At 37.2% G+C, this 461373-nt stretch carries 428 protein-coding genes, 22 pseudogenes and 4 riboswitches (2 of these 454 running past the window's edge); of the genes and pseudogenes, 341 read left to right on the forward strand and 109 right to left on the reverse strand.

Annotated elements, in window-relative coordinates; translation table 11 throughout:
• A protein-coding gene (locus AC5WOC_RS00255; RefSeq protein ID WP_496053406.1) for a MarR family winged helix-turn-helix transcriptional regulator crosses the window boundary here: on the forward strand, positions 1-22 show its final stretch. The gene continues 395 nt to the left of window position 1, outside the view; 22 of the gene's 417 nt are visible here — the last part of the coding sequence; its start codon lies beyond the left edge, outside the window; it ends in the stop codon at positions 20-22.
• Between the two features lie 41 nt (positions 23-63).
• On the opposite strand, the gene AC5WOC_RS00260 is transcribed toward AC5WOC_RS00255, so the two are convergent.
• Complete coding sequence (locus AC5WOC_RS00260; protein WP_496053407.1) at positions 64-456, reverse strand: Gmad2 immunoglobulin-like domain-containing protein; 393 nt, start codon at positions 454-456, stop codon at positions 64-66.
• A gap of 167 nt (positions 457-623) precedes the next feature.
• Positions 624-1925: a UDP-N-acetylglucosamine 1-carboxyvinyltransferase gene (gene murA, locus AC5WOC_RS00265; RefSeq protein WP_496053408.1), complete on the reverse strand. Its 1302-nt coding sequence runs from the start codon at positions 1923-1925 to the stop codon at positions 624-626.
• A 599-nt stretch (positions 1926-2524) separates the two neighbouring features.
• On the opposite strand from murA, the gene AC5WOC_RS00270 reads away from it, so the two are divergent.
• Entirely contained in the window at positions 2525-2686 is a 162-nt protein-coding gene (locus tag AC5WOC_RS00270; protein ID WP_496053409.1) for a hypothetical protein, read from the forward strand.
• A 56-nt stretch (positions 2687-2742) separates the two neighbouring features.
• Here the strand turns inward: AC5WOC_RS00270 and hemQ are convergent, their stop codons facing one another.
• The 5 genes from hemQ to AC5WOC_RS00295 all read right to left on the reverse strand — a co-directional run bounded on the left by hemQ (position 2743) and on the right by AC5WOC_RS00295 (position 6809).
• A complete protein-coding gene (gene hemQ / locus AC5WOC_RS00275; protein ID WP_496053410.1) occupies positions 2743-3489 on the reverse strand; it encodes a hydrogen peroxide-dependent heme synthase in 747 nt (248 codons plus the stop codon).
• Between the two features lie 121 nt (positions 3490-3610).
• On the reverse strand, positions 3611-4621 hold the full coding sequence (locus AC5WOC_RS00280; protein ID WP_496053411.1) for an LLM class flavin-dependent oxidoreductase: 1011 nt from the start codon (positions 4619-4621) through the stop codon (positions 3611-3613).
• Positions 4622-4783: 162 nt separating this feature from the next.
• Positions 4784-5146, reverse strand: coding sequence for a hypothetical protein (locus AC5WOC_RS00285; protein WP_496053412.1), 363 nt, complete (start codon positions 5144-5146; stop codon positions 4784-4786).
• Positions 5147-5310: 164 nt separating this feature from the next.
• Positions 5311-5679, reverse strand: coding sequence for a hypothetical protein (locus AC5WOC_RS00290; RefSeq protein WP_496053413.1), 369 nt, complete (start codon positions 5677-5679; stop codon positions 5311-5313).
• A 161-nt stretch (positions 5680-5840) separates the two neighbouring features.
• Complete coding sequence (locus AC5WOC_RS00295; RefSeq protein ID WP_496053414.1) at positions 5841-6809, reverse strand: M20/M25/M40 family metallo-hydrolase; 969 nt, start codon at positions 6807-6809, stop codon at positions 5841-5843.
• A 222-nt stretch (positions 6810-7031) separates the two neighbouring features.
• Between AC5WOC_RS00295 and AC5WOC_RS00300 the strand changes: the two genes are divergently transcribed.
• On the forward strand, positions 7032-7193 hold the full coding sequence (locus AC5WOC_RS00300) for a hypothetical protein (RefSeq protein WP_496053415.1): 162 nt from the start codon (positions 7032-7034) through the stop codon (positions 7191-7193).
• A 488-nt stretch (positions 7194-7681) separates the two neighbouring features.
• Here AC5WOC_RS00300 and AC5WOC_RS00305 read toward each other — a convergent pair whose 3' ends face one another.
• On the reverse strand, positions 7682-8326 hold the full coding sequence (locus tag AC5WOC_RS00305) for a DUF2238 domain-containing protein (protein WP_496053416.1): 645 nt from the start codon (positions 8324-8326) through the stop codon (positions 7682-7684).
• 162 nt (positions 8327-8488) lie between these two features.
• Between AC5WOC_RS00305 and AC5WOC_RS00310 the strand changes: the two genes are divergently transcribed.
• Together AC5WOC_RS00310 and AC5WOC_RS00315 are read left to right on the forward strand one after the other, a co-directional pair.
• Complete coding sequence (locus tag AC5WOC_RS00310; RefSeq protein WP_496053417.1) at positions 8489-10909, forward strand: AAA family ATPase; 2421 nt, start codon at positions 8489-8491, stop codon at positions 10907-10909.
• A gap of 208 nt (positions 10910-11117) precedes the next feature.
• On the forward strand, positions 11118-12005 hold the full coding sequence (locus AC5WOC_RS00315; protein WP_496053418.1) for a hypothetical protein: 888 nt from the start codon (positions 11118-11120) through the stop codon (positions 12003-12005).
• Positions 12006-12045: 40 nt separating this feature from the next.
• Here AC5WOC_RS00315 and AC5WOC_RS00320 read toward each other — a convergent pair whose 3' ends face one another.
• Entirely contained in the window at positions 12046-12273 is a 228-nt protein-coding gene (locus AC5WOC_RS00320) for a hypothetical protein (RefSeq protein ID WP_496053419.1), read from the reverse strand.
• A gap of 231 nt (positions 12274-12504) precedes the next feature.
• Here AC5WOC_RS00320 and AC5WOC_RS00325 point away from each other — a divergent pair, with 231 nt between their 5' ends.
• The 5 genes from AC5WOC_RS00325 (at position 12505) to AC5WOC_RS00345 (ending at position 16648) form a co-directional block, all read left to right on the forward strand.
• Positions 12505-12675, forward strand: a complete 171-nt coding sequence (locus AC5WOC_RS00325; protein ID WP_496053420.1) for a hypothetical protein — start codon at positions 12505-12507, stop codon at positions 12673-12675.
• Between the two features lie 15 nt (positions 12676-12690).
• A complete protein-coding gene (locus AC5WOC_RS00330; protein WP_496053421.1) occupies positions 12691-13581 on the forward strand; it encodes an SDH family Clp fold serine proteinase in 891 nt (296 codons plus the stop codon).
• Between the two features lie 221 nt (positions 13582-13802).
• Positions 13803-15011 (forward strand): ATP-grasp domain-containing protein, encoded by a 1209-nt coding sequence (locus AC5WOC_RS00335; RefSeq protein WP_496053422.1) that lies wholly within the window; start codon positions 13803-13805, stop codon positions 15009-15011.
• A gap of 71 nt (positions 15012-15082) precedes the next feature.
• Positions 15083-16294, forward strand: a complete 1212-nt coding sequence (locus AC5WOC_RS00340) for an ATP-grasp domain-containing protein (RefSeq protein WP_496053423.1) — start codon at positions 15083-15085, stop codon at positions 16292-16294.
• A gap of 102 nt (positions 16295-16396) precedes the next feature.
• Positions 16397-16648 carry a hypothetical protein gene (locus AC5WOC_RS00345; protein WP_496053424.1) on the forward strand — a complete coding sequence of 84 codons (252 nt, stop codon included), beginning with the start codon at positions 16397-16399 and terminating at the stop codon, positions 16646-16648.
• A 133-nt stretch (positions 16649-16781) separates the two neighbouring features.
• On the opposite strand, the gene AC5WOC_RS00350 is transcribed toward AC5WOC_RS00345, so the two are convergent.
• The 6 genes from AC5WOC_RS00350 to AC5WOC_RS00375 all read right to left on the reverse strand — a co-directional run bounded on the left by AC5WOC_RS00350 (position 16782) and on the right by AC5WOC_RS00375 (position 22726).
• Positions 16782-17597 carry an alpha/beta hydrolase gene (locus AC5WOC_RS00350; protein ID WP_496053425.1) on the reverse strand — a complete coding sequence of 272 codons (816 nt, stop codon included), beginning with the start codon at positions 17595-17597 and terminating at the stop codon, positions 16782-16784.
• Between the two features lie 674 nt (positions 17598-18271).
• Complete coding sequence (locus AC5WOC_RS00355; RefSeq protein WP_496053426.1) at positions 18272-19753, reverse strand: carboxylesterase/lipase family protein; 1482 nt, start codon at positions 19751-19753, stop codon at positions 18272-18274.
• Positions 19754-20223: 470 nt separating this feature from the next.
• Positions 20224-20382 carry a hypothetical protein gene (locus tag AC5WOC_RS00360; RefSeq protein ID WP_496053427.1) on the reverse strand — a complete coding sequence of 53 codons (159 nt, stop codon included), beginning with the start codon at positions 20380-20382 and terminating at the stop codon, positions 20224-20226.
• 42 nt (positions 20383-20424) lie between these two features.
• A complete protein-coding gene (locus tag AC5WOC_RS00365) occupies positions 20425-20880 on the reverse strand; it encodes a hypothetical protein (RefSeq protein WP_496053428.1) in 456 nt (151 codons plus the stop codon).
• 127 nt (positions 20881-21007) lie between these two features.
• On the reverse strand, positions 21008-21586 hold the full coding sequence (locus AC5WOC_RS00370; RefSeq protein ID WP_496053429.1) for a TetR/AcrR family transcriptional regulator: 579 nt from the start codon (positions 21584-21586) through the stop codon (positions 21008-21010).
• A gap of 198 nt (positions 21587-21784) precedes the next feature.
• Positions 21785-22726, reverse strand: a complete 942-nt coding sequence (locus tag AC5WOC_RS00375; RefSeq protein WP_496053430.1) for a DMT family transporter — start codon at positions 22724-22726, stop codon at positions 21785-21787.
• A 759-nt stretch (positions 22727-23485) separates the two neighbouring features.
• A riboswitch (SAM riboswitch) is annotated at positions 23486-23587 on the forward strand.
• A gap of 105 nt (positions 23588-23692) precedes the next feature.
• Between AC5WOC_RS00375 and AC5WOC_RS00380 the strand changes: the two genes are divergently transcribed.
• The 11 genes from AC5WOC_RS00380 (at position 23693) to AC5WOC_RS00430 (ending at position 34309) form a co-directional block, all read left to right on the forward strand.
• A complete protein-coding gene (locus AC5WOC_RS00380; RefSeq protein WP_496053431.1) occupies positions 23693-24712 on the forward strand; it encodes a methionine ABC transporter ATP-binding protein in 1020 nt (339 codons plus the stop codon).
• Entirely contained in the window at positions 24702-25364 is a 663-nt protein-coding gene (locus AC5WOC_RS00385; RefSeq protein ID WP_496053432.1) for a methionine ABC transporter permease, read from the forward strand. The genes AC5WOC_RS00380 and AC5WOC_RS00385 overlap by 11 nt, the downstream gene beginning before the upstream one ends.
• Before the next feature lies 1 nt (position 25365).
• Positions 25366-26187 carry a MetQ/NlpA family ABC transporter substrate-binding protein gene (locus AC5WOC_RS00390; protein ID WP_496053433.1) on the forward strand — a complete coding sequence of 274 codons (822 nt, stop codon included), beginning with the start codon at positions 25366-25368 and terminating at the stop codon, positions 26185-26187.
• Between the two features lie 16 nt (positions 26188-26203).
• The gene (locus tag AC5WOC_RS00395) at positions 26204-27394 is read left to right on the forward strand and encodes a M20 family metallopeptidase (protein ID WP_496053434.1); all 1191 of its coding nucleotides are present in this window, start codon (positions 26204-26206) and stop codon (positions 27392-27394) included.
• 613 nt (positions 27395-28007) lie between these two features.
• Positions 28008-28460, forward strand: a complete 453-nt coding sequence (locus tag AC5WOC_RS00400; protein ID WP_496053435.1) for a hypothetical protein — start codon at positions 28008-28010, stop codon at positions 28458-28460.
• 8 nt (positions 28461-28468) lie between these two features.
• Positions 28469-30031, forward strand: a complete 1563-nt coding sequence (locus tag AC5WOC_RS00405) for a hypothetical protein (RefSeq protein WP_496053436.1) — start codon at positions 28469-28471, stop codon at positions 30029-30031.
• A gap of 14 nt (positions 30032-30045) precedes the next feature.
• Entirely contained in the window at positions 30046-30252 is a 207-nt protein-coding gene (locus AC5WOC_RS00410; RefSeq protein WP_496053437.1) for a hypothetical protein, read from the forward strand.
• Positions 30249-30770 (forward strand): hypothetical protein, encoded by a 522-nt coding sequence (locus AC5WOC_RS00415; RefSeq protein WP_496053438.1) that lies wholly within the window; start codon positions 30249-30251, stop codon positions 30768-30770. Before AC5WOC_RS00410 ends, AC5WOC_RS00415 begins: the two co-directional genes overlap by 4 nt.
• Positions 30770-32317 carry an AAA family ATPase gene (locus AC5WOC_RS00420; RefSeq protein ID WP_496053439.1) on the forward strand — a complete coding sequence of 516 codons (1548 nt, stop codon included), beginning with the start codon at positions 30770-30772 and terminating at the stop codon, positions 32315-32317. Before AC5WOC_RS00415 ends, AC5WOC_RS00420 begins: the two co-directional genes overlap by 1 nt.
• 197 nt (positions 32318-32514) lie before the next feature.
• Positions 32515-33951 (forward strand): amino acid permease, encoded by a 1437-nt coding sequence (locus AC5WOC_RS00425; protein ID WP_496053440.1) that lies wholly within the window; start codon positions 32515-32517, stop codon positions 33949-33951.
• 64 nt (positions 33952-34015) lie between these two features.
• The gene (locus AC5WOC_RS00430; protein ID WP_496053441.1) at positions 34016-34309 is read left to right on the forward strand and encodes a transposase; all 294 of its coding nucleotides are present in this window, start codon (positions 34016-34018) and stop codon (positions 34307-34309) included.
• Positions 34310-34334: 25 nt separating this feature from the next.
• Here the strand turns inward: AC5WOC_RS00430 and AC5WOC_RS00435 are convergent, their stop codons facing one another.
• The 5 genes and pseudogenes from AC5WOC_RS00435 to tnpB (AC5WOC_RS00455) all read right to left on the reverse strand — a co-directional run bounded on the left by AC5WOC_RS00435 (position 34335) and on the right by tnpB (AC5WOC_RS00455) (position 38750).
• Entirely contained in the window at positions 34335-34958 is a 624-nt protein-coding gene (locus tag AC5WOC_RS00435) for a PspA/IM30 family protein (RefSeq protein ID WP_496053442.1), read from the reverse strand.
• 24 nt (positions 34959-34982) lie between these two features.
• Complete coding sequence (locus tag AC5WOC_RS00440) at positions 34983-35363, reverse strand: hypothetical protein (protein ID WP_496053443.1); 381 nt, start codon at positions 35361-35363, stop codon at positions 34983-34985.
• A 215-nt stretch (positions 35364-35578) separates the two neighbouring features.
• Positions 35579-35965, reverse strand: a pseudogene (locus AC5WOC_RS00445) (CAP domain-containing protein); the annotation flags it as partial.
• A gap of 616 nt (positions 35966-36581) precedes the next feature.
• The gene (locus AC5WOC_RS00450) at positions 36582-37349 is read right to left on the reverse strand and encodes a DODA-type extradiol aromatic ring-opening family dioxygenase (RefSeq protein WP_496053444.1); all 768 of its coding nucleotides are present in this window, start codon (positions 37347-37349) and stop codon (positions 36582-36584) included.
• A 270-nt stretch (positions 37350-37619) separates the two neighbouring features.
• Positions 37620-38750, reverse strand: a pseudogene (gene tnpB / locus AC5WOC_RS00455) (IS200/IS605 family element RNA-guided endonuclease TnpB).
• Between the two features lie 184 nt (positions 38751-38934).
• Here tnpB (AC5WOC_RS00455) and AC5WOC_RS00460 point away from each other — a divergent pair.
• The gene (locus AC5WOC_RS00460) at positions 38935-39546 is read left to right on the forward strand and encodes a tetratricopeptide repeat protein (RefSeq protein WP_496053445.1); all 612 of its coding nucleotides are present in this window, start codon (positions 38935-38937) and stop codon (positions 39544-39546) included.
• Here the strand turns inward: AC5WOC_RS00460 and AC5WOC_RS00465 are convergent.
• The 3 genes from AC5WOC_RS00465 to AC5WOC_RS00475 form a co-directional block, all read right to left on the reverse strand.
• The gene (locus tag AC5WOC_RS00465) at positions 39541-39954 is read right to left on the reverse strand and encodes a hypothetical protein (RefSeq protein WP_496053446.1); all 414 of its coding nucleotides are present in this window, start codon (positions 39952-39954) and stop codon (positions 39541-39543) included. The two genes, AC5WOC_RS00460 and AC5WOC_RS00465, sit on opposite strands and share 6 nt — an antisense overlap.
• A 71-nt stretch (positions 39955-40025) precedes the next feature.
• The gene (locus AC5WOC_RS00470; RefSeq protein WP_496053447.1) at positions 40026-40355 is read right to left on the reverse strand and encodes a hypothetical protein; all 330 of its coding nucleotides are present in this window, start codon (positions 40353-40355) and stop codon (positions 40026-40028) included.
• A gap of 176 nt (positions 40356-40531) precedes the next feature.
• Positions 40532-40747: a hypothetical protein gene (locus AC5WOC_RS00475; protein WP_496053448.1), complete on the reverse strand. Its 216-nt coding sequence runs from the start codon at positions 40745-40747 to the stop codon at positions 40532-40534.
• A gap of 469 nt (positions 40748-41216) precedes the next feature.
• Here AC5WOC_RS00475 and AC5WOC_RS00480 point away from each other — a divergent pair, with 469 nt between their 5' ends.
• On the forward strand, positions 41217-41447 hold the full coding sequence (locus AC5WOC_RS00480; RefSeq protein WP_496053449.1) for a hypothetical protein: 231 nt from the start codon (positions 41217-41219) through the stop codon (positions 41445-41447).
• 331 nt (positions 41448-41778) lie between these two features.
• Here the strand turns inward: AC5WOC_RS00480 and AC5WOC_RS00485 are convergent, their stop codons facing one another.
• On the reverse strand, positions 41779-42027 hold the full coding sequence (locus AC5WOC_RS00485; protein WP_496053450.1) for a hypothetical protein: 249 nt from the start codon (positions 42025-42027) through the stop codon (positions 41779-41781).
• A gap of 301 nt (positions 42028-42328) precedes the next feature.
• Positions 42329-42589, reverse strand: a complete 261-nt coding sequence (locus AC5WOC_RS00490; RefSeq protein ID WP_496053451.1) for a hypothetical protein — start codon at positions 42587-42589, stop codon at positions 42329-42331.
• A 140-nt stretch (positions 42590-42729) separates the two neighbouring features.
• On the opposite strand from AC5WOC_RS00490, the gene AC5WOC_RS00495 reads away from it, so the two are divergent.
• The 8 genes from AC5WOC_RS00495 (at position 42730) to hslU (ending at position 51702) form a co-directional block, all read left to right on the forward strand.
• Positions 42730-42873 carry a hypothetical protein gene (locus AC5WOC_RS00495; protein ID WP_496053452.1) on the forward strand — a complete coding sequence of 48 codons (144 nt, stop codon included), beginning with the start codon at positions 42730-42732 and terminating at the stop codon, positions 42871-42873.
• 156 nt (positions 42874-43029) lie between these two features.
• On the forward strand, positions 43030-44190 hold the full coding sequence (sucC, locus tag AC5WOC_RS00500; RefSeq protein ID WP_496053453.1) for an ADP-forming succinate--CoA ligase subunit beta: 1161 nt from the start codon (positions 43030-43032) through the stop codon (positions 44188-44190).
• A gap of 24 nt (positions 44191-44214) precedes the next feature.
• Positions 44215-45120 (forward strand): succinate--CoA ligase subunit alpha, encoded by a 906-nt coding sequence (gene sucD, locus AC5WOC_RS00505; RefSeq protein ID WP_496053454.1) that lies wholly within the window; start codon positions 44215-44217, stop codon positions 45118-45120.
• A 61-nt stretch (positions 45121-45181) separates the two neighbouring features.
• Positions 45182-46264, forward strand: a complete 1083-nt coding sequence (dprA, locus tag AC5WOC_RS00510; RefSeq protein ID WP_496053455.1) for a DNA-processing protein DprA — start codon at positions 45182-45184, stop codon at positions 46262-46264.
• Positions 46265-46351: 87 nt separating this feature from the next.
• Positions 46352-48424, forward strand: coding sequence for a type I DNA topoisomerase (gene topA / locus AC5WOC_RS00515; RefSeq protein WP_496053456.1), 2073 nt, complete (start codon positions 46352-46354; stop codon positions 48422-48424).
• Positions 48425-48426: 2 nt separating this feature from the next.
• Positions 48427-49755, forward strand: coding sequence for an FADH(2)-oxidizing methylenetetrahydrofolate--tRNA-(uracil(54)-C(5))-methyltransferase TrmFO (gene trmFO / locus AC5WOC_RS00520; protein ID WP_496053457.1), 1329 nt, complete (start codon positions 48427-48429; stop codon positions 49753-49755).
• Between the two features lie 24 nt (positions 49756-49779).
• The gene (gene hslV / locus AC5WOC_RS00525; RefSeq protein WP_496053458.1) at positions 49780-50319 is read left to right on the forward strand and encodes an ATP-dependent protease subunit HslV; all 540 of its coding nucleotides are present in this window, start codon (positions 49780-49782) and stop codon (positions 50317-50319) included.
• A gap of 3 nt (positions 50320-50322) precedes the next feature.
• On the forward strand, positions 50323-51702 hold the full coding sequence (gene hslU / locus AC5WOC_RS00530; protein WP_496053459.1) for an ATP-dependent protease ATPase subunit HslU: 1380 nt from the start codon (positions 50323-50325) through the stop codon (positions 51700-51702).
• A 657-nt stretch (positions 51703-52359) separates the two neighbouring features.
• On the opposite strand, the gene AC5WOC_RS00535 is transcribed toward hslU, so the two are convergent.
• Complete coding sequence (locus AC5WOC_RS00535; protein WP_496054132.1) at positions 52360-53559, reverse strand: PIG-L family deacetylase; 1200 nt, start codon at positions 53557-53559, stop codon at positions 52360-52362.
• Between the two features lie 249 nt (positions 53560-53808).
• Here AC5WOC_RS00535 and AC5WOC_RS00540 point away from each other — a divergent pair, with 249 nt between their 5' ends.
• The 25 genes and pseudogenes from AC5WOC_RS00540 (at position 53809) to pnp (ending at position 76859) form a co-directional block, all read left to right on the forward strand.
• Positions 53809-54534: a tetratricopeptide repeat protein gene (locus AC5WOC_RS00540; protein ID WP_496053460.1), complete on the forward strand. Its 726-nt coding sequence runs from the start codon at positions 53809-53811 to the stop codon at positions 54532-54534.
• A gap of 162 nt (positions 54535-54696) precedes the next feature.
• Positions 54697-55401 carry a 30S ribosomal protein S2 gene (rpsB, locus tag AC5WOC_RS00545; RefSeq protein ID WP_496053461.1) on the forward strand — a complete coding sequence of 235 codons (705 nt, stop codon included), beginning with the start codon at positions 54697-54699 and terminating at the stop codon, positions 55399-55401.
• A gap of 110 nt (positions 55402-55511) precedes the next feature.
• A complete protein-coding gene (gene tsf, locus AC5WOC_RS00550; RefSeq protein WP_496053462.1) occupies positions 55512-56165 on the forward strand; it encodes a translation elongation factor Ts in 654 nt (217 codons plus the stop codon).
• Between the two features lie 65 nt (positions 56166-56230).
• Positions 56231-56962, forward strand: coding sequence for a UMP kinase (gene pyrH / locus AC5WOC_RS00555; protein WP_496053463.1), 732 nt, complete (start codon positions 56231-56233; stop codon positions 56960-56962).
• Positions 56955-57512, forward strand: a complete 558-nt coding sequence (gene frr / locus AC5WOC_RS00560) for a ribosome recycling factor (RefSeq protein ID WP_496053464.1) — start codon at positions 56955-56957, stop codon at positions 57510-57512. The genes pyrH and frr overlap by 8 nt, the downstream gene beginning before the upstream one ends.
• Before the next feature lie 93 nt (positions 57513-57605).
• Positions 57606-58376, forward strand: a complete 771-nt coding sequence (gene uppS, locus AC5WOC_RS00565) for an undecaprenyl pyrophosphate synthase (RefSeq protein ID WP_496053465.1) — start codon at positions 57606-57608, stop codon at positions 58374-58376.
• A gap of 157 nt (positions 58377-58533) precedes the next feature.
• Entirely contained in the window at positions 58534-59337 is an 804-nt protein-coding gene (locus AC5WOC_RS00570) for a phosphatidate cytidylyltransferase (RefSeq protein ID WP_496053466.1), read from the forward strand.
• Between the two features lie 38 nt (positions 59338-59375).
• Complete coding sequence (locus tag AC5WOC_RS00575) at positions 59376-60524, forward strand: 1-deoxy-D-xylulose-5-phosphate reductoisomerase (RefSeq protein WP_496053467.1); 1149 nt, start codon at positions 59376-59378, stop codon at positions 60522-60524.
• Positions 60525-60536: 12 nt separating this feature from the next.
• The gene (rseP, locus tag AC5WOC_RS00580) at positions 60537-61802 is read left to right on the forward strand and encodes an RIP metalloprotease RseP (RefSeq protein WP_496053468.1); all 1266 of its coding nucleotides are present in this window, start codon (positions 60537-60539) and stop codon (positions 61800-61802) included.
• Positions 61803-61817: 15 nt separating this feature from the next.
• Positions 61818-63509 (forward strand): proline--tRNA ligase, encoded by a 1692-nt coding sequence (locus AC5WOC_RS00585; RefSeq protein ID WP_496053469.1) that lies wholly within the window; start codon positions 61818-61820, stop codon positions 63507-63509.
• 370 nt (positions 63510-63879) lie between these two features.
• Positions 63880-64836: an LPXTG cell wall anchor domain-containing protein gene (locus AC5WOC_RS00590; RefSeq protein ID WP_496053470.1), complete on the forward strand. Its 957-nt coding sequence runs from the start codon at positions 63880-63882 to the stop codon at positions 64834-64836.
• A gap of 2 nt (positions 64837-64838) precedes the next feature.
• On the forward strand, positions 64839-65426 hold the full coding sequence (gene srtD / locus AC5WOC_RS00595; protein ID WP_496053471.1) for a class D sortase, LPxTATN-specific: 588 nt from the start codon (positions 64839-64841) through the stop codon (positions 65424-65426).
• 220 nt (positions 65427-65646) lie between these two features.
• Positions 65647-65901: pseudogene (locus tag AC5WOC_RS00600) on the forward strand (zinc ribbon domain-containing protein); the annotation flags it as partial.
• A 499-nt stretch (positions 65902-66400) separates the two neighbouring features.
• The gene (gene rimP, locus AC5WOC_RS00605) at positions 66401-66853 is read left to right on the forward strand and encodes a ribosome maturation factor RimP (protein ID WP_496053472.1); all 453 of its coding nucleotides are present in this window, start codon (positions 66401-66403) and stop codon (positions 66851-66853) included.
• A 19-nt stretch (positions 66854-66872) separates the two neighbouring features.
• Positions 66873-67946, forward strand: a complete 1074-nt coding sequence (nusA, locus tag AC5WOC_RS00610; protein ID WP_496053473.1) for a transcription termination factor NusA — start codon at positions 66873-66875, stop codon at positions 67944-67946.
• The gene (rnpM, locus tag AC5WOC_RS00615) at positions 67943-68221 is read left to right on the forward strand and encodes an RNase P modulator RnpM (protein WP_496053474.1); all 279 of its coding nucleotides are present in this window, start codon (positions 67943-67945) and stop codon (positions 68219-68221) included. Before nusA ends, rnpM begins: the two co-directional genes overlap by 4 nt.
• The gene (locus AC5WOC_RS00620) at positions 68211-68510 is read left to right on the forward strand and encodes a YlxQ family RNA-binding protein (RefSeq protein WP_496053475.1); all 300 of its coding nucleotides are present in this window, start codon (positions 68211-68213) and stop codon (positions 68508-68510) included. The genes rnpM and AC5WOC_RS00620 overlap by 11 nt, the downstream gene beginning before the upstream one ends.
• 17 nt (positions 68511-68527) lie before the next feature.
• Positions 68528-70723: a translation initiation factor IF-2 gene (infB, locus tag AC5WOC_RS00625; protein ID WP_496053476.1), complete on the forward strand. Its 2196-nt coding sequence runs from the start codon at positions 68528-68530 to the stop codon at positions 70721-70723.
• On the forward strand, positions 70724-71005 hold the full coding sequence (locus tag AC5WOC_RS00630) for a DUF503 domain-containing protein (RefSeq protein ID WP_496053477.1): 282 nt from the start codon (positions 70724-70726) through the stop codon (positions 71003-71005).
• A 12-nt stretch (positions 71006-71017) separates the two neighbouring features.
• Positions 71018-71365, forward strand: coding sequence for a 30S ribosome-binding factor RbfA (gene rbfA / locus AC5WOC_RS00635; protein WP_496053478.1), 348 nt, complete (start codon positions 71018-71020; stop codon positions 71363-71365).
• Positions 71366-71375: 10 nt separating this feature from the next.
• Positions 71376-72323, forward strand: coding sequence for a DHH family phosphoesterase (locus AC5WOC_RS00640; protein WP_496053479.1), 948 nt, complete (start codon positions 71376-71378; stop codon positions 72321-72323).
• A complete protein-coding gene (gene truB / locus AC5WOC_RS00645; protein WP_496053480.1) occupies positions 72320-73231 on the forward strand; it encodes a tRNA pseudouridine(55) synthase TruB in 912 nt (303 codons plus the stop codon). Before AC5WOC_RS00640 ends, truB begins: the two co-directional genes overlap by 4 nt.
• Entirely contained in the window at positions 73231-74208 is a 978-nt protein-coding gene (locus AC5WOC_RS00650) for a bifunctional riboflavin kinase/FAD synthetase (RefSeq protein ID WP_496053481.1), read from the forward strand. The genes truB and AC5WOC_RS00650 overlap by 1 nt, the downstream gene beginning before the upstream one ends.
• Before the next feature lie 144 nt (positions 74209-74352).
• Positions 74353-74622 (forward strand): 30S ribosomal protein S15, encoded by a 270-nt coding sequence (rpsO, locus tag AC5WOC_RS00655; RefSeq protein WP_496053482.1) that lies wholly within the window; start codon positions 74353-74355, stop codon positions 74620-74622.
• A gap of 110 nt (positions 74623-74732) precedes the next feature.
• A complete protein-coding gene (pnp, locus tag AC5WOC_RS00660) occupies positions 74733-76859 on the forward strand; it encodes a polyribonucleotide nucleotidyltransferase (protein WP_496053483.1) in 2127 nt (708 codons plus the stop codon).
• A gap of 121 nt (positions 76860-76980) precedes the next feature.
• Here pnp and AC5WOC_RS00665 read toward each other — a convergent pair whose 3' ends face one another.
• Positions 76981-77565, reverse strand: a complete 585-nt coding sequence (locus AC5WOC_RS00665) for a GNAT family N-acetyltransferase (RefSeq protein ID WP_496053484.1) — start codon at positions 77563-77565, stop codon at positions 76981-76983.
• Between the two features lie 222 nt (positions 77566-77787).
• Between AC5WOC_RS00665 and AC5WOC_RS00670 the strand changes: the two genes are divergently transcribed.
• The 8 genes from AC5WOC_RS00670 to AC5WOC_RS00705 all read left to right on the forward strand — a co-directional run bounded on the left by AC5WOC_RS00670 (position 77788) and on the right by AC5WOC_RS00705 (position 86870).
• Positions 77788-78765, forward strand: a complete 978-nt coding sequence (locus AC5WOC_RS00670; protein ID WP_496053485.1) for a polysaccharide deacetylase family protein — start codon at positions 77788-77790, stop codon at positions 78763-78765.
• A gap of 61 nt (positions 78766-78826) precedes the next feature.
• Positions 78827-80062: a M16 family metallopeptidase gene (locus AC5WOC_RS00675; protein WP_496054133.1), complete on the forward strand. Its 1236-nt coding sequence runs from the start codon at positions 78827-78829 to the stop codon at positions 80060-80062.
• Between the two features lie 17 nt (positions 80063-80079).
• Positions 80080-80523, forward strand: coding sequence for a dUTP diphosphatase (gene dut, locus AC5WOC_RS00680; protein ID WP_496053486.1), 444 nt, complete (start codon positions 80080-80082; stop codon positions 80521-80523).
• 90 nt (positions 80524-80613) lie between these two features.
• Positions 80614-80802: a Spo0E family sporulation regulatory protein-aspartic acid phosphatase gene (locus tag AC5WOC_RS00685; protein WP_496053487.1), complete on the forward strand. Its 189-nt coding sequence runs from the start codon at positions 80614-80616 to the stop codon at positions 80800-80802.
• Positions 80803-80898: 96 nt separating this feature from the next.
• Positions 80899-81336, forward strand: coding sequence for a MarR family winged helix-turn-helix transcriptional regulator (locus AC5WOC_RS00690; protein ID WP_496053488.1), 438 nt, complete (start codon positions 80899-80901; stop codon positions 81334-81336).
• A gap of 130 nt (positions 81337-81466) precedes the next feature.
• Positions 81467-82870, forward strand: a complete 1404-nt coding sequence (locus tag AC5WOC_RS00695; protein WP_496053489.1) for an MFS transporter — start codon at positions 81467-81469, stop codon at positions 82868-82870.
• A gap of 148 nt (positions 82871-83018) precedes the next feature.
• Positions 83019-86147 carry an AMP-binding protein gene (locus AC5WOC_RS00700; protein WP_496053490.1) on the forward strand — a complete coding sequence of 1043 codons (3129 nt, stop codon included), beginning with the start codon at positions 83019-83021 and terminating at the stop codon, positions 86145-86147.
• Positions 86148-86237: 90 nt separating this feature from the next.
• Entirely contained in the window at positions 86238-86870 is a 633-nt protein-coding gene (locus AC5WOC_RS00705) for a DUF4291 domain-containing protein (protein WP_496053491.1), read from the forward strand.
• Between the two features lie 45 nt (positions 86871-86915).
• On the opposite strand, the gene AC5WOC_RS00710 is transcribed toward AC5WOC_RS00705, so the two are convergent.
• Together AC5WOC_RS00710 and AC5WOC_RS00715 are read right to left on the reverse strand one after the other, a co-directional pair.
• Positions 86916-87191 carry a hypothetical protein gene (locus tag AC5WOC_RS00710; RefSeq protein WP_496053492.1) on the reverse strand — a complete coding sequence of 92 codons (276 nt, stop codon included), beginning with the start codon at positions 87189-87191 and terminating at the stop codon, positions 86916-86918.
• Between the two features lie 188 nt (positions 87192-87379).
• Positions 87380-88639 carry a helix-turn-helix domain-containing protein gene (locus tag AC5WOC_RS00715; protein ID WP_496053493.1) on the reverse strand — a complete coding sequence of 420 codons (1260 nt, stop codon included), beginning with the start codon at positions 88637-88639 and terminating at the stop codon, positions 87380-87382.
• A 342-nt stretch (positions 88640-88981) separates the two neighbouring features.
• On the opposite strand from AC5WOC_RS00715, the gene AC5WOC_RS00720 reads away from it, so the two are divergent.
• The 14 genes from AC5WOC_RS00720 to AC5WOC_RS00785 all read left to right on the forward strand — a co-directional run bounded on the left by AC5WOC_RS00720 (position 88982) and on the right by AC5WOC_RS00785 (position 103340).
• On the forward strand, positions 88982-89215 hold the full coding sequence (locus AC5WOC_RS00720; RefSeq protein WP_496053494.1) for a hypothetical protein: 234 nt from the start codon (positions 88982-88984) through the stop codon (positions 89213-89215).
• Positions 89203-89520: a hypothetical protein gene (locus AC5WOC_RS00725; protein WP_496053495.1), complete on the forward strand. Its 318-nt coding sequence runs from the start codon at positions 89203-89205 to the stop codon at positions 89518-89520. Before AC5WOC_RS00720 ends, AC5WOC_RS00725 begins: the two co-directional genes overlap by 13 nt.
• 69 nt (positions 89521-89589) lie before the next feature.
• Entirely contained in the window at positions 89590-90345 is a 756-nt protein-coding gene (gene nfsA, locus AC5WOC_RS00730; RefSeq protein WP_496053496.1) for an oxygen-insensitive NADPH nitroreductase, read from the forward strand.
• Positions 90346-90571: 226 nt separating this feature from the next.
• Positions 90572-91075: a MarR family winged helix-turn-helix transcriptional regulator gene (locus AC5WOC_RS00735; protein ID WP_496053497.1), complete on the forward strand. Its 504-nt coding sequence runs from the start codon at positions 90572-90574 to the stop codon at positions 91073-91075.
• A gap of 6 nt (positions 91076-91081) precedes the next feature.
• A complete protein-coding gene (locus tag AC5WOC_RS00740) occupies positions 91082-91336 on the forward strand; it encodes a YlmC/YmxH family sporulation protein (protein WP_496053498.1) in 255 nt (84 codons plus the stop codon).
• A 75-nt stretch (positions 91337-91411) separates the two neighbouring features.
• Positions 91412-92308 carry a dipicolinate synthase subunit DpsA gene (dpsA, locus tag AC5WOC_RS00745; protein ID WP_496053499.1) on the forward strand — a complete coding sequence of 299 codons (897 nt, stop codon included), beginning with the start codon at positions 91412-91414 and terminating at the stop codon, positions 92306-92308.
• Positions 92305-92907, forward strand: a complete 603-nt coding sequence (locus AC5WOC_RS00750) for a dipicolinate synthase subunit B (protein ID WP_496053500.1) — start codon at positions 92305-92307, stop codon at positions 92905-92907. The genes dpsA and AC5WOC_RS00750 overlap by 4 nt, the downstream gene beginning before the upstream one ends.
• A 65-nt stretch (positions 92908-92972) precedes the next feature.
• Positions 92973-94016 (forward strand): aspartate-semialdehyde dehydrogenase, encoded by a 1044-nt coding sequence (locus AC5WOC_RS00755; RefSeq protein ID WP_496053501.1) that lies wholly within the window; start codon positions 92973-92975, stop codon positions 94014-94016.
• Complete coding sequence (gene dapG / locus AC5WOC_RS00760; protein ID WP_496054134.1) at positions 94016-95236, forward strand: aspartate kinase; 1221 nt, start codon at positions 94016-94018, stop codon at positions 95234-95236. Before AC5WOC_RS00755 ends, dapG begins: the two co-directional genes overlap by 1 nt.
• 11 nt (positions 95237-95247) lie before the next feature.
• Positions 95248-96126, forward strand: coding sequence for a 4-hydroxy-tetrahydrodipicolinate synthase (dapA, locus tag AC5WOC_RS00765; protein WP_496054135.1), 879 nt, complete (start codon positions 95248-95250; stop codon positions 96124-96126).
• Between the two features lie 116 nt (positions 96127-96242).
• A complete protein-coding gene (locus AC5WOC_RS00770) occupies positions 96243-98030 on the forward strand; it encodes an MFS transporter (RefSeq protein ID WP_496053502.1) in 1788 nt (595 codons plus the stop codon).
• A gap of 134 nt (positions 98031-98164) precedes the next feature.
• The gene (locus AC5WOC_RS00775; RefSeq protein WP_496053503.1) at positions 98165-98632 is read left to right on the forward strand and encodes a hypothetical protein; all 468 of its coding nucleotides are present in this window, start codon (positions 98165-98167) and stop codon (positions 98630-98632) included.
• A gap of 475 nt (positions 98633-99107) precedes the next feature.
• Positions 99108-100850 (forward strand): MFS transporter, encoded by a 1743-nt coding sequence (locus AC5WOC_RS00780; RefSeq protein WP_496053504.1) that lies wholly within the window; start codon positions 99108-99110, stop codon positions 100848-100850.
• 822 nt (positions 100851-101672) lie between these two features.
• Positions 101673-103340, forward strand: coding sequence for a ribonuclease J (locus AC5WOC_RS00785; protein WP_496053505.1), 1668 nt, complete (start codon positions 101673-101675; stop codon positions 103338-103340).
• Positions 103341-103444: 104 nt separating this feature from the next.
• Here AC5WOC_RS00785 and AC5WOC_RS00790 read toward each other — a convergent pair whose 3' ends face one another.
• A complete protein-coding gene (locus AC5WOC_RS00790) occupies positions 103445-104191 on the reverse strand; it encodes a site-specific integrase (protein WP_496053506.1) in 747 nt (248 codons plus the stop codon).
• A 56-nt stretch (positions 104192-104247) separates the two neighbouring features.
• On the opposite strand from AC5WOC_RS00790, the gene AC5WOC_RS00795 reads away from it, so the two are divergent.
• Both AC5WOC_RS00795 and AC5WOC_RS00800 read left to right on the forward strand, forming a co-directional pair.
• A complete protein-coding gene (locus AC5WOC_RS00795; RefSeq protein WP_496053507.1) occupies positions 104248-104664 on the forward strand; it encodes a hypothetical protein in 417 nt (138 codons plus the stop codon).
• 86 nt (positions 104665-104750) lie between these two features.
• Positions 104751-105080, forward strand: a complete 330-nt coding sequence (locus AC5WOC_RS00800; protein ID WP_496053508.1) for a hypothetical protein — start codon at positions 104751-104753, stop codon at positions 105078-105080.
• Between the two features lie 286 nt (positions 105081-105366).
• Here the strand turns inward: AC5WOC_RS00800 and AC5WOC_RS00805 are convergent, their stop codons facing one another.
• Entirely contained in the window at positions 105367-106002 is a 636-nt protein-coding gene (locus AC5WOC_RS00805) for a hypothetical protein (protein WP_496053509.1), read from the reverse strand.
• A 198-nt stretch (positions 106003-106200) separates the two neighbouring features.
• On the opposite strand from AC5WOC_RS00805, the gene AC5WOC_RS00810 reads away from it, so the two are divergent.
• The 6 genes and pseudogenes from AC5WOC_RS00810 (at position 106201) to AC5WOC_RS00835 (ending at position 112393) form a co-directional block, all read left to right on the forward strand.
• A complete protein-coding gene (locus AC5WOC_RS00810; protein ID WP_496053510.1) occupies positions 106201-107496 on the forward strand; it encodes a phage tail tape measure protein in 1296 nt (431 codons plus the stop codon).
• Positions 107497-107513: 17 nt separating this feature from the next.
• Positions 107514-107834 carry a hypothetical protein gene (locus AC5WOC_RS00815; protein WP_496053511.1) on the forward strand — a complete coding sequence of 107 codons (321 nt, stop codon included), beginning with the start codon at positions 107514-107516 and terminating at the stop codon, positions 107832-107834.
• Between the two features lie 38 nt (positions 107835-107872).
• Positions 107873-108565 carry a hypothetical protein gene (locus tag AC5WOC_RS00820; RefSeq protein WP_496053512.1) on the forward strand — a complete coding sequence of 231 codons (693 nt, stop codon included), beginning with the start codon at positions 107873-107875 and terminating at the stop codon, positions 108563-108565.
• Positions 108566-110011, forward strand: a complete 1446-nt coding sequence (locus tag AC5WOC_RS00825; RefSeq protein WP_496053513.1) for a distal tail protein Dit — start codon at positions 108566-108568, stop codon at positions 110009-110011. It abuts the gene before it with no gap.
• Positions 110012-110025: 14 nt separating this feature from the next.
• Positions 110026-111420: pseudogene (locus tag AC5WOC_RS00830) on the forward strand (phage tail spike protein).
• A gap of 94 nt (positions 111421-111514) precedes the next feature.
• Positions 111515-112393 (forward strand): BUD32 family EKC/KEOPS complex subunit, encoded by an 879-nt coding sequence (locus AC5WOC_RS00835; protein ID WP_496053514.1) that lies wholly within the window; start codon positions 111515-111517, stop codon positions 112391-112393.
• Between the two features lie 224 nt (positions 112394-112617).
• On the opposite strand, the gene AC5WOC_RS00840 is transcribed toward AC5WOC_RS00835, so the two are convergent.
• The gene (locus AC5WOC_RS00840) at positions 112618-112863 is read right to left on the reverse strand and encodes a helix-turn-helix domain-containing protein (RefSeq protein WP_496053515.1); all 246 of its coding nucleotides are present in this window, start codon (positions 112861-112863) and stop codon (positions 112618-112620) included.
• Between the two features lie 101 nt (positions 112864-112964).
• On the opposite strand from AC5WOC_RS00840, the gene AC5WOC_RS00845 reads away from it, so the two are divergent.
• The 6 genes from AC5WOC_RS00845 (at position 112965) to AC5WOC_RS00870 (ending at position 124862) form a co-directional block, all read left to right on the forward strand.
• Positions 112965-113927 carry a DNA-methyltransferase gene (locus AC5WOC_RS00845; RefSeq protein WP_496053516.1) on the forward strand — a complete coding sequence of 321 codons (963 nt, stop codon included), beginning with the start codon at positions 112965-112967 and terminating at the stop codon, positions 113925-113927.
• Between the two features lie 388 nt (positions 113928-114315).
• Positions 114316-117057, forward strand: a complete 2742-nt coding sequence (locus tag AC5WOC_RS00850; protein ID WP_496053517.1) for a DrmE family protein — start codon at positions 114316-114318, stop codon at positions 117055-117057.
• The gene (locus tag AC5WOC_RS00855; RefSeq protein ID WP_496053518.1) at positions 117050-120604 is read left to right on the forward strand and encodes a helicase-related protein; all 3555 of its coding nucleotides are present in this window, start codon (positions 117050-117052) and stop codon (positions 120602-120604) included. The genes AC5WOC_RS00850 and AC5WOC_RS00855 overlap by 8 nt, the downstream gene beginning before the upstream one ends.
• Positions 120594-122525, forward strand: coding sequence for a DUF8724 domain-containing protein (locus AC5WOC_RS00860; protein ID WP_496053519.1), 1932 nt, complete (start codon positions 120594-120596; stop codon positions 122523-122525). The genes AC5WOC_RS00855 and AC5WOC_RS00860 overlap by 11 nt, the downstream gene beginning before the upstream one ends.
• 12 nt (positions 122526-122537) lie before the next feature.
• A complete protein-coding gene (locus AC5WOC_RS00865) occupies positions 122538-123389 on the forward strand; it encodes a phospholipase D-like domain-containing protein (RefSeq protein ID WP_496053520.1) in 852 nt (283 codons plus the stop codon).
• Between the two features lie 249 nt (positions 123390-123638).
• Positions 123639-124862, forward strand: coding sequence for a Bcr/CflA family multidrug efflux MFS transporter (locus tag AC5WOC_RS00870; protein ID WP_496053521.1), 1224 nt, complete (start codon positions 123639-123641; stop codon positions 124860-124862).
• Between the two features lie 1373 nt (positions 124863-126235).
• Here AC5WOC_RS00870 and AC5WOC_RS00875 read toward each other — a convergent pair.
• The 3 genes and pseudogenes from AC5WOC_RS00875 to AC5WOC_RS00885 all read right to left on the reverse strand — a co-directional run bounded on the left by AC5WOC_RS00875 (position 126236) and on the right by AC5WOC_RS00885 (position 131237).
• Entirely contained in the window at positions 126236-127318 is a 1083-nt protein-coding gene (locus tag AC5WOC_RS00875; protein WP_496053522.1) for an AbrB family transcriptional regulator, read from the reverse strand.
• A gap of 625 nt (positions 127319-127943) precedes the next feature.
• Positions 127944-129461 carry a COG4705 family protein gene (locus AC5WOC_RS00880; protein WP_496053523.1) on the reverse strand — a complete coding sequence of 506 codons (1518 nt, stop codon included), beginning with the start codon at positions 129459-129461 and terminating at the stop codon, positions 127944-127946.
• An 808-nt stretch (positions 129462-130269) separates the two neighbouring features.
• Positions 130270-131237, reverse strand: a pseudogene (locus AC5WOC_RS00885) (metal ABC transporter solute-binding protein, Zn/Mn family).
• A 252-nt stretch (positions 131238-131489) separates the two neighbouring features.
• Between AC5WOC_RS00885 and AC5WOC_RS00890 the strand changes: the two are divergent.
• The 20 genes from AC5WOC_RS00890 to AC5WOC_RS00985 all read left to right on the forward strand — a co-directional run bounded on the left by AC5WOC_RS00890 (position 131490) and on the right by AC5WOC_RS00985 (position 158604).
• Complete coding sequence (locus AC5WOC_RS00890) at positions 131490-132680, forward strand: GTP-binding protein (protein WP_496053524.1); 1191 nt, start codon at positions 131490-131492, stop codon at positions 132678-132680.
• A gap of 1001 nt (positions 132681-133681) precedes the next feature.
• A complete protein-coding gene (locus AC5WOC_RS00895; protein WP_496053525.1) occupies positions 133682-134653 on the forward strand; it encodes a metal ABC transporter solute-binding protein, Zn/Mn family in 972 nt (323 codons plus the stop codon).
• Positions 134653-135489, forward strand: a complete 837-nt coding sequence (locus AC5WOC_RS00900) for a metal ABC transporter ATP-binding protein (RefSeq protein ID WP_496053526.1) — start codon at positions 134653-134655, stop codon at positions 135487-135489. Before AC5WOC_RS00895 ends, AC5WOC_RS00900 begins: the two co-directional genes overlap by 1 nt.
• Positions 135486-136379 carry a metal ABC transporter permease gene (locus AC5WOC_RS00905; protein WP_496053527.1) on the forward strand — a complete coding sequence of 298 codons (894 nt, stop codon included), beginning with the start codon at positions 135486-135488 and terminating at the stop codon, positions 136377-136379. Before AC5WOC_RS00900 ends, AC5WOC_RS00905 begins: the two co-directional genes overlap by 4 nt.
• Complete coding sequence (locus tag AC5WOC_RS00910; protein WP_496053528.1) at positions 136376-137236, forward strand: metal ABC transporter permease; 861 nt, start codon at positions 136376-136378, stop codon at positions 137234-137236. Before AC5WOC_RS00905 ends, AC5WOC_RS00910 begins: the two co-directional genes overlap by 4 nt.
• A gap of 267 nt (positions 137237-137503) precedes the next feature.
• Positions 137504-138577: a permease gene (locus AC5WOC_RS00915; protein ID WP_496053529.1), complete on the forward strand. Its 1074-nt coding sequence runs from the start codon at positions 137504-137506 to the stop codon at positions 138575-138577.
• Between the two features lie 15 nt (positions 138578-138592).
• Positions 138593-139339, forward strand: a complete 747-nt coding sequence (locus tag AC5WOC_RS00920) for a TIGR03943 family putative permease subunit (RefSeq protein ID WP_496053530.1) — start codon at positions 138593-138595, stop codon at positions 139337-139339.
• A 517-nt stretch (positions 139340-139856) separates the two neighbouring features.
• Positions 139857-140282, forward strand: coding sequence for a lasso peptide biosynthesis B2 protein (locus tag AC5WOC_RS00925; protein WP_496053531.1), 426 nt, complete (start codon positions 139857-139859; stop codon positions 140280-140282).
• Positions 140248-141990 carry an asparagine synthase-related protein gene (locus AC5WOC_RS00930; RefSeq protein WP_496053532.1) on the forward strand — a complete coding sequence of 581 codons (1743 nt, stop codon included), beginning with the start codon at positions 140248-140250 and terminating at the stop codon, positions 141988-141990. The genes AC5WOC_RS00925 and AC5WOC_RS00930 overlap by 35 nt, the downstream gene beginning before the upstream one ends.
• Before the next feature lie 18 nt (positions 141991-142008).
• A complete protein-coding gene (locus tag AC5WOC_RS00935; protein ID WP_496053533.1) occupies positions 142009-143439 on the forward strand; it encodes a S8 family serine peptidase in 1431 nt (476 codons plus the stop codon).
• 142 nt (positions 143440-143581) lie between these two features.
• Complete coding sequence (locus AC5WOC_RS00940; protein ID WP_496053534.1) at positions 143582-144340, forward strand: alpha/beta hydrolase; 759 nt, start codon at positions 143582-143584, stop codon at positions 144338-144340.
• 77 nt (positions 144341-144417) lie between these two features.
• Positions 144418-145239 (forward strand): histidinol-phosphatase HisJ, encoded by an 822-nt coding sequence (hisJ, locus tag AC5WOC_RS00945; protein ID WP_496053535.1) that lies wholly within the window; start codon positions 144418-144420, stop codon positions 145237-145239.
• Between the two features lie 66 nt (positions 145240-145305).
• The gene (locus AC5WOC_RS00950) at positions 145306-145971 is read left to right on the forward strand and encodes a class I SAM-dependent methyltransferase (protein ID WP_496053536.1); all 666 of its coding nucleotides are present in this window, start codon (positions 145306-145308) and stop codon (positions 145969-145971) included.
• A gap of 56 nt (positions 145972-146027) precedes the next feature.
• Positions 146028-147008 carry a S66 family peptidase gene (locus AC5WOC_RS00955; protein WP_496053537.1) on the forward strand — a complete coding sequence of 327 codons (981 nt, stop codon included), beginning with the start codon at positions 146028-146030 and terminating at the stop codon, positions 147006-147008.
• 688 nt (positions 147009-147696) lie between these two features.
• A complete protein-coding gene (locus tag AC5WOC_RS00960) occupies positions 147697-149301 on the forward strand; it encodes a restriction endonuclease subunit S (protein WP_496053538.1) in 1605 nt (534 codons plus the stop codon).
• A gap of 14 nt (positions 149302-149315) precedes the next feature.
• Entirely contained in the window at positions 149316-151736 is a 2421-nt protein-coding gene (locus AC5WOC_RS00965) for an N-6 DNA methylase (protein WP_496053539.1), read from the forward strand.
• Positions 151729-153228, forward strand: coding sequence for a type I restriction-modification system subunit M (locus AC5WOC_RS00970; protein ID WP_496053540.1), 1500 nt, complete (start codon positions 151729-151731; stop codon positions 153226-153228). The genes AC5WOC_RS00965 and AC5WOC_RS00970 overlap by 8 nt, the downstream gene beginning before the upstream one ends.
• Complete coding sequence (locus AC5WOC_RS00975; protein WP_496053541.1) at positions 153221-154363, forward strand: restriction endonuclease subunit S; 1143 nt, start codon at positions 153221-153223, stop codon at positions 154361-154363. Before AC5WOC_RS00970 ends, AC5WOC_RS00975 begins: the two co-directional genes overlap by 8 nt.
• A 318-nt stretch (positions 154364-154681) precedes the next feature.
• Entirely contained in the window at positions 154682-157591 is a 2910-nt protein-coding gene (locus AC5WOC_RS00980; RefSeq protein WP_496053542.1) for a type I restriction endonuclease subunit R, read from the forward strand.
• Between the two features lie 548 nt (positions 157592-158139).
• Complete coding sequence (locus AC5WOC_RS00985) at positions 158140-158604, forward strand: protein kinase domain-containing protein (RefSeq protein WP_496053543.1); 465 nt, start codon at positions 158140-158142, stop codon at positions 158602-158604.
• A gap of 517 nt (positions 158605-159121) precedes the next feature.
• Here the strand turns inward: AC5WOC_RS00985 and AC5WOC_RS00990 are convergent.
• Positions 159122-160654 (reverse strand): vanadium-dependent haloperoxidase, encoded by a 1533-nt coding sequence (locus AC5WOC_RS00990; protein WP_496054136.1) that lies wholly within the window; start codon positions 160652-160654, stop codon positions 159122-159124.
• Between the two features lie 515 nt (positions 160655-161169).
• Between AC5WOC_RS00990 and AC5WOC_RS00995 the strand changes: the two genes are divergently transcribed.
• Positions 161170-161559, forward strand: coding sequence for a YkvA family protein (locus AC5WOC_RS00995; protein ID WP_496053544.1), 390 nt, complete (start codon positions 161170-161172; stop codon positions 161557-161559).
• Positions 161560-161645: 86 nt separating this feature from the next.
• Here the strand turns inward: AC5WOC_RS00995 and AC5WOC_RS01000 are convergent, their stop codons facing one another.
• From AC5WOC_RS01000 to AC5WOC_RS01010, 3 genes are all read right to left on the reverse strand, one after another.
• Complete coding sequence (locus AC5WOC_RS01000; RefSeq protein WP_496053545.1) at positions 161646-162041, reverse strand: YndA family protein; 396 nt, start codon at positions 162039-162041, stop codon at positions 161646-161648.
• 186 nt (positions 162042-162227) lie between these two features.
• Positions 162228-162542 carry a hypothetical protein gene (locus AC5WOC_RS01005; protein WP_496053546.1) on the reverse strand — a complete coding sequence of 105 codons (315 nt, stop codon included), beginning with the start codon at positions 162540-162542 and terminating at the stop codon, positions 162228-162230.
• 333 nt (positions 162543-162875) lie between these two features.
• Positions 162876-163076, reverse strand: coding sequence for a cold-shock protein (locus AC5WOC_RS01010; protein ID WP_496053547.1), 201 nt, complete (start codon positions 163074-163076; stop codon positions 162876-162878).
• A 306-nt stretch (positions 163077-163382) separates the two neighbouring features.
• Between AC5WOC_RS01010 and AC5WOC_RS01015 the strand changes: the two genes are divergently transcribed.
• The 4 genes and pseudogenes from AC5WOC_RS01015 (at position 163383) to tnpB (AC5WOC_RS01030) (ending at position 167404) form a co-directional block, all read left to right on the forward strand.
• Positions 163383-163862, forward strand: a complete 480-nt coding sequence (locus AC5WOC_RS01015) for a CarD family transcriptional regulator (protein WP_496053548.1) — start codon at positions 163383-163385, stop codon at positions 163860-163862.
• A gap of 508 nt (positions 163863-164370) precedes the next feature.
• A pseudogene (locus tag AC5WOC_RS01020) lies at positions 164371-164581 on the forward strand (AMP-binding enzyme); the annotation flags it as partial.
• Positions 164582-164981: 400 nt separating this feature from the next.
• A complete protein-coding gene (locus tag AC5WOC_RS01025; RefSeq protein ID WP_496053549.1) occupies positions 164982-166079 on the forward strand; it encodes an L-dopachrome tautomerase-related protein in 1098 nt (365 codons plus the stop codon).
• 197 nt (positions 166080-166276) lie between these two features.
• Positions 166277-167404: an IS200/IS605 family element RNA-guided endonuclease TnpB gene (tnpB, locus tag AC5WOC_RS01030; protein ID WP_496053550.1), complete on the forward strand. Its 1128-nt coding sequence runs from the start codon at positions 166277-166279 to the stop codon at positions 167402-167404.
• 68 nt (positions 167405-167472) lie between these two features.
• Here tnpB (AC5WOC_RS01030) and AC5WOC_RS01035 read toward each other — a convergent pair whose 3' ends face one another.
• The 6 genes from AC5WOC_RS01035 to AC5WOC_RS01060 all read right to left on the reverse strand — a co-directional run bounded on the left by AC5WOC_RS01035 (position 167473) and on the right by AC5WOC_RS01060 (position 170443).
• The gene (locus AC5WOC_RS01035; protein ID WP_496053551.1) at positions 167473-167772 is read right to left on the reverse strand and encodes a spore coat protein; all 300 of its coding nucleotides are present in this window, start codon (positions 167770-167772) and stop codon (positions 167473-167475) included.
• A gap of 16 nt (positions 167773-167788) precedes the next feature.
• The gene (locus tag AC5WOC_RS01040) at positions 167789-167983 is read right to left on the reverse strand and encodes a hypothetical protein (RefSeq protein ID WP_053362408.1); all 195 of its coding nucleotides are present in this window, start codon (positions 167981-167983) and stop codon (positions 167789-167791) included.
• Positions 167984-168000: 17 nt separating this feature from the next.
• Positions 168001-169137, reverse strand: coding sequence for a zinc-dependent alcohol dehydrogenase (locus tag AC5WOC_RS01045; protein WP_496053552.1), 1137 nt, complete (start codon positions 169135-169137; stop codon positions 168001-168003).
• A gap of 18 nt (positions 169138-169155) precedes the next feature.
• The gene (locus AC5WOC_RS01050; protein ID WP_496053553.1) at positions 169156-169524 is read right to left on the reverse strand and encodes a spore coat protein; all 369 of its coding nucleotides are present in this window, start codon (positions 169522-169524) and stop codon (positions 169156-169158) included.
• A gap of 16 nt (positions 169525-169540) precedes the next feature.
• Positions 169541-169786, reverse strand: a complete 246-nt coding sequence (locus tag AC5WOC_RS01055) for a spore gernimation protein GerQ (RefSeq protein WP_341330248.1) — start codon at positions 169784-169786, stop codon at positions 169541-169543.
• Between the two features lie 477 nt (positions 169787-170263).
• Entirely contained in the window at positions 170264-170443 is a 180-nt protein-coding gene (locus AC5WOC_RS01060; RefSeq protein WP_496053554.1) for a CBO0543 family protein, read from the reverse strand.
• A 795-nt stretch (positions 170444-171238) separates the two neighbouring features.
• Between AC5WOC_RS01060 and AC5WOC_RS01065 the strand changes: the two genes are divergently transcribed.
• The 5 genes from AC5WOC_RS01065 to AC5WOC_RS01085 all read left to right on the forward strand — a co-directional run bounded on the left by AC5WOC_RS01065 (position 171239) and on the right by AC5WOC_RS01085 (position 175254).
• Positions 171239-173650, forward strand: coding sequence for a heavy metal translocating P-type ATPase (locus AC5WOC_RS01065; protein ID WP_496053555.1), 2412 nt, complete (start codon positions 171239-171241; stop codon positions 173648-173650).
• Between the two features lie 13 nt (positions 173651-173663).
• On the forward strand, positions 173664-173900 hold the full coding sequence (locus AC5WOC_RS01070; RefSeq protein ID WP_496053556.1) for a glutaredoxin family protein: 237 nt from the start codon (positions 173664-173666) through the stop codon (positions 173898-173900).
• 50 nt (positions 173901-173950) lie between these two features.
• Complete coding sequence (locus tag AC5WOC_RS01075; RefSeq protein ID WP_496053557.1) at positions 173951-174151, forward strand: copper ion binding protein; 201 nt, start codon at positions 173951-173953, stop codon at positions 174149-174151.
• A 32-nt stretch (positions 174152-174183) separates the two neighbouring features.
• The gene (locus AC5WOC_RS01080) at positions 174184-174813 is read left to right on the forward strand and encodes a nitrite reductase (RefSeq protein WP_496053558.1); all 630 of its coding nucleotides are present in this window, start codon (positions 174184-174186) and stop codon (positions 174811-174813) included.
• A 114-nt stretch (positions 174814-174927) separates the two neighbouring features.
• Entirely contained in the window at positions 174928-175254 is a 327-nt protein-coding gene (locus AC5WOC_RS01085) for a metal-sensitive transcriptional regulator (protein ID WP_496053559.1), read from the forward strand.
• An 802-nt stretch (positions 175255-176056) separates the two neighbouring features.
• Here AC5WOC_RS01085 and AC5WOC_RS01090 read toward each other — a convergent pair.
• Positions 176057-176620 carry a TVP38/TMEM64 family protein gene (locus tag AC5WOC_RS01090; protein ID WP_496053560.1) on the reverse strand — a complete coding sequence of 188 codons (564 nt, stop codon included), beginning with the start codon at positions 176618-176620 and terminating at the stop codon, positions 176057-176059.
• A 280-nt stretch (positions 176621-176900) separates the two neighbouring features.
• Between AC5WOC_RS01090 and AC5WOC_RS01095 the strand changes: the two genes are divergently transcribed.
• The 6 genes from AC5WOC_RS01095 (at position 176901) to AC5WOC_RS01120 (ending at position 181947) form a co-directional block, all read left to right on the forward strand.
• Complete coding sequence (locus tag AC5WOC_RS01095; protein ID WP_496053561.1) at positions 176901-178466, forward strand: multicopper oxidase family protein; 1566 nt, start codon at positions 176901-176903, stop codon at positions 178464-178466.
• Between the two features lie 135 nt (positions 178467-178601).
• A complete protein-coding gene (locus AC5WOC_RS01100) occupies positions 178602-178775 on the forward strand; it encodes a hypothetical protein (protein WP_496053562.1) in 174 nt (57 codons plus the stop codon).
• 153 nt (positions 178776-178928) lie between these two features.
• Positions 178929-179312 carry a DUF302 domain-containing protein gene (locus tag AC5WOC_RS01105; RefSeq protein WP_496053563.1) on the forward strand — a complete coding sequence of 128 codons (384 nt, stop codon included), beginning with the start codon at positions 178929-178931 and terminating at the stop codon, positions 179310-179312.
• A 341-nt stretch (positions 179313-179653) separates the two neighbouring features.
• The gene (locus tag AC5WOC_RS01110) at positions 179654-180079 is read left to right on the forward strand and encodes a pyridoxal-phosphate dependent enzyme (protein ID WP_496054137.1); all 426 of its coding nucleotides are present in this window, start codon (positions 179654-179656) and stop codon (positions 180077-180079) included.
• Between the two features lie 93 nt (positions 180080-180172).
• Positions 180173-180874, forward strand: a complete 702-nt coding sequence (locus tag AC5WOC_RS01115) for a response regulator transcription factor (RefSeq protein ID WP_496053564.1) — start codon at positions 180173-180175, stop codon at positions 180872-180874.
• Positions 180871-181947, forward strand: coding sequence for a sensor histidine kinase (locus tag AC5WOC_RS01120; RefSeq protein WP_496053565.1), 1077 nt, complete (start codon positions 180871-180873; stop codon positions 181945-181947). Before AC5WOC_RS01115 ends, AC5WOC_RS01120 begins: the two co-directional genes overlap by 4 nt.
• Positions 181948-182192: 245 nt before the next feature.
• Here the strand turns inward: AC5WOC_RS01120 and AC5WOC_RS01125 are convergent.
• Positions 182193-182330, reverse strand: a pseudogene (locus AC5WOC_RS01125) (site-specific integrase); the annotation flags it as partial.
• 131 nt (positions 182331-182461) lie between these two features.
• Between AC5WOC_RS01125 and AC5WOC_RS01130 the strand changes: the two are divergent.
• The gene (locus AC5WOC_RS01130; protein WP_496053566.1) at positions 182462-182839 is read left to right on the forward strand and encodes a RidA family protein; all 378 of its coding nucleotides are present in this window, start codon (positions 182462-182464) and stop codon (positions 182837-182839) included.
• Positions 182840-182972: 133 nt separating this feature from the next.
• Here AC5WOC_RS01130 and AC5WOC_RS01135 read toward each other — a convergent pair whose 3' ends face one another.
• Positions 182973-183866 (reverse strand): LysR family transcriptional regulator, encoded by an 894-nt coding sequence (locus AC5WOC_RS01135; protein WP_496053567.1) that lies wholly within the window; start codon positions 183864-183866, stop codon positions 182973-182975.
• Positions 183867-184216: 350 nt separating this feature from the next.
• Between AC5WOC_RS01135 and AC5WOC_RS01140 the strand changes: the two genes are divergently transcribed.
• The 3 genes from AC5WOC_RS01140 to AC5WOC_RS01150 all read left to right on the forward strand — a co-directional run bounded on the left by AC5WOC_RS01140 (position 184217) and on the right by AC5WOC_RS01150 (position 186761).
• Complete coding sequence (locus AC5WOC_RS01140) at positions 184217-185305, forward strand: NAD(P)H-dependent flavin oxidoreductase (RefSeq protein WP_496053568.1); 1089 nt, start codon at positions 184217-184219, stop codon at positions 185303-185305.
• Between the two features lie 101 nt (positions 185306-185406).
• Complete coding sequence (locus AC5WOC_RS01145) at positions 185407-186261, forward strand: alpha/beta fold hydrolase (protein WP_496053569.1); 855 nt, start codon at positions 185407-185409, stop codon at positions 186259-186261.
• Between the two features lie 110 nt (positions 186262-186371).
• A complete protein-coding gene (locus AC5WOC_RS01150; protein ID WP_496053570.1) occupies positions 186372-186761 on the forward strand; it encodes a tautomerase family protein in 390 nt (129 codons plus the stop codon).
• Between the two features lie 76 nt (positions 186762-186837).
• Here AC5WOC_RS01150 and AC5WOC_RS01155 read toward each other — a convergent pair.
• Positions 186838-187413, reverse strand: a pseudogene (locus tag AC5WOC_RS01155) (aminotransferase class I/II-fold pyridoxal phosphate-dependent enzyme); the annotation flags it as partial.
• Positions 187414-187637: 224 nt separating this feature from the next.
• Between AC5WOC_RS01155 and AC5WOC_RS01160 the strand changes: the two are divergent.
• On the forward strand, positions 187638-189539 hold the full coding sequence (locus AC5WOC_RS01160; RefSeq protein ID WP_496053571.1) for an APC family permease: 1902 nt from the start codon (positions 187638-187640) through the stop codon (positions 189537-189539).
• Positions 189540-189702: 163 nt separating this feature from the next.
• On the opposite strand, the gene AC5WOC_RS01165 is transcribed toward AC5WOC_RS01160, so the two are convergent.
• On the reverse strand, positions 189703-190275 hold the full coding sequence (locus tag AC5WOC_RS01165) for a TetR/AcrR family transcriptional regulator (protein WP_496053572.1): 573 nt from the start codon (positions 190273-190275) through the stop codon (positions 189703-189705).
• A gap of 170 nt (positions 190276-190445) precedes the next feature.
• Here AC5WOC_RS01165 and AC5WOC_RS01170 point away from each other — a divergent pair, with 170 nt between their 5' ends.
• From AC5WOC_RS01170 to AC5WOC_RS01220, 11 genes are all read left to right on the forward strand, one after another.
• Positions 190446-191315 carry a pirin family protein gene (locus AC5WOC_RS01170; RefSeq protein ID WP_496053573.1) on the forward strand — a complete coding sequence of 290 codons (870 nt, stop codon included), beginning with the start codon at positions 190446-190448 and terminating at the stop codon, positions 191313-191315.
• A 161-nt stretch (positions 191316-191476) separates the two neighbouring features.
• On the forward strand, positions 191477-191731 hold the full coding sequence (locus AC5WOC_RS01175; RefSeq protein WP_496053574.1) for a DoxX family protein: 255 nt from the start codon (positions 191477-191479) through the stop codon (positions 191729-191731).
• A 7-nt stretch (positions 191732-191738) separates the two neighbouring features.
• The gene (locus AC5WOC_RS01180; RefSeq protein WP_496053575.1) at positions 191739-191930 is read left to right on the forward strand and encodes a hypothetical protein; all 192 of its coding nucleotides are present in this window, start codon (positions 191739-191741) and stop codon (positions 191928-191930) included.
• 184 nt (positions 191931-192114) lie between these two features.
• Entirely contained in the window at positions 192115-192765 is a 651-nt protein-coding gene (locus AC5WOC_RS01185) for an MBL fold metallo-hydrolase (RefSeq protein ID WP_496053576.1), read from the forward strand.
• 189 nt (positions 192766-192954) lie between these two features.
• Positions 192955-194034, forward strand: a complete 1080-nt coding sequence (locus AC5WOC_RS01190; protein WP_496053577.1) for an endospore germination permease — start codon at positions 192955-192957, stop codon at positions 194032-194034.
• Positions 194027-195463: a spore germination protein gene (locus tag AC5WOC_RS01195; RefSeq protein ID WP_496053578.1), complete on the forward strand. Its 1437-nt coding sequence runs from the start codon at positions 194027-194029 to the stop codon at positions 195461-195463. The genes AC5WOC_RS01190 and AC5WOC_RS01195 overlap by 8 nt, the downstream gene beginning before the upstream one ends.
• The gene (locus AC5WOC_RS01200; protein WP_496053579.1) at positions 195460-196611 is read left to right on the forward strand and encodes a Ger(x)C family spore germination protein; all 1152 of its coding nucleotides are present in this window, start codon (positions 195460-195462) and stop codon (positions 196609-196611) included. Before AC5WOC_RS01195 ends, AC5WOC_RS01200 begins: the two co-directional genes overlap by 4 nt.
• 136 nt (positions 196612-196747) lie before the next feature.
• Positions 196748-197329 carry a TetR/AcrR family transcriptional regulator gene (locus AC5WOC_RS01205; protein ID WP_496053580.1) on the forward strand — a complete coding sequence of 194 codons (582 nt, stop codon included), beginning with the start codon at positions 196748-196750 and terminating at the stop codon, positions 197327-197329.
• A 146-nt stretch (positions 197330-197475) separates the two neighbouring features.
• Positions 197476-198459, forward strand: a complete 984-nt coding sequence (locus AC5WOC_RS01210) for a fumarylacetoacetate hydrolase family protein (RefSeq protein WP_496053581.1) — start codon at positions 197476-197478, stop codon at positions 198457-198459.
• 35 nt (positions 198460-198494) lie between these two features.
• Complete coding sequence (locus tag AC5WOC_RS01215; protein ID WP_496053582.1) at positions 198495-199370, forward strand: VOC family protein; 876 nt, start codon at positions 198495-198497, stop codon at positions 199368-199370.
• 38 nt (positions 199371-199408) lie between these two features.
• On the forward strand, positions 199409-201007 hold the full coding sequence (locus AC5WOC_RS01220; protein WP_496053583.1) for a bifunctional 3-(3-hydroxy-phenyl)propionate/3-hydroxycinnamic acid hydroxylase: 1599 nt from the start codon (positions 199409-199411) through the stop codon (positions 201005-201007).
• A 326-nt stretch (positions 201008-201333) separates the two neighbouring features.
• Here AC5WOC_RS01220 and AC5WOC_RS01225 read toward each other — a convergent pair.
• Positions 201334-201476: pseudogene (locus AC5WOC_RS01225) on the reverse strand (cupin domain-containing protein); the annotation flags it as partial.
• 1 nt (position 201477) lies between these two features.
• On the opposite strand from AC5WOC_RS01225, the pseudogene AC5WOC_RS01230 reads away from it, so the two are divergent.
• Positions 201478-201660: pseudogene (locus AC5WOC_RS01230) on the forward strand (oxidoreductase); the annotation flags it as partial.
• An 869-nt stretch (positions 201661-202529) separates the two neighbouring features.
• Here AC5WOC_RS01230 and AC5WOC_RS01235 read toward each other — a convergent pair.
• Complete coding sequence (locus AC5WOC_RS01235) at positions 202530-202949, reverse strand: hypothetical protein (protein WP_496053584.1); 420 nt, start codon at positions 202947-202949, stop codon at positions 202530-202532.
• 442 nt (positions 202950-203391) lie between these two features.
• On the opposite strand from AC5WOC_RS01235, the gene AC5WOC_RS01240 reads away from it, so the two are divergent.
• The 14 genes from AC5WOC_RS01240 to iolE all read left to right on the forward strand — a co-directional run bounded on the left by AC5WOC_RS01240 (position 203392) and on the right by iolE (position 220427).
• Positions 203392-204450, forward strand: a complete 1059-nt coding sequence (locus AC5WOC_RS01240; RefSeq protein WP_496053585.1) for an alpha/beta fold hydrolase — start codon at positions 203392-203394, stop codon at positions 204448-204450.
• Between the two features lie 229 nt (positions 204451-204679).
• On the forward strand, positions 204680-205642 hold the full coding sequence (gene manA, locus AC5WOC_RS01245; RefSeq protein WP_496053586.1) for a mannose-6-phosphate isomerase, class I: 963 nt from the start codon (positions 204680-204682) through the stop codon (positions 205640-205642).
• 121 nt (positions 205643-205763) lie between these two features.
• Positions 205764-207701 (forward strand): BglG family transcription antiterminator, encoded by a 1938-nt coding sequence (locus tag AC5WOC_RS01250; RefSeq protein ID WP_496053587.1) that lies wholly within the window; start codon positions 205764-205766, stop codon positions 207699-207701.
• A gap of 16 nt (positions 207702-207717) precedes the next feature.
• The gene (locus AC5WOC_RS01255) at positions 207718-208194 is read left to right on the forward strand and encodes a PTS sugar transporter subunit IIA (RefSeq protein WP_496053588.1); all 477 of its coding nucleotides are present in this window, start codon (positions 207718-207720) and stop codon (positions 208192-208194) included.
• Positions 208187-208501 (forward strand): PTS fructose transporter subunit IIB, encoded by a 315-nt coding sequence (locus AC5WOC_RS01260; protein ID WP_496053589.1) that lies wholly within the window; start codon positions 208187-208189, stop codon positions 208499-208501. The genes AC5WOC_RS01255 and AC5WOC_RS01260 overlap by 8 nt, the downstream gene beginning before the upstream one ends.
• A gap of 27 nt (positions 208502-208528) precedes the next feature.
• Positions 208529-209644, forward strand: a complete 1116-nt coding sequence (locus AC5WOC_RS01265; RefSeq protein WP_496053590.1) for a PTS fructose transporter subunit IIC — start codon at positions 208529-208531, stop codon at positions 209642-209644.
• A gap of 59 nt (positions 209645-209703) precedes the next feature.
• Positions 209704-212385 carry a glycoside hydrolase family 38 N-terminal domain-containing protein gene (locus tag AC5WOC_RS01270; protein ID WP_496053591.1) on the forward strand — a complete coding sequence of 894 codons (2682 nt, stop codon included), beginning with the start codon at positions 209704-209706 and terminating at the stop codon, positions 212383-212385.
• Positions 212382-213389 carry an inositol 2-dehydrogenase gene (iolG, locus tag AC5WOC_RS01275; RefSeq protein WP_496053592.1) on the forward strand — a complete coding sequence of 336 codons (1008 nt, stop codon included), beginning with the start codon at positions 212382-212384 and terminating at the stop codon, positions 213387-213389. Before AC5WOC_RS01270 ends, iolG begins: the two co-directional genes overlap by 4 nt.
• Before the next feature lie 25 nt (positions 213390-213414).
• On the forward strand, positions 213415-215283 hold the full coding sequence (iolD, locus tag AC5WOC_RS01280) for a 3D-(3,5/4)-trihydroxycyclohexane-1,2-dione acylhydrolase (decyclizing) (protein WP_496054138.1): 1869 nt from the start codon (positions 213415-213417) through the stop codon (positions 215281-215283).
• A 42-nt stretch (positions 215284-215325) separates the two neighbouring features.
• Positions 215326-216150, forward strand: a complete 825-nt coding sequence (gene iolB / locus AC5WOC_RS01285) for a 5-deoxy-glucuronate isomerase (RefSeq protein ID WP_496053593.1) — start codon at positions 215326-215328, stop codon at positions 216148-216150.
• On the forward strand, positions 216147-217151 hold the full coding sequence (iolC, locus tag AC5WOC_RS01290; RefSeq protein WP_496053594.1) for a 5-dehydro-2-deoxygluconokinase: 1005 nt from the start codon (positions 216147-216149) through the stop codon (positions 217149-217151). The genes iolB and iolC overlap by 4 nt, the downstream gene beginning before the upstream one ends.
• Complete coding sequence (locus AC5WOC_RS01295) at positions 217148-218599, forward strand: CoA-acylating methylmalonate-semialdehyde dehydrogenase (RefSeq protein WP_496053595.1); 1452 nt, start codon at positions 217148-217150, stop codon at positions 218597-218599. Before iolC ends, AC5WOC_RS01295 begins: the two co-directional genes overlap by 4 nt.
• Positions 218593-219483 (forward strand): class II fructose-1,6-bisphosphate aldolase, encoded by an 891-nt coding sequence (gene fba / locus AC5WOC_RS01300; protein ID WP_496053596.1) that lies wholly within the window; start codon positions 218593-218595, stop codon positions 219481-219483. Before AC5WOC_RS01295 ends, fba begins: the two co-directional genes overlap by 7 nt.
• Before the next feature lie 17 nt (positions 219484-219500).
• Positions 219501-220427, forward strand: coding sequence for a myo-inosose-2 dehydratase (iolE, locus tag AC5WOC_RS01305; protein ID WP_496053597.1), 927 nt, complete (start codon positions 219501-219503; stop codon positions 220425-220427).
• 754 nt (positions 220428-221181) lie between these two features.
• On the opposite strand, the gene AC5WOC_RS01310 is transcribed toward iolE, so the two are convergent.
• Positions 221182-222564: a TcaA 3rd/4th domain-containing protein gene (locus AC5WOC_RS01310; RefSeq protein ID WP_496053598.1), complete on the reverse strand. Its 1383-nt coding sequence runs from the start codon at positions 222562-222564 to the stop codon at positions 221182-221184.
• Between the two features lie 153 nt (positions 222565-222717).
• On the opposite strand from AC5WOC_RS01310, the gene AC5WOC_RS01315 reads away from it, so the two are divergent.
• Together AC5WOC_RS01315 and AC5WOC_RS01320 are read left to right on the forward strand one after the other, a co-directional pair.
• Positions 222718-223179: a hypothetical protein gene (locus AC5WOC_RS01315; RefSeq protein WP_496053599.1), complete on the forward strand. Its 462-nt coding sequence runs from the start codon at positions 222718-222720 to the stop codon at positions 223177-223179.
• 508 nt (positions 223180-223687) lie between these two features.
• Positions 223688-224143 carry a phage tail tube protein gene (locus tag AC5WOC_RS01320; protein ID WP_496054139.1) on the forward strand — a complete coding sequence of 152 codons (456 nt, stop codon included), beginning with the start codon at positions 223688-223690 and terminating at the stop codon, positions 224141-224143.
• Positions 224144-224389: 246 nt separating this feature from the next.
• Here AC5WOC_RS01320 and AC5WOC_RS01325 read toward each other — a convergent pair whose 3' ends face one another.
• The 4 genes from AC5WOC_RS01325 to AC5WOC_RS01340 form a co-directional block, all read right to left on the reverse strand.
• The gene (locus AC5WOC_RS01325; RefSeq protein WP_496053600.1) at positions 224390-224989 is read right to left on the reverse strand and encodes an NAD(P)H-dependent oxidoreductase; all 600 of its coding nucleotides are present in this window, start codon (positions 224987-224989) and stop codon (positions 224390-224392) included.
• A gap of 19 nt (positions 224990-225008) precedes the next feature.
• Positions 225009-225434, reverse strand: a complete 426-nt coding sequence (locus tag AC5WOC_RS01330) for an SRPBCC family protein (RefSeq protein WP_496053601.1) — start codon at positions 225432-225434, stop codon at positions 225009-225011.
• Positions 225435-225502: 68 nt separating this feature from the next.
• Positions 225503-226153, reverse strand: coding sequence for a TetR/AcrR family transcriptional regulator (locus AC5WOC_RS01335; RefSeq protein WP_496053602.1), 651 nt, complete (start codon positions 226151-226153; stop codon positions 225503-225505).
• Between the two features lie 591 nt (positions 226154-226744).
• Complete coding sequence (locus AC5WOC_RS01340; protein ID WP_496053603.1) at positions 226745-227248, reverse strand: hypothetical protein; 504 nt, start codon at positions 227246-227248, stop codon at positions 226745-226747.
• A gap of 347 nt (positions 227249-227595) precedes the next feature.
• Here AC5WOC_RS01340 and AC5WOC_RS01345 point away from each other — a divergent pair, with 347 nt between their 5' ends.
• The 4 genes and pseudogenes from AC5WOC_RS01345 to AC5WOC_RS01360 all read left to right on the forward strand — a co-directional run.
• Positions 227596-228231, forward strand: a complete 636-nt coding sequence (locus tag AC5WOC_RS01345) for a S1 family peptidase (protein ID WP_496053604.1) — start codon at positions 227596-227598, stop codon at positions 228229-228231.
• A gap of 511 nt (positions 228232-228742) precedes the next feature.
• Entirely contained in the window at positions 228743-229834 is a 1092-nt protein-coding gene (locus tag AC5WOC_RS01350) for a nitric oxide synthase oxygenase (protein ID WP_496053605.1), read from the forward strand.
• A 192-nt stretch (positions 229835-230026) separates the two neighbouring features.
• Positions 230027-230491, forward strand: coding sequence for a DUF4158 domain-containing protein (locus tag AC5WOC_RS01355; RefSeq protein ID WP_496053606.1), 465 nt, complete (start codon positions 230027-230029; stop codon positions 230489-230491).
• A gap of 200 nt (positions 230492-230691) precedes the next feature.
• A pseudogene (locus AC5WOC_RS01360) lies at positions 230692-232098 on the forward strand (Tn3 family transposase); the annotation flags it as partial.
• Positions 232099-232272: 174 nt separating this feature from the next.
• Here AC5WOC_RS01360 and AC5WOC_RS01365 read toward each other — a convergent pair.
• The gene (locus AC5WOC_RS01365) at positions 232273-232551 is read right to left on the reverse strand and encodes a hypothetical protein (protein WP_496053607.1); all 279 of its coding nucleotides are present in this window, start codon (positions 232549-232551) and stop codon (positions 232273-232275) included.
• 309 nt (positions 232552-232860) lie between these two features.
• Between AC5WOC_RS01365 and AC5WOC_RS01370 the strand changes: the two genes are divergently transcribed.
• The 4 genes and pseudogenes from AC5WOC_RS01370 to AC5WOC_RS01385 form a co-directional block, all read left to right on the forward strand.
• Positions 232861-233115: a hypothetical protein gene (locus AC5WOC_RS01370; protein ID WP_496053608.1), complete on the forward strand. Its 255-nt coding sequence runs from the start codon at positions 232861-232863 to the stop codon at positions 233113-233115.
• A 232-nt stretch (positions 233116-233347) separates the two neighbouring features.
• Complete coding sequence (gene map, locus AC5WOC_RS01375) at positions 233348-234094, forward strand: type I methionyl aminopeptidase (RefSeq protein WP_496053609.1); 747 nt, start codon at positions 233348-233350, stop codon at positions 234092-234094.
• Between the two features lie 708 nt (positions 234095-234802).
• Complete coding sequence (locus AC5WOC_RS01380; protein WP_496053610.1) at positions 234803-235735, forward strand: DMT family transporter; 933 nt, start codon at positions 234803-234805, stop codon at positions 235733-235735.
• Between the two features lie 290 nt (positions 235736-236025).
• Positions 236026-236172 (forward strand): annotated as a pseudogene (locus tag AC5WOC_RS01385) (helix-turn-helix domain-containing protein); the annotation flags it as partial.
• Here the strand turns inward: AC5WOC_RS01385 and AC5WOC_RS01390 are convergent.
• On the reverse strand, positions 236114-236683 hold the full coding sequence (locus AC5WOC_RS01390) for an AbrB family transcriptional regulator (protein ID WP_496053611.1): 570 nt from the start codon (positions 236681-236683) through the stop codon (positions 236114-236116). The pseudogene AC5WOC_RS01385 and the gene AC5WOC_RS01390 overlap by 59 nt on opposite strands.
• 71 nt (positions 236684-236754) lie before the next feature.
• Here AC5WOC_RS01390 and AC5WOC_RS01395 point away from each other — a divergent pair.
• Positions 236755-236946: pseudogene (locus AC5WOC_RS01395) on the forward strand (hypothetical protein); the annotation flags it as partial.
• Between the two features lie 19 nt (positions 236947-236965).
• Here the strand turns inward: AC5WOC_RS01395 and AC5WOC_RS01400 are convergent.
• A complete protein-coding gene (locus AC5WOC_RS01400) occupies positions 236966-237514 on the reverse strand; it encodes an undecaprenyl-diphosphatase (RefSeq protein WP_496053612.1) in 549 nt (182 codons plus the stop codon).
• 509 nt (positions 237515-238023) lie between these two features.
• On the opposite strand from AC5WOC_RS01400, the gene AC5WOC_RS01405 reads away from it, so the two are divergent.
• The 3 genes from AC5WOC_RS01405 (at position 238024) to AC5WOC_RS01415 (ending at position 240759) form a co-directional block, all read left to right on the forward strand.
• Positions 238024-238695, forward strand: coding sequence for a phosphatase PAP2 family protein (locus AC5WOC_RS01405; protein WP_496053613.1), 672 nt, complete (start codon positions 238024-238026; stop codon positions 238693-238695).
• 233 nt (positions 238696-238928) lie between these two features.
• Complete coding sequence (locus AC5WOC_RS01410) at positions 238929-239894, forward strand: FTR1 family iron permease (RefSeq protein WP_496053614.1); 966 nt, start codon at positions 238929-238931, stop codon at positions 239892-239894.
• A 448-nt stretch (positions 239895-240342) separates the two neighbouring features.
• Positions 240343-240759 carry a stress protein gene (locus AC5WOC_RS01415; protein WP_496053615.1) on the forward strand — a complete coding sequence of 139 codons (417 nt, stop codon included), beginning with the start codon at positions 240343-240345 and terminating at the stop codon, positions 240757-240759.
• A gap of 372 nt (positions 240760-241131) precedes the next feature.
• Here the strand turns inward: AC5WOC_RS01415 and AC5WOC_RS01420 are convergent, their stop codons facing one another.
• Entirely contained in the window at positions 241132-241422 is a 291-nt protein-coding gene (locus AC5WOC_RS01420; RefSeq protein WP_496053616.1) for a hypothetical protein, read from the reverse strand.
• A gap of 273 nt (positions 241423-241695) precedes the next feature.
• Here AC5WOC_RS01420 and AC5WOC_RS01425 point away from each other — a divergent pair, with 273 nt between their 5' ends.
• The 5 genes and pseudogenes from AC5WOC_RS01425 (at position 241696) to AC5WOC_RS01445 (ending at position 246336) form a co-directional block, all read left to right on the forward strand.
• The gene (locus AC5WOC_RS01425) at positions 241696-242625 is read left to right on the forward strand and encodes a Gfo/Idh/MocA family protein (RefSeq protein WP_496053617.1); all 930 of its coding nucleotides are present in this window, start codon (positions 241696-241698) and stop codon (positions 242623-242625) included.
• Positions 242626-242812: 187 nt separating this feature from the next.
• Positions 242813-243337: a hypothetical protein gene (locus tag AC5WOC_RS01430; RefSeq protein ID WP_496053618.1), complete on the forward strand. Its 525-nt coding sequence runs from the start codon at positions 242813-242815 to the stop codon at positions 243335-243337.
• A gap of 1315 nt (positions 243338-244652) precedes the next feature.
• Positions 244653-244973, forward strand: a complete 321-nt coding sequence (gene trxA, locus AC5WOC_RS01435) for a thioredoxin (protein WP_496053619.1) — start codon at positions 244653-244655, stop codon at positions 244971-244973.
• Positions 244974-245292: 319 nt separating this feature from the next.
• Positions 245293-245466, forward strand: a pseudogene (locus tag AC5WOC_RS01440) (MFS transporter); the annotation flags it as partial.
• Positions 245467-245655: 189 nt separating this feature from the next.
• A complete protein-coding gene (locus tag AC5WOC_RS01445; protein WP_496053620.1) occupies positions 245656-246336 on the forward strand; it encodes a zinc metallopeptidase in 681 nt (226 codons plus the stop codon).
• 98 nt (positions 246337-246434) lie between these two features.
• Here the strand turns inward: AC5WOC_RS01445 and AC5WOC_RS01450 are convergent, their stop codons facing one another.
• The 4 genes from AC5WOC_RS01450 to AC5WOC_RS01465 all read right to left on the reverse strand — a co-directional run bounded on the left by AC5WOC_RS01450 (position 246435) and on the right by AC5WOC_RS01465 (position 249158).
• Positions 246435-247403 carry a sporulation protein gene (locus AC5WOC_RS01450; RefSeq protein WP_496053621.1) on the reverse strand — a complete coding sequence of 323 codons (969 nt, stop codon included), beginning with the start codon at positions 247401-247403 and terminating at the stop codon, positions 246435-246437.
• A 52-nt stretch (positions 247404-247455) separates the two neighbouring features.
• Positions 247456-247653 carry a hypothetical protein gene (locus tag AC5WOC_RS01455; protein ID WP_496053622.1) on the reverse strand — a complete coding sequence of 66 codons (198 nt, stop codon included), beginning with the start codon at positions 247651-247653 and terminating at the stop codon, positions 247456-247458.
• Positions 247654-247689: 36 nt separating this feature from the next.
• Positions 247690-248355 carry a serine/threonine protein kinase gene (locus AC5WOC_RS01460; RefSeq protein WP_496053623.1) on the reverse strand — a complete coding sequence of 222 codons (666 nt, stop codon included), beginning with the start codon at positions 248353-248355 and terminating at the stop codon, positions 247690-247692.
• A gap of 68 nt (positions 248356-248423) precedes the next feature.
• Complete coding sequence (locus AC5WOC_RS01465; protein WP_496053624.1) at positions 248424-249158, reverse strand: thermonuclease family protein; 735 nt, start codon at positions 249156-249158, stop codon at positions 248424-248426.
• 368 nt (positions 249159-249526) lie between these two features.
• Between AC5WOC_RS01465 and AC5WOC_RS01470 the strand changes: the two genes are divergently transcribed.
• The 28 genes and pseudogenes from AC5WOC_RS01470 (at position 249527) to kdpDN (ending at position 283030) form a co-directional block, all read left to right on the forward strand.
• Positions 249527-250363, forward strand: coding sequence for a tyrosine-type recombinase/integrase (locus tag AC5WOC_RS01470; RefSeq protein WP_496053625.1), 837 nt, complete (start codon positions 249527-249529; stop codon positions 250361-250363).
• Between the two features lie 601 nt (positions 250364-250964).
• Positions 250965-252791 carry an APC family permease gene (locus AC5WOC_RS01475; RefSeq protein WP_496053626.1) on the forward strand — a complete coding sequence of 609 codons (1827 nt, stop codon included), beginning with the start codon at positions 250965-250967 and terminating at the stop codon, positions 252789-252791.
• Between the two features lie 372 nt (positions 252792-253163).
• Positions 253164-253397, forward strand: a pseudogene (locus AC5WOC_RS01480) (zinc ribbon domain-containing protein); the annotation flags it as partial.
• 525 nt (positions 253398-253922) lie between these two features.
• A pseudogene (locus AC5WOC_RS01485) lies at positions 253923-256043 on the forward strand (heavy metal translocating P-type ATPase); the annotation flags it as partial.
• Positions 256044-256339: 296 nt separating this feature from the next.
• Positions 256340-257039, forward strand: a pseudogene (locus tag AC5WOC_RS01490) (response regulator transcription factor).
• An 85-nt stretch (positions 257040-257124) separates the two neighbouring features.
• The gene (locus tag AC5WOC_RS01495; RefSeq protein ID WP_496054140.1) at positions 257125-257343 is read left to right on the forward strand and encodes a sensor histidine kinase; all 219 of its coding nucleotides are present in this window, start codon (positions 257125-257127) and stop codon (positions 257341-257343) included.
• Positions 257344-257413: 70 nt separating this feature from the next.
• Positions 257414-258001, forward strand: a complete 588-nt coding sequence (locus tag AC5WOC_RS01500; RefSeq protein WP_496053627.1) for a YdhK family protein — start codon at positions 257414-257416, stop codon at positions 257999-258001.
• 510 nt (positions 258002-258511) lie between these two features.
• Complete coding sequence (locus tag AC5WOC_RS01505) at positions 258512-258799, forward strand: phosphatase PAP2 family protein (RefSeq protein ID WP_496054141.1); 288 nt, start codon at positions 258512-258514, stop codon at positions 258797-258799.
• A gap of 128 nt (positions 258800-258927) precedes the next feature.
• Positions 258928-259485, forward strand: coding sequence for an RNA polymerase sigma factor (locus AC5WOC_RS01510; protein WP_496053628.1), 558 nt, complete (start codon positions 258928-258930; stop codon positions 259483-259485).
• Entirely contained in the window at positions 259472-259981 is a 510-nt protein-coding gene (locus tag AC5WOC_RS01515) for an anti-sigma factor family protein (RefSeq protein WP_496053629.1), read from the forward strand. Before AC5WOC_RS01510 ends, AC5WOC_RS01515 begins: the two co-directional genes overlap by 14 nt.
• Complete coding sequence (locus AC5WOC_RS01520; protein WP_496053630.1) at positions 259978-260859, forward strand: hypothetical protein; 882 nt, start codon at positions 259978-259980, stop codon at positions 260857-260859. The genes AC5WOC_RS01515 and AC5WOC_RS01520 overlap by 4 nt, the downstream gene beginning before the upstream one ends.
• A gap of 210 nt (positions 260860-261069) precedes the next feature.
• Entirely contained in the window at positions 261070-261264 is a 195-nt protein-coding gene (locus tag AC5WOC_RS01525) for a hypothetical protein (protein WP_496053631.1), read from the forward strand.
• Positions 261265-261661: 397 nt separating this feature from the next.
• On the forward strand, positions 261662-262603 hold the full coding sequence (locus AC5WOC_RS01530; protein ID WP_496053632.1) for a hypothetical protein: 942 nt from the start codon (positions 261662-261664) through the stop codon (positions 262601-262603).
• Positions 262604-262839: 236 nt separating this feature from the next.
• A complete protein-coding gene (locus tag AC5WOC_RS01535; protein ID WP_496053633.1) occupies positions 262840-264327 on the forward strand; it encodes a spore germination protein in 1488 nt (495 codons plus the stop codon).
• Positions 264324-265493: a Ger(x)C family spore germination protein gene (locus AC5WOC_RS01540; RefSeq protein WP_496053634.1), complete on the forward strand. Its 1170-nt coding sequence runs from the start codon at positions 264324-264326 to the stop codon at positions 265491-265493. The genes AC5WOC_RS01535 and AC5WOC_RS01540 overlap by 4 nt, the downstream gene beginning before the upstream one ends.
• A gap of 3 nt (positions 265494-265496) precedes the next feature.
• Positions 265497-266585, forward strand: coding sequence for a GerAB/ArcD/ProY family transporter (locus AC5WOC_RS01545; protein WP_496053635.1), 1089 nt, complete (start codon positions 265497-265499; stop codon positions 266583-266585).
• A 237-nt stretch (positions 266586-266822) separates the two neighbouring features.
• On the forward strand, positions 266823-268610 hold the full coding sequence (locus AC5WOC_RS01550; RefSeq protein WP_496053636.1) for a LytS/YhcK type 5TM receptor domain-containing protein: 1788 nt from the start codon (positions 266823-266825) through the stop codon (positions 268608-268610).
• Positions 268588-269331 (forward strand): LytR/AlgR family response regulator transcription factor, encoded by a 744-nt coding sequence (locus AC5WOC_RS01555; protein WP_496053637.1) that lies wholly within the window; start codon positions 268588-268590, stop codon positions 269329-269331. The genes AC5WOC_RS01550 and AC5WOC_RS01555 overlap by 23 nt, the downstream gene beginning before the upstream one ends.
• Positions 269332-269471: 140 nt before the next feature.
• Complete coding sequence (gene cstA, locus AC5WOC_RS01560) at positions 269472-271256, forward strand: carbon starvation protein CstA (RefSeq protein WP_496053638.1); 1785 nt, start codon at positions 269472-269474, stop codon at positions 271254-271256.
• Positions 271257-271521: 265 nt separating this feature from the next.
• A complete protein-coding gene (locus AC5WOC_RS01565; RefSeq protein ID WP_496053639.1) occupies positions 271522-272709 on the forward strand; it encodes a MalY/PatB family protein in 1188 nt (395 codons plus the stop codon).
• Positions 272710-273302: 593 nt separating this feature from the next.
• A complete protein-coding gene (locus AC5WOC_RS01570; protein ID WP_496053640.1) occupies positions 273303-274040 on the forward strand; it encodes a hypothetical protein in 738 nt (245 codons plus the stop codon).
• Between the two features lie 285 nt (positions 274041-274325).
• Positions 274326-274889: a cupin domain-containing protein gene (locus AC5WOC_RS01575; RefSeq protein WP_496053641.1), complete on the forward strand. Its 564-nt coding sequence runs from the start codon at positions 274326-274328 to the stop codon at positions 274887-274889.
• A gap of 641 nt (positions 274890-275530) precedes the next feature.
• Complete coding sequence (locus tag AC5WOC_RS01580; RefSeq protein ID WP_496053642.1) at positions 275531-276754, forward strand: multidrug effflux MFS transporter; 1224 nt, start codon at positions 275531-275533, stop codon at positions 276752-276754.
• 254 nt (positions 276755-277008) lie between these two features.
• Positions 277009-277161: riboswitch (cyclic di-AMP (ydaO/yuaA leader) on the forward strand.
• A gap of 283 nt (positions 277162-277444) precedes the next feature.
• Positions 277445-277507: a potassium-transporting ATPase subunit F gene (locus AC5WOC_RS01585; protein WP_496054142.1), complete on the forward strand. Its 63-nt coding sequence runs from the start codon at positions 277445-277447 to the stop codon at positions 277505-277507.
• Positions 277508-277537: 30 nt separating this feature from the next.
• Positions 277538-279223, forward strand: coding sequence for a potassium-transporting ATPase subunit KdpA (gene kdpA / locus AC5WOC_RS01590; protein WP_496053643.1), 1686 nt, complete (start codon positions 277538-277540; stop codon positions 279221-279223).
• Positions 279224-279247: 24 nt separating this feature from the next.
• Entirely contained in the window at positions 279248-281284 is a 2037-nt protein-coding gene (kdpB, locus tag AC5WOC_RS01595) for a potassium-transporting ATPase subunit KdpB (protein WP_496053644.1), read from the forward strand.
• A 16-nt stretch (positions 281285-281300) separates the two neighbouring features.
• Positions 281301-281870, forward strand: a complete 570-nt coding sequence (gene kdpC, locus AC5WOC_RS01600; RefSeq protein WP_496053645.1) for a potassium-transporting ATPase subunit KdpC — start codon at positions 281301-281303, stop codon at positions 281868-281870.
• Positions 281871-281884: 14 nt separating this feature from the next.
• On the forward strand, positions 281885-283030 hold the full coding sequence (gene kdpDN, locus AC5WOC_RS01605; protein WP_496053646.1) for a KdpD-like non-kinase potassium sensor: 1146 nt from the start codon (positions 281885-281887) through the stop codon (positions 283028-283030).
• Between the two features lie 581 nt (positions 283031-283611).
• On the opposite strand, the pseudogene AC5WOC_RS01610 reads toward kdpDN, so the two are convergent.
• Positions 283612-283815 (reverse strand): annotated as a pseudogene (locus AC5WOC_RS01610) (LysE family translocator); the annotation flags it as partial.
• 126 nt (positions 283816-283941) lie between these two features.
• Between AC5WOC_RS01610 and AC5WOC_RS01615 the strand changes: the two are divergent.
• The 3 genes from AC5WOC_RS01615 (at position 283942) to AC5WOC_RS01625 (ending at position 286997) form a co-directional block, all read left to right on the forward strand.
• A complete protein-coding gene (locus AC5WOC_RS01615; RefSeq protein WP_496053647.1) occupies positions 283942-284124 on the forward strand; it encodes a histidine phosphatase family protein in 183 nt (60 codons plus the stop codon).
• 204 nt (positions 284125-284328) lie between these two features.
• Positions 284329-285069, forward strand: a complete 741-nt coding sequence (locus AC5WOC_RS01620) for a hypothetical protein (RefSeq protein WP_496053648.1) — start codon at positions 284329-284331, stop codon at positions 285067-285069.
• Between the two features lie 806 nt (positions 285070-285875).
• The gene (locus AC5WOC_RS01625) at positions 285876-286997 is read left to right on the forward strand and encodes an LCP family protein (RefSeq protein ID WP_496053649.1); all 1122 of its coding nucleotides are present in this window, start codon (positions 285876-285878) and stop codon (positions 286995-286997) included.
• Between the two features lie 46 nt (positions 286998-287043).
• On the opposite strand, the gene AC5WOC_RS01630 is transcribed toward AC5WOC_RS01625, so the two are convergent.
• Positions 287044-287583, reverse strand: a complete 540-nt coding sequence (locus AC5WOC_RS01630) for a YhcN/YlaJ family sporulation lipoprotein (protein WP_496053650.1) — start codon at positions 287581-287583, stop codon at positions 287044-287046.
• A 121-nt stretch (positions 287584-287704) separates the two neighbouring features.
• Positions 287705-288217, reverse strand: a complete 513-nt coding sequence (locus AC5WOC_RS01635; RefSeq protein WP_496053651.1) for a DUF3189 family protein — start codon at positions 288215-288217, stop codon at positions 287705-287707.
• Positions 288218-288819: 602 nt separating this feature from the next.
• Here AC5WOC_RS01635 and AC5WOC_RS01640 point away from each other — a divergent pair.
• The 9 genes from AC5WOC_RS01640 (at position 288820) to AC5WOC_RS01680 (ending at position 297286) form a co-directional block, all read left to right on the forward strand.
• Positions 288820-290001 carry a NupC/NupG family nucleoside CNT transporter gene (locus AC5WOC_RS01640; protein ID WP_496053652.1) on the forward strand — a complete coding sequence of 394 codons (1182 nt, stop codon included), beginning with the start codon at positions 288820-288822 and terminating at the stop codon, positions 289999-290001.
• A gap of 16 nt (positions 290002-290017) precedes the next feature.
• Positions 290018-291319 carry a pyrimidine-nucleoside phosphorylase gene (locus AC5WOC_RS01645; RefSeq protein ID WP_496053653.1) on the forward strand — a complete coding sequence of 434 codons (1302 nt, stop codon included), beginning with the start codon at positions 290018-290020 and terminating at the stop codon, positions 291317-291319.
• A gap of 48 nt (positions 291320-291367) precedes the next feature.
• Positions 291368-291763: a cytidine deaminase gene (locus AC5WOC_RS01650; RefSeq protein ID WP_496053654.1), complete on the forward strand. Its 396-nt coding sequence runs from the start codon at positions 291368-291370 to the stop codon at positions 291761-291763.
• Between the two features lie 162 nt (positions 291764-291925).
• Complete coding sequence (locus tag AC5WOC_RS01655; protein ID WP_496053655.1) at positions 291926-292789, forward strand: SPFH domain-containing protein; 864 nt, start codon at positions 291926-291928, stop codon at positions 292787-292789.
• A 13-nt stretch (positions 292790-292802) separates the two neighbouring features.
• Positions 292803-292958 carry a type II toxin-antitoxin system antitoxin gene (locus AC5WOC_RS01660; protein ID WP_496053656.1) on the forward strand — a complete coding sequence of 52 codons (156 nt, stop codon included), beginning with the start codon at positions 292803-292805 and terminating at the stop codon, positions 292956-292958.
• A 62-nt stretch (positions 292959-293020) separates the two neighbouring features.
• Entirely contained in the window at positions 293021-293491 is a 471-nt protein-coding gene (locus AC5WOC_RS01665; RefSeq protein WP_496053657.1) for a DinB family protein, read from the forward strand.
• Positions 293492-294306: 815 nt separating this feature from the next.
• Positions 294307-294600 carry a hypothetical protein gene (locus tag AC5WOC_RS01670; protein ID WP_496053658.1) on the forward strand — a complete coding sequence of 98 codons (294 nt, stop codon included), beginning with the start codon at positions 294307-294309 and terminating at the stop codon, positions 294598-294600.
• Positions 294601-295229: 629 nt separating this feature from the next.
• Positions 295230-296450, forward strand: coding sequence for a Tm-1-like ATP-binding domain-containing protein (locus tag AC5WOC_RS01675; protein ID WP_496053659.1), 1221 nt, complete (start codon positions 295230-295232; stop codon positions 296448-296450).
• 11 nt (positions 296451-296461) lie between these two features.
• On the forward strand, positions 296462-297286 hold the full coding sequence (locus AC5WOC_RS01680) for a phosphoenolpyruvate hydrolase family protein (protein WP_496054143.1): 825 nt from the start codon (positions 296462-296464) through the stop codon (positions 297284-297286).
• A gap of 236 nt (positions 297287-297522) precedes the next feature.
• Here AC5WOC_RS01680 and AC5WOC_RS01685 read toward each other — a convergent pair whose 3' ends face one another.
• The 4 genes from AC5WOC_RS01685 to AC5WOC_RS01700 all read right to left on the reverse strand — a co-directional run bounded on the left by AC5WOC_RS01685 (position 297523) and on the right by AC5WOC_RS01700 (position 302866).
• Positions 297523-298476, reverse strand: coding sequence for a 2-keto-3-deoxygluconate permease (locus tag AC5WOC_RS01685; RefSeq protein WP_496053660.1), 954 nt, complete (start codon positions 298474-298476; stop codon positions 297523-297525).
• 89 nt (positions 298477-298565) lie between these two features.
• Positions 298566-300029, reverse strand: coding sequence for a glycoside hydrolase family 1 protein (locus AC5WOC_RS01690; RefSeq protein ID WP_496053661.1), 1464 nt, complete (start codon positions 300027-300029; stop codon positions 298566-298568).
• Between the two features lie 13 nt (positions 300030-300042).
• Positions 300043-301896, reverse strand: coding sequence for a beta-glucoside-specific PTS transporter subunit IIABC (locus tag AC5WOC_RS01695; RefSeq protein WP_496053662.1), 1854 nt, complete (start codon positions 301894-301896; stop codon positions 300043-300045).
• 139 nt (positions 301897-302035) lie between these two features.
• A complete protein-coding gene (locus tag AC5WOC_RS01700) occupies positions 302036-302866 on the reverse strand; it encodes a PRD domain-containing protein (protein ID WP_496053663.1) in 831 nt (276 codons plus the stop codon).
• A 1045-nt stretch (positions 302867-303911) separates the two neighbouring features.
• Here AC5WOC_RS01700 and AC5WOC_RS01705 point away from each other — a divergent pair.
• The 5 genes from AC5WOC_RS01705 (at position 303912) to AC5WOC_RS01725 (ending at position 309783) form a co-directional block, all read left to right on the forward strand.
• On the forward strand, positions 303912-305036 hold the full coding sequence (locus tag AC5WOC_RS01705) for a slipin family protein (protein ID WP_496053664.1): 1125 nt from the start codon (positions 303912-303914) through the stop codon (positions 305034-305036).
• A gap of 198 nt (positions 305037-305234) precedes the next feature.
• Positions 305235-305714, forward strand: a complete 480-nt coding sequence (locus AC5WOC_RS01710) for a GNAT family N-acetyltransferase (protein ID WP_496053665.1) — start codon at positions 305235-305237, stop codon at positions 305712-305714.
• A gap of 305 nt (positions 305715-306019) precedes the next feature.
• Complete coding sequence (locus AC5WOC_RS01715) at positions 306020-307012, forward strand: NAD(P)/FAD-dependent oxidoreductase (protein WP_496053666.1); 993 nt, start codon at positions 306020-306022, stop codon at positions 307010-307012.
• A gap of 206 nt (positions 307013-307218) precedes the next feature.
• On the forward strand, positions 307219-308895 hold the full coding sequence (locus AC5WOC_RS01720; protein ID WP_496053667.1) for an NAD-dependent malic enzyme: 1677 nt from the start codon (positions 307219-307221) through the stop codon (positions 308893-308895).
• Between the two features lie 189 nt (positions 308896-309084).
• On the forward strand, positions 309085-309783 hold the full coding sequence (locus AC5WOC_RS01725; RefSeq protein WP_496053668.1) for a hypothetical protein: 699 nt from the start codon (positions 309085-309087) through the stop codon (positions 309781-309783).
• A gap of 517 nt (positions 309784-310300) precedes the next feature.
• On the opposite strand, the gene AC5WOC_RS01730 is transcribed toward AC5WOC_RS01725, so the two are convergent.
• Positions 310301-310531, reverse strand: a complete 231-nt coding sequence (locus AC5WOC_RS01730) for a hypothetical protein (RefSeq protein WP_496053669.1) — start codon at positions 310529-310531, stop codon at positions 310301-310303.
• A gap of 231 nt (positions 310532-310762) precedes the next feature.
• Between AC5WOC_RS01730 and AC5WOC_RS01735 the strand changes: the two genes are divergently transcribed.
• The 3 genes from AC5WOC_RS01735 to AC5WOC_RS01745 all read left to right on the forward strand — a co-directional run bounded on the left by AC5WOC_RS01735 (position 310763) and on the right by AC5WOC_RS01745 (position 314611).
• A complete protein-coding gene (locus AC5WOC_RS01735; RefSeq protein WP_496054144.1) occupies positions 310763-311836 on the forward strand; it encodes an NAD(P)H-dependent flavin oxidoreductase in 1074 nt (357 codons plus the stop codon).
• A gap of 278 nt (positions 311837-312114) precedes the next feature.
• Entirely contained in the window at positions 312115-313332 is a 1218-nt protein-coding gene (locus AC5WOC_RS01740) for an ATP-grasp domain-containing protein (RefSeq protein WP_496053670.1), read from the forward strand.
• Positions 313333-313732: 400 nt separating this feature from the next.
• Complete coding sequence (locus AC5WOC_RS01745; RefSeq protein ID WP_496053671.1) at positions 313733-314611, forward strand: mechanosensitive ion channel family protein; 879 nt, start codon at positions 313733-313735, stop codon at positions 314609-314611.
• Positions 314612-314697: 86 nt separating this feature from the next.
• On the opposite strand, the gene AC5WOC_RS01750 is transcribed toward AC5WOC_RS01745, so the two are convergent.
• Positions 314698-314895: a hypothetical protein gene (locus AC5WOC_RS01750; RefSeq protein WP_496053672.1), complete on the reverse strand. Its 198-nt coding sequence runs from the start codon at positions 314893-314895 to the stop codon at positions 314698-314700.
• Positions 314896-315260: 365 nt separating this feature from the next.
• Between AC5WOC_RS01750 and AC5WOC_RS01755 the strand changes: the two genes are divergently transcribed.
• The 3 genes and pseudogenes from AC5WOC_RS01755 (at position 315261) to AC5WOC_RS01765 (ending at position 318319) form a co-directional block, all read left to right on the forward strand.
• Positions 315261-316280, forward strand: coding sequence for an NADP-dependent oxidoreductase (locus AC5WOC_RS01755; RefSeq protein ID WP_496053673.1), 1020 nt, complete (start codon positions 315261-315263; stop codon positions 316278-316280).
• 595 nt (positions 316281-316875) lie between these two features.
• A pseudogene (locus AC5WOC_RS01760) lies at positions 316876-317930 on the forward strand (RNA-guided endonuclease TnpB family protein).
• A gap of 188 nt (positions 317931-318118) precedes the next feature.
• Positions 318119-318319 carry a copper ion binding protein gene (locus AC5WOC_RS01765; RefSeq protein WP_496053674.1) on the forward strand — a complete coding sequence of 67 codons (201 nt, stop codon included), beginning with the start codon at positions 318119-318121 and terminating at the stop codon, positions 318317-318319.
• A gap of 55 nt (positions 318320-318374) precedes the next feature.
• Here AC5WOC_RS01765 and AC5WOC_RS01770 read toward each other — a convergent pair whose 3' ends face one another.
• Positions 318375-318884, reverse strand: a complete 510-nt coding sequence (locus tag AC5WOC_RS01770; RefSeq protein ID WP_496053675.1) for an endonuclease domain-containing protein — start codon at positions 318882-318884, stop codon at positions 318375-318377.
• Positions 318885-319112: 228 nt separating this feature from the next.
• Here AC5WOC_RS01770 and tnpB (AC5WOC_RS01775) point away from each other — a divergent pair, with 228 nt between their 5' ends.
• The 5 genes from tnpB (AC5WOC_RS01775) (at position 319113) to AC5WOC_RS01795 (ending at position 323379) form a co-directional block, all read left to right on the forward strand.
• A complete protein-coding gene (tnpB, locus tag AC5WOC_RS01775) occupies positions 319113-320240 on the forward strand; it encodes an IS200/IS605 family element RNA-guided endonuclease TnpB (RefSeq protein WP_496053676.1) in 1128 nt (375 codons plus the stop codon).
• A gap of 178 nt (positions 320241-320418) precedes the next feature.
• The gene (locus AC5WOC_RS01780) at positions 320419-320910 is read left to right on the forward strand and encodes an NUDIX hydrolase (protein WP_496054145.1); all 492 of its coding nucleotides are present in this window, start codon (positions 320419-320421) and stop codon (positions 320908-320910) included.
• 153 nt (positions 320911-321063) lie between these two features.
• On the forward strand, positions 321064-322470 hold the full coding sequence (gene fumC, locus AC5WOC_RS01785) for a class II fumarate hydratase (RefSeq protein WP_496054146.1): 1407 nt from the start codon (positions 321064-321066) through the stop codon (positions 322468-322470).
• 226 nt (positions 322471-322696) lie between these two features.
• Positions 322697-322864, forward strand: a complete 168-nt coding sequence (locus tag AC5WOC_RS01790; protein WP_496053677.1) for a hypothetical protein — start codon at positions 322697-322699, stop codon at positions 322862-322864.
• A 44-nt stretch (positions 322865-322908) separates the two neighbouring features.
• Complete coding sequence (locus AC5WOC_RS01795) at positions 322909-323379, forward strand: SprT-like domain-containing protein (RefSeq protein WP_496054147.1); 471 nt, start codon at positions 322909-322911, stop codon at positions 323377-323379.
• A gap of 142 nt (positions 323380-323521) precedes the next feature.
• Here AC5WOC_RS01795 and AC5WOC_RS01800 read toward each other — a convergent pair whose 3' ends face one another.
• The 3 genes from AC5WOC_RS01800 to AC5WOC_RS01810 form a co-directional block, all read right to left on the reverse strand.
• Positions 323522-323986 (reverse strand): phosphatase PAP2 family protein, encoded by a 465-nt coding sequence (locus AC5WOC_RS01800; RefSeq protein ID WP_496053678.1) that lies wholly within the window; start codon positions 323984-323986, stop codon positions 323522-323524.
• 886 nt (positions 323987-324872) lie between these two features.
• On the reverse strand, positions 324873-326123 hold the full coding sequence (gene odhB, locus AC5WOC_RS01805; RefSeq protein ID WP_496053679.1) for a 2-oxoglutarate dehydrogenase complex dihydrolipoyllysine-residue succinyltransferase: 1251 nt from the start codon (positions 326121-326123) through the stop codon (positions 324873-324875).
• A gap of 25 nt (positions 326124-326148) precedes the next feature.
• Positions 326149-328971, reverse strand: a complete 2823-nt coding sequence (locus AC5WOC_RS01810; RefSeq protein WP_496053680.1) for a 2-oxoglutarate dehydrogenase E1 component — start codon at positions 328969-328971, stop codon at positions 326149-326151.
• A 1129-nt stretch (positions 328972-330100) separates the two neighbouring features.
• Here AC5WOC_RS01810 and AC5WOC_RS01815 point away from each other — a divergent pair.
• Positions 330101-330883, forward strand: coding sequence for an SDR family NAD(P)-dependent oxidoreductase (locus AC5WOC_RS01815; protein WP_496053681.1), 783 nt, complete (start codon positions 330101-330103; stop codon positions 330881-330883).
• A gap of 397 nt (positions 330884-331280) precedes the next feature.
• Here the strand turns inward: AC5WOC_RS01815 and AC5WOC_RS01820 are convergent, their stop codons facing one another.
• Positions 331281-332591, reverse strand: a complete 1311-nt coding sequence (locus AC5WOC_RS01820) for a hemolysin family protein (protein ID WP_496053682.1) — start codon at positions 332589-332591, stop codon at positions 331281-331283.
• Positions 332592-332824: 233 nt separating this feature from the next.
• Here AC5WOC_RS01820 and AC5WOC_RS01825 point away from each other — a divergent pair, with 233 nt between their 5' ends.
• The 6 genes from AC5WOC_RS01825 to AC5WOC_RS01850 all read left to right on the forward strand — a co-directional run bounded on the left by AC5WOC_RS01825 (position 332825) and on the right by AC5WOC_RS01850 (position 337113).
• A complete protein-coding gene (locus AC5WOC_RS01825; RefSeq protein WP_496053683.1) occupies positions 332825-333295 on the forward strand; it encodes a hypothetical protein in 471 nt (156 codons plus the stop codon).
• 39 nt (positions 333296-333334) lie between these two features.
• On the forward strand, positions 333335-333487 hold the full coding sequence (locus tag AC5WOC_RS01830) for a hypothetical protein (protein WP_496053684.1): 153 nt from the start codon (positions 333335-333337) through the stop codon (positions 333485-333487).
• A gap of 237 nt (positions 333488-333724) precedes the next feature.
• Positions 333725-334297 carry an NUDIX hydrolase gene (locus tag AC5WOC_RS01835; protein WP_496053685.1) on the forward strand — a complete coding sequence of 191 codons (573 nt, stop codon included), beginning with the start codon at positions 333725-333727 and terminating at the stop codon, positions 334295-334297.
• 627 nt (positions 334298-334924) lie between these two features.
• Positions 334925-335461 (forward strand): HAD-IIIA family hydrolase, encoded by a 537-nt coding sequence (locus AC5WOC_RS01840; protein ID WP_496053686.1) that lies wholly within the window; start codon positions 334925-334927, stop codon positions 335459-335461.
• A gap of 111 nt (positions 335462-335572) precedes the next feature.
• Complete coding sequence (locus tag AC5WOC_RS01845) at positions 335573-336349, forward strand: MBL fold metallo-hydrolase (protein WP_496053687.1); 777 nt, start codon at positions 335573-335575, stop codon at positions 336347-336349.
• 239 nt (positions 336350-336588) lie between these two features.
• Positions 336589-337113, forward strand: coding sequence for a serine/threonine protein kinase (locus AC5WOC_RS01850; protein ID WP_496053688.1), 525 nt, complete (start codon positions 336589-336591; stop codon positions 337111-337113).
• Between the two features lie 11 nt (positions 337114-337124).
• Here AC5WOC_RS01850 and AC5WOC_RS01855 read toward each other — a convergent pair whose 3' ends face one another.
• Positions 337125-338315, reverse strand: coding sequence for an MFS transporter (locus tag AC5WOC_RS01855; protein ID WP_496053689.1), 1191 nt, complete (start codon positions 338313-338315; stop codon positions 337125-337127).
• Positions 338316-338600: 285 nt separating this feature from the next.
• On the opposite strand from AC5WOC_RS01855, the gene fabV reads away from it, so the two are divergent.
• The gene (gene fabV, locus AC5WOC_RS01860) at positions 338601-339791 is read left to right on the forward strand and encodes an enoyl-ACP reductase FabV (RefSeq protein WP_496053690.1); all 1191 of its coding nucleotides are present in this window, start codon (positions 338601-338603) and stop codon (positions 339789-339791) included.
• Between the two features lie 115 nt (positions 339792-339906).
• Entirely contained in the window at positions 339907-340299 is a 393-nt protein-coding gene (locus AC5WOC_RS01865; RefSeq protein WP_496053691.1) for a hypothetical protein, read from the forward strand.
• Between the two features lie 58 nt (positions 340300-340357).
• Here the strand turns inward: AC5WOC_RS01865 and AC5WOC_RS01870 are convergent, their stop codons facing one another.
• Entirely contained in the window at positions 340358-340642 is a 285-nt protein-coding gene (locus AC5WOC_RS01870) for a hypothetical protein (RefSeq protein WP_496053692.1), read from the reverse strand.
• A 268-nt stretch (positions 340643-340910) separates the two neighbouring features.
• Between AC5WOC_RS01870 and AC5WOC_RS01875 the strand changes: the two genes are divergently transcribed.
• From AC5WOC_RS01875 to AC5WOC_RS01915, 9 genes are all read left to right on the forward strand, one after another.
• Positions 340911-342866, forward strand: a complete 1956-nt coding sequence (locus tag AC5WOC_RS01875) for a toprim domain-containing protein (protein WP_496053693.1) — start codon at positions 340911-340913, stop codon at positions 342864-342866.
• 23 nt (positions 342867-342889) lie between these two features.
• On the forward strand, positions 342890-345049 hold the full coding sequence (locus AC5WOC_RS01880) for a DNA gyrase subunit A (RefSeq protein WP_496053694.1): 2160 nt from the start codon (positions 342890-342892) through the stop codon (positions 345047-345049).
• A 54-nt stretch (positions 345050-345103) separates the two neighbouring features.
• Positions 345104-345787: a response regulator transcription factor gene (locus AC5WOC_RS01885; protein WP_496053695.1), complete on the forward strand. Its 684-nt coding sequence runs from the start codon at positions 345104-345106 to the stop codon at positions 345785-345787.
• A complete protein-coding gene (locus tag AC5WOC_RS01890; RefSeq protein WP_496053696.1) occupies positions 345784-347244 on the forward strand; it encodes a sensor histidine kinase in 1461 nt (486 codons plus the stop codon). Before AC5WOC_RS01885 ends, AC5WOC_RS01890 begins: the two co-directional genes overlap by 4 nt.
• A gap of 1 nt (position 347245) precedes the next feature.
• Positions 347246-347752: a DUF4309 domain-containing protein gene (locus AC5WOC_RS01895; protein WP_496053697.1), complete on the forward strand. Its 507-nt coding sequence runs from the start codon at positions 347246-347248 to the stop codon at positions 347750-347752.
• Between the two features lie 100 nt (positions 347753-347852).
• A complete protein-coding gene (locus AC5WOC_RS01900) occupies positions 347853-348389 on the forward strand; it encodes a DUF4309 domain-containing protein (protein WP_496053698.1) in 537 nt (178 codons plus the stop codon).
• Between the two features lie 112 nt (positions 348390-348501).
• On the forward strand, positions 348502-348723 hold the full coding sequence (locus AC5WOC_RS01905) for a YdbC family protein (protein ID WP_496053699.1): 222 nt from the start codon (positions 348502-348504) through the stop codon (positions 348721-348723).
• Positions 348724-348754: 31 nt separating this feature from the next.
• The gene (locus AC5WOC_RS01910) at positions 348755-349138 is read left to right on the forward strand and encodes an MmcQ/YjbR family DNA-binding protein (RefSeq protein ID WP_496053700.1); all 384 of its coding nucleotides are present in this window, start codon (positions 348755-348757) and stop codon (positions 349136-349138) included.
• A 111-nt stretch (positions 349139-349249) separates the two neighbouring features.
• Positions 349250-350008 carry a MerR family transcriptional regulator gene (locus AC5WOC_RS01915; RefSeq protein WP_496054148.1) on the forward strand — a complete coding sequence of 253 codons (759 nt, stop codon included), beginning with the start codon at positions 349250-349252 and terminating at the stop codon, positions 350006-350008.
• 40 nt (positions 350009-350048) lie between these two features.
• Here the strand turns inward: AC5WOC_RS01915 and AC5WOC_RS01920 are convergent, their stop codons facing one another.
• Positions 350049-350543: a DinB family protein gene (locus AC5WOC_RS01920; protein WP_496053701.1), complete on the reverse strand. Its 495-nt coding sequence runs from the start codon at positions 350541-350543 to the stop codon at positions 350049-350051.
• Between the two features lie 145 nt (positions 350544-350688).
• Here AC5WOC_RS01920 and AC5WOC_RS01925 point away from each other — a divergent pair, with 145 nt between their 5' ends.
• Positions 350689-351318: a hypothetical protein gene (locus AC5WOC_RS01925; RefSeq protein ID WP_496053702.1), complete on the forward strand. Its 630-nt coding sequence runs from the start codon at positions 350689-350691 to the stop codon at positions 351316-351318.
• Between the two features lie 89 nt (positions 351319-351407).
• Here the strand turns inward: AC5WOC_RS01925 and AC5WOC_RS01930 are convergent, their stop codons facing one another.
• A complete protein-coding gene (locus tag AC5WOC_RS01930) occupies positions 351408-351830 on the reverse strand; it encodes a hypothetical protein (RefSeq protein ID WP_496053703.1) in 423 nt (140 codons plus the stop codon).
• A gap of 51 nt (positions 351831-351881) precedes the next feature.
• Between AC5WOC_RS01930 and AC5WOC_RS01935 the strand changes: the two genes are divergently transcribed.
• From AC5WOC_RS01935 to AC5WOC_RS01945, 3 genes are all read left to right on the forward strand, one after another.
• Positions 351882-352535 (forward strand): YdcF family protein, encoded by a 654-nt coding sequence (locus AC5WOC_RS01935; RefSeq protein WP_496053704.1) that lies wholly within the window; start codon positions 351882-351884, stop codon positions 352533-352535.
• 81 nt (positions 352536-352616) lie between these two features.
• Positions 352617-353447, forward strand: a complete 831-nt coding sequence (locus AC5WOC_RS01940) for an aldo/keto reductase (protein WP_496053705.1) — start codon at positions 352617-352619, stop codon at positions 353445-353447.
• A gap of 101 nt (positions 353448-353548) precedes the next feature.
• Positions 353549-354040, forward strand: coding sequence for a hypothetical protein (locus tag AC5WOC_RS01945; protein WP_496053706.1), 492 nt, complete (start codon positions 353549-353551; stop codon positions 354038-354040).
• 19 nt (positions 354041-354059) lie between these two features.
• On the opposite strand, the gene AC5WOC_RS01950 is transcribed toward AC5WOC_RS01945, so the two are convergent.
• Together AC5WOC_RS01950 and AC5WOC_RS01955 are read right to left on the reverse strand one after the other, a co-directional pair.
• A complete protein-coding gene (locus AC5WOC_RS01950) occupies positions 354060-355601 on the reverse strand; it encodes a DUF4153 domain-containing protein (RefSeq protein WP_496053707.1) in 1542 nt (513 codons plus the stop codon).
• 104 nt (positions 355602-355705) lie between these two features.
• Positions 355706-356596: a LysR family transcriptional regulator gene (locus AC5WOC_RS01955; RefSeq protein WP_496053708.1), complete on the reverse strand. Its 891-nt coding sequence runs from the start codon at positions 356594-356596 to the stop codon at positions 355706-355708.
• A gap of 158 nt (positions 356597-356754) precedes the next feature.
• On the opposite strand from AC5WOC_RS01955, the gene blaOXA reads away from it, so the two are divergent.
• Entirely contained in the window at positions 356755-357606 is an 852-nt protein-coding gene (blaOXA, locus tag AC5WOC_RS01960) for a class D beta-lactamase (protein ID WP_496053709.1), read from the forward strand.
• 135 nt (positions 357607-357741) lie between these two features.
• Positions 357742-358617 (forward strand): L,D-transpeptidase family protein, encoded by an 876-nt coding sequence (locus AC5WOC_RS01965; RefSeq protein WP_496053710.1) that lies wholly within the window; start codon positions 357742-357744, stop codon positions 358615-358617.
• A 452-nt stretch (positions 358618-359069) separates the two neighbouring features.
• Here AC5WOC_RS01965 and AC5WOC_RS01970 read toward each other — a convergent pair whose 3' ends face one another.
• Together AC5WOC_RS01970 and metH are read right to left on the reverse strand one after the other, a co-directional pair.
• The gene (locus AC5WOC_RS01970; protein WP_496054149.1) at positions 359070-360938 is read right to left on the reverse strand and encodes a bifunctional homocysteine S-methyltransferase/methylenetetrahydrofolate reductase; all 1869 of its coding nucleotides are present in this window, start codon (positions 360936-360938) and stop codon (positions 359070-359072) included.
• A gap of 5 nt (positions 360939-360943) precedes the next feature.
• The gene (gene metH, locus AC5WOC_RS01975; RefSeq protein ID WP_496053711.1) at positions 360944-364396 is read right to left on the reverse strand and encodes a methionine synthase; all 3453 of its coding nucleotides are present in this window, start codon (positions 364394-364396) and stop codon (positions 360944-360946) included.
• A 77-nt stretch (positions 364397-364473) separates the two neighbouring features.
• A riboswitch (SAM riboswitch) is annotated at positions 364474-364586 on the reverse strand.
• Between the two features lie 123 nt (positions 364587-364709).
• Between metH and AC5WOC_RS01980 the strand changes: the two genes are divergently transcribed.
• The 4 genes from AC5WOC_RS01980 (at position 364710) to AC5WOC_RS01995 (ending at position 368221) form a co-directional block, all read left to right on the forward strand.
• Positions 364710-365468 (forward strand): ATP-binding cassette domain-containing protein, encoded by a 759-nt coding sequence (locus AC5WOC_RS01980; protein WP_496053712.1) that lies wholly within the window; start codon positions 364710-364712, stop codon positions 365466-365468.
• The gene (locus tag AC5WOC_RS01985) at positions 365465-366211 is read left to right on the forward strand and encodes an ABC transporter permease (RefSeq protein ID WP_496053713.1); all 747 of its coding nucleotides are present in this window, start codon (positions 365465-365467) and stop codon (positions 366209-366211) included. Before AC5WOC_RS01980 ends, AC5WOC_RS01985 begins: the two co-directional genes overlap by 4 nt.
• A gap of 85 nt (positions 366212-366296) precedes the next feature.
• A riboswitch (SAM riboswitch) is annotated at positions 366297-366410 on the forward strand.
• Between the two features lie 114 nt (positions 366411-366524).
• Positions 366525-367685, forward strand: a complete 1161-nt coding sequence (locus tag AC5WOC_RS01990) for an aminotransferase class I/II-fold pyridoxal phosphate-dependent enzyme (RefSeq protein ID WP_496053714.1) — start codon at positions 366525-366527, stop codon at positions 367683-367685.
• A gap of 86 nt (positions 367686-367771) precedes the next feature.
• Positions 367772-368221, forward strand: coding sequence for an SgcJ/EcaC family oxidoreductase (locus tag AC5WOC_RS01995; RefSeq protein WP_496053715.1), 450 nt, complete (start codon positions 367772-367774; stop codon positions 368219-368221).
• A 28-nt stretch (positions 368222-368249) separates the two neighbouring features.
• Here the strand turns inward: AC5WOC_RS01995 and AC5WOC_RS02000 are convergent, their stop codons facing one another.
• Positions 368250-369077 carry a squalene/phytoene synthase family protein gene (locus AC5WOC_RS02000; RefSeq protein ID WP_496053716.1) on the reverse strand — a complete coding sequence of 276 codons (828 nt, stop codon included), beginning with the start codon at positions 369075-369077 and terminating at the stop codon, positions 368250-368252.
• A 272-nt stretch (positions 369078-369349) separates the two neighbouring features.
• On the opposite strand from AC5WOC_RS02000, the gene AC5WOC_RS02005 reads away from it, so the two are divergent.
• The 3 genes from AC5WOC_RS02005 (at position 369350) to AC5WOC_RS02015 (ending at position 371896) form a co-directional block, all read left to right on the forward strand.
• Complete coding sequence (locus tag AC5WOC_RS02005; protein ID WP_496053717.1) at positions 369350-370579, forward strand: MFS transporter; 1230 nt, start codon at positions 369350-369352, stop codon at positions 370577-370579.
• A 130-nt stretch (positions 370580-370709) separates the two neighbouring features.
• Positions 370710-371492 carry an alpha/beta fold hydrolase gene (locus AC5WOC_RS02010; protein ID WP_496053718.1) on the forward strand — a complete coding sequence of 261 codons (783 nt, stop codon included), beginning with the start codon at positions 370710-370712 and terminating at the stop codon, positions 371490-371492.
• Positions 371493-371551: 59 nt separating this feature from the next.
• On the forward strand, positions 371552-371896 hold the full coding sequence (locus AC5WOC_RS02015) for a hypothetical protein (RefSeq protein ID WP_496053719.1): 345 nt from the start codon (positions 371552-371554) through the stop codon (positions 371894-371896).
• Between the two features lie 41 nt (positions 371897-371937).
• On the opposite strand, the gene AC5WOC_RS02020 is transcribed toward AC5WOC_RS02015, so the two are convergent.
• Positions 371938-372327, reverse strand: coding sequence for a VOC family protein (locus AC5WOC_RS02020; protein ID WP_496053720.1), 390 nt, complete (start codon positions 372325-372327; stop codon positions 371938-371940).
• A 29-nt stretch (positions 372328-372356) separates the two neighbouring features.
• Positions 372357-372740, reverse strand: a complete 384-nt coding sequence (locus AC5WOC_RS02025) for a VOC family protein (RefSeq protein WP_496053721.1) — start codon at positions 372738-372740, stop codon at positions 372357-372359.
• 227 nt (positions 372741-372967) lie between these two features.
• On the opposite strand from AC5WOC_RS02025, the pseudogene speD reads away from it, so the two are divergent.
• The 13 genes and pseudogenes from speD (at position 372968) to aroA (ending at position 386384) form a co-directional block, all read left to right on the forward strand.
• Positions 372968-373383: pseudogene (gene speD / locus AC5WOC_RS02030) on the forward strand (adenosylmethionine decarboxylase).
• 717 nt (positions 373384-374100) lie between these two features.
• A complete protein-coding gene (aroC, locus tag AC5WOC_RS02035) occupies positions 374101-375261 on the forward strand; it encodes a chorismate synthase (RefSeq protein ID WP_496053722.1) in 1161 nt (386 codons plus the stop codon).
• Between the two features lies 1 nt (position 375262).
• The gene (aroB, locus tag AC5WOC_RS02040) at positions 375263-376363 is read left to right on the forward strand and encodes a 3-dehydroquinate synthase (RefSeq protein WP_496053723.1); all 1101 of its coding nucleotides are present in this window, start codon (positions 375263-375265) and stop codon (positions 376361-376363) included.
• A 1-nt stretch (position 376364) separates the two neighbouring features.
• Positions 376365-376727: a chorismate mutase gene (gene aroH, locus AC5WOC_RS02045; RefSeq protein WP_496053724.1), complete on the forward strand. Its 363-nt coding sequence runs from the start codon at positions 376365-376367 to the stop codon at positions 376725-376727.
• A gap of 216 nt (positions 376728-376943) precedes the next feature.
• A complete protein-coding gene (trpE, locus tag AC5WOC_RS02050) occupies positions 376944-378431 on the forward strand; it encodes an anthranilate synthase component I (protein ID WP_496053725.1) in 1488 nt (495 codons plus the stop codon).
• 15 nt (positions 378432-378446) lie between these two features.
• Positions 378447-379475 carry an anthranilate phosphoribosyltransferase gene (gene trpD / locus AC5WOC_RS02055; RefSeq protein ID WP_496053726.1) on the forward strand — a complete coding sequence of 343 codons (1029 nt, stop codon included), beginning with the start codon at positions 378447-378449 and terminating at the stop codon, positions 379473-379475.
• Entirely contained in the window at positions 379465-380262 is a 798-nt protein-coding gene (gene trpC, locus AC5WOC_RS02060) for an indole-3-glycerol phosphate synthase TrpC (RefSeq protein ID WP_496053727.1), read from the forward strand. The genes trpD and trpC overlap by 11 nt, the downstream gene beginning before the upstream one ends.
• Entirely contained in the window at positions 380259-380882 is a 624-nt protein-coding gene (locus AC5WOC_RS02065; protein ID WP_496054150.1) for a phosphoribosylanthranilate isomerase, read from the forward strand. The genes trpC and AC5WOC_RS02065 overlap by 4 nt, the downstream gene beginning before the upstream one ends.
• Positions 380863-382050 carry a tryptophan synthase subunit beta gene (gene trpB, locus AC5WOC_RS02070; protein WP_496053728.1) on the forward strand — a complete coding sequence of 396 codons (1188 nt, stop codon included), beginning with the start codon at positions 380863-380865 and terminating at the stop codon, positions 382048-382050. Before AC5WOC_RS02065 ends, trpB begins: the two co-directional genes overlap by 20 nt.
• Entirely contained in the window at positions 382047-382841 is a 795-nt protein-coding gene (trpA, locus tag AC5WOC_RS02075) for a tryptophan synthase subunit alpha (RefSeq protein ID WP_496053729.1), read from the forward strand. The genes trpB and trpA overlap by 4 nt, the downstream gene beginning before the upstream one ends.
• A gap of 39 nt (positions 382842-382880) precedes the next feature.
• Positions 382881-383987 (forward strand): histidinol-phosphate transaminase, encoded by a 1107-nt coding sequence (gene hisC / locus AC5WOC_RS02080; protein WP_496054151.1) that lies wholly within the window; start codon positions 382881-382883, stop codon positions 383985-383987.
• On the forward strand, positions 383984-385120 hold the full coding sequence (locus AC5WOC_RS02085; RefSeq protein WP_496053730.1) for a prephenate dehydrogenase: 1137 nt from the start codon (positions 383984-383986) through the stop codon (positions 385118-385120). Before hisC ends, AC5WOC_RS02085 begins: the two co-directional genes overlap by 4 nt.
• Positions 385101-386384 (forward strand): 3-phosphoshikimate 1-carboxyvinyltransferase, encoded by a 1284-nt coding sequence (gene aroA, locus AC5WOC_RS02090; RefSeq protein ID WP_496053731.1) that lies wholly within the window; start codon positions 385101-385103, stop codon positions 386382-386384. The genes AC5WOC_RS02085 and aroA overlap by 20 nt, the downstream gene beginning before the upstream one ends.
• Positions 386385-386412: 28 nt before the next feature.
• On the opposite strand, the gene AC5WOC_RS02095 is transcribed toward aroA, so the two are convergent.
• A complete protein-coding gene (locus AC5WOC_RS02095) occupies positions 386413-388035 on the reverse strand; it encodes a M20/M25/M40 family metallo-hydrolase (protein ID WP_496053732.1) in 1623 nt (540 codons plus the stop codon).
• A 58-nt stretch (positions 388036-388093) separates the two neighbouring features.
• Positions 388094-388834, reverse strand: coding sequence for an IclR family transcriptional regulator (locus AC5WOC_RS02100; protein ID WP_496053733.1), 741 nt, complete (start codon positions 388832-388834; stop codon positions 388094-388096).
• A gap of 361 nt (positions 388835-389195) precedes the next feature.
• On the opposite strand from AC5WOC_RS02100, the gene AC5WOC_RS02105 reads away from it, so the two are divergent.
• From AC5WOC_RS02105 to speB, 5 genes are read left to right on the forward strand one after another with little or no spacing between them, the layout of a single operon-like run.
• Positions 389196-390248, forward strand: coding sequence for an ABC transporter substrate-binding protein (locus AC5WOC_RS02105; RefSeq protein WP_496053734.1), 1053 nt, complete (start codon positions 389196-389198; stop codon positions 390246-390248).
• Complete coding sequence (locus AC5WOC_RS02110) at positions 390224-391342, forward strand: ABC transporter ATP-binding protein (protein WP_496053735.1); 1119 nt, start codon at positions 390224-390226, stop codon at positions 391340-391342. The genes AC5WOC_RS02105 and AC5WOC_RS02110 overlap by 25 nt, the downstream gene beginning before the upstream one ends.
• Before the next feature lie 5 nt (positions 391343-391347).
• On the forward strand, positions 391348-392169 hold the full coding sequence (locus AC5WOC_RS02115) for an ABC transporter permease (RefSeq protein ID WP_496054152.1): 822 nt from the start codon (positions 391348-391350) through the stop codon (positions 392167-392169).
• Positions 392159-392947, forward strand: coding sequence for an ABC transporter permease (locus AC5WOC_RS02120; RefSeq protein ID WP_496053736.1), 789 nt, complete (start codon positions 392159-392161; stop codon positions 392945-392947). Before AC5WOC_RS02115 ends, AC5WOC_RS02120 begins: the two co-directional genes overlap by 11 nt.
• A gap of 18 nt (positions 392948-392965) precedes the next feature.
• Positions 392966-393835, forward strand: a complete 870-nt coding sequence (speB, locus tag AC5WOC_RS02125; protein ID WP_496053737.1) for an agmatinase — start codon at positions 392966-392968, stop codon at positions 393833-393835.
• A gap of 142 nt (positions 393836-393977) precedes the next feature.
• On the opposite strand, the gene AC5WOC_RS02130 is transcribed toward speB, so the two are convergent.
• Positions 393978-394235: a hypothetical protein gene (locus AC5WOC_RS02130; RefSeq protein WP_496053738.1), complete on the reverse strand. Its 258-nt coding sequence runs from the start codon at positions 394233-394235 to the stop codon at positions 393978-393980.
• A 183-nt stretch (positions 394236-394418) separates the two neighbouring features.
• On the opposite strand from AC5WOC_RS02130, the gene AC5WOC_RS02135 reads away from it, so the two are divergent.
• The 8 genes from AC5WOC_RS02135 to AC5WOC_RS02170 all read left to right on the forward strand — a co-directional run bounded on the left by AC5WOC_RS02135 (position 394419) and on the right by AC5WOC_RS02170 (position 400356).
• Positions 394419-395600: a hypothetical protein gene (locus AC5WOC_RS02135; protein ID WP_496053739.1), complete on the forward strand. Its 1182-nt coding sequence runs from the start codon at positions 394419-394421 to the stop codon at positions 395598-395600.
• Between the two features lie 59 nt (positions 395601-395659).
• Positions 395660-396211: a YpiB family protein gene (locus AC5WOC_RS02140; RefSeq protein ID WP_496053740.1), complete on the forward strand. Its 552-nt coding sequence runs from the start codon at positions 395660-395662 to the stop codon at positions 396209-396211.
• A gap of 56 nt (positions 396212-396267) precedes the next feature.
• Positions 396268-396693 carry a DUF2487 family protein gene (locus AC5WOC_RS02145; RefSeq protein WP_496053741.1) on the forward strand — a complete coding sequence of 142 codons (426 nt, stop codon included), beginning with the start codon at positions 396268-396270 and terminating at the stop codon, positions 396691-396693.
• Between the two features lie 162 nt (positions 396694-396855).
• The gene (locus AC5WOC_RS02150; RefSeq protein WP_496053742.1) at positions 396856-397347 is read left to right on the forward strand and encodes a QcrA and Rieske domain-containing protein; all 492 of its coding nucleotides are present in this window, start codon (positions 396856-396858) and stop codon (positions 397345-397347) included.
• Between the two features lie 27 nt (positions 397348-397374).
• Entirely contained in the window at positions 397375-398046 is a 672-nt protein-coding gene (gene qcrB / locus AC5WOC_RS02155; RefSeq protein WP_496053743.1) for a menaquinol-cytochrome c reductase cytochrome b subunit, read from the forward strand.
• Between the two features lie 24 nt (positions 398047-398070).
• Positions 398071-398865 carry a c-type cytochrome gene (locus tag AC5WOC_RS02160; RefSeq protein WP_496053744.1) on the forward strand — a complete coding sequence of 265 codons (795 nt, stop codon included), beginning with the start codon at positions 398071-398073 and terminating at the stop codon, positions 398863-398865.
• 53 nt (positions 398866-398918) lie between these two features.
• On the forward strand, positions 398919-399542 hold the full coding sequence (locus tag AC5WOC_RS02165) for a DUF1405 domain-containing protein (protein WP_496053745.1): 624 nt from the start codon (positions 398919-398921) through the stop codon (positions 399540-399542).
• Between the two features lie 46 nt (positions 399543-399588).
• Positions 399589-400356, forward strand: a complete 768-nt coding sequence (locus tag AC5WOC_RS02170; protein ID WP_496053746.1) for a sporulation protein YpjB — start codon at positions 399589-399591, stop codon at positions 400354-400356.
• A 46-nt stretch (positions 400357-400402) separates the two neighbouring features.
• Here the strand turns inward: AC5WOC_RS02170 and AC5WOC_RS02175 are convergent, their stop codons facing one another.
• The gene (locus tag AC5WOC_RS02175) at positions 400403-401254 is read right to left on the reverse strand and encodes a YitT family protein (protein WP_496053747.1); all 852 of its coding nucleotides are present in this window, start codon (positions 401252-401254) and stop codon (positions 400403-400405) included.
• A gap of 121 nt (positions 401255-401375) precedes the next feature.
• Here AC5WOC_RS02175 and AC5WOC_RS02180 point away from each other — a divergent pair, with 121 nt between their 5' ends.
• The 6 genes from AC5WOC_RS02180 to AC5WOC_RS02205 are packed head-to-tail and all read left to right on the forward strand — an operon-like array spanning position 401376 to position 406518.
• A complete protein-coding gene (locus AC5WOC_RS02180; RefSeq protein ID WP_496053748.1) occupies positions 401376-401690 on the forward strand; it encodes a nucleotide pyrophosphohydrolase in 315 nt (104 codons plus the stop codon).
• A gap of 15 nt (positions 401691-401705) precedes the next feature.
• Complete coding sequence (dapB, locus tag AC5WOC_RS02185; protein ID WP_496053749.1) at positions 401706-402485, forward strand: 4-hydroxy-tetrahydrodipicolinate reductase; 780 nt, start codon at positions 401706-401708, stop codon at positions 402483-402485.
• Positions 402486-402489: 4 nt separating this feature from the next.
• Positions 402490-403188: a bacillithiol biosynthesis deacetylase BshB1 gene (gene bshB1 / locus AC5WOC_RS02190; protein WP_496053750.1), complete on the forward strand. Its 699-nt coding sequence runs from the start codon at positions 402490-402492 to the stop codon at positions 403186-403188.
• A gap of 13 nt (positions 403189-403201) precedes the next feature.
• Positions 403202-404332 carry an N-acetyl-alpha-D-glucosaminyl L-malate synthase BshA gene (gene bshA / locus AC5WOC_RS02195; RefSeq protein WP_496053751.1) on the forward strand — a complete coding sequence of 377 codons (1131 nt, stop codon included), beginning with the start codon at positions 403202-403204 and terminating at the stop codon, positions 404330-404332.
• The gene (locus AC5WOC_RS02200) at positions 404325-405566 is read left to right on the forward strand and encodes a CCA tRNA nucleotidyltransferase (RefSeq protein ID WP_496053752.1); all 1242 of its coding nucleotides are present in this window, start codon (positions 404325-404327) and stop codon (positions 405564-405566) included. The genes bshA and AC5WOC_RS02200 overlap by 8 nt, the downstream gene beginning before the upstream one ends.
• The gene (locus AC5WOC_RS02205) at positions 405544-406518 is read left to right on the forward strand and encodes a biotin--[acetyl-CoA-carboxylase] ligase (protein ID WP_496053753.1); all 975 of its coding nucleotides are present in this window, start codon (positions 405544-405546) and stop codon (positions 406516-406518) included. The genes AC5WOC_RS02200 and AC5WOC_RS02205 overlap by 23 nt, the downstream gene beginning before the upstream one ends.
• A gap of 142 nt (positions 406519-406660) precedes the next feature.
• Here AC5WOC_RS02205 and AC5WOC_RS02210 read toward each other — a convergent pair whose 3' ends face one another.
• Positions 406661-407263 (reverse strand): TetR/AcrR family transcriptional regulator, encoded by a 603-nt coding sequence (locus AC5WOC_RS02210; protein WP_496053754.1) that lies wholly within the window; start codon positions 407261-407263, stop codon positions 406661-406663.
• A 166-nt stretch (positions 407264-407429) separates the two neighbouring features.
• Here AC5WOC_RS02210 and AC5WOC_RS02215 point away from each other — a divergent pair, with 166 nt between their 5' ends.
• From AC5WOC_RS02215 to panD, 4 genes are all read left to right on the forward strand, one after another.
• Positions 407430-408410 carry a hypothetical protein gene (locus AC5WOC_RS02215; RefSeq protein WP_496053755.1) on the forward strand — a complete coding sequence of 327 codons (981 nt, stop codon included), beginning with the start codon at positions 407430-407432 and terminating at the stop codon, positions 408408-408410.
• A gap of 787 nt (positions 408411-409197) precedes the next feature.
• Positions 409198-410052, forward strand: a complete 855-nt coding sequence (gene panB, locus AC5WOC_RS02220) for a 3-methyl-2-oxobutanoate hydroxymethyltransferase (RefSeq protein WP_496053756.1) — start codon at positions 409198-409200, stop codon at positions 410050-410052.
• Positions 410039-410953, forward strand: a complete 915-nt coding sequence (gene panC / locus AC5WOC_RS02225; protein WP_496053757.1) for a pantoate--beta-alanine ligase — start codon at positions 410039-410041, stop codon at positions 410951-410953. Before panB ends, panC begins: the two co-directional genes overlap by 14 nt.
• On the forward strand, positions 410898-411281 hold the full coding sequence (panD, locus tag AC5WOC_RS02230; RefSeq protein WP_496053758.1) for an aspartate 1-decarboxylase: 384 nt from the start codon (positions 410898-410900) through the stop codon (positions 411279-411281). Before panC ends, panD begins: the two co-directional genes overlap by 56 nt.
• A gap of 173 nt (positions 411282-411454) precedes the next feature.
• Here the strand turns inward: panD and AC5WOC_RS02235 are convergent, their stop codons facing one another.
• On the reverse strand, positions 411455-411691 hold the full coding sequence (locus AC5WOC_RS02235) for a hypothetical protein (RefSeq protein WP_496053759.1): 237 nt from the start codon (positions 411689-411691) through the stop codon (positions 411455-411457).
• Positions 411692-411922: 231 nt separating this feature from the next.
• Between AC5WOC_RS02235 and AC5WOC_RS02240 the strand changes: the two genes are divergently transcribed.
• The 6 genes from AC5WOC_RS02240 (at position 411923) to AC5WOC_RS02265 (ending at position 415853) form a co-directional block, all read left to right on the forward strand.
• On the forward strand, positions 411923-412363 hold the full coding sequence (locus tag AC5WOC_RS02240; protein ID WP_496053760.1) for a MarR family winged helix-turn-helix transcriptional regulator: 441 nt from the start codon (positions 411923-411925) through the stop codon (positions 412361-412363).
• Between the two features lie 80 nt (positions 412364-412443).
• On the forward strand, positions 412444-413397 hold the full coding sequence (locus AC5WOC_RS02245; protein WP_496053761.1) for a ring-cleaving dioxygenase: 954 nt from the start codon (positions 412444-412446) through the stop codon (positions 413395-413397).
• Complete coding sequence (locus AC5WOC_RS02250; RefSeq protein WP_496053762.1) at positions 413394-414005, forward strand: alpha/beta hydrolase; 612 nt, start codon at positions 413394-413396, stop codon at positions 414003-414005. The genes AC5WOC_RS02245 and AC5WOC_RS02250 overlap by 4 nt, the downstream gene beginning before the upstream one ends.
• Positions 414006-414113: 108 nt before the next feature.
• Positions 414114-414596, forward strand: coding sequence for a DUF4309 domain-containing protein (locus AC5WOC_RS02255; protein ID WP_496053763.1), 483 nt, complete (start codon positions 414114-414116; stop codon positions 414594-414596).
• A 52-nt stretch (positions 414597-414648) separates the two neighbouring features.
• Positions 414649-415398: an SDR family oxidoreductase gene (locus AC5WOC_RS02260; RefSeq protein ID WP_496053764.1), complete on the forward strand. Its 750-nt coding sequence runs from the start codon at positions 414649-414651 to the stop codon at positions 415396-415398.
• Positions 415399-415469: 71 nt separating this feature from the next.
• Positions 415470-415853 (forward strand): hypothetical protein, encoded by a 384-nt coding sequence (locus AC5WOC_RS02265; protein ID WP_496053765.1) that lies wholly within the window; start codon positions 415470-415472, stop codon positions 415851-415853.
• A gap of 66 nt (positions 415854-415919) precedes the next feature.
• On the opposite strand, the gene AC5WOC_RS02270 is transcribed toward AC5WOC_RS02265, so the two are convergent.
• Together AC5WOC_RS02270 and AC5WOC_RS02275 are read right to left on the reverse strand one after the other, a co-directional pair.
• On the reverse strand, positions 415920-416399 hold the full coding sequence (locus tag AC5WOC_RS02270) for a GNAT family N-acetyltransferase (RefSeq protein ID WP_496053766.1): 480 nt from the start codon (positions 416397-416399) through the stop codon (positions 415920-415922).
• A 6-nt stretch (positions 416400-416405) separates the two neighbouring features.
• Positions 416406-417365: a helix-turn-helix transcriptional regulator gene (locus tag AC5WOC_RS02275; RefSeq protein WP_496053767.1), complete on the reverse strand. Its 960-nt coding sequence runs from the start codon at positions 417363-417365 to the stop codon at positions 416406-416408.
• A 124-nt stretch (positions 417366-417489) separates the two neighbouring features.
• On the opposite strand from AC5WOC_RS02275, the gene AC5WOC_RS02280 reads away from it, so the two are divergent.
• On the forward strand, positions 417490-418866 hold the full coding sequence (locus tag AC5WOC_RS02280; protein WP_496053768.1) for a tetratricopeptide repeat protein: 1377 nt from the start codon (positions 417490-417492) through the stop codon (positions 418864-418866).
• Between the two features lie 14 nt (positions 418867-418880).
• Positions 418881-419681 carry a non-homologous end joining protein Ku gene (ku, locus tag AC5WOC_RS02285; RefSeq protein WP_496053769.1) on the forward strand — a complete coding sequence of 267 codons (801 nt, stop codon included), beginning with the start codon at positions 418881-418883 and terminating at the stop codon, positions 419679-419681.
• Between the two features lies 1 nt (position 419682).
• Here ku and AC5WOC_RS02290 read toward each other — a convergent pair whose 3' ends face one another.
• Complete coding sequence (locus tag AC5WOC_RS02290) at positions 419683-419931, reverse strand: hypothetical protein (protein WP_496053770.1); 249 nt, start codon at positions 419929-419931, stop codon at positions 419683-419685.
• Between the two features lie 180 nt (positions 419932-420111).
• Between AC5WOC_RS02290 and AC5WOC_RS02295 the strand changes: the two genes are divergently transcribed.
• The gene (locus tag AC5WOC_RS02295; RefSeq protein WP_496053771.1) at positions 420112-420516 is read left to right on the forward strand and encodes a GNAT family N-acetyltransferase; all 405 of its coding nucleotides are present in this window, start codon (positions 420112-420114) and stop codon (positions 420514-420516) included.
• Between the two features lie 38 nt (positions 420517-420554).
• On the opposite strand, the gene AC5WOC_RS02300 is transcribed toward AC5WOC_RS02295, so the two are convergent.
• Together AC5WOC_RS02300 and AC5WOC_RS02305 are read right to left on the reverse strand one after the other, a co-directional pair.
• Positions 420555-420755 (reverse strand): CDGSH iron-sulfur domain-containing protein, encoded by a 201-nt coding sequence (locus AC5WOC_RS02300; RefSeq protein WP_496053772.1) that lies wholly within the window; start codon positions 420753-420755, stop codon positions 420555-420557.
• A 27-nt stretch (positions 420756-420782) separates the two neighbouring features.
• Positions 420783-421550 carry an alpha/beta fold hydrolase gene (locus AC5WOC_RS02305; RefSeq protein WP_496053773.1) on the reverse strand — a complete coding sequence of 256 codons (768 nt, stop codon included), beginning with the start codon at positions 421548-421550 and terminating at the stop codon, positions 420783-420785.
• A gap of 74 nt (positions 421551-421624) precedes the next feature.
• Here AC5WOC_RS02305 and uvsE point away from each other — a divergent pair, with 74 nt between their 5' ends.
• From uvsE to AC5WOC_RS02330, 5 genes are all read left to right on the forward strand, one after another.
• Positions 421625-422587: a UV DNA damage repair endonuclease UvsE gene (gene uvsE / locus AC5WOC_RS02310; protein ID WP_496053774.1), complete on the forward strand. Its 963-nt coding sequence runs from the start codon at positions 421625-421627 to the stop codon at positions 422585-422587.
• A gap of 83 nt (positions 422588-422670) precedes the next feature.
• A complete protein-coding gene (gene trxB, locus AC5WOC_RS02315) occupies positions 422671-423615 on the forward strand; it encodes a thioredoxin-disulfide reductase (protein ID WP_496053775.1) in 945 nt (314 codons plus the stop codon).
• A gap of 545 nt (positions 423616-424160) precedes the next feature.
• Complete coding sequence (locus AC5WOC_RS02320; protein ID WP_496053776.1) at positions 424161-426365, forward strand: ribonucleoside-diphosphate reductase subunit alpha; 2205 nt, start codon at positions 424161-424163, stop codon at positions 426363-426365.
• Between the two features lie 13 nt (positions 426366-426378).
• Positions 426379-427413, forward strand: a complete 1035-nt coding sequence (locus tag AC5WOC_RS02325; RefSeq protein WP_496053777.1) for a ribonucleotide-diphosphate reductase subunit beta — start codon at positions 426379-426381, stop codon at positions 427411-427413.
• Between the two features lie 121 nt (positions 427414-427534).
• On the forward strand, positions 427535-427909 hold the full coding sequence (locus AC5WOC_RS02330; protein ID WP_496053778.1) for a group I truncated hemoglobin: 375 nt from the start codon (positions 427535-427537) through the stop codon (positions 427907-427909).
• Positions 427910-427951: 42 nt separating this feature from the next.
• On the opposite strand, the gene AC5WOC_RS02335 is transcribed toward AC5WOC_RS02330, so the two are convergent.
• Positions 427952-428125: a hypothetical protein gene (locus AC5WOC_RS02335; RefSeq protein WP_496053779.1), complete on the reverse strand. Its 174-nt coding sequence runs from the start codon at positions 428123-428125 to the stop codon at positions 427952-427954.
• Positions 428126-428394: 269 nt separating this feature from the next.
• Between AC5WOC_RS02335 and AC5WOC_RS02340 the strand changes: the two genes are divergently transcribed.
• The 7 genes from AC5WOC_RS02340 (at position 428395) to AC5WOC_RS02370 (ending at position 437769) form a co-directional block, all read left to right on the forward strand.
• The gene (locus AC5WOC_RS02340; RefSeq protein WP_496053780.1) at positions 428395-428580 is read left to right on the forward strand and encodes a hypothetical protein; all 186 of its coding nucleotides are present in this window, start codon (positions 428395-428397) and stop codon (positions 428578-428580) included.
• 654 nt (positions 428581-429234) lie between these two features.
• Entirely contained in the window at positions 429235-430440 is a 1206-nt protein-coding gene (locus AC5WOC_RS02345; protein WP_496053781.1) for an MFS transporter, read from the forward strand.
• Between the two features lie 1267 nt (positions 430441-431707).
• Entirely contained in the window at positions 431708-433222 is a 1515-nt protein-coding gene (locus tag AC5WOC_RS02350; RefSeq protein WP_496054153.1) for a spore germination protein, read from the forward strand.
• Between the two features lies 1 nt (position 433223).
• A complete protein-coding gene (locus tag AC5WOC_RS02355; RefSeq protein ID WP_496053782.1) occupies positions 433224-434426 on the forward strand; it encodes a Ger(x)C family spore germination protein in 1203 nt (400 codons plus the stop codon).
• Positions 434427-434599: 173 nt separating this feature from the next.
• Positions 434600-435712 (forward strand): GerAB/ArcD/ProY family transporter, encoded by a 1113-nt coding sequence (locus tag AC5WOC_RS02360; RefSeq protein WP_496053783.1) that lies wholly within the window; start codon positions 434600-434602, stop codon positions 435710-435712.
• An 18-nt stretch (positions 435713-435730) separates the two neighbouring features.
• On the forward strand, positions 435731-436852 hold the full coding sequence (locus AC5WOC_RS02365) for a GerAB/ArcD/ProY family transporter (RefSeq protein WP_496053784.1): 1122 nt from the start codon (positions 435731-435733) through the stop codon (positions 436850-436852).
• A gap of 2 nt (positions 436853-436854) precedes the next feature.
• Entirely contained in the window at positions 436855-437769 is a 915-nt protein-coding gene (locus AC5WOC_RS02370; RefSeq protein ID WP_496053785.1) for an ATP-dependent DNA ligase, read from the forward strand.
• A gap of 29 nt (positions 437770-437798) precedes the next feature.
• Here the strand turns inward: AC5WOC_RS02370 and AC5WOC_RS02375 are convergent, their stop codons facing one another.
• Positions 437799-437990 carry a hypothetical protein gene (locus AC5WOC_RS02375; protein WP_496053786.1) on the reverse strand — a complete coding sequence of 64 codons (192 nt, stop codon included), beginning with the start codon at positions 437988-437990 and terminating at the stop codon, positions 437799-437801.
• 58 nt (positions 437991-438048) lie between these two features.
• Between AC5WOC_RS02375 and ligD the strand changes: the two genes are divergently transcribed.
• The 3 genes from ligD (at position 438049) to AC5WOC_RS02390 (ending at position 441836) form a co-directional block, all read left to right on the forward strand.
• Positions 438049-438960: a non-homologous end-joining DNA ligase gene (gene ligD / locus AC5WOC_RS02380; protein WP_496053787.1), complete on the forward strand. Its 912-nt coding sequence runs from the start codon at positions 438049-438051 to the stop codon at positions 438958-438960.
• A gap of 69 nt (positions 438961-439029) precedes the next feature.
• Complete coding sequence (locus AC5WOC_RS02385; protein WP_496053788.1) at positions 439030-440529, forward strand: DUF6056 family protein; 1500 nt, start codon at positions 439030-439032, stop codon at positions 440527-440529.
• A gap of 11 nt (positions 440530-440540) precedes the next feature.
• Positions 440541-441836, forward strand: a complete 1296-nt coding sequence (locus tag AC5WOC_RS02390; RefSeq protein ID WP_496053789.1) for an amidohydrolase — start codon at positions 440541-440543, stop codon at positions 441834-441836.
• An 80-nt stretch (positions 441837-441916) separates the two neighbouring features.
• Here AC5WOC_RS02390 and AC5WOC_RS02395 read toward each other — a convergent pair whose 3' ends face one another.
• Positions 441917-442096, reverse strand: a complete 180-nt coding sequence (locus AC5WOC_RS02395; RefSeq protein WP_496053790.1) for a hypothetical protein — start codon at positions 442094-442096, stop codon at positions 441917-441919.
• 193 nt (positions 442097-442289) lie between these two features.
• Here AC5WOC_RS02395 and AC5WOC_RS02400 point away from each other — a divergent pair, with 193 nt between their 5' ends.
• The 9 genes from AC5WOC_RS02400 (at position 442290) to AC5WOC_RS02440 (ending at position 452771) form a co-directional block, all read left to right on the forward strand.
• A complete protein-coding gene (locus tag AC5WOC_RS02400) occupies positions 442290-442802 on the forward strand; it encodes a hypothetical protein (protein ID WP_496053791.1) in 513 nt (170 codons plus the stop codon).
• Positions 442799-444283: an AAA family ATPase gene (locus AC5WOC_RS02405; RefSeq protein ID WP_496053792.1), complete on the forward strand. Its 1485-nt coding sequence runs from the start codon at positions 442799-442801 to the stop codon at positions 444281-444283. Before AC5WOC_RS02400 ends, AC5WOC_RS02405 begins: the two co-directional genes overlap by 4 nt.
• 15 nt (positions 444284-444298) lie before the next feature.
• Positions 444299-445189, forward strand: a complete 891-nt coding sequence (locus AC5WOC_RS02410; RefSeq protein WP_496053793.1) for a 3-hydroxyacyl-CoA dehydrogenase family protein — start codon at positions 444299-444301, stop codon at positions 445187-445189.
• A gap of 114 nt (positions 445190-445303) precedes the next feature.
• On the forward strand, positions 445304-446506 hold the full coding sequence (locus AC5WOC_RS02415) for an acetate/propionate family kinase (RefSeq protein ID WP_496053794.1): 1203 nt from the start codon (positions 445304-445306) through the stop codon (positions 446504-446506).
• A gap of 51 nt (positions 446507-446557) precedes the next feature.
• On the forward strand, positions 446558-447766 hold the full coding sequence (locus tag AC5WOC_RS02420; RefSeq protein ID WP_496054154.1) for a pyridoxal phosphate-dependent aminotransferase: 1209 nt from the start codon (positions 446558-446560) through the stop codon (positions 447764-447766).
• A 142-nt stretch (positions 447767-447908) separates the two neighbouring features.
• Positions 447909-448553 carry a P-loop NTPase family protein gene (locus AC5WOC_RS02425; RefSeq protein WP_496053795.1) on the forward strand — a complete coding sequence of 215 codons (645 nt, stop codon included), beginning with the start codon at positions 447909-447911 and terminating at the stop codon, positions 448551-448553.
• The gene (locus tag AC5WOC_RS02430; protein ID WP_496053796.1) at positions 448550-450466 is read left to right on the forward strand and encodes a YhgE/Pip family protein; all 1917 of its coding nucleotides are present in this window, start codon (positions 448550-448552) and stop codon (positions 450464-450466) included. Before AC5WOC_RS02425 ends, AC5WOC_RS02430 begins: the two co-directional genes overlap by 4 nt.
• Before the next feature lie 600 nt (positions 450467-451066).
• Positions 451067-451996 (forward strand): DUF2268 domain-containing putative Zn-dependent protease, encoded by a 930-nt coding sequence (locus AC5WOC_RS02435; protein ID WP_496054155.1) that lies wholly within the window; start codon positions 451067-451069, stop codon positions 451994-451996.
• Entirely contained in the window at positions 451971-452771 is an 801-nt protein-coding gene (locus AC5WOC_RS02440) for a MerR family transcriptional regulator (protein ID WP_496053797.1), read from the forward strand. Before AC5WOC_RS02435 ends, AC5WOC_RS02440 begins: the two co-directional genes overlap by 26 nt.
• Before the next feature lie 582 nt (positions 452772-453353).
• Here the strand turns inward: AC5WOC_RS02440 and AC5WOC_RS02445 are convergent.
• Positions 453354-453644, reverse strand: coding sequence for a hypothetical protein (locus AC5WOC_RS02445; protein WP_496053798.1), 291 nt, complete (start codon positions 453642-453644; stop codon positions 453354-453356).
• Positions 453645-454000: 356 nt separating this feature from the next.
• Here AC5WOC_RS02445 and AC5WOC_RS02450 point away from each other — a divergent pair, with 356 nt between their 5' ends.
• The 3 genes from AC5WOC_RS02450 to AC5WOC_RS02460 all read left to right on the forward strand — a co-directional run bounded on the left by AC5WOC_RS02450 (position 454001) and on the right by AC5WOC_RS02460 (position 456309).
• A complete protein-coding gene (locus tag AC5WOC_RS02450; RefSeq protein WP_496053799.1) occupies positions 454001-454462 on the forward strand; it encodes a hypothetical protein in 462 nt (153 codons plus the stop codon).
• Positions 454463-454919: 457 nt separating this feature from the next.
• A complete protein-coding gene (locus tag AC5WOC_RS02455; RefSeq protein WP_496053800.1) occupies positions 454920-455513 on the forward strand; it encodes a TetR/AcrR family transcriptional regulator in 594 nt (197 codons plus the stop codon).
• 76 nt (positions 455514-455589) lie between these two features.
• The gene (locus AC5WOC_RS02460; protein WP_496053801.1) at positions 455590-456309 is read left to right on the forward strand and encodes an MBL fold metallo-hydrolase; all 720 of its coding nucleotides are present in this window, start codon (positions 455590-455592) and stop codon (positions 456307-456309) included.
• Positions 456310-456455: 146 nt separating this feature from the next.
• Here AC5WOC_RS02460 and AC5WOC_RS02465 read toward each other — a convergent pair whose 3' ends face one another.
• Complete coding sequence (locus AC5WOC_RS02465; protein WP_496053802.1) at positions 456456-456779, reverse strand: transcriptional regulator; 324 nt, start codon at positions 456777-456779, stop codon at positions 456456-456458.
• Between the two features lie 80 nt (positions 456780-456859).
• Entirely contained in the window at positions 456860-457048 is a 189-nt protein-coding gene (locus tag AC5WOC_RS02470; protein ID WP_496053803.1) for a DUF896 domain-containing protein, read from the reverse strand.
• Between the two features lie 55 nt (positions 457049-457103).
• On the opposite strand from AC5WOC_RS02470, the gene AC5WOC_RS02475 reads away from it, so the two are divergent.
• From AC5WOC_RS02475 to AC5WOC_RS02485, 3 genes are all read left to right on the forward strand, one after another.
• Entirely contained in the window at positions 457104-457763 is a 660-nt protein-coding gene (locus AC5WOC_RS02475; protein WP_496053804.1) for a YneB family resolvase-like protein, read from the forward strand.
• The gene (locus AC5WOC_RS02480) at positions 457756-458820 is read left to right on the forward strand and encodes a M42 family metallopeptidase (protein WP_496053805.1); all 1065 of its coding nucleotides are present in this window, start codon (positions 457756-457758) and stop codon (positions 458818-458820) included. The genes AC5WOC_RS02475 and AC5WOC_RS02480 overlap by 8 nt, the downstream gene beginning before the upstream one ends.
• Positions 458821-459071: 251 nt before the next feature.
• Positions 459072-459620, forward strand: coding sequence for a flavodoxin family protein (locus AC5WOC_RS02485; protein ID WP_496054156.1), 549 nt, complete (start codon positions 459072-459074; stop codon positions 459618-459620).
• A 234-nt stretch (positions 459621-459854) separates the two neighbouring features.
• Here the strand turns inward: AC5WOC_RS02485 and AC5WOC_RS02490 are convergent.
• Positions 459855-460076, reverse strand: a pseudogene (locus AC5WOC_RS02490) (winged helix-turn-helix transcriptional regulator); the annotation flags it as partial.
• A gap of 228 nt (positions 460077-460304) precedes the next feature.
• Here AC5WOC_RS02490 and AC5WOC_RS02495 point away from each other — a divergent pair.
• Positions 460305-460448, forward strand: a pseudogene (locus AC5WOC_RS02495) (AAA family ATPase); the annotation flags it as partial.
• 217 nt (positions 460449-460665) lie between these two features.
• Here the strand turns inward: AC5WOC_RS02495 and AC5WOC_RS02500 are convergent.
• Positions 460666-461373: the 3' portion of an SDR family NAD(P)-dependent oxidoreductase gene (locus AC5WOC_RS02500; protein WP_496053806.1), read on the reverse strand. It continues 30 nt past the right edge of the window; only the last 708 of its 738 coding nucleotides appear in the window; its start codon lies beyond the right edge, outside the window — the gene reads right to left on this strand; the stop codon is at positions 460666-460668.

Genomic DNA, 461373 nt, shown 5'->3' on the forward strand with positions numbered 1-461373 from the left:
TAAAATAGTGAACAAAATATAAAATAAAGCAACCAATAACGTTTTATTGGTTGCTTTTGCTTGTTATTTCAATGCAACTTTTACATTGCGAAATGCTTTGTTGTAATAAATTTTTCCTTTAATCTGATCCAGTGGAATGATCAATTTGTTTATTTCTTTCCCATCTTTTTGACTTACTTCAAATAATTCAAGTGTTAAATCTTTTTTCTGTTCTACTTTTATAGACTCCTTAAAGTCTCCCCATTCTGGAGCACCCATTGAAGCCGTTCCGTAACCTTTTACAAGCTCTTTTTTTCCAGAACGAATACGGTATGAATAACTTCCCTCCCAGACTTTAGCTTGTCCAGTGACTTGATATGTTTGTGTTTTAAGTTGATTAGCCTCAGCAAATTGCGGTATAAAAAAGATACTAGTAGTCATAATGATAGCTAATACATAAAACGTAAATTTTTTCATATTCATTCCTCCAAATGGAAATGTTTATAAATTCTAACATTTCCATTTTACAGGAATATTCGTTCAATTAAAATGAGATTGATAGAAAGATATTGCTTTCATTTAGTATTTTCACAAAATAGACAAAAAACAATACAAAGGAAGAGACGTCTCTTCCTTTGTATTGTTTACAAAAACGAACCTTCTTGTAGTTGTGAATTGGATTCTTCTTTGGATCTTCTCTCCATCTTGGCACCTAATGCGTTGAATTTACCCACAAGATCAATATAGCCTCTATCAATATGTTTTAATTCTCCGACTTCTGTTTTTCCTTTAGCGATGAGACCTGCTAATACTAATGCCGCACCTGCACGCAGATCGGTTGCCTTTACTTGTGCACCAGATAAACTAGCTTCGCCTTCGATCATAGCAGTTTGCCCATTTATTTTTACATTTGCGCCCATTCTGCGAAACTCTTCTACATGCATAAATCTGTCTTCGAATACCGTTTCTGTTAACATGCTCGTGCCGCTAGCAGTTAGTTGCAATACCATCATCGGTGACTGCAGATCAGTCGGGAATCCAGGATATGGTAATGTTTTAATGTCTACTGGTTTTAGTTCCCCTGATGCACTAACATGTATTCCATTATCTGATTCCAATACAGTTACACCCATTTCCCGCATTTTTACAATAAGTGAAGTGAGATGTTTGGATCTTGCATTTTCAATAAATACTTCTCCTCTTGTGACAGCAGCAGCAATCATATACGTACCTACTTCAATGCGGTCTGGTATGACGGAATATTCAGTTCCTCGTAAAAAATCTACTCCTTCTATTGTAATAAATGGCGTACCAGCACCTTCAATTCTCGCTCCCATTTGATTTAAAAAGTTAGCTAAATCATGGATCTCCGGTTCACAGGCAGCATTGACGATTGTAGTGATTCCTTTTGCAAGTGTCGCCGCCATCAATATATTTTGTGTTGCTCCTACACTTGGAATATCCAAATAAATATTATTACCTCGTAATTGATCAGGGACAAAACCTTCTACCACGCCATGGTCGATTTTAAATTCTGCTCCCAAAGCTTCTAATCCTTTTAAATGCTGGTCAATGGGGCGGCTTCCAATCGCACATCCTCCGGGCAAAGGGACTCTGGCATATTTTTTTCTTGCTAATAGTGGTCCAAGTACTGTAACGGAAGCGCGCATTTTACAAACAAGTTCATAAGGAGCTTCCGTCGCCTCAAATTTTTCAGCAGTAATGGATACTTCGTCATTTGTGATGTCAACAGATATGCCAAGTGAACGTAACAATTGGGTGATAGTGGACACATCTTCTAAAGCAGCAGGTACGTTTTTTATCGTAACCTGATTACGTGATGCCAAAATGGAAGCGGCGATAAGGGGTAATACTGAGTTTTTGGAACCATGTGCTTTTATGGTCCCTTGTAATTTTGATCCGCCATGTACAATGATTTTTTCCAAGTGAATGCCCTCCATTAAGGAAAGATAAGTATCTTATAATATGTTGGTATGAAAAAATTGAAGGTTTATGATATAGCTATATGCCATCTACCCAAACTAGGTGATTATAAGAGGAGGAAGATAGATAATTAACGAAAACATTAATAGATTTTATATGCCAATCATATTTTTCTACAAATGAATCAAATTGTCCTCTAGAAAATATGTTTGGATCATTTAATATAATGTTATAATATTCTTGTAATATCAGCTATAGATAAGAGGAGAGAGAAATGGCTGGTTGCGAGGCTAAAGTTCATTCCCCCACAGCCTCTAACCCCGAGGCTGAGAAGCTTTGTGGGAAAACACCTGTATGTAAAAGGTGTGGTCTTTGCAAGAGTTGTCATAGCGAATCACAAGAAGAAGGTTGGGCTACTGAGGGATGGCACTCCTTCAAGAAATAAGTGATAAATTATGATAAAGAGCACATGGTATCAACTACCATGTGCTCAGCCAATTATATGGGTATTGTTACTGGTTTTCTATTGTCAAGTGATAACTTGCATCAAATAATGCTATAATATTCTTGCAATGGCAGCTATAGACAAGAGGAGAGAGAAATGGCTGGTTGCGAAATTTTGATTAATCCAGATACAGAAGCAAATTGCGGAAAGACACCTGTATGTAAAACTTGTGGCTTTTGTAAGAAGCATCATGATGGTTCGCAGAGAGCAGAATGGGGTATTGGTTTTGAGAGGCACTCATTCGAGTTGAAACAATAAAATAAAGTACCTTAAAACAGAGCACATGGGTATCAACTACCATGTGCTCTGTCTGATTATAAAGAGAAATATTTTTGTAGGTCTTCGTTTTCTAAGCGACAGCCAGTATAAAATGATCCGAAGTCGCCAAATCTGGCACTAACTTCATCAAAACGCATTTCCTGTACAATCTTTTTAAATTGCAATGGATCTTCAGCGAATAAAGTAACGCCCCATTCCCAGTCATCCAATCCTACAGAACCAGTAATGATTTGCTTTACTTTTCCTGCATAGGAACGTCCGATTAAACCATGGCTTCGCATCATCGTTCGTCGTTCTTCCATTGATAGCATGTACCAGTTGTCGTTGCCTTCTCGACGCTTGTCCATCGGATAAAAGCTAATGTATTTGCTTTTTGGTAGGATCGGTTTCAAACGAGCTTGGATGTGAGGATCAGTTTCCGGGTCGGTTCCAGGTCTCATCTGATAACCGCTTAATTCTATTACTGAAACGAAAGAATATGCGGGAAGGAGATATTCTGCAATACTTGATTTATCAAATTGGTTTTTTACCTCATTCAATTCTTCTAAAGTAGGGCGAAGATGAACAAAAAGCAGATCGGCTTTTTGTCCGAGAATAGAAAATTGACCAAAACTGCCTTGTTGCTTTTCTTCAAGTGAAGCATAAGAGCTATTCAAATCCAATAATTCTTGAATAATTTTTTCTCTTTTTTGAGAGTCGGTTGCTTTCCAGCTTGTCCAGTCAATTGTACGAAAGTCGTGACTGACATACCAACCTTCATAGGTAGTTACCATTTCTCCCATATATTCCACTTCCTATTGTATGTGTTTTTAAAACCATCTTTACCATCTTATCAAGTCATTAACCTCTGGAAAATTTATTTCCAGCAGGATATATGTCTTTTTTGTGAAAATGCCAGCCGCGCTAATTGCCTTTAATCGAAAAGGTTTCTGCTAGTAGTCGATAGCACGTTCGTTTATGATGGAGATCATTCATAAAAGTGACAACCATTACTTCTTCAGTTTGGTAATCATCGCATAATTTTTCGATTTGTTTTTTTACACTCGAAGGGCTTCCTACAACCATTCGTTTTCGATTAGCTTGAATGCGATATTGATCAAAGTCGCTGTAAGGATAGGCAAGGGCTTCTTCAATAGTAGGGATTCCTTCTCTTGAAGCACCTTTCTCTAACAATAGAAGTGCGAGATCACCACTCTTCGCTAATTTTTCAGCTTCCTCATCCGTTTCCGCACAAAATACGATGATCGCTAAAAGTGTTTGCGGTTTATCGTTAAGTAAACTAGGCTGAAACCGATCACGATAATATTTTAAAATTTCTGTGCCGCCTTCTCCGTTAATGAACTGGGCAAAAGCATAGCCGGCTCCTCGTTGTGCGGCAAGATGAGCACTTCCACCGCTTGATCCGAGAATCCACATCTCTGGAACTGTTTCTATTTTAGGCGTAGCAAATAAATTTGGAAAACGGAAGTTTTTATCCGCCAAATCATACAGATAAGTAATTAAATCGTCGAGTTGCTCGGGGTACTTATCAGAGTATGTATTTTTATATTCTTGCAGGGCTTGTGTCGCCAAATGTGTTCCGCCAGGTGCTCGGCCTAATCCCATATCAATCCGATTTGGAAATAATGCTTCAAGAACACGAAAGTTTTCTGCAACTTTATATGCACTATAGTGTGGAAGCATAACACCGCCTGAACCAACTCGTATTTGTTCTGTTATTGTAGCTAAATGGCTGATTAAAACTTCTGGACTAGAACCTGCCAGACTTTTGGCGAAATGATGTTCCGAAACCCAGAAACGAGTATACCCTAGCTTATCAGCTTCTTTTGCTAATTGAGCTGTATTTTGAAATGCTTCCACAGCATTACTGCCGGATGAAATCAAAGACTGGTCCAAAACACTAAGTTTTATCAAAATGCTCACCTCAATCAATTAGTATCTGTTTATTGGAGAAAAATATAAAAAGAGGTTAGACATAGTGATCATATCAAGTAGAAAATTATATTCAAGTTATAGAAAAATCAGCGACGGTACACTCAAGGTTTCTGAGTGTACCGTCTGTTTTAACAATGACTATTACCAGAGCTCTGCATACAGCTCTTCAATTCGCTTGAAATTGTGGAGAATCTTCTCAGGGGTACGATCGTACGAGGACTTGTTCGGCTTCCTGAACCGAAGTTCCCTGCAATCGTACTGAAGTGCACCTGCATTTTTCTTGTCTGAACCGAGGATTTCGACCCACTCCATTTCCCGTCGATCATCCCCATCACCCCAAAAGAGCGTCTTTCCCTCCATAGGAGTAAACCGCTGGTGATTAGGGTCGTAGTTTGCATTGTGAACAGGGAATTCAAGTGTATTATCTGCATCCCTATCACGCTCACGAATTCCGAGCGACCACTTGCCGGAGGAAAGTTTTGTTACAGTTACCAGCTTGGACATTTATTTTTCTCCCATACATATGCTGGAAACGGTCAACAATAATTCTATAAAAAATTATCAATAGTTGCAAGGGAAATATTTCTATTTGAATTATTTTTTGTGATATGAATCCATGCAATACACCATTTCAACTGGTGTATTGCATGGAAACATTCTATTTTATTTTACTTTCTCTGCGCCCAAGGAAAAACTTTCTGGCTTTTTTTAACTTCATCGAGAATATTTTCTGGAGTTGCACTTTTATTGTACTGGACATGTTCGACATGTATATCTCTGCAGTCAAACAAAATAGTTGATACTTTCGATATGTTCCTGCCAGTGATGGTAAACTTTTTCACTTCGGATTGATAGGAACCTGATCCACAGGAGAACGTCTTCCTACCACTAATAGGTGTAAATGTCTGGCTTCTTACATCAAACTTGGCACCACGAATCGGGATGGTGACAAAATTTACAGTTGTATTGGCATGTTCTCGAATAGCAACTGCCCATTCATCCGGTGAAATCTGTATGATTTCTACAGGTTTTGACATAATATTCTCCGATGCGAAAAGTGAACACTTACGTAATTTAGTATAAAACAACTTCAAGAAACAGAACAGGAAAATTATCCTTTTTTAGAAAAAAAGAATAACTTTTTTATTATTTTACATAAAAAACCTCTTATTATTATGAAATAAGAGGTTTCTGCGTTTTATTTTAATGCCTTATCCGTTTTTTCTACTAATTCCGTAAGTACAGTCGTAAATGCTTCTAAATGCTCTTGTACTCTTCCAGGGAATTCTTTTTCTAAGAAAGTCAGGTTATCGTTTTCCGTATGCCAGATTTCTCCATGTTTGACGGTTTGGGTGTATCCGTCTAGATCACCAATTTCCCAGTTTGTTGCTTCAAGGTATGCATAAGGAATACCTGCCGCTTTGAATGGTGCGTGATCGCTCCAGTCACCAGTAGTACCTTGAGGGTAATCTGGATTTAATCCTGGATTAGTGGACATTGCAATCTTTTTCTTTTTAGCAAAGGTAAGTGCATAATCCCGTAGTTTCCCTTGTTCTCCTTGATCACCATACACATACATATAATCGCCCGCAAGAAGGCTGTCCAAGTTAATCATCGCAACTGTATTTTTCTTTTGTTCTTCGGTCATTTGGGATACATAGTATTTGGACCCTTGAAGTCCTGCTTCTTCTGATCCAAAGAATATAACTTTCAAGGTATACGGTGTTTTCTTTTTCATAACTTTTTGCAGTGTTTCTAGCACAACACCAATACTGGAACCGTTATCATCTGCACCTTTTCCAACAGAGACAGAATCATAATGCGCACCAACAATGAGTTCCTTTGTAGACTTGCCGGGTTTTGTTGCAATTACATTTTGGGAATAGTATGTTGTTCCTTTTCGAGAATAGGTAAACGGCTGTATTTCCGTTTTAAGGCCCAGTAATTTCAATTGATTCGCTAAATATTCACTTGCAGTTTTTTCTGAAACAGTCCCAGAAACTCTTGATCCAATGTTTTCAGAAAGATACTTCACCTGTTGATAAGCAAATTCACCAGTCTCTTTTGGTTTCGCAGTGGCAATTGAAAAGGGAGTAAATAAAAAGGATAGGGAAATCACTCCGGTTAAAGCTAATTTCCAAGGTGTTTTTTTGATAGTAGCGATCAAGAAGAAGCCTCCCCATGATTATAATAATTAATATTTCAATTCTATTTTAATTTTAGAATAAAATATGAAATATTACTATATATTCTTATCGGTATTTCTGTTTTAATTGTATTTATTATATTTGTAATAGTTATTTTTTACGTAATACAGAGGCAGGAAGGATCATAATTTTTTGGTAATAAGATGTTTTATAAGGAAGATGAAAAAGAGGTGATCCAACTCGTGTGTAATAATTGTGGTTCTGATGTTATGGCGGATTATTCTTACTCTCAACGTGGTGATCCTATTCCAAGGCCTGTTCGTCCAGTTCGACCAATTCATCCAGGTCCTATACATATACCACATGGTCCGTTTGGTATAGCACCTAGACCCGCTTTTCCTTGATTTATTCCAGGGTTTTATCCAATGTTTTATCCGAGTTATTATGCTTCTCCTTGGTACTACTATTGGTAAGAAGAAAATTACTTTCGAATACAATACTACAAAGGAAATAATGAGTTGCTAGAAATTATTGAGAAATCGATTGAAGGGGAGTGCAATGCAATAATCTGTTATCAAATATTAGATGTGATTGGTCAGACAACGATAAAGTATCAATGAAAATGGAGAAGGATGAAGAACTCCTTCTTTTAGGGAGATAAGTAAACTGTATTTTTCTCTTACTAGAAAAAATTCAAGAGCAAAGCAAATAGAGAAGTATCTGGTTACATTTCGAGAAGGATTATAGCATGCTTTTGAAGATGAACAGAATACAAGAGTGAAATATGTTTTTAGGCGAACAGCTCTTGATGAACAAAATCATGCTGTTTGGTTTCTGCGTTTCCTTACACAATAAAAAGTGTTGTACGAAAATGTACAGCACTTTTTATTTATTAATTCGGCTGAAGTCGTGGAGTGGGTTGGAGGAGAGGTTTTTTATGCAAATTTTGCAATTGATGATTTTGTACTTTACTTAAACACAAGACGATAGCTGTGCCAATTAATGCGCTGATCATATCCCAATGCGAGTCGAATATATCACCTTGATAACCTAAAAATTGTTGGATATTACCATCAAAAAATAATCCGATACTGAACTCAAAAATTTCATAAAAAGCACTGAAAGCAAGGCTGAGCAATCCAACGATCAAAAAAAGCCATTTGTTTTGATACAGTATCTTGGCGCGAATAAAATATTCTCTCACGATAGCAGTGAAAATCATACCTTGAAAAATATGACCGACTCGATCAAAATTGTTCCGTTTAAAGTGAAATGCTTTTTGGATCGTATGAAAAAAAGGTACTCCACCGTAAGTGTAATGACTTCCAATAAGCATAGTAATGGTTCCAAAAAATATTATCCAATAAGTTAACGATGTTAATGGAAAACGTTTATAGGTGAGGATTAGTAGGATAACTAACAATAATGCGGGTAACATTTCATACCACCAAAGGCTTCGTTTAATCGGATGTATTCCAGACCAGATAAGAATGATTACAAAAATTAGTAATTGCAATAATAAAATGGATCGTTTCATATGCCACACCTTTTAAGAGATAGGATTCTTTTATTTTTCCAAACAAATCGGTACAGTATGCAAGTGGTTCTATTTACCTATTATGCTGGGTATTTCTTGCGTCAAATTGTATTCAAAGGTAAGATGATAAAGAATTCATAATATATTAGGAGGTGTAATTTTTTGGCTTTAACTACGGTCCAAAAAAAGAAAAAAGAGATTATTGAACTAGTTTTTGCTCGTATACGCAAAGATGGATTTCGTAAAATATCTCGAAACGAAATCAATATTTGGAAAAGAAAATCAGAACAAAAAGTTGATATATTGTCGCAGACAGTTCCAGCACCACCCGTCATTCGATCCATATTCGTAGGATTTTATGCAATGCCCACTATTATACGTTTTGTGCTATTTATCCTATATATTATTGCCTCCGCAGGTATGTCAGGAAGTTTTTTTATGAATTTTCTAATATTGCTTCTTGTTACTCCAATATACTTAGGAATTTTAGGATATGGTGTACAAATTTCCTCTCGATTAATGGAGAAAATGGCAAAAGGGAATGAATTGGATCGCTTACGTGATCGGATGATCTCCGCCGTGAATTTGGTTATTGATTTAATCGAATCTGATTCTGTTTTGTCTACTTATCGTTTTTCTTCCTGTGGTGATGACTACTTGGATTGGTTTGATATATATGTAGAAAAAACATTGTCATATTCTATTTCATCTGTTTTTCAACAAGAAAAATATTTAGAAGCATTTATGAATCAACGAATTTATCATTATTCCAATCAGACAAATCAAGTTTACTTTCAAATAAATTGTTTAAATGATCCGCTTTATTCGGATACAGAGCGTCAAAAAATACTTGATAAATTTCATCAGCAAGCGGCTGTCTCTGTACCGGAATATCATGGTCAAAATCCATTGAATCCGGAAATAGCAGCGACGAAAGTTGCTGATTTAACACCAGAAAAAAGAGAAGAGCTTGTGCAAGAAGCATTAAATGAATTAAATCAAATGATTGGATTGGAACCTGTAAAAGAGTTTGTATTAGAAATGAAAGATATGGTTGCGATTCAAGTAGAAAGAAACAAAATAGGACAAACAATCACGAATCAAAGTCTTCATATGATCTATACTGGTAATCCAGGAACGGGAAAAACAACCGTTGCCCGAATTCTAGCAAAAATATTTCGCGCACTGGGTGTAGTTTCCAAAGGTCATTTAGTAGAAGTAACAAGGGAAGATTTAGTTGGGGAATTCATTGGTCATACAGCACCGAAGACAAAAAAAGTTATCGAACGCGCTATTGGTGGCATTTTATTTATCGATGAAGCATATGCCCTATCACGTGGAGGCGATAATGACTTCGGAAAAGAAGCAATTGATACGTTAGTAAAAGGAATGGAAGAAAACCGAGAAGATCTTATTGTGATTTTAGCAGGCTATTCCAAAGAAATGGCAGAATTTATGAAAGTAAACAGCGGGTTAAAATCGCGATTTCCAAGTCAAATAAAGTTTCCTGATTATACGGATTTGGAATTACTCCAAATTGCGAAAAATGAATTACAGAAGGAACAATTTATACTGGATGCGGATACTGAAAAGGCCTTGCATTCTGTGTTGGAACGCAGGCAAATAGCAGGAAGAAATGATGATGGGAATGGTCGCTTAGTTCGAAATGTAATCCAAGAAGCGATCAGACGTCAATCCAAACGTTTAAAGAAAGATGGATTTCATTCTCCGGAAGAGCTTCGAACCTTACAATCCATTGATTTTGGAGTGGCAGACAACAAAGGACAATTTGATTTGGAAGAAGAGTTTGCCAAAGTTGTTGGAAATGAAGCAATAAAAGAACATGTACGTGCACTTGTTGCGCAAGCAAGAATCCAAAAGTTGCGTCGAGATCAAGGATTTTCTACGAATAAAGGACAATCTCTTCATATGATTTTCAAAGGTAATCCAGGAACAGGGAAAACTACTTTTGCTCGAATTATTGGAACTGCTTTAAAAGAACTTGGAATTCTAAAATCTGGTCAATTGATTGAAACCGATCGCAGTGGTTTAGTCGCTACTCATATTGGTCAAACTGCACAAAAAGTAAATGAAATGGTTCAAGAAGCTCTTGGCGGTATTTTGTTTATTGATGAGGCTTATGCGTTAGCATCCGGAGGGGAAAGTGATTTTGGAAAAGAAGCAATAGATACCTTAGTCAAATCAATGGAAGACCACCGCGAAAATTTAGTAGTTATTCTTGCTGGATATAACAATGATATGGAACGGTTTTTGCAAAGCAATGCCGGCCTTGTCTCTCGGTTTCCAACCGTTTTTGAATTTAAAGATTATACCGAAGATGAATTGTATCAAATTTTATTGAAAATAGTGGATAGTCAACAATACCAATTGAGTATCGATTGTGACTTAATTATCAAACCTATTTTGCGTGCCCATATAAGCCGCGGTTCATCAAGTAATGGACGCTTTGTTCGAAATTTATTTGAAAGAGCGGTCCGAAATCAATCCGTACGTCTCGGTTTAAAACAAGATATTCAAAAAGAAGATTTGCTACAGTTATTTCCGGAAGATTTTCGAAGCTAAAAAACACCTACGCATGTAGGTGTTTTTGCTATACAAGAATGTTTTGTACTGATGCGGCTATGGTGATGATATTTTGGTTTTCCCTTTATACTACGTATTCGAAATAATTGGATAATTGTTTCTGGTGTAGGAATTCAAAAAAGCAGACAAAGGTGAAATAAGGTATTATTAGATTATTGTAATATTTTTAATAATTGGAGGGACGTGCTTGTTGAGATCCTTTTTTTCAATATTTTTCATCATGATGTGTGCTGTTTTTAGTATCATACAACCAGTACATGCAGAGACGCAGACAGAAGTTTTACAAAAGAAAATAGATCAATTAGAAATGCAATTAAATCAATCCAATATCGTAGATGAAAAACTAAAGTTAATGGAAAAAAATAACGATGATTTTCAAGATGATTTCAAAAAAGATCAAGAAAATTTGTTTAGTACTTTTAACATATTTATTGCAGTAGCAGCTTTTTTATTTGGAATCATGGCAGTTGTATTATCGATTACAATTGGACAGAGCAGAAAAGAGTTTAAAGACAACATCACTGATACGATGAATATTATGAAAGCAGAAGTTGAACATCAATTTGATGAAGAGTTAAAAGAAAGTTTGCAGCGAAATAAAGTGCACTTTCAAGAGAGCATTGAAGAAGAAAAGAAGACATTACAACGGATGATTGAGAGAGAATTAGCTTATAAAAAAGTGCGTGTTTTGGTTACGGGTTCCAAAGAAGATATTCAATTGATGAAGTCGAGGGAATTAAAACCGATTGAACGCAGAGGAATTACGGATATAACCATCATGCCGTTTGATGAGCATCTGTTTAAAGAAAAATTATTTGAAAATGCATTTGATATTATCGTGTATCGTTATAAGACAGCATGGGGAAATAATCAAGATGCAAGGGTCAGAGTGATCGTGGATGAGCTGGCAAAAGCCGGTTCAGATATTCCATTTATCGTGTATACATATGAAAATGGCCGTGTGGAAGGGGAAGACAAACGGAAATTAGAGGAGTATTTGTGGACTCGTTATGCCAATGTGCCGGCGACATTGGGCGATAGTTTGATTACGGTTGCTTATACATTTTCGAAATAATGATGGTGCCTAGTTGATGTTGACCAACTAGGCATTTTAACTAGGCAGAATACAGATCAATCCTATTGTTAGATACAAGAAACTTCATATTTGTAACTTTCATTGAATTATAAGTGCCGATCAAAATGTAGACCTCAAAGTCCAGAATCGCAATGTTCTCGATAAATTTTTCCTCTGGAAGATCACCGCGAATCAGTTTTCCTTCCTCAATCTTAATATGCACCCCTTCGGTCACAAATACGATTTCATGATTTTGAATTGTTTGCATATCTGCTCCTAGTTGAGATAACTTGTTTAACACTCAAATAGTATCATGTCTATATTTATAAGTGAATGATTAAACAACGAAACAAACTACTAGTTCCGATTATATACACGCTTGGCCCAATCATGTTAAAATGAGAATGTCTAGTGTCGAGTTTATATATGTTGCCGTTCATCATATTCACTAGGCTGCATATACTAAGTTTGATCGAGTTTATCAAAGGGGGTTTTTTGGTTGTTCCAATCACTTCTTAGAGCAAAACAGCAATTTGTCACAGAGACGAATACAGATAAAAACTTTGAAATGTTTATAAAGACTTTTCAAGAATTTGAAAAAAATATGGAAGCAATAGAAGAAAAACCAGAGCGGAAAAAATTATATGGGAGACCCTATCGGTCGATTTAAGAAAGGGGGGTGGGCGTGGATTTCTCATCTCCAAGTATGTCACATCTACCGCCAAATCAACCGCTGTATCATGCTGTTCACCGGGATCGCTACACAAGACAATCTTTTATCCAAGAGATTGAAAAAGCGACAAAACGCAGGATAATCGTCTATATAGCGAATTTTAATCATCCAGAAAGTGCAATTACTCGGGAAGATATTGCACCTTTTAGTGAAATGGTCTCTAACTTGGACAAAGATAGTGATGTAGATCTGATCATCCAAAGTCCGGGTGGCGATCCCAATGCAGCGGAAATTATTGTTCATACATTATTAGCTAAAACAAAGCATTTGCGTGTTGTTGTCCCTCAAGCTGCGAAAAGTGCTGCAACGCTTGTTAGCTTGGCAGCAGATGAAATTGTAATGAGTAACACATCAGAATTAGGCCCCATTGACCCGCAAGTTACAATCCCCACTGCTTTTGGTCTTGCATTTCGTCCTGCCCAAGCCTTTTTAAATGGTTTGGAGATGATAAAAAAAGAACATGCTAACGGACAAGCATTAAATCCAGCGTACTATCCATTTCTTAAGGGTGTGGATGCAGCTTTAATCGATTATTGTTTGAAATCGATTGAACATTCGAAACGTTTAGCTGTGAAATGGCTTTCGCGTTCGATGTTTAAAAATCAGATTAATGAAGCAAAGCGGATCGCAGAAGAACTGATCAACATTGAGAAGTATCCAAATCATGGTCAAGTCATCAATTACCAGGATGCAAAAAAAATCGGATTGAATGTGGTGTACAAACCCGATAACGATCCATACTGGCAAGCGATGTGGCAGCTGTATATCAACTATATTATTATGATGCGTGAAAAAGAAAGTGTAAAGATTTATGAAAGCACTTACTCTTCCATCATGATTTAGAAATGAAAATAGAATGAATCAATGCCGGAATGATGAGGCAGATGATTCATTCTATTTCTCTTTATTAGAAAACTTTTTTTATTTATAGTTGATTGACGATTTGGTGAAATGGTATAATTTTAATCAGACCAACGAAGACAGTTGAAATTTTACACGAATATTACAGAGAGGAGTGTATTTCTTCTTATAAAAATATTTACTCCATGAACTGGGGGTTTTTTATGAGCATTTTAATAATTAATCGTTTTGCCCATGACCGTTGCCAATACGAACAATGGCTCGATGGTCTGGATGAGGAATTACTTCTGCTATCAGATGAAGAAGTAATCGAAAGTTTCCCGGCAAAAGACTATGCTTATATCGAATCCTTTTCAAGGTTTGATACAAATGGAAAAGTTGAACTCCGTGCAATAGAATTATATGCGCGTTATCATTTTCATACGATTATCGCTATCTCAGAAAGAGATGTTCTTCGAGCGAGTTATTTACGAGAAAAACTAGATCTAAAGGGGCAGCTTCCGGGGAGTGCATTTCAATTTCGGGACAAGACACAAATGAAACAAATCGCTCGAGCATCTGGTTTAGCAGTTCCGCGTTTTGCTTCGCTTCGATCACACCTTGATCTCATCTCTTTTGTAGAGAAGTATGGATATCCAGCTATTATCAAACCAATTGATGGAGCAGGATCGCAGAATATTCAAGTTATTTATAATCAATTGGATTTAGAGGTCGCTCTAGAACAAGGCATACAACATTCTACAGAGGTAGAAACATTTATCTCTGGAGATATGTATCATGTGGATGGTCTCGTTACCGAAGGAGAGGTCGCATTTATCTCTGTTTCCAAATATGCAAGCGGGTGCCTAGCATATCAATCAGGCGGGTATAATGCAAGTTATCTGATAAGTCGTCAAAACCCTATGTTTCAAAGGTTTTCAAATTTTACAATTCAATTATTGCAAGTATTGGATACCCCTTCACATACAGCTTTTCATACAGAATTGTTTCATACGCCTGAAGATGAAATTATATTGTGTGAGATTGCTAGCCGTACAGGTGGGGGTCGTTTGGATGCCTATTTGGAGGAAGCATATGGTTTGCATTTGACTAAAGCTTGGGTGCAAGCACAATGTGGTGTCGATATGCGTGAAACAGCAGCAAGTGTTATGCAGCGAGAGCAGAGGATTCTTACAGGGGATGTATTGATTCCTCCACGAAAAGCAGAGTTTGTTTCTGGACCTTTGGAAAGCCCCCCTTCTTGGGTAACGGAATATCGTATGCTAGCAAAACCAGGAGAAAGTTACGATCATCCCAAATTAAGTGTGGATCATATAGCATCGTTTGTTGTCCAAGGAATGACTGAAGAAGAGATAGAAGAACGTCTAACGTATGTAGCTAATTGGTTTGAACAGTCTTCATATTGGAAGTAAAGTTTCATATCGGTGTGAAAGTGTAAAACAAGGGTAAAGATAATTTTAAATATTCAGAAAAGAGTGATGAGATGAGTATTTTAATATTAAATCGTGTTGCACGTGACCTTGCTCCATATGAAGATTGGCTAAAAGATTTGCATGAGGATCTTATTTTGTTGACAGCAGATGATTATGAAGCAGATTTTACTGCAAGTAATTTTGCCTACTTTGAGTCTTTTCCCAATTATAACTATAATGCAAATGTAGAAGCGCGTGCTATTGAGTTATATGATCGCTACAAATATAGGGCTGTTATTGGTCTATCTGAACGTGATGTTTTACGTGCAGCGTATTTGCGCGATCGATTTGGAATTGAAGGACAAACATGGGATAGCGCTTGGAATTTTCGCAGTAAGATTAAAATGAAGGAATTAGCAATGGGACATGGGCTGCCTTCTCCAGCATTCAAAGCAGTAGAAAATAGTTTTGATTTACTAGAGTTTGTGGAACAGCATAAATTACCTGTTGTACTAAAACCGATCGATAGTGCAGGGTCTGTTGGTACAACTGTTATTGAAACTCATGAGGAATTATTCACTCTTTTGCAACAAGGAGTTCCCCATGGCTGGGAAGTAGAAAAGTTTGTAGAAGGAGATTTGTACCATGTTGATGGGTTTATTTATCATGGAGAATTAGTATTCACGTCTGTAAGTAAATACGTAGAATCATGTTTATCCTTTCACGAAGAAGGGAAATTTACAGGGAGTTATATTGTTGACCAATCAAGTGAACTAGCCTTAAGGATGTCAGATAGAGCAGCGAAACACCTACGTATTATGGCTCCTCCTGAGCATACACCATTTCATGCAGAATTTTTCCATACTCCTGATGACAATATTATACTTTGTGAAATTGCGAGCAGAACGGGTGGAGGTAGAGTCAATATCCAAATTGATCAGTCATTTGGTATTAATTTGAATAAATGTTGGATTTATTCTCAGTTGGGTATTCCTTTAGAATTGCCCACTGGCGGCAGAAAGCAAGTGAAACCGAGCGTACTAACAGGTTCTGCTCTCCTTCCCCCGCGAAAAGGTGTGTTTCAAGGTTTTAGTGCTGAAGTTTGGCCGGATTATGTCACTGAATACCGCTTATTGGCCAAGCCAGGAGAAAAATTTGACGGACCCAAATCAAGTGTCGATCATATGGCATCATTAGTTGTGGTAGCAAGCAATGAACAAGAAATGGAAGACCGTCTCCAAGAATGCAATCGAATCTTTCGTGAACACAGTGTCTGGTCTTGATGGTTAACCCCTCTATGGAGGGGTTTTTTTGGATAGTAAGAAAAAATCTGATAATTGTTGTATAATGAAGTGGTCCAGATAATCCAACACTTAGGGGATGAAATGAGAGTTAATGAAAGCGGAAATCTTCTTCCTAAAAATGGACAAGAAGTGAAAGTCTCTTTTTTTCTGATCAAGATTGAGAGCGGGCGAGTTGTAATTTACTACAATGGAAGAGTCGTTTCCAATGCACTCTCTGTTCAGGAACTTCTTTCAAATGGTATGTATGCTCGTTCAGTAGATGTGGAAGGGTATAATATCTCTGTTCAAGCTGCTGTTCGAAATACAAATCTGAAAGTAAGGGTTACCAAATAGTCATTTCTAAGTGTAAAAAGGTGGGTAGAATTAATGTTCTGCCCACCACGAATAAAGGAAATGTCTGCTTAAAACTAAATATAAAACTTGAACGGCGGCTACCCAAGTAAGATAGCTGCCGTTTCACTGATTTTTATTCGTTTATTTGTCTAATAAACCAGTGAATCATTTCACAGACTTGTCTACATGAATAATCCAACAGACAGTTGTGCTGTCCTGAAAGGACATACACATGATTTGTTACATATTTACGCACTCGTCGCATGGTTCTCTTAATATCAACTACTTCGTCATCTTGTGCAAGCAACACCATGGTTGGCTTTTTGATTTCTGTATGTTTCACAAGACGATTTGTAAAATGGATGACCCGATAAAGTTCAAAAACGGAGTGAATAGGACGATATTCCTCTGATCCGCGATAAGAAGCAAAGGGGACATCAGATGGTTTAAAATAAATTGTCGGGCGGACTCGATTGATCCCATAGGCGATTTTTCGATCAAAAGTAGAGCGATGGAGATTACCCAAAAGGTGTTCGAAAAGCGGATTCAAGTAGAATGGAGAGCTAATGGGAATATTTCCGATTACTTCCAATCCGCATACCTTTTCCAATCGATCTGCGAGAATAGTAGCTTGGATCGAAAAAAGCCCTCCCATCGAAAAGCCTGCCAAAACTACTTTTTTTACTCCAAACTGCTTACATTTATAAATCTGAGACCAAATTGATTTCCACCAGTCCTGCCAAATGAGATGAATGGAGTAAGGTGGGTAATCAGGCACAAAAACAGAATATCCTAGGCTATTCAAGTAATAGGCAGCAGGTAGGATGGACATAGGAGTTTCTGACCATCCAGGAATGATGATAATCAAAATGCCATTTGTACCTTCAAGATAAAATGAGTCATGTGTAGGTTTTGGTAGTTCGATGCCCAGTAGATCATTGTATGTCATGATGCCTACCTTTTGGTTGAATAGAAATACACTTACTTAAGTGTATCTTTAAAAAGAAAAAATTGTCAATCTTGCAACAGAATATTTTATAACATTGCGAGCGAGAAAACCCACGGTTTAAATCGTGGGATGAAAGCGAGCGTTGAACGAGGGTAAGGAATTTTCCTTCACTAGTTCAATCTTTGGAAAAAGCAAATTCACAAACAAACATTCCCATGTTAAATATATGTATAGTTGTGACAGACGAAAACCAAGTTTGCTCGCGGCAAAGAAGAAATCAACAAACATAAACCGTGGGGCGCACGGGGTTAGCTTGGTAATGAAATAGTCATGAGGCTATCGTCCCAAGAATCCAACGGCTTTAGCCGTATGGAGTTGTCAAAAAGAAATCATAGTATCTAAAAAAGAAAATTTGTGCATCGAAACAGAGTTTCCATACAAATAAACCAACTACTAGTATGTTAAGCAGTTGGTTTATTTGCTCTATTCATGATGAATCCTAATCGTTCTCTTGCAAAGGAGGAGAATTATCAATGGGACTCGTTGTTTTAGGTTCCATATATAATGTTTGATTTAATGGCATCTGCCTTATACTAATTAACATCTAACTTCACTCAATTGACCTACAAAGCATGACGTTTCTTGTAAATCAATGCACTTAATTATTCTATTTTTCAGAAGCGATTTATCTCAGCTAAGTCACCTACAGTGCCAATAACAGAAGCATATCGCATGGTTTTTCTCTGATTTGGCTCATAAGACGGCCATGGGATGGAAACACCAGGATTGCCAGTTCGTATAAACCCTATCCAAGCACTACTAATAGCAGCTGATAAATCAGCAACAACCTCTGAATCAGCCCCTTGCAACATCGGCGCATCACTACATGCTTCGAGATTTCCGAAAACAAATGGCACTTCTAGACAATGGCAGGCTTTAAGGGGAGATCCAGGTGGTGCCCAATCAAACTGATAAACCCAAGCACGACAGCCAGCTTTATGAACTGCTTCCGCTAACCTAAGAGAAGGAAACAGAAAAGTATAGTCAGTCATCAAGTCAGATAGCAGATCGATATTTGTGCTGCCGGGTCTTCGTTGGCGGTATTGCTCGAGTGCATCTTTTTTCCCAGTTAAAGCAATAAAACGCTCATGCACCAAAGCTGGATCAGGGTCTTTCATGTTTCGAAAAAGAGTATTACCCTCTTCAGTAGTGGTACCAATAATGAGATCAACACCTGCTTTAGCCGCACCTTGTGCAGTCTTCTCAATAAAACGATCAGTAGTAGAAAGAGAATCGAATACTGGCATAAAAGGGAGAGCAACTTCACCAAAACGCGTAATTTCCTGAGCCAATTTTTCCGATGCTTGTATGATTTGAGTAGACGATATGGCATTCAATTGAGTGATGATTACTTTTGGATCACTCTGATCAACATTCAAAATATCCAGAAACCGCTTGCCATATTCAAATGCTTCTGCTTCCGATCTAGGAGGAAGACCTACGGACGCACTTTGTAATATAGCTCTTTGGAAAAGACCATGAGCTTCTGGCATTGCCAGTAGGCACATAATTGCATTTGCTCCTGCTGATTGTCCCATAACAGTGATCCGTTCAGGATCACCACCAAAGCACGCAATATGATCTTGCACCCATCTCAGAGCGGTAAGAATGTCATAAAACCACATTTTCCCATCGCTAACCCCAGGATAATGCAAAAATCCAAAAGCACCCAGTCGATAATTAACTCCCACGGTAACGATGTTTCCATCGTTAGAAAGTTCTGCTCCGTCGTACCAGTCTAGCGACCCAGCGCCAGTCATATAATGTCCGCCATGTATCCAAACGGCAACAGGACGTTTTTCCACATCAATGGCAGGCGTGGAAATCGTGAGGGATAAGCAGTCTTCTCCTTGTGGCAGTTCAGGAGAATCTCCGACTACATTGCGTATTGGAGAAGGAGGTTGGGGTGCAATATTGCCATGTATATTTGCATCTCGAATTCCCGTCCAAGCAGATACAGGGCGTGTAGGCGAAAAGCGAAATTCCCCTTCAGGTGCATCAGCATAAGGAACACCACGAAACTGAATTACACCTTTCCTCCGAATACCTTGAAGCGCACCAAGAGTGGTTTGTACGATCAGTGATTCGTTTCTCATAAAAAATATCTCCTTTACTTTTCCTAGTGAATATGGTGGGGCTTTTTGAATTCGCTAAATATATGTGATATAAAAATATTTTGTATATTACGATAGAATTTCTCGATGATTCCTCTCTTCTGGCGTATATTAGATTAAGTTTTCAAGAACTTAAGTCCTTTATAATACATGGAGATGATCTCATTATTTGCATTTCTGTCAAAGTATACATAATCCATCGTTCCTTTCAATAGAAATATATCTTTTTGAAATAGGTTTAACATTATTGGAGAAGTAAGAACTTGTGCTTGCAGTTGATTTCCGTTTATATCGATAGAGATAAATTCATAGTCTCAGATTGATAATTACCCATATATTGTAAAAACTGTTTTTCCACTTTCATAATAATTAATAGGAGAATCCTCAGGCAATCGGATCATGCGAGGAGAGTTTTCCTCATCACGAAAACCAAAACCTTTTTCATAGAAAACCTAACCATCTTTTGCAAGTCCAATTGCTATACAAGGTAAGTTTGACTCTCTCATTCCTATTTCTACATAATCTTCAAATATATCAATCCTGTGCTTATTTTTCATAAATCCCCTACTCCAAAAGTTTTTTGTCTCTTTGCTTTTTTCATCAAAACCCATTTGGTACTCACTTGTCTTAAGCATTTATCGAAAGTATGGAACTCATGCTTTCGGAGTTTTCCATAGCAGAATGACGACCAGAAGTCCTGCTAGGCACGGTAGCAATCCAACCAAGCCTAACAACGGCGGCAGGCCAGTGTCTCCGGAAGTGTCTTTTACAAGTAGATTGAATAGAGCGATGATCGTACTGAGTATGAACATCCCAGTTGCCGCCCATCGGGTCCATCGTTTGTCTTCTCTGGAGCCCCAAATCACATTAAGCCAACTGAGGATGCCCAGCACTCCAATGATGGACAAATAGATAAGATAGATCATAACTGCTGAGTCAATGCGCGATTGACTGTATGAAGGGTAGCTGTCCTTGATGTGGTTTGCTAGTACGTGGACAGTGAAATGGTCAACATACAAGATGATCATGGTTATAATGGTAAGCACAAGACCAGCATACATTGCAAGGATAGCCGATCTCTTAGATGGAGAGTTTGTGATCGATTCCATACTATTCACCTCATTCAAATTTCTATAAACTGTGGAACAACAACTTACTGATAAGTTAAGATTCGATAATGAATGAATTATAAAATATTCATTCACTCAAAATCAAAAAAACAGGGGTGATCATACACTATTTTTGGAAATTAGTTAAACCCCTTATGATAAATTCTGCTAAATACAGAATAATTTGCGGAAAATGTTGAATCCCGATTTCTTCCTTATGTGTATCGATATAGACTAATGAATCGAAAAAAGCAAGAAGCAGTTCATCATCTATATCTTCTCTTATTCGGCCCTCCATTTTCCATTTCTTAAATAATTCCTTATACATATTAGGCAAGGAATCATTACTCTCTGCACTTTCTTTATGGTAGATTTTTTCCAATTTGTGAAAAAAATCCGGGTTATACCATTCTTTCAGTATTGGATTTGAATGGATGGCATGTATGTTTTGTTCTACTATTTCTTTTACAATGGAAACAGGATCTTGATTCAGATCAAGAGATTCCATGATCGCCTTTTTCAGTTGCTCGTTTTCTTTTGTGTAGATTTCTACGAACAGTTTTTCTTTTGATGGATAGTAGTTATAGAACGTACCAACTCCGATACCAGCATTTTTAGCGATGTCGGAAATGTTCGTATCTTTAAACCCTTTTGTCAAGAATAACTCTTTTCCACATCGGAAAATATCCGCTTTTTTATCCTTCAATAAACCCCCCTCTTTCGAATGAATATTATTTAATTCATTCATATTAAAGCAGAGACTTCCCTTTTTGTCAATTCTACATAGGGGTTAATTTAAACCCTTATTTTTGAATGAAACACCAAATCATTCGGTGATACTTTTCTCGTCATCTATGAAATATTAAACATCATAACTGATTCCGAGTAATGTGGAACAAAGGGATTATGAAGTAATTCCCGATATCACTTGTTCTTTATTTTTTGTTCTCTTATTCACCACCATGATACCAAGGCAAACGAGAACCAGTCCACCAAAAGTCAAGATACTCAATTTTTCAGACAGGAGGATGGAAGAATAAAACACACCAAATATCGGGATCAAAAAAAGAAAGACAGATGCTTTGCTCACTGGATGATAGCGAAGTAAAATATTCCAAAAAAATGTTCCGATCAATGCTACCAATGATAAGTAGACAAACGTAAGTCCTGATTGAATATCAAAATGAAAAGGTAAAAAACCAGCTTTCCAAATACCTACACTGATAAGGCATAAGGAACCGACAAACAATTGATAAAAGGTGATGATATCAATTTCAAATCTAGCAGATTCGTGCCGTGCTAATAGATTTCCTGAAGCAGCTGCTAAATTAGAGAGGAGCAGTAAAATTTCTCCCAGTCCAAATCCTATCTCCATGGAAATCGAATGCAGACTCACAACGACGATCCCTAAAAATCCGATGCTGATGCCCAATGCTTTGCGTAAATTCAACCGATCATTTGTATCAATAAAGTGTGCTATCAAAATTTGAAACAAGGTTGAAGTTCCTGTAAGTATAACCGTAGTCATACTTGAGGAGATGCTTACTCCTACATAGAAGAAAATATATTGCAAAAAGTTTTGTACAAATCCGACTTTGCTCAAAGAGCGAAATGCAGAGCGCTGGAAGACACGTTTTTTGCTGATGAGTCGAATAAAAACGTACAGAATAAGCGCAGATAAGAGGAAGCGATAACCAGCAAAGACAAGTTCTGTACTATAGTCATGTGTCTGGATGGATAGCCATTTATAGCTGAGTTTGATAAGAGGAGCTGGACTCGCCCAAAGTAACGTAACGATCAAAATGGTTGCACTAAATCCTAGCGGGTGGGTGACAAACTTTTTCATATCGTTCTTTCCTTCCTCCATAATTTCGAATCTTGTTTTTTAGAGACATGAATGAATATTAATATATTCATTCATATTAGAGCAAAGTCTTTCCTTTTTGTCAAGTTGAACACGGTTACGACAGTTGATATGATTTCAATCAAGTGTTTTTGTTCGTATTTCGAGCGAGAAAATCCACGGTTTCAATCGTGGGATGAAAAGCAGCGTTGTTCGAAACCCCAAAAAAAGGGGTTGCAAGAACAACAAATCTTTGTATATTAGAACACATGATCGGTGATCATCCTACTGGTAGTAGGTTTGTTCTTTGAAAATGTAGTGGTATAGGGTTTCGGTGGCAAATGGATACGTCTCCCACCGAGTAAAACCATTAGAGGCAGGAAAAGAACTAGAGCGCTGGTAACAGGCGTTCCGCCCATGTGGGTACACTTCTAACTGCATGGGATGGGCTGATGAGACAGCCCCAAACTTAGGAGTTGCACAAAACAGAAATGGACGCATGTAGCAGAACTACCTAAGAATCCCACGACTTTAGTCGTGGAGAGTCTCAAAAAGTTGATTTCTAAAAAATCATTTAATTCAATATCAATATCTAAATTGGTTCTATCCCTTCATTAATTGATTGTTTTTCCTAAGCTCAATTAACTGTATTGTGTTGGCAGTATATCTAACTGTATAATTTTCTTTTTAATTACAGTGATTCCTAAAAACAGATTGACATACTTTGTATTTAAATATAAAATGAAAAAAATTAAATATCACTTCTTATCGAGAGAGATGGAGGGACTGGCCCTTTGATATCTCAGCAACAGATCATTTGATACTGTGCTAATTCCAGCAAGCGGAATGCTTGGAAGATGGGAAGAGTTACTTAAATGAACGGATAAACATTTAAAACGCCTCTTTCTATTTTTAGAAAGAGGCGTTTTTTGTTTTTCGTTTAAACTTTTTGTGAGAGGAGGAAGAAGATTGATTGAATTAGTAGATATCAGCAAACGCTATCCTGGTTCACCTGCCGTAGATGCTTTAAAGGAAGTATCTCTTCATGTGCAAAAAGGAGAAATTTTTGGTGTTGTCGGTGTAAGTGGAGCTGGGAAAAGCTCTTTGCTCCGTTCAGTTAATTTCTTGGAGAAACCAACTTCAGGAGAAGTCAAGGTTGATGGTATCTCTTTATCTACTTTGTCAGCAAATCAACTCCGAGAAACACGTAGAAAAATAGGAATGATATTTCAGCAGTTTCATTTGTTAGAAACAAAGACGGTGTTTCACAATGTGGCTTTACCACTCTATTTAACTGGAAAGAAAAAAGGAGAGGTAGAGAATAGAGTACTCGAATTGCTTGATTTTGTTGGTCTTGCGGATCGGGTAGATTATTATCCCGGACAGCTTTCAGGCGGACAAAAACAACGAGTTGGGATTGCTAGAGCTTTAGCAACTGATCCTCATATTTTATTGTGTGACGAAGCAACATCTGCCCTTGATCCTGATACAACTAAGTCCGTACTTGATCTATTACGTAGGGTGAATAAAAACTATGGAATTACCATTTTATTAATCACACATGAAATGGATGTTGTTCGCAAACTTTGTGATCGGGTTGCGGTTTTGGATCAGGGGAGGATTGTAGAGCAAGGTTTTGTCTACGATGTATTTACCAATCCAAAATCAGATACAGCAAAACGGTTTGTGAGTACAATTTTTCAACAACAACTTCCAATAAGTATTCGAAGTTTATTAAAAGAACAAGTAAAGATTTATCGCATTACATTTACCGGGAGTAATGCAACAGAGCCTTTGATTGCAGAAACAATCAGAAAATTCCAGACCAATATCAACATTTTGCAAGGAAATATAACCGAATTGCAAAGTAGGCCTTTTGGAGATTTGTTAATCAGTATTGAAAGTGATGAAAAAAAAGTGGAAGAAGTTATTCGTTATTTAAAAGATAGAAAAGTATTTGTAAGGGAGGTGAAAGGAGATGGTGTTTGATTGGGCTGTTTTTTGGCCGCAGTTAGTAGATGGCATTTTGGCAACGCTTATTATGGTTTTTGTATCGCTTGTATTTTCCATACTTCTAGGTTTTCCATTAGGCGTTGTACTCGTAGTGACAAGATCGGACCATATTTTGGAAAATAAAGTTGTGTTTACGATATTAAATACCATCATCAATATATTTCGGTCAGTCCCATTTATTATTTTATTGGTTGCCATTATTCCTTTTACTCGTTTGGTAACCGGTTCATCAATAGGCACTGCGGCAGCGATTGTTCCTCTTATTTTTTATGCAGCCCCTTATTTTGCACGTTTAGTAGAAAATTCTTTATTAGAAGTAGATAACGGAGTGGTGGAGGCAGCCCAAGCGATGGGTGCTACTCCTTGGCAAATCATTTGGCGATTTCTTTTGCCGGAATCCCTGAGCTCTCTATTTTTAGCGGCGACGATTGCTACGATTGGATTGATTGGTGCCAGTGCAATGGCAGGTGCAGTTGGCGGAGGTGGATTAGGAGATCTTGCGATTACATACGGCTATAACCAGTTTGAAGTGCGTGTTGTGATTATTACGGTGATCTTATTAATTATCATTGTTCAACTTGTACAAACTTTAGGAAATTATTTAGCCCGATTAGTGAGGAGAAAATAATATGAAAAAAATATCATCTATTGTTATAGCACTACTGCTACTTGTAGGATTGGTGGCAGGCTGCTCAAGTAAAGATAATCAGACAATAAAAGTAGGAATAAGCAGTTCTGATACAAAAGTTTGGGAGTTTATTAAACAACAAGCACAAAAACAAGGTTTAACGATTCAAGTTGTTACTTTTAATGATTATGTGCAGCCTAATCTATCTCTGGCAGATGGCAGTTTAGATGCAAATGCTTTTCAAACAGTTTCTTACTTTAATGAATTTAAAAAACAAAGAAAACTTGATTTAAGTGCCATTGGTACAACTGTGCTTGCTCCCATGGGTGTTTACTCCAAAAAGTATAAAGATATTAGTCAAATCCCAGATGGTGCAACGATAACCATTCCAAATGAAGCAAGCAATGGTGGTCGAGCATTGCTGCTTTTGGAAAAAGCAGGTTTGCTAAAATTAAAAGATGGTTTTAACGGCAAAGGTTTGACAGAGGCAATTGCTTCCAATCCGAAAAACTTAAAAATCGTTACCGTTGCTGCTCCGCAAACACCACGTTCGATGGATGATGCTGCTGCAGCAGTAATCAATAATGGCATAGCTGTAAGTGCTGGATTAAGCCCAGTGACAGATCCGATTTTTAAAGAGGATAAAACAGCAAAACCTTATATCAATATTATCGCAACGCAAACAAAAAATAAAAATAATGCCAATTTGCAGAAGCTAGTGAAAATCTATCAATCTCCTGAAGTTGCAGCATATATTAAAAAAGTTTATAACGGCGGTGTAATTCCTACCGTGGTTCCTGTCTCCGAAATCGAAAATCTTTAAAAGGTGAGTGAATCCAATGACAACCAAAACAATATCAGTTCGTGAAAAAGTGGCTCAATTTATAGAAGAGAATCGAGAACGATTAATACAGATCAGCCATGATATTCATGAACATCCGGAGATTGGCAATGAAGAGTATTATGCAAGTGGTATTCATATACGATTATTAGAAGAATATGGATTTATAGTCGAAACAGATGTAGCTGGGCACCCAACTGGGTTTATCGCTCGGAAAAAAAGCAACATATCCGGTCCCGTAATTGGATATCTAGCGGAATATGATGCTTTGCCAGGTTTGGGACATGCTTGTGGACATAACATCATTGGCACAGCAAGTGTAGCAGCTGGAATAGCGTTAGGAGAAGTCATTGAAGAAATAGGCGGGGAAGTGGTAGTGTTTGGCACGCCAGCAGAAGAAGGAGGGCCAAATGGAAGTGCCAAAGCTAGTTTTGTCAAAGATAATCGTTTTACTGGTATTGATGTTTGCGCTATGCTGCATCCAAATAGTGAAACTGCGAAAACAACACCATCTCTTGCACTGGATCCGCTTATTTTCTCCTTCTATGGTAAAGCTGCTCATGCTGCTGCTGCCCCTGATAAGGGAATTAATGCTTTGGACGCAGTAATCCAACTTTACAATGGGATCAATGCATTACGGCAGCATGTTCCAGATGATGTTCGCATGCATGGTGTAATCACTCATGGCGGGGATGCACCGAATATTGTTCCAGAATACGCAGAAGCGAGATTTTATTTGCGGGCAGCAAAACGCAAAACATTGGACGAAGTGACTAAAAAAGTAAAAGCCATCGCAGAAGGCGCTGCACTGGCTACTGGAAGTCGCGTAGAGATCAAACCTTTACAAAATGAAATTGATGAACTCATCTTAAACCCAACCTTTGATGCCATTCTCATAGAAGAATTAGAAAAGCTAGGAGAAGTAATCGTAGATGATGTTTCTGGTTTAGGTTCCACAGATGCAGGGAATGTCAGTCATGTTGTGCCTACGGTTCACGGGTATATCAAGATTGGCTCAGCTGATCTCGTTCCGCATACGGTTGAATTTCGAGAAGCTGCAAAATCACCCCAAGGAGATGAAGCATTAATTCGTTCCAGTAAAGCGTTAGCTTTGACAGGAATACGCATCATAACGGAAGAATCTTTGCTGCCAGCTATTCAAGCGGATTTTCGAATAAATCGAAGGTAAAGAATAAGATCTACTTTTTATATTTTAAATTAGTTGACCGACTGAATAATCAGTCGGTCTTGTTGTATCGTATTTGATGCTATATGTTACTGACCATATTTTATATGTACAATACTTCAACAAATCTCCAAACGGTTTAAGAATAAGTAGCCCCATAAGTCTGACCATTCTTGTCATAATAAATCCACAATTCATCTAGACAATTCCTAGTTCTTTACTTTCCTCATTGACGGCGTTTCTTACAATAAAGACAAATTTTTTTAGTAAAGTAAATATAGAGTGCATCTTTAATAATATAAGTATCGCTTCTATGCATACCCCTTATATACCTTCTCTGTATGGAGGGTGCTTGATATCCTTATCGTCCACTGGTTCTAGCAGTGTGACCGTCCATCTGGGGAAAGTTGGAGAGTTGAGCGCAGTAACCCGCATGGCAAAACCTTTCTAACATAGAGACTGAATATCCTATTTTATCGAATATATCACATATTTACAGTACTCACTGGTAAAGAAAACAAAGTATTAAAAATGAAACGAAAAACCTGTTCTTTTTTGTATGTGCTTTTTGCAATATAATGAAGGAAAGTTATTTTGGGGAAAGGGGCGAAGAGGGTTGCGAAGACCAATTATTCCAGGGTTAAAAGAGCGAGAACAAACGGATCACTTGGTCAGTCGTCCTATTACTTCTGCATTGGAATTACAAGAACGCCTAAGAAGAGAACGAAAGAGTTCATACATGGAAGCGATTGGAAAATTAGATACAAATACAAAAATAAATATAGATTCTATTTTGCAGAGTATAGAACAGGAATTTTCAGATATTTCGTCAGCAGACCAATTGATAGGCATTATAGCAAAGTGTTATTTAAAAGGAGATTATGATGTGCACTTGCTTGATCGAAACCAGAAAATTATGCAACATTTGAAACAAACGGATGTTTTGCCTGCTGTGTTTCATCAAGCGAGAAGTCTTGCACTTCATAAACATTACGCATTTATAGAAGTATATCCAGATTGTTTACGAGCAGTATCGTTAAATGGAGAGGTTTCTGTTGTAAAGGAGTGAACAGGCTGATGGCACAAGATGAATTGCAATTAGCAGAAATAAAGCTGGTGAGAGTAAGGCAAGAGTTAGAACAAAAATATGGTCATTATGACCAAGTGAGGCGTACGGCTACAGGTATTTTACAAGCGATCGATTTATCACTTGTCCGTTCAAGTATTGTCAAGAGTGTTACCGAAGAAATGATGATCACAACGCCAAAGTATTGGCTTGCTCCCGCACTCGTTGCCCTTACAGGATGGTTAAATGATCAACGGGAATTAGCAGAACGAGCTTTAGAAGAAGCAATGCGTCGAAATCCAAAGAAGACATCTTTGTTTTTTGCACTTGTCAGTAGAAGATACAATCGGCAAGTTGCTTGCAGGCAGTGGTTTGAACAGTATTTTCGTGAAATGAACCCAATGAAAGTTGATCGGGACATGATCATGGTGCTAGATGGGATCACCAATGGTGTTTTCCCATTATCCATCACTTCTGACTTTTTAGATCATAGCAAAAAATGGAGTGAAGAACTCGCCTCCAATGTTGAATTAAAAAAAGAGGAACGTGAAAAATGGCGTGATGCATTGTTTCAACGAGTGGAATATCCGTTGATGGATGAAAAATATCCTTATTTAGTGGAGAATACATTATCTTGGGGTGAGATTGGTTACTCTGCACAAATTGTTCAATACCATGATTTCATTGGAGATTATATGAAAAATGTTCTTAACCGATCCATACATCCTTCGCCACAAGTAGAAAAAGCAATTGACAACCTTTTAGATAAATTGGTCTTTCAGTATGAAGATGAAGAATTAAGTTTACGCCAAGAAGAAAGAAAAATGCAGATTATGATTGAAGTAGACGGCGACAAAGAGCAAGCAGATAAAAAAATGGAAGGAGAAAAAGAGTTATTTGCTCCTGAGCAAAATTACTTGGAATTATTGCGAAATATGGCAATGTATCCAGAAACGCTTCAAGTTTCCCCGCTTACACAGCGATTTGCGCTTGCTGTTCTCAAGGATGTCATTATCGAAACGCATAGTGATCTAGCCACTTCGATACGCAAACAAGTCCCTGTTGATATACAGCTCATTACTCCTCGGAAAATTCATGAAGTAGACTTGATGGCTGACTGGAGTTTCGAAACAAGAGATGGCTCAAATATGGAAGAATGTAAAAAATCGATTCAAGAAGCATTGAAAAAATCGAACAAAGAGCGGATCAAAGAAATGTGGAAGGTTCGATTTTCTGGAGAGTATATCAAACTTAAAAAGATAAAAGTAATTTTAGCAGCAGTTTTAGGAGTAGGAGTGATTTATGCATCTCCGCTTTTTGGATCTATTGGTTTACTAGCAGCAGCAGTCGGTTATAAATGGCTGCGAGAGAAGCCTTTTCATGATCAGTTAAAAGAAGTTGACCAGTATGTACAGACAGAAATTTCAGCGACTATGGCAGATGTTGTAGATTACCGGCATGAATTTGATAAAGCAGATGAGAAAGCCAGCCGATTACCAGAGTTATTAAGACCACTATATGTAAATGAAATGTTACAACGGAATTATGATAAAGCACGTGTAATTGTTCGATAAAGGAGGTTTTTGTAATGAGCGATAATCCTTTTAAAGAAGAAGAGTCCATGAGTGTTTTCAAAGATGCTCCTGCTGCCAATGATGATAGCAAAGCTTCTGTATTTACTTCGAATGAAACAAAAGAATCAAAGCCAGAATCACAGGAAGATGCTTATTCTCGATTTCCAAAATGGGATTTGCTTCCTCCGTTCAAACTCATTAATAGAGGAGGGAAGAAATGAGCGAGCCGTTAAAAGCGCCTTCTAGTTATGCGGAGTGGGTAACTTGTTTCGAACAATTGAGCGAAGGTCAACGAGATGAAGAATTATTAGAAGTTACAGCAAAAGGAACCGTTCCTTGGACACCTGGAATTGCCCAACGTTTTGCTGAGCGATTGATGAGTGCTATTTCTGAGCGATTACAAAAAGCGGTAGATCTGTTCAGTAAAGATTTACAACGCGCAAAAGGGGAAGAATATGCAGTTGTTCAAGCCATTTTGGCGATCCGCCGACAAATAAGGTATCTTCTCCTATTCGTAAAATTACCTGTGTTTCCAGAAGAAATACGAGAAACATTTACAGAAGAGATAGAGAAAAGCGCTCAAAATATCCAAGATCAAATTTTGCAAGAAGTGAAGAAAGATCCAAATGGTAGATTGGTTCGAGTCGTACAGCATACACCGATATTGGTGCAAGAAAACCCCATTGCAGATGATGCCCCAATTCCAATGGGGAAAACAAAGAGGAGAATTATATTCTGATGAGCGATCTAAATTCTTTCACAAATATATTGGAACGGTATTTAAAAGCGCGTATTCCATTTATATCGATTCGAAGTTCAGAGCGATCCCGCGTGTTAGAGGTGATTCGTAACTTAGCACAAAAAATAAACATTCCTACTTATGTACACACCTTATCACAAGGAATGAGAGACTTAGTTCAGCAGCGTACAGTGAGCGAAGATCGCTCAATTATGGGGGCAGTTGATTTTATTAGCAGTCAGTTTTCCCAGCGGCAAAATCTAACCTATGTCCTTACGGAAGTTTCGGATTTGGAAGATGATACTCCTACTGCTCGGTATTTTTACGATGTTGCCATGCTTGCAGCAGAAACAGGCGGATCTGTTATTGTCATCACATCCAATCCAGTATGGAATTCCTTAGCACGACTTGGCATGTCTGTGACATTAGATGTCCCAAATGAAGATGAGATGCTCCAGATTATACAAGAACAGATCAGCCCGTATCGTGGTCAAATGCCTATCAATTGGACGGATAAAGAAGAAAAAGAAGCAGCAGCAATATTAGCAGGTATCAGTCAAATTGAAGCAGAAAATGTGATTGCTACTTTATTAGCAAAAGGAAAAATAGAAAAAGAAGATTTGATTGAGCTTTCACAAGTGAAAGATAGCGTTTTCTCTGATATATCTGGTTTGGAGAGAATTTATATCAAAGACCAGGATTTAACGGTAGGCGGTTTAGAGGGACTACGAAAATGGCTGGATCACGAGCGGCCGTTGCTTACCGCAGATTTGAGAGAAAGAGGCATTCGTCCTCCTCGTGGTGTTTTGCTTGTAGGGGTTCCTGGTTGTGGGAAATCGTTATCAGCAAAAGCAATATCTGCGAGTTGGAATCTGCCGTTGTACCGATTGGATTTGTCTACCATTTACGGGCAATATGTTGGGCAGTCCGAAGGCAGATTAAAAGCTGCTTTGAGTACTGCTGATCATGTAGCACCTTGTGTATTGTGGATTGACGAGATAGAAAAAGGATTAGCAGGAACACAAGATAGTTCCGGGGTTACGAATCGATTAGTCGGTCAATTTTTGTTCTGGTTACAAGAAGCGAGATCCCGAGTGTTTGTCGTTGCTACTGCAAATGATGTATCCAAATTACCTCCAGAACTATTACGTCGTGGACGATTTGATGAGTTATTCTTTGTAGATTTACCAACTCCAGAAGAGAGGAAAGATATCATCAATATTTATATTCATCGTGGTTTAAAACGAAGTCTGGATGATCGATTGTTAGAGGAACTTGTTCGTTTATCCGAAGGGTTTGCTGGTGCTGATATTGAATCTGCTGTTCGGGATGTGGTAAAGGAAGCATTTCTAAAAGGAGACAGCTCAATCACGGTCGATTTATTTCGAAGGAGTTTTCAAAATGTCGTGCCTTTATCCCAGACGAGCCCAGAACAAATTCAAGCAATTCGCGCTTGGGGAAGAGAGAGAGCTGTCCCGGCTTCAGGAAGGCCGATTGCTGATGACCCCACACTTGGTCAAATAAAAAGAAATATGCTTTATCATTGATGCAAATGATATTTCTACGCTGAAGAAAAGGTAAAATTTAAAACTTAAATTCATATATATATCTGCATTCTGTATTTTCTTGATGTTAACATAATTATTTTAAGCAAATAATCGAGATTTGGAGTGTGATATGATATATTATTTTTATACCGCTATAAAAGCGGTATTTTTAAATCAAATACTGGAGGTAAGCCAGCTTGGAAGAAAATAACTTACAGCGACAATTATCGTCTAGACACATTTCAATGTTGGCAATTGGTGGTTCTATTGGAACAGGATTATTTTTAGCAAGTGGAAGTGCTATTCATGAAGCTGGAACTGGAAGCGCAATTTTGGCATATGCTGTCATTGGTGTGATGGTATTTTTCTTGATGACTAGTTTGGGAGAAATGGCAAGTTATATGCCTGTTACAGGATCTTTTTCCACTTATGCTTCCCGTTTTGTAGATCCAGCACTAGGTTTTGCACTAGGTTGGAATTATTGGTATAACTGGGCGATTACTATCGCAGTCGAGTTGTCAGCAGGATCACTTTTGATGAAATTTTGGTTTCCAAAAACCCCTTCTTATGTTTGGAGTCTTTTATTTTTATTTGTATTTGTGATTTTTAACCTGATTTCTGTGAGAGGATTTGGAGAATCCGAATTTTGGTTTGCTTTAATCAAGGTAGTAGGTATTATCATTTTTATCATTGTTGGGCTTCTGATGGTATTTGGTGTGATAGGCAATTCAGCTTCAGGTTTCTCTAATCTCACCTCTGGTCATGGTGCTTTTCATGGTGGTTTCTTTACACTTTTTCAATTATTGATAGTAGCTGGATTCTCTTTTCAAGGAACTGAATTGGTAGGGGTAACAGCAGGAGAAAGTAAAGATCCATCCAGGTCATTACCAAAAGCAGTAAAACAAATTTTTTGGCGTATTTTACTCTTTTATATTTTATCTCTATTAGTGATTGGCCTTTTGATCCCTTCAAACGATCCTAGTTTATTAGCAGGGGATGAGACGCATATTGCCATGAGTCCTTTCACCATTGTCTTTACACAAGCTGGATTATCAGGCGCAGCCTCATTAGTTAACTTTATTGTTTTAACAGCTGTTCTTTCTGCTGGTAATTCAGGAATTTATGCATGTACAAGGATGTTATGGAATTTATCCAAAGAAAAACAAGCACCAAGAAGACTCGGAATTGTAAATAGACGAGGAGTTCCTGTCTTTGCATTAGTTATTACGATTTTTGTAGGTGCACTTACATTTCTATCTTCATTTTTTGGTGATGGAACAGTATACTTATGGCTTTTAAATGCTTCTGGTTTATCTGGTTTCCTCGCTTGGTTAGGTATTGCGATCAGCCACTACCGCTTCCGTAAAGCTTGGATTGCTCAAGGGAAAGATTTAAAAGAACTGCCTTATCGAGCAAAGTTATACCCTTTCGGGCCTTTATTTGCAGGGATATTATGTTTTGTTATTATTTTGGGACAAAACATACAAGCATTTACAGGAGGACATATTGATTGGAATGGTGTTTTGGTATCATATATTAGTATTCCATTGTTCTTGTTATTGTTTTTTATCTATAAATGGAAGAAGAAAACCAAATGGATTCCTGCGGATCAAGTCGATTTAGATAATAAATAATTTTATGTACCTCACTGGTGTATGGTTGCTTATGGAACAGTAAAAAATATTACTGGTGATGACATTGGAAATTTTTCTATTAATTGGAATTATATTCGTTCCGCTATTGATGATCTTGGTGCATTGGATATGGAAAAATGCGGCTTTTTGGTTCTCCTTAGCTGCGATGCTATGTTTTATTGTGTTTGGTAGTATTGCAGCAAGTGGCATCTATACAATTATCCACGATCAAACTGTATTTATGACTAGAATCCATGGTTTGTTTTTAAATCCATTTTTCCTAATTACCGGATCGTATCTTGGTCTATATATTCTCTATCGACTATGGTGGATGATCTTCCATCATAATAAAAAATAAAGAACAGAGATAATTTCTCTGTTCTTTATTTTGTTTCTTCACTAACTTTTAATTTGTTTATTTGTAGATCAATTTCATCTAGTTCATCGATCTCTGTTTTTTTCGTTAGCTCTCTTTGACCATTCAAATAGTTGATTTCCTCGTTAATGCGTTGAAAATCGTTTAACATTTCCTCTGATTTTAGTGACTGCAATGTTTGATCTATACTGTGCTGTGCTTTTGCTCTGCTTACTCGAGCGATGAGGCTGTTTTTCTTATCTACTAAATTTAAGTATTCTCTTTCGAGTGTATAAAGTTTATCTTTTAGCTCATTAACTCCTGTTTCTGTTTCTTCTATATAACTTGCATATTCTTCTGATTTTTGTTCATAATGAGCTTTTTCGGCAAGTGCTTTATTTGCCAGCTTTTCTTCACCGGCTTTTTCGGCAATTTGCGATTGTTTATCTCTTTTCACGATAAGTAGTTTTGCTTCTTCATGTTGTCTTTTAAAATTATTTAAGTATCCAATCTGTTTGCTGATGACATCTTTTACATCCAAAATTTCTTTCTCCAAATCTTTCAGATACTGTTTTAGCATAGACTCTGGATTTTCTATCTCATTTACTACTTGTCGGTAAGTTGTTTTGAAAAATTGACGAAAGCGTCCCATTTCTTATCTCCCCCTAGATGTAAATTAGTTCGTTTTGTTTTTTTCAACAAACTCTTTCCATTCAGCATCAAAGCTGTTGTCGAATGTACTTTTTGAAAATGATGCACTTCGAAAAGAAGCGGAAGGAGCTGGTTTGGAGTCGATTAATTTCCAACCAAAATAAAGTAATGCACAGCCAATTAGAAGCATAAATAAGAATGGAGCATTAAACAGACAGCACAGAGCAGCTAGTCCAAAAGCTGCATATGCGATGTTTCGATCTTGTTTGGTATGTGCGTTTTTCCATTTTTTTGCTCCATAAAACAGTAGCCCTCCCAGTAGCGCCAAAAGAAAAATATGTCCAAAATGCACTAGAAGAACAATGGAGCCAATAATAAGCAAGCTAATGCCTACAAACTTCTTCACGATGATCCCCTCCTTCGTTGTTGTTGATTTAAGTTTAGGTTAGATCGGAAGGATGTAAAACGATCCAAAGAATTATTTTTGTCTAAGACTTTAGTCGCAGTAGGATAAGTTAGTATCTTTACACATTAATTTGCTATTTTTTTGATTCTTCCTTTATGAAAAACAGTTATTTCTACATAGAATAAATCTTAATAGACAAAGAGCAGTGAAACGCTTCACTGCTCTGAATAAAACTGTTGTGTCCAGTATGTTCCATATTGTCCGCCGCCTTCAGCATAACCAATGCCAATATGGGTGTAGTTTTTGCTAAGGATGTTTTCCCGATGGCCTTTGCTGTTCATCCAGCCCTTCATTACTTCTTCCGGTGTTTTATATGCAGCAGCAATGTTTTCGCCGCAATAACCGTATTTTACTCCTTGTTCTTTCATGTGGTCACAAGGGTCTCCATACGTTGGAGAATGGTGATCAAAATAATCTTTGTCACGCATATCTTCTGATTTTTCCCGAGCTAGTTGACTCACTTTCATACTGAGCTTTAAAGGTTTTAGGTCGTGTTTTTTTCTTTCTTCATTTACTAATTCAAATACTTTTTTCTCGTATTCATGCAATTTGTATTCTTTTCCTGATGTTTCTGCAAAAGTGGCTGGTGCAAAAGATAAAACACCTGCAATTAAAGCGAAGATAAGCAATAAAGGAAATAATCGTTTCAAATAAACCCCACCTCCTGTATTAATATTCGGAACTATTTTTATTTTAATGGAAAAGTCTTCTGTTTGGGGTGGCAATAACATTAACATAATCATTTCTTTTTTGCATTTATTCCTATATTTTGAAACGGTTGAAGCATAGAAGGAAAGTAGGGGGAGCATGGCCGAATTGTGATCTTAACTTGAAATTAAGTTGAAATTAGTATTCGTGAGCATACGCCTGAAATTATGAATTAATTGTTGTGGATATTAATTCAAATGATGAAATTGGCGCTTACTTAAAGGAGCAAAGACTTGAGGAAACATTCGTGATTCTTTACGGTGAAAACAGTAAGTACCTTATTTCCAGATTTTTTGTTTGAAGTCGAATCGGTAACTACAAAGGTGTTAGGTGTTGATGGTAACGCCAAATTATTTTTATGGGAAATTTTCATTTAGAAAAAAGGTTCGGAATCCAATTTGATCCCGAACCTATCAATTACTTGTAAAAGCAAAGAAAAAAGCCTAGAAACTAGAGATCGAAGCCAAAACATAGATAGCTTAGGTTTCCCATTTCATAACCTTGAAATAAAACAGCTGCTTGTTCGGTGCATGTACCAGCTGTGATGAGAAATGGTACAAAGTGCTCTGCACGTGGAACAGCTTTATTCGCATGAGGCGCGAGTGTTTGATACTGCACGAGTGCCTCTTTATTTTGCGTAGCAACCTGATTGATCAACCACTGATCAAATTGCAGTGCCCATTCTTCTGGTTTTTCTTGATCCCATTGAAGCAGCCGTAAATTATGAACCGTAGAACCACTACCGATAACCAATATGTCTTGTTCTGCTAAGTTTTGAAGTGCTTCACCGATTTTTAATTGTTGTTCGGCAGGTAGAAGGGGATTAACCGATGCTTGTACAATCGGAATAGACGCATCAGGGTAAAGGTGCTTGAGCAATGTCCATGCGCCGTGGTCCAATCCTCTTTGCTCATCAAAGGAAACTTCTATGCCTTTGTCGGTTAAAAGTTGTCTTGTTAGCTCAGCTGTTTTTGTACTCCCTTTTGCAGGATATGTTATTTGATACATTTCTTCTGGGAAACCACCAAAATCGTAGATTGTCTCGTATGTATGATTATGAGACGATAAGGTAAGTTGTTCTCTTTCCCAATGTGCAGTAAAAAGAACAATTGCTTTTGGTCTGTGTAATTGTTGTCCGATTTTTTGTAAAAATTGCGTATAGGGATCATTTCGTAAAGCAATGAGTGGGGAACCATGGGATAAAAACAGAGAAGACATAGCTACTACTCCTTTTTGAAATAGATTCCCCTAATTGTTATATAGAAAAACATTATTTTTAGAGCAGACGGGACTCCAAATATTTTTTATTATGCAGTTTCTTGCTATTTCATTATGTTCATAAGTTTTGTTCGGATCGCTTTAACATTCTTGTTATGCGAAACTGTAAAAGTAAGGAAGGTCACCTGATTTCATGGTTTGACAACTCCGCACGGCTAAAGCCGTGAGATTCTTGGGTAATCCTCGGTAATCCAAGGAAGTTTATCAAGCTTAGACCGTGAGCCCCACGGCAAGTAATCTTCTTCCTTCTTTCAATATGTTTTTGGCTGCATTGATGTCTCGATCATGGGGAACGCCACATTCTGGGCATGTCCATTCTCGAAGATGGAGTTGCTTCACTTCTTTGTTTATATAGCGACAACTCGAACAAAGCTGGCTGGATGGAAAGGATTTTCCTACTCTCACTAATTTCCTTCCGTATTCTTTCGCTTTGTATTCTAACATCGTAACAAACTCCGACCACGAAGCATCGGTGATCGACTTCGCCAGCTTATGATTTTTCACCATGTTTTTACCTGCAAAGTTTCGATACTGATGACTTGGTTTTCGTTTACCAGTTTCGTCGATAGTTTATGTAAAAAATCATGGCGGGCGGCGGTAATTTTTTCATGGATGCGAGCAACTTGGACGCGGGCTTTGTGCCAGTTGGATCCGTCTTTTTTTCTTCGTGCCATCGTTTGTTGCGCTTTAGCTAGTTTTTGTTCATACTGACGAAAAAAACGGTTCGCATTCTTTTTCGTTCCATCATCGAAAATGGCAAAGTCTTTCAGACCCAAATCGATGCCAATTGCTCTTTTTTTCGCGGGAACCGATCGCAAGTAGCATCCCTCGCAAAGGATGGATATTTTGTATTTGCCCGCCCATGTACGACGGATCATAGCAGACATAATACGACCACTTATTTCTCTTGATGAGACAAATTTCACCCATCCTAGTTTTGGTAGTTTGATTTTGTTTCCTTTGATTTCGATGGTTGGTCTGCTATTTTTGGGATAGTTACATTGAATCGTATACGCTTGCACTCGGTTTTTCCTGCTCTTGAATCGCGGGGCATCGTTTTGTTTTCGGAAATAGCGCTGGAAGGCATCGGCAAGATGTTTGAGAGTGTTTTGTAGGGAAGTAGAATCAACTTCTTTCAACCACACGAACTCCCGCTTTTTCTCCGTTAGAACACGGGAACAGTTGCCATCCATAGGTCAGCCCTTTTCCGGTTGATTGATACACTTTGTTCCATTCACCAAGAAAATGATTGAATACAAAACGGCTACAGCCGATGGATTTATGGATCAGTATTGCTTGTGTTTTGGTAGGTCGAAGACGGTAGGAAAATGCTTTATGCATGGAATCACCTCCCTATCGGAATTTTGCGAATAGTATAGATCGTATGTTCTTTGTTTGTCAAGTGTATTTAAAAAATAGTCAGACTTACGAAAGGACAAAAAAAGTATCTTCATCTGATGCTCGCTTTCATCCCACTACCCCTACCGTTCGTTATGTTATAATAAAATTGGAAGGAGTCTGGGAAATGAAATTATCCAAATTAAAAGAAAAGCTGCCGAATTTAACAAATTATATGCAATACAATCCTTCGCAATTTCTACGGGAACAGCCTGTAGATGAAGGTGAGCTTAAGGCTGTATTGGAAGAAGCGAATACATATTTAAGACAAGTGTTACAGGAACCAAAAGTTGATCCGCAAGTGTTGATTTATTTATATAGTTATTTGGGGAACGGCTATCGTGTACTATATCAAACGCCAAAAGCAGTGCAGTATTTAGAAAAAGCGCTGGATTTGACAAAGCAAGAAGAAGATTTACAAGGGGAATTGCGTGCATTGATTCGATTGGGAGAAGCCTTTAAGTACGATGAAAGACATGAAGCTGCCCTTGCCTGTTTTGAACAAGCTCTCGCAATTAGCAGCTATAAAGATTTAGAAAATTATAGGGATTATGCTCTGCAGCATATGGGGAAATGCTTGTTGGAGTTAGGAGAATATGAAAACGCGATTCTACGTTTTGAAGAAGCATTGGATTTGCGGAAAAAGAAAAATAATCCATCACTTGTTTTGGCAACAGAAACTGCTATTGTTCTGGCTAATATTATGCAGCAGGAAGAAAATAGTACACCTAGTTTATAACATATCCGGGTGCTGTTGACGGAAATGTTCCATCACTTCACTATATTGCTTTTCTGGTATATCCAGTAGCTGATCATCTTGTAAGAAAAAGAAGTACACCTTTTTCGTATCTGACTGTTCATAGTACATACCAACCTGTCTTTCGTGAAATTCAAAACAAGCACCGAGAATAACAGGGATTTCCGTATCATTTTCTGTGAGTAAGACTTGAAAAAAATATGGCTCCAATTCATCTAATAGCCGTTCCCGATATGTCTCTCCTGGATACCGCAGGGTGAGTGTATCGGGTGTTTCTGTTTCTGCCAAATAGATATCTTTTCGTGTTTCTTTGTCCCAAACGATAAGAGCATGCATGATTTGATGATAGGAAAATACATATTGATGCGTGGTGGCAAATTTGATGTTCAACGGAGAAAACTCCTTTCAAAGTGCGGCACCCGAGTCGTGCACTGGATTTGTGCATAACTCGGGTGCGGGAATCAGATGCCGCCTAGGGCGTCACGGATTCGCTTGCTCTGCTCATCGGAGAGAGCATTAGTAGGCGCTGCTGCCTGCCACATACGCTGCGACTGGAGTACATCCAGCATCGCGTGTACGGCTCCTTGCAGGTTTCCGAACGGATCGCCCTGCTGGCCGATCGCCTGGAGCAGGATGGAGAGCTGCTCGACAGACTGCGGCAGAGAAGGGACACCAACCGTTGCACACACACGCGTGAGTGCATTGACGAACGTGGCATCGTCCGTCAGCTTTTGATCGCGTGGTTGGCGGCTCAGGAATTCCTGGAGGGCGTCGACAACGTGCTGCAACATGTGCAGCTCCTTTCTAAATGTGCTTGCTTGTGCGATTGAGCTTCTTTTAGTATATGTGAATATTTGTTTTTTTCCAATAGTTAGTAGTGAAAAGTGAATACAAAATGCGTGGCGCCTGAGCATTGTACATGAGTACTTTTGCTCAGGCGCCCTGTTTCTCCGACTAACAGACCGAGTCAGTTATCGGAGAGGCGGTTCCTTCTCCACAATGATGGAGAAGTTGGATCAGTGTTGTGCACAACTCGCAGTACTTGCAGTCGCTTGGTGATTGTATCCACTGCCCAGTTGATCCGGCCGTTGATTCGAATGAGCGTTTGGAATTGTTCATCCGGCAAAGGCGTGAGCACATCGACGATAAATTGAACTTTGAGATGCAGCGGAAGGTCGACCAACCGACGATTCGGCCACTCCCAAACCCCATGCCGCTGCAATTCTTCAAGAGCGACAATGGCTGCACTTTGGAGGGCATCGTCCGGCGGAATCTCCTGCAGCTGGGAAAATTCTGCGGACATTATCGTGCGGATATCATCGTTGCTACTCAAATTAGGGCCTCAATCTCTTATTAGACCTTATGCCAACCGCAAAGTTGGAAATCTCCATAATATTATAAGGCTTTTTTTGCATGGAGACTATAGATTTTTTAAAGTTATAATTTTTTATTTTATGTATAACTGGAATTTGTTGTTATTTTTTTGTTTTTCTTATTTTATTTTTGCAATTAAATGAGTATTTTGTGCTCAAGGCATAATAAATTGAAAATTACATATATATGTGTTTAGCTTGTCAAAAGGTTTGTAGTGTTGCTACAATACTAATAACCGGTGTGAACAATATGTTCCCACCACGTCTCCAGGAGAATCCATGAGCTTCGGTGCCCAGAACCACGACGGCATCATCGGTGGTACCCCCGTCAAGCGTGAGAAGTCCACGACTTCTTCGACGTACGGTGCCCAGAACCACGACGGCATCATCGGCGGTACTCCCGTTCAGCGCGAGAGGACCCCGAAGAACCGTGCCGACCACGGCGACGGAGTCATCGGCGGCACTCCCGTCGTGCAGAAGACCCCGTTCCGTGGGACCGTTGTGGAGTAGAGCTCCTACTCCGCTAGTTGAGCTCCCGTACTCGGGTGTTCGTTCTGGAATGCCGGTCGCAGAACTGTCTGTGACCGGCACCCAAATGTTAACAATGTAGTTTTAAGATAGATAACCGCCTATTCGTTCTTGTTTATAGGCGGTTTTATTTTCCATTTTCAACAAAAAAGCGGTACATTTACTATTATTTATGTAATAATATTCACTTTCAAAAATGCGGCGCCCGGAGTTACACAAATGTGTTGCTCCGGGCGCTTGTCGCTGCACTGCCGAGGTCAGCATCCTATGAAATGGTAGGGAGTCCTGCAAGGTAATGCAGAGACGAATTTCGTCAGGCTTCGGACTTCGTCTCAGGATGCAGAATGATTCGGGCACCATGAATCCCGAAAGTCTCAGTCGGCTTGAAACTCTTGATCTGGTCAGCAGAGTAGCGAGTGTCATCTTGACCACGACGCTGGATCACGACATCCTGTCCCTTCTGAAGAGGGGCACGACCGCCAGTGACCACGACCTCGCTCCCCGATCCGTTACCCGCCGAGTAACCAGAGATTGCAGTGAAAATAGCTTCATTTGCAGACAAAGTACGTCTCCCAACAGGAAATCGAATTACCTTTGATTATATGCTAGTTTGGTAATATTACAATGGTCATAACGATATTGATAAAATTTACAAAATTTAAAATAACGATACATGGGAATTTTTATAAGATCTTTTATAATCGCAAAGCTCTTTGCGTGGACTTGAAAGAAATTTAAATAGAAATCTTTTGGGAACTGATGGTAAATGGACAAATAAAAAATTATTGTGGAATTGAAAAGAAAGGGGATAAGCAAACAAAAAGTGGCCTCCAAGCATTTTATACTTGGAGGTTTTCTGCCTTCTACCGCTGCTGGAGCTCCGTGATTCGCTGATTGAGCTGAGCGAACAGTTCCTTGGCCTGCTTCATCACGTCCTTGATTCCCTGCTCGGGGGGATCAAAATGGGCAACAAACATGTCCATTTCACTGATGGAATTCAGATTATCCAGATCTCCGAACATGTTGCCGATATTCGGTGGGAAAACATCTTGCACGCGCTGGAGGATTTCCTTTACAGTCTGATCTGCAAGGTGCTTCTCCTCGAGACCCTTAATCAGGCTCATTTCTACTCCACTTTGACAGAAGGTATTTGTTCTTGCCTGTCTATTCTAAGATATTTATGATACACAAACAACTGAGATTAGATGTTTTTACATCATCTTTTTTGGTATACTAAGCCTGTTGTATGAAAGGAGGGTGCGAAATGAGTTCACAAGTGAATACACAGGAAGATCCAAACGAAAATAAAGAAAATGAATTTATCGATTTTATGGTATCCGCAGGGGTAGCAGGTGGATTGCTTTTTGGTATATTTATTATCGCTACCATCATACAACTTGTAATGTAAGGACGCCTGATACTGGTGTCCTTTTTCTCTTGGCAACAGGATAAGGATGAGCTATACTTGCAGGGGAGCCAAGGGAAAACTCGGTGAATAGTAATTCATTTGCCTTATACATATATACCCTGTTTGGCTTTTTATCTATGGACTGGAGGATGGAGCATGAACGTACATGAGTACCAAGGAAAAGAAGTGCTAAAGAAATTTGGCGTCCAAGTACCAAATGGACATGTCGCTTTTAATGCAGATGAAGCAGTACAAGCTGCGCAATCCTTAGGTGGCAACCTATGGGTGGTAAAAGCACAAATCCATGCAGGTGGTCGTGGAAAAGCTGGTGGAGTGAAATTAGCAAAAAGCTTAGATGAAGTACGTGAGTTTGCAAATGAATTAATAGGAAAAGTACTAGTTACACATCAAACTGGTCCAGAGGGCAAAGAAGTAAAACGCCTGTTAATTGAAGAAGGCTGTCCAATCGAAAAAGAATATTATATCGGTGTCGTAATCGATCGTTCTTCGAATGCTGTTGTAATGATGGGTTCAGAAGAGGGCGGTACGGAAATCGAAGAAGTAGCAGAAAAAACTCCTGAGAAAATCTTTAAAGAGGTAGTTGATCCAGCTGTAGGTTTATTGCCATTCCAAGCAAATCGTTTAGCAAATCGGATCAATATCCCAAAAGATAAAGTACGCGAAGCTGTGAAATTTATGCTTGCTCTCTATCAAGCGTTTGTAGAAAAGGATTGTGCTTTAGCAGAGATTAATCCTTTGGTTACAACGACAGATGGTCGTGTTATGGCATTAGACGCAAAATTAAACTTTGATTCCAATGCATTGTATCGTCAAAAAGATATCGTAGCTCTTCGTGACTTAGATGAAGAGGATGCAAAAGAAATCGAAGCTTCTAAATATGATTTGAGTTATATTGCTTTAGATGGAAACATTGGCTGCATGGTAAATGGTGCTGGACTTGCAATGGCAACAATGGACATTATTAAGCATTATAATGGTGACCCAGCGAACTTCTTGGATGTTGGGGGCGGCGCAACTGCGGAAAAAGTAACAGAAGCTTTCAAAATTATTTTGTCCGATGAAAATGTAAAAGGTATTTTCGTCAATATTTTTGGTGGAATTATGAAATGTGACGTTATCGCAGATGGTGTCATTCAAGCGGCCAAGGAAGTAGAATTGGACCGTCCGCTTGTTGTGCGCTTAGAAGGAACGAATGTAGAACTTGGCAAAAAAATGTTGAATGAGTCCGGTCTTGCAATTGTAGCAGCAGATTCCATGGCAGATGGTGCTCAAAAAATCGTAGAACTCGTGAAATAAGGTTGATAGAGAGGAGCATGCAAGGTGAGTATTTTTGTTAATAAAGATACCAAAGTAATCACACAAGGGATTACTGGATCAGTTGGTTTGTTTCATACCCAACAAGCTCTTGCGTATGGAACTCAAGTAGTTGGTGGGGTAACACCTGGTAAAGGTGGAACAACGGTTGAAGGACTTCCTGTATTTAATACAGTGATCGATGCAGTAGAAGCTACTGGCGCGACAGCATCCGTCATTTATGTAGCAGCTCCATTTGCAGCTGATGCGATTATGGAAGCAGTTGATGCAGAACTTGATCTTGTTGTGTGTATCACTGAAGGTATTCCAGTACTTGATATGGTAAAAGTTCGCCGTTACTTAGAAGGAAAGAAAACCCGCTTGATTGGCCCAAACTGCCCAGGCGTTATTACTCCAGACGAGTGCAAAATCGGGATCATGCCTGGCTACATTCATAAAAAAGGTCATGTCGGAATTGTATCTCGCTCCGGTACATTGACTTATGAAGCTGTACATCAACTTAGCACACGTGGAATCGGACAGTCTACTGCAGTTGGGATCGGTGGAGATCCAGTCAATGGAACGAACTTCATCGATGTACTTGAAGCTTTTGAAAATGATCCAGAAACCAAAGCGGTTATCATGATCGGAGAAATTGGTGGTACTGCAGAGGAAGAAGCAGCAGAGTGGATCAAAACAAATATGACCAAGCCAGTTGTTGGCTTTATCGGCGGTCAAACAGCACCTCCTGGAAAACGTATGGGTCATGCTGGGGCAATTATCTCTGGCGGAAAAGGTACTGCTGCTGAGAAAATTGCTACATTAGAGCGTTGTGGTGTTTCTGTTGCATCGACACCAGCTGTCATTGGAGAAACATTGGTAAACTTATTGGAATCAAAAGGATTATTGGATGAATTTGTCGTAAAGAGCTAATAGCACAAAAAGGAACCGAATCAGGTTCCTTTTTTGTTTTTCAAGAGGGGGCTTAAGTGCATTGCGAGATTCGTTGATTGCGATTCATCATTTAACAGGAGTAGGATGGGCGACTATTGCTCATTTGATTTCAGTTGGTTGGGAAGGAGAAAAAATTTCGGAGGCTATGCTTGCAAAACTGCCAAATAAAACAGCTCAAGCGCTCCGAAAGAACTGGTCTGCTTCCCACATAGAAAAAGTAAAGAAGGAGTTAGCTAAAAAACAGATTGATACAGTAACCATCTTGGATGAAGACTACCCAGCTCTGCTACGGGAACTTCCACAAGCTCCATGGGTGCTGTACCTGTTAGGAAATAAATCACTTCTATCCTCGAAATGCCTTGCAATAGTAGGAACAAGAAAAGCGAGTTCCTATGGACGAAGGGTCACCGAACAATTGAGTAAAGAACTTACACAAGCAGGATGGACGATCGTCAGTGGAATGGCTGCTGGAATTGATGGGATTGCACATCAGAGTGTATTATCAGTAGGGGGAAAAACAATTGCAGTATTGGGGACAGGGATTGATGAAATTTTTCCAAAACATCATCAAAAACTTTATCACGATTTAATTCGCGGGGGTCTTGTCATTTCTGAATATCCTCCTGGCACACCTGGTCATCCAGGGTTATTTCCTCAACGAAATCGAATTATAAGTGGTTTGTCTTTTGGAACGGTTGTCGTAGAAGCAGCAGAACGAAGTGGTTCACTCATTACAGCTGAGTTTAGTATGGAACAAGGAAGAGAGGTCTATGCGGTTCCAGGATCGATACATTCACCAGGCAGCCAAGGGACACTTGCTTTAATTAAACAGGGTGCGAAATGTGTTTTGTCTGTTGCTGATATTTTGGAAGAGTTGCCAGATTGGCGTACAGAATCCATAATAGAATCGCAAAAAGAAGTAGCTGCTGCTGCAGTTGCATTAAATTCCAATGAACAAGAAATACTCAATCATTTATCCAGTGATTCAATACAACTCACTGTATTAATGGAGTTATTAGCAGGTAAACTAACCATTAGCGATTTACATACTTCTTTGCTATCTTTAGAAATAAAGGGTTGTATTGAGCAGCTTTCGGGTGCGTTTTACATAAAAAAGATTTAGCTAACATATTTATCACCTATTGCACAACTGGTGTTTGGTCTGGTATGTTAACTGTTATGAATGCAAGGCAAGGAAGGAGGGTCACCGATGGCCGATTCGTTGGTGATCGTAGAGTCCCCAGCAAAAGCAAAAACAATTAGCAAATACTTAGGTCGTGGATTTATCGTCAAAGCATCTATGGGGCATGTTCGGGATTTACCAAAAAGTCAACTTGGAGTAGATGTGGATCAAAACTTTCAACCAAAATATATTACTGTTCGAGGCAAAGGCGATGTCATGAAGCAATTAAAAGATGCAAAAAAGCGTGTGAAACGTGTTTTTCTTGCAGCTGACCCTGATCGTGAAGGGGAAGCGATTGCATGGCACTTAGCAAATAGTTTAAATATCGATCCTAACGAAAGCTGTCGAGTTGTATTTCATGAGATTACAAAGCAGGCAGTGAAAGATGCATTTAAGCAGCCTCGCCCCATAAACATGGATTTGGTAAATGCACAACAAGCACGACGAATCCTTGATCGTCTAGTTGGTTACGGCATTAGTCCATTGTTATGGAAAAAAGTTAAGAGAGGTTTAAGTGCAGGACGTGTACAGTCTATTGCCGTGAAATTAGTAATTGATCGAGAGAAAGAAATACGAAACTTTAAGCCGGAAGAATATTGGACGGTTACGGCTCATCTATCTACAGGAAAAGAAACGATCCAAGCGCAGTTTTATGGGTATCAAAATAAAAAAACAGAGTTAAAAAATGAATCAGAGGTGCAGGCCTTATTAACTGCGATAAAAGGAAAACGATTTGTTGTATCTGATGTCCGATTTTCAGAGCGAAAACGTAATCCCGCTTTACCTTTTATTACAAGTACCCTGCAACAAGAAGCTGCACGAAAATTAAATTTCCGACCACAAAAAACAATGGCAATTGCACAACAGTTATATGAAGGAATAGAGCTCGGTAAAACAGGTAGTGTTGGGCTAATAACCTATATGCGAACTGATTCAACCCGAATCAGCAATATAGCAAAAGAAGAAGCGGAAAAATATATACAGCAAACATTCGGGGAAACATATGTATCCAAAGGAAAGCAAAGCCCAGTAAAAAAGGCAAATGCGCAAGATGCTCACGAGGCGATTCGTCCATCTTCTGTACTGCGAACCCCTACAGAGATGAAACCGTATTTAAAACGTGATCAACTTCGTCTTTATAAACTGATCTGGGAAAGATTTGTCGCCAGTCAAATGGCTCCAGCAGTTTTAGATGCTGTTACTGCAGATATTCAAGCAGGTACAGCTACTTTTCGTGCAACCGGTTCAAAAATTAAATTTCAAGGGTTTATGAAGGTATATATAGAGGGAACAGATGAAAAGAAGCAGGATGATGAAAAGTTTTTGCCTGCTTTGGAACCGAAGCAAACACTTACCAAGAAAAAGATCGATCCAAAACAACATTTCACCCAGCCCCCTCCGCGATATACAGAGGCACGATTAGTGAAAACATTAGAAGAAAAAGGAATTGGTAGACCAAGCACGTATGCTCCGACGTTAGATACGATTCAAAAACGTGGCTATGTTTTAATGGAAGATAAGCGATTTGTTCCATCAGAGCTTGGAGAAATAGTATTATCCATGATGGAGGAATTTTTCCCTGAGATTTTAGATGTCACTTTTACTGCACATATGGAAGAAGATTTAGATCAAGTAGAGGAAGGACAGATCGATTGGGTAAAATTACTTGCCCAATTTTATGAACCATTCCGAGATCGTTTATCTACAGCGGAAGAAGAAATGGCAGAAGTAGAGATTGCAGACGAAGAATCCGATGAAATCTGTGAAAAATGCGGCAGAGTAATGGTGTATAAACACGGTCGTTTTGGAAAGTTTTTGGCTTGTTCTGGTTTCCCTGATTGTCGTAATACAAAAGCGATTGTAAAATCCACTGGTGTTACCTGTCCTGTTTGTCATGAAGGTGAAGTAGTAGAGCGAAAAAGTAAAAAAAATCGATTGTTTTATGGTTGCAATCGCTATCCGGAGTGTGATTTTGTTTCTTGGGATAAACCTGTACCGCGTCCGTGTCCTAAGTGTAACAGTATGTTAGTTGAGAAAAAGAGAAAGAAAGAGATATTTATTGTATGCACCAAATGCGATTACGAAGAGGAGAAAAACTAAACATGAAGAGCGTTACTGTTATTGGTGCTGGTCTTGCTGGAAGTGAAGCTGCCTGGCAGATCGCAACACGCGGGGTTGCCGTAAAATTAATTGAAATGCGACCAGTACGAAAGACACCTGCACATCGGGGTGATCAGTTTGCTGAATTAGTCTGTAGCAACTCTTTACGTGCTGCAGGACTTACCAATGCAGTTGGAATATTAAAAGAAGAGATGAGAATGTTATCGTCCTTGATCATGAAGAGTGCAGATCTCCACGCTGTTCCTGCAGGGGGAGCACTCGCTGTTGATCGAGAGGCGTTTTCGGAAACAATTACTCGTACTTTATCCAAGCATCCCAACATAGAAGTAATCAAAGAAGAGGTAACTCAGTTGCCAGAGGGGATTACAGTTGTAGCTACAGGTCCTCTTACCTCTCCACAATTATCTGAGAAGCTTCAGTCCCTTACAGGTGAAGAATATTTGTATTTTTATGATGCAGCAGCTCCGATTGTTGAAAAAGAAAGCATTGATATGGATAAAGTATTTCTTCAGTCTCGTTATGACAAAGGTGAAGCAGCATATTTAAATTGTCCAATGAATGAAGAAGAATTTAAACGTTTTTATGATGCTCTCATCTCAGCAGAGGCAGCACCTTTGAAAGAATTTGAAAAAGAAATTTACTTTGAAGGCTGCATGCCAATCGAAGTGATGGCAAAAAGAGGGGAAAAAACACTTCTGTTTGGACCGATGAAACCAGTTGGATTAATTGATCCACGTACAGGAAAACGTCCTTTTGCCGTTGTTCAATTGCGTCAAGATAACAGTGCTGGAACATTATTTAATCTCGTGGGTTTTCAGACACATCTCAAATGGGGACCACAAAAAGAAGTATTGCAATTAATTCCAGGATTAGAGAATGCTGAAATCGTTCGTTATGGTGTAATGCACCGCAATACTTTTTTAAATTCACCAAAGCTGCTTCATCCGACGTATCAATTTCGCGGCAGAGAAGATCTGTTTTTTGCTGGTCAAATTACAGGGGTAGAGGGTTATGTTGAATCAGCAGCTGCTGGGATATTAGCTGGAATCAATGCAGCGAATTTAGCAAATGGAGTGGAAACGGTAACTCTTCCTCCAACAACTGCAATGGGTAGTCTTGCACATTACATAACAACAACCGATAGTAAACACTTCCAACCAATGAATGCTAATTTTGGACTTTTTGCTCCACTGGATAATCCAATGAGGGGTAAACGGGAACGGGCAGAACAATATGCGAATCGAGCACTCACAGAGTTGGAGAAAGCAATAAAACAATGGGATGCTCAAACAAATCACGCTGCATTTTAAATCGGTTAGGAGGAAGGAATAAGAATGGAACAATTTCATGCAACTACGATTTTTGCAATTCGCCATAATGGGAAAGCCGCAATAGCAGGAGATGGTCAAGTAACATTTGGCAATCAGATGATTATGAAGCACGGCGCCAAAAAAATTCGTCGTCTTTATCGTGGGCAAGTATTAGCTGGATTTGCAGGGTCTGTAGCCGATGCTATCACTTTGTTTGAAAAGTTTGAGGGGAAACTTGAAGAATATCAAGGGTCTCTTACACGAGCAGCAGTAGAATTAGCAAAAGAATGGCGTACGGATAAGATGTTAAAGTCATTAGAAGCCATGCTGATTGTGTTAAACAAAGAACAATTGTTATTGGTCTCAGGGAATGGGGAAGTCATTGAACCGGATGATGATGTATTAGCGATCGGATCAGGAGGAAGCTATGCCTTATCAGCTGGCCGTGCTTTAAAACGACATGCTTCCAACCTCTCAGCCAAAGAAATCGCTAAAGCATCTTTAACTATTGCAAGTGAAGTATGTGTGTTTACCAATGATCGTATCATCGTTGAGGAGGCGTAATTCATGTTAACTCCGAGAGAAATTGTTACGGAATTAAACAAACATATTGTGGGGCAAGATCAAGCAAAACGTGCTGTCGCTATTGCTTTACGTAATCGGTACCGCCGTAGTTTACTGCCTGCAGATTTAAGAGAAGAAGTCGTTCCAAAAAATATTTTGATGGTTGGTCCTACAGGAGTAGGGAAAACAGAGATTGCACGGAGACTTGCAAAATTGGTTGGTGCTCCTTTTGTAAAACTGGAAGCAACAAAATTTACCGAGGTTGGATATGTTGGCCGTGATGTCGAATCAATGATTCGTGATCTGACGGAAACGGCAATACGAATGGTGAAAAGTGAAAAATTATCCAAAGTAACCGAACAGGCGAAGATATTGGCTGATGAGCGACTTGTAGAACTTTTGGTTCCTGAAAAAAAGCAGTCTAATTCATTTAAAAATCCATTTGAAATGTTATTTCAATCCAATCAACCAAAAGAAGAACCAACAAAAGAAGAAAATGCTACCATTCGTTTAGAACGGAATAAAATGGCTCAACTACTAAAAAACGGTGAATTAGAAGATCAATTGGTAGAACTGGAAATCGAAGAACAAATGGGTTCGATGTTTGATATGTTTGCTGGTATGGGTGGGGATCAAATGGGGATGAACATGCAAGAAATGTTCAGCAACATCATGCCGAAGAAAAAGAAAAAGCGCCGTTTACCAGTAAAAGAAGCAAGAGAAATTTTAATTCAAGAAGAAGGCCAGAAATTGATCGATATGGATCAAGTGACCCAGGAAGCATTGGAAAGAGTAGAGCAGACCGGTATTATCTTTTTAGATGAGATTGATAAGATTGCTGGGAAAGATCACCATGGTCCAGATGTTTCACGAGAAGGAGTACAGCGAGACATACTTCCCATAGTAGAAGGATCTACCGTTGTCACCAAATATGGCTCCATTAAAACGGATCATATTTTATTTATCGCAGCAGGTGCGTTTCATGTGGCAAAACCTTCTGATTTAATACCAGAACTGCAAGGGCGCTTCCCCATTCGTGTGGAATTAAAGGATTTAACGACAGATGATTTTGTCCGTATTCTTACCGAACCGAAAAATGCGCTTTTAAAGCAGTACACTGCTCTTTTGGAAACGGAAGGTATCAAAGTCATTTTTACCGATGAAGCGATCCGTGAAATTGCCAGTCTGGCTGCACGTGTAAACAGTGACACGGAAAATATTGGTGCTAGACGATTGCATACGATATTGGAGCGGTTATTAGAAGAGTTATCATTCGAAGCTCCTGATATTACGTTGGAAGAGATTAAAGTTACTCCTGAATATGTCAATGGTCGATTGGGCAGCATTGTCTCTGATCGAGATTTAAGCCAGTATATTTTATAATGTGTTTTCGTAGGAGCCAGTTTCATAAAAGACTGGCTTTTCGTTTAGCAAGTTAAAAAATGAGAGAATTAGCCTTAATCAAAAGCTAGTTCTCTCATTTTTTAACGAATGTTTTCGATTGTGTACAGTGAATTTCCCCTGTCTAGGGTCGAGAATTTTCTCCTAATGAATTAGCCTAGATATTTTTTAGTACAAATGTGTGAGTTTGAGCACAATCTGATTGTTTCTGCGAGTATCATGCAGAGTGACTGATTGCCCTCGCCGACTAAGCTTTACTGCTTTTGAAGAGGAGAAGACATGGCTGTATGTTTGTATGTAATATAGCATTGACAACTCCATACGGCTAAAGCCGTTGGATTCTTGGGACGATAGCCTCATGACTATTTCATTACCAAGCTAACCCCGTGTGCCCCACGGTTTATGTTTGTTGTTTTCTTCTTTGCCGCGAGCAAACTTGGTTTTCGTCTGTCACAACTATACATATATTACCATGGGAATGTTTGTTTGTAAACCTGCTTTTTCCAAAGGTTGAACTAGTGAAGGAAAATTCCTTACCCTCGTTCAACGCTCGCTTTCATCCCACGATTTAAACCGTGGGTTTTCTCGTTCGCAATGTTATAAGAAGCCAGGTATAGAAAATGGCTTCTTGTTTTTGTTTTATTGTGCAGGTGTATGCTGCCTATTTTGGATATTTGCTAACATCGAATTAAATTGAGGGGAAACACTATGATATCCAATTGCAAATGAATCAACAGATGGATTCCACGACTGATAAACATAAGCAGCTTTTTTGATCCGAAATGCTTGGGAAGCATTTGGGGTTACTATCGTCCCCATTGTCAGATTTGTAAAATCATTTCGGGAAACGTACAACCGAGCATCCGATATAATTCCTTGATTATATAAGTCAACAAGTGCTTGTCCACTGATTGAATGAGATAGGGAACTATCATGATTTGACATTGCTTTGTGGCTCGCACCAGGATATTTTGTTTCATAGGATTGAATCAATTGTTTCAATTCATCTAAAGTCAGCGTTCCATCTGCTGCTAAATCATCGATAATGATGTTCTCAGGTTTTACCCCGAGCTGCATCAAGGCTGATTTTAATTCATTTGTACGAGCTTGGCTAAAACGACTATCGCTAATTTGTCCGTATCCTTCCGTTGTAGGATTATGGGTTCCGCCCCACCAACTGGAGGAGGCTTGTCCATTGAGTATCGTTTGGGCTATTGATCCATTGCCACCTGTGTAAAGGACACAAATGACTTCTCTGCCAGCATCGAGATGTTGTGTAATAGCTACACCCATGGATAATGTTTCATCATCTTGGTGTGGTATATAAAAAATGGCAGGTGGATTACTAGCAATTTTTGCTGATATTTTCGGTTTCGATTTTTGAGAGGATTCGGAATTCATTTCTACTCTCTCGTTTGTTGTAACGATAAAAGTACCTCCACCTGCAACACTAGCAATGATTTGGTTATTTTTTGCATCATAAGACTGGTTTTCTACTTTAAAATAACCTGCCTCTTCTTCTCCAGTTGTTTGATAGCGAAATAGTTCAGCGCTTTCGATTCCCTTTTTTACTGGGATTTGCAGATTGTAAATGAGATTACTGTCCGTAGAGTTGATCTCGAATTTCATATCTTCTCCCATTTTTAAAGTTTTTTGATTACTAGGGCGAATGGTAAACTTTTTACTTACATCTCCAGTTCCCTGGACAGTACCTGTGATTTTCCAGTTATTTTTTGGAATGTTCACTTTCTTTTTGGTGGCAGCATTTGTAGATGTACTGGAAAAAGTGATGAGGACAATGAAGCCAAAACATAACAAAATGGTGGTAACGAGTTTCATTGTTTTCAAGTTAGATCTTGTCTCCCTTTTCTAAAAATATTCAATTTTAAAATCATATACATTTATTTTATTACTACATAGTTCATTTTGTCATGTATCAAATTTTACGGAAAGTACATTTTTTGAAATGAATTAAGATTGTAGAAAGATAACTATTTTCTATCATTTTCATCTATTAATCTACCATTTTTTCGTTATTTGTGATAATAATATTTGTTGTAACAATGCATACAAAGGAGTTGTAGATACATGAGCGATCAATCAAATATGAGTGCACAACCACAATTGAGTAATCGTGCAATGTCTAAAGGGGAAAAACTATTACGTCAATCAGCGGAAAGAGGAAATGTAAAGGCAATGCACAATTTGGGCTGGCGTTTACTCGATGCAGCAGGATTACCTCATAATGAGCAAGAAGGTGAAATGTGGTTAAAGAAAGCAATTTCCCTTAACTACGATCCTGCATTAAGTGCACTTGGCTGGAGACTTTTGGATGGAAAAGGTATAACGCAAAACATTGCAGAAGGAGAGCGTTTGCTTCGCGAAGCCGCTAGCAAAGGGAATACTTATGCAATGTGCTCTTTAGCTTGGGCTATTTTAAAAGGAACCTTGTCAAATGGAGATTTATCTGAAGCAGAAACATTGTTAACAAGAGCTGCAGAGGGCGGCAATTTAGATGCAATGGATAGCTTAGGCTGGCGTTACCTAGATGCAAGTGGTTTTCCTTATAATCAGGAACTTGGAGAATATTGGCTAAAAAAAGCTTCCGAAGCTGGTAGTGCAGAATCCATGTACCAATTAGGGTGGAGATTAGTGGAAGGATTTACGCTTCCATATAACGAAGCAGAAGGAATTGCTTGGTTAGAAAAAGCTTGTGACGCTGGTCATACCCATGCAATGTCTTACTTAGGTAACTTATTACTGGATAAAGAAGAATTAGCACAAAGAGCTCCAAATCCAAATAACTTACATTAATCTTCAAACATAAATCTTGCAAGCAATTCCCTTTCTATGATATATTCGACATTGGTGTAAAACACACACGCCAAAGGAGTGAGCAGTGGTGCCAAGAATGTTTTGGTTGCTGATTCTCGATGAACCTTGGCGGAGGCTAAAAACCATAAGGAGGCTGAATTCATGGCAGTTGTATCCATGAAACAACTATTAGAAGCAGGTGTTCACTTCGGTCATCAAACACGCCGTTGGAACCCAAAAATGAGTCGTTTTATTTTTACGGAACGTAATGGTATCTACATCATTGATCTTCAAAAAACAGTGAAAATGATGGAGCAAGCATACCAATTTGTACGTGACTTATCTCGTGACGGTGGAAATGTGCTTTTCGTTGGAACCAAAAAACAAGCACAAGAAGCTGTAAAAGATGAAGCAATTCGTTCCGATATGTTTTTTGTAAATCATCGTTGGTTGGGTGGAACATTGACTAACTTTGGAACCATCCAAAAACGTATCCAACGTCTTCATGAATTAGAACGCATGGAAGAAGACGGTACTTTCGAAGTGCTTCCGAAAAAAGAAGTCGTTCTCTTGAAAAAAGAACAAGCTCGCTTGGAGAAATTCCTTGGCGGCATTAAACATATGAAGAAACTTCCTGATGCAATCTTTATTATTGATCCTAGAAAAGAACGGATTGCTGTTGCAGAAGCACGTAAATTAAACATACCAATCATCTCTATTGTAGATACGAACTGTGATCCAGATGAAGTAGATTATGTGATTCCTGGTAATGATGATGCTATCCGCGCTGTACGTCTGTTTACTGCTAAAATCGCTGATGCGATTATTGAAGGAAGACAAGGCGAACAACAAAGTTCAGCTTCGTAAGTTTTATTTGCGTAGGGTGGTACATCCACCCTTTTTTGTTAGAAGTTCTTAGTAAAAATAAACAGTGTTTCCTTTTTCAAATTGATAAGAGTGAAAGGTAGTGGCAATAGATGGCAATTTCTGCATCAATGGTAAAAGAATTACGGCAAAAAACAGGCGCTGGGATGATGGATTGTAAAAAAGCGCTTACAGAAACAAATGGTGACATGGAGAAAGCAATAGAATATCTTCGTGAAAAAGGAATTGCAGGAGCTTCTAAGAAAGCAGATCGTGTCGCAGCAGAAGGGGTAGTAGAATCCTATATCCACGCTGGCGGTCGTATTGGTGTATTAGTTGAAGTAAACTGTGAAACCGATTTTGTTGCAAAAACAGATGAATTTACTTCCTTTGTAAAAGATATTGCCATGCAAATTGCTGCAATGAATCCAAAATTTGTTCGTCGGGAAGAAGTACCTGAAGAAGAAGTTGAAAAAGAGCGTGAAATTTTAAAACAACAAGCCCTACAAGAAGGAAAACCAGCTAATATCGTTGATAAAATGGTTGAAGGCCGTCTGGTAAAACATTTCAAAGAGGTTTGCTTATTGGATCAAGTTTTTGTCAAAGATAACGAAAAAACGATTGATCAACTGGTAAAAGAGCAAATTGCTCGTATAGGAGAAAATATCACGATACGTCGTTTTGTTCGTTATGAATTGGGCGAAGGTATTGAAAAACGCGAAGACAACTTTGTCGAAGAAGTAATGTCTCAGGTAAACAAAGGTTAAAGCGATATGGGGAGCACATTTCGTGTATCCCCTTTTTCAACTACTGACAGAAATGTGGGGATCGTATGAGCACTCCCAAATATAAACGAGTTGTTTTAAAACTAAGTGGAGAAGCACTTGCTGGTCAGCAAGGTTATGGAATTGATTCAGCTGTACTCACCTCTATATCGCGCCAAATCAAAGAGATCATCCAGCTAGGAGTCGAAGTTGCAATCGTAGTTGGTGGTGGGAATATATGGAGAGGTATTGCAGGTACAAAACGTGGTATGGATCGTGCAACAGCCGATTATATGGGCATGTTAGCGACGGTGATGAATTCTTTAGCACTGCAAGATTCATTAGAATCAATGGATGTGGCAACAAGAGTTCAAAGTTCGATTGAAATGAGACAGATTGCAGAACCATACATTCGTCGCCGGGCTATCCGTCATTTAGAAAAGGGACGTGTCGTTATTTTTGCTGCTGGTAATGGGAATCCTTATTTTTCAACGGATACGACTGCCGCACTTCGAGCTGCTGAAATAGAGGCTGAAGTCATTCTGATGGCGAAAAATAATGTAGATGGTGTTTATAACACAGATCCACGCATCGATCCAAATGCAGAGAAGTATGACACACTTACATTTTTAGAAGTATTAAATAAAGGATTAGCTGTTATGGACTCTACTGCATCTTCCTTATGCATGGATAACAATATTCCACTCATAGTATTTAACATAACGACAGAAGGAAATATTCGTCGTGTATTAATGGGAGAGTACATAGGAACTGTTGTAAGGGGGAACCACAATGATTAATGAAGTGAAGTCATCTACACAAAGTAAAATGGACAAGGCTGTCCAAGTATTAAAACGTGATTTAATGTCACTGCGTGCAGGCCGCGCAAATCCTGCTCTATTAGATAAAGTAGCAGTAGATTATTATGGTAGCCCAACTCCGATTAACCAACTTGCCAATATAAGTACTCCAGATCCTAGAACACTCTACATTCAACCTTGGGATAAAACTGCTGTGGCTCTTATCGAAAAATCCATTCTAAAATCGGAACTAGGACTTACTCCGACTAGTGATGGTGCTTCTATTCGCATTACTATTCCCGCTTTGACAGAAGAACGACGTGCGGAATTAGTGAAAGTAGCAAAAAAAATGGGTGAAGAAGCCAAAGTAGCAATTCGGAATGTTCGCAGAGATGCAAATGATGAATTGAAAAAATTGGAAAAAAATGGAGAAGTGACAGAAGATATTTCACGTCGTGGTCAAGATGATATACAGAAAGTAACGGATCAATTTATTAAAGACATTGATAGAGTAGTTTCTGACAAAGAAAAAGAAATAATGGAAATCTAATGGTGTGTATCGGAAAACTCCTTCATGTTTGAGGGGGTTTTCGACTACACCGTTCCGATCCACATAGTAATCACCCGTGGTGGAGGTATATATATGGTGTTAGGAATAAAGCGCTTATTTGCGAATAGTCAAGATGATGATGGGGCTCCATTTCTAATCGATAAACAAGCACTGCCTAAGCATGTTGCAATTATTACAGATGGAAATGGAAGATGGGCGAAGAAACGCGGTTTACCAAGGACAGCTGGACATGCTGCTGGTATGAGACGAGTTAGAGAAACGATAAGAGCAGCAAATGATCTTGGGATTGAAGTACTTACTTTCTATTCTTTTTCGACTGAAAATTGGAAAAGACCGAAAGAAGAAGTAGAGTATTTGATGAAGTTACCTGTGGAATTTTTGAAAACAGATTTACAAGAATTAGTAGATCGAAATGTAAAAGTCCAAATGCTTGGGGAAAAGAGTCAAACTCCTACAATAACCCAAAGAGCTTTAGAAGAATTTGAGGAAAAAACAAAACAAAATACTGGTATGATTCTTAATTTTGCCATCAATTATGGTTCTAGAGATGAGATAATCTCTTCTGTAAAACAAATTATAGATGATGTCCAAATGGGAAATATTAGAAAAGAGGATATTTCTGAACAAACAATTAGCGAAAAGCTCCTAACCAAAGGATTACCAGATCCAGATTTGGTTATTCGTTCCAGCGGTGAGATTCGTATATCCAATTTTCTATTGTGGCAAATCGCATATAGTGAACTATGGTTTACAGAAGCACTCTGGCCTGATTTTACAAAAAATATGTTTTTACAAGCTATTGGTGAATATCAACAAAGATCAAGAAGGTATGGCTCTCTTTAAAGCAGGTCATACAAGATAATCAACAAACATTTATACATTTTACTTGTATACGAATTACTAGCTGTTTTTCGCAATTCCTTTAAGGGAGGTAAGACAGGAGAGGATGGAGGAGTAAAAAACTTTTCTTCAACACCAGGTAGTTATCCTGTCAGCAATTATGAAAGTGCGCATCATTTCAGGAGTACTAGGAGCGATTTTCTTTTTGCTATTCTTATGGCTGGGCTCTTGGTGGTATTCCTTGTTCATCTGGATATTGGCAACAATATGTTTTTTGGAATACTGTCGTCTTTTTGCTCTTACATATAGACAGCCACAAGTGATACTAGGCTTAATCATTGTTTGGTTAATGTTTGTAGCTAGATTAAAAACACAGTTTGGATTGGCTTCTTTCTCTCTGTTAACATATTCAAATGTGCTAATTTTAGGGCTGGTTTTATTTCTCTCTATTTTGGTCTTTTCTCGTAACAAATTTGATATTTATCAAATGGCGCACTTATTCATTGGTACAGTATACATAGGTTTAGGGTTTTCATATATGATTGCTTTTATTTGGCAACCAAATGGATTTTTATGGTCACTTTTTGTACTTCTGATTATTTGGGCAAATGATACTGGAGCTTATTTTACTGGAAAAAATTTTGGTAAGAGAAAGTTATGGCCTTCTATCAGTCCAAATAAAACAATAGAAGGCTCTATTGGGGGAGTACTGCTCGGTTTGATTATAAGCGGTGTTTTTGGTTATTTCTTTCCAGATATCTGGTCTTTCTTTTATGCAATCGGCTTAGGTTTAGCGATATCTATTCTTGGGCAATTAGGAGATTTAGTGGAATCAGCCATAAAGCGTACCACTGGCACCAAAGACTCTGGTAAAATACTTCCAGGTCATGGAGGGGTCTTGGATCGATTTGATAGCTTGATTTTTACTTTTCTAGTTCTACAAATATTTATTGGTTCATTTTAGCGGAGAGAGTTTTTTATCGGATGAAGAGGAGAACCTAGATGTTAGAGAAAATTTCTATATTGGGCTCAACTGGATCAATTGGCACAAGCACTTTAGATGTAGTGAAACAACATCCAGAGCAATTTTCAGTAATCGGGTTAGCTGCTGGCAATAATGTAAAAGAGATGATTATACAAGCGAATACTTTCCGTCCGAAAATTATTTCTATGTCTACCAAACAACTCGCTGAGCAGGTAACAAAAGAAGTATCTGATGATATCAAAGTAGTATGGGGAGAAAAAGGTTTGCTAGAAGTTGCTGCTCATCAGGATGCTACTTATGTAGTTTCATCACTTGTTGGAAGTAGAGGGTTGGAACCTACTTTAGCAGCGATTGAAGCTGGAAAGCGAATTGGATTAGCGAACAAAGAAACACTGGTTACTGCTGGACATTTAGTAATGGATAAAGCAAAACAAAAAAATGTTGATATTTTACCGATAGATAGCGAACACTCTGCTATTTTTCAATGTTTAAATGGGGAAAGAAAAGAAGATATTAGAAAATTAATACTAACAGCTTCTGGTGGAGCTTTTCGTGATTTTACAAGAAAAGAATTAGCAACAGCAACACCAGAGATGGCATTGAAGCATCCAAACTGGGCAATGGGAGCAAAAGTGACCATTGATACAGCTACTATGATGAATAAAGGCTTAGAAGTGATGGAAGCACATTGGTTATTCGCAGTTCCTTATGATCAAATTGAAGTTCTAGTCCACCCTCAAAGTATCATTCACTCTATGGTAGAATTTCAGGATGGAGCTGTGATGGCACAATTGGGAACTCCAGATATGAAAGTACCAATACAATATGCGTTATCTTATCCAAAACGATTGCCTCTCTCAATGCCGTCTCTGTCATTGAGTGAAATGAGTCAATTAACATTCCGCGAGCCTGATCTCACAAGATTTCCTTGTTTAGCCATGGCTTTTGAAGCAGGGAAAACAGGAGGTACGCTGCCTACTGTTCTAAATGCTGCGAATGAAGTTGCAGTAGAAAGATTTTTACAAAAAACTATTCCTTTTTTGGGAATAGAAGCTATGATAGAGAAAACAATCTCAAAGCATACAGTTGTAAATAATCCACAGTTAGAAGATATCCAAAACGCCGATCAGTGGGCACGTGAATTTGCTCGACAAATAACCTTATAGGTGGTGATGTTGGTGCACGTTTTGCAGACTGTAATTACGTTTGTTATCGTATTGAGTGTTTTGGTTTTTGTGCACGAACTAGGTCATTTTCTGTTTGCAAAAAGAGCTGGGATTTTAGTTCGTGAATTCGCTATTGGGTTTGGTCCTGTTGTCTTTTCCAAGAGAAAAGGAGAGACACTTTATGCTGTAAGGTTACTACCTCTTGGCGGATTTGTTCGAATGGCTGGAGAAGACCCAGAGATTATTGATATCAAACCGGAATCAAAAATATATTTAGGTGTTTCCAATGATTTGGTAACAGATATTTGGTTGTACCCGCCAAAAGACCAAGAGAATTTGGTACTAGGTACATTAGTAGAACTGGATACAGAGAAAGAGTTATTTGTTACTGTTTTAACAGAAACGAATAACCAAATTCGGTATTCTCTCCATCGAGAAGCTTTTATTCACCTTACAAAGAAAAATGAAATGCAGATCGCACCATTTGATCGGCAGTTCGGTTCTAAAACAGTATGGCAGAAAGCCCTGACTATATTAGCTGGTCCAATTTTTAATATTGTTCTCACCATTATTTTGTTTGGAGTTTATACTGCTGTCATTGGAGTGGAAGCAAAACTCCCTATCAATACAGTCACAAAAAATTCTCCAGCAGAAAAAGCAGGATTAAAAAAAGGTGACTTAATTCAGTCGGTGAATGGAAAACGAGTAAATACCATTGATATGCTCCGAGTAGAACTCGTTAATTCAAAAGGAAAACCAGTTCCATTTGTCATCAAACGCGGCAATCAACAAATAAATGTTAATATCGCTCCGCAAAAACAAGGTGAAGTGTATATCATCGGTACGATGTTTGATCAAAGACAAATGATGCGTAAAGCAACAATTGGAGAAACAGTAAATGAAGGATTTAAGCAGACATATAATTGGTCAGTCGTTATTCTTGATGGTTTTCGTAGCCTTGTAACTGGTCAAATATCTGTGAAAAGTTTAGGTGGCCCGGCGCAAATGGGTTACTTAACAGGAAAAGCTGCGGATGCCGGGTTTGTTGCCCTAATCAAGTGGACAGCTTTATTGAGCCTAAATCTAGGGATATTTAACTTACTTCCTATCCCTGCTCTTGACGGAAGCAGACTAGTATTTATAATTCTAGAAGGAATACGCGGGAAACCGATCAATCCAAATAAAGAAAGCCTTGTCCATTTTGTTGGATTTGCTATGTTAATGATGCTCATGATTTTTGTAACATATAACGATATTGTAAAAATATTTTTCACCTAGAAATGAGGAAGGATTTTGAGACAGAAAACAGCACTTATCCCTACATTGAGGAGTGTTGCAGAAGCTGAGATGATAAGTCATCAGCTCTTGTTGCGGGCAGGATATATACGCCAAGTTGCGGCAGGGGTTTACAACTACTTACCATTAGCTCAGCGCGTGTTACACAAAATTTCCACTATCGTACGCGAAGAAATGGATCGTATAGGATCCCAAGAATTATTGATGCCAGCATTAAATCCTGCAGAACTATGGCAAGAATCAGGTCGTTATAATGCGTATGGTCCTGAACTAGTAAAACTAAAAGATCGCCATGAGCGTGATTTTATTTTAGGACCGACACATGAGGAAACGATTACTGATTTGCTGCGAAAAGAAGTCAACACATATAAGAAACTGCCAATGACTCTCTATCAAATTCAAACAAAGTTTCGCGATGAAAAACGCCCAAGATTCGGACTTCTTCGAGGTAGAGAGTTTATCATGAAAGATGCTTATTCGTTTCATGCTGATCGTGAATCCCTCGATGATACTTACAAAGATATGTATCAGGCATATGTCAATATTTTCACAAGATGCGGATTAGAGTTTGGTGCAGTAGAAGCGGATTCTGGCTCAATTGGAGGTAAAGGAACCCACGAGTTTATGGTGTTTTCCGATGCGGGTGAAGATAAAATTGCTATTTGCACTTCCTGTGATTATTCTGCGAATATCGAAATGGCTGAGATTATACTCGATGAGACTGATACAGCAAATAAAGAACAAGCACCAGAGTTAGAAAAAATCTATACACCTAACATCAAAACCATTGATCAATTAGCCAAACATCTAGACGTGGCTCCAAACTCATTAGTAAAAACGTTACTATTTATTGTTGATGATCAACCAGTGATGGTATTGGTTCGTGGAGATCACGAAGTAAATGAAATCAAAGTAAAAAATGTGATGGAAGCAAGCACTTGTTATATGGCTGATGATGCCACGATTCGTAAAGTAACAGGAGCAAGTCCAGGTTCTCTTGGTCCTGTAGGTGTGAAACAGAAAATCACCATATTAGCTGATCAAGCATTAGGCTCCCTTTCCGAGTGGCAAATTGGTGCAAACGAAGATGACTATCATTATTTACATGCTGTTTTAGGTCGAGATTTTGAAGTCGACAACTTTGCTGATCTTCGTACGATTGAAGAAGGGGATAAATGCCCTCGCTGCGGAGAACCTATCCGTTTCCAAAAAGGTGTGGAAGTTGGACATATCTTCAAACTCGGAACAAAGTATAGTGATGCAATGAGAGGTACTTTTTTGGATGCAAATGGAAGAGAGCAATCCTATATCATGGGTTGTTATGGTATAGGAATTTCGCGAACGCTCTCTGCTGTTGTCGAACAACACCATGACGAAGCAGGAATTATCTGGCCAGAATCTATTTCGCCATTTGCCGTTCATTTAATTGCTGTGAATATGAAAGATGAGACACAACGCGAATCAGCTGAGAAAATCTACAGAGATTTATTACAAGTTGGAGTAGAAGTACTGTTCGATGACCGTCCAGAACGAGCTGGTGTGAAATTTAAAGATGCAGATCTTATCGGAATCCCTACTCGCATTGTTGTTGGTTCAAAAGCATCGGAGAATATTGTAGAAGTAAAATCAAGACGTACTGGAGAATCCCAAGAAGTTTCGATTGAAAGTATTATTGAAATTGTAAAGTGATTAAAATAAAAAGAACCCTATTTTGATGGGTTCTTTTTATTTTATGGATTAGATTGTTTATTTTAAAAAAGAAAAAGAAAACAAAATAAGCATAGTTTTCCAAATAGAAAAACGAACAGCTCCTTCTTAAAATTGCAATTTAAATATGACAGTTATATATCTGCTTACCTTAAAATACCTAAGATTTAGAAGAAAGCATATCTACCCTATAGCTGAAAAAGTTATAACTTATAACAAATTTATTAAACATTGATTATTTCATTGACACTTATTTGACTGAATACTAAGATGAAAAGAGACAGATAGACAGAATTATTTTATACATTTATGGTTGAAAAAGGGATTAGAGCAATAGGAAAGGTTGATATTTTTGAAGAGAAGCAAAGTAGCTACAGGCTTTTTTGTTCTTGGATTGTCCGTTTTTGCTCTAAGTCCAGTTGCTTTGGCAGCTGAAAAACAAAGCCTTGTTGATCTAGATGCAAAAATTAAAATTCATGCTCATTTGCCAAATACGGATGGAGGCATTGACGATCCAGAGCCACCAGACGGTGCAAATGGTGGAAACAACGGCGGAAACCATAATGGTGGAGGTTCCGATAATGGCGGAAACCATAATGGTGGAGGCTCCGATAACGGTGGAAGCACCGATAACGGTGGAAGCACCGATAACGGTGGAAGCACCGATAACGGTGGAAGCACCGATAACGGTGGAAGCACCGATAACGGCGGAAGCACCGATAACGGTGGAAGCACCGATAACGGCGGAAGCACCGATAACGGCGGAAGCACCGATAACGGTGGAAGCACCGATAACGGCGGAAGCACCGATAACGGTGGAAGCACTGATAACGGCGGAAACACCAATGGTGGAAGCACCGATAACGGTGGAAGCACTGATAACGGCGGAAACACCAATGGTGGAAGCACCGATAACGGCGGAAACACCAATGGTGGAAGCACTGATAACGGCGGAAACACCAATGGTGGAAGCACCAATGACGGTGGAAATACCAATGGTGGAAGCACCAATGACGGTGGAAACACCAATGGTGGAAACCATAACGATGGTGGAGTAGATACACCAGAAAACAATGGCGGTATAGATGTACCTGTTACAAATAACCCAACACCAGTTGTAGTAGCACAAAATAATACCCCAACCAATACAACTACTTCTACCACTGTATCAGATAAAAATGATGATCAACCAACTACTGTAAATGGTGGAGCACTACCAAAAACAGCTTCTTCATTACCACTTGCTGGAGTAATTGGTGCAGTTCTTGCTTCACTTGGTCTAGTAATCCGTAAAAAAGCGAATAATTAGAAATGAGAAAAACGTCACTCTTACTCATCATAGTGGGAGTGTGTATGATGGGGTATACCCTATTCACATATGTCCCTCAACTTTTTATAGGTGGATCGGTCAATAAAGCAGATATTGATAAAGTAATGGCAGAAGCAAAAAACAATACAAATGTGGATAAACAAATACTATACCCAAAAAGACCGAAAACTGGTGATGATATTGGTGATTTGATCATTCCCAGATTAAACGCTATTCTGCCTATTATTGAGGGTACGGATCCAGATGAACTGGAAAAAGGGGTAGGTCACTATGCGCAAAGTGTGCTACCAGGTGAAAAGGATAATGCTGTTTTAAGTGGACACAGAGATACGGTTTTTCGAAGTGTGGGAAAACTGAAAATTGGCGACCAGTTGATTACGAAAACAAGTGCAGGTGTATTCACTTATAAAATTGTGAAAATGTGGATAGTAGATCAAGATGACCGAACCGTTATCGTTTCTCATAAAGGAAAGCAAATTTTAACCCTTACAACGTGTTATCCGTTTAACTGGATTGGTCCAGCTCCCCAACGGTACATTATACAATCAGTTTTAGTGAAATCTAAATAGCTCTATCCTTTTTATCAACCAATCAAGGGCTCTAAGCCCTTTTTTTTGTATTCAAAAAAGTTTTGTTTTTCAACGAGAATCCATAGGGAATGTATGACAAGTAAATTTTAACTATTAAGAGGAATGGTATTGGGATGTGTAGAAACATTGTAAGAGACAGCGTTGCTCGGTATCCCTTAGAAAGGGAACGCTTAAAGCAACTATAAAATCGAAACGCACGGATCCAGGTCGCAATCTTCATTCATGGTCCTTTTATCAACTACGAGAATACATTCGCTACAAATCCGAGATGGCTGGAATTCGATTTGAATTGGTAAATCCGGAATATACCAGCCAAACATGCAAAAATGGTCATCGCTATAAAGCAAATCGCAAGGGACTTCATTTTTGTTGTAAGGAATGTGGCTATCGTAGTCATGCAGATCTCAATGGGGCGATCAATATCGCTAAAGCGATATCCGGTTTAGCAGCCTAGCGTACTGGTAGCAGGTACGCCGCCCATGGAGGTACATCATAACTGCATGGGATGGGGTGATGGCACACCCCTGAACTTGGGAGTTGCACAAAACAGAAATGGACTGCGTGCGTGAACTACCCAAGAATCCCACGGCTTTAGCCGTGGGAGTGTCAAATAGTATGTTTACCATTTGTAAGTACTTTATTATTATGATTTTGTAATGATATGGTTCTTTGCGAAATACATATGAAGAAGACAAAATGATAACAAGCATCAAAAAAAGACTGAAAAAAATTAGATAGTTTTACCCATGTGATTGTGATATAATCTTTTTGGCAATACTACACACAGTAACACATTTGATTTATCAGATGTTCATCCTTCACCTAACCTTACACACTTCAGGTGAAGTGCTTTTCTAAGGTTATGGTGATTATTAGATAGGGCTCCTTTGAAAGAGTGGGTAAACAACCCACTCTTTGCATTTTAACAGCTACTTATTATGGAGGTAGTATTCGTGAGTCGACAAGTAGTAGAGCAAGTAGAAAAGATTGCCGTTCCTCTTCTGCAAGCTCTAGGACTAGAGTTAGTGGAAGTGGAATACAAAAAAGAAGGACCGAACTGGTTTTTGCGAGTTTTTATCGATGGTACGGAAAAGCCAGTGGATCTCGATGATTGTGCGAAAGCTAGTGAACAACTAAGCCTAGTATTGGATGAAAAAGACCCTATTCCAGGAAATTACTACTTGGAAGTTTCATCACCTGGTGCAGAAAGACCACTCAAAAAAGAATCAGATTATCAAAAAGCAATTGGAAAAACCGTATATGTTAGTACATATGAACCTATCAATGGACAGCGAGTATTTGAAGGGGTCTTACAAAACGTTCAGCCAGAGGAAATTTATGTGGATGAGCAGGCAATTCCCCGGAAAAAAATAGCAAATGCTAGGTTAAGCGTGGTTTTTTCATAATGAAGGGAGGATTATGCCGGTGAATGCGGAGTTCATCGAAGCGCTTGGTCAATTAGAGAAAGAAAAAGGCATCAGTAAAGATGTATTGATCGAAGCGATAGAAGCAGCATTAATTTCTGGTTACAAACGAAATTTTCATTCAGCACAAAACGTCCGAGTTGATATCAACAGAGAATCTGGTAGAGTCCGGGTATTTGCACGTAAAAATGTCGTAGAAGAGGCTTTAGATCCTCGTTTGGAGATCTCTTTAGAGGCTGCAAAAGAAATCAATCCCAATTATTCTTTAGATGATGTAGTGGAAATCGAGGTAACTCCAGCTGATTTTGGACGAATTGCTGCTCAAACTGCTAAACAAGTTGTTACCCAACGTATAAGGGAAGCAGAAAGAAACATTATTTATTCTGATTTTATCGATCGGGAAGAAGATATTGTTACAGGAATCGTGCAAAGAGCGGATAATCGTAATTATTATATTGATCTTGGAAGGGTAGAAGCGCTTTTACCTCATTCGGAAACAATGCCTGGGGAGCGTTTTAAACATGGAGATCGGGTAAAAACTTTTATTACAAAAGTGGAAAAATCAACGAAAGGTCCCCAAATATTTGTGTCACGGACTCACCCTGGTCTATTAAAACGCTTGTTTGAACTAGAAGTTCCTGAGATTTTTGACGGTGTCATCGAAATTAAATCCATTGCACGTGAAGCTGGTCAACGTTCAAAAGTTGCAGTCACATCTAGAGATGCAAATGTAGATGCGGTTGGAGCTTGTGTAGGTCATAAAGGGGTGCGGGTACAGACAATCGTCAATGAACTTAGAGGAGAAAAAATCGATATTATTCGCTATTCCGATGATTTAACAGAATGGATCGCTGCAAGCTTAAGTCCTTCAAAAGTAACGTCTGTAACTATTTATGAAGATGATAAAATGGCAAGAGTTATTGTTCCTGATCATCAATTGTCTTTGGCAATTGGTAAAGAAGGTCAAAATGCTCGTCTCGCGGCAAAATTGACTAATTGGAAAATTGACATCAAGAGTGAATCTGAGGCAGGAGATGAATTTATTCCTGCACATTCAGAGGATGAGATACAGTGAAAAAGAAAAAAATTCCCATGCGAAAATGTATTGTCTCGCAAGAGATGTTTCCCAAAAAAAGCCTAATACGAGTAGTGAGAACTCCAGAAAATGAAGTTTTGATTGATCCAACCGGCAAAAAGTCCGGTAGAGGAGCCTATTTATGTGCAAAAGTAGAATATATTGATATGGCACAAAAAAAGAAATCATTAGAACGGATTTTTCAAACGAAAGTAGAACCTGCGTTGTATGATCAACTGAGAGAATATGCAAAGGGAGTTTCACATGAAGAATAATTTCTTTCAAGTGTTAGGTCTAGCACAGCGAGCACGTAAATTAACATTGGGAGAAGAGTTTGTTCTTCAGTCCATCCGAAATGGTCAGGCAAAGCTGGTTATTTTGGCGACGGATGCAGGGAAGAATACAACGAAAAAATTTACTGACAAATGCAATTCGTATGAGGTTCCACTGCTCCAAGTTGGATCGAGAGTTGACCTTGGAACTGCAGTAGGAAAAGGTGAACGAGTCGTTATGGCAGTGACGGATTCAGGTTTCTGCCAGATGCTAAGGGGGCTCGTTACGTAACTAATGGGGGTGAACGGATGACCAAAATCCGAGTATATGAATTTGCCAAAGAGAAAGATATGAGTAGCAAAGAAGTTATTAATATACTAGAACAAGTGGGCATTCCTGTTAATAATCACATGAGTATCATGGACGAAACTGCAACAAAAAAAGTAGAAGAGTTTGTCAAGCAATCAAAACAGGGATCAGGAACCGGAAATCAAGGGAAAGCAAAAAGTCACAAACAAACTGTACAACATGGGGCGGCGAAGTCTATGAGTCAAACAAATAATTCAGTAACGGAAGAAATTCAAGAAAAAGGTCAGCCATCATCTCGAGCAAATCAGGAGCCAATTAAAAAGAATAAACAACAACGAAGTAATAATAATCCTTTTTCAAAAGGAAAAGGCGGTGGAAAACGGGGTAATAGAAGGAGAAATGATCGAAGATCACAAACCCGTGAAAAACAAGCACCCGTATTGCCAAAAGAAATTACGGTGTCTGGTCCACTTTCTGTCGGCGAATTTGCTAAGTTATTGAGAAAAGAAGCATCAGAGGTTATTCGTAAATTAATTCCGATTGGCATTATGGCTACAATAAACCAAGAGATTGATGTAGATACCATGACACTTGTGGCAGAAGAATTTGGTGTAACGGTTATTTACAAAGAAGAGTTTGATGAGTCCATCATTGAAGAAATTGAAGAAGTAGATTCAGAGGATACACTCCAAGAACGTCCTCCTGTTGTGACAATTATGGGGCATGTAGACCACGGAAAAACTACTTTGCTAGATAAAATACGAAGCACCAATGTAACATCAGGTGAAGCTGGTGGTATTACACAGCATATTGGGGCATACCAAGTAGAAATTAGTGGCAAAAAAATTACATTCCTAGATACACCTGGTCATGCTGCTTTTACTACGATGCGAGCTAGAGGTGCGGAAGTAACAGACATTACTATTTTAGTAGTAGCTGCTGATGATGGAGTAATGCCACAAACCATCGAGGCTATCAATCATGCCAAAGCAGCAAATGTTCCCATTATAGTAGCAGTCAACAAAATGGATAAAGTAGATGCTAACCCAGACCGAATCAAACAACAGCTTACAGAGTATGGTCTCGTTCCTGAAGACTGGGGTGGCGATACCATATTTGTTCCAGTCTCTGCCATCAATGGAGAGGGTATGGAAGATCTTCTGGAGATGATACTATTAGTATCTGAAGTGCAAGAATTGAAGGCAAATCCAGATAAACGTGCACGAGGAGTTGTCATCGAGGCAGAGCTCGATAAAGGACGGGGAGCAGTTGCGACGGTTCTTATTCAAAATGGTACACTAAAGGTAGGCGACGGTATTGTAGCTGGAAATTACTTTGGTAAAATTCGTGCGATGATCAACGATCATGGCCGCAGGGTAAAAATAGCTCCTCCATCAATGCCTGTTGAAATATTAGGACTGCCAGATGTACCCGGTGCAGGCGATCCATTTATGGTTTTTGATGATGAGAAGAAAGCTCGTGCTATCGCCGACCGAAGAAATCAAAAACAACGAGATGAAGAACGTGGAGCCAAAACGAGAGTTACACTGGATGATTTGTTTAAACAAATTCAAGAAGGCGAAGTAAAAGAGTTAAATGTTATTATCAAAGCGGACGTACATGGTTCTGCTGAAGCAATGAGAGGCTCATTGGAGAAAATTGATATTGAAGGAGCTCGTGTGAAAATTATTCATGCAGCTGTTGGAGCTATTACGGAATCTGATGTTATTCTCGCTTCTGCATCGAATGCAATTATTATTGGATTCAATGTACGTCCTGAACCAAATGCACGTGCAACTGCTGAACAAGAAAACGTTGAGATACGATTGCACCGTGTTATTTACAAGGCAATTGAAGAGATCGAAGCTGCCATGAAAGGTCTACTAGATCCAGAATTTGAAGAAAAAGTTGTTGGTACAGCTGAGATTCGTCAAATTTTCAAAGTATCCCGTGTAGGAACGATTGCTGGTTGTTATGTCATCGATGGAAAAGTGGTTAGAGATGGAAAAGCAAGACTTATTCGAGATGGCATTGTTATCCATGAAGGAAATCTGGATACATTAAAACGTTTTAAAGATGATGCGAAAGAAGTAGCACAAGGTTATGAATGTGGTATTACATTAGAAGGTTATAATGATATGAAAGAAGGGGACTTGATCGAAGTATATGTCATTGAAGAAGTGGCGCGTACGTAATTGTTTATTGGATTACTGACGTGTGAGGGGCAAATCCCTTCTTCCCTCTCGCTCAAAGACAAACGAAGAGTACTTCAATCAGTACTCACTCGAATCAAGAACAAATGGAATCTTTCCGTTTCAGAAGTTGGAAGACAAGATGATCGCCAAGTGTTTGAGCTCGCTATTGTCGGCGTAGCAACTGCTAAGCATGTGGTGGAAAAAGAGCTTCAGCTCGCTTTAAATCTCTTAGAAGCGACAGATGAAATGATGATCTTTCATATTGACATCACTTTTGTGTAGGAGGTGTCGGCATTGGCACGCATCCGTACGAGCCGTGTTGGCGAACAGATCAAAAAAGAGCTTAGCCAAATTATTCAACAAGAAATCAAAGATCCTCGGATTGGTTTTGTGACTGTAACCGCGGTAGAAATGAGCGGTGACCTACAGCAAGCCAAAGTATATGTAAGTATACTAGGAAATCAGTCGGAGAAAGATGAATCGATTTCCGCACTAGAAAAAGCAAAAGGTTTTATTCGATCAGAAGTAGGCCGACGAGTACAGCTAAGACATGTTCCAGAAATACATTTTTCTGTAGACCATTCTCTCGATCACAGTGAACAAATTACAAAATTATTACATGAAGTAAGAGATGAAGATTAGGAGAAACATTATGTTGGACTGGACAAGTGTTACAAAAATTGTTCAAAATGCGAATGAGATTTTAGTTGTATCACATCTGAATCCTGACGGTGACGCCATTGGCTCTACACTGGCAGTTGGAGAAATCATTCGATCTCTTGGGATTCCGGTTACTCTTGTAAATGAATCTCCCGTTCCTGATAAAATGACATTTTTGCCAGGAGCGGATAAGATTTTATCGCCATCCGACATAGAAAACAAGCAATTTGCTGTTGTTATTGCTGTTGATGCTGCTGACATTTCCCGAATAGGGACTTGTCAGCAGCTTTTTGACAGTGAGGCTATCATTATAAATATAGATCATCATGCTACAAATGATTCTTTTGGTTTGATGAACATGATTAAATCGGATGCAGCGGCAACGGTGGAGATCCTTTATGACTGGGTTGAGCATTTAGAGATTCCCATTTCGAATCAATTAGCGACAGTCTTGTATGCGGGTTTGTTGACGGATACTGGAGGATTTCGTTATTCCAACACAACTTCGCGTACGCTCCGAATTGCTGCAAAGCTTCTTGACCTTGGAGCAGAGGCGTATGATTTGTCGGAACGATTATTAGAGACCATAAGTACCAGCTATCTAGCTCAATTAAAAAAGTCACTGGCAACCATGGAGATAATCTTAGATGGAAAGGTAGCTTATTTAACATCATCGGAAGAAGATAATGAAGGACTAGTGAATTTTGCTCGAAATATCGAAGGTGTAGATGTTGGTGTGTTATTTCGTCCAAAAGATGAGGAACATATAAAAGTCAGTCTTCGATCTCGTCAGCTTGTTGATGTATCAAAACTAGCTCTCTCGCTAGGTGGTGGAGGTCATGCTCGTGCAGCGGGTTGTACCATTAAAGGGGATATGGATGAAGCCATTGAATTAGTTGTGAAAAAATTGAAAGAAGCATTAGAGGGCGTGAAAGAATGACATTACATGGGGTTGTACCTGTGTGGAAACCAAAAGGACTTACATCGCATGATGTAGTTAGCCGGATACGGCGTCTTGCTGGTCAAAAAAGAGTAGGGCATACTGGTACGCTTGATCCGGAGGTGGAAGGCGTTTTGCCCATATGTTTGGGACAAGCAACAAGAATTGTTGAGTATATTCAAGATCTTCCCAAACGGTATCAGGGTACAATGATAATTGGCATAGCCACAGACACAGAAGATCAAACTGGAGAAATTATCGAACAAGCAAATAGAGTCGATGCTTCATTTGATTTGGGAAGAATAAAGCAACATTTTGTCGGCGAGATAGAACAAGTACCCCCAATGTATTCTGCTGTAAAATTAAATGGTGTACGACTATATGATTTAGCGAGAAAAGGACAGGTCATAGATCGAGCTCCTCGCCATGTCACCATTTATGACTTGACTTTAGAACGAATCCCAACAACCGATTCTAGTTATCCGAGTCTTCGATTTGATGTTACTTGCTCCAAAGGGACATATATTCGAACGCTATGTGTTGATATAGGCAAAGTATTAGGGTATCCTGCTCATATGAGTAGTTTATCTCGGGTGCAAAGTGGTCCGTTTCAATCACCAGATTGTTTTACACTTGAAGAGCTGCAAGAAAAAAAAGATAATGATACATTTTCAGATAGCCTCGTAACCATAGATGCAGCGATTTGCCATTTACCAGCTGTTATAATCGATCAAGCAGATGCAGCCCGTGTTTTAGATGGTGTTCCCTTTCAGATAGAAGATATAGATTTTCCTATTGATAATCAAATCGTACGTGTATATGATGAATCAGGGCGATTTTATGCAATTTACGAGATCAAACATCAAGAGTTAAGACCAGTAAAAGTATTTCGGGATGTGCATGAGTAATGAATATAATTGAGATTTCTTATCCATTCAATCCAAATGAATATGAGTTAGCATCATCGAGTCTGGCGATTGGTTTTTTTGATGGTTTGCATCTGGGGCATCAAGCTGTGATTAAACAAGCTATCCAAAAGGCAGAAGAATTGAATATTACACCTGCAGTGATGACATTTTCACCACATCCAAGAGAGGTACTTGGCAAAACAGAATTCACGGGATACTTGACACCGCTGCAAGAGAAACTCTTTCAGCTTGAGAAGCTTGGTATGAAAACAGCTTATGTTGTAACGTTCGACCAAGCATTTGCAAACTTAGAAAAAGAAAAGTTTATTACAGATGTTCTACTTTCTTTACAAGTCTCTGCGGTGACTACTGGTTTTAATTTTACTTTTGGCCATCGAGGACTTGGAACTGCATCAGATTTGGTTCAATTAGGAAAAGGTTTGTTTGATGTGGAAATTGTTGATCCGATTATTATGGGTGGGTTAGCAGTCAGTAGTACAAGAACACGAAATGCACTAGCTTCTGGTAATGTGCATTTGGCTAATGACTTACTTGGAAGAGCATATCGTATTCATGGTGAAGTAATACATGGCGATAAAAGAGGTAGACAAATTGGCTATCCAACAGCAAATATAGAACCAAATCAACCATTTTTTATTCCAGCAAATGGAGTTTATGTGGTACGAGCTCTGTTCCGCAATAAAATGGCTTATGGGGTAATGAATGTAGGTGTTCGACCTACTTTCGACCTGCTGGCAACCAAGCCGAAATTGGAAGTACATCTTTTGCAGCAACCTGCTGATTTAGATATTTATGGAGAGACGGTGCGAGTTGAGTTATTGCATTATCTTCGCAAAGAAGTGAAATTTAGTTCAGTAGATGCATTGATTGAACAGATCAAAACGGATGAAATGCAAGCAATCCAGTGGTTGGATACAGAAAATCTGGATATGGACACCAAAAATATTTTGATATAAAATACAAAGATGTCTTGATTCTTCAAACATTTACATGTAACTTTGTTTAGGCTATAATGTCATAGGAACCATAACGCGGTTTCCGTTTGCCTCAACGGTATACTGGGTTATTGGGGTTGATAGAGAAGATGGAGGTGAAAGAAAATGACTATTTCCCTTGAGAAAAAACGTGAAATTATTAATGAGTATAAAACTCATGAAAGTGATACTGGATCTCCTGAAGTACAAGTAGCGATTTTAACTCATCGCATTAATGAGTTGAACTCACACTTGAAAGATCATAAAAAAGATCACCATTCACGTCGTGGATTGCTCAAAATGGTTGGACAACGTCGTAACTTGCTTACTTATTTAAAAGATAAGGATGTTACTCGTTACCGTGAGTTAATTCAAAAACTTGGATTACGTAGATAAAGCGGGGTATTACACCCCGTTTTTTTATACCTTTTGAAATTTGACAAAGCAGGAAATACTAATTAAAAAGAGAATAGAAAAATGTTAAACGTCTGAAAGGAGGATATGAAGTGGAGTCTCAACTAATTGAAACCGAGCTTGGTGGACGAAAACTTTCATTTGAAATTGGAAAATATGCAGCTTTAGCGAATGCATCAGTAATGGTGAGATATGGAGATTCTGCTGTACTGGCTACAGTAGTTGCGTCAAAAGAACCGAAAGAACTCGATTTTTTCCCTCTTACGGTGAATTACGAAGAACGATTATATGCAGTTGGTAAGATACCAGGTGGTTTTATCAAAAGAGAGGGTCGTCCAAGTGAAAAGGCAATTTTGGCAAGCCGCTTGATTGATAGACCTATCCGCCCTCTATTTCCAGAAGGATTTCGTCATGAAGTTCAAGTTGTGACAACAGTAATGTCGGTTGATCAAGACTGTTCAACAGAAATAGCTGCAATGATAGGAGCGTCCCTTGCGCTTTCTATTTCATCTATTCCTTTTGCAGGACCAATTGCAGGTGTAATCATTGGTCGTGTAGACGGGAAATTCATTATTAATCCAACGGTTGCAGAAATGGAACAATCCGATTTGCATTTGGTCGTTGCCGGAACAAAAGATGGAATCAATATGGTGGAAGCAGGTTCAAAACAAATTCCAGAATCGATTGTATTAGAAGCGATCTTACTTGGGCATGAAGAAATCAAAAAGATAGTTGCAGTACAAGAAGAGATTGTTTCGAAGTGTGGAGAAGAGAAAATGGTTCCACAACTAGCTAGCATTGATGAAGATGTGCAAAATCGGGTTCGTGCTTTAGCACTAACAGAAATGACAGCTGCGATTCAAGTTGTAGAGAAACAAGCTCGTCAAGATGCGATCGATGAAGTGAAAAATATGGTTATTGAAACATTGCAAAATGAATATTCCGAAGAAGAGTATGCAGAAAAGGAAAAAGATATCCATAAGACACTTGATTTGATGGTGAAAGAAGAAGTAAGGCGTCTTATTTTAGAAGAGGGTAAACGTCCAGATGGACGTACTACTGATGAAATCCGTCCACTATCCAGTGAGATCAACATCTTACCTCGTACGCATGGATCAGGTTTGTTTCGTCGAGGACAGACTCAAGTATTAAGTGTTTGTACATTAGGTGCACTTGGTGATGTGCAGATTTTAGACGGTTTGGATTTAGAAGAATCCAAACGTTTTATGCATCACTACAATTTCCCTCCTTTTAGTGTTGGAGAAGCGAGACCAATGCGTTCTCCAGGAAGAAGAGAGATTGGACATGGAGCACTTGGTGAACGTGCTTTAGAACAAGTAATTCCGAGTGAAGATGAGTTCCCATATACCATTCGCTTAGTATCTGAAGTGTTAGAATCCAATGGTTCCACTTCTCAAGCCAGTATTTGTGCTTCCACGCTTGCACTCATGCATGCGGGTGTACCAATAAAAGCACCTGTAGCAGGTATTGCAATGGGTCTAGTTAAAGAAGGAGAACTAGTTAGTGTACTAACGGATATTCAGGGGATGGAAGACCATCTTGGTGATATGGATTTCAAGGTAGCAGGTACACGCAAAGGTGTCACTGCACTGCAAATGGATATAAAAATTGCGGGTATTGACCGGCCTATTCTCGAAAAAGCTTTACAACAAGCAAGTAGAGCTAGAATTGCGCTTCTAGATAATATGGAAGCCACCATTAAAGAGCCTAGTAAAAAACTATCAAAGTTTGCACCAAAAATTGTGACCATGCGGATTCATCCTGATAAAATTCGCGACGTCATTGGACCCAGTGGTCGTGTAATTAACAAAATTATTGAAGAGACAGGCGTAAAAATTGACATTGAACAAGATGGTCGTATTTATATCGCATCAGCTGATAGTGACCAAAATGCACAAGCGAAGAAGATCATTGAGGATCTTGTGCGAGAGGTAGAAGTAGGACAAACATACTTGGGCAATGTGAAGCGCATTGAAAAGTTTGGTGCATTTGTGGAACTATTCCCAGGCAAAGAAGGTTTGGTACATATTTCTCAACTAGCACTAGAACGCGTAGCAAAAGTGCAGGATGTAGTTTCTATCGGGGATCAGATTATGGTGAAAGTGACAGAAATAGATGATCAAGGCAGAGTTAACCTTTCACGCAAGGTGCTGCTAAAAGAAGAAGAAGCGAAGAAAAAAGAAGCATCGAAAAAGTAAACAGCAGAGTCAGATATGCCAAGAATGGTAAATCTGTCTCTTTTTATTTGTGTTTACAGTAAAAGTTTTTTATTTCACATGAAATAACCCCCGTTTTATCGAGGGTTCCAGTCATAATATCTTATTTCATTTCGTATTTTTCTAATAAGCTATTTTTGGGATTCCATTCTTGTCGTAAAATTCCCATAATGATACGATCATAACTGTTTCCATCTCTAAGAACAGCTGAACGCATTCTTCCTTCTATCGTAAATCCAACTTTTTCATAAGATTTGATGGCATTTTGATTATAATCAATCACATCTAATCCTACACGATTAAAATTTAATTCATGAAACGCATAGCGCAGGATTAGTTGTAGTGCATCTGTTCCATATCCTTTATGGTGATGCTGTTGGTCTCCTATGCCAATCGCCAAAAGCCCTGTTTGATTATTCCATTCAATGGAATGCAATGCGACAAAACCAATAAAGATATTATCTGCTAACGTTCGAATGCTGAATTGTACAGCATTGGGGCTTCGGCTTTTTAAATTACTTTCTGTTTGTAGTTCCTGTAAAGTTCGCGGAACAGCTAAATCTGTGTCCAAGTTCCTCAATAGATCTGCATCTTCATACCAGCGCACCATCTCAACAGTATCGTCCATCTGAAACGAAGCCAACCGCACCAATTTCCCATGAAAAAATTGCTTATATTTTAGCGTCATTTGTTCTCCTCATTTTTTATAAATTTATCACCTCAACTACCCTTGCCGAATAAGAAAAGAAAATCATTGGCTTGCATCTCCTCTATTTGAATATGGTTTTATTTTAATAAGAAACTTTAAATTGGTAAACTGAGCGAAATATATGACAACTATTTCATTAAAAACGTTTCATTTTTTTCTTTTTTACTCATAGAGTAAAGTTGAGAGGAGATGAACAAGCCGTTGAAAAAGAATTATTATATTATAGGTATTTTTGTTCTTATCATCGTTACTTTTATTTGCTTTACATCCCCAGTATCTCTCTATTTATCTTCGATTCGCAGTCAATCGGTCATTCCTGCTTTTTTATCGACTGATGTGGAACTTCAAGCTAAAATAAACCAAGAAGCAGCGAAGCATGAAATAGCACCTATTAATGCACGTAATGATCGTGTATGGAACCTAATTCCTGGATTAGACGGACAGGTAGTAGATAAAGAAAAAACATATGAGAAAACCAAAAAGCTCCATTCCAAGCAGATACAATGGGTATATAAAATAGTTAAACCTGCAATTGATCTTAGTGACTTGGGAAGTGGACCCATTTTTCGGGGAAATGAGCAACAAAAAGCAGTGGGTTTAATGGTAAATGTTGCATGGGGGACAGAATATTTACCTGAAATGCTGCGTATTTTCAAAAAGGAAAATGTGAAAGTAACTTTCTTTCTTGATGGTACATGGTTAAATAGCCACCGTAAAGAAGGGCTAGCTTTGGAAAAAGACGGACATGAAATCGGAAATCATGGCTATACACACCAGTTGATGAGTCAAGTACCAGTTGATCGGATGCAAAGAGAAATCAATCGAACGGAAGAAGTGATCAAACAAGTATTTCATCATCCGAGTACATGGTTTGCTCCCCCAGCGGGAGATTTTAATGATAGAGTTGTCAAAGTAGCAAAGGAGTATCATCTAGGCACCGTTTTATGGACATTGGATACAATTGATTGGCGGAAAAGTACTACATCCTCTTCGATGGTGCAAAAAATAGCGAACAAAGTAGAGCCTGGCAATTTAATTTTAATGCATCCAACAGATCGAACTGTCAAAGCTTTACCAGGTATTATTCGTGCTATCAAACAAAAAAATCTAGCTCTCATTACTGTTTCAGAAGTACTTTCTAGCATCCGAATCCAACCTAAGTTGAGCGAATCTCCTTAATTTGATATAGTGAAAATACTTCTTGAATTTGGAATCCAGCATATGTGCTAGGAGGTTTTTTATCATCATTACCCACACATTACCCAATGGAGTACGCATCGTAGCAGAGCAAATACCACATGTCCGTTCTATCGCATTCGGTATTTGGATCGGTGCAGGTTCAGAAAAAGAAACAAAAACATTAAATGGGATTTCCCATTTTATGGAACATATGCTTTTTAAAGGAACTACTACCCGTACAGCAAGAGAGATCGCAGAAGGATTCGACCAATTTGGTGGCCAAGTCAATGCTTTTACTTCTAAAGAAGTAACTTGCTATTATGCAAAAGTGTTAGATCAGCATTTTTCATTGTCTCTTGAACTTCTTGCGGATATGTTTTTTCATTCGACTTTTGATAAACAAGAGATAGAAAAAGAAAAGAAGGTAGTACTAGAAGAAATAGCGATGGTCGAAGATACACCAGATGATCTCATTCATGATGTTCTTTCAGAAGTATCTTTTTCCACTCATTCTCTTGGATATCCTGTCATAGGTACATTGGATAATGTTTCTTCCTTTTCGAGAGATCAGCTTCTGGATTATCAAGATTTATATTATAATCCGCATAATGTTGTGCTTGCTTTAGCAGGGAACTTACCAGATGATTTCTTAGAGCAACTGGATCACTATTTTTCCGGTTATCAAGGCAAATATATACCGGAAGATACTACTGTACCTTTATTCACACCAAAAGTAGTAGTGAGACAAAAGACAATTGAGCAATCTCATATATGTATTGGGTTTCAAGGGTTATCAGTAACAGATTCAAAAATATATTCCACTGTACTTTTGAATAATATACTTGGTGGCAATATGAGTTCCCGTTTATTTCAAGAAGTGAGAGAAGAACGAGGGCTTGCTTACTCTGTTTATTCGTATCATTCCTCTCATCGTCAAAATGGACTTTTTGCTATTTATGCTGGTACAAAACATGGTCAAGAACAAGAAGTTTGTAATGTCATTACAGATGTACTAGGTCAGGTTTCTGTTCAGGGAATTACAGAACAAGAATTAAAAAAAGCGCAAGAACAATTAAAGGGAAGCATGATGCTAGGACTGGAGAGTACGAATAACCGAATGAGCCGCTTGGGAAGAAATGAATTATTATTAAAAAAACATATGTCGTTGGATGAAATTATTGGACAAGTAGAGAAAGTTACACTTACAGATGTGAATCAATTAGCAAAAAAAATCTTCCAATCACCAAAATCTTTTGTCCTATTTTCACCAGATGGCAAGTTGCCTATTTTGCAATAAAGGAGTAATTTACATAAATGCTTACTGTTCAAATTTGTCGTATTGCAGGTAATGAGGATATTCCATTGCCGGAGAAGATGTCTGAAGGAGCTAGCGGTTTTGATCTGCGTGCCGCAGTAAAAGAAGAATGGGTGTTGCAGCCAGGAGAGTGGAAGCTAATCCCGACAGGCGTTTCTATTGCGATGCCTAACAATTTAGAAGCTCAGGTCCGCCCTCGAAGTGGTCTTGCTTTTAAACATGGTATCACTATGCTCAATTCCCCTGGAACGATTGATGCAGATTACCGTGGGGAAATTAAAGTTATCATGGTTAACTTTGGAGATCAGCCTTTCCGCATAAATCGCGGTGATCGTATTGCCCAACTTGTTTTTCAAGAAGTAGCAAAAGTAAATTTAGAAACAGTAGATGAATTAATTGGCACTGCTCGTGGAGCAGGTGGATTTGGTCATACTGGCGTATAAGTTAAAGAAGAGATATATGGGTCAAATGTTAGAGATGAAGTGTATAGCTACCAATTTACCTATTCTATGCTAGGGCAGGGGGATCTTTCCATGGAAGATGCACGTCCATTGAAGCGTTTAGAAGAAGAGTTGGAGCGCGTACGCAAAAAGTTACACCAATCTGTAAAAGGAGAACCAAGTAGATTATTGGATCCCACCGTTTTACCCATTAGTCGAGAATTAGATTTATTGATTGTAGAGTATCAAAACCGAAAATCACAAACGCTGGCACCTATATAAGGTGCTTTTTTATTTGTTTAGGAAAAATTGACATCTTTTCGCTTGAGAAATATACTTGTTCATATAGTTGATAAGTAAACGAAAAGAAGGTAGAAGATGAAAAAAGAAAGTTTTTCAAAATGGATATCTGTATTACATCGTCAATTTCAAATTTATTTAAATCAAGAATTAAAGGATTATGATATTAATTCTTCCGAGTATATTTATTTGGTAAACTTATATGAAAAGGATGGTGTATCCCAAGAACAACTATCCTCCAATCTTTATATTAATAAAGCAGCTACTGCGCGAGCGATTGGACGATTAGAAAAGCTTGGATACGTAAAAAGAACCCGTGATCCGTTGGACAGCAGAGCATATTTAGTCACTTTAACAACAAAAGGTATAGAGATGCAAGGTTTTATCAAATCAAAATTGCTTAAGTGGAATCAGATACTATCGGCTGATCTGACATCGGATGAAGAACAGATGTTAGCAAAAATGATAAAAAAAGTTTCCTTGCATGCCTTGAAGTATACGAAGAGAGAAGACTAGAAAAAAATCAAACTGCTTTTCACAATGCAGTTTGATTTTTTGTCTGTATAGTTGACTAATCAACAACGAAGAGGTATACTTTGTGTAGTGTTGATTAGTCAACTATAATACGGCGTGGAGGTTTACAGAGATGGAACCTAATAATAATGTATCTGAAAAAGTTGGCAGTATTTTAATGCGTATCGTAATGTTTACTGTTACGCTTTCGTCTATGAGTGTTCTTATGTTTATTTATGTTTTACCTCAAATTAGTAAGGAGTTTCATTTGTCTATTGCACAAGTTAGTTGGCTTACTTCAGCTTATAGTCTGATATATGCGATTGGTACCGTTACGTATGGAAAATTAGCAGACAAATATAAGCTGAAAAATTTGTTAACGATAGGTTTGCTTATTTTTACTTTTGGATCCTTCATCGGCTTCATATCCCAGTCTTTTTGGGTGGCATTAGTAGGAAGATGTCTTCAAGCAGTCGGAGCTTCATCTATTCCTGCGACCGCAGTACTCATTCCTGTTCGTTATTTTCCGTTAGAACAAAGAGGAAAAGCATTGGGTATGATGGCTATTGGTTTAGCATTAGGAGGTGCTCTTGGTCCAGTAGTATCATCATTTATTGTTAGTTTTGCTAATTGGCGTTGGTTGTTTGCCATTCCGCTGCTCATTTTAATCACACTGCCATTTTACCGTAAATATTTGAATGAAGAGATTAAGAGAGACAGCGAGAAATTTGACTGGTTAGGTGGCGGCTTTCTTACTGTTTCCGTAGTGTTGCTCTTACTTGGAGTCACAAATAAAAGTGTAATATTTATGATAGGTGCATTATTAATAGGTATACTTTTTATTAAGCGAATTCAAATGGCTCTAAATCCTTTTATCAAACCAGCATTATTTCAAAATAAAAAGTATAGCATCGGCTTATTGATTGCTTTTGTTATTAATGGAATCGGGACTTCGCTCTATTTACTCAGTCCATTGTTGTTTGCGGATGTTCAACATTTGCCTGCATCTTGGATTGGTTTTGCGATGGTACCAGCAGCGATCGCTGCTGCAGTTTTCGGACGAAGGGGAGGAAGATTAGCTGATCAGAAAGGGAACATGTATCTATTCTTTGTTGCATCAAGTATGTTATTTACTTGTTTTCTGTTGCTCTCCATTTTCACAGGAAGTTCCTTTTATGTGATAGGTCTTTTTCTCATTCTAGGAAATGTAGGACAATCCTTTATGCAAATCGCTATGAATAATTCTATTTCACAAACATTACCAAAAAATGAAGCTGGTGTGGGCATGGGATTGTTACAAATGCTGAATTTTATTGCACAGGCTATCGCTACAGCTGTATATAGCAGTGTATTGGATATGGGTTCTAGCTTTCATTGGATTCCGATGAAAATCCCATCTAATAGTTTTGTCTATAGTAACATTTATTTTGTTCTAACGTTTCTACATCTGATCGTATTGATAAGTTATTACTTGTTGTTCGCTAAAAGAAAAAGTTCAAAAAATGATAAAAAGATATCTCCGAAATTATCGACTTAAAAGAGAGTTAAAAACTCTCTTTTTTCTGTCCTTGATACCAATTGAGAAAATACATATTATTGTTTATAATGTAATTTATTGTAAATGATTGTTGGTGTTTGTCACTTCTTCTTTAAATATTAGATGTTTGTTGGAGGAAAAAACGGAGATGACTGCATATTTCAACCTTTTAGCCAATTTGTATCAGGAGACAAATAAGACTTCCCCTAATAAAAAGCGAACGCTTGTTGAGTTGTTTCATGAGCAAGTAAAAAAAACACCTGATAATGTTGCCATTTCCTATTCGGGAGAGGAATGGACATATCAAGTTCTAGAAAAAAAGATGAATACTTTTGCACATTATTTTTTAGATAAAGGAGTTCATCCTGGTGATCATGTTGGGATTCTATTGCATAAATCATGTGATCTAATCGCTATTTTATTAGGTATTTTAAAGGCTGGAGCGATTTATGTTCCTTTGGAGATAAACAACACTCAAGAACAGTTTGATTACATATTGGAAGATTGTCATGTTCGTTATGTGATGAGTACGAAAACTTTGCAAGAGACATTCACTCTGAATCAATCCGTGATATGGATGGATATGGAGGAAGCGTTTCAAGCAAGGGATGAAAGAGTAATGGAGGAATATTTTAATTCTGTTTCACAAGTGGATCAAGTGTGTTGTGTACTCTATACCAATGGAACTACTAGCAAGCCAAAAGCGGTAGAGATTTTACATCAAAGAGGTATATGCTTTGTAGAAGAGGAGTGCTTCCCTTTTTCTGAAAAGGACGTTTTTTTGCAAAATTCACCGATTGCTTCTGATATTGCTTTTACAGAGATTTGGAGTTGTTTGTTACATGGTGCAAAGTTAGTGTTGTTAGCTGATGATAGGTGCAATCTTTCGGACATAGCAGATATCATTTATGAAGAGAAAGTCACCGTTTTATGGCTGCCTGCTAGGTATCTCGCTTTCATCGAAACTTATTTATCAAACTTTTTATTGCTTGAGCATTTATTTATTTTTGGAGACATCGTCTCCAATCGGCATGTCCAAAAACTTTTTCAGCGTAGTAGTGTAAAGGTAACAAACTGTTATGGCTTGCTGGAAAATTCCTCTATTACTTGCTGTTACCAGATTACAAAAGCCTATAATACCTCATTACTTGTGCCAATTGGAAGGCCTTTGAGCAGATCAAAAGTGTATATTCTCGATGCATTTGGAGATCCTGTGCCAATTGGCGTAATTGGGGAAATTTTTGTAGGTGGAGACGGTTTAGCCAAAGGGTATTATGGTAAATGGGCCAGCACAGAAGAAAAGTTTCATTTTCATCCAGTTACACCACAAGATCGTTTATTTCAAACAGGTGATTTAGGCTATTATTTACCAGACGGTAATATTGTCTTTTGTGGAAGAGTAGATACCCAAGTAACAATCGATGATTTTCACTTTAACCTCTATGAAATTGAATCTATTTTGCTCATGAATAATCATGTGCGGGATGCAGCGGTTTGCGTCAAAAAAAATAAGCTTGGTGCACAATATTTGTGTGCGTATATTTTGGGGGATGGACAAGATTGTATACCTGAATTAAAACACTCTCTTAAACAGAAGTTACCTCCTCAAATGATTCCGACTTATTTTGAATATGTGCAGCAGCTTCCTTTGAACAGCAATGGTAAATTAAATCGAAATCTACTTCCTGCAATAACAGGCCCAGTTCCAAAGCGTGTGTATTCTCCCCCCGTTACAAAAGAGGAACAACTGTTGGTAGAAATCTGGCAACAAGTTTTGCACAGGGGAAAGATAGGAATTACAGACCATTTCCACGAATTAGGCGGGGATATTTTACAAATAATTCAGACCATGTCTCTGCTGTATATGGAAGGATACCACCTAAATTTTCAACAATTCTTAGATTCTTCTACCATTCAAGAAATTGCTCCAAAACTGTACACTTCGAATTGGAAACAAGATGTGCCAGTAAAACAAGATGCACCAATTACTATTTCTCAAAAAGCTTTTTTCAGTGAATGTTTCCAGCATGTACACGCTAATTGTCAATCACGGTTATTTTTATTTAATGGGAAAATACATGCAGCAGATTTATATGAAGTAATCGAAAGACTAGTGGAATATCATGATACTTTACAGATGACTTTTGCACAGGTGGATAATCAATGGGTCCAATCCAGACGCTCTACCGAAAATAATATGTTTCAACTCGTAACTATTGATCTTCAGCAACAGTCTCATGTATTAGAAACGATTGTAAGATGGGCAAATCGAATGAAAAACAGTCTACATATCAACCAAGGTCCATTGCTTCGTATCGCTCATTTTCAGACTGATCAGGGTGATTATATTTTATGGATTATTCATGAATTACTGATAGATGAGGTTTCTTGGTTTGTTTTAGGCGATGATTTTTTGCATTTGTATAAGCAAGTGATAGTTGAACAAGAACAAGAGCCTACTCTACAATTTTCGAAAACTTGTTCTTATCTGGATTGGGCTAATCAATATGAAATTCATGCACCAGTGTATCATATTGACAATGAGGCTTCTTATTGGGAACATTTTCCCCAAATCCAGCAACTATCTGCATTTACTATTGAACACGAGGAAAAAGAAAGCATAGAAGATAGACAGACGATCTCTTTTGTTCTTAGCAAAACCAAAACAGAAGAGATCGTTAGTCGCATTCCATCTCTGTATCGTACAGGCGTGCAAGAACTTTTAGTGACTGCTTTGAGTCTTTCGTTAAAAAAGTGGGGAGATATTACCCGGTTTGTTTTAATGTTAACCAATCATGGCAGAGGAAAAGTGGAGTTAGAAGGAGTTCCTATTCATCGAACGGTGGGACGTTTTTCCTATACTTATCCAGTCATGATAGATCTAAAAGATCTAAGCGATGCGGATAGTTATATCAAAAGAATTCACCAATATTTACAGTTGGTTCCCAATGATGGTCTTGGCTATGGTCTGTGGAAATATAACAGTAAATCATCAGAAAGCGGGTTACAACCAAAAATACGTTTTCGATACAACGGAAATATCGATTTCTTTCCTAACGATGATGATTGGAAGTTGGTTGCTGTATCCAATCGTTTGGATGTACACAATGATGAAACTAGTTCTTATGTATTAGACATTGAATCGTTTGTTTCAAATCAACAACTAGTCGTCAATGTTCGTACTTCCACAAAGATATTTCAAAGAGAGGCTGTCCATTGCTTTATGAATGAATATAAGAAACAACTGGAGAACTTGATCATCGGCTCCATGTATTAAACTAGTAAACAGATTGGTAAAGATATCGCTTTTGAAATGGTTGAGGTACAATGGGAAGTACGCAAAAATAAGTGTAGGAGCTGGAGCATCATGAGATTGATCACACCTATAAAATACTTTCAGGCTTCTCAGCAGTGGCCAACCAAAGGAGAGCATATTTTAGCTACTTATGATGAGAAATCGATTATCGTTTATCAGGCATATAACCATAGGATAGGTTTGTTTGCTGCTGAAAAACAGACATTTGGTGGAGATTTCTCGATGAATCGAATGAGTTGGATTAAGCCTAATTTTCTTTGGATGATGTATCGTTCTGGGTGGGGGACGAAAGTCAACCAAGAAGTGACTTTAGCTATTCAATTGAAGCGTGAAGGTTTTGAGTATATTTTACAGCATGCAGTTGACAGCAGCTATCGAGATCGTTATGGAGCAAAAGAAAATTGGAAACGAGCTGTCAAATCCTCTTCTATCCGTTTGCAATGGGATCCGGATCATGATCCGTTTGGCAAGAAGTTAGAAAGAAGAGCAATTCAGCTGGGATTGAGAGAGGAAAGCTTACAAAAATACGTGGAAGATTGGATATTGGAAATAGAAGATATTTCTGATTTTGTGGCAAAACAGCGAAAGTATGTATCACCTTCTTTATTATCGCAATTGATGGTACCTCGTGAAGAAGTTTACCATACCTCATCATTAAAACATCTTACCAATAGTGTTGAGTAGTGGTGCAGTATGAAGTTTTGTTAAACTCCATACTGCATAATTCTTCTACGCTAGTAGCTCGTTTATGTCTTTTGGTGTCAATCTGTCGAAAACAGTCAAGCCAGATCTGATCATTTCGATCATCTTCCCATAATCGACTTTCTTCAGGACATCTGGATCAGCTTTCTCTAGCAAATAGATTAGTTCATCAGCTTCTTTAATCTGCCGATGATGGAGAAAGACTTCCGCAGTGGAGGTAAAACGAACAATTTCGAAACAGTTATAGCTCGGTCGCTTCTTAATTTCTGCAAGCAGTGTTTGAAGTTGTTCTTTACTACGCATCTGCATAACTCCAAAAAAATGTAGAAGAATTAACTATTCTAGTATACTCCGAAAGAAAAATGATAGAAATATATATCGTTGTATTTGATATAGCAAAAAGCTATTCCCGCTCCACAAAGAAGGGAAATAGCAGATTTATGGTTAATCCCCAGATGGATGAGTCCCGAAACGCATACTAGGACCTCCTTTCAGGATAAAGTTGCATGATGAAAGTATTGTTTGGAATATTTCATATAGTTTTCATGATCTTCTAACTGAAGATATGCTTGTGCTAGTCCAGAGTAGGATTGTAATTGAAGTGAATTATCTGATGTTTGGTGAAGGATATCAGTGTAACAATAAATGGATTTCTCGTAATCTCCATGTAGATAAAAGGTTTTCGCCAATTGTGACATGGTTTTGGTGTATTCTAACATGTTATTTTGTTTTTTCGCAATACTAATGGCTTTTTGTAGTGTTTTTTGCGATTTGGAATATTTGCCTTGTTGTTGATAAAGAATTCCAAGTTGCAAGTAGGCTTGTAATACCAACTGATGTCTTTTCGTAATGCTGTTTTCGAGTTCAATGGCAGTTAATAGGCATTTTTCTGCATGTCGAAAATATTGTTTTTGTTTATAGATATCAGAAAGTGTAATATAAATCTCTAATTGTCGTTCATAGTTATTATTGGTATGTGCTAACTCTAAGCCTTTTTTGGCACAAGTATAAGCTTCATCAACCATTTTGATCTCTAGGTTTAAGACGGCTTGAAAATCATATATACCTATCACCGTATCCATGTTTAAATCAAAGGAATCTACTTTAATTTGTGAAATGGTTTTTAGAGCTTCTTCAGTTCTTCCTAAATTGTATAGGTAGATGGATTGATTTGATAATAATGTCGTATAGAGGTACTTGCGTTCTCCGTTTAAAACAAAGGAAGCAATCCCGTCATTCGTAAATTGAAGTGCTTGTTCATATTGGTTTCTGTGAAATGCCATGATTGCTAAGTGATTTAAACTATAAGGTTTTAAATTTGTTTTTTCGCTATCTATTTCTTTCTCTAAGTTTTTGATACATGATTTAAAATAAATAGTTGATTTTTCTTCTTGATTTAGCTTAAAGTAGCATCGACCCTTTAAAAAATCGAGAAATGGACCGTAGTTTTTTTCGGGAAGTTGATGTAATTGTTTTAAAGCTAAAGATGGATTACTATTTATTTTATTTTCTAATGATAACATCTCTAAATAACGTTCTTCTTTTTCTTCTTGATCTTTTTGCGTCAATTCAGATAGGTGAATGTCTAATTTTCGTAATAAGTAGTTGATTTTTGTTGGATTTTTGGATATCCCTCTCTCAATTGCAGATAAAGTAGCTCTTGGAATGTATTCATCAGCTAAATCATCCAACGTCATTCTTCTTTCTTTGCGAACTTTACGAATATACGATCCGATTTTAGGAATATCCATTTGTTCACCTCAGCGATTTATTTTAATAATCTATAAATTCTTTTATGTTGTCAATTTGGGAATTCCCATTTATTATGAGAATTTTTCATAGAAAAACTACTTTTCTGCTAGATCCTTCTAGGATTACAATAATAAATAAAAGTTTTATCTTGTTTTTGTAATATATTGAATTTATTAATTCTAGCTTTTATACTTAAGGTAAGAAGAGTTAGAAGACGGATTTATTCTATTTTTATTTTTTTTATTCCGTATTTTCTTTTGAAAGTGCAGTATTTATTTTCGATTGAACATATCTGTTATTTGAAGCTAACTTTACAAATCAACAGAGAAGGGTGAGACAAAATGGGATGCCAATATGAAAAATTCCAGTTAGTTTTGAAGGTAGACCAAGAAAATAGAGAAATTGCATTGCATTTGATGAATGGGGAAACCATCGAATTGACTCTTCAAAATACAGAAATCTTTGATATGGCCAATGGGACAACTTTTGTAGTTGGGAGTACAGTGGATTCAGATGTCTCGGCTTTAAATGAAATATGTGTAAATACTAGTGAGGAAAAATTTTGGAAGCTGTAAAATATTTAGCTTGGCATTTGCTTCATTCGTGTGAAGATACCAATCTCCATGAAAAATTAACATCGTTTCCTCCCAATGATCGAAAGCAAATCGTCCAATTTATTCAATGGTGTTTACAAAATGGAAAACGAATTCAAACACTACTTACACAAACACATCTGAATCAAATTACTTCCATTCTCCAACATGGAGAAGAAGAGGAAGTGGAAGATTTTCATTTTCACCTTACCATGTATGTTTTCACATATGGAATGGAGAAAATGAAAGGAGAGTTAGATAAACTCCTAGAATCAAAAGAAGATTAATATTTGTTATAGGTGAAGTTGGCCACCTTATCAAGGTGGTTTTTTTCGGTCTTTAAAAGGGGGATATATATGAATGAAACAATAAAAACCATTTTTGACCATCGTTCTATTCGATCTTTTCAAGATAAGGCACTAAGTGACGAGCAAATCCAAGTTATTGTACAAAGCGCACAATGTGCATCCACTTCTAGTTTTGTTCAAGCGTATAGCATCATTGGAATTAAAGATAAAGCAAAAAAAGCTGAATTAGCACGACTAGCAGGAAATCAGGCGTATGTAGCTAAAAATGGACATTTTTTTATTTTTTGCTTAGATTTAAATCGTTTGCGATTAGCTGCCCATATGGAAGGAATTACAGAAGAAAGTACACAGGAAAGTTTATTCTCTACTGAGCTTTATACCGTTGGGGTAGTAGATACAGCATTAGCAGCACAAAATGCTGCTCTTGCTGCAGAATCTTTAGGATTAGGTATTTGTTATATTGGTGGAATTCGCAATCAATTGCATGAAGTATCTAATCTTTTAAAAACTCCTGATTACGTTGTTCCTCTGTTTGGATTATGTGTCGGATATATTGATGTGAAGACAGACAAAAAACAGCGTTTGCCTCTGGCAGCAATTTATCATGAAGATGAATATCGATCAGACGAAGAAATGCAAACACAGCTGCAAACTTATAATCAAGCTATCTCAGCGTATTATAAACAACGGACAGCTGGAAAAAGAGAGGACCGTTGGACAGAAATGATGGGGAAAAAATTAGTAAATCCTCAGCGATTGTATCTGAAACAGTATTTAGCTGAGAAAAAGTTGAAAATGCACTAGAAAAATACATGCGGCTTGCATTTTAGAGTGAAATGCAAGCCATTTATGTAAAGAGAAGAGAATGTGTAGATGCTTTTAACTAAGATGAAGAATTAGCTTTGTCAACACATCGACAGTATCCTCATATTCTTGCTTTGAAATAACTCGAAACCTTTCCTCATTGGTTTTCTTAATCATTTCCGCGATGATTTGAAATTCTTTTTCACCTTTTAAATCAGCACATTATTTGCGCCATGAATTAGAATCAGGTTTATCTGCTTCGAGAGTACCTGCTTATTTAACAGGGCCAAGGCTTCGACTGCTTCTTATTCTCTCTAAGACAGGAAAAATGAGAATGAGTGAGTTAGCGAAAGTGATAGGAATTAAATCAATTACTGTTACTCAATTTGCAGATGCATTGGAAAAAGAAAATCTTGTGGTCCGAATTCCTGATCCAAGTGATTGTCGTGCGACTTTAATAGAACTATCCGAGAATGCTTTGCCTACTCTTGAGGAAGCTGGCTTTAAAGCGGATCATGTGGCAGAAAAATTATTGGCACCTTTATCATTTGAAATGCGAAAGCAACTGCTGCAAATACTTTCGGAAATAGTCGATTTGAAGAACGTTTGTGCATTTGATTTTAAAGAAAAGAAATCCCCCTTCATGGAAAGCATCCCTATTGGTATGCTTTTTTGTATTAGGCTACTTCTGAATCACCTTTTGTCCCATATGTTTATATGTAAGAGGTGATTGCAAATGCGTTGGAGTGAATGGATAGAAAAAGAATGTGTGAACATGGATACTGGAGAAAAATTAGGCACGTTTCATCGCTGTGATCTTATGATTGATCAAGAAACTGGTGAAATAAATTCAATCTTAATGCCAGTTGGGAATTCTCTTTTTCGAAGAAAAGGATCAGAAATAACATTGAAATGGTCGATGATTAAAAAAGTAGGACCAGAAATCATTATTATCCAACAACGTTCTTACAGTCAGGAAGGAGAACAATGAAAAAATAGGCAAATGTGTAACCGTCAAAGACCCCAAGGAATATAGTGAACCATGTGGGGAAAGGGGTTTGAACGGATGCTGACAGATAAACATTTTATTTTTATCGGTGGAGACGCTAGACAGTTGGAAGTCATCAAAAGCTTCATAAAAATGCGAGCAAATATAACCCTTATCGGGTTTGATAATCTTCATACTCCACTGAGCGGAACCATGCAAAAAGAATTTGATCCCACTGTACTAACGAAAGCAGATGTCCTTGTGCTTCCTGTAATTGGGACAGATGATAAAGGGGAAGTAAGTAGTATTTTTACCACAAAGACACTCATTTTGACAGAAGAGCATATGAAGGCATTACCGAGTCATGCAATTATTTTCACAGGTTTGGCTAGGCCCTATCTCAAAAAATTATGTTCCAAATACCACAAACCGATTGTGGAGTTAATGGAACGTGATGATGTAGCCATTTATAACTCTATTCCCACAGTAGAAGGCGCTATTATGATGGCTATTCAAAATACGGATATCACTATTCATGATTCTAATTCAATCGTACTGGGTTTGGGTAGAGTCGGAATTACCCTTGCTCGCACATTACAGTCGATAGGTGCAAAAGTGAAAATGGGGATTTCTAATTCTGCCGATTATGCTCGGGCATTTGAGATGGGGTTGCATCCTTTTTATTTGCATGAGTTGGAAGAGTTTGTAGAAGAAGCAGAACTCATTTTTAATACTATACCTGCTCAAGTACTTACTAATTCTGTGTTGGCACGTGTGCGACATGATGTTGTGATGATCGATATTGCTTCAAAACCCGGAGGAATTGATTACCAATATGCAGAAAAAAGAGGGCTGAAAGCAATTTTATGCCCAAGTTTACCTGGTATCGTTGCACCGAAGACAGCTGGGCGAATATTAGCTTCCACGATACGCCAGTTGATGATGGAAGAGATAGCCAAGGAGGTAGGACAATGAGTTTAGAAGGAAAAACAATTGGATTTGGTTTAACTGGGTCTCATTGTACACATGATGAAGTGCTACCGCAAATGGAACATCTTGTCTCACTTGGTGCAAATGTCATTCCCATTATGTCTCATACCGTTGCAACAGTAGATAGTAGATTTGGTACAGCAGAAGAGTGGAAACACAAAATAACAAACATTACCGGTCGTGAACCTTATACAACGATTCAAGAAGTAGAACCACTTGGTCCTTCCGGATTATTGGATTGTTATGTTGTTGCACCGTGTACGGGTAACAGCATGGCAAGGCTTGCCAACGCTATGACAGATGGACCTGTTCTAATGGCTGCAAAGGCAATGATGCGCAATCATCGCCCGGTTGTTCTAGCGATTTCCACCAATGATGCACTAGGTTTAAATGCAGCAAATCTTGCTACCTTGCTTGCAGCGAAGGATATTTATTTTGTTCCTTTTGGTCAGGATGCGCCAGAAAAAAAACCAAAATCATGTGTATCTCGGATGGATCTTATCGCTGATACATGTGAAGCTGCAATAAATGGATTACAACTTCAACCATTACTAGTTGAAAAATATCGGTATTTCCCTTCATAATAGGAAGAGTTATAATTTTAGTCCCCTAAAGGGGGACTTACCCTTATTTGTAGGAGGAGAAAGTTTTGACTTATACTGTAGCTGTAGTAGGGGCGACTGGAGCAGTTGGGCAACAGATGATAAAATCCTTGGAAAAACGTAATTTTCCAGTAGAGAAATTAGTACCGCTAGCATCCTCAAGATCTGCTGGTGGAACGGTTCAATTCCAAGGAAAGGCAGTTACTGTATTGGAAGCTACCCCAGAAGCATTTGAGGGTGTTGATATTGCCTTATTTAGTGCTGGTGGTGGAGTGAGTAAGTTTCTAGCTCCTGAAGCAGTAAAACATGGTGCTATTGTTATAGATAATTCTAGCGCTTTTCGAATGGATGAAAATGTTCCTCTGGTTGTTCCTGAAGTGAACCGAGAAGCATTATCGGATCACCAAGGCATCATTGCCAATCCGAATTGTTCTACCATTCAAATGGTGGTTGCTTTAAAACCATTGCAAGATACGTATGGACTGGAAAGAATTATTGTCTCTACTTACCAAGCTGTTTCTGGAGCAGGTTCGCAAGCCATTGAAGAACTTCGCGCACAAGCAGCTGCAATGTTGGTAGGAGAAGAGCCAGTGTCCAATTTACTGCCTGTAGGAAAATTGGATCAACACTATCCGATTGCTTTTAATGCCATTCCTCAAATTGATGTCGGATTAGAAAATGGATTTACGTTCGAAGAAATGAAAATGGTACAAGAAACCAAAAAAATCCTTGGTGATGATCAGTTAGGAATTACACCTACATGTGTAAGAATTCCTGTATACCGTGGTCATAGTGAAGCGGTTTATGTAGAGTTGAAACGGGATTATCAATTATCAGAAGTTCGCACTTTATTGGAAAATTTTCCAGGAATTATCGTGCAAGACGACATTGAGCAACAAGTGTATCCAATGCCATTAGATGCAACAGATCACGATGAAGTTTTTGTCGGCAGACTGCGAAGAGATTTAGCTAGTGACAAAGGACTAAATATGTGGGTTGTATCCGATAATTTGTTAAAAGGAGCAGCTACCAATGCAGTACAGATAGCTGAGGCTCTGGTAGAGGATCGCTTAATAAGAAGGAGTTCATGATGAAAATAATTGTACAGAAGTTTGGAGGCACTTCTGTTGCAACACCACAGATGAGAGAGCGTGTATTGCATCATATCCAAACAGCGCTGGAAGAAGAATATAAAGTTGTTGTTGTTGTTTCCGCAATGGGAAGAAGAGGGGAACCATATGCGACAGATACATTACTGGAACTCACTCGAGGAGAGCAATTAAAAAACCTTTCATCACGGGAGCAAGATTTGCTGCTTAGTTGCGGTGAAATAATTTCCGCTAGTGTCTTAAGTAGTCTTTTAACCCATCATGGTATTGGAAATAGTGTGCTCACTGGTGGACAAGCGGGCATCATCACAAATGGTCAATATTCTAACGCGCAAATTGTTTCGTTAAACCCAAAAAGATTACAGGAAGAGTTAAACAATGACAAAGTCGCTATTGTTGCTGGGTTTCAAGGACAAACTGCAGATGGTGAGATTACCACGTTAGGCAGAGGTGGAAGTGATACGACTGCTACTGCATTAGGAGTAGCACTCCAAGCAGAATATGTGGATATTTTTACGGATGTAGATGGAGTATTGACTGCAGATCCTCGAATCGTAGAGGAAGCTATTTCTTTGGAGATGGTAACATATACCGAAATGTGCAATCTTGCTTTTCAAGGAGCAAAGGTCGTACATCCAAGAGCTGTAGAAATCGCAATGCAAACTAATGTTCCTATTCGTGTTCGTTCCACTTTATCTGACGGCATTGGTACCCTTGTTGTCAGCAGACCAGAGCGTGCGGGTCTCAGAGAAATATCCGATCGCCTGATCACAGGAATAACCCAGATGCCAAATGTTACTCAAATTCGCATTCCTACCAATCCGGATTATCTTGATTTGCATCTAGAAGTTTTTCGAAAAATGGCATCACAAGGAATAAGTGTAGATTTTATTAGCGTGACGCCAAGCAGTATCGCCTATACTGTAAGTGATCCACTTGCAGAAACAGCGAAAGCTTTATTAGAAGAGATGGATTTAGAACCTGAACTATATCCAGGTTGTGCGAAGGTTTCTGTTGTAGGTGCTGGTATAGCTGGCGTTCCAGGTGTGATGGCTAGAATATTAGAGGCATTGACGGAAGAAGATATAAAAGTATTGCAGTCAGCAGATTCACACACGACAATCTGGGTTCTTGTTTCTGGAGAAGATATGATTAAAGCAGTGCGTGCACTCCATCGTAAATTTGAGCTGCATAAATATTAATGGAGGTTGGGATCATGATATTTGGTCGCTTATTAACTGCAATGTGTACTCCATTTACACCAGATGGCGAGATTGATTGGGAAGCACAAGCTTCACTCATCGAACATCTTATTCGTACAGGAACAGATACTATTGTGGTATCAGGTACAACAGCAGAGTCACCGACCCTTACAAAAGAAGAAAAGTTAGCTTTATTTTCCTTTGCGGTCAAGCAAGCATCTGGCAGAGCGAAAATTATTGCAGGTGTAGGAAGTAATAATACAGCAGAAACCATAACTTTTACCCGTCTTGCTTCCGAATCAGGGGTCGATGGAGTAATGGTTGTAACACCTTACTACAATAAACCATCCCAAGAGGGAATTTATCAGCACATGAAGGCCGTTGCCGATGCAACCGTGCTACCAGTCATGCTTTACAATGTCCCAGGAAGAACAGGGGTAAATATGACTGCGGAGACGATGATTCGTCTGTCTTCGTTAGACAACATAGTAGCTATAAAGGAAGCAAGCGGAAATTTATCCCAAATAACAAAAGTGATTGCTGGTGTTCCAGAGGATGTTATTGTATACAGTGGGGATGATGCTTTGACGCTTCCTGTGCTTGCAGCAGGCGGGGATGGAATCGTTAGTGTTGCAAGTCATTTGGTCGGACTTGAGATGAAAGAAATGATAAATGCTTATTTCCGTGGTGATGTCAAGCATGCAGCTAAACTTCATCAACAATACCTTCCTGTATTTGAAGGAGTATTTCTAGCACCAAGCCCTTCTCCTTTAAAATATGCCTTGGCGAAAAAAGGTATTGGAGGCCCTGCTGTTCGTTTGCCTTTAGTTGAATTAACAGAAGAAGAAAAACAAAAAGTAGATGTTTGGTTCGATGAACTTGTTCAATAATTATGAAGAGATCCGTATATAACGGGTCTTTTTTTATGGATTCTCTTGGTAAGAGCCGGAATATTGAGTAAAATAATAAAAAAGAAAGCTGTCGCTATTATTTGTAGGAGTTCTGCATGAAAAGGATCTACTCATCTAAACTAACAGAAATAGTACTGACTGCACTCGTTATCAGTCAGATGCTCATGATTGCTGTGATTCCATCCTTTGTTTTCCAACCATTGAACATTCATGTGAGCAACCAAGGGTTGTCTGTGGGACTTTTTGTAAGTATCTACTCGGCAACCGTAATGGCATGTGGACTTTTTTCCGGAAAAGCGGTTGACCGGTTTGGACCGGAACGAATCCTATTGATTTTTGTCCCGCTTCTGACAGGTATTTATTTCTTGTATCCAATTGTCCGCTCTTCTGGTGAACTGGTGACTGTTCGGGCACTAAACGGAATCCTGTTTGCATTTGTTGTAAACGGATTTGTCGTTCTCGTGAGAAAGAAAGTTTTGTCTTCTAGTGATAAGGTTCAAGCAAAAGTTCATGGAGTTATCAGCGCCCTCAATACAGTAGGATCGGGGATTGCTATGTATGTTGGCATACTCCTTGTGAATCACCTTACCTTGCTATGGATCTATACGATTTTTATCGGCTGGATCGTGGTCATCTTGGTGTATTGGGCTATTCTTGTCAATTGTTTTTCCAAAATGACTGTATGGCAGCTGCTAAACAAGGTATCTACCTCTATCTGTGTCTTTACGCGGAGTCTATTTGTCAAAGAGGCTTTTTTTGTGGCACTTCCTGATGTGGGAATTAGCGCAGTTTACTGGGCTTTCTTGACGTATTTCTCCTTGTATGAGCGACAGGGAGCAGAAATAATTTTGCTTATTCATACAATGGTGTATGGTGTTTCTGCCAGCGTCGTGATGCCAATATTGGTAACCAATCATAACAAGATGGTTGTCGGATGGAGTATTGCAACTCTTGTTTTTGCGCTCATTCTAATCTGGGACAATGGCTTTTACTGGCTCCTTCTAACAGCTGGAGTGATGATCGGGATCGCTATGGCTGGCACCAATCTTGGCATCCTGGAGAGAGTAAACCATTCAGTCGATAAGAAACGACTAGGATCAGCAAATGCAACCGCGAGTTTTCTTCGGCAACTCGGAACTATTATTGGTCCAAGCTATGCTTGGCTGATGTGGAGTGTCTTGGGAAAATCAAATATGTGGCTTGCTCTGACTCCATTGTTGTTGGTCTCGTTTGTGTTTCTTCTGAAGAAGCAAGAGAGCCGAGCAACGGCAGTAGAGTTTATCCTTGCTAGGAAACGCATGGGAGCTTTTTTTGCTGCAGAAAGTGGATGGACTTCATCGCCGCCTATTGGAGTTGCTCTTATGGATTATGCTAGGGATATCTCCAAACTCCAAGCAGGGAAAGAGGAAGTACGTCCATTGAAAGACGGAGATAATGAGAGATTGTTGGCATGGAGAGTGAAACAGCACTGTCATGCCCTGATTGCTTTGAAGTCAGCTGAAGGTTTTCCAGGACTTTCTCTTACCCAAGAAATTCGACAAGTCGAGAAGATGTTGTATGAGCTTTTGGAGAAAATTGAAGTCTCCCATTCGCATAAATATTACAACGCTCTGGTTGGTTCGTGGGGGACAGAGTGCTTTTCTTGGGATAACGATACGATCTACGGACATGCGTATTGGGCTCTTGGAGATCGTATCGAGAAAGTTATGGCTTCACTTAAGAAAATGATTACAGACAGAGTGAAACCTGCGAAGACCCGAGAAGAGTTCCAATGTCTCCTCAGTGCCGTGCAAACCCTTGAACTAATTGATCTGGATTCTGCTTTTCATGAGTGTGGAGTAGAAGATAATTGGAACGCTGCACTACAGATGGTAGCAGCTTAAACAGCTGCTTAGCGCCCTTGTCTCTGTAAAAGAGATAAGGGCGCATTCATTATGTGGGAATTCTTTTTCATTGAAGGAGTCAGAGGTGATTTAGTATACTGAGAAAATAAGTTTTTCTTATAGGAGGATACAGAATGGAAATCTATCAAAATAGAAGGAAAAGACAGAGTTCATTTATTATCAGCTTGTTCTTTTCTATTCTGCTTATTGTCATCGCTATATTCCTGTTCAGTCTTATACTGGGGTTGATTCATGCAGATTTAGAAAATCGGTACATATTGATTATCCCATTTCTTTTTTTTGCGGTATTAGGGGCAGTGGCGGTTTTCACAACATCTGATCATTTTACTTATTTGAAACGAACAGAACCAATCTTATCATTATCCGTTGAAGCTCTTATGATATTCCAAGGAAAGAAAGGAGAAAGTTTTTTGCCTTGGAATGAGGTAGAATGGGTAAGATTTAATTTCATAGGACGTAGAAAATTATTAGTAATAAAAACAACTAAAAAAAGACTGCCAATCAATATACCAACGAAAACCTTACAAGTGGATATGCACACATTGAAAGATGCGTTGAAAGAGTATACTACTGTTCGCTAAGGGCTTAGATGTAGTATTTTTGTTCAGATTTATGGGGAAAATCGCTCCATTTGGCTTCTTGGCGTAATTTTGAAAAATAGCTTATTTTTATTAGTGAAAGTAGCTCCTTCCAAACGGAGCTACTTTGTATTTATGCTGAATATTAAGTAAAATGAATGGGAAGAACCATAACCACCAATCAACCATTGGAGATTTTCGTAAGTCTATCATAGTTTTTGGATTGACCCCATTCAAGCCCAACACCCCTCAAATATGTATTAGCGCAAAAGGATTGATCCATCCGACGGTTCGGCTTCCGATTGTAGAAATGACAAGAAAAGAGAAACAGAAAGTGAATACTTGGTACGATGAGTCAATTCAATAAGATCTGTTAAGGGTCTTATTTTTGATTAAAAAATGAAAAATTTTGAATTGAATATAAGCATATTGTAAAATATAAAAAGACACATAGGTTTGCAAACGATTGGAGATTGCGATGTCCAGATGGAAGCCCACTAGGGAAAGAGTGGGTGTATTTGCGATCGTCGCTGGTCAAGTGACGGTAACAGTCACCACTCAGGACCTTCTCGCACAAGTCTTCCATGTACGATTTGAAGAGGAAGTTGGCGTGATTATGCCGTCGTACATGGCGGCATGTACCTTGTCGAGCCTTTTCTTTGGAAGGTTGACCGACAAGATCGGTCCAAAGAGGATGGCTGCTGGAGTTTTTCCAATGCTAGTCGTCGTACTAGCATTGTATGGGGTAGCTTCTTCCCTTCAAGCCATTGTGCTGGTGAGGGTGGCTCAAGGACTCTTGTTTGGAGCTCTTGGGAGCAACGTGATTCTCCTCACGAGGAGGCTAGTGGGGCAAGATCGGCTTTCTCAGTCAAAGCTGGGGGCAAAGTTTAAGGCAGGCACCTACATGGGTGTAAGCCTCGCCAGCCCTATTGGTTTGTGGCTAGGAAATACGAATGTATGGTCTGCAGTAGTGGTCGCTCTCGTAATCTTCTCCTGTGTTTTGATCTACATGGGAGTCTCCCTGCTTCAGGGAGGTTGGCGGCGACCGCTGAACCTGCCGCGAGTTGACTGGAGGAGCTTTTTTGAACAGAGGGCTCTGAAAGTCTCGCTCCCAGGGATGGGAGTGACTGCGGCCTACGCAGCAGTGTTTACATGGTATGCTGATTTCGTCGGTAATACCACATGGATGGCGAAAGTCATCCTCTTTCTAGTTCCTTGGGTCTGTGGGGCTACGCTTCTGACGTGGCTACCCACGACCTTCGTCAGAATTGGCTACTTCCCCACCATGGTAGGGAGTAATCTTCTGATGATGATCTCACTTCTGCTGATTGACTTCGGCGGGAGTTGGCCTTTGCAGATTGTTGTGGGGTTGGTTGTCGGCATCGCTACAGCTGGCAACAGCCATGCAATGACTGAAGAGACTCTCCACCGTATAGAAAAAGAGAAACACGGTACGGCAACGTCAATGACTGTATTCATCATGCAGTTGAGTGGCATTGCGGGTGTCGCATTGTCCAGTGCGATCTGGACCCGATTGGGAGCTACAGTAATGTGGCCCTTGATGATTCCCTTGCTGGTGATCTGCCTTATCTACCTATTTTTCATCCAGAAGAAGAGTAGCAGTAAAGCAGAAGAGGACACTGAGGCTCAAGTGCCAAAGATGATCGCTCACCATAGGTCAGGTGTTGCTTCCTCCTTGGCAACCGCGGGAGATTATAAGGTATGTTCCAACTTTCTTAACATAGAAGGAGTCGATTTGGACACACTGCCGCTATATTCGCCTGAGTCTGAAACAGTGTCGGATCTGCTAGAAAATGTAGAGCAAGCGCTTAATTATTTGATATGGGCGGGGCTGCAGGAAAGTCATCTCCCTGTCGCTGGTGCGATTTTTCGACTGCAAGAGATGCAGCTGCAACTTATGTTGCAGCTAGCGCCAGATGAAGAGTACCCAGACCGAAGTACTAAGGATAAGAAGGTTCGTGCTCTTCATGAGGCGAAACTTGAAGAAATCAGAAAACATGCTCAGTGGCTTCAAGAAGACGAATTCAGGAGGTACGAGCAGATTAATGAACATTACGACAGAGACCTGCATGTAGCCGAATTCGACTATAGTCAAACTCCGAATCTGCTGCTTGCAGTTAAAGCATTGGGAGTAGTAGACAACATTTCGAGAATCATGAAAGCATACGAAAGAATATCCGGTACATTGATCGCGGCATAGACAAACAAGTGATCATTAGCCTCCTCTCATTTTTGAGAGGGGGTCGATTCGTTATGGGTACCAATTGAATAAAGTCTGAAGATTAAGAAGGGACAGATGAGACCATTGAAAGCCAATCTTCCCTGTCTGCTTCTGTGGAATACGAAGCCACAAGGTCATCTTCAGATATGGAAAAGGCGTTTCTGATCAAAAATGTTCAACAGGCACTTGAGTATCTATACATAATTAAGTTGTACCCAAATGATTTGCCGGTTGAACGTGCAATTTGTCAACTGCTGGAATTGTTTTTGAAACCTTTGCAGAAGCTTAACCCATAAGAAATGAGCGACTATGCTTTGAGAATGAGCTATCTCAAGCCAGTCAAAAATGACATAAAAATGGAAAAGTGATTACGCTGAACTTATGTTTTACAATCAGGAATAATTTTGGAAGATGAATCTCCAAGTAACATGAGGGGCTATTGTCATTTCCCTAAGCATTCTGTCCTCGAATTGTTGCAGGCTGTACAGGTTTTGAATGTGGTAGACACTTCAAGTGTAGCAAAAGCATACGAAAAAGAAAGCTTCACTGCTCTCTTGGTGTAGGATCGCTTAGTATAGAGATGCGATCATCAGCCCTTCTTATAAACGAGAGGAGGCTGATCCGTTTATGCTGGGTGTATCAAAATGAGTATGTCGTTTTTTTACTCCATATATTTGTGACATTTTTATTTTTGCTCTCCTCTATCTTGCATAGCGTTTTTCAATTCGTATATAATGAATATCAAGTGAGATTTGTGCGGTTATAGGGTGAACAACAAAATAAATTTGGGAGGTAAGTTTTTTGACAAAGAACCAGCGAGGCAAGTTGCATGTATTTGCTCTCGGTGGGTTGGGTGAAATCGGAAAAAACATGTATGTTGTCCAATACGAAGATGACATCGTAGTAATTGATTCAGGACTAATGTTTCCTGAGGAAGATATGCTGGGGATCGACATCGTTATTCCAGACATTTCTTATCTCATCGAAAATCAAAACAAAGTAAGAGCAATTATTTTAACACACGGACACGAAGATCATATTGGTGGATTGGCCTACATTTTAAAACAAATCAAAGTACCTGTATATGCGACACAACTAACCATGGGTCTAATCGAACATAAGTTACGGGAAGCACATGTACATGATGTGAAGCGGATTGTTATAACTAATCATTCGGAAATACAACTTGGTCGTTTGAAGGCAAGTTTCTTTAAAACGAATCATAGCATTCCTGATTCTGTTGGAGTATGTATTGATACGCCAGAAGGCTTGGTAGTACATACAGGTGACTTTAAATTTGACATGACACCAGTGAATGAAAGCCAATGCGACTTTCATAAAATGGCGGAAATCGGAAAAAAAGGTGTACTTTGTCTTCTATCGGACAGCACCAACGCAGAACGTCCTGGTTTTACAGGAACGGAACGCTCTGTTGGGGAAAGTTTGATGGAAGTATTCCGCAAAGCGAAACAACGAGTTATTGTTGCTACTTTTGCTTCAAATATCCATCGGATTCAGCAAGTGATAGATGCTGCTTATCAACATGGGCGGAAACTTGCTGTTGTTGGAAGAAGTATGGTAAACGTGGTAAACATTGCATCTGATCTGGGTTACTTAGATGTCCCAAAAGATTTGATCATTGAACCAGATGAAATCAATCGTTTGCCTGCTCATCGCGTAGCAGTAATTTCGACTGGAAGCCAAGGAGAGGCCATGTCAGCGCTTACGAGAATGGCAAATGCTTCTCACCGGAAAATCGAAATTTTGCCAGGAGACACCGTTGTGATTGCAGCAACTCCTATTCCTGGTAACGAAAGAATGATTGGTCGTACAGTCGATCAGTTATTCCGTATTGGCGCAGATGTAGTTTATAGTGCAACTTCTCATGTCCACGTGTCCGGACATGGTCAACAAGAAGATTTAAAATTAATGCTCAATCTCATTCGTCCTAAATTTTTCATTCCGATCCATGGTGAGTACCGGATGCTCCGTGCTCATGCCCAACTAGCCGAATCTGTCGGTGTAAAAACCGAAAACATTTTTATTTGTGATAATGGAGATACAGTAGAATTTTCAGGTGGAAAAGCAAGATACGGTCCAAAAATATCAACAGGCAAAGTCCTCATCGATGGACTTGGTGTTGGTGATGTAGGAAACATCGTCTTAAGAGATCGTAAACTGCTTTCCCAAGACGGTATATTAGTTGTTGTTCTCACCCTAAGTAAAGCAAATGGAACCATCTTATCTGGTCCAGATATTATTTCCCGCGGATTCGTTTACGTGCGAGAGTCCGAAAGATTGCTGGATGATGCGAACAATATCGTCAACCAGACAATGGAAAAATGCATGAAAGATCAAGTAAGTGAATGGGCTTCACTCAAGACTAGCATTCGTGACTCATTGAGTAAATTCTTATACGAACGCACCCGTCGTCGTCCTATGATCTTACCAATTATTATGGAAGTATAATCGACACTCACTAAACGAGAGCCAATTTTCCTTGATATATAAGGGGTTTTGGCTTTTCGTTTTTGTTTAAAACCTCATTTGACCACATTTTGACCACATTAGATTTACACGCTCTTAAAACCCTCATTTTTTGACTCTAATTTTTTCATAGCTTGATCAAAATTTTTAGCAAGATCTTTTTGCATATCAGGGAGTACATGGCTATACGTATCTAGTGTAATCCCTACATTGGCATGCCCCAAGCGTTCAGAAACGACTTTCGGATTCTCACCAAGTAACAGCAAAGTTGTGGCATGAGTATGTCTCAGATCATGAAAAGAAATGGGAGGGAGGTTATTCTTTTTGATCACGTACTTCATGTCACGATTGATATCAGCGGGGTCAATTGGTCTCCCTAAACCACTTGCAACAACTAAATCATTATCCTCATATGCATTTCCGAATTTTAGCTTCAGTTCATTTTGAAGTGCTTTATGTTTTTTTAGACACTGAACAGCAAAACTAGGCAATGAAATGGTGCGTTTCGATCCTTTTGTTTTCGGCTCCTGAAATACAAGTCCTTCTTTTACTTTGGATAATGTCTGGCTTACACTTAATCTTGCATTTTCAAGATCGCAGTTTTTCCATTTGAGTCCAAGTATTTCTCCTTTTCTCATCCCAGTATAGATTGCAAGGATATAAGCGATAAAAAATCTCCTGCCTTGTACAAAGTTTATAAATTGGTTCGCCTCTTCCATTGACCAAACCGTAACATTTCGAGTAGGGATACGAGGGGCTTTGATAAGTGGAGCAATATTCTTAGGTATGTCTTGGGGGAGCAGATCAGAAAGGAACGCTTTTAGCCAATCCAACGTTTACGCAAGGGGAAATCTATGCTCCTCACCAAGTTACAGCGGAGATCAATGGAGTGGATGAGTCGGCAACTATCGAAAGTTTCTCCATCAAGATTGAGACGGGAGCAGATAACGAGGCTGGCCGCACGATTGGTTCTCGATTTCCAAGAAGAGCTTATCGAGGGGCTTTTTCGGTGGAAATCGAAATGGGATTATCTTTTTTCTCTACTACACAATTGGAGCGGTTTTGGGGAACGGCAACGGGTCCAAGTACCAACACATTAACGGAGATTGATACAACCATTCATGTGGGGAACAACATTGATATTTTAATTCCTAGGGCAGTTTATACTGCTATGTCCCAGCCACTCAGTGGTCGAGATCGGATTGAACAGTCTGCCACCATCCGAGCGTTGGTGAAAGCGGATGGGACAGGTCCGATTGAGTTTTCCATCACCAATAATAAAACAAGTTATAGCCCAACTAGTTAGGCTATGTTGTCGGTAATCATTGCTCACAATCTTTCCCACAATGCTTCCGGCAATCTTTCCGACCATAATAGAAAGAAGGAAAACAGATGACAGCTAAATTAACCCCTGCTATTCTTGCAGGAAAATCGTATATCGAGACGATTTCGATACAAGTAGATGACCAAATCTTTGAAGTGGAAATTCGACCTCTCACCCATATCGAGAAAAAGCAAGTGGAAGCCTGTGAACAAGCATCAGTGAAGGTGAACACCAAAAATGCAGGAACGACAGGAAAACTAAACACCCAGACCATTGAAGCCAATGCAGGGGAATTATTAAAGGATCAGGGAAATGCCCAATTAAAAGCTGTGGCATATGGAACCATAGATAAGGAATGGAACGAAAACACCATTAATCAGTTATGGAAATCCGAATAGATAGATCTAGTCTATCAACGGATTGCCGAAATTTCAGGGTTGAAGGGAAACAAATCAGACTCCTTTCGTAAACAGCCATGAAGCAAAGGAGTTTTATTTTTTTATTCGACATCTTCATTTTTCTCCTAGCGATTACTTCCAGTTAACCGAGATACAAAAGCAAGTCCTTATATTCCAGTGGAATGAGGAACAGAAAGCAAATGAACTGAAATTAATGAGATTGAAACCAAAAATCAATAACCCATAGTTTAAATGGGTTATTGACTAATAAGTTTTTATATTTTAATTACGAACCAATAAAACGGTCTAATTCTCTAATCATTTCTTCTGGAATAGGAAGGTAAAGTTGAACGCCATTTTCTTTAGCAACAACAATTCTACTGGAATTTGTATCAATAGTAATAGCGTGTTTTTTTGCTGGAGAGAGATCTTTTTGTTGTTCTTTTGGTGTTGCATCACATGTAACAGCTACCTCATTAAACGAGTTAAATAAGCTAATTTCAATGTCTTTTTTGTCATGATTTTCCTGAATTAGTTCTTCAAGAGGACGTTGCTCTTTGAACATTTTCTCTTTAAGTTTTTTGAATTTAACAGAGTTGTTAGTTCCCATTTTGACTTTGATGAGATTATCACTTCGTAAGTCTAGTCCATTGTCATTAATAAAACAGACTATCTCTTTAGGTCCACAATCAGCAATCAAGTGATGCATTTTATAAACTTTGTTGTATTTACTCCATGTTCCAGTATCAGTAGTTTGAACATAAAATTTATTTTCTTTAAGATAAATTCTCCAAAGACCAGGTGGAAAAGCTATCTTTTCAAAGTCTTTTTTGTATAGGTAAACATTTTGCCTTTGTCCATCAGCATTTAAACAAATAACTTTTGTTAATCCGTTTTTCAGATGTTTAAATTCGTTTTTCATGTGTATCCTCCAATTTACTTTGATTTCGGTTAATTAATTCTATCCTAGAAGCTTATTGTCCTTCCTTTTTTTTACAATTAATTCTACTGGGAGGTTTTTATAGTAAATAATATCATCGAAATTGTCGTAAAAGGGATCGACCAAGCCTCCAAAGTTTTTGATCGTGTTTCCCAAAACGCCGAACACTCCTTTGCTAACGTGGGGGATTCGGTAGATCGAATAGAAGACAAGCTCAGAACACTCCCTGAACCCAATTTGGATATCCGTATTCAAGAAGAACGGGCGAAAGCAGAACTAAATCAATTGCAAAGAGAAGCAGATGTAGCCACCAGAGATCGGCACATGACGATTACGGCAAAAGCAGGACAAGCACTGCTGATCCTGCAACGTGTCCAAGAAAAAATGAAGGAAGTAGGTGAGCGTGGACGAGAAGTCGGGGAAGGTATGATCGATTTCTCCGAAAATGTAGCCCAAGGATTAACGGTTCCCATTGCGTTAGTGGGAGCATTAGTGTTTAAAGCTACGGCAGACGTGGATCATGCCTTGGCGATTCTCTCTGCTCGTGTGGGTGGAGTGAAACAAAGCATCCAACAAGTAACCCCTATAGTGAAAAGCGTATTCGATCAAGGATTAGGGGAAAGTTTGGCGAGTGTAGCTGATGTGGCAGGCTACGCTCGAATGAAATTAAGTAGTTTGTCTACCATTCAATTGCAACAAATCATTGTACAAGCGGAGTCTTTGGAAAAATCCTTGGGAACAGATGCTGTTGGTGCGATAGATGAAGTAATCGCCATCATGGAGACCTACAAAGTGTCTGTTTCTCAGGCGATGGATTTAGTGGCAGCAGGATATACCGAAGCGGATTTGTCCGTTGAAAAGTTAACTGAGGGATTGAAAAAGAATAGTACAGAAAAACAGAAAGCTGCTATCGTAGCAAAAAACCTAAACCAAAAGTTACAGGAGACAAAAGGGCGAACAGAAGAAGTGGCGAAAGCCATGCAGACATCCCCTTATATTCAATTGATCGCTCAATGGCGACAACTACAAGAAGCCTTAACTCCTATTGGAGAACAATTACTGGCTTTATCCCAACAGTATCTTCCACTAGTCATCCAAAAGATACAGGAATTCGGGCAATGGTTTGCATCCCTTTCTAAATCTTCTCAGGTAGCGATCATTGGATTTACAGCATTACTAGCGGTGCTTCCCCTTATTACGATGTTCCTTGGAGCTTTGGTTATGACGGCATCCGCTTTGATTCCCCTGTTTGCTGGGATTGGAGGAACAGCAGGATTGGTCGTAGCAGGAATTGTTGCAGTAGTAGGAGTGTTTACCCTTCTGATGAACTATGTCAAGGGATTCCAAGAAACCGTAACGGCTTTGTGGGATAGTTTTGTTTCATCTATCTCGAACAGTGCCAGTCAATTTGGAACCTATCTTCAACCGATTCAAGTTCTTTTTCCCGACTGTGGCAAGGACTACAACCGTTACTAGGGAGTATTGGAGTATTAGTGGCATCAGCAATTGCCATTATCCTTCCCCTGATTAATGGATTATTTCGGGCATTAGGTCCACTTGCTGCTTTAATCGTCAATGTCATTTCGTTAGCTATCAATACACTCAGTATGCTCGTCGCCTTTCTGGTTGGGGACTGGCAAGCAGGATTACAATATTTAAACAATGCCTCAACGGAATTTGCAAATATTTTTATGAACTTGTGGAATGTACTAGCGGAGTTTGTGATGGGAATCGTTGATACAGTAGTGTCCATGCTAACGGCTATGGGTGTCAATGTGAACGCAATCCTATCCTCCACGGCTAGTTTTTTGTGAGCATCTTTCAATCGATTTATAGCTTTAGCCTTGGAATCATGAGTGGAATAGCAAATGCGGTTACTACTGGGATACGAATAGCGAGTTCCTTTTTCTCTGCTGGTCTTCGATCCATGCAAGCGACTGCTTCTAGTGGCTGGAATGTGATCCTTTCTTTAGCAAGGGGAGTTCTTACCGGAATATCTGGCACTTTTCGTAGCTTGCAAAGTGTGCTTTCTGGAATTTGGTCTGGTATTAAATCTGTGGCATCCAGTAGCTGGAATGCAGTGAAGAATGCCATCATTAAACCGATTCAATCAGCCAAATCTACGCTGCTCGGTATTATTTCAAGCATCCGGAGTGCTTTTGCAAGTATGAGAATCACCGTCCCCAAGCCAAGATTGCCAAGGATTCATATTGGAAGCAGCTCTACCTCCATAGGAGGAATCAGTATCCCTCATCCTACTTTTAGTGTCTCTTGGTTTGCAAAAGGTGGGATTTTTAATCAGCCGAGTGTCGTTGGATTGGCGGAGCAAGGTCCTGAGGCGATTGTCCCCTTATCTTCATCCCGGATGCGTCCTTTTGCACAAGCGATTGCAAAAGAATTGCCTAGTGGACAGAACAATGGAAGCCCTATTACCAATCAGTTTTATATTCAAGCAACGATCCGAGAGGAAGCAGATATCCAAAAGCTGGCCCAGAAACTTAATCGATTACAAAACATCCAAGCAAGAGCAGGAGGTGTGCGTTAGATGTCGATTCGATTTAATGGACTTGATCTGCCTTCCTTTGTGCTGGTGAATGACATCCATATCTCGCTTATCCCACCTGTGAAGCAAACGACGGTTGCTGTGTCTGGACGTGCAGGATTGTATGATTTCGGTGATGAGTTAGGAGAACGGAAGATTACGATAGACATTACCATTGAGGCAAGCACATCTGCCGAACTGCGTTCCAATCTCAGGCAGTTGGCAACATGGCTTTACTATGAGGATGCAAAACAGTTGATCCTACTAGATGAACCAGATAAGTATTATCTAGCCAAAGTAACAGATGAGATCGAACTCAAACAAAATATTAGTATGGCCCAAGGATCGATTACCTTTTGGTGTAGTGATCCTTTTTCTTATGCGATACAAGAGACAGTTGTCTCTTTGAATCCAACGGATGAAACACCCATTATGATTACGAACAATGGCAATCGAGAAGCATCTCCTCGTTTTCAGATGCAGTTTACGCAAAATACAACCGAGTTTGCTCTGGTATTGGGTGAGGACTTTTTATATTTTGGACAACCTTTGCAACAGGATACCCAAACAGCAACCCAGACAAGAGTTACGATGCTCAATGATGATATGTCTTCCCTCACTGGTTGGACAAGCGGTGTTGGAGTAGATGGTGGAGTGATTGCAGGGTCTTTTGCTACCGATGGATTTCGTTTTTCCCAGTCAGGAGGAAATTATGGAACAGGGTCCGCTTGGCATGGGGCAGCCGCTGTGAAAACCATCACAACACCCATCCAAGATTTCACGATGGAAGCTTCTGTCTCCTTAAATCCTACTGCCAATAACCAAATCGGACGAGTAGAGGTCTATTTATTGGATGTGAACAATGCGGTCATCGGAAAGATTGCGATCAAAGACATGTCCGTCAATCTGGAGTCGCCACAATTCGAAGCACGAGCAGGGAATCTGGCATCGGGAACCTTATTTGTCGCCTATCGAGGAAAGAAGGAAGGATATTGGAAAGATTTTAGTGGGATATTACGTTTTTCTCGGATCGGAAATAAGTGGACCTGCCTTGCCGCTATTTTAGACAGCAATGGTAAATGGATCAAGCAGTTCACCTACTCCTTTGTGGATACCAAAAATCTCTATACCGCCAAGCTCGCAGGGGTACAGATTCATGTAGGGGCTTATGCTTCGTATGCCGTTATTCCTATCAATCGATTGTATGTTACGAATGTAAAGATTATCCAAGAAAACGTTCCGGTTACGAACCAAATCCCCTATATCTTTTCTGCGGGAGATGTGCTGGAAGTCGATTGTGGCACAGGTTCCATTTGGAAGAACGGGGAGCCTTATTTTGTTGATTTAAATCCATCTAGTACCTTCATTCAGCTTCCATCTGGAATAAGTGGAATCTCTGTCCTGCCAGCTAGTATCACTAATAGCACGATCACCTTTCGAGAGAGGTGATTGTAGTGACAAATATGTATGTGTTGAATGCGGATGGAGTGGCACAAGGAATACTCAGTAACGATATTCCCAATGCTTGTCCATTTTGGGATGATACACACACCGAGCAATTGGAACATGGACTATTGACGTTGGAATTTACGATTCCAGCCAATCACTCTACTGCTTCCCTTCTCACAACGGAAGGATATGTGATGATTCCGACCGAAGATGGTCAGTGGCAACTGTTACAAATTAAGGAAATCACCGATCAGAACCAAAACCACACTTATACCAAGCAGGTCTTTTGTGAAAATGCGGCAGTATCCGATTTATTGGGTCAGATTGTTCGTCCCACTTCGTTAAATAGCCAGACAATCGAGCAGATATTTACCTATGTCCTGCAAGGAACAGGCTGGTCATTGGGAAGGACAGATTATGCAGGAGTGAATGATTTTCATTTTGATGACTATCTCTCCTCTCTCGAAGCTGTCCATAAAATCTTAGATGTGTTTGGAGCGGAGATCGTTTTTCGGGTAGATTTCAATGGATTACGGATAAGCCAGAAGTGGATCGATGTGGTACAACGAACAGGACAGGATACCAAGAAAATGTTTGTGTATGGGTTGGATTTGGTGGACGTGGAACGAGTAGAGGATACCAAAGACTTGGTGACAGCTTTGGTTGCAGTAGGTCCAGCAGATGCGAATGGAAATGCATTAACATTTGCAAGTTATACTCCACCAACAAATACGAATTACGAGAAGATAAATGACTGAGTAGGAAGTACGGTTGCCCTTCAACAGTTTGGGAAGAATGGGAAGCACATCTTTGGTGTATATAAGGATGACCAAGCCACCAATGCGATTGAGCTTTACAACAACTCGATCAAAAAGTTGGATGAGCTATCTAATCCAAGAATCACGTACACAGTTAATGTGGTGTTATTGGAACAACTGACCGGATATGAAGCACATCGGGTTCGATTGGGAGATACCATTCGGGTACAAGACACCACGTTTCAACCGGATTTATTACTCGAAGCAAGAATAATCGAGAAAAAGAGGAGCTTATCCGACCCCACTCAAAATAGCGTTACACTTGGAGAATTTATTCCTATAGCTCCTTCTTCTCTCGATGGAATCAAACGAATCCAAAGTATCATCCAACAAAACCAGACCAAGTGGGATACAGTTTCTGCTTGGGCAACGACCGATACCAATGGACAAGTGGTACTTGATGGACAAAAAGTAAAAACGAACAGTCTTCCATTGGATCGAACCGCAGGTGGTACGATGACGCTTACTGCCAATGACAGCATTGTGATGCTCGCAGATGATGAGACACCAGTTGAACAACTAAGCGGAACATCGGGTGGATTTAGTTTTTTAGCAGCAGGGCAAATCCAATTTCGCTACAATAAAAAATGATATCCGTTACTTTGAAGAAAATAGTAGCTCTCTTGATCACTCATATATTCATAATTACTTAGATCAAATTGTAGAAAATAATGATTTGGAGATCATGATAAATCAAATCATTAAAGAGGTACTTAAAATCAAATTTAATGATGATCATTTTCAGAAGGATGATGGGTTGAACAAACTCAACTGGAAAACAAAATTATCGGATATTATGAAATATATTACGGAGATTTTTCCAAACAATGTGTTTCATCAAAGTATAATGCGTAATTATTGGTTATCCGAACAAGGCCTATGTCCATTCTTAAATTTTGCCTTTAGTAAGTGGTTACTTATACCCAATACAGATAATCCAGTATTATCATTGGCTGAGCTTAGTACAACATATCTTTATCGTATTGTGAAGATCAACTTAGATATAGATTTAGAATTGGATGGGATTATTAGAAGTAAAGGTGCCTATTGTTATATAGGTTACAAAAAGGATAGGGATAATGAAGTAATTTATAAAATTCCTATGAATTTAGCAGCAAAAGCTTTTATTAATAAGCAAGAAGCATTGCTCACACAAAAATTATTAGGAACAGATCTAGAAGAGCATATACCGAAAATTATCGATTTTAATAATTATAGGGGGATCATTGTAAGGGAATACATTGATGGTTTTACAGGTGATGATCTACTCAGAGATAATCATCCATTCTCTGATTATCAAATTGATTTATTGAAAAATATTTACCACTCTATTATGAAAGTATCAGAAATATATAATGTATTTTTTGATATTCACCCAGCGAACTTCATTTGGTCTTCTTCAAAAAGTAGGTGGTTTTTAATTGATCTAGGTCCAGTACCTTTGATTGGTTCAGATTACTATCCAAATGATTCTTTCGATAACTACTTTAAAAAAGTATGGATGGAGAGACATGAAAGGATGGTAAAAGAGCCAATTAGATCAGTAGATGTTTCATTTTCCTAAGGTGCACTTTTATTAGAAATATTACTTCATGAATTTGTTGTTCCACAAAGAGTGATTAATTGAGTTTTTTCAATGTGGGATCTACTTTTTCATCAACAATCGATTTAAATGATTTCATTAAAAAACGATTTTATTGTATTTATAAAGAGTTGTGTTTTTACTTATCAATCCCAGATAATATAGAAAATAGATTTTTCAATATATTTCCTTCGTTTCTACATTTATCAAAATTGTTCCTCATTAGGTATTAGTTCAATGATGTTGATTGATAATGCATTAGCTAATTTTAGTAGAGTAGTGTATGTAGGGTTTTTCTGAGCTAGTTCCAATTTGCTTATATAATTTCTATGAAGATTTGCTTTAAAAGCTAATGTTTCTTGTGAGTAACCTTTAGCTTCCCTTAAATTACGAATTCTTTCACCCAGTTTACGCAGCTCATTTAAATAAAATTGTTGCTCTTTAAACTCCATGCTAATTCCTCAATCCGAAAGTGTTTGATATCTTTGGAGAAATTATAATATAATAACTCTTGATGATCTGCACACTATAGTGTGCATTAGGAGTGTGATGTATGAATTCTGTTCATGTTGCTTATGTAACTCGTAGAGGACAAGCTTACCATGGTGATTCATTGAATTTACTTGATTCATTACCAGATTGTTCTATTAATTTAGTGATTACTTCTCCACCATTTGCATTACAACGACAAAAAGAATATGGAAATAAAAATGGTGATGATTACATAGAATGGTTAGCTACTTTTGCAAAAAAAATTAAACATAAGTTAACTGATGATGGAAGTTTTGTAATTGATTTAGGAGGTGCTTATAATAAAGGTGTTCCCGTTAGATCTTTATACAATTATAAAGTATTAATTAAATTCGTCGAAGAGTTAGGTTTTTATTTAGCAGAAGAATTTTTTTGGTATAATCCTTCGAAATTACCTTCACCGACTGAATGGGTGAACAAAAGAAAAATACGAACAAAAGATGCTGTGAATACTGTTTGGTGGCTCTCAAAAACTGAGTTTCCTAAAGCAGATGCTAGAAATGTTTTAATTCCGTATTCCAATCGAATGAAAAAATTACTTGAAAATAGTAAAAAGTACTACACTCCTAAAGAACGTCCTTCTGGGCACAGTATTTCTGGAGGTTTTGGTAAAGATAATGGAGGAGCAATTCCCTCAAATTTACTGCAAATACCTAATTCAGAAAGCACCTCAAAGTATTTAGAACTTTGTAAACAAATTGGTGTAAAAGGACATCCAGCACGATTCCCAGGGAAATTACCTGAGTTCTTTATAAAGTTCCTTACTGATCCAGGTGATACTGTATTAGATATTTTTGGAGGATCAAATACTACTGGGGAAATAGCCGAAGAACAAGGGAGAAATTGGATTAGCTGCGAGATTAACTTAGATTATGTAGCAGCTTCATCTTTACGATTTTCAGAGAGTGAAAGACATGCTACAGAGACATATTATAAAATCCTTCGAGGGGAAACGGTTAATTTATCTAAAAGTGAAATATTCTAATCAGATCTTTTAGGAAAACCATAGTGGTTAAAAATCCTGTTCGGGTAGGTGCATATGATGATGTAATCTACTCGGAGAGGTTTTTTCATGGTGTGAAAAAGGCAAACGTTCTACACTCCATCAGATACAAAATACAGTGGGTTCTTTATTTTTAGAAGTTTTATATTGAAAGGATTTTATAATATTAAGGTGTTCGAATATTGATTTTAGCTTGAAGATATTAGTTGAATAACATATTGTGGTAATTTTATATGAAGGGTATAATCAAGATATGGGTATAAAATTCGACATATTCCAACTAATAAATATTATTATCTTAATTACATATAAACCATCCTGCCAATTTTCCTAATTAAAAAATAAGCTTGGTAATTCCGGAGGAGCAATAATGAGAAAGTTGTCGCAATATGAAAGCCAGAGAGCACTGAGTTCTATACTCCCTAAACCAATATTATTAGAGGAAAATAACATAAAGCCATATGAAATCGAACAAATGATAAATTTAGCTAGCATGGATTTAGCTAGGGGTATGCTTAATCATGATAAATATTGTTTGGTTGAAACGATTAGTACAGAAAAATCATCGATTGAAGCTTCAAAAGTTATACCATCTAATATTGATAATCTACTATTAACAATGTCATTGGCAGCTTATAAAAAATCAAAAAAGGATAGCCATACTGGCGATATCCTTTTTTCAATACCCCCATTTGCTTTTGCATATCCATTACTTCTTTCATATCATCTTATCCTAAGTCATCTTTCATCAAATCTTATTAACGCAGATTCACTAAAGTTTAAAGAGGGCTCTGGAATATTAATAGTAACTGATAACATTGAACTCCTTTCTCATATATGGAGAACTACTATTAATACCAACTATCTAAGGGATTTTTTGCAAGTCTTCACATTGGAATCAGGAAAATACAGACCCTTTTCTTTTAATAACAAAACTACATCAACAAACAAAAATAGTAGTAATTTTGATGGGAGTCTTCCTTGGATAACAATCTTCAGAGCATATCGAAAACAATTACCTGAGATTATTGAATTTGTCCCAGATGTAGTTATTCTAGATCTAATTCCTTTTAAACATAGAAAACAGTCTACAAATATAATTAACTGGGCTAAATCTATTTCAAAACATGTTATTGTTATAGCGCCGAGTTATGATGATGTCATTCAGAGTATAGGTGATTCAATATCTTACCATCTACCAATCAATAGATTGTCAATAATAGAGTTACAGAGTGTCTTTAAAATTGATAGCCAAGATTGTTATAGTCCTATCACTGCATCTTGGAGTATTCAATCAACCCTACCTTATTTACTAGGTAATAGAAATGTAGCAGTTGTAAAAGCTAAATCATTAATCAATAAAGTAATTGAGCCACTAAATCTTATACATAATTTATTAAATATTACAATAACCAGGAATGAATTGCCGAAAAGTTTTTTTAGATTAAACTCCCTTTTATTTAAAATACTAGCTATTTGTATTCCGTTGGATTGGTATGAGCGATCAAAAATGTCAAAAGGTGAACCTACATTATTAGAATTGATTAAGAGGTATTCTAAAATACAACCTAATGACCAAGTAGAGCGAATCCATTATGATACTTTAATGACTCATATTTACGAAAACATTTTAAAAATATATGAGTATATTAAAACTGAAAATATAAATATCAGAAGTCAACTTATGTTGCGTACTATTAGAGATGAAATTAAGAATGCAAAAAAGCTAACAATAATTGTTTCAGACAAAATAGAATTTGAGGAATTTCATGTTTGGATAAGATCATTAAAGATATACAGTAAAGCGGATATTGCCAAGATTAATGTAATTACACAGATGGAATGGGCGAAAAATCAGTGGAAAGAAGTGTATTTTACTGGTAAACATGATCCGGATACCATTATTATTTCAAGTCCTTGGAATAAGAAATATCTTAATTCTTTTTATACTAAAAGTAACACTAAAGTAGTATTTATAGATGCATACAACGAAACAAAACTAATAAAATATCAGTTGAATTATGTTAATCAACCAGAAGGTTTACCTAGTTTATGGTCAACAATAGATGAATTATTTGATACTAATTTTTTAAACAATAGTTACCAATATAATAAATCTCTTGATTTTGAGGTGATCGAATATGAAGTGATAGAAAGTAAATCAGATAATTTCACCTCGGAAAACTCACAAAGCAACCCTGTAAATAATCTGTTTAGTGATCAGGCCCTTATTGATTTACTAAGTTCTGACTTAGATATCAACACTATGGATGGTAATCCATTAGAAGATGTCTTATTAGATGAAAAATATATTATTGATTCTACTGAAGAATACGTTGAATGCATTAAGATTACTGCTGTTGATGTTGATACTGAGAAGATTATTTATGTACCAATTGATTTGAATTTAAGGGTAAAAAAATTTAATAAACAAGAAGTAGAAGGTCTTTCTCCTTTAGAATTGATGAGAAATGATATTTGGATAAAAGTAAGAGAGAAGAAAAAGAAGGAACTTTTTAACGAGATCTTGAGCCTTTCTTCTAATACCTTGCTTATGAAATGGATAGATACAAATGTTAATGAATGGAGATTGATGCTTAAAGAACTATGGCGAAAGTATTATGTTCCCAATACTTCTAAGAAAAGTATTTACCAGAAAATCAAAAATGACATTAATAATAATGGTGGGAAAATTGAGTCTTACTTAACAATTGCAAATTGGATTAATGGAAATGTTGAATTAGTAAGATCATTCGATAATTTAAAAGCACTTACTAAGGTACTTAATGATGAGTATTTTAGAAATAGAGCAAAAATAATTTATCAATCAATGAAAGAACTATGGAGTATATATATAAAGCTGGGGAAATCTCTAGCTAGATTAATAGAAGAACAAGCTTTGTTAGGTAATATCCCTAATTCACAGTGGATAAATTTAGGGAAAGACATTGTTATTCCAGTTGATGATGTGTTGAATGCAATTGAACTAATACAAATTTTTAGTGTCGAAAAAAAAACAGTATATCATGTTCATCCTATATTGACTGAAAAGATTTTAGATGAAGACGCAAATAATGCAAACATAGAAAGAGGGTTTATTACTTATGAGTAAGGATGTAGACAGTAAAAAAATTAGCAGTAATGATGAGATAATGTTTATTAATCATATGGCAAATAAGTTAAGAGAAGGTTTTTTAGGGATCAATGAAACTATTGTATTAGGAGAGGAGCCAATACGAAGGTATTTTTCGGGAGTTTTATTCTCTAGTGAACAATTTAATACAGTTGTAGACTTGAAAGAAGGAGAAGACCCTGATATTCAGTATAAAAGCTTAACTAAGAATTATAATATGGGGTTAGAATTCTTAGTTAAGCCTGAAAAGAAAGTAAAAGGTACAATCTCAGGTACATTTAATTTATATTCCCGATTGTTTCCTACATACCAGGAGCAAATGAATTCCTTGGATTATCTAGTGAACGATATCGTACAAGATCAAGAACAAGATGATTCAAGCAATTCACAACAAAAAGGTATTACTCTATTGGAAAAATATAAAAAAAATACGGTACTATTTAAAAACATTAATTTTGAAATTGATACAGAATCAATGGAACCTGTTACTATTTCTTTAAACACGTATATTAAAAATAATGTTAAGGATTCGTTAAATGATCAGGATTTGTTCAATGTTGATCCAATGGCTATTCATAAAACCGGATATATAGGGATGCCAAATATTCCTACCGATGAAGAAGACTATTTTAGGTTTTTAGAGTCAATAAAATCAGATGAGTTCCAAATTCCCCGATGGAGCGCATATCTACTAATTGATCCAATGCATTACAAAGATAAAAATGAAAATGAGTATATTAAGCTTGTTGTAACACTTGTTAATGACACACCTTTATATGAGGAGAGACCGACTGGGCATCCTAGTCAAATGTTTAACTGTGGTTTTGAAATAAACATAGATCACGGAATACATTATCCGTTTATTTTTGATGGAGCCATAAATGACTACAAGTATGACAAGAGTTATCCAGTTAAAGGTATTAATTGTGTTGGTAACTATCTAAACAATGGTAATATTCAGTTGAGTACTGAAGTAATACCTGAGTTTTTTCAACAGTATTACCGTACACGAGAGGATTTTTCTGTAGCGTTCGATGATCTTTTTTCTCCAGAAAGTACGATTAAAACTCTTAACCATGTATTGATTAAAATGAAAGAGTATCTTGTTAATTGGAAAATGTTTATCGATAGTCGAGGTGATGAACAGCATCAACTGACTAATGAAGATGAAATTAAACAATGTATAAGCGATATGTTGGAATTCGAAAAAGAAATTGACTCTTTTGAGTTGGGGATCTATTCTTTGAGGAAAAACTCGAAATTGATGTCTGCTTTTATATTTATGAATCAAATATTTAAATATTCAGGGAAAGACAAGTATTTTTCATGGCGTTTATTCCAAATTATTTTTATAGTTAGGATACTCCCGAGCTTCTATAATCGAGAAATGGATCCTACAGATATAAGAAAAGAAGAGATAGAAAAGTCTGCACAAATTGCTGACGTTTTATGGTTCCCAACAGGTGGTGGTAAAACTGAGGCATATTTTGGTTTAATAGTTACTGCTTTATTTTTTGATAGATTACGAGGGAAAAAAATTGGTAGTTCATCTTGGATAAGGTTCCCATTAAGAATGCTATCGAAAAATCAACTGGATAGATTAGCAAAAATAATTATTACAGCAGAAAAGTTTAGACAAGAATCTCTTAATATTGATGATATAGGAAAACCATTTTCTATCGGTTTTTTTGCTGGGAGTGGGAATACTGACAATTTTGTTAGTGAGAAAATTATTAAGCAAGCTTTTAAAAATGATCATACTAAGAAGAATAAGATGCTCATTCATAAATGTCCAAGTTGTAATAAAGAATTGGATCTAAGTTTTGATCGAGCACTTTGGAGATTTACACATATATGCAAAAACACTGATTGCTTTGTATTTAATAGTAAAATTTTGAAAGGAATTCTACCAATTTATATAACCGACTCAGAAGTTTATAGATTTTTACCAAGTGTTATTTGCGGAACAGTTGATAAATTAGCTATTCTAGGCAGATATAGAGAGTTCTCACATATTTTTGGTCAGATTGGTGGAAGATGTCCCAAACATGGATTTTTCTCAGATCGTTGTATTGTAGGAATATATGATGAGTATAATTCGTGTTCAGAAAAGTCAAGGAAGGGTATCAATTATCGAAACACCCTAGAAATAAGTAGAAAAAAAATATATGATCCAATCCCATTGTTACTGATTCAAGATGAGCTACATTTACTTAAAGAGGAACTAGGAACTTTTAATGGTCACTATGAAGGGGTTTTACTGGAGTATTCATTAAATTTTGGCAGAGAAGCAAGTCATACTCCTAAAGTAATTGCTGCAACTGCTACAATAGAGTCATATGAGCATCACATTAAACATCTTTACATGAGAGAACCTAGAAGGTATCCATCAATGGGATACAAGAAAGGTGAGTCGTTTTACGCTACTTCAACTCCTAATGTTGATAGAAGATTATATATAGGAGTATTACCGCATACCAAGTCTCAGGAAGAAACTATTAGTAGAGCAATTTTTCTTTATCAAAAAGAAATTAGTAGATTGTATGCAAATTTAGAAAAAGCGTTACAGGAGTTTGAGTTTGAAAGCATAAAAACAATTGAAGAATTTAGAATGCTTCTATCCTTCTATGATCTTTCAACTATCTATGTTAATACAAAAAATACTGGTTTCGATATTAAAAGAAGAATAGAAGAACATAAATCATCTTCTCAAAAAATCACCTCTGAAATTTTGACTGGAGAAAATGACATGGATAAAATAATCCAAGTTATTGACCGTATTGAATCAGAAGGAGGAAATGTTCAATATAAAAACAAATTACAAATTTTAATAGCAACTAGCTTAATAAGCCATGGAGTAGACTTGGAGAGAATAAATAACTTTTTCATGGCAGGAATGCCTTCAAAACAAGCTGAATACATACAGGCTTCTAGCCGTTCTGCAAGATCTCATGCTGGATTGGTTTTTGTGAGTTTTAGGCCAACTGACTTACGAGAAAGATCACAATATCAGTTTTTCGTTCAAAATCATGTGTTTATGGACTTTTTAGTAGATCCAGTACCAATTAATAGATTGGCGTTAAAGGCAATAGAAAGAACTTTGCCTGGCATACTTTCTGGAGTATTATTGGGAATCCATTCTCAGTTTAATGATAATAACACCATATACAATTGTGGTAGTTTTAAAGAATACAAATCTCAAATGATTTCTAAAGGAACAGACCTGAGTGAAATTGTTTTAAAACAATTGTATAGAATATATGGTGTTTATAATGATTCATTTCCATTATCCGCTCGTAAAAAAGTGAAGGAATTTGTTTATCAACTATACAATGAAAAAGAGCATATGCTTGAGGTTAGTTCCAGTACCTTAAAAATCAAAGCCGAAGATGGGTTAAACCCCATCAATAGTTTTAGAGATATTGAAGAAGGTATTCCAATTCAAGCCAGTGTGGAAACCTCAATAGTATTAAACCATGCAAAAAGGAGCAAGGAATTAAAAGAGGTGAATATACATGATGTTTAACAATTTTAAACGTGGAAAGAGTCAAGTAATGTTTCGTTTTCTACCTGGGTCTGTGTTTTCAGAAGGAAATAGATGGTATAAAGTTGACGAAATTATGCTCAACAAAATTAATGAAGATACAAAACATTTACTCCAACAAGTGAAAAAATTTATTGGGGATTGGAAAATAAATAATGAGTTGGAGAAGAATTTGTATCCGAATCAAGATGAGTCCTATTATTTTGGAGAAATACAACAGGTATCATACAACTTATTTCCTAATGTTTTTTATTGTGAGATTTGTAAAAATGTACACGAGTATTATAGTCTTAGAGATCTTCAAACAAAAAATCCAGAATTGCAGTGCAAATTTTGTAAGAAAGGATCGCTAAAACAATATACCTACGCATTAATTCATCCTAATGGAGATATACAATCGATTAAAGTAAAAACTAATTCAAGGGCAACAAGCTGGAAGGATAAGTATAATGGTATAAAAATGAATGACACAAGAAGATTCACCACTGCAACTTGGTACAATTCAAATACAAATTTGCAATTGGGATCATTAGGAACTAAGAATACAAATTTACCTTTAACTGAAGAATGGAAAAAAGAAAATAAGCGTTTCTTAGGAGGTACTCATTTATCAGATGGTGATGTATATTACCCCGCTATAAAATCAATCGTAAATTTAAAACAAGATACACTATTAAGCAGGCAAAGGCAAGCTGATTTTCCATTTATCCAGTTTGCTGCTCTTTTAGGACTCTCTTCAATAAACAAAAGAAATTTTTCTGAAAATTTTGTTGAACACAATAATTCGAACTCCCTATTGACAATTTTACAGAACACTCAAGATGGTGTTCAAAGAAAAATGCTTTTAGAATTGATAAAGCAAAATAACCTAGAATCAGAAATCGAAAAAAAATCATTTAAAGAAGAGATAGAGTCTTATTTTAGCATGGGGAGTGAATTTAATTCTGAAAAAGTTTTAAATGATCGTCTACTTCATGAATATGTTTTTACTTGCTATGAGAGTGAAGGAAAGACAATTGAAGAAAAATTAAATGAGTCAAAAGATATGGATGATAGTTTACAAGAAACGACTCTTTTAAATGCTCAAATAGAAATTAAGAATTTAGGTTTTGAAACAGCTATGCTTTTTGAAAAATTTCCCGTAGTAACAATGGGAATAGGCTTTACAAGAAAAAGATTCGATCGGAAAAAAGCAATATTAAATCCATTTCAGCAAAAGATTGGTGGAAATAAGAAATATACTATTATACCAGTGTTAAAGAATGAAAATGAAGCTATCATTTTTAAGTTAGACCCGTTAAGAGTCTTTGCATGGTTGCAAATAAATGGATTAATTAAGGAGGGTGTAGTAGTAAAAAATAAGCAAGAAGCACATGCATTTCTGTACAATTATTTAGAATTGTCAGATAGGGATTCTGACGATTTATCACAGATTGATATAAATTTTGTTGATAACCATAATAGTCTTTTTACAACAGTGTTGACATTTCAATTGCTACATTCACAGATGCATATGTTGTTGAGCTCGGGCAAATCAATATTGGGGTTAGACGTAGATAGCATGTCTGAATATTTATTTCCTTCATCATTATCAGGTGCAATTTATGTTTCCAAATTACAAGGAGGTGGCATGGGAACCTTAATTGCGGCTTTCGAGAATGATCTGGCGAGATGGTTAAGAAATAGTTATGAAAAAACACAAACATGTATTTATGATCCTATATGTAAAGGTCAACATGGTGCTTGTCATGCATGTTCATATTTAAAATACTCTTGTCAACATTTCAACCGTGGACTTAGTCGAAACTTGTTAGTGGGTGGTTCAGTCGGCTCTAAAAAAATAATAGGTTATCTTACAAAAGATGTGGACGAGTATTTGGCTTCAGTAGTTTCTTCGTATTAGGTGGTTAGATTATTGATACAGCTAATGGTACTTATAAAACAATACAATCTCGAAGGAAATCTTTTAAAATGGGCAGGTGCTTTTAGATTTTTACAAGCAACTTATCCTGAAGGATTTCAGATCAGTAAATGGATTGAATTAAATAATCCAATTGAGTACGAATTAACTAGAACAATTTTTAGAATCCTTTTGAAAGGTGATTTTATTTTTCAAAAGGAGAATGGATTGTATAAAATAAGGAATGAGGTGGAATTTCAAAGATCATTTGAATTAATTAATGAAATAGTAAATATGGACTTTTCTAAAATAGAAAGAAAGGAATCGGATTTACTTTGGACTATATCGAATGATCATTTAACTTTACTTCCAAAGGGAATAACTAAACATTTTCGTTTCCTACTCTCTTGGATTCAAGAATTAATATTGAAATCCAGCAAACATATTATCTTTGTTGCACCTTATTTTAGTGAGGCAGGTATTAAACAGCTATTGATTAGTTTAAAAGCTATAAACCAAAATAAAAGTGGGATTATAATTGACTTTTTACTGAATGATGTCCATGAAAGGAATAATGCTGAAGCTATGTTATTCCTATCGAAAAATTTGAATTTAATCAATGGCAATAAGATTCGGATCTTTGAGCCTGATGGTTCGGAAGCGGAAAAATTAATATTTCATGCGAAGTTATTATTGGTAGATGGCGAGAAAGGCTATCTGGGATCGGCAAACTATAGCAAGCGTGCCTTAAGTTTTCAATTTGAATTAGGTGTTCCTCTTTCCTACCATCAAGTGAAGCCACTTAATGAATTGATTAATCTTTGGATAGACAAAGGGCATTTTAAACTAAACAAAGAAATGAACTAATCTTCTAATAGAAAATTTTATTGTTTTTTTGAAAAACCAACTAAGTTACTGTGAAATAAAGTCAGTGCTGTACTCATTGATACAGTTTTCTTAAGAGAAGCTGTAATTTAAACACTATCATGATCCTAAAAATAAGCTAAAGTTCTATATTAGTAATGACTTTATCTAAACTAAATGGATATACTTTGAGAAGATGCTTGAATTAATTAATCTGAGAAAGTATTTTTACAAGGAGATTAAAAAGAGTTTATGAATAATCATATAAATTCCTTTCAATTTTCTCGTACAAAACGATTATGGATAGCTAGTCTCTTGGGATCAATGACTGCAATAGGCCCGCTATCGCTTGATATGTATTTACCTTCTCTTCCGATTTTGACCAAAGAATTACATACGAGCGTTTCTTTAGGGCAATTGAGCTTAACTGCTTGTTTATTAGGTTTAGCATTAGGTCAGCTTTGGATTGGACCACTAAGTGATAGCAGAGGAAGAAGAAAGGTACTCTTGATTGGGTTAGTAGTTTATGCTATTGCATCCGCTTCTTGTGCATTTGTATCAAATATCTGGCTCTTTATCTTTTTTCGGTTTCTACAAGGTTTAGCTGGCTCTGCAGGTATTGTGATATCAAGGGCAGTTGCCAGAGATTTGTATCAGGGTTCAGAGTTAACCAAATTTTTTTCTCTTTTAATGTTGGTAAATGGTGCAGCGCCAGTTCTGGCTCCGATTATTGGTGGGCAATTGTTGGTTTTTATTGATTGGAAAGGTATATTCTTTTTACTTGGCTTGATTGGTTTCGCAATGTTTGTGGCTACATTTTTTGGATTACCTGAAACATTACCAAATGAACTACGTTCACAAAGTGGTATAAAATCTACATTATCTACCTTTCATCGTCTAATTAGAGACCGAGAATTTATTGGGTATGCCTTTGCACAAGGATTGGTTATGGCTGCAATGTTTGCCTATATCGCTGGATCGCCATTTGTATTACAAACTATTTTTGGAGTATCTCCGCAAGGATTTAGTTTCTTCTTTGCTTTGAATAGTATAGGTATTATACTTGCTAGTCAAATTAGTGGCAGATTGGCAGAACGAGTAGGAGAAACAAAGTTACTTGTTTTTGGACTATCTGTGGCTGCAATTGCAGGACTTATATTGTTTTTGGTTATTTTCTTTGTTGGTGGGTTGGTAGCGATAGTAATACCATTATTCTTTGTGGTATCCAGTGTGGGTATTGTAAGTACTGCTAGTTTTACGCTTGCGATGGAAAAACAAGCCGGGTCAGCAGGGAGTGCTTCTGCAATACTTGGGTCTCTTCAATTTGTTTTAGGTGCAGCGATATCCCCTCTTGTTGGTTTAGGTGGAGGTCAGAGTGCTACAACTATGGCTACTGTTATTTTAATTGCAGGTGTTGGGGCAATCCTATGTTATGTGTTGCTTGTTCACTTGCCTTCAAAAGCTAAAAAGCTTTGATCTAAGGTTAATGATTAGATCTTAAAGTTTTATTAAAATAGATAACACTCAAATCATATTCTCAGAATACAACCCACCCCAATTGACCACATTTTGCCCACACACTAAAAATCCTTGAATTCCCCCACATACACACAAGTGAACACAAACCCTTGAAACACGGGACTTCATGCACCTATGTGACCCAGAGGAAACCCAAGGAAACACCTATATTTAATATGGAAGTATAATCGACACTCACTAAACGAGAGCCAATTTTCCTTGATATATCAGGGGTTTTGGCTTTTCGTTTTTGTTTAAAACCTCATTTGACCACATAAGATTTACACGCTTTTAAAACCCTCTTTCTTTGACTCTAATTTTTTCATAGCTTGATCAAAATTTTTAGCAAGATCTTTTTGCACCAAGATGGAATGAAAAGGAACAATTTATATTGTCAGAAGGAAAGCAGTAATGACTGATCAGGATGCAACAAATGAAATATTTTCAATGGTAGAAACCTCTCTTTCTAAATCGATACAGGAAGTAAAATCCATTCATTTAGGAAGATTAAATCCTTAACATTTACTGATGGTCCCAAGTTATTTGTCAAACAATATCATCTAGATTTGGAGCGACCCTTGGAGACATGCTTACAAAGTCACATGTAAAAGGGGGACTAGACTTAGGTACAATTGGTTCTTCTATCGTTTTTGGCTTTCACTCTTGTAGTTTTTATCGTTTACGATACGGTGAAAAAAACAAAAGGACTATAACATAGCATACCTATTATAGGTATCACCCAATTATCATGGCGAGACTACATACCACAAATTGACTACTTACCTATAACCTAGGGTAAACTAGAGGGAATCAAATAAATGTCGAAACTTTGGAAACCTGCAATTTTACTGAACTGAGGTTAACTACATAAACTGACGCATTACCCCGTAGTTAAGGGACCGCAGGTGTATTAAGCACCATCCAAAATCCCTGTAAACACAAGGGTTTTGGATGGTTTTAGGATAGGGAAATGAAGTGGAAATTACCTGCAAAAATGCCAATTGACCTGTTTTGACCACGCACTCGGATACAATGCAATTTCTTACTTTAAATAATTTCTACTATTTAATGTGATGGGGATATAGGAGGGATGCCGATTGCTCATTCTTATGGTCTTTTTTACGAAAAAAAGAGCCCAATGAACCGCTGTGCATTATCTATTAAAAAAAATGTAAATTACGCTGAGAGTAAATTTGTTTCTAAAATATGAAAGTAACTAAGTTCGTTTTATGTAATTACTGGTTTGTGTCTTCTTATTTCACTTGTGTTTAATTTATTGAAGTATGAATACTAGCATCACATAGATGTCTTCATCCTGCAGAAAATAAACTTTATGTAGTCTTTTTTACTAATATTTTAAATACTAGTGGTAAGAGCAAGAGAGAAATAATAAGACGCATAAGTTGAACAGCAACTACAAATGTAACATCAGCCTTTACTGCTAGAGATGTAGTGGCCATTTCAGCAACCCCACCTGGTGCAAAAGCTAGAAGAGTAGTAGTAAAAGGTATCCCAGTGAGATTAGACAGAACAATAGAACAAAAACACATGACCCAGACAAAACAAAAAGATAAAATTGTTCCTATCATTGCCGGTTTTCCAACTCCATGAAACATATTTTTTCTTATTTTTGATCCTATACTGATTCCAATTAAAATTTGGGCAAGAATAGGAAACCATAAAGGAAACCAGATATGTATATGAAAATGAATGAGTGAACTCAAGGAAACCATTATTGCGACAATGAACATGCTGCCAAACAGCCACGGTGCAGGTAAACGAATGTATTTTCCTAATTTCCCTCCAAACCAAGCACAGCCAAGGAGAAATATGCTGAAGGACAGTGATGCATAGGACAAAGTGCTTGTTTCAAGATGAGAAATGCTTGATTTTACTGGATGAACAAAATGAAGTACAGCAGGAATAACAACAATGACACATAGCATTCGCATAAGTTGGATGATACTTACAATCATGATGTTAGCACCGGCTTCATCTGCAATCGACGCCATTGCAGTTGTACCACCTGGAGTTGTTGCAAACAAACTAGTGATTAAATTAGCGTTACTGTATCGTTTTAAAACCCAACCAGATAACAAAGCTAAAAATATCGAAAAAAGAAACATGGAAGCAATGACATAAGAATTATCTTCAATCGTATCTAATATAGCAAAAGTAACTTGCTGACCCAATTGCACACCTAATATAAATTGTCCCATTTTTCGAAAATCAGGAGTCATAGGTTTTTTATTTTCAAGATCGAACCATTTTGGATTCCACAAAGATAATGCCATGGAACAAGAAAAAGCCCCGATAAGCCAACCAATGGATAGCCCGCTCCATGATCCTAGATACCCCCCGATTAAACCTGATAAGAGCAAAAGTATGGAAGATTTACGAAAAAGCATGATCATTATTTCTATCCCTTCTTCGAGTAAAAATGAAAATTGGCTATTCTCTTAAAATATTCCTGTTTATAGAATTATTTACCTTTTTTTGTTTGTGCCGATATTGTTATTTTTGAGAATACTAATTTGTTTTCTTTTTGTTTTTCAATGATGTGCATCTCTCAAAAATTTAATTATTCAGAGCATACACGTTAGAGCATGTTAACTAAAAAGATGTGCAGTATTGCTTAAAACCCTTGTAAATAAAGGGGATTCACTCATTAAGGACGAAATAAAAAATGCGTGATCATTTTAGTGGAGTGCGAAGTTTCCTTCTTTTTTTAACATAGAGAATCCCCTCCAAGTAAACTCTAATGTCCTCATAACTACATTATGGGGCATTTCTACAACTGTCTACCTTAAGGGGATAATACCAATGTCTAGCAATTGGGGTGCAGTTCAGAACACTATGAACTGGCCCTTCTGATGACGGTGTGGTTCTTGGTGTTGTACACCTGAACCGTGTCGGAGATCATGATGGAAATGATCTCCCCCGAAGATAGCCCAAACCGTTCCCAGCTCAAAGGAAAGCATCTTGTTTTTCCTTGTTTACCCTGATTGAGCGTTGTCACCATTTGCGATTCCCAAAATTTTATTTATTTGCAGTGTTTATAACACGAAGTGAATGGTTAAGAGCAGACTTGCACTTGCTGGCATCAGGGTTTGACGAACGAATGGATGCTAATACAACGTCAATCGTTCCATCAATTTTTGTCCATGTTGTGCCATCAATTGCCCTAAGTCTAGGTTCCTGTGTATCCCATTGATGTTCCAGATCGTCCGCATCTTTTTTTGCTGTGGAAAAGTCATTTGAGTTTACAGCTTTTAGCATATCATTTTCAATTTTAACAAAATCCGTTAATTGCCTACTTAATGTGGTTGCGGAAGAAGTACTATTTGATGCTGATTTATTTGCACCATCTAAGACGTTAAGCGAGTCCTTAAGTGCAGATTTAGACTTGCTAACATCGGGGCTAGATGAACGCACCGATGATAATACAACATCAATCGTCCCATCGATTTTTGTCCATGTTGTGCCATCAATTGCCCTAAGTTTAGGTTCTGCTGTATCCCAATCGTGTTCCAATTTGTCCGCATCTTTTTTTGCTGTAGAAAAGTCATTTGAGTTTACAGCTTTTAACATGTCATTTTCAATTTTGATAAAACCTTGTAACTGTCCAGCTAAAGTCGTTTGCGATGTATTAGATTGTGATGCGATATAGTTACTGCGCCAAATATAACTGCCTGCTCCAAGAACTAAGAAAATACACAATGCCGCAATGGTTTGTACCAGAACATTTTTCTTGTTTCCATTTATCTCTACGGTTTCATTTTTTGCTGTTATATCAATTTTTGAAACAGCAAGATAGATGATGATTGCTAATATAGCTACCAGAAAAATAACACTTGTAACCGTTGTTCCTAAACCTAATCCTCCATTAGCTTTTGGTTGTGATAGGTAATCTCCGAGGGATGCTCCAAGCGGACGAGTCAAAATATATGCAATCCAAAACGCTAATATTCCATCTAATTTCATTTTCCATGCCAAGAATATACAAGCAATGATGACAATGACTGTTAATCCCGTTTTAAGATAGCCAAAACCTAATTGCTCAGAATATAAATCGCCAACTGCTGTTCCAAGTGCAAAAGTGAAAAGAATGGTAAGCCAGTAGAAAACTTCTCTTTTTCTTGTATAAATCGAGTGGATCGACAATGTTTTTTCACTAAGATACCAAAAAAGAAAAGTTAATCCAAGGAGTACGGAGAAAACTATTGTACTAACCTCAAGACGTATTCCAATATTATCTGTCATGTTATCCGTTACCAATGTACCAAATACGCTTATAAGCACAACTGCTAACCAATAAATGCCGGGAACATATTTTTTTACTCTAAATTGAAGATACAAAACAACAAAAAAAGCGACTCCCATAATGATGGTAGTATTCATTAACCCAAACCCAAGATTGAAATTCAAAAAATCGGCAAATGTTTCTCCGACGGTTGTACATAAAACTTTGATGATCCAGAAGAAAATAGTAACTTCTGGTACCTTGTTCCACATCTCCTGCATTCGTGATGAGCTAGTTTGTATGTCATTGGACATTTTGTGTCATTCTCCTTTGTTCATTCCTATATCACCAGTTATTTCCCACTGAGAGACTATAAAACAGAAGACTGAAAAACACATGAAAAAACAAAAAAAGTTAGACTTAACTACCGTCTAACTTAGTTCCGAGAAACTCACCGTTTTTGAAGTGGGATGATGATAAATGTACTTCCAATATTTACTTTGCTCGAAACTTTTAATCGTGTCATGTAATGATTCAATGATCGATTTACCGATAGATAAGGTCAGATATTTACATACTATTGTTACTTTGTCCTTCTATCACCGGTTCTGGGTCAGAGGATACATTCCATTTAACATTTTTCAAAATATCGTAAATAATAAAACATACAAGAATGATGATCAAGACAAGAGAAGATCCAAGTGTTCCCAAGTTTAATCCACCTTTTGCATGAAGAAGGTCTCCAAATGTGCACCAAAAGGACGAGTTAAGACAAAGGCGATTCAAAATACGAGTATACTAGAAATTTTTGTATAATATGCGGATAAGACTAATAGTCCTGGTAGACCTCCAATTAAATCTATTTTAACGGCGGTGTAATGTTACCTCGGATCCTTATTACGGCGATCAGATTTGAACCCCTTCGCCTGTCTAATAAAGACTTAGTTTTGGATGATAAGCGGATTTCCAACATTTAATGTAGCAGTCATGACAATATGAAAATAGATCATTCTAACATGCACATGAATCATTTGGATGAGTAGTGTTATTTGTGAAAGGATGGACTTCTGTAAAAGAGAACAGGAGTCCATTTTTTGTTTATAGAAATGGTAGTTATTTGTGTTATTGTAAAGCAATTTTCAAATTTTGTAGGTTTCTCATTGAAATAGTAAAGTAGTCGTCTCCCTTTCTGGATTCATCAAGTGTAAGTCCTTCCAAGGGATCTAGTATTAAAGGTTTTGCGTGAATTTCGTTTGTGATTACCGTTGCTACCTTTGCATTAACTAGTTTTTCAAAGAAAATATAACGAATATGTTTTTGTTGTGCGAATTGGATCACTTCTTTTAACTTTTTGGGCTAGGTTCTTCATCAGGAGATAATCCTGAAATGGAAACTTGGTTAAGCCCATATCGCTTAGTTAAATATCCAAAAGCAGCATGAGAAGTAAGGACATCTTTTGTTTTTATTTGAGCGGCTAAATTTTGATACGCTTGATCCAATTGATCAAGACGTTTTGTTAAACTAGCAAAGTTTTTCTCATAGAGTTCCTTATGTTGTGGATTTTTTTGAATAAAGGCATCTTTAATATTCTTTGCTTGTTGTTTTGCTAAAACAGGATCTAGCCATACATGTGGATCAAAGTTTTCTTCTTGTTCTTGATGTCCTTCTGCTTCTTTTCCGTCAGGATGATCTCCTTTTTTTTCCTCATTTACATGCAGCGTAATATTCTTGGAAGCTTCTAATACTAGCGTTTTTTGTGGGTCCAAATTGTCTTTCATTTTCTCGATCCATCCTTCCAATCCTGCCCCGTTATATATCAGAATATCGGATTGATTGATTTGGATCATCTCTTGCGGAGTAGGCTCATAATCATGGGGTTCTGCTCCCACTGGTGTAATATTATGAACCTCCACTTGATTGCCGCCAATCTCTTTTGCAAAGAAAGCCAAGGGATAGAAACTAGCATATACAACTATTTTTTGCGTTTTTGATTCATCTTTTTTTCCAGAATGATCGAAATGGTTGTTCGTACAACCAATCATTGAGATAGAAAGAAGTAATATTAAACAAAAGATGTTCCATTTTCTCATAAGATATGCCCATTAAATCGTAATTATTATTATTTGAAATGACTTATTCATTATATTGATATGACATCTTTTTGTCTATTTATTTTTAAAAAAAGAATAAAAATATGTTTATAGTGTTTTATTTTATATATATTTCAATTCATTTCGGATATATAACCATATTGCTCCGTAGTAGACAAAAGAATTTAAGTATTTACAAATAGTAATCATTACGATATAAGTGGATGATAACATCTTTAGGAGGATTAAAAAATGATTGCCAACAAAATACCTGTTACTGTTTTAAGTGGATACTTAGGTTCTGGAAAAACTACAATTTTAAATCATGTGTTAAACAATCGAGAAGGCAAAAAGGTAGCTGTTATTGTCAATGATATGAGTGAGATTAATATAGATGGAAAATTAGTAAATCAAGAAGCAAATCTATCCCGAACCGAAGAAAAACTTGTGGAAATGTCCAATGGATGTATCTGTTGTACATTAAGAGAGGACTTACTAGTAGAGGTGGAACGATTAGCAAAGGATGGGAGATTTGATTATATCCTCATTGAATCCACAGGTATTAGTGAACCTATACCTGTAGCACAAACCTTTTCCTATATAGATGAAGAGCTTGGAATTGATCTCAGTCAGTTTTGCCGGTTGGATACCATGGTCACAGTTGTGGATGCTTATCGCTTTTGGCATGATTTTTCTTCCGGAGAAACGTTAGTAGATCGTAAGCAGGGACTAGATGAGGAAGATCATCGTGATGTAGTCGATTTACTTATCGACCAAATTGAATTTTGTGATGTTTTGATCCTCAATAAATGTGATCTAATCAGTGAATCTGAATTGAAAAAATTGGAGCATGTACTACGAAAAATTCAACCAAAGGCAAAAATCATTTACACTATATATGGTAAAGTGGATCACAACGAAATTTTAAATACAAATAGGTTTAATTTTGAAGATGCAAGCCTTTCTGCTGGATGGATTCAAGAACTGAATCAAACCGAACACACTCCTGAAACAGATGAATACGGTATTTCTTCGATGGTTTATCGGCAAAGACGCCCTTTTCATCCTGCTAGAATGATGGACTGGTTTTCCAACTGGCCCGAATCGATTGTGCGTGCAAAGGGCATTGTTTGGATAGCTACACGAAATGATGTTGCCTTTCTCCTTAGTCAAGCAGGTCCATCGATCCAATTAGGTGCATTATCCCATTGGGTAGCTGCTTTGCCATCGAACCAGCAAGAATGGTACAAGAAAGAAGATCCTGAACTGCTTAAAAGATGGAATGAACCATATGGGGATAGAATGAATGAACTTGTTTTGATTGGAGTAGATATGGAGAAAGAGCAAATAGTAGAAGAGTTAGACAAATTGCTGTTAACAGATGAGGAAATGAAACAAGAATGGCACACTTTTCCTGATCCACTACCAAAAGAAAATGAATAGTTTGAGAAGAATGATGCTTCGTTTTGTGAGAAGTTTTTCTGAAGAAATTTTTTTCATGTTTTTTTAAGCACGATCATCCTATTTTTCTTAGTTTAGTTTCAATCTACTTTGTTTTTGTTGCTGTATTTCTTTCTAGTTTCCTTCATGACTTTATGAATGAGAATTGGATTTGGAAATCGGTTCCGATATTTTTGCTTCTACCCCAAACACTTCCTCTAAGTTCTTTTCTATCACTTTTTGGGAAGAAATCGTCTTGCAAAATTGTGTCTTCTTTCATCACAATCACATGATCCGAATAGATGGAAGCACGATTCAAATAGATGAGAATCATGATCGACAGTAATACCGTGTTTGCGATTTTGTTGATGGACAAGTTCTATTATTTTCAATTGATGAGCCATATACAAATGAAGAATTACTATTGATTGGATTTACATCATCTGTGACTAATTATGATTAAAATTTGTCTTGACACAGATGATGTTACTTATGTTTAAAACAAAACCCGATTAACAGGTTTCTGATCCGTTAATCGGGTTACAAATGAAGAATTACTATTTATACAGCTTGATAGAGGCTGTTTTTTATGGAAAATGATATTACCAGTTAGGAAACTTTAGTGTTTGCAATCAGGATCATTACAATAGCGCAAATCAATCACCTCTTATCTAAGAAAATGATTTTATTTTATTATACCAGATAGAGAGAGTTAAATTCAGAAATATCTAAATATTATATGGGTGTCTTCGATAAAGATATTATCAATTTTTTGTTTAAATCGTAATTATTACGCAGATATATTCATCTGATCATATGAAATTGATCATAACATTACTTTTGAAAAGTAAAGATGTTATATGGAACAATCAAATTAAGTTTATTTTGATTACGAACTAACTCAACAGAGTCAAAACGTAATATTTACGATGTACACCCAGATAACGCTTTGATATAATTGTATTTGAATATTGAATAGTCAGTCTCTCCAAGGGGGCCAAGAAGTGCAAGGGAATAAACTAAAATTCAGCAAGTATGATAGATCGATAAATTATCGAAAATTTTTCTCAGGTGGTATTGCTATTGGAATCTTGGGGTTAGGACTCAGTGGTTGTAGTTTAGGAGCGATAGGGAATCATCCAAACCCAAATCAAATCCAAGTGGTTGCTGCTGAAAATGAGTACGGTAATGTAGTGAAACAGATTGGTGGAAAGTATGTTTCGGTAACTAGCATGATGGATAATCCAAGTACTGATCCTCACACCTACGAAGCGAGTACCAAGAATGCTAGCGATATAAGCAGTGCCGCGTTAGTGATCCAAAACGGACTTGGCTACGATGATTTTATGAACAAACTGGAGTCTGCTTCCCCAAATGAGAAGCGAGCAGTTATCGAAGTAGCAGCGTCCTTGGGATATGGAAAAAATACATTGAATCCACACTTATGGTACAAGCCAGATACGATGCCACGGATAGCAAAATTGATTGCGGATGAGCTATCTAAGCAAAAACCATCCGAAGCAAAGTACTTTCAAGCGAATGTACAAAAGTTTGATAGTTCCTTGCAAGCATGGAACCAGGCCCTTTCCAACCTAAAAAAATCTTTCCCGAATGCTCCTGTTGCGGTAACAGAACCAGTAGGGAATTATCTGTTAGAAGCTGCTGGATTGGATGTGAAAACTCCATGGCCCTATCAAGCAGCAGTCATGAATGGCATTGATCCTTCCCCACAAGTGGTGCAAATGGAGGATAATTTGCTGAAGCATCATCAAGTGAAAGCCCTTCTCTATAATCAACAAGCGGTAGATAATGTAACAACTGCGCTTTTAAAACTGGCAAAAGAAAATCATATACCTGTGGTTGGGGTGTATGAAACCATGCCTTCGAATCACACTTATCAGAAGTGGATGGAAGAAGAAACGAAAGCTTTACAGAACGCTATTCAAAATGGTAGCTCAACGGAGACGATTTCCTAATGAATAGAGAGACAGTTTTGGAGTTGAATCATATTGGTGTTCAATTTGGAAATCGTAAAGTTTTAGATGACATCCATGTTCAAGTGAAAGCAGGGGAGTTTATTGGTTTGATTGGACCGAACGGAGCAGGAAAAACGACACTATTACGTGTCATTCTTGGTTTACTGTCTCCTACCAAAGGAAGTCTCCAAATTTCAGGAAAACCTGTACTTCATGGAAATCGTGCAGTTGGCTATGTACCTCAAAAGATTCATCTTGATCCAAATACTCCATTACGTGCGAGAGATCTTGTGGGTCTTGGACTTGATGGTCATCGTTTCGGAATTCCACTTCCTAGTCGGAAAAGAAGACAACAAATCGACGAAGTGCTAGCTGCTGTGGATGCACTTTCTTTTGCAGATGCTCCAGTCGGACGTCTCTCTGGTGGAGAACAACAGCGTTTGTTAATTGCTCAGTCGCTTTTGACCGACCCTAAAATCTTGCTTTTAGATGAGCCACTCTCCAATTTGGATATTCGCAGTGCATATGAAGTGGTTCGATTGGTATCGCGAATCGGCAAAGAAAAAGGGATAGCAGTGATCATGGTAGCTCATGATATGAATCCGCTACTCTCTAGTATGGATAAAGTATTATATTTGGCAAAAGGACATGCAGTGATGGGAGAAGTAGAGAATGTCATCCAAAGTGACGTATTAAGTGAACTTTATGGATACGAGGTGGAAGTATTGCGTGTTCGTGGGCGTGTTCTTGTGGTTGGAGGGGAAGAAACCGATCTGGATGTTTTGGACTTGGCAGAAGGTTCACATTGTAATGGTGAGGATGTGATGATCCAGTGAGAGGTTTCTTTCCTATCTTCTTTGCTCCTGGATTTTTCACGAGCAGCCAAGTGATCAATGCTCTCTGGGTGGGAACTTTTGTTGCAGCTGTGTCAGGGATGATTGGGGTATTTGTCGTTATTCGAGGTCAGTCCTTTGTCGGTCATGCATTGACTGATCTCGGTGCTACGGGTGCATCAGGTGCATTCCTGATTGGTCTGAATATATGGTATGGTTTTCTATCATTTGGGCTACTAGCAGGTGCAGGTGTTGAATTAATGGGGGATAAGAACCACCGAAGTCGTGACATTGCTACGGGAATTATCCTTTCCTTCGCGATGGGGCTTGGAGCTCTCTTTTTATATTTCGATACCATCACCAGCAATAATGCTACTGTGTCGATGCTTGTGTTGTTTGGATCTATTTTTGTGATGGACCCTACCATGACGCCGATTGTAATAGGAGTTGGCTTAGCAACGATAGTTCTACTAGGTGTTTTATATCGTCCTTTGATATTGAGTTCTGTAAATCCAGAGATCGCCCGTACTCGTGGAGTTCCAGTCCGTCTGGTTGGATTGATATTTATGATTTTGTTGGCAGCAGCTGTGGAAGATGGTGCATTGGTACTGGGTGCACTTCTAAGTACTGCATTGTTGATTGGTCCAGCAGCAGCAGCTGTTCGGTTGACCTCGAGAACGGGATTGGCATTGATTTGGGCGGCTGGTATGGGAATCTTGGCGACATGGTTAGGAATTATTTTGGCCTATGACAGTTATGGATGGCCTCCTTATGGTCGTGGATGGCCAGTCAGTTTCTTTACAGCGGTTCTCATCCTCGTTTTCTATTTAATTTCACATTTTATTTCGAAACGTTCTCGATGGCTCCTAATTCGGGAGGTGAACGAAAAATGAGTTTCTTGTTCCAAATTTTCCAACCCAGTATGTTTTCTCAACCATTTATGGTGAATGCATTTCTTAGTGGTTCTATTGTGGCCGTTCTCGCTGCTTTTGTTGGCTTTTTTGTGATTTTGCGGGGATATACCTTTGCAGCTCATGCCTTACCAAAGATTGGATTTGCAGGTGCATCAGGAGCAGTAATGTTTGGGGTAAATCCACTCATCGGCTTAGTAGTTTTTGCTGTTAGTGGTGCATGGAGCATTGGCCTACTCGGTAAACGAGGTCGTCATGATGTGATTACTGCGCTTGTATTAGTGGTAGCCCTTGGTACGGGAGCCCTCTTTTTAGTGCTTGCCGATAACTATGCCACAGGTGCATATGCATTGTTATTTGGTCAACTGGTCGGGGTTAGTGGTTCGGAAGTACTGGACATGGTTGTCTTAGGAGTTATTTGTATAGGAGTCTTATCTTTTTTGTACCGTCCCCTCTTGTTTGCTACCGTTCTACAAGAAGGGGCGGAAGCCCAGGGAGTTCCTGTGCGACTGCTGGAAATATTATTTTTAATGATAGTGGGAATTGCCACGGCTATTACGGTTCCTGTGGTAGGGGCACTCTTGTCTTTTAGTTTGATGATTGGTCCAGCTGCAACAACGCAGTATGTGACACACCATCCGTTTCGCAGTATTGGACTATCTGTTAGTATCTCTCTTTTTACCGTGTGGTTAGCACTAACTTTTGCATACGATACAGGATGGCCCATTGGTTTTTTTGTTGCAGCTATTTCCGCTATAATTTATTGTTTGGCACGTTTCACAGCAAAACGTAATCCAATCACATTTATGAGAAGACAAATGAAACCAAAAAATCTCTGATTTTGGTCTATCTATAAACTCAAATGATGATGTTCAATGAATTGTAAAATACGAATTAGAAGTATGACTAGCTCTATACTATATTTCAAAATAAAATATAGTAGTAAAAGAGTCCCCTTTTGGTGCTGGTTGTTCACAACTTCATCCTACCAACAAGGTAGATTTTTTTTTTTTGATTAAAGAGGGAAAGATGACCATAGATTTTTGATTCTAGCATATATTGATTAGTAGATTTTGCTAGCCTAGAAAAACGAAGGGAAGATTGTGATGATTCGTTTTTTTCGTAGTATATATATAGAACTTACAGGATTAATAGTTTTGCTAGCCTTTATAATATTTACCGTAAATGGGGTCACTTGGCTTAGCTCTGTCTTTGATATTACAAAAGGATTGCAGTTTTTTCAGGGAGGGAATGTACGAAATTTCTCTACTATCTTTTTTAGTATTTTCGTAGAGGGATTGCCCTTTATCTTGCTTGGTATCCTCGTTTCTAGTTTTATTCATGTATATGTGAAGGAAGATATGGTGTGGCGTATCTTACCGCGTAATCCATTTCTAGCTATTCCAATGGTTGCTTGCTTGGGCCTCTTTTTACCGATTTGTGAATGTGGGATTGTACCTGTTGCCAAACGACTCATCCAAAAAGGATTTCCAGCCTATATTGCGTTTACTTTTTTACTTGCTACACCTGTGATTAACCCTGTTACGATTTTTTCTACATATTTAGCCTTTGGAGACCAATGGCAAATGGTTTACACACGGGTTTTATTTGCTGCTGGTATCGCTATTCTGATGGGTATCCTCTTCTTTTTTGTCTATGGAAAGAAACCCGCAGATGCCATTTTAAAAACAGATGGTAGCAAAGCAAATCACGATTGTTGTGATCATGACCATGATCATAGCCACCATTCTCACGAACATCATGAACATCATAAACACGAACAAGAAGACAAAGTAATCCATGCCCTGCATCATGGAGTATTTGAGTTCATTAGTACAGGTAAATATTTTGTGCTAGGTGCGATCATTGCTGCTCTTTTTCAAACATTCATTGGTGTATCAGGTATTTCCCACCTTAGCACAGCAGACTGGCTAACGATGGTTTTGGTTATGGGGGTTGCTTTCGGTATCTCTGTCTGCTCATCGGCAGACGCGTTTATCGCTGCTTCTTTTCGAAATTTTTTACCGACCTCATCCATTGTTGCTTTTCTTGTATTTGGTCCGATGGTGGATTTAAAAAATATTAGTATGATGTTGGGGAGTTTTCGTCCTCGTGTGGTAGCTCTGTTTTTCTTTGGTACTACCCTCATCACGTTTAGTTCTATTTTAGTTATTATGTAAGGAGGTGGCATCTATATGGTAAGAGCATGGATTCGGATTCTTATCTGTATGGGAATCGCTTTAATGTTAATTGGTTTTATAGTAACAAAGGAAATAACTTTATTGGTCGCTCCTAAAATGGTATGGTTTGTTGGATTTAGTATTTTTGTGTTGATGGTTTTTAGTCTCGTGCAAATTTGGCAATTGAAAGGAAAGGAATTACATCGATTAGGTTTTTCTGGCTACTTGTTGGTGTTGTTTCCGATCTTCTTGTTTCTCCTTGCTCCGCCAAAGGTATTAGATGCTAGTGTTGCCAATAAAAAAGGAGTGCATTATTCTAGGCCAAACTCTCAACAAGAAGCAGAAATAAGCCCTTCAGATGACCCCTATGCAGCGGAATTTGCTGCTTTGAAAAAACAAAAGATAATAAAAATTACGGATAGCAACTATGGTGATGTGTTATCTACGATCCAAATTCATCCAAAAGAACTTTCAGGAAAGCAAATTCATGTCAAAGGCTTTGTATACAGAGATGATACCACTGGGAAAAATCAGTTTATTGCAGGCCGATATTTGATTGTTTGTTGTGTGGCAGATGCAGAGGTAGCAGGATATCTCGTAAACTTAGAGCATCAGAAACCACTGCCAGAAAATAAGTGGGTAGAGGTAACTGGAAAGTTGAAAACAACGGTAGGACAAGATGGAACTGTAGAACCGATCATACTCCAAAGTAAGATGCAAATGATTACTGCTCCAAAAGATCCATATGTATATTTTAATTAGGTGTCTTTGGCCAATGGCTTTTGCTGACGAATACAGCAAATGTTAAGTGTGATGATCAAACTCTTGATGCATTTCATCACAGCACGATTTTCCCTCATGGTAATTGTAACCTTAAGAAAGGTCTGATTTTATTGGATACCACTATTTATATCGTTAGGCATGGACAAACAGAAAGGACAAGGCACAACTTAGCAGGAAAGATAGGAATTCTTCGTGTATGTTTGGTCACATCTGTGGTCACACACTATTGATAACACAAGTAAAAGCAATATAAATTACTCTTTATAAGTTAAGAGGCAATGAACAGATCATTGATTTATTGAAAAATGTCTACAATAAAGAAGCTCTACATTATATCTTTTATGATTCTTCCTATAAAGGGATCATGACAAGTTTCTTACTTCTTGCATCAACCATCCCTATGTTTAAGGTTTACAGACATTCAAAAACAAAACCAGAGGAACTATTCTCTCTTATTCATTCTCTATTACAGAGTCTTTAATGAGGAGGAAAAATTATGGGTAAGTTTTGTTCATTCCTACTTAGCTATTGGTACTTGATATACTTTTATATAGAGGTAAGAAGAAAAGGGCTTCCAGCTGTTGTAAATATAATGAAAGATAAAGGACAGAGGAAAAAAAGACGATGGATCAGTGAACCATCCATTGTTAGCGGATATCAATTAGCTTGTAAAATGCACTTCTTAAATGTGGAATGTTTGGAGAGATCGCTTGCTTTATATCAACTGCTGTCTATTAATAGTTATGAAAGTCGATTCTGTATTGGAATAAGGCATAAACCATTTTTAAGCCATGCTTGGGTGGAGTCAAAAATTAAAACAATCGATGAAAGTGATAACAGGAATAAATTCCATGTGTTTCTTACTTTACCAGTAGAGGGGGTTGAAGATGTTGAATATCGTTTATCCTCCAATTCGATCTAAAAACCACCCACAAGAACACATTGTTTTTGATGATTTTTTTGCTATCACTCCCGAGCAGCATTTCCATCAGATCCATCATTATATTTTGGTCGTATTTGAAGATAGCCATAACATTTACACCAGTGTTATCGAGTTTATACAAACATATTTAAAATTTGATAAGAAGGCAATAACCAATCAAAAAGGTATGTTTTCTTTTCTTCTTTACAATAGGGAAACCAAAGAACTGAACTTATTTCGGAGTCTTACTGCTAATCCAGTCTTTTATTATCAAGATGCAGAAATGCTAATTATTTCGAACAAATTACAGTCATTTAAAAGGTTTAGTAATGATCTTAACGAAGAGTATTTTAGGTTATATCTAAATACGGAGTTAACCGAAACAGAACATTCCCCTTATAAGGGTGTTAGAAGACTTTTACCAGGACATCAGCTTTCAAAGAAAAAAGGTTTCGCTCTAGAACTAAATAGATTTTGGTCAATGAGTTTAATGGAAAGTAGAAGTTCTGAAGAATATATAGAAATATTTTCAGAAGTGATGAAGGAGATTCTTCAAGATTATGTACGAGATCAAAAATCATTTGCTTGTGAGTTAAGTGGTGGTTTAGACTCATCTAGCATTTGTTGTTTGGCAGATCAATTACGCAATGAAAAATCAAGATTTTATGGTTACACTTACATTTTTGATTGTTTATCAGATGGTTCATCCAACAAAGAAACAGTCGATATCATCTATCAAAATACAAATCTCATCCCCAACTACCTCAATCTTTCCAACTACTGGTCATTTAAAGATACAAAAAAAGACATTGTTTATTATGATGAGCCAAGCCAACTAATCTTGAACTATGCCATGTTTCGAGATCTTCATTTAGCTGCTAAGCAGAATGGATCTACCGTTGTTTTATCAGGAGAAGGAGGAGATGAACTACTATGTTCGAGTTCTCATTATCTTCGAGATCTATTGTTCCAAGGAGATTACAAACGAATGTTTTATGATTTGCTAAGGTTGGCTGCAAAGCATAAACAGCCTATCTGGAAAACATTTGGGACACACGTCTTTCCATCCCTGCTGACAAATAAATTAAAGTACAAATTTGAAAGTGAATTTAACAATCAAACATGGCAAAACACTGGATTTTATCTAACTTGGTACAATACTCCCTCCTGGATTGGAGAAAAACTAAAAGAAATAAGTTATCAAGAAGTTGAATCGGAAAGAAAGAGGATAAGAGATTCGAGAATAAGAAGTAACTATCTTCGAGAAAATTTTGAAAGACTATTGTTAATTAATCCTTGTACATGGATTGATACTAACATCAGTAAACCATTAGATATGACCCGAGTTTATCCATTTAGGGATCAGCGGATGATTGAGTTTGTTTTTTCGATTCCTTCTTTAGATCAGCTGGATTTTAGTCATAAGAAGAGATGTATCCGTGAAGGTTTTAAAAATGTTGTTCCACAAGAAATTTTAACTAACCCAGATAAAAGTAACTTCGTAGAGATATTTCGCAAAGGATTTTACAAAGAAGCAAACTTTATTAACGAACTCATTCAAACGTCTAGAGCGGATGCATTTGGATGGATAAAAAAAGAAAAGCTACAGCATGCAATAGATAAATTTAAATATGGATTTAATGACGAATTTGGGTTAATTTCAAAGACATTAGGTTTAGAAATATGGCTTAGGCATCAAGGATATTAAATTAGGAGTAGATTCGTAATGAATATGAAACCAACTTGGAAACGTATAGGTCTATTGGAGCCGCCTGCGGATAACTCAGGTCAAGAAGTTTGTATGGTTATTCTCGATGACATCATTCCACATCACACCATTAGTCATTTAAAAGGTAGAGTAAAGAAGGTAAGAGTTCATAAAGATCTCACGGTTACTTGTAATGATATATTTCAAGAACCACTTGTTTCAGAAGTCGATGATTATTTAAACCATGGTTTAATGGTTCTGAATTTGCTGGCTCACAAACCTCTTGAAGATAGTCAAGCTAACGTCCACAAAGGATTATCACCATCTGCAAACTTTGTATTCCTGCCAACTTCTAATCCCGAACGTATAAAAGTGGGTTTAACATGGATCTTAAAGCAAAACTGGAATCTCAAAATTGTATTGAATTTGTTTGTACCTCAAGAATATGGATGGATGTCGCCTGCTTCTGAAGACCCATATGTCCAAGCATTACAGCCTGCTATTGATGCAGGGTTACTAGTTATTGCTGCTGGAGGGAACTCCAAAGTCCATAACAATTTGCATCCTAATCGATTTTTTGTGGTTAGTGGATATAATGACAAAGGATCAAATGATCCAAAAAACTATGAGCAACATCCATCTGCTGCCTGTGGTTTAAATGCTGAAGGTTATTGGAGACCAGATATTCTTTCCCCTTATACGTATTTACCATTGCCAAGCCTAACAGGAACTGGTTTTGATAACTTTGGAGGTACTTGCGGTAGTGCTACCTTAGTTGCAGGGCTATGTGCTTCTTTACTTTCAGCCATTCCAGATATTACATCGAATACCCTAAGGAACGTGTTGATAGAGACTGGATGTGATATAGATGGTTTTTCAGCACCTGTTCTTCATGCGGAAAAAGCGCGAAATGCCTTACAAAATGGTTACCGAAATAATACTTCACCATCATCAAATCCATTAGTTAAGGTTACAAATGGAAATTTATCTATCCTATCAAAAGATCCATTGGAAAGATCACTTGCTTTGACTATCCTATTAAAAAATGACCAAATGAAAAGAGAGGAGATATGGAAATACACAGATGATATATCTCCAATGGTAAAAAAAGTTGCTATACAAGGTTTGGGAGATCCAATAAGTGATTTAGAAAGAAACCAATATTGGAATAAAGTTTATAAAGAAAAGAGTGATTTTGGAGTAAAGGAGTCATGGTTGTATACATTACTTCGAACTTCATCTGCACAAGAGTTAGATAAATGGATGTCTCTTGTAGAATTTATAACGATTGATGGTTTGATTTGTATCCATTTATTTTTACAAAAGCACTATCCAGAAGCACCTGGAATGGTTATTTCACCTGATCCTAGTATGTTGGTTTCTACTTTCTCACCCGTTTTGGAGTGGTATCAATTTCACATAAAATCTCTAAGAAATGGACTGATTTAGTAATATATTTCTTTCAAATTCCCTAAAAAGGAAATGAAACCTGCTCCAATGATTCGAAATTAAATTTAAATTGAAATGTTTTATTTCATGGATACTACTGAATTAGTTATAACTCTAGAAACAAGAAAGGAGAAGTAAAAGCATGGAAAAAGTAACCTTTAAAAATTCCCGAAATCGAACATTGGTAGGTAACTTTTATCCATCATCTCCTGAAAACATTATTATCATGTGCCATGGTTTTACTTCAGATAAATCCTCTAGGGGAAGATTTGATAGGTTTGCATATGCTTTTTATCATTTAGGATACAGTGTTTTAGCTTTTGACTTTAGTGGCTGCGGGGAAAGTGATAATGAAAGATTAACCATGGCCACACGGGTCGATGATCTACATGCTGCTATTACCTTTGTAAAATCGAGAGGGTTTAGTCGGATTGCTCTTTATGGTCATAGCCTTGGCAGTAGGGTGTGCTTAGAATGTTACACGGATCAGATTGTCACGATAGTTTTGACAGGCGCATTAACAGGTCCAATGAAATACGATTGGAACAATATTTTAACAAAAGAAGAATTACAAGAACTAAAGGAAAAAGGCTACATCACAAAAAATCAAAAGCATAGAAAAGTTATCATTGATAAGCAAATGCTTTTGGATTTTGAGTTAGTAGATCAAAAGAAATTACTCACAAATGTAAAGTGTCCAGTGTTGATTATAAACGGAGATGCAGATGAGGAAGAAAGGGACTTATACCGATTAAGTCAACAAGGAATGAAATGGTTATCGAAAGACTCTAAGTTGGAATTGATTCAGGGTGCTACCCATGGCTTTACAGATCACTTATCTGTTATTGAAAAATTGGCAACAAAGTGGTTTTTAAAACATTTTCCGCTTTTAAAGAAATAATAATGGATCGTATTTTCAAAATAAATATGAAAGTAACTCTATTGGCTAGAAAAGATAAAATAATGGGAGGTATGAAGATGAAAGTAGACGGGCACACCCATACTCACTTTTGTCCGCATGGTTCTGGAGAAGAGACAGCAAAGTTTATTGAAAGAGCGATTGAATTAGGATTTGATCGATACGTTTTAACGGAACATGCTCCATTACCTCGTTCTTTCTGCGATGCTTTGCCATATGAGCAAGAATTGGTTCAATATTTTACTATGGAAGAAACAGAGCTTGACGACTATATAAAAGAAATGCATGCGTTAAAACAAAAATACAAAGATAAAATTGAGATACGAGTAGGGTTTGAAATCGATTATTTACCGGAATACATCGATTGGACGCGAAATCTACTTCGAGAATATCAGGGTTATATAGAAGAAACGGTCCTATCTGTACATTTTCTCAAAGGAGCAGGTGGATGGCGCTGTATAGATTATACTCCTGAGGAATTGGAAGAAAATATTGTTTTATACCATGGGGATTTTCAAACCGTACAGAAGGTTTACTATGAAACGATCAAAGAAGCTATCCTTCAGTTCCAACCTTCCCGAATAGGCCACCTCTCCCTATGTCAAAAATTTCAACACTATATCCAAGGTAGAACTTCAGTTACAGAAGAAGTAGTGAAGGAGATCCAAGAGATACTATTGTTGCTAAAACAGAAAGGTATAGCACTAGATTTCAATACGGCTGGATTCGATAAGAAATATTGCTCAGAACCCTATCCATCCGAATGGATCGTTAAGAAGGCTCAAAAGCTAGGAATTCCTTTTGTTTTTGGTTCCGATGCACATGCTGTAAAAGAAGTAGGACGGCATTATAACCGATATGAATCTATTTTTGGCTTTTAACTCTAAGCGGGAATATCACTATTACCATAAAACCTTATTCAATAATAGGAAGCAGGTGTTATGTGTATGTCCGAAAAACCAGAAGAGATGTCTAAGTTTTTCGACGATCGTGCATCAGGATATGATGAACATATGCATGGATTGTTTCAGGATTTTGATTCCTTTTATATGCAAATCTCGAAACCTATCAAAGTAACAGAGAAACCCGTAAAGGTATTAGATCTTGGATGTGGTACTGGGAATCAATTGAAAGGCATCTTTCAAAAACTCCCAAATGCTCAAGTAACAGCAATTGATCTTTCAGAAGAGATGTTAGGAAAACTAAGAGAGAAGTATCCATCCTATCTAAAGCAAATAGAGATAGTACAAGGTTCCTATTTAACTATTCCGTTTTCTGATTTTTCCTATGATTATGTGGTTTCCGTTTACTGTCTCCATCACTTCACAAAAGATGTAAAGCATACTTTATATAAAAAAATCAAAAAATCCCTCAAATCAGAAGGGATGTATATTGAGGGAGATTGTGTAGTTTCTGCTGACAAGGAAGCACAGCTTTTAGGAGACTATCAACAAATCATAGGAAAAGAAACGTCCAATGAATTGTATCACATCGACATTCCTTGTTCCTTGCAAACTCAGATTAATTTACTTCAAGATGCTGGATTTTCAAAAGTGGATGTAATTTATCATAACGAAGACGAAGAAGCAGCTATTATCGTTGCACAAGCATAAACAGAGATAGATTTTGTTTGCATTGCTCACAACAAAAAAGAAGGGTTGGCTCGATTGTGTTAATTCCTAAAAAAATTAAATCAGGAGATCATATCCGAGTTGTTTCTCCATCTAAAAGTTTTTCTATCTTATCGGAAGAAGCGGTGGACATTGCATTGCAAAAGTTAAGAAATCTAGGGTTTACCGTTTCGATATCACAACATGCATCTTTGATCGATGAATTTGATTCCTCTTCTATAAAAGCGAGGATTGAGGATATCCATGATGCTTTTGCAGATGAGAGAGTAGATGTCATAATAACGACGATTGGAGGGCAAAACTGCAATCAATTACTAACATATTTGGACTATAACATGATCAAACAAAATCCAAAGATACTCGTTGGATATTCAGACATTACAGCTCTTTCCAATGCAATTTATGCTAAAACTGGTCTCGTCACCTATTCTGGTCCAAATTTTTCTTCGTTTGGTATGAAAAAAGGTCTAGATTATACACTTGATTATTTTCGCAAATGTTTCATGATGGAAGATTCATTTATCGTAGAACCATCTACCAGTTGGAGTGATGATGCATGGTATTTGGATCAAAAAAATAGAAACTTTCATGAGAATAAAGGTTGGACTGTTATTCAAGAAGGAGAAACAGAAGGGATCAGTATAGGAGGAAATCTCTGCACATTAAACTTACTTCAAGGAACGGAGTATATGCCATCTTTAGAAAATAGCATCCTTTTTTTAGAAGATGACTATCTAAGCTTCCCTGCCAATTTTGATCGAAATCTGCAATCTCTTATCCATCAGCCTGATTTTGAAGGTGTAAAAGGTATCCTTATTGGCAGATTTCAACGAAAAAGTGGAGTAACAGATAAGCTCTTGCAAAAAATAATAGCTTCTAAGAAAGAGCTAAGGGGATTACCAATACTTGCAAATGTGGACTTTGGTCATACCAGCCCATTGTTTACTTTTCCAGTTGGTGGGAGAGTAAAAATGAAGGTGATGAAGGAAGGATCGAGTCTTGTCATCCAACAACACTAAATCACTCAGGAAATTATTGTCGAGGTGAGTAAAATCAAAGCAATTCAAGAATCTATTTTTTTAAACAATAGAAGTCAATGCTATCAATAGAAATAAAGTCTGCCCAACCGATTTTTCGGAGACGTAAAAATTTAAAATGGATCGTTACCTTATCCAATGGTGAAAAATTATTTGTAAAACAGTACGATCAACAACGATACAAGGGAAAGCTTTCATACGTCCAAAATGTTTTAGCGATCCAAAATAAGTTCAGCAACAAGGAATCGTTTGCCCGAAAACCTACACTTGGAATGGAGAATATTTTTTAACTACTCCAGAAGGAGTTTTGTTTTTCTTTCATGGAGGTGTGTAAAGGAAAGTTTGTGAAGCCTGTATGCTTCTGAACATGGGTTAAAACATAATGGTAAAGAATGGAGCTACCTATTAGTACCGCATTCGGATGTATAGAACCGCCCTTAACTCTTAGTAACTGGCTTCATCTGTTAAACAGGTGGGGCTAAATTTATTTTTTAATTTGATCGTATATTGCAAAAGATCAAAGAAAGATAACGATAGAGTCGATATTTTTGGTATCTTAATACCAAAAATAAATAGTGATTGATAAAAACGCTGCATGGTGATATACTTCTTTTATGATTATTAAGAATTTAATGTGCAAAGGGGTATGAAGATGCTTAGTGACAGGCGGTTGAAACATATTTGGAAACGTTATAATGCATTGAGAGGATATACTGTTCAGTCAGAGCTGCCTGTTGCATTGTTTTTATTGAAAAAGACAAAAGAGAAATTTGTATCAAATTCAAAGAAACCTACCGAGCTCAAAGTATATGAGGCGATGCTTTCGATAGCAGATAGTTATGGTATGAAAAATCCGTATCCGGATTCAAAGGCGTTTTATGGTACTTTTATGGCGATGGACGATGAAGAAATTGATTGGGAAGTGGCTCTTGCATCTGCAGATTCTAAAGAGATGTTCTATATACCAAAAGTGCTGATTGCTGAATTTGAAAAACACTTTAATCCAAACACAAATGTGGTATTGATTCCTGAAGCTGAAAAATTCGTACCTTATCTTACTGAATTAGTAAACCAGCACCCTGAATGCGAATTCTTCATAACTACCATGAATAGCGTGAGTAAGTTTCTTCTTGATGAAATGTTTAAGGATCATGTAAATGTAATTGTCGAACAGACAAGTATTTATGATTACGAATTTACAGCAAGGAAGTTTGATTTGATTTTGGCAGTTCCTGTATTTGGAGCGAGAGAACGCGCAGAAGATAATGGAGAATTCATTTGTAGGGAATATGAAATGATAGCTGTAGAAAACTTACTTTTACACTTGAATAGCTCAGGTATATTGGTAATTGTACTTCCTGCAAGAATAACTTTTGCCGCTGGTTCGGTTAAGGGCTTAAGAGATTTTATACAAGGCATGTATAAATTAAAAGAAATAGCTGAGCTACCGAATGGGATATTTGAATCAACTGCTATTAAGACCTATATGTTTACGATCACAACAGGCAGAACAGAAGATGTAATGATTAAAAGATATGATGCTGATACAAACAACATCAAAAAAAATGGAATCAATGAACTAATTCTCGTTGATGATACGTTTGTTATGTTGGAAGAGTTGATGGACATGGGTTATTGGAATGTCGATCATATTTTTGCGATGGTAGATGAGGATTGGCAGCGTTATCAGAACTTAAACATTAAGAAAGAAGAATTGGGTAATATTGCTGAAGTTTTTCGTGGAAAGGCGATCAATAAAAAAGATCCTAATGGGAGCATTGGAGTCGTAAATATATCGAACTTAAATGATTTTGACATTGATTATGATGGTCTTGATCACATCGAAGAGGAAGAACGTAAAGTAGCCAATTACCTACTTAAAAACGGTGATTTATTATTGCCAGCGCGAGGAACAGCGATCAGAATAGCAGTTTTTCAAGAGCAAAAGTATCCTTGCATCGCGTCATCAAACATTATTGTAATAAGACCGAATGAAAAATTATTATTAGGGACGTACTTAAAAGTTTTCTTGGATAGTTCGGTAGGGAACAAAGTCTTAACAGGAAAGCAACAAGGAACAGTCGTTATCAATATTAGTTATAAAGACTTGAAAACGCTAGAAATTCCGTTACTTAGGATTGAAGAACAAAAAGTGATTGCAGAAGAATATGAACAGGAACTTTCCAAATATGTTGAAAGTATTCGCCTTGCTGAGGAAAGATGGGATGAAGTGGTAGCGCGCCTTCAAAATGATATTTTGAAAACAGGGCAATAGGAGAGGAAATTGCAATGATTGGAGCAATTGTTGGCGATATTGTCGGTTCTAGATTTGAATGGGATAATAATCGCTCTAAAGATTTTGATTTTTTAACGTATAAATGTTTTTTCACCGATGATTCGATAATGTCATTAGCTATATGCGAAGCGTTAATGAGTTGCAAACAAGATTATAGTGACTTGAGCGAGCAAGCATCTAAATGGATGCAGGAGATTGGAAGACCCTATCCGAATTGCGGTTACGGAGGAAGATTCTATAAATGGATGTACAGTGATTCGCCCGAACCTTATAACAGTTTTGGAAACGGTGCAGCAATGAGAGTAAGTGGCTGTGGTTTTGTAGCAAATTCCATCGAAGAAGCTAAATTGCTCTCGCACAAGGTGACAGATGTAACGCATAACCATCCAGAGGGGATAAAAGGTGCTGAAGCTACTGCAGTTGCAATCTTTCTGGCTCGTAGCGGGAAAAATATTTTAGAAATTCGTGATTACATAGACAAGCACTACTATCCTATGAACTTTTCAGTCGACGGCATCCGGGATACTTATCAATTTAACGAGACTTGCCAAGAAACAGTTCCACAAGCACTTGTTTCATTCTTTGAATCTTCAAATTTTGAGGATGCAATCAGGATCGCTATATCTATTGGTGGAGATAGTGACACATTGGCAGCCATAACTGGTGGAATAGCAGAAGCTTATTATGGAGTGCCAACAAATATTAGAAAACATGCACTGACATTTCTTGATGAGCGACTCATGAAGATATTAGTGAAGTTCGAAAATCTATATCCGACAAAGTTGGAAAAGGTACAGTCCTCTGGGAGTGTTAGCTTTGAAGCAGAACCTAGCAGAGCAAAAATAAAAATTGGAGGTAGAGAAGAAATGATCGAATCCGCGATGGATGCTGCAGAAGAAGCACTACGAAACAGTAGCTCACAGCCGGAAGAAACAACAAGTCAAAAGCTATTCTCTCATCTTTTTGAGGCATGCAATATTTTACGAGGTCCAATTAATCAGGATGAGTATAAAAGCTATGTAACGCCAATTCTTTTTTTCAAACGGTTATCAGATGTTTATGATGAAGAAACACAAGCCGCATTGGAAGAGTCTGGTGGCGATGAAGAATTTGCTAGTTTTCCAGAAAATCATCGTTTTATTATTCCAGCTGGCTGTCACTGGCAGGATGTTCGTGGAGCGAGTGAAAATGTTGGAGTAGCAATTGTCAATGCTATGAACGGCATTGAACGTGCAAATCCGGATACACTTTACGGTGTATTTAGTAGCTTCGACGATGCAAACTGGACAGACAAGTCAAAGTTGTCGGATGAACGATTGAAAGACCTTGTAGAACATATGTCGAAAGTAAAGGTCGGAAATAGCAACTATTCTGCTGATGTTATGGGAGACAGCTATGAGTTCTTGATAAAAAAATTCGCGGACTTATCAAAGAAGAATGCTGGCGAATTTTACACCCCTCGCTCAATTGTAAAGCTTTTGGTTAGGCTATTGGCTCCTCAAGTTGGTGAGTCCGTATACGATCCCGCGGCGGGCACTGGTGGGATGCTGATTGAAGCTATCCAATATATGAAAGGTGACAAACTTACTTATGGGCGTATCTATGGTCAAGAGAAGAACCTCGCCACTTCTGCCATTGCCAGAATGAACCTGTTCCTTCATGGAGCGCATGATTTTAAGGTATCACAAGGTGACACGCTTCGATCACCAAATTACTTAGAAGGTAGCATGTTGAAAACCTTCGATTGTGTCATTGCGAACCCGCCATTTTCCTTAAAGAATTGGGGTGCTCAACAGTTTAGTTCGGATATATATGGTCGCAATTTATGGGGATGCCCTACGGACTCTAATGGAGACTTTGCTTGGTTGCAGCACATGGTAAAATCCATGAATCCAAATAATGGACGATGTGCAGTTGTACTTCCTCAAGGTGTATTGTTCCGTGGAGGTAAAGAAAGCGAGATTCGAAAAGAACTTGTTGAATCCGATAAGTTGGAATGCATTATTACATTAGTAGGTGGCGTATTCTATTCAACGGGTGTCTCGGCCTGTATCCTGCTTCTGAATAATAAAAAGCCGAATAAGCATAAAGGTCGTATATGCATGATTGATGCTTCAAGCATTTACACTCCTCAGCGTAAACAGAACATTATGACTGAAAATGACATTCGGAAGGTGTTTGATTACTACACTGATTACGAGGATGTAATTGAATACGTGAAGATCGTCAATATAGATGATATCCGCAGTAAAGATTACACACTGGCAATCAACAATTATATTGAAAAGAAAGAGCAAGAAACTGTACCACCCGCAGAGATTCGAAGAGAGTATTTTAAAGCTTTTGACAAGATGGTTGAAGCCGAAACAGAAATGATGAAACTACTCTTGGAAGGAGGATATGTCAATGAGTAATCGTATTACAATTGAAGAATTGCAGTCCTACCTTTGGAACTCTGCTGTTCTATTACGTACAAATATTGATGCTGGAGCCTATAAGCAGTATATATTTCCTCTGTTGTTCTTCAAGCGTATCAGCGATGTTTATGATGAGGAATGCGAAAAAATTCTTGAAGAATACGATGGAGACGAAGAAGCACTAGAGTGGGAAGAGAACCACCGTTTCATCGTGCCGGAAGGCGCTCACTGGCGTGATGTTCGAGGAGTATCTGAGAATGTCGGCGTTGCTATAGTGAATGCTTTCCGAAAAGTCGAAAATGCAAACTCTGACAAACTGCAAGGCGTCTTTGGCGATGGAACATGGACAAATAAAAATCGTCTCCCTGATCGTTTACTGAAAGAGTTAATTGAACATTTCAGCACTAAAACACTCTCTATCAAGAACTGTCCGGAAGATGAGCTTGGTCAGGGATATGAGTATCTGATAAAAAAATTTGCTGATGACAGCGGCCACACCGCGCAGGAATTCTATACAAACCGCACAGTGGTACACTTGATGACGGAAATGCTAAAACCTGAATCCAGCGAATCCATATATGATCCTACATGCGGCAGTGCTGGGATGTTGATTTCAGCAATCGCATACTTGAAGGATCAGAAAAAAGAGTGGCGTAACGTGGCGGTTTTTGGTCAAGAAATTAATGCTCTAACGTCCGCCATAGGGAAAATGAATCTCTTTCTCCATGGAGTGAAAGATTTTGATATCGTCAACGGTGATACATTGAAAGCACCTACATTTATTGAAAACGGCCAGTTAAGGCAGTTTGATTTAGTCCTTGCTAATCCACCTTACTCTATCAGCCAGTGGGATCGTGAAGCATTCGCTCGTGATAAATACGGTCGAAATTTCCTAGGCGTACCTCCACAAGGGCGTGCTGATTATGCTTTCTTGCAGCATATAATCAAGAGCCTTAATGAGGAAACAGGTCGGTGTGCAATTCTGTTCCCGCACGGCGTGTTATTTAGAAATGAAGAGAGTGTGATGCGCGAAAATCTCGTTCGCAATGATTTGCTTGATTGCATTATAGGGTTAGGCCCCAATCTGTTCTATAACTCTCCAATGGAAGCTTGTATCATTATTTGTCGTATGAATAAGCGCCCAGAGCGTCGCGGCCAAGTTCTATTTATCAATGCAGTCAAAGAAGTTGAACGAAAAAATGCGCAGAGTTTTTTGGAAGAAAAGCACATCCGAAAAATTGCTAAAGCTTATGACGATTATAAATCGGATAGCGATTTCGCTCGTATTGTAACAATTCAGGATTTGGAGGAAAACAACTTCTCTTTGAGCATCCCCCTATATGTTAAGCATCCGGGTAAGGATATTGAAGTAGATGAGCGATCTCTGCAAGAATGCTATGAAGATTGGAGAACCGCTTCAGAAATAATGAAATTACGCTATATGAAATTAAATGGAATGCTCGGGAAGGAGGTTGGAAGTGATGAGTAGAGTGCTCTTGGGTGATGTTGCTAAAGAACGTAGAGAAACCTGTAAGGGCAGCAAAGACGGATATCCGATTGTAGGCCTTGAACATTTGACACCAGAAGAAATTACATTGACGGAATGGGATGAAGGTAAAGAGAATACTTTTTCGAAATTGTTTCGTGAAGGAGACATTCTTTTTGGACGTCGTAGAGCTTACCTCAAGAAGGCTGCGCGTGCCTCTTTTGATGGAATATGTTCAGGAGATATCACTGTTATCGAGGCAATGCCTGAAAAGATACTTCCGGAATTGCTTCCATTCATAATTCAGAACGATCAATTGTTTGACTTTGCGGTTGGTAAGTCAGCTGGATCTCTTTCACCGCGTGTCAAATGGGAGAACCTTAAAAATTATGAATTTGAACTGCCAGATATGGACAAGCAACGTGAGTTGTCGAAGATCCTGTGGGCTATCGACACAACTAAAAAGACTTACCAAAAACTGCTGCAGAAGACAGACGAGTTGGTAAAATCTCAATTTATCGAGATGTTTGGTAAGCCTTTATTAAATGATAAAAATTGGCCGACGGCCACGATGGAGGAAGCATGTAGTTATGTAACTGATGGTTCTCACTATAGTCCACCTAAAGATAAATTAGGTGAAATTCCTATGCTTTCTGTTAAAGACATGACTGATCGAGGTTTCACATACAACGATTGTAAGCTTATTTCTTCTCACGAATATGAAAGGCTAGTTTCAAATGGTTGTAAACCTCTGAAAGGTGATGTTTTAGTTGCAAAAGATGGAAGTTATTTTAAGTACATTTTTGTTTTAGAGGAAGAGATAGAACAAGCTATACTTTCATCTATAGCAATTTTAAGACCAAACTTCAAATTGCTGATGTCACGTTTTTTATGTGAGTACTTGAAGTCATATGAGATTACGTCATTGGTTGAAAGGGAGTATATTTCAGGAACTGCGATCAAGAGGGTAATCTTGAAAGGATTGAAACGTATACCTGTATATTTACCTCCAAATGGATTGCAAAGACAATTTGTGGAGTTTGTTGAACAGAGCGATAAATCAAAAATTGAACTGGAACAAGCACTTAAGGAGCTGGATTCCACTTACAGGAAAATCATTTCCGAGAATCTCGGCTGACATGTAATTTATTGATTTCCTCCTGATTCATGTTATTGCAACATTAAGATCGGAACACTGAGTTCCGATTAACTTGGAATATTGGAAAAGGTGTTGAATAAACACTTAGCAATAGTTGTAGGCAGTGAACAAGCGACAACTGAAAAGTGAAAACAAGTTGCTGTCGGTGTTCATTGCTGCAATCTGAATGACCATAGAGTATAGCAAAAATTTCAGAACCAATGTCGTTGAACAACTCGTAGGAGACGTTTACTACGAATGCAATGATTTTTCGTGTAATCAATATCGAAATTGTTTTTAAGATCGGAGGGCCACTGGATGTTTAATGAAGACAATACTATTGAGCAAATGACACTGACAACGCTCAAAAGCAATGGCTGGAAGTTCATACCTGCCGAAGAACTACCACGAGATTACTCTGATGTAATGGTTGAGTCTATGGTTAAGGAGGCTCTCATCCGCCTTAATCCTGAAATTGCTGAAGAACCATCCCGCGCAGATGAAGTTATCTATAAACTGCGGACGTTAATATTGACGGTTCAGCCGCACAATCTAGTAACGCAGAATGAAATGTTCAAGAAGATGGTTTTTGAGGAGAACTCCTACCCGTTCGGCAAAGATGGCCGTATGATTCCTATTCGGTTCTTTGGAACAATGACTAAAGAAGACCTAAAGTTGAATGAATATATTGTCACTAACCAATGGGTATATCCACAAAAAGAAAATGGCAAAAGACTAGATATTGTTCTATTGATTAACGGATTTCCTGTGGCAATTGGTGAGTTAAAGACGCCGGTTCGTAATTCTATAACATGGTTGGATGCTGCTGGAGATATAGCTGCATATGAAAAAAGCATACCAGGCATGTTTGTAACTAACATATTCAATTTTGCTACAGAAGGAAAATGTTATAGATATGGTTCCGTTTGTATGCCAATCGGGATGTGGGGTCCTTGGCATACTTCGGATCATAAAAGTGAAGGAAGTCTTGCGGATGTGAAAATCAGTGTTGAAGATATGATTACACCTGAAAAGGTAATGGATATATTTCAGTTTTTCACTGTATTTGCAACTGATAAAAAATACCGCAAGTATAAAGTAATATGCCGTTACCAGCAATATGAAGGTGCAAATCTAATTGTTGAACGTGTTAAGGCGGGGTATCCAAAGCAAGGATTAATTTGGCATTTTCAGGGTTCTGGAAAGTCATTGTTAATGGTTTTTGCAGCACAGAAACTTAGAATGATTCCAGAACTGAATAACCCAACGATTGTAATTGTTGATGATAGAATTGATTTAGAAACTCAGATAACAGCAACATTTAATGCATCAGATATTCCTAATTTAGTGAATCTTGGTTCGAAAGATGATTTAGAATCATTCTTTTTAGGAGATCAGAGAAAGATAGCAATAACAACAATCTTCAAATTCGGTGATGTTAATAAAGAACTAAACCCCAGAGATAATATTATTCTTATGGTTGATGAGGCCCATAGAACTCAGGAAGGTGATTTGGGCAGTAAGATGAGACTTGCTCTTCCTAATGCGTTTTTCTTCGGTTTAACAGGGACACCTATTAATCGTATTGATAAGAATACCTTTAATACATTTGGGGCACTTGAAGATAAGAGTGGATATATGAGTAAATATTCATTTGCAGATTCTATTCGTGACAATGCGACTCTACCATTGAATTTTGAGCCGGTACCGGTAGCTCTTCATGTTGACAGAGAAAAGCTTGATGCTGCATTTGAGTCATTGACAGAGCATTTATCTAAAGAAGATAAAGCAGAGTTATCTCGTAGAGTTAATATGAAAGCAATCATGTATGATCGTAAACGTATTAAAAAAGTTTGTGAACATATAACAAAACACTTCAAAGAAAAAATCGAACCTAATGGATATAAAGGACAAGTTGTATGCTATGACAGAAAGTGCTGTCTTATGTATAAAGAAGAACTTGATAAATTGCTGGGACCTGATGCAACTACAATCGTTATGGACACCAACAATGACAAGGAAGATAAATATAAAGCGTTCAGACGTGATAAGGACGCAGAAGGTAAGGTTCTAGATAGATTCAGAGAGCCTAATGATCCGCTGAAACTAGTAATAGTTACGTCTAAGCTACTTACTGGTTTTGATGCACCAATATTGCAAGCTATGTATCTCGATAAGCCAATGAAAGATCATAATTTGCTGCAGGCCATCTGCCGTACGAACAGAACCTATGATGAAGGAAAGACTCACGGTTTGATTGTTGACTATATCGGTATTTTTGATAACGTGGCAACGGCTTTGGACTTCGATGAATCAAGCATGAAAAAGGTTATTTCGAATATTGTAGAGGTCAAAAAGAAGATTCCTGCATTAATACGTAAGTGTTTGAGCTATTTTATGGGAGTAGATCGTACCATAGACGGATGGGAAGGCTTGATTGCAGCACAAGAATGTTTGCCAAATAATAAAGTCAAAGACGAATTCGGAGCTGATTACAAAGTATTAAATAGAGCCTGGGATGCGATTTCTCCAGATCCGTTTCTAAATACAATGAAATATGATTTTCAATGGCTTACAAAAGTATTCGAATCGGTGAAACCTACCGATGGAAGAGGCGGCCTAATATGGGCTACTCTCGGAGCAAAAACATTAGATCTGGTTCATGAGAATTTGCATATTGGTGAAGTAAGAGATGATTTGGAAATTCTTACGTTAGATGCTGATTTAATTGATGGGTTCATTGAAAAGCAAAAAGACTTAAGAAAAACAACGATAAAAGTTGAAATTGACTTGGTTGCAAAAATTAGAAAGCACAGTAACGATGTCAAATTTGTCAAGTTAGGTGAAAAACTTGAGAATCTCCGTGAAAAACATGAACAAGGGTTAATAACCAGTATCGAATTTTTGAAACTGCTTTTAGAACTTGCACGAGAAGCTGCAGAAGCAGAGAAAGAAGTAGTGCCTGAGGAAGAAGTGGACAAAGGTAGAGCGGCATTGACAGAACTTTTTGATGGTGTGAGGGATTCTAAGACTCCAATTATTGTCGAGCGGATTGTTGCTGATATAGATGATATTGTTAAAATTGTGCGATTCGAAGGTTGGCAGAGTACTACTGCTGGAAAGCAGGAGGTCAAGAAAGCACTTAGGAGTGTGGTCTGGATTAAGTACAAAATAAAAGATAAAGAGGTTTTTGATAAGGCCTATAAATATATTGAGCAGTATTACTAGGGAGTGTCTGAAAGTCGATTATTGAGTCAATCTAAACATTTCCGTAGAGTCGCCACTCGCTATGACTAGTTGGCTATTTATTTTTTGGCGTTTGTTTATATTGCTTCCATTTTTAAGTTATTGAAGAAACATTCAATGAGATGTGGTTCTTTATAGATATATTAATCTAGACCTCTATTGAGCACCATAAGCTTTGTATTGCTTTCAGCAATATTCAAATGGCTTAGCATATCACAAACAGGAAGGGAGTCATGAACATTCCCTCTTGTCAATTGCAAAAGAATTTGGATTCTAAACCATCAACAATCGCATGGATTTTTATGGTTTTACACAAACCATAGAATTGCGTTAAACATGATACGATTGTTTCTTTTTGATGGATGATCGGTTGTATAAGGGGGAAAGAAATCTTTGATGCGTTCTTATAAAAAAAATACCATATTACAAGTTTTCAGACACGATCTAGAATTAACTGGAGTTGTTAGAGGATTATAATATAAATGAACTATTAAATTTTTTGGAGTAATCACTCCGGAAAAACTTTAATTTTGGTTAATGAAATAAGTGATGCTCTTTATTTTGCTCATAATGAAGTCAAAGTTGTTCATCGTGATTTGAGACCAAGTAACATTTTGGTTTCTAAACCCAATCAATTTCGTATTATTGATTTTGGTCTAGGAATTTTTTTAGAGGAAGAGCTTGTATCTAGAATAACAAGAACTGGTCAGAATATTCCGGGAGGTCACTGGACTGCTCCAGAGTTATTAACGAATCCAAAGTTGTCGGACCCTTGTACTGATATTTGCTCTTTAGGCGCTATTTGGTTTACATTGTTAATGGGTCACCCACCTGCTGGTGGGTATATTAAAGAAGAATTACAATCTCTAAATTTGGATGAATCATACTATGAGATGATATTAAAATGCTTGAATAAAAGAGAAAATAGATATAAAAACATAAATGACCTAATAAAAGATCTAGATGAGTTTAAAAGATATTCCCTTGGCAAATGAGACTGAATGTAGAAAAGACACAAAATTAATCATTATACTTCAATTTTTAGTTGAAGCAAAAGGGGCTATTCAAATTTGTTTCTTTTAAAAAAATAGATATCTTAAATGTATTTTTATTGATATCGATATAAAAATATGTATTCTCTAGAAATCATGCCAACCCAATTCACCACATTTTGCCCACACACTAAAAATCCTTGGGCTACCCTACATACATACAAGTGTATATAACCCCTTGATACACGGGACTTCATGCACCTACGTAACCTAGAGGAAACCCAAGGAAACACTTATATTTAATATGGAAGTATAATCGACACTCACTAAACGAGAGCCAATTTTCCTATATATAAAGGATTTGGCTTTACGTTTTTGTTTAAAACCTCATTTGACAGCATAAGATTTACACGCTCTATATTATTTAATGATACCAAATTCTATCTTTCAAAACTTCTGGTTCAAATACAAACAGTTGAATGTGTTCTGCATAAAAATAGGCCCATTTGACTTTGATGGACTAACAAGGAATTGTAATTGCTGTACCATCAAATTTAGTAAGATTAAAACCACTAAATATTTCGTTATAGGTCGAACAATAGTCTTTCAGAAGACCAATAGCTAGATTTTCCCCAAGTTTTAATCCTTCTAGTGCATCTGAGCGGTAGTGAATTCCTGCGAAATTACGACCGATAGAAATATTAGATACAAGTTTATTTAATTCTCCACCTACTGTTAAAGATGTCCCTGAGATAGGAAGTAGGGATAAACCATCTGCACTTGCTTGGACAGGATCAGGAAAAACAAAAGATTCATTGAAAAAAGCTTTAAGGATCGTTACTCCCGCACCAACAATGCAGGCATGGCCAGCAGGATAACTTGGATGAGCTGGAGACCCTTCAGGGTAAGCTTGAGGCAAAAGATAGGTTCCGAATTTACTAAAAACCCTACTAACTGCTCGAGAATGGAGTAGTTCTGAATTAATACGATAATCGGTTGCTTTGCTAAGAATGTTTTGAACAGCTCCTCCAAAAGCTTCTGGTCGTAGTTTCCGATGGACTAACCATTTTTGGAACCAACAAGCTTCAAGAGCAAGACGCGCTACTCTTGTTGCAAAGTCAAGTATGTGAACTTGACCAAAGGTAACAAAGCCAGTTTGCGTTAATGAATGAAGATAAGGATTACTTGCCGCTAGTGCTTTAGGACCAAGTCCAAGAAGGATCAGACAAGCATTTAATACAGCTTGAAAGGCGAAGTCAACATGGACCCATCCTCCTAAATCACGACCATTACGAATGTATCGTCTAACTGGATCATATGCGATAGTCGAAGTTGGAAGATCTCCATTTTGAATACTTAGCCATTCTTTATATTGAGTCATAAAATCAGTCTTTGCTATAGGTGTTCGATTTCTTTGCGCGATAGGAATTGTCCCATAGGGAATGTCCATCAGAAGAAATTGAGAAATATATGGACCTGCTAGATCTCCTGATAAATTACCACGAAATAGCGTGTTTGATGTAACCATTCCATTTACTTTAGGTCCGCGAAAATCATGAAGAGTAGATAATTCAGCTGCTGCTGCAAGTGTGAGGGGATTACTTCCATATTCTATAAAAGGAATGTCTCGAGTCAATGCTTGCCAATATAATTCAATCATTTCACCTGCTGCCCATGCACTACTAAGTGCAGGAGGAACAGCGATTTTGGGTTGATGAGAATCAGGAGCAACCAAATCAAACGCATAAGATGATTGTGGATTAACGAGTTTTACGACTCCTCTTAGTGAAATAGATTCAAACAATTGCGGATTTCCCGTTTCAAGAGCTTGGATGAGAGTATGGTATGTTGGAATATTTACTTCTCCCAAATTGTTATGTGGTAAGGCTTTTGAGAAGTTACCAATTTTGGTTGGAAATATATTTTCATCATTGTTACATGGATGATCAGGAAGAGGAAGCTTTTTATTAGCAATAGCTGTATTTCGACGCAGATGGAATGCACGCTGATTTCGATCAAGTGGTGTTTGTGGTCCAATTTCACAAACTCCCATTGGATCATTAGATTTCTTCCCTTTTTTTATTTGATCCTTCTTCTGCTTTCCTTTTTCCCCCACTATTCCATCCTCCTTTTATCAGACTTCTCTATTATTTTATTCAAATAAAATCTATTGGTATGGTCTAAGATCAGAGTGAAATAAGGAGTAATTTTTATAATATGATAGATCGTCAAGCTAAGTGCGACAATAATGGAGCCAGTCTCAGATAGAAGAGTGTTCAAGTCTATCTTTGCTATTAGGATCATTCCTAATATTTCATCGCCTAAACCTTCATCTGTTTCTACTATTCTAGGAGTATTTTTAAAGTAGTTTCATTCAATCAACTGTATTAGGTAAATCTTGCAATATGTATGGAATAAAATGAAGAAAGATGGCTTTCTGGTTGTACTAGAAGGCCATCTTTTTATATTAGTCCTTATTAAGTGATTTTTAGGTAAATTGTTTTTTCGCGTTTTCTACCTTTTTAGTCTAAGATAGGACAGGAAAGAGAAACTAGGGGAGAAGCAAAAATGAACCTACAATCATGGAAAAAATGGGCAAAAAAGCTGAAAAAAGAGGTGTTTACGTTGTACTTGGCTTATCAAGATCATCGGACACCTTTTTGGGCGAAAGTGGTCACGGTGGTTGTAGTAGCTTATGCATTTAGCCCGATTGATTTTATTCCCGATTTTATTCCTCTGTTAGGGTATCTGGATGATTTGATCTTGTTACCACTAGGGATTGCATTGGTGATTAAACTCATTCCTATCCAAGTAGTAGAAGAGAGTAGAGATAAAGCTGAATCTATTCTATCTAAACAAAAACCGAAGAGTTGGATTGCTGGTTTTATTGTGATTCTATTATGGATGCTTATGGTTGGTGGTATAGTTTATTTTATCTATCCTTATTTTAGTAGATGATAACGTGAAAATTTTATCTTATCTACATGAGTGCAATAAGCCATATCAATTTTAGGGGGGATTCATAAGAAACAGAGTCTTTGTGATCAATCCCAAATTGTCCAATGGCTATAGCTATTTTGCGTTTGAACATAAATTTCGGCTTGTCCATTAGACCCATCTACCCAAGGTTGAATATAATAGGAGAGACATGTTCTTCCATCTAGATATTTATTGGAGGCTACTACATCATCTGCATTATCAGGATCATATTCCTTGATAGTGAATAATCTACCATTATTGTCTTCATTGCATATTCTTACATATCCTGAAACATGTGCGCCATCTACATCGGTAATCCAAGCATTAAGAGTGGAGTTCCAATGTGTAATATCATTCTCCACTAACTGCCATCCTGCAGAATCTGCAAATGCGGATGAAACCGGTAACAATAGCGTGAAAATGGAAATAAGAAATGGTAGTACGGTCTTTTTTAAACTCATTTTGTCTACCTCCCAGTTGTTTGAACTGTATGCGTTTGCAAAACCAAAAAAGTATAATTGGAGCCATATTTCTCTTGAAACTAATTGTAAATCAAATAAAATAAAAAGCAATTACAAAATCAATCAAATTATTTCATAATTTTTTACCTCAAAAGAAAAAGTGTAAAATAGTATTATCCTGCTGTCTTAGAGATATGAGAAAGGGTAATAACAGTGAGCAAAGGTCGCTTGATGTGTGTGGACTTTTCTCACATGCTTGGTTTGAGATATTTCATTCTTAAATAATTGTCTAAAAGACAAACTTGCAGATTCTAAATATTCTTCTGGTGATTTACTACTGTTCTGTTTCCAATCAATTGAAGCTCCAAAAATCATCCAACTTAAAATGGTGGCTATCATTTTTAGCTTTTTATTACTTTCAGCTTGATACCTTTTTAATAAGGCTTCTATATTCATGGTCATATCAAGATAACTTTTTTGACAGCGTTCTGACAGGCTCATTTGAAATTTCGTAATGGTTTAAGGAACGGAATACATGCCCTCTTTAGGAGATAGCATCCGTTTTTAGAATATGAATATATAACGTTTGCTTGTAGATTTTGATCGTGATCTTTCATCTTTTATCCATCGTAAAAGGCATCCTTATTGGTAGATTTCAACATTACTATTGAATAGGTTGTTAGGTTATCCTGTCTCTTTCAGACATAAAAAAATCCCCTTCTACTCAACAATAGTAGGTCTATCGTGTCAGATAGCCTTTTTCCATTGTCAACTATTAGGAGATGTAATTAATACTATTTTGTCAACAGCTTACATGGTCAAATATACTATATATTACAGCTTGACAACGTTCGCAGCTTGGTCACCACGGTTTCCTTTTGTGATTTCAAAGCTTACTTTATCTCCGTCCTCAAGAGACTTAAATCCGTCTGTACTGATTGCTGAGAAATGAACAAAAACATCATCTCTTCCTTCCGCTTCGATAAATCCAAATCCTTTTTCTGAATTAAACCATTTAACTGTACCTTGAATCATAGATATAATACCTCCAAAAGTAAAATGAGTTGGCAATATTTACATAAAAAATTCATACATTAAAAAGAGTTATCCGTAAGAGATTATAACCCTTTTTAATGTATGAATTATATACTCCATATATACAACTAAAAATATTATATCATATCAAATAAGCTTTTTAAAGGAATTTCGCGAAATATTTTCTCGCACAATTTTAAGATTCAACACTTTTATTGTATTGACAAATTTTATTGAATATAATAAAATAAATATTTTTGTGTTTTTGATTCAACTATGATAGTATTAAGTAAAGGGGGTATGTATATGTTTCAAGTTGGTGATAAAATTGTTTACCCTTTACATGGAGCGGCTGTGATTCATGCCATTGAAGAGAAAGAGATTCTTGGAGAGATACAAAATTATTACATCATGAAGATGGCAATGGGAAAAGTACAAATTATGATTCCTGTAGAGAAAACAACCCAAGTTGGTATACGTTTAGCTGTCGATATCGATACGATGGATAATGTATTACTCACTTTACATGACAATGATTTTGATTCATCTATTGCTTGGAATCATAGATATCGTGTCAACGCGGATAAGATGAGAACAGGTGATATTGGTAAAGGGACTGAAGTCATCCGTGATTTAACCAAATTAAACAAAAAAAGAACACTTGGATTAAATGAAAGGAAAATGCTGGATAGCGCTATGCAAATTTTGATCAGTGAACTTGTTCTGGTGAAGGACATCGATGAGGAACAAGCAACCAGTTTATTAAATCAAATTGTTTATAATTAGTGAGAAATTACTTTGTGAAGGTGACATTTCAGAATGTGATCTGGGGATAATTTTTTGGAATCTTGGTCAACGAAGGTATATTCTTTAATGGTATTAGATCTGTTCATTTGAGGAGGATCGTTTACATATCAAGAAGGATTATCACCTCTGTACGAAGGGTATATCTTCATGATATGTAAAATTAGGGATCAGCCGCTATTGGGCTTCTTTTTTTTGTGTTCGGTTGGTAAGGATCAGGGACTAGCTCTCTAATTTCAAAAAAGGCATACTTGAGAAAGTAGCGATTTACAAAGAGAAATTCAGAATCTAGAGCAGCACAAATGCGATGAATTTACGATTTTACCGCTAAATGTTCCTGAGTTAAATCAGATCATAAATATTGTTCGGTGTACAATAGATTTATATTCAATCAATATTACAGAATATTCGATAATCCTATCGGGATAGTGCTTGAGTTCTATTTTTTTCGCTTTCCTTTAATTTCTGTTAACATTTTTGACAACAAGCTTATCGCGAAGAAACTCCAAAGGCTTATATTGTGCGCAAAAAAGGTATGTCTGTAATTTCATCAGAGTTGGATAAGTATTGCCGTGAAAACTCAGCTAGTTTTAAAAGTTTCTCGATTGTATGAATTTCGTGAGGAATTGCCCAAGTCAGCGATAGGCAAAATATTAAGAAGGGTTTTACAAGAGAAAACGAAACAGAAGAAAAGAGATTAGTCCAGTGAAAAACTGGGCTTTTTTTGATTGGGAATGATTATTCTAATTATTTCGATTTATAGTTCGAAACTTGAAATTGTATCATATAATGGATGAGAGCAAATATTTTTGTACAGAAATTTCTCAATGATAATAAATTCTTGGGGTTAGCGGATTCATGTTCGCCCAAGATCAACACCAAATTTCAAAGGTTTATATATAGTAAATTAAAATATAGATTGTGAAAACAAAGTATAAAAAGGAAATTTTCCTAATTTTTGTTTATAACAGCAACGTTGATTAGGGAATATGGAACTCCCCGTGGGTTTTCTCGCTCGCAATGTTATAAGAAACATGCACTGGAAAAAATATAAATCATATATAGATGATATCCCATTTGAATGCTTGAGGAGGATATTATGTGAAACTTATGTTACCTAGTGAAAAATATTTTGGTAAATTAGAGCTAGTATATGCATTTTATGGGGCTATGCCTACAGGTGTTACTGTTTCAGAAACCGGTCGTATTTTCATTTGCTTTCCGAAATGGGGAGACGATGTTAAATTTACGGTGGCGGAAATTGTTCAGGATAAGTTGCAGCCTTATCCTAATTTACAAACCAATTTGTTTAACCCCGAGAATATCACAATGACTTTCATCAGTATCCAAAGTGTAGTTGCTGATGGAAAGGGAACGCTTTGGATATTAGATACAGCGGCACCCAATTTTTCTGAACCTATTAAAGGAGGGGCAAAGTTAGTCGCTGTTGATTTAGAAACCAATACAATAAGAAAAGTATATACCTTTACAGAAGATGTTGTCCTGCCTACAACTTATCTGAATGATGTCCGTTTTGATTTTCGTGTTGGAAAAGCAGGTTATGCCTATATAACGGATTCTTCTTCAAGAGGACCAGGAGCTATTATCGTTGTAGATTTATCAGATGGAAACGCGTTTAGACGGTTAAATGGGGCAAATTCAACTTCACCCGATCCCTATTTTTTACCGAAAGTAGAAGGTCAAATTTTAATGAATCGAAACAAAGATGGTTCAACTTCTCCATTTAGATTGGCGTCTGATAGTCTTGCGATTTCTCCCGATGGAAAGATATTATATTTTGCTCCACTAACCAGTCGTCATTTGTTCTCCATCTCAACAGAAGCCCTGAGAGACAGAACGATACCGGACATGGATCTACCTTATCATGTGGAGTATTGGGGAGAAAAAGGTGCGTCTGATGGAATGATCACGGATGCAAAGGGAACTGTTTATGCTGGAGATTACGAAAACAACAGCATTCGTAAAATATTGCCAAATGGCATGATGGAAACTATCGCACATGATCCGAGAATTTTGTGGGCGGATACTTTTTCAATTGGTCCGGATCAATATTTGTATTTCATTGTGAACCAATTACATCGGCAGCCTAGATTTCATTATGGAAAAGACTTACGACAGAAACCTTATAGTTTACTCCGTATAAAAATTGATGAATTTCCTGCTTCGACTTTTTCATAATAAAAATAGTCAATTAATTGTTTTTATAACATTGCGAGCGAGAAAACCCACGATTTTAATCGTGGGATAAAAGCGAGCATCAGACAAAGGGTAACTTTGTGTCCTCACACAAGCCTGACTATTTTTTGGATATACTTGACAAAAAGCAAACATACGATCTATAATATTCGCAAGATTTTGAACGAAGAGGTGATCCGATGCATAAAGCATTTTCCTACCGTCTTCAACCGACCAAAGCACAAGCAATCCTGATCCACAAATCCATTGGCTGTAGCCGTTTTGTATTCAATCATTTTCTTGGGGAATGGAACAGAGTGTATCAAAAAACCGGGAAAGGGCTGGCCTATTCCACCTGTTCCCGTGTTCTGACCGAGAAAAAACGGGAGTTAGCATGGCTGAAAGAAGTCGATTCTACTTCCCTGCAAAACACCCTCAAACACCTTGCAGATGCTTTCCAGCGCTTTTTTCAAAAACAAAACGATGCTCCGCGTTTCAAAAGCAGGAAAAATCGGGTACAAGCCTATACCAGTCAGTGTAACTATCCCAAAAATAGCAGACCATCTATCGAAATCGAGGGGAACAAAATCAAATTGCCAAAATTAGGTTGGGTAAGGTTTGTCCCATCGCGAGAAATAAGTGGTCGTATTTTGTCTGCTACGATTCGTCGTACACAGGCGGGAAAATACAAAATATCCATCCTTTGTGAGGGATGCTACTTGCGATCCGTTCCTGCGAGAAAAGAAGCCATTGGCATCGATTTAGGGCTGAAGGAATTTGCTATTTTCGATGATGGAACGAAAATAAATGCGAACCGATTTTTTCGCCATTACGAACAAAAGCTTGCAAAAGCGCAGCAAACGATGGCACGAAGAAAAAAAGACGGCTCCAATTGGCACAAAGCCCGCATCCAAGTGACCCGCATTCATGAGAAGATCACTCATGCCCGCCATGATTTTTTACATAAACTATCCACGAAACTGGTGTACGAAAACCAAGTCATCAGTATTGAAAACCTACAAGTGAAAAACATGGTGAAAAATCATAAGCTGTCGAAATCGATCACCGATGCTTCATGGTCGGAATTTGTTACGATGTTGGAATACAAAGCAAAAGAATACGGAAGAAAATTGGTGAGAGTAGGAAAATCTTTCCCATCCAGCCAGCGTTGTTCGAGTTGTGGCTATAAAAACAAAGAAGTGAAGAAACTCCAGCTGCGAGAATGGACATGCCCAGAATGTGGCATTTCCCATGATCGAGATATCAATGCAGCCAAAAACATATTGAAAGAAGGTAGAAGGTTACTTGCCGTGGGGCTCACGGTCTAAGCTTGGTAAACTTCCTTGGATTACCGAGGATTACCCAAGAATCCCACGGCTTTAGCCGTGAGGAGTTGTCAAAATGTCGGTAAGTTCAATGCTGTATTGATATTATTTAAATCCAAACTGATCTGTTCGTTTGTATCCCAAGCATGGTACCATCCTTTTTCCACCATATATGCGGATATTTGTTCATGCATATCAAGAGCTTCCACTAAATGGCGAGTGAGCATTTCTTTAATTTCTGGTGTTCCTGCCTCCGTAACTGCCATGGAATAATTTCTAATTCCACTTTTAGCTGAAATGAGTAGATCCATTGCAACTACTTGATCCGATAGTGCGTCCATGCCAGTTAAAGTTTCAATAATTGGATTCATGTTCATTCATCTCCTATTACTGCTTAGCATTGGTAAGGATAGAAGCATATTCTTGTAATTGCCTCGTAGATACATCAATGTCTTGCTGCATAATATCTTTTAATAGCTGATCTGTAACTAACGCTTTCATCGTTTTGGATTTAGTTAAACAAGTGGTCTTAAATGCAGCCATCTCATGGACCTCTAGAACTTCATGTAAGGCGTAGTTCATTTTTTAACCTCCTTTCCTCAAGGTTTCAACACGACTTTTATACAATTATCCATTTTTGTGTCAAAAATCTCATAGCCACGCTTTGCCTCACTAAGTGGAAGTACATGACTTACGATATCTCCTGGATCAATTTTTCCGGTCGAAACTAATTCAAACATATATGGCATATAATGAATCACAGGTGCTTGTCCAGATCGAATATTGACGTTTCTGTTCATAATATCTCCCATTGGGAATCCATTATATCTACCACCGTAAACGCCTGTAACTTGAATTGTTCCGCCTTTACGCACTGCTTGTGAAGCCATGATAAACGCACTGAATGCTCCGCCTTGAAGTTTCATTCCGCTCGCCAGGAACTCTATATCAGTCATTTTACCGTCCATACCAACTGCATCAATGACAACATCAGCGCCGCCCTTCGTTATTTCTTTCAAATGCATTCCCACATTTTCAAAGTGCTCGAAATTTACAATTTCAACTTTGTTGGTACGTTTGGCGTGTTGCAAACGATAGTCTACATAATCTACGGCAATGACACGCTTTGCTCCTTTTAGCCAACAGAATTTTTGAGCAAAAAGACCAACCGGACCACAGCCAAGAACAATAACTGTATCTCCATCCTTTACGCCTGCATTGTCAACACTCCAAAAACCAGTAGTCATCGCATCGGCAATAACCGCTAACTTTTCATCTGGTTCTTCACAAGTCTCTGGAATTTTGAAATGAGTAAAGTTGGCAAAAGGCACTCTTAAATATTCCGCTTGCCCACCTGGATAGCCCCCCGTCGTACCAGAATATCCGAAATAGGCACCCATATCACCATTATCATTAGAATTATCACATTGGCTTTCCAAATGGTTTTTACAAAAAAAGCATTCACCGCATGCTATATTAAAGGGAATAATTACTCGATCTCCCTTTTTTAGTTTAGTCACACTTGGACCAACTTCTTCGACGATTCCCATTGGTTCATGGCCAATAACATAGTTTTCTTGCAGGTTAGGAATCATGCCGTGAATTAAATGTAAATCAGACCCGCATATAGCTGTGCTCGTTACTTTAATAATCATGTCATCTGGTTTTTCAATCTTTGGATCTGGAACTTCTTTGACTACCACATTTTTAATACCTTGATATGTTACTGCCTTCATTTGTTACAGCCTCCAGTGTTAGTGTTCATCAGGTGTCCGGTCAAACATACCTTTTCTATTGGTCTCAACAGGGAATAGATTCATTTTGCCAATCATCAATGTATTGTTGGCAGAGAGTTGGTCTAATTGATATTGTTCATTTAGTTCGTATGGATGGAACCATTTTTTACCAATCATTAGTTCTGTAATTTCTTGGTGCATGGCAATCCCTTGCATTAACTGGTTTCGTAAGAGAGTTCTCACATCAGGTGATGCAGACTCCGTTAATGCGACAGCAATATTGCGCACACCTTCTTTGGCACGAAGAAGTAAATCCATCGCAAATGTGGTATCTGCTAGCTCTGGTACATATAGCGCGTTTATAGGGTCTAAATAGTCCTGGTTCAATGAATTTGCCTCCTTTTCAATTTATTATTGGTGTTGGACGGTTTTGAGGAACTGGAGCTTCAAAAGGGGCGCGTTGATAAACTGCCTGTAATTCTCCAAGCGCTTGCATGGATTGTTCAACATCTTTTTGCATTAATGCTCTCAAATCATGATCAAATACGAGTCCTTGCATTAGTTTTGATTTCGCTAAGCAAAGGGTTTTGAAATTAATAACTTCATGTAAATCCAATGATTCATGATCGGCTAATTTTTGATTATCCATTTCTAATTAACCTCCTTATTCATTAATACAATCAATTGTATTGTTCCAAAAATAGGAGGGTAATTATTCTTTAAAGTTTTTTCATAAATTGGATAAATCATCTTAAATGGTTGGAATACTCATAAGATGGGAAAATTCATTTATTGTGATGGCTGAGGATGATTACTGCAGCGGTCTTTTTCTTGTAGCTAAAAAATGTTCAACCAGATGTTTCTGGTTGAAACTTATAATACGAAAGAAGAAATGCCTCCATCCTTTTTACCCTTATTCTTGATTAAGAACCTCAAGGAAAATCGTATTTATTATTGAAGAGCCGTCTTATAACAGACATTGAAAATCTGACCAATAAAAAGGAAAAAGAAAGAGAATAAAAAGTAGTTTTCTTAACAAGCTGTGTATTTTTTCTAGCCATAGCTTAGTAATAGTCATCTGTACACTGAAATATGAAAAGGCACTGAAGGATGCGAGAATCCTTAGTCAGTTGTTTATAAAAGACATAAGAAATTGGAAAAGTATGTAATCAAACACCATACTTGTTTTAACTTGTTTTGGAGATCGGGTAGGATATTTAACATAACCTTTATTTACAACCAGTTTATTGACCAATGATGCATAATAACTTTTTATAAAGAAAACAAGGAGCCAGTCCCTTTGCAAGTGGTTTTTTAATTAAGTAAATAAAGGAACTAATACCAAAGAAGTTCGAGAAAAGAGAAAAAAGTGTCCAAGACGATGGGAATGACTGGAGCCCTGACATATAAAGGGAAGACGTTTGTTCTGAACTGCCCCGCAGACGACAATAGCTTTTATTACAGTAATCCCACGGCGATTTTTATGTAAAAAGTTCAGTGCATAATACAGCCTTGCTAGATGATTGAGTTCGACAATATCCAGTGGCAGTAGTTATGAATGTAAATTTGGTGAGCTTAATAGTGGTTCGTCATTTAGCAGTGTGTATCTCAGTGGTGCACACTGCTAAAAAAGTACAATTCTTATAACGTAAAGCATTAGCGAAGAAAGGGGTTTCCGCAAGCTTGAAAAAAACACTTTACATAGGGTAGAGGGGTATGCTATATTTAAAACAGTCAGGAGGACATAGAAAAAAGTCCTTCAAATACTTAGAAGATAAGGAAGTTAATGATAATATAATTCATCTTTATGGAGGAAAGAATAATGAAAAAAGAAGTATTACAGGTACAAGGGATGGGTTCCGAATATTGTGCCATGATCGTTAAAGGGGCATTAAAGCAATTCAACGCGAAAGTATAAGTAGATTTGCCAACGAAAACAGTAACAATAGAATGATGAGGAAGGACAAGTAAGTTTAGATGCAATGAAAGAAGCGATTGAAAATCAAGGTTATGATGTAGGTTAAGGATATATACCTTAGAGGGATAAAAAATTTTTGTGTCCATTATACCCATATAGGGTATATAAATGGAAGGAGTTCACATGATGACAACACAGCAAAAGATGAAAATTACAGGAATGACTTGTGCCGCCTGTGCCAATCGAATCGAAAAAGGGTTAAAAAAAGTTCCAGGGGTATCCGATGCGAATGTAAATTTTGCTCTCGAAACGGCTACCGTTTCCTATGATGCATCACAAACCAATGTATCCGAACTAGAAGCAAAAATTTCTTCTCTGGGTTATGGAACGATTAAAGAAACAGCAGAGTTTAAATTAATTGGAATGACCTGTGCGGCTTGTGCCAACCGAATTGAAAAAGGGTTAAACAAACTTCCAGGAGTATCGAAAGCAACCGTTAACTTTGCTTTGGAAACAGCACGAGTGGAATATTCTTCAGAAGAAGTAACGACCAAAGAGATGGTTCAAAAAGTAGAAAAATTAGGGTATAAAGCAGAGGCAAAACAAGAAGCAGGAAGCGATACTGATCATCGCCAAAAAGAAATCCAAAAACAGACAAGAAAGTTTTTCTTTTCTGCCTTGTTATCTTTGCCGCTACTATGGGCGATGGTGAGTCACTTTTCCTTTACTTCGTTTATTTGGGTACCAGAAATCTTTATGAATCCTTGGTTTCAGTTTGCACTAGCAACACCTGTTCAATTTATTATTGGTAGACATTTCTATGTGGGAGCATATAAAGCGTTACGAAACAAAAGTGCGAATATGGATGTGCTAGTAGCCTTAGGGACATCTGCAGCTTATTTCTACAGTTTATATCTCAGTATCCTAAATATTGGTCAACATGGACACCATCAAGTAGAACTTTATTATGAAACCAGCTCCGTACTGATCACCTTGATTCTTCTTGGAAAATTGTTTGAAGTACGTGCAAAGGGACGTTCCTCTGAAGCGATTAAGAAACTGATGGGATTACAAGCCAAAACTGCCTTAGTAGTTCGAGAGGGACAAGAAGTTCAAATTCCGATTGAAGAAGTAGAAACGGATGATGTATTGATTGTGAAACCTGGAGAGAAGATTCCAGTTGATGGGAAAGTCATCGAAGGAACTTCCGCAGTAGATGAATCCATGTTGACTGGAGAAAGTATTCCGATTGAGAAGCGGATTGGAGATTCCGTAATTGGTGCAACGATCAACAAAAATGGTCGTCTCTTGGTCAAAGCTACCAAAGTAGGAAAAGATACTGCTCTAGCCCAAATTATTAAAGTAGTAGAAGAAGCTCAAGGTTTCAAAGCTCCGATTCAACGGGTAGCGGATCAAATTTCAGGCGTATTTGTACCCATTGTTGTAGGGATTGCAGTTGTAACTTTTTTTATCTGGTATTTTGCAGTTGATCCTGGACAATTTGCTAGTGCATTAGAAAAAGGAATTGCGGTATTGGTCATTGCTTGTCCTTGTGCTTTGGGATTAGCTACTCCAACCTCGATCATGGCAGGATCTGGTCGGGCAGCGGAATGGGGCGTTTTATTCAAAGGAGGAGAACATCTAGAATCTACTCACCGAATCAACACTGTTGTATTAGATAAAACCGGTACGATTACCAATGGTAAACCGGTATTAACCGATGTGTTAGTGACAGATGCAGTTGAAGAAACCCATTTCTTAACGCTAGTTGGTGCAGCAGAGAAAAACTCAGAGCATCCATTAGCAGAAGCAATCGTAGAAGGCATTCAAGAAAAAGGGATTGCTCTACCAAATGCTACGGAATTTGAGGCAATTCCCGGTTATGGAGTTCGTTCGGTAGTCGAGAACAAAGAGTTGTTCATTGGGACACGAAAACTAATGGCAAAACACAACATTGAAGTAGAAGCAGTTCAAACTGTTATGGCTGAACTAGAGGAATCTGGTGAAACAGCGATGTTAGTAGCTATCGATGGGCAATATGCAGGGTTAGTAGCAGTTGCCGATACGGTGAAAGATACTTCTTCGGAGGCCATTCGTCGTCTGAAAGATTTAGGTCTAGAAGTAATCATGATCACAGGGGATAATAAGCGAACCGCTGAGGCAATTGGTCGAGAAGTCGGAGTGGATCGAGTGCTGGCAGAAGTACTGCCAGAAGGAAAAGCGGAAGAAGTGAAAAAACTGCAAGCAGAAGGCAAGAAAGTGGCGATGGTTGGAGATGGGATCAATGATGCACCAGCACTGGCAACAGCAGATATTGGGATGGCAATTGGTACTGGAACTGATGTAGCAATGGAAGCAGCTGATGTGACACTCATGCGGGGAGATTTAAAAAGTATTGCTGATGCCATCTTTATGAGTCGTAAAACGATGGGCAACATCAAACAAAATCTATTCTGGGCACTTGCTTATAACGTCATTGGTATCCCAATTGCTGCATTTGGTTTCCTTGCTCCATGGTTAGCAGGAGCAGCAATGGCACTCAGTTCCGTATCTGTCGTACTAAATGCCCTACGCCTACAACGAGTGAAACAATGAGGAGGAGAAACAAATGAATGTAGTGGTGTATACCATTCCAACTTGTCCAGATTGCCATCAGGCCAAGCGCTATTTCCAGGAGAATGATGTGCCTTTCCAAGAAAAAGATTGTACCACCAATCCTGACTACCCTCAGGAGGTATATGATTTGACTGGAAAGCAAGTAGTACCTACTATCATTATCGATGATCAAGTTTTTGTTGGTTTTTCCGATAACTATGACGCTATTCACCAGCTTATCCAACGATAAGTTTTGGAAAGAGTAAGATGAAGAAATCAAATACAAAGGAGAGTTAAAAGATGTCGCAAGTAAAGTTAAAAGTAGAAGGTATGAGTTGCAATCATTGTGTAGTTGCCATTGAAGGAGTATTACAGGAAATTGGTTCAAAAGGAAAAGTGGATTTGGCTAATGACACGGTGTCTGTAGATTATGACGAAAAGAAATTGTCTTTGAACCAGATCAAAGAAGCAATCGAAGATCAAGGGTACGAAGTTGTTTAATCAAGGGTTTAGACGAAATAGGGGGAGTATGGATGGCTTTAAAAAAGTTCGCGGTGACACCAGGCTTTGACGTAGGTGGATTCTTGTTTAAACCCGAGCAATTAGCTGTACTTGGTTCTATCGTAGGGGAAGACGCTAATATTGAAATGACTAATTTTGGTCAGCTATATGTAGCGATGGATGAGCAACAGATGGAAGAAGTAAAAGAAAAATTACGAGAAATGGGATTGAAGATTCATTCTACTGGTTTTTATAGCAAGAACTTAATTGCCTGTAATTTTTGCAGAGGGGCGAAAGAAGCAGGATTAGACGTAGCCAGAAAGCTAGATGGAGCCATTGCAGGACATCCAACACCAAGCCCCTTAAAGATTGGCTATGCTGGATGTGCACTTGGAACCAGTGAACCTCTGTTGAAAGACATCGGGGTAGTGAAAATGAGAGATACGTTTGACATCTATGTGGGTGGAGAACCAAAAGGGTTAAAAGCCGCACTTGGTCAACAGTTGCTCTCAGGACTACAAAAAGTACAATTGATTCCAATACTCACTGGATTGATCCAATACTATCAAGAAAACGGGAAAAAGAAAGAGAAGTTTTCGAGGTTTGTCAAACGTATATCTATGGAAACACTCAGAGAAGTAGTGAGTGATCGTCAGCAGTAAGTGCTTGGTACGAAATTTTGACTGTTTTTATTTATCCTTTATATAGGATAGGGGAGTAGGTTATAATAAAGTATATCTTAAAATTGAATACGAACTAGAAAGGAGTGAATTTCGATGGGAGAACAGCTATTGGAAACTCAATCTCTTGAATCGTGCCATCAGGAGCGAAAAAGCCATCATTCCGAAAAAATAAAGAAAAATTTAATGAATCGACTCAGCCGCATTGAGGGACAGGTACGAGGGGTAAAAGGACTTATTGAAAAGGATACGTATTGTGATGATGTATTAAATCAAATCTCCTCTATTCAATCCTCTTTAAACAGTGTAGGGAAATTATTATTGGAGCATCATATGAAAAGTTGTGTAATTGAACGTTTTCAAGAAGGGGATCAAGATGTCATTGATGAGCTTTTGACAACGATGCATAAGTTGATGAAGTGATAACATCTAAAAGGAACAACGATCTGTTTTACAGAGGTTGTTCCTTTTCTGTTTCGTTATTTCATTCCATATATAAGTAGAGATTCACTGGAAACCTCAAATCCATCCACATTCCCGAAAAGTGGAATTTATAAAATTTGAGGTGAGTTTCAGTATCAAGGGAAAGTATTCATCGCACCTTTCGTGATTCAAGTTTCATAGGGTTTATTATAACATTGCGAGCGAGAAAACCCACGGTTTAAATCGTGGCATGAAAGCGAGCGTTGAACCAGGGTAAGGAATTTTCCTTCACTAGTTCAATCTTTGGAAAAAAGCAAGTTTACAAACAAACATTCCCATGGTAATAGATGTATAGTCGTGACAGACGAAAACCAAGTTTGCTCGCGGCAAAGAAGAAATCAACAAACATAAACCGTGGGGCGCACGGGGTTAGCTTGGTAATGAAATAGTCATGAGGCTATCGTCCCAAGAATCCAACGGCTTTAGCCGTATGGAGTTGTCAATGGGTGGTTGTTCTTCAAAAAATGACAAACAAGATATGAAAAATATGAACAATATGGACCATTCTCAGATGAATCATAAGAACTAAGGAATTAGTAAAAATGATTCTAATAAGGATAACAAACTAAACACGGAAATAAATATATTTCATTGTAGAATGCCAGTTTCTAGACTGGCTATTCTTTATGCGGCTTTAATGACTGAATCCATGAATCTAAAACTTACCTATAATATTGATATCTATAAAATTAGGAATCTTCATTTATAGTGGAGTTATTAGCAAAAGGAATCGATCAAGTAACTACCAATCGCTACTGTTTGCTCCGCTCTTTTTTAGCACGACATATACTAGACTTAATGAAAGGAGAGTAAGGATGAGTTGGATATAATACTCTTTGATATGAAGGAAACCATAGCTTATCCATGTTTCAAGGGCAATAGATGGAACTTTTCCAATCAAGGTGGATAAGAAAAAAGGAAAAAAAGAAATGGTGGTTAACGCTCCAACTAAATTAATCAATCCAGAAGGAATAAAGGGAGTGATTCTGATGGCAAGTAATGCAAGGAATTGCCGAAAAGGAGTAAGCCTGTTCAAGGACTGAATCCATTTCCAATTTCTATGCCGTTGCACTTTTGCCACTTGAATTCCCTTATGATAGAACCAAAAAGCAGCAGTTGATCCAATTACTTCTCCTAGCCATGATAATGTACCTCCCCACCATGGTCCCCACATGAGAACATTTGCAGTTGTTACAAATATAGAAGGAATAAAGCCAATCAGGTTGATTATCCCATTTAATAATAAACTAACTGGAATAGCCCAAAAGCCTAGTTCGGAAAAGACTTGTACAATTGGTTGTGTCATAAATTCCTCCATCTATTAAATCTTCGGTATTCAGGTTCCTTATACTCTTCTAGTCTAAAAAATGCAAACGATGTTCGATTTAAGGGACTCTATTTTTTGTAGTTTCCTTTGACTCAATATAACTGGATAATAGCAAAAAACAGCTGCCTAATAAATGTAATGCTTGAAAAAGGTATCTTTCAAAGATACTTTCAGATGTTCTGGAGAAATGTATCCTCATATGATCTACATAATCTTTCATTAAAATAGGATTGTATTTTTAATGAAGGAGAGAAACAACATGAGTAAATCAGCAAAATGGAGAATTATTTCTGCTATTGTCATATTCGTAATTGCTATTGTTCTGGCAGAAGTATTTATATATCGAGCGCAATCGGGTGGTAAGGAAGGTGGTCAAATTGCCACTCCAAAAGTTTCTACCGATAAACAAGGCAGGACATTGAAACAATTTACTGTTGTTGCAAAAGAAACAAATTGGGAATTAGGAAATGGATACAAAGTAGATGCCCTGACTTATGATGGTACTGTTCCCGGTAATACCATAAAGGTGACGCAGGGAGATCATGTGCAGGTACAGTTAAAAAATAACATGAAACAGCCTGTTACGATTCACTGGCATGGTTATCCAGTGCCAAACGGGATGGATGGCGTTGCTAGTATGACACAAGATGCGGTCGCACCTGGCAAAAGCTTTACGTATGATTTTATTGCAACGGTTCCAGGTACTTACTATTATCATTCGCACTATGATAGTGCCAATCAAGTAGATCGTGGTCTATATGGTGTATTGATTGTCCAACCAAAAAAAGAAACAGTGAAATATGACAAAGACTATACGCTTGTTTTAGATGAGTGGGCTATAACCAATAATTCTAGTGAAGAGATGGATCACTCCAATAACGATATGAGTTCAATGGATATGAACATGGATCATTCCAATATGAGTTCTTCTGATATGAAAATGGATCATTCCTCTACAACGAATATGGATCACGACCAGATGATGAAGCAAATGTATAATGTCTACTCCGTGAATGGGAAAACGGGTTCTTCGATTCAACCGCTAAAAGTAAAAAAAGGGGAACGTATTCGGCTTCGATTAGTAAACGCAGGGTATTTAACTCATCAGGTTCATTTGCAAGATCAATCTTTTCAGGTTATAGCGAGCGACGGAAATGCGATCTCTAATCCACCAGTAATCAAAAATCAACTTATACCCATTGGGGCTTCGGAAAGATACGATATTAGCTTTGTTGCTGGTGATAAAAGTTTTGCCATTGATCTTCATGATGGGACAAACGCAGCAAAATCGTTGGTAATACCTGTAGAAGTGGAAGGGGATGAAGAGGGACCATATCAAGCCGATACCTCCAAACTTCCTCTATTGGATATCACTCAGTATAGTAAAAATGCAGCAAGTAAATTAAGCGGATACCAATCGACTTTTACCTTTCATTTGAATTCAAAAATGGAAAAAGGTGAACAAGTATATACAATCAACGGAAAAACATGGCCAAATACGGAAGAGATCGATGTAAAAACCGGCGAAAAAGTAAAAATCACGTTGATCAATGATGGAAAATCAGATCATCCGATGCACCTTCATGGTCATACCTTCCAAGTATTAAGTAAAAACGGGAAACCTATTACCGAACAATTGAACAAGGATACCTTAGTAATAAAACCAGGAGAAAGGTATGAAATCGGTTTTATTGCAAACAATGCAGGTACTTGGATGTTTCATTGTCATGATTTACATCACGCAGCTGCAGGAATGATGACAGATGTGAAGTATCTTGATTATCAAGGAAAATATCAATCCAACCGAACAAAAGCGCATGAGTAAAAGAGAAATATGTAATTAGTTAATGATGTACGTTCCTAAAGAGCCAATGAACCTCATTCTTCCATTTTGTGAGGTGTATTGGCTCTTTACTCTAAAAGAGTTGTGAATTTGAAATAGTAAAGGAGGTAAGTTCCTTTGAAAAAGACGAGAGCATTTTGCCTTAGTTTTTTTATGGTTAACGGCATGAATCAATGTTCTTCTTCTCAAGAGAAGCAAGTTCAAAGTGGAATGGATGGATATCAATTGGATCATAGCGATCTGAAACATAGTAAAACGTATCAATCATATTATGAGCATGAAATCAAATAGAAAAAGTACGATTTTGGTTTTGTGAAGTCTTTACTATTTTTGGTTATACATACGAGTTGAGTAAATCTTTCATTCTAAGCAGTTTAAGGGAATCGTCACTTGGATGTAAGGATGTTTACTTGGATACAATAATGAAGAATAGAGGTGAGTAATGTGTTTCATTATACGGTAGAAACAAGCAAAAATATGGATGAAGCAGTTGAATCGGTGGAAGAAAGTCTGAATCGATATAAGTTTGGGGTATTATGGCAATTCGATATCACTTCTAAACTCCAAGAAAAGGGGATTGATTTTCATCAACCTTATCGTGTTTTGGAAGTGTGTAATCCCATAGAAGCGGCACAAGTACTCTCCAAAAATAGTTTAATGGGATATTTTCTTCCTTGTAAGGTTGTCGTATATAGGGAGAACGAAAAGACCAAAATTGGTTTACCTAAACCATCCGTGCTTGTGGATATCGTGAGCGATTCAGATTTGAAAGAAATAGCTCAAAATGTGGAGGAGACTCTTATTAAGGCTATTCAAGAAGCAATTTAGAACGAGGAAAGTGTTTGCTCAGAATTTGCATTCTCTTCGAATGGAACCCTCCAAAATAGATGTTTAAAATTTATTTTGGATATGACTTGTTCATGATCTTTTTCACAAAAGGCCAATGATTCTCCTTTCTTTGTAAGGGATTCATTGGCCTTTTGAATTTTATGTGTGAGTGTTCAATCGTTATATTTATTTTTCTATATGTATGAAAAATGTGTGAATAGTGTTTATCCTCATAAATTCCTCATAATCTTCCGTTAATATGGTCGTTGTACGGCAAAGCAAATCCTGCAACGATTCCCAGTTCGATTAAAGATTGCATTGGAAATACCCCTGTTGTTCGGTTGGAAAAACTTTCCCCACAATCCAATGGAAGCATATTAGGGACAGCAAGAAAACTTCGGGAGAAGCATCCCAAGATGAAAGTAATCGCGGTAGATGCAGTAGGTTCGGTTATCTTTAATGCTCCACCTGCTTCCAGAGAGTTACCGGGAATTGGGTCAAGTCGTGTTCCCGAAATCTTTCGAGCCGATGAAATAGATGAAGTAATCTGGGTCAATGATTATGATTCAGTACAAGCCTGTAAGGACTTATTACAAAAAGAAGAGATCTTTGCCGGGGGTTCTTCCGGATCTGTGATTGCCGCGATTCAAAAGATTATTTCCTCTTTGCAATCGCCAACCAACATTGTTACCATTTTATCAGATAGAGGGGATCGTTATTTGGATATGGTATATGACGAGGAATGGATTTCAAGACTTAAGTCCTAAAGACAATACATATTATTCTTACTTTGTTGGAGTTGAATGAAGCCTCATTCAGCTCTTTCCCTGTATGTAACGATGAAGAAGTAGGTGCAGAAAATGAGTAAAGTAGTACTTATCGTGGATGATGAAGAAAAAATACGTGACGTATTAACTTCGTATCTTCATAAAGAAGGTTTTACAACCATAGAAGCTGCCAATGGTACAGAAGCATTAAAAATTTTCGAACGAGAAGTTTTGGACTTTGTTATTCTTGATTTGATGTTGCCAGATATTACGGGAGAAACGATTTGTCAGCAAATACGTGAACAATCAACGGTACCAATTCTTATGTTAACAGCAAAGGTTACAGAAAGGGATCGACTCAAAGGATTATCAATAGGAGCTGATGATTATGTGATCAAGCCATTTAGTCCTAGAGAAGTGGTCGCACGAGTGAAAGTTATTCTCCGACGAGCAAACCATGATGTTCTTACATCAAGAGTAACCTTTCAAAATGAGGATTTAGTGATCGAAGTGGACAAGCAAATCGTTTTAAAAAAGGGAGAAGAGGTACGTCTTACGCCAGCAGAATTCAAATTATTACTGGTATTGGCACGTCATCCTGACCGACCGTTTTCACGAGAAGAATTAATCGAAAAAGTTTTTGGTTTTGATTACATGGGGGATGATCGTACGATCGATCAACATGTAAAAAATCTACGTCAAAAAATAGAAACTGATCCCAAAAAGCCCATGTACTTGAACACTGTTTATGGCTTTGGTTATCGTTTTACTGGAGGGAAATCACAAAAACGATGAAAAAACGATTAATAATCATGTTTGTAGCTGTCGCATCTGGGATGGTAGCTTTAGCTAGTATTATTTTTCTGATCGAAATGCATTATCATATTTCATTGTATCAAAAAAAATTTCCATTACCCGATCTTCACCTTGTTTATTATGATTATCATTTTGAACAAGCACTGATCGAGTCTACCTTATGGACGGTGATAGGAACCGTTTTGCTTGCTATCCTTATCAGCTTTTTTATGGCAAAACGGATAACTGCTCCACTCATTGAGATGAGAAAAATAACAGAGCAAATAACACAAGGAAATTTGGAGTCTCGGGTAAAGGTGGAAGGAACAGACGAGGTAGCTCATTTAGGTCAGGCATTCAATCATTTAACAGGACAATTACAAGAGCAGGAAATACTCCGAAAACATCTCACTTACGATATTGCCCATGAGCTTCGAACACCTTTGGCTACCTTGAAAAGTCATATGGAGGCTTTTGAGGATGGAGTGTGGGAACCCACTCTAGAACGAATTCGATCGTGTCAAGAAGAGCTAGAACGCCTCATTCATTTAGTAGGAGACCTAGAACAATTAACCAATCTAGAGTCCCCAGGATTCACCCTTCAAATACAAAAAGAAAATTTGGTGGAGATCGTACAACAGAGTACTCGAGCGATGGAAACAAATTTCAAAGTAAAAGAAGTAGAATTGGTTGTTTCAACTCCACCATATGTTTCCGTGTTGGTAGATCGAAATCGCATCGCACAAATTTTAATCAATTTGCTGTCCAATGCCCTTAAATTTACACCATCAGGTGGACGGGTTGCAGTAGAAGTAACAGAAGAGAACAAAGAGGCGCAGATTATAGTAAAAGATACAGGTATTGGTATACCTTCTGCGGAGATATCCAAAGTATTTGAACGACTTTATCGCGTAGATAAGTCAAGGAGCCGTACATCAGGAGGAAGTGGAATTGGATTAACGATTGTCAAAAAATTGGTGGAAGCACACGATGGTTTTATTCGAATAGAAAGTACGGAAGGGAAAGGGACAATTGTATTTATTACCATCCCAAAACAAGGCCGGAAATATTGAATCTTTTTCCCATTTGCCTGGCTATGGTTTTGCCATAGCAGCTAGCACTCTAGTTGGACAAAGTTTAGGGGCAAATCGATGGAAAGATGCAAATTAATATGGTTGGATTGCTACGGGATTAGCCATTCTATTTATGGGAGTCATCGGAATCTTCTTATTTACAGGAGGAGCATGGGCGGCACATTTCTTTACATCCGAAACGAGTGTAATGCATCAAGTAAGTGTTGCCTTGAAAATCGATGCTTTCACACAAATTCCTTTTTTAACTTTAATGTTTTCATAGCCTGATAAAAATTTTTAGCAAGATCTTTTTGCATATCAGGAAGCACATGGCTATACGTATCTAATGTAATCCTTGCATTGGCATGCCTCAATCGTTCACTACAACTCAGATGATTTCATTCATTTCTTCAAAATGCACATTCTGTAATTTTTCCTTGCTAATATATGCCAGTTATCTTACAATTCATCATAACTATTTTTATTACTTTATATCTAAAAGGAGGAATTTTATTTGTCAAGAAAGGCTTTTAATGCATCTGGAGCTGTAGCTGTTGGTCCGTATTCACATGCTATTGAATCAGGAGATTTAATATTTTTATCCGGACAAACTCCAGTAGACTCACAGACTGGAAAGCTTGTGGAAGGTGATATTGTTGAACAAACGAAGCAATGTTTTAAGAATCTTTTCAATGTATTGGAAGCAGCAGGTTTAACCCCTGATAATATTGAAAAAGTGAATGTATTCTTAACTGATATGAATAATTTTGCAGCAATGAATGAAGTTTATTCAAAACAATTTTCTACTCCATATCCGGCCCGTACAACTATTGGAGTGTCATCTTTACCTCTAGGTGCGCAGATTGAAATAGAGATGATAGCTAGAAGATAAAATTTAGGTAAAATGGACTTCCTTTTGTGAAAAGAATAAAAAGGGTTAACTACTACTGATAATACAGCTAACCCTATTTTTGCGTTTATTGTTATAAATGGATCTTTGCAGCACACGCCTCAAAGGTGTTTTTTTAAAGTAAAAAGTTTTTATTCCTTATCTCATAAAAACATTGTTTAGCAATCTGAATGAACTCTGATACAGCTGCAGTTCTATAGGTATCTTTACGACGAATGAATAGAGTCGGTGTTTTGTAGAACTTCGAGATTTTTTGAAATTGCAAGTTGTATAGACCCTTGGATCTTTCAACCACCGAGCGAGGCAGAAGAGAGACGCCAAGACCAGCATGAATACATCCGAGAATTCCCTCAATCGTTCCAAACTCCATGATCTTGGCAGGTATGATGCCTTCCCAGTGTAACCAATCCTCCAGTTTTCGACGGTAAGAGCAACCAATCCGTAATACCAGCAAAGTCAGATTTTGCAAATCCTCAGATCGATCAACAGAGGGGAATTGTCCTCCAAATACGAGTACAAGTTCCTCAACTCCAACTTCGGTAACATCAAGATCCATGTGTTCAACTGGTGCTGCTACGAAAGCTCCGTCCAATTCATACTTCAACACTAAATTGACGAGTTCATCCGTCGATCCTGTTTTCAGTGATAAATCTACCTCTGGATAAGAGTTATGATAATTGAGGAGGATAGATGGTAGATAAATCGCTGCCGTGGTTTCAAGAGATCCGATCCGAAGCGGCCCTCTTGGAACCGAGGTATCTGTTACGACTCGTTCTGCCTCTTGAGTAAGAAAAAGAATTTTCTCAGCATAGGACTTAAGAACCTCTCCAGATGTTGTGAGTCGAACTCCTTGCCTTTGGCGATGAAACAGCTCCGTTTTCAATTCACTTTCGAGTTGCTGGATACGGATGCTGATACTTGACTGTACATATTCCAACTTTTCGGCTGCCTTGGTAATGCTGCCTTCATTTGCTACTGCCAAAAAAATCCTCATATCTCTGATGTCCATTTCATTTCTCCATTAAGATATTGATTTTTTTAATGCGAACCATCATATAGATTCATTTTACACAATGTATTCGTGGAGTTACAATGAATTCGGAAAGGATGAGTGAGATCGTGACAAATTCGGAAAACAAAAATACAAAAATAGTTCCACAAAGACGATGATTGGCGGGTTTGTTATGCTCATCATTGCTAGGTGATATGGATACAATTCTTAAGACTAATAAGCTATGAAACATGGATAGAACCGATATAAACAATTGTTTAATATCACTTTTTATAAAACAGACATATACCTTTATTCCAAATCATGATAATTCAACAAAGGTTCCATAACACAGGAGGTTTTTAAAAATGCTTGAGACTGAATTAACACGTATTCTCAAAATTCGTTATCCGATATTCCAAGCACCGATGGCAGGTGGACCTACCACTCCTGAATTAATAGCAGCAGTTTCAAACGCTGGTGGCCTTGGTAACCTAGGCGCAGGATATTTGACCCCAGAGAAACTCCGTAGTTCGATTCAAGAGATCAGACAATTAACAGATCAGCCATTTGGAGTTAACCTGTTTGTACCGGAGCAACCAATGGAATCAAAAGAAAATATCGATCAAATGACAGATTACCTCAATAAATATCGTGTCAAACTCGGCATAACACAAAATCCATTGATCCAGAAGTTTTCGGAATCGTTTGATGAACAGGTGCAAGTATTACTGGATGAGAGAATTCCCGTATTTAGTTTCACCTTTGGTATACCGTCACAAGACGTGATCCAAGCCATGAAGCAGCGTGGAACAGTCGTTATAGGCACTGCAACAACAGTTGAAGAATCCAAACAATTGGAAGAAGCGGGCGTAGACGCTATTGTAGCCCAAGGAAGTGAAGCAGGAGGACACCGGGGTACATTTTTAAAGGGCTGTTCCGACTCTCAAATTGGCACTATGGCTCTTGTTCCTCAGATTGTGGACAATGTTTCGCTTCCGGTTATTGCATCAGGAGGCATCATGGATGGAAGGAGCCTTGTAGCAAGCCTCGTATTGGGTGCAGCAGCCGTACAAATGGGTACTGCGTTTTTGGCGTGCCCCGAAAGCGGCGCCCATGCAGCATACAAACAGAAAATTCTTTTGGAGAATGAGGATGCTACTGAAATCACTCGAGCATATTCAGGTAGAGCCTCACGAGGCATTCGAACCGAATTTATGAACGACATGAATCATTATCCTGGTATAATTCCAGCTTACCCAATTCAAAATGTAATGACAAGAGACATTCGCCAAGCAGCTGCAAAAGCGAACAACCCTGAGTTCATGTCACTATGGGCAGGGCAAGGCCTTAGGTTAGTCAAGGATCACTCTGCTACTGCAATTGTTAAACAGACCATCGAGGAAGCAAATGTTCTAATTAAAAGGATTTCTATTCTCGGAATGATTAACGACTGAATAAAGTTGTAAATCCCGAAGAAACTAAGTTGGGTCTCAACAAAGTAATAGAGTCAAAAAAATTAGGTATATACGTGAGATTCTTTATGGGAGGTTTTAACATGTTGACATACCATTTTTTAGAAATGAAGGGATTAAATGTTTTTTATCGTGAGGCTGGTGACCCAAATAAACCTGTGATTTTATTACTTCATGGTTTTCCATCCGCAAGTCACATGTTTCGAGATCTGATACCTATTCTAGCAGAAGACTATCATGTGATTGCCCCTGATTATCCCGGCTTCGGGCAAACATCATCACCTGATAGAGCGGATTTTGCTTATACATTTGACCGTATTACTGAAATTGTTGAAGCTTTCATTGACCGACTAGGGCTTACTAGGTATGCAATATATGCCTTTGATTATGGGGCGCCTATTGGCTTTCGATTAGCTATGCACCATCCAGAACGTATAACAGCAATAATTAGTCAGAATGGGAACATCTATCATGAAGGCTTGGGCAAAAAATGGGCTGCTCGAGCAGAATACTGGCGAAATCCAACACAAGAAAAAAGAGAAAGTTATCGGACAGCTTTTGAACCAGACACGATTAAGAGCCAATATCTTGATGGAACAAAACATAATCAGGTTTCTCCTGATGGTTATACTCTTGATATTGCATATATGTCTCGACCGGGAAATGACGAAAAGCAATTAGATTTAATATTTGATTACCAAAATAATGTGAAGATGTACCCGCAATTTCAACAGTATCTTCGCGAATATCAACCACCATTATTGGCAACTTGGGGTGAAAATGATGTTTCATTTATTCCAGAGGGTGCTAAAGCATTTTTGAAAGATTTACCAAATGCTGAGATTCATTTATTAGATACTGGTCATTTTGCATTGGAAACACATGCCAATGAAATAGGTGAATTGATTTTAAATTTCTTAAAGAATAACGACATTTAACGAATTAAATCAAAGTTTAAAGATATAAAAGCGATTGGAAAAGATAGAAGAACCTAGTTAGGTTAAGACCTTAGATGTAATAAGTACGCTAATTAGAAGGAGGAGGATTTATGCCGTTACTTCGTTTTGACCTTGTAAAAGGGAGAGATAAGGAAAGTTTAAAGAAACTTTTAGATGTCGTACATTCTGCTGTAGTAGAGGCTTTTGACGTTCCCCAACGAGATCGATATCAAATTGTTCACGAACATTCAGAAGACAATATGATTATCCAGGATACTGGCTTAGAGATTAATCGTACTAATAATATTGTTGTTCTTTCCATTGTAAGTAAAGCCCGTCCTAAAGAAAAAAAACAAAAACTTTATTCCATTCTTGCCAAGAGATTGGAATCGGAATGTGGAATTGCCTCAACTGATTTAATAGTATCTATTGTGGAAAATAATGATGCTGATTGGAGTTTTGGATTAGGTGAGGCTCAATTTTTAACTGGTAAGTTGTAGGTTTGGAATATAGCTATGCTGTGAAAGCTGGGAAATTACAGTCAAAAAAACAAGCTCTACGATTGAATTGCTGTCTTAGATAAATCACTCTTGTGGAATCAATGAATGCTAGAGTTGGAAATAGTTGGAATATAGCGAAATTCACTATCATAATCGTCTTCGATAATGTACTCATGCTTTTGTTAGACCAATGCATAAGCGCATGACGGTGCTGAATGGGCATGCTAACTCCATAAGGACTATGATGGGAAGGGGCTACATAGATGACTCGTGATTTCATTTGATCTAACGATGAAAAATCAGCACCCGTTTCATAAACAGGTAAAGTTTCAAGAATAAAACAATTTAATTGAAAAGCTTCCCAAGTGTCATCATATCCAGGGTTCTCTACGATAACACTAGAAATATCATTCTTTAGAATATGTCCAAGATAGAGAAGCAGCTGTTGGGTACTTCCGCCGATAATAATGGCATCTGCATTTGTTCTCAGCCTCCGGGATTGGAGCAAGTATGCAGTTATTTGTTGGTTTAGATTTACTTTCCTAAAGGGTTCCCATAAAAAAGCTCTCATTTAAAGTCAATACTTGATTAGATATCTCTTTCTCCAAGTTTTCAGGGGAAAATATGTTTGATCTACCGCACCTGCCCGGAAATGAGTAAAAAGGATCACTCTCAGTTTCATTTAATGGATATTTTAGTGACCATGTTGATCTTCTTACCATCAATATGGTCACCTTTGCACAATAAATAAAATATAACTTTTATATCTTCTTGATAAAGTGTTTGGAATTGGGATTAAGTACTTGCAATTCTCCATCGAGTAAGTTCATTTAATAATGCACTTAAACTAATAAGTAAGGTTAAAGGAATGATAACATGCATCAACTATTGAGATGGATTGAATTTATAATTATCGCACTGGCTATATACTATTCCATCGCTAACTTTGGTAATCTAAAAAGAATTTTTATTGGCCGTCCCATGCGCACCAGTGAATTGCATGCAAAACATAATAAATTGTTTTGGGTTATTGCACTTGCTATTCTTTCAACTGACCTATTATCATCAATCGCCTATGGCCCTGAAGCTGGTATGACGGAACTGGTCGGTCTTGGATCAACTGCAAAGTGGCTAATCTTACCCATTACAGCTGCAACTGTTTTACTGTTATTTATTTTAATTCTGTCTTATATTATGGGAGTCACTGCTTATCCAAATGGAGGGGGAGCATACACCATAGCAAAAGATAATTTTAAAAGATCATGGCCCTCTCTATTAGCATCCAGTTCCTTACTCGTTGATTATATACTGACCGTTGCAGTATCTGTATCATCTGGTATCCAAAATATGGTGTCTGCTTATCCAATGCTGAAGCCATATGCAGTAACCTTGGCTATTATCTGCATCTTAATTTTAGTATTGGTCAATTTACGTGGGGTGGCAGAAACAGCGCGTATTTTCTCTTGGCCTACATTCATTTTTATAGCAAGTATGGTTCTCCTGATTATTGCTGGTTTTGTAAATGAATTTCGATATGGATTTGTCCAAACATCAACTCCTCCATTTGGAACGTTTTCACGAGGTTTAACCATACTGCTTATTTTAAAGGCATTTAGTGCTGCTTGTTCCTCTTTAACAGGAATTGAAACCATTTCCAATGCGGTTCCTATTTTTAGGGAACCAAGGCAAAAAAATGCTATAAAGGCTTATATTGCCTTGAGTCTGCTCACAGGAATCATTCTTTTAGGGATCAGTTATCAACTGTATGTAAAAGGTATTTCAGTCAATCCAAACAATACAATGATTTCCCAGTTAATCGATGTTTATTTTGGGCATGGTGTGATTTATCAAATTATGATGTGGTCGATTTTTATCGTACTTATTTTAGCGGCAAATTCTGTTTTTACAGGATTTTCTCATCTGGCGGCACTGGTAGCGAAAGATGGATTTTTACCGCGTGCTTTAGCTAATCAGGGAGATCGGTTAGGTTATTCGAATGCAATAATGTTGTTAGCAGGGATTTCTTCTTTTTTGATTCTCGTATTTCATGCCCAGACCAATGCACTTATCCCGTTATTTGCAATTGGTGTTTTTCTTTCTTTTACGGTAGCCCAACTGGGGTTATTAGTTCGTTGGCGTAGAATAAAAGGGCACCGCTGGCAATTGAAATTTGTGATTAATTTTATTGGAGCTATTGTCTCGGTTTTGGTAGTGATCGTCTTTGCTATTACCAAATTTTTGGATGGGGCATGGATTGTAATAGTGGGATTACCATTGATGATTTTGTTTTCATTATCGATCCACCGTCATTATTTCAAAATGAAAGAGGAATTAAAGGTTGAATCAAAACGGATAAAACCTGATTCCTATCGTATTGTTTCGATTGTTCTGGTCTCCGGAATTCATCGTGTCGTTCATAATACGATTTCTTTTGCCGAAAATCTAGGAACAGAAGTACTTGCTCTTTATATCGGATTTGACGATGATTCTATCGAAGAAATGAACAAGAGATGGGAAGAATGGGGGGAACCGTGTCTGTTGGTCACGATTAAGAATGAATTCCGATCGATTCTTAATCCGTTGGCACAGTTTATTCAAACAATGGAACTAGCAGAAGGGAAGCCTGATCGAATTCATATTATTTTGCCACAATTTATTACAAAAAAGTGGTGGCATAACCTTCTGCATAATCAAAGCGCTTTGTTGATACATGCTTGGCTTTTAAAGCATAAAGATGTCGTTGTTACGACAGTTCCATATCATTTAAATAAGTCATGACTAGCCAGAGACTTGTTTCGATATGTAAGATACCTGAGTATCCATGATTTTGGTCGAATGATGCCATCGGGAAATATTCTCTTTTAACAGAAAGTCGTCAACTCTTGTACGGCTTCTTTTTTTATGGACAAACTATGATGGATTTTGCTTTCTCTGACACTCTTTAAGATATTTCATTCTTTAACAATTGTTTAAAAGATAAACTTACAAAGTCTAGATACTCTTCGGGTGATTTACTGCTGTTCTGTTTCCAATCAATGGAGGCTCCGTAAATCATCCAACTTAAAATGGTAGCTATCATTTTTAGCTTTTCATTACTTTCGTCTTGATATTTTTTTAATAGTGATTGAAAGATGATCTGTTCCAGTTCCTTCTTTAATATAGCTTCTATATTCACGGTCATATCATGATAACTTCTTTGACAACGTGCGGAAAGACTCATGTGAAATTTCGTAATGGATAAAAATAAACTCTTTGGCATTCCTTCATTAAACTCATCATTAATTCTCAGTTCCTGAAGTACATTCTCCATTAAATTTTCTTTTATCACTTTTTCAAGTAAATCATATTTATCGACGAAATGATGATAAAAGGTAGCTCGATTAATCATGGCTCCTGATGTAATATCGCTAATCTTAATACTATTGAAATCCTTTTTTTCCAAAAGTTCGATAAAGGAATCAATAATGAATTTCCTTGTTCGAATCAAACGCAAGTCTGTGTTTTGCTCAATCATACAGATATCTCCATTCTTGAATAACATTAGACATTTTACATAGACTGTGGCTTATGCAACAAAAGCAAGATTCTGTTACTTGAGTGGAAATTTAACTAGGTCTATAATCCAATTATACAACATCTGTTCCATATATAACAGGAGTTGGATTTGCAAAAGGAGGGTTTACTATGTCAAATGCAGCAAATTTCAGAAGAGATATAAGGGAATATTGGTATCCGGAATATAACAAAAATGGTTACCCGCATGTCCAGCAAGGAGCCATTGTTTATCCTGGGAAACATGATGTAGATCCCTTCCTGTTAATGGCTGAGGATTGGTACAAACGGGGAACCTTTCCTGATCATCCTCATCGCGGATTTCAAACAGTAACTTATGTTGTTGATGGACGACTTGAACATATTGATAATGGCGGAGGTTACGGCATATTGCACGCAGGTGATGTTCAATACATGAATGCAGGTTGGGCTGCCCGCCATGCGGAAGATGCTTATGATGATGACTTGATTCACACCTTGCAAGTATGGCTGAATCTCCCCAAAAGTTTGAAACACACAAAATCGAGTTACCAAAATATTTTTGTAGAAGATGCTCCAGTTGTGACGTTTGAAGGAGGATTCATTCGAGTGTATTCAGGTGATATTGCTGGGATAACAGGACCTATGGACAGCTTGGTTCCCATTACGATGTCAGAAATTACCCTTAAAGAAGGCACTGCTTATAAACATATTTTACCTGAGAATCATAACGCATTCTTGTATGTGTTGATGGGTGAAATGGAGTTTGGGGAAAGCCTGACGAAGATAGGGAAAACTGGAGCAGCTACCTTGTCATTCCATGAAAAAGGTGAAGAGGCTAATTCAAGTGAGTTAAGAATAAAGGCCTTATCCCGTTCGAAAGTGCTGGTGTATTCCGGAGTTCCTATTCGGGAAGAAGTCGCTTTTGGCGGACCGTTTGTTATGAATACGCAGGAAGAAATCAGACAAGCATTTCAAGATTATCAATCTGGGAAATTTGGACCACCTGCTGTAAAAGATTAAAACTGTGGGACAACGGAGAGGAAGTTATTTATGGATTTTGTACTTCTAGTCGGAAGAATTTTATTTGCATTTATTTTTATTACGGCAGGATTTAATCATTTAAAAAATTTCTCTAAGACCGTTGAGGGGGTGAAGAAATTTAATGCTCTCTTTTCCCTTCATTGTCAGCTGCTGTTACGAGTCTCTTTGCCCTTGTTGGTGGCTCAAGTGTTGCTCTTGGCTTCTATTCAAAAATCGGTGCACTTCTTCTTGTTATTTTTCTTATACCAACAACCTTTATCGTCCATCGTTTTTGGGGGTTATCAGATGAACATCAAAAGGAAATTCAAATGGTACATTTTTTCAAGAACCTCGCTCTCATGGGGGCATCATTAATTATTATGTGTTTGGGTTCTGGTCCTTTAAGTTTGCAGTAAATGTTATATGAGTCAAATCCGCTTGATATGTACGTCTTCCGCGTCTGTTGTAAAGAGAGCAAAGGACGCTACAGCCGTACATATCTTCGCTGGGGGCATTTTTGTATCTATTATTGTTCAAGAAGAGTTATTACGAAAAAAAATTTTAAACATTATTGTAATGAAAGTACATGAATTACATACCAACAATGGTATTTAGCTTAGTAAGAACTGATAAGTCACCAATTTTGATAGTACAACTTTCATGTATAATGTGAAACGAGATACCTAAGTTATTAAGACCTCCAAACTTTTGTAGATTAGCAGTTTCAGATAGGCCCATAATCGTTCATATTATGATTCTTCTATCTGTTGTACAGTAGATAATTTAAGGAGAAATTTTCATGCAGATCAAATGGTTTGGTCACTCTTCTTTTTTGCTAACATCGGAAGCCGGTACGAGAATCCTCATCGATCCTTATAATAAGTTTTTCGGTTACCGAATGCCCGTTCCGGTTGAATCGGATGTAGTTGCTATTACTCATGATCATGGTGATCATAATAAAATTCAAGCCGCCTCTGGGAATTATTTGCTTGTGAACGAGCCAAGAGAATATACTTGCAATGATGTGCATATCAGTGGGTTCAAAACTTTTCACGATAAGGTAAGTGGTAAAAAAAGAGGACCTAACATTATTTTTCGATTCCAGATGGATGAACTGACGATCTGCCATTGCGGGGACCTGGGGCATTTGCTTTCGCAGGAGCAAGTCAATGCCATCGGTAAAGTGGATGTTCTCATTGTACCGGTTGGAGGAGCGACGACGATCAACGCGAGTGAGGCCGTTCAATTAATGGATCAATTACAGCCGACGGTAACGATACCAATGCATTATAGCACGAAAGCATTGGGCATCCTTGGAAGAATTATCTTCGCTAAAGTCGATAAGTTCCTAGATGCTGTCAAGACACAGACAACAGATGTGAAGACATTGCACTTGTCTAATGATAACCTTGCTCAATATGCTGGCGTTGTTACGATGCAGTATACATAGAATAGTACAAAAAGTTGTCTAGAAGGAGCAGCTCTAGCTATCTCCAGACAACTGACAATACCTCTCACAGAGGAAGTCGTCCTAACTTTTGGACGGCTTCTTTTTTCTAAATGAACTGAGGATTCTGTATGTATAAAACCCCTCTAAATGGAAAATATTATGTATCAAATAAACAAACTGGAGGATAAAATGAGCAAAATCAGCATTCTTCAGTCTTCCATGGTTACCATTACAAGTGTAATCTTTATGAGCCACTTTTTTATTACTCCAGTTATCTTATCTGCTTCTGGCAGAGATGCTTGGCTTGCGATTTTATTTGCGATTATCCCTTGTGTCCTCTGGCTTTTTCTTCTCTTTACTATTATTAGAAAAAGCAATCAGCAGCATATTGGAACATGGCTGAAAAGCAAATATGGCTCATTTTTAGCATGGGTTGTAACAATTGTAAGTGGTTTCTACTTATTTGGCATGAACTTTTTCACTTTAAAGCATATGGTCTCGTCCTTTTCTAATTATTTTATAGAAACTCCGCCGATTGTGTTAGTCCTATTAGCATTAACACTCTGCTTTCTTACAGCAAAGTCTGGCATCCAAAGCATCGCGATTACTGTGGGTTTATCTTTTCCCTTTATGATCATCGCATATCTGTTTATTCTGTTCGCCAATATTCCTAATAAGGATTATTCAAGATTACTTCCCCTCCTAGAGTATGATGTTGATCCCATTTGGAATGGGATGTTCATTGCAGTTACAGGTTTGATGGAGATGATAATCATTGTATGGATGCAGCATCATCTCGCTTCCAAAGTTCGTTTTTGGCATCTCCTTCTCACGGCGGTGGTAATTCTCCTTCTTACTTTCGAATCGGTTTCAAGTTCCATTGCCGAGTTCGGTCCAACGGAAGCAACGAAACAACTATATCCCTACCTTGAACAATGGAGATTAGCTCGGATTGGATTATATGTTCCACATTTTGATTTTATCTTTATCTATTTATGGCTGATCACAGCTTATATACGAGTTTCCGTAACCTTGTACTTAATGAGTGAACTATACAAAAAGAATAATAAGAAATCCTCGACTACTTTTTTACTTGTTATTTCTGTATTGCTTTTGATCTGCTATTTCATTCCTATAAGTATTTCGCAGTTATATTTCATTTTAACCTATTATTATTTCCCTGTTACATTTGCTATCTTGACTCTTCTAACCTTAATCTTTTTTCTTTTAAGTTTAGTAAAAATCAAAGGAGTACCCCAGCATGACTAAAATTACGGAACAACAAATACGGGAAATATTTCGATTATGTCAAGATATAACCATGCAATCATACAATTTTACCAGTGAGGGCATACAATCATCAGTCTTATTCATTTATTCAAGCGGACTTTGTGATACCAAGCAAATCTATCAATCTGTATTACCAAGTCTTCAGCAACTTCTTCAGCAGTCAGGATTTGAGAAAAGTTCATTAGAACAGGAACATTTATGGATAGAACAAAAATCGTTAAAAGAGGTAGAAAATGCTGTCTTCAGCGGAAAATTAGCTCTATTTTTTCCGGATTCTTCCTGTGTTTTTTCGGTGGATCTAGCAAAACCTCCAGAACGTCAACCAACCGCATCCAAAACAGAACCTCCTATCTTTGGTCCAGGAGACTCTTTTGTGGAAAATCTAACCATCAATCGAGCGATTATCCGCAAACGACTGAAAACCAACTCACTAAAATATGAAGAGTTTACAATTGGAAAGAGAAGTCAAGCAAAAGTGGGATTATTTTATGTGGACGATATCATCTCACTTGATATCATCAAAGAAGTGAAAAAACGTTTATCGAAGATAAACATTGATGCTTTATCCAGTATCAATCAACTAGGACATTTGATCACCCAATCTTCTAGTATTGTAGTACCTTTGTATAGCAACACTACTCGTCCAGATCTTGTGATGAATAGTTTACTTAGTGGTAGATTCGCTCTGTTGGTAGAAGGGTTTCCATCAGCTCTGATCTGTCCCATGACTTTACCATCCTTGTTACATGCTGCTGAGGATGTACATTTTCCTACGTACATGGTTTCAATAATTCGTTTGCTAAGGAGGATAGGGATGCTTATATCCGTGCTTTCACCTGGCTTTTGGATGGCCATATCCGCCTATCACTTAGAACAGATTCCTTTGCCGTTCCTTGCGAGTTTAACGATATCAAGGCAAGGGATTCCCACCCCCATCGTGCTAGAATTTTTTATTGTGGCAGTATTATTTGATATCCTCATTGAAGCAGGGGCTAGATTTCCGCAATCAATCGGTCAAGGGGTTACTGTTATTGGTGGATTAATCATTGGTGAAGCGTCTATCCAATCAGGGTTAGCATCTCCAAGCACCCTTATTATTGTAGCTATTTCAACAACGGCTGGCTTTACTACCATTGGTCAGACATTAGGAACGTCGATTCCCTTTTTTAGATATTACATCCTTTTTTTAAGTTCCTTTTTAGGTTTATTTGGTTTCTTTTTCGGGTTATTTTCGATTCAGCTTTATTTGGCTAATCTGAAATCATTTGGCATTCCTTACTTGGCTCCGCTTTCTCCACCTGTTTTTAAAGATATACTCGCCTCCCAGATCAGCTTGCCATGGAATAAGAAGGAGAGACCTCACATGTTACACGTACAAGATGCAAGTAAAGGAGAACAGGAAGAGTGAGTAGAGGAAAAATAAAATTGCTGATATTTTTTTCCATTTTCCTATTGACAGGTTGCTGGGATCAGAAAGATGTAAATATGCAAGATTATGTAAATGCGGTTGGAATTGACTATGAAGATGGTAAATACATTGTTACCTTACAATTGGTTAATTTTAAGGGTATTGCGAAAACGGAAGGAGGCGGAAGCGATAAACAAACACCCGTTTGGATTGGAAAAGGGAAAGGAAACGATATCGGAGAGGCAATTGATCAAATTTTAACTGCCTCTGCCAAGCATCTATTTTGGGGACATATTAACGCGTTAGTTTTTAGTGAAAAATTGCTTAATTCATCTGTATTTCCACAATTTCTGGATGATATTAATAGACATGCGATGACTCGTTACGCCGTTTGGACTTTTGGAACAAGAGAGACGATTGATTCTATTTTTAAAATTGTTCCACCACTCACACAGTCTCAGTTGCTGGCTCTTCTTCATCATCCGAAGGACAACTTCCATCAGTTATCTTTTATTCGTCCGCTGTCTCTTCGCGATTTTTTAGCTGATTTTTATGACCATGGACGTTGTACTCTTCTTCCTGCATTAACGATCACACAGCAGACATGGTCACAAGATACAAAAGAAACCCCTGCATTAGCGCCAAATGGTGTTTATGCTTTCCAAAACAAAGAATATAAAGGGTTCTTACCTGTTTCGAAAATAAAAGGCATTTCATGGGTACAAGAGGAGACAGAAAGAGTACGTGTTTATCCAAAAAATAAAGAGAAAACGTTGGCAATGCTAGAAGTACAACAACCTGATGTTAAAATCCAGCCCCGTATCACAAGTCATCAACTTAAATTTGACGTACAAGTAAAGGTCAAAGCGATGGTAGTACATAACTTTCAAAAACTAACGGAGGATGGTTTACGAGATAAGACTGAACAAGAAATTCAAAAACAGGTTTATCAGTCCTTTCACAATGGATTATCCATAGGTGCGGATATTTTACAGTTAGGTAATTCACTCTATCGGAAACATCCAAAGGTTTGGCATGCACAGGCGAAAGATGGCGAAGGTCTTAAACTGACCCCTTCTTCACTCGGATCTGTTCATATTGATGTTAAAATTACCTCAACGGAAAAATATAAGATGAAGTATAAATAGTACGCATAGCAATCTCGAATACCAAATTTAATTTTTGTTTATCTCCAGTGAATCATCGCTAATCTTGACATGTAAAATCATTTCAGTATAATAAAAATTACCGGAATGAATATTCATTCCGTAAAGGAGTGAGGTGATGGGTTCAAATACGGATAAACGAAGCAAAATTATGGATGTAGCCCTGATTCTATTTACGGAGCGCGGCTTCGATGGAACTGCTGTCCCTATGATTGCCAAGAAAGCGGAAGTTGGGGCAGGAACCATATATAGATACTTTGAAAGTAAAGAAAATCTAGTGAATGTCCTTTTTCAAGATTGTGTAAAGCGTTTCATTCAAGCTTTAAAAGGTGGTAATCCTACGTTAACCGAAAATATACAAGAACAATTTCAGTACTTGTTTTATAGCATGGTTAAATTTGCGGAGGAAAACATTCATGCACTTTACTTTATTGAGACACAAAATAATGCGCATTATTTAGATGAGAAAAGCAAAACAATTTTTCAAGAGATATTAAATATTATGTATGAATTTTATGATAGAGGAAAAAAACAAGGCGTTATTCGTCCACTTCCATCTGATGCTTTAAATATAATTGTTTTTTCGACTATTGTCGGTCTATATAAGTTGATACGTATTGGTAAACTGGAGGGAACACCTGAACTGTTTGCTGATGTAGAGGCTGCTTGCTGGGATGCGGTTCGGAAACATGAGGTTTAGCTAGGTTGTTCAATAGCGATTTAATGTCCTTTATTAAAGAAAAGAATCTATTCATTTTTCACCTTAAATAGAATGGATTTTTTTATCTAGCAAACGGAATGAACATTCATTCCGTTAAAACAAGAAAAAAGAAAGGAATGGTTGACATGGGACTACAGATTGTTCGATTTAGACGTGAGCAAGAAATAAAATGGGGTGTCATAAAAAATAGAGATATCAGAGTTCTAACAGGACAATACGATTCCTTAGCTAGCTTTTTAAAAGAAGGTGTAAAGGAAGCGAGAACAATTTACAACCCAGAGAACACAAACGAACTAGAATCGATTTTATTTGAAGAATCAACGGAGAAAATCACCTTACTGAGTCCAGTTACAACACCAGCTCGTGTTATTTGTCAGGGTGCCAACTATTCATCGCATCGAGAAGAATCAGGAATAAATGCGGACCGCCCACCTTTTAATTTACTTTTCAATAAAGCAGATAGTTCGCTAATTGGGGCATATTCAACGATTATTAAACCTCCACATGTAAAACTGTTAGACTATGAAATCGAACTTGGTTTGGTCATTGGAAAAGATATTTCAGCTAGCGAAAAAATAACAGATGATAATTTAGCTGAGTATGTAGCTGGTTTGGTGATAGCAAATGATATTTCTGCACGTGATGTTCAAATTTCTCAGGGCCAATGGATGAAAGGAAAAAGCTATCGCACTTTCTGCCCTACAGGTCCCATCTTGTATCTGTTTGATCAAGATGAGATTCAACAAATACACGACCTAGAGCTAAATTTATGGGTGAATAATGAACTGCGCCAATCTGCAAATACAGGTCAATTATTGTATAAGCCAGCTGAAACCTTACAAGAAATATCCGAGATTCAAGATGTGTCAATAGGGGATTTGGTTCTCACCGGAACACCAGGTGGTGTAGCAATGAAACTTGGAAAAGAGACAGTCTCTCAATTAGCAAATCCAACTCTTTCCGATAAAGAAAAATGGAAGATCTTTATGCAAAGTCAATTGGAAAATAATCGATATTTAAAAGATGGAGATTTAATCCGCTCTCAGATCAGAAGCGCCGATGGAACGATTTATTTGGGAGAGCAAATTAATCGAGTGGTTTTTGCGTAAAAATCAAATCAAATACTTCGATGAGGTGATTACAGATGATTAAGGTATTTCGATTAGCTTATGTGGATTTCGCTAGTACTGATGCAGAGAGATTAATCGCTTATTATCAAGATATTATGGGGTATCATCTTACTCACAAGGAAAATGGTACCGCTTACATTAGCAACGGGTTAGATCATCACAATGTAGTCATTACACCATCTGATGCAAAAGGTGTCCGCACTTTTGGCTATCAATTACAGGGAGAATATTCTCTAGAAGAAGTTCAAAAAGAGTTAGCAAAGCATGGTATTTTATCTGAAATCAAAAAAGATAGTATACCTGGGGTCAAGGAGTTGCTGGAGCTGAAAGATCCCGAAGGGCATACGATTCATCTATTCCATCAATTAGAGTATGTCTCACCTGGATTTGGAAACACAGGTATTGTTCCATTGAAACTAGGTCATGTGGCATTTCTTGCCAAGGATCTAAAGAAAACACTAGCTTTTTATCAAGAGGTACTAGGCTTTTGGCTGACCGATCAAATCGCAGGATTGGCCAATTTTCTTACCTGCAATCAAGATCATCATGTTGTAAACATTGTTGCAGGGAAGGAAACAAAATTACATCATGTTGCTTTCCAACTGAAAGATGCAAGCCATCAATACAACAGTTCAGACTGGCTTGCTAAAAACGGATATCCCATTCTTTGGGGACCAAACCGTCATACAGCTGGACACAATATAGCAACCTACCATTTAGACACAGATAGCAATGTTATTGAACTATATACCGATATGGATGTCTATATTCCAGAGCTTGGTATCTTTGAACCGCGCCCATGGCATACCGATTTACCTCAGAAACCTAAAAATTGGACCGGAATAACTACTTGGGGTACTGAATTTAAAGTTGATTTAGGAGACGTTTAATATTTGCTGAAATACACTTTCCGAAGGGGTGAATCAAGATGCATAATCAAGAGTATGATGTTTTGATTATTGGTTATGGACCTACAGGACAAACTTTAAGCACTTTGCTGGGAAAAATGGGTCATCGAGTAGCTGTGGTCGAAAGATGGCCAAGCATCTTTCCGCTCCCTAGAGCTGCTGTGTTTGACGGTGAAGTTATGCGTATATTTCAAGCACTTGGGATTACAGACACGATTAAGGACAAATTATTTCCAACAAAAAGGTATAAAGGGATAGGCCCAGAAAACGAAACATTATTCCAAGTGAATTTAGATAAGGTTAGCCCTACTGGTTGGTACCCCAATTATTGTATGTATCAACCCGATGTAGATAATGCGACGGATCAAATCATTCGAACATTACCTAACGTCGACATATATCAGAGTTGGGAAGCTGTTAATCTTACAGAGCATAAAGACTCGATTAGTGTAAGGCTTCAAAAAATGAAGCAAGTTAGAATCGGAGAATTAGAAAGGGAAGACGAATTTGTTACGCTTCAAGCAAAGTATGTGGTGGGAGCAGACGGTGCCAACAGCCTTGTAAGAAAAGCAATTGGAACGGAGTTGGAGGACTTGGGTTTTGAGGCAAGATGGTTGGTAATAGACTTTAAGCCCAATGATCCTGATATGAACATTGATGATCTTTGGGGTGCTTATCAATTTATCAATCCTCAACGACCTTATACGTTTATCCGAAGATTGGGTGTAGAACATGTTCGTTTTGAATTTATGCTGTTTCCCGATGAATCATCTGAAGTGATGAGTACCAAAGAAACAGCATGGGAGTTAGTGGCCGATCGGCTGAGACCAACAGATGGAGAAATCATCCGTCAAAGTATTTATACCTTCCGATCGATGCTAGCTGGCGAATGGTATCGAAATCGACTGATTATTGCGGGCGACTCCGCCCATTTAACGCCACCATTTTTGGGACAAGGGCTTTGTGCCGGGGTAAGAGATGCAATGAATTTAGCCTGGAAACTAGACCTTATCCTACAAGGAAAGGGAGATGAATCACTGTTTAAACTCTATACCTTAGAACGCAAATCCCACGTTCGAGACATTATAAAAACTGCTATAGAGATTGGAAAGTTGATTTGTCTACAATCTTTGGAGAATGACTTTCTATCAAAGTCTCCCATACCTAAATTTGGATTTACTGAACAAACCATGGTTGATCTATTTACTCTTAAACAAGGAATGTTATATCGCGAGGATAAACAGATTCCAATCGTTCCAGCTGGTATATTTTCCGTTCAAGGAAATGTTTCTTATAGGGGAAAGACAGGATTATTTGATGATATAGTAGGTTGCGGATGGATGGTTATCACTTCAACTCCCATACCAACAAATTTATTTTCGTCGAAGCAACAGGAAATAGTGAAAAAACTAGATATGCAATTTGTACATGTTACATCAGAAGAGAATACATCTGCAGTAACGGATAAGGAAAATATTTATACCCAGTTTCTAAATGAGCATAATCTGGAAGCAATCTTGATTCGTCCTGACTTTTATATTTTTGGCGGTGCTCGTTCAGTAAGAGAGCTGCCAAAAGTAGTGGATAGTCTTAATGAGCAACTACAACTAAATTATTGACGAAGATAAATTGATAATAGTAGTTAAATTATTTTATTGGGGTCTCGCGATCCTTAAAATTAGCTAATAATATTTAGGGAGTCTGGTCACATCTCTGGTCACACACTATTGATAACATAATTGAGACTCTCCACGACTTTAGTCGTGGAGAGTCTCAAAGAGGAAATTGGATTAAGCAGTAGTAACAGATTTGATAAATTAAGATAGATAGTAGAAAAATATTTTCTTTTTCTTTTGGTGAGTATGGCGATAGGAAAAACCAGAGAACAGATATAAAAATGAAAGGTTTAATAAGGCATCGAATCGATTAATTCGATGCCTTATTTTTATAATTTACTATACCATTTATCATCGACTGGTTCTAACCAATCCGTTTTTCTCCTGGTGTTATGGCTAAGTGAACAAACCAACTATCTTTTGTTGCACCATGCCAATGCTTTACATGTGACGGTATATTTACTACATCCCCGATCAACACGGAATTGTTGGATACGATTACGGATGAGAATGTTTCAAAAGGTATGACTGCGTTGTATGAACAATATGGTATTTCACCTGATCGAGTTGCCAATGTTGTTGCATTTGCGATTGATCAACCAGAAGATACGAACGTGAATGAGTTTACAATTGGACCAACAAGTCAACCTTGGTAATAATTACAAGATCAGATAAAAACGAAGCTGTCAAATTTTAAAAGCTCAGGCTGTTGAGATCTTCTCGACAGCCTTTTAATTTTTTTCAAATACAAGTTAATGAAAAAAATCTCTTATGGGATAAAAAAGTACTCTTGGAAAGAACCCCTTATATCAGAAATCTGAATAGTGCATATTGTTGAGGTGTAAGTTCTAGAATCTATATAACTGATAAAGAACTTGAAAATTTCGCTGTGATTTCTTTTAAATACATATTTGCAGCAGCAGAATAAACTTTATGTTTTTCCATACCATATTTAAGCCATATATAAGAACTTTTGTCTTTTCATTTTGTTTAAAACCTCATTTGACTACATAAGATTTATACGCTTTTAAAACCCTTTCTTTTTGACTCTGATTTGTTCATAGCTTGATCAAAATTTCTAGCAAGATCTTTTTGCATATCTGGGAGTACATGGCTGGACATACTTAATGTAATCCCTACATCAGCATGTCCCAAGGGCATTTTCCAACGCAGTAGAAAATGCGATGACAGAAGCTGAAATACGAGTTGCAGCTCTTATTGCACAATCAGCAAAAGAGAACTGACAAGCGGCTGCGTGGTGGCTAGAATGGAAGTATACGGTTAGTTGGGGCAGGAAGACGCAACACGAGGTTACAGATAAAGACAGTAAACCTGTGGAGACTAGAAGCAAGGAAAATATTATTAAAGAAAATCACGGTATTGGTTAATCGAGTTAGTTAGTGAATAAAATGGTATTACAATACAGTGCCCCCATATTATTCGATCATCCTTAGTAGGATATGTTATAAATGGGGGCATACCATCACCAAGTCTCACTCAACCTCTCGATGGGAGTGAAGGTAACTTAGTCCTTGGTGAAGTCCTGAAAGGTGTACATCCAGAAATCATCATCCCGACAGAAGACATACAGCGTGTCATCCTTCGACGAGTAGTACCAGAAGCATTTGCCATCCTGGATTTGGGTGGCGTCGTACCAGTTGTGCTTCTGATCATTCCTTGAGACAGAGATCTGGACGATCTCTGGCAGTTCTCCGCCAAAGTGATCGCGCACATTAATGGGGAACCTCTCCCGAGGGGATTTGAAAATGTGCTCATCGTTGAGATTATACCAGGCAAAGTCCGTGAGGATGTGAGTGACCCGATGAAGGTAGGTGTAGTTCCCACTGTACTTCCATTTATCCTCCTGAATCTCTGTGATGATCTTGGTCGCCTTCTCCTTGATGATCTCGGTCGGGTCCTTCTGACCAAAGGGCGTAGAAATCATGGTAGTTCCTTGTGTTGGTGACGGTTATTTCTTTTTCCAGTATAGCATCTTTCATTGCAGAATCCAATGAATAGGAAGGCACGAGGAAACCAGATCTGGTTGGGAAGAGAAAAAATTAGTAATCAATTCATAGTACACAAAGAGGGACTTATAGGTATTTTATAAGTCTCTTTTTTGTTATGATATATTACTAGTTTGAAGTTCAAGTAAAAGAATTTTTACTTCTTTTTTCCGTATATATAAAAGAGAATATAGATAATATTATTTTTTAAGATAGGATAATTATCTTTATTTGTAAAATTATATATGTGCCGGTTATTAGTTCGTTATACTCTGTGTTAAATCACTCCTTGAAGTGAACGAAAATCAATATCTTGTACAAAAAGAGCGGAGGAATAAAGTATGGAAAAAGTAACCTTTAAAAATTTTACGCAATCTAACATTGGTAGGTAACTTTTATCCATCCTCTCCCGAAAACATTATTATCTTGTGTCATGGTTTTACTTCTGACAAATTCTCTAAGGGAGGTTTGATAAGATTCGCTAATGCTTTTCAGCAGTTAGGGTACAGTGTCTTAGCTTTTGATTTTAGTGGCTGCGGGGAAAGTGATAATGAAAGATTAACCATGGCGACACGGATCGATGATCTACATGCTGCTATTTTATTCATAAAATCCAAAGGCTTTAGTTGCATTGCCCTTTATGGGCATAGTTTGGGTAGCAGGGTTTGGTTAGAATGTTACATGGATCGAATTGTCACGATCGTTTTAACAGAGGCATTAACAGGAGAGGCGAAATTTCTTATCGCACAGGGAATTGGCTTTTTTATAAGATTGGAGCTAAGAGAAATGAAGGTTATTATTTTTGGGGCTACAGGTATGATTGGTCAAAGTGCGTTACGTGAATGTTTACTGGATGACAAGGTTCAAGAGATACTTACTGTCAGTCGTAAGCGCACGGATCAACAGCATAAAAAATTAAGACAGATTGAACTTGAAAACGTTGCAGATCTATCGGAAATAGAACAGGAATTAACAGGATTTGATGCTTGTTTTTTCTGCCTTGGGGTATCTTCTGTCGGGATGAAAGAAGAGGAATATAAAAGAATTACATATGATATTACGCTGTCCGCAGCAAACACATTAGCAAGATTGAATCCTCAAATGACATTTATTTATGTTTCTGGAAGCGGAACAGATAGTTCTGAAAAAGGACGTTCGATGTGGGCAAGAGTGAAGGGAAAGACAGAGAATGATTTACTGCGTCTACCTTTTAAAGCTGCCTACATGTTTCGCATAGGTGCCGTCATTCCAATGAATGGTGTGAAATCAAAAACAAAGTTGTACCAATTCGGTTATGATATTATGAAGCCTTTTTATTCACTATTTTTAAAGTTTAATGGTGTTATTACATCAGAACAAGTGGGAAAAGCCATGATACGAGTAGCCAGAAACGGTTATTCTAATCCTGTTATTGAAAACAGCAAGCTTAAAACTTTGTGAACGTAAGAAATTATTCATAAAAAAGAGCCGATTTCCCTTGATATACAAGGGGGGTTGGCTTTTTGTTTTTGTTTAACTCCATTTGAATTTGAAACGATTATTAGGAGGGGTAAATGGTAAGAAACAATTTGCAGTTTTTAATCCCTTTATTCTTGCTGACAATCTCCCATATCAACTCTTTTATACTTCAAAGTATAGAAGACTATCACACCAGTAGGAAGAAGGGAGCATGTTGCATTCACAACCAATATTTCTAGAGCCTATTTTTCAAGAGCGGATTTGGGGTGGTCGTAGTCTGGCAAAACTTTTTGATTATCCCCTAAAGTCATCAAAAGTAGGAGAATGCTGGGGGATTTCAGCTCATTTACACGGGAGTAATGTAGTGAGAAACGGGATATTTAGCGGAATAACATTACGCGAACTCTGGGATAATCATCAAGAAATATTTGGTTCACCAAAAATAAAAGATTTTCCACTTTTAGTGAAAATATTAGATGCACATGAGGATCTTTCGATTCAAGTGCATCCTGATAATGTATATGCTCAAAAAATAGAAAATGATTTAGGGAAAACAGAATGTTGGTATGTAATTGATTGTGAAGATGATGCGAAATTGGTTTATGGACACCATGCGAAAACAAAGTTGGACTTATTGCAGATGATAAATAATAAAGAATGGAAAGATCTCATTCGAGAAATTCCTATTCAACCAGGAGACTTTTTTTATGTGCCAAGTGGTACGATACATGCACTATGTGCGGGGACAATTGTATTAGAAGTACAGCAGAGTTCAGATGTGACATATCGGCTGTATGACTATGATCGTATGGATCAAAACGGTCATACTAGGGAGCTGCATATCCAAAAAGCGCTAGATGTTATCACGGTCCCAAATCCAGATGTAAAATCATCGATTAAAACAAATTTTGAATCGGGTGGACGGGTGCAGACTTTGTTACAAGGTGAATTTTTTTCTGTTTATAAGTGGGGAGTACATCATTCTCTAAAACTATCTGCACATAATCAATATATATTAGCAAGTGTAGTGAAGGGTGAAGGGATACTCAGACAAGGGAAAGAGTCGTATCCAGTTAAAAGAGGAGATCATTTTATTCTCCCTTATGGTTATGGAGAATTCACTTTGGAAGGAAAATTAGATATTATTGCCGCAACTCCTCCAGCGTGTTACTAATCTTTTTTTATGGATAATACTTATAGAATATGACCTTGTTCTGCAGGAATGAATCCCTTACATCATGTGGTATTTCCAATGGAGAATGTTCGTTACAATATAATCAAAGATGGTGTTATACATGAGCACACTTTCTGATAGAGGCAAACAAATTATTTACTGTTTGTTACAATCCAATCCCCATACTACAGTGAAAGAATTAACCAAACAGGTGAAGGTTTCTGAAAGAACCATCTCCAAAGAGTTGGACATTATTTCAGATTATATTCAAGATTATGGTTTGATCTTAAAGCGTAAACCCAAAGTTGGCATATGGATTGAGGGAGATGATAAAGCCAAATTAAATCTTCAGCGGGAGCTTCCTGTAACATGGAGTTCGATTCCAAATACTGCTCAAGAACGGCAAACTTTTATTATACTGCGACTGCTGGAAACGAAAGAATACCTAACGATGAATTGGTTTGCAGATGAACTTTTTGTAAGCCGAGCAACGATTGAGAGAGATATCCCAGAAGTAGAAAAAAAACTCAAGTCGTATGGATTACAGTTAGAGAAACGGCCAAATCGCGGTCTGCATCTTTTAGGTGCTGAAAAAATGCGCCGAGAATTGTTTTCTGCTCTGATATCTGGTCATGATGAAGATGATTCATCATTAGGGGAGAATACTGCCTATAGTCATACCAATATAAAAAATTTGTTTCAAAATATTAATTTAGATATTTTAGAGAATCGTATTCGAGAATGTGAAGATGAACTTGGCTATCGATTTTCTGATTTTGCTTTTCATGCTCTTCTCATTCACCTGGCTATTGCAATCAGTCGGATTCGCGAAGGAAATCAAGTCGTTATTGAACAAAGTGAGTCAGCCAAGTTAAAACAAGAGCGGGAATATGAAATAGCGATACAACTAATTGAGAAGTTGTCTAGCGATTATGAGATTCATTTTCCGGATGCCGAAGTAGATTATGTGACCATACATTTACTTGGAGCGAAAATTCAGGCTGATGTTTTCGTTAATCCAGTAATTTCACCTTACTACTCGATTGTAATGGAGATGATCGAAGCTGCTTCCGAGCGTATTCAGATCAATTTTTCAGATGATCCCTCTTTGTTGAATGGATTGTTAATCCACATGCGCTCTGCAATCAATCGTTTGAGGCATCAAATGCCGATTCATAATCCTTATACCAGAAAAATTTATGAGCAATATCGCATTTCCTTTGAAGCAGCTGTCGCGGCTTGTTCCATCTTAGAAAAGAAATGGGATTTAACAGTAGACCGTAATGAAATTGCTTACATCGCTATGCATTTTGCTGCTTCATTAGAGCGCTTAAAAGAGAAGGACCCCGTTTTACAAGTAATTGTAGTCTGTAGTACTGGAGTGGGGAGTTCCCAGTTTTTAGCAGCGAAATTGCGTCGACATTTCCAACCAGCTCTAAAAATTATTGCAATTGTATCTATGTCAAATTTGCCAAAAGTTATGCAGGAACACCATCAAGTAGATCTTGTCATTTCAACTATTCCATTGGAATTAGATGCTATCCCGATCGTGCAGATTTCACCTTTACTTACAGAAGATGAGTTTCAACAGATTGAGAAAACGGCTAAAAGTATTCAAGCAAATTCAGAGAGAAAACAAGCGATGCAAAAGTTTCTTGCTTTGATTGATCCAAAGACCATTTGGGAGGAATTAGATGCATCAACGAAAGAAGAAGTGATCCAGCAAATGGGGAGTCTTTTGGTTCATCAAGGATATACCACTGCTGAGTATATAGAAAGCGCTTTAAAAAGAGAGACAGTAGCTTCTACTGCAATAGGAAGTTTTGCAACACCACATGGTGATCCTCTTTATGTGAAGCGTTCTGTCATCGCAGTAGCAAAGTTAAAGAAAACGGTAGATTGGGATGGACAAGAGGTAAAGACGGTTTTTCTGTTAGCTATGGGTTCTGAGATAATGGAGCAATTACCGACCATTTTCGATGCCTTCTATGATTTCACACAAGACGAAGAAAACTTAGAACAATTTCTTTCCGGTCTGACTAGATCAAATCTCAGATGAATGGATGAGAGCAGTTATGAATATAGAACGATTATTTAAAAAAAACCTCATAAATATGCATTTGAGAGCACAAACAAAACAAGAAGCCATAAGTCAATTGGTTGATTTATTAGACAAAAATGGAAAATTACTAAACAAGCAAGCTTATCAATCCGCTGTGTTAGAGCGTGAAGCAGATGGAACAACGGGAGTGGGAAACGGGATAGCTATCCCACATGGAAAATCCGCTGCTGTGAAGGAAACATGTTTGGTTGTTGGAAAATGTGAGACATCTGTCGAATGGGAATCACTGGATGAGAGACCGGTTGATTTGATTTTCTTGTTAGCAGTAAGAGAAGAAGATCAAAACGATGTACACTTGCGAATGTTAGCACAACTAGCAGAGCTTCTGATGGAAGAACGTTATGTGAAAGCATTAATTCGTTCTGAATCAATGGAAGAATTAATCTCGTTATTGACCAAACAACAAAAGGTGGAGAGTTCAGATGCGTAAAAAAATTGTTGCAGTGACTGCTTGTGCTACTGGAGTTGCTCATACATTTATGGCAGCAACTGCATTGAAGAAGGGTGCTAAAACATTAGGGCATCTGATAAAAGTGGAAACACAAGGCGCACTTGGGATTGAGAATAAGATTACTTCCAAAGATTTAGAAATTGCGGATGTGGTAATCATGGCAGTGGATACAAAAGTCCGGGAAGATCAACGTTTTGAAGGAAAAACAGTACATCATGTTTCTGTTAGTGCTCCAATTAAAGATGCAAAAAAAGTAATTGAAGATGCTTTGAATCTAATATCATAATCACCTAGATAAATGGGAGGGTTTACCATGTCAATCAAAACATTAGGTTCTGAATTGAAGCGTCATTTGCTCACAGGTGTGTCTTATATGATTCCACTTGTAATCGCCGGAGCAGTGATCATGGCTTTTGCACGTGTGGGTGCTAGTTTCTACGGAATAAAAGATATATGGGATGCTTCATATGCTCAAAATGCAAGCGGTTTCATCAAACTTCTCCACAGTTTAGATGGTTTTGGTGGATCGGCGCTCAGTATGATGCTGCCAACGATTGCAGCGTTCATTGCGTTTTCCATTTCGGACAAGCTCGGTATTGCCCCAGGTTTAGTTGCAGGACTGCTTGCCAGAGATTTAGGATCGGGATTTCTTGGAGCACTCGTTGCAGGTCTAATCGCGGGTTATAGCTGTCTCTTGATCAAAAAATATGTAAAATTACCGGCTGTTGCTTCATCGATTGTCCCTGTTTTTCTTATCCCTGTATTTGGTACTTTAATTTCGGTCTTATTAATTAATTATGTTGTAGGAATCCCACTTGCTGATTTAAACCACTGGCTGGAAGCTTGGCTCAAAGGGATGTCTGGAGGAAACAAAATCGTAATGGCATTGGTTGTTGGAGCTATGGTTGGATTTGACTTAGGTGGACCAGTAAACAAAGCTGCTGTTACCACTGCAATGGCGTTACTAACATCTGGAGTATTTGAACCAAACACAGCAGCTCAAGTAGCGATCATCGTTCCTCCACTCGGAATGGGAATTGCTACCCTTATCGCTAAACGTAAGTATAATCGAGAGTTGCGAGAAGCAGGTCGTTCTTCGCTCATTATGGGTCTTGTCGGTATCAGTGAAGGAGCAATTCCTTTTGCAGTAGAATCACCTGGGAAAGTCATACCGATCAACGTGATTGGTTCGGCATTAGCCGCTGCACTTGCAGTAGGAATCGGTACGGTAAACGAAGCACCTATCAGTGGGTTTTATGGATGGCTTACGGTACATCAATGGCCATTATATGTTCTCTCCATTGCGATAGGAGCCTTCTTTATCGGTGTAACAACTGCCTTGCTGCGGAAAGAACAAGCACAGTCAGATGAAAATTTTGATGATGATCTAGATGCTGCATGGGACGAAGAAGTGAATGCAAAGGCTTAAAAATATAAACGGTGCATGGGATTCTATGCACTGTTCTCTTTTGAAGTGAGGCGATCAGTTTGAAACGGTTACACTTGATTAATCATACCCATTGGGATCGAGAATGGCATAAGACCTTCGAAGAATTTCGTGTACGTCTTGTATATGTAATGGATCAATTACTTGATCTGTTGGAAACAAAGGAGGACTTTTTATTTTTTACTTTTGATGGACAAACGGTTATTTTAGAAGATTATTTACAAGTTCGCCCAGAAAACGAAGGTCGATTGAAAAAATTAATTGCGGATAAAAGAATTTTCGTTGGTCCTTGGTATACACAACCAGATGAATTTTTAGTCAGTGGTGAGTCCATTATCCGTAACTTGCAGATTGGAACAGAAATGGCTGAACGATTTGGGTACTCGATGAAAGTAGGCTATTTGCCGGATTCCTTTGGGCAAGCTGCTCAAATTCCACAAATCTTGGCGCAAATGGGACTAGAGCGAGTGATTATTTGGCGCGGGGTTTCATGGGAGGATACACCTGATACGCTATTTATGTGGGAATCACCAAACGGCACAAAAATATTGACCCTTCATCTGCCACTGGGATATGGCTATAATCGATATCTTCCCTTTGACGATGATCAAGCGGAAGCTCATCTGTTAGAAACGACAGAAAAAATAGCGGCACGGTTTCCAGGTGAGGATATTTTGCTGATGAGTGGTTCTGATCATGCAGCTCCTCATCCAATGATGACAAAACTGGTAAAAGAGATAAATGCGAGATGGGAAAAAGAGAAGAAAGAGTTTCGAGTAGAGTTTAGTCATCCGGAAAAAGTGTTTGAGGCGATTGCACAAGAACCAAAAAAATATGATTTGCTCAGGGGTGAATTACGGAATCCCAAAGATATGAGGATCCATGCAGGTATTACTTCATCACGGATGGATATTAAAGCCAAAAATAAACAAACAGAAGTGAAATTAGAGAAAGTAGTAGAGCCAATTAAAACATTTGAATACTTATTGGCCAATCAATATTCAAATCAATACTTGTTTGGTGGACGGGATGCGAATGGACAAATTCAGCAGGCTTGGAAATATTTATTGCAAAATCATTCGCACGATAGTATCTGTTCTTGCTGTATAGATGGAGTTCATCAGGATATCCTGTCTCGTTTTGATAAGATCGACCAAATTAGCAAGGCGTTATTGCGAACAACAACAAAATTCATGGAGGCCAATTTGGATGCTTCCAATTTAAAAGGAAAACCGATTCTCGTATACAACACACTTCCTGCGAAGCGAACGGATACGGTTGAGCTGCGTGTCTATACCGAAAAGGGAGAGTTTCAGTTATATGATCCATCAGGCAATGAGATACCGTTTGAAGTAGTGAGTGTACGAGACTTTGACCTAGCCTCTTTAAGTATCAATATGGCGATGAAAGGCTCACGTATTTGGGTGAAAGAGAGTGTCATTCTAATCTCAGCTAAGATCATGCCAGCTGGTGGATATGCAGTTTTACAAGCAATCGAAGGGCAGTCATCTTCTTTATCCATCAACAGTCATCTAAAACGTTTAGAAAAGGGCATGGAAAATGAATTTCTTGCTGTTTCAATTGCAGATAACGGTACTCTTGTCATAACAGATAAGCAAACAAACAAAACCATCTCTAACCTATTGCTGTTTGAAGATCATGGGGATGCTGGAGATGAGTATAATTTTTCTCCGCTTGATCAAGACCAAGTCGTCACAACAGCAAATAATCAAGCGTCTATTCAATTGATTCGCGATGGTAAATTAGAGATTGTGTATCAAATTGATCATCAACTGGAGTTACCTGCACATCTTACGAGTACAAATACTCGGAGTGAGAAAAAACTCCCTTTTACAATTCGTTCATTCGTTTCCTTAAAAGAGGGGATGAAACAAGTAGACGTTAAGACTACGATTCTTAATCAGTCTGAAAATCACCGGCTGCGAGTTCTTTTTCCAACGGGAGTAGCAGCATCTCAATCTCATGCTGAAGATCATTTTGGCGTTCTCTCTCGTTCCAATCAATTAGATTTTCCAGATACATGGAAAGAAGAAGGCTATAACGAAAAACCACTTCCCATTTACCCGCAGCAATCATTTGTGGATCTAAATGATGGGAATACGGGATTAGCTGTTTTTAATAATGGTTTACCAGAATACGAAATTATCAATGATTCTACCATCGCTCTTACCTTGCTGCGCTCGGTGGGACATGTGGGAAAACCAAATTTAGCAATCCGTCCCGGCAGGGTGAGTGGGATTGAATTATCGGCACCTGCTGCGCAAATGAAAGGGAGTTTCATTTGTTCCTATGCCATTTATCCTCATCAAGGAAACTATGATGAGGGGAATGTTGTTTCACAAGCGCATCAATTTATCAATCCAACTGTTTCCGAGCAAATGATGGAACCATCCGAAGGTGGAAAACTTCCATTAACGCAGTCTTTTGTAAAAGTGGATGGAGATAATCTCGTGTTAAGTGCTTTCAAGAAAGCAGACAGAGATGACAATATCATTATTCGAATATACAACAGCGGACGACAATCCAGCCGAGTTGGACGTTTAATAGTTGATGCAACGAAGGTAACGGTAGTCAATCTTCGCGAAGAAGAGACAGGTCAAGAATTAGAAAAACAAGAGGATCAATTTTTGTTACCTCGTTTACATTCTTCGGAGTTTCTAACACTTAAAGTTCATGTGGAAAGAAAGGGATCATCCAAATGAAAAAAGTGACGATTGGAGTGATAGGTGCAGGTCGTATCGGCCGTTTGCATGCTGAGAATCTCCAGACTTTTTCGGATGTAGAAGTGAAGAGTGTATCGGACTTATTTGCTGCAAGTGTGCAGGAATGGGCAAATGAAATAGGGATTTCTATGGTTACCGACGACTATCATCACATACTAGCAGATCCACACATTGATGCCGTGCTGATTTGCTCCCCGACGGATACCCATCCACAAATATTGATGGAAGCAGCGAAAGCTGGCAAACATATTTTTTGTGAAAAACCAGTAAGTTTTTCCTTGATTGAATCAGAGAGAGCTTTACAAAGAGCTTCTGAGTTCGGAATTAAACTGCAAGTTGGATTTAATCGACGTTTTGATCACAATTTTCAGCGTGCTCGAGCCATGGTGGAAGCAAATGAAATTGGAGCACCTCATCTCATCAAAATTACATCTCGTGATCCCGAGCCGCCTTCCAGTGATTATATTGCACATTCTGGCGGAATGTTTATGGACATGTCGATCCATGATTTTGATATAGCTCGCTATCTTGCTGGAAGTGAAGTAGTGGAAGTCTATGTCCAAGGAGCGACTCTGATAAATTCTGTTTTTGCTGAGTATGATGACGTAGATACTGCTATCATTTCGCTTAAATTTGCCAATGGTGCGCTTGGAGTGATCGATAACAGTCGCAAAGCAGTATACGGATATGATCAACGAGTAGAAATTTTTGGTTCAGACGGATGTATTCGGATTGAAAATGATTATCCCAATACCGCTCAGCTTCTTACATCAAAGGGTGTATATCAAGATAAACCAAAATTTTTCTTTTTGGAACGCTATCGTGAGGCTTACATTGAAGAATTGCGCCAATTCATTAGAGCTATCCAAGAAGATCAAGCCGTATTAGTAGATGGCTCTGATGCTTGGCATGCAGAGGTAATTGCCCATGCTGCGAAACAATCGTTACGAGAAGGAAAACCTGTATCCATCGGTAGTAAATAATGCTTTTTGGATCGGAGAGGAAGATATGCAAGAGACAGTTAGTTTGACAATGGCACAAGCACTGCTTCGTTTTTTAGATCAGCAATATGTTTCATTAGACAGTGTGGAGTATAAATTTGTACACGGTGTGATGGGGATATTTGGGCATGGAAATGTGACAGGGATCGGAGAGGCATTGGAGAATGACTCCTATAACTTGCCTTTTATCCAAGGGAAAAATGAACAAGGAATGGTTCATGCTGCAACTGCATTTGCGAAACAATCGAATCGTTTAGGGATTTATGCTTGTACCTCTTCTATTGGACCAGGTGCTCTAAACATGGTGACAGGAGCAGCAACGGCAACAGTGAATCGGATACCTGTATTGCTGCTGCCAGGTGATCACTTTGCTTCACGTCATCCAGACCCAGTGCTGCAGCAAGTAGAAGATCCCACAAATTATACGATAGCCGCAACGGATGCGTTTCGTTCCGTTAGCCGTTATTGGGACCGCATCGAACGGCCGGAACAATTAATTCGTGCAGCTCAGCAAGCGATAAGGGTTTTAACGGATATGGAAAATACGGGTGCAGTGACCTTGGCTTTGCCACAAGATGTACAGGGTGAAGCATATGACTACCCATTATCCTTTTTCCAAAAACAAGTTCATGTGATGGAACGAAGATCGATGACAACTGTTGCAGCGGAGGGTGCATTGGATTTATTTCGCCACAAAAAACGACCGCTGATTATCGCAGGCGGCGGCGTTCACTATTCTCTGGCAACTAGTGAATTAAGCCAGTTTGCAGCGCATTTTGGCATACCAGTTGCAGAGACACAGGCGGGGAAAAGTTCATTAGCCGCTGATCATCCTTTTTATGTAGGGGCAATTGGGGTGACTGGTTCTTCAGCAGCCAATAAACTTGCTAAAAAAGCAGATCTCATTATCGGAATCGGAACACGTTATTCCGACTTTACTACTGCCTCCAAAACTGCATTTGCTAACCCGGAAGCGGAGTTTCTCAACATAAATATCAACCGGGCAGATGCTTTGAAATTAAATGGAAAACCAGTTGTGGCAGATATAAAAGAATCATTGATTTATTTGCATAAAAAACTAGATGACTTAGGCTATCAGACTGCCTATAAGGATCAAGAAATCCAAGAATTACAACGAAAATGGAATCAAGAAGTGGATCGATTGTATTCCATGGAAGTACCAGAGGGATTATCTCAGACTCGTGTCTTAGGTGAATTAAATCGCTTGTTATCTCCTAAGGATGTAGTTGTTTGTGCAGCAGGAAGCCTCCCTGGCGATTTTCATCGTCTCTGGAGGAGCTATGAGCCAAAAACATATCATTTGGAATATGGTTTTTCTTGCATGGGTTACGAAGTTAGTGGTGCTTTTGGTGTGAAATTAGCAGAACCTTCACGAGAAGTATTTGCTGTAGTAGGGGATGGCAGCTTTTTGATGCTTCATTCCGAACTTTTGACAAGTATTCAAGAAAATAAAAAGATAAATATCGTTCTTTTGGATAACCATGGCTTTCAATGTATTCATAATTTACAACGTGAACACGGAAGTGCAGGATTCGGCAACGAGTTTCGAAAACGATCAGAAGTGACAAGACAACTGACCGGAGAAATATTGAATGTGGATTTTGCTCAATATGCAGCAGCGCTAGGAGCTCGAACATTTCGGGTGCAAAATTTGGGAGAACTTCATCAAGCAATGCAGGAAGCACGAAAAGAAGAGCGTTCTACACTGATAGAAGTAAAGGTTTTACCTGGAACAAATTCAGATGGGTATGATGCTTGGTGGCAAGTAGGGGTAGCGGAAGTATCAAATAATGTTAAAGTGCAGCAATCATATGCAGAAACAGAAGCTGCAATTCAACAAGCGAGAAAGCTGTAAGATGAAAACAGAGACAGTTAGGAAAAAAGGGAGGGGAGAGACATGTCGAATTTGATTATTCCCAGTACGTCTCCTGATAAAAATGGGAAGACCGTAGCCATTTCCCCAGCTTTAGCAAATTGGAAATATATAGGTTTTGAAGTGTACACACTGCGGTCTGGAGAAAAAATACAACAGATATCAGGAAATCAGGAGTTTTGCTTTGTTCTTCTAAGTGGTCAAGCCCATGTGTCGACCCGCGCATTTCAATGGAGGAATATAGGGAAGCGAGCCACTCCTTTTGAAAGAATACCTCCGTTTTCTATTTATTTAACAACAAATGATCAAATTGAAATAGAGGCAATCACTTCGCTTGAAGTAGCGGTTTGCTATGCTCCAGGGAAAGGAACTTTTGCCACTCGATTAATCCCTCCAGAGGAAGTTGGCATAGAAGTACGGGGATCTGGAAATACAGAGCGATTGATTCATAATATTTTACCTGAAGGAGAAAAAGCAGATTCTTTATTAGTCGTTGAGGTATTTACACCAGAAGGGAACTGGTCGAGTTATCCACCTCATAAGCACGATGAGGATAAGCTGCCAGAAGAATCTTATTTGGAAGAAACCTATTATCATCGTATCTCATCTAAAAATGGGTTTGCTGTCCAACGCGTATATTCAGATGATCGTACGCTTAATGAGACATTAACTGTTTCTGATCGAGACGTTGTACTTGTTCCAAGAGGTTATCACCCTGTATCTGCTCCTCCAGGGTATGATCTTTACTATTTGAATGTAATGGCAGGACCAGTTCGAACATGGAAGTTTAAAAATGATCCGGATCATCAGTGGTTGTTAGAGCGAGGAAAAGAGGTGGATCATCAATGAACTATCTGACTTTTAAAGATGATACAGCTATAGATTTTATTGGATTAGGCAGATTGGCGATTGATTTAAATGCAAATGAAATCAATCGCCCAATGGAAAAAACAATCACGTTTACCAAATATGTTGGTGGCTCCCCTGCAAATATTACGATCGGTTTATCTCGCTTGGGAGTGAAAACAGGTTTTATAGGAAAAATCGCTGATGATCAGATGGGGCGTTTTATTCGTGAGTATTTGAACCATAATCACATTGATCATTCTAGAGTAGTGACGGATTATACTGGAGCTGTTACAGGACTTGCTTTTACCGAGATCAAAAGCCCGGAAAATTGCAGTATTTTGATGTATCGAGATAATGTGGCAGATTTGCGATTAGCCCCGTCTGAAGTGGATGAGAACTATATCAAACAAGCGAAAATTTTGCTTATTTCCGGTACTGCACTCGCTGCAAGTCCTTCTAGAGAAGCAGTGTTTTTGGCAGTGGAGTACGCCAAAAAACACCGTACAATGGTCGTTTTTGATCTGGATTATCGTCCATATACTTGGAAATCAACGATCGAAACAGGAATTTATTATCGTTTGATTGCGGAAAAAAGCGATTTGATTCTAGGGACACGAGAAGAGTTTGATCAGATGGAGACAGTTGTGGATCAAACAGCAACAGATGAACAAACAGCCTCTCATTGGTTTGAACATCAGGCAAAAATAGTGATTATCAAACATGGAAAATCAGGATCTATTGCCTATACACCTGATGGTGTCAAACATCAAGGGAGATCCTTTCCTGCTAAGGTGATCAAAACCTTTGGTGCAGGCGATTCATATGCAGCTGGACTCTTATTTGGACTCCTTTCTGGCTGGGAGTTGACCGTTAGTATGAATTTTGGGAGTGCCGCAGCAGCGATCGTCGTATCAAGTCATAGTTCTTCCGATGCAATGCCAACCGAAAAACAAGTAAAAAATTATATCCAAAAGTATGCAGCAGAGGAGATGAGCAAATGACTACAGTGGAAAAATTAAAAAATTGGATTGGTGGGAAATGGCAAGCATCTACCTCCGATCAATCAGAAGTAGTCCCTAATCCAGCTACGGGCGAGACAATTGCTTATGTCCCATTGTCGAATCGCCAAGACTTAGACGTTGCTGTAGCTGCAGCCAAACAGACATTTGTGAGTTGGAGTCGAGTACCAGTTCCAAGACGAGCTCGAATTCTATTTCGTTATCAACAATTGTTGGTTGTCCATTGGGATGAATTAGCACGATTGATTACCCAAGAAAATGGAAAAAGTTACAAAGAAGCTTATGGAGAAGTACAACGCGGCATTGAGTGTGTCGAGTTTGCAGCAGGTGCTCCTTCCTTGATGATGGGAAAACAATTGCCCGATATTGCAACAGGAATTGAGTCAGGGATGTATCGATATCCGGTTGGAGTTGTTGGAGGAATCACTCCATTTAACTTTCCAATGATGGTACCTTGCTGGATGTTTCCGTTGGCGATTGCTTGTGGGAACACATTTGTGCTCAAACCATCCGAGAGAACTCCATTACTAGCAAATCGCTTAGCTGAATTGTTTCACGAAGCAGGGTTACCAGCAGGGGTTTTGAATGTGGTGCATGGTGCACATGATGTCGTAAACGGACTACTCGAGCATGCCGATATAACGGCTATTTCCTTTGTAGGTTCGCAACCGGTTGCCAAATATGTTTACCAAACAGGTACAATGCATGGGAAACGAGTGCAAGCACTTGCAGGGGCAAAAAATCATACGATTGTAATGCCGGATGCTGATTTGGAACAAGCAGTTTCACAGATTATAGGGGCTGCATTTGGTTCTGCTGGAGAGCGTTGTATGGCATGTGCTGTTGTTGTTACAGTTGGCGGGATTGGTTCTGCTTTTAAAGCAAAACTAGTAGAAGCAACAGAGAAAATAGAGATTGGAAATGGTCTGGATGAACATGTTTTCTTAGGGCCTGTAATTCGAGATGGGCACAAAGAACGGACGATTTCTTATATAGAAACAGGAGAAAAAGAAGGTGCTTTTTTATTACGAGATGGCCGAAAAGATGCTGCATCGAATTTAGACGGCTATTTTGTTGGGCCAACGATTTTTACTGATGTGATGCCAGAGATGACAATCTGGAAAGAGGAAATTTTTGCGCCTGTTCTTTCCGTCATAGAAGTAGACACATTAGAAGAAGCGATTTCCTTAGCAAATAAATCGCTATTCGCCAATGGTGCTTGTATTTTCACTGATAGCGGACAAGCCGTTCGCCAATTTCGAGACACCATTGATGCTGGAATGCTTGGAGTAAACTTAGGTGTCCCTGCGCCTATGGCATTCTTTCCGTTTTCAGGGTGGAAAGATTCTTTTTATGGAGATCTTCATGCTAATGGAACCGACGGTGTAGAATTTTATACTAGGAAAAAGATGGTGACTGCCAGATGGTAATTCATACATCAAAGCATGATGGATTACTAACTTCGATGAAAGAAATGTTAAAAGATGCAAAAAACCATCGATATGCAGTTGGGCATTTTAACCTGACTAATCTGGAATTTACCCAAGCTATTCTCCGTGCTGCGGAGGAAGAACAAGCTCCTGTTATTCTTGGCGTAAGTGAGCCTTATATTCCTTATTTCGGCGGCTATCGAGTAGTTTCATCTCTTGTTTCTACATTGGTTACAGAGTTGAAGATAACTGTTCCAGTAGCTTTGCATTTGGATCATGGGACATCTTATGAAGCTTGTATACAAGCGATTCAAGCTGGTTTTTCTTCTGTTATGATTGATGCTTCCTCACGTTCATTGGAAGAAAATATAACGATTACATCTCAAGTGGTGGAAGCTGCTCATGCTGTAGGAGTGACAGTAGAAGCAGAACTTGGGAGAATTGGCGGCCAAGAAGATGATACTGTCCTTTCAGAAGCAGAGGCATCCTATGCAGTTCCCGCTCATTGTGAATTATTGGTACAGGCGACGAATATCGATTGTCTTGCTCCAGCATTAGGTTCGGTTCATGGTCCTTACAAAGGGGAACCAAAACTAGGGTTTACTCAGATGCAGGAAATCCAGCAATTAACAGGCGTCCCATTGGTCTTACATGGGGGTACGGGGATACCAGATTCAGATATACAAAGAGCTATTTCTTATGGAACCGCAAAAATAAATGTAAATGCTGATAATCAAATTGCTTGGACAAACGCCATTCGAAAAACGTTACAAAATAATACAGAAGTTTATGACCCTAGAAAATATCTTGTTCCAGCTCGGGATGCAATTCAACAAAATGTAATGCAGAAAATGCGCCAATTTGGATGTGCAGATAGAGTATAACAACTGAAGGTGAGAACATGAGACAACGAGAATATCCTTTTCAGATTGGAATACATCCTATCAATTGGATTGGTGAGGATGTTCGGGAACATGGAGAGCACTATCTCTATGAACAAGTACTAGATGAGATGAATGCTTTGGGCTTGAGAGGCACGGAAATGAGCCGTAAGTTTCCGACAGATCCGATTTTACTCCGCAAAGAACTACAAAAGCGTAATATACAATTGGTTAGTCAATGGAAATCAGTATGGTTTTCCAATTCTGATCCAGACGTTCGTAAACAAGAGCTTCAGGCTTATCGGGAACATGCTCAGTTTCTTCAACAGATGGGAAGCAAAGTGATCAGTACAGCAGAAATAGGTGGATCTCTTCATTGGGACCCAATTCGCAGTAAACAGGAGAAGAAAGTAGAAACGCTTACAGAAGAAAAATGGGAAGCACTGACTGCAGGATTAAATCAAGCTGGAGAGATTGCACGAGAACTTGGATTACAGTTAGCATATCATCATCATGGTGGCACCGTAATAGAGAAGGAGGCAGAAGTAGATCGGTTAATGGAAATGACCGATCCAGAGCTTGTTACGCTTCTTCTTGATACTGGACATGCCATTTATGGTGGAATTGATCCGATGGTTTTATATCAAAAATACCATGATCGGATCACTTACATTCATTTGAAAGATATCCGTCATGAATTATTGCTTCAATCCCAACAAGATGAAGCTGATTTCCTTACATGTATTCGTCGTGGAGTGTTCACAGTACCTGGAACAGGGGCATTTGATTTTGAACCACTGATTCGACAATTGATCGCAGATAAGTATTCAGGTTGGTTGATGATTGAAGGAGAACAGGATTCACTTATTTATCCGCCTGTTAAATATGCACAACTGTCGTTAGCTTACTTAAAAAATCTGTTTTCGAGATGTTTGAACGAAGTTTAATATCTATCAGTCTTTCGACAAAAGTTTGTTGGTTTGTACATTTAGCCATTACACCAGTAGAACCAGATTGGTTTTAACCTAGTCGATGATAAATGGTATAAAAATTATAAAATGAACGCATCTAGTCAATGGCTTTGATGCGTTCATCCTTTCGTAAGTTTTATCGTTTTGCTGAATCCCTTATTGAATTAGCTAAATCCTATGATCGAGATGCGAAAAGGATTAGAATGGAACATAACGATTCTATTGATTAATGTAATGGACAAGTGCCTGTTGATTTTTATTGCTTTTTATCTTTACGTTTCACTATAAACATTTTTGACTAATCATGTACTCCTAAATGGCATAGAATCGACAACCATGTCACGAACGCAAGTTGGCGAATAAATGGAAAAATGACTTGAGTCCAAATAACACCTCAAGTCATTTTTATATGGGTAACACCAGCGTAGCTGTCACTAGTGCGTCAGATTTTCAAACAATAGGATTAGTATTTTGTACTATACATCTCTAACCTTTTACAAAACAAAATGCATATCTTGTATGTTAAGGGTAACAATAATTCTGATCGGTTTCGTGCCGGTCCAAAGTATATATATTCTGACTTGGCTAATCCGAGTCCTAAGAAAAAGGCCACTCTTTGAGTGGTCTTTTTGATTCAATTTTAAAAATTTCCATTTCAAGATAGAATCAACACCATGACCTGCCGTGACAGGGGTTTTCGTTTTCTTTCAGTCTCAGTCCATCGTAGCAATCATTCGAATTTGGTGATAACAGCCTCTGAATTTCCTTCGAATTCTCCCCAATCAATTTTCTCATTTTTTATAGACCACCTCTTTTTTGTTTCATCATAAACGAGTCGAAAACCACCGTGATGAGTTTCTGTTTCTCCATTCACCTCGTATTGGAAATAAGCCTTTAACATAAACATAAGATAAGGGTCGTAAAAGGCAGGTTCTTCTATCTCGGGTTTTGAATTTTTAAAATCGATTCCTGTTTCTATTAACTTTTCATTTTTATCTTGACTAATATCCAAACAAGTAAAATCAACGTTTCCAGAAACAAGTGTGACGTGATCATCATCACGGTTATCTTCTATTTTTGACTGTACGCATTGTTTGGCGAATTCATTAAAAAATTTGGTCAGTTGTTTTCGCAACTGCGGATCTGCCTTTGGTTGAAATTCCATTGATTCAGACCCTTCTTTTACTTGCTGTGTATCGCTTTTCATTTTCCCCCAGGGAAATGTCCATTCTGCATGAACTTTAGATCCAACATTGGTCGTGATAACAAGATAATCATCTGTAGTATCGGTATCAACGGGTTTATCGTTGATATAAATTTTTGCATCATAATTTTTTAGAGATAAATTGATTGAGATATCTTCACTTGGCACAGCGTTTGTGTATTTTGAAGTTTCAGTTTCTGTCCCTGTGCTTGTATTAGTGTAATGAATTACTCCACCAATCACACTTATAAGCAAAACACAAAACAAAGTCAGTTTCGTCCAACCAGCTGTACGATACCCATTTCTATGTAACTTTCTATGTAACCACATTTGCATGATATAGAAAATCGCAACACAGAACGCCGTTCCGACGCCAGCAATAATTCCAATAAGAATCAGGGAGAGAATTCGTCCAAATAAACCTAGAGATCGAAAAAATAACTTACTGATAACACTTTCTGTTGTTCGCTGGAAATCATGTGAACTCGGCGAGGTGTATTGATGCGTAAGCGGTTTTTGCTGTTCGCCGCCATTATTTTCTACATAGCGCTCTACAAACCAAGAACCAAGACGAGATGCCTGCCTCAGCAGTATACTCGCTTCTTCGCTCGTACCTTCTCCTAGATGTGCTGCTCGATTGCCTGCTTTACGGATATTGTGGAATATCTTCAATATTTCTTCTGATAATAGTTGTGTTTCCTCTAGTTTACTTAGTTTATCTACTTGATTCTCCATCTCTAGAGGATTGATTCCCTCTAAATGGAGAATCTCATCTGTCATTTTTTCTGCAAATAAACGCAGTTTAAATAGTGCCACACTAGGATCACTGGTCACGTATTGTTCTGCTTCCTGTCCAAATTTACCAAGCGACTGCCATCTGCCTGTCAATCGATCAAAATTACTGTTCATATTATTCACCGTTCGTGTTGTTCACCGCCTACATGTTGATCTTAGGAATATTTACAAATAATCTTAATAATACCACATTTGATTGGCACTGCTATTCTTTCAAAAATGCATATCCTATGTACTTTGGTAACAATAATTCTGATCAGTTTCGAATTGGTCCAAAGGTTATATTCTAGGAATCTAGCAACCATCAGGAAAGAGATAAAAGATTCTATTATAGAAAAGCTAGAAGGGGCGAGATTAGATATATTATCTGCTGTCGCTTCTATTGTTTATGGAGATCAAGCGGATGTAGGGGACATTGATAATATGCCTGTGGTTTGGTTGTTACCTTCTCCACATCAGCCAGATTTGATAAGCGGCCACACTGCAATACATGACTTTCTTTTCAATTTCATTGTTATGATCCATGAATTTGATAATGAAACAGGAAAAGACTTAGCCGAGGATTTAGCCGCAAAGGTTTATGATGTTATCATTTCTGATCGAACTTTAAACAACAAAGTATATGATGTACGCCCACAAATCTTTGATCCATCGTATGAAGCTGTACAGAACAGTAACATCTATTGGGCATCATGCGAATTTGCATTCAGAATTCAAAGGAGGGAATAGATCGACTTTAGTTCTATTATTTAGAATAGACATGTTTCCTCAAGAGTAGGAGTCCCTCTATCATGGAGAAGGTTGAGAAGGACGGCAGGGTTGTGAGGTCATCTTCACAGATGCCAACCTTGACGTTTGGATTAATGATTGGGCGAACGATAATGAAGTAATTGATACTAATGGTATCAATTACTTCGCTTTGGCTTTTCGTATCCTGATAAGCACAACATCTCTGTAGGACAGGCTAAGAATGGTGAGCCTTGGGATTACAGGGGCGGTTGGGTTCGTCCTGGACAGTCCAAGAACTTCAGTGGAGTGAAGGTAACTAACCAGTGCCGTCTTCCGTATATTCTTCATGAGACTGGTAGAACTTCAACACTCTATCTATCAGTTGGTTCTGAAAAGAGCCAGTCTGCACATGATCATCTGTGCAGACCTCAATCGAATATAAATCATATCAAATAGATCCAATGACTAGTAGAGATACTGGTCATTTTTTATTGAGAGGGGTTTTATTATAGGAGTTACTAGATATCTAGCAGCAGAAGAAACAACCTTTGGTACTGCTGCTACCGCAGTAGAAACCATTGATCCAGCAAGTGCGGAACTTGATCCAAGTGGAGATCAAGTTTTAATTTATGAAGGAATTTTACGTCAAGACAGAACAGTAGCAGCCGGACAATACACAAGTGAAGGAAGTATTGAAACACCATTCGATCTGGAAGCGTTCCCTTGGTTCTTGAAATGGGCGTTAGGTGGACATTCCGTAACAGGAACAGAAGCACCGTATGCACACAGCTTCTTCCCACAAGATTCAGCATTGATGAAATCCTTTACGGCTAGAGTGGGGAAAGATGTGTTCGAGCATATATTCAGTGGTTGTGTAGTGGATACCTTAACGATTGAACTGGATGATGATTTCCTGACAGGGAGCATAAGCAGACCAAAAAGGTTCATTGAATTCGAATCCTAGCTTTACTCAGGGAACCATATATGCCCCTCATCAAGTAACTGCAAGTATTTCCGGCGTTGATGAATCAGCGTTTATTGAAAACTTTTCTATCAAGATGGAAGCGGACCTATTGAATTTACGGTTACAAATACTGTTGCAACTTATTAAGGGGGGGACTGGGGAGATACATGTGAAAACAGGACTAACCTAAGAATATTTACCAATAGCATAGAAAGACCTACAACCGTTGGGCTAATAGGGTAAAAATCACTTTTGAACTGTCTTCATTTTTTGTTGCATCTCATCTAGCATTCGTTGCTGTACAATGCGAGAATCAAGTTCAGGGTTCAAAATATGCTGGATGTATTGCTTGGCACTGATATCGATCTGTTCATCCGTTACTTGATTCGCGTCATAGAGTTTGAAATATGGAAGTATTCTCATACCTATTTGGTTGGCAAAAGCTTGCAAAGGGCGAGTTAGTTCGCTGATGGTATAACCAACCATTCCTCCAGCTTGGTAAGATGTTTCTACACCACCAATGGAGATGGCAAGTACAAGTTCTTTGCCTGCTACTGCTTTGCCTCCAGAACGAAACAGCCATGTAGTTGTGAAAACTTCATCCAACCATTGTTTTAGTAGAGGTGGAATGCTGTACCATTGAAATGGAAATTGAAGGATAATACGTTCATGTTCTGCTAGTAATGTTTGCTCATGTGCGATGTCAATTGTTTTCTCAGGATATTCAGCGTATAAATCATGTACTGTTACTTTGTCGGGATGTTGGTTCAATTCTGCCATCCAACGTTTATTGACGCGAGATTGTTGTACATTTGGGTGAGTGATGATGCCTAATATCTTTTTCAACTTTTCTGTAACTCTCCTCTTATTGATGATTATCATTCTTTACTTCATTCTCTATGGTTTGCTTTATCACTTGTGCTCCTCGATCAATACGCACTCGCATTTCAGGTTCTGTATTATCGGGTAGAAAATCAGAGATCCATACAAGTGTGCTTTTGTTATCACCCTCGGCAAAAACTTGAAAAGAAGCATGATGGTGGATTAAGGGTGGATTACTTCCTTCCACTACCGCATAAGCAAACCGATATGCTTCATCGTCGATAGAAACAATCCGTTCACGTACTACGCCTCCATGTGGAAAGATAAGAGTTCTATTATTACCGTCCAACTGGGTATCCAAAGTATATCCTGGCACGAATCGCCGATGTACCGATCCGACATCTCTCACTGCGTCCCATACTTGTTCAGGTTTTGCCTCGATTATGATTTCTTTACGAATAGTAGCCAATTATTTCTCCTCCTTATAATCAATCATATTTTTGATTGATATAATAGTCAATCAAAAACTAAAAATTATTACGGCTTTAATAGCGAGATGGATGATTCGACCACTTGATCCAAATACTTTTTTAACTTCTTTTTCAAATCTTCTTTCACTATTCCTTGTGTGATAAGTTCTTGCTGAATGTGATCTATATAATTCATTCCTTGGGATATGGACCCCCAAAATTGCATAGCTATCAAATTTGCATCTCCCTTTTGAATGGTACCCTGTACAATTCCTTTTTCAATAGCTTGTGTCATCGGAGATGTAAAACTATTTACCCACTCGAATGGAGAAAGCTCATCTGGCTTGTATAAATGATGTAAATCTAATCCAATTCGCATGTAAAACCGTGGTGTGATGGGATTTTCTATAATACGCTCACAAAAGAATTGTGCATAACTTTTAAACAATGCAAACACGGATATTTCTTGCTCGAAATGAGCTTTCGTGAAACGATTGAACTCCTCCATCATATATTCATATAGTTCATGGAACAAAGTCTTCTTATTTTTGAAATAGTAGTAAACTAGCCCATGTGCTAGTCCAGCCTGATCAGCAATAGCACTCATTTCAGAAGCAGAGTAGCCTTTATGGACATAAACATGGATCGCTGCCTGTAAAATTTCTTTTCTTCGTTGATTTCGAATTTCTTCATATTGTTCTTTGGAACGAGGGGACATTTCAGTTTATTCTCCTTTCTATTGACTATGATTTTAGTCAAAAAAGTAGGGAAAAACAACCTACTAGTATTCCATTTGCTCTATATTGGCTGTGCAAGTATTTTTTTATTAAGTATACCTTTTGGTGTGATGGAATTTAATACACAAAAAAGTATGGAAGACATATCACCAATTTTTGAAAGGGGGCTACTATCAGAAGGCGGGACACCAGCTCAGCCAGAGCTGGTGTCCCATGAGCCCTGTTATACAGTTGGACTCAATGATTGATCACTAGATCGGCGATCTCCTCTCCGTTGTATGCGTGTTTGAGAGGCCCACGAACTCGCGTACCTCTTGAGGCATCGGTTTCCCATTTTCTCAGTAGAACCCGAGAGCCTTTGAAGCCACATCGAGCAGACCGGTTTCGCTGAACCGATTCGTCTTCAGGATGACCATGAAAGGTTCATCCTTGTAGGTGCCATCGACGGACCAGACGCTCATGAAAAGCCTTTCCTAGCGATTGGATGATCATCACCACTGTATTATAGTTAATCCCAAAGTAAATAACAGAAGGCGTTTGCTGGGTTCTAGGCCTGATAGTATCATTCTCATCTAATTAAAATCCTCTTCTTTAATAAGTCTAGACACGAAATATAATTTATCTGCGTTTTGGAAAGATTCATTTAATGCCAATTGACATGCCACCTCATATTTATAAACATCCTTTTCAACTAGATGCGGTTCCTCATTCTGAAAAATCATATATGTCCCTTCATTGGACTCGTAAACTCTATTGAATCTAGGAATGGTGCGTATTTTATTATTAATATCCGGATTATACTGTTCTAGGTTATCTTCATCCCATTGTTTGATAATCTCCCCCCTTTTGATAACACACAATTTCTGGAACAAATATAATTGCAAACCACGAATATAATCTGTCTGACCCAAATATGGTTTTAGAAATTCTTTGATATCAATTGTTGCATGAGTAAACCAATCGCTGTCCCATTTTTTGTAAATACAAAATTGAGGCAATGGAGCTCTTGTATCGAACACATCAAGCTTCTTTCCTTGGAAATATCGAATCCACTGTGTTTTCTCATTTTCTTTCAATGATTCTCTCTCCTTATGTTTGTCTATAAATCAGATCCCCATATACCTTACTTGTATAAACCCATATTCAACAAAGCGTTCTTTTGGTTATCTACACATTAAAGTGAGTAATTGGTTCAAATAGATCTCCTAGTAGGCCTAGAACTAGCATCCGGCGACTGAGAGGTAACCGAACCACATAATGGATTACCCTGCGGTTTGTGATCGTTTCTTTGAATACACAAAATCTTATAACAAGTGATACACACTTGCTTTATTTGGAAGACTGGGCATCGGGAAAAAATAGCCAATTTGGTATAAAATAAAGAACACTAAGTTGCATACAACTTCTCTCCATAAGGATTAACGTGGAAACCAAGAAGATTATTCCATTCACTCCTGATTTTGATCGCCGTAAGAAGGTTAAGGGTGACCCTCGAGTTTGCGAGATTCTCGTAGATCTGGGAAAAGGGTTCTCAAGTTTTGGAGCTGGTACAGGGCTTTTCCTTGATCCAATAACAGTGCTTACATCTGGTCACACACTCAAGGACGCTAAGAAGGTATATGTTCGAACTTCATCAGGTGTCCTTTATCAAGCCAATGGATATTGCTTCCATAAGGAATATGTCAATCCTGATAAAGACTTTGGACTTATCACCCTGCCCGTCAAGGCTACTTCCAAGTTCTTTGAGCTTGCTTGTTTTCAGAATAGGAACCTTCATTTGGAAATGGTAGGTTATCCATTGGACAAGCCAGAGCAAGAGCTCTATGGTCTGACCACCGATGTAGTCAGTAGTTCTGAGGGAGTGTTTTGTGATTCCTATATTTACCTTGGCATGTCAGGAGGTCCATGCTTTTCCAAGAACAAGGCATATAGCATGATTCAAGGCGCATCTGGAGATCCTCTACCAGGTAACATTCTGGCTGTTCGTAAAGCGATCATTACGCCAGTCACACCCACGATGATCAATTGGATCGAGGAGAAAATGCATTCCAAGAGGTAGCTGGAAATAGAGTTATCTCTAAACGGGCTGTTTTCCATTTATGTAGGAGAACAGCCCGACTAATATGACTGAATAAACCCAGACTCTCATTCACTAAGAAGTATTTTTTTACGCTAGATTGATGGCTTCCTAATTGAACAGAAGTCATCTTTTTTTATTTGGCCCAGTGACCAATGGAGAGATCGAACTCTAGTCTAGTCTTGTTACGAAGTGGGGTATGGAGTTTTTTGCTGATAATCCCAATGATCCTGAAACACGACAGAGTGCCACAATTGTTGAAAGCTCTGTTTTCTGAGAATTCAACTGTTTTCCCCCTAGTGGGAAAAACGACTGAATGAGTGTTTTATTTGACAAACATGAAAAACCCAGGTCGCCGTATTATCGTGATCCCTATAACGTTGATCATTGTAACGAAAAATACAATTTTCTACATTTTATGTATCCATTGTTTTAAGTACCATAGAGAATATGTAAGAAAGTTTCCAGCTCTGTTCTAGACTAGGAGGACACCATGACAGAAAACATGGTATTACAAGAAGCAGAAAACTTCATTCTAACCTGTTATCAAGAACTAGGAAAAAGCAGCAAAACTGCACATCAACGAATAGAAGATATAAAAAAAGAAGTTACCGTGTCAGACTTCTATCATCATACATATGAAGAATTAGTTTATGGAGCCCAAATGGCTTGGCGTAACTCCAATCGATGTATTGGAAGATTGTTTTGGAACCGACTTCATGTCTTTGATGCTAGAGATAAATTTACCATTGAAGATGTGTCAAATGCTCTTTTTGAACACATCTCTTTTGCTACCAATAACGGGGAAATCCAACCTACTATCACCATTTTTCCAGCAGAACAAAATGAATTTCAACCTGTGCGTATCTGGAATCAACAACTCCTACGCTATGCAGGGTATGAAACTGCACATGGAGTGGTAGGTGACCCTTCTTCCCTATCTTTTACAAAGGCATGTCTGGACCTAGGATGGAAGGGGGAAGGGACAGCTTTTGATATCCTCCCACTTGTCATCCAAATCAATGGTGATAATCCTGTTTATATCCCAATTCCTCAGGAGTTAGTATGTGAGGTTCTTATTCATCACTCTTCTTATCCCAAGATAAGTGAGCTAGAGATAAAATGGTATGCTGTTCCCATCATTTCTGATATGCGTTTAGAAATCGGTGGAATTAACTATGTGGCAGCACCTTTTAACGGTTGGTATATGGGAACAGAGATCGGAGCTAGAAATTTAGCAGACGAAGATAGGTATAATTTGCTTCCAGCAGTTGCGGACATCATAGGGCTAAATCGCGAAAGCAATGCAACCCTCTGGAAAGATCGCGCATTGGTGGAGTTAAATATCGCTGTGTTAGATTCCTTTAAAAAAACGGGTGTCAGCATCATAGACCACCACACTGCAGCACAGCAGTTTAAAACGTTTGAACGAACAGAACAAAAAAATGGGCGAGATATTACAGGAGAATGGGCTTGGTTAATTCCTCCTATGTCACCTGCAACAACGCATATTTTTCATAAACCATACAAAAATAGCATCCTAAAGCCAAACTATTTTTACCAAGAACGACCTTACGAGGGATAAGAAAAGTGACTGTGTGATGTGCACCCCCAAAAGTTAAACTCAAAAATCTAACTTAGATACCTAGAACCAGTTGAAGTAGGAGCCAAACGCCAGTAGCGCATCAATTCTCCCCAAACCATGTCTAATATCCATTTGCTGGACGAATTACACTTCGTCGGGCGTTTGCTGGTTTTAGGCCGATAAGGGGGAAATATGACTGAAAGCAATCAAAAACGTTTAAGAATTCTGAGCGAGGATGATTTCAAAGAGATTTTTGGTAGGCCGAACTTTACATATGAAGATCGTTGCTATTATTTTTCGCTTTCGCAACCCGAGAAAGAGTTGCTGCAAAGACTGCATTCTGTCAAGTCTAAGGCTTATTTAGTTTTGCAACTTGGTTACTTCAAGGCCAAACACCTATTTTTTACATTTGACCTCTACGAAGTGAAGGAAGACTTACAACACATTTTGAAGCAACATTTCAATAACAGAAAAATGGCTGATTTGAGTTGGAAACACATTGATCAGTTAGCTCGTCAATTTAAGCGGTCTCTTCGCTCTATATTTTTGATGGTTGACTTTGCAGCTCCTTCTCCTCATGATCCGCTGATCGAAGCGGTTCATTTAATGAAGAGAGCTTTTAAGAAGAATAAGCCATTAGGACAATATCCTTTTTGAAAAGGAACTTGAAACTCGTATTATAGAGGTAAACCAGCGTATTGAATCTGGAGAAAATAAACATATTTAAGTCAAAAAACGTGGTTCACATAGCCGTTGGACACTCCCCTATACTCGTGACAATGAGTCAACGAATCATTTATTTTTCGAGACACTAAAGCTATTGAGATTAGAAGTGTTTTGCATTATGTGAATCAACATTGTCAGTTCTTTTAGATGCAGAAGAAAAAATCGCCGAGTTACAACAAGAGATGCATGAAAAGCTAACGATGCTAGATCAAGGACTCCCCAAAAACAAAAAGAAATCCATTACCGACTATAAAGGCGGATGGATTTCTGTTGCGGATTACGACATACGAGGCGAACCCAAACGGTTAGCTTATCTCAAAAAAGAGATTGTGAACCGATGGTGGATGATTAATCTCATTGATATATTAAAAGAAACAGACTTACGAATAGGTTTTACTAATCTCTTTCAAACCTTGGCTACCTATGAGTGATTGGATCGAAAAACCATTCAAAAACGGTTGCTTCTTTGTCTGTATGGATTAGGAACCAACACAGGATTGAAACGGGTCTCCTCTGGCAATTTAGATGTAACTTATAAAGACCTGCTGTATATCAAGCGAAAATACATCTACAAAGTAGTTTAAAAGCAGCAAACGAATTATTAGTAAATGCCATCTTAGCTGATCGCCAAGAAGAGATTTGGGGAAAAGAACGACTTGTGCATCCGATTCTACATATGATCAAAATTTACGAACACAATGGTTTCCGCGTCATCGCGGATCCGGAATCTCTGTGTATTGGCATGTGGAAGAAAAATCGATGTGTGTCCATTCATCTGTCAACACACCCAATTCATCTGAAGTCATCGCCATGCTCCATGGATTGTTAACCCATAACACCAATAATGAAATAGACAAGACTTTGTGGACATACATGGACAAAGTGAAGTAGGTTTTGCCTTTTGCTATTTACTAAGGTTCAAACTCATGCCACGACTGAAAAATATTCATTCTAAGAAACTGTACAAACCTAAAACTGGAGTGCAATATCCCCATTTGCAGCCGGTTCTCGTACAAAAGCCCATTGACTGGGATCTCATTCGCAGGCAGTATGATGAAATGGTAAAATATGCAACCGCCTTACGATTATACTAGCAGACACCGAGTCCATCCTGAAGCAATTTTCGAAAACACCTCCCATCCTACCTATAAAGCCTTACAGGAGTTAGGGAAAGTTTTAAAAACGATCTTTTTATACGAATACCTTCATGTGGAAGAAGTGCGTATCGAAATCCATGCTGGACAAAATGTCGTGGAAAATTGGCATTCAGGCAGTGACTTTATCTTTTATGGAAAAGGGGGAGAAATCCAAAAAAATCAACCTTAAGAACAGGAAATTGCCATCCTAAGTCTCCACTTACTGTAAAATTGCTTGGTCTATATCAACACGCTTAAAATCCAACATTGCAAGAAAAAGAATGGGCGGACAAAATGCCATCAGAAGATTATCGAGCTCTCACTCCTCCTATTTACAACCACATCAATCCGTATGGTGAATTCCGTATGGATCTCGATCAGCGTTTAGCTTTATTGACCTAATAAAATGAACCATCCCTTTTTTGATCGGTTCATTTTTCATTATATGGTTACGTTACCCCTTAGTCGCCGGATGCTGGTTCTACCCCCTGTAGGGTAGAGTACCAGAGAACATGTCATTACTCGCAAAGAGGAAAGTACCCAAAAAAGAAAGAGGTTTATAAAAAGCCCCTTTCTTTAATGTTTCTTATCATGCCTATGCTTACAATAATACTTAATCTTTTCCTTGCCTTTATGCTTATAAACTTTAATCTTAAGTTTATCGCAGTCATTATTGGAAGGTTTTACTTCTTCCGGTATGTAATCAGTATAAGTGGTTAGGTCCTGTTCTGTTTCTACGTATAGATCTGGATCTGACTGAGCAGATGCACCGTTACCTGTAGGAATAGCAATCATAGAAATAGAAAGACAGGCAACTGTGCTAAATACAATCAATCGATTTTTCCATTTTTCCATTTGTAAAGCCCTCCATTAATTCAGATGTTTTCTAATTATGGGATAATTTTAACAATATAAACTAATTCTATGTTTGTACTTATTATGTATTTTGTGGGTCATGATCGTTCTGGTATTATCCCAAAGCTGAAAAAATAGATTTAACTGGTTGTCAAAAGTGATTTCATGAATTCAGTCTATCAAAGTGTATAGGTTGGCAGCAATGTACATGCTATATAAACCACAGAAACCAGATAAGAAAGGAGGAAGTTATGAAAAACAATAATTCTTCAAAAGTTATCGTTCGTTCTGCATCTGGATGTATTGGATATGAAAGAATTTCGTTCTCTCTTGCTTGCTTATCCCGGAACGTATGAGGAATATAAGAAGAAGTATCCCAAAGGATCAAGTATGGAAACCATTATTCGAGTTCTACAAGATGTGGCAAAATCATACGATGTAATCGGCTTAGGCATCACTGAACATTTCCCTTGGGATGCATATTTTCTGCAGAACATGTTGTCCCGCTTACCATTGATTGGTGATATCAATAATAAAGAACGTCCATCATATAATACGCTTTAAAATTCTCTTTAATAAGTGTATTTTTGCTGGGAAAAGTAGGTTGTTTTCTTCTTGAAATCCGACATTATCAAATAAATTAACTGTATTCAAGGGTTTCTGTGCATACTTATAGGATTAAAAATTGTCTCTAGTCAAAAAAACATATTTAAGTTCTCTAAGGGACATGAAACTCTTTTTCAAGTATACTGGAATGAAATGTGGATTAGATTGCAAATACTGGAGGTTTAAAAACTTGACCATCGAATCAGAACATGATCTCATCGCCCTGCAGAAGATTGGCCGTATCGTCGCAATGGCCCGTGAAGAGATGCTGTCTTCTGTCCGGGCGGGAGTCACAACGGCAGAGCTCGACCGTATCGGAAAAAGGGTACTGGATGAACACGGAGCTATCTCCGCACCTGCTATCACCTACGGTTTTCCGGGAACAACTTGTATCTCCGTGAATGAGGTGGCTGCGCATGGCATTCCAGGCCCTCGGATACTGGAGGAAGGGGATGTCGTTAATATTGATGTGTCGGCGGAGCTGGGAGGATATTATGCTGATACTGGGGCAACGATAGTGGTAGGAACTGGTTCGCTGCACAAGGAAAAGCTGTGTCAGAGCTCGCTTCGCGCATTGCATCAAGGAATTCAGAATGCTAGGGCGGGTGCAAAGATCAGCGGCATCGGACGGGCGATTCACAATGAAGCCCGCAAGGACGGTTTCACCGTGATCCACAATTTGTCTGGGCACGGCATTGGCCGCGAACTGCATGAGATGCCGGATAACATTCTGAATTACTATGATCCGCGGGACACTAGGCTGCTCACGAACGGACTGGTGCTTGCGGTGGAAACCTTCGTATCGGACGGCGCAGAATTTGTAGAAGAGAGTGCTGACGGTTGGGGGCTGCTGCTACCGGACGATCACTACGTCGCACAGTTTGAGCACACGATTGTCATTACCAAAGATAAGCCGCTCATTTTAACAGAGGTGTAATGTCACCTCGGATCTTAATCAAATGAAAAAACAGCTGCCTTCCATTCAATGGCAGCCATTCATATACAGAACGAAAATTGAATTCTCTGTTCGTGATAGCGATATTTATGGGTTTGTCACCGCATTTGCGCAGGAAACCATCCAATGGATGTGTTAGGTGGGGTAGTGATAGAAACGCTGCCAAGTTTATTTACACTCTAGCTTGACAAAAAGCTTATCGATCTCCAATTCTCGTGCGAAGGAACAAATTTGCATAGTATGTACCCCCAACATAAATGGGACTATTGTTATATGAGTTTTTCTACACTTTCATGCGAATAGAATATATAGCAAAACTCAAAAATAGAGTGAAAACTAGAATACAGGATAAGGCTACTTCTTTTATCCAAACATGTGCTTGATTTGTTTGAGAACTCAACCTAGGAAAAGACATCAAGGGAAGTAACCACTTCGAAATTCGTTAGTGTACTACTCTGTTTCTAGTGAATTAGCATCCGTGCTATTATTTTCTATCGAATATTGAAAAAGCTTCATATGAAAGGAAATTACAGTTTATGTGTATCTCAGAGTAGTCGTTGATTGCAGAAAATGAGAAAGAATGATATCTTGCATCTTAATAGCTAGGAAAAATCTTTCCCTTACCCTCCCTTTTGACTACATAAATAAGAAGGGTTGAGATAAAAAATCACAAAAAGACGGGGGAGTATCATGAAACTGGAAGATCGTTCGAAGGCAATCGGCTTTCCATTGGTTATTTCTATCATTGCCATATCTTTCTCAGCAATTTTCGTCAAATGGTCGGCGGCACCGGTAACAATTTTGAGTATGTATCGCATGTGGTTTGCCTTTATTCTGTTGATGCCGATCGTTTGGATGCATCGATCTGAATTCCGGAAAGTAACCAGAAAAGATTGGTTCTCTTTGTTTTTCTCGGGTTTGTTTTTAGGCATTCACTTCGCACTTTGGTTTGGTTCTCTCCAATTGACGACCGTAGCTAGTTCCACCATCATTCTAGCCTTGCAACCCATTGTCGCCTTAGTGGGCGGTTTTTTTCTATATGGAGAGCGGACAACGGCATCAGCGTTGATGACAATGGGGATCGCTGTGATTGGCGCCGTGATGGTTGGCTGGGGAGATTTTGGATTGAGCGGAAAAGCAATTTTCGGCGATATCCTCTCTTTCCTCAGTGTCGTGGCCGTTGTCTGTTACTTGATGATTGGGCAAAGAACTGTCAAAAAAGTGTCTCACTGGATTTACAGCTTTTGCGTTTTTTTCTTCGCATCACTGGCGTTGACCGTTTATAACATTGGTATGGGGGTCTCTCTCGGCGGATATGCCGCGAAGGAATGGGGGATCTTTCTTTTGCTGGCGGTCGTTCCCACCATCTCTCATGTGATTTTTAATTGGCTCTTAAACTATGTGAACGCGACGACGATCTCGATGAGCATTTTGGGTGAACCCGTGGGAGCATCAGCGTTGGCGGCCATTTTATTGGGAGAGCTCATCGCAGGTTGGCAGATTATAGGAGGTATTCTCGTTTTGATCGGGGTCTTTTTGTTTTTGTTTCAACAACAGAAACGCCGTCTCCATGGAGAAGGTTACGAAGGCCAACATTCCAATGGAAAGATCAGCCAAGTTTAGGGCCTGTTCCGGATGTCTAGTTAAGCTGAATTTCCATCTCTATAAGCATAAACTATCCATTTTTAAGTAAACTTGCATTTTCTACTGCATTTCACTTGAGTTTCAGAAAAATTACTTCTTATAACATTTCGAGCGAGAAAACCCACGGTTTAACTCGTGGGATGAAAGCGAGCATCAGAAGAAGATACTTTTTTGTTCTTTCGTAAGTTTGACTATTTTTCAGATAAGCTTGACAAATGGCGAACATACTATCTATAATGTTTGCAAAATTCCAACAAGGGGGTGATTCCATGCATAAAGCTTTTTCTTACCGTCTTCGACCTACCAAAGCACAGGCGACAATGATCCATAAATCCATCGGTTGTAGCCGTTTTGTATTCAATCATTTTCTTGGTGAATGGAATAAAGCGTATCAAGCAACCGGAAAAGGGCTGACCTCATGATGTTAGCACCGGCTTCATCTTCAATTGACGCCATTGCAGTTGTACCACCTGGAGTTGTTGCAAACAAACTAGTGATTAGATTAACGTTACTATATCGTTTTAAAACCCAGCCAGATAATAAAGCTAGAAAAATAGAGAAAAGAAACATGGAAACAATAACATAGGAATTATCTTCAATTGTATCTAATATAGCAAAAGTAACTTGCTGACCTAATTGCACACCTAATATAAATTGTCCCATTTTTCGGAAATCTGAACACATAGGTCTTTTATTTTCAAGATTAGACCATTTTGGATTCCACAAAGATAATGCCATGGAACAAGAAAAAGCCCCGATAAGCCAACCTATGGATAGCCCGCTACATGATCCTAGATACCCTCCAATAAAACCCGATAAGAGCAAAAGTATGGAAGATTCACGAAAGAGCATGATCATTATTTCTATCCTTCTTTGTGTGAAAATGAAAAATAGCAAAGAAAGCCTTTTATTTATTTGCATCTCCATATAAGCAAATAAACTATTTAGAAACTCATCCTAATCAAGGGTGAGTTTCTATTGTAGTATTTCTATTAAGTCATTGGCTGACCATTCTATTTACATTCGCTTTAGGAACAGCAGGCGGCGACCTTATAGCAGAAGGGCTTAATCTAGGATACTGGTTATCTGCTGTAATATTGGCAGCAATCATAGGAGTTGTTCCCATTTCCTATAATTACTCCAACCTGAATCCAGTTATAGTTTGGATTGCGTATAGAATGAATAGACCTGACAAATGTTCAAAGTTCTTTATAAAGATTCGGAAGGGTTTTGCTTTTGACCAAAAGGGATTTTGTTTAGAATCTTTTGTCCAATGCCTAGTTTATTAACTAAAAATGCTACTACTGTTCCTATCAAAATACCTCCTAATACATCTGTAGGGTAATGGTGCCCTACATAGATTCGAGAAAAACCAATAAACAATGCGACTAGAATAAGTGAAATGCCTAATTTTCGATTGTAAAACCATAGCGCCAAAGCAATTGCCATTGATCCAGTAGTGTGATCACTAGGGAATGAGGAATCAGCAACATGTGGTAACAGCATGTGTACATGGTGTGCTACAAAAGGCCGTGGGCGATAAGATATTAATCCAATTAAGAAATTTACTCCTATGGCTAATGATGCTGTTAAAAAACCATTTACAGTAGCCAATCTACTGGACGGACGAATTGCTAGAATAAGGAGAACTGCAATATATAGATAAGGACCATACGAAGTTAAACTTTCAAAAAAATGATCCCACCAAAAATGTTGTCCTGCAAAATGATTGATCCATTGAAAAAGCTGATAATCCAATATGAAATCCTCCTTCTTGTGGTTCTAAAGTTTTGTTCACATGTTACATAAAAGAAGGACTAGCTCCATGTCAAAAAAGTTCATTTTCATTAATCAACATTTTTTGTCTTCTGATTGTCAGTGAAAAGATAAGAACAATATCTTTCATTAGTAAGTCATGGAAGGATACCGGTAAATTACCTTCCTTTTTTGATTTTTTCTTTCCTTGACTCTAAGATAAGAAGTAACCACTTTATCTCTTAGGGAAGGATATAAAGAAAAAATAGAACCAATAAAAGGGACTTCTACGATGGATGGAAAGTTCACAACAAGAATTTTTTTCTATATTTCTGGAAAATGTTTTGCTTTTCCTTCTTGGTTAAGTCGTATTGTGTATCATCTGTATAATGATCGTCTTAAAAAACGAAATTGACTACATGGTTATGAGAGAAAAGGTTCATACTAGTCAAACGGAAAAACAAAATACAAAATAAATAACTTTATACAATTTGAATATAAGGATGAAATCTATGAAATCATTCAATATCTTGTCACCTATCAAAAGATATATGCTTATTTCTGTATGTGTGTTGTCCTTATTCACATTTGTCTTTGCAAAATTTGCTGATGAATTGGTTGAATCAGAGTTATATCACTTTGATCAAATAATTATCGACAGAATTGAATCGTTCGTAAACCCACAGCTTACTTCTATCATGAAAATGTTTACTTTTTTCGGGTCACCCATTGCTCTAAGTTTACTCTTGCTGATTTCTGCATCGTGGATGACTTGGCAGAAAAAACGTTGGGAAGCTTTATTTTTAGTGATCGGAGTATCAGGAGGAGGAATATTTAACTTATTCTTGAAATGGGTCTTTCACCGTCAAAGACCAACTTTACATCGGTTAATTTCGGAAAAGGGATATAGTTTTCCAAGTGGTCATTCCATGAGTTCCATCATTTTTTATGGGATGTTATGTATGTTACTGATGGTATTCTTAAATTCACGAAAAGCAAAACTAGTAGTCATTTTGACTACCATGTTTGTCATCATAATGATTGGTTTAAGTAGAATTTATTTGGGAGTCCACTATCCAAGCGATGTTTTTGCTGGATATGCAGCTGGAGGAGCTTGGTTAACTGTTTGCTTAATGGGACTGAGGTTTGTATTGGAGCGGAGGAAGAAAAATAAGGAATTATAGCTATGCGCAATATGATAATATTAGTGTAATTACGTTTCACCGTTTTTCGTATAATACCTATAAGGTGTCTTTTTTGTATAGAAACAAAAGGAAATGTTTGTAGAATTATAATAGAAAAAACAGGTAAATGACCCAATTACCTTGACACACAAGAGATAAAAAAATAAAATTATGCAGGACATTCATTGATAAAGATTATCATTTTCAAATGTTTTATTTTGGGGGAGAATGTAGTGATAAGAAGGTTATTTAACGTAAAAACGATTCTCATTTCCGTTTCTTTACTATTAGTGATTGGCGTGATCATCTGGCAGGGTGTAAATTATCACGGAAATCCTGATCCTGCTGCTAGAAACATCACGCCAGGTTCGGCTATTATAAATACAGCTATTCTTATTTTTCGAGAGGGATTAGAGGCGATTTTAGTATTATCCGCTATCATCTCTGGCTTAGTTCGGAAAAAGCAAGATAATTATTGGAAACCTATTTCGGCAGGAGCAGGGGTATCTTTCTTGGCAACACTTGCTACATGGTTTATTGTAGTTGGGATAATTGCTTCTGTGAACGCATCAGAACTAAATATTCAAGCTGCTACAGGCTTGTTAGCAGTTATCGTTTTATGTATTATTATGAACTGGTTTTTTCATAAGATATATTGGCAAGGGTGGATTAACCTTCATAATCGAAAAAAGATCAAAATCACCGACAATAGTAAGGAATTAGTAGAGAGGAGCACTTTTTGGTCTCTTTTTATATTGGGGCTTACATCTGTTTATCGTGAAGGATTTGAAGTCGTTCTTTTTCTACAAAATTTACGATTAAAAGTTGGCTCTGGTGTTATTTTAAAAGGAGCACTAATTGGATTAGCTTTAACGATGATAGTAGGTGTTCTTACCTTTTTAGGGCATCGTCGTCTCCCCTATAAAAAAATGTTAGTATTTACAGGCGGTCTTTTAGTCGTAGTTTTAGCTGTAATGGTGGGAGAAACGGTTCAAGAGATGCAACTAGCAGGCTGGATTGGTACAACCACTATCCCTCTCCATTTTCCTGAGTGGATGGGCACTTGGTTCTGCATTTTTCCTACAGTGCAGACTTTATCGTCTCAAGCTATAGCTGTGATTTATGTCCTTGGTTCATATTTACTCGCTCGATACTTAACAAAACAAAAAGCAGCTAAACAACGAGCTCAGGTAGCTTAATTTGCTGATAATTTCTCGTTTTCGTGATAGTTTTCGCATGCCATCCCTTCTTTTTTTGCTGAAAAACGAGAAAAAATAACAAGTTGTAAATAAATCCTTGAGTTGATCATTACTTTTGCTCAGGACGAATATAAAGTATCTCTGAGTGTATAACACGAAATGACTTGAGTTCCCATGTGGTTCTCAAGTTTTTTTCTATTTTCAATGAGAGATAGGAGGGCGGATTTCTTTTTGATCACGATTTCATGCCACGATAGATATCAGAGGGATCAGGTTCCCAGCTTGATCAACTCAGTGGGAATCGTTAATTCACCGAATTGTCAAACTTTAAAAAAAGCTTTTCTTCTATGAGAACTTGTTTTGATATAGAGTATCTCAAACATCACTCTTTTTCCTAAATAATCCTACTTATTCTAAATTTTACATTTTTTAGTTATATTGATAATATTTGAAATGGGGATGCAGTTCTCTCTTTTGTCTACTAATTTATCAAGGGGTGAAAGTTATGTCTGCAGATGTAGGACTAGATGTTAGCATTGATGTTCTTGGAATAGCGAATGCCATTAAAGATGCAATTAAATCGGATGATAATCGAGCGGGATTTGTGAAAAATTTAATGGAACAAACATTTTATGCTGCGGGTCAACAGTACAATGTAATGGTTTTTAACTTGAGCCAAGAGTATGAAGATCATTTTAACGGTGTTAAATTTTATGCTTCAGCAACATATGATAGTGTCGTTTATGGAATTTGGGCTTTCGATGATGGAGAATTTACCAATAAAGGAGACGGGGGATGGATAAATTGGGCTTTTAGAGGCTGGTTTGATCGTGATGGTGGTTATGTAAAATTTAACCGACCATAGATTTTTATTTTTCATCTAGACAAAAAATCAGAAATATATAACATTATTTTAAAAGAAAGAATTAATCCAATAAAAAGTGCCACTCAGACGAGTGGTATTTTCGTATTATAAGGTCGTCTGGAACAAAAATAAGAAGTTTTACAGAGGGATTTTTCTCCTACACACGTAATCGACAGTTTCATTAATGGATAGCGGAACCACATAAATGTATTTGGAGAACCTGTCAAATCAAACAAGCCATCACAGAACATTTTTTAACATGTAATGGCTTATTCTCTTATTTATAGAATATAGGATTTTATCTAATCGATCTCTGCCAGCGCCAAATAGTGGTGCTGACAGAGAGTTGAATCAATCTGAAGCTACCATTGATTACAGATGAACATCTCCGATGAAGAGAGCAGCAATACTGCCACCATTAGCACTTAGGTTAACCACCTGAGAAACTCCTGATCCCTTCGTCTTGACTGACTGAATCTTGACGTTGGGCTCGTTGCTGGGCTCGTCTAGCTTTTGCTCAATCCTAGTTGCCAAAGTCGATGCTGCTTGACCTTCGATCTCCTCTCCGTCGAAACGGACAATGGGTTTATCGTCAGGGAAAAACGTAACTCGACAACGTTTTTCATCTACGATGGCCACAACTGTAATGGACGTAACAGACATTAAATCTCCTTATTCCATAGCATTGGTTCTTCAGCTTACAAGTGTAGTATAAATAAATTTCAAGTTAAATGAAAGCTAAACTAGGGGTTCAAGGAAGATACAAGTTTAAAACATAAATCCCCTTTAAAAATACTGTTGAAACGATGAAGATTTCTCATACCACTGTTTATCACTATTTGGAAAAGTAGAAGTAACATTTTATTTACTACTTATCAAATTGTTAATAGATGGGAAAAATGTGTGTGGTAGATATTAGAAGAATGGAGTAAAAAAATGAGACTCCCTAAAGTTGCAATAGTAGGATTAGGTTCGATCGCACAAAAAGCTTATCTTCCGCTATTGAGTATAGAAAAGAATTGGAAATTGATTGGTGCTTATTCACCAACGAAAACGAAAAGGGATAAACTATGTAGACAATATCGAATGAAATCGTTTTCTGATATGCAGTCACTATTATCAGAATGTGATGCTTTATTTGTGCATACCTCAACAGATACACACTATGAAGTTGTTCATACAGCTCTTGAAAATGGAAAAGATGTCTATGTAGATAAGCCATTAGCATCCACCATCGAACAATCAGAACGTTTGGTAGATTTATGCAGGAAAAATAAACGAAAACTGATGGTTGGGTTTAATAGACGATTCGCGCCATTTTATGTACAAGCAAAAAAAAGGATGAATGAAGTAGCATGGATTCGTATTGAAAAACATCGTGTAAATGGAATAAATCCGAACTTCAAGTATGATTTTACTTTACTTGATGATTATATTCACTTAGTAGATACTGCTAGATGGCTAGGAGCAACTACTATCGCAAGTGGCATTATTTCGACTACAGAGCAGCATGAGCTAATTCATACGCATCATTTGTGGGGATCAGATAAACATTGGGTTACAACTGCTATGCATCGAAATTCTGGAACAAATTTAGAGCAAGTAGAAATTGTTTCAAATGGTTCCATCTTACGAGTGAAGAATCTAGATGTAATGGAAATAGAAGAAAACGATGTTGTTACTATGAAACTCTCAAATCCTTGGGATTCTATTCTTAAACGTAGAGGATTTGAAGGAGCAGTTGATCACTTTATAGAATGTTTGATAGGTGACAAGGAACCCGTGGTCAATGGATGGGAAGGACTTCAAACACAAAAATATATTGAGCAAATGATAAAAAATGGAGACTTAAATAGGATATTTTAAGAAACAGGAGTATAGTTTTTATCTCCTGTTTCTATTAAAATGAGAATCATTGGTTTTCTTATGAAAAAAGAGAATATTTCACATTTTTTGTTTGCATTTAATCCCTATTTGATAAAATATTAGTAGATGGAAAATATTAATTAAGATGATATGAATTTGAAAAAATACTTTTCTATGTTATTGGCTTTTGTCTTTTGTCTTTAGTTTCTCTTTATTACTTGTAACTCCAACTACAAAAACTGTACATGCAGAAGGAACGCAAATTGATACAAATAAACTTTATTACCTAGTTCCAGAACACAATCTTAAACGTGCGTTAACTTATCAAGTAAGTGCAAGTAATTGGGATTATGTCCGTGTATCTGGTAGAGATGGATCAAGCGAAAAATATCCAGTAGGTACTTCTGTTCGCTTGATTGATAAAGGTGACAATCAATATGTCATTCAAATGCAGCAATCGACACATGGAGGATACAATTCCTTTACAATTAACCATAGCAATTGGAGTGCTTGGCACAATTACATTTATTTGGATCGAGAATCAAGTGCACAAAAATGGACATTTAAACCATATCAAGACGGTTATAAGATAGAACATGAAAACAATGCTTGGTATCTAAACATTGTTGGAAGTGGTTGGTCAAATGATTCAAGAGAATGGGTAGTAGTCTCCCAAACACCAGAAAAGTTTTTCCTTGTACCTGCTGAATGATTATTTAGTTCTTCTTCGTTATTATAGCTTGCGAGTGAGAAAACCAAGCTTGTTCGAAGCAAAGAAATCAATAAATACAAACCATGGGGCGCACGGGGTTAGTTTTGGCAATGAAATAGTCATGATATAGTTCCAAAAATCCAATAGCTTTAGCCATATGGAGTTGTCAATAAACTAAGGCTTAGAACGCTGTGTTGTTTGGAATTATGGATCATTCAAGTTACTTTATTTTTTCAATACAGAGTAAGTCGATCCAATCAAGTGTAATAAATATGAAAGTATAACTGATACACCGAAACTCACGAAACAAAAGCCAAAAACCCTTGATATACAAGGGTTTTTGGCTTTTTATGTTTGTTTATAACTTTTGTTATCATACAATATGGTTCTTACCATTTACATAACAATGGAGAAAATGACAGATTGGATATTTTATGAATGTTTACAAGATGCTCTTTGGATTTCATACCAATTCATCACTGGTTTGATCATAATGCTATCGAAACTTAACTACTAGAACACTGGTAACCGGTGTTCCATCATGTGGGTACATTTCTAACTGCATGGTATGGGTTGATGAGACATCCCGAACTTAGGAATTTTACAAAACAAAAAAAGAGCCTCAGTCAAAGTGAAAGGACACTAATTAAGAGGCTATTCGCTTAGTCATATGAGAAAGTGATGGTGGGATTAATCCACAGGCGGAGCCAAAGTCATTCTCGCTACTGCGCCAAATGCGAAAGTAGTTTCATCTTTGATTCATGGGTTGGATTTAGAAGGCGAGCTCATTATTGTAGCTAGTTCATAAAGCCGTAGGATTCTTGGGACGGCAGTCTTGTGACTGCTTCATTACCAAGCTAACCCCGTGAGCCCCACGGTTGAACAGGATTATTTTATTACAACATGGAATAGACCTACTGCTTGGTTTTCGTATTTTAGACTATCCATTAAATGTAATTGGAAATATTTTATCATATGAATATATGTTCGAAAAGATATTTTCTGAAAAAAGTGTTGGACCTTTGAGAGGGATAGACCCTCTCTAGTTCAACGCTCGTTATCATCCCACGATTCAAACCGTGGGTTTTCTCATTCGCAAATTTATAAATTACCAACATGAGTAAACCAATTCTAGATGGATAGAAAATCAGCTGAGCCTATTGAATCACGCAATATATCTGGAGATGCAGAGAACAAACTATTCAGGAACTTGACGCAATCAGGTATATAGCCTTTATTAATCAAATAATCGATTGAATAATAATATTATGATATAAAGTTTGATTATCATTGTCACAAAGAGGTGGTACTCGCGATGGGTGCAATAAAACTGACAAAAAAGACATTTTCAAGTTATATCAAGTCCGGCGTAACTTTGATTGATTTTTGGGCGCCCTGGTGTGGTCCTTGCAGAATTCAACTCCCGATTGTAGAGGAATTAGCGAATGAACTGAAAGGGCATGCAACACTAGCCAAAGTCAATGTCGACGAAGAGACAGAATTGGCTTCACAATTTGGCGTTCGGAGCATCCCAACATTGCTGTTGTTTAAAGACGGAAAACTGATCGAGACTATAGTTGGATTAAATCAAAAATCTGTCCTTAAATCAAAAATCTTAAAGGTTGCTGGCAAATAAAGCGATTTGGAGGAAAAATCGGTGACACTACGATCAAGTAGGTTGTTGCCGATTTTCAATGAGGATGGAAAAAGGGATATTTTTTAAAAAAAGATAATCTTTGCAGGCGCAGATACTGCTTTTGGACAGGGAGGACACCTTGAAGGCGCACTCCGATCAGCCAAATGCGCAGTATCAGAACTCATGAAGATAAATAAAACGAATGGATGATGTGTTCGATTCCATACGATCATATCTCTTAAAAAGCAAAGTTCCAATATTTTGTTTGAAATAAGAGGAGAAATACATGTCAGATGGAAATTTAGCATTTCAGGAAAAAATGGAAAGTCTCCCTGACTCAATAAAAGAATACATGTCATCTCCAAAGAAGCAGCAACAGTTGTATAAGAGAACGATGAAAATCGTCATTACTTCTCAAATTTTTGGCGGGGCAGGCTTGGCTGCAGGAATTACAGTGGGTGTACTGCTTGCCCAAGACATGCTTGGCACGGATACTGGTTACGAGAAACTCGACCTAATAGCATATATATGTATTTTTAGAGATCGCTAAATTTCAGATTCATAATTCAGTAACATTTTATTTATAAATAAAACAATGTTATATCGTATAATGGATTTACAATAAAAGGTTCATTTCCCTAAAAAGATCAATAATCGATTGTTTTACTCCAGGAGGTTTGACATGTCAATTCTTCTATACATTGTTTCTATCCTAGCATTTGGTCTTACGATATGGGCACAGTTCAAGGTGAAAGGGAATTTCAGCAAGTGGTCTCACTATCAAACGCATTCAGGAATAACGGGTGCTGAGGTTGCGAGAAGGATTCTAGATCAAAACAGTTTACATGGCGTTCCTGTTGAAATGGTTCATGGACAGTTGACAGATCACTATGATCCAACAACTCGTGTTGTTCGTTTATCAGAAGGTGTATATGCAGGTTCTTCCATCGCATCCATTTCGGTAGCAGCACATGAATGCGGTCATGCGATTCAACATAAAGAGTCTTATAGAGCTCTCTCCGTACGACATCGTATGTTTCCATTAGTGAACTTAACTTCTGGAATTGCACCTATTCTACTTTTGGCAGGTATTTTTCTCAAATTGTCCGGTTTGCTTCTTTTAGGGGTTCTTTTCTTCTCGATAGCTGTTGCTTTTCAATTGGTAACATTACCAGTAGAATTTAATGCCAGTAGCAGAGCGAAACAAATTCTTATACGAAACGGTTTTATTCATAGAGATGAAGAACATGGAATGAATAAAGTACTGAGTGCTGCAGCCTTCACGTATGTAGCAGCTGCATTATATGCTGTCACTGAATTGTTGCAATTTGTGTTTCTTTTCTTTCAATCCGATGATGATTGATAGGGAAGCTGCTTAAGAGATGAAAGTGAATTAGAATCATAAATTTTAAATAACCTTGATAAGAATGAAAAAAACGCCTGCTAGGCGTTTTTTATTTTTTAGTCTTCTTCATCGAAAAAGTCTTCCACATCATTATCGTCTTCACCAAAAAAACCACTGTTATCATCATCATCATCGTCGTCATCATCATTGTCTAACATTTCAGATAGAACGTAACCACCGATTGCTCCCGCAGCAAATCCACCTACAGCAGCTCCAACTCCGCTTCCATGATGTTTATGCTCATGATCTTCGTAATAATGATGTTCATGGTGTTCATAGTGCTCATGATGACTGGAATGAGAACCAGATCCATAGGAATAAATCAACTCTTCTAACAAATCTTTAAAATACGATTCCAATCGATAGGTGTCATGGAGTAAATGATGGTCTAAAAATACATGATGTTTGATTTCTTTTTCATGTCCATAGGAGGATAAAACGTCTACTTCTAGAAGCAAATCCAATCCATCTGGCAACACGGCAACCGTAAATTCTACTTCTTCGATCTGCCCTCTAAAATAACTCGTTGGATAGAGTTCAAATTCTTGAACCTGTCCATTAAAGGAGCGTGAATCATGTTTTTCATGAAAACCAAGGCCTTGCAGTGCAGTAAGCACATTTTGCAGTTCATGAGGAGGAACGATAGAAATAAAATCACGATCTGTATGATCTTTTCCACCGATGATATCCAATTCGGTTTCAAAGAAGTAGGAAACAGTATGACCGGATATCGGCAGATTTGTTGGAAGTCGGAAATCAAATGGAAAAGTTTTTTGTTCGTTAGGGTGAATGACAAAAGTTGTATGAAATGGAACTCGACTTACCGTTTGATGAAAATGATGTTCGTGATCATGTATTTCTAACTGCAATTTTACATCTATTTTATCAACTGATTGCTCTACCGATCCCCCGTAGACATTTAATTCTCCCTTTACTTCTTCCCCTGGAGAAAAGTGATCCTGGTAAAGCACAAGATCTACCTTAGCTCCGCCTTGTCCCAGACTAGCCATTAACTTTTTAAACAATCCAATCTCCTCCTGATTTTTTGATCTATTCTAAATGTAGAGACAGAGTCTGTTAGAAAATTAGTTTTACGACGCCAATGATAAAAACGATGATCCCAATACCTGCTAAAAATAGAGAGAATATCAACCATAAAATATTCCCACCAACCTCTGAGAAGTCCAGCTTTAAAATATCTAGAAACTGACTTCCTAACTTGAAAATTCCTAAGATAATCGCTGCAACAAATAGTCCAATCCCTAACCAAATCATGACATTCAGCTCCATTAGATGTGAAATTTCTTTGGATTAAAGTGATATAAAGTTTTGCAATTGAGAGAATAGGTGAGAAACATGCTGATCCGTTTGATACTTCTCTTTTACTCTTTCTAGTAAATTGGATGGAATTTTTTTCTTTCGTATCAATGGATAGAAGCGATGATAGCCTTCGACAAGATGCTCCCAGCGATGATCATTTCCCGATTTTGCATATTCTGAGACATCCACAATTTTAACGTGATTATCTTGAAGGATAACGTTTTTTAAATGGATATCTCTTGGATTTAATCCTTGCTGCCGAATGTATTCTCTTGCTTCCTCTACCTTGTCTATTATTTGGATAGGGATGTCTATTCCTCTTTCCAGACATTGATATAAAGTTGGACCCCTTTCGTAAGATAATTTTAAATAATGGGGTCCTTGTTCATAACAAGTTGCAAAGAAACGATTGGTTTTCAATTGCTGATAGATCAGAAATTCTTGACTGCATTTCCATTTGGCTTCTTCTGTATAGACTTTATAAACAGAAGAAGTATCTGCCTGATGTTGGACTACAATTGCATCTGTTCCTATTCCAATTAGTCGAAAAGAAGAAGGGATTTGTGAAAGTTGTATCCTTGTCTCGTCTCCAAGCTGGATTCGTATTTCATTTAGCTGCTTGATAATATTGGGTTGATCGGAAAGGGCAGGGTCCATATTCTATATTTCAGTTCCTTTCTATTTGTAGAGTTGATAGTCATTTCGCAGCATAAAAAAAAGAGCTTCTAGTTCCAACAGTCTTGAACCTGACTGCGATGACGACCACTAGCTTTTGCATCTTCTTCGGTTTTAAAATAGATTCGATTTTCTTCTTTGATGGTATCTGCTACTTGTTTACAACTAGCAGGATGATACACATCACTGTTTGAGCTTGCTATAAATCCGTTTTTGTTCACCGTAATTTTTATTTTGTCGGATTTTACAGCCTCTGGATGAAATCCATCAGATTGCACATAGTTATTCAATGACCAGATTCCGATTTTTTGTTGTTTTGCCTTTGTTTCCATTTGTTTATAGGTGTCTATGTATTTTTGATTTTTTGGATCTTGATAGACACGAACCAATCCATTTTCCAGCAGGCTTTGCTCTACACTTTTTCCATCAACATAAACATAAGCTAAAAATCGTTTATAAGGATCTCGAAAAGAGGTGTCTTTTTCTAATGTCACCGTTTTGGATGACTGAATCAGATGGGTAAGAAAGGTGGTTGCTTCATCTGCAAAAGGTTGTTTCCCATCTTTTGGATCGTTTAATTCTGGGGCATCCACTAACAACAGACGAACAGTTTCGGTTTTCTTCTTCATTTTCACCTTAATGGTGTCTCCGTCGATAACAGTAACGCCAGATGAAGGAATTTCTACTTTTTTGTTATCTGCTGAATCTTGATTTCCACAAGCAGATAGAAGAAGAGATGCTAGAAAAACGGTAGCAATCGGGATAAAACGGGGTTTTGGTTTCAATTTGTTCACCTTTCTCAATACAATAAGATGTGTCTTACTTTTGATCATACTAGTCACTAGTATACGAGTTCGGTAAAAAATATCAATAGATTTTATGTATTCATACAAAACGTTATATTTCGTAACAGAAAAGCAATCTATTTGTAATCATTGTGAAGACATTTTTTCTCAAGGAAGCAAAAAAATAGTTGTAAAATTCCCGAAATATAGTATTGTTAAATTCCTCCTATTACTTGTTGAACATAATCGTTTCAACAGACAGCGTGTATGTACAATAATGTAATCTCTTTTTCTATCGAAATATGTAATAATTAGTAAGTAAAATTGGAGCATGCAGAAGAAACCAAAGAAGAGAGGGTTGATTCTATGTGATTAGCTATCAACAGCTAAAAAATGAATTTACGGAATGGTTGCTTTTTCGTAATAAGAAATCTCGGACGATTAGTGAATATCTTCATATTGTTAATTCATTTTTGCTATGGATCCAAGAAGAATACGATGATTTAATAAGCCCAAGTCAAATTACCATAGTGCATATTATTAAATGGCTAGCGTATTTAGGAACCTTTAATCTAGCGCCTACTACCATTCATAAAAAATTAGCGGCGTTGAAAACATATTGGAATTTCATCGAAATGGAGGGATATTCCAAAACGAATCCGATGAAAACCATTGGTTTGCCACGTTCTTTATCTTCATCAAAATCAGTTCTATCTTTATCTGTCGAAGAAGAACAATGTTTGATTAACGAAGTGGAGAAAGAAAAAAACGAATGGAAAAGAACAAGAAATATCTGCATGATATATGTGATGCTGGGTTTAGGGTTACGAGTATCAGAAGTTATTCAATTAAAAAGAAATGATTTTTTGGCCAAGCAGCAGATATTAAAAGTAGAAGATGAGGATGGAAATGTAAGGAATCTTTCGCTCACTCCTTTTCTATCCAACTTATTATCCGATTGGATCACTTTTTCTAGTCCTTCTTTCTTTCTTTTTCCATCTGGTATAGAGGGCAGGCAGATGACTCGACAGGCACTGCATTATATTGTGAAAAAGTATCTTCAATCTTCTGGAAACAGCCAACATAGTGCCCAATCTTTACGAAATACATTTATTAAACGATGTTTGAATGATGGGATGGGTCTTTCCAGCATATCGAAATTGCTCGGTCTTAAAACAACAGAAAGTCTTCAGAAGTATCGATAAAGGAAATGATGAATAACTTGCAATGTTTTTTGTTTAATCCATAAAAAAATGGCTGATTCATCGATGTGATTATCAGCCATTTTTTTATGGATTAAAGAGCGTTAAAATGCTTTCATGTTTATGTATATAAAAAGAAAGGAGAAGTTATCAAACAGTGAAACCAATGGACATAGTTTTATTGTTGATACAGTGGAATACTACATTTATACCTTAATTTTCAAATTCTATTTCAACTTCTCGATTTTCGTTAATCTCAATTTCGATTTTAATCTCATCATCATCAAAAAACATATCATATTCTCCTTTATCGGACAGTACTATTTCAGTATATATTATTTTTATTCAAAATGAATTATTGAATGATGAAAATAGGACATGGCAGACTAATTAGTCTAAATAAATTGAATCTTAATAGTAATTTAATACAATTCGTACTTTGATATTGATAAAATTTTCATAAGGGGAAGAGGTAATGAATCCATTTATAAAATCTTTGTAGGTATCTTCTCAGATGGTACTGATGTGATGCACTTGAGGGGCAGGTAAGGATTTTATTTTGTGAGTTATTTGAATTTTCATTATTTTATAAAGGGGAAGTTTTATGTTTCGGAAATTAAAAAGAGTCTTGATTGGAAGACCGATGAAATCCAATGAGATACAGAATGAAAAATTAAATAATCTAAAGGCACTAGCCATACTATCTTCGGATGCATTATCTTCGGTTGCATATGGTCCGGAACAAATTCTAATTGTACTTGCCACAGTTGGAATTTTAGCCTTTTGGTACTCTCTTCCCATTGCTGTTGGTGTATTAATCTTATTAACAGCGTTAGTTCTGTCCTATCGACAAATTATCCATGCCTATCCCAATGGTGGCGGAGCCTATATAGTGTCAAAAGAAAATTTAGGGATACCTTTTGGTTTGGTTGCTGGAGGATCTTTACTAATTGATTATATTTTGACTGTTGCAGTGAGTGTTTCGGCAGGTACAGATGCGATTACCTCTGCTTTTCCTTTTCTTCATTCCCATCAAATAGTTATTGCTGTGGGACTAGTGGCATTGATTACATTGTTGAATTTAAGAGGTTTAACTGAATCAGCTTCCATTCTCGCTTATCCAGTCTATGCCTTTATAGTAGCGCTTCTCTTTTTGATTGGTGCTGGTTTTTATCGTATAGGGAGTGGACAAGTTTCTTTACAAGCCCACTCTGTGATTGGTACGCCAGTTATGGGAGTTGGTCTGTTTCTTATATTAAAAGCTTTTTCCTCCGGTTGTTCTGCTCTTACTGGAGTGGAAGCAATCTCCAACGCGATACCTAATTTTAAAGATCCTACATCTAAAAATGCTGCCTTTACTCTAGCGATTATGGGTGTTATTTTGGGAATACTTTTCACTGGGATCGTTTTTTTGTCTTATTGGTATGGGATTGCTCCTATGGAGAAAGAGACTGTATTATCCAAACTGAGTTCATCTATTTTTGGGCGTGATTTTTTTTATTATTTTATTCAAACTACCACAGCCTTGATCTTAGTGTTAGCTGCTAATACTGGTTTCGCAGCTTTTCCTTTGTTGGCATATAATCTTGCTAAAGATAATTATATGCCAAAAGCCTTTAAAGTGAGAGGAGATCGGCTAGGTTACTCGAATGGAATTCTGACGCTAGGCGCAGCATCTATTCTATTGATCATTCTTTTCAAAGGGAATACAGAAAATCTAATTCCTCTCTATGCAATAGGAGTGTTTATTCCATTTTCATTGTCTCAAACAGGAATGGTTGTCAAATGGATAAGGTCCAAGCCGAAGGACTGGATAATCAAATTTTCTATAAACCTAGTAGGAGCTTTCATTTGTTATTTAATTGTTCTCATCTTTTTTATCACTAAGTTCGACCAGATTTGGATGAGTCTTATCTTTCTTCCATTAGCCGTTTTTATTTTTTATCGAATACATCGCCATTACGTTAGGGTAGACGAACAATTACAAGTTGATCTGTCTCTTAAGCTAAGAGAAATCAAACCTGCTGAAGGAGTGGTGATTGTTCCAGTAGCTGGGATAACGAAAGTAGTAAAACAATCGCTTGTTTATGCCAAATCCATATCCAATCATGTTGTTGCAGTTTATGTGGGTTCAAGTGAATCGATTGATACATTAAGAAAGAATTGGGATGAATGGCAGACAGATGTAGAGTTAGTGACGATTCATTCTCCTTATCGAATTGTTTTATTGCCATTAACTCGATTTATTGACAAAGTGAAAAAGAAAGCAGATCAGTCTCATTCTCAAATAACTGTGATGATGCCTCAATTCATTGCAAAAAAGTGGTGGCATAGTTTCTTGCATGGTCAAACAGGATTCCTCATCCTAGCAAATTTGCTTCGAGTCAAAAAAATTATCATTACGATTGTGCCTTATCAATTAGAAGAATAAATCCAAGGTGTAAGTTATTTTTATAGCATTGTGAGCGAGAAACTCATGTTTTAAATCATGGGATGAAAGCGAGCGTTGAACGAGGATGAAGAATTTTCCTTCATCCGTTCAACCTTTGGAAACAGTAAGTTTACAAACATATATTCCCGTGGTAATATATGTATAATCGAGACCAGGCGAAAACTAAGTTTGCTCGAGGTGAAGAAAAATCAACAAACATAAACCGTGGGGCATATGGGGTTAGCTTGGTAATGAAATAGTCATGAGGCTGTAGTCCCAAGAATCCAACGGCTTTAGCCGTATGGAGTTGTCGAAAGGAGAATTAGGATATTGTTTAGACATTCTGATGACCATGTCGATTTATTAAAATCAACATGGTCATTTTATCAATTACGAGAATACATTCGCTACAAATCCGAGATGGCTGGAATTCGTTTTGAATTGGTAAATCCGGAATATACCAGCCAAACATGCAAAAATGGTCATCGCTATAAAGCAAATCGCAAGGGACTTCATTTTTGTTGTAAGGAATGTGGATATCGTAGCCATGCAGATCTCAATGGCGCAATCAATATCGCTAAAGCGATATCCGGTTTAGCAGCCTAGCGTACTGGTAACAGGTACGCCGCCCATGGAGGTACATCATAACTGCATGGGATGGGGTGATGGCACACCCCTGAACTTGGGAGTTGTACAAAACAGAAATGGACTGCGTGCGTGAACTACCCAAGAATCCCACAGCTTTAGCCGTGGGAGTGTCAAAGCATCGATGACGAACATGTATCAAGTTTAATGGAAATTGGACTTCAACAATACATAAATTTCATTTCCATGACCATCTTTCGTAAATAGAAGAAATTTACGATTCACAAGGCTGTTATAAAGGACATATTTCAAAACGAAGCATATAATGGTAAAAAATATATGAACATTTGCTCATGTGTTAAATGATGTAACGGATTGTAATCTAATTTAAATATAAAAAAATGCAGTCATTCATTGATCTCGAAATATCTGGTTTGAATCATTAGGATGTAATTTCCTTCAAAATCGAAATACGTTTGAACAAACGTTAACATGTGACAGAGTAAAAATAAAGATTGAAAAGGGACGAGAAACGGGATGGGAGTACAAAAAAAGAAGATAAAACAGAAATTTTTATTAGAAGGATTGGATTGTGCCAACTGTGCAATGAAAATTGAACAAGGTGTAGGACGTTTAGACGGAGTTACATCTTCTACCGTCGATTTTGTTTCCAAAAAGTTGATTATGGAAATTGCTAATCCGAGTGAAATTGCTCGTTTAGAAACAGCAGCAACAAATATAATCAAACAATTAGAACCAAATGTAGAAGTTTTACCTGAGTCACATAACCATGGGGATAGTCAAGAAGATGGAAGTAATAAAACGAAAAAAATGCTGGTTCGATTAGGGATTGGTGCTGTCTTAGCTGGTCTGGGAATGTTTTTACCTATTTCAGGAATTGTAGAGTTAGGACTATTTCTCACTGCTTATCTTATTGTTGGAGGAGATATAGTTTTAAGAGCTTTTCGAAATATCCTAAGCGGTCGAGTTTTTGATGAGAATTTTTTAATGGCTCTTGCAACAATTGGGGCATTTGCCATTAAGCAGTTTCCCGAAGGAGTAGCTGTAATGCTATTCTACCAAGTAGGAGAACTGTTTCAAGGAATTGCGGTCAACCGTTCTCGTAAGTCCATCAGTGCACTAATGGATATCCGTCCCGATTATGCCAATATAAAAGTGGGGAATGATACCAAACAAGTTTCACCTGAAGATGTAAGTATAGGCGATCTTATCATTGTAAAATCGGGTGAAAAAATTCCGTTAGACGGAAAAGTGATTAAAGGTAGTTCGATGGTAGATACTTCTGTTTTAACTGGAGAGTCCATACCACGAGAAGTAGAAACAGGTAGTGATGTGTTAAGTGGATTCATTAATAAAAATGGTGTTTTAACAATAGAGGTTACAAAAGAATTTGAGGAGTCCACCGTTTCCAAAATTTTAGATTTAGTTCAGAATGCAAGCAGTCGAAAAGCACCGACGGAAAACTTTATTACCAAATTTGCGCGTTATTATACGCCTGTTGTAGTAATGGTCGCACTGATACTAGCGGTTATTCCGCCATTACTCATAAATGGAGCAACATTTTCTGATTGGATTTATCGTTCATTGATATTCTTGGTTATCTCTTGTCCCTGTGCGCTTGTGGTTTCTATTCCACTAGGATTTTTTGGTGGAATTGGAGCTGCTTCAAAAGCTGGGATTCTTGTGAAAGGTAGTAACTATCTAGAAGCTTTAAATGATGTAAAATATGTTGTATTTGACAAAACAGGAACGCTGACCAAAGGTGCTTTTGAAGTGACAAGTATCCATTCCATTGGTTTGATCTCTAAAGAAGAATTGTTGGAATATGCAGCTTTTGCAGAAGTTCATTCCAATCATCCGATTGCTCAATCGATTCGGAAAGCATATGGGAAAGAACTGAAACAAGAAATAATAGAAGAATATAACGAAATCACTGGTCATGGAATTCAAGTAACAGTGGATGGCAAGTATATTTTAGCTGGAAACGCTAAGCTTATGAGCAAAGAGCAAATTATATTTCCACAACCAAATGAAGTTGGAACGATTGTTCATATTGCAGTAAATAAACAATATGCTGGCTATATTGTTATTTCAGATGAAGTAAAAGAGGATTCAGAACAGGCGATTTGTTCATTAAAAGAATTAGGTATAAGAAAGACAGTTATGTTAACTGGAGATGCGAAAATAGTTGGAGATTCAGTCGGGAAACAGCTTGGATTGGATGAAGTACATGCTGAGTTGTTACCACAGGATAAAGTAGAAGCAATAGAGCGGCTAGAGGTCCAAAAAGCCCCAAAGGAAAAAATGGTGTTTGTTGGTGATGGTATTAACGATACACCAGTTCTAGCACGAGCAGATGTGGGGATTGCAATGGGTGGATTAGGCTCGGATGCAGCCATAGAAGCAGCAGATATCGTGATTATGACAGACGAACCATCTAAAATTCCAACAGCCATTCGTATCGCAAAGCGCACACGTGGGATTGTTTGTCAAAATATTGTATTTGCATTAGGAGTTAAGGGTGTATTTCTTCTACTTGGAGCATTTGGAATTGCGACCATGTGGGAGGCGGTATTTTCTGACGTAGGTGTTACTTTATTGGCTGTTTTAAATGCGATGAGAGTACTTCGAATAAATAATAATTAGTGTGTTTGATAGCCAGCCGTTTTAAGGCTGGCTTATTTCGTTATCATATCAACTGGAAACTGGTTATCAGATTTATCCAGTGAAAAAATGTGAATAGCGTTTATCCTCATAAAGTCCTCACAATCTTCCATTAATATGATTATGTACAGGAAAGGAATGATAGGGGAGAACGTTAATTGGATATGGTATATGATGAAGAATAAGTTTCAAAGCTTACATTCTAGTAGATACATATATCCTTTTCATAGGGTTAGATACAGGAACATCCAGCTCTTTCCCAAAAAGCAGGTGAAGTAATGAGTAAAGTAGTACTAATGGTGGATGATGAAGGAAAATACGTGAGGTATTGACTTCTTATCTTCAAAAAGAAGGATTTACAACGATAGAAACTACCAATGGTATAGAGGCATTAAGAAAAATCGAACGAGAAGCAGTCGGTTTTGTGATCCTCGATTTGATGTTACCCGATATTTCAGGTGAAACGATTTGCCAAAGGATACGTGAACATTCGCCCTTACCTCTCTAATGCTAACAGCAAAAGTTACAGAAAGAGATCGACTAAAAGGATTAACCATAGGAGCAGATGATTATGTGATCAAACCATTTAGTCCAAAGGAAGTGATTGCACGAGTGAAGGTAATTCTCCGGAGAACCAATCATGATCTCCTCCCATCGAGAGTACCCATTCAAAATGGAGATTTAGTGATTGATCAGGATAATAAGATGGTAGTGAAAAAGGGAAAAGAGGTACACCTCACTCCAGCCGAATTCAAATTATTGCTGGTGCTGGCACGCCATCCCGACCGGACGTTTTCACGAGAAGAACTAATAGAAAAAGTGATTGGTTTTCATTATATGGGAGATGATCGTACGATCGATTAACATGTGAAAAATCTCCGTCAAAAAATAGAGGCCTGCCCCAAAAAGCCTACCTGCTTACTTACTGTCTATGGATTTGGTTATCGTTTTGCAGGAGATAATTCTCAATCACGATGAAAAAACAATTAGCGATTATGTTTATTGTAGTAGCATCTGGAATGGTAGGTTTAGCTAGCTTTATTTTTTTAGTAGAGATGCAATTATCACAGTACAAGATACAGGAATTGGGATTCCAGTTACGGAGTTACCCAAGGTATTTGAAAGATTTTATCGTGTAGAAAAATCGAGAAGCAGAGAACTAGGTGGAAGTGGGATTGGGTTAACGATTGTTAAAAAGTTAGTAGAAACACATGATGGCACTATTCACATAGAAAGTACGAAAGGAATAGGGACAATGGTATCTATCTTCATATCAAAATAATTGAATGCACCCAAAAATAATTCAATCTATTTTGTGAGTACTGAAAAAAATCTAAGGAGTGAATGGGAAAATGAAAAAATTATTTTTCGTTCTTTCTCTTGTGGTAATTGTTGTTTTAAGTGGATGTGGAAACAATGCAACAAAAGACAATAAAAATATGGATTCTCAAATGTCAGGAATGAATCATTCAGAAATGAATCATTCAGAAATGAATCATTCAGAAATGAATCATTCGAGTTCGGCTGAATTACCTTCAGGGCTAAAGAAAGAAACGAATCCAAAATATAAAATGGGAAGTCAAGCGATTATACAAGCAGACCACATGCCAGGGATGAAAGGTGCAATTGCGACCATTGTAGGTGCATATGATACGACAGCTTATGTAGTTTCCTATACTCCCATAACAGGGGGAGAAAGAGTGAAGAATCATAAGTGGGTAATCCAAGAAGAGATAAAAAATACAAAAAATCAACCGCTAAAACCAGGGACAGAAGTTACATTAGCAGCAGACCATATGCCGGGAATGAAGGGCGCAACTGCGATCATTGTATCAAGTGAAAAAACGACCGTTTATATGGTCGATTACACTTCTACCAATAGAGAAGAAAAAGTGAAAAATCATAAATGGGTGACAGAAAGTGAACTATCCCATAAGTAAAGAAAGACAAGAAGATAACATCACAGGGTATTTACTAAGTTTACCTTGACAAGATTATAAATTGTGAGTGGATGATCACTTCTACCTGTAACAGTCTAATTGATTATTCCCATTATTCGCGGTTTTTATAAAGAAAATCCAAATTGGAAAGATAGTGGAGTATCAATCACTTTATCCTGACTGTTTCTTCCTGACTACAAACATATCTAAAGGTATGTTTGTAGTTTTTTATAATCCATAATTTTACAATATAAAAAATGAACTCTCCATCCTAGAAACAGTCTTTAAATATGTATTAAAGATCGAAGAAAGAAATAGAAATACCTTGGATTATCAACTTTTCAATGGATTAACGGTTTTCGGAACAATATGTTGGGTGGTTTTTTTTGAAGCATTGACTTTCTATGGTCCTTATCTATATATGATGATTTTGCTTATACTGGTATTTCGCTCATTTAGCAGATATTTTCACCCACCTCCGTTTGTAATTCATCAAGTTCATTTTTATTACTGCCCCATGTGGAGGATTCATCATTCCCTAGTGATCACACTGCTGGATTGATGGCAATTGCTTTAGAACTTTGGAACTACAATCGAAAATTGGGTACTTCACTAGTGCTGATTTCTTTACTCATTGGTTTTTCTCGTATTGTTGGACATCATTATCCGACAGATGTAGTAGGAGGCATTCTAATAGGGATCGTTTCTGTATTCATTGTATATAGACTACAACTAAGAAAAATACTAAAAGAGTTTACTTTTGGAAAAAAAGAAAAGAATATATCTCAATCATTGTAATGACAGAGATCCTTGGGGTTCATTTCAAGGGTCTTTGCTTTTCATTAAACCCTTTGAACTTTTTTATCTCTATTGCTGTCCTTTAGGTATATGCCAATTAGCGAAGTGGAAGTAGGTGTGAGTAGGGTGTGGATCAAGAGCTTTATGACCTCATAATGAGGGCGAAACAAGGTGACAAAAGTGCATTTGAATCTCTTGTGGAGCGATATAAAAAACAAGTGTATTATCAAGCTATGACAATGTTAAATGATTCCATGGAAGCAGAAGATGTATCGCAAGATGCATTTATCAAGGCCTATTTTTCCTTAAAAAAATTAGAGAGTGCATTTGCTTTTACTTCTTGGTTGAGTCGTATTGTGCATCATCTCTGTTTGGATCGTCTAAAAAAGCAAGAAAAAGAAAAAACGATGGTCAGCGATTGGTTAGATATGAAAGAAGATATTCGTGATTCTCATCGTCCTATTGAACAAAAACAGTTACAGATGGATTTATATCAGGCAATGCAATCTTTATCACCCGAACATCGTGCTATTCTTCACCTTCGAGAATTACAGGGATTTTCTTACCAAGAGATAGCAAAAATCATGAACATCCCGGAAGGAACCGTAAAATCAAGGATACATACTGCTAGGCTAATCTTACGGAATGAGTTGAAAAAGAGAGGTGATTTTGATGAAACATGTTGAACATTTGCTTTCCGCTTATATAGATAATGAATGTAGTGAGAGTGAAAGAGTTATAGTAGAGAAGCATTTGCAAACTTGTTCCGATTGCCTTGAACTTTATAATGATTTTTCTACAATGAGTCATCGATTCTTAACTACTTATGAGCATATTTCCATACCTGAACGTTTGACGGATCAGGTGATGACTGCAATTAATCAACAATCTGTTGAGGATCAACGAATGCCTTTTCTGTCTTATCGTACACTTCGTTGGAGCACAATCAGTAGTATTTTTCTGTTGCTATTTATAAATATATCTTTGCTATTTACCATTGGTGCATTCTTTTCTTTTACACCCATTCGAATCGTTTACCGTCTTATTCATGGATTTTTTACTGTTCTTTCTGCTGTTCCCTATTTAAGCTTAGCTATGTCTTTTGTTTCTATCCTATTCATAGGAATTTCTCTCTGGTCTTTGCGCTGTTTGTTGAGATCGAAAAAGGTGGAAGTTACATGATGAATCGAAAGCTAGTATTATTCATAACCATAATTAGTTTTTTCTGCTGGGGAGGATTTTTTTCAGAATCCGTTTATGCTGCTAGTAACAGTGCTGCTTTCTCCTTATCCGGTGATAAGACGGTATTTTCTCACCAGAATATGGTTATTCCGAATCATGAAACGATCGATCATATCGTTGAAATCGGCGGAGATGTTACCTTATCCGGATCGGTACATGAGATTATCGTAGTTGGTGGCAATCTTCATATTAAGAAAAGTGCTCATGTTCGTGATATGGTTCTAGTGATTGGAGGTTCAATCACACAAGAACCAGGTGCAAAAGTAACGGACGAAGTATTTCATATCGCTTTTGATCAGCAGATGGCAAACAATTTGCTTGTTACTGGCAGTTTTTTATTTGGATTATGGGTTTTTCGGTTATCCTTTAGCCTTTTATTTTTCTTACTGCCAATAGGGGCTGTTCTGCTTGCGAAGCATCGAATTGATCCATTTATGACAAAGATTCAATTTGAGATAAAACGAATGATGCTAATCGGAGTGGCAGCAAGTTTACTATTTCTTGCGATCAGCTGCCTTCTGATCATTAGTGTTATTGGAATTCCATTGTTAATTCTTTTATCGCTGTTACTCATCGTTTTTAGTGTGATTAGTTTAACTGCTGTCTCCATGATGATTGGGGAAAAGTTTTCACTTACAGCAGGACGGGAAAAATGGCTAATGGTAGCAGTTGGTTCTGCTATCCTAGCATCTGTGATAAACTTCCCGCTTTTCGGATGGATTTTGTTACTAGGACTGCATTGGTTATCTTTAGGTCTAATGACTCAATGGCTGTGGGAAAAGCGATCTAGACTGATGAAACCGAAAAATAAGAATTAGACAGCTAAGTCGTGCAAGCATAGCTGTTTTTTTATGCTGAAATTCCTCATTTTTCAAAAATATGATTCCCGCATTTACTTGCACTGATGAATTCCGTATTTAAACTGAATTAGCCACGTTTTTCTTGTTTGAGGTGAAAGAATATAATATGATTTAGAAGATATCAGTCTTAAGAAGGGAACTTTCATGGCAAATGTCAAGAAGGGCCTTGTGGTCGTTGCAGCTTGTGCTTGTCTGGCTTCTGGTCTCACTGCATGCAATGAGGTTAGTGGTGGAGACTGTGAGTCAAAGGGCAAGTCTGCTTCTGTACAGCAAAGTGAGCAGACCAGTGTTCAGACGGCTGCTCTGGTTGCTGGCGGAAAGAAGAAGAAAAAGAAGAAAGGCGGCCACGACGACTGCGACTGATTAAAGGCGGATGATGATCCTTAGAGGCATAAGTCTAAGGATCATCATCCGCCGCGTTATTTTCTGGGGTGTATTGTATTAAATCAAGAGGATATGAGGCGACTAATTAAAAGACAGACTGAATGTTCCGTGTTTCCCTCTCATACGTATTTTTGCTCTAAAACCCAAAGCAAGTTTGTGTGTATTATTAAAAAGAAATAAAACACTTCACTCTTGTTAAATTGGTGCAATTTTAGCTGCTATTCGATCTAATGCTTCTTGAACCGTTGCGGGAACAGGAGGTGATCAATCCGTTGGATTAGTAGGGGTGTAAGCTATTCCAAACGCATCATCGCTCGTATAATGTTGTATTCATTCCTACTAGAGTGACACGTGATAGGATGAGGAGAGTTCTTTAGTGAATAAAATTCCGAAAAATAACTTAGTAAAATTGGGAATATTCTTAACTTCACAAGGCCGAGAATTAGAATTTGCTCGATTTGGATTTTTATTTGGAAATGGAAGCAAAGAAAATGTTATAAAGCAGTTAAAAACATATCAAAACGAGGATGGCGGCTTTGGGAATGGCTTAGAGCCCGACTTTTGGCTGCCTAACTCATCTCCAATGGCTACATGGGCAGCAGGGCAAATTTTGATGGAAATAGGTGCAGATGCCAACGAACCAATGGTTCAGTCAATGATTTCTTATTTGTTAAATACAAATGATAGGCAGACAGGGATGTGGGCTTCTGTTCTGCCTGAAAATAATGATTATTCACACGCACCTTGGTGGCATTGGCAGGAAGGTGTTCAAGAGAGATGGATGTTCAATCCTAGTGTAGAATTGGCTGCATTTCTTGTACATTGGTCTTCCGAGCGAAGCAAAGCTGCGGAAATAGGTTGGAATTGTATCGAAAAAGCAACACACTATGTCATGATTCAGACGGAAATGGACAGGCATGAAATCAACAACTATTTGCAGTTGATTAAAATAATAAAACAAAATGAATCCACATTTGATGCTAAATTCCCTAATTCATTAAATAGCGTTTCAGAAAAAGTTTTGATGTTAGCCGAGCGATGCATGGATAAAGATATTACTACTTGGGAGAAAGGCTATAAAACGCTTCCTCTCGATTTCATTGATAGTCCGAAACACCCTCTTTGTGATCGGTTGGGTTTATTAGTCGAACAAAATTTGAATTTTTTGATTGAACAAATGTCTGATGAAGGGGTATGGGACATTTCGTGGAACTGGGGGAGCTATCCAGAAGAATTTGTAGTTGCAAGGAGGTATTGGAAAGGAATTCTTGCTGTTAATCGATATAAGCAGCTTAAGGCTTTTGGCTGTTTGGAATAGGATGTGTATATTTTTAATTGTAAAACTGTCATGTCTTATGGGAAGAAAAACAAAAGTAATTTTTATCAAGGGTCTAACCCTCCTCTCAAAATGGAGGTGATCATTGCTGTTACACCGCTATTTAACTATAGGAGACGTCATCCAAACAGATGGCGTTTTTTTTCTATAATTACGAAAGAATGAAACCATATTAATGGATCATACTACATAAGACCAATACATGGGGGATCATTACTATGAGTACAGGGTTTTCGAAAAAACAAACAAAACATAAACCAACTGAAAAAATAGATATGTTAGATCATCCACTGTCCACGAATTTACAACAAAATATGCATGATTTAAAATTAGCTTTTAAAAACTGTTCCGATATTGTCTTTCGATCTCTTCGCCTTGATCAAGATACATCCATGTTGATTGTTTATGTTGAGGGGTTGGTTGATACAAACTTATTAGAACAAAACTTAGTTAAACCTCTTGTATATGAAGGTATTCCAAAGGGATTTAGACAGCAGTTGAATCTCGCTGAAGCTGCTGAACTTGAACTATTTCCTCTACTTAACGTCAGTTCAACAAGCCAATTTAAAGAGTTAGTAACATCTGTTTTAAAAGCAAAAGTGGCTGTCTTAGTCGATCATGAAGCAACAGCATTTATTACTAGTTTAAATAAATTTGAAAAACGATCAGTAGAGGAGCCGCGTAATGAAGCAGCTATTCGCGGGCCAAGAGAAGGTTTTACAGAAAGTATCCGTGTAAATACTTCCTTACTGCGTAGACGAATTATATCTCCAAGGTTAAAAATGGAATCATTCCAAGTAGGGTCGTTAACACAAACGCAAATATCGATGACATATATTGAGAATCTTGCAGATCCATCTATTTTAGAAGTGCTTCGAAAACGAATAAAACAAATGGCTGACTATGATGTGATTGATTCAGGTCAGATAGAACAGCAAATTCAAGATGATTCCTACAGCCTATTTCCACAAATTCAAAATACAGAAAGACCAGATGTGGCAACAGCTAACCTAATAGAAGGCAGGATAGTAGTTATCGTAGATGGGAGTCCATCTGTACTTGTTCTTCCTATTACCTTCTGGTCTGGATTACAAGCGGCAGATGATTATTATGACCGTTATTTATTTTCCATTGCTAGAAGATGGGTACGGTATATTTTTGTTAGTTTGGCTTTTACTTTGCCAGCAATCTATGTCGGTTTAAGCACCTATAATCCTGAAATGATGCCTGAATCTCTTATGACCAGTATTGCTACTGCTCGAGAACGTTCCCCTTTTCCAACTGTAATCGAAACAGCTCTGATGGAATTTGTTTTTGAGGGTTTACAGGAAGCAGGAATACGACTTCCTAATCAAATTGGTCCACTTGTTTCCATCGTCGGAGCCATTGTAATAGGTCAAGCCGCTGTGCAAGCTGGTATTATTTCCGCTCCAATCGTTATAGTCGTAGCAATTACTGGGATCGCCTCTTATGTAATCCCGCGTTATAGTTTTAGTGCACCATTACGTTTACTTCGTTTTTTCTTACTTGTTCTGACTGGATGTTTTGGTTTAATTGGATTGGTATTAGGCATCAGTGTGATTCTTGTACACATGATGATGTTGGAACCTTTTGATGTTCCTTATTTATCTCCTATTGCTCCTTTTAGTAAAAGACGTTCGAAAGATATCTTGGATAGAAGTTTATACAGAGGCAAACAAAAATGAAAGCAATCACCATTTTATTTGCTATTTTCATATGTTGTTTTCCCTTAACCGGTTGTTGGGATATGTTAGAACCAAATCAACGAACCCTCTTTGAATCAACTTCTTTTGATGAAACATCTGACGGACAGGTAAAATTAAGTGCAGAAATAGCTGTCCCCGCAGGAATCGGCGGACAGCCGGAAAGCGGTGCCAAAAAGCAAGGCTATACGGTTATTTCCGCTGCTGGGAAGACTGCCTCTGAGGCATTTCAACATATTCAGGAGAAATTGCCACGAAAGATATTTCTTGGTTACCGGGACAATATTTTCTTAAGTGAACGATTCTGTAAGCATGGGATTGGGAAGTGGATGGATGCAGCATCGCGAAGCCCTGGTAGTAATTTTAAAACGAAAATATTTTTGGTAAAAGGGATGGATGCAGCAGACTTTCTAAAAATGGATGTTCCTTTGGAAATATTCTCAACAGATGCAGTGGATAAAGGAAATAGATTTAGTATGATGCAGGAAAGATTTACTGATTTTCGTACATATTCTATAGATTCGATAAGTCAGGGAACAAGTCCTATCCTGCAAACGATTGAAATTCACCCCAAAGATAAATTTAATAAAGAACAGCCAGTGCAGATGAATCAAATCGCACTATTCAATCGAAAACAATTTTTGGTTGGATATTTAAAAGACAATCAGGCAGCAGAAGCACTATGGGTTGCAGGAAAAATATCTCATAAATTTTTTACGCAGTGGATACCGAATGGAAAGGGTTATTTGTCAGTGGACATGTATAAAATGAAGCATAACATTTCATCCAAATTAAAGGGAAACCAAATTCACATCAATATTAACCTTTCTGGAATAGGAGAAATTCATGAAAACCAATCAGATTTTGATCTAACTACTCATCAAAATCTGAGCAAGATAGAGAAAATACTTAATAAACAGTTACAACAAGAAACAGAACTTACAATCAAAAAGGTACAACATCAGTACAAAACGGATATCTTTGGATTCGGTGAGAATTTGCGTCGTTTTCATCCCTCTGATTGGAAAAAAATTAGATCCAAATGGCCAATATTATTTCCACAAGCATTCATAAAATTGAAAGTTAATGTAACGATTCATAATCATGGTTTTACAAAACCAAGTATACCTTTTAAGCGGGGAGAGTAGCTGGTGAAAATATCGAAGTGGCAAATATTTTGGCTCTTTTTTTTAGTAGATGTAGTCTATTGGGCTATTAATTCAGCCGTTTTATACGCAAAACAAGATGCTTGGTTGTCCATGATGTTAGCAGCTTGTTTTACAGTTATCATTACCTATTTCTTAGCAAGGTTAAGCATGCTATACCCAACCAAAACAATTGTTGAATTTAGTCAGGATATCTTAGGAAAATGGATTGGCAAGTTAATTGTTCTTCCATATTTCATTGCTTGGTACCTGCTAATAGTAGCATTTCTCTTTGATGTAATCGGGTATCTAAATCTTGCTATTTTAAAACAAACACCTATATCAATAATACTTTTATTGCTCCTCTCATTTACTGGCTACATACTGTTTAAAGGCGGAATCACTGCTATTTGTCGGTTTAGCGAGTGGACAGGTCCAGTCTTTAGTGTCATTATTAGCATCATTATGATTGCTAATATGAAGTTATGGGATTGGCAACAACTCTTACCGATCTATGCGGAGTCAGGATGGAAGGATATTCTTTATGGGGCACTCGTCGCTACTTCCATGATGAGTCTTGTTTCTTTCCTGCCACTCATGCTGATCCCTTTCTTTTCAAAATCAAAGCAAGAGACATCTTCCGTTTTATGGAGTATTAGTTCTAGTTCAGTTTTACTAGTCCTCTGGACACTCGTATGTCTCCTTGCTTTTGGCCCTAAAGTGACAGGAAACTTGTCTTATCCCATTGTTGATTATATTAAAATGATTTCCATCCTCGATTTTATTCAAAATCTAGATAGTTTTACCCTCTCCGTTTGGATGTTTCAATATCTGGTCTTATTGTCCACTTTTACGTTTATGCTTAGCTATGGGATAGCTCAATTCTTCCATCTAAAAGATTGGAAAAAAGTATTAATAGTAGTGCTTCTGTTAATCAGCATTGGATTCTTTGCTGTACCCAAAACAGGAATGACAGATTTCACTTTTTGGAATACGATATGGTATCGATGGATATTTATGGTGGACATTATCGGAATTCCATTGCTCTTATGGATCGTACATTTTATCAAAAGCCGTTTCGTTCAATCAAAGTAGGAAAAGTATTATTTTATAAGACACTTGTGACAACTTCAGTTCTAGCATCGGTGTCAACCAAATTATCCTGAAAATTTATAATATTACGCAGACGAGGAGGGTTACCTAGTCAGCGGGAGGATAAGAGCGAGAAACACAGTACCATTTCTCGCTTTTTTAATAGAGAAGAGAGCGGATTGCTTCTCTCTAATTTCAAGATGCTATAATAGAAAAAATCAAAGTGATGGAGGTGGTAGATTGATTCACTTATTACTCCTCATGCTTGAGCGTGTTGGTTTATTAATTATTGTTGCTTTTCTGCTTTCACGGATGAATTCATTTCGACAGATTCTTCATAACGAATATGGCTGGAAAGAGAAGTTATTTTTAATTTTGTTATTTGGTGGTTTTGGTGTAATCAGCAATTATACTGGTATTGTCATTCGAGAAAATGATTTGATTCTTTCACAGGTTTGGCAAGGAAATTTGGGGGAAGAAAGTGCGATTGCGAATACACGAATCATGGGAGTGGCAATTGGCGGTTTGTTTGGTGGACCGCTTGTGGGATTGGGTGCCGGACTGATAGCGGGTTTTCATCGATTGACACTTGGGGGTTTTACAGCTGCTGCATGTGGAATCTCTACGATATTATCCGGTATTGTCAGCGGGTTTATTGGAAAGCGATTTAATAAACAAACCAATAAAGGACTTTGGTTTGTTGTGACCATTGGGATATTGATGGAATGTGCACAAATGGGAATCATCTTAGTAGTGGCCAAGCCATTTGCAGCTGCATGGCAATTGGTGCAAATTATTGGCTTGCCGATGATAATCGTAAATGGTTTTGGAATGTTGGTATTTATGCTTATTATTCAAACGATTTTACAGGAAGAAGAACGAATGCGTGCGCTGCAAACAAACAAAGCGCTCTATATTGCTGATCAAACACTGCCTTTTTTTCGCAAAGGATTAAATACTGATTCATGTAAAAACGTAGCTGAAATAATTTTGTCTCTTACAAATGCGAATGCAGTTGCGATTACTGATCAGTATCAAGTATTGGCGCATGTTGGTTTAGCTGCAGATCACCATCTATCACAAAAAAAGCTGTCTACAAAATTAACTCAAAAAGTAATAGACCAAGGAAGAATACTGAAAGCGTATTCGTCAGAAGAGATTGAATGCTACAATCCAAATTGCCCTTTGCAAGCGGCAATTGTAATACCGCTCCAAATCCATAAGAAAACAATAGGCACCTTAAAACTGTATTTCACCAAAACCAGTCAAATGGATAAGATCGAACAAGAACTTTCTGAAGGATTAGGTAAATTATTTTCAACCCAGTTAGAACTAGCAGAAGCAGAAATACAGAGCAAATTGTTAAAAGATGCAGAGATTAAAGCACTGCAAGCTCAAGTTCATCCGCATTTCTTGTTTAACGCAATTAATACAATCTCAGCGCTTTGCCGAACAGATGCAGAAAAGGCAAGGTACCTGCTGATAAAGTTAGGTGCTTTTTTCCGTAGAAATTTACAGGGCGCTAGACAAATGTTGATTCCACTAGAACAAGAGTTAGAACATGTTGAAGCATATCTTTCCCTTGAACAAGCCCGTTATCCTGATAAATACTACATTGAATATCAGATTGAACCAGCAATTAAAAAAGTATATATTCCTCCATTTACCATCCAGCCAATCGTAGAAAATGCGATTCGTCATGCTTTTCCAAAGTTGGGATCCGGACAAAAAGGTTATGTGACAATCCGCGCTTTTACGGAAAACAAAGAGATGGTGTTTATTACTGAAGATAACGGGAAAGGAATCTCGCAAGAATTACGAAGCAAGTTGGGAAATCAAGAAATCGATTCAACTCAGGGAACAGGGAGTGCAATCTATAATATTAAGCAACGAATGAAAGAGATTTATGGGGAAGAAGCAGTTTTCTCGATTGAAAGTCAACCCAGTCTTGGAACAAAAGTGATCATTCGTATACCGATGGATACTAAAAAATGGAGAGATCGACATGTTGACAGCATTTATAGTTGATGATGAGCTGATGGCGCGGGATGAGCTGATTTTTTTGCTGCAAAAAAGCAATCAAGTAAAAATAATTGGAGAAGCAGAGGATTTAGAATGTGCCTGGGAGCAAATTCAAGAAAGATTACCTGATGTTGTTTTTTTAGATATTCAGCTTGCGAACGAAAGTGGAATTGATTTAGCAGAAAAAATATTAACTCTTCATCCTCAGCCAGAAATTGTTTTCGCTACCGCGTATGACGAATATGCATTAAAAGCATTTGAGCTAAATGCGATAGATTATATTTTAAAACCTTTTGAGGAAGATCGTATTCGGAAGACCATTGAGAAAATGTTAAAAACGAGACAACGAACAGTGAATGAATCGGTTATAACAAGTAATCGGGGCAAAATAGGGGAGGCAGTGAAAAAATTAACGATTTTAGTAGAAGATCGAATCTATCCCATTCCCATCGAACAAATTTATTACCTTTCTTCAACGGAAGGGAAAACATTGATTGTTACACCGGAACGCCACTATAAGATCAATGAAACCCTCATAAAGCTAGAACGTAAATTGTCTAATACCTCTATCATACGTGTTCATCGATCTTTTCTTGTCAATTTGGAGGCGATTGTAGAGATACAACCATGGTTTCATTCTACTTATCTTTTAATGATGAGGGATAAATCCAAGGTACCTGTCAGTCGAACATTCGTGAAAGAGCTGCGAACACAATTTGATTTCTAGACATTCGATAGTATCGAATTTGCATTTGATGCTCTATTTTTTTCCTTTCACCCATTGATCTCTGTAATTCAACTGTAAATACCTTTGCTTTCGATGGAATACATTAAAATGAAAGAAGCAACAGCAAAGGAGAGATCAAAATGAATGCGATTTCAATTGTAATCGGTTCCATTTGTATCTTGGTGATAGCATATCGTTTATACGGAACATTTATGATGGCAAAAGTATTGAAAATCGATAATACGAAAACAACACCAGCACAAGAATTAAATGATGGGAAAGATTATGTTCCTACTAATAAGTGGGTTACTTTTGGACATCATTTTGCAGCGATTGCAGCAGCAGGGCCTCTTGTCGGACCGATTTTAGCTGCTCAATTTGGATATCTTCCTGGATTATTATGGTTATTAATTGGAGCAGTTATTGGGGGAGCTGTACACGATATTGTGGTTTTATTTGCTTCCATGCGAAAACAAGGGAAATCTTTGTCTGAAGTAGCCAAAGATGAATTAGGTCCTGTTGCTGCTTTCTGTACAGGTCTTGCCATGCTTTTTATTATCACGATTACGATGGCAGGACTGAGTATGGTAGTTTTGCATGCGCTGGAAAAAAATCCATGGGGTACATTTGCGGTAGGTATAACGATTCCAATTGCAATAGCGGTAGGTATTTATTATAAAAAAACAGGAAACTTAAAACTTGCATCAACAGTTGGTTTTCTCCTCTTGATGGTTGGTGTATTTATTGGCCCTTATATTCAAACTACAGTTATTGGTGAATGGTTAACGCTTGATACAAAAACATTGAGTCTTATTTTACCAACATACGCGTTTTTTGCCTCAGCCCTGCCTGTTTGGTTATTATTAAGCCCGCGTGATTATTTAAGCAGTTTTATGAAGATTGGTGTCTTTATTGCACTAATTATTGGTGTCTTCGTTATTAATCCAAGTATTCAATTTCCTGCTTTTACAGAATTTCTGAGCGGTGGCGGACCTGTTATCGCTGGTCCAGTATGGCCATTTATTTCGATTACGATCGCTTGCGGTGCAATCTCAGGTTTTCACGCTTTTGTCGGATCAGGGACCACACCAAAAATGATTCAAAAATGGAGCGACATTAAGGTTGTTGGCTTTGGTGCTATGTTGGTGGAATGTTTGGTAGGAATTATGGCTCTCATTGCTGCAACAGTTTTGCAACCTGCCGATTATTTCGCCATAAACTCTTCACCAGAAGTTTTTAAAACTTTGGGTATGAATGTTATCCATTTGCCTGAGTTAAGCCAGCAAATTGGACTTGATCTTGCAGGGAGAACGGGTGGAGCAGTTACCCTTGCAGTAGGGATGACCTATATCTTTTCCGGTATCCCATGGTTTAGTCACTTATCTGCTTATTTCTTTCAGTTTGTAATTATGTTTGAAGCAGTGTTTATTTTAACGGCGATCGATGCTGGTACAAGAGTTGCACGTTATCTAATACAAGATTTTTTTGGAGAACTATATCGACCCTTAAAAAAGGTTGACTGGACACCTGGTGTGATTTTTGCTAGTGCGTTTGCTTGTTTCATGTGGGGATATTTGCTTTATTCTGGAGATATCGGTTCCGTTTGGGCACTCTTTGGAGTATCCAATCAATTGATGGCTTCGATTGGTCTGATTATTGGTGCGACAGTTATATTAAAAGTGAGTAGTAAACGACGTTATATGCTGACTTGTCTCATTCCTTTAGCTTATTTATATATTACGGTTAATTATGCTGGTTATTGGATGGTGAAAAATGTTTATCTCAACCCTGCAGCTGCTGGATATAGCCCGCTTAATGCAACGCTGTCTATTATAATGCTGGTATTAGGGGTAGTTATTTTAATTACTTCTATAAAAAAATGGATAGAGATAATCAACCCCAAAACGCTTCGATTATCTGCTTAAACATAAAACGCTCAGGGTACCTTTATTTAGAATATTTTAGACTATAAAAAGCCGCTTCTAGAAAATCTAGAGTGGTTTTTTATGTGAAAGAATAAAGAGAATCCTGATACTACGATATTAGAGGCTATTACCTGATTGAGTAATAAATTGGATTTGCATTAGGAACATGAAAAGAATCAAGATAAAAAGGACCTGTCTTATAGAGAAAATAGGATTAAAATGGAACGATGCAGAATCAAAAAAATAAAAATATGGAGAGGATATCATGATTACACATAACTTTGATGAAATTATAGATAGAAGAGAAACAGATTCTATCAAATGGTCAAAAAAACATCTTCAAGAAAATTTTGGAGCAGAGGAAAGCATTCCTATGTGGATTGCAGATATGGATTTCAAAGTAGCTCAGCCTATTATTGATGCATTAACAGAGAGAGCACAGCATGGTATTTTTGGTTATGGTCATAAGAGTGATGAATTTTTAGATGCTGCGGTTAATTGGCATAAAAAAAGAAATGAATGGGACATTGAAAAAGAATGGATACTTTTTACACCAGGTATAATACCTGCGCTTAACTTTATTGTAGAAACATTTTGCAATCCGGGCGATAAAGTAATAATTCAAAGTCCAGTCTACTACCCATTTGCTAACATTATTACTAATAATGGTTGTCACATTGCTAATAATCCATTGGTATTGAATAAAGGCAAATATGAAATGAACTTCTCTGAACTGGAGAGAATTGCTCAGGACAGCAGAACAAAACTCATGTTTTTATGTAGTCCTCATAATCCAGTTGGACGTGTATGGACTGCTGAAGAACTGCAACGGTTAGGTGAGATTTGTTTAGCGAACAATGTGCTGGTAGTTTCCGATGAAATCCACTCCGATTTAATATATCAGCCAAATCGCCATATTCCATTTGGCAAGATTTCCGAAGAATTGATGATGAACTCCATTGTATGTACGTCGCCATCAAAGACATTTAATCTTGCCGGTCTTCATATCTCTAACATTATTATACCCAATGAAAAATTAAGGACAGAATTAAACCATAAACTAACAACTATTGATATTGACCCAGGATCTTTTGCATCTGTTGCTCAGATAGCGGCATACAATCAAGGAGAAGATTGGCTTGAGCAACTTATTTTATATCTACAAGGTAATCTTGATTTCATTGATTCATTTTTAAAAGAACGGATGCCAAGAGTAAAGTTAATTAGTCCAGAAGGGACATATTTGGCATGGCTTGATTTTAGTGATTATAATCTTACAGATGTAGAACTTCAGCAATTGATGCAGAAGAAGGCTAAAATTGCATTGGATGATGGATATATTTTTGGTGCTGGAGGAGAAGGTTTCCAAAGAATTAATTTTGCATGCCCACGATCTATTTTAGAAAAGTCTTTAAAGAATATTGAAAAAAATCTCGAAGGTATTCGGATATAAAGGTTTGGGACAATTTTCATATTGGCAAATTAGACATTTGGGTTAACTATATGAATTATTAGTTATTTAAAAGATGATTAAAAAATATTGAATGGAAGGTAAACTCTTTGACACTCCACATGGCTGAAGCCATGGGATTCTTGGGACGGTAGCCTTCTGACTACTTCATTACCAAGCTAACTCCGTGAGCCCCACGGTTGGACAGAGTTTTTGTTGCTACGTCATAGCAAAGACTTACTGCTTGGTTTTCGCATTTCAGTCTAGACATTTTTCGGTACGCATAGCATTTTACGTGCAAAACGATTGGTTTGCACAACCCTATATACTATCCACTTTTCAAAGAGCAACTGTCGATAGTCTAACAACAGAATGTATGTTTGTAACGTGTTTTTTGAAAAATTTGTCAGATTTACAAGAGGTAGAAACCTCCCTCGTCTACAAAGTGAGACTTGCCACTTTAGTGAATTGGCGAAACTTGTGCTCCCGTTGTAGTGATGCTCGCTTTCATCCCACGATTTAAACCGTGGGTTTTCTCGCTCACGATGTTATAGTAAAATAATTTTATAAAAATTAGAAAGGATTTGTGCTTACATATGAAAAAAATTAGTAGCCTTCTTACTGCCTTTGTACTAATTGTTGCACTACTCGCTGGTTGTTCACAATCGTCAAATAAAAATCAAAGTACAGACACAAAGACGAATAATAATCAATCAGAAATTACACTGAAAAAAGAAACCCCTGTAGAGGTATTGAAGAAAGCAGTAGAAGTAAGTAAAAACGTAAAGGGCTATAAATATACAAGTACAAAAAAGGAAGGCTCTGAGCAGCTCACAGAAACTGGAGAAGAGCAGTATAGTCCAGAAATTGCTCATTTTAAGACATCAGAAGGAATGGAATATTATTATGATAAGCAAAATATATATCGCTCTGCAGATGGGAAGACTTGGGAAAAATCTGCTAACTCAAGTGGGGGAGTCTTACTTACGAATGGTTTCATGAAACTTGCAAATCAACTAATCACATCCATGGGTGGGAAAGACACAATTGATGGTGTCACATTAAAAAAAGAAGCTGACTCCTATACCATTTCAGTAGATAAAAAAGTTTATCATGATCCTGATCTTTCAGATGAGGAATTTGCATCGGTCCAAAAATTAGCTAATGTTGCTAAATCGGAACTAACTTTCGATGCAAAAACATTTGAATTAAAAAAATATTATTTTGAACTAAGCGGAGAAGAAAACGGCAAGAAGATTAATAGAGTTCAAGAGGTGGAACTAAACAGTTACTCCACTCCTATCACGATACCAGACAATATAAAGAACAGCTAGATTTATCAGATAAATTCTCCTTCTACTCCATAACAGGCTGGGTCTATCATACCCAGCCTGTTTTATTTATGATTTTTATGAGAAAAGATACAAGTTGGCTTGTCTTTTGTACTTCAATTCAAAAATCATGGATAAGTCTTCTTTTTTGTAAGGTTTTAATTTGTTATAGGTTACCTGTCTTGGGTAGTAAATTGAAATCAAATGTTTCTGCGAGTTTTGCTAGGTACATTCCTAAAACAACGTGCATAAGTTAATTTTATAAAGATCTTGAAGGGAATGAAAAAAATGTACTATTATCCATATACGTATTCATACCCATATCCTTATTCTTATCCCTATCCTGTTAACACGTCGAACTATAATTATGAAACGAATTATCCGTATTGGACTACTTCATATGAAAATGAATATGAACCTATAACTAATGCTATTGTGTTGAAGGATTATGGAAAAGAACCATTTGTCGTAAATATTAACAAGGCTACAAAGCAAAATCGTACATTTCGTACAGCTTTGTGGACTGGAAAGCATCTTCAAGTTACTTTAATGAGTATTAAAGTTGGGGAAGATATAGGCTTGGAAGTTCATCCTAATGTTGATCAATTCTTACGTATCGAAGATGGACAGGGAATAGTTCAAATGGGAGACACAAAAGACAATTTGTATTTTAAACGAAGAGTTCATGATGATGATGCAATAATGGTACCCGCGGGTACATGGCACAATGTAACCAATACTGGAAATAAGCCGCTTAAACTCTATAGTATTTATGCACCACCTAATCACCCGTTTGGTACGGTGCATAAAACAAAGGCAGATGCAATGCATGAAGAAACTTCAGCAAAATAGCCAGTTTAAATGAAATATGTTAATAGATTCAGTGATTTTTATAACATTGCGAGCGAGAAAACCCACGGTTTAAATCGTGGGATGAAAGCGAGCGTTGAACGAGGGTAAGGAATTTTCCTTCACTAGTTCAACCTTTGAAAAAAGCAAGTTTACAAACAAACATTCCCATGGTAATAGATGTATAGTCGTGACAGACGAAAACCAAGTTTGCTCGCGGCAAAGAAGAAATCAACAAACATAAACCGTTGGGGCGCACGGGGTTAGCTTGGTAATGAAATAGTCATGAGGCTATCGTCCCAAGAATCCAATGGCTTTAGCCGTATGGAGTTGTCAAAATTTATATAAAAAACGGATATGGCCCATTTGCTTAGAAATATCGTCTTTTAAACTTTAAACAATGTCGATCGCACTCCCCTTTATAATGGGGAGTTTTATTATTGAGCAAAATCACTCAACTTCCATTGTGAAAGTGGAGTAACAATGAATAATGAAGTAGGAACAGTTAAATAATTTTTCCTTTTGTTAACTAACTATTGCTTTTTTAATCACTGAAATCAATGATAAAAATAAAAGATAATGGATTCTCTTCAAATGGGCTACAATTTTAATGTAAAAGCTTATTCAAGGAGATTGACTTGTCTATGCAAAATAATATAAATTTTTTACGGTTTTCTCGTGTGAAACGATTATGGATAGCTGGACTTTTGGGATCAATGACAGCAATCGGACCGTTATCGCTCGATATGTATTTGCCTTCCCTTCCGATGTTGACGAAAGAATTGCATACAAGTGTTTCTTTAGGGCAATTGAGCCTAACTGCTTGTCTGTTAGGTTTAGCAATAGGACAGCTATGGATAGGACCACTAAGTGATAGTAGAGGAAGAAGAAAGATACTCTTGCTGGGGTTAATGGTATATGCTATTGCATCCATTTCTTGTGCATTTGTACCAAATATCTGGATCTTTATCGTTTTACGATTTCTCCAAGGTTTAGCTGGTTCTGCTGGTATTGTGATATCAAGGGCGGTTGCAAGGGACTTATATGAGGGATCTGAGCTTACTAAATTTTTCTCGCTATTAATGTTGGTTAATGGAGTGGCGCCTATTCTTGCACCAATTATCGGTGGGCAATTGCTAGTTATTACGGATTGGAAAGGAATATTCTTTTTACTCGGTTTGATTGGGTTCCTAATGGTTGGGACTACATTCCTTGGGTTACCAGAAACATTACCAAATCACCTAAGATCACAAGGCGGGATAAAATCTACATTAACTACTTTTCGACATCTGATTAGTGATAGCGATTTTGTTGGTTATGCTGGTGCACAAGGATTAGTTATGGCAGCAATGTTTGCCTATATCGCTGGTTCACCGTTCGTCTTACAATCTATTTTCGGCGTATCTCCTCAAGGATTTAGCTTTTTCTTCGCTTTCAATAGTATGGGCATTATTCTTGCTAGTCAAATTAGCGGCAGATTAGCAGAACGACTAGGGGAAACAAAACTGCTTGTTTTCGGATTATCTTTAGCTGCATGTGCAGGGATTGCGTTGTTTTTGGTGATCTTCTTCAAAGGCGGGCTGATAGCGATTGTAATTCCATTATTTTTTGTGGTGTCAAGTGTGGGGATTGTAAGTACTGCTAGTTTTACACTTGCAATGGAAAAAAAAGCTGGGTCAGCAGGCAGTGCCTCTGCAATATTAGGAGCACTTCAATTTGTTTTAGGTGCGGTAACTTCTCCCTTAGTAGGCTTAGGCGGGAGTCATAGTGATTTAAGTATGGGTATTGCTATTGCAATTGCAGATGTTGGTGCAGTTTTATGTTATATATTGCTTGTTCGATTGCCATCTAAAGCGAAGGGGCTTTGAACTTATGAAATAAAAATTAATTAAATAAATTGGATGAAGCTCACATCGCTAGACTTGTGGGCTCTTTTCTTATATTTATTAAAATTAAATTACAAATATAAAAAATTCAAGAATGAAAGTGTAGACGAGAGAACTATAGATTTAAGCACTTACATTAGGTGAAGTTATTTGTTTTTGCTTGATTTTCGTCTGAAATGGACATTTACATGCCTGTATCTCAGGAGTATGATTACCTCAATTTCATAAAACAATTTTTCCCTATGTCGCTGAATCCTTAGGGAACGGGGGACCCACTAAGTATTATTTGGGGTGAATCTCTTTTGTGGTTTCTAAAACTTTAAAAGAGTAGGGTGACTCTTCTGCATCCGAATCCGACAGCTAACCTCGTAAGCGTCCAGAGAGGAGGGTTATTTGTTGTGTTTAAAAACCAACAGGGTAACCACCTGTTGGTTTTTTGCGTTCAAAAAATTCTGTTTTTTGGTTGGTTTTCATTCATATTGAAAATCCTAGTAGAGTGATCTGTTCGAATTTATTTAATAAGAGTAAGTACTTCCCATGTAGGAGGATAAACATGTTAGATATCGCAATGATTTTATTATTGGTCATAGGTTTTGCGTTGCTCATCGGATTTACGCACTGGAGCAGCAGAATAGAGGAGGAAGAAAAAACATCATGATTTGGTTTATTGGTATGGTCACTTTCCTTGTTTTTGTGTATCTCGTCTATGGCCTACTTTATCCAGAGAAATTTTAAGTGAAACAAGAATGAAGGAGGTCTTGGAAAATGGGTAATGCTATTCTGCAGTTTCTCATTGTAATCCTATTACTATTTATCATAGCTATTCCACTAAGCAAATACCTTTATCTAGCTTTTGCAAAAGACAAAACAAAGTTAGATACGTTCTTTTTGCCATTAGAAAAGATCATATACCGAATAGCTGGAATAAAAAATGTAGCAGAAACAAATTGGAAAAAATACGTATTCGCTTTGATAGCATCAAATATAGCCTTGATCGGAATTTCTTACTTGATTTTACGACTTCAGCAATTTTTACCGCTGAACCCGGCCAGGATTGGCAATATGGAGCAAACTCTTACTTTTAATACGGTCATCAGTTTTATGACCAATACCAACTTACAAGATTATAGCGGGGAGACAGGACTTTCTATTTTATCGCAGATGATTTTTGTCACGATGATGATGTTTACTTCTGCTGCAACTGGATTGGCTGTTGGAATTGCTATAATGAGAGCTTTATCTACAAAAGGAAAAGAGATTGGTAATTTTTACCGAGATTATGTTCGAGCAAATGTGCGTGTGTTATTGCCGCTATCTGTAATAGTTACTTTGCTTTTAGTAGCTCTTGGGGTACCACAAACATTGGATGCTAGCACTACGGTTACCACTTTAGCAGGAAAAGTGCAGAACATTGCTTTAGGTCCTGTTGCTTCATTGGAATCCATTAAACACATTGGTACAAATGGCGGCGGTTTTTTTGGGGTAAACTCGGCGCATCCATTTGAAAATCCGAATGCACTTACGAATGCAATTGAGATTTTATCGATGTGGGCTATTTCAGCAGCACTTCCACTGACGTATGGTCGAATGGTAAAAAATAAAAAACAAGGCAGAGTTATTTTTGGAACAATGTTTGCTATTTTTATCATGATGCTAGGAATTGCTTATCAAGCGGAACAATCAGGGAATCCCGCACTCAATAAACTAGGATTCTCTCATGAACAAGGAAGTATGGAAGGAAAAGAAGTTCGATTTGGTATCGCTCAAACTAGTTTGTTCACTGCTGTAACTACTGCTGCTACGACAGGTACCGTGAACAACATGCACGACACCCTTACTCCCATTGGCGGTTTAGTACCACTCTCCTTGATGATGCTAAATAACGTATTTGGGGGTAAAGGAGTTGGATTTGTAAACATGCTGATGTATGCCATACTTGCTGTTTTCTTAGCGGGATTGATGGTTGGCAGAACACCAGAATTTTTGGGACGGAAAATCGAACCAAAAGAGATGAAGCTTATTGTTATTGCGCTTCTGATTCATCCCTTGTTGATCCTGGGTCCATCGGCAATTGCTTTTTTGACACACCTTGGCACAGATGCCATTAGTAATCCCGGTTTTCATGGGATCACACAGGTGATTTATCAATATACGTCATCCGCTGCGAATAACGGTTCTGGATTTGAAGGATTAGGAGACAATACGCCTTTTTGGAATATTTCAGCTGGGATTGTGATGTTACTTGGTCGATATCTATCCATCATTGCCATGTTAGCAGTTGCTAGTTCGTTGATGAAAAAGCAACCTGTTCCAGAAACAATTGGTACTTTTCGTACGGACAATGCGACCTTTGGTGTGATTCTAATTGGTACAGTATTAATCGTTGGAGCTTTAACCTTTTTCCCTGTACTTGTATTAGGACCAATAGCGGAGTTTTTAACCATTCGATAGATCACTAGAAAGGAGAGAACAACAGTGGCAGCACAAACAAAAAATCAATCTTTGTTCCAAGGTTCTATTATCAGACAAGCACTGATAGATAGTGTGAAGAAATTAAATCCACTGATTATGATGCGAAATCCCGTGATGTTTGTGGTAGAAATCGGTACTTTTATGACTCTCCTCATGATTTTGATGCCAAAATATTTTGGTGTGCAGGATCAATTTGGTTATACCATTGCCGTATTTTTTATTTTGCTGTTTACGATTTTATTTGCTAACTTTGCCGAAGCACTCGCAGAAGGACGTGGAAAAGCACAAGCTGACTCTTTGAAAAAGACCAAGGCAGATACGATTGCCAAGCGATTGAATAGCAAAGGGGAGGCTGAACAAGTTTCTTCTACTGATTTACGGAAAGGGGATGTGGTTTTAGTAGAAACAGGAGATTTGATTCCGGGAGATGGGGAGATTATCGAGGGATTAGCTTCGATCGATGAATCCGCAATAACAGGTGAATCTGCACCTGTGATCAAAGAAGCGGGAGGAGATTTTAATTCTGTAACGGGTGGAACCAAAGTCGTGAGTGACTCGATCCAAGTGAAAATTACTGCCGATCCAGGAGAATCCTTTTTAGATAAAATGATCTCTTTGGTGGAAGGTGCATCTAGACAAAAAACACCCAATGAACTTGCCCTAAACACCTTGCTTATTACTTTAACACTCATTTTCTTGATGGTGGTAGTAACACTCTTACCGATTGCAGGATATGTAGGTGTGAAGCTGCAAATTGCTACATTGATTGCTTTATTGGTCTGTTTAATCCCAACTACCATCGGAGGGTTGCTATCTGCGATAGGAATAGCAGGAATGGATCGGGTGACCCGGTTTAATGTATTGGCTATGTCAGGAAAAGCAGTCGAAGCAGCAGGGGACATCAACACGATGATATTAGATAAAACAGGAACGATTACCTTTGGGAATCGGATGGCAGCACAGTTTATCCCAGTAGGGGGTGCAACAGAAGAAGAAATACGAAAAGGAGCTGTACTTGCTTCTTTGAAAGATGAAACACCAGAAGGTCGCTCTGTGTTGGAACTTGCGAAAGAACAGGGTTTGGTAGTAGATCCAGCTCCTTATCAGCAAGCAACATTTATTCCTTTTGCAGCAGAAACCAGGATAAGCGGAATGGATACTGATGGAAGTTCGTATCGTAAAGGGGCGGTGGATGCCGTTCAGAAACTGGTTCAGGAACAAGGAGGACAAGTCCCTGATGATTTAAAAGTAAAAAGTGATGAGATTGCTGGGAAAGGCGGTACTCCTCTTGCGGTTTCCATTAGAAATAAGATCGTAGGTCTTATTTATTTAAAAGACACAGTAAAGCCTGGGATGAGGGAGAGATTCGACGAACTCAGGAAAATAGGAATCAAAACCATTATGTGTACAGGGGATAATCCTCTAACAGCAGCTACCATTGCCAAAGAAGCGGGGGTAGATGATTTTATTGCCGAAAGTAAACCAGAAGATAAAATTCAGGTGATTCGAGAGGAACAAGCACGAGGGAAACTCGTTGCCATGACAGGAGATGGTACGAATGATGCTCCTGCACTTGCCCAAGCAGATGTGGGATTGGCTATGAATAGTGGAACGATTGCTGCAAAGGAAGCTGCAAACATGGTTGATCTCGATTCCGACCCAACCAAAATTATAGAAGTCGTATCGATTGGGAAACAATTGTTGATGACTCGTGGGGCATTGACTACATTCAGTATTGCAAATGATATTGCGAAATACTTTGCAATTCTACCTGCGATGTTTATGGTTACCATCCCACAGATGAGTGCCTTAAACTTTATGCATCTAACATCACCCACCAGTGCTATTTTATCAGCATTAATCTTTAATGCGATCATTATTCCGATACTGATCCCTCTTGCCATGAAGGGAATCGCATATAAGCCAATGCCTGCTGTTCAGTTATTACGTCGTAATTTGTTTATCTATGGATTGGGTGGTGTGATTGCCCCATTTGTTGGGATTAAGCTGATAGACCTGTCGATCGGGTTATTTCTCTAAAGGAGGAACAGGTGAAATGAAAGCAATTCGTTTAGCAATAGTAATGATCGTATTGTTTGGACTTGGTTATCCGCTTGTAATGACAGGAATATCTCAAGTATTATTTCCAAAACAAGCAAATGGGAGCATCGTATACAATGACAAAAGAAAAGCAGTTGGTTCCGAATTAATTGGACAATCTTTTACCGATCCAAAGTATTTTCATGGGCGTATTTCCTCGATCAACTATGATGCAGCAGCTTCTGGAACACCAAACTATGCTCCATCTAACAAAGAGATGATCAAACGGACGGAGCAGGCGGCAAAGGAATGGCTCGCAAAAAATCCAGGAAAATTAGTAAGTGATATTCCACTGGATCTCATCACGAATTCGGGTTCTGGGCTTGATCCAGATATCAGCCCTGCTGCTGCTCGTTTTCAAATTCCTGCTGTGTCAAAAGCAACGGGAATATCTGTACAGCAATTGGAGCAATTGGTGAAGAAACATACAGAAGGTAGAGTACTTGGTATTTTTGGTGATCCTCATGTCAATGTTTTGGCATTAAACATGGACTTGCAAAAATGGATGCCATCTCAGGCAAAATAAAGGGTTTGAATTAGATGAGCAGTTTACAAAGTGGTACGAATTATAAACGGTTAAGTCCGGAAGAGATTTTAGCGAAAATCGAGAAAATGCAAAGAGGCCGTCTCAAAATGTACATTGGGGCGGCTCCTGGTGTTGGAAAAACCTTTCATATGTTACGAGATGCTCACGATCTAAAGGAAAAAGGTATCGATGTGGTCATTGGTCTGATAGAGACACATGGACGAGAAACAACTGCGGCAGAAATCAAAGATTTAGAGATGATCCAAAAGAAAACAATATCTTACAAAGGCAAAAAATTAAAAGAATTAGATGTAGAAGGTATCTTAAAACGAAACCCGGAAGTTGTTATCATCGACGAGCTAGCTCATACGAATGTTCCTGGCTCGAAAAATAAAAAACGCTATGAAGATATTGGCGAGATATTAGAGGCTGGTATTCATGTGTGGACAGCAGTTAATATTCAACATCTAGAGAGTGTTCGCGACATTGTAGAACGAATTACGGGGATTCAAGTAAACGAACGAGTTCCAGACGCTATGTTGCGAGAAGCAGATGAGGTCGAAGTTATCGATGTAAGTCCAGAGACACTTCGTGATCGGATACAGGAAGGAAAAGTTTATAGCAAAGATAAGATTGAACGTGCTTTAAATCAGTTTTTTCGTCGAGGTAACTTGGTTGCCCTGCGGGAGTTAGCACTACGTGAAGTGGCAGATGATATTGATCTACGATTGGAAAAGGAACGAACAGAACTAGGGATTGAACAACCATCTGGAGCACACGAGAAAATCTTGGTTTGTATTCAATATGGACCGAATGCAGAGAAATTGATTCGCCGTGGATGGAGAATTGCGGATCGCTTAAATGCAGAAATCTCTATTTTGCATATCTACCCGTCAAAAATGAATGACGGGCAGAAAAAAGAATTGGAGAAAATGAGAAAACTAGCAGAACAATTTGAAGCGACATTTATTCATCAAGAAGCAAAATCAAGAAAAGTGGCAGAACAGATTGTAGAAGTATGCGAGCAATACCAAATTACTCAAATTATTATGGGCATGTCTGCACGCACACGTTGGGAGGAGATTTGGAAAGGTTCGATCATTAATGTGATTATGCAGCGTTTGCAATATGTCGATGTATTCATTGTTTCCGATAGATGAAGGGAATATGGGATCGCGCTTTGACCGTTTCTTCAGACATTTTTGATGACCGTGTTGATGGTAAAAAATCAACATGGTCATTTTTACAATTGTTAAATATACTTCTATAACATTTAAGTATTATGTTTAGGTAATGTTTTCGTAGGGTTATTATCTTATGACTTAACGGGATAGTTCTTATAACATTGCGAGCGAGAAAACCCACGGTTTAAATCGTGGGATGTTAGCGAGCATCACTACAACGGGAGCACAAGTTTCGACAATCCACTAAGTGGCAAGTCTCACTTTGTAGACGAGGGAGGTTTCTACCTCTCGTAAATCTGACAAATTTTTCAAAAAACACGTTACAAACATACATTCTATTGTTAGACTATCGACAGTTGTTCTTTGAAAAGTGGATAGTATATAGGGTTGTGCAAACCAATCGTTTTGCATTAAAATGCTATGCGTACCGAAAAATGGCTAGACTGAAATGCGAAAACCAAACAGTAAGTCTTTGCTATGACGTAGCAACAAAAACTCTGTCCAACCGTGGGGCTCACGGAGTTAGCTTGGTAATGAAGTAGTCAGAAGGCTACCTAAATTTTAGGCATTGCTATGAGAAGTACTGTATTTAATAGAACAGAAATAACAAGTAATAGACCAAAAGCAACAGTAGTGCCGTACGTGTATTTCATTGCATTTTTTGTCCCGGCATGATGGACAGCAGATAAGATGACGATATTCGTTGGACCTGGTGTAAAAGTAACGATAAAACAATATATAAGAAATGAGCTAATATTCAATGAGAAAAACTCCTTTTCAGGTATTCTCATGTATTTATACATCTCAAAGTGTTTGACATATAGTATATTATTGCATGCTTACAGAGTGATTTGATTAAATTGTCTGCTCATAAAAGGTTGATTTAATTGGACTCCAGATTATTTCAGGCAAAGCTAATAGAAGGGGAAACTTTTTATGATATGCAGAAGAAGAGATTGGCGTCTCTTATCGATAATGTTTTCATTCAACAGGATGGTCATACTATTTTACTCATATCTCATGCGGTCGCTATTAAGGTGTTAGTTAATTATTTTCGTGGAGGTGTGTAAAAAAGGATAAAACGAAAATATTTTTTGAAGTAGAGGAATTATTCTCTTAATCTTGTTAAATTTAAATTTTCCTTTCTTCATTTTTAGTAGGTTATACTTTGGAGATTGGTTAGAAAAATGTTTTTCACTAGAAAAGATGATATTTAAAATATTTTCTTCTTCGAAAAAAGTTGACAGTAATAAGATAAAATATGGGGGGTTAAGATGAATCGGAAAGGATTTTTTGTGAACAGTTTGTTGATTGGAATATTTTTGCTTACTGCTTGTTCCCTGCATGGAGGAGAAGAACCTGAAAATCTAAAGGAATTTGAACAATATGCAAAAAAGGAATTAGCGGAGCAATACAAGGAATCCTTTAATATGAAGCCGGCCAAAAAAGAATGTGTTGCACTGACAGAACAGGAAGAAAAAGATTGTAGCCGAGAACTTTTTACCGCCCAAGCTTCTCCTCGATCCAATCCTAGCATTGTGTTTACAGTTGATTATCATCGCAGTTATGGAGGATCTTTCGATAATGATTACTTGGAACAATATATTGCCTATGATCTTCAACGAATGGTCCAGTCACGTTTGAAGATAATAAATATGTTTATGCGAGTAAACGTATCGTTCCATAGTACCAATAATAGTATCGTAAGTTATATGGGATCAGTAAAAGATTATCAAAAAATACTACAGAAAACTCCCTCTGACACATCTATTTATGTGTATTTATTGGATGGAAATCATAGTATAGAGCAGAAGGCGCAACAAATCTATCAGTTCTCCCAAATTTCACAGTTACAAGCATTTGCAAACAACTTAACAGTTAACTATTATGCAGCATTGCCACAAAATCAAAGGGATTTATACAATCAAAATCCATTACGTTCGTTTTCATTCACCATGAATGATTTGAAGTCAGTTCAAGCAATCAGAGAAAAATTAAACAGTACAAATCGTTGAATGCCTGGATAAGGTATATTTCTCCTATTTTTATAAGTAAGTGCAAACAATTACACACAAAAAATTTCGATAATGCAAAACCTCTCCTAATTTTCTAATAGCTGTTCTTTAAACAGAGCCAATTTTCCTTAAGATATAAGGACTTTTGGCTTTTTGTTTTTATTTCATCCAAAAAGGTCAAATCTCAAGCTGATTTCTGCACCATCTAAAGTTATTTTTGTATATATTTTCCTTAGTGTCTTTTTGGACCAAAAGCATTAGCTTTATTTTGTTTGGGAAGTGGATATGTCTGACCAATAAAAGGAAATAGTTTTACCAATTATCTTCCAATAATTTGAAATATGAGCTTGATTTTTATTTTAAGATAGTGACACTGTTCGCGTTATGAGTACCATTATTTTGGTATTTTTTTGCCTGTAATCATCAATTTTAGTTAGCTGCAATTCTTTTAAAAGTTATTTATTTTTTAAGAGCGATGAAAAAACGTTTCTCTAGACACACCTTTCTTTTCCATGTAGTATTGTTTAGTATGATTTCAATAAATAAAGAAGATCTTTCTTTTATAAGAAGAAACTATGATCAGTGTAGATAGTGAAGCTGTTTTTGCAGTTTAACTCTCCTAACGCTATTGTTACAGCTATTGCTATTTCTTCTTGATCAAGACACATTTGCCTGTGGGAGTAGTTCTCATACTTTACTTTACGAAATAGGAAGTAAATTCAAAAAGAAGACCATTTTTAGCAACTAATATCACTATGTTTATAGATTATATTTGTTTATGTAACAAGATGAGGGAGGAGAACATCATGAGTTTGGGAATAAACCAATATAATCAAGGTCGGGGGAATGTAACTAAAACACCTTCGAGAGTGAAAAAAGTGAATAAGAAAAAGAAAAAGAAATGGGTAATACGAAGTTTACTGATTTTATTCATCATCATTTTAGGTATCGCAGGTTATATCTTTTTTACTTTTTGGAATGCGTTGGGGAAAGGCTATAAAGATGCACCTGTATCCCAATACAGAAATGCTCCAGTAACATTGGACAAGCCGTTTACGATCCTTTTAATGGGGACGGATAACTATGATTCTGATAAGAAGAAGCTAAATAACCCAAATGAATTTGGAGAACGCACGGATGTATTGATGCTCCTTGCTGTTAATCCGGAAAAGAAAAAAGCAATGATAGTTAATATTCCGCGTGATACAATTGTACCAGTAGCCAATACAAATGGCGTGCGGACAAAAATTAATGCAGCTTATAACTATGCTTTTGGTGGTTTGACCAACAAAAAAGTTGATCCCACTCAAAACGTTTTGGATACGGTTTCTAATTTTTTGGGTGGAGTTTCTATTGATTACTACGCTCATATTAATTTTAAAGGGTTCATTGATCTTGTAAATGCAGTCGGTGGAGTAGATGTCTACGTTCCTTATAGTTTTCATATTAGTACGTTTGACAGAGTTTGTAGATTTAAAACAGGTCCTATGCACTTAGATGGAGAATGTGCACTGCCTTATGTTCGCCAACGGCACAATGATCCAAATGGAGATCATGGTCGAAACATACGCCAACAACAAGTCATTGAGAAAGTTATTACAAAACTAGGCAGCTTCAGTTCTCTTACACAGGTTTCAGATATTGCTAATGCAATAGGGGATAATTTGACATATGATATCCCGCCATCTGATTTCTTGCCTCTAGGAAACTTGTATAAGTCTCTTCCTAAGAAAAATATCGAGCAGTTTGAAGGTGGTGTTTTGGGAGGAACAAGTGCTGGCAATGGTGTGACCATTGGAGGGGCAGATTATGTAGTTATCAAAGCATCCGATAAACGTAAATTGTATGATAAGTTAGTGGAAATGGGAATTCCTCATGGCTCTGAACCTAATTTTGAAACCTATTCTCATCCGTCCAGAGGAGAATAAATAAAAAAAGAAGCTGATCAATGAAGGATCAGCTTCTTTTTTATAATTATCTAGCGATAGGAAATATCATTTTAATTGTATTTTGCAAATCATTACTCAAATGCTTGATAGGATGTCCGGTTCTTGCTTGTTGAGCATAGTTATTTAATCGTTGAACAAAGTCAGGATGTGTAGAAACATAAACATGTTTTATATTTGGATCTGCGGATACTGCTTGTTTTGTGATTTTTTTCTTCAATGGCGTTTCCAATTTAGCGTTTTTATTCTTTCCTGTTAAAGTTACAGCAATATACGCTTTGTTTCCTTTGATAACTGCAGCGGCAGTTTTTACTTCTTTTAAACTAGTCACCTTTTTTACGACATGATCTGCTAAATGAAAGTCCTGGTTAACTCGCGTAGGTTGGTTTATTTGGTTAATACGGGTATTTTGGACATTAGGAGTGTTTCTTGTGATCGGTGTCCTATAGGATGTCCTTTTTAAGTTTGATTTTTCATTATTTGGTGTTCCCATCTTATTAGAACAACCTGTTAAAGGAACTAAAGTACTTAATAATAGCAAAAGACAATAACTAAATATTTTTTTCATTTTCTTCCTCCTTTTTGTTTGTTAGTATGTATCAAAAACAATTTTATATTCGTAGATTTTGATTGGAAAACAAAATGGATGTGTTTCAAAACCGTATAGAGGTGGAAATCAATTCCCAAACTCATTTATACTTTTCATTTTCTAAAATAACTATATTTTCATTAAAAGAAGTTTTCCCAACTTGCTTCGTATTTTCAACTAATCGAAAAATATTATCACAACATTGTTTTGCACCTTTTACTAATAATGGAACACCGATAAAGTTCATTTTCAATCCTCTAGAAAAAAAACCCCCAAATGACATAGATATGGGAACAGTAGGGGAAGTATTGGAGAAAATTATTTTTTCATGGAAGTTAAATTTGTTTTGTAAAACTAGAGCCAATTCTTTTAACGCAGGAACAACAAGTTTGTTTCTTTTTCGTCCAATCGTATATACAGGGTTCCCATCTTCATCGTTTCCATGGAAAATAAGTTTTCCAAAGTCCTCTTTTGTCAGTTGATTGAAATATTTTACCTTTAATATCTCTTTCGAAGTTAAAATTCTTTCTGATTGTGGTAACTGTTTTAAATGATAAGCGGCAGCCAAAGAGGTAGTATGTGTCCCGCCATAATCGTTATAGATAAATATCATAAAGATCATTCCTTAAAAACATTTTTTTTATTATGTGCATTTATCCTATTACTAATTCGATTGGGTTTGACTGTACCTAAATAAGGATAAATAGAGTATAAGACTGTTAAGGTGGTTTGTTGATAAATGTTTTTTTATAAGAAAATGAATAAAATTTTAAGTTGATGTTTACATTTGTTCTAAGTGGAGTTAGAATGGGGTTTGCGTTAAAAATGATGAGGAGTAGAGATAATAGATCGCAATCAATCATGATAGCTTAGAATCGAATACAGGTAGACTATTTTTTATTGAATTATAAATCGATATATAAATATAAAAAAATCATCTGTATTTGAATGGGGATACGAACGGGAGGTAAATGCCAGCATAGTGATTGAATTTTTTTTTGATGCTAATACTATGAGGTAAAGTGTTTAAACAATAGATTTAAGAAGTGAACAAGCTAATTTGAAGATCTAATTGATGGAGGATATATTCTGTATCGAGTGATCAAGAAAGTGTTACAGGTTTCTGTTCCATATCATGGGGAGTAAGATATGAATACTGGAAAGCATTTTTTTAAAAAAATATGTAAGCGGATACAAAAAGGAGAGTAAGTTTTAATGAAATATATAATAGGTATTATAGGTCTCATCATTATTTTAGGAATCACATGGCTTGCTAGTAATAATAGAAAAAATGTGAAATATCGTCCTGTTATCATCATGCTTATATTGCAGTTTATTTTAGGTTTTGTCCTATTAAATACGAGCGTAGGGAATGTACTTATTGCTGCAATTGCAGATGGTTTTGGTCAATTGTTAAAATATGCTGGTGAGGGAATTAATTTTGTATTTGCCGGTCTGCTTAATCAAAAAGAATTTTCATTCTTTTTAAGCGTATTAATGCCAATTGTATTCATTTCAGCTTTAATAGGGATTTTGCAATATTTAAAGGTATTGCCGTTTATTGTAAAGTATATTGGTTTAGCATTAAATAAAATTAATGGTATGGGGAAACTCGAATCATACAATGCTGTTGCTTCAGCAATATTAGGACAATCGGAAGTATTTATTTCTGTTAAGAAGCAGTTGGGTTTACTCTCGGAGAGGAGACTTTACACATTATGTGCGTCTGCGATGTCGACAGTATCAATGTCTATCGTTGGTTCGTATATGGTTTTATTAAAACCCCAATACGTGGTAACTGCACTAGTGCTAAACTTGTTTGGCGGGTTTATCATTGCTTCTATTATTAATCCTTATGAAGTTACTGAAGAAGAAGATATGTTAGAAGTACGAGATGAAGAGAAGCGAAGCTTTTTTGAAGTATTAGGCGAGTATATAATGGATGGTTTCAAAGTTGCTATTACCGTAGCAGCTATGCTGATTGGATTTATCGCGCTTATTGCACTTATAAATGCTTTGTTTAAAGGAATAATTGGTATCTCATTCCAAGAAATTCTCGGTTATGTATTTGCTCCATTTGCCTTTATTATTGGAATTCCATGGCATGAAGCGGTTGATGCGGGTAACATCATGGCAACGAAGTTGGTATCAAACGAATTTGTTGCAATGACGAATTTAACACAAGGAAACTTTCACTTCACAGAACGTACAACTGCGATTATTTCCGTGTTCCTTGTTTCGTTCGCAAACTTCTCTTCCATTGGAATTATCGCTGGTGCAGTCAAAAGTTTAAATGAAAAACAAGGGAATGTGGTTGCGAGATTTGGATTGAAATTGGTTTTTGGAGCAACATTAGTAAGCTTTTTATCTGCAACGATTGTTGGCTTAATAGTTTAAAAGGAGTGTTCGTTGAATGAGAATGGTAGATATTATCGCAAAAAAACGTGATGGAAAAGAACTAACAACAGAGGAAATTCAATTTTTTATAAAAGGGTATACAGAGGGAGGTATTCCTGACTATCAAGCAAGTGCCTTTGCAATGGCTGTCTATTTCCAAGATATGTCTGATCGCGAACGCGCTGATTTAACGATGGCAATGGTTGAATCCGGGGAGACGGTTGATTTATCCGCGATTGAAGGAATCAAAGTAGATAAACATTCGACTGGCGGCGTTGGTGATACAACAACATTAGTTTTAGGTCCATTGGTTGCTGCACTAGATGTTCCAGTTGCAAAAATGTCTGGGCGTGGCTTGGGACACACTGGTGGCACAATTGACAAATTAGAAGCAGTAGCAGGGTTTCATGTAGAAATTACGAAAGAGCAGTTTATTGATATTGTAAATCGTGACAAGGTTGCAATTGTTGGACAAACTGGAAATCTAACGCCTGCTGATAAAAAGTTATACGCTCTGCGTGATGTGACAGGAACGGTGAATTCTATTCCATTGATCGCAAGTTCTGTTATGAGTAAAAAAATTGCGGCTGGTGCTGATGCGATTGTCCTTGATGTGAAGACTGGTGCTGGAGCGTTTATGAAGACAGAAGCAGATGCCAAAGAATTAGCACATGCAATGGTACGCATCGGAAATAGTGTTGGCCGTAAAACAATGGCTGTTATTTCCGATATGTCACAACCTCTCGGATTTGCGATTGGTAATGCGCTTGAAGTAAAAGAAGCAATTGATACTTTGAGAGGTGAGGGTCCAGAAGACTTAACCGAATTGGTACTGGTATTAGGGAGCCAGATGGTCGTACTTGCTAAAAAGACAGATACGCTAGAAGAAGCGCGTGAAAGGCTACAGGAAGTGATAAAGAATGGAAAAGCCATTGAAAAATTCAAAGATTTCCTGCGTAATCAAGGGGGAGACAGCTCGATAGTAGACCATCCAGAGAAATTACCACAAGCAAAATATGTAATTGATTTACCCGCTGAGACTTCAGGTGTAGTTTCTAACATTGTGGCAGATGAAATTGGTATTGCTGCGATGCTTTTAGGGGCAGGTCGTGCAACAAAAGAAGATCAGATTGATTTAGCTGTTGGCTTAATGCTGCGTAAAAAAATTGGCGATGTTGTTAATGAAGGGGAACCTCTCGTCACTATTTATGCCAATAGCGAAAATGTGGAAGATGTAAAAGCGAAAATATATGAAAATATTTCTATATCAAATAAAGCAGTGGCTCCTAAATTAATCCATACGATTATTACTGATTAATAGGGATATCGGTTACTTGCACTTAAATATATTAAAAGGTGGTCATTTATGGAACGGCAACAACTAATTTATGAAGCGATCCAGGCAAGCAAACAAGCATATGTACCATATTCCAATTTCAAAGTAGGAGCTGCACTGCTGGCAGATGACAATACGATCTATCGCGGATGCAATATCGAAAATGCTTCCTATGGACTAACCAATTGTGCAGAACGGACGGCAGTGTTTAAGGCAGTTTCAGAAGGTGTGAAAAAAATAAAAGCGATTGCAGTTGTAGGAGATACAGAAGGTCCGATTGCACCATGTGGTGCATGCAGACAAGTTCTTGCAGAATTTTGCAATGCGGAAACGCAAATCATTTTGGCCAACCTAAAAGGAGATTTTGATGTAAAAACGATCGAAGAATTGCTCCCAGGATATTTTTCAGCAGAAGACCTAAAATAGATGACAACATAGCCAGTTTCCTTGAAATAAAGGATATTTGGCTTTTTATTTACTTCTTTTTTCGCTCTCATCTACTTTGTTATGATTTGTATTTACTTTGTTTCACAACAGGTTTATAATGATATTAAAATGATATCACATTTATATCATGGGGGAGTCGAAATGAAAGAAAAATCAATCATTAAAATGAATGGTTTTGCAGCACTTGTTCTTGCGTTAATATGTATTGTTGGTGGAATTTACTTAATGAATAACTCCTTTTCATCCGGGGGGATAGTAGGTGGAATCTTAGTATTCATTTTAGGTTTGATCATTACTACGAGTTTAACCATTGTGCAGCCAAACCAAGCAAAAGTGTTAACTTTCTTTGGTACGTATATCGGTGTCATCCGCGATCAAGGATTGTGGGCTACAATTCCTTTTACTTTTAAACGAAACGTTTCCCTAAGGGTTACCAATTTTACAAGCGAACGTTTAAAGGTAAATGATCTAGAAGGAAATCCAATCGAAATTGCTGCTGTGGTCGTGTACAAAGTCAACGATTCGGCAAAAGCACTATTTGATGTAGAAAACTATGTGAAATTTATTCAAATTCAAAGCGAAACAGGAATTCGTCATATTGCAAGTAGATACGCCTATGATTCGTATGAAAAAGAAGGCGAAAACCTCCTGACCTTAAGACAGAATAGTGATGAAATTGCAGAGGTTCTTGTTCATGATTTACAAAAGCGAATGGATGTTGCCGGTGTAGATATCATCGAAGCGCGAATTATGCATTTGGCATATTCTTCAGAAATAGCCTCTGCGATGCTGCAGAGACAACAAGCGAATGCTGTTTTGTCTGCTCGTAAAGTGATCGTTGACGGGGCAGTAGGTCTTGTTAAAGCAGCGATTGATCAACTGCAAGAACAAGAAATTGTCGAGTTGGATGAAGAGAAAAAAGCACAGATGGTCAATAACTTGATGGTTGCCATTGTTTCTGAGAAAGGAACACAGCCTATTATTAATACAGGAAGCATCTATTAAGGTTGTGTCATAAATGAGTAAACGAAAAGCATTTCCACTGCGAATTGATCCGCAATTATATGAAGTCCTTGAAAAATGGGCACAGGATGAACTGCGAAGTGTGAATGCCCAAATTGAGGTCATTTTAAAAGAAGCAGCAAAAAGAGCAGGTAGAATGAAAAAAGATTAGGGTGTTTTACACACCCTAATACATAGGAAAGTGAAAAATATATGGAATTGGAGGTAGATATTATGAATAGTATCGATACTATTGTATTAAATTTAGAAGAAGTCAGACGTAGAAGTATCAATGTATGGAAGAATATACCTGTAGAATTACTTGATTGGAAGCCAGATGAACAAGCCTTAAGCATAAAAAAAATGATAAGGCATGTCTTAGATTCGGAACATTACTACCATCTATGTATTTTAAATAGAGGAAGTTTAGAGACGTATGAATCACCATTTGATAAAAGAAAGTTTATTTCGGTTGGAGATGAGCTTCAATTTTATGAACGATATCGAAAAGAATTTATAACCACAATCAAATCTTTTACAGAAGATGATTTTTCAAATATTCAAATTGACCGTAGCGATGCTGGGTACGTTCGTTCCTTAGGGGATATGTTGCTGAGAGTAGCTTATCATGAAGCTGTACATACTGGTCAAATGTTAGATTATCTAAGAACTGCCAATAGTCCACGAGCACAAGTTTGGGATTAGAATTCGAAGAGGTTTTTCTTTGTTTTCTAATGATATGAAAATAACTTGACTGAAATTGTAGAAAAAAAAAGAAGAGTGAACCCGAATTATTCAGTTATTCTCTTAATATGTATAAAAAAACGCCTGATAGGCGTTTTTTTAGTCTTCTTCCTCATTATTATTGTCTAACATTTCGGATAGTTACCCGTCGATGGTTCCTGCTGCAAATTCACCGATAGCAGAACCTATACCGCTTTATCCTCTATGATGTTCATCTTGACAACTCCATACGGCTAAAGCCGTTGGATTCTTGGGACGATAGCCTCATGACTATTTCATTACCAAGCTAACCCCGTGCGCCCCACGGTTTATGTTTGTTGATTTCTTCTTTGCCGCGAGCAAACTTGGTTTTCGTCTGTCATGACTATACATCTATTACCATGGGAATGTTTGTTTGTAAACTTGCTTTTTCCCAAAGGTTGAACTAGTGAAGGAAAATTCCTTACCCTCGTTCAACGCTCGCTCTCATCCCACGATTTAAACCGTGGGTTTTCTCGCTCGCAATGTTATAATAGTCTTCATTGTGGGTGACTAGAATGAGGATTTGAGCCAATCATGAATCAGCTCTAATAAATCTTTAAAAACAATTCAGATGGATAAGTGTCATAAGTTGATGATAATCAAAGTCAACAATGCGTCCATATTAATTTCGATATGACCATTGTATACTACGAATTTAATGTTCACTTCTGATTATAAGAGTCTTTATTCCGTCTAATGTAAAGTATAGTATAATTATTATAAATAATTCTCATGGAGGGGAAAGGAGAATACCATTGTTCTTTCTCTCGTTAATAATTTTTTTCATTCTCATGATTAGTGGAGTACACTTTCTGTTTGGAGGTGTATTAGTAGAAGGGGCTTCCATTTTACTATTATCCGGGGCAATTCCTATGTTTTTTTGGCGAAGAAGACATCACCACCATCATCATGGACATCACCACCACCATCATCATGATGATGACAATAATTGCGGAAACTACCTCGTTTGTGGCAGCTGTGGTTTTCTCAGCGGAGAAGCATGTGGCGATTGCGGAGATTGTGGAGACTGTGATTGTGGTGGTGATTAATTTAATTTTCATAGTATTATTTTTATCTCTTATTACCAATGGGACTATATCTCTTCCCTTTGGTAATAAGTTTTTTTGTTTGAAATAAAATGGAGGAGTTACTAATGAGTGTGCAGGAAAATCATGTATAAAATGAAGGGGATAACGCATCATTTGCCCTATACAATGCGTGTCTCCCTTGTTCGTTAAGTTACATGGGAGCTGGTTCTAAAATTGAAGAGTAGAAGCAAAGGAAATTCAGACACTCACAAGTACATGAAAACACCAATAATGACAGGATCATTGCTTTGAAAAAAATTTAATTCATCATAAGGATACCTCGATAATTTATATGTATAGAATGAAAGTTAAGAGAAATATTTTTTTAATAATAAAATCCATTGGGGATTTGCTGAATAAAGTAAGTTTTTTCTTTGTTTTTTTAATAAAAGTTTAATTTGTTACTTCCTATTTTTCCGGAATTTCTAGTCATTATCCAACAATATTTTATTTTTCATTTCTTTCTATTTATGAAAAAAGTGCTAAAATAATATAATAATTATTATTTATGTTTTATTTATTTTTGGTAAAGTTAAATATCTTTTTTAACGAACTGTAATTTAATTTTATCCGGAATGGAGGAGAGATAGATGACCAAAACGATTGCAATAATAGGAGCAATGGACACCAAAGGCGGCGACTACGCTTTTATTAAAACAGAGATCGAACAGAGAGGTTATCGTGCTCTTGTCATTAATACTGGAGTTTTAGGAGAACCAAAAGTGGAGCCTGATATTACCGCTAGCCAAGTAGCTCGTGCTGGTGGTTCTACTTTAGAGGAACTAAGAAAACGAAGAGATAAATCGTTTGCGATGAATGTGATGACAAAAGGTATCTCTGTCATCATGAAAGCTTTATTTGAAAAAGGCCAAATTGATGCTGGGTTTTCGATGGGTGGTACAAATGGAACTATCATTGGTACAGCTGGTTTAAGAGCACTTCCGATTGGTGTTCCAAAAGTTATGGTAAGCACCGTTGCTTCTGGAGATACAGCCCCGTATATTGGATTTAGTGATGTGGTGATGTTTCCTTCCATTTTAGATGTATCTGGTTTAAATCGTGTTAGTGCACAAATATATGCAAACGCTGTTGGAGCGATTATCGGCATGGTGCAGACTGGTGTACCCAAAGTAGATAGCAAACCCATCATCACAGCCTCCATGTTTGGCAATACAACAACACTGGTGAGTAAATGTAAAAGCCAGTTAGAAGAAAAAAATTTTGAAGTCATGGTTTTTCATGCAACAGGTACAGGTGGAAAAACGATGGAGTCCCTTATTGAAAAAGGATTTATAAGAGGAGTATTAGAAGTAACCCCAACAGAATTGGCGGATTATTTGGTTGGCGGTGTTTTAAGTGCAGGTCCAACGCGTTTAGATGCTGCAGCTAAAAAAGGAATACCACAAGTGGTCGCTCCTGGATGTCTAGATATGGTTAATTTTTGGGGGATAAATACGGTCCCCGAAAAGTTCAGAAACCGCCAACTCTATGAATGGAACTCAAATGTTACCTTAATGCGAACAACACCTGATGAAAATCAACGGATAGGTTCTCTTTTCGCTAGAAAATTAAATCAAGCCACTGGCCCTGTTGCCGTCTTTCTTCCTTTAAGAGGTATTTCTGAATTAGATTCACCAGGCGGAGAATTTTGGAATCCAGAAGCAATGGATGCTTTGTTCCAGACAATAAAGGATAAAGTTCGAAATAATATTCCTGTTTATGAAATCGATTGCAACATAAATGATGAAGAATTTTCTAATAGGATAACAGAAAAATTGCTCGAATTTTTAGAAGATGAAACGAGGGATTAGTAATGCCATTCATGAAACGTGAAGAATCTTTAGATAGACTTCATGCTACCATAAAATCCAATAAAGCTATTATTGGTTGCGGTGCGGGAGCTGGCATCTCTGCAAAATTTGCTGAGTGTGGAGGAGCAGATTTAATTATTATCTATAATTCTGGCCGTTACCGAATGGCAGGACGTGGGTCACTTGCAGGTCTATTGCCATATGGTGATGCAAATCAAATCGTAGTCGACATGGCAAGCGAAGTCTTACCAATTATACAGTCTGTTCCCGTTCTAGCTGGTGTTTGTGGAACAGATCCCTTTCGCCAAATGCCTGTTTTTCTACGTCAATTAAGAGATATGGGATTTGATGGAGTACAAAACTTTCCAACTGTTGGTTTAATTGATGGAGTTTTTCGTCAAAATTTAGAGGAAACAGGTATGGGCTTTGACTTGGAAGTAGAGATGATTCATCAAGCACATGAACTTGATATGCTCACATGTCCGTATGTTTTTAATGAAGAACAAGCCGTTGCGATGACTGAAGCTGGTGCAGATGTTTTAGTAGCACATATGGGTTTGACTACAAAGGGATCGATAGGTGCAGAAACCGCTTTGACATTAGAAAAGTCTGCTGAACGAATTCAAGCTATCCATGATTCAGCCAAAAAGATAAATCCAACGATACTAGTTTTATGTCATGGTGGTCCCATTGCAGAACCAACCGATGTTGCAAAAATTTTTGATTTGACAAATGGAATCGCTGGTTTTTTTGGGGCATCTAGCATTGAACGTTTAGCTACCGAAGTTGCGATTCAATCACAAGTAGAGCAGTTTAAAGCATTAGATAGAAAGTAAGAGAGGTGTATTTCATACATATAAGAACCGTAAGGCTAAATGCGAGTGAGAAACTTATATCTTTTGCGAGCTTTCATCCCCCTAGCTTCAGCTATGGGGATGAAAGCTCGCGTCAGGCGAGGGAGGGGTGATGTTCTTCTCTCACAAGCCTGACATTTTTTGTCCTTTCGATAATTCGTTTGAGTGAGTTGTACAAGTTTCCATTTTTAACAAACAGATGAAATCCAAATGCTTATTTATAGTAGACCTTTGTCCCTATTTTGTTGCTGATTAGCAATTGCCTTTGTGATATAGGGAGAAAGAATAGAAGTCAGTATTACTGCTAAGGCTATTTGAGCTGTTGCCAAATTGATATATGGTTTATAAGCAGAGTCTATGTTTGCAGCAAGGGTAGGTACTACAAGAGATATTCCAGCAACAGAACATGTTGCTGCTGCTGCATAACCCGGTCTTTTTAACAGTAATCTATCTAAATATATCAATGGCAGCATACAAATAATTAGAAACATTATGGTCAGGAGAATTCCTGAGAAACCGGATTGGAAAGCAATCTTTAAATTAATGTAAGAACCAAAACTCATTCCTAAAAAAGGTAATAGAATCATAGTACTTGGAGAAAACATCTTTTGGATATTGGAATCAATATTTCCTAGTAGCATACCAAGTAGAAAGGGCAGTATGGTATCTAAAATACTTACGTAATCGATGCCTGTTCCACTTGTGGTATTTAAAATCATAATCGGGATAGCAGGAACTGCTATTAGATTTAAGATTCCAAATGCAGCTTCATCTACATCATCACCATAGACATGCATTAATGCTAGATATAATCCCGGATTGCAGCTGGTTATCGTTGCAATAAAACTGATGGAAGAGATTCCAAAAAAACCATTGATACCAAAGCATTTGACAAATAACCAACCAAACATCCAACTTAATATAATTTTAGATATAGTTAAGACTCCTGCTCTTTTTAAGGTAGCACTTATTTGCGATAATTTAAATTGGCTTCCCGAAATAAATAAAATCATAGAAATCAAAGTCATTGTCCCTGAATTTGTAAAGATAGAATGCGTGATACTTCCTAATTTTAGTAGATGAGGAAAAAATGTATTTATTGTTGCAGTAACAAGCATAGGTACAATGAGTAGTCCAGCTGGAATTTTTTTTATTTTATTTAAAATATCCATTCTCTCCTCCTTGAAATAGTTATATATGATAAAAAAATGATTGAAAGTGGCAAAAATGATTGTATGATTGCCACTTTCAACTATCGGATTTAAATTTTCTCACCATTTGTTTCGATAACATGTTGATACCAATAAAAAGAATCTTTTTTCACTCTTTTCATTGAACCATATCCATAATCATCTTGATCTACATATATAAATCCATAGCGTTTTGTCATTTCGGAGGTAGAAGAACTTATCATATCGATGGGTCCCCACATAGTATAACCAATGACGTCTACACCCTCTTCAATCGCAATTTTTATTTGCAGGATGTGTTGATTTAAGAAATCAATTCGATATGGATCGTGTATCGTACCGTCTTCATTCCATGTATCGATAAAACCAGAACTATTTTCTAGGATAAAGATAGGCAGCTGGTAACGGCCATAAACCAAATGTAAGGTATAGCGCAATCCAAGAGGATCTATCTGCCATCCCCATTCATTCTCGCTTAAATGTGGATTTTTATATACACTGTGAACATTTCCAGCAGTCAATTTCAATTGTGTTGTATCACTGCTGGAAATCATGGAGTTATAGTAAGACATTCCTATAAAATCTGCTGGATTCTGTTTTATCGTCTTTAAATCTTCCTCTCGAATGTTTAAATGAATATGTTGTTTTTTGAAGTATGTCTTTGCATAGTAGGGATATTCCCCTTTATTTAATATGTCTAGGTAAAATAAGTTTTTCATTCGATCATCGCTTTGCATTTGCAATGCATCTTCTGGTTTGCAAGTGTATGCATAAGTGGTGAAATATGCCACCATGCTGCCGATTTTATTTTGTGGATCTATACGATGTGCTAGGCTAGTTACTTTTGCAGCAGCTACAAATTGATGATGGAGACCTTGGAACAACATTTCTTCATAGTTCTTTTGTCCTTCATTTATAATACCTAATGTTTTTGCTCCTGCTTTCACGCTCATATTGATTTCATTAAAGGTCACCCAGTATCTTACTTTTCCTGTGTACCGTTTAAAAAGTACTTCACAATAGTTTTTATACAACTCAATTAATTTGTCATTGTACCAGCCGCCAAATTTTTCAATTAGCACAATAGGCATATCAAAATGCGATATCGTTATCAATGGTTCCATTTTGTGTTTTAAGCATTCGTCGATTAATGAATCGTAGAACTGCAATGCTTTTTCATTAGGTTTAGCATCGTCACCATTTGGAAAGACGCGAGCCCAAGATATCGAGTAACGAAACACTTTGAATCCCATTTCTGCAAACAGTGCAATATCTTCTTTATAAGTGTGATAAAAATTGATTCCTCTGCGTTTGGGATATTTGATAGTATCCGAATCTTTTTTTGCTTCTTGAATCATCTCCATGGTAATCTGCATTTGTTTTGTGATTTTGCGATCATTTTTGGCATTAAATTTCATAACATCTGGAATGGTCAATGATTTACCATCTTCGTTATAAGCTCCTTCCGCTTGACATGCTGATAATGCTCCACCCCATAAGAATCCATTTGGAAAACCTGTTGTCATTTTTTTCACCCTGTTCTTTCTATTAGTTCCTAACTTCTAGTAATTCCTGTCTTTCTTTTATCGTGCTTTTTGTTGAAGGAAGAATAGCTAGATAGTGCTCACTATTTGTCACGATGATTGGAGTTATGAGGTCATATCCTTCTTTCTTAATCGTTTCTATGTCGAATTCGATTAATAGATCTCCTAGGTTCACCTTTTGTGCTTGTTCTACATAACTAGTAAAATATTTGCCATCGAGATTTACAGTGTCTAATCCAATATGGATGAGCACTTCTACACCAGAATCAGATTTTAAGCCAATTGCATGCTTTGTTTTAAAGAGTGCATCCACTGTACCATTAAAAGGTGCATATACTTTTCCATCTGTTGGAATGACAGCAATTCCTTTGCCCAATAGTTCCTGTGAAAATGTTTTATCATTCACCTCTGATAAGTTTTTGATTTTTCCTGCCAAAGGGCTCATGATGGAAAATACTTGTTTTTTTGGTTGATCGGTATAGTTTTTTTCTTTCTCTGTGTCTGGTTTCTCTGTTTCTTTAATTCCAACAGCTAACGTGAATAAAAACCCGAGCGCAATTGCCATGACACAGCCAATGATAATATAGATGTATTTGTCCGCTTCATATGATGAAAGACTTAATAACCCAGGTAATGCAATTGCAGTTCCTTTTGCATGAACCAAACTATAGAATCCACCTGTTATACCAGCAGCAGCACACCCGGCGAAGAAAGGGGTTTTATATTTTAAGTTCACACCGTATATAGCTGGTTCTGTAACTCCAAAGGCAGCAGTGATAGCACTTGATCCGGCAGCAGATTTCATTGCTTTGTTTTTTGTTAAAAAGAATACGGCAAGGGCAGCGCCTGCTTGTGCTAGATTTGCGCCTAATGCACTAGGAAGTAAAACGGTATATCCAACTTCTGCAATTTGTTGAATTTGCATCGGCATAATAGAGTAATGCATTCCAAACATAACTAAAATTGGTTTAAAAAAACCTAACAGTGCACCGGCTACAACACCTAGTGTTGCAAATAAGGCATTAATTCCTGTTGTCAGCCAAGTGCCTACGTATGAACCAAATGGCGCAATGATGATCAATTCGATTGGTACCATGATTAACAATACAATCATAGGAGTAAGGATAACTCGCAAAAAATTTGGGACTGCTCGATCTACCATTTTATAAACGTAGCTCAATAGACATACAGATAAGATAATTGGTATTACAGAAGAAGAGTACTTAACTAATAAGATTGGTAATCCTAAAAAGTCTATTGATTTGATCCCAGTCTTTGCTATTTCTTTCGCTGCATCCAAAATGACAGGGTGCAGTAAAGCTGCAGCTAAACCTAATGCTAAATATTCATTCGTTTTAAATTTTCGTGCGGCACTTACTGCTAAGAAAAATGGTAAGAAATAAAAAATGCTGTCTCCGATCATATCGAAGATGGTAATAAAGCCTGATTTTGGATCGATCCATTTCATAGCGGTGAGAATGGTAGATATACATTTGACCATACCGCATCCCACTAAAGCTGGTAATAAAGGTGTGAAAATACTTGCAATGGTCTCAAATAGTTGATTGATCGAGAATCTTTTTTTGTTTTTTTCTGTGTCATTCAAGTTGTTTATATGCGTTAATTCTAGAATTTTTTCATAAACAGACTCTACTTTGTCACCAACTACAACTTGTAGTTGCCCACCTTTATTTTGGGCTTTTAAAACCTCATCTAATGTATCAAGAGTATGGAGATCAGCTATTGTATCGTTCTTTAAAACAAATCGTAACCGAGTGGAGCAATGAGTTAGTTGTGAAATATTACTTTCCCCGCCGATCAGCTTTATTATTTTTGCAGCTAGATTTCTCTCGGACATGGTGTTCTTCTCCTTTGTGATGTATCAAATTGGATTCGTTGTGCAATCGAAAAAAGGGGTTAATTGAAAATAAAAAATGACCAAAACAAGTGAGAATACACTTATTCTGGTCATGCCTGATCGAATCAGTAACAGTCCATTACGTATTTGATTGTGAGAGTCTTTGAATGTGTAAAACTAAGTATAACTTCTCCTCATTGGAACAGTACCAATTGTAATTGGTGTGTAGGAATGTCTGTATTTTCTCTACACATTTTATTTCGATCGGATACTTTTCTTTGACCATCTGAAAAAGAGTTTCATTTTCTCCTTTTAGTTCATGTCCAGCCATATGTCTCATAATAAAATAGCGAATATGGGTTGCAAATCTTGTAAAAAAAAGTGTATTCTCATCAAAATCCATTTTATAGTAATATTTTATTATAGATAAAATTTCGCCTGTGATTTTTGTGATTTTTGTTGTTTCATTCATTTCACCAGACCCGAGCTGAGCGTTTATAAAGTGAAGGGCAATAAAAGTTATTTCTGTTTTTGGCAATAGGATACCTGTTTTATTTTGGATGATTTCAAGGGCTTGGATACCAACTTTTGTTTCTTCAGGATATAATATTCTCACTTCCCATTCTAAGGGACTTTTTACTGGTATATTTTCTCTGCTTCTTTGAATTGCAAAGCTGATATGATCGGATAAGGTAAGAATTAAGTTGAGATTAAGTTCTTTTGATAATACTTTTTTTCCAACTTTAATAATTTCTTCTGCTAAATAAATATCTTCGATAGGAATATCATTCAGCAAATCAAACATTTTAATGTTTTTAGGTGAAACATATATTTTTTCTACAATGTCATCTTCGGTTATCTCATAGGGAGTTTTTTTAAAGCCTAATCCTTTACCGACAACAAGTATCTCTTCTTTTTTCTCGTTGATCGCTAGAGCGACATTATTATTAATTTTTTTAATAACCCTCATTCCATCACCTCCTAAGAAACAAAAAGACCGAAAAAACGATTTTTCTCAAATCGATTTTGCGGTCATGCCTGATTAACAGTAACAGTCCCATTATTTAATTTTTACCATTAAGCATGATTTAATCTAGTTTTTTAAGAAAATGCAAATATTTTCCGATTAATATACCTACATATGATTGCGCTTTCATGTGTTTGTAGTTAGTATAGGTGTCTACTATGTGATTTGTCAATTGCTAAATTATATCATTGTGAGCGAGAAAACCCACAGGTTTAATTATGGGATGAAAGCGAGCGTGGAACGTGGGCAATGAATTTTCCTTCACCTGTATCTTAAACAATCTGGTAATCGTGTTTTCCTGATAATCATGAAAAAACTGGGATAGTCGATCTGTTGATGTCTACAGATGTTAGCAGGTCGTCTATTTTTACGAACAAAAAAGCGAGAGTTTACCTTACTTGTGGAGATTTGCAACTTTCGATTCTTAATTACTATTCTCCCAATTGCATTAATTTTCTCTATTCGCTTGCTGATTTTTATTATATACTTGAACAGTTCTCTTTTCATTTGTTTCAGATCTCCAAACGGTCTAACGGTGCCTTTTTTCATTGATTCAAAGGTATGCCTGAAAAGCAAGAACACCTGTTAACCGAAAGGTCAGAGGTTCGAAACCTCTATCACCGCATAGGTGATTAGCTCAGGGGTAGAGCATTCGGCTATGGCTATAAATGGGGTTCGAATCCCCGATGGTTTTGGTAACCATATTGGTCAATATAACTCTCTATGTAAACCTTTCTAGAAAATTCTTATGCATCTGTGATAGATGGCAGGGGCGCTGAAATAGAATCCTTGTAGTGAAATGGATACCGGACAAGATGAATTTATTCTTATAGTGAATCATCTTCCCTTTACTTTATAAGTTACACCTATTCAGTCAAGTTAAGTGGAATGAACTGTAACAGTAAATAAAAAACTTGTCCTTAAGTTTCACTCCGCTAATATTTCAGAAGAATTTCTAGAAGGTTTCTAATTTTTGGGGTGATGTGTAATGTTTAAAGTGAAGATAAAAAATGATGAGAGAGGTTTGCTTTTCAAAGATGGAAACTATGTAAAATGTCTACAGCCAGGAAAGCATACTTTGAATCCATTTAAAAAATATAAAGTGATTTTAGCTGATGTGAATCAACCATTTGATCCCATAAATAAAAATATTAATATTTACTTGGAAGATCCAGAATTGCAAAAAGAACTGACTGTTATTGATATGAAAGATCACGAATTTGCGATTCATCTGGAAGATGGGAAAGTTGCGGATGTAATAAATGCTGGGAAACATGCATTTTGGAATATATTGAAAAAACATGATTTTATCGTTGTAGATCGACGAAATCCTGTAATCGATTCCAAAATTGATGTTTCGATTTATAGCCATCCATGTCTGTCCAAATATGTCACTTATCATCAAGTGATGAATCATGAGAGAGGTATTCTTTATTATAATAATGTTATACAGAAAGTTCTTGAACCGGGCATCTATGCTTTTTGGAAGAGTCCTGTTCAAGTGACAGTAGTAAATATTGATTTAAGACAACAGCAAATGGATATGACAGGGCAGGAAATCATGACTGAAGATAAAATCTCTATGAGACTTAACTTTGTCTGTCATTACAAAATAGTTGATCCACTAAAGGTAGTGCAAATCAAGTCATTTGAAGGTCAAATTTATATTATACTTCAGTTAATTTTAAGAGAATATATTGGAACAATGAAATTAGATGACTTGTTATTGCAAAAAAAAGAAGTGGGCAACTATGTATTACAAAAACTAAAAGAAAAGAACAGTGATTTTGGTGTGGAATTTCTATTCGCTGGTGTAAAAGATGTAATCCTGCCAGGAGATATAAAAGAAATATTAAATACAGTACTTATTGCAGAGAAAAAAGCCCAAGCAAATGTAATTACAAGAAGAGAAGAAACTGCATCTACAAGAAGCTTGCTTAACACTGCGAAATTAATGGAAGAAAACCAAACGCTTTATAGACTGAAGGAATTGGAATTTTTAGAGAAAATATGTGATAAAATCGGTAATATATCGTTAAGTGGCGGAGGAAGTTTACTGGAACAACTCAATACATTACTGACAGGTGGTCAAAACAAAGACAATCGTATATGAAATGATAAAAGATGTATGATCATTTGCTTTAATAAATAAAAAAGAACTGTGTTTTCTACAGCTCTTTTTTATTTATTTGTAAATAGTGTCTGAATATGGAACACATATTCACTGCCTAGATAGACTTGCACTATAAAAAATATCTATGATCTGTTTTTCGTAGTTGTGAATAATAAGAAGAAAAGAATGAGGATCGCAATGATTATTACTCCACTTAACAAAGATCTGATATATGACTTAGAGCGATTTATGAAACTAGGTTCCCCGTTTGTTCGTACCCGGGCCCAATCGGATTATTGGCTTTATGCTCAATTGTTTGCTTCGACATGTCTTGTTATGCTTAGCAACAGACAAATTATAGGTGTGCTTATCTCTTTTCGAAGTCAGGAGAATCCCGATGAAATTTATATTCAAGATTTACTTGTGCATCCAGATCACCGCAACCAAGGAATTGCGAAAAGGTTAATGGGAAAAATTCATGAAAAAGCCATCGAATGGAATTGTGTTCGTTTGTGGTTAACATCAGAGGCAGAGAATACAGCTGCACAAGCACTTTGGAGCTCTTTTGGATTTCAAAACACAGCAGGGGATAAGATAATTCATGGAGTATCTGTAGTTACTGGATTTAAGGGACATGGTAAGGATCGGGCAATCTATGAACTTTTGCTCTTGGATTAATGATGATTCATAATGAAAAAATAATAACAACTGACTGTTCCCACCACATAAATGGAGTGATGTATTTTTAATAAACGACATCCTCTCTTTTTAAAATGTATGGAAAGAATGCGTGTTATTAGTTATGGAGTTACTCGCTTTTCTCTTGTTGGTTGGGAGTGTAATCTTATCATCTGGTTTTGATAAGATAGAAGCAAAGCTCAGATTATTAGCACTTTGGAAGAAATACAAAGTTATATGTCATAGACAAAAGATTACTCATCTACCATCAAAATTGATGATTAGAGTAGAGAGGTGGAAAGATTATGGCAGTGAATGAAGAGATTTATGATATTACCATTATTGGTGGAGGTCCGGTTGGATTATTTGCGGCTTTTTATGCGGGTATGCGAAAAGCGAAGGTCAAAATAATAGAGAGTCTCGCACAATTAGGAGGACAATTAACAGCACTGTATCCAGATAAATACATTTATGATGTTGCTGGTTTCCCAAAAGTGAAAGCAGAAGATTTGGTAAAGGGTTTAATCAAACAGTTGGAGCCTTTCCCATCTACGATTTGTTTAGAAGAAACTGTAGAAAAAGTAGAGAAAAAATCGGATGGAATCTTTCAACTTCAAACCAATCAAGCTATTCATTACTCAAAAACGATCATAATTACCTCTGGAAATGGTGCATTTCAACCAAGAAAAATTATATTAGATCAAACAGAAACATTCGAACCTGCGAATCTTCACTATTTTGTTCAGGATATCGGTCGATTTACAAATAAAAAGGTATCCATCCTTGGAGGGGGGGATTCAGCCATTGATTGGGCGCTAATGTTAGAACCCCTTGCCCAAAAAGTGACACTGATTCACCGCCGAGATAAGTTCCGAGCACATGAGCATAGTATCGAATTATTGAAAAAGTCATCTGTGCAAATAAAAACGCCTTATGTGCCCACAGAATTAATTGGTGATAATTCGATAAATCAAATCGTAATGGAGCACACTAAGCATAAAACAAAAGAGATAGTAAATGTAGACGAAGTGATTGTATGTTACGGTTTTGTTTCCTCATTAGGTCCAATAAAATCTTGGGGATTAAACATGGAAAAGAACGCTATATTGGTCGATTCAAGACAAGAAACAAATATACAAGGGATCTATGGAGCGGGAGATATTTGCACATATGATGGAAAGATCAAACTCATTGTAACTGGTTTTGGCGAAGCAGCTACAGCTGTAAACAATGCGAAAGCATTTATGAACCCGGAGGCAAAAGTTCAACCAGTACACAGTACTTCTTTGTTTTCTTGAAAATCCAAAATGGTGTGAGTGAAATAACTATAATTTGGTTACTGGTGGAGAGTATATTCTTTTGACCTAAAGTACCTTCGTATAATATCATCTGTAACCTTACAAAAATCGTGTATTGTTTCTCTCATACTTTTGTTGATTTTTAGAGGACGGATGACAAGATCATATTCATAGATAAACTAGGTTTTATTGGAGGAGCTTTTAATATGTATGATCAGCAAGAAACAACACTACGCGGTCGCAGTATTTTAAAATCTCCAAGGCTAAATAAAGGGGTAGCTTTTTCATTGGAGGAACGTGAATCACTAGGGTTAAATGGACTACTCCCTCCAGCAGTATTGACCATTGAAGAGCAAGTAGCTCGTTCTTATGAGCAGTTTAAAGAACAGTTAGATGATCTTAGTAAGTATGTTTATCTGAGTTTATTACGAGCAAGAAATGAAATCTTATTTTACCGTTTAGTTTCTGAGCATATTAGCGAAATGCTGCCAATTGTATACACACCAACGATCGGACTAGCAATTCAACGGTACAGTCAAGTTTATCGCGGTCCAAATGGAATATATCTATCTATTGATGTACCAGATAGAATTGAAGAAGCATTCCGCAATTTAAGATTGAACCCAGATGATATTGATTTGATTGTCGCTACCGATGGAGAAAGAATTCTCGGCATAGGCGACTGGGGAATTGGGGGTATTGATATTGCCATCGGAAAACTTACAGTATACACAGCAGCTGGCGGCATAGATCCAAGCCGGGTTCTCCCAGTAATTTTGGACGTTGGAACGAATCGAGAAAGCTTACTGGATAATCGATTATACATTGGGAGACGACATCCAAGAATACGTGGAGAACGTTATGATGTTTTCATTGATGCGTTTGTCAAAACTGCTAATCGAATGTTTCCCAATGCTATGCTACATTGGGAAGATTTTGCTCAGCCGAATGCACGCCCAATCTTAGAACGATATCAACATAAAATCTGTACCTTTAATGATGATATTCAAGGGACTGGAGCTGTTTCCTTAGCGGTTGTATTGTCCGCTGTTCGCGCATCTGGTATTCCATTGGCACAGCATCGCATTGTTGTCTTTGGCGCAGGTTCAGCAGGTATTGGGATTGTTGAACAAATTCGAGATGCAATGGTTCGTAATGGTATGTCTAGAGAAGAAGCTAATCGCAGATTTTGGTGTGTTGATCGATTTGGATTACAAGTGGAAAATATGGACAGTTTAGCAGATTTTCAACGACCTTTTGCTCGTTCCACAGAAGAAGTAGCGAACTGGAGTCAGGAAGAAAATAGTATTATTTCTTTTGCTGAAGTCATTCAACAAGTACATCCAACGATTTTGATTGGAACATCTACTGTAGGTGGTGCATTTACAGAAGAAATTATTCGCGAGATGGCTGCTTATACAGATCATCCCATCATCCTGCCAATGTCTAATCCTACAGCTTCTTCTGAGGCTATACCAGCAAATTTAATTCATTGGACAGAAGGAAATGCCTTGATTGCTACTGGCAGTCCTTTTAACCCAGTAACCTATAAAGGAATAACGTATGAAATAGGTCAGGCCAATAATGCATTTGTTTTCCCTGGGATCGGATTAGGTACAATTGTATCGCAAGCGGTGCGAGTGACAGACAACATGTTGGCAGCAGCAGCAGAAGCGGTAGCAGATATGGTAGAAATGAAAGGGCTGGGCTCTTCGTTACTACCTCCAGTTGAGAAACTTAGAGAAGTATCTGTTGCAGTTGCAATACGTGTTGTTCAAACAGCGATTGCAGATGGTGTCGCGAAAAGGCATCCTGAAGATGTTTTACATGCTGTTCAATCAGCTATGTGGAAACCAGAATATCGTCCATTGGTTGGAATTTGATATTTTCCTTTATATAAAAACATGAGTATGACCACTTTAGCCATCGATAAGATGGTTTTTTTATTTTAGTAACTATATTTAATAGAATACACCTATTGCAAATATATAAGAAAAGTATTATAAAATATTATAAGAATTATAAATTTTAATATTTGATTATGAAGGAAACACAAAATAGAAGGAACACTAATGGAGCGAAATCAAATGAAAAATGAAAATTTGGAGCAAATGGCAGATTTTATTGTCTCTTATATGGATTTTAAGCAAATTATGGAACCTATCCAAATGGATGAAAAAGTTTATTTAAATGGAGCGAAACAAAGAAAATCTCAAAATTTATATTTTGATGCTACAAAAATGATATATAAAATATTAAATGAAAACGCTTCATCCTCAGAAACGAAAAGCTTTGCGAAAGAGCTTGAACAGAAAGTGAGGAATCATAAACAAATACAAGAGAAAGTTTCCCGAAATTTGGAACGATTAGTGTATGTCGCTAGAAGTAACAGCCATTCTATTGCCGCAATTCACCATGACTACTCTGCTTATTGTCCAGTTGATTATATTACGTTCCCTTCCTACCAAAACTCGATAGATAATATGGTTTATTTTTTAGAACTAGATAAGATAGTAGGAAAAGGGATTATGAGATCATATATAGACGAATTTACGACAATAGAAGGAATTAAGGAGAATTCTTTTTATGCAAAATGGATTGATTTAAATGGGAAGGAACTGGCATGGGAAGTGCCTTATTATGAGAGTAAAATAAGTTCGTGGTGGACGAGTTATCATGACATACAGCTTCCAGAAGATGTTCGTCCAGCAGAAGATCCTTTTGCTGTTGAAGCAGCCAAATGGTTTGAAATAAAAAAACAATTGTCTTGATTTTTGGAATATTCATACATCCGTTTTTGGAAAGTCTCTATACATTCTAGAGTAACTGATACAATAAAAAGCCTCCTCGGTATATGTAGCTCATTTGGGGGCGAAATAATTCATATATTATAACATTGCGAGCGAGAAAACCCACGGTTTAAATCGTGGGATGAAAGCGAGCGTTGAACGAGGGTAAGGAATATTCCTTACCCTCGTTCAATCCTTGGAAAAAAGCAAGTTTACAAACAAACATTCCCATGGTAATATATGTATAGTCGTGACAGACGAAAACCAAGTTTGCTCGCGGCAAAGAAGAAATCAACAAACATAAACCGTGGGGCGCACGGGGTTAGCTTGGTAATGAAATAGTCATGAGGCTATCGTCCCAAGAATCCAACGGCTTTAGCCGTATGAAGTTGTCAAAGAACTTAAAAATGATGGCATACATCTTATTTTTGTAAATCTGTATATTGTTCTTGTGCAATAAACCAGTAGAAATCAGAAACACAACTACTATTTACTTTATTCATAAGCTCTGTTGCTTCGGGTAAAGATAATACATGCTGCATTGCATCTTCTGTTCAAAAAGGGTATCTAATATCAATTGTATTCCGTCTTGGTTTTCGTCATATATTCTTGTAACTTTTGTTTCGATAATCCCAGGTAATGCATGGATATCTGGAATGATACTATCATAAAATGCTTGAAATTTATCTGGATCATCAATATTTCGGTAAAATGTAGTCGTTTTGATCATGACATTGAATCCTCCTAAAATTCTACTAGTTATTGCCTTTGTTCATATCCCATCGAGGTGGGTATAGGAATTTCTCTTTACCAATTCTATATGTATTTTGTCTGCCTATAAAACGTAATACTTCGTGAGAAGTTTTTCTTCTATAATTTTGTTCGTATCTTTCTGGAATATGCTCATGGGCGGAAACATTCATCAGTATTTAGTGGAAATTGTTAACTAGGGGGACAAATGATGCTAGAGGCGAGTGAGTTATTGTGTAGTCTCAATATAAAATATCCCATTTTCCAAGCACCGATGTCTGGTGGTCCTACCACACCTGAATTGGTAGCAGCAGTCTCAAATGCAGGGGGATTGGGGAATTTAGGTGCTGGATATTTAACTCCTGAAGTCTTGCGAAATACCATACAACAAATAAAAAAACGAACGGATTCCCCTTTTGGTGTGAATTTGTTTGTTCCTGAGTATCCAGTAGAATCAACAGAAGCGATCGATACAATGACGAATTTTCTCAATACATATCGCAAAAAATGGAGTATTCCCTTAAGTCCTGCAATTTCAAAGTATGCAGAGTCCTTTGATGAACAAGTAAAAGTGTTGCTGGAAGAAAAGATCCCTCTTTTTAGTTTTACATTTGGGATACCATCATCTGATGTGATACAGGCGATGAAGCAAAATGGTACGGTAGTTATGGGGACTGCAACAACAGTAAATGAGGCAGAAATATTGGAGAAAAGTGGAGTAGATGTCGTTGTTGCGCAAGGAAGTGAAGCAGGAGGGCATCGTGGTACTTTTTTGAAGGGTGAATCAAACTCAGAAATTGGAACGATGGCACTCGTTCCACAAATTGTCGATCATGTATCTATTCCAGTTATCGCTTCAGGCGGTATTATGGATGGCAGGGGACTTGTGGCAAGTCTATTTTTAGGAGCTAGTGCAGTCCAGATGGGCACTGTGTTTCTGACTTGCCCGGAAAGTGGAGCCCACGAAGTGTATAAGCAGAAAATTATTTCATCAAATGAAGATGCTACAGAGATTACTTATGCGTATTCTGGAAAAGCAGCACGTGGAATCAAAACACAATTGATGAAAGATATGCAACATTATTCTGGAAAGACTCCTCCATACCCCATTCAAAATGTATTGACAAGAGATATTCGCCAAGCTGCTGCACAAAGGAATAATCCTGAATTTATGTCGCTTTGGGCTGGTCAAGGTTTAAGATTAGCAAGTGAAAAATCAGCACACAGGATTGTTAAAGAAACAATGGAACAAGCATATTCGCTAGTTAAAAAGATGAAGATATGAAGTTATCAAAAAGAATTTGATACAGATCTATTTTGAGAGAGCAAATTGCTCTCTTTTTTATCGGATTTTTAAAAATAACGTACAAAAAATCGAATTTTTTTCATTAAACCATATATTATTGATATTTATATTTAATTTAAATAAAATTATTGTTAATTTGTTTGAGCGTGGCATTTAATTCTATTATAATAACTACTAAAGTAATACAAATGTACAAGGGTCACATGTTCATTTTTTGAATAATTATATATTACAAAATATTCGGGGCGGTGAATGAGTTGAGTATTCTGATACTTAATTTTGCATCTCATGAAAGATTACCTTATGATGAACTTCTAGCAACACAAAATGAAAAATTGGTGCTTTTTACTAGTAAAGAAACAGGATTTTCTTTCCCTGAAAATGCTTTTGCGCACATAGAAATTATAGAAAATTATATTAATAATCCTCTTATCTATCACCGTGCAATACAGTTAAATAAGCAGTTCTCTTTCCGGAAAGTAGTTGCAGCTTTTGAAGCAGATATTTTAATGGCTTCGAAATTGCGTGAATACTTTGAGATCGAAGGCCAAAATGTAAATAGTGCCATCAACTACCGAGATAAAGTGAAAATGAAGGAAAAAGTAGCTGCTTATGGTTTGCGTGTACCAAAACATAGAAGAATCTTTGATGTGGTTGATTTGCATTCTTTTATTGATCAAAACGGATTCCCCTTTATCATTAAACCGACAGATGGCTTCGGTTCAATAGGTACTACTATAATCCATTCGGAAGAAGAATTAGATTCTTTTATTTTAGGGAATCCAAATCTTTATAACCTAGAGGTAGAGGAGTATATCAATGGAACTTTACATACCGTTGATGGGATAATAAAAGAAGGAGAAGTTGCATTTATCAGTGTAACAGAAGCAGTCGGTGGAAATTTTATCGATTTGGATCACACTGGTATTACTGGAAGTAGTCAATTACATCCTAATAATCCACTGGCAAAACGTTTAGTGGAATACGGAAAAAATGTAACGAGAGCACTGGAAACTCCAAGTGATACTGCTTTTCATGCGGAGATTTTTCACACAGATAATGATGATATTGTATTGTGTGAAATAGCCAGTAGACCTGCTGGAGCTCATATAGCACAATGTGTAAAACATAGCTATGATGTAGATATGACTCAGATACATGTTCAATTACAAGGTGGTGTTCCGATTGAACTTCCCAATAATGGGGAAAATTATTCTCCGCAAAAACTGTCTGCATGGGTATACTTTAGCTTGGAAGAAGGAAAACTGCTGTCCTTACCTACCGAACAACCACCTGAATGGGTATATGAATATAAAGTTTATGGAAAAGTAGGACAAACATTCTCGAAGAATTCCTATGTTTTAACACGTCTAGCTCATATGTTAATTGAGGGCAGGTCAGAAGAAGAGTTAAAAGAACGAATTCGGATGATTTGTAAATGGTTTCAATCACAGGTGAAGTGGGATTGCTCTTAGTTTCTCGGATAAAAGTTATTAAAATACCCTTCCTACTATGGAAGGGTATTTTTTCGTATGTCATGCAATTTGGAAACGTACGTTAGCGATTGGGCTTGAAAAAGATGAAATGAAAAATAGTTAGGCTTTTGTGGATGTTTAGGAGTGATTTTATTGAACTTATTAGCATATATGTGCCAACAGTAGAGATGGAAGAAGTAAAGAAAAAATTTGACCAACCTAAGTTTCGTTTCAATATTATCATTATTTGGATTTCCAATTCATTGTCCTCAAAAACGTCTTTTTTTTTCCATCATTTGATAGTACTATTTTAACATATAGTTTATTTATTAAATGAAAATTGACATATTAAGAATAATTTTATATTTATTTTGTTGTATATAGAAGATGGGGGACTGTCATGTTTGAGGAGCAAAAAGATTTTCATATTCCAATAGAACCTTTTATCAAGCAAGCAAATGTTATTTTACATGGAATCATAAATGATCCAGTCACTTATTTCATTATTCCATTAGTAAAAATAATTTTGATTCTAGTCCTTACAATCATCGTTTCTCGTTTACTTGATAAATCGTTGGATTGGATGTTTCAGCACAGTAAGGTACATGGAAATCAAGCAAATACGCTGCATAAATTAATCAAATCTACTTGCAAATATATGCTGTACTTCCTATGTATGATCACGATAGTAATAAATATTGGATTCGATCCAACACCTATTCTTGCAGGAGCGAGTATTTTAGGATTAGCTATTGGATTTGGGGCACAGAGTCTTGTGAAAGATATTATTGCTGGTTTCTTTCTTATTTTTGAGAGACAACTAGAGGTAGGAGACGTAGTGCAAATAAATAACGATATGATAGGAACAGTAGAAGAAGTAGGACTGAGGATCACAAAAATTCGTGAATATAATCAACGGCTGCATTATTTATCGAATGGAGAGATTAATCAAGTTACTAACTATAATCGCGGAGAGATGAGAGCGATTGTTATTTTTACACTGCCTTATGAAACAGATATGGATATAACAGATAAGGTATTGCAAAGAGTTTGTGATCGGATGTTTGAAACATATCACTCTATATTAGTAGAAAAACCAGAGATTACAGGGATTACAAAGATTGATCAGATGGGCATGCATATCACCATATCGGCTTTATGTGTGTCGGGTGAGAATGTAAATGTGGAACGGAAAATACGAAAAGAAGTAATTTCAGCGTTTCAACATCATGGAATAGAAATAAATCATCCAAGCCAAATTTATATTTCTACAGGATGAAAGAGTAAAACGCAATGATCTGCGTTTTACTCTTTTTTGTTAGTACAAGATGATATTTAAAAAACTCGACTTGAAAGTTATATGTATTAAAATAGTTTTACAATGATACCGATCACCAGAAGAACAAACCCAATTCCAGATAAGAGAACAGCGAGAATGATTCCAATTATGTTTCCGCCGACTCCCGAGAAATCCATTCTTAAGATATCAAAAAATTGACTACCTAATCGAACAAAGCCAAAAATAATTCCAATGAGAATTAGTGCAATGCCTAACCATATCATGTAATTAACAACTCCTATACTTAATAGTAATAATTATATATATAAAATAGTATAACAATAAGATTCAAAGAATGATAGGTAGTATGTTCGTATGTTGCGAATTACAGTTATTAAGAAGAAGCTCTATGGTATTGAATTAAATTTGTATAAACAAAAGATAAGAAAAAATTTTGTTAAGTTTTCGAGTTATTCATTCCATATTTCATATCAGAAAAGAACTGACGTTTTGTTATCTCTCAGCCTTTGTTATAACAAATTGAATATATTTTCAAATTAATTTTTTTGGTTATTTTGTAGTATTCTATTTTTTTAGCTGTATATAAGTTAAAATGAAATATATTCTTATACATCAAGAGGTGGCATATATGACGACAAAGAATCGCTATTGGCTATTAGCTAGACGTCCAATAGGTAATGACTATGCTTCAGCACTAGAACTTATAGAAGAAGATATTCCAGCACTTGTTGAAGGTGATGTTCTCATTCGCAATGCCTATTTTTCGCTGGACGCAGGTACACGTATGTGGATGACTGCTCGTGAAGATTCTTACTCACCACCAACTCCGCTTAACTCTCCAGTGATTGGAATGGTCTTAGGCACCGTTATTGAATCCTGTCATCCCGATTTTCGACCTGGTGATTTAGCTCGAGCCTATGGACAATGGTCGGATTATTCGATTTCTAGACCAGATGAAACATATGTGGAGAGAGTTAGTTGGCAGCTTGATGACCTGCGGCAACACCTCGCTGTTTTTGGTCCAAATGGATGGACTGCCTATTTGGGAGTTGTCGAATATGGAAAAACAAAACCAGGAGATACCTTTGTTGTCTCAGCTGCATCAGGAGTTACTGGTGCATTAGCTGGCCAAGTAGCCTTACAGCTAGGTTGTAAAGTAATTGGCATTACTGGGTCTGCGGAGAAAGGTGCTTGGTTGACAGAGAAACTCGGATTTACAGCGACTATTGATTATCGGAAGGAAAACGTTGCAGCTCGCCTTAAGGAATTATGTCCAGAAGGAATTAATGTTTACTTTGATAATGTAGGCGGTTCCATTTTAGATGCAGCTCTTGAAAATATGGCTTTATTTGGTCAAGTAGCCGTATGCGGATTGTTGCTTAACTATGATAAGGAAGGGCCAATACCAGGACCTTATAAATTTGACCAAGTATTAATGAAGAGACTACAATTCACTGGCTTTTTCTCACCGGATTTTTACCATCGTGGTCCAGATGTCAATCGTATCATGCGGCCTTGGTATGAAGCAGGTAAATTAAAAATGGAATTTGATGTTACACAAGGGCTGGAGAATACTTTACATGCATACGAGAGACTTATTACAGGAAAAAAAGTAGGCAAATCATTGGTCCAAGTAGGAGACCTGTAATTAAAAATGATTTTAGCAAAACAGGACTATCCAAACGGGTGGTTCTGTTTTTGCAAACAAGCGTTGTTCCGTGATTCTGAATACAAGGAAAAGCTGATAAAGTAGAAAAGAAGGGTATGTAGTACTTATTCTATGTCAGATAAAAAAATAGCGGATGTTGGAGATGTATCCTGATAAAGCACTGGAAAGGAGAGATCTCTAAAATCAACACGGAAGATGTTACTATTACAACAATCATGAGTGGTGACTTGCAAAGTATAGGACATGCCGTTAATATGAATAGAAAAACAATACAAGACATTTTCTGATTTATTATGACACATCTGGAAATCTTATTCAGAAAAACTGGAAATCTTATTCAGAAAAACTAGAGTCGATCTGCCATGCGTTTTACAGAATTCTGCTGTCTTTCCTCCCACGGTTTCAACCGTGGGAGGAAAGACAGCGTTGCTCGGTATCCCTTAGAAAGGGAACGCTTAGAGCAACTAGTTTTTGCTGTATTCATTGCTGTCGTTTGAATAAACTTATACCATAGGAAGTGTATCGAGGGAGACATTCCATCACTAGGTAGAAGCACAAAAGAAGGGGGGAACACATGCCAACGATCACACTGCGACTAGAACTACATAAACCAACGGAAGCAAAACAGCAGATGTACAAGCAAATGACAGGAATACGGATTTTGCAAATTGGCTGCTGCTGCACCCAGAGGGAAACACAGCAACGAGTAAAATTTTCCGCGAGTTTTCGCAGGAAAAACTCCCGTCTGCGATTGTGAATCAAACGATCCGGGAAGTAAAGTCGCAAAAGAAAAATCAGAAAGCAAAAAGGTTTCGTAAAATATGGTGTGTTTTTAACAATCAAAACATGAAGGTAGAAAAGGGAAACAAATACGACACAGTCTCTTTCCCAACGCTGGAAAAACGAATCGGTGTACCCATAGTGGTGCAAGCCTTTCAACGAAAATGGCTGGACAAACTGATCAATGGAACGGTAAAACAAGGAGCGGCGAAGCTATATTGCAAGAAAAAGAAATGGTTTCTCGCTATTGCGATCACATGGGAAGAGGAAACCTCATCAAATGAAGGTGTCATGGGAATCGACATAGGACTGCGCTATCTTGCTGTCGCAAGTGTGGGAACCTATTCGCTGTTTTTCAAAGGTTCTTCGGTTGCATAGAAACGTAGACGACATACAGCAAGAAGACGCAAGTGTGGAAAAGCGAAGAAACGAAACGCAATCAAGCGATCGAAAAACAAAGAATCACGCTGGATGCGAGAACAAAATCATTGGATCAGTCGTCGAATCGTCGACCGTGCCATTGCCAACGGTGTTGGCGTGATACGGATGGAAGATTTGAGGGGCATTCGCAATACAGCAAAATCGAAACGCACGGATCCAGGTCGCAATCTTCATTCATGGTCCTTTTATCAACTACGAGAATACATTCGCTACAAATCCGAGATGGCTGGAATTCGATTTGAATTGGTAAATCCGGAATATACCAGCCAAACATGCAAAAATGGTCATCGCTATAAAGCAAATCGCAAGGGACTTCATTTTTGTTGTAAGGAATGTGGCTATCGTAGCCATGCAGATCTCAATGGCGCGATCAATATCGCTAAAGCGATATCCGGTTTAGCAGCCTAGCGTACTGGTAACAGGTACGCCGCCCATGGAGGTACATCATAACTGCATGGGATGGGGTGATGGCACACCCCTGAACTTGGGAGTTGCACAAAACAGAAATGGACTGCGTGCGTGAACTACCCAAGAATCCCACGGCTTTAGCCGTGGGAGTGTCAAATAATTAGGATTATGGAAAGGAAGAATACAAAATGTCGCATACAGAATTAAAAGTAGAAGGAATGAGTTGTAATCACTGCGTTTCAGCTATTGAGGGTGTATTAAGAGAAATTGGTTCAAAAGGAAAAGTAGATTTAGCTCGTCATATGGTATCTGTGGAATATGACGAAAGAAAAATAAGTCTAGATCAAATAAAAGAAGCTATTGAAGATCAAGGTTACGATGTTGTTTGATAAATAGAAGCAAGCGGAAAAGATGCTCCAATTGGAAAGAGCATCTTTTTTTATTTTAAGCTTTTTTTCTTTTTTGTTTCGGCGTTCCTTTTACATATGCGTCAATCTGTTTGATGGTATTTTGAAGGTTATGATGCAATAAGTCTTGGTAAGTAAAGCGTAAAACTTTCCATCCTCGACGGGTCATATAGATATCTCGATTTTTATCATATTCTATGCTTTTTTTACTTGAATGGTAGGCTCTGCCGTCACATTCGAGTGCAAGTTTTTTGGAAGGGAAGGCAAAATCGATCCAATATGGTCCAAATGGATATTGAGGGACAATTCCCTCCTTAAATTCATGACGTATAGCATAATACAGCATTCTTTCTAATGGACTATCGGTTTGAAACATGGTTTTGTCTATACTCGGCGGGTACCCTAATTTGATCTGTTCTGATATAAATTTTATAGCCAGTATAGGATAGAACGGTATCCTTATATTTCTTAAAAAAGCCCTTTTCCATTCAATATACTTCCTTCTAATGATTCGATACTTTTTATAAAGTGAATAATTATGATTCACTGTAAATAAACACCTCCATATCCAGAATACTATATATAAATGCTATATTCTAATTATTATAACATTGCGAGCGAGAAAACCCACGGTAGGGGTAGTGGGATGAAAGCGAGCATCAGAAGAAGATACTTTTTTGTTCTTTCGTAAGTTTGACTATTTTTCAGATAAGCTTGACAAGTAACGAACATACGATCTATACTATTCGCAAAATTCCAACAAGGGGGTGATTCCATGCATAAAGCTTTTTCTTACCGTCTTCGACCTACCAAAGCACAGGCGACCATGATCCATAAATCCATCGGTTGTAGCCGTTTTGTATTCAATCATTTTCTTGGTGAATGGAACAAAGCGTATCAAGCAATCGGAAAAGGGCTGACCTATTCCACTTGTTCCCGTTTCCTAACGAAGAAAAAGCGAGAGTTAACCTGGTTGAAAGAAGTTGATGCTACTTCCTTGCAGAACACCCTCAAACATCTTGCGGATGCCTTTCAGCGTTTTTTCCGAAAACAAAACGATGCTCCGCGTTTCAAGAGCAGGAAAAATCGGATGCAAGCGTATACAAGTCAGTGTAATTATTCCAAAAATAGCAGACCGACCATCGAAATCAAGGGGAACCAAATCAAACTGCCAAAATTAGGCTGGGTGAAGTTTGTCCTCTCCCGAGAAATAAGTGGTCGTATTTTATCCGCAACGATCCGTCGTACAGCGACAGGGAAATATAAAATATCCATTCTTTGCGAGGGATGCTATTTGCGATCCATACCAGCGAGAAAAGAAGCCATTGGCATTGATTTGGGTCTGAAAGATTTTTCGACTTTTGATGATGGAACGAAAAAGAATGCGAACCGATTTTTTCGTCAATACGAACAAAAACTAGCAAAAGCGCAGCAAACGATGGCAAGAAGAAAAAAGGACGGGTCCAACTGGCACAAAGCTCGTATCCAAGTTGCTCGCATCCATGAAAAAATTACCCATGCCCGTCATGATTTTTTACATAAACTATCGACAAAACTGGTGAACGAAAACCAAGTCATCAGCATCGAAACGCTGCAAGTAAAAAACATGGTGAAGAATCAGAAGCTGTCGAAATCGATCACGGATGCTTCGTGGTCGGAGTTTGTTACGATGTTAGAATACAAAGCGAAAGAATACGGAAGGAAATTGGTGAAAGTGGGAAAATCCTTCCCATCGAGTCAGCTTTGTTCGAGTTGCGGCTATAAAAACAAAGAAGTGAAGCAACTCCAGTTACGAGAATGGACATGCCCAGAGTGTGGCGTTCCCCATGATCGAGACATCCATGCAGCCAAAAACATAGTAAAAGAAGGTAGAAGATTACTTGCCGTGGGGCTCACGGTCTAAGCTTGGTAAACTTCCTTGGATTACCGAGGATTACCCAAGAATCCCACGGCTTTAGCCGTGTGGAGTTGTCAAAAATCGTAGTCATCGTGTATTTGGTATGATCGTAATGAAACAGATGTAGGTATGATGATTGTTAGTAGAAAGGAAGATAATTTTGCAAGGATCTAGTCAGTTTGTTTTGCCATATACCATTTGTTTAATAAAAAGAGGAAGTGAAATTCTTTTAATAAATAAGGAACAGAAGGTTTGGATGGGCAGATGGAATGGAGTGGGTGGTAAATTAAATGAAAAAGAAACACCAGAAGAATGTATTATCCGAGAAATAAAAGAAGAAACTGGAATATCGGTAACGAATGTCACTTTTAAAGGAGTAGTGACATGGGCAAGAGAACAGAAACAAAAAAGTGGAATGTATTTATTTTTTGTTGAATTAGCTTCAGATTATGCTTACCAGACACCGATAAAAAATCGAGAAGGAATATTGGATTGGAAAGAAATTGATTGGATTCTCCATCCAGAAAACAAAGGAGTGGTAGATACTTTGCCAAGGTATTTACCGACTGTGTTGAGTCAACCTGGATGTTACGAATACTTTAGCATTTTTGATGATGAGAAAATAATAGAATGGAGCACTATGCCAATAGTAACAGAAAAATATCCAATTTGTTAATATTATCGATCAGAACAAGAATGAGAAGCGAATAGGAAATTTTCACAGGTCATTTGGCTATGCTAGACTGAAATGGAAACAGTCCAGAAATGGAAGGTGATCATATTGGCACATGAAAAAGAGAGAACGGCAGGTACACTAGTTGACAATGGAATGTATCGCATAGAGACCGATTCGATGGGTGCGATAGAAGTTCCAGCGAATCGATTATGGGGAGCTCAAACCCAGCGTTCATTACTTCATTTTTCCATTGGTGAGGATAGAATGCCACTTTCCGTTTGCCATGCTTATGGATTTATTAAAAAAGCTGCAGCAAAGGTAAACAAAGAAGCTGGGGTTTTATCAAAAGAAATTGCAGACTTGATCATTGAAGTTGCAGATGAAGTGATATCGGGTCAGCTTGATGAGGAATTTCCTCTGTATGTTTGGCAAACAGGTTCTGGAACACAAACAAATATGAACGTAAATGAAGTGATTGCAAATCGTGCAATTCAAAAAATCGGTGGAGTAGTCGGCAGTAAAAGTCCTGTTCATCCTAATGATCATGTAAATATGTCGCAGTCCTCTAATGATACCTTTCAATCAGCAATGCATATTGCTACTGTATTAGAAATTTCCAACCTATTGATCCCCAGCATAGAAGCTTTAATAGAAGAGATGTGGAAAAAAGCAGTGGAATGGGTTGATGTTGTAAAAATAGGTCGTACGCATTTACAAGATGCCACACCTTTAACAGTCGGACAAGAGTGGTCTGGTTATGTAACACAACTCAAAGATGGACTGGATCAAGTGAAAAATGCCATGTCGGGGCTTTTTCTATTAGCTGTAGGGGGAACAGCAGTCGGGACTGGGATCAATACACTTCCTGCATTTGGTGAACATATAGCACAAGAGATAGCAGGTTTGACAAGTCATCCTTTTGTGACTGCACCAAACAAATTTGCTGCACAAGCTTCACTTGACGCAATGGTACATATAAGTGCATCATTACGGTCATTAGCAGTTCCTTTGATGAAAATTTCAAATGATATCCGATGGTTAGGGTGTGGCCCAAGAGCAGGTATTCATGAATTAAATTTGCCTGCGAATGAGCCTGGATCGTCAATCATGCCAGGAAAAGTCAATCCTACGCAAGAAGAGGCAATGATAATGGTCAGTATTCAGGTTATCGGAAACGATAATGCTGTAGCCATTGCTGGCACACAAGGGAATTTTGAACTGAGTACGATGCGGCCTATTATTACAAAAAATGTTTTGCATTCGTGCCGCATATTAGCCGATGCTTGTCAAATGTGGAGAAAATACAGCATAGAAAAAATTACCCTTGATAAAGAAGGAATAGATAAATATTTAAAAGAATCGCTTATGCTTGTTACAGCACTGAGTCCGATTATTGGATATGACAAAGCATCTGATATCGCACACAAAGCTTTTAATGAAAAATCAACGTTACGGGAGGCAGCGATCGCTAGCGGGTATATTACTGAAAAGCAATTTGATGAATTTGTAAAGCCGCAAAAAATGGTTGGAGATCCGCACAAAGATTTGGGATTAGTTTAAATGATTTATAAAAGGTTATGAAGCATTGCTTCATAACCTTTTTATATACATATGGCAAGGGAGTATTCTATAGGATGAAAGTTCAGAGCAGGTGGAGGTAATAGTTAGCTGAAAGATAGTATAGTGACGAATTATATTATTTAGATAGTTAGATTTTACTTGTAGTCAACAAAAAGTTTAATGCAAATACAAAAAATCGATTTATTTGAAGGCTAATACGATATACATGGAGAAAATATCTGAAAAAAATCGGTTTTTAGATGGGAGAAATTGGCTTGATAATCTGTTTGAACTCATTTATAAAGGTGAAGAACCTGAAGATGCCTGTGGCTTGTTCTGCTGGATGAGAGAATTTCATAATTCAGCAGCTGTAAATGCATTACTGAGAATGTAAAAAGCAAGGTTAAACCAATTTAATGAGGGAGGATCTGTTTGACAATGACAATAAGTCAATTAAATCAAATTGCAGAAGATTTTCTTCAAAAGGAGTATGGTCTGCATTTAGATGTACCAATTCAGTTAAATGGTAGGTTATCTAAAACACTTGGCAGAGCAATATTTAGAAAAAAACAATTCGAATGCACAAAAGCTGTTCGAATCGAATTATCCAAAAAACTAATTTCTAACTACACCGAAGATGAAGTGATAGATGTTTTAAAACATGAGTTAATCCATTACGCTTGTTTTATGATGGGAAAACCATATGATGATGGTGATCATTATTTTGAGAAAGAATTAAAGAGATTAGGTGTTGCAAAAACAGGTGTTATGAAGCTCAAGGGAAATGTGCATGTATATGTATGTGAGCAATGTCAAAAAACAATAGCGGAAAGAACCAGGAGATTTAAACATAATAGATATCGTACAGGTTGTTGTAGAGCAAATATTATTTACAAGGGAATAAAATAAATTTAGAAAGATACAGACTGGTATAGGTATTAAAAAGGGCTAAAAGAATGTGAAGGAAGAAGTCACAAATAGATGAGATGATTAATAAAAACTCAATTTTAGGAGGAAATATTGGTGAATGAATAGTCTAGCGGGAATCCTTTTAGTTGATTCTTACAGTTTTAAGACCTAGAAGACAAATAGTTAACCAAGCTCCTCCAGCAGCATATCCGCCTAAAATATCGCTTGGAAAGTGAACCCCGAGATAAACTTTGCTAAATCCGATCATAGTAACGAGCATAGCTGTGCTTATGATAATAAAAGCTTTTGCGTAGTTTGTTTTTATTGCTGTTCCAAACATAACACATAGCATGCCATAGAAAACAATGGATCGCATTGCATGACCGCTTGGATAACTAAAATGTGCATTTATTAGAATATGATCCAAATCAGGACGTTCACGCTGGAAGATGGGCTTTAAAAGACGATTGAAATATTGTGCCCCTGTTAATCCTATTATGAGAAAAGATGACTCTAGTTTTTTTTGCATGCAAATTAATAAAGTTGAAAAAATGATAAGTAATAAAAACAAGCCTTCACCTGATCCAAAGAATGCAATAAACTTCATCAGTTTATCTAGATAAGGGTGAAAAGTGTATAACCAATTGATAATAATTTTGTCAAAGTGATAAAACTTGTTGTCTAGTGAGTCATTGGTAATTTTCCAAAATATTATTATAAATAAGGTAAATATTACAAGCGAAAAAAGGAGATGAGTTTTGGTGCATTTAGATTGCGGAAAAGTTCTCATTCATTAAGTGTCCTTTCAGGGATACTTGTTCAATTCAAATAGAAATAAACTAAATTTTCGATTGTTACAAACATGATATGCAAATTTATAGAAGAACTTTACAAACCGATCTTAGATGATCATCCACTATGGTTATTGGTAGGAAAGTAAAGGATGGAGCTTGTATGATAAACATTATTTTATTTTGAAAGTTATAAATAACTTCCCACAAGATGTTTTGTATTTTTTGATCATAGATCAGCATGGATGGAGCCTATTTATATAATTACGAATATTGCAAATATCGGACAGATACAAAGGATTACTACTCGATATAAACCCATCCTAAGAAGGATAGAATAAAGACGCAAAACTAACTAGTGATGGGATCGTGTAACTTTTAGCTAGTAAACCCCATTTTAGTCTTTAGCGTAGTTGATGTGGAGAAATAGTGGAAGAAATCTCAAACATTAGAAAAAAGGCTTGTTGCTTAAGAATTACCACAGCAACAAGCCTATAAAGGGGGAAGGTTTAAGTTAAGAAATTTTGGCGAATGGACTGGAAGTCTTATATTACATTAAGCTTTAAGAATTTCCTATTGCGAATCCCTAGGCCAGATATAGAACAGTGTTACAATTTTATCGTTAGACTAAAACCGCCGTATAATGGATAGTACATACGGCGGTGGGAGAGATCGGGAGTTAGTTATTCACCCCTGCTCTATTTATCCTTCTAGTAATAGTAGTTCTGGATCTTCGATTAGTTTTTTGACTGTAGCTAAAAAGCCAACAGCTTCTCTTCCATCAACGATGCGGTGATCGTAAGAAAGTGCAATATACATCATAGGATGATGTTCTACTCGATCGCCATCCGGCCCACTAACGGTTACAGGTCGTTTTTGGATCGTATGCATTCCTAAAATCCCCACTTGAGGGGCGTTGAGGATAGGAGTAGAGAATAAGGAACCAAATACGCCTCCGTTCGTAATCGTAAACGTTCCACCTTTTAAATCATCTAACGCTAACTTATTTGTCCGGGCTTTTTGAGCCAAAGATGCGATTTGACGTTCAATTTCTACAAAAGTTAAGGAATCAACATTTCTTACTACTGGAACAACTAAGCCAGCATCATTTGCCACCGCAATACCAATATCATAATACTTTTTGTAGACGATATCTTGTCCATCTATTTCAGAGTTAATAATTGGGAAGGCTTTAAGCGCACCAACTACTGCTTTACTGAAGAAAGACATGAATCCTAAGTTGATTTCATGTTTATCAATGAATCCTTGTTTGCGTCGTTTGCGAATATCCATTACTTTCGACATATTTACTTCGTTAAACGTGGTTAACATTGCTGCATTATGCTGAGATTGTACCAAATTAGTTGCAATGGTCTGTTGTCTGCGAGTCATTTTTTTCCGTTCAACTGGTTTACTTGGGTTTTCAGCAACTGCTGGGTTGGAAACTGCTGAAGAAGCAGAATTAACGGTTTTTTCTACCTTGTTAACAACTACATCTTCTTTTGTAACACGACCATTTTGAAGTTCATCAACGGAAACACCTTTTTCTCTTGCAAGTCTGCGAATAGATGGAGAAGCGGGTGTAGTTCCTTTCTTTTTCGTATCATCTTGTTGCTCAGATGTTTCTTGTTTCGTTTGTGTTTTTTCTTCGGTCGATGCAGGTTTTTGCTCAGCTGCTGGTTCTGATTCTTGAGAAGCAGATGCGGATGATTCTTTTGCTGTCTCATCTAATTCAGCGATTACTTCGCCTACTTCTACGTTATCTCCAGCTTGTTTCAATATTTTTTTTACAACACCAGATTCTTCTGCGGATACTTCCATATTTACTTTATCTGTTTCCAGTTCAAGCAGTATATCTCCTTGGTTGACAAAATCTCCTTCTTTTACTAACCAATTAGAAATAGTTCCTTCTGTAATAGACTCTGCTAAATTAGGTACTTTTACGTCTGCCACAATGAATCCCTCCTGTTTTCACCGTTCAATTATCTTGATGTAAAGCTTCGTTAATAATACTTTGTTGTTCCAAATCATGTACATTTGCTTTTCCAGTTGCTGGGCTGGATCGATCAGGTCTTCCAATATAACGAACAGCTATTTTATTCGCTACCGTTTCTCTAATTCTTGGTTGCATAAAGAACCATGCACCCATATTTTTCGGCTCTTCTTGAACCCATACTACTTCTTTTACATTTTTATATTGTTTTAGAAGTGCTTTGATTTCTTTTTGTGGGAATGGATACAGTTGTTCCACACGACAAATATGCAATTTCTCTTTCTGTTCAGCAGGGAGATTATCCAATTCAGCAGATAGATCAATTGCAATCTTTCCACTACACAAAATCAATCGTTTTACTTGTTTGGTGTTCTGACCTGTATTTTCTTCTTCTTTAATTGCTTGGAAAGAACCGTTTTCCAGTTCAATGCTGGGTGATATGGTTCGTTTGCTTCTTATAAGACTTTTAGGAGCCATCAAAATTAAAGGACGGACTTCTTCTCTACCAGTCATTGCAGCTTGTCGACGCAACAAATGGAAATACTGAGAAGCACTAGTTAGATTAGCGACAATGACGTTATTGTCAGCAGCTAGTTGCAGATAACGTTCCAGTCGTGCACTAGAATGCTCAGGACCTTGTCCTTCGTATCCATGTGGCAATAACATTACCAGACTAGAATTTTGTCTCCATTTTGCGCGGCCAGCAGATATAAATTGGTCAAAAATTACTTGCCCAGCATTTGCGAAGTCACCATATTGCGCTTCCCAAATAGTGAGTGTTTTTGGAGCAAAGTAGTCATATCCATATTCAAAACCTAAAACAGACGCTTCCGACAATGGACTGTTATGAATTGCAAATGATGCCTTTGCTTGAGGGATAGCATGTAAAGGACAGAATGTTTCCCCAGTTTTACTATCATGCAAAACAAGATGGCGGTGTGCAAATGTACCTCTTTCGGTATCCTGCCCCGTAAAGCGAATAGCTGTCTGGTCATTTAAAATGGTTGCAAAAGCTAATGTTTCGGCTAAAGCCCAATCAACTTTCTTATCCTCATCTAAAAGCTGAACTCGTCTAAATAATGTTTTTTCTAGTTTTGGATATGGATGAAAAGAGGAGGGCCGCTCCAATAAAGCATGATTGATTTCTTGAAGCTCCTCTAGTGATACACCTGTATGGATTTCTGGTGGTTTTCCTAGATCAGCAGAATTTTGTTTTCGAGCTTTTTCGGCATCTTTTTCTTCGTTTTCTTTCATTTTGCGATGAGCATTTTGCAGTTTTGTTTTAATATCTTGATCCCACTGTTTTACATCTTCGCTACGGATTAATTTTGCTTCTGTCAGGATTTGTGCATACTTATCGCGGATTGTTGGATGTTTTTGAATTAGTTCATACATCAATGGTTGAGTAACCATTGGATCATCCATTTCGTTGTGACCAAATCGGCGATATCCGATCAAATCAATGAGAAAATCTTTTTGGAAACGAGTACGGTATTCACATGCTAGATAAATAGCAGCTAAACAAGCTTCTGGATCGTCCGCATTCACGTGAACTACAGGAATTTCAAATCCTTTTGCTAAGTCACTAGAATATGCTGTGGAACGAGAGTCGGAATAATCAGTTGTAAACCCAAGCTGATTGTTAGCGATAATATGAATGGTACCACCAGTACGATATCCAGTAAGTTGGCTCAAGTTTAGTGTTTCTGCTACAACCCCTTCTCCAGGAAAAGCAGCATCTCCATGAATAAGTACAGCTAATGCTTTGCTTGTATCTTGTTTTGGATATCCAGATTCATCGCGACTCTCTTGAACTGCTCTTGTTGATCCTTCTACTACTGGATCAACAAATTCCAAGTGACTTGGATTATTTGCCAATGATATCCGAGTATGTAGTGCACCATTTTCATCTACATTTCGATCTGCACCTAAGTGGTATTTAACGTCTCCAGTCCAGCCGAAGTTAATTCCCATGGAACCTTCAGATGGAACTAGTTCTTTGTTCGTAGAATGATGAAATTCAGAAAAGATTTTTTCATATGGTTTCCCAAGAATGTGGGCAAGTACATTTAGTCGACCACGGTGAGCCATTCCCATTAAGACATGCTGGACGCCTTTTTGAGCACCTCTGCTCACTAACTCATCAAGCATTGGGACAAGTACATCAACACCTTCAATGGAAAATCTTTTTTGTCCAGTAAAAGTACGTTGCAAAAATTTCTCAAATTCATCGACTTTCATCAAACTTTTTAACAGATCAATTTTTTTCTCTGTATCAAACTCCGGATAAAAATTTTGTGATTCAATTGTCTCGTATAGCCAGTTGCGTTCTTCTTGATTATGGACATGACTAAATTCAAATGCCAGCGATTTGGTATAAACTTCTTTTAAGTGTTCGAGTACACCATAAGCTGTAACATTTTGATCAGATGCACCAGACCAAATCAAATAAGCAGGTATTTGATGCAGATCATCTTCTGTTAAGCCGTATTCGCTTGGTTTCGGTAATGAGGTTTGATTTTCTTTCAGCGGATTTAATTTTGCTGATAAATGACCATATGTACGAATAAATTGGATAAGTTTTTCAGCAGCAATAACTTTTTGTACATCGGTATTGTTGTTATTATTTGCTACATTGTCACTGCTAAGCGAATTATTTGGAGAACCCCATTTTTTAAACAGTTCTTGGAGTTCAGGATCCACAGATTCAGGATCTTTGCTATATTGCTCATATTTTTCTTGCATATAAGCTAGGTTTGGACCATGCAAATCAACCCATGGATTTTTATCTAAAATATCATTGGGCATTTTAGTACCTCCTCTACAGTTCTTTAAATTTTGTTATGATGACATAGTAAAGTATACGAATAAAACATTAACAATAATATTTCTATTGGGGTGGTAATCTTGTTAAAATACCCAGAAATATTTTATTTGTTCACTCGTCTGTTTTTCAACCCTTTCACTCATGCCCTTCGATTATTAGTATACACTTTCTGATTGTTATTGAAATCTCAAATTACATTTTTCAACACATTAGAATTATAATTTATTATGAGTCATTTGTTGACTCCTTAATAGTTCTTTATAAAAAAGAATAATAATTATGAAAAAACATCTTTTTGAATGCTTTTTCAATCTGAAAACGAAGTTTTAGTCAGGTTTAAGAATCCAGTCTTTTTCAAGTTTGTGGATTTTTGCTATAAAAAACTTAACAAGGCTACTTGTCTCAGTGTCTTTATTTTGGATATCCAACGGATCTTTACGGCGTTTTTTTCACAATTTATAATAGATACTTTTCATTGAGAGACTTCACAAAATAGGATTTATATTCAATTATGGGCGTTTAAGACACCATTTCACAAGGCATTATCTTGCCGAAGTTTTCAGTAATGCTTAGTGATGCACAGATGGATTTTTTTGGAATGATTTCGGAAATTATAATTTATAGGCTGCAGTTTTTTTGTTTTCAATCTATCCACTTTTTTATCGCTGGAATGTTTATATTTGATTTGGTGATTCGGTCTTCGGACCCATATTTAATAGAATGGTCTCCAAGTTTGACGATTCTAGTGAACAAGGAAGGATTCAAGGAGGCGCCAATGTAGGAATAATTAGCCCTATCATTGGAAGGTACTTCATAATTAGCCCTATCATTGGAAGGTACTTCATAATTAGCTCATATCATCAATAGTAATTGGAGAACGTAAAAAAATGACATATATAAATGAGAATTATCTACAAAGTGAAGAATACTAAACAATAGTGATAGATACTGAAATACAATTTCTTTTTTTGAACCATTTATACTAGATGGATAAATATATGTGAATATAGAATTGAACTTACAATTGTGAAAAAATTAGTAAAGGTATGGTTTAGCGCTGTAAGGGAAGAAAGCCAAATTAAAGCATAGAAAAGAATAGGAGATGACAGCATGAATCTTGGATTACAAGGGAAAGTTGCATTAGTTACTGGAGCAAGTAAAGGAATTGGTTTAGAGACAGCTCTTCAATTTGCAAAAGAAGGTGTGAACGTTGCGATTTGTGCTAGAAGTTTAAACGACTTAGAACAATCTGCAAAAAAAATTTTTGAGGAGACAGGATTAAAACCATTTTTTTTACCAGCAGACGTATCTAAAAAAGAAGATTGTCAAATGATTGTCGAACAGACAGTTCATCAGTTTGGTCGTCTAGACATACTCATAAATAATGCGGGAACGTCTGCAGCAAAACCATTTGAGTTTGTGGAGACAGAAAGCTGGCAGCAAGATTTAGATCTAAAATTGTTTGGAGCGGTTCATTGTTCTCGCTTTGCAGTTCCCTATATGCGTCAAGTAGGCGGGGGTGCAATTGTCCATGTAACAGCAGTTTTAGCAAAAACGCCACCTGCCTCATCCCTTCCAACAAGTGTTAGTAGAGCTGCTGGGCTTGCACTTACAAAAGCGATGAGCAAAGATTTAGGTGCTGATAATATTCGGGTAAATACCGTTTGCATCGGATTGATTCGCAGTGATCAGATTGAAAAACGTTGGAGATCCCAAGAGCCAAATCTATCGTGGGAAGCGTTCTCCCGCAAACCAGAACATCAGATTCCTCTTGGAAGGATTGGTGAAACAGCTGAAGCAGCTAAAGTAATTACTTTTTTTGCATCCGATGCAGCTTCATATGTCACTGGTACTTCTGTAAATATTGATGGAGGGGCTTCTGGAACATTGTGATAGAGTATTTCATATTCTGTTGGTGTTTCGAAAAGAGATTGAAAAGTATTTGGTATGGAACCGTTGTGTACTCCCATGTACAATAGAATGAAGTATTGTTTGTTGAGGAGAGATGATGTCCATCATTCTAGTGATCGCTATCATAATTTTGCTGCTACTCTTGATCCTTCTGTCCGAGTATAAGCAAAGGTCGCTACAAGTGGTTGTTTTTTCTCTATTGCTCTCTGCTCTTTGCATTTATCTTTATTTTACGAGAACAGGATAGAACTGAAATCAAATTACCAAACAGAAAAAAACTTTTTCCTGAAGTTTTCTTATTAAGACGATTGTAAAGGCATGGAGTAAACAAATGGCAGGTAACGATACAATCGTCACCTGCCAAAAATTTTTTACCATATTAATTGTTGGAATCGAGTACTTCCTTTTTGCGGACCAAGATCCGTTCTATACTCTGTTTTCTCATTTTTTCAATGGTGAATGTCGTGTCTTCCCAAGACAATGATTCCCCTACTTTCGGTATCCTTTCAAATTGGGAGAATAACCAACCGCCGATTGTATCGTTTTCGTCATCTGTAATAGTAAGTTGAAAATATTTATTAACATCTTCTATTAGCAAACGAGCTTCGATTGAAACACCTTGATCAGTATCTTGGAAGAAAGGTCGTTCATTATCAAATTCATCTTGAATTTCGCCAAAAATTTCTTCAATAATATCCTCGGTTGTTACTAGTCCAGAGATACCACCATACTCATCAACTACAATAGCCATATGGCTTCTTTTCTTTTGCATTTGCATAAATGCGTCTTTGACTTCGATTGTTTCTGGGATGAAGTGAACAGGACGCATGAAATTTTCAATGGATACATTTTTCTTTTCTTTCACTATTTTTTCAAAGAAATCGCGTAAAAGAACAATACCGATAATCTGATCTTTGTTCCCATCATACACTGGGAATCGAGTTAATTTGGTGTTCAACATGGTCTCTAAATGTTGGTCAGCTGTGTCACGGATATCTAAACCAATTATTCTTACGCGGGGGACCATTATTTCACGAACGACTCGATCTGTAAACTCAAAAACGTTGTCAAATAAGGTAAGTTCAGCTTTATCAATAATGCCGCTTCTATGGCTTTCTTTTATCACCATTCTTATTTCTTCTTCGGTATGAACTTGTTGATGGTCATCTTGTAACTCGATACCAAGCCATTTTAGTATCTGATTGGCGGAGCTGTTCAAAGCGATAATAAATGGCTTAAAAACAACATAAAACCAGTGAAGAGGCGTAACTGTCCATAACGTAGTAGTTTCAGAACGGCGAATTGCTAGTGATTTTGGAGCCATTTCTCCCAAAACAATATGTAAAAAGGTAATAACTGAAAAGGCAATTACAAATGAAATCGTGTGATTTAACCATTCCGGCAAATGAAAAGCATGGAAAATCGGTTCTAAAATTTTAGCTAGTGTAGGTTCTCCTACCCAACCTAACCCAAGGGATGCCAATGTTATTCCTAGTTGTGTAGCAGAGAGATAGGCATCCAAACTTTTTAAAACAGTCTGGGCCATTTTCCCTCTTGTGGTCATAATTTGAGCAATGCGAGTGGTGCGTACTTTCACCAGTGCAAACTCAGCAGCAACAAAAAAGCCATTTAATAGTACTAATACCATTACCAGTACGAGATTCAATATTGTGGTTGTGACAGTATCCATTTTGTGTTTGTTTCTCTCCTAAGTATTTTCGTATATTTCTATTTTACACAAGAAACCCTTGAATTAAAAAGGTTTTGTCACATTTATTAACATTGGACGTATTGTAAACCTTTTTTAATCATGTCTTTCGCTTTGTTTACGAGAAAAAAAGTATAATCAATATGATGTCAAAATTGTATGTTGTATTATAGAATAAATGAAAAAAAGATTTGGCATATTGAGAGGATGTCATCATGAAGAAGCAGAGAAGTTTAGGATTACTTGTCCTCATTATTTTAATGGTGTTACTTACTGGATGCAGCTTTTCATCCTCGGAAGAAAAAGAATTAAAAGCAACAGTAGAAAAAAATTTTGAAGCAATGAATAAAAAGGATTTAAACCAATACATGTCTATGCTTTCCAAACAGATCGATCCGAATATATACAACCAAACAAAACGAACAATGCAGTATGCTTTTCAAAATTTTGATCTGCATGCTTCGATGAAAAGGTTTAAGCTTGTTTCGCTTTCGAATAATCTCGCAGTTATTGAGGTAGAGCAAGATACCATTAATAGCAAATCAAATGCAAACTTCAAAAATAATCGAATTATTGCAGAGCATACGATGATAAAGGAAAATGGCAATTGGAAATTTAAATCCACAATTATACGATCTACAAAAGAAATTGATAGTTCTGGAAAAATAGTGGGTAATTTACAATAGAAAGCACAAAAAAACACCATATATACCAAGTGGTTTGGGATGGTGTTTTTTTATGCAATTATCGTAAAAAAGAGGGTAGATTCATTGAATGAAAACAAAAATCAATTCGATAAACAAGATCGAGGTTTATTTTGGGTTTGTGTTGTTATTGCTGTGGTAATGGGCTTATCCTTTATTGGAAAATTGTTTTAATATAATAGACATCTTCATCCGAATTTTTATAGATTTAAGAGAAAAGTCTATCTCGTTGTTCCCAAAAGTAGAGTAATCCATTCGAATTTTGGGAAAGAGCTTAAGACGATTATGAATGATATGGTTACAATCGGCCAAACTTTGAATAAATAGCACAGTCAATAATTTATTACTCGAAGGAAAATCGTTTAATGTTATCGAAATAAAAAAGACAAAAAAATTAGAAAGGACTGCTCCATGCCTATTACATTATCTTCTATTCAAAAACACTTTGAAGTCTATCAGACTTATCGTCCCGATTTTAGCATTTCAGCAATTAGCCCTTTGATGAGTCAAATCATTAGTAAACAAAATGTAACTTCACGCAATAATTTTGGTACACATGTAACAGTGAGTGGCATTGTTATCAATGCGAATTGGGAGATATTACAAATTAAGCATCGGATTTTAAAAAAGTGGCTTTTGCCAGGCGGTCATTGCGAGGAAGATGATAAAAATCTGATGGAAGCATGCAAAAGAGAAATATATGAAGAAACAGGTATAATGGAAAATGAGCTAAATCACATAAGTCAATATCCTGTAGATATCGACTTCCATGAGATTCCCGAAAATATAAAGAAAAAGGAACCGATTCATTGGCATTGTGATTTTCGATATGCTTTTCTATTAAAAGAGGATAGACCTATTGTCTTACAAACAAATGAAGTTACTAGTTTTCGATGGACTCCATTTTCTGAACTTCCAGAGCCTGTTGTACAATTACTTAACAAATTTGTCCATACCAAGGATGTTACAAATTCATTATTATGATATAATAAATAAGAATGTTTTGACAAAGAATCCTCTAATAGTTAACTAGTAACCTTTATTTGTTTCTACTTGTTATTTTAAATTTGCATATTCCATTCATCGTATTTGAGATACACATTCCATTATAAATTGGTATGCTTAAGTATTTAGACCTACGAGTGTAATAGGTCTGTTTGCTTTTCATTATTCTGACAATCTTTGTCTGATTAATCTACGCAACATAGCATATAGATACATATCAAAAATATGTGCTGTTGCGTTGATTCGTGCATACCATATATGTATAATCTGAATGCTGAGCGAACGAAAGGATGAGCAAGAATTGAAAGACATTGAGCCATGGGGAACTTAATCTTCCTCTAGAAGAGATAGTGTGCCGATCAAAAATACAGATGGCTCTACATGAAGTTTTTATTTTTAACATTGACTCTTTTATTAATCTGTAAATTGTATGAAACATATCATTTTTTTGAGAGCGCTCTCAGATCTTTGGAAAATGTTTTACTGGAAAAATGTAATCTTGATGTAATCTTCCCTAATGAAAAAAGTTTTTTCTTTTCGCAAACTGCTTCCCCGAAAGGAAGTAGTTTTTTTGAAATAGATAGGAACGATAAAGGAGAGATAGGCTTGAGAGGAGACAAACCTTCTGCAGTTTTCCTTGATCGAGATGGAACCATTGGTGGATCTGAAGTTATTGAGTATCCTGGACAATTTCAACTTTTTCCTAAGGTGAAAGAAGCATTGGGATATCTAAAAAAAGCAGGTATTCCTATTTTTACTTTTACCAATCAACCAGGAATTGAGAAAGGAAAGGCGAAAAAGGAATCTTTTTATGAAGAACTTTATGGATTTGGTTTTGATGGGATTTATTTGTGTCCACATCGTATAGATAATGGTTGCAAATGTCGAAAACCATCCGCTGGGATGTTATTACAGGCAGCTCAGGATTATTCATTGGATCTAAGCGAGTGTGTCGTTATTGGGGATCGATGGTCTGATATGGTTCCTGCACATAAAGTAGGATGCACTAAGATATTGGTACAAACTGGATCAGGAAGAGATGCGTTAGGAAAATATCGGTATAAGTGGAGACACATCTATCCTGATTATATCGCGAAAGATTTTGTTCAAGCTGTCGATTTTATTTTAAGAAATTTAAAATGATTTATGACTTAAATGACAACCCCTATTTGATGTTCTGATCCATAGTAAAGATACTCGATTTGAAGAAATTTAGATATTTTTACATATCTTTCAAGAGTGAAGGAGATCAGGATGAAAGAAACAATTCAATTTTTAGGAACAAGTGATTCACAAGGTGTACCAAGAATGCTATGTGACTGTTTCATTTGCAGAAATCCTGAGAATAAAAGATCTCGACCAAGTGTATTTATTCATGGAGAAAAAAATATTTTAATAGATGTTTCTCCAGATTTTCGTCAACAATTTTTGGACAATGATCTCACCATACCTGATGTTCTCCTTCTGACTCATGCTCATCATGATCATATTTCCGGATTAGGTGATTTAGCTGATTTATGTTTTTGGCATAAAACGAAAGTAACGATTGTAAGCCCTCCAGATATCATCGAACAGATCAGACAACGTTATCCTTATCTTACTTCTAAACGATATATTCATTTCTTACCTGTATTTCAACTAGAAAGCGGGAATAGGCGGGTGAGTTTTCATTTGGTCAATCATGGGAATAATGGATATTCTTACGGGATAAAATTCGCAGGTAATCATTCCTGGGCTTATGTTTCAGATGCAATTGCGATGACATCCGAACAGTTTCTGTCATTTTATCACTTGGATTTGTTAATTCTAGGAGCTTCTTATTGGGACTCTTCTTCTTACCCATTCCAAGAGAAACGGTCCATATATGATGTTCGAGAAGCGATTGAGGTCAGGGATAAGTTAAAACCTAAAAAAATGTATCTTACGCACTTATCCCATGATATAGATATTGTCAGCAGAACATTGCCAAAAAAAATTTTTTTTGCGAGAGATGGGGCATTTGTAAATCCAATTTATGAAGAAGAGGTTTGATTATTTATTTTCGTTTTACAAGTAATATGATAGAGTAGTACTAAATTCTAATACAATTTTTTATATTTCATTCGAAGGGGAGAATAAAAATTAGTATTGAATCTGACCCTTTAAAAAAATCTACTATTATTGATGAATTAGGCAGAATTCAATTAGAAAAGAAGGTCGATTCACTGAAGGTAGTTGTTTTAGATATCCCCGACACTTTTGCGATCATTGGAGTAGGGACAGATGCGGTTGTGATTCAACATGAAACGGAACCTGCATTTGTTTATAAGCTTTTTGTCGATGAGGCCGAATATAAATGTGAAATCGAATATGACATTTACCAAGAATTAAAAGATTGCGAAACGTTTGCAACTTGTTATGAGAGAGGCGCCAATTATTTGAAATTATCGTATGAGGAAGGCCCTACTCTTTATCAGTGTCTTGAACAAGGTATAGAGATTAATCCTGAAGTGATAGAAGAAGTGGAAGCTGCGAGAGATTATGCTAGAAAAAAAGGATTAAACCCAAGAGATATTCATCTGGAAAATGTTATTTTTCAAAATGAGCATGCAAAGCTCATTGATGTTGCGGAATATCGAAAATCAGGGAATGACTATCGCTGGGAACATTTGGTTGAAGGGTATCATCTGTTTTACTCATTGATTCAAGGTAGAAAAATACCTACAGTACTTTTAGAAACTGTAAAAAAATTGTACAAGCAAGAAGAAGATATTGCAAAGTTTTTTGCGAAACTTCGCGAAATGACACCATGGTAACAGCAGAAAGATCAGCGTATGCTGATCTTCTTTTTTTTAGTGTTTTTTTTGCTTTGGTATGAGTAAATCAGAAAAAAAATAAGGTAAGCCAAACAAACGAAAGCAATAAAGCCAAATCCTCCAAAAACCTCATTATGGTCAGAAAAATAACCAAAGCCAAGCCCAATGACTAAAATAGCAATATTTCGACTTAATGATTGAAAGGAATCTACAGTGGCACGTACATCTGACTCGATTTGTCGATGAAGGTATCCTGTAACTATTGGCAAAAGAACACTGGAAGAAAAAAACAAAATACCGATGACTATCAGACTGAGAAAATGATGGATATAACTAAGAAAAGAAAAACTGACTGTAAAGATAACTAGCACAAAAAGTAAAAGAGAACTGCGGAAAAAGTGTTTTTGGAGAGTAGTAACAAGCATATTTCCTACGATTTGTAATAACATACAAGCGGAAGAAAATAGTCCAAAGTAGATGATCGGTACATGAACAGCTGATAAATACAGTTGCCAAAACTCTTCTATGAAATTAAAAGCTGCTCCCATAAACATGCCTGTAAAAACAATGAAGAAAAGTTGTCTATTGTTTTTAATGTACAAGAGAGATTTTTTGGTAATTCCTAAAGAAGTCATAGGCACTGGAAAATTTTTTTCAGAAGGTTCCTGTAAAAGGAATGACAGAGAAGTAGCGATAACCATGGAGAAGAAGGAAAGCCAGTAATTCCATTCCAAACCATTATGGTATGCCATGAACCCTCCAGTTAACGCAGCTATCATACCTGCTGCAATTCGAATAATCTCAATCGTAGCAAAACGCTTTTCAAATGTATTTTCTATCTTTTGTTCCAAAAGTGTTTCGTAGAGTAGAGCATTTTCAGAACCGCTTTGAAACGAATAACTGATACCAGTGAGAATTACTACGATAGCAAAATGCCAAAAATGATAGGAGTAAAGCAATAAAATAAACTCAAAGCAATTAAGTATATTGCTTATAACAATCATTTTTTTGCGGCTCCAGCGATCAGAGAGTATCCCAGTAGGAATTTCCAATAACAAAATGGTTACTGCATAAATAATCTCTGTGTACACGACAAAGGTAATTGTCATTCCCCGTTGTTCCCAATACAAACGTTCAATCACATATGCTGGAATAAAACTTTGAAAAAACACGATACAATACAACAAACGAATCGTATTCATCTTACCGTCTCCTCTTTTTGTAAAATTGCAGGAAATAAGCAATTTCGGAGGAGGCCGCGCAAAATGAGAATTTTTATCTTAGTTGGGTGGATGTATAAATTTGGTCATCGTATCGCTCCTTTTAATAATAAGATATCATAGCAAGAACAGGAGTGTTAACCTTATAGATCGATAGATTAATTGTTTTTGCTGTAAAGTATCAAATTTTTAGGTATACTAGAGTATAATTAGTACTAGGTCCTAATTATATGTACATCATCTACATAAGGGAGAAGGATAGGAAACATGATTGTAAAACCAAAATTTCGTGGATTTATTTGTACTACTGCACATCCAGAAGGTTGTGCAATTGGCGTAAAAGAACAGATCAACTATGTAAAAGAGCAAAATAAAATAGAAGGTCCCAAACGAGTATTGGTCATCGGAGCATCCACTGGGTATGGATTAGCATCTCGTATAACGGCTGCTTTTGGAGCAGGAGCAAGCACCATTGGTGTATTTTTTGAACGTCCTGCATCTGGAAAACGTACAGCTACAGCTGGTTGGTATAATACAGTTGCATTTGAAGAGGCAGCTTCAAACGAAGGTTTGTATGCGAAAAGTATAAATGGAGATGCATTTTCCGATGAAATAAAGCAAAAAACGATTGATTTAATTAAGCAAGATTTAGGGCAAATAGATTTAGTCGTCTATAGCCTTGCTTCCCCAGTACGTGTACATCCAAAGACAGGTGAAAAGTTTAACTCTGTTTTAAAACCAATCGGAAAAACTTTCTCCAATAAGACAGTTGATTTTCACAATGGAGAAGTATCGAATATCACAATTGATCCTGCTACAGAAGAAGAAATTCAACAAACGATTGCGGTAATGGGTGGAGAAGACTGGCAACTTTGGGTACAAGCCTTGTCACAAGCAGGTGTATTAGCAGAAGGTGCAAAAACAGTTGCATATTCGTATATCGGACCAAAAGTGACACAAGCAATCTATCGGGAAGGTACCATTGGACAAGCCAAAAACGATCTGGAAAAGACCGCAAAAGAGATTCAATCAAATTTAAGCGCTATTCATGGAAAAGCTTATGTTTCCATCAACAAAGCACTTGTCACTCAGTCTAGTTCAGCAATTCCTGTTGTACCTTTGTATATCTCCCTTCTTTATCAAGTAATGAAGGATAAAAATTTACATGAAGGTTGTATCGAACAAATGTACCGTCTGTTTGATGATCGCTTGTATGCATCAGAAACAAAGGTGGATAAGGAAGGGCGCATCCGCTTGGATGACTGGGAAATGAAAGAAGAAGTTCAGGAACAAATTACAGCTTTATGGAATCAGTTAGCAACAGAAAATTTAAAAGAACTATCCGATATAGAAGGTTATCGCAAAGAATTCTTCCAATTGTTTGGTTTTGATCAGCCGGGAGTAGATTATGATGCAGATATAGAGGTGGAAAAACAAATCCCAAGTATTATAGACTAACAAAAAATATCTCCCTTATTAGGGAGATATTTTTTGCTTCGAAACGTTGTATACCACAACGAAGAGAATGGAGGATTCACCATGACGTTACCGTTTCCAGTGGATAACCATGATCATGAAAATATTAAACTATCCAAGTGATGTGCTTCCAAGGCAGATCTATACTCCAGATGATGAGATAGAGTATGACGAAGAAATCGATCCTGATTCCTATGAAGCACCATTGATCTCCTATCATGTCGCCTTTGATTTCAGGGATAGTCGATGCTATATTTTAATTGCAACATACTATGATGATTTCCAATATTCTTATTCCTTTGAATGTTATGTTCGTGTTTGTTCTGAGGATGAGAATCAAGCAGAGAAATCTTTCGAGCAAATCTTCAAATTAGAAGAGGACAGTTCAAAGAAATTACAGAGAGATGAAGTTCATAAAAAGTCTCCTATCTGTCTTGAATCCGAGCAGTATATGAAAGGGGCATGGAAACTTCTTGCCCAGCGATCGTAACGAAACATCAGTCGGCCCGTGTACTTTCACACGGGCCAATGAACAGACAGTCCAACTTTTAATTTAGTCCGATAATATGTTCACCTGAACAGGTACAAGTAATAATACCACGAAGATGAAGGTGGTCTGTGACTGGATTGATTTTCATGACTGAAATCAACCCACGGTTTGGATGGATATGCAAAATTTGTTTCGTTTTTCTGTGGGTAAAGATCAGATCCGGAAACTGAAGCTCATACTCTGTAGACAAAGAGGAGCAGATTCCTCTAACTTGAAAATAACCCAGTTCTCCAAATACTTCGAAGTTTTTTCGGTTTCGTCTTTCACCGAAATGAATGGTCATTGATCCCCATCTCTACTAATTAATAGGATCGGATTTTAATAAATTTAACATTTCTGCGCAGTCAATGCAAATGAATAGCTGTGCGAATTCAAGAAAATGCTAGTGTTCAATATACATTCAAAAAATATTTACGAAAAAGCCACGTAAAACGAACAAATGTACGTTGCTTTATGAGAGAATAAGGGGAATTGTTCGCTTTCGCTTGACAAAAAGAAATAGATATAATTATCTAGAAAAGCAAAGAGTGAAGATGAGGAGGTTCTGTCTGTTGCGTACTGATACATATAATTCTGATTCTATCCAATCTCTAGGAATCCTAGGTGGAGTAAGAGCAAAGCCTGCTTCTATTGGATTAGAGAATCATAATCATACTTTTATCGAAATATTGGCAAATGCTATTGATGAACATCGAGAAGGATTTGGCAAAGAAATTATTATCACCAAACGAATGGATAAATCAATTACTATTCAAGACTTTGGCCGTTCCGTTCCGATGGATAAAAACAAAGAAGGAGAATACGCTTACAAAAAGGTATTTGATGAATTGTGGTCGGGTGGGAAATATAGCAACAATGAATCCACAGGACATTATCAGTTTTCCTTAGGTACCAATGGTGTAGGTGCAACTGGAACCAATTATACAAGTGATTATTTTGAGTGTACGGCAATTAATCCAAATGGCTATAAATATTTTATACGGTATGAAAAGGGGCTTCAGGTAGGAGAATTACTTAAAGAAAAACATAAACTAGATTATCGAGGAACTACTATTTGCTGGCTCCCATCAGCCGAAGTTTTTCGTGGCGAAAATGAAATAGATACTGAATTCATTAGACATACATTAAAAAATCAAGCAATTGTTAATAGTGGTCTAAAGTTTACGTTTATCAATGAACCGGAAACATCAACAGAAGTCTTTTTTTACGAAAATGGTGTCAAAGATTATATTACAGAGTTAAGTGAAGAGAAAAACTTCACAGAGATTGTACAATTTCGAACAGAAACGCAAGGAAAGGAAAAAAATGAAGATTCTTTGTTTAAATTTAAAGCAGAGATTACTTTTGCTTTTCATAACGAAGTGAGACATATGCAGTATTTTCATAATTCTTCCTTACTTGAACATGGTGGTACACCAGAAAACTACATAAAAAATGCATTTACGAAAGCAATTGATCATCTATTAAGAGATAAATATACCAAAGGAGAAAAAAAGGTTAGTTTTGATGATGTTCGAGATAGTCTTATTGTTATTAGTAATTCATACTCTACGATTTCGCTATATACAGACCAAACAAAGAAAAAAATGGAATCAAAATTTGTTCAAGAGTATATGACTCAGTTTCTTAGAGAAAAGTTAGAAGTATATTTTATCGAAAATCCATTAGAAGCACAAAAAATAGCGGAACAGATTCTTATTAACAAACGAAGTAGAGAGAAAGCAGAGAAAACAAGATTAGATGTAAAGAAAAAATTGCAGTCATCTATGAATAATATTACTAATCGTATCGATGGTTTTATTAATTGTAAATCTAAAGATAACAAGGAAACAGAACTGTATATAGTAGAAGGAAAATCAGCACTGGGATCAACCAAGCAAGGAAGGGATGCAAATTTCCAGGCTATTTATGCTCTGCGAGGGAAAATTTTAAACTGTTTAAAAGCAGACTATGACAAAATATTCAAAAATGACATCATAGTCGATATGGTAAAGTTACTCGGTTGTGGAATCGAAGTGAAATCAAAATATAATAAAGACCTGAACACGTTTGATATAAACAATTTGCGATGGTCCAAAATTATAATTACAACGGATGCAGATATTGATGGTTTTCATATTCGTACCCTTTTATTGACTGTACTGTACCGGTTAATGCCTACACTGATCGATGCAGGAAAGGTGTACATCGCAGAATCTCCTCTATATGAAATCGTGCATAAAGACAAATCATACTTTGCTTATTCTGATAAAGAGAAAGATACATTAGTAAAAAAATTGAAAGGGAGAGTTGTCATTCAACGTTCCAAAGGACTTGGGGAGAACACTGCAGAAATGATGTGGGAAACCACCATGAATCCTGCAAGTCGAAAATTAATTCAGATTGTAAAAGAAGATTTAAGCATTACCCAGCAACATTTTGAGTTGTTTTTGGGAGATGATTTGCAAGGCAGGAAACAATATATTGAAGAAAATTTGCATGAATATATTGATGCGGCACTAGATTAAAGAAGATGAGGGGGTAGAAGAGATTGATTTTACAAAATATAACAAAAAGTTTAAAAGATAACTATATGCCGTACACAGCTCATGTTATCATGCATCGTGCACTTCCTGAAATAGATGGATTAAAGCCAAGTCAGCGTCGTATTTTGTACACGATGTTTCAAATGGGATTGTTGAAAAGCGGGAGAAAAAAATCACAAGGCGTAGTGGGGCAGACTATGTTTCTTCATCCGCATGGTGACATGGCAATATATGAAACTTTGGTTCGTCTTACCAAAGATAATGAATCCTTGTTAATACCCTATATTGATTCCAAAGGAAATTTCGGAAAACAGTATTCACGCGATATGAAATATGCATCAGCTAGATATACAGAAGTTAAACTCGCTGATATAGCTACAGAACTTTTTCGTGATATTGATAAAAGTACTGTGGATATGGTTGAAAATTATGACGGAACGCTACAAGAACCACGTCTTTTACCTGTAACATTTCCTTCCATACTTGTAAATACATCTAGTGGAACAGCTGTGGGAATGGCAAGTAGTATTGCTCCTTTTAATTTAAACGAAATCATTGATTATACGATCGCTATGATTCAAAACTCAAAGATAGAAGCCAAAGATTATATACAAGCACCAGATTTCCCAACTGGTGGAAAGATCATTTATCATGAAAAGGAAATGCAACAAATATTTGCTACAGGCAAAGGGTCCTTTAAAATTCGCTCTACTTATCGAATAGAAGGTAATTCTATTATTTTCGAAGAGATACCTTATACCACAACGTTTGAAGCGATAATAGAAAAAATAAGCCTTTTGGTGAAAGAAGGCAAAATCAAAGATATCGTCGATATTGATGATATTTATGGCATAAATACCAAAGGGATAGAAATTACCGTTAAGAATAGTACCAATAAAGAATTATTAGTGGAAAAACTGTTTAAAATGACGCCGCTTCAAGATACTTTTGCATGCAATTTTAACTTGATCGTAAATGGCAGACCTCAAACAATCGGCATTCACGAAATTATTCAAGCATGGATTGCATTTCGAGGAGATGCCATTCGAAGAGGTGCAGCATTTGATAAAACGAAAAAAGAACAAAAAAGGCATCTTTTATTGGCCTTAAAACAAGTGTTGCTCGATATTGACAAGGCAGTAGCAATAATTCGAGAAACCTCTAAAAATAGTGAGGTTGTTTCCAATCTGATGCAAGCCTTTCAAATAGATGAGCAACAGGCAGAATATGTTGCAGAGATTAAATTACGACACTTAAATAAAGAGTATCTCCTTCATCGAATTGAAGAAATTGAAGTTTTGGAGAAAGAAATTATGGAACTTAGTGATTTGATTAATAAAAAAGCAAAATTAAACCGAAGGATGATCCAGCAATTAAAAGAAGTGAAGAAAAAACATGGTCAGGCACGTCGATCACAAATTATTTTTGTGGATGATCTCCCTGCTGTTCCTCCTGAGGAGATTACAATTGATAATTACAATGTTCGGCTCAGTATTACAAAAGAGGGATATTTAAAAAAAGTTCCTCTGACATCATTACGTGGTGGGAATACGGAGAAAGTGAAAGATGGTGATGCGATTACTCATCAATACAATACTACCAACAACTCGGATATTTTGATCTTTACGGATAAATTCAATTGTTATAAGTATAAAACATACGAATTAGAAGATCACAAATTATCGAGTTTGGGCGAATATCTTCCTACTTTACTGCCATTACAGGATGAAATCATTTTATTTGTAACAGTTACCAATAACTATAAAGGAAATCTCCTAATCGGATATGAAGATGGGAAAGTAGCAAAAATAGATTTACGTGCTTACTATACGAAACAAAATCGATCCATGCTGAAAAATGCATATGCGAATAAAAAAGCGATATATTGGGATCACATCCATGAGGATAAAGAGCTTCTTGCGGTCTCTTCAATTAAAAAGGCAATCGTGTTCAATACAGCTATGATTAATCCAAAAACGAGCAAAAACACGATTGGGGTTCAAGCGATGAAATCAAAGAAAAATAGTATTGTAGTGGGATACTATGATTTGAGTAATGGCGATTACGAAGAGAAAGATTACTACGTTACAAAAGGTGCAGGTATTGGTAAATATTTAAGAGGAAATGATTTTGCTTCTATTTTAGATCAAGGTTCTTTATTTTAGAGGGAAAACTCACTTTGTAAAAAGTGAGTTTTTTATTGAAAAGGGGTGAAGTTGGTGAAAGGTACCATTGTAGTAGCAGATGATGAAAAAAGCATTGCTAATAATATTGCATATGCATTTCGAAGAGAAGGTTTTCACGTTGAAGTTGCTTATAATGGATTGGAGGCTTTAGATAAAATTGATCAATGTCATCCTGATTTAGTTATATTAGATGTGATGATGCCAAAAATAGATGGATACGATATTTGTAGACAGATTCAAAACAAAATGATAGGTATTATATTGTTAACTGCTAAAAATGATATTGTGGACAAAGTACTTGGTCTAGAGTTAGGAGCAGATGACTATATTACAAAACCTTTTGATATTCGGGAGCTGGTTGCTAGAGCAAATTCAATTTTGAGAAGAATGAAAAAGGGGAAAGTTGACACTATTGGAAATACAATTAATATAAAAGATCTGCACTTGGATATTGATCAAAGAGTAGTTGAGTTAGATCACATATTGATCGAATTAACACCAAAAGAATTTGATTTGCTTTTTTATCTTTTATCAAACACAAATCGAGTTTTTACGAGAGAAGAACTGCTAGAACAAGTTTGGGATTTAGGTTATTTTGGTGGTACACGAACGGTAGATTTACATATTCAGCGCTTGCGGAAAAAATTAGGCAGCCCTTATCAACAATTAATTCAGACCGTATACCGAAAAGGCTATAAAGGTTTAAATCATCTATGATCAAAATGAGTTTACGCTTAAAAATAGCCATATTTCTTGCTATATTATTGCTACTTACTGTTTTCATTTTAGCTACCCTAATTTTAAATGGAGTAAAACAAAATCAAAAAAATGCGTATGAAAATGAATTACTTCAAAAAGGAAGAGAAGCAAATGATTATTTAAAACAAACGCTGTTAGCGGATCCAAGAGATCCAGAAGAGCTTCTAATGGAGAGTGGATTGGAGCTTTCTAGGCAATTGAGCTTGATTTTTCATATGAAAGTAATGTTATATAATCCAAAAGGTATAGAACTAGGTTATTTAGGTCAAAGAACAAAGCTTGATAAATTCCTGCTAGATTCTGCTCAAAGAGGGAAGACTGCCTATCAAATAAAAGGCGAGACGGTGTATTATGTTACTCCTGTTCAATATTTAGGTACATATTTAGGAATTATCCAAATCCAGTATTCTTTGCAAACTTCATCCCAATTCTACCAGTCGATTCAAAACTTATTTATCCAAATTGGAAGTATTGTAATCATTGCTAGCTTTATACTGGCTTACTTAAGTGCCCGTCCAACAGTTACTGCTATCCGTCAATTGAAATGGGCGACAAATGAGATTCGATCAGGAAATTATTATCCAAAGCTGTCTATTAAACGAAAGGATGAAATTGCAGATTTAAAAATTGGAATTTTGGAAATGAGTCAAGAGATCGAGAAAAATATAAAGAAATTAAAAGCCGAACAAGAGAAATTGCAAGGTGCTATCTTCAAACAAAAGTTACTGGAGAAACAACAAAAGCAGTTTATAGGGAATATCACCCATGAATTCAAAACACCTTTGACAGTAATAAAATCATATTTGGATTTATTGGCTCTATATAAGGATGATCCAAATCTACTGGAAGAGGCAAGGCTGGATATTGATCGTGAAACTACACGATTGCATCAAATGATTGAGAATTTTTTATACTTATCTTCTTTAGATAAATATGAGTTTGAATGTCAGTCTTCACTGCTTGCATTAGATGCAGTATTGTTAGACCTAATTGAAAGAATGAGAGCAAAAATTAATCGTTTTGGTTTATCTATCCAAACGAAAATAAGTCACGTAACGATTTGGGCAGATAAAGAATTAATTGTACACATTTTTACAAATATTATTGATAATGCAATTAAATATAATAAGGATCAAGGGGAAATAATTGTTTCATGCCAATTGGAAGATGAAAAGGCGAAAGTATTTATTGAAGATACTGGTATTGGTATTCCAGCTGAAGAGGTTACTAAAGTTTTTGAACCTTTTTATCGGGTAAATAAGGAAAGATCTAAGCAGTTTGGTGGAACGGGTTTAGGACTTTCTTTGACAAAAGAATTAGTAGAAAAGCAAAATGGATCAATTGAGATTTTTGGCACAGAAGAAAAAGGTACAAAAGTAACTGTATTTTTTCCTGTACATAGGGATGGAGAATGAAATGAAACGTTTACACATCATACTCTTTATTAGTTTGTTATGCTTAGCAGCTTGTAGTAAAGAAGGTACAGCTATTTTGAAAACGGAAACAGTTAATAGTTCATCTACAAGACAGGCAGTGCAAATTTTACAGCAAATTGTAAAAAATACAAGAGAAGGGAAAGTTTTATTTTGTGAGTATCCATTGGGATCATCTATGCAAAAGATACCAAAACAATGGGGTAAAAATGACGGTTCTATGTATATTCGAAAAGGCAATATCGAAATCAGCTATGATGAAAATAAAAAGATTGATCAGATAACCACTTATGATCCTTTGATAAAAAAAGTATCTTTAACGGATATTTTGCAAATATTAGGTAAACCAGTGGATGAGTACAATGACTCAGGCGATCATTTAATTTATTATCATATAGGGAATTATTCTATTTGGTTTGGATTAGATGTTCCCAACAATCAACTGCCAAATACACATTTAAAATATTACTATATCGGGAAAGAGTACTAAATTTTATCAATTTTTTGATACAACATGGATACATTTTGATATCTTTTTGATACAAAAAATATTTATTATTAAATCATCTTCAATAAAAAGGATGATGAAAATGAAAAGTTGGAAAAAATCTTCAATCGCTTTTAGCTTAGCAACAGGATTACTTGTGACTGGTATAGCATTTACTACAATAAATACAACACATGCTGCAACAAATACAAAAATCGTAGCACCTGTGCAGAAAATTTCCCATCAACAAACCATAAAAAAAATTAAAGAATACGCAACAAAAGGTAAAACAGTAAACAGTGAAAACTTTGGTCTGCAATCCAAAACAAAGGATATTGTTAAAAAATGGGGCAAACCAGACGAAGGTTCCGATGCAACCTATATTTACTATAGCAAACGCAGTATCAATTTTGTTGCAAAAAGCGGGAAAGTAACTACGATTAATTCTTCTGATAAAAGTTATTTTGATATTACCTACAAAGAAGTAAAACAAACCCTAGGAAAACCTGTAAAAGAAGTCAAAGGAGAAGATGGTGTTTATGTAACTTATAAAGCAGGTAAACACACATTGGTCATCGCTTTTTATTACAACGATAAAGGGACTGCACCATCCACGATAAAGGAAGTAACTGTTTCTTAATTTTTTGATCATGATCTCTGTAAGAGGTCATGATTTTTTTGTTATAATAAAACAAACGTTCTTGAAGAAGTCTAATACATTATCGTCTACGGTAGAGAAGGGGCTGTATTAAGTGGCAAATATAAAATATGAAATAAAAGATGAAATTGGTGTTTTGTCTGAATCATCCAAAGGATGGAAAAAAGAATTAAACCTGATCAGCTGGAATGATCGAAAAGAAAAATATGATTTGAGGGAATGGTCCGATGATCATGAAAAAATGGGCAAAGGTGTAACACTAACATCAGATGAAATGCGAAAGTTAAGAGATCTATTAAATCAAATGGATTTGTAAAAATAGTTACTCTGGAGAAAGAAGGCTATGGATGGAATTGGAACGCTCATCAGAAGAATGGACATACATAATTAAAAAAACACGTCAAATTTGCAAAGTATTGCCCGAAGTGATTGAGAAGAAAGATGGTTTTGGCTACATAACCTTTCAAGTTCGTGGAAAATCCTTCGTCAAAATAACCGATCGAGCAGGAATATGTTTTAAGTCTAGCACAGAAATGCAAACATTCCTTTTGGAAGATGAGCGCTTTTTTAAAACTCCCTATATTGGCCGTCATGGATGGGTTTCGATATCTCAACCCAGTGAAACAGACTGGGAAGAATTGACCGAATTGCTTCAAGAAGCATATCTTCGCGCGGCACCACAACAGTTAGTTAGTTATTGGAAAAAAGTCAATAATAGAAGTAAATTATAAACAAAAACAGAGCTGACCAGCTCTGTTTTTGTTTGAGATAAGCAAGCAAAATAACCATTGACCTTTCCGTTACGTCAACGTTTAGAATAGAAATTGCTTGAGGTGATAGTTATCGAATATACAGTGAAAAAACTGGCAAATTTAGCTGGTATTACTGCGAGAACCCTTCGATTTTATGATGAGATAGGTTTATTAAAACCAAGCAGGGTTAATTCTTCAGGATATCGCATTTATGGACAACAGGAAGTGAATTTGCTTCAACAGATTCTTTTTTATAGGGAACTGGATGTTCCCTTAGAAGAAATTCAACTCATTGTTCATTCACCTGATTTTGACAAAGGAAAAGCTTTGAGAGAACATCATCAAAAACTTTTAGACAAACAACAAAAATTGAATGTACTGATTAAAAATGTTGCGAAAACGATTGCATCATTAGAGGGGAGAATAGAGATGTCAGATAAAGAAAAATTTGAGGGATTTAAAAAGACAATGATGGAAGAAAATGAAGCGAAATATGGGGAGGAGATACGCAAGAAGTATGGAGATGAGATGGTAAATAAGTCCAACCAAAAAGTAAGTCATATGTCACAAACCGATTATGAAATAGTAAGTGAATTAGCAGATAAAATTATTCAAACACTTGCCGAAGCTTACCATACAGGTGATCCTGCCAGTCAAACAGCTCAGAAGGCAGTTCAACTACACAAACAATGGCTCATGTACTATTGGAAAGATTACAGTAAAGAAGCACATGTCGGGTTAGCAAATATGTATGTGGAAGATGAGCGGTTTAAAGCATATTATGACAAACACCAATCAGGTCTAGCAAAATTTTTGAAAGATGCTATCGAAATATATGCGAAGACGTAATTAGAAGAACCAGCTATGACTTTACGCATAGCTGGTTCTTCTAATCAAAACGAAATATATCCGTATCAGGGATTTCATCGTAGCCCATTTGGCGAGCCATTGTTACAACCTGCCCCTTGTGGTGGAATTCATGTGTTACTGTATGCATCAATAATTTATTTGGGGTGACAGTAACAAATTCTTCATTGTTTTTCCAAGGAAGTGCTCGCTCCATAAATGTATCCCTCTGTTCAGAAGATAAGGTTTGGAAAATATCTTTTACATATTCATCTGCTTGATTAAACCTATCTTTTACAGCCTGTAGATCCATTTGTTGAAGAAATGCATTAGGAACAAATGGTTTTTTTGTTTTTAATAGAACAAAAGAGCCAAGCCAAGCGATATAACATTCAGCTACATGAACAAGTAAATTGCGAATGGAAGAATATCCAAATCCAGTCATCTGTCGTGTAAAGTCGTCTGGATCTAATTCATCACAAAAATCAAACAAGACATTTCTTGATTCTTTCACCCATTCATATTGGGTTTGATTCATTTTTCTACACCTCGAAAGAAAACATGTAAATGCAAATATGGTATTATTATTTCATATCTGTTCTACTCACACAAAATGTAAAATCTACCTCGACCTAAAACACTAGGAATTGCAGTGTAGAACAAAGCAAGGAGGAAGATAATTTTTGAAAAAACCATTGTTGGTGGGGTTGATTTGGAGACCACATATTGAATTTCAGCGTTTGAAAGAACGACCAGCCATATGGATTTCATTGTTGCTCATTTGTATCATACATGTGATAGCAATGTTGTTTGCAACAAGGGTGAAAACAGAGCAGTGGGATGTAAATGCGGTGCAAACTCCACCTCATGTATCGTATACGTATATGTCCGCTGGTTTGTTGTTAGCTGATTTGTTTTCTTTTCTACTAATTATTTGTTTTACAGCGCTTTTATTATATGTAATAACAAAAGCATTTCACTTATCAATACCTATCAAAACTTTACTTTCTTTATCTATTTTTTTACAAGTAATACCTGCAGTTGAATTAATTATACAAGCGATTGCCCATGTTACTGAGTGGAAAAAGAACTTTTTTACTTATAATTTACAAGATTTTTTGCAAGTTCCGGTAGGACACCTGTCTATTGCATTTAGCTTTATTTCTATCTTCACGATATGGAATTGGATAGTAACGATAATAGGATATAAAAAAGTGATGGACTTGCCAGTATCCGTCGTAATCGTAACAACTTTTGTTTTGTGGTATTTGCCTTTACTAATCAGTAGTTTTATCCTTACTCCATTAGGATGAACAAATAAGGGACAAAAAAGTAGATCAAATCGGTCTACTTTTCTGCCTTTTGGTTCAATTATGATAAAATAAAGATAGACGACGATTTTTTAAGAATAAAAAGTATCTAAAATCAAAATATTAGAACTGCTTAATTTTTCCTTCAAATAATCAATAAGTGTTTCTCTCCATTCTTCTGCTAACTTTTTTTCAGCTTCCAAGTTATTTAATATACCTTTAATAATAGTTTTACAATCTTCCAGAACTTCTTTATCTAACTGAACTTGTTCATCCATATCGGAAAAGTTCTTGAATTCATCCAACAGGGAAGGTTCTATAGTTTCTATTAATTTATCCAATAAGGGCAAGCTGTTCGACAGAGTAGTTGTAGATAAAAAATGTTTTATCGTTTCGATGTCGTTTTCATCTGACAAAAGTTTTTTTTTGGTTTCAATTTCCATTAACGTAGATCCCAGTATGTGATTGAAATCGTCAAGATCATCATAAAATGTTTCCTGATAATATTCTGGCATTTTTATAACTCCCTTCATTTCGTACGTAAAAGATAGAGGAGGAATGAAATAGTGATACCGAAATGTCCCGATGTACCTCCCTTAACAGCACAACAAATTAAAGCTTTAACAAATATCGTTTTTCTGGAGAAAAAGTTACTTGTTCAGCCCATAAACAAATGTGATGTATTATTTGTATTTGGAGGAACACATCCAGGATGTTGGCAAACTGCTCTCCAATTATATCAAAAAATGAACATAGATAAGATAATCGTAACAGGAGGGGTAAAACAAAAAGCGATTCGTCATTCAACATGGACATACGGCAATAGATCAGAAGCAGGTTTTATGCAAGAGATGTTAGTTGCTTCAGGTGTGCCGGAAAATATTATTTTTGTGGAGGATCAATCTACCGATTCGCTTGAAAATATCTTATTTTCCAAACACCTGATTGATTTTTCTGCCATTCATACCTTTGGTTTTGTTTGTAAGAGTTATGGTGCAGGAAGACAGTATCGAACATTACAAAAACATTTACCAAATACACTTTCATTTGTTCCTTTTCCTTTCGATACATCTCCTTGGGAGGATCAAGTTATCACACGTACCAATTGGATGAATAAAGCATTTAGCAGGTCTTTTGTATTTGGTGAATATCTTCGAATTGTTCACTATGGACAAAAGGGAGATATTATTTCGCTTGCAGAAACAATTCCGGGTTTATGATACAATGCAGTAGGATACTTATCAAAATACATTGAGATAGGTTTTTTTGTGTTACCATCACACATGTAGGGAGGAAACAAAATGAGTACAAGTTTAACTCAATCGATTACATTACATAATGGTGTTAAAATGCCGGTATTGGGTTTAGGAGTTTGGAAGTCTCCTGAAGGTGAAGTTGTAGAACAGGCAGTGGAACACGCGATTCAAGTAGGTTATCGTAGTATTGACACTGCAAAAGTTTATAAAAATGAAGCAGGTGTGGGAAAAGCAATTGCTAGAAGCGATATTGATCGAGAGCAATTATTTATCACCACAAAAGTGTGGAACAGTGATCAAGGATATGATTCTACATTAAACGCTTTTGAAGAGAGCAGAAAAAGATTAGGTTTGGATTATATTGACCTTTATCTTATACATTGGCCAGTTGCAGATAAATATACAGAGACGTGGCGTGCACTGGAAACTTTATATAAAAAAAAGAAAGTAAGGGCGATTGGAGTTAGTAATTTCCAAACACATCATTTGGAAAAATTGATTGCAAATGCTGAGATTGTACCAATGGTAAATCAAGTTGAGTTTCATCCATACTTGACACAAAATACATTGCGAGAATTCTGCGAGAAGCATCAAATTCAAATAGAAGCATGGAGCCCACTCATGCAAGGGCATTTTTTAGAAGATCAATTGATTTTACAACTAGCAGAAAAATACGGACGCACACCTGCGCAAATTATCCTTCGCTGGGATATACAAAAAAATGTCATCACCATTCCAAAATCAATTACACCTAGCCGGATTGAAGAGAATGCAAATATTTTTGACTTTCACTTAGAGGCGGAAGATGTTACAAAACTTGATCAACAAAACAAAGACTATCGTTTTGGTCCAGACCCAGATAATTTTGATTTTTAAGCAACGGAGCCCCAAAAAGAAACCATGTCAAAAACATGGTTTCTTTTTTTACAAAACGGTATAGTAGAAGGACAACAGATGAAAATCATTGGGAGATAGCCATGAAAATTTATCAAAATCGAACCGCAACAATGAACCAATTTTCCAAAAATGTACTGAAGTTTTTCTTTTTTCTTTCTGTGACTTTTTTTTGTTTAACTATATTTTTCGGGATAGTAGAATTAAACGATTCAGCTAATTTTATATGGGAACGTTTACTGTTGTTAATTCCTGCTGTTTTCTTTGCCTATTTAGTCTATACTTCTTTTCGAAATTTCCGTTTGTATTATAGATTTTTAAAGATAAAAGAACCAGTTCTTACTATTACAAAAAAAGGTCTCACAAAATATGATATATCGTCTCAGCAATTTTTTCTCCCTTGGAATCAAATGGAAGGAATAGAATTCAAGCGTTTTGGTTTTCAATCGGGTTTGCTGACTATTAAAATGAAAGAAGGCAATGCATCTGCCCGTATTTCTTTAAAATCATTGGATGTAAAGTCAGATCAGATACTTCAAGAACTAAAAAAATATACGAAAGTGAACATAAAATAAAACAGCCAAAACGGCTGTTTTATTTTATGTTCTTCAGTAATTGTGCGGCGCGGTATCGTGAAAAGTTAAAAGAGGTCCAATGCTGATTTTCTTGTTGCAACCTTCCTTTTATTTCAGCCAGTTGTTTATCAATAACAGGTCTTAATCCAGGTTCTTTACGCAGTTCGATGAGAGCAGGGACAGCATCATATGACAGTTGTTGCAGATAATAGAGATCTACATATTTTGTGTCACCATATCGATCATATTCATCATAAGTATTGTTTTGATGGTTAGTAACCTGATTAGGATGCTGGTAGTATCGTTTTACATTTTGTTGTGCTATGAAGTGGTCGATATTTATATAATTTAATAAAACATACCAAACCAAAAAAACAACAACATAACTTTTAAATAAGGAAAGATCATTTTTCCATGTTTTGATTAGTGTCACAATAAATAAAAATAAAAGGAGAATCATGAACGAATGAACAAGCACACGTGTATAAGTATATCCATACATTTTCTCATATAAAGACAATTTCAAAAAAGCAGAAAGCAATATTAAACCTGTACAAGCAGTCAGCAAGCTGAGTAAAATTTGGATCGATCGATAAATAGAGGACTGAGTTTTTTTTACCAAATAGATTACTAGCATCACAATAAATATGTTTAATATAGTTACAGTAACCAGTTGGTCAAAACCTTCTGTTGCATATTGTGCATATGTAACATCTTTTGGCAGCAAATTTTTTGCTTCTCCGAATAAATAGGACACTTGAATAAAGGTGAACAGGACATAAATGAGGTTGATTAGAACAAGGATGGTTAACGTAATGATCCCATCAATATGTAATTTTCTCGCTTTGGTTGGTGATGAAGGAAGATGGATATATTCAGATGGATATTTTAACGACCATAGATACATGATGGCAGCAAATGAAAAAAACAATATAACCAAAAGATGTAAAGGCCATATACCTAAGTCAATCTTTCCAATTAGATTTGGAATGGCACTTATCCATGCATTGAAAATACTGTCAGCAGAACTCAGTAACATGACAATAATGCCAATAAGAGGCAAAGAAAATAAGATACCAATGACGATTTTACCAACTACTCCGTATGCTGTGCGTTTGCTTTTTGATCTCACCCATTCTCCAACAATTTTAAATGGAACCAATATATTTGCAAAAGATTCGATTGTTATCACAAATAATTGGGCGTAAAAAGCGACTTTGTTCCATGCATATTTATTGTTTTTGGTTAATAGTACCGACTGTATAAGAAAGAGTATACCAATCATTAGTATATTTATAGCCATGAAATCAGTACTAGAAAATAGAAGATACGTAAGACTTAATAAAAAGATAGGGATGTATAGAAACCATTCAAACGTCTTTTCAAATACGAATTTATCCCGGAAAATATAAAAGAAAAAAATAGAAAAGAGAATGCAAAAAATAGGAAATGAAACTCCGAGTGTCTTATCAAAAAATAAATAATCAAAGATTACCCCTAAAACGAAACTACCTAATAACAGTACTATATTCTTATCTGGTTGTTTGGTAGACTCTGTCATAAACAACCTCCTTGTATAATAATCTTTGGATATTATACACGAAAATTGAAATATTCACGAAAAATATATAGTCTTATATTTTTTCGTGATAAATGTTTAGTTACTTAAAAATGATAGATGGAATTGATTGGCATCGTATCAAAAAGATTTGGTTCAGAAAAGATCTTATATGCGAGTTCTCTTTTTTCTTTTTTAACTATTACTTGAATTTTACGTCCAAATGATCTCGGTTTTATTGATCGTATGTTTACATCGTTGGTATCGATATGTCTTCCTACTAATTCAGGTACATATGTTATACCTCTGTGCATAAGAGCATGAGCAACTAATGACTCGTTCCACGGTACATCAATAAATGTGGGCTCTGTTTGAAAGTGATTGGAAAAGGTTCGCAAAGATTGACGTAAATCGCTCGGATCATGCCACATATGTATTGGATAAGTGATGATATCTTGAAAATGAATCTCTTCATAGACAGACAATGGATGATTTTTCGGGATAACGAGTAAGTACCGTTCTGTGAATAAATGAATGATTTCTAAAGACGAAAATTCATCGTAATCTTGGACGATAGCCATGTCAATTTGCTCTTGTTCCACAGCATTAGCAAGCATCTGAGTAATGTCTTGAACAAATATTTTAGGAACAAAAGATAAATGTTTTTGATGAAAATAATTTGGCAAATAGTAATTTGCAATGCTGGGAAGCGCACCAATTCGAACTGTATTTTTACGTCGAAACTGGTGCAGATGTCTTTCTGTTTCCTTTAATTTTTCTAATATTGTATTTGCTTGGTTATACAAATATTGACCCGCCTCGGTTAACTCTATTCCTTTATGTGTTCGATCCATTAATCTGCAGTTGGTTTCTTCTTCTAATTTCAGCATTTGTTTAGTTAGGGCAGGTTGGGATATATATAGAATTTTGGAAGCTTTATTGATACTTCCTAATCGTACAGTAGTAACAAAATAGTATAGTTGTTGAAAAGTTAGCATAGATGTCCCTCTTTTTAAGATGTTATAACTTTTGGTTATAGGGGCTATAGATGTTTGCTATTACTTACCCCATTATTTGTTTTGCTATCATAAAACTTGCCAACAAAAAAGAAAAGAAAAAGAGTTGGTGGTAGTCAAAGCTTGTTAAGGAGGCAAACATGATTTTACAAAAAGTAGTACGCTCTTTGGTAGTTGCAAGTGTAGCAGTAGGGGGGATATTTGGTTCCTTATCCCAATCAGATGCAAAAATAGTAAATAAACATGTTTCCAAACCGCAAGTTCAGTATGAAAATTTACAAAATTATTTCACAGGATTTGATGGGACATTTGTAATGTTTGACACCAAACAAAACAAGTACACCATCTATAACAAGGAAAAAAGTGTCAAACGGGTATCGCCAAATTCTACTTTTAAAGTTCCACACGCCCTAATTGGTTTACAGACAGGAGTACTTAAAGATCAAAATACAACGTACCGATGGGATGGAACGGTTTATCCATTTGAAAGTTGGAACCAAGATCAAACCATGACAATGGCTGTTCAAAATTCAACGATTTGGTATTTTCAACGAGTCGCTCAATATGTAGGCACCCAACGTGAACAGCTATATCTAAATGCAATTCCATATGGAAATAAAAATATTTCTGGTGGATTGACAAACTTTTGGTTACAGTCTTCTTTGAAAATATCTCCTTTGGAACAAGTAGAATTTCTAAAAAGATTTTATAACTACCAGCTCCCATTTTCAAAACGAAATATTGATATTGTGAAACAAGTACTTGTTATGGAACACAAGAATGGAGCAACTTTATCAGGTAAAACGGGAACAGGTTGGGAAAATGCAGTGATTAATGGTACACCAATCAATGGCTGGTTTATCGGATATGTTGAAAAAGAAGGTAATACGTATATCTTTGCAACAAACATTGAAGCAGCGAATAATGCTAGCAGCAGCAAAGCAAAAGAAATTACATTGAATATATTAAAAGACAAGCATATTTATGAATAATCTACTTTTATCCCTGATTTCGGTCAGGGATTTTATTTATTTTTAACAGAAATGACACTAGAATCTCTCTTTTCAATAGTTAGATTTTTCGCTATGCTAAATATGCAACAGAGAGAAAAGATAGAGGAGAGAAAAATGAAGCAACTCAAAGTTTTTCTGTTTTTATCCATGGCAATTGTCATGGCTACACTAGTAGGTTTTACTGTGCCGGTTCAATCAAATGCAGCAGCCGCTTCCTATAAGATAGAGGTCAATAAAACAACCAATAAGCTTTATCTTTACCAGAATGGAAAAGTAATCAAAGTATTTCCTGTTGCTACTGGTGCTAATACAGCTAGAATTCCAGCTGGATCAAAAGTGATTCCAGCATCAGCAACTCCAGAGGGAACGTTTGCAATTGTATTAAAAACGGTTAATCCGCAATGGAAAAATGTTCCTGGAACAGTTAATGGAAAACCAAATCCAAATAACCCACTTGGAGTAAGATGGAATGGATTAAATGTTTTTGGTGATGGCGGAAGATATTATGGGATTCACGGGACCAATAATCCAAGTTCGATCGGTAAACATGTTTCTCATGGTTGTATACGCATGTTAAACAAAGATGTGGTTGAGTTGTTCAACATTGTGCCGCTGAATACTGCTGTATGGATTCATACGGGTGCAAGTGATGGAAAATGGAAAGGCGATCCCAAAGTAGGAGCAAAGTCTTTTTCCAATTTCAGTGCTTCCTATCCAGGTAAAAAGTATTTTACCAAAGGGGCAAATAACAAATATGTTTATCAACTAGGTGTCATGTTACAAAAAACTGGATATGGTAAACATTATCGTGTTGGGCCTTCTAACACATTTACCGAAGCTGATCGATTAAATGTACAAGAATTCCAATTAGCACAAGGATGGAAAGGTACCAAACCAGGGCAAGATGCGGATGGTTATCCAGGACCTGAAACTTGGAATCTTTTAGTGAAAAAGAGTGGCATCTTAAACGTGAATACTTCTAACAATTAGACTGATATGAAACAACTGCCAAACGAAGGTAGTTGTTTTTTCATTAGCATTTAGAATTAATGAATGCGAGTATAAGTATCTTTGAGCAATAAGCAACAGTTAGTAATTATGCAAAATGTAATTTTAAAATGGATCGAGCGTTTTCCGATTATCGTTATCATCGGTTCGGCTGTTTTGTCTTTACAGCTGCAAAGATGATTGTTAAAGAAAAATTATCCATGATTTCTTTGCAGTAAATCCTGTTCTACAATGGATTTTTATAGTTCTGATAGTAGTGGGAGTTGTAGTCATAGGAACATACCGTCAAAAAAAATATAAGAAAATGACGAAAATAAAAGTTTTAATTTGGATCATGGATAACACAGCAAACAAAATAAGTTTTGGATATCATTTTGATTAACAAATACAATAATCTAAAGAAAAGCCCATCATTGAGCAGATGGGCTTTTTCTTTAGATAGATTGGGTTATGCTCTCAAGTTGTTCATCTTTTTGACGAATATAATGTGTCAGCTCTGCACTCATTTGCCAAAAAGAAAACGGGGTGATCAAATAAATTCCATTAAATTTTCCCATTGCATGATCCAATAAATCTTTTGTAATAGTGATACCCAATTGTTTTGCTTTTGTTGGTTCGTTTGTTTGCGACATCAGCGTTAAAACATGTTCCGAGATTTTTATACCTGGTATTTCGTTATGCAAAAAAAGCGCATTGCGGTAACTAGTGATCGGCATGATTCCAATAAAAATGGGAATCAAAAGGTGTTTGGTAGCTTCATACAGCCGTTCGATACTTTCTGAATCATACAAAGGCTGTGTCATCACAAAATCGGCACCAGCTTCCACTTTTTTCTCCAAACGTTCTACTGCTTTTTCTATTTTCCTAACATGTGGATTAAATGCAGTGCCAACAAGGAAGCGGGCTGTTTGATTTAATTGTTTTCCAGAAAAAGAGATTCCTTGATTTAGTTGTTTGACCATACGTATTAGTTCAAAAGACGTGACATCATAGATGGAACTTGCGCCCGGTAGGTCACCAATACGAGAGGGATCCCCGGTGATAACTAGTATTTGATCAATGCCAAGTGCATGTAATCCCATGAGATGGGATTGTTGGCCAATCAAGTTTCGATCTCTGCATGCAATGTGTAGCAACGGATCAAGTCCCATCTCTGATTTCATGATAGCTCCTAGTGCTAGATTACTCATGCGAGTGGTAGCCAGCGCATTATCTGCCATTGTAATGGAATCGACTCCAGCTTCATGCAGCATGCGAACACCATGAAAGAATTCTCTTGTATCTAGATCTTTTGGAGTATCAAACTCACAAATAATCGTACGTTGTTTTTTTACTTTGGAAACAATGGAGTCTTTTTTTTGTTCTCTTATCGAGATTTTTTTGATTCGATGTGTAGATAATTCATCTATAGCAGGATTTTTCCTTTGCTTTGGCTTATATTTATCTACTATCTCTCTTATTTGTGTAATATGAGCCGGCTGGGTTCCACAACATCCACCAACGATAGAAACCCCTTGTTCCAATAACAATTCTGCTGTTTCTGCAAAGTAAGATGGATGCGATTTATGTTTCACTTCTCCATCTGAGATTCCGAGACGCCCGGCGTTCGGAAATGCAGACAGAAACAACGATTCTGGTAAAATACATTTTTCTAAACTGCGAAGGGTTTCTACTGGACCAAGGCGGCAATTTAATCCCACTCCATCCACTTTTCCATCTAGTTCAGCAAATGCTTCAGATAGGGAGTATGCATCTCTCGTGCGACCAACTTCTAGCAAAGAAAACTGTGCAAATAGCGGGATATTGGTTATGTTTCGTATTGCTTGAACGGCTATTTTCAATTCGTGTAAATCCAAAAATGTTTCTAAGAGTATTGCATCCACTCCTCCATATAAAAGAGCTGTAGCTTGTTCTTCGAACAGGTCCATGTACTCTTCCGGATTATACTCCATCACACGTCCAGCTAATATTGAACCGATAGATCCGAAAATATATGCATCGCCTTGTGCAGCTTCTTTTGCTATAGCAGCCGCCTCACGATTGATTTTGGCCACTTTGTTTTCTAGTCCATAACGGCATAAACGTTCCCTATTGGCACCATAAGTGTTTGTCTCTATCATTTTCGAACCTGCTTTAATATATGCTCGATGAACACTTTCGATAAGCGAAGGTTCACTGATATTCAATTCTTCTTGACAAGTGCGCACAGGGACACCTTGCTGAAACAAGTAAGTGGCCATTGCACCATCCCCGAGTAGTACTTGTTTTTTTAAATAATCGAGAATCGATTCTTTCAATGCAATCCCTCCTAAATAGCATTAAAGTAACGAGCTTGCGGATGAGCAAATACCATTGCTGATACTGAGGCTTCGGGCTCCATCATAAATCCGTCAGTTAACTCGATTCCGATATCTTCTGGTTGAAGGAGGTGAAATAGTTTTGCTTGATCTTCTAAGTTTGGACAGGCAGGGTAGCCAAAAGAAACACGAATACCTTGGTAGCGTGCACCAAAGCGCTCTTTCATGGTCATTTCCAATGGATCAGGAAATCCCCATGCATCGCGCATTGTTTGGTGTATTCGTTCTGCAAAACCTTCTGCTAATTCTAGTGCTAATGCTTGAATCATATGCGAATACAGGTAGGAACCACTTTGTTTCCAATTTTCCGCGAGTTGACGCACTCCTTTTCCAGCTGTTACAGCGAAAAATCCCACAAAATCCATTTCACCCGATTCTACTGGTCGTAGGAAATCAGATAAACATAAATAAGGTTCTGCTTGTTGCCTAGGGAAATGGAATCTTTCTACTATTTTCATATAGTTGGATGGGTCATATATCAGGATGGTATTTCCATCTGATTGTGCTGGATAAAACTGATACATTCCTTGTGGAATTAAATAATTTTGTGCAATTATTTCTTCCCATAATTGATCCACTTGTTGTTTTAATTCCATTGTTTTGCGATCTCGATCCGCTAATAAATGATCGATATTTCCTTTTATTCCTAGATGCCTACCTAGTAGCATCTGTTCGTTAATGTAAGGGCGTAAATGGGTCAGTGGGTAATTTCGCAAAATATGCCGGGAGAAATCTGGTGCTGGGAATAATTTTGTTTTTCGATCGATAGGTGATCGTACAACAGGAGTACGAATTGGTTCATTGATATACACATCTGAACGTTCTTTTTGCACGTTTTTTGCTTTTCTTTCCTGTTGATGTTCTATGATTAACTGACGTTTGCTTGGTGAACTTAGATTATTGGCTATTTCTAAACCATGCATCGCATCTTTTGCATAGAGTACTGGACCATCATAAGCAGGAGCAATTCGATTTTCTGTGAATTTCCGAGAAAGCGCAGCTCCACCCACTAATAAAGGTGTATGAATTCCGACGGATTGTAAATCTTGAGCTGTAAGTACCATTTGTTGTGCAGATTTAACCAATAAACCAGATAATCCGATAACATCGGGTCGTTCTTCCCGACAGGAAGCAATCAATTGTTCAGGTGTGACTTTGATCCCCAAGTTTACAATTTCATATCCATTGTTGGATAAAATAATTTCTACTAAGTTTTTTCCAATGTCATGAACATCTCCTTTTACCGTTGCAAGGATGATCTTTCCTTTGGATGATGTTTCTGTCTTGTCCATATGTGGTTCTAAATGAGTAACAGAAGCTTTCATTACTTCTGCGCTTTGCAGTACTTCTGCAACAATTAATTGATTGTCATTAAATAATCTCCCTACTTCATCCATGCCATTCATTAAAGGGCCATTGATAATATCAAGAGGAGCATAATTTTGTAAGGCTAGGTCTATATCAGCAATGAGGCCATCTTTTGATCCTTCTACAATGTAATTAGCCAGCCTTTCTTCCAAGGAAAGTTTTTTGGTGATTTGTTTTGTAGTTGTTTTTTTCTCTCGATAAAATGCTGTGAAAGCAGCTAAAACATCATCATAGTTGGAGTGACTAGTTTCGAATAGTAACTTTTTTGCCAATGTTTTTTCTTCATTTGGTATAGATGCATATCGTTCCAATCGCTCTGTATTTACAATCGCATAATCTAGACCAGCTTTCGTGCATTCATAAAGATACACAGCGTTGAGAACTTCACGTCCTGCATTTGGAAGTCCAAACGATACATTGGAAACGCCAAGAATGGTAGTACAAGCAGGAAGATGCTGCTTTATTAACTTGATTCCTTCCACTGTTTCCAAAGCAGAGCCGATATATTGTTCGTCTCCGGTCCCCACAGGAAAAACCAAAGGATCAAATATGATGTCTTGTGGATTGATATGGTACTTTTTTGTTAATAAGTCATAAGATCGTTTCGCTACTTCTAGTTTGCGTTCACGAGATACAGCCATTCCTTTTTCATCAATTGTGCCAACGACAACTGTAGCACCATATTGATGGATGAAGGGAACCACTTCAGCGAATCGTTCTTCGCCGTCTTCTAAGTTAATCGAATTAATAATTGCTTTCCCTTGTGAGTAAGAAAGTGCCATTTCAATAACGTTTGCATCGGTAGAATCTATCATGAGAGGAACTTTCACTTTTTTGGTGACGAATTGTAGGAATTTTTCCATGTCTTCATGCTCATCACGATCTGGATCTGCTAGACAAATATCAATAATTTGCGCTCCGCCTTTTACTTGTTTTCGAGCAACTTCCGAAGCTTCTTCGTATTTTTCTTCTGCAATCCATGACTTAAATAAGCGCGATCCGATGACATTAGTACGTTCGCCGACCAAGAGCGGACGGTTATCTTCTTCGACAAATACTGGTTCAATTCCAGATACTGCAGGAAGGTGAGGAAGGGCTAATTTGCGTGGTTGATATGCAGCAACGGCATTGCTGATCGCTTCGATATGTTCTGGAGTAGTACCACAACAACCTCCCACTAAATTTAACCAGCCGGCTTTTGCGAATTCTTCCAGTTTTTTTGCTAATGAAGATGGGGTTTCCAAATAGTTACCATCTTCATCAGGCAGACCGGCATTGGGATAACAAGAAGTAGCGCATGTTGCTAAATTAGCGAGTGTGCGTATATGATCTTTCATAAATTCTGGTCCAGTAGCGCAGTTTAAACCAATGGCAATAGGTTTAACATGCTCAACAGATAGATAAAACGATTCGATATTTTGCCCAGCGAGCATAGTACCCATTGGCTCAATTGTTCCAGAAATAATTAGTGGAACTCGTTTTCCGCTTTCATAAAAAGCTCGCTCGATGCCAATACAAGCAGCTTTGACATTTAACGTATCCTGTGATGTTTCAAGCAGTAATAGATCGATGTCTTCCATCAACAATGCTTTTACTTGTTCATAATAAGAGAAGGAGAGTTCTTGAAAAGTGATACCACCTGTTACCGTCAATGTTTTGGTTGTTGGACCAAGCGAGCCGGCAACATATCGAGGGTGTTCCTTTGTGTAAAAGCTGTCTCTTGCTGCACAAGCAATTTTTGCTGCTGCTTGATTGATAGCAGTAGTTCGGTGTTGAACGTCATATTCTTTTAAAACAACAGAGGTTGCACCAAATGTATTTGTTTCAATGATGTCAGCGCCAGCAGCTAAATATTCTTCATGTATTTTGAGAATAACATCTGGTCTGGTGATATTCAGTAATTCATTACAACCTTCGTACTCTTCTCCACCAAAGTCATCAGCTGTTAGGTTTGCACGTTGTAACATGGTTCCCATAGCTCCATCAATAATTAATATCTTTTCTTTTAAACGTTCTTCGAGTTGAATATGCTGCATGCTTCCCATCCTTTTTTTGGTCATAAAAAAACCTTTCATCCTATGAGATGAAAGGTGATCGAAATTTTATTTATCGACTCTCATCTCATGGAGTAATTCACTCCATAGGAATTGGCACCATATTAATCTTTTAAGATCAATTGGTTGCCGGGCTTCATCGGGCCAGTCCCTCCACCGCTCTTGATAAGAGATATATGCAATTGAAATGGTATAATCTAATCAATAATTATACTACAAAAATAATGAAAAAAGAAGATGCATGACAATTTATGGTTTCATTTACAGACAATGAGTTAAGGAGATGGAGTTGTAGTTGGAGAAACATGGTAATCAAGAAATTGCTGTTCAATTTGTTCAAGTGGAGAAATACTTCTTATCAAACGACAATACAAAAATTCATGTTCTAAAAAATATCAATGCTGAAGTTGCAAAAGGGAAAATAACGACAATTATTGGAGCTTCAGGCTCAGGTAAAAGCAGTTTATTATCTCTATGTAATTTATTACAAACACCAGATAAAGGAAGTATATTCATAAATGGGAAAGAAGTTCGAGAATGGACTGTGGAAGAGCTGCGGAAAAAAGTAGGTTTAGTTTTTCAAATGGCAACTATATTTCCAGGTACAGTGTTCGAAAATTTGAACATTGGTATGGCGCTTCATGGTAAACGTTTGGAGAAAGCAGAAACTTTACTCAATCAAGTGGGACTGCATGCAAGTATTTTACATCAAAATGCGGAAGGTTTGTCAGGTGGAGAAAAGCAGCGAATTGCTTTAGCACGAGTACTTGCAGTAGAGCCAAATATTTTATTGCTTGATGAAGTTACATCTGCATTGGATGTTTCGTCCACAAAAGAAATAGAATCATGGATAAAAGATATTAAAAAACAGCGGAATTTAACAGTATTGTGGGTCACTCACAGTTTAGAACAAGCCCGAAGAATAGGAGATTATACTTGGATGATGGAAAAGGGTGAAATTATTGAAGCCAACAGAACCCAAGAGTTTTTTGATAATCCCGTAACAGAGCGGTCAAAATTGTTTTTACAAGGAGAAGGAGGTGTACCTGTTTGAGTTTTCTCACTCTTTCCTTTGCACTAACATTTGTAGCTATTGCATTTTTTTTATCTCTTCTTTTTAAGTTGAAACTGGAAAAAGATATTGTAATAGCGACAATTCGCTCTGCTGTTCAGTTATTGTTTATAGGTTATCTATTAAAGGTGATTTTTCATCTGAGTAATCCAGTTTTTATGATTGTTTTGATTTTCATTATGATTGCTGTAGCAACACAAAATGCAAGCAGACATGGAAAATACTTATCTCATTCTCGGATGAGAGTATTGTTTGCTATTTCGCTTACAGAATTGCTCACACAGGGAGTATTGATCGGATTTAAAATCACACAACCAACACCGCAATATATTATTCCTACCAGTGGAATTATTGTGGGAAGTGCTATGATGAACGCTTCTTTGTTTTTAGATCGGTTTCAATCCGAAGTAAAAGCAAACAAACAAGAGATATTAACGATATTGTCGCTTGGCGGCACACCGAAACAGGCTGTATTTCCGTATTTAAAAACTGCTATTCGAGCAAGTCTAATTCCTGTTATTGATAATACCAAAACAATGGGATTGGTACAGCTTCCTGGTATGATGACGGGTTTAATTATTGCTGGAACAGATCCGATGCAAGCTGTTCGTTATCAATTAATTATTGTGTTTGCGCTATTATCGTCAGCTGTATTAACGAGTATTATTTTAGGATTAATCAGCTATAAAGCTTTATTTAACGAATATCATCAACTTCGTATGTAATTGACAGGTTTATTTGACTTCTTGTGATTGGTCATATATCCTTAAGTTAGCTAGAGCAAATTCGAATCAAATGAAAATGATATTTCTCTTATCGAGAGCGGCGGAGGGACTGGCCCGATGAAGCCCGGCAACCAATTGATCTTAAAAGATTAATATGGTGCCAATTCCTGCAGGAAAGATATTTCCTGATAGATGAGAGAAGGCGCTATGGATAAATCCGGCCTCTTCTCTTTAAGGGAAGAGGCTTTTTGCTGTGGATAACAGGACAAATAGACAAAAAATGCCTAGTAATTTTTTCAGGGGAGTGGTTTGGATGAGAGTGGAAACCTTATTACTGCATAATGGCAATGAACTGGATCAACAGACAGGAGCTTCGAGTATTCCTATTTATCAAGCATCTACATTTCATCAGTTTGATGTCGATAATCCAGGTAAGTATGACTATACACGAAGTGGCAATCCCACTCGTCAAGCATTGGAAGATACGATAGCGAAGCTAGAAGGTGGTTGTTGTGGCTTTGCTTTTTCTTCTGGAATGGCTGCCATCTCTACGGTTTTGTTATTACTTTCGAAAGGTGATCATATCATTGTATCTCAAGATGTGTATGGTGGAACGTATCGTGTTTTGACACAAGTTCTCAATCGATTTGGGATAGAGTGTACATTTGTAGATACAACCAATCCGAATGCTATTACAGATGAGATTCAAATCAATACAAAAGCAATATATATTGAAACTCCATCCAATCCCACTTTGAAAGTAACAGATCTGCATCAAGTAGCGGAAATAGCAAAAGAATACCAGTTATTGTCTATCGTAGATAATACATTTTTAACCCCTTATTACCAGCGTCCGCTTTCCTTTGGCTTTGATATTGTTGTGCATAGTGCTACCAAATTTTTGGGAGGGCACAGTGATGTGATTGCAGGACTAGTGGTAGTAAGAGAATCTGAATTGGCTGAACGTGTGAAACTATTGCAAAATGCAATTGGTGCAGTCCTAGGTGTTCAAGATTCATGGCTTATCTTAAGAGGTATAAAAACACTACAAGCAAGGCTGGAGCTATCTACTAAAAATGCTGAGATTTTAGCGAAATGGCTACAAGAGCAAAAGGAAGTTGAAAAAGTTTACTATACAGCTTTACCAGAACACGTTGGTCATCATATTCAGTGTAAACAATCAAGCGGTCATGGTGCTGTATTATCTTTTGATGTTGGAAGTGTTCAAAGGGCAAAGCAACTACTCCAAAAAATTCGCTTACCCTTGGTGGCAGTTAGTTTAGGGTCAGTTGAAAGTATTCTTTCTTATCCAGCTATGATGTCTCATGCTGCCATGCCTCCGAAAGTAAGAGAAAAACATGGGATAACGGATGGATTATTGCGTTTTTCTGTTGGATTAGAAAACGTAGATGATTTAATAACTGATTTATCCCAAGCATTGAATACGAAAATAACTTATGCAGTCGCTCGATAGCAAAAGAAAACCCGAAATTCAGGGTTTTCTTTTGCTATCGATGAGATAAATGTGATATATTCACTAAATACATGAGGTGATAGGGAATGAATTCAGCAGAACAAATAGAGTCACTCTATATTGAATTGATAAAAGCTTGGAATGAAAGAGATGCAAAAAAAATGGCATCATTATTTGAAAAAAATGGAGAGATGGTGGGATTTGATGGAAGTTACATCGGTAAACAGAAAAAAATCTTCGAGCATGTAGATGAGATTTTTCAACACCATTTGACCCCTCCTTTTACTGCGATTATCAAAGATATTCGCTTTCCAAATGATGGGATTGCTTTACTGCATGCGATCGTTGGCATGGCTCCACCAAACGAAGACAAAATAAATCCGGATTTAAACGCGATTCAAACCTTAGTAGCTATTTGTAAAAAAGAAAAATGGAGAATTACCCATTTCCAAAATACTCCCGCTGCTTTTCATGGAAGACCAGAATTAGTGAATCAGATGACCATCGAATTGGAAAACGAGCGCAATAAAAAATGAGTTACTACGATGAGTAACTCATTTTACTTTATTCCCCTACTACTTTTTTCACAATTTCTTTTACTTCATCTCTACTTATTTTTTCTTTGCCTTGAGATAAACCGTCCAATGTACCATGAGCAAGAGCGAGAGGGATCTCACAAAAATGAAGGATAGGGCCAGGTTGTAGACTTTCGGTATAGGCATCAGCTAAAGCTAAATTACGCCTAGCATAGGAAAACATATCTGATACATCCCAGCCATCTGGAAAGAAATTAACTCCCCGATCTTTATCTTCTGATTTATTTCGCAGAATATTAACAGATTGTAAACCTCTTCCAAATGCAATTGCTAAATCACGATCTGTTTTGGTGTTGTCATGCCACTCCCAAATATCAGAAAGCATAACGCCGACTAATCCTGCGACATAGTATGTATAATCATCTAAATCCGCTTCTGTTTGTATTTTCCACTCTTTCTTTGCCCATTTTGCCATCCCTTCTGCCATGAGAGAGGTTGCCTTTGCGATTCGTTCTCTTAAGGAGGGTGGACACAGTTCTAGCCAGTCAGCTAAACGAAGGGTAACTTCTGGCAAATATAATTCATATGGCTTGTATACATGCTGGATGGTTCCTGTATTTACGTCTGCATCTATTAACAACTTACTTGTTTCTAACAATAGTTTTTGCTTTGTCTCTGATTCAAGCTCTGGATGATCTTCAATTTCATCAATTGCTCTCATACACAAATATGCAGCAGCAACAGCTTCTTTTAATCCATCGGTTAAATAGCTGATGGGGATAAAAAATGTACGACTTGTTTTTTCTAATATTACAAATGCCTCTTTATGTAAAGCACTTGTGTTAGATTCATTCATTATGTTGAGGTCACCCTTCATATCAGTATTTTCTTCATTTTTCATTGTAATAATGAAAATGAGAACTTTCCTTTTTCTATTATACTAAAGTCTTCTACAACAAGAAGTATATTATGGAATAATTATCTTTTAATCGGTGGGAATTTTTTCATTTTTATTATGATCTACTGAAAATAATAAATTCATTTTTTCGATTAGGGAAAACTTCATTATTTACCAAATACATGTTATTCTACAGAGTGGATAAGAAATATGTGAAAGGAAGGGTAGTTATGGCTTCTCCTCTTTCTGCTGTTTCAGCGGAAAAACCATCAAATATTGCACTTACTACGTACCGGATATTATTTATTATCAGTATTTGTCATTTGCTAAATGATACGCTCCAAGCAGTTGTCCCAGCAATGTTTCCTATTTTGGAAAAAGAAATGGGATTGAGTTTTACGCAACTAGGTGTGATCGCAGCAGTATTAAATATAGTTTCTTCTTTGTTTCAACCAGTAATCGGGTGGTTTTCAGATAAAAAGCCAATGCCTTATGCCTTACCAATTGGACTAGCATGTTCCTTAGTAGGGATGTTACTTTTAGCATTTATTCCAAAATATAGTTGGATCGTGTTTAGTGTTGCTTTAGTAGGTATAGGATCTGCTGTGTTTCATCCAGAAGGATCAAGAGTAGCACATTTAGCTGCAGGTGCGAAGAAAGGGTTAGCACAATCGATTTATCAAGTTGGCGGTAACTCTGGTCAAGCATTGGCACCTTTGATTACAGCTCTTATTTTAGTCCCTTTTGGTCAATTTGGAGCAATTTGGTTTACAATTGCAGCAGCCATTGCTGTTATTTTATTAGCTTATATTGCGAAATGGTATCAAAATGAATTACAAGTTCGTGTGCTGATAAAGAAAAAGACTATTACAAGATCAACTAGGCTTACGAAAACGGTATGGCTTGCTTTAGTTTTGATTATGTTTATTTTGTTTGCTCGTTCGCTCTATATTGTATGTATGACTAACTACTACAGTTTTTATATTATAAATAACTATCATTTTTCAATCAGTACAGCTCAAGCATACTTGTTTGCTTTTTTAATTAGCGGGGCAGTTGGAACTTTTTTTGGTGGACCACTGGGTGATCGTTTTGGAAAGAAAAATGTTATTTTGTACTCTTTGTTAGGTAGTGCACCATTAACGATATTACTGCCGTTTGTAGGGCCAATTTTTAGTTTTGTTTTGTTGATTTTGATTGGATTTATTATGATGACGAGCTTTTCTGTTTCTGTTGTTTATGCGCAGGAATTAGTACCAAGTAAAATTGGGACAATGTCCGGTTTAACGGTTGGTTTTATTTTTGGGCTTGGTGCAATAGGATCTGTTTTATTTGGGAATTTAGCAGATGTGATTGGTATTACCAAGACTATTACCATTGTAGGCTTTTTACCTGTTTTGGGGATACTGGGTTATTTTTTACCATCGGAAAAAAAACTGCAAGATATTCATAACGATTAAGAGGATACAAGCACGTATCCTTTTTTGATGTTGAGGTCGAAATTTGCAGATTTTGACTAATGAACAGAGATCGGTCTTTTGTAAAAGAGAGTATTATATTAAATGAGAGTTCTCAAGGAGGCATGGGCAAATGGAAATACAATCAATAACAACAAAAAAGGGTACCAAGCTAGCATATGTAGAAGAAGGGCAAGGTAATACGATTTTATTGATTCATGGGTTTGTTGGAGATCATCATTATTGGGATAAGGTAATCGAATCGTTAGCCAAAACACATCATGTAATTGCAGTAGATTTACCAGGGCATGGATCATCTTCCTTAAGCAGTACTACGAAAACAACAGAAGACTATGCAGATGAAATTGCAGATTTGATAGAGTCAGTCGAAGTAGACAAAATATCTTTGATTGGACATTCTTTAGGTGGATACATAACTGTAGCGTTTGCCAAAAAATACCCACAACTTCTGCAGCGATTTGCATTGATTCATTCTACTGCCCTGCCTGATACAGAAGAAGCAAAAGCTGGTCGATTGGCTGGGATGGAAAAAATCAAAACAGATGGTTTAGGTGAATTTGTCGATCATTTAATTCCAAAGCTTTTTGCTCCTGCTCATCTTTCGGATTATGAACAAATTGCCAAACAAATTGGTTATCAAACTTCAACTATAGGAGCGTTGACTGCACTGGAGGCAATGCGGACAAGACCAAATCTTACAAGTGTATTAGAGCAGACAAGGTTGCCTGTCGTAATCGTTGCTGGCAGTGAAGATGGAGTTGTTCCTGCTGCAAGAGCTTTTTCAGTCAAAGGTGATCATATTGAGCAAGTTGTGATTCCTCATGTAGGACATATGAGTATGTATGAGAGTTCTGATCAATTGGCTGACATTTTAAAACGATTTTTAGTTAAATAATAACAATCATGCATTTTCATGATAAACTAAAGTAGAAATTCGACAACATTAGGAGAGAGATGGAAGAGTTTTCGCATGCTGTAGACCGCTTGTATGATTCATATGTAAAGTTGTATCAAGCGAAACAAAAGCGTGTTAAATGGCGAGAAGCTATTGTCGAATCAGAAAAATTGATGCAGGCATTTGAAAAGACGCTTGCTCAAGAAGTTTTTGGTCTCGCTTATGTGCGAGTAGAAGTGACGAACCCAGGTGGAAACAAACCAATCGATAATAGACTAGATTTTATCAAAACAGCAAAAGAGTTTCATGATCAGCAGAGTTTGACTCTTATGGATAAGTTTTTTGATCTGTTTAAGCAGCTGATTGGTGCAGATAGAATCAGTATTCTTCCATCAGGGTATTAAAAAACGGAGCAGTGATATACATATCACTGCTCCGTCCCATTTTATGTAGTTGGTTCAAACAATTCAATTGCTTCATTATTTGGGCCATAAAAAAAGATATATTTCGCGCCATTTGGAAGGACAGTAATTTTTTCATCCCGGAAAGTTACTCCTAGTTTCTGCAATCGATCCCATTCTGCTTCAATATTTTCCACTGTAAATGCTAGGTGATGTACAACACCCTCATTGGGAAGCGCGCTGTTGTACCCATGTATTAATTCGACTTCTGTTTCTGTGGAATCTGGAAAAGTAAAAAATGCAAGTGTAATAGTAGGATCGGTGTGTACCAATGTACCGCGAAGTTGCATTCCTAAAATGTCACGATAAAACGCTATCGATTTCTCCATGTCATGAACAATAATGCCGACATGCTCCAATTTTTTAATCGCCATGCTTTACTCCCCTTTTTTTGAATGAGATTTCAAGACCAATTTTCCATTCTTTTTTCTAGTGTTCCAGTGAAATATTCTAACAAAATACCGTCTGGATCGTAAAACTGTATGGAGTATCCTCCTCCGCGAACAACTGGCTTGCGAACAATTGGAATATTTTGTTGGGAGATTTTATCTGCAAACTCAAGGAAATCGGTCTCTTCGATGGAAAAAGCAACATGATCCATTCCATATTGATCATCAAGTAATGGCTGTTTCTCTCTTTCTAATAAACAAATCCAAGCATCTCCCCATTGCAAATAAGCATCTGTACTGCCTTGATGGATGAGGGTCATACCTAATATTCTGCAATAAAAATCAATACTGGTTTCTAAGCTTTTTATTCGTAATGTCAAATGGTTAAATCCCTGCATCTGATCAGTCCTCTCGATGAATTTAAAGATTATTCCTTTACAATTCTATCAAAGATAATGTGTGAGTCATCAGTTCTTCAATCTAAACAAGTTTGTATTGCAAACATTCATAAACCAAATACAATGCATATACTATAAGAATAAAAAATATAAATAATCCGAATTGATAAAATAATATGATTCAATTACAATTAGAAAGACCATCGGATCTTTCATGAAAGATGAGAATGTTAGAAGCGTATTCTACTTTTGTTAGGCATGTTGCTGTAGATGTTTGGGGTGTGGGATTTCGACTATTAAATGATGTGAATGGTTTAGAAAGGCTCCTGAAGCAAGCTGCGACAGTGAGTGGAGCTACCATTTTGCCTATTCAATCAAAGTCTTTCTCTCCACAAGGTGTCACTGTTCTGGTGATGCTGTCTGAGAGTCATCTTTTCATTCACACCTATCCAGAAGAAGGTTATGCAGCACTTGATTGCTATACCTGCGGAAAAAAGTGGATCCGCGTAAAGCCATCTCCTACGTGCTTCGAGAGTTAGATCCAAAAAACAGTTCTGGTGTTTTTATCCAGAGAGGCGAAGGGAAAATGACAACTAAGCCTTTTATTGCAGTAAAGATGGTATTTGACACTCCACATGGCTGAAGCCATGGGATTCTTGGGACGGTAGCCTTCTGACTACTTCATTACCAAGCTAACTCCGTGAGCCCCACGGTTGAACAGAGTTTTTGTTGCTACGTCATAGCAAAGACTTACTGCTTGGTTTTCGCATTACAGTCTAGCCATTTTTCGGTACGCATAGCATTTTACGTGCAAAACGATTGGTTTGCACAACCCTATATACTATCCACTTTTCAAAGAGCAACTGTCGATAGTTTAACAACAGAATGTATGTTTGTAAAGTGTTTTTTGAAAAATTTGTCAGATTTACGAGAGGTAGAAACCTCCCTCATCTGAAAGTGAGACTTGCCACTTTAGTGGATTGGCGAAACTTGTGCTCCCGTTGTAGTGATGCACGCTAACATCCCACGATTCAAACCGTGGGTTTTCTCACTCGCAAGATTATAATTTTTGAATAACTTGAAATGTAAAAACTGAACAGGTTGAGTTATTCCGCAGAGTAAGTGAGTTGTGACACATGGGTCACTTTCCCAAAAATCCTAGAGTTTTTCTGTAATGAAGTGTCCATTTGGTATTTGATCTTCGCATCAACCATGCAGGTAGCTTACCGCTGATTTAAAAGAATAGGGGAATTTGTAATGTATCAGTTATTAATTCTCACTAGCTCTTAGGGGCATTTTTTTGTTACACTTACAGATAACGATTTTATCACTGTACTGTGACAGATGAGGAGAGTTTAAGATGAGGTATTTAACAGCGGGAGAATCCCATGGACCACAATTGACCATTATTATTGAAGGGTTACCAAGCAGATTACCATTTTCCAAAGAAAAATTGGATTATGAATTACATAGAAGACAACTGGGACATGGAAGAGGTCGCAGAATGCAAATCGAAACCGATCAAGCCCAAATACTGTCCGGGGTTCGGTTTGGGAAAACGACTGGTGCACCGGTTACATTGGTGATTGAAAATAAAGATTGGACACACTGGCAAAAAATTATGAACCCATTGGAAGAATCAGAAGATGAAAGCAAACGGCGTATTTCACGACCAAGACCAGGTCACGCAGATTTAAATGGTGCGATCAAATATAATCACCATGATATGAGAAATGTATTGGAGCGTTCTAGCGCAAGAGAAACGGCATCACGGGTAGCAGTGGGTGCAGTGGCAAAACAAATTCTCGCACTCTGTGGCATTCAAATAGGTGGTCATGTTTTACGGATTGGAGAAGTAGAAGCCAAGCGGATGGATATAAGTCTAAAAGATTTAATGGAACGATCAGAGCAATCTACGGTGCGATGTGTCGATCCAGAAGTAGAACAACCAATGAAAGATTTAATTGATAAAGCAAAAAAAGAAGGCGATTCCTTAGGCGGAATTGTAGAAGTGATTGTGGAAGGCGTACCTATAGGATTAGGTAGTTTTGTCCACTGGGATCGCAAATTAGATGCACGCATCGCTGGTGCTATTGTCAGTATTAATGCATTTAAAGGTGTAGAATTTGGAATAGGTTTTGAAGCTGCAAAACGTCCTGGTTCTGAAGTACACGATGAAATTATTTGGTCTAAAGAAGAAGGTTATAGTCGAGCTACTAATCGTTTAGGTGGTTTTGAAGGCGGGATGACAACCGGGCAACCAATTGTTGTTCGAGGAGTGATGAAACCAATTCCTACACTATATAAACCTCTCATGAGTGTGGATATTGATACCAAAGAGCCTTTTGCAGCGAGTATCGAACGCTCAGATAGCTGTGCAGTTCCTGCTGCAAGTGTTGTAGCTGAGAATGTTGTGGCATGGGAAGTTGTCCAAGCGCTATTAGAAAAATTCCCTTCAGATACAATTGAAGAATTAGTGGATCAAGTGGAACAGTATCGAGAAAGAACAAAGAGGTTTTAAAATGAAGCAATTACTTGTTTCCACAAAATCACGCTCTTATTCAGTATTTATTGGAACTAATTTAATTTCTCAATTAGCAAAACTATTAAATCAACATGGTGTTTCGATCGAGCAAAAGCTGTTTTTAGTCACTGACAGTAATATAGCTCCTTTATATTTAGAAAAAGTTACAAAACCACTCCGCTTCGCAGGTTATAATGTGATTACTAGCATAATTCCAGCAGGTGAAAGTAGCAAATCATTGGAAATGCTTGATCATTTGTATGCAGACGCGATTGAAGCTGGTTTGGATCGTTCCAGTGTTGTTCTGGCGCTTGGTGGAGGAGTAGTAGGAGATTTAGCAGGGTTCTTAGCGGCTAGTTTCATGCGTGGAATCCCATTTGTTCAGCTTCCTACTACTTTATTAGCACACGATAGTAGTATTGGCGGGAAAGTCGGTATCAATCATAGATTAGGGAAAAATTATATGGGAGCTTTTCATCAACCTCTTTTTGTGATGTTCGATGTAAGTTTTCTTTCTTCTTTGCCAGGAAGAGAATTAGTTGCTGGTTTTGCGGAAGTAATAAAACATGCACTTATATGGGATCTATCCTTTATTAAGTGGCTAGAAGAAAATCATGAAAAACTGATGAATCGGTCCCTTTCTACATTAGAAGAGGCAATCTATCGTGGTTGTAAAGTGAAAATAGATGTTGTATCTGAGGATGAAACAGAAAAAGGACTGCGCGCTATTTTAAACTATGGGCATACCATTGGTCATGCTCTGGAATCCATATCAGGGTACAAATACTATACTCATGGTGAAGCTATTTCCATAGGAATGGTGGGAGCAGCTATGTTAAGTGCTGAAGTGTTGCAAACTCCTAACAGTTTGATTTCTCGCACAGAGAATCTTCTTCGTGAGTTTTTATTGCCTACAAGAATAGAGCAACCTTGGTCAAATGAGGACATGCTTCAGTTAATGAAGCGGGATAAAAAAACCAAACATGGTAACTACACTTTTGTTTTGAGTAAGCAACTGGGTGAAGTGGAAGTAATTGGTAATATCGACGAAACAAAAATAAGAAAAGTTTTGGATCAGCTAAAAGAGGTGAACAAGTAAGGTGGTACGAGGGATTCGGGGTGCTACAACAGTTGGAAAGAACAGTAAAGATGCAATTTTGTCGGCGACGAAAGAGCTATTTTTGGAAATTAAAGAACGGAATCAACTAGAGGCTGACGATGTTGCTAGTATATTGATTACTAGTACTCCTGATTTGAATGCAGCCTTCCCGGCAGCAGCTGTCCGTATATTAGAAGGCTGGGAATTAGTTCCATTAATCGGGGCGACGGAAGTAGACGTTCCAGGTGGGCTGCCGTTGTGTATTCGCATGTTATTAACTGTAAATACGAATTTACAGCCATCTGATATTCAGCATGTTTTTCTTCACGATGCTGAAAAATTACGACCAGATTTGAAAAAATAATTTGCCCCATTGACAGAGAGGATTGTCCTCATTTAGAGTAGAAATTAACAAAAAGTAAGTTTTGAGCAGATGAGTAGAGTAGAGATTAGGATATAGTGAGCGGAGTGGAGCTGAGTTTACTTATGAAAAAACCAGCCAAAGCATCCCCGCTTTGGCTTTTTGCTATTATATACCCTCCATATCCTTATCTCTCCGATTTCTAGGAGGGAAATTTGATTGATTTATCCAACCAAAACAGAAGCAGATCAGTTTGCAAAACATTATTCACATATTCCCATTTGTAAAAAGTTCGAAATGGATACCATGACCCCTATTCAATTGTTTCATGCGCTTGAGAAAGATTCTTATTCCTTTCTATTAGAAAGCGTAGAAGGAAACCAAAAATTTTCTCGTTACTCATTTATGGGTTCCAATCCATATCAAGTGTTGACAGGAAAAGATGGTATGTTGACAATGACATCAGCAGAAAAGATAAGGGTATTACCAGCAGACGATCCACTGCCGTTTCTCGATCAGCTATTATCTGAAAGCACCTCTCCGAAATATGATGGGTTTCCTCCATTTTTAGGCGGTGCTGTAGGTTATTTTAGTTATGAATTGATTCAGGCATTTGAACCAAACGCATTGTTGACAAATCCAGCTGGAAAGACAAAAGCATACGATACTCATCTAGCTTTTTATGATAAGCTTATTGTATTTGATCATCTGGAACAAGTATTGTATTTGGTTATGCATTTAGAAGCGAAAGATGGAGTGGTAATGGATTACGAAAAGGTAGTTGATGATCTGGATAAATGGAAGATCAGACTGCACCAGTCCCATCCCAAAATTGATCCACTTCCGTCTTTGATGCGGGAAAAAGTTGATTTTCAAAATATCACTTCCAATTTTACACGAGAAAATTTTTGTAAAGCGGTAGAGAAAGCAAAAGAATATATTCGTGCGGGAGATATTTTTCAAGTTGTTCCTTCGCAAAAATATACAGTCGATGGAACTTCAGACCCGATGATGGTCTATCGAATATTGCGTTATCTAAATCCTTCTCCCTATATGTATTATTTGCACCTTGGAGAAGAAAAAATAGTTGGTACATCTCCAGAAATATTAGTAAGAGTGCAAAACAATTCCATTGAAACAAGGCCAATAGCAGGTTCTCGTCCTCGGAGTCAGGATGAGATGGAAGATGATAGACTAGCAACGGAGTTACTAGCCGATCCCAAAGAAAATGCAGAACATGTTATGCTTGTCGATCTTGGTAGAAATGACGTTGGCCGTGTTTCAAAATACGGCTCTGTGCAAGTAACTGCTTACAAGCATATTGAGCGGTATTCACACGTAATGCACATGGTATCTCATGTGACAGGAGAATTATCTGAAGATCGAAACCCACTTGATGCTTTCCGTGCATGTTTTCCTGCTGGAACAGTTTCCGGATCACCAAAAATACGTGCAATGGAAATTATCGCACAATTAGAACCAGAAGCTCGTGGTATATATGCTGGGGCAGTAGGATATTTAGATTTCACAGGAAATATCGATACATGTATTGCCATTCGAACCATTTATTTTCGTGACAATAAAGCCTTTGTACAAGCAGGGGCAGGGATTGTTTATGATTCAAACCCAGATAAAGAATATGAAGAAACCAAACATAAAGCCAGTGCAATGTTATTAGCAATTCAGTTGGCAAATAAGGCGAAATGATAGGAGGAGAAATAGATGTTCTCTACTTTACTCAATCGTTTATTAGAAGGAGAAGACCTTACACAACAAGAAGCTTATTTTTTAATGGAACAAATGATGAGTGGTTCCCTTCACGATGCTCAGATAGCTGCTTTGCTTACCGCATTGCGTATCAAAGGAGAAACAGTGGAAGAATTAATTGGATTAGCGGAAGGAATGAAATCTTATGCTACTCCTCTTCCTAATGTTCAGGCAGAAAGCGTGGACACTTGTGGAACAGGAGGCGACGGTGGGAAAACATTTAATATTTCTACTGCCACTACGTTTGTAGCTGGTGCTGCTGGTGTCTCGATTGCCAAACATGGAAATCGGGCAGTATCAAGTAAGAGCGGAAGTGCAGATGTACTTGAAGAGTTAGGTATTTCTCTTCATTTGTCCCCTGTAGAGGCAAGTGAACAATTACAAAAAACAGGTATTTGTTTTCTGTTTGCGCCACAATATCATCCTGCGATGAAAAATGTTATGGCATCAAGAAAAGCATTAGGGTTCCGCACTTGTTTTAATTTGCTTGGACCGCTGGCTAGTCCAGCAGGAGTACAGAGACAGCTAATGGGTGTTTTTTCTCCAAAATATACAGAAAAAATGGCTTATGTATTACAAGCCTTAGGTACCAAACATGCACTGGTTGTATCTGGATTGGATGGACTAGATGAGATTTCGCTTGTAGGTCCTACACAGATCAGTGAATTAAAAAATGAAAAAGTAAAAACCTATACTATTACACCTGAAAAATTCGGCTTAAATCGCTGTTCCGCAAAAGATTTAGAAGGCGGGAATCCAAAAGAAAATGCAGCCATTATTTTAGATATATTACAAGGAAGTAAAGGTCCAAAACGTTCCATAGTGGAAATAAATGCAGCAGCAGTTCTTTATGTCGCAGGAAAAACAAACAATTTATATGAAGGTCTGGAATTAGCAGCTGATGTGATCGATTCTGGGTTGGCATTGCGAAAATTACAAGAAGTTGCTCAAAGTTCCCAAGAGGTGAAATCAGATGTTTCTTGACAAAATGAAAGCGATCAAGCAAAAGGAAATAGCGATTTTAGAGAACAAATACCATGTAAACGACTGGGATTTAGCAACAAGTATGCCAAAAGGTAGACCTTTTCGATCTGCGATTCAGTCCAGCCCATTTGCGGTTATCGCAGAAGTAAAGCCCGCTTCTCCTTCAAAAGGAATTATTGCTGAAAATATTGATCCGGTTGCACAAGCGCAAAAATATGAAGAAGGCGGGGCGGATGTAATATCCGTATTAACCGAGACAGAGTACTTTCATGGTAAACCTGAATCGCTTACCAATGTACAAAAGAACGTTTCTATTCCTGTACTGCGAAAAGATTTCATTTTGCATCCATTGCAAGTGCTGAACAGCAAGTTTTTAGGAGCAGATGTTATTTTATTGATTGTTGCGTTTTTAAAAACCGAAGAATGCACTCATTTGACGTATTTAGCACATCAATTGGGGATGGAAGTTTTAATTGAAATTCATGAAGAATCGGAGATTGAGACAGCGATTCAGTCTGGTGCTGATGTAATTGGCATAAACAATCGTAATTTAACAACCTTAGAAGTAGACCTAAAAACAACTGGCAAGTTGCGTCACTTTTTACCTGAAGAACTGCCAGTGATCGGAGAAAGCGGAGTCCTTTCGCTTGATGATGCAAAAATACTTGCAGATGCAAAAATTAATGGTTTATTGGTTGGAGAGTATTTGATGAAGCATTCGGATCCTGTAAGAGCATTACAAGCGTTAAAATCGGCAGGTGAGCAGCAATTAAAGCGATCTCGATAAAGTACTGTGGTTTCCAAACTACAGAAGATGTACAAAATGCAATTTCGTTACCTATACAGTCCATCGGTTTTATCTTTGTTCCAAATCGCAGACGGACCGTTACATGGGAAAAAGCAGCAGAAATGATAAGTATTATTCCCGATCATATTGCAACAGTAGGTGTATTTCAAAATCCGTCATGGGAAGATATTAAAAAAGCAGCAGATCTAGGTTTGTCCATGATCCAGCTGCATGGACAAGAAACACCTGATTTTTGCCGGCAAATCAAACAGGAATGGAATATTCCGATTATCAAAGTATTTGGAGTAGATGAGATAGAAACTATCGCTAATTACCAAACGTATATTGACGTCATTTTGCTTGATCATGCAGCTGGTGGACTTGGCAAGGTGATTGATTGGAGTTATATCCCTTCTGCAAACAAAATAGCAGATATCTATGGGTTACCGTTGTGGATTGCTGGAGGGTTAAATGAAAGCAATGTAGCAGAGTTATATCAAAATTTTGAAATAGATGGAATCGATCTTTCCTCGGGGATTGAAACAAACGGATCAAAAGATCAACAGAAAATGATCGCAATTATAGAGGGGATGCAAAGACATGGGAAAGTTAGACAGTAGATTTGGTTCTTTTGGCGGGCAGTTTGTTCCAGAGACACTGATGAATGCAGTTTTGGAGTTAGAACAAGGATACAAATCTATTTTAGATGACAAAGCGTTCGAAGCGGAGTTTCGAGATTTACTAAAAAATTATTCAGGAAGACCTACTGCTCTTACCTTTGCAAAACGATTAACAGAGTATGCTGGAGGGGCTGAAATTTATCTAAAAAGAGAAGATTTAAACCATACGGGAGCACACAAAATTAATAATACGATTGGGCAGGCACTACTAGCGAAAAAAATGGGAAAGCGAAAGTTAATTGCTGAAACAGGAGCAGGGCAGCATGGTGTTGCATCTGCTACTATCGCTGCACTGCTTGGTATGGAATGTAAAGTTTATATGGGTGAAGAAGATGTGAGGCGACAAGCACAAAATGTTTTTCGTATGGAATTATTAGGTGCAAAAGTTATTCCTGTCACATCTGGTTCACGAACACTAAAAGATGCTACCAATGAGGCAATGAGAGCGTGGGTAGCAGAAGTAGAAGATTCTTTTTATTTAATAGGATCAGCTGTAGGACCGCATCCTTATCCGCAAATGGTGAAGTATTTTCAACGAGTTATTGGCGACGAAGCGCGAGCACAAATTTTAGAACGGACAGGAAGTTTACCAACAGATGTAGTTGCCTGTGTCGGTGGGGGAAGTAATTCCATCGGGATGTTTGCTGCATTTATTGAGGACGAAGCAGTAAAAATTCATGGTGTTGAAGCTGCAGGAAAAGGCTTAGATACAAATGAACATGCAGCTAGTCTAAGTTTAGGTCGTCCTGGTGTACTGCATGGTTCCTACAGCTATATCTTGCATGACGAAAACGGTCAAATTATTCCTGCTCACTCCATTTCTGCTGGACTTGATTATCCTGGAGTCGGTCCTGAACATGCTTATTTAAAAGAAATTGGCAGAGTTCGATATACGGCGGTTACAGATGAGCAAGCAATGGAAGCAGTCAAAATATTATGTGAATTGGAAGGGATTATCCCAGCAATAGAATCGGCTCATGCACTTGCAGAAGCGATTCGTTTGGCTTCCAATGGCAGTGCAGCTGAAAAAATACTTGTTTGTTTGTCTGGACGTGGAGATAAAGATATGGGGACGATTCGCGAATATTTTCAGGGGGGAAACCAATGAATATTTTAACTAGGTCGTTTCAATCAAATCGTACAAACCTGATTCCCTATTTAGTTGCAGGATATCCTTCCAAAGATGTTACGATTGATCTGATTCATCTCTTAGCAGAGGAAGGGGTTACTGCCATTGAATTAGGCGTCCCTTTTTCCGATCCTGTGGCAGATGGTCCTATAATACAGAAGGCAGCAGAAAAGGCTTTGGAACAAGGAATTACTTTAAATGATGTCTTTTCTATCGCACAAACAGTTCGAGAACAAGGGAATAATGTCCCGCTTGTATTGTTTTCCTATTATAATCCGCTTCTTTCATATGGTATAGAGGAAGTCGCTAAAAAAGCAGCTGAATCCGGTTTTACGGGATTTATCGTACCAGATTTACCGCTTGAGGAAAGCGATGTTCTTCGTCAGGAATTGGATAAAGTTGAAATATCGTTAGTTCCATTGGTTGCTCCAACTTCAGAGGAAAGAGTTGCGAAAATTGCATCTTCTGCAAATGGCTTTGTGTATTGTGTATCTTCTTTGGGAACAACTGGTGTGAGAAGTGAATTTGCTTCAAATTTGGATGTGTTTTTAAAACATGTGAAAGAACATAGTAAAGTTCCTATTGCTGTTGGATTTGGTGTATCCACTGCTGAACAGGTCCATCACCTCCAAACAAAAGCAGATGGAGTGATAGTTGGCAGTGCATTAGTCAAACAAATTATGGATTTGAAGGATACTCTAGTCACAGAAAATCAAAAACAAGATGCACTGCATGATATCCGTAAATTTGTCAAAGATCTATTAAGCTAGTAAGATAGATAGAAAATCATTATTGGAGGATCAAGCATGATATCAGCCAAAAAATCTATCCAAGACATACCAATCTATCAACCAGGTAAGTCTTTAGAAGAAGTGAAAAGAGACCTTGGACTGGAAAAAGTTATAAAATTAGCCTCAAATGAAAATCCATTTGGATGCAGTAAAAAAGTGTGGGAAGCATTAACGCAAATAAAAGACCAGTTTCATTTGTATCCAGAAGATGATGCACCTATTTTAAGAAAAAAAATGGCTGAATCCCTTGAAATAGATGAAAGAAGACTTGTGTTTGGAAATGGTTCTGATGAAGTGATTCAAATGATAGCTAGGGCATATCTAGAACCCGGTGTAGAAACAGTGATGGCAGTACCAACATTTCCACGGTATGAGACAGCATCTCGTATTGAAGGAGCACATATAATTGAAATTCCATTGAAAGATGGGACACATGATTTAGAAGCGATGTTTCATGCGATAACAGAGAAAACACGTGTTGTATGGATTTGTAATCCAAACAATCCTTCAGGAACCTTTGTAGATCATGGCTCCCTTCAGTCTTTTCTCGAGCGCTTGCCAGAACATATATTGGTTGTTTTAGATGAAGCTTACGTGGAATATGTAACAGATGAATCATTCCCAGATTCAATCTCTTTATTGGACTATGACCCAAGAATCATTATATTACGAACTTTTTCCAAGATATATGGTTTGGCGTCTTTTCGAGCAGGTTATGGGATTGCACACCCTGACGTTATTCAACAGCTTGCAAGAGTTCGAGAACCATTTAATCTGAACCGATTAGCACAGGCAGCTACTATTGCTGCAGTAGAAGATGAAACCTTTGTATTTTATTGCCGAAATCAAAATCGTCTTGGCATGAAGCAAATTACACAAAAATTAGAGGAATGGAATATATCCTATTTTCCTTCCCAAGCTAATTTTCTTTTGATCGATGTTGGTTGTAATGGAGATGAAGCATTCCAGTTTCTATTGCAACGAGGAATTATTATTCGTTCAGGAAATGCATTAGGTTTCCCAAACTATATTCGAGTTACGATTGGCAATAAGGATGAAAATGAAGCGTTTTTAACAGGTTTATCTGATTTTTTACAAGAAAAAAAGAGTGGATTGCCTTTATGACACAACGGGTAGCGATCCTAGGTGTTGGTTTAATTGGAGGATCATTAGCACTATCTCTTAAAGAGCGGACTAATTGTGAAGTGGTAGGATTTGATATGTCTGCCCAAACTGTTAACAAAGCAATTTCTCTTGGAGTAATTGATCAAGGCTACACGTCGTTGGAAATGGCTGTAGCTGACACGGATTATATATTTATTGCAGTACCTGTTGGACAAATCGGATACTATATGCAGCAACTAGTTGATGTACCATTGAAAAGCGGAGTTATTATCAGTGATGTGGGAAGTACAAAAGCAGAAATATCAAAACGAGGCCGAGTATTGAAGGAAAAAGGGTATACATTTATTGGCGGACATCCAATGGCAGGATCTCATCGTTCTGGTGTAATTGCTGCTCATTCACTTTTATTTGAGAATGCTTATTATGTACTTACTCCAGATCAAGATACACCGATCGAAGATGTAAAAGCATTGAGCAACATATTAGAAGAGGCTACACGTGCTCAATTGGTAGTAATGGATGCAGATTATCACGATGAAGTAGTGGGAGCCATAAGTCACTTGCCACATGTTATTGCAACGGGTTTAGTATCACAGGTAGGAGAATATAACGATGATAATGGCTGGTTTCATCGATTAGCAGCAGGCGGATTCCGTGATCTCACCAGAATTGCTGCAAGTCATCCGATTATGTGGCGAGATATTTTACTTAGTAATCGTGAGAAAATGGTACTGCTTTTAGATGATTGGATTAAACAAATGACTGATTTTCAACATGCGATTGAGCGTGAAGATGCAGATTGGATAGAGACGATTTTTGCTCGCTCCCGAGATCTACGCCAAGGCTTACCTGAAAAGAAACCAGGATTATTGGCACCAATTTACCAATGTTATATTGATATTCCTGATGAGCCAGGAGTAATCGGACAAGTAACTACACTATTAGGTGAACATAAGGTGAATTTGAGCAATGTAAGTATTATGGAAAATAGGGAAGAGATCTACGGAATACTCCGACTGACATTTCGAAAACTATCTGACTATGAAAGAGCCGTACCCATTTTGCAAGATGCTGGCTATACTACTTATACAGAAAAGTCTCGGGAGGCTGATCATGTCAACTTTAACAAGTAATCGAATAAAACCTTTTCATAAAACCATCACTGTACCAGGTGATAAATCTATTTCTCATCGCGCCATTATGTTTGGATCTTTAGCTGAAGGTATCACGACAATTGAAGGTTTTCTTCCTGGTGCTGATTGTCTTTCCACCATCTCTTGTTTTGAAAAACTAGGAGTTAAAGTAGAGCGAACATCAGAAACCAGTGTGCGAGTATTTGGTAAATCATTGGAAGGATTGCAAAAACCTGTTTCTTCCTTAGATGTTGGAAATTCTGGTACTACAATTCGTTTGATGATGGGGATTTTAGCTGGAACTTCTTTTACTAGTACTTTAATTGGAGATGCCTCAATCAGCAGGCGGCCAATGGATCGAGTAGTAAGCCCCTTGCGAAAAATGGGAGCGAATATAGAAGGAAAAGAGAATGGGAAGTATACACCTCTGACAATTCATGGAACATCTCTCCAAGGAGTTATGTATGAAAGCCCTGTTTCCAGTGCACAAGTGAAATCGGCAGTTCTACTTGCTGGGTTGTCAGCAACAGGAACAACAACTGTTTTGGAACCAGCTCTTTCACGAGATCATACAGAACGGATGCTGGGTGCATTTGGTGTGCAAGTGAATCGTCTGCCGAATGGAGCTAGTATCAATGGAGGGCAAAAATTAACCGCTACTCGTGTGACGGTTCCAGGAGATATTTCATCAGCTGCTTTTTTTCTTGCAGCAGCCTTAATGGTTCCTGGTAGTACGTTAACGATTGAAAAGGTAGGGTTAAATCCGACTCGCACAGGAATTGTTGATGTGTTTCGTGCAATGGGAGCAAAAGTGACTGTAGATAAGTATGAAGAGTCGTCAGGGGAGCCGATCGGTTCTATTACCATTACTAGTAATGGACTACACGGTATAGAAATCGGCGGTGAGCTGATTCCCAGGCTTATAGATGAGATTCCCATTATTGCTGTCGTAGCCACTCAAGCAAAGGGGAAAACAGTTATCCGCGATGCAGCAGAGTTGAAAGTGAAGGAGACGAATCGGATTTCTACTACTGCAAATGAGTTACGTAAACTCGGGGCAAAAATACAAGAGACAGAAGACGGTTTAATTATTGAAGGATCCACTCCATTGCGAGGTGGGGTATGCGACAGCCATGGAGATCATAGAATTGGAATGGCAATGGCTATAGCTGGTTTAGCAACGAATGATGCGGTTGTAGTCAACGGAGCAGATGCTATTCAAGTATCATTTCCAGGATTTTATGAATTACTGAAGTCATTATAAGAACTCACCTTTTAAAGGTGAGTTCTTTTTAATTTGCTAATAATTTACGAATACAAGTTGGTAACAGGTCGGTGAAAATTTCGGTTGTATAGGTTACATCCAATCGTTCCGTGCGTTGATGGGCATCTTTTCCAATGGATCCTAAATTAATAACAGGTACATCGAATTTTTCTAAATCAGATAAAGGAATACTGTATCCTTTCTCCCACATCGGCATATTTTTCACAAAAGATTGCAACGAAGTGATCGGATATTGTAACCCAACATAGCTGAGGTCGGAGATTCCGCCAAAGTAGTTTATTTTTTTTAGGGAAATATCGTGCTCTTCTTTTGCATAATGAACCATTTCATCTGTAACACGCTCGATAAGTGCATGTTTTCTTGAGCTGATGGCAGGGTAGTAAGGAGGAGCAAAAAATAATACGATCATGGGAGCGAGCTCCTTACATAGGATAGCTAATTCATCTACTAGTGCAATTGTCCTGTCACGTTCATCTAAATCCGGTGAATGCTGGTGAAGAATACGTTTTTCTAGTTGTTCTACTTTTTCTATTCCATGGTGTTCCACTGCATATTGATGCAAATCTTGATAAGTAAGTACACGAATATCAACACTTTGAGGGGTATAAGGTTCATATTTCACATAATTTTTGGCATGTTTTTCATAATTTTCTTTAATGTGTAATGCAACTTTTTGAGCGGTATGCATCAAGTTTTCCACGATCTCATCCATTTTCTTTTCAAAAACAAATAAGTTGAATAGTGTGACTGCACGATGAGGGATTTTCACGGAATAATCTTTCTTTAAACCTTTTTGAATCAAATTGGTAGGAGGCGGAGAAGCTTCACCTTCAACCACTTCACAGAAATCTGTATTCAACTCTAATTCACAGGAGAGATGGGAAGCCATGAAGTTTGCGTTGAGACCCAAGAATGGTTCTCCGACATGAGTTTCATCACCATAGCAGAGGAATCCAGGTAATACTTTTCCGATGGTACCTGTGTAGATATATTTGTTTTCATCTCCTGGAAAGCGAGTGAACATCGATTCGGAGTTTAAGACTGCTTGGTATTGGAGTTGGTAGGTTTGTGCTAGTTCTAATAATGCTGGCACAGCAGCTCTCATCCCAACAGAATTCACTTCTTCATCTGGAACTGTAAGTAATACCAAATTACCATCAAATTTTCCATTCGCAGCTTGTTCTATCATGGACATATGCATCGCTAAACCGACTTTCATATCCATGGTGCCTCTGCCGAATATCCATTCGCTAGTCTCTAATTCGTTTTGTATTTCCTCTGATAATGTGTGTTTTTCTTGTTTAAATATATTTGTTATTTCATTGATATCGAAAGCTTTATCTTTCCATAATCCATAATCTTCTACATCTACTACATCGAAATGACTCACAAGAATAACTGTTTTCTGTGCCCCTGCCTTTTTTACTAATGCCATCACGAATTCACGACCATCACCTGTAGGGCATAGTCGAAGATGATCTGTATTTTCTTGAAAATAGGGTAGAGTGTTTAGTTGGGATTCTACATATTTTGGGAAATCTATTTCTGCTTGTGAAGTAGTAACACTTGGAATAGCTACCAAGTTTCCAAGTAGTTCGGTCAATTGTTCTTTTGTTTGCCACCTAACCATATTGCATTCTCCTTTTCCGTATATCGGAAACACTTTCCATGAAATGATGAAAAAAATTTTATGGAGTTTTCCCTAAGCGAATAGATATTTGGTGAGCGCTGTCTTTGACTCGGTCAATGAGATAATTTAGTCGATCTTCGGTGATGGTATAACTTAAGATACCTATACTAAGCGCACCAAGTACTTGATGATGATATCCAATGATCGGTGCTGCAATGGAAGCGGTGCCTTCGGTCTTTTCGCCGTAACTGATGGCATATCCACTCTCTGTTATTTTTTTTCGTTGTTCCCATATTTTTTTTTGGGATAAAGAATCAAGCTCCAATTTTTCTAAAATCTGTGCAGCTTGTTTCGTTGACATACTAGCGAGAAGTGTTTTATTCGCAGCTCCAATCGGAAGCGGAATTCGTTCGCCTAGATTGTCAATGATACGAACTTTTAAAGGGCTGTCTACACGTTCGATGATAATCGAATCGGTTTGATTAAGGATATTTAAATAAATACTTTCTTCTACTTCTAATGCTAATTGTTCCATGTATGGTCTAGCGATGATCCGAAGATCGAGGTCTTCAAGCATCCTTAAACCAATCTCCATCCATTTTTTACCAATTTTATAATGCTTGGTTTCGGGGAGCTGTTCGATTAGTTCATAACGAATGAAACTGCTGATTAAGCGATGAACAGTACTCAGTGGAAGAGATGTATTATCTGCAATTTCGGATATTTGCCAACTCGTTTTTTGTGGATCAGAAATGAGTAATTGGATAATTTTCATCGCTCGATCAATTGATTGAACCATAGATGATCCCCTTTTCCAAAAATGAAAGTGCTTTCTTTCTTTTTAACACAGATTTCTATTCAAAAGCAATATGAATGTTTGTATAAATTTTTGATTAGAAAATAAAAAGATATAGAAATGAAAAATGAAACCATATATTTACTGGCGTTTCTAAATTGACTAGCGTTTTTATGTATAATATTATTAATGAAATGAATAAAAATTTTTTATTTAAAAAATGAAACAAGAATAAATCTAAAGAATCTTGTTTCATTTACAGGTTTGTGAAGAGGATGGGAGGGAAAATTTTGTCCACTTAATAGAATATGTTTCCATAAAGCGGAAAAATTATTGATATTTATATCAGAAGGAGACAAAACTTATGCAACAATCCAAGAAAAAATATAAGCTTCGTTATCTATCAATGATTTTGGGATTGATGGCAGTAATCATGATAGTGATGACAGGATGTAGTTCTACATCGCAAACAAAAGAAATTGTTGTTACTTCTTTTGGTGGAAAATATGATGAAGTTTTTAAAAAATATGTGGTAGAACCATTCGAGGCAAAAAATCCCGGTGTAAAGGTAAAATTAGCTCCATATACAGGAATTGCTAAATTATCGCAAGGTGGAGGATCAACCATTGATATTGTGCAGTTAGATGATTTTGATATCATAGACGCTGCAAATAAAGGACTCTTATCCCCGTTAGAGAAAAAAGACTTCACTTCTTGGGATAATCTCTATCCAGAGGCATTTTTAAATAACAAAGAAAACAAGGTCTATGGGCTGACAAATGTGTTTGGGGCATGGGGAATTGCTTATAATCCAGAAAAAACAGCAAAACCTACCTCTTGGAATGATCTGTGGAAATCTGATGTAAAAGGAAAAGTTGCAATGATGAGTCAATGGATACCAGATATTTTAATGACTCAAAAGGCAACAAACGCAAGTATGGAAAATATGACTCCGGTCTGGAACGCTTATAAAACGATAACACCTTCCGTAGCTCAATACTATTCTTCATTCTCTGCTCCAGAGGCACTTTTCAAATCGAATCAGGTGACTATGGCTTCTTGGTTTGATGGACGAGCACTCGCATTGAAAAAAGCAGGAACACCGATTGATTTTGTTATTCCTAAAGAAGGCGGGATATTAATTCGAAGCGGGATGGGGATTGTAAAAACAAGTTCCAAGCAAGATATTGCGAAAAAATTGATTGATTTTGCAATGTCGCCAGAAGCACAGCAAGGTTTTGCGAAAGAATTATACTATGGTCCAACCAACAAAACCGTTAAATTAGATGGGCAATTAGCAAATGAAGTAGTTTATGGCCACGATAAAATTAGTGCACTTACAACACCCGATTGGAACACTATTTTTACAAAACGAGAGGAATGGTTGCTCAAATGGCAGGAAGTGACATCTCGTTAGAAACCTCGATCTCCTTGGATTCTATTACGAAAATTTATAAAGGACACACAGTTATTGACCATATTGATTTGGATCTAAAAGAGGGAGAATTTCTCTCTCTTTTAGGACCAAGTGGTTCTGGAAAAACCACGATATTGCGAATGGTTGCTGGATTGATAACTCCAGATGATGGAAAAGTAGTTCTTCGGGGGAAAGACATTAGTTTCACCCCTCCAAACAAACGAAATATGGGAATGGTATTTCAGCAATATGCGTTATTTCCTCATATGACTGTACGTGACAATGTTGCATATGGATTAAAAGCACGGAAGTTGCCCAAAGATGAAATCAAACATCGAGTGGAAAAATATTTGGGACTCGTGGATTTAAAGCACTTGGCTGATCGTAAACCACGTGAGTTATCTGGTGGTCAACAGCAGCGTGTTAGTCTCGCTCGTGCATTGGCAGTTGAACCAGTTGTTCTTTTATTTGACGAACCACTTTCTAATTTAGATGTTCGTTTAAAAGAGCAGATGCTCAAAGAGATTCGAAGCCTTCATCGGGATCTTGGTTTTACAGCAATTTACGTGACTCATGATCAAAATGAAGCGCTTTATTTATCTGATAAAATCGCAGTTTTAAACAAAGGAAAAATCGAACAATTTTCTTCACCAGAAGATATTTTAAAAAATCCAGCTTCGGCGTTTGTTGCGGATTTTTTTGGATATACCAATCGTTTGGAAAATGCGCAGTTAGTAGATAAACAAACAGCAAAAATTGGGAATGTAAACATTCCTGTTGGACATCTTGGTTTGGATGCTGAGATTGGGGATCATGGTATTGTTTTGATGAGATTAAATGCAGCTCAAGTTCTTGATTTTCAAAATTCAACTATTTCAGCTACAGAACAATTTGAAGTTGATGCAGAAATACGTGATGGGCGATTTCTAGGAGATGAAACAGAATTAAGGCTGAATTTGCTTGGAAGAATTCATCAGGAAATTACTGTGAAACTTCCACAAATGCTAACACCCCTTCCTTCTGAAGGAATGCAGATACGAATACATTTTCAAGCGGAAGCAATCTGCTTTTTTAAAGGAGACGATTCATCGTGAATCGGATGCGGCGGTTTTATACTAGTTTAGGATGGATAGCGATTATATATATGCTTGTTCTATTTATTTATCCTGTGATGAAAGTGGTTTTTTCAAGTATTTGGGTAAATGGACAAGTTGATTTCTCTAATTACCAAGCTATTTTTCGTAGTGGTGTTTACACGCAAGTTTTGATAAAAACATTATGGGTATCAGTAGTAAGTACAATTTTGACTTTAATTATTGGATATGCGTTGGCAAATTTCATTGCCAATCGACCTGCGAAACAACAAGGCACTTGGTTGATGATTGTTGTTGCCTCCATGTTTATGAGTTTGACCGTAAGATTGTTTGGTTGGATGATCGTACTAGGGGAGCAAGGTCCAATTGTTAAATTTGCACATTTACTATTTGGAGAACAATTAACAATAAACCTTATGTTTACGTCAATTGCAGTGATCATTGGGATTGTACATTTTGTCCTGCCATTTGTTGTACTAAATATATATACAACCATCAAGAAAATAGAGCCTTCCCTATCTGAAGCTTCGATTATGTTAGGCGCCTCAGGTCTACGAACATTCTGGAAAGTGATTTTCCCTCTTTCTTTATCAGGGGTATATGCAGGAGCATCGCTGGCATTCTCTTTGGCTGCCAGCACCTTTTTGGTACCGACGGTTCTCGGAGGACCAAAAGATAGTCTAATGTCAAATATCGCTTACAATTCTACCATTGTTGTAGGCAATCAAGGACTAGGTGCAGCGATTTCTTTTATTTTATTAGTCATTATTGTTGCAGTGCTTTCGATTATGGGCACATTAGAAAGGAGGGGGCAACATGTTAGCTAGGTTAGGAAAATGGGCAACCTATCTTTATGTATTGCTTATTTTGGTCTTCATATTGTCTCCTCTGGTGATGATTCTTTTTGTTTCTTTTCATCCAAGTAATATGTTTCAACTTTCTCTAGATGAATTCAGCTTCGATAATTATATACAGCTTTTTCAAGATGAACGGGTTGTTTCTTCCATCGGACTCAGTGTATGGGTAGGGTTGATTGCAACGATCATTGCTGGTTGTATTGGTCTTTTTGCGGCAGTTGGTGTAGTGAGAGGAAAGTTACCGGCCAAAAACGTATTAGAGTCATTGTTTTTAGGACCATTAATTGTTCCTTTGGTTACTACTGGGATCGGATTTCTTTTGATTTTTGTCCCGCTGGGTTTGGCAGGGTCCACTACAGCGATCATATTGGCTCATTCCGTTGTCATTTCTCCCTATATCATACGTATTTTAATCGCATCGATGAGGCAGTTTGACCCAGTTCAAGAGGAAGCAGCCGTAGTACATGGAGCTTCTTCACGTTATACGTTTTTTAGTGTCGTTTTTCCACAACTGTTACCTGCATTGTTATCGGGTGCGATTTTGTCTTTTTTGGTTTCGCTCGATGAGTACACCGTAACGGTATTTTTAACCCAATCGGAAAATGTTACTTTGCCGCTTCGTATTTATCAATTTGTATCAGTGGATATTAATCCGATTGTTACTGCATTGGCAAGTATGATGGTCATCCTTGCTTTTGTAGTAATTATGATTTTGGAGAAACGACTGCAAATTCATAAGTATTTATAAGGAAGAAAGGGAAGAACAATGTCAAATCAAAACTTTGGAATTCTAGGTTTTCCATGGGATGGTGGTGCATCCCTTGGAAGACCCGGAGCACGGTATGCACCAAATGCGATTCGAGAAGATGCCAAATGGCTGCAAAATCGTATTACCGATAATCAAATTTACGATGTGGAAAATCGGAAACTCATTGACTTAGAAAATCAAAAAATCATCGATTACGGTGATATTGATATTGTTGCATACAGTACCGACGAAACCTTTCAAAATGCAGAAAAAAAAGTAGCGCAAGTCTTACAAGATGGAGCTTTTCCTTTTATTTTAGGAGGAGATCATTCCATATCTTATCCTGGTATCAAAGCATTACATGATCATACGAATGGAAAAATAGCAGTGATCCAATTTGATGCCCATTTGGACTTAGTAGATGATTCGCCGATTCAAGGGAAATTTTCACAAAGCAGCCAAATGCGACGTGCTTTGGAGCTGCCTAATATTGCTCCGGAAAACATCGTTCAGATCGGAGTGAGAAGCTACAATTATCCATGGTATGCCGAATATTTGTCCAAGCAGGGAATTGTTCAAATAACGGCACGAGAAGTACATCATATGAGTGCGGAAGAGGTAATTACGAAGACGTTAGATGCTTGCCGCGGGGTAGATGCTATTTATCTGACTTTTGATATCGATGTGCTCGATCCGTCATTTGCGCCAGGATCAGGAGCAAATGAGCCAGGGGGATTAACACCTATACAGTGTTTTGAGATACTGGATGGCTTATATAAACATATTCATGCGATGGATATTGCAGAGGTGAATCCTTTGTACGATCATCAAAATATTACCGTGAGTATCGCAGCAAAGCTATTATTTGATTGTTTGACGAGAATGTAACGAAGCATAGGGATTTTATCGGTTATCAAAAGGTTATTCTAACTTTGTTTATATTGTAGTCGTTAAGGAGTTAAAAGGAAGGAGCTCATTTAAATCACTACATCCCCTATCTGAAGTAGAAAGGGGATGTATAGGGGATCACTTAATCCTTTGGAATGTTGATCCCGCGTTCCTTCATGAGCGCCTCTAGGATTTGCATAGTATGATGTGAAGGAGGTTCCGGCAATTGACGAACCAAGAAGGGGTTGTTTTTAACCTTCTTATATCGTTCATTCACAACATCAATCGTATTTTTGCAATCCCGGTAATATCGAATCAGCTCATCATCGCTTTTTTTAGACCAGCTCTGTCGAAGTTCCTTCGCTCTATCTTTACCAACGAGCTGCTCAAGTGTACTCATGATTCACCCATCTAGGAACATCCAGACAGACCATACTGAATGTATTTTTATTATACATTCAGTATGAGAGAAATGAAATGCTTGATCTTTGTCAATAATCAATCTATACTATTCTTACAGTATGGTTTCTCTCTATTCCTTTCCATAATAAATGTAACCGCTTTCGAATAGGCGGTTCTTTTTTTGTCTATTTTCGCCTCTTTTCGTCCAAACTGGAGCTATGTTTCCTGTACGGAAGGGGAGTTTTTTGTGCGGATCGCAGAATGGTTGACCTATACAAGTATGGAACAATTACGGCAATTGAATCGTACATACCACGGCGAAGATTTTGCTACTCATTCCAAGTATGATTTAATTCGCTCTTTATTGCCCAAGCTAGTGAATAAAAAAAATTACCAACAGCAAATAGAAACATTGACTGATGCGGAACATCGTTTTTTGCAGCTGCTTGTATTTGATACTACTCCTTCCTTTACAGTGGAAGAATTACTGGCGAAAGGCAGAGCGGCTCTTTGCAAAGAAGAAGGGGAACCTCGTACTCTACTTGTACAAGCAGTAAAAAGAGGATGGTTATTTCAAGGATACTCGCATCAAACTAATTATCTCTATCACGTGCCCTCAGATACCCGCAAACAAGTGATATGCTGTTTCATTGAGCCATATCAAGATGAAGTGATGATTCGGCCTCCGCGCTATTATCGAGATGAAGAACAACAGATCATTCGCGATTTATTTTGTTTTTTCGGCTACATCAAGAAACAACTCGTTCGTATGACAGATAGCGGGGGAATTTACCGCAACCAGCTAAAACAAATGATGGACACGTTTTATGTTCCAGAAGCGTTACTAAGCGGCAAACTACCTAGATTTGGATTCGGCAGAAGTTATCATCTTTATCCTGATCGATTCTCATTATTGTATGATTTCGCATTTTATAAAAATTATATCCAAGAAGATTTTGATGGATATTTACGTTTCATCGAACAAGATTTTGGGAATATAACGGATACCGATATGATTTTAGAACTTTATCGGTTCTGGATTCGATTGTATAAGCGTCCAATCCCAAATCTGGCGATTATTCTAAAATGGATAGGATCGCTTGGTCATTTTGGTTGGTTCCCTGTTTATGTCGTCAAAGAAATTGTCTCTCCTTGGCTGCATTCTTTTTACTACGAAACGGAAGAAACTCTCTTTGCGAAGTTACTCAAAATGCTTGGTCATTTAGGGATACTCCAAATTGGTGAAGAGAGTACTGGTGAACAATACCTCAAACTCACTTCCATTGGAGCAAAGATCTTTTCTGATGTATCCGCTTTCCAAGAGAAAGTCATCGATATTGCGTTTGTAAAAGGTAGGGATTAGTGCTCTATTTGTCGAATAGATAAATACTACCGGTGACAATCTTCTGGGGAGGGTGGGACTTGAACACCGTAACCGTTTCTGAGAAAAAGGAATTTATTCATTGGTTTTTAGGGCATCATGAACTTCGTAGACGAGAAGTAGCTTGGTTACTCAGTTATTTATCTTCAAAAGAAGAGCTACTCGCAAGAGTTCATTTTGTGGAGCATGTGTCGTCATTGCCAAAGTCAATCATTATTTCAACAAAATGTTCAGATATGCCATCTTTTCAGTTTTCTCGAAAAGAACGTGTTGGTACAGATGTTGAATCTGTATTTTATGATCTGCAACTTTTCCCGGATGAAGAGATATATATTGGGCTGTATTTTCAGGACAGATCTTCTTGTCCGAAATTTGCCGCCGTATTGGAGGGTAATCCCATGGAAAGACAAGATTTGGTGCAGGACCAATTGCTTAGTCTGTTTGCGGAATTGCTTCTCGATCAAGCGGTACACCGGTTCCAAAAAAAGCAATTGTACGCTAAAATAGATGAATCTCTTATAAAACAAGATAAAGAGACTTTTTTAAAACTCAGTGAAGAATGGAAACAACTGCTTAACGAGAGCAATAAGTAGATAACAGGTAGCTCAGCTATAGCTGGGCTTCCTTGTTGTTTGGAGGAAGAGACTACATGCGATTATTAGAACAAAAAGAAGCAAACTGGTCAACGATTGCGCCATATTTAGATACGTTACTACTTCCTGTTTATCATTATCGAATGAAAGAGAAACACCTTCAATTAGAAGAAGCGAGTAAAATTGAGTACATAACAGAAGAATTGGAAAAAAGATTAGTAGGACGTGTTTTATTACTTCCTGCGTATAACATGATTGGCAAGAATAATTCACTTTTGGAGAATATGATTTGTGATTTAAACAAAGAATTGGTACATAGTGGTTTTCACTATACCTTCTTGGTCATACTAGAGGAGGATGGGGTAATAAAAGACTTGGATACATCGATGATACATGTCCTATTTGTAAAAAAAGATGTGGATATGGAGGCAGAACTAGAACGATTGTATGAAAAAGTTCTTACAATTTGGCAATCTGTGTAGCAGAAAAGTAGATAGTTTGAAATTCATTTTCTCGGATTCTTGACTTTTGTTTTATCGTTTAGCTATCATGGATATGTCCTAGTAAAGTATTCTCATGTCCTGTAAAGTAAGGTTCCAGTCCGTTGGACGGTGATGTTGTCATAGAGGGAGGTCGGACGTGTCGTGAGCAAGAAAATTTCCCGTCGACAGTTTTTAACGTACACATTAGGCAGTACGGCAGGCTTCCTAGGTGCTGGAATGCTGTTTCCTATGGTTCGTTTTGCTGTTGATCCTGCTCTGAAAAAGGGCGAAGGTGGTAATTTTGTCGATGTAAATTTACCACTTTCAGAAGTAACAGATAAACCAAAGTCTGTTCAATTCAAAGTACACAAAAAAGATGGTTGGTACGCTTTTGATGAGGTGCTAACTGCATGGGTTTTACGTGACAAAGGTAAGATTATTGCTCTTTCCCCAGTCTGTAAACACCTTGGATGTACAGTTTCTTGGGAAGCAAACCCTCAATATCCAAATAATTTTTTCTGTCCTTGCCACTTCGGTCGTTATACCAAAGATGGTACCAACATACCTGGTACACCGCCACCGAAGCCGCTTGATCGTTATGAAACAAAAGAAGCGAATGGAAAGTTATTGATTGGGCCATTGAATGTGACATAATGTTCTTTGATTGGAGGTGCCGTGCCTATGATACGCGCCATATATGATTGGGTAGACGAAAGGTTAGATATTACCCCTCTCTGGCGTGATGTAGCTGATCATGAGGTTCCAGAACACGTGAATCCAGCACATCATTTTTCAGCGTTTATTTATTGTTTTGGAGGACTTACCTTTTTTGTTGTTGTCATCCAGATCCTATCTGGAATGTTCCTCGCCTTGTATTACGTTCCTGATATTATCAATGCACATGCTAGTGTTAAGTTTTTGCAAAACGAAGTAGCAATGGGTGCGATCGTACGAGGAATGCATCACTGGGGAGCCAGTGTTGCGATTGTTATGTTATTTTTACATACCTTACGGGTGTTTTTTACTGGTTCTTATAAACATCCACGCGAATTTAACTGGGTTGTGGGTATGTTGATCTTTTTTGTTATGTTAGGTCTAGGTTTTACTGGGTATTTGTTGCCTTGGGATAACAAAGCTTACTTTGCAACAAAAGTAGGGGTGCAAATTGCAGCATCTGTCCCATATCTTGGACCTTATATTGCAACCTTCTTGCAAGGTGGAGACATTGTAGGCGCGCAAACAATTGCTCGATTCTTCGCTCTCCATGTGTTTTTCTTCCCTGCAGCACTACTCGCACTACTTGGAGCACACTTTATTCTTATTCGTCGTCAAGGAATTTCCGGACCACTATAAATCGCGTGAGAGGAGGGAATCCACTTGGCACATAATCAAGATGGAAACCAGAAAGAACAAGTCCACTATGTCGGAGACTCTCGCGTACGTGCTAACCGGAAAAAAATGTATCCACCGGATTATACAGAGTTTCCAAGCAAATCGGAAGCGTTTTTCCCCGACTTTTTATTAAAAGAGTGGATGGTAGCAGCTGTTTTTTTAGTTGGATTTATGACTTTGGTCATGGCAGAAGAACCGCCTTTAGGTGATATTGCTGATCCAACAAATACTGGATTTTTACCAGTCCCAGATTGGTATTTCTTGTTCATGTATCAATTGCTAAAATACAAATGGGCATCTGGACCTTTTGTTGTCATTGGTACACTCGTATTACCAGGTATTTTGTTTACTTCCCTTATCTTGGCTCCTTGGTTAGATCGTAGCAAAGAAAGACGCCCAGCAAAGCGTCCAGTTACAGTTGGACTGATGATTGTGGCGATTATTTCTATCGTGGCTTTGACATGGGCAGCAGAAGCAGAGCATGAAACACAATTAGAATCAGCTGTTGGTAGTCCCACAGTTGATAAAAAAATAGTGGATATCAATGCTGAAGGGCATAAACTTTACCAAGAAAATGCATGTATCCGTTGCCATGGAGATCAACTTCAAGGTAAAAACGGACCTCCTCTTTTGGGAGTAGGTAATCGACGGACTGCTGAACAGATTAACGAATATATCAACGAAGGAAAAGGTGGCGTTATGCCAGCAGGTATGTTTCAAGGTTCTCCTGAACAACAAAAAATCCTAGTTGATTGGTTAATGAAACAGAAACAAAAGTAATTTCCCAAAACCCCGGAGTTTTCCGGGGTTTCTTTCTGATCAAGGAGGATAGCATGTACGCAATACAATTATTTTTAAGTTGGAGAAAACAACGATGGTTTTTATGGATATTGTTTCTGATTAACTTATTAGGTACGATCTATGGTTATTACTGGTACTGGAATCAAATGCAGCAAACGAATTGGAAGTTGGTCATTTTTGTACCAGATAGTCCCACCGCGAGTTTATTTTTTACAGGTGTGCTGTTACTCTATTTGACCCGAAAACAAAATGGATTATTAGAAGCATTTGCGGCTATCACCCTATTTAAATATGGAATATGGGCAGTTGTAATGATCTTGTGGGGTGCAGCTCTTTCCCCAGTCGGATTTATGCAATCCTTGACTTGGGAACATTGTATGCTGATGTTCTCCCATCTAGGAATGGCTCTACAGGCATTGTTATACGCACCTTTTTTTGTTTATCGATATCGTGATGTAATCATTGCGTCTGCATGGACATTATTAAATGATGCACTCGATTATGGATTGGATATTCATCCTTGGCTCACAGCGGAGTTAGAGGTTTATGATCATCTTGTAGGCTGGTTCACTTTATTGTTGAGCCTTACAACGATTGTGCTATTTTTACTTTTTTTAGAAAAAAGAAAGAAGAAAACTTCTATTTTCGAGTTATAGTTGCATAAATTTGTATCAATGAGACCGAAAAAAGGTGATGGCATTGATGCGAATTTTCTTCTTGATTCTACTATGTCTTTTCTTTTATCCTAATATAGTACAGGCTGAGCAAGAATTGATTCTGTCAGATAGAGGACAATGGGTGGCATCCGCAAGCTTAATTGCGAAAGAAATAGACACAGGAAGATACGTCGAAGCTAGACAGAAGTTAGATGAGCTGGCTAATCAATTTTCACATTCCAATTTCGCTGAAAAACAATTAAGTGTACAAGCAATTCAGGCATTGTCGTCTGTAATTATTGATTTAGAGGGTCGATTAAATCGGATAACACCGAATCCAGAAGAATTGAATTTTTATGCAAAAAGATTATTACTCGCTTTTGATGCAGTTGGTCAATCTTACCAACCCATGTGGAAAACCTACTATCCTACTTTAAATAAACAAGTTGTGAAAATGATAACAGATATTGGCAAGAAGCATGATATTCGTGAAGAAATTAATATTCTGCATAATCACTATGTTATTTTACGTCCAGCTCTCGTGGTGGCTAAAAGCCCGATAACGGTACAAAAGGTAGATTCGTTGTTTCTTTTTTTAGATAGAGACACCGATAAAGATCATCAATTGGTTGCTTTGAATCAATTAAGAAGATTATTATACCCACTATTTTATGGCTCCGAACAAGATGTTTTAGCAGTTACCAATCCATATGGAAAGGTACCTATATCTACTTTTTTGTTTGTTGTCAGTGTTATTATTATTGGTATCTTAACCTATGTATCTTGGCGGAAAAGATACCAGTCAATGATTTAAGCAGGAACAAGATAGACTCTGCTTAGAGAGTTTATCTTGTTCTTATTTATATGGATGAGCGTTCAAATGAGAAACCTTCACCATGAACTTCTCTGGCATCATTCACAACAATAAAAGCATGCGGATCAATTTTATGTACAATGTTTTTTAGTTTGGGAAGCTCATGTAAGGATACGACTACATACAGTACTTCTTTTTCGTGACCAGTGTATCCGCCAATACCTTTTAACATGGTCACCCCGCGATCCATTTTTTCCGTAATTAGGTTTGCAAGAGGTTGAGGGGAATGAGATATAATAAAGGCAGCTTTTGCAGTTTTTCCTCCCTCAACAACATAATCGATTACTTTTGACCCTATAAATACAGCAACTAAAGTATACATTGCTTTTCCTAGGCCAATTAAGTAGATTGAAATAACAATGACAGTGAAGTCAAACATTAAAAAGGTTCTCCCTAAATTCCAGCCAAAATAGCGTTCCATTAATCGAGCGATAATATCTACTCCACCAGAAGTTCCGCCTACTCGGAAAATGATACCTGCACCAATTCCGACGAGTACACCGGTAAAAAGGGCAGCTAATAACAAGTCTTCTGTTGGATATTGCCAGGTTTTTGTCAATTCCAAGCAAACCGATACGGATGATATGCCAAAAACGGTATACCAGAACGTTCTTTTTCCAAATACTTTATAACCGACAACTAGGAGAGGAATATTTAAAATGAATACGACTGCACCAGGAGACCATTTAAAATAGTAATATAATATCAATGCAATCCCAGTAAATCCGCCTTCCGCTAATTTATTGGCCAATGCGAAACTATTGATCCCAAGCGAATAAATGAATCCACCGACAAATATGGCTAAAAGGTTACGAGTATGATATAAGATTTTTTGCAAAGTTTTCGCCTCTTTCATTTCGTTTCCATACTATTATATAGTTTCCCCAAAAATACATTCAATATGGTTGCCCAGAAGGAATTACTGGTCTAACATGAATGAGTAAGGAGGAATTAAGTTCATGACAATAGATGAGATGCAAAAACAAGTAAATGAATATATAGGGCAATTTAAAGAAGGATATTTCCATCCGCTTTCTGCATTAGCTCGATTGACAGAAGAGGTTGGAGAATTAGCGAGGGAAATAAATCACCAATTTGGAGAGAAACCAAAAAAAGATACAGAAGATGCCAATACCATTGAACAAGAGTTGGGTGATCTGTTATTTATTATTACTTGTATTGCTAATTCATTGGGAATTAAGCTAGAAACTGCTTTTGAATTGGTAATGGAAAAATACAATACACGTGACAAAGATAGATGGACTAGAAAATAGAAGGAGTTATACACCATGACGATACGCATCATTGTGGCGGGAGCATCTGGGAAAATGGGGCAAGAGGTTGTTAAACTTATCAATCGAACAGAACATTTTCAACTAGTTGGTGCTGTTTCACGTACCCATGCAGAACAAGAAATACAAATTGGAGCAAAATACTATGCTAGCTTACAAGAAGCATTAGATGAGAATCAAACAGAGGTGATCATCGATTTTACCAGTCCTGAAATGATAAAGAAACATTTACAAATAGCATGCGCATATCGTGTGAGACCTGTTGTAGGTACAACTGGACTTACAGAGGAGGAATTGGAGCAGATCCGGCAAGAATACAATCAAGCAAAATTAGGTGGAATTATTGCTCCGAACTTTGCAATTGGTGCAATATTAATGATGAAATTCGCTGCTCAAGCAGCAAAATATTTACCCCATGTGGAGATTATTGAATCTCATCATGATCGGAAATTAGATGCTCCTTCAGGAACCTCATTAAAAACAGCGGAACTCATAACAGAAAGTCGAAGACAAATGAAACAAGGTCATCCGAAAGAAATTGAAATGTGGGGAGGAGCTAGAGGAGCAGAATACCATGGTTTTCGTATACATAGTGTACGTTTGCCGGGTTTGGTAGCACATCAAGAGGTTTTATTTGGCGGAACCGGACAGTTGTTGACGATTCGGCATGATTCGCTTAATCGTGAATCTTTTATGCCGGGTGTTCAGCTCGCAGTAGAAAAAGTGATGACAACAAATGAATTAATATATGGTTTAGAAAATATTTTGGAGGTATAAAAAGATGAGCAGAATAGATATTTTAGCTTTTGGAGCACATCCCGACGATGTGGAGCTTGGGGCAGGAGGGATACTTGCAAAACATGCACAGGCCGGGTTTAAGACTGCGATTTGCGATCTGACATTTGCCGAGTTATCTTCCAATGGTACAGTTGAAAATAGGCAGCTTGAGGCAGAAAGAGCAGGTCAGGCTTTGGGTCTTACTGCTCGGTATTGCCTAGGCTTTCCAGACAGAGGATTGAGAGGTACCAGAGAACAAATACTAATGATTACTCAAATAATACGTCAGTTAAAACCGAAAATTATATTCACTCCATATTATAAAGATCGACATCCTGATCATGTTGCATGTAATCGATTAGTAAATGAAGCTATCTTTGATGCCGGGATTAAAAAGATCGTTACTCCAGGTAAGGAGGAGATTCATCGAGTGAGAAAAGTATATCATTACTTTATCAATGATTTAGCAGAAGCAGATGTTATTATTGACATTGAATCCGTATATCCACAAAAAATCGCAGCATTTAAAGCTTATAAAAGTCAGTTTGGACAAGAAAAAAATAATGCAGAAACTCCATTGAATAAGCCTAACTTTTTTGGGATGATTGAGGGACGAGATAGACTTTGGGGTCAACAAATCGGAGTAACTTATGGTGAAGCTTTGGTGAGTGCACGTCCCATTTCACTGAAGTACCTTTTGTAAGGAGAAATACATCATGAAAATAGGTTTTACTTGCTATCCCACCCATGGAGGATCAGGGGTAATCGCAACGGAACTAGGAAAATTATTAGCAGAACGTGGTCATGAAATTCACTTTATAACTTATGATATGCCTTTTCGCTTAGGAGGCTTCCAACAAAATATTTTTTACCATGAAGTCGAGGTAAGTAGGTATTCCTTATTTAAATATCCCCCTTACGATTTAACGTTGGCTAGTAGAATGGCACAAGTATCAAAACTGTATGAATTGGATTTATTGCATGTTCATTATGCAGTTCCACATGCAGTTTCTGCATATTTGGCAAAACAGATGGTAGGAGAACATCTTAAAGTGGTGACAACATTGCACGGTACAGATATTACTGTACTTGGGGAAGATCCCACCTTGCACAATATTATTTGTTTTGGGATGAAACAAAGTGATGCAGTTACTGCTGTTTCCGAAAGTTTAAAAAAACAAACACAGCAATTATTTCGTGCAGATCAAAAAATCGAACGAATTTATAATTTTGTTGACCAACGTATTTATCATCCGAGAAATGTTCGCTATTTACGCGATAACTATGTATGTCCAGATGAAAAATTAATCATACATATTTCTAATTTCCGAGCTGTAAAAAGGCCACAAGATGTTATTCATGTTTTTGACCGAATTCAAAAAGAGATGCCTGCTAGGCTTCTTTTGGTTGGACAAGGACCAGAATGGTCTAACATTCATGAATTAGTAAGTTCTTTAAATTTAATCGATAAAGTCAATTTTTTAGGCAGGCAAGATGATGTATCACAGTTTATGTCCATCGCTGATTTGTTCCTGCTTCCATCAGCAAAAGAAAGTTTTGGTTTAGTTGCATTAGAAGCAATGGCCTGTGGAGTTCCGACGGTTGGTGCGAGAATTGGTGGAATTCCAGAAGTAGTTGTTCATGGCGAGACTGGATATTTAGCAGAGCTGGGGGATGTGGATGAAATGGCGAAGTATGCCACTGCTATTCTAAAAGATGAACCCACTCATCGATTATTTGTACAAAATGGTTTGCACCGAGTAGACAATGAATTTCGTGCTGATCGTATTGTGGATCAGTACGAATCTCTGTATGAGCGTGTGTTGGGAGAAAAAGGAAATGGATGAGCAGTATCATGCTGCCTTAACAGTTTTAAAAACTCTAGTGAGTGCCGGATATGAGGCTTTTTTCGTTGGTGGTTGTGTACGTGATTATTTACTGGAAAAAACTCCAGCTGATTATGATATAGCTACAAATGCATTGCCTGATGAAATCCAGCGTATCTTTCCAAGAACCATTCCAACAGGCTTACAACATGGTACCGTAAGTGTTTTGTGTCATAACGAGGTTGTAGAAGTGACTACTTATCGAGTGGATGCAAAATATGAAGATCACCGCCGGCCAGATCAAGTATACTTTGTATCTCGATTAGAAGACGATCTCAAGCGTAGAGATTTTACTATTAATGCGATGGCATTGGATTATAATGGAAAAATAATTGATTTTGTCGGTGGTCGCGAGGACTTACAAAATGGTTTGATACGTACAGTTGGAGTTTCGGAGAATCGTTTTAATGAAGATGCACTTCGCATGCTGCGTGCATGTCGTTTTGTCTCACAACTTTCATTTGAGATGGAAGAAAGTACAAAACTAGCAATACAAAAATGCGCTCACATGTCAAAATATCTGGCTGTAGAACGCATTATGCAAGAATTTGAAAAGATATGGAAAGTGAAGCACCCATCGAAAGGATTAAAAATACTTGTAGAAACCAATTTAATCCAATTTTTACCTCCATTTTCTCGTGAATTAATTAAAATACAGATAACAACAGACGAGTGGACACAACTAGATTATCTAACTACATCATTAGAAAGATGGATTTATTTTTTCTATCTTATTTTCCGTCCGACAGATAATCGAAAACAAGTTTGTTTTGCAAACATAAAATCGAATCTTTCTATCTTCAAATTCTCTAACAACCAAAAAAAAGAGTTAAGAGCCGTCATGGAATTAGTAGAAAATTGGAATGGAGCTTTATCCGAAAAACAAGGAAAATTATTATTAGTACAACATGGTTTGCACCAAATGGAAATAGCTGAGAAACTATGGCAGGTACTGAACCGAAAAAATACACACGTGTCTTTGCTAGAATGGTGGAGCGAGATGCCAATACACCATTTTTTTGAATTAAAGATAAAAGGAAATCATTTGTTGGAGAAATTAGAAAGACCTGCGGGCCCTTGGTTAAAAGAGACATTACAGTATTTATTTCATCAAGTTGTACTGGGATATTTACCAAATGATTTAAAGGTTTTAGAAAAGGAAGGCGAGAAGTATGGGGCAAGCCTTACGTCATAAGGTTTTATCTGTTCTGCTAGAAAATAAGTCGGATTATATGTCCGGAGAAGAGATAAGCAGGATGGCAGGAGTGAGTAGAGCAGCCATATGGAAACATATAGAAGAACTTAGAAATGAAGGGTATGAAATCGAGGCAAAACCAAGAAAAGGATATCGATTGGTTTATCGACCGGATCGTGTAGCTACGGAAGAAATACAAAATGAACTGCAAACCAAATCTTTCGGTCAAAAAATCAGGTATGAACCAGTTGCAAAATCTACTCAAATTTTAGCTCATCAATGGGCTAGAGCAGGTGCTCCAGAAGGAGCATTGGTTATCGCAGATGAACAACAAGAGGGAAAAGGAAGATTGGGTAGAGTATGGCATTCACCTCCAAAAACGGGAGTTTGGATGAGTTTGATTTTGCGACCTGCTATTCCCATTCAACAAGCATCTCATCTTACTTTATTGGCTTCTGTTGGAGTGTGTTCCGCTATAATGAAGCAAACCAATCTCCCGATCCGAATAAAATGGCCAAATGATTTACTTTTACATGGGAAAAAAATTTGTGGCATATTAACCGAACTAAAAGGTGATCAAGATAAAATTGATTATATGATTTTAGGAATGGGTATCAATGTCAACCAACAAGAAGCTGATTTCCCACCAGATTTAAAAGAAGTAGCAACTTCTTTAGCGATTGCTGGAAACCAGTATTTTTCTCGAGCGAATTTGATAGCAGAAGTGATGAAAGAGCTTGAATTCTACTATCATTTATATTTAGAGCAAGGTTTTGAACCAATTCGAAACCAGTGGGAGGCATTGTCTAATTTAATTGGGAAAAAAATTACAGCCAAAACACCTCAAGCAGAAGTGATAGGTATCGCCGAAAGTTTAAGCGCAGATGGATCACTGATGATTCGTTCCGGTGATGAGCTGGTTACAATTTATTCTGCGGACATCCATAGTTAATAAATAGGAACAAAAACCCTTATCCTATGGATAAGGGTTTTTTTATATATCATTTATTGTTGTAGGAGGTGACATAATCAAGTTCGCAATTATTTGATTGAAGAAATACAATGTAAATATAATATTAAACAACTTAGAAGTGTCATTTGGGTAACCATTCGGAAGAAAATGGGGCTACTCCTTTCATGATTACCTGTAAAATAATATTACTCATTTGATCTGAAGAAATCGTTATCGGTTTTTGCCCCCATTGAATAGCTGGCCCAAATATTGCCCAACTCACGATATTTACTATTGTTTCAAGAGCAATAATATCTTGTTTGTCATCATGTATTCTCTGTTTTATTAATTCAAACAAAAACTGAGTTAATTCTTCATGGATTACTTGCTCTAGAAGTGAAGCAGGAATAAATGAGGGCGGACTTTGATGATGGTATTTATTATCAAAACAGTCTAATACCGTTTTGATAATTATATGCAAGGTCATTTTATCCCATCTGGGTTCGGGAGGGAGTGCATCCTTTAGCAATTGTTGGAAATTCCCGCGAATGAAACTATCCAGCAATGTATATTTATCTGCAAAATGGAGATAAAAAGTCCCTCGATTTACATTGGCTCGATCCGTAATATCTTGGATGCTCATTGACATAAAGCCTTTTTCACGCACCACTTCCTTAAACGACTGTTGTAACAATTGACGAGTGCGTTGAACACGTCGATCTTCTCTCCTTCTTGAATTCTCCATAAACTATCCTCCTCTTTCTATTAATTACAATTTTCTCAACAAGTTTTCTATACTGTTCAATATTCAACATCAACACAAATCTGATTATTGAGCGTTGGTCTATTCATTCTTAATATAGATGATAGGAAATCACATGAAAATATAAAAAGTATAAAGGGGAAAAGATATGCAACCATCAGTATCGATTCGTGAGAAATATACAAAAGCCATTCATGCAGTTAGAGATATAGCCATTGAGTACTATTCTCTGGGAAGATTTGATGACGCGAAACAGGTTTTTTGTCAATTGTTTTTACTAATAAATAAAAATGAAGTACAACAAGAGGATCATCTTAAACTATTACTTGCATACGGTAAAATACTCGTTGTTAATCATTTTCTTAACAATACAGATACTGATCTTATGTTTTCGATCATCTCTGATGCAAAACAAATTGCTGAAGATACAAATGATCAACTAGGGTTAGCAGATTCCTTATGCTTGCTTGGACAGGCATATTATTTCTCTACCTTCAACAGTAGTACATTAGGGAATTTTCCTTCCGAAAAATTGGATGAAATATTAATGTATTATCAGCAAGCACTCAATCTTCAAAAAGTATCCCAAAATACGAAAGGAATCAGTGTATCTCATTTTTTATTGGGGAATGTCTATCAATTTAGACAACAATATGATCTAGCTCAAGAAAACTTTATGGAGGCTAAGAGAATTGCTGATCAATATGATTATCTGTCAGAAAAAGCTGAACCAGCCCGTCACCTAGCATATCAAGCATTGATAAAAAGTGATTTCGATCAAGCTCTCCACTATGCATTGGAAGCTTTAAATTTCCGTGAAGAAGAAAAATTTAAACCTTATATTCCCTTAGATCATCTTTTGATTAGTGACATCTATTTAAAAAAAGGAGATACATCAAAAGCTTTGTTTCATACTCAAGAAGCACATACAATTGCTGAAGAATTGGGAATAAAAAGATTGTTAGCCAATTCCTTTATTAGTTTTGGAGATATTCAAGCTACCACAAAAGAGATCATGCAGGCAAGAAGTCATTATGAAAAAGCTCTTGTACTTATGCAAAAGTTACAACTTCCGTTTGGCATTTCCAAAGCTAAAGACTGCCTCAATCGACTTAATAGGAAGCAATAGATACATTTTTGAAATAATAAGAGCAAGTCAGATAAAAGCATTCTCAAAAGTGATGCTTTTTCTTTTGATGTGTAAAAAAGATTTGCCGATAATCTCAAATAACTATTAGACCTAATGACGGAGAACGACTACACAGTTTTTATAATAGAACCACGTATAGAAAATCAGTGAGTAATACAAACAACCGACTATTTACATTAGTGTGTAGGTAGTCGGTTATATTGTGTCTAAAATATGACTCAACGTGTGTTTTCTTCTTTGGTACGGTGATCCATACGGGGACCCCTACTATAAAGGAAAGGCTAAAATGACCTTCAACATTTTACAGTTTTATACGCTAAGGCCTTTAATGGATCAGTTTAGCGTACTCTAATCGTAATCTTAACTTGATGGGCATGATACGGTGATCCCTAAAGTTGAGTAAAATTTAATCATGAGCATTGATATGCCTTTGGAAAAATCTAATAAACGAAAACCGCAAAATCCATGTAAGGAGTAGATATATCAAGAAATAAAGGAAATGCATTCAAATTTAATTAATTGATAAAATTACCCATATAATTAATGATTTTCTATTGTTTTTTTGTCGTTTTTTGGCTACTCTATCCTTAGAGCATGGTGATTGCATCCATATTTGGAGCGATACACATCAAAAGCAAACACTGGAGGGTATATATGTATCCATCCAATTTGTATCGGCTAATTATGCACCAGCCAGCTCTCCCCTTTTTAAGGATGAGCTTTTTTTATTCCTTGAAGGGAGCAAAAGCCTTAGGAGGGTTTACGGATGGGTGTAACCAGAAGAACATTAGAAAAGAAAAAATTGCAAGGCGAAAAGATAGCAATGGTAACTGCTTATGATTATCCAACTGCAAAAATTGCAGAGGAAGCAGGAGCTGACATTTTATTAGTGGGAGATTCGCTTGGCATGGTTGTTTTGGGCTATGAATCGACTATTCCAGTCACGATGGATGATATATTACATCATACCAAAGCGGTTACAAGGGCTGCCAAACAATCCATGGTTATTGCTGATCTTCCATTTCTTACAGCTCATTTGTCATCCATAGAGGTATTAAAAGCTTCCGGACGATTAATGCAGGAAGGGCTAGCATACGGTGTGAAGATTGAAGGTGGAGGAGAGTCCATCGTAAACAAAATCAAGACACTTACGGAAGCTGGAGTACCCGTAATGGGACATTTAGGGTTAACACCACAATCGGTTAATCAGTTGGGTGGTTATGTCATTCAAGGAAAAGAAGAACCAGCGATCAAACGATTAATTGCTGAGGCAAAGGCAATTGTAGGAGCAGGAGCATTTTCTATTGTTTTGGAGTGCGTTCCAGAAGAATTAGCAAAAGAAATTACAAAAATACTGTCTGTTCCTGTTATTGGGATTGGGGCAGGAAGATATACCGATGGACAAGTTTTGGTTATTCATGATTTGCTAGCAATCGGTAGTGATTGGTCTCCCTCTTTTGTGAAACAATTTGCAACAGTAGGGGATTCTATGCGTGTTGGAGTGCAACAATATGTAGAGGAAGTAAAAAATAAAACGTTTCCATCGGAAGATCACGTGACACATTTGAGAGAAGATGTGAAATTAGCGTTATATGGAGGAAGAGGTCATGGAACTAGTTGAAACAGTACGGGAACTGAATGCTGTATTACTTGAACACCGAAAAGGTATCATCGGGTTGGTTCCTACAATGGGCTATCTACACGAAGGGCATTTGAGTTTGGTGCGGAAAGCAAAAGAAGAATGTGATTTTGTAGTTATGTCTATCTTTATAAATCCACTACAATTCGGACCAAATGAAGACTTAGATCGTTACCCAAGAGATCTTGAGCGTGACTTTGACCTTGCACGGCAAGCTGGTGTTCACGTATTGTATCATCCGAGTGAAAAAGAAATGTATCCGAACAAGCCGCTTGTAACCGTGAATGTTTCCGAAGACATTTCCAATGTATTATGTGGCAAATATCGCGAAAGTCATTTTGACGGTGTAGCTACAGTTGTGGCAAAACTGTTTAATCAGATCCGACCAGATCGCGCTTATTTTGGACAAAAGGATGCACAACAGCTAGCAGTACTGACTCAAATGGCAAAAGACTTATCTTTTCAAATAGCCGTAGTGGGATGCGAAACGATGAGAGAAGAGGACGGGCTAGCGTTGAGTTCGCGCAATGTTTATTTATCAGAAGAAGAAAGAAAGCAGGCCATCATTCTTTCTCAATCCTTGCAAGAAGTAAAAGATGGACTGAAAGAGAAGAAATGGAAATCATCGAATGAAATAAATGAATTCGTTCGAAGCAGAATACAAACACAGCCCTTAGCCAAACTACAATACATAGAAACACTAACATACCCAGATTTAACTATACCAACTAGTTTGTATAACAAACAAATAATTGTAGCTCTCGCTGTTTTCTTTGGCAAAACAAGATTAATTGACAATATTTTATTTTCAGCAGAAGGTGACCACGATGTTTCGAACGATGATGAAATCCAAATTGCATCAAGCTACCGTAACAGAAGCTAATTTGCATTATGTTGGCAGCATCACCATTGATGAAGATTTAATGGAAGAAGTAGATATACTCCCGAATGAGAAAGTACAAATCGTAAATAATAACAATGGTGCCCGCTTTGAGACATATGTCATTGCTGGTAAAAGAGGCAGTGGAGTGATCTGCTTAAATGGTGCAGCAGCAAGACTAGTGCATGTAGGAGATACAGTTATCATCATTGGATATGGAATGATGAATGAGGAAGAGGCGAAGGCGCTTCGTCCAAAGATAGCCATTTTAGATGAGCACAATCAAATAAAACAGTTAATCGGCAAAGAGATGCCGGGTACGGTTTGTTAAAAGACAAGAAAAACAAGAGGAGGTCCTCTTGTTTTTATATATTAAAGATGATTTCATCACTACTATTCTTTTAAGTATATTGTTAATTCTTATGAATTTAAACAAGGTGAACGATTATGATTTGTGTCCATTCGGAGTATCCCCCTAGATGGACTAGTTTTTTTCTATTTCTTTTACTTCTTGCGAGTAATCCTTACAACTACCTTCCCCTTGTGCTTGATCTCATGAGGTTTGCCCACAGTAAGCGAATTGATGTTCACCTCATGCTGTGTACCTTTACCCTCATGCTTGGGAGGCTCTGTAACCCAACAAGTAAACGAATTTCGCTGCGGATCGTATTCTGCAACATTGTACGTATCATCTACAAGAGTGATGTCGTATCGATCAACGTATGGATGGTTAATGGCCATGATAGCAACCTATCTCTAAAGAGGGGAGACAGATTATTCTGTCAGAAAGATTTTATATAATAGCTCAGAATTAGTCAATCATTCTTTCGAATAGATTAGAATCGATGTTTTTCTATGTTATACTTTTAAAAGCCAAGAAAGTAATCTTAAAAAACTGCTTGACAATTGTTTCGAATTGTTATATCTTAAATTTAAGATAATAAATCACAAAAACAGAAAGGAGTGGTTCCATTGGATACAACTAAAAATAATTCACTCGATTTATTTATTGCTTTATCACGAGCGAGCCAATGGGTTAATGCTCATGCGGATAGAGACATAAAAAAACTTGGATTGAACAGAACTGAATTTGGAGTGTTGGAATTGTTGTATCACAAAGGACCACAAGCCCTTCAAAAAATTGGCACCAAAGTATTGATGAGCAGTGGTAATATTACTTATGTGGTAGATAAGTTAGAGAAAAAAGGATTGGTTTGCAGAAATGCTTCTGCAACGGATCGACGTCTTATTTTTGCTAAAATAACCGAAAAAGGGGAACAATTTATTCAAGAAGTGTTTCCTCATCACACAGATGTTATAGAAAATGCTTTAAAAGGATTAACAGATGAAGAAAAGAAAACGGCGAGTTTTTTACTAAAAAAGATGGGTTTATACGCTGAAAAATATTTCTAGCTCCCCTTTTTTATTTGGAATTTATCTTAAATTAAAGATACTTAATTTGAACGAAAATTATGAAGAAAGAAGTGGTTTTAATGAGACAACCTACAGCTGGAATTCATCATATTACTGCATTTGTAAAGGATGCACAAAGAACAGTTGATTTTTATGCAGGCGTACTTGGATTGCGATTAGTCAAGAAAACGATCAATTTTGATGCTCCAGAAGTTTATCATTTGTATTTTGGTAATGAAATTGGAAAACCAGGTAGTATTATCACTTTCTTCCCATGGGCTGAATCTAGAAGAGGACGAATCGGCGCAGGGCAGGTTGGAATCACAACTTATGTCGTTCCGCCAAATACGTTAGATTTTTGGAAACAAAGATTAGAAAGTTTCCAAGTGCAAATAACAACAGTTACACGTTTTGGAGAAAAGTTTCTCCAATTTGCAGATACAGAAGGTCTAGCTTTGGAGATAGTAGAACGTGAAGCAGGAGAAAATAGTAACTGGTCTTTTGGCGGAGTTACAGCAGATAAAGCAATCAAAGGTTTTGGTGGAGCAATTCTTTATAGTAGGGAACCAGAAAAAACAGCTGATACATTGGAAAACGTGATGGGACTAGAAAAAGTTGGGGAAGAAGGTTCATTCATTCGATTTCGTGGAACGGGTGATATCGGAAATATTATTGAGATCGATCAGTCTGTAACGGATAGAGGTGTGCCAGGGGCAGGTACAGTCCATCACATTGCATGGAGAGCAAAAACGGATGAAGAACATGCGCAATGGGGAGTACATGTACAAAGCAGTGGATTTCATCCTACTAAAATCATTGATCGCCAATATTTTCATGCGATTTATTTCCGTGAACATGGAGAGATTTTATTCGAAATTGCTACAGATCCTCCTGGATTTGCTAATGACGAACCAGCAGAACATTTGGGTGAAAAATTAATGCTGCCTGCTTGGTTTGAACAATATCGTCTTGGGATTGAAAAAGGTTTGCCAGATTTAGAAGTAAGAACATTAGAGGGGGATACGGAAGCATGAAGCATATATTTCGCAAAGGAAAAAATCCAAGTGCGCCTGTCTTGCTTTTATTACATGGAACTGGCGGAACAGAACAGGATTTATTGCCTCTAGCAGAAGTGATTTCTCCAAACGCATCTGTATTGAGTGTTCGAGGAAATGTTTTGGAGAATGGAATGCCTCGTTTTTTTAAAAGATTAGCGGAAGGTGTGTTTGATGAAAAGGACTTGATATTTCGAACAAAAGAACTATATGATTTTATCCGCACAGCTTCCGAACAATATGGTTTTAATTCGGAAAATACAGTTGCAATAGGATATTCAAACGGTGCTAATATTGCAGCAAGTCTTCTATTCCATTATGCAGATGCATTTAAGGGAGCTATCCTGCATCATCCGATGGTTCCGTTGCGTGGAATAGTGTTGCCGAATCTTTCTAATGTGCCAGTTTTTATCGGAGCAGGAGTAAATGATCCAATCGCTAATTCAAACGAAACAAAGGAATTAGAAAGTCTGCTGGCTGAGGCGAATGCATCAGTATCTATTCATTGGGAATCCAATGGTCATCAATTGACTAGTACAGAAGTAAATGCAGCAAAAACATGGTATAGTAAACATTTTGCAGTTTGAAAAAAGGAGAGACTTCTCTCCTTTTTCTATTTTCCATATTCTCATACTATTATTATAATAAAATAGAAAGAAATATTTATGCTTGATGAAAGGCACAGGTGATATGGAATGCATCGGAAAAAGTGGTATGGTGTGTTGATACTTGTATTGCTTACTGTTTTTGGTTTCACTCCTACTGTTTCAGCTGCTAATCAACAATTAAAACTACTAAATACGATCAAGCTTCGCGCAGAACAGTCCAAAACATTAAATAGTGGAGAATTTGCAGTAGGTAATAACTTAAGCGATGTGGAAAAAAAGTGGGGACCTGCTGAAGACTTGAGTACAGTTGCCGCAAACTATTGGTCTCGTCATATTCGCTTTTTTTATGAAAATGATACAATATATGGAATGGATGATTTTGATCCTAAGTTACAAGATATAACATTAAAACAAGTAAAACAAAAATTTGGTAAGCCTGTTGCTGCAGTGGAGCAAGAAGGAAATTACTATGTGACTTACCGCTTATCCAGTGGTTTGAATCTTATTTTTGTTTTTCAGAGTAGTGTTACCAACAAAAATCCCCATTTAGAACTCTATCAAATTTCATAATAAAAAAAGAGGACATATTTATTGTCCTCTTTTTTTAGAGGAGTAATTAATTATGCAGAACAATACCATTGCTATTGTTACCGGGGTTAGCCATATCAAAGGAATAGGTGCGGCGATATGCCGAAAACTTGCGCAAAACGGAATCGATATTTTTTTTACTTTTTGGCAATCGTCAAGTAACTGGAAAACCAATTTTGAAAAAGAGATTCAAAATTCCGGGGTTAGATGTGATTCCTTAGAAATAGACTTATCCGCTGAAAATGCTGCAAGTGCTATTTTGGAATATGTGGAAGCTAGACTTGGAATTCCAACTATTTTAGTTAATAATGCTGCTCATTCCACAAGAGATAGTTTTCGTTTTTTAAATGCAGAAACATTGGATATGCATTACATGGTAAATGTGAGAAGTCCATGTTTGCTGAGTGTTGCGTTCGCGAAGCGATTGGAACAATGTAGTATTCCAAACGGGAGGATTATCCATTTGGTTTCTGGTCAATCACTTGGACCAATGCCGGGAGAGCTTGCTTATGTAGCTTCGAAAGGAGCGATAGAAGCTTTTACGCTTACTCTCTCCGCTGAATTGGCTCCGCTTGGAATTACAGTTAATGCAGTAAATCCAGGACCAACGAATACTGGTTGGATGACAGAAGAAATAAAAGAACAATTAACTCCTAAGTTTTTATTGGGGCGAATGGGAGAACCACAAGATGTTGCTCGTTTAATTGCTTTTTTGGTAAGTGAAGAAGCAGGGTGGATAACAGGACAAGTCATTCATTCAGAAGGCGGCTTTTTACGCAATTGAGATTAAATTTCGAATTTGCATATGCTATGATAAATTTAACCTGTTCCCACTCAACAATGTGGAGTTTTGTGATGAACGCAACAGCAGTTGTTCCAGTATCTGCAAAAAAGAAAAGTCGATCTCCAAAAGAGCTGAAGGCAGAGCTTGATAAGCTTAATTCGAAAGAAGAAATCGTTGATCGTATTCTTTCGTGGAATATCGAAGAGGTAAAAAAAGTTCTGGAAAGGTATTCTACGGAACACCTCAGGGGACTTCTGACTGATCGCATTTACATTATGAAAAATCGGCCAAAGTGTACTCCAGATCAAAAGGAGGAGCTTAATAAAAAGCTCCTCCGTCTTCGAAAAAAGGAGTTTGCTGTGGAGATCATTCCAAACGAAGAACAGGAGAGTTGCTACTATGTACTTCCAGCATTTTACGATTTCGTTGATGAATTGAACAAGATGAAAATGTAAATGGGACTACGGAGTAGGCATCAGGACGACGATTGAACGATGGTTTGGTCGTCGTCCATCATTATATTAAAAAAGAGGCAGACTCCAGTCATTGGATGTAATCCAGTTTCCAATGGGATATTCAAATTTACAAGTTCCGTTTAAGGTGAATTGTAATTTACGACATAAAGCATTCGATGCGGTGTTTTCTATCGAAGGGAAAGCGTGTATATGTGCATGCTTTTTTTCGTTTTTTGCTTTTTCTATTGCTTTGGAAACAGCCAGAGTTGCCATTCCTTGTCCTTGGTACTCAGGGAGTATAGACCAACCAATTTCATATATTATGTACCCTTTCCATTCATGCTCCCAATAACCAACAGAACCTACTTTTTTTTCGTCCACTACAATTTGATACATTTTTCCTGTGTCTTTTAACTTTAAGTATCTATGATGACGCTGAGTGAGTTGCTCTGACGTTTCTGGTCCTCCCAAAAAGTTTGTCATCTCCGGGGTGTTTTGTGCAATCAAAAGAGGCAGGCAGTCTTCGGACCATGGAATTAATTTCATATTCTATTACTCCTTAGAATAGTGATGGAAATATTTTTTTGCTAATTCTGCTAAGGATTGGCGAAGGGAATCAGGCTCTTTGATAGTAATGCTCGTACCATATGATATCAATAAATTAGGAATATACGTTTCCAGTGCTTCTTTTTCTACTAAAAATTGAATTTCTGAATCGGTTTGTTGGACAAAGTAATATTGCAGCTGCCAATGATTACGCAAATAATTTATCCCTTCTAAACTAGTATCGATGGTTAATCGGACTAAGTTTCCCTCATGATTTGGAGCAAGCCAGTTTAAGAAAAAAGTAGGAGCGGAGAAATTTTCAGGGCGTTGAAAAGTTGTTTTCAGTACTTCGGCATTCTGTAATCGATCAAGTCGAAAGGTTCGATTCTCTTTTCGTAAATGGCAAAATCCGATGAGATACCATTTTCGATTCCAATGAACAATCGCATAAGGATCTATTTTTCTGATCTCCGATTCAGTGCCTCCTCTTTTTAGATATACGATATGAACCTGTGAATTGTTCACTATGGCTTTTTCAAGTGTTTGCAATAAATGTTTATTTAAACTGGGACTATATGAAGGGATGATATCGAATCGGCTAGTATAATTTTCTAGTTCTATTAATTGATCCTCACTCATTTGAAACTCTATTTTTTGTAAAGCATTTTCCAATGGACCTTCAAATGGATAACCAGCTTGTTTTGCAAATTGAGCTGCATAAAAAAGTGCTTTTCTTTCTTCTGTATCAAAAAATAATGGAGCATGTTTGAACTGATGAAGCAGCTGGTACCCGCCATCATGACCTGTATCAGAGATAATTGGAATGCCACTGGCACATAAAGAATCAATATATCGGTAGACGGTACGAACACTAATTTCTAATTTTTCTGCGATTTCAGATGCAGTTATTCTTTGTCTGCTTCCAAGTAACCATAAAATAGACATTAGATTATCTGCTTTTGCCATATGTGTTCCCACCTCAATTCTGCCTTAGTATATAAAAGTTTCTTTTGGTTGACAATAAAGCCTTACATACAATTTACCTTTAGGGAAATACTCTTGGTAATTAGACTGCACGGGAGGATGAACAATGTTTCATGAAGTTTGGTTCCAAGACATGGAAGAACAACTTAACGAGCTAATGGATCATTACCCGAAATCGAAAGTAGAAGAACGCCCAATATGGAAAAAGCGCTTTGCAGAATTAAAACAAGCTTCCCATCTATTACTGGAAGCATGGGCAAAAATAGAAGATAAGATGGCTTCTATTTCCTCCACATTTCCAGATTTAACAGAACAAGAAGAAATAGAGTTAGAAGAAGAATTTTGGTTACATGAATCTGTTGTTCGCCAGTTTCGACAGGGACAAGGATATTATGGTTTGACTATGTTTCAAGAAGCTGAATGTTTTTTTGCAGATGTAGTAGAAGAAGAACCGGATTTTTTATTAGGCCGTTTGTATTTGGGATTAAGTCAGTTTCAGCGAAAACAATGGGAACATGCCCTCTATCATTTTCAACTAGTAGCAGCTACTGCTACCCACGCACCATTCCTAGCATTCGCACATCATATGATTGGGTGTATCCATGTAAAACAAAAGAGTGAAAACGCTGCAGTACGATCTTTTGAACAAGCTTTGGTGCATGATAAAGATTATGCTGATGCATGGTTTAATCTTGGAACAGCATATTATCGGTTGCAACGATATCATGATGCAATACCTGCCTTTTATCATGCGATAGCATTAAATGAACATGATTGGGAATCGATGTATTATTTATCCAATTGCTACCGACATCACAGAGAATGGAAAAGTGTAACATACTGGAGAATGGCCTCGTATGAGAAGACCAATCATCCACAAGTAATGCTTTCGCTAGCTCATGATTTTGAAGAAATGGATCAACCAAATGAAGCTATTAATTGGTACCGAAAACTACTGAAGCATCCTAAATATCAAAGGATTGCATATCATGGGTTAGGATGGAATTATTGGGCAAATAAAAATACATCAGATGCAGAGTGTTGGCTGAAGAAAGGATTGACTCTTTATCCTAATGACCCTGATTTGTTGTTTACATTTATGTGGATTCAGCTCTCAAAAGGAAATATAAAACGTGCAGAAAAAGCATATGAAATGTTACCAGAGAGGATAAAGGAAGAGCCTATATGGCAAGCGATGAGAATACGGATCTCGTCACATGCAGGGAAATTTGATGATGTGAGGGATATGGCACAAGTATTGATCGATCATGATAAGCCAATGGCTCAAGCGATGGGATACTATCATCAAGGCAGATCGATGTTAGAAGTTGGTCAGATACAAGATGCGATTGAACAATTTCAGCTGGCAAGAGATAGAGCAGGAAAATGGAAGGAACCTCTTTTTTATGAAGGTGTTTGCCATTTATTAGAAGGAAGGCCAGAAAATACACTTTCTTGTTGGGAACAACTTAATCAGATATGAGGTGTGATATGATCATGCATACAATGTGGAAAGGTTCTATAAACTTTGGACTTGTAAATATTCCAATAAAAATGTACGCAGCAACGGAAGAAAAGCCGGTGCGTTTTCGTTCGCTACATAAAGAATGCCAAACGCCAATAAAAATGGAACGTACTTGTCCTCATTGTAAAAAGGAAGTTCCATGGTCAGAAGTAGTGAAAGGATATGAATACCAAGAAGATAAATTTGTAGTCATGGATAAAGAGGAGTTAGAAAAACTACTACCAGATCAAGGAAAGACAATTGAAATACTTGATTTTGTGGATTTGAAAGAAATTGATCCGATTTATTTCCAAAAAACTTATTTTCTAGGTGCGCAGGATGCGAAAAGTAAAGCGTATGCGCTACTAAGAAAAGCACTGCAAGATACGGGGAAAATTGGCATAGCACAAATAACTATTCGTTCAAAACAAACCTTAGCTGTTGTTCGTGTGTATCAAGATTGTTTGCTCATGGAAACGATATATTATCCGGATGAAGTCAGAGATGTAGGACTTGTTCCTGATGTACCACAAAATCTGGATTTAAATGAAAAAGAGACAGTGATGGCAAATCAATTGATTGAACAACTCACTACTGCATTCGACCCTGATAAATACCAGGATAATTATCGTTTAGCATTAGAAGAAGTAATCGAGAAAAAGATTCAAGGGGAAGAAGTAGTAGAAGCGAAAGAAGTGAAGAGCGAAAAAGTAGTAGATTTAATGGAAGCATTAAAAGCAAGTTTGGAAGCTACAAAAAAGAAACCCACAGAAGGGGAGAGGGCAACTTCTTAATCTATTCGTCATCATGGTTATCTATGATGACTTTTCCTTTTTTCGATGCCCAATAACGAAGGTAAGTATGTTCACCAGTGGGCTGTTTTTTGATTATATTTCCTTTTTGATCGTACCAAACTTCGATTTCTTCGTAATCTTCGACAATATAGTCACCTTCTTTTTTTGTGCTGATTTTTTTGGAGACTATTTCACTTCTCGAAGTTGTTTGTACTTTAGCAAAAGAAGGAACTGTTCGATCAATTATCACGGCATTTCGTTCCCATATAAATAAAATTAATGCTGCATTAACAAATAGAAATGTACCTATCAAAGGGATATTTAGTCGTTTGATAGGATCACCTCCGTCATAATGGTATTATTTGTGATCTATTCGTCGGATAAGTTTATCGTCTACACTAGACATGATTATGCTCAAAGGAGGATAGACATGTCCAAAATTCAACTTATTCGCCAAATAGATGGTAAGCAAATTTTACAATTACAAGAGCTTTATTCGCGCCAATGGTGGACGGATCAAAGAACACTAAATGATATAAAGGCAATGCTAGCATCCAGTGATCTCATCTTTGCTTATTGGGATACTCAAGAAGAGCAGCTCGTTGCTTTTGCAAGGGTATTAACCGATCATGTCTATCGTGCTTTTATATTTGATGTAATTGTAGATGAGCGTTTTCGAGGAATGGGTTTAGGGAAACAATTAATGCAAGATGTACTCAAAGGGACATCGCACATCGAAAGGGTAGAACTGTACTGCAAAGATGATAAGGTTTCTTTTTATGAAAAGTTAGATTTCTCTTTGCTTCCTAGCACTCGATTAATGCGCAAAAAATAGAGAAAATCCACCTTTTAAAAGGTGGATTTTTGTTGATTTTATTTCGTCGCTTTGACTATGCTTTCAAAATTGCCTTTGTGGCTTCCATCACAAAATGGTTTGTTTTCAGATAAGCCGCATCGACAAAGTGAAATGGCTGGTTTGGTTTCAAAGATTTTTCCATCTGCATCTACTAATTCAAAATCCCCTTGTACCAATAGTGATCCGTTGTTGCGCACAGTAATCTTTGTTTTACTCAATTCGACCCCTCCTAGTATATCTCTCTATTATGCCTGATTTTGGATAAATTCGGCAATAAACTTATTAACGCTTTTTGCTGCTTTTGCAGGAACTTGATGAGAGACATTTGGAATAATTTTTAGTGTGTTATTAAGCAATTCTTGTTTTAATTGCTGCATTGGTTTGATAAAACTTAAATCTTTTTGGCCATTTAGCAATAAGATTGGGAGTTGAATCGTTTGTAAATCGGTAACTCGATAAGACAAACTGTATTGAAAATATTCTTTAATTTTGTTAGTTCTTCCTTTACCAGCTTCTCTTTTTAGTAGTTCATATGTGATTTTGCTGTCAGCATTATCTTTGCATATCACACTTGCCAAAAGCGAAATGGTAGCTGGTCTAGATAATAAACTCGCCAGAGTAATGAGGCTTTTTATATAAAAATTTGTTGGCGAGATCATAGCGCTTAATAAAATCCCTCCAAAAAAAATTTCTTTATGTTGTTTAATAGCTTCTAATGCAATAGAAGCAGCGGTAGAATATCCAGCAACATATACTTTTTCAATTTCTAAATGTTTCAAAAGTGCTAGCATGTCCTTAATAATTAATGAATATGTGAGTTTTCTTTGTCCAGAAGTTGACCTCCCATGACCACGGAAATCAAATGTAATAACCTGAAAATTTTCTGCAAGTTTTTGCTGTTGATAATAAAAAATAGCGCTTGTCAGTAGTGGAGGGTGTAAAAATATAATAGGTGTTCCATTTCCACTCGATTCATAATACATACGTATATCATCGAATTCTAAATATGGCATGGTATTGCTCCTACTTCTTACAGAGATTTGTTTTTTTCTTTTCGATGTGCACATACTACTAATGGTGATGACTGATGATTGTTCGTTTTGGTTTTGTAGCAATGAGCACAAAAGTTTTTAATGCATCTCCATCAAAGACAATGACAGTAAAGTCATTTCAAGCTATTCCTGATAAACGATTGGCATTGCGTAAGGTGTTACGGATTGCAAAAGAAAATTTAGAACATACAAAACGTATTTTGTATCATGCAATCCATCATGGTATAGTATTTTACCGATTTTCGTCGAGACTTATACCTTTACTAGGTCATGAAGTCTTAGAAGGGAAAGATTTCATTCGTGCACTGCGAGAAGATTTTGCTGCCTTAGGGAATATTGTTAAACAAAATAAAATGAGAGTCGGTTTTCATCCAGATCATTTTACTGTACTGAATTCTCCACGTTATGATGTATTCCAAGCGTCAGTTAAAGATTTAATACGCCACACACGAATGCTAAGAGCAATGGGGCTTGATCATGCTTATAAATGCAATATACATATCGGAGGAGTTTACAATGATAAACAAGAAGCAGGAGAGCGTTTCATAAAGAGGTTTCAAAAGCTGGATAAGCGAATTCAATCCTATATTTGTCTAGAGAATGATGACAAAACATTTACAGCACAAGAAACATTACAAATAGCAAGGACTGTCCAAGTTCCAATGGTGTTGGATGTGCATCATCATCGATGTAATAATAATGATGAATCAATAGAAGACCTTTTTCCACTTATCATTGAAACATGGAAAAAGGAGAAATTCCCGCCCAAAATTCATTTATCTAGCCCAAGAAGTCCAACAGATTTTCGAAGTCATGCTGACTATGTAAATATAGAAGATATCATTCCTATTTTACAGCTGGCTAGAAAGTGGACAAATCAATTAGATGTTATGATCGAAGCAAAGCAAAAAGATGACGCACTATTTCATTTGATGGATGAGCTAAATAACTTTTCTTTTGTAAAACGACTTGATGGAGGGGTAATAGAAGTTACCTAATAAAATTAGGGCTGGTTTATTACCTCTAAAATAGGGTATAAAGGTGGAGTGGTATTTTTTTCGTCTAGGAGGAGCATCAACTTATGTATAAATCAATCGTGTTGGGGACTGGACCAGCAGGTCTTACAGCAGCTATATATCTTGCACGAGCAAATTTAAATCCTTTGGTTATTGAAGGTCCTGAACCTGGCGGCCAGTTGACAACAACCACAGAAGTAGAAAATTTCCCTGGATTTCCGGAAGGAATCATGGGACCAGAGTTAATGGATAACATGAGAAAGCAAGCAGAAAAGTTTGGAGCGACTTTCCGGCGTGGTTGGGTAAAAAAAGTAGAGCTGAATGAACGGCCTTTTCGTATTTATTTGGGAGAGGAAGAAATTGTAACAGAATCACTTATATTATCCACTGGAGCAACAGCAAAATTATTAGGAATTCCAGGTGAACGCGAAAATATTGGATTGGGTGTAAGCACCTGTGCCACTTGTGATGGTTTCTTTTTTCGTGGAAAGAAAATTATTGTGGTTGGTGGTGGAGACTCTGCTATGGAAGAAGCAAATTTCCTGACCAGATTCGCTTCTGAAGTGCATCTTGTACATCGTCGTGACGAACTAAGGGCTTCTAAAATTATGCAAGACAGAGCAAAAGCAAACGAGAAAATAACATGGGGATTAAACAAAACTCCAGTAGAAGTTCTTCGTAATGAAAAAGGTGTTACAGGATTAAAAGTGAAAAATAATGCTACTGGGGAAGAAGAAGTTATTCAAACCGATGGAATATTTGTAGCGATCGGCCACAAACCGAACACAGAGTTTTTAGATGGACAAATCTCATTAGATGCGACGGGGTATATCCAAGTACAAGCAGGAACGACTCAAACCAACATACCAGGAGTATTCGCCTGTGGTGATGTACAGGATCATGTATATCGGCAAGCGATCACCGCCGCTGGAACAGGGTGTATGGCGGCATTGGATTGTGAAAGATTTTTGGAAGGAAGCGCAGTACACGATTGGAGTAAATCACTTTAACAGACAAAAAACTATCCACTAATTAGTGGATAGTTTTTTTAGTGTATGATTTTCGTTTTCTTGCTCATGCATATTGAAATTTGTGGATTAAATGAGTAAAAGGAAATAGCTTCTAAAAAAATGGTTCTTTTTATATGAAACCCAAATTTTATACTATTGCAGAAGACAGAATCAAGTTATGAAACTCTGTCTTCTCAACTTTCAAAGGGTAATTACACTCTCTTATTTTGCTAAAAAATTTGTTGATTTTTTCTATTTCGGATCAAATAGAGTATGTTGTTGTCATGCGTTAATTCACCATTTTATTGGAATATTATGTATGAAGGAGATAATGAATTTAATCTTAATGGAGTAGAAAACTTATGTTCTTTCTTTTCGTCAACTAGTGAAAAAGGTTGAATGAGGGAGAGAGAGATACTTATTAAACGGAAATGTGAAATTTAAGCTCAAAATAATATTTTTCTCGTCTATTTTTCCTCTTTCCACAATATATGGTGTGCGTTATACTCTAATGGCAACTATATATAGATCGGACGTGAAAATTGATGATTGAGGCAAAAGACCAAATCGCATATGAAGAGCAAACTCAAGCAGCATGTGCAGATTTTCCTCATTTGTCCATGAGTGACTTAATTGAAGAAGCAAAACTTCAAATACTGGATAAACAATCGGACGAGGAAATGTTAACAGTTCTCACCCAAGTAGCAGTAGAGAAAACAAGTGCAGAGGAACCAGATTGGCAGTTTGTTGCAGCTCGTTTATTCGCTTTTCAATTATACCAAGAAGCTGCTATTCATCGTAAGTATGATAAAAACGATGCCTATGGTCCCTTTTATGATTTATTACATAATTTAACAAAAAATGGTCTATATGGTACTTATTTATTAGATACATATTCCAGCACAGAAATAGACGAACTTGGAAGATACTTGTCTCCTAAGCGTGATAAGCTGTTTAATTATATTGGTCTGAAAGTGTTAGCAGATCGCTATTTGGTTCGCGATTTTGATGGTCATGTGATGGAATTACCACAAGAGCGATTTATGATAATTGCGATGCATCTTGCTATACAAGAGAAGGACAGAGTTCGGTGGGCGAAATCATTTTATGATGTTTTATCAAACTTAGAATTAACTGTAGCAACTCCAACCTTGGCAAACGCCGGTAAACCTTTGCATCAGTTGTCTTCTTGTTTTATTGATACAGTCGATGATTCATTATGGTCGATTTATCAAACCAATTCTTCAACTGCACAAGTATCCAAGTATGGCGGTGGAGTAGGTATCTATCTAGGAAAAGTGCGATCCAAAGGATCGAAGATTCGAGGGCATAAAGGAGCATCTGGTGGAGTAGTTCCTTGGATTCGAAACTACAATAATACAGCTGTTGCAGTTGACCAGCTCGGTGTTCGTCGAGGAGCTTTTGCCATTTATTTAGATGTATGGCATGCAGATATTTTTGATTTTCTTAATTTGAAAACAAATAATGGGGACGATCGCCTAAAGGCACACGATATTTTTCCTGGTGTCTGTATTCCAGATTTATTTATGAGAAAAGTAAAAGCTAGAGAAAATTGGTACTTACTTGATCCTCATGAGGTTCGTGAAGTCATGGGCTTTTCGATTGAAGACTACTATGGAAAAGAATGGGAAGACCGATACCTCGCTTGTGTAGAGCATCCGGAAATCGAGAAAATAGAAGTGTCTGCTATTGATATTATGAAACGTGTGATGGTAAGTGCATTTGAAACAGGAACCCCATTTCTATTTTTCCGAGATACCGTAAATAAAGCGAATCCCAATAAACATCAAGGTATGATTTACTCTTCAAATTTATGTACAGAAATTTGTCAAAATATGGCTGCTGCAGAGTTGGTTAGCGAAGAGCTAGAAGATGGTGTTATTATTACTAAACAAAAACCCGGAGATTTTGTTGTTTGTAACCTCTCTTCGATTAATTTGGGCAGAGTCCATACCTATGAGGATATTTCTCGAGTTGTTCCGGTTCAGATGAGAATGCTCGATAATGTTATTGATCTAAATATGTACCCTGTCAAACAAGCAGAAAGAACCAATAAAAAATATCGTGCTGTTGGTTTAGGAACGAGTGGATATCATCAGTATTTAGCTCAACATCAAATTGTATGGGAATCAGAAGATCATTTAGTTGAAGCAGATCGTTTGTTTGAGGAAATTGCCTTCCAAGCGATTCGTGCTTCCATGGAAATAGCCAAGGAGAAGGGAAGTTATCCTGTTTTTGCTGGAAGTGAGTGGGAAACAGGGGAATATTTTAAACGTCGTGATTATACTAGTGAACGCTGGCAAGAACTAGCTGCAGAAATTAAGAGCAATGGAATGCGAAATGCTTGGGTATTTGCTGTAGCGCCAACAGGTTCTACTTCATTAATAGCTGGATCCACAGCTGGTATTGACCCTGTATATGCAAAGTACTTTGTAGAAGAAAAGCGTGGAGCATCGATTCCACAAACTGCTCCAAATCTATCACCAACTACTACATGGTATTACAAAGAGGCTCATAAAATTGATCAACTGTATAGTATACAAGCTGCTGGAAAAAGACAAAAACATATTGATCAATCACAATCATTTAATCTTTACATCACACCAGAAACCAATGCTCGTGAATTTTTGGAACTGTACATTGCTTCATGGGAAGCAGGATTAAAAACCATTTACTATATTCGAAATCAATCCGTTGAAGTAGAAGAGTGTGTAAGCTGTTCTTCTTAGAAAGGAGTTCATCATGGAAAAGTTAGAACGAAAAAAAATATTTAATGAATCTGGTCATCGCGGTACACAACGACTAATCAATGGTAATACAACGAATCTTCGCGAGTGGAATCGGATTAAATACGATTGGGCACATAAGCTTTATCGTACGATGTTAAACAATTTTTGGATTCCAGAGGAAATACCATTAGCAAGTGATGCCAAAGAGTTTCAGCAATTAACAGAAGCAGAGAGAAGAGCTTTTGATAAAACGATTTCTTTTCTTAATTTTTTGGATTCCATTCAAGGAGAAAATTTACCCAACATCAATGAATACGTAACAGCTCCAGAAGTCTCTTCTCTATTGAATATTCAGGCATTCCAAGAGGAAATTCATGCACAATCCTATAGCTACATATTAGATAGTGTTTGTTCTCCAGAAACAAGAGAAAATATTTATGATGAGTGGAGAAATGACGAACACCTACTCGAGAGGAATCGTTTTATTGCAGATTTGTACGAGCAATTTGTTCATACAAAAGACGATAAACAATTTGTAAGGACTTGTATGGCGAATTTCTTATTGGAATCGTTGTACTTTTACAGTGGATTTTCCTTTTTCTATGCACTTGCAAGGCAAGGAAGAATGACTGCAACTGCAACTATCATCAAGTATATTCAGCGTGATGAGTTAACTCATGTTGTTTTGTTTCAAAATATGATAAAAGAATTGCATAAAGAAAATCCTCATTTATTTGATGACAATTTCAAAGAAGAATTGAGAGAAATGACGAGGACAGCAGTAGAACACGAGATAAAATGGGGACAATACATCACAGCAAATCAAATCGCAGGGCTTAATAATGAGACAATTGAAAAGTATATCAAATTTTTGTCTAATGAACGACTAGGACGTTTGGGTCTTCCTATACTTTATCCGGAAATTACAACACACCCAATGCGTTGGGTAGAAAGCTTCTCCAATCTGAATGCGACAAAGACAGATTTCTTCGAACAAAAGGTAACGAATTACACAAAAGCAAGTTCATTGGATTTTAATGATCTATAAAAGTAATTGTAAAGGAACGGATACAAATCCGTTTCTTTTTTTGTTCGATGTATAGTATAATTGTATTGTTTTTATAAATTCTATTCATTTTCTGCACTACAAACTTTGGGGGGAAATTTTGTTGCAACCCTTAAGAAATACTACTTTTAGTTTATATGAGAAATATGGTGTTGAAACCATAACTGCTGTAGTAAATGATTTTTACAATCGGATTTTAAATGATTCTTCTCTTATGTCTTATTTTGAAGGAGTAGATATGAATGTACTCCGCAAGCATCAAACGATGTTTATATCTTTTTTATTCGGTTCAAAAAGACCTTATAACGGAGTGAATTTAAAGTCTGCTCATACGAATCTGAATGTGAAGGCAGAACACTTTGAGCTATTTGTAAAACATTTGGATGATTCAAGTAAGTATTACAATATGGATCTAGAAGATCGGGCAATATTTATTGCTCATATTCGATCGCTGAAATTTTTTATTGTTAATCATTAAAAAAGCAAGTCTTCCCAATGGAAGACTTGCTTTTTACATACGTCAGAATGTGTATGCATAGTAAAACCAAACTGCCGCAACCGCAATAGCTAATTGATATAAAAATTCAATCCAATCCGAAAAAGTTTTCAATCCATTTTGAACATCAAGAATAGCGTGATAAACAGCATGAACAAACACAACAATAAGAGATATTTGTAATAATAGCAATGGCATTAACATTCACCTCCTAATGCAATCTATTCGCTGATGGGATAAAATATGTCAAAAGGGAACAAAATACTCCCTATATAACAATATGAAATGCAAAGAAAAAAGATTGGACAAATAAAACAAATAGAAAATATTTTATAGAATGTAAATGTGAAATGTATAACAAAAAAGAAATAAAATGAAAAGTTCCCTGTGTATTGTGTTAAAATTGCTATTAAGGCTCCAATTGATGAGTGTATTACTAGTTTAAAAGGAAGGATTGGTGTTTCAGAATGGGCGATAAAATGGACGATAAAAAGTTCTTTGACCTATTAGATTATGAAGGAAAAGATGAAGAACAAATGATTCGTAAACTAGAAAAACTATTGGCGAGTGATCAACCAGAACTGAACCCTTACCGTCCGGAGTTTGAACAGAGATTGGCAGAGTTAAAAGCCAAAAAAAATAGTCAAAAGTAACCAAAAGGAGAGGGATATTCCTCTCTTTTTGGTTTATATAAAAGTTAAGAATAATGTTTCATTATAATATTGCTTGGAATATAATTGAAACTAGGAGAGCGAAGCTTTCTATCCATAGAAAAAGGTATCATCGCAAGTTTAGCTATTGAGAATGGGTCAGCAGGCTACATTTTGTAGTTTCCCCGTACTCTAGTTTAGACGCGAATGGTGCTCGGGTTCCTATCATCTCTCTATTTACTGATAAAGTAGAAAGTGGGATGATCCTCCCCTGTGTAGTTACAAGGGGGGGAAGGTACATATAAATTCACTCCCTGCGATTATTTCAAAGAGTTGGTTAATCAAACTTATTAGCAGTATTGATTGATTTTACTTCGTATTTTATATAGATCAGGATTTATCAAACTATTTTTTATCAAGATTAGCAGAAGTTTAGAGCTGCTGTATCACTACTCCATTAGGATGCTACTGGGTCGGAAAAAGTAAATATCCGAAGAGTTAATAAGGAAGTACTTATGAAAAAAGTATTTCCTTTTATTTATTCCCAACATTTTTATATGAATAAGAAAAATAAGTAATGACAAGATATCAATGAAAAAAGTATGTTATAATTAATTTAGGTAAGCGAAATATTTGGATACAGAAAGGATTATTGTGATGGAAGCAATAGAAAAAACAGTGGTTGTTGTGGAAGAACCGCCACATTCACTAAAAACGATTTTTAAGCAACCTAAGCCAGCATGGGCAGTCGCCTTTGCTTGTATGGTTGCTTTTATGGGTCTAGGATTAGTAGATCCTATTTTACCTGCAATTGGTGAAAAGTTACATGCAACCCCTAGCCAGGTTTCACTATTGTTTACGAGTTATATGCTTGTTACTGGTGTGATGATGCTCATTACAGGATGGTTATCTAGTAGAATCGGCCCAAAGACCACTTTACTTGTCGGTCTTTTTGTTATTGTTTTATTCTCTTTATTAGGTGGTTTGTCAGAAACTGTAGGGCAGTTGGTTGGTTATCGAGCAGGATGGGGATTAGGAAACGCACTATTTATTTCTACCGCGCTTGCTGTGATAGTAAGTGTAGCAGCTGGAGGAACAGAAAGTGCTATTATTTTATATGAAGCAGCACTTGGTTTGGGAATGTCCGTTGGACCACTGTTAGGTGGACTGCTTGGTGGAATTAGCTGGAGAGGTCCATTTATCGGAGTAGCTTTTTTGATGGTCATTGGATTTGTTGCGGTTTTCGTTTTGTTGGATAAGGTGCCAACGCCGAAAAAGAAAAGTTCCATTCTCGATCCGATCCGTGCATTGGGACATGGAGGACTTCTTTCAATTGGTTTAACAGCTCTATTTTATAATTTTGGCTTTTTTACATTACTCGCTTTCTCTCCATTTGTACTTGGTTTGGATGAACATGGGATTGGCTTTGTTTTCTTTTTCTGGGGAGTGTTATTAGCAATAACATCTGTCATTATTGCACCGAAGCTTCAAGGGAGATTTGGTACAAAAAAAGTAATGTATACTGTTCTCTTGTCTTTTGCTCTTTTATTGGTTTTAATGGGGCTATTCACTAGTTATGTTCCTGTTCTCATAGCATGTATCATTTTATCCGGTGGTTTATTAGGAATTAATAATACACTCATTACTACAGCAGTGATGGAAGTATCTCCAGTAGAAAGATCTGTAGCATCATCCGCATATAGTTTTGTTCGATTTGTTGGTGGTGCAATAGCTCCATGGCTAGCAGGTAAACTTTCAGAGTGGTTTAATCCACATATTCCGTTTTACTTTGGAGGCATTGCAGTAGTAATAGGTTTATTTATTTTATATTCAGGACGTAGATATATGATTGGATTGAAATAAAATAAAAAATCCTGTAATCTCAGTGGTTCTATAGCCCTATGGATTATTTGTAAGAACACAAATAGGCTCATTGATTTTGTAAAAAACTAGCTTTTGGTGATCGATTTGGACGTGTATGTGATTCGTTTGGGGATATCTGGTGAATTCAGTCGCGTTAGAAAATTTTAGTTTTGGAGAGATGGAAAAACACACTCAGCAGCACAAGTACATCCAGTCGATAAAATATGTTCAAAGCTCTTTAAACAATAAATTAAAAGATATTAAATGAATTTCAAAGGCCGCTTTTTGGTCTTTTTTCTTTTAATTAGAGTCCTTTTAATAATAGCTCTATGCTTGAAATCACTCCTAAAAGTCAAATTTAATAGACATTATTTTATAGATAACATATTTAGTTGTTTCATAAATTTGTTTTGAATCTGTGTAGACCAATTGGTGATTTATAAGTGGTTCTTACATTTAGACTGTCATACAATGGCTGTCTTATTAAAAATAGTATTAACCTGAATAGATGCATGAAATCTCTTTATTTGGAGCAAAATCTAGGTAACTTCCTAGAAAATAATGAACTTGAGGGATCTGCATGAATTCAAACGAAGATAATAAAAAGAAGAGAAAAAAGCAACGGTTAAAGTCACCGTATAAGTCACATAAATCATCGCAAGAAATAACTGTTCACAGTGATAGTGCAATAAACAGCGAGGAAGAAAACAGAAGTACAAAAAATGATCATTCCTCATCGAAAACTACGAATCAAAATAAGAACGAAGATATATATGGAAATGCGAATACAGAAACATTGAAAGAAAAAAACAATCAGGATCAAGAATTAAGTGAAAAGGAAACAAATCCATCTTATATTCCGCCTGAAGAAAAAGAAACAAGTGATAAAAAGAAGTCATCTGAATCGGCCCAAAAGAAAAGCCCTTCTGACACAGAACAAAATACAAGTGAAGACAGTGATCAAGCACAATCCGAACAAGAATCAAACAGCGATGAAGAGCAAACTATGGATCAACAAGAAGATCAGACTGATTCGGAACAAAATACAAGTGAAGACAGTGATCAAGCACAATCCGAACAAGAATCAAACGGCGATGAAGAGCAAACTATGGATCAACAAGAAGATCAGACTGATTCGGAACAAAATACAAACGAAGATGCACAATCCGAACAGGGAAAAAGCAAAGGTGAAGAACAGACAAAATTAGATCAAGAGGAAAATCAAGCTGACTCCAATAGCAAATATAAAGAAGAGAACTTAGAAAAAATAGCCTTATCTCGATCAATCGATTCTAATATCCGTTTTGTAAAAGAAAAAACAGGGGACAGCCAAGATATTGTTGTTAGAGAGATTCATTTTGGAGAGGATAAAAATTTAAGTGCATGTCTTTTTTATACAGAAGGTTTGACGGATACAAATGCTTTACAAAGTTTTGTATTAGAGCCATTGATGATTTTTCTGAAAGAAAATGATTGGAAAAGTTTTCATACACCTCCTGAAGCATGGATGCCGTTTCTTGAAAAGTCCTTGATACCTGCTGGCGGTGTCAGTGAAATTGAAAATTTTGATGAATTGTTTACCTTTCTGCTTTCTGGTGAAGTTATTTTTCTTATGCAAGGAAGCAAAAAAGGGTATCGTATTTCTTTTAAGTCATGGAAAGATCGAGGAGTTCCAGAGTCAGAAGGGGTTGTTCGCGGACCAAAAGAAAGTTTTAGTGAAACAATGCGAACAAACACAGCACTTCTTAGAAGGAAAATAAATAGTCCACGACTACGTTTGGAAGGAAAAACAATAGGTGATATAACCAAAACCCAGATTAGCATCATGTTTATTGATGGACTAGTGGATCAGAAGGTGTTAGATGAAGTTCGAAGTCGTTTAGATAAGATTGAGATCGACGGAATTTTAGAAAGCGGATATATTGAAGAACTTATCCAAGATGAAGCGTATTCTCCTTTTCCAACCATTCATCATACCCAGAAACCCGATGTAGTTGCAGCAGCTTTGTTAGAAGGTAGGGTAGCTATTATTGTGGACGGGACTCCAATTGTCTTATTAGTCCCAGCGTTATTTAATCAATTTTTCCAGGCTGCAGAAGATTATTACGAACGTTCTCTTATATCCAGTTTGATTCGTATTCTTCGATTCATTTGTCTTTTTATTTCCTTATTAGCACCAGCGGTTTATATTTCGGTCTCTACATTTCATCAGGAAATGCTCCCCACGCCATTGTTGGTTAATTTAATGGTTCAACGAGAAGGTGTACCTTTTCCTGCATTTGTAGAAGCTTTTTTAATGGAATTAGTATTTGAGATATTGCGAGAAGCAGGTGTCCGTTTACCGAAGGCTGTTGGTCAGACAGTTTCATTTGTAGGAGCTCTAGTTGTTGGTCAAGCGGCTGTAGAAGCAGGTATTGTTTCTGCTGGTATGGTTATTGTCGTTGCTATTACTGCCATATCTAGTTTCGTTATTCCAGCATACAATATGTCCATCTCCTTACGTATTTTGAGATTTCTTTTGATGATGATTGCTACAGGGTTTGGTTTGTATGGTGTAACGATCGGCCTGTTTGTCATTGTGCTGCATCTGTGTAGCATACGGTCTTTCGGAGTTCCATATATGACTCCTTATGGCCCTTATGTTACTTCAGAGTTAAAGGATAGTATTATTCGTGTACCTCACTGGATGATGGATAAACGTCCGACTAGTATAGTTTCAAAAGATGTAATGAGAGGACAAAACCCAGCACCATCAAAACGGAAGGTAAAAGGGAAGAGGTAACATGAAAAAAAGAATGATTCTTTTTGTTGTTTTGCTTACGATATCCCTTTCGTTAACAGGGTGTTGGAGCAGAAGAGAATTAAATGAGATAGCTTTAGTCATTGGATTAGGAGTAGATAAAATCGGAGATGAATATGTCTTGTCTACTCAGGTAGTCGATCCTGGAGAAATTTCTGCATCGAAAGGAGGCAGCGGTAGAGCTCCAGTAGTAACGTATCGAATAAGAGGAAGGTCGCTAATCACTGCAATTCGAAAATTATCAACCGTAACACCTCGGAAATTGTACTTATCCCATCTGCGAATGTTCGTTATTGGGGAATCTGTTGCAAAGGAAGGTGTCTCACCGATCCTCGATGTCTTATCACGAGATCATGAATTAAGATCTGATTTTTATGTCATTATGTCCAAAGATGCAAGGGCAGATGATATATTGAGCCTGGTTACTCCTTTAGAAAAAGTACCTTCCACATACATGTATACGATGCTGAGGCATTCCGAGAAGTATTGGTCCCCATTTTTTACATTAAAATTAGATGAGTTGGACAATGATATTGCAAATACTGGTAAGGAGGCAGTCGTTTCTGCAATCGAGATTAAAGGGAGTTTGAAAGAGGGATCCCAGAAGAAAAACGCAGAGAATATTTCTTTAAATAACTATTTGCAATATACCAGTGTAGGAGTTTTTAAAAAAGATAAGTTGGTTGGTTTTCTAGATGAAACAGAAGCAGCTGGTTACAAATATGTTTCTGGGAAAATCAAGAGTACAGTTGTAGAAATGCCTTGTAATAAAACACAAAAGGATGTTACAGAAATCATTCATGCGAAACCAATTGTAAAAGCTAAAATGATAAACCAGAAACCTGTGATAAATGTATCTATAAGAGCTGAGGCGAACGTGGCAGAGTTACAATGTCAAGCAGATTTATTAAACGTAAAAGTGACGGAAACATTAGAGAAGAAGTCTCAAAAAGAAATTAAGAGCCAAATCACTAAAGCACTTTATAAAACCCAAAAAGAGCTTCATAGCGATATTTTCGGTTTTGGTAATGTCATTCATCAGACCTATCCAAAGGAATGGAAGAAGATGGAGAAAAACTGGGATGATGTTTACTCGAATGTTCCTGTGTATGTAAATGTGAAAGTAGAAATAAGGAACTTCGGGAAAGTAAACCATACAACACCTGTATTAAGGCATGGTGATTAACAATGTGGCAATCCATTTTTATTACGTTTGTTGCGATCGCAATTGCTTTTTATGAAATTCCTAGGTTGAAAAAAATGAAATATAAAAAGGAAATTTGGTTTTTCTCCTTTTTTCTATTGCTGGCAACAGTAATGAATATTATTAATTTCCTTTATTAAAGGAGGTTGGAATTTTTGAACAGGATTGGCAACGAGAGAATCGAGTATCGTCAATTTGCTATTCTTGTACTCCTGTTTACGATTGGTACTTCCATCATCATTGCTCCGAGTATGCTTGCTTCACACGCGGAGCAAGATGGATGGATTTCCGCTCTGATTGGTTTATCAGGAGGTCTATTTATTGTATGGTGTTATGCCTCTATAGGAGAGTATTCGAAAGAAAAGACGATCATCGATACGATTCATGAAGCTTTTGGAAAATATCTGGGGTTTGTTATTGCTTTAATTTTTTCGGCTTTTGCCATCGCATTATCCAGTTTGGTTCTTTCTAATATAGGTAATTTCGTAAATACAAGGCTGTTAGTGGGGACACCTCTGGATGCAGTGGAATATATATTCGTGATAACAGTAGTTATCGGTGTTCGGTTTGGAATTGAGACGATTTGTAGATCATTGGAGTTTTTGTTGCCTCTTTTTATTTTTTTATTTTTGATCTTTACATTTGCTGTTCTCCCGCAAATGGATGTAAAAAATCTTTTGCCAGTTTTTGAACATGATATGCATGATATTCTCAAATCAAGTTATGGTTTTATTTCATTTCCATTCGGCGAATTGATGTTATTTCTGCTGTTAACACCCTACGTAGCAGAACAAAAGAAAATAAAAAAAGGTTTTTTGTTAGGCTCTTTTATCGGTGGAGTATTGATCATTTTAATTACTGTTCTATCGATTATGAGTATAGGTGGAATGGGTACTTCTATTAATACATATCCCGCTTTTACTATTGCTAAAAAAATTGACATTGGCGGAGTGCTTCAACGAATGGAAGTAATTATGGCCGGAATTTGGATGTTTTCTATTTTTGCCAAGTTATCGGTCTGTCTCTATGTCTCTTCCGTATGTTTTCAGCAAATTTTCCGACTTCGCGATATAAATTGTTTGACATTGCCCCTGGCACTCAGTCTTATTCCTATGTCGCAGTGGTTGAGTCCGAGTGCCGCTGATTATCAGACCTTCACAGAAAGATGGATGATGAATTTTACATTTTCTGTAATGTTTATTCCATTTTTGACAGTTGGTGTTCTTTTTCTTAAACGTAAATGGATGAAACATAAGCAGTCTACATAACGAAAGGGGAAGCCAAGCATGATTGAAAAAGAACAAATTGGTGCCAGGCAATTTTCTATCCTAGTGCTTATGTTTACGATCGGCACAGCAATTATTACTGGACCTCGTCTTGCGACAGTACATGCACAGCAAGATGGATGGATTGCCATGCTTATTGCAATCTTGTTGGGTATGACAATCGTATGGGTGTATATGCGTTTTGGAGAGTATTTGCTCAAAAATACCTTTGTTGAATTAATACAATTATCTTTAGGAAAATGGCTTGGATCTATTGTTTCTCTTTGTTTCGTTGGATTTTTAGTTATCTTGTCTAGTCTAATTTTGGTAAATATGGGTGAATTCATCAGCAGTCGTATTATCGTTGGTACACCAATTACGGCAGTGGAGTATATGTTTGTAGGTGTTTGTATTATTGGTGCGAGGTTTGGCCTAGAAGTAATTACTAGAGTTGCTGAAATTATTCTTCCATTTTTTCTCTTCCTATTTATAGCTTTTACGCTCGGTCTTTTGCCACAAATTCAGATGGATAATTTAAAACCTGTATTTGAAAATGGTATAATTCCGATTTTAAAATCAAGTGCTGAACTCAGTATTTTTACATATGGAGAATTAGTTGTTTTTTTGATGATTATTCCTTATGTAAAACATAAAAATTCAAAAGGCTTCTCGGCAGTAAAAAAGCAATTTTATGCAGGTATGTTATTAGGTAGTATTGTTCTATTTATACTTATTCTTTTGTCTCTGCTTATTCTAGGGCCAAAAATGACCACATTGAATGTGTATCCTGCTTTTACGCTTGCCCAGAAGATCGACATAGCTAGTTTTTTTCAGAGAATCGAAGTGATCATGGCAGGAATTTGGTTTATGTCTATTTTTATTAAGTTAACTACACTAATTCTTATTATTTCTACAAGTTTAAAACAAATTTTCGGTACCAAAGATCAAAAAATATTCACAATTTCTATGGGTTTAATGATGGTTCCTTTATCATTATGGTTTACTCCAAATGTTGCAGCATATCTAACAAATGTTACTAGATGGATGGGCATGCTTGTTCTTGTATTTATGTTTTTACCAGTACCGATTTTTGCTATTACTTGGTTGCGTCTTCGTATCTCTCGATCAAAAGGAAACATGTGATAATGAAACAAGATAATGATTTTATTAAACCGATGGAACCCATTCTATCAAGAGGGCTAATAACAGGGGAAGAATACTTATATCAAGTGAAATGGGATGGAATTCGAATCCTAGCCAAAATAACAAATGGACAAGTGCTGTTGCATACAAAAAATGGAAATATTCGAACTACTGTTTACCCGGAAATTACCCATATTTTGCAAGAGCTGTATCAAAATAAAACGATTTACTTGGATGGTGAGATGATATCTTTACATCATGGAAAATCTGATTTCTTTCGAGTTGCAAAACGAGATCGAATGAAAACCATTAGTAAAATTGAACAAGCTGTTTCTAGAATACCAGTTAGTTATGTTATTTTTGATATATTAAAAATAAATCAAGACTGGGTGACAGATAAACCGCTGCAGACCCGAATAAAAATACTGAATGATTATGTTCAGACCTCTGAGAAGATACAGCTATGTCCTTCAACAGAAAATGGAAAAGCACTATTTCAATATACAAAAGAAAAACATTGGGAAGGAATCGTGGTCAAAGAGAAATTAGGTCAATACCATATTGGTCAAAAACATCCTACATGGAGAAAAATAAAACATTTTCAATTTATTACTGCTTATTTGTTAGGAGTTACATTGAAATCAGGTAGTGTTTATTCTCTTTTATTAGGTGTCTTAGATAATGAACGGTGGTTATACATTGGAAGGGTTTCATCTGGTTTAAGCGGGGAAGAAAAGAAAATATTAACCGAGTTTAGTAAGTATTTAGCGACTGAAAACGCCTGTACAGTCATTCCTGCATTTCGAGAAGAAGAGATACGGTGGTTTGTTCCTACGATTCAAGCCAAAATTCGTTATTTGGAATGGACTCCAGATGGAACATTGAGAAATCCAGTCATTGAAAACTTCCAAAAATAAAAGAGCACTAAGTAAGTGCTCCATTCCATTTAAAAAGTATAACGCCTACGATGGGGGAAATATATAAAATTAACTGGTTGAAAACCTTGGTATGGATAGTATTGATGAATGTTTGGATGGCTGAGACTTGGATCTTGAAATTCGTCAATTACAACATCAGTATCCAGTTCATTTTCGATTTCGTCCCATAGTGCATCATAATCTATTGGTTTATTAAACATAATGTGTTGTTCCTCCTTGCATATGTTTTATACAGCAGTGTATGTGTGAAATAACTAATTGCTAATCGAAAGTTGGTATTTAGGCGAAATGTATGTACGTATCGATGAAGAAGAGATAAAAATTTCGAATCCAAATAAAGAGTTATTTCGAGGAATCACAAAATGGAACTATATTCAGTATCTGGGGATGCTAAGCCCTTATCTTTTGCCTTATTGTCACAATAAACTTTTGACGACGATTCGATTTCCACATGGAGTATCTGGTGAATCATTTTTTCAAAAAAACGTTCCTGCTTCCCAGCCGTCATTTATAAAGACACAAAAAATAGAGCAAACAGAATATGTATTGCTGCAAAACTCTCCCACCCTTATTTGGCTAGGTAACTTAGCTTGTTTGGAGTTTCATACCTCATTTCACACTTATCAAGATATGGACAGACCGACGGAGTTGGTTTTTGACTTAGACCCTACAGGCTCGCCTTTTGAACAAGTGATTGAAGTAGCTCTTTATACAAGGGATATTATTCGAGAGATGGGGTTAGATGGCATAGTAAAAACATCAGGTGCAAGCGGATTGCAGATTTATGTACCGATAGAACCGATTCATACATTTGAGGAAACACGGAAATTAAGTTATTTCATCGCTCGTTATTTAAGTGAAAAATATCCAGATTTGATCACAATAGAAAGGAGGGTAAAGGACAGAGGTACGAAGGTGTACTTTGACTATCTACAACATTGGAGAGGAAAAACACTAATTGCACCTTATTCGCCTCGAGCTACCTCTGAAGCTACGGTTTCCACCCCATTGGAATGGGAAGAACTTGAAAAAGGGGTGTGTCCAACAGACTTTACTCTTTTTGTTATTCAAAGCCGTTTGGATTCAAAAGGAGATATCTTTGGTGATTTTTACAGAAAACAAAAATACAATTTATCGGATTTGTTACAATTTGTTCAAAGTCATCTTTGAGAACTAGGGTATGATTTTCGCTTTTGTGGTACATTATTCTGGTCTTATTATTTGCATAAGGGAGGAATAATGGACATCATGAAAAAAAGTTTTATCCCCCATCTGCCATTTTTTGTTTTGTTGATTGGTATGTTGTATTTGGATCACTTTGTATATATGTATGGCGATGATTTTCGTTACGCTACTTATTTCAGTCTTTTTCCACATTTTAAAGGAGAGTCTTTTTCCATTTTACAAGCAATCCAACATCAAATGTACGATTATACTCATGTGAATGGCAGGTTTTTTATTAATTTATACTCCATCTTTATACTAGTATCAGGTATTGAAGTATGGCGTGTTCTCAATCCATTCGTACTTGTATTATTGGCTTATCTTATGTTTTATGCAGTATTTGTGCGGTTGCCAAAAAAAGGGGACACAAAATCAAGTGTTTTATTGGTTTGTTTGTTTTTTCTTATCCATATGTACATAGCCCGTCAAACCATTTTTTATGCGGTTGGTTCATTTAATTATGTTTATCCAATGGTTGGTTTATTTTTACTCGTCATCTATTTTCGACATATTGATAATGAGAAGGAAATCAAGAATAAAGGTGTTCTGCTCGGATATTTCTTCTTAGCTTTTTTTGTAGGATGGTCACAAGAGCAAATTGCGTTGTTAATGGTTGGATTTATGTTTTGTTGGTTGCTCAAAGAATATATTTTCCACAAGAAATTACGACTAGTACCGATAACGCTTACTCTAACTACAATAGTCGGATTTCTAGGTTTGTATTTGTCTCCCGGGGCAAATGCAAGAGCAGCTTCCAAAGCAATTGCAGAATATAATAGTCTATCTATGATAGGAAAATTGAAAATTACATTTCCCTCGATGATTGATTTTTTCTTGCATCAACAATCTATTTTCACTTTATCTGTTGTTGTTTTGCTCTCGGTGGTCTGTTATTCCATATCAAAAAAATGGTATTTTTTACTTCCTACACCGATTGTAATGATGCCTTTCGTTTTTTCCATCCCTTTGTTTGGTCAAGCAAATATATTTGCAAGATGGTTTGAGCATAAGATGTATTTGTTCGGATATGGGATTATTCTTATTCTTATAATTACTGCAATGGCTCTTTATTTAGCATGGAAATTAAAAAACTATGTATATTTCGTTTTTCCAATTGGTTTTATTCTAATTAACGTAGCAACTACATTCACTCCATCGATGACTGGAGGAAGAATTGCTTTTCCGGGTATCCCTTTAGCAATGGTGAGTATTGTACTGTTATATCAGCATTTGCAATACAAAGGATTTCAAAAACAAATACTAATTTTGTTTATATTTTTTGCTGTTTTTAATTTTTATTATATCGATAAGGTATATAGTGAAAATGCCATCATTCAAACAGATCGATTGAAAATTGTAGAGGAAAGTAAAAATCTTGATAGTGGAACGATTGTATTACCAAGGTTGAAAGATAGAAACGCTGCAGGTTATGAATTGGATGATCAAGAATATGTAACACGTGGATTTAAAGATTATTATGGTATTAAAGAAAATGTCATTATATTATTGAAGTAATGGAGGCAAAAATGAGAAAAGCTTATACAAATGCTATTATTTTGACATTGGAACCTGACTTTAAGCCATTTGTCGGTTCACTCGTTGTGGAAAATCAAACCATACTGGGTGTTTTCGAAGGAGAAGAAATACCTATTGTTGTGGATCAAAGGATAGATATGTCTAAAAAAGCACTGCTCCCTGGATTTGTAAATACACATGGGCATACAGCAATGAGTCTTCTTCGTGGATATGCCGATGACCTTCCTTTACAAGAATGGCTGGAAGATAAAATGTGGCCATTAGAAGCAAAATATAAGCGAGAACAAGTGGTTGCAGGTACATCCCTCTCTATTGTAGAAATGATCCGTTCTGGAACTACTTGTTTTTTAGATATGTATGATCATATGGATGCGGTAGCTGAAGCAGTGGAACAAACGGGTTTGCGTGCATCCTTATGTCGTGGTTGTATCGGTTTTGGAGATGATATACTGCGTGCAAGTAAATTGAATGAAGCTACTTTATTTGCAAAAAATTGGAATGGTGCAGCTGATGGTCGTATTACTACGATGATGTCTCCACATTCCCCTTATACATGCACACCAGACTTTATATCGCAGTTTATTGAAAAAGCACAGGAACTAGGTGTTCCTATTCATACTCATATGTCTGAAACATCAAGAGAAGTCTTGCAGAATATAGAGGAATATGGAAAAAGACCAGTTGAACATTTGGATTTACTCGGTTTTTTTGACATTCCTTCATTAGTTGCTCATGCTGTTCATTTAACTGATGAGGAAATTTTATTGTTAGCATCAAAAGATGTGAAAATATCTCATAATCCAGGAAGTAATCTAAAGCTAGGCAGTGGTATCGCACCTGTAACCAAAATGATTCAAGCAGGTTTAAGACCTTCACTTGGGACAGATAGCTCGGCGAGTAATAACAATTTGGATCTATTAGAGGAAATTCAACTGGCTGCACTGATACATAAAGGTGCAAATCATGATCCGGAAGCAGTTCCTGCTATAGTAGCACTTCAAATGGGAACAATTTATGGAGCAGAGTCACTATTTTTGGAAAAAACGATCGGAACGCTTACTGCAGGAAAAAAAGCTGATTTTATTTCTATGGATTTATCTGGTGCTCATATGTATCCTGCACATGATGTCGTGTCTCATATTGTGTATGCAGCTTCAAGAGGCGATGTGGTAGATGTTTATGTAAATGGAAAGGCATTGATGATTAATCGAGAGTTGACAACCATCGACGAAGAAAAAGTTTGTTTTGAAGCAGAGCAATCATTTCAAGAACTGATTAAAAGATAGCCTGCTAAATTTTAGCAGGCATTAAAAAACAGGCGAAGGAATAGGTAGAAAATTTTTGTAAAAAATAATTCTATCCAAAGCTATGTTTGGACATCTATGTCCAAACGAAAGCGTAATGATGGATCTTCTTCTTCATTCCATTCTCGATGTCGAGCTGCGGGGGTGGCCCAACTTTCGTTGTGGAGAAAGGGTTCCATCTGCTTTAATTGGACTTCTGATAAATGAGTTTCCAGCAACTCGTATAACCAACAAGAAGACATGTAATACCCTCCCTTGCGGTGTACTACTAGTATCACCTAGCTTGATGAAGGTATGTCTTACACATTTTAGAAAGACCGTGATTACGGTCTTTTTTTGTATTTCCAATGATTCCTTTTTCCGGTGATATATAACATATGCTATACTACATAGTGTACTTTGATATATATGATTGGATTGGAGGTAGTGGCGATCATGTTGCATATAAGAAAAATAACTATAAGCTTGATTGTCACGCTGATTGTATTATTTGGAGGTTACCGGGGATATCTCTATTGGAATATAGAGAAACCAATAAATAAAACGATTTCTGCTCAAAAAGGATTGTCAACAACGGCATTGAAATTAAATCCAGGTGATGTTCAAATACAATTAAACGTAAAATCAAGCTATTCTTTCGTCAAGAAGTTCCCCTTAACTGTAAAAAAATTGAATAATGTGCTTGGTGGTAAAACATTGGGTATCACTTTTACAAATAAATCAACACCAACGATTCAAAAAGCATGGCAAGAGATGTATTTTGGTGTAAAAGAAGCAGTAGATACAAAACATTTTACTTTAGTACAGAGTACTGTTGAAAAAGTATCAAATAAATACCATCTTCAATATGATTTATCAATGGATGATCAATACATTTATCTTATGCTTCGAGATGGAAATCAAACATGGTATCAGATTTTACCAATAATGGAGGTGGATGAAAAATGAATTGGTCCTTTATTGGTATTGGAATCGGATTATTTGTTTTTCTCATCTATTTAGGAATTCCTATTTCTCCTTTATTTGTACTTGTGGGCATATTATTTGTAGTATGGTATTACGCTGGAGGAAATGCTAAGGTTGGGTCTTTTGGCAAAATAGGAAAGTCCCATGATCAAAAAAATGCTGTTCCAAATGTTGCATTTTCTGACATCGGCGGACAATCAAGAGCAAAAAAAGAACTGATGGAAGCATTGGACTTTCTGATGGAACAAGAAAAAATGAGTGCATACGGAATTCATCCGTTAAAAGGTATTTTGCTGACAGGACCTCCAGGAACAGGGAAAACATTGATGGCAAAAGCAGCTGCTCATTACTCCGATGCTGTTTTTCTTGCGGCATCTGGCAGTGAGTTTGTAGAAATGTATGTAGGTGTTGGAGCGAATCGCATTCGTCAATTGTTTTCACAAGCGAGAAGTATTGCTAAAAAGCAAAAGAAGGATCGTGCAGTTATTTTTATTGATGAAATTGATGTGATAGGTGCGAAAAGAGAAGGTTCTCAACACAAAGAATATGATCAAACCCTTAATCAATTATTGACTGAGATGGATGGTATAAAAAAAAGTAGTATTCCTATTTTTGTGATTGCTGCAACCAACAGAAAAGATATGTTAGATACAGCTCTCACAAGACCTGGAAGATTTGATCGACATATTGCTGTAGATTTACCTGATAAGCATAGTCGTGCACATATTTTATCTCTTCAAACCAAAAACAAACCATTACATGAAAATGTTAATTTAGACAAGATTGCAAGTGAGACATTTGGTTTTTCTGGAGCAAGCCTCGCTAGTTTAGTAAATGAGGCAGCAATTTATGCCATGCGTGAAAATGCAGACTACATTGACTCTAATCACTTCTCCTTAGCAGTAGATAAAGTGTTGATGGGCGGACAAACGGATCGATCTGCATCAGAAGAAGAAAAAACAAGAGTTGCTATTCACGAACTGGGTCACGCGCTCATTGCAGAAATATTGGAACCAAATTCAGTTGCTCAAGTGGTTCTAACTCCCAGAGGTCAAGCTTTGGGTTATGTACGGCATCATCCAAAAGATGATCGTTATTTGCATACAAAAGAACAACTGGAGAAACAAATTATGGTATGCTTAGCAGGGACTTGTGCAGAAGAAACATGGTACCAAAACCGATCAACAGGAGCGAAGAATGATTATGATCAAGCGATTCATTTATGTAAAACGATGATCGATACAGGTCTGTCTTCTTTGGGAATTGTTGATATAAGCTTGATTTCGACAGATGTATTGTCAAAAGAAGTGAGTAATATGTTGGATGCCCTTTACCAAAAAACATTGCAGTTAACAAAAAGTCATCAACCATTCTTTCAGGATTGTTTGAGCATCCTTTTAAAGGAAGAAAGATTAAGCGGAGATCAATTTCGTAAGTTGTTAAAACAAAAGCTTGTCAGTTAGAAAGGGAGTTACTCAGTGGAGGAAATTCAACACATTGCGGTAGTAGGCGGAGGCACGATGGGACAAGGTATAGCTGAATTATGTGCTTCTAAAGGGTATGATGTATTGCTTCTTGAAAAAACCGATGAATTAGCACAATATGCGAAAAGAAAAATTGAAATGAGTTTAGATAAAAAGTTATCTAAGTGGGGAATCACAAATGCAGAAAAGAAAATGACCTTATCGCGTATTGTGTTTACTTCTCAAATAGATTATTTAAAAACAGCTGATTTTGTAATTGAATCTGTTGTGGAAGACATGAATATAAAAAAAGAAATCTTTCAACTTTGTGATAAGCTATGCAGAGAAGATATTCTTTTAGCTAGTAATACATCTACATTGAGTTTAACTGAAATTGCAGCAGTTACCCACCGCCCTGAAAAAGTAATTGGATTGCATTTTGTTTACCCAGTAACCAAAAGACCGCTTGTGGAAGTAGTTCGAGGATTAAAAACGTCAGAGGAAAGCGTTGCAAGTCTTCGATCTCTATTGACAACTTTGCAGCTCACTGGAGTAGAAGTTTTTGAATCTCCTGGTTTTGTTACAACTCGGATGATTGTGTTGTTTATCAATGAAGCATGTAATATTTTAATGGAGGGTGTTGCAGGGGCTTCTGAAATCGACTTTGCTATGCGCAATGGATATCATTTTGCATTTGGTCCTTTTGAAATGGCAGATCGCTTTGGTCTAAATTCTGTTTTAGCTGCATTAGAACGGTTATATCGTGAATTTGGAGATCCAAAGTTCAGACCTGCACCTTTACTCAAAAAAATGGTGCGCGCAGGTCATCTAGGAATCAAAACAGGAGAAGGTTTTTTTCAATACGATCAAGATGGCAATCGTCTGTCAGAGAAAAAAGGAGAGTGATCTCCTTTTTTCTTTTTCTCTTTTTTTGCTCAGAAAAATGGAGTAGAATAACTTTCGTATGCTTATGATAACTGATATTAACCGGAAATTGCATTAGAAATGGAGCGGTTAGCTTTGAAGATATTAGTAATAAATTGTGGTAGTTCCTCGATAAAATATGAACTTTTTCAAATGAATGATGAAACAGTCATTGCCAGTGGTTTAGTGGAAAAAATCGGAACGGAAAGTGCAATTGTGACTTATCAAGTTACTGGTAGAGATGAAAAAATGGAAACGGCTGAAATTCTTGATCACCGTGAAGGTTTAAATTTAGTGCTGCGTCTGCTAATGAATAAGGAAGATGGAGTAATAAACAGTAAAAAAGAGGTGGTGGCAGTAGGGCACCGTGTTGTACATGGAGGAGAGTTCTTTTCTAGATCTGTTGTCATAGACAGTGAAGTGCGCCAAGCAATACGAAAAACAGTTGATTTAGCACCATTACATAACCCTCCAAATCTGCTGGGAATAGCAGCAGCAGAACAACAGCTTCCAGATGCAATCCATGTTGCTGTTTTTGATACAGCATTTCATCAAACTATGCCGAAATATGCATATCTTTATCCTTTACCGTATGTGTTATATACCAGACACAAAGTACGTCGATATGGTTTCCATGGAACATCTCATCAATATGTTTCCGAACAGGCAGCAAATTTTGTTGGAAAGTCATTAAAACAATTAAAAATTATTTCCGCACACATTGGAAATGGAGCCAGTGTAACAGCAATCGAAAACGGTATTTCTACAGATACAAGTATGGGTATGACACCGCTAGAAGGATTAATGATGGGTACTCGCTGTGGTGATATAGATCCAGCTATTGTGCCTTATATTATATCCAAAGAGGATTTAACTTTAAGTGAAATTCAATCCATGATGAACAAGCATAGTGGTTTACTTGGAGTTACGGGAATGTCCAGTGATATGCGTGAAGTGACAGAAGCAATGGAAGAAGGAAATCAGCAAGCGAAATTAGCTATTGATATGTATGTTTACAAATTAAGAAAGACGATTGGATCTTTTATAGCTGCAATGAATGGCGTGGATGTTTTGTTGTTTACTGCTGGAGTTGGAGAAAATTCCTCCTTTGTAAGGCAAGAGGTTTGTAAAAATTTAAGTTTTTTTGGCATAGAAATTGATGAAGAGAAAAATAATATTCGTTCGAAAAACATCAGACAGATCAGCACTCCGAGCTCGAATATTTCGGTTCTAGTTGTACCTACAAATGAAGAATTGATGATTGCAAGGGAAGCAAAATACCTAGTCGACCCATCATAATGGTGGTATGATTAAAAGCAAACAAACAAAATGGGGGATAGGGAAGACATGATTAAACTTTCCGATCGAGTGAAACAATTATCACCATCACCAACTCTAGCTATTACAGCGACTGCAAATGCGTTAAAACAACAAGGTAAAGCCGTTGTCGGATTAGGTGCTGGTGAACCTGATTTTAATACACCAGAACATATTTTGACTGCTGCAAAACAAGCAATGGACAAAGGATATACAAAGTATACTGCATCTGGTGGTGTCAAAGAATTAAAAGATGCAGTGATTACAAAATTTAAGCAAGAAAATAACTTAAAATATACATTGAAAGAAATTATGATAACAGTAGGCGGAAAAGAAGGACTATATAATCTATTTCAAGTTATTTTAAATGAGGGTGACGAAGTAATTGTACCTGCACCATACTGGGTGAGTTATATCGAACAAGTAAAATTAGCTAGTGGGAATCCAATCGTAGTAAATGGATTAGAGGAAAATGATTTAAAAATAACTGCTGAACAATTAGAAGCAGCTATTACGCCGAAAACAAAAGCGATTATTATCAATTCACCATCCAATCCTACTGGTATGATTTATAGCGAACAAGAATTACGCCAACTTGGAGATGTTGCCGTAAAACATGATTTACTAATCATTTCAGATGAAATATACGAGCATCTCATCTATGATGGAAAATCACACGTTTCGATTGCAGGTCTAAACGATGAATATTTTAAGCGAACTGTTATTATAACTGGAGTTTCTAAAACGTATTCGATGACAGGTTGGAGAATTGGTTATGTTGCAGGACCACAACCAATAATTCAGGCAATGACTGACCTTCAGAGTCACAGTACATCGAACCCGACTTCCATTTCCCAATACGCTGCAATTGCTGCTATAACTGGAACACAAGAACCTGTACATGTGATGCGTCAGGCTTTTAAAGAAAGAAGAGATTATGTAATGCATCGAATCCAGAACATATCTGGTTTCCGTTGTATCACTCCGCCTGGAGCGTTTTATGCATTTATTCACGTAAAAGACGCGATCGGTTCTTTTCATACTGTAGATGAATGGGCTACTGCTCTTCTAAAAGATGTTTTAGTTGCTGTAGTTCCTGGATCAGCTTTTGGAGCTGATTCGTATATCCGTATTTCTTATGCCACTTCCATGAAAAACTTGCGTGAAGCGTTTGATCGGATTGAACAGTTTGTTACTAATAATCATCTAGAAAAATCGGGTAGTCAGCGCATCTACCGATAATATTTCAAAATAACTGTATTGGTGTATATGGCAAAAAATCGATCCTTATGGGATCGGTTTTTTGTTTCTTTTTACATAAGAGTGTAGGGTTTTCTACATATTATAAGAGAGTGATTAAATAGATAAGCTGGGGTAAAGATCAATGGGCAATGAGTGGAAATTCATATATTCAAATATCACATTAAAAACAAAAAAAGTTACTTGGCTGCATAAATGGAATATGGAACTTCATCCCACTGATCAGCTTGTTTTGTTAGGCGGAGAAATAGAGCAGCAAATACCAATATTGTTTCTTCTTGGTGGTTATGTAAAACCAAATGAAGGGTCATTGTGGTTTCAGGATGAGAAAGTAAATAGAAAACTTCATCCTTCGATCGTCGGGATAGGGCCAACACCTCAATACACTCCTTTCTTTAGCGGACTACAAGTAGAAGAATCACTCATATATCAATGTAAATTATTTCAAATAGATAAGATAAAACCGAAGATAGAAAAATTAATGGCGCAATGGGACTTAAAAACCGTAAGAAAAGAACGTATAAGAGATTTACTTGAAGTAGATCGAAGAAGATTTGAGATAGCCATGGTATGTGTTCATTCGCCTAAGGCAGTTTTGTTGCAACAGCCAAATCATCATTTAATAGAAGGAAACTGGGAAAAAATATGGGATCGTCTTTTACAAATCCAATCAGAAGAAAAGTTTGCTCTTATATTTAGTACATTTGACCATAAGATTGCTTCTGCATGCAAAAAAATAATGAAATTGGAGGAGGTCGAGATAGGTTGATTATATGGACAGTCGCTAAAATACAATGGCTGCGATTATGGCGGAACAACCTTGCTCGACTTGCCATTATAGCCATTTTATTTATTCCTTTACTTTATTGTGGACTTTATCTTTATGCATTTTGGAATCCGTATGGTTCTTTAAATAAGTTTCCTGTAGCGCTTGTTATGGAAGATAAGGGAGGGTATTATCATGGAAAGCATGTCAATTATGGATCTGACCTAGCAAAACAACTTCAAGAAAAAATTGAATTAAAGTGGGAAAGAGCATCTTTCTCTAATGCTCAAAAAGGGTTGTCAGGAGATAACTATTATCTTGTAGTGCGAATACCTTCTGATTTTACGAAGCGATCTTTATCGATAACATCAAAAAAACCTGTGAAGTCACAGCTTATTTTCATTCGAAATGAAGGGAAAAACTATATAGCAGGTACGATCGCAAGCCGAATTGAGTCAGAGATGGCATCAGAAGTTTCCAATAAATTTACAAACGAGTATGTACAAAATCTATTATCCATCTTAATGAAAGCAAAGTCCGGTATTTCCCAAGCGGCAGAAGGGGCAAAAAAACTATCTATTGCTGCGGAGAAGATTTCACTGGGATTATTTCAGTTACAATCTGCTTTAAGTAAAGCTGCTACTGGAGCGAGCCAATTGGATAGAGGAAGCGACAAGTTAGTATCTGGCTCCGAGCAACTTGCCGATGGAGCAACCAAGGTAGCAGCGGGTACGGATCAGCTTGTATCGAATGTGAATTATTTTCATAATAAATTATCTCATTTACAGTCCGCGCAAATAGTGGATTTAAAGAAATGGAATCGTTATGTTACTCAGTTGCATTCGATAGTAGATGTACTAAAAACAAATATAGATAAAGCTATTTTCGATCATCCTGAGTTACAACCACTAAAAGTTCAAATCAATAATATAGAAAGTAAACTGGATTCACTAGATCAACTAGAAGGAAAAATTCATTCCGACATTCAAAATTTACAAACAAAATTCAATCAGTTAAATCAATTAAATGTAGGAGCCCATCAAGTTGCAACAGGAGCAAAACAATTAGAAAGCGGAATACAGGCATTCAAAAATGGAATATTTACATTACATAACGGATTAGAATCAATAAATAAAGTATTTCCAACATTACTAACTGGAGCAAAACAATTAGCGAATGGGAATAAAAAATTATCAGAGAAGTTAGCTCAAGCTACCAGTGAACAGCAAGCAGATCCAGTTACTTTGGCGAATATTATTGCTAATCCAATTGAAATATTGGATCAAAGTATTTACAAAGTTACATTATATGGAGTAGGCTTGGCTCCTTATTTTCTACCATTATCACTGTGGATTGGCGGATTAATGCTTTATTTCGCTATTCCAGTCAGCGAATTACGGTGGAGATTGTTTCCATCTCACCCTTGGTTCATTCAATTGGGGAAATTACTTACATTTGTCCCGTTTGGTCTTTTCCAATCATTGGTAACAGGAGCAATTATTCATTATGGGTTGGGTCTTCCAATCGAACAACCATTTTATTATTATTTATTTTTAATCTGCATTTCTTTTATGTCTATCGCGCTAATCGGAGCATTGATTAGTATACTAGGGAGTGGACCAGGAAGACTTATTTCTATTGTTTTATTAGTTTTGCAACTAGTTTCAAGCGGAGGGACATTTCCAGTTGCATTAATACCGCACATTTTTCAAGTGATAAGTCCTTTACTGCCAATGTCATATGGTGTAAATGGATTGCGTCATATTATTGTATATCATCAGCCAGATGAATTATGGAAACCATTCCTTGTTATTTTCTGTTTTTTAGCAGGCGCAGTATTGTTAACGTTTATTGTACAAAAGCGCTATTTTCGGTTATCAGAAATACAAGAACACGATGAATTAGAAGCTTCATAAAATGCAAACAAGTTTTCATTTCAAACTTAAAATCAAAAAATACGAACCAAAACAATAATGGATATGTTACCTAGAAAAAGTTTGATTGCTTAATCCACCTCACTAAAAGTAGTAAATACCTTTTTGAAAGAGTTATCAAACAATCGTTAGGAAAATATCTGACAAAGAGGTAGTCACATGATAAAAGTTAGCTTGCATGATGGACTTGATCATACAAGAACTATGCAAGTAGCCAATGTATTACCTATCTTACTCCCTTGATTAGACTTAAAGTAAATAAAAACAGGAATCAAAAAAAGACTAACTTATATCCTTAGAGAAGTTGGAAGTTAGTCTTTTCGTTTATTCTTAAAGGTAAAATCCACGTTTTGACAGAAGAACCACCATTGATAATGGACATCGAAGCTATCCTGATGTTTCCGATTTGATAGAAGTTGTCCCTATAAGGTTGATAAATCATTTCCATTTCTTCATGTCAACTGAATCTTGTCTCTTATCATGGAGTCATATTTTCATTCTCTTTTGTTTAATTAACCCCCTTGACTATAACGTTACGTCATAGTCTATAATCATGATCAAAGAAGAGAGAGGGTGGAAAAAGTGAATATAAAAGCATTACGCTCAGATAAAATATATCGCAAAGTTTTACAAGCTCCACAGGAAGAAAAAGTTGAACTACTCAGACAAGAAATGTTTGCTCCATTTATGAAAAAATGGGAAATACAACATATTCCTTTTAAAGCTGAGAAGCCAGATGATTTTGATGTTATTATATTGAACAATATGACAGGCATCTCACCTACTCAGATTACCAATGAGATTTCAACAGAATTAGAATTAATTTCGTCCGATTTCTTTTGGGATGAGTGTGAAGAAGCAGTTAAGAATAGCCTTCACTTATTTACAGAGCACGACGTGAATCTTCGTGTATCTGATTATTTATTCACTATTCTATTAGGGAATCCAAATAGCCCTTTCTTAATGATAAATGAGGGATATAGTGGCGATGGGGGTATTCCTGGCTATATTTTTGGTACACTTGTGCCAAATGAATATACCATACCTCGAATGAAGGCTGCATTAGCTCATGAATGTAATCATAACGTCCGCTATCAATTTATTGAATGGGATCATTTTGCCGTTACATTAGGTGAATTAATTGTGAGTGAGGGGTTAGCAGAAAACTATGCTACTTCTATTTTTGGAGAGGAGATGCTTGGACCCTGGGTATCGAAAACAGATAGGCAAACTCTTAATAAGCGTATTAAACCTGTGCTCAAGGAAAAATTACAACTCAGAGGCTTTCAAAATTTGGCACCATATCTTTACGGTGATGAATTAGCAAAACTCCAAAACTTAACACCAGTTAATATGCCTTATAGTGCCGGTTATGCCTGTGGATATTATTTAATCAAATACTATTTAGAAAAAACAGGTAAAACTATTTATGAAGCTACTATTACTCCTGCGAATGACATATTAGATAAAGTAAAAGGATTTTGGGATGAAGAAACAATTATTAGCAGTTAAAGATATTGTTCAAATTACAGGTATAACCAAGAGAACCTTACATTATTACGATAAGATAAATTTATTAGAGCCAACTCATCATACGGAAAATGGTTATCGACTCTATGATAGAAATAGTTTAGCAAAACTACAAACCATTTTATTTTTAAAGGAAATGGATTTTTCCCTACAAGAGATTAAGGATATTTTGAAATTCTCGATGAAAGAACAGAAACAGTTATTAAAAAAGCATAGCCGAACTTTATTGATAAAAAAACAACGATTGGAAACAATCATTACTGCATTGGACGAGTATGTATCTGGAAAAGATATCTATAATCTACGCATTTTTCATGATTCATCCATTTTACCATTACAAGAGCAGTATGCTCATGAAGCGAGATTCTTTTATGGAGAAACAGAAAAATACAAAGAATTTGAGAGGAAACTAGAAAAACTCACTCCAAGTGAAAAAGCAAACTTATTCTCTGTGTTCGAGCAAAACATGGAAAGTGTATTTAGAAGAATGGCATCCTGTCTAAACCAGTCTCCTTCTTCTGATGAAGTACAGCAATTAATTACAGAATGGAAAAGTAATTTTGAACAAACTATGGTTTGTGATTCTGAGATACTAGCATGTATTGCAAATACGTATAAATTTCATAATCGATTCAAAAATTATGTCAATCAATTTAGCAATGAAGACTTAGCTGATTTTTTATACAACGCTATTATGCATCATATCAATCAGAACAAGGAGGAATCTATAGGAGAGCCAATGGAACATGATCTGTGAGAATTTAAGTCCAATGGATGGGTAAAAAACATTTGCTAATGTGCGTTTTTCTAGAATAAAAAAATCCCAATTTCTCAATATATAATAAGAGAGATTGGGATTTTTCATATTGCCATTTCCTTTATGCTTTAAATTCGCATTTTTCTAACAGTGCCCCTATTATTCTTAGAAAATAATTTTATGTAAATGATAGTTAATTAGTTAGATAGGCTACACCTCTATTTTCTTCAAAGCAGACATATACATTTTGTCTTTTCTTTGCTTAGAGAACTGGTAACTTTGTTTTCTATGGAATAGATGGAGAAATCAAAAAAAATCAACCAGGAACAGGAAATTGCTATCCTCTGTCTTCAACTATTACAAAATAGTCTTATCTATATCAATAGGGGTAGGCACCGATTCTCACATTGAGGGGCCACTCTGGGAATTAATTAGGGGTACCAGGAAGATACGTGTAAAAATAGGACATATCCTAGGAATATTTACCAATTGAAATTTTTAGAGAGAAAAGCGGTCATCGTTAAAATATGACTTCCCTTGCCATTTTGACAAGGAAGTAGAGAACTAATTTGGGGATTGACGTTAGACAACTGTGAATGTCATCGAGTAACCATATGGACGGAAGTGACTATGATAAGTTGCGAGCTTTCCTTTTTCGAATTTCTTCAGTCCATTGTTCGGGTCATTAATAGTAAGAGTAGAACGTTGACTCTTCTCCAGTTTTACTGTGATCCCATGAAGGTTGTACTGATGTTTTACCATACGTTCCACAAAGGATGTTGCGAACTCTTTGTCAGAAGAAATTCGCTCGTTCAACTCTTTGCGCGATTTCACATCGACAATGTCCTTGATCTCTTCCCACAGACCAGACAACTTAGCTCCCTAGATAGTTTATTTATAGTACAACAATAGTTTAGCATGTCTTCTGTAGGATAAGAAACTATCTAGATAAAAAATATCGTAGAATCTGTATTCTGTGACACTTATGGAGCTAACCAAGCTCTCCATAGCTTATAAATTGGTTGCCTAACTAACTAAAAAAGTGACATAGAACTCATAGATAGAAATATTAAACAGCTTATGTCCTAAAATTACATGTATCTCCCCCGAACCCCATGATAGCAGTTTTTGCGTTATGAAGTATCATTGTCATAGATAAGCATTGTTACATAATAGGAGATACCTATGGTAAACTGTTGGTAAGTTAACCGCTTTAGGAAGGAAGGCTCATGATCATCGCTGTCGTGGATGCCCCCAGCACACTCGTCAAGTCGTTCAACTTCTTCATTACCGGAAGTGAGCTCGATCACATTCGCTCCTATCTGAAGGAGAAGGGTGTGAAGCTGGTCACCCAAGGAGGCTCTCTGGAGCGTTGGATCAGCGAAGGGTACTGTCTGGAGTTCCGGTACACTCCGCTCTACGGCTGGAGGGTGTGCGGCCGAGACAACTACTGCCCTGAACGAGCAATCGCACAGATTGAGCGGCTGGTGTTCGATCTCGAACGCCGTATGGAGCGAATCGAAGAGATGCGCAAAGTGGGTGCCCCGTATCAGGGATACATCTCTGGTCTGCGGATGTTCTTGAAGAAGCCCGTTCCCACCTCCTACGGCAATGCCGAGGTCGAGGAGTACATTGAGCTGTGGAAGTCCTATGTACAGGATGCGAGGGGGAAATACGGTATCTTCGCCTGAAGTGGGTCGTTCCCTAGGCACCTCCGTTCCAACACAGGAGCGGGCGGTGTCTGGGGGACACTGCTTTTAGGGGTAGTGACAATACGGGGACCCCTAGGTCGCATACCTGAGTAATTAGGAAAGAAAGAAGAAGAGATGATTAAAACACTTGTCATAAATAAAACTACCATTAAAGATATTGCCAGAATGGCCCCTCAATGTCCGAATGGGTGCCTTACCTCAATACGTTTAAAATCCAACATGTACTCCCAAAAAAGAATGGGCTGATCAGGCGAATTCCAATCGATCTAGATAAGAGACTTGCTGTATAGCTAACACATTCAAACGAATGTACCGACGCTCAAAATGTATCGGTATATTTCTTATTTTCTGACAAATTGCTCTTTGTCGTTCAGTTGCTGGCTTTGTCCCTATTTAGTAATTGACTATCTCGTTTTAGTACTGTATAGTTCTAATTATGAATAAACTAACTAATCATGATCATGTTATTCAAGTGGCAGCTGAATTGTTTCGTAATTATGGTCTTTCTTACACATCAATGGATGATGTTGTCAAACAAAGCGGTGTATCAAAATCCAATATTTATTATCATTTTAAAAGCAAAGATGAACTAGTTCTATCTGTTTTAGAAACATATATCTCAGTTCTTGAAACATCTTTCCAAAAGCAATTAGTCGAAAACCATGGATCGTTATTAGAAAAAATAAAACAATACACAGATATACTGATAGAAGAACTAACGGATCGAGACTGCATTGGAGGTTGCCCACTCATCTCTCTGATGGTAGAGGCAGGTAGAACGAATGAACAAGTCCGTGTTCGACTTGAGTTATTTTTTAAACAGCAAATTAATCATTTTACTCAACTTATTCAACAAGGAGCTGACCAAGGAGAAATACGCAATGATCTTCCAGCGAATATGCTGGCATCCATCTTTAGTTCATGGTTGGAAGGAATGTTAATGCTTATCAGTATCAACAGAAATGCCGATTCATTTCGAAAAGAGCGCGATACATTACTGAAAATGTTACAAATAACTTCTGCAAATTAATCAATTTTTTTTGATCTTCATTAGTACTGCTTAGTACTAAATATATATTCGATATACATTCTCTGGAGGAGTTCCGATGGAAAAAATTCAAAAACATATTTATAGAATCAACGGATTAATTATGGGAAATGTTTATGTAATTGAGGCTTCTGATGGTCTTACACTGGTAGATACGAGCAAACCAAATTCGGTTTCTCGAATCGAAAAGAGTCTTCAACGTGGTGGCTTTCAGCTCAATGACATTAAACGAATTCTTCTTACACATGCTCATTGGGATCATATTGGTAGTCTTTCTGAACTACAAGCAATAACTGGAGCAAAAGTGTATGCGCATCATCGTTACGAGAGTGAAGTGATTCGTGGAGAGAAAAAGCCTCGATATGCTTCTCCTTCTGAACTAGGAAGATTTGATCGTTTCGTTTATAAGTATTGGCTTAAGCCTATGCTCAACCATCAATTATCTGTACCTGTACATTATGAAATTTCAGAAGGTGATCGATTAGATGAAGTATTTCCGGGTCTAGAAGTTATCGATTTACCTGGACATAGTCCAGGTCATTGTGGTTTTTGGTGGGAGGATCAACGACTTTTGATTGGTGGTGATATTCTAATGAATTTACCCTCAGATCATCTAACATTACCACTAATTGCAGCTACTCCGAATCTCAAAGAAGCTAAACAATCCGTCCATAAAATAAATGATATGAATGTAGAAACACTTTGTTTAGGGCATGGCAGACCGATTATTCGAAATGCTGCTACAAAGATCCGCAAGTTTGCAAACAATATTAACTAGTAACACCTAGTGATACGGAAAATCAACTGCGTCACTTCGGTAAATCAGGACAACGCAGTTTATATCAGAAAACGAATTTGCACCCTTACTTAAAGCGAACCAATAAATACTTCTTTTCTTAAAATAAAAAACATAGGATTTCATTCCTATGTTTTTTGCCATTGTTTTGTTACTTCACGAATCTTGTCTAATTGCTCCCAATATGCTTTTAATGCTGTTTCACCTTCATGTGTTATCTGTATAGTTGTTTGCGGAATTTTTTTCCGAATATAGTTTTTATTGATTAGAAGGTATTCTGCTCTTTCCAATTTGGAGAGATGGCTTGATAAATTTCCTTTGGTGAGTCCCGTTAAATCTTGTAAAAACAAAAATTCTGCCATCGAACATGCTTCCAATGCGCTCATGATAGCTAGCCTTGCAGGTTCATGAATCAATTTATTTAATTTTGCCATCTCTTGAAAAGGCATCATCTTTTCTTTCACCTCTTTAAACCAGTTTGCAAATCAGATGAGGAAAAAAATACCGGTTTTTTGGTATAATTAGATTATCTTTACTTTTCATCCTCGTCTACTATTTTAATCCGAGACAGATGATCATGCATCTGTGCCCGAATACCTTGTAAGTAAATTTCTCTAAGTTCCTTTTGTTCTTTTACTTCTTCTTCAGATAATCCAACATCCTTTTTTTTATTTGCTAAATAATTAATACGCGCAATTAATTCAGGTGTTATCACGATCATACACTCTCCTTCAACAAGAGTGTACCAGAAGAGCAGCAGGAAGGAAACGGAAAAGATGAATGCTATCATTTATACACGTGTAAGCACACAAAAACACACACAAGATTCTAGTTTAGCGAGGCAGCAGGAGGAGTTGTCTTTATGGGCGAATGAGTTAAATATGAATGTATTACAAAGGATACAGGAAAAGCATAGTGGATATGATTTGAACAGAGAAGGATTATACCAAATGTTAGAAATGATAAAAAAAGAAAAAGTAGATGCTGTTCTCGTTCAAGATGATACGAGACTTGGTCGAGGCGAGGCTAAATTGGCTGTGATTCACCAATTGCATCGAGCTGGATGTCGTATATACTGTAAGATGCATGGCGGTGAATTAGCGCTAGACGCAGGAGAATCGACTGTTTTACATATTATCTCTAAAGTAGAAGAGCTGCAAAGAAAAATGATGAATCAAAAGATTAGTTGGGGAATGAAACGAGCAGTAAAAGAAAAAGGCTATAATCCAGCCAAAAATTTAAAGAACCAGGGTTTGGGAGGAAGAGAAAAGAAAGAAGTTCCTATCGAACAGATTGTTGCATTGAAACAAAAGAAGCTCACCTACGAGGAAATTTCTGCGACTTTAAAGGGATTTGGATTTGACGTATCTCGAGCAACAGTACATAGAAGATACAAGGAATGGCAAGCAGAACAGGAGGAATTACAAAATGGATGACAATTTATATCAATCGTTTACAGAAGCTTTTGGTCCTCCCAGTTTTGAGAAAAAAACACAAAACCACATGCGATATTTCTTGAATCAATACGCAGATGAAATTATTCAAGATCGTTTAGGCAGTATTTTTGGCATGAAGCGTGGATTGTCCAGAGAACCGAAAGTATTATTCGCTAGTCATTTGGACGAAGTCGGCTTCATGGTTATTCGAATTACCCCCAAAGGTTTTATACGTTTCCAAACGCTTGGCGGCTGGAGTCCAAATGTGCTTCCTGCACAACGGGTAGAAATTATGACGCAAACCGGAAAATGTCTGACAGGTGTGATCGGATCAGTTCCTCCTCACCTTTTACCAGAAGATAAAAAGGGAAAAGGTCCAGATATTAATTCAATGTTTATTGATATAGGAGCAAGTAGTGAAGAAGAAGTTCATGAATGGGGAATATCTATAGGAGATCCAATCGTTCCTGTGAGTCCATACACTCCCTTATTGAGCGGAAAAAGAATACTAGCTAAGGCTTGGGACAACCGATTTGGCTGTGGCTTAATCGTGGAATTACTGCGCTCATTAAAGGGGAGTAGACTGCCTAATACCTTATATGCAGGAGCAACTGTCCAAGAAGAGGCTGGTCTTAGAGGAGCAAATACATCTGCAAATTTGATCAAACCAGATGTTTTCTTTGCAGTGGATGTTGGCCCTGCCGGTGATACACCGGGTATAAAAGATGCATTTGGTGAGATAGGAAAAGGGGTGCTCATTCGTATTTACGACCGATCGATGATCACTCATCCCCAAGTTCGGGATTTTCTATTGGATATCGCGGAAACCGAACAAATCCCTTATCAATTCTTTATATCAAAAGGTGCGACAGATGCTGGGGTTGTACATTTATCTGGAGAAGGGGTTCCATCCGCAGCCATTGGCATTTGCGGTCGTTATATTCATTCGCATACAACAATTGTCGATCGTGATGATATCGAAGCGGCAGAAGCATTTGCAAAAGCCATTGCGAAAAGATTAGATAAAACAACGATGGATTCGTTTCTGAAATACTAGTCAAATGAATATTCCGCATCTCGGACATCTGTTTCGGGGCTGATAGCTTCTATTGAAATGAAGCCATTTTTTACATCTGGCACAATACTTTTTCATGTCATTGATGTGATTTGGTCGGTAAAGAATGTCTTTCACTCCGTGTTTTGGCATCATACCAACCGCTTTCTCTTGTTGAATACTTTCCCTGTAGTTACCATTATAATAAAAAAGGAAACATAAGATAAGGAAAAGAAAGGTGGATTTCAATGAAAATGCTTGTTATCAATGGGAGTTCTCGAAGAAATGGAAATTCAGCATTTCTTACTAATGTTTTGCTGAAAGATATCGATCATTCTCATTTGTATTTAAACGAATATCAGATCAACCCAATTATCGATCAAAGGCATGAACCTAATGGATTTGATGCAGTTCATGATGATTACGAAAGCGTCATTCAACAAGTTTTGGAACATGATATTCTTTTATTTGCTACTCCTCTTTATTGGTATGGCATGTCTGGGTTGATGAAAAATTTTGTTGATCGTTGGTCACAGTCTTTACGAGATAAAACAATCGATTTTCGCGGGGAAATGGCAAAAAAACAAGCATTTGTATTGATAGTTGGCGGAGATCGAATACATATCAAGGCACTTCCTCTTGTTCAGCAATTCCAATACATTTTTGATTTCATGAATATGAATATGATCGGATATCTCATCGGACAAGGAACAAAACCAGAAGAAGTTCAAAACGATCGACGAGCATTGGAGAATGCGGAGACGTGGAATAAAAAAATCCTAGAAATGATAAAAAGCAGCTGACAGCTGCTTTTTTTTACTCTATTCATTAGTAATAATAAATAAGGTGAGATCCACACAGATGTTCTTGTGGATTAATTTATGTTAATTACAAATTAAAGGTAGAAGGCTCAGTGACAGGGTTCCTACCATTAGATATGAATCTACTAAAATAGGCTTTTGATATCCGATAAGGTCTTATTGAACCTTTCAGGTGTTGGACAAAAATGGCCAAATTCTACGAGTAATTGTCCGCTGTCATTTTTTCTTCCTAATCCCTAACACATCCCATGTATTCCCCCAATCTTTCATAGCCTCGAAAATGGGACGAAGAGTCTGACCTTTTTCTGTTAGAGAATATTCCACATGTGGTGGAATTTCGGAGTAAATCACTCGTATTATAATTCCTTCATTTTCTAACTCTTTTAAGTGCAGCGACAGAGTTCTAGGACTAATTCCATTTAAAGACCTTTGCAAATCACCAATAGGTGAGAACCCTCACCACATCCCATATCAATTAAAGATATTGTTCCCATAGCAAACATACTTATTTATGATTTCAGCAATCGCCTAACTTAGTGGTCTGAAAAAACCATCCTCTGCAATAAGTTGTCTTCGTGCTTCGAAAAGCTCTTTACTGTACTTCGTTTTTATTGGATGAGTTATCAAGTTGATATATCCTTGCTTAGTAAAATCAGAGGTATTTCAATGAATAAACCCAAAAAGTTTATTGAAACCAAAGAATATAAACGGTTTGCTGAATTTTGTGATGCTTGTATAAAGTATAAGTACATTGGTATTTGTAATGGTTTACCTGGTGTGGGTAAGACTTTGTCCTCTCGATACTATTCAATTGATATTGTCGTTTCGAATCTTTAATGTCATTTGTAGTCTCATATGATTTTTCTTTTCTCGTGATGATTTTACTTATCTTTCAATTAACTGGCTGCGAGGTATCTGATTTTTACATCAGGCACCTCGCAGTGTCTGAAAAATCAAGGATCGTTATAAGTAGTACCAAAGGTTTTGTCATTCTTTTTTCAGCTCTTACGTCTAGTTGAAGAATAGATCAAAGCGTAGCTCCACCATCTACTACAAGGGTGGAACCTGTAACAAACGAGGATTCATCGGATAATAACCACAAAATACCGTTGACTATTTCTTTTAACGTACCCATTCGTTTCATTGGAATCATATTGGTTAAATGAGTGAGACGAGTTTCGTCTAGTTGTTCCGCTTTTTCTGTTTTGGTTGGCCCTGGAGCAATTGAATTAATTCTTATATTCTGAGAAGCTACTTCCAAAGCAGCTGATTTGGTGAGCCCTTCGATTGCAAATTTTGATGCTGAATATGCTGTAGATGAAGCAAGAGCTTTAACCCCTGTGATGGAAGAGACATTAACGATTGCCCCAACTCCGTTTTTCAGCATGTGTTGAATTTCATATTTCATACATAAAAATGTACCAAGTACATTTGTTTGTAACACATTTTGAAAAACCTCCATTTTGGTCTCAATCAAAGGGGTGGGTAACTGAGCTATACCCGCATTATTTACTGCAAGATCAAGTTTTCCATGTCTATCAATAATGGATTGAATAACTTGTTTCACATTTTCTTCCTGACTAATATCCAATTTGACGAATTCTGCTTTGTTACCACTCATTTGAATCTCATTAACAACTTCTTGTCCCACTTTTTCTCGACGAGCTCCGATTACAACTGTGGCACCTTTTGCTGCTAAGGTGATAGCAGCTGCTTTTCCTATCCCACTTGTTCC

Source organism: Shimazuella sp. NTD247 (assembly GCF_059510415.1).

What these genes read in the sequence shown, in the direction of transcription:
- AC5WOC_RS00260 (WP_496053407.1), bottom strand. Translation starts at nt 456, where the DNA reads ATGAAAAAATTTACGTTTTATGTATTAGCTATCATTATGACTACTAGT.
- AC5WOC_RS00270 (WP_496053409.1), top strand. Translation starts at nt 2,525, where the DNA reads ATGGCTGGTTGCGAAATTTTGATTAATCCAGATACAGAAGCAAATTGC.
- hemQ (WP_496053410.1), bottom strand. Translation starts at nt 3,489, where the DNA reads ATGGGAGAAATGGTAACTACCTATGAAGGTTGGTATGTCAGTCACGAC.
- AC5WOC_RS00285 (WP_496053412.1), bottom strand. Translation starts at nt 5,146, where the DNA reads ATGTCCAAGCTGGTAACTGTAACAAAACTTTCCTCCGGCAAGTGGTCG.
- AC5WOC_RS00290 (WP_496053413.1), bottom strand. Translation starts at nt 5,679, where the DNA reads ATGTCAAAACCTGTAGAAATCATACAGATTTCACCGGATGAATGGGCA.
- AC5WOC_RS00305 (WP_496053416.1), bottom strand. Translation starts at nt 8,326, where the DNA reads ATGAAACGATCCATTTTATTATTGCAATTACTAATTTTTGTAATCATT.
- AC5WOC_RS00320 (WP_496053419.1), bottom strand. Translation starts at nt 12,273, where the DNA reads ATGCAAACAATTCAAAATCATGAAATCGTATTTGTGACCGAAGGGGTG.
- AC5WOC_RS00335 (WP_496053422.1), top strand. Translation starts at nt 13,803, where the DNA reads ATGAGCATTTTAATAATTAATCGTTTTGCCCATGACCGTTGCCAATAC.
- AC5WOC_RS00340 (WP_496053423.1), top strand. Translation starts at nt 15,083, where the DNA reads ATGAGTATTTTAATATTAAATCGTGTTGCACGTGACCTTGCTCCATAT.
- AC5WOC_RS00345 (WP_496053424.1), top strand. Translation starts at nt 16,397, where the DNA reads ATGAGAGTTAATGAAAGCGGAAATCTTCTTCCTAAAAATGGACAAGAA.
- AC5WOC_RS00350 (WP_496053425.1), bottom strand. Translation starts at nt 17,597, where the DNA reads ATGACATACAATGATCTACTGGGCATCGAACTACCAAAACCTACACAT.
- AC5WOC_RS00355 (WP_496053426.1), bottom strand. Translation starts at nt 19,753, where the DNA reads ATGAGAAACGAATCACTGATCGTACAAACCACTCTTGGTGCGCTTCAA.
- AC5WOC_RS00360 (WP_496053427.1), bottom strand. Translation starts at nt 20,382, where the DNA reads ATGGGTTTTGATGAAAAAAGCAAAGAGACAAAAAACTTTTGGAGTAGG.
- AC5WOC_RS00365 (WP_496053428.1), bottom strand. Translation starts at nt 20,880, where the DNA reads ATGGAATCGATCACAAACTCTCCATCTAAGAGATCGGCTATCCTTGCA.
- AC5WOC_RS00375 (WP_496053430.1), bottom strand. Translation starts at nt 22,726, where the DNA reads ATGAAAAAGTTTGTCACCCACCCGCTAGGATTTAGTGCAACCATTTTG.
- AC5WOC_RS00385 (WP_496053432.1), top strand. Translation starts at nt 24,702, where the DNA reads ATGGTGTTTGATTGGGCTGTTTTTTGGCCGCAGTTAGTAGATGGCATT.
- AC5WOC_RS00390 (WP_496053433.1), top strand. Translation starts at nt 25,366, where the DNA reads ATGAAAAAAATATCATCTATTGTTATAGCACTACTGCTACTTGTAGGA.
- AC5WOC_RS00395 (WP_496053434.1), top strand. Translation starts at nt 26,204, where the DNA reads ATGACAACCAAAACAATATCAGTTCGTGAAAAAGTGGCTCAATTTATA.
- AC5WOC_RS00405 (WP_496053436.1), top strand. Translation starts at nt 28,469, where the DNA reads ATGGCACAAGATGAATTGCAATTAGCAGAAATAAAGCTGGTGAGAGTA.
- AC5WOC_RS00410 (WP_496053437.1), top strand. Translation starts at nt 30,046, where the DNA reads ATGAGCGATAATCCTTTTAAAGAAGAAGAGTCCATGAGTGTTTTCAAA.
- AC5WOC_RS00415 (WP_496053438.1), top strand. Translation starts at nt 30,249, where the DNA reads ATGAGCGAGCCGTTAAAAGCGCCTTCTAGTTATGCGGAGTGGGTAACT.
- AC5WOC_RS00420 (WP_496053439.1), top strand. Translation starts at nt 30,770, where the DNA reads ATGAGCGATCTAAATTCTTTCACAAATATATTGGAACGGTATTTAAAA.
- AC5WOC_RS00435 (WP_496053442.1), bottom strand. Translation starts at nt 34,958, where the DNA reads ATGGGACGCTTTCGTCAATTTTTCAAAACAACTTACCGACAAGTAGTA.
- AC5WOC_RS00450 (WP_496053444.1), bottom strand. Translation starts at nt 37,349, where the DNA reads ATGTCTTCTCTGTTTTTATCCCATGGTTCCCCACTCATTGCTTTACGA.
- AC5WOC_RS00460 (WP_496053445.1), top strand. Translation starts at nt 38,935, where the DNA reads ATGAAATTATCCAAATTAAAAGAAAAGCTGCCGAATTTAACAAATTAT.
- AC5WOC_RS00470 (WP_496053447.1), bottom strand. Translation starts at nt 40,355, where the DNA reads ATGTTGCAGCACGTTGTCGACGCCCTCCAGGAATTCCTGAGCCGCCAA.
- AC5WOC_RS00480 (WP_496053449.1), top strand. Translation starts at nt 41,217, where the DNA reads ATGAGCTTCGGTGCCCAGAACCACGACGGCATCATCGGTGGTACCCCC.
- AC5WOC_RS00490 (WP_496053451.1), bottom strand. Translation starts at nt 42,589, where the DNA reads ATGAGCCTGATTAAGGGTCTCGAGGAGAAGCACCTTGCAGATCAGACT.
- AC5WOC_RS00495 (WP_496053452.1), top strand. Translation starts at nt 42,730, where the DNA reads ATGAGTTCACAAGTGAATACACAGGAAGATCCAAACGAAAATAAAGAA.
- sucC (WP_496053453.1), top strand. Translation starts at nt 43,030, where the DNA reads ATGAACGTACATGAGTACCAAGGAAAAGAAGTGCTAAAGAAATTTGGC.
- topA (WP_496053456.1), top strand. Translation starts at nt 46,352, where the DNA reads ATGGCCGATTCGTTGGTGATCGTAGAGTCCCCAGCAAAAGCAAAAACA.
- trmFO (WP_496053457.1), top strand. Translation starts at nt 48,427, where the DNA reads ATGAAGAGCGTTACTGTTATTGGTGCTGGTCTTGCTGGAAGTGAAGCT.
- hslV (WP_496053458.1), top strand. Translation starts at nt 49,780, where the DNA reads ATGGAACAATTTCATGCAACTACGATTTTTGCAATTCGCCATAATGGG.
- hslU (WP_496053459.1), top strand. Translation starts at nt 50,323, where the DNA reads ATGTTAACTCCGAGAGAAATTGTTACGGAATTAAACAAACATATTGTG.
- AC5WOC_RS00535 (WP_496054132.1), bottom strand. Translation starts at nt 53,559, where the DNA reads ATGAAACTCGTTACCACCATTTTGTTATGTTTTGGCTTCATTGTCCTC.
- AC5WOC_RS00540 (WP_496053460.1), top strand. Translation starts at nt 53,809, where the DNA reads ATGAGCGATCAATCAAATATGAGTGCACAACCACAATTGAGTAATCGT.
- rpsB (WP_496053461.1), top strand. Translation starts at nt 54,697, where the DNA reads ATGGCAGTTGTATCCATGAAACAACTATTAGAAGCAGGTGTTCACTTC.
- tsf (WP_496053462.1), top strand. Translation starts at nt 55,512, where the DNA reads ATGGCAATTTCTGCATCAATGGTAAAAGAATTACGGCAAAAAACAGGC.
- pyrH (WP_496053463.1), top strand. Translation starts at nt 56,231, where the DNA reads ATGAGCACTCCCAAATATAAACGAGTTGTTTTAAAACTAAGTGGAGAA.
- frr (WP_496053464.1), top strand. Translation starts at nt 56,955, where the DNA reads ATGATTAATGAAGTGAAGTCATCTACACAAAGTAAAATGGACAAGGCT.
- uppS (WP_496053465.1), top strand. Translation starts at nt 57,606, where the DNA reads ATGGTGTTAGGAATAAAGCGCTTATTTGCGAATAGTCAAGATGATGAT.
- AC5WOC_RS00570 (WP_496053466.1), top strand. Translation starts at nt 58,534, where the DNA reads ATGAAAGTGCGCATCATTTCAGGAGTACTAGGAGCGATTTTCTTTTTG.
- AC5WOC_RS00575 (WP_496053467.1), top strand. Translation starts at nt 59,376, where the DNA reads ATGTTAGAGAAAATTTCTATATTGGGCTCAACTGGATCAATTGGCACA.
- srtD (WP_496053471.1), top strand. Translation starts at nt 64,839, where the DNA reads ATGAGAAAAACGTCACTCTTACTCATCATAGTGGGAGTGTGTATGATG.
- AC5WOC_RS00620 (WP_496053475.1), top strand. Translation starts at nt 68,211, where the DNA reads ATGAAGAATAATTTCTTTCAAGTGTTAGGTCTAGCACAGCGAGCACGT.
- infB (WP_496053476.1), top strand. Translation starts at nt 68,528, where the DNA reads ATGACCAAAATCCGAGTATATGAATTTGCCAAAGAGAAAGATATGAGT.
- AC5WOC_RS00640 (WP_496053479.1), top strand. Translation starts at nt 71,376, where the DNA reads ATGTTGGACTGGACAAGTGTTACAAAAATTGTTCAAAATGCGAATGAG.
- truB (WP_496053480.1), top strand. Translation starts at nt 72,320, where the DNA reads ATGACATTACATGGGGTTGTACCTGTGTGGAAACCAAAAGGACTTACA.
- AC5WOC_RS00650 (WP_496053481.1), top strand. Translation starts at nt 73,231, where the DNA reads ATGAATATAATTGAGATTTCTTATCCATTCAATCCAAATGAATATGAG.
- rpsO (WP_496053482.1), top strand. Translation starts at nt 74,353, where the DNA reads ATGACTATTTCCCTTGAGAAAAAACGTGAAATTATTAATGAGTATAAA.
- AC5WOC_RS00665 (WP_496053484.1), bottom strand. Translation starts at nt 77,565, where the DNA reads ATGACGCTAAAATATAAGCAATTTTTTCATGGGAAATTGGTGCGGTTG.
- dut (WP_496053486.1), top strand. Translation starts at nt 80,080, where the DNA reads ATGCTTACTGTTCAAATTTGTCGTATTGCAGGTAATGAGGATATTCCA.
- AC5WOC_RS00685 (WP_496053487.1), top strand. Translation starts at nt 80,614, where the DNA reads ATGGAAGATGCACGTCCATTGAAGCGTTTAGAAGAAGAGTTGGAGCGC.
- AC5WOC_RS00690 (WP_496053488.1), top strand. Translation starts at nt 80,899, where the DNA reads ATGAAAAAAGAAAGTTTTTCAAAATGGATATCTGTATTACATCGTCAA.
- AC5WOC_RS00695 (WP_496053489.1), top strand. Translation starts at nt 81,467, where the DNA reads ATGGAACCTAATAATAATGTATCTGAAAAAGTTGGCAGTATTTTAATG.
- AC5WOC_RS00700 (WP_496053490.1), top strand. Translation starts at nt 83,019, where the DNA reads ATGACTGCATATTTCAACCTTTTAGCCAATTTGTATCAGGAGACAAAT.
- AC5WOC_RS00705 (WP_496053491.1), top strand. Translation starts at nt 86,238, where the DNA reads ATGAGATTGATCACACCTATAAAATACTTTCAGGCTTCTCAGCAGTGG.
- AC5WOC_RS00710 (WP_496053492.1), bottom strand. Translation starts at nt 87,191, where the DNA reads ATGCGTAGTAAAGAACAACTTCAAACACTGCTTGCAGAAATTAAGAAG.
- AC5WOC_RS00715 (WP_496053493.1), bottom strand. Translation starts at nt 88,639, where the DNA reads ATGGATATTCCTAAAATCGGATCGTATATTCGTAAAGTTCGCAAAGAA.
- AC5WOC_RS00720 (WP_496053494.1), top strand. Translation starts at nt 88,982, where the DNA reads ATGGGATGCCAATATGAAAAATTCCAGTTAGTTTTGAAGGTAGACCAA.
- nfsA (WP_496053496.1), top strand. Translation starts at nt 89,590, where the DNA reads ATGAATGAAACAATAAAAACCATTTTTGACCATCGTTCTATTCGATCT.
- AC5WOC_RS00740 (WP_496053498.1), top strand. Translation starts at nt 91,082, where the DNA reads ATGCGTTGGAGTGAATGGATAGAAAAAGAATGTGTGAACATGGATACT.
- dpsA (WP_496053499.1), top strand. Translation starts at nt 91,412, where the DNA reads ATGCTGACAGATAAACATTTTATTTTTATCGGTGGAGACGCTAGACAG.
- AC5WOC_RS00750 (WP_496053500.1), top strand. Translation starts at nt 92,305, where the DNA reads ATGAGTTTAGAAGGAAAAACAATTGGATTTGGTTTAACTGGGTCTCAT.
- dapG (WP_496054134.1), top strand. Translation starts at nt 94,016, where the DNA reads ATGAAAATAATTGTACAGAAGTTTGGAGGCACTTCTGTTGCAACACCA.
- AC5WOC_RS00770 (WP_496053502.1), top strand. Translation starts at nt 96,243, where the DNA reads ATGAAAAGGATCTACTCATCTAAACTAACAGAAATAGTACTGACTGCA.
- AC5WOC_RS00775 (WP_496053503.1), top strand. Translation starts at nt 98,165, where the DNA reads ATGGAAATCTATCAAAATAGAAGGAAAAGACAGAGTTCATTTATTATC.
- AC5WOC_RS00780 (WP_496053504.1), top strand. Translation starts at nt 99,108, where the DNA reads ATGTCCAGATGGAAGCCCACTAGGGAAAGAGTGGGTGTATTTGCGATC.
- AC5WOC_RS00800 (WP_496053508.1), top strand. Translation starts at nt 104,751, where the DNA reads ATGACAGCTAAATTAACCCCTGCTATTCTTGCAGGAAAATCGTATATC.
- AC5WOC_RS00805 (WP_496053509.1), bottom strand. Translation starts at nt 106,002, where the DNA reads ATGAAAAACGAATTTAAACATCTGAAAAACGGATTAACAAAAGTTATT.
- AC5WOC_RS00820 (WP_496053512.1), top strand. Translation starts at nt 107,873, where the DNA reads ATGAGTGGAATAGCAAATGCGGTTACTACTGGGATACGAATAGCGAGT.
- AC5WOC_RS00825 (WP_496053513.1), top strand. Translation starts at nt 108,566, where the DNA reads ATGTCGATTCGATTTAATGGACTTGATCTGCCTTCCTTTGTGCTGGTG.
- AC5WOC_RS00835 (WP_496053514.1), top strand. Translation starts at nt 111,515, where the DNA reads ATGATAAATCAAATCATTAAAGAGGTACTTAAAATCAAATTTAATGAT.
- AC5WOC_RS00840 (WP_496053515.1), bottom strand. Translation starts at nt 112,863, where the DNA reads ATGGAGTTTAAAGAGCAACAATTTTATTTAAATGAGCTGCGTAAACTG.
- AC5WOC_RS00845 (WP_496053516.1), top strand. Translation starts at nt 112,965, where the DNA reads ATGAATTCTGTTCATGTTGCTTATGTAACTCGTAGAGGACAAGCTTAC.
- AC5WOC_RS00850 (WP_496053517.1), top strand. Translation starts at nt 114,316, where the DNA reads ATGAGAAAGTTGTCGCAATATGAAAGCCAGAGAGCACTGAGTTCTATA.
- AC5WOC_RS00855 (WP_496053518.1), top strand. Translation starts at nt 117,050, where the DNA reads ATGAGTAAGGATGTAGACAGTAAAAAAATTAGCAGTAATGATGAGATA.
- AC5WOC_RS00860 (WP_496053519.1), top strand. Translation starts at nt 120,594, where the DNA reads ATGATGTTTAACAATTTTAAACGTGGAAAGAGTCAAGTAATGTTTCGT.
- AC5WOC_RS00870 (WP_496053521.1), top strand. Translation starts at nt 123,639, where the DNA reads ATGAATAATCATATAAATTCCTTTCAATTTTCTCGTACAAAACGATTA.
- AC5WOC_RS00875 (WP_496053522.1), bottom strand. Translation starts at nt 127,318, where the DNA reads ATGATCATGCTTTTTCGTAAATCTTCCATACTTTTGCTCTTATCAGGT.
- AC5WOC_RS00880 (WP_496053523.1), bottom strand. Translation starts at nt 129,461, where the DNA reads ATGTCCAATGACATACAAACTAGCTCATCACGAATGCAGGAGATGTGG.
- AC5WOC_RS00890 (WP_496053524.1), top strand. Translation starts at nt 131,490, where the DNA reads ATGATTGCCAACAAAATACCTGTTACTGTTTTAAGTGGATACTTAGGT.
- AC5WOC_RS00900 (WP_496053526.1), top strand. Translation starts at nt 134,653, where the DNA reads ATGAATAGAGAGACAGTTTTGGAGTTGAATCATATTGGTGTTCAATTT.
- AC5WOC_RS00910 (WP_496053528.1), top strand. Translation starts at nt 136,376, where the DNA reads ATGAGTTTCTTGTTCCAAATTTTCCAACCCAGTATGTTTTCTCAACCA.
- AC5WOC_RS00915 (WP_496053529.1), top strand. Translation starts at nt 137,504, where the DNA reads ATGATTCGTTTTTTTCGTAGTATATATATAGAACTTACAGGATTAATA.
- AC5WOC_RS00920 (WP_496053530.1), top strand. Translation starts at nt 138,593, where the DNA reads ATGGTAAGAGCATGGATTCGGATTCTTATCTGTATGGGAATCGCTTTA.
- AC5WOC_RS00925 (WP_496053531.1), top strand. Translation starts at nt 139,857, where the DNA reads ATGGGTAAGTTTTGTTCATTCCTACTTAGCTATTGGTACTTGATATAC.
- AC5WOC_RS00930 (WP_496053532.1), top strand. Translation starts at nt 140,248, where the DNA reads ATGTTGAATATCGTTTATCCTCCAATTCGATCTAAAAACCACCCACAA.
- AC5WOC_RS00935 (WP_496053533.1), top strand. Translation starts at nt 142,009, where the DNA reads ATGAATATGAAACCAACTTGGAAACGTATAGGTCTATTGGAGCCGCCT.
- AC5WOC_RS00940 (WP_496053534.1), top strand. Translation starts at nt 143,582, where the DNA reads ATGGAAAAAGTAACCTTTAAAAATTCCCGAAATCGAACATTGGTAGGT.
- hisJ (WP_496053535.1), top strand. Translation starts at nt 144,418, where the DNA reads ATGAAAGTAGACGGGCACACCCATACTCACTTTTGTCCGCATGGTTCT.
- AC5WOC_RS00950 (WP_496053536.1), top strand. Translation starts at nt 145,306, where the DNA reads ATGTCCGAAAAACCAGAAGAGATGTCTAAGTTTTTCGACGATCGTGCA.
- AC5WOC_RS00965 (WP_496053539.1), top strand. Translation starts at nt 149,316, where the DNA reads ATGATTGGAGCAATTGTTGGCGATATTGTCGGTTCTAGATTTGAATGG.
- AC5WOC_RS00970 (WP_496053540.1), top strand. Translation starts at nt 151,729, where the DNA reads ATGAGTAATCGTATTACAATTGAAGAATTGCAGTCCTACCTTTGGAAC.
- AC5WOC_RS00975 (WP_496053541.1), top strand. Translation starts at nt 153,221, where the DNA reads ATGAGTAGAGTGCTCTTGGGTGATGTTGCTAAAGAACGTAGAGAAACC.
- AC5WOC_RS00980 (WP_496053542.1), top strand. Translation starts at nt 154,682, where the DNA reads ATGTTTAATGAAGACAATACTATTGAGCAAATGACACTGACAACGCTC.
- AC5WOC_RS00990 (WP_496054136.1), bottom strand. Translation starts at nt 160,654, where the DNA reads ATGGGAGTTTGTGAAATTGGACCACAAACACCACTTGATCGAAATCAG.
- AC5WOC_RS00995 (WP_496053544.1), top strand. Translation starts at nt 161,170, where the DNA reads ATGAACCTACAATCATGGAAAAAATGGGCAAAAAAGCTGAAAAAAGAG.
- AC5WOC_RS01000 (WP_496053545.1), bottom strand. Translation starts at nt 162,041, where the DNA reads ATGAGTTTAAAAAAGACCGTACTACCATTTCTTATTTCCATTTTCACG.
- AC5WOC_RS01005 (WP_496053546.1), bottom strand. Translation starts at nt 162,542, where the DNA reads ATGAGCCTGTCAGAACGCTGTCAAAAAAGTTATCTTGATATGACCATG.
- AC5WOC_RS01010 (WP_496053547.1), bottom strand. Translation starts at nt 163,076, where the DNA reads ATGATTCAAGGTACAGTTAAATGGTTTAATTCAGAAAAAGGATTTGGA.
- AC5WOC_RS01015 (WP_496053548.1), top strand. Translation starts at nt 163,383, where the DNA reads ATGTTTCAAGTTGGTGATAAAATTGTTTACCCTTTACATGGAGCGGCT.
- tnpB (WP_496053550.1), top strand. Translation starts at nt 166,277, where the DNA reads ATGCATAAAGCATTTTCCTACCGTCTTCAACCGACCAAAGCACAAGCA.
- AC5WOC_RS01035 (WP_496053551.1), bottom strand. Translation starts at nt 167,772, where the DNA reads ATGAATCCAATTATTGAAACTTTAACTGGCATGGACGCACTATCGGAT.
- AC5WOC_RS01040 (WP_053362408.1), bottom strand. Translation starts at nt 167,983, where the DNA reads ATGAACTACGCCTTACATGAAGTTCTAGAGGTCCATGAGATGGCTGCA.
- AC5WOC_RS01045 (WP_496053552.1), bottom strand. Translation starts at nt 169,137, where the DNA reads ATGAAGGCAGTAACATATCAAGGTATTAAAAATGTGGTAGTCAAAGAA.
- AC5WOC_RS01055 (WP_341330248.1), bottom strand. Translation starts at nt 169,786, where the DNA reads ATGGATAATCAAAAATTAGCCGATCATGAATCATTGGATTTACATGAA.
- AC5WOC_RS01065 (WP_496053555.1), top strand. Translation starts at nt 171,239, where the DNA reads ATGATGACAACACAGCAAAAGATGAAAATTACAGGAATGACTTGTGCC.
- AC5WOC_RS01070 (WP_496053556.1), top strand. Translation starts at nt 173,664, where the DNA reads ATGAATGTAGTGGTGTATACCATTCCAACTTGTCCAGATTGCCATCAG.
- AC5WOC_RS01075 (WP_496053557.1), top strand. Translation starts at nt 173,951, where the DNA reads ATGTCGCAAGTAAAGTTAAAAGTAGAAGGTATGAGTTGCAATCATTGT.
- AC5WOC_RS01080 (WP_496053558.1), top strand. Translation starts at nt 174,184, where the DNA reads ATGGCTTTAAAAAAGTTCGCGGTGACACCAGGCTTTGACGTAGGTGGA.
- AC5WOC_RS01085 (WP_496053559.1), top strand. Translation starts at nt 174,928, where the DNA reads ATGGGAGAACAGCTATTGGAAACTCAATCTCTTGAATCGTGCCATCAG.
- AC5WOC_RS01090 (WP_496053560.1), bottom strand. Translation starts at nt 176,620, where the DNA reads ATGACACAACCAATTGTACAAGTCTTTTCCGAACTAGGCTTTTGGGCT.
- AC5WOC_RS01095 (WP_496053561.1), top strand. Translation starts at nt 176,901, where the DNA reads ATGAGTAAATCAGCAAAATGGAGAATTATTTCTGCTATTGTCATATTC.
- AC5WOC_RS01115 (WP_496053564.1), top strand. Translation starts at nt 180,173, where the DNA reads ATGAGTAAAGTAGTACTTATCGTGGATGATGAAGAAAAAATACGTGAC.
- AC5WOC_RS01120 (WP_496053565.1), top strand. Translation starts at nt 180,871, where the DNA reads ATGAAAAAACGATTAATAATCATGTTTGTAGCTGTCGCATCTGGGATG.
- AC5WOC_RS01135 (WP_496053567.1), bottom strand. Translation starts at nt 183,866, where the DNA reads ATGGACATCAGAGATATGAGGATTTTTTTGGCAGTAGCAAATGAAGGC.
- AC5WOC_RS01140 (WP_496053568.1), top strand. Translation starts at nt 184,217, where the DNA reads ATGCTTGAGACTGAATTAACACGTATTCTCAAAATTCGTTATCCGATA.
- AC5WOC_RS01145 (WP_496053569.1), top strand. Translation starts at nt 185,407, where the DNA reads ATGTTGACATACCATTTTTTAGAAATGAAGGGATTAAATGTTTTTTAT.
- AC5WOC_RS01150 (WP_496053570.1), top strand. Translation starts at nt 186,372, where the DNA reads ATGCCGTTACTTCGTTTTGACCTTGTAAAAGGGAGAGATAAGGAAAGT.
- AC5WOC_RS01160 (WP_496053571.1), top strand. Translation starts at nt 187,638, where the DNA reads ATGCATCAACTATTGAGATGGATTGAATTTATAATTATCGCACTGGCT.
- AC5WOC_RS01165 (WP_496053572.1), bottom strand. Translation starts at nt 190,275, where the DNA reads ATGATTGAGCAAAACACAGACTTGCGTTTGATTCGAACAAGGAAATTC.
- AC5WOC_RS01170 (WP_496053573.1), top strand. Translation starts at nt 190,446, where the DNA reads ATGTCAAATGCAGCAAATTTCAGAAGAGATATAAGGGAATATTGGTAT.
- AC5WOC_RS01180 (WP_496053575.1), top strand. Translation starts at nt 191,739, where the DNA reads ATGAGTCAAATCCGCTTGATATGTACGTCTTCCGCGTCTGTTGTAAAG.
- AC5WOC_RS01185 (WP_496053576.1), top strand. Translation starts at nt 192,115, where the DNA reads ATGCAGATCAAATGGTTTGGTCACTCTTCTTTTTTGCTAACATCGGAA.
- AC5WOC_RS01190 (WP_496053577.1), top strand. Translation starts at nt 192,955, where the DNA reads ATGAGCAAAATCAGCATTCTTCAGTCTTCCATGGTTACCATTACAAGT.
- AC5WOC_RS01195 (WP_496053578.1), top strand. Translation starts at nt 194,027, where the DNA reads ATGACTAAAATTACGGAACAACAAATACGGGAAATATTTCGATTATGT.
- AC5WOC_RS01205 (WP_496053580.1), top strand. Translation starts at nt 196,748, where the DNA reads ATGGGTTCAAATACGGATAAACGAAGCAAAATTATGGATGTAGCCCTG.
- AC5WOC_RS01210 (WP_496053581.1), top strand. Translation starts at nt 197,476, where the DNA reads ATGGGACTACAGATTGTTCGATTTAGACGTGAGCAAGAAATAAAATGG.
- AC5WOC_RS01215 (WP_496053582.1), top strand. Translation starts at nt 198,495, where the DNA reads ATGATTAAGGTATTTCGATTAGCTTATGTGGATTTCGCTAGTACTGAT.
- AC5WOC_RS01220 (WP_496053583.1), top strand. Translation starts at nt 199,409, where the DNA reads ATGCATAATCAAGAGTATGATGTTTTGATTATTGGTTATGGACCTACA.
- AC5WOC_RS01235 (WP_496053584.1), bottom strand. Translation starts at nt 202,949, where the DNA reads ATGATTTCTACGCCCTTTGGTCAGAAGGACCCGACCGAGATCATCAAG.
- manA (WP_496053586.1), top strand. Translation starts at nt 204,680, where the DNA reads ATGTTGCATTCACAACCAATATTTCTAGAGCCTATTTTTCAAGAGCGG.
- AC5WOC_RS01250 (WP_496053587.1), top strand. Translation starts at nt 205,764, where the DNA reads ATGAGCACACTTTCTGATAGAGGCAAACAAATTATTTACTGTTTGTTA.
- AC5WOC_RS01255 (WP_496053588.1), top strand. Translation starts at nt 207,718, where the DNA reads ATGAATATAGAACGATTATTTAAAAAAAACCTCATAAATATGCATTTG.
- AC5WOC_RS01260 (WP_496053589.1), top strand. Translation starts at nt 208,187, where the DNA reads ATGCGTAAAAAAATTGTTGCAGTGACTGCTTGTGCTACTGGAGTTGCT.
- AC5WOC_RS01265 (WP_496053590.1), top strand. Translation starts at nt 208,529, where the DNA reads ATGTCAATCAAAACATTAGGTTCTGAATTGAAGCGTCATTTGCTCACA.
- iolG (WP_496053592.1), top strand. Translation starts at nt 212,382, where the DNA reads ATGAAAAAAGTGACGATTGGAGTGATAGGTGCAGGTCGTATCGGCCGT.
- iolD (WP_496054138.1), top strand. Translation starts at nt 213,415, where the DNA reads ATGCAAGAGACAGTTAGTTTGACAATGGCACAAGCACTGCTTCGTTTT.
- iolB (WP_496053593.1), top strand. Translation starts at nt 215,326, where the DNA reads ATGTCGAATTTGATTATTCCCAGTACGTCTCCTGATAAAAATGGGAAG.
- iolC (WP_496053594.1), top strand. Translation starts at nt 216,147, where the DNA reads ATGAACTATCTGACTTTTAAAGATGATACAGCTATAGATTTTATTGGA.
- AC5WOC_RS01295 (WP_496053595.1), top strand. Translation starts at nt 217,148, where the DNA reads ATGACTACAGTGGAAAAATTAAAAAATTGGATTGGTGGGAAATGGCAA.
- fba (WP_496053596.1), top strand. Translation starts at nt 218,593, where the DNA reads ATGGTAATTCATACATCAAAGCATGATGGATTACTAACTTCGATGAAA.
- iolE (WP_496053597.1), top strand. Translation starts at nt 219,501, where the DNA reads ATGAGACAACGAGAATATCCTTTTCAGATTGGAATACATCCTATCAAT.
- AC5WOC_RS01310 (WP_496053598.1), bottom strand. Translation starts at nt 222,564, where the DNA reads ATGAACAGTAATTTTGATCGATTGACAGGCAGATGGCAGTCGCTTGGT.
- AC5WOC_RS01335 (WP_496053602.1), bottom strand. Translation starts at nt 226,153, where the DNA reads ATGTCCCCTCGTTCCAAAGAACAATATGAAGAAATTCGAAATCAACGA.
- AC5WOC_RS01350 (WP_496053605.1), top strand. Translation starts at nt 228,743, where the DNA reads ATGACAGAAAACATGGTATTACAAGAAGCAGAAAACTTCATTCTAACC.
- AC5WOC_RS01355 (WP_496053606.1), top strand. Translation starts at nt 230,027, where the DNA reads ATGACTGAAAGCAATCAAAAACGTTTAAGAATTCTGAGCGAGGATGAT.
- AC5WOC_RS01365 (WP_496053607.1), bottom strand. Translation starts at nt 232,551, where the DNA reads ATGGAAAAATGGAAAAATCGATTGATTGTATTTAGCACAGTTGCCTGT.
- AC5WOC_RS01370 (WP_496053608.1), top strand. Translation starts at nt 232,861, where the DNA reads ATGAAAGAATTTCGTTCTCTCTTGCTTGCTTATCCCGGAACGTATGAG.
- AC5WOC_RS01380 (WP_496053610.1), top strand. Translation starts at nt 234,803, where the DNA reads ATGAAACTGGAAGATCGTTCGAAGGCAATCGGCTTTCCATTGGTTATT.
- AC5WOC_RS01390 (WP_496053611.1), bottom strand. Translation starts at nt 236,683, where the DNA reads ATGGAGATGCAAATAAATAAAAGGCTTTCTTTGCTATTTTTCATTTTC.
- AC5WOC_RS01405 (WP_496053613.1), top strand. Translation starts at nt 238,024, where the DNA reads ATGAAATCATTCAATATCTTGTCACCTATCAAAAGATATATGCTTATT.
- AC5WOC_RS01420 (WP_496053616.1), bottom strand. Translation starts at nt 241,422, where the DNA reads ATGTCTGTTACGTCCATTACAGTTGTGGCCATCGTAGATGAAAAACGT.
- AC5WOC_RS01425 (WP_496053617.1), top strand. Translation starts at nt 241,696, where the DNA reads ATGAGACTCCCTAAAGTTGCAATAGTAGGATTAGGTTCGATCGCACAA.
- trxA (WP_496053619.1), top strand. Translation starts at nt 244,653, where the DNA reads ATGGGTGCAATAAAACTGACAAAAAAGACATTTTCAAGTTATATCAAG.
- AC5WOC_RS01445 (WP_496053620.1), top strand. Translation starts at nt 245,656, where the DNA reads ATGTCAATTCTTCTATACATTGTTTCTATCCTAGCATTTGGTCTTACG.
- AC5WOC_RS01455 (WP_496053622.1), bottom strand. Translation starts at nt 247,653, where the DNA reads ATGATTTGGTTAGGGATTGGACTATTTGTTGCAGCGATTATCTTAGGA.
- AC5WOC_RS01460 (WP_496053623.1), bottom strand. Translation starts at nt 248,355, where the DNA reads ATGGACCCTGCCCTTTCCGATCAACCCAATATTATCAAGCAGCTAAAT.
- AC5WOC_RS01475 (WP_496053626.1), top strand. Translation starts at nt 250,965, where the DNA reads ATGTTTCGGAAATTAAAAAGAGTCTTGATTGGAAGACCGATGAAATCC.
- AC5WOC_RS01500 (WP_496053627.1), top strand. Translation starts at nt 257,414, where the DNA reads ATGAAAAAATTATTTTTCGTTCTTTCTCTTGTGGTAATTGTTGTTTTA.
- AC5WOC_RS01515 (WP_496053629.1), top strand. Translation starts at nt 259,472, where the DNA reads ATGAAACATGTTGAACATTTGCTTTCCGCTTATATAGATAATGAATGT.
- AC5WOC_RS01520 (WP_496053630.1), top strand. Translation starts at nt 259,978, where the DNA reads ATGATGAATCGAAAGCTAGTATTATTCATAACCATAATTAGTTTTTTC.
- AC5WOC_RS01535 (WP_496053633.1), top strand. Translation starts at nt 262,840, where the DNA reads ATGAGTACAGGGTTTTCGAAAAAACAAACAAAACATAAACCAACTGAA.
- AC5WOC_RS01540 (WP_496053634.1), top strand. Translation starts at nt 264,324, where the DNA reads ATGAAAGCAATCACCATTTTATTTGCTATTTTCATATGTTGTTTTCCC.
- AC5WOC_RS01555 (WP_496053637.1), top strand. Translation starts at nt 268,588, where the DNA reads ATGTTGACAGCATTTATAGTTGATGATGAGCTGATGGCGCGGGATGAG.
- cstA (WP_496053638.1), top strand. Translation starts at nt 269,472, where the DNA reads ATGAATGCGATTTCAATTGTAATCGGTTCCATTTGTATCTTGGTGATA.
- AC5WOC_RS01565 (WP_496053639.1), top strand. Translation starts at nt 271,522, where the DNA reads ATGATTACACATAACTTTGATGAAATTATAGATAGAAGAGAAACAGAT.
- AC5WOC_RS01570 (WP_496053640.1), top strand. Translation starts at nt 273,303, where the DNA reads ATGAAAAAAATTAGTAGCCTTCTTACTGCCTTTGTACTAATTGTTGCA.
- AC5WOC_RS01575 (WP_496053641.1), top strand. Translation starts at nt 274,326, where the DNA reads ATGTACTATTATCCATATACGTATTCATACCCATATCCTTATTCTTAT.
- AC5WOC_RS01580 (WP_496053642.1), top strand. Translation starts at nt 275,531, where the DNA reads ATGCAAAATAATATAAATTTTTTACGGTTTTCTCGTGTGAAACGATTA.
- kdpA (WP_496053643.1), top strand. Translation starts at nt 277,538, where the DNA reads ATGGGTAATGCTATTCTGCAGTTTCTCATTGTAATCCTATTACTATTT.
- kdpC (WP_496053645.1), top strand. Translation starts at nt 281,301, where the DNA reads ATGAAAGCAATTCGTTTAGCAATAGTAATGATCGTATTGTTTGGACTT.
- kdpDN (WP_496053646.1), top strand. Translation starts at nt 281,885, where the DNA reads ATGAGCAGTTTACAAAGTGGTACGAATTATAAACGGTTAAGTCCGGAA.
- AC5WOC_RS01620 (WP_496053648.1), top strand. Translation starts at nt 284,329, where the DNA reads ATGAATCGGAAAGGATTTTTTGTGAACAGTTTGTTGATTGGAATATTT.
- AC5WOC_RS01625 (WP_496053649.1), top strand. Translation starts at nt 285,876, where the DNA reads ATGAGTTTGGGAATAAACCAATATAATCAAGGTCGGGGGAATGTAACT.
- AC5WOC_RS01630 (WP_496053650.1), bottom strand. Translation starts at nt 287,583, where the DNA reads ATGAAAAAAATATTTAGTTATTGTCTTTTGCTATTATTAAGTACTTTA.
- AC5WOC_RS01635 (WP_496053651.1), bottom strand. Translation starts at nt 288,217, where the DNA reads ATGATATTTATCTATAACGATTATGGCGGGACACATACTACCTCTTTG.
- AC5WOC_RS01640 (WP_496053652.1), top strand. Translation starts at nt 288,820, where the DNA reads ATGAAATATATAATAGGTATTATAGGTCTCATCATTATTTTAGGAATC.
- AC5WOC_RS01645 (WP_496053653.1), top strand. Translation starts at nt 290,018, where the DNA reads ATGAGAATGGTAGATATTATCGCAAAAAAACGTGATGGAAAAGAACTA.
- AC5WOC_RS01650 (WP_496053654.1), top strand. Translation starts at nt 291,368, where the DNA reads ATGGAACGGCAACAACTAATTTATGAAGCGATCCAGGCAAGCAAACAA.
- AC5WOC_RS01655 (WP_496053655.1), top strand. Translation starts at nt 291,926, where the DNA reads ATGAAAGAAAAATCAATCATTAAAATGAATGGTTTTGCAGCACTTGTT.
- AC5WOC_RS01660 (WP_496053656.1), top strand. Translation starts at nt 292,803, where the DNA reads ATGAGTAAACGAAAAGCATTTCCACTGCGAATTGATCCGCAATTATAT.
- AC5WOC_RS01665 (WP_496053657.1), top strand. Translation starts at nt 293,021, where the DNA reads ATGAATAGTATCGATACTATTGTATTAAATTTAGAAGAAGTCAGACGT.
- AC5WOC_RS01675 (WP_496053659.1), top strand. Translation starts at nt 295,230, where the DNA reads ATGACCAAAACGATTGCAATAATAGGAGCAATGGACACCAAAGGCGGC.
- AC5WOC_RS01680 (WP_496054143.1), top strand. Translation starts at nt 296,462, where the DNA reads ATGAAACGTGAAGAATCTTTAGATAGACTTCATGCTACCATAAAATCC.
- AC5WOC_RS01685 (WP_496053660.1), bottom strand. Translation starts at nt 298,476, where the DNA reads ATGGATATTTTAAATAAAATAAAAAAAATTCCAGCTGGACTACTCATT.
- AC5WOC_RS01695 (WP_496053662.1), bottom strand. Translation starts at nt 301,896, where the DNA reads ATGTCCGAGAGAAATCTAGCTGCAAAAATAATAAAGCTGATCGGCGGG.
- AC5WOC_RS01700 (WP_496053663.1), bottom strand. Translation starts at nt 302,866, where the DNA reads ATGAGGGTTATTAAAAAAATTAATAATAATGTCGCTCTAGCGATCAAC.
- AC5WOC_RS01705 (WP_496053664.1), top strand. Translation starts at nt 303,912, where the DNA reads ATGTTTAAAGTGAAGATAAAAAATGATGAGAGAGGTTTGCTTTTCAAA.
- AC5WOC_RS01710 (WP_496053665.1), top strand. Translation starts at nt 305,235, where the DNA reads ATGATTATTACTCCACTTAACAAAGATCTGATATATGACTTAGAGCGA.
- AC5WOC_RS01715 (WP_496053666.1), top strand. Translation starts at nt 306,020, where the DNA reads ATGGCAGTGAATGAAGAGATTTATGATATTACCATTATTGGTGGAGGT.
- AC5WOC_RS01720 (WP_496053667.1), top strand. Translation starts at nt 307,219, where the DNA reads ATGTATGATCAGCAAGAAACAACACTACGCGGTCGCAGTATTTTAAAA.
- AC5WOC_RS01725 (WP_496053668.1), top strand. Translation starts at nt 309,085, where the DNA reads ATGGAGCGAAATCAAATGAAAAATGAAAATTTGGAGCAAATGGCAGAT.
- AC5WOC_RS01730 (WP_496053669.1), bottom strand. Translation starts at nt 310,531, where the DNA reads ATGATCAAAACGACTACATTTTACCGAAATATTGATGATCCAGATAAA.
- AC5WOC_RS01735 (WP_496054144.1), top strand. Translation starts at nt 310,763, where the DNA reads ATGCTAGAGGCGAGTGAGTTATTGTGTAGTCTCAATATAAAATATCCC.
- AC5WOC_RS01745 (WP_496053671.1), top strand. Translation starts at nt 313,733, where the DNA reads ATGTTTGAGGAGCAAAAAGATTTTCATATTCCAATAGAACCTTTTATC.
- AC5WOC_RS01750 (WP_496053672.1), bottom strand. Translation starts at nt 314,895, where the DNA reads ATGATATGGTTAGGCATTGCACTAATTCTCATTGGAATTATTTTTGGC.
- AC5WOC_RS01755 (WP_496053673.1), top strand. Translation starts at nt 315,261, where the DNA reads ATGACGACAAAGAATCGCTATTGGCTATTAGCTAGACGTCCAATAGGT.
- AC5WOC_RS01765 (WP_496053674.1), top strand. Translation starts at nt 318,119, where the DNA reads ATGTCGCATACAGAATTAAAAGTAGAAGGAATGAGTTGTAATCACTGC.
- tnpB (WP_496053676.1), top strand. Translation starts at nt 319,113, where the DNA reads ATGCATAAAGCTTTTTCTTACCGTCTTCGACCTACCAAAGCACAGGCG.
- fumC (WP_496054146.1), top strand. Translation starts at nt 321,064, where the DNA reads ATGTATCGCATAGAGACCGATTCGATGGGTGCGATAGAAGTTCCAGCG.
- AC5WOC_RS01790 (WP_496053677.1), top strand. Translation starts at nt 322,697, where the DNA reads ATGGAGAAAATATCTGAAAAAAATCGGTTTTTAGATGGGAGAAATTGG.
- AC5WOC_RS01795 (WP_496054147.1), top strand. Translation starts at nt 322,909, where the DNA reads ATGACAATAAGTCAATTAAATCAAATTGCAGAAGATTTTCTTCAAAAG.
- AC5WOC_RS01800 (WP_496053678.1), bottom strand. Translation starts at nt 323,986, where the DNA reads ATGAAGTTTATTGCATTCTTTGGATCAGGTGAAGGCTTGTTTTTATTA.
- AC5WOC_RS01810 (WP_496053680.1), bottom strand. Translation starts at nt 328,971, where the DNA reads ATGCCCAATGATATTTTAGATAAAAATCCATGGGTTGATTTGCATGGT.
- AC5WOC_RS01815 (WP_496053681.1), top strand. Translation starts at nt 330,101, where the DNA reads ATGAATCTTGGATTACAAGGGAAAGTTGCATTAGTTACTGGAGCAAGT.
- AC5WOC_RS01820 (WP_496053682.1), bottom strand. Translation starts at nt 332,591, where the DNA reads ATGGATACTGTCACAACCACAATATTGAATCTCGTACTGGTAATGGTA.
- AC5WOC_RS01825 (WP_496053683.1), top strand. Translation starts at nt 332,825, where the DNA reads ATGAAGAAGCAGAGAAGTTTAGGATTACTTGTCCTCATTATTTTAATG.
- AC5WOC_RS01830 (WP_496053684.1), top strand. Translation starts at nt 333,335, where the DNA reads ATGGTGTTTTTTTATGCAATTATCGTAAAAAAGAGGGTAGATTCATTG.
- AC5WOC_RS01835 (WP_496053685.1), top strand. Translation starts at nt 333,725, where the DNA reads ATGCCTATTACATTATCTTCTATTCAAAAACACTTTGAAGTCTATCAG.
- AC5WOC_RS01845 (WP_496053687.1), top strand. Translation starts at nt 335,573, where the DNA reads ATGAAAGAAACAATTCAATTTTTAGGAACAAGTGATTCACAAGGTGTA.
- AC5WOC_RS01855 (WP_496053689.1), bottom strand. Translation starts at nt 338,315, where the DNA reads ATGAATACGATTCGTTTGTTGTATTGTATCGTGTTTTTTCAAAGTTTT.
- fabV (WP_496053690.1), top strand. Translation starts at nt 338,601, where the DNA reads ATGATTGTAAAACCAAAATTTCGTGGATTTATTTGTACTACTGCACAT.
- AC5WOC_RS01865 (WP_496053691.1), top strand. Translation starts at nt 339,907, where the DNA reads ATGAAAATATTAAACTATCCAAGTGATGTGCTTCCAAGGCAGATCTAT.
- AC5WOC_RS01870 (WP_496053692.1), bottom strand. Translation starts at nt 340,642, where the DNA reads ATGACCATTCATTTCGGTGAAAGACGAAACCGAAAAAACTTCGAAGTA.
- AC5WOC_RS01890 (WP_496053696.1), top strand. Translation starts at nt 345,784, where the DNA reads ATGATCAAAATGAGTTTACGCTTAAAAATAGCCATATTTCTTGCTATA.
- AC5WOC_RS01895 (WP_496053697.1), top strand. Translation starts at nt 347,246, where the DNA reads ATGAAACGTTTACACATCATACTCTTTATTAGTTTGTTATGCTTAGCA.
- AC5WOC_RS01900 (WP_496053698.1), top strand. Translation starts at nt 347,853, where the DNA reads ATGAAAAGTTGGAAAAAATCTTCAATCGCTTTTAGCTTAGCAACAGGA.
- AC5WOC_RS01910 (WP_496053700.1), top strand. Translation starts at nt 348,755, where the DNA reads ATGGAATTGGAACGCTCATCAGAAGAATGGACATACATAATTAAAAAA.
- AC5WOC_RS01920 (WP_496053701.1), bottom strand. Translation starts at nt 350,543, where the DNA reads ATGAATCAAACCCAATATGAATGGGTGAAAGAATCAAGAAATGTCTTG.
- AC5WOC_RS01930 (WP_496053703.1), bottom strand. Translation starts at nt 351,830, where the DNA reads ATGCCAGAATATTATCAGGAAACATTTTATGATGATCTTGACGATTTC.
- AC5WOC_RS01940 (WP_496053705.1), top strand. Translation starts at nt 352,617, where the DNA reads ATGAGTACAAGTTTAACTCAATCGATTACATTACATAATGGTGTTAAA.
- AC5WOC_RS01945 (WP_496053706.1), top strand. Translation starts at nt 353,549, where the DNA reads ATGAAAATTTATCAAAATCGAACCGCAACAATGAACCAATTTTCCAAA.
- AC5WOC_RS01950 (WP_496053707.1), bottom strand. Translation starts at nt 355,601, where the DNA reads ATGACAGAGTCTACCAAACAACCAGATAAGAATATAGTACTGTTATTA.
- AC5WOC_RS01955 (WP_496053708.1), bottom strand. Translation starts at nt 356,596, where the DNA reads ATGCTAACTTTTCAACAACTATACTATTTTGTTACTACTGTACGATTA.
- blaOXA (WP_496053709.1), top strand. Translation starts at nt 356,755, where the DNA reads ATGATTTTACAAAAAGTAGTACGCTCTTTGGTAGTTGCAAGTGTAGCA.
- AC5WOC_RS01965 (WP_496053710.1), top strand. Translation starts at nt 357,742, where the DNA reads ATGAAGCAACTCAAAGTTTTTCTGTTTTTATCCATGGCAATTGTCATG.
- metH (WP_496053711.1), bottom strand. Translation starts at nt 364,396, where the DNA reads ATGCAGCATATTCAACTCGAAGAACGTTTAAAAGAAAAGATATTAATT.
- AC5WOC_RS01990 (WP_496053714.1), top strand. Translation starts at nt 366,525, where the DNA reads ATGAGAGTGGAAACCTTATTACTGCATAATGGCAATGAACTGGATCAA.
- AC5WOC_RS01995 (WP_496053715.1), top strand. Translation starts at nt 367,772, where the DNA reads ATGAATTCAGCAGAACAAATAGAGTCACTCTATATTGAATTGATAAAA.
- AC5WOC_RS02000 (WP_496053716.1), bottom strand. Translation starts at nt 369,077, where the DNA reads ATGAATGAATCTAACACAAGTGCTTTACATAAAGAGGCATTTGTAATA.
- AC5WOC_RS02005 (WP_496053717.1), top strand. Translation starts at nt 369,350, where the DNA reads ATGGCTTCTCCTCTTTCTGCTGTTTCAGCGGAAAAACCATCAAATATT.
- AC5WOC_RS02010 (WP_496053718.1), top strand. Translation starts at nt 370,710, where the DNA reads ATGGAAATACAATCAATAACAACAAAAAAGGGTACCAAGCTAGCATAT.
- AC5WOC_RS02015 (WP_496053719.1), top strand. Translation starts at nt 371,552, where the DNA reads ATGGAAGAGTTTTCGCATGCTGTAGACCGCTTGTATGATTCATATGTA.
- AC5WOC_RS02020 (WP_496053720.1), bottom strand. Translation starts at nt 372,327, where the DNA reads ATGGCGATTAAAAAATTGGAGCATGTCGGCATTATTGTTCATGACATG.
- AC5WOC_RS02025 (WP_496053721.1), bottom strand. Translation starts at nt 372,740, where the DNA reads ATGCAGGGATTTAACCATTTGACATTACGAATAAAAAGCTTAGAAACC.
- aroC (WP_496053722.1), top strand. Translation starts at nt 374,101, where the DNA reads ATGAGGTATTTAACAGCGGGAGAATCCCATGGACCACAATTGACCATT.
- aroB (WP_496053723.1), top strand. Translation starts at nt 375,263, where the DNA reads ATGAAGCAATTACTTGTTTCCACAAAATCACGCTCTTATTCAGTATTT.
- trpD (WP_496053726.1), top strand. Translation starts at nt 378,447, where the DNA reads ATGTTCTCTACTTTACTCAATCGTTTATTAGAAGGAGAAGACCTTACA.
- trpC (WP_496053727.1), top strand. Translation starts at nt 379,465, where the DNA reads ATGTTTCTTGACAAAATGAAAGCGATCAAGCAAAAGGAAATAGCGATT.
- trpB (WP_496053728.1), top strand. Translation starts at nt 380,863, where the DNA reads ATGGGAAAGTTAGACAGTAGATTTGGTTCTTTTGGCGGGCAGTTTGTT.
- trpA (WP_496053729.1), top strand. Translation starts at nt 382,047, where the DNA reads ATGAATATTTTAACTAGGTCGTTTCAATCAAATCGTACAAACCTGATT.
- AC5WOC_RS02085 (WP_496053730.1), top strand. Translation starts at nt 383,984, where the DNA reads ATGACACAACGGGTAGCGATCCTAGGTGTTGGTTTAATTGGAGGATCA.
- aroA (WP_496053731.1), top strand. Translation starts at nt 385,101, where the DNA reads ATGTCAACTTTAACAAGTAATCGAATAAAACCTTTTCATAAAACCATC.
- AC5WOC_RS02095 (WP_496053732.1), bottom strand. Translation starts at nt 388,035, where the DNA reads ATGGTTAGGTGGCAAACAAAAGAACAATTGACCGAACTACTTGGAAAC.
- AC5WOC_RS02100 (WP_496053733.1), bottom strand. Translation starts at nt 388,834, where the DNA reads ATGGTTCAATCAATTGATCGAGCGATGAAAATTATCCAATTACTCATT.
- AC5WOC_RS02105 (WP_496053734.1), top strand. Translation starts at nt 389,196, where the DNA reads ATGCAACAATCCAAGAAAAAATATAAGCTTCGTTATCTATCAATGATT.
- AC5WOC_RS02110 (WP_496053735.1), top strand. Translation starts at nt 390,224, where the DNA reads ATGGCAGGAAGTGACATCTCGTTAGAAACCTCGATCTCCTTGGATTCT.
- AC5WOC_RS02115 (WP_496054152.1), top strand. Translation starts at nt 391,348, where the DNA reads ATGCGGCGGTTTTATACTAGTTTAGGATGGATAGCGATTATATATATG.
- AC5WOC_RS02120 (WP_496053736.1), top strand. Translation starts at nt 392,159, where the DNA reads ATGTTAGCTAGGTTAGGAAAATGGGCAACCTATCTTTATGTATTGCTT.
- speB (WP_496053737.1), top strand. Translation starts at nt 392,966, where the DNA reads ATGTCAAATCAAAACTTTGGAATTCTAGGTTTTCCATGGGATGGTGGT.
- AC5WOC_RS02130 (WP_496053738.1), bottom strand. Translation starts at nt 394,235, where the DNA reads ATGAGTACACTTGAGCAGCTCGTTGGTAAAGATAGAGCGAAGGAACTT.
- AC5WOC_RS02145 (WP_496053741.1), top strand. Translation starts at nt 396,268, where the DNA reads ATGCGATTATTAGAACAAAAAGAAGCAAACTGGTCAACGATTGCGCCA.
- qcrB (WP_496053743.1), top strand. Translation starts at nt 397,375, where the DNA reads ATGATACGCGCCATATATGATTGGGTAGACGAAAGGTTAGATATTACC.
- AC5WOC_RS02165 (WP_496053745.1), top strand. Translation starts at nt 398,919, where the DNA reads ATGTACGCAATACAATTATTTTTAAGTTGGAGAAAACAACGATGGTTT.
- AC5WOC_RS02170 (WP_496053746.1), top strand. Translation starts at nt 399,589, where the DNA reads ATGCGAATTTTCTTCTTGATTCTACTATGTCTTTTCTTTTATCCTAAT.
- AC5WOC_RS02180 (WP_496053748.1), top strand. Translation starts at nt 401,376, where the DNA reads ATGACAATAGATGAGATGCAAAAACAAGTAAATGAATATATAGGGCAA.
- dapB (WP_496053749.1), top strand. Translation starts at nt 401,706, where the DNA reads ATGACGATACGCATCATTGTGGCGGGAGCATCTGGGAAAATGGGGCAA.
- bshB1 (WP_496053750.1), top strand. Translation starts at nt 402,490, where the DNA reads ATGAGCAGAATAGATATTTTAGCTTTTGGAGCACATCCCGACGATGTG.
- bshA (WP_496053751.1), top strand. Translation starts at nt 403,202, where the DNA reads ATGAAAATAGGTTTTACTTGCTATCCCACCCATGGAGGATCAGGGGTA.
- AC5WOC_RS02200 (WP_496053752.1), top strand. Translation starts at nt 404,325, where the DNA reads ATGGATGAGCAGTATCATGCTGCCTTAACAGTTTTAAAAACTCTAGTG.
- AC5WOC_RS02205 (WP_496053753.1), top strand. Translation starts at nt 405,544, where the DNA reads ATGGGGCAAGCCTTACGTCATAAGGTTTTATCTGTTCTGCTAGAAAAT.
- AC5WOC_RS02210 (WP_496053754.1), bottom strand. Translation starts at nt 407,263, where the DNA reads ATGGAGAATTCAAGAAGGAGAGAAGATCGACGTGTTCAACGCACTCGT.
- AC5WOC_RS02215 (WP_496053755.1), top strand. Translation starts at nt 407,430, where the DNA reads ATGCAACCATCAGTATCGATTCGTGAGAAATATACAAAAGCCATTCAT.
- panB (WP_496053756.1), top strand. Translation starts at nt 409,198, where the DNA reads ATGGGTGTAACCAGAAGAACATTAGAAAAGAAAAAATTGCAAGGCGAA.
- panC (WP_496053757.1), top strand. Translation starts at nt 410,039, where the DNA reads ATGGAACTAGTTGAAACAGTACGGGAACTGAATGCTGTATTACTTGAA.
- panD (WP_496053758.1), top strand. Translation starts at nt 410,898, where the DNA reads ATGTTTCGAACGATGATGAAATCCAAATTGCATCAAGCTACCGTAACA.
- AC5WOC_RS02235 (WP_496053759.1), bottom strand. Translation starts at nt 411,691, where the DNA reads ATGGCCATTAACCATCCATACGTTGATCGATACGACATCACTCTTGTA.
- AC5WOC_RS02245 (WP_496053761.1), top strand. Translation starts at nt 412,444, where the DNA reads ATGAGACAACCTACAGCTGGAATTCATCATATTACTGCATTTGTAAAG.
- AC5WOC_RS02250 (WP_496053762.1), top strand. Translation starts at nt 413,394, where the DNA reads ATGAAGCATATATTTCGCAAAGGAAAAAATCCAAGTGCGCCTGTCTTG.
- AC5WOC_RS02255 (WP_496053763.1), top strand. Translation starts at nt 414,114, where the DNA reads ATGCATCGGAAAAAGTGGTATGGTGTGTTGATACTTGTATTGCTTACT.
- AC5WOC_RS02260 (WP_496053764.1), top strand. Translation starts at nt 414,649, where the DNA reads ATGCAGAACAATACCATTGCTATTGTTACCGGGGTTAGCCATATCAAA.
- AC5WOC_RS02265 (WP_496053765.1), top strand. Translation starts at nt 415,470, where the DNA reads ATGAACGCAACAGCAGTTGTTCCAGTATCTGCAAAAAAGAAAAGTCGA.
- AC5WOC_RS02270 (WP_496053766.1), bottom strand. Translation starts at nt 416,399, where the DNA reads ATGAAATTAATTCCATGGTCCGAAGACTGCCTGCCTCTTTTGATTGCA.
- AC5WOC_RS02275 (WP_496053767.1), bottom strand. Translation starts at nt 417,365, where the DNA reads ATGGCAAAAGCAGATAATCTAATGTCTATTTTATGGTTACTTGGAAGC.
- AC5WOC_RS02280 (WP_496053768.1), top strand. Translation starts at nt 417,490, where the DNA reads ATGTTTCATGAAGTTTGGTTCCAAGACATGGAAGAACAACTTAACGAG.
- ku (WP_496053769.1), top strand. Translation starts at nt 418,881, where the DNA reads ATGCATACAATGTGGAAAGGTTCTATAAACTTTGGACTTGTAAATATT.
- AC5WOC_RS02295 (WP_496053771.1), top strand. Translation starts at nt 420,112, where the DNA reads ATGTCCAAAATTCAACTTATTCGCCAAATAGATGGTAAGCAAATTTTA.
- AC5WOC_RS02305 (WP_496053773.1), bottom strand. Translation starts at nt 421,550, where the DNA reads ATGCCATATTTAGAATTCGATGATATACGTATGTATTATGAATCGAGT.
- uvsE (WP_496053774.1), top strand. Translation starts at nt 421,625, where the DNA reads ATGATTGTTCGTTTTGGTTTTGTAGCAATGAGCACAAAAGTTTTTAAT.
- trxB (WP_496053775.1), top strand. Translation starts at nt 422,671, where the DNA reads ATGTATAAATCAATCGTGTTGGGGACTGGACCAGCAGGTCTTACAGCA.
- AC5WOC_RS02320 (WP_496053776.1), top strand. Translation starts at nt 424,161, where the DNA reads ATGATTGAGGCAAAAGACCAAATCGCATATGAAGAGCAAACTCAAGCA.
- AC5WOC_RS02325 (WP_496053777.1), top strand. Translation starts at nt 426,379, where the DNA reads ATGGAAAAGTTAGAACGAAAAAAAATATTTAATGAATCTGGTCATCGC.
- AC5WOC_RS02335 (WP_496053779.1), bottom strand. Translation starts at nt 428,125, where the DNA reads ATGCCATTGCTATTATTACAAATATCTCTTATTGTTGTGTTTGTTCAT.
- AC5WOC_RS02340 (WP_496053780.1), top strand. Translation starts at nt 428,395, where the DNA reads ATGGGCGATAAAATGGACGATAAAAAGTTCTTTGACCTATTAGATTAT.
- AC5WOC_RS02345 (WP_496053781.1), top strand. Translation starts at nt 429,235, where the DNA reads ATGGAAGCAATAGAAAAAACAGTGGTTGTTGTGGAAGAACCGCCACAT.
- AC5WOC_RS02355 (WP_496053782.1), top strand. Translation starts at nt 433,224, where the DNA reads ATGAAAAAAAGAATGATTCTTTTTGTTGTTTTGCTTACGATATCCCTT.
- AC5WOC_RS02365 (WP_496053784.1), top strand. Translation starts at nt 435,731, where the DNA reads ATGATTGAAAAAGAACAAATTGGTGCCAGGCAATTTTCTATCCTAGTG.
- AC5WOC_RS02370 (WP_496053785.1), top strand. Translation starts at nt 436,855, where the DNA reads ATGAAACAAGATAATGATTTTATTAAACCGATGGAACCCATTCTATCA.
- AC5WOC_RS02375 (WP_496053786.1), bottom strand. Translation starts at nt 437,990, where the DNA reads ATGTTTAATAAACCAATAGATTATGATGCACTATGGGACGAAATCGAA.
- AC5WOC_RS02385 (WP_496053788.1), top strand. Translation starts at nt 439,030, where the DNA reads ATGGACATCATGAAAAAAAGTTTTATCCCCCATCTGCCATTTTTTGTT.
- AC5WOC_RS02390 (WP_496053789.1), top strand. Translation starts at nt 440,541, where the DNA reads ATGAGAAAAGCTTATACAAATGCTATTATTTTGACATTGGAACCTGAC.
- AC5WOC_RS02395 (WP_496053790.1), bottom strand. Translation starts at nt 442,096, where the DNA reads ATGTCTTCTTGTTGGTTATACGAGTTGCTGGAAACTCATTTATCAGAA.
- AC5WOC_RS02400 (WP_496053791.1), top strand. Translation starts at nt 442,290, where the DNA reads ATGTTGCATATAAGAAAAATAACTATAAGCTTGATTGTCACGCTGATT.
- AC5WOC_RS02405 (WP_496053792.1), top strand. Translation starts at nt 442,799, where the DNA reads ATGAATTGGTCCTTTATTGGTATTGGAATCGGATTATTTGTTTTTCTC.
- AC5WOC_RS02425 (WP_496053795.1), top strand. Translation starts at nt 447,909, where the DNA reads ATGGGCAATGAGTGGAAATTCATATATTCAAATATCACATTAAAAACA.
- AC5WOC_RS02440 (WP_496053797.1), top strand. Translation starts at nt 451,971, where the DNA reads ATGAAGAAACAATTATTAGCAGTTAAAGATATTGTTCAAATTACAGGT.
- AC5WOC_RS02450 (WP_496053799.1), top strand. Translation starts at nt 454,001, where the DNA reads ATGATCATCGCTGTCGTGGATGCCCCCAGCACACTCGTCAAGTCGTTC.
- AC5WOC_RS02455 (WP_496053800.1), top strand. Translation starts at nt 454,920, where the DNA reads ATGAATAAACTAACTAATCATGATCATGTTATTCAAGTGGCAGCTGAA.
- AC5WOC_RS02460 (WP_496053801.1), top strand. Translation starts at nt 455,590, where the DNA reads ATGGAAAAAATTCAAAAACATATTTATAGAATCAACGGATTAATTATG.
- AC5WOC_RS02465 (WP_496053802.1), bottom strand. Translation starts at nt 456,779, where the DNA reads ATGATGCCTTTTCAAGAGATGGCAAAATTAAATAAATTGATTCATGAA.
- AC5WOC_RS02470 (WP_496053803.1), bottom strand. Translation starts at nt 457,048, where the DNA reads ATGATCGTGATAACACCTGAATTAATTGCGCGTATTAATTATTTAGCA.
- AC5WOC_RS02475 (WP_496053804.1), top strand. Translation starts at nt 457,104, where the DNA reads ATGAATGCTATCATTTATACACGTGTAAGCACACAAAAACACACACAA.
- AC5WOC_RS02480 (WP_496053805.1), top strand. Translation starts at nt 457,756, where the DNA reads ATGGATGACAATTTATATCAATCGTTTACAGAAGCTTTTGGTCCTCCC.
- AC5WOC_RS02485 (WP_496054156.1), top strand. Translation starts at nt 459,072, where the DNA reads ATGCTTGTTATCAATGGGAGTTCTCGAAGAAATGGAAATTCAGCATTT.